This window comes from Flagellimonas profundi (genome assembly GCF_017313275.1).
Lineage (GTDB): Bacteria > Bacteroidota > Bacteroidia > Flavobacteriales > Flavobacteriaceae > Flagellimonas > Flagellimonas profundi.
In genome coordinates this window covers 346029-807401 of sequence record NZ_JAFLNM010000001.1, presented here as the reverse complement: position 1 = coordinate 807401, position 461373 = coordinate 346029, and the positions used below count along the sequence as shown (strand labels likewise).

Here is a 461373-nt window from a genome sequence, read left to right as displayed (position 1 = left end):
TGATTACATCCTGCATATAGAATTTAGTCCCGTTATTTTCATCGACAGAAAGCTGTAGTTCGGGCAAACGGTACTTCGGAAGGTCCCTTTGAACCTTTGTGCCCGGCGAAGGAGAGAGACCGTATTTTTTCTCCAAAAACCTTTGGGTGGCTACATTTCTATGGTAATCGTTGCGCAAATTGATGAGCGTACCGGATTCGTTCACGGTGGTAGATACAAGGTGTACATGCTCATGGATGGTATCGCTATGGCGTACCACGACGTAGGGCTGTTCCCCGTATCCCATTTCATCCATATAATCCTTGGCAACCTTATAGAACGTTTTGTCGTCAAGATGCTCCCCATGGGGCAGGTTGAGGGTAATATGGGCATATCGACTGGCCGAATCATGGCGTTGGCCCTGAAAATGTAATGTATTCGCGAAAAATTTAGGGGTGGTGCCAAATTCCGATATCGTGTTCTGAAAGCCCAAAATGGTACTTCCGTTCTTTCCAAAAACATAGTTCAATACCCCATGTACGGTCTCGCGATATAGAATACGACCGATCATTTATGGTAATTTTTCACTTAACAGTTCCAAAATTTGCATCAATAAGGTATTCGTTTTTTCGATTTCAGCATCCAACTTTGCGGATGGGCTTCTCAAATTTTTGGCATGTGCAGTTGCTGTAAGCTGGTTTATATTGGTGCCGATCCTATTGATTTGATAAATGAGGTTTGCCGAAGGTCCGGGCAGTTTTTTGGTGTCCTCGGCCTGTTGTTTATCAAGTATCAGCCGCCTTAAAAAAGGGGCCACTACTCCCCTTTTGGTAAAATCGAGGTTGTAGGTTCCCATGGTCTCCTTGACCATTTGCAGTTCCGAATCATTAAAGCGGAGCACTATGCCATGTATCCGCTTTTTATTGCCTAAAGGTTTTCTGCCTGTTTTACGTGCCATTTCTCTGGTTTAACGGTATAACCGCATTTTTCACTTCGTTAGAAGTAGTAGTTTTAAGATACTTAAAACATAACTTGCGAAATTCTCTGAATTTCAATATACGAAATTATTACCGAAAGTAAATGGGATATTTAAGGTATAAATGTACCATCAAATTAATTATGGACATTATAACATCTTGGATAACAGCGAACGATTGTTTTTACCATCTTAAGTAGGGTTGTCAAGACAACCTATTGCCCCCATAACGGATTCATTTTATGATATGCACCATCTCAAATGATAATAAACGATACAGCAAACTTAAATACCGTGCCTGGGCAAAAAAAGTGCATGGGACTTTTTTGTCCCATGGGCTTTTGAGCGGTTCCGAGGATGCCAAGGAGGCCGATAGGCATTTCTTGGCTTCCACAGGAACAAGGGCTACACATTCTTTTGATTTTACCCATCGGTCATACTGTGTTTGAACCCAAAAATGCTCTAGATACAGCCATCCTATTTTTTCAAGATCATTATTTAAAAAATCGGTCCTATTTGCATTATTGGACCTTTATACATTTCAAGAAAATCATCGAAATATCATAAAAATAGATTCGTCCTTAAGCCAAATGAAACCACGTTGTGGATCCATTTAGATTCATTTGGCCTCATATGGTTTTAGCCCAAATTATTTTTCATAAACATCTAGTTATTAACAAATTATAATTATATATTTCTCAATAATTATATAATTAATTAGGGATTTAGGTCATTAAACAATGCCTTGATTATTTCATCATTTAACTAATTATTGAAAGAACTAAATAACGGATTATGGATACAAAGATTATTAGTGTGGTAGGCGAAAAAGGTGGTATCGGAAAAACGACATTGAACATTATTCTAGCTTCAAATCTTTTCTATGCAAAGCAGCAAAAAATTGTGCTTTTGGATGCCGATAATCCTCAATACTCCATCTACAAAAAACGGAATCGGGAAATGGAAATGTTGGATGCCGAAGAAAGGGCAGGTTTGGAACTTTATCCTATTGAACCAGTAACCGTTCAGAATCTACAGGATGCCATCCTGAAGTACTATGGCCAAGTGGATTATATAATTCTCGACCTTCCTGGCAGTTTGAATGTAGAGATGGTCAAAGGGCTAATGTATGTGGAACATGTTTTTGTGCCCTTTGACCATGACGAACTGGAAATAGACAGCACTTCACACTTTTATTTCACGTTGAAAAATAATTTCCTTGATAATGAAGAGCGTGTATTAAAGAGCATCCATCTTTTTTTCAACAAGTACAAGCTGGTCAAAAGAAACAAGTTTGCGGTGCTGCGCCAGCAATTTAAAGAGGCGGGTATTCCCATGATGACCAGTGTAGTCAAGGACAAGACCATCTACAAGGAAAGATATCGGAATACACTGTACCCCATACCTGAGCATAAAGAAAGGGGCGAAAAAGATATCAAACATTTCTTTGAGGAAGTAAGCCAACTAACAAAATAGCGCAATACTATGAAAAGAGGAAAAAAAGTAAATACACTAGGTCTGATCCAAAAAATGGCGGAACAGAACAAAGAAACCGTGAATGTGCTGAAGACCTTGAAAAGTGAGCGTTCGATTGAGGAAACGCCGAGTGGGTCCAAACAACATTTTGAGCCTAAAACCGTTAGGAATACGAAAGAAACCGCAGTCATTGAGAATCATAAAGGGATGACATCCAAAAATTCTTCAATGACCGACGAGTACCCGGTTCGACAATTTAAATTGTTCCTACGCACGGAAAACTTTCGCGATAGAAAGGAATCCTTCGTGCTTTCCTTAAGTAAGGACTGCATGGGAAAATATGAAAAATTGGCACAGGGGGCATCCTATAAATTGGACATAAAAACCCATCGCAATGACTTGATAAGAAAGGTTTTGGAAGATTTTATAGATAAAAAGTATAGAAAACTGATAAACATAATAGAACAAAAATAGAAAACTTTGAGCAGCTACTGGTACATATTGATAGGTTTGGCCCTAATCTATTACGGGTATGTTCTGTGGGTGCTGTTCAAGAAGAAAAAAACGTCAAAGAAAAAAGATTCAAAAAATATTGCTTTTTTGCATTTAAATAATATATTTGCATATAAGTCAGATAATGAACAAACTGATTTGGAAGCTGTACTCGACCAGATGACCGAAGTGGAAAACACCTCGGAACTTCTGGAAGCTTTTAAAGAGGGTTCATTGGAAGATGATGCAAATTCCTTAACTCGCAAAAAGCATGAAAAACTCAAAGTTATCCGCAATGAGGATACGGCCGAGAACAATGGGCCGGATTCCGAAACCTGATCCCATTATCCTATTCCTACTTCTGGTCTGCATTCCCATATGTTTCTACGGCCAGTTTGACCAACTCCTGCAAGAGGCGCAAGATTTCAAGAACGACTCCAAAAGCCTTTCCCGTGAAATCATAGATATTATCAAGATTATAGCGGGCACGGCACTTGGTATTATGGCCTTGGCCTATATCTATATCCGTAACCAACAGACGGATCTTGCGGATAAACTTGGAAAGGCCATTATTGGGATAGCCATCTTTTTTGCCATGATCGCCATTGGCGAGGAAATTGCCAACATCTAAATTTCCTTACGTCATGGAGAATAATTTTATCCCGATCAGGAAAGGGCTGCAAAAGGATGTCCTATATCGAGGCCTCAAGGCAAAGTACATTATGTACTGCCTTTATCTTGGCCTGGCAGCGATTATACTGGGACTGGTCCTATCCACTTTTATTCCGATGGTATTGGCCATGTTAGCGATCGTCATCGCAATCGCCATCATATTCCTCGTCCTTCTGTTCTACTCACGAACCTACGGCGCCAATGGGTTTGTCAAAAAAATGGCAGATGCCGCCAAACCCGATTCCATAAAAATATCCAATACATACGAAAACCTATTGCTATGGAAAAACAAGTAGCACTTTGGGACGCGTTCCCTATTTACGGTTATGAGAGAAGGGCATTGATATCCAAAGAGAAGGGTTGTTTGACCGTTCCCCTAAAACTTGAATTACCCGAAGTATATACATTGGATGCTCTGGAATATGGAATGCTTCAAGAGCTGTTTTCCAACATCATCAATGTCTTGGGCCCGAATAGGCTCCTACACCGGCAGGATTTCTTTCTTCAGGAAAATTATACTCCGAATTCCCAAAGGCTACGAGGCGATATGTTGGAACGCGCCAACGAAAAACATTTTGAGGACCGCCCTTATTTGGTCGGCAGCCATTATCTATATATCAGCGTTGTTCCCAAAAATTACATTACCTATGGTTCCAAACGGGCGAACTCGTTCTTGGGCAAAAGGCGGGAATTCTATTTGTCGCATACCGTTCCCGAAGAATTCATCGATAGCGGAATATTGAAGGAGTTCGAAAATCAAGTGGAGAATGTCGACAATTTGATTAATTCGAGCGGTCTGATAAAGTCCGAACTATTGGATTATGACGATTTGTTTTCCCCGGATGGGCTATACCCCAAATATTTTGGCATTTGTGAAGAAAACGCCAATCTAACCGATGTGGATTTCGCCAACAACTCCATAAATATTGGCAGTAAGAAGGGGCAATTTTTCACGCTGGAAAATTTGGATCAGTTCACCAAAGAGCATGTAGGCACCCATGAGCTATATGGAAAGTTCACTACCCGTCATAATCGTTTCCCTATCGGCAATCTGTTTTCTTTGGGTTTCAAGGTGCCCCATGAACATATCATCAATCAATATATCCACATACCGGATCAGGAAAAAGCACTTTCCAGCCTACGGAAAAAAGCGAAAAGCTTCCAGCGCTTCAGTACCGGAAAGAAAGATGACAGTAACGCGATATACGCGGATCAAATATTCGACTATACCAAAGATATCCTTGAAAACCACAAGGAAACGGTCTTTTACCATCTCAATGTATTCGGGTTCGAGGACGACCGGAGCAGGCAAGGGCAAATGGAAAACTCCATTTCTTCCGCCTTTAAAAAATTGAAGATCAATGCAAAGAGGAACAGTATAGATAGGAAGAATCTGTTTTTTGCCGGTGTCCCTGGTAATGCTATTGGCATCCCGTTCGAGCTATACCTACCCATGCCGAGCGATATGGCCTCCTCCCTACTCTATTTTGAAGGCGGCTATAAAGATTCGTCGAAAGCCGTTGATGGGCTGCGTACGGTGGATAGAATCTCCGGCCGGCCGCTTACTGCCAGCTTGTATCGAATACCTGAAGAAAAAGGTTGGATATTCAATCGGGGGATGTTGGTCGCCTCCGGGTCGGGCGGCGGCAAATCCTATTATGTCAACCATTACATCGCTTCCGAACTGAGGCAAGGCGGGGAGGCCGTTATCATCGAGGACGGCAATTCCTACGATAAACTTACCGAGGTATTTGGTGGCATAATCCTGCAGCATGATGATGACCGGCCATTTACCTTCAATCCTTTTCTTCTGGACAATCACGATGTTGTCGAGAACCGCACTCGGAGCAAGACTTTGGCCGAAAGCAAACTGCTGCACCTTGTAACGCTTCTCAAATTGATTACGGGTAACAGTAAGGATGTCACAGGTTTGGAAGTCGCAAATACCGTTATCGAACTTTTGGTTACGGGTTATTACGAGTTAATGTGGCAAAGCGGTAATACAAATTTCAGGTTTGACACTTTCTATGAGTATTGCAGGAATCATATAATAGCATTTATTGGAACCAAAGAAATTCCGAAGGAAAAATTCGATGCCAATGTGTTCCTCTTCCTGCTGGAAAAGTATTACACAGGCGGGCCGAGAGGCGAACTCTTGAACAAACAGGACGATAGGATTACCAGACTAAGCGATGAAAAAGTGGTGTACTTCAAATTGGGCAAACTGATCGATAACGAGCTGCTGTTTCCCATCACTGCGCTGATGATAATGGAGATCTTTAACAAGAAGATGCATGACCTCGCCAAACTGTCCATAAATAAAATATTGGCCGTAGACGAGGCATGGAAGGCCTTGGTAAGGCCCGAACTGGTACACTATTTCAACAGCCAATCAAGAATGGCGCGAAAACTGGGAGGCCAGCCTATTTTTATTTCCCAAAAAGTAAGTGACTTTATCTCCTCCGAAATCATCAAAAATGCCATTGTGGTCAACTCGCACATCAAGGTCTTCCTGGACATGCGGGACTTTGCCCAATCCTTCGATAAGATACAGACCGTTATGGGTTTAAACGAGAAACAAAAACAGCTTATTCTTTCCATCAATAAGGATTTACCGAAGGACAGAAAGTTCCGTGAGGCCGCGTTCTGTTGGATGGACAAGGTAAAGGTCTACGGCTTGGAAACCTCTTTGGAAGAGAAATGCATTTACGAAACCAATCCGACCGAGAGCGGTAAAATTTTGGAACTGTATAAAAAGAATCATAAAAATTGGGAGTTGACCGCAAAGGCCTACGCCTTTGAAAATGCTCCATAAAACTAAGACTATGAAAAGAACATTTGTATTAATGGGTTTGCTTTTTCCATTGGCGATCATTTCCCAAATTCCGGTTACCGATGCCGCGACCAACGCCAGCGTTGGAATGGTAAACAGTCAACTGATGAATATCAACATACAGCTAAAGGCCGTCAACAAAAATCTTTCCCGCCTTATTAACCTGATGGAGAAAAACAACAATGAAACCTTAAAATCGAGAAAGATCCTTAAAGAAGAGCTGGAGGCCAAGAAACAGGCACCGGCCTATGTGACCAAATCGACGGACGTTAGCAGGACCATCGACTTAAAAACCAAGATTTTGGAGGCGTATCGCACTTCCAAACAGACCGTACAACAATTGGAACACTTGAATCGAAAAGAAAGGCAGGAGTTTTTTGGCTTTGCCGCGAACGCTATCCTTGAAACCAAAAACCTTTTTAAACAATGCAACGATATCCTGAAGACCAAGGCGATAATCCTACCCGAGGAACGCCTAAAGAAAGTGAACGGAATCAACAGTGAACTGGAAAGTATTCTCGATAACCTGATAGTCTATAACAACAAACTTTCACGGACCAATGCCTTCAGAAAGTCCAGAAGCACACTGATAAATATGAACAAAGAATAAAAAGAAACCATGCAGATTACGGACAAAGGAATTCGGGAAACGGTCAACGAGCTTTTTGACCAATATATTATTGACGCTTTTGAGGTGGTCGATCCCATTATAGGTATCGGGCAACAATTCGCCTATATCGGTATCGGGCTTATCGCACTGGGCGTGTTTCTGAACGAAGAAAAAAGAGCGAACATTCTTGCTTACCTCAAATGGGTGCCTTTGGCCATATTGCTTTTGAACTACGAAGTGGTTATCCTGACCATATACGAGTTTTATCAAACGGTCGGAACAACTTTTAAAGCCAACGATATTTCGTGGGACGTACTTCAAACGAAGATTTTTATAGCACAGATGGAGGCCCTTGAGTCCGAGGACGGCACATGGAGCTTATTGGCTTTGGATTCGGAAGGACTTGCATCCATCGCCTTGGGATTTGTTACCTCTACGGCCACGTCGATTGCCTCGTTCATATCGGCCGTTGTATTTGTCGGCATCAAAGCCATGTCGGTAATCTACCTTTTCGTCCTGATCATATTTGGCCCGTTGAATATCGGGCTGTCATTCATTCCTGTCTTTTCGGGGATGTGGAAAGCTTGGCTACAGAAGTTTATGAGCGTATGCCTATGGATACCCATGCTATATCTGATCGACAATTTTATGCTCAAGATTCTCGATAATCTTATACAAACTTTGCTATACGACGGAGAAGCCAATTTGGGCCTGGTGCTGACAAGTGCCCTATTGATGTTAATGAACGTATTCGTATACCTCAAGGCACCGGTCTTGTCCAACTTTATTGTGCAGGGCATGAACGTAAGCGCAAGCCAACTAAAAGACAGGACAAAACATTATGCCAAAAAAGCCGCACAGACAGCGGTCGATGCAAAGACGGGCGGAGCTACAAAAGGCGTAAGAACTTTGATACAATAATCCTTTCAACGATCAAAGAAGAATTTAAACGAACACAGAAGAACAGATGGACGGTAAATACAGGATTTTCAACGATTTAAGTAGGATTCGTAGCAATAGCAACAAGGTACTATATGTATCTTTAATTCTTACGTTCGTCTCGACCATCCTCAATATCTACTATACCTACAGAACGAACGAGAGTGCCAGGAACAGTTTCTATCTGCTCGATAAAGGCCAGAAATTGGCCGTAGTCAGAATCAAGGACTACAAGCGGGCGGTAGATATTTTATGCGAAGGCCATATTGCAAATTTCCATGAACTCTTCTTTGCCTTGGAACCTGATTTGCGCCATATCAAAAGAAATATTGAAGGCAGGGCGCTTTATATGGGCGATCATTCGGTACAGCGATTGTACAATAGGTTGATCGATCAAAGTTATTATGAGGATATAGCCAAAAGTGGCTATTCCATCGAAGTGGAAAAGGATTCGATTTTAGTGGATTACTCACGCTATCCCTTTCCATTTCGGTTTGTCGGAAAACAACGAATCTTAAAAGATGGGAATGCGGAATATCGAACCTTGATCACAACGGGGTTTATCGAGGAGACCAAATCGACACCGAACAATTTGAACGGTTTAAAGATCCTCAGGTTCGATGTTTTGAACAATACGGATCTGTAACCACCAACCTATGAACAGTATGATTGAAAAGTTTAACCATTGGATACGGCAGCATAAGCTGTTCGCTATTTCTGCACCCATAATCGTGTTGCTTACGGTATTTTTTATCACGACCAGTATAAGTTCTGTGCGGAACCATGGGAAAAACGATTTGGATAAGGATGGTTACAACAATTTCCTGCCGGACCAAAAGAAGGAACTTAAGGTCGAGGAACCAAACGATATCTATAAAAATGCTCAACAAGATTCTTTGGACGCCCAGAAGAATAATGGACTTTTCAAAAGCATTCTCCACTCAAAAAAAGAAAACGATTCACTGGAACGCCTCTTGGAAGAACTGAACAATTTTTCATTGGACGAAACGGCTTCGCAAGATATCGATGATGAAAACACCCTCGACCAAAACACTACAACCCCCGAATATGTTACAAAAAAGAGCGTAGCCAAAGAAAAACTGGAATACAGGAAGTTACTGATGGAAGCTCGTGACGAACGTCTCTCGCGAAGTCAGGACTATTCCGCACCTTATATGGAATCACCATCTACAGTTACCGTGGAATCAATAAAATTTGATGCGTCAATATATCGCGATCAGTTCATACTGCCCGGTAATCGTGTAGTGCTTATTTTAAGGGAAGATGTGCACTATAATAACAAGCGATTCCCCAAGAACACCTTTGTGTATGCCAAATCGAACTTGCAAGGATCTCGGGTTCTGTTGGAAGTAACCAATATCGACAACGTAAAGATACCGCTAACGGCTATCGACCAAGAAGATGGAATGGTCGGATTACACAACGAAAGGGCAGGTGAACTGCTGAATGAATTTAACGCAGAGATCCGACAACAAGGAGTCAATGAACTTTCCGAAGCGGCAGGAGAAGTTTCTGAAACACCACTCGGTCGAAACCTTGTCCGCTCCTTCGGCAACTTTTTCCAGAAGAAAAAATACAAACAACAGGATAAAATCTTATTGGTCAATGGAGACCGTGTTTTTTTGGTGCCCAAAACCTAAATGAATGGCTAAGAAAATACTACTCATATCAACATTTATTTTCGCTTCGGCATGTGCCGCACAGCGTTATAGCGACACTTTGGAAGTGGCTAGAAACTACAAGACCATTTTGATATTTCCTGAAAATATTTCTGAAAGTATTATCGGGAACGATTTTGGGTTTATAGCAGACCTGCCAAAAGCTGAGGGAAGTAAATTTCATGGAAGGATCTTAAAGCTATATTACGATGAACTTGCCACGGAGGAAAAAAACTTTACGAACCATACCGTAATTACAGAATCGGGCCAAGTCTATGATTTCATTCTTGAACTGACCGAGCGACCAAAACAGTTCACTTGGTACATCAAGCCCGAAATGGCCATTACCAATATTGATGGAACAACAAGAAATGTGCAAAATAACAATAACGCTTCTGAGGGTACTACATCAGAAAACAAAGAGAATGAGGCGGTAGCCATATCAACGGCTAAACCTGCAAAAACTTCCGACAATTCCATAGACAGGGCAACCAAAGAGCTTTACGAAAAAGATCCAATGGAATACTATCGTCTTCGGTGCTATTATATGCAGTTTGACAGGGCCAGAATCAGTCGCTATTTTGCACGGTTGGATAATGTTTTTCTTTGGCTCAAGGGGGTCTATTACAACGAGGACGAACTCTATTTTCAGTTTCGGATCGAGAATAAGGAAGGGCTTGATCTGGACATCAATTTCATCAAGCACCAAATCGCCACAAATTACAGGAACAGTAGCAGCAACCAGCGAATGGAACTAAAGCCCCTTTTTACCTACAAACAGCCCAAAACGGTGGCCGGAAAGAGCGAGAACCATTTCGTGGTGGTCTTTAAAAAATTCGCATTGGACGAAAAAAAAGAGGTGGTCGTGGAATTGGACGAAGAATCGGGCAACCGAAACCTGTCCCTGAAAATCGGGCATGAAATAATCAACAACCCAATACACTTTTGAACATGAAAAATTTATTATTCATAACCGCAATAATAGCTTGCAGTTCAATTCATTCCCAGGAAGGCAATTATGCTTCATCAATCGGGGTCAGCAGCGGATATGCCGAAGACGGTTTTGGCATTATGGCAACCTATAATTACCACTTGAATCGAAATCGGTATGCCCAGTTGAGCGTATTCGCCGCCATAGCGGAAGACCGAGGTACGTTCACGATTCCCTACAACATATTCACGGTACAACCTGGCTATTTCTTTAAAATTCTGGAACAAAGAAACTTTAAACGTTATGCGCTCAATATCGGGGGTGGTGCCATTATCGGTTACGAGGTCATCAACAATGGCAATAGCCTCTTGGAAACGGGTGCGGTCATCGATGCCAAGAGCCAGTTTATCTACGGAGCCTATGTAGGGCTTGAGGGCGAGCTTACCCTGAGCAATGATTTTTCCCTCTTGGTCAAGGCCAACGAGTATTATCATGTAAATAGCGATGTGGGCAATTTCTATCCCTATGCAGGTATCGGCCTTCGTTATTTTCTGTTTTAAAACCAGTCGAAAATGAAAAAGTTAAAAACTACTACAAAAGTGACAATAGGGGTTTTGACCCTCATTTCTATCCTAGTTATTGCCTGTAGCAAGGATTTTGAGGATGTCATTTTGGAAGATTTCGATTTCAGCTTCTCGGTGGAACATCCCGAGGAAAGCTTTGTATTCGAACGTACGAGAACCTCATTTTCCCTGGTTCCGGAAAAGGAAATCTCTACAGTAGATTATTTTCTAAAATACTCGGCAGCCAATGCAAAAGGCTATTTTTTAAACATGGAGGGGGATACGATACGTGAGAACGACACATTGCGCATAACCGATAAAAATTGGGCCTATAATTACGTGGCTATTGATACCGGTATGCATAAGATCAATTTTTTAGCATGGGATTCCAACATGCGAGAGAAGAGATTGGAGCTGTTTCATCGTGCCAAATATGCCAGTTTCAGTTTCTTGCTCAACAAGGGACTTAATGAATTTATCATCAATTCAAAAAACCCGGTCAATCTTACACTTATTCGTGATAAGGAAACTGAAAGTCCAAGTGCAATAGGGAATTTTGAAATAACGTATCAAATCGAGAACGGCTCGGGCAAATTATATTTGGGCGATAAGGTCTTTGATGCGGGGAATCCATTTTTCCTGCCAAAAGGCATTTCCGAACTATCCTACCTACCCGAGAATTTGGGTGAACATAAACTGATCGTTACTGCCAAAGCCCCTGATGGCGCTACCTTGACCCAAGAACTATTATTGACTGTATTAAATCTTGGTTTTACACTCAATACAACGGCTTCCTCTTCACAGGTGGAGCTCGATACGAATCTGGCCATTGCCATAGACCTTGCAACACAGGATGAAAATTCGAATGTGACCTATGAGATAACCCATTCCTTTTCCAGTTCAAGTGAGGGTGGTGGAACCGTAAGGGACCAGAACGGCGGGGTTATGGAACCGGGGCAATTTAGGGCCATTGACCCTGACACTTATAATTTTTCATTTACGAGTACGAATCTGGGAAAGCGTAAAATATATTTTGACGTACGGGACAGTAATGGTCAGCAAAAACGGGACAGCGTCGAAATCGAGGTCGCCAATATTCCGTTCACATTCTCCGGCAACTCGGAAAGTAATTCGGTGTTCATCAATGAAAGGACCCAATTCAACTTCAATATAAAATCCAATGGAAACACGAACAATATAGAATACAGCATCTCCTATGAAATTCTGGAGGGAAATGGTATTGTACGCAACGTGAACGGTACAGAACTCATAAATTCAACGGATTATCCAGTCGCTTTCGGTAATTTTTCACTGTTCTATATCCCAGAGACGGCTGATACCCATAGAGTTTCCTTTGTGGTAACGGATAATTTTGGACAATCCTCTGAACCGGTTATCATCGATCTGGAAATCAAGCAAAATGAATTCGAGGCGACTTTCACCCCATCAAAAACATCTGAATTTACCAATATTCCCGTTTCTGCTATTGTGAATATCGATGAAGAACCTGAAGGCACCAATGACACCTATGAGGCATTTTTTACCTCTGGAAAAAGTGGTGGGGTAAGTATTAACGGAAATTCTTATGGACCTGGGGAGAAATTTAACTTGACCGCAGACATAAACAACATATTTTATACCGGTTTTGAGCCTGGTGAGCATAATTTGGTCTTTAGTGTCGAGTCGGGATCAGGCGTAACCCATGCGACGGAACCTATAACCATAGCATATCAACAAGTTGATTTTTCTTTCACTGGCGGCATCCAAAAATCGGATATTTCTGTTGGGGAGGTGACCTCGGTAAACTTCAATATTTCAGAAAGCGTAGGGTCTTCGGACTATACCATGCGGTTTGCAATGAACGGCAATGCATTGTTGAAGGATACCAATGGAAACGCCGTAAGCCCAGGCAATAGTTACGATGTTCCCAAGGGGAATTTCAATTGGAGTTTGGAGGGCATCAGCGAGGGAACGGTTACTATAACTTTTTATGCCAAAAATGAGACAGGGCTGGAAAAACCTGTTCCCATTACGGTCAATGTCAGCCCGAAAGACTATGTTCTCACTGTAAATGCTACGGGGCCTGGCGCATTTATTGGAGAGGCCATACCCATTAACTTTAATATTACTGAAATCGGCCTGGGGGGAGATACGTATACCATGTACTATTCTACCGGCAATGCTAATAGTACTTTTGAATTTGACGGAAACTCTTATGGCCCAGGAGAGGCATTCCCAGTGCCCGTTGGTTCATTTTCGGGTAACTACACCGGCCTTTCGGAGGGTTTGCACAACATAGTATTCAACACCATATCTTCTTCCAATGTCACCAAAAACGAAAGTGTGGATATTGATTATGAGCGATATGTTGAGCCATTCGATTTAACCATAAGTCAGGCTCCTGGTGAACGCCTTGAGGGAGAGGCATTCAATATAACTGTCATCACCAATGCCATAGGCACCCATGATAATACGGTTTCCTATACGATGACCTTTTCCTTTGAGGGTAATCGAGCGGGTTATTTTCTTCTTTCAGGATCAAGATATGATGAGGGCGAAACCGTTCCATTGAACTATGGGAGCACCAATCTCACATTCTATCCCGACAGTCAGGATACGTTCACCATTGATTTTGAGGTGGAGAACTCAACGGGGGAAACGCAAACCGGAAGCACATTTGTGGATACCTTGAGAAGGCCTGTAGCTTTTGTAAAAGGAGAAAAGTACAATGTCAGTTGTGGCGGTTTGAATGGATGCGATTATCAGGTAAGGATATACACTTGTTATGATATCGGATGTTCCGAGGCCTATGGGGGTGCCACCTTGGACCGAGTAGAGATCAGGATTTACAACAGAAGGGATAATCGATGGGATACCCGGGTATTCAACTATAATGAGGCTGTGGGGAATGGTGTGGACCGATACTTTTTGTTAGAGGAGGAGGCCAGAGAAAGCAGACTACGTTATTTAGACCAAGACTTTGAGGTCAGGGTCAGGGATACCAATGGACAGTGGAGTGAAGTGGCTTTTGGTAAAGTAATAAGGGTATAAGACAAATATCTCTTCGTTTAAAGATTCCTTTTTGAGGCTGTTAACTACGTCTAAATACATAGGTAACAATCACATTGCGGTCATCTAAAAAGTCCTCTTCTTCAACAACTAGTCGGTTTTGGGTAAATTCTATGATCGTCCAATCGCTACGGGTATCAAATCGGATAATCTCGTTATTTATTAATTCATAGGTATCACTTTCCACGTTTTGAAATGCCGGAACATCACCGCAAGAAAGTCCATTTTCATTGATGGTGAAAACATCCTTTTCCCCAGGTCCCCTATCATTGAAAAACGTCAAATTGTCCTTTAGGCACTGCCGAATTTCGTTTGTATTATAAAAGTCATCATTCACTGTGCCATCCCCATTAATATCGACTGCGATGTTGGAACCAATGGCCTCATACTCCCATTGACCAAGCAAGGCTTCTGCCCTATCTGCTTCAGAAACACCATTGTCGTCATTATTACAAGAGTAAATTAATAGCACCAATAAAACTAAAAAGACTTTAGTGTAGATTTTCATTTCGAAATGTTTAGACGCCTTTATAAAGATAAAATTTTTATCCCTAACCTTTTTAACCCTTCCAGTCGATTAAGAAACTATCAATGAGATTAAAACAAGAAATGGAAGATTAAATTGCGTAATTTGACAAGATAAATGCAGGGAGCGCACTTTTACGCCTCCACGTGTTCAGGTGCGGCTCCGAGGAGGTTGATAAATCTGGAACGGAAAGATCTCGATTGTGTCGCGGCGAATTACGTCTGCTCTGGAAATCTTGATGTAGATGATTTGTTAAAATTCAACAGTGGTTGAGTACATATTAAAATAAGGTATCTGTCAAACTCCTTTTAAGCAAAGAGAAACTTATTTTCATGTCTCTTACCCATAAATAACTGTTTTTCATGAAAAGTAACCATTTTTCATATTATATTTGTACTTATATTTCATGAAATGTAACTATGAGTAATCAATTTGCACGAAAAATAAGCACTTTTCACGATAGGGTCTTGCCAGAGGAAGGAATTTTGGTTGGGTATGGTTGGCTTCTACAATTTATCGAGGATACAAGAAATAGACGATTACCTTTACCAGAGCTACTTGCCATTGTAACAGAGAAACAACAGCGGTACAATACCCCACAATGGCAGGTATTTGCAAAACGGTATATCCCCGAGGATAATGCAAGTGGCCATCTCACTTTTGCACTGAAGTACGAAGGTATTGATTTGCTCATTTTAAAAGAGTTTTTTCTGGCAGTGGGTGATGCGCCGGTAATGAGCATGGTGCAGAACGAGCCCACTGGTCAATATTCCAGAAGGATTTGGTTCCTATATGAATGGCTCTTTGGTAAAAAACTGGATATCCCCGATTTAAAAACCGGTAATTATGTTGAAGTTGTAAACCCCAAGCATCAATATGTAGGACCGGTTGAAAATAGTACCAGGCATCGCGTAAAGAATAATCTACCGGGTACCAGAGAATTCTGTCCCATGATACGCAAGACCAAAAAATTAGAGTCTTACGCCGCAACAAAATTTCCTGAAATCATGGAAAAAGGATTAATGGGAAGAAATAAGGACTTGATACGTAGGACGGCCGCATTCCTTTTGCTGAAAGATTCAAAAGCATCCTTTGCCATCGAGGGGGAATATCCTCCGAACATGAGGGCCAGAAATTGGGGCAAGGCCATTGGCCAGGCAGGTAAAAAACCATTGACGATTGAAGAGATTGAGCGACTTCAGGATATTGTAATAGGCACCAAGAAATTGAAGCACATGGGAATTCGCAAAGGCGAAGGATTTATTGGTGAACATGACCGCGAAAGCTTACTTCCAATGCCTGATCATATCTCGGCCAAGGCAAAAGATTTGGAATCATTGCTACGTGGATTGATTGACACTAACAACCTCTTGAAAAACAGTGGCTATAACCCAGTTTTGGCGGCAGCCAGTATCGCTTTTGGTTTTGTGTTCATCCACCCTCTTTCAGACGGAAACGGCAGGATACATCGATATATCATACATCATATTTTGGTTCGCATGGGCTATACCCAGAGGGATATGATCTTTCCGATTTCGGCAGCTATACTGAATCGGATAGGAGAGTATCAAGATATTCTGGAGCACTTCTCATCGCCCAGACTTAATCTAATCGAATGGAAGCCGACCCTTGACCACAACGTTGAAATCTTGAACGACACCATTGACCTCTATCGCTATTTTGACGCCACATTGCAGACAGAGTTTCTTTATGAATGTGTCGAAGAGACCATTGAAAAGATAATACCCGAAGAGTTGGATTTTCTGGAAAAATATGACCAAATGACCCATCAAATCAATGCGTTGGTTAATTTGCCCGATAACAAAGTAGATCTATTAATCAAGCTTCTCAATCAAAACAAGGGAAAGCTGTCAAAAACTAAAAAGGCAAAAGAATTCGAGGAATTATCCCAAGAGGAAATTGAAAATGTCGAAAAAATGTATGCTTCAATCTTTTAACATCCATCAGGTATAACATTAAAAATGGTTCGTAAGGTTCTTCTAGTAATACCAACACCTAAATAAGGAATTACGTTGTGGTGCTTTACTACCCAAAACTAAAAAATCGGTTTCTTGAAACGTTACTTTTCTAAAACTCCTGGTTCCTGCCTAAAGCATTCTACCAGCATTTTGTAGAGTTCTGGATGTTTTCTCTTAAATAAATCGGGACGTTCAAAAAAGTACTCGGCAGCTACGGCAAAAAACTCCGCTTCGTTGGTACCGCCATAGTTTCTTATATCGGATTTATTGGCATTGATAACTTCCATTTCCGCATGGATCAACTTTAACCACGGGATGGTATATTGATGCTCCAACAACCTTTCCGGAATTCCATCCGTGAAATCGTCCAATTTATCAATAAGATGCACAAACTCGTGTATGCCAGTATTGCTTTTGTCGGTTGTGTTTTTGAACCCGTGATGCAATGCTTTTTTCGATAAAATCATTTGCTTTTCAAAACGTCCATTCCCCACAATTCCGCCGATATTACGCGATTTATCTTTGCTGCTAAATTGCATATCCTCATTGAAGTTATCAGGATACAATAGGATTCCGCTTAAATTGGTATAGTGCCATTCGTCAAAACCAAAAACGGGAATTACAGCACTCGCCGCAATTAAAATCTTGTCGAGCTCTTGCAATTCCAGTTGTACCCCATCAATATAGACTTCACTTAAAAATTGCATCATTCGTTGTTGAAAAACTACCTGTTTTGCTTTGGGAAGGTTGCGGTAGAAGAGCACATTTTCCATCAGTAACGGATGCCAATATTTTGGGAACGGTTTTACTTTTTTGCTTCCTATTTTTGAAACAAAATAAACGGCAAGGACAAGCATCAATCCGAATATAATCGTATAAATCATAGTTGATGTAGCGGATAAGGGAATATCATCTGATTTTAGTTTTTCCAAGAATGACCACCATATAATAAATTATCCGGTTTGATTATTTGGAATAGTCCTTCAACAGAAAATTCCAATGGTATCTTTTTAACAATCCTATGTACAAATAGAGTTTCAACTTTTGGGCATTCAATTTTTCATTGACTTTTATTGATGACGTATTGAAGTAGGAGACAATACTGTAAAGTTCTTCTACGCTATAGTTTTCAAGAAGTTCAAAGCAATGATAACGTAAGTAGGTAGCCAAGTTCTTACCTCTATACGCCTGAAACGTGTAAACATTCAAAAGGTAACCTTCCTTATCTTTTATTTTGAAGGAGCGGCCTTTAAACACAAAATCCTGCAAATCAACGAATAATAGGGCGGCAATCTCTTTCCCTCGCTTGAGACCGATACATATCTGCCCCATACTTAAATTCTGCTCTAATTCCTTGGTTGTAAGCCCCATGATGTTATTCATTATCCCAATCTCGTCCAAACCTATATAACATAATTCATAGTCTTTGAAGCTATCTCGAATCTCAGGTTTTTCGGCTCCATTTTTTATTTCCCTATACCAATAGTAGGGTGCGATGTCCAATCCTATCCGGGTCAGAGCATTCCTAAGGGTGAATAAAAATAATCCATGGCGTATTCGGTGCCACAATAACTTCGTTTTATAGAATTTGCTTTTTTCCGCTACCTTCATTTTCTTTTCATTTGACTTAAGTCAGTACTGACAGAACGATATCTTTTAGATTGGATATAAATTTATTATAGGCGTTTGGTGATTAACGAACATCAACACTTTCCGCGCTAAACCCTATTTTCTGCAAAGTAGCTTTTACATCTTCTTCCGAAGCACCATGACTTTCTATAGTCAAGATTTTATCAGGATTAGCGGTATCCACTTCCCAACTTTCAACGCCTTCTTGTTTGTTTAAAAATGGGGTTACTTTAGAGACACAACCACCACAATTGATATTTGTTTTAAATTTTAAAGTTTTCATCGTATTTGAATTTATAATTAATTATTAAAGTTTTGCTCGTTTAAGTCTTAAGCTATTTGCAACCACAGATACGCTACTGAATGCCATTGCTGCTCCCGCAATCATTGGGTCTAATAAGAACCCATTTATGGGATACAAAACGCCCGCCGCAATCGGTATTCCAATGATATTATATATGAATGCCCAAAACAGGTTCTGACGGATTCCCAAAACGGTTCTTTTTGAAAGTTCCAACGCTTTGGGAATGGATTGCAAATCTGAGGTAATCAAGGTCATCTTTGCCATGTCCATAGCGATGTCAGAACCTTTACCCATGGCAATGCTCACATTGGCTTGCGCCAAGGCGTGTGAATCGTTGATGCCATCGCCAACCATAGCTACGATCTTTCCATCAGCTTGCAGTTTTTCTACAAAAGCTGCTTTGTCCGAGGGCATTACTTCTCCTTGATAATTTGTTATTCCTACTTGTTTTGCGACAGCCGATGCGGTTTTATTATTATCTCCAGTAAGCATAAAGACCTCGATGTCTCTTTCTTGAAGTGTTGCTATGGCCTTTTTTGAAGTTTCCTTAATCTTATCCGCAATGGCGAGTATCGCGAGCATTTGTTTTTCATTACCAAAAAATATGACCGTCTTTGCTTGCTCTTCAAGACTCTCTGCTGTTTGCATCAAGGAAGCGTCGATTTGAATATTATTCTCAAGCATTAGTTTATGGTTTCCAACATAGTATTGTGAACCGTCCTTTATTTCAGCTTGAACGCCTTTTCCTGTAATACTTTCAAAAGAAGCAATTTCAGCTTTTTCAATATTTTCATCTTTTAAGTGGTTGACCACCGCTTCCGCCAAAGGGTGTTCTGATTGTGCTTCAATTGCTAAAAGAATTTGTTTGTATTTTTTCGTGTCTTTATTATTCTCAGACCAATGAATATCCGTCACTAATGGTTTTCCTTTGGTAATGGTACCCGTTTTATCAAGAATGACTGCGTTCACTTTGTGTCCTAGTTCTAAACTTTCGGCATCTTTTATTAGGATATTGTTCTCGGCACCTTTGCCAATCCCCACCATTATAGCCGTAGGTGTAGCCAATCCCAATGCACAGGGACAAGCGATAACCAATACTGCTACAGAGGTCAATAAGGCCTGCGAAAATGCATTATCGTCTCCTACCGACATCCAAACAATAAACGTAATGATAGATATCCCCAAAACGATAGGAACAAATATTCCCGCTATTTTATCGACCAGTTTTTGAACGGGTGCCTTGCTTCCCTGGGCTTCCTGAACCATTTTAATGATTTGGGACAGCAAGGTTTCGCCGCCTACTTTTTCAGCGGTAAATTGAAAACTTCCTTTTTGGTTTACCGTACCCGCAAATACTTTTCCACCATCTGATTTTTCTACGGGAACAGGTTCACCTGTAATCATACTTTCATCAACATACGAGTTGCCTTTTGAAACTTCACCATCCACAGGAATTTTCTCACCAGGCCGTACCAAGATGGTCTGCCCAACTTGGACTTCGGAAATCGGAATCTCCATTTCTTCACCGTCCTCAACAATCTTTAACGTTTTGGGCTGTAATCCCATCAGTTTTTTAATGGCCGAAGAAGTGTTCGACTTTGCTTTTTCCTCCAACAATTTCCCAAGGGAAATGAACGTAATAATGACCGTGGCCGCTTCGTAATAGACGTGAGGTTCTATACCACGGCTCAACCAAAATTCGGGAAAGAGCGTATTGAAAACACTGAACACAAAGGCAATCCCCGTACTGAGCGCGACCAAAGTATCCATATTGGCCTTGGCGTACTTTGCTTGCTTAAAGGCATTGATAAAAAAGCTACGCCCGAACCAAAAAAGCACCGGTATGGTCAAGACCAACGAAATCCATTTTCCAGGTATCCATTCCATAAAGAACATCCCAAGAACGAAAATGGGCAACGTTAAAATTGCCGACCAAATGGTACGGTTTTTTATGTCTCGGTAATGTTGCCGCTGAAGTTCTTGTTGCGCTTCGGCTGGGTCTTCGACATCAATAATGATATCATAGCCCACTTCACGCAGCACGTTTTGCAGTTTTTCTTCGGAAACACTTGCATCATAATCTACCCACACGGAATTGCTGGCAAAATTTACGGTGGCCTTGTTTACACCATCGATATGGGAAAGAATCGACTCCATACTACTGGCACAGGCAGCACAGGTCATACCTGTTACCGGAAAGGATTTTTTGATATCTGATTTCTTGGTTTTATCCTTTTGCTCCAAAACAGTTGTGGTTTCCATAGCTTTACCTGAATTGCTTTATGCAAAGTTCAGAATCGTTACCGCCAACCTTGTTACGAAATTTGCTGAAAGAGTTGTAATATTCTCGGGAAAACAACTAGTCAAAGTTGTTTTTCTAGCTCAGCGACTGTTTTCTTAAACTGTTCTAAATCCTTGAAGATATGTGCCCCTATCTCTATGGCTTTGCGATAATAGGGAAGAATGATTTTGGGAAAGCTCCTTTTCTTGTACTCATTTTCCTCTACATCCATTTTGTCTTTACGGACATCCCCAAATTTCAACAGTAATAGTGTTGCTCGTCGTATTTCCTGCGGGTTATTTCGTTCTTTGATTTTATCCACCAAATTGAAAAACTCTAAGTCATTCTTGGTAATGTTAGCTTTTGTTTCGTATCGTCTTAATTGTTCGTCAATCTCTATATCTTCAATTCTGGCTAAGTTCATATTGATATTATGGCCTGCCCAAAAACCATACTCTTCATCGAACCAAATGCCAGAATCGTGCCATTTACCAAAGAAGTTGACGGCATTTTTAATGCGGAAACCTTTCAGTCCTTCCTCAGAACCCAAAATGGTAACCTCGCAAGGATTGGGAAACATTCCCATTACAACCACATCCTTTTTATAAGAATTAAAATATTGAAAATACAATTTCTTGAAAATGTCAAATAAGTCAATAACATTGTTCAACTTGGGATAGAAAAATTCATCTAAATCGAAGGAATGAATCAAAACGCCATCTAAATTGATAGGGTCTGAATCGTGCATAACATACCGACCTTCGTCTATAGAATAGGCGGAATGAAAGAAACTGTTGCGTATTTCTTTAAAATGGTTCTGTTCATAAAAATCGATTAGGTGCTGCTTTTCCGAATCGGCCAAGAGCTCCATCAAGAAATCTTGTTTTTCGCCAATTCCCAAAAGGCGCTCATATTTTTTCGTTTTCCAAAAAAGATATGATGAACCTTTGTACCCCAATTTAATACGGCACAAATTACCTATTATGTTGTAGAAGTCGCTGTTCTCAAAAAAAGTGGAGTAAATCTGTAAACCCATACGGGTTTTCTCTTTTCCTTCTAATTCATTGTACAACCTTTTATAAAACTCGATTGCATCGAACCATTCATGAAGGTTAGAGTTTAAATTAGATGAACTGATTCCCCTATAATTAATCAGGTTAAGTACAAAATCGAATTCGCTTTTAGCCTTGGCTTCTTCAAAAAGATTTCTCAAATCATTTATCGGAGGTTGTGCATCTTCCATAAATAAAAGTACTTATAAAACGGCAAACCCCCACTGAGAATCCCTCACATACCGCGTTTACCGTCCCAACTAATTCTCCAGATCCTATTGGTCACATCATCGGATATCAACATCGATCCATCGGGTAGTATGGCGGCACCCACGGGTCGGCCATAGACCTCATCTTTTTTGCCGTCAACAATAAAACCCGTTAAAAAATCTTCAGGTTTTCCAGTTTGTTCTCCGTTCTCGAAAGGCACGAAAACCACTTTATAGCCTGATAAAACCTGTCTGTTCCAAGAGCCATGCTGTACGACAAAGGCCCCGTTCCGATACTTTTCGGGGAAGGAATCGCCCGTGTAGAACGTCAATCCCAAAGATGCGGTATGGGGGCCAACGTTCACATCGGGCATCAGTGTATTTCCCACTTGGGCCGAAGGCACCCATTTTACCCTAGGATCTTCATTTTGCCCATAATACAAGTAGGGCCAACCGTAAAATCCGTTTTCGCGGACACTGGTCAAATAATCAGGTACGAGGTTGTTGCCCAATCCGTCGCGTTCGTTGACCGCCGTCCATAAGTCTCCGGTAACGGGATTCCAATCCATACCCACGGGGTTTCTTAGTCCTGATGCGAAAATTCTTAGTCCTGCGCCATCGGGATCAATCTCAAGAATGGCCGCCTTCATGAATTCAGCCTCTGCCCCTTTCTCCCCAACATTCGAGCCACTACCGACCGCTATATATATTTTCGAGCCGTCCTTGTTGGCAATAATATTGCGTGTCCAGTGCCGATTGGCCTTTCCTGCGGGTAAGGTGGTAATTTTTTCCGCTTTTCCCGATATTTGCAATTGACCGGGCTTGTAAGGAAAACGTAGCAATCCGTTGGTATTGGCCACATAGAACCAATCATCTAGCACAAGCATTCCGAATGGTTGATCGAGTTCCTTTTCGAGAAATACGGTACGTTCATCGGGAGACCCGTCCTTGTCTACATCGCGGAGCAAGGTTATCAAGTCCGCACTGTTCTTAAAGCTTTTCGACTTTGATGCCCCGATGAACCATGCCCCGATTTTTTTCCAGAGCGGATAATTCGAATTGCTTTGCGCCACAAGTACATCGCCGTTCGGTGTAACGTACATCCACCTTGGATTCTTGAAACCGTCAGCATATTTTGTAACGGTAAAACCGGGCGGGGCTTTGGGGGTCCTTCCATTTTTCCAGCCAATGACATTGCTATAGTTGGAATAGGATTTGGAGGCCGATATCGGCGGTAGCGAATCGACGGTCTGCGCATTTGTAGTTGCCAATACTAAGAGTGAAATGATTAAACCTGTAAAAAAACGTGTTCCCATGACCATTTAAAATTTTGTCTTACATCTTCTGCCAATTAAAACTTAGCATCTTGGTTATTTGAATTTCTCAATAACTTCCCCTAGGTCATATACTTTTACGTCTTGCAATTCATTTGAAAGTATGCTGCTTCCGATCGCGCTTCTATATCCACTGCCACAATGGACAATAATGGGTTTGTCGTTAGGAATGTCCTGAATTGATTCCCTTAGTTCGTGTAGGGGTTGGTTCAGGGCACCGTCAAAAATTTTCTTTTTTCTTACTTCATCCGTATTTCTGACATCGACAATGGTGTAATTATCCAGATTTTGCACAAAATGCTTGAAATCCAATCGCTCGTTTTCGACAAAGCTTTTCTTCGAAAGGGTAATTATCGCCTTGAGTTGATTTTCATATCCAATCTTCGCCACCCGCCGGGCGATGGTCTTTACACTTTTTGGAGAATCGACAACCAGATGAAATTCCTCATTTGGTTGGATTATAGTACCTAACCATGTTTCAAAAGAGGATGCTTCGCCACCCTGCATAATATTGATACTCTGTGGCCAATGACCTTGTTTAAACTCGTTTTCATCACGACTATCGACAATTAAGATATTATCTTTTGGTGTTTCGGCATTAAGATGAATAGGGATTTTAGCGGTAACCATATCAATCGATTCAACTTTCTTTTTGTTCATAGCTACATCATGTTTGAAATAGGCCGGTATGAACGGTTGGTCTTCAAGGAGTTCTTTGACAAACTCGTCTTCATTCTGATGGCCAAATGCCCAGTTATCCTTTCGCTCCCTACCTAATGTGCTAATGCTATCTGCCGACATGCTTTTGCCGCACAGGGATCCCGCCCCGTGGGCGGGGTAAATAATGGCCTCATTCGGTATTTTTTTGAATTTAGTTCGAATTGTGTTGAACATTTCACGGGCCAGTGCTTGCTTTTTTTGCTCTTTGTCATCTTCATTTCCGCGCAGGTCCGGGCGTCCGACATCCCCGATCAATAAGGTGTCCCCCGTAAAAAGTGCAACCTCATTTTCATCTGTGGCAAGAATGGAAATACTATCGTATGAATGCCCAGGAGTATTTATGGCTTCTAGTTTGGTATTGCCCACGAATATGGCACTGTTCCCATCAAAACTTTCGAAAGGGTATTCAGCTTCCAATTTGCTGCTGTTATAAATCGTGACACCTGTTTCTTTGCTAATTTGCCAATGTGAGCTTACAAAGTCTGCATGGGAGTGGGTCAATAGCACAGCTCTAATCACAGCATTTTCTTTATGCGCAAGATTATAATACTGCATCGGGTCGCGATCGGGATCGATTATCGCCATCTCCCCTTCGCTCAGCAGTGCGTATGAATAGTGGGAAAGTGGTTCATATTCAAATTGCTGTATTTTCATAAAAATTTTATGCGTTTATAATTTAACGTCCGAAATGCCTTCGTTTATTCTCCTGTATTTTCGTTTTTTCCTTTCGAAAGTAAAAACTGTTATTACCTCCTGACATTCACTTTTCCGTATCAGTCAAGGTTTGTTGTTTCTTCGGTAAGCGATCCTTCAAATTTGGGAAGCGAACGCTTTTCCTTTTCTTCTTCTGTTTCTACTATCCCATTTTTCTTGATATCGTTGATTAACCATTGCATTTCCATTATTTCCCTACGTTGCGCTTTAATGATTTCATCGGCAAGCTCCCGTACCCTGACATCCTTTATTTGAGAACGCTTACTCGTCAAAATAGCAATGGAGTGATGGGGAATCATACCCTCCATATAGTCAACCCCAGAAACTGTAACCTGACTTCGGACCAGCCATATTCCACCTGCAATCAATAAAACACCCAAACCTAAAACCAAAGCATTCTTTTTTCGGTCCTTATACATTTGCAGCATATAGAGCAACATAATAATGACCATCGATCCGCCCATGATCAGTGTCATAAAAAAACGGGTCTCACTGTACCAAAAATGGTCAATGATCTGGTAGGAGTGTGTGTACATTAAAAAAAACATGGCGACCATTGAGGTGCCAACCATTGCAAAAAACTTTAAATAATTATCGTGTTTCTTTTGATTTTCTTCCATTGTGAATATTTTATCTGGTTATTGTGATTATTCGTTGACTTTCGATTATTGCATCGTTCCCATACTATTTTAGCCTGACCGTTAATCTCTTCTAAACTATCCCATATCAGGTTTGACCGACTTTATTTTTGGGTTGTATTTTATATTGTCCTCCGTTATTTTCCAAAGCTTTTTGTAAATTTTCCAGCGGCACTTCAAATTGTGACTCTACGGTCGCTGCCGTATTTTTTAAATCGACCGATACATCGGCCACTCCCGCTACATTTAAAAGTGTGTCTTCGACATGCCCTCTACAGCCGTTACAGGTCATTCCCTTTATTTCGTATGTTCTTTTCATGCTATGGTTTATTAATTGTAGTCTTTGCTCCTAAAGGTGGTTTCAAATAGTTGGATTGAAAATAATGCTTTTTACAAATGCCTGTTGTTCGTAAAAAGACGAACCTTGACCCATTTGATAATAACGCTATTTATTCAGAGCAAATGGGGTAATGGCTGTCTTTAGAGGTTATTGCGGCCCTAATGGTAGAAATTAAATATCATCTAAAGATTTTCTATTTTGAATGGCACCTTTCTTAAATTGGGTAGGTGTCATTCCGGTCACTTTTTTAAATTGGTTGCTCAAATAGGCTATACTACTATAGTCTAACTGATAGGCTATTTCTTTAAGGTTGACTTCATCATAAACAAGCAGTTCTTTGACCTTTTCAATCTTTTGATGGATGATATATTGCTCAAAGGTGATGCTCTCGACTGATGAGAATAAGGAGCTTAAATATTTATAATCTAGATTCAGCACATTGGCAATGTATTCGGGCCATTTGACCCCTTCCAATGATTTAGAACCATGAACCTTTTCTATTACCAAATTTTTCATCTGTTCGATGAGCTGGCTTTTGCGATCATTGATAATGGTAAAACCTACTTTTTCAAGTCTATGGTTTAAATCTTCTTTGATTTCACCCATAAGCTCCTCTTTTAAGGTTATTTCACCCAAAGAAACGGTTGTGTACGGAATCCCCATTTTGTCCAGAATACCTTCTACTGCCATAATACACCGTGGGCAAACCATATTTTTTATATACAATACTGTTTTCACAACATAAAAATTAGGCGCCATATTTAGCTCTGAACTCCCATATCGCTTTAAAGAAAATAGCAATTAGTGCTAAAATAAAGAACAACACCAAGGCCAAAATACCATATATTTTTATCCTCCTGTCCTTTCTTTCTTTTTCAGGATTTGGTTTGACTTTTTTTAGATTCCTTTCTTCCTTTCTTCTTCTCCTCCGAATCTCACTCATCATCAAAAAATTTTAGCAATCATTTCTGAACTATTCCATCTGCAATGATTCATCAGGGTAGGCTATGGCCATAGCCCACCATCATAATTCTGGAATGTTTACTTTCCTAACAGGGCACCTAGAATAAGCGTAACCAATATGTGTACGGCAAACAGTATTAAAATTGAGATAAAAACATACAGGCCTTCCTTGTGCCATGAAACTCTTTCCGAAGGCAACAATTCCTGCTCTTTTTTCTTATCCTGCCCCTTATCTTTCATCTTTAAGAATTTTCCTTTTTAAAAACTTTGGTTTTTCAGTGCAATCTGGTTAATCTTCGTCCATACATCAATCAACTTTTCTTACCTTCTTTAATCTTCTTACCGTAGGGGAACTAATAAACCATAACAAGAATCCACTGAGCACGGTTATCAGCCCCAAAAGTGAAAAGCTTCGAAGCAATAACGTATTGAAATTGTCCCTTGTATCATAATCCATGGTGTGGGTCATCCAGAGAAAATCGAACCAGCGCCAATTGCGGTGTCGAACCGTTTGAAACGCACCATTTTCAACCGCTACATAAGCCTTTAGGTTCTGTGGGGTATTGTACGAGATTTCGTATGCGGGCAAGGGCCTGCCCCTATACTCGTGGTGGTCGCTTACTGTGTTTATCACTTGGATATCCGACACTTTCAACTCAGGTAGCATATATCTTTCCGCAACCTGTAAGGCCTCTTGTTCCGTGACCTTTGTTTTTAATTCTCCAGTTTTTGCATTGTATAGTTGGGCTTCATTGATCCAATAATAGGGTTCTCCAGCAATTTCCAACAACCGCAATGATTCTATTGGATCCTGTAGTTGGAGACTTTGTGTGCCCAACAGGTTGCTGAATCCGGTTTGGCTTACTTTCTCCTTTTTGAAATGGTCTCCATGTATCTCGTCAATGTCCGTCCAGCTAAAATATATTCCGCTGATGGTCCACATCAGAAACTGGATTCCTAAGAAAATTCCAAGATACCGATGTACTTTTCTTATTTTCAGGGCTGAGTGCCTATTTACCATATTATTGATTTACCTTAAAGTTGAATTTTATAGATACTTTCTCCCAACTCAATGAAATTGTACCTTCTTTTTCATTAACCTTGTTGATTTGATATTCAAGATGTTCGGTTACTTCATCTGAAATCACGGGTCTTACCTTAAAACGAACAACATCTTCCTTCTCATCATACTCATCTTTTCCGTGTTGGTTCCAATTGGAATTGAAAACGATGGTCCATTCTTCTTTTGACGGAATCGTAAAAAACCCATATTTCCCGGCCGGAAGTATTTTGTTGTTGATTACCAAATCTTTGTTTGTTTCAATCCAAGTAGCCATATGCGCTCCTGCCTGCCAGACTTGGTCATAAGCCAATAAACCGCCAAAAATAATTCTATCCCTAACCCCTGGTGATGAATAGTCTATGTGTATGTGAGCATCACCTATCATTGTCATTGTTGAAGTATGGGGGCTCAATACTTTTTTTGGTGGTTCGGGTGTTGTTGTTTCTTTTGGCTGTTCTGGCAATGGCTCGGTTTTCTTCTCTTTACAACTGGTAATAAGAAGAAGACCGAACACTATACTAATTGAAATATATCTACTCATCGGTTGTTACTTCGTATTTCTTGAAGATGAATGGGTTTTTATTATTTTCCATTTTCCATCTATTTTTTTAAGGATTGAGGTGGCCACCCCTTTTCTGTTAATAATACGGGGCGATGCGCCTTTTTCAGATTGCAGCTCTATGGTATAGGTGTACGTTTCCGTAGTAAAGGCATAAGGAAGACCTACCTCGACTTGAATGGTATAGTCGGAGAATTCAAATCGGTTGAAATGTGACAGTTCGGGCCCTAGATGATGCTCAATATAATTGGCATAGGTGCCTTCAATGCCACCTTGCTCGTACACTTCTGAATCAACCGAGAACAATTCAAATGTGCCTTCGGTGGTTTTGTTTTCCAAAGCACTTTTATAGGCCTTCATAACCTTTATGATAGCCTCTTTTTCCTGTGATATAAGCTGTTCCTGGGCATTTGCTGAGACAAGCATTATTGTTAGAATGCTAGTCAAGATGATTTTAGATGTTCTCATTTATTTTGGTTTTATCGTTACTGTTTTCCTCTTCCCCGACATGGATCCGATTGATATTGGCAATGCCAAATACCAAGACAAAGAATCGCAACACTATCTCCAGCATGGCCAAAAACTTGCCCTCTAGTGAAAGGGGCACCACATCACCGTAACCAACGGATGAAAAGGTTATAAGGCTGAAATAAAGAAATTCAAAAAACAAGGCAAAGGTGGAATCATAGCCTATGTTACCTATCTTAAAACTTTCGTTATCAATTAAATAAATTGCAAAAAAACCAGTGGCAAAGGATAGTACTATAAGGGTTATGAGCAAGCCGAACAATACCAAGACATGGCTAAGCAAGTGACTTTGACCAATAATTTTGGAAAGTTGGTTGAATGACAGCCTAACAATAAAAAATGATTTTAGCAGTGCCATAACAACCACTATCTGAATCCACACGGTTTTGGACATAATTTGTGGTAGCACCACCTCAAAAAGCCCAAGTGCTGATACCAAAACAATGGTAGGCAATGCTTTTAAAAATAGTTGACGGTAAAAAGCGTTGCCATGTGTTATGTTTTCAGTGTGTTCCATAGCCAAATTTCAATTTAAAATCCCATGCCAAGCATTTGGAAAATCAGAGCGGCCAAAAACAACAGTGCGGCCAACATGTAAATAGAATAGGCAAACCACTTTTTCATTTTAGAAGTGAATCCGCCTTTTGCACCAATATCGTCGCTACAACAATCTTTCATTGTTTCTTTCTAATTGTGCCTGTCAAGGGAAGGGATGCCAACACTAACCATCAATCAAAACCTCCCCTCCCATAACAGGACTTTGTCCTTATAATTTTGCCTAGGTAGACACCTACATTGTCAACTAACTAACCAACCATTCATGCTTTCAATGCGATAGCTACCTAGGACTTTTTCATCTTTTTTACCACAGCTGAAAATATCAGCCATGGCAATAGCGCAAACTGTACCACAGGAGACACCCCTACTTTTACAAAAGGAAGGAGAGGCATGTTGGCCGCATAGGCCCAATCTCCCCTACCTGTATGCCATATTTCAGCCAAAATTGCACCTATGGTTCCAACAGCAATTAGCAGTACCAGCCTTTGAGTGTTCAATCTCCCGATCCAAAAAAGGTCTTTGTAAACTATTGCAAAACCAAAAAAAAGCAAGAGCACCATGAGCATATCGGCAACCGATGCGAGGGTACAAAATGCAATGTGCTTCAAGTCATATTCGAACCCTTCGTACAAAGTGCCATGGGCAATTTCCCAAAGCAGGTTGACCGTAAAAGCAGTGAAAGCTATGTTGAGTACGTACCGCCGATATTCTTTTACATCGGTGACTTTCCCCTTAAAATGAACATAAGCAAATACTACCAATAGAAGAACAATGGTCGGGATGATAAGAATAGCTATGCTGAGTGTATCCATACTTGGTTCAGGCTTCTGGTTTTGATTACAAAAATTTCGTGCTGTACCTGCTAGGGGAAGGGCTTCATTAACTAATCGCCCTCTCAAATCTTCCCTTCCCCAACAGGTGAGCCTATCATTGGATTACTTCTTCTATCTTTCCACAATTCAACATTCGCGCTCCATAATACGGATTACGGATATCCTCGATGGACGAAAGCCAATAAGCTCCTTCTTTAAATGCCATCGGGCAATAGTCCTTATAGATTTTGCCTGATTTTATGCTACTCCTCACAATAGATTCCATTGCTTCGCTCAATTTTGAAAATGCCTTCCGCTGCGATTGCACATCATCGGTTTCCGCTATCTGGGCCGAAACTGCCAAAGCTGTTTCCGCTCCCTCAATTTTAGCAAGGGCTTTGCCCAACATCATCGCCGCTTTCTTGGCATCGCCTGGGTTGGACCCGACCAAATCATTTTTGAGATGCTCATAATGTTCATAGGCATCAGCAACATTTTCATCGCTGAATTCGACCACTACCTGTTTCTTTTCCATTTTACTATGGTCGTGGTTCAATTGTATCTTCTGCTGGGCACTTGAAATCGTGGCTCCTGTCAAAAGAAAACAAGCCAATATCATTCTAATATTATTCATTGCTGTACTTTATAGACTATCTTTAAGTTTTGTCATAAATCCAATTAAGGTCTTTTTTTCTGCATCTGACAACCTTGCCTCACCATGTATCAGGGTATAGGAGGCCAAGGGCATCTCACCCTCTTCCACTTGGCTGACAATGGACCTTAACTTGCTCTTTTTGCGCCGCTCAGAGTAATCGTCCCACTCGTTGAAGTTCAGTTCTGCCTTTCCGTCTTCGACATGGCCCTGCAAAAACCAAGCTATGGGCTGTACCTTATTGTACCACGGATAGTTAGTGTTGTTGCTGTGGCAGTCATAACAGGAAGTCTTGACCATTTCCTCCAACTCCGTAGGGACATTGTTGACCAGCATAAAATCGGTGATCGGAACCATGTCGCTTTGGTTGCGGTTGGTGGGAAAGAACTGAATTATCACAAACCCAATGAGCAGGACAATCCCTATGAGTTTTAGCGCTTTCATTTATTTGATTTCCTTCTGTACCTCTCCGCAGGTCATCATCTTGCTTCCATAATAGGGATTCTTGATCTCTTTGGAAGCACTTAGCCACTGCGCCCCTTTGTTATTGTTGTACATAGGGCAATAGGCCTGATAAAGCGTTCGATCTGAACCTGTGATGGCCAGAAGGTCAATAATGTCTTTACTCAAGACATCAAAATGTTCACGTTGGTGCCCGATATCACTTTTCGCTATATGTTCAGCATGTTCTGTGGCATCTTCAACGATGTCTCTCAACTCATCTTGCTGCTCATCTCCGAACTTGCCCATATCAAAGCGCTTTAGACTGCTTTCCAACTTTTCACCCGCCTTTGCGGCCCCATCTTTGTCATCGGACACAAGGGCATTTTTGAGCGTGAGATAGTCGGCAATGACCTCAGATGACATCATTGCCATTTCGCCATGGTCCATCTGCGAATGGTCTTCCATGGTACCGCTGTCTTCCATTTGTTCCATATGGTGGCCATCTTGGCTTTCTTGCTCTTTTTTCTTGTCTTTACAAGATGTGACCGATAGGGCGATGATCGCCATGGCCAAAATTCCAGTTGTTGCGTTTGCTTTTTTCATTTTGATTTGATTTAAGGATTATTATAGTTTGACATTGGTCGGTCCGATATTGCTGAGGACCTTTTCCAGATTTTCCTTCGTTTTCTTCGCTATTTCTTCAACATCTTTCTTGAGGGAAGATGACCAGGTAACGGAGGTGTCCTCCATCGAAACCTCTACCACTGATTTATCTTCTACTTCTTTTATGGTCACGTTACAGGGAAACAGAATGCCCATTTGAATATCATTAGCAATCAGCTCAGATGCAGTATTTCGGTCACAGACCAATAGAATAAAGTGATTGGGCATATCTTTCATTATTGACCCCAAATATTCCTTGACATCAAATTCCGATACGATATCGAGACCTGATTTCTTGAGCTGATTCTTTACATTATCAATTGCTTCCTCAAATGTCAGATTGTATCTTCGCGTGACACAATAGCTCGTATTCATACTTTCACGATAATTTTGTTGGGCAGTCTTTTTTTTGTGCTCTTCGTTTTTAGCCATAAGTATTTTTTAAAGACGATCCACTATTTCCTCCAACTTGGACTTTATTTCTTGGGCTACCTCATTCAGTTCTTCATTTTCAACTGCTTGCATTGAAGCTATCGGATTTATTGCTGCCACTTCTACGTTATTATCGTCAATTTGTTGCACAATGACATTGCAGGGCAGCATGGTACCTATCTTATCTTCTGCCTCCAACGCCTTGTGCGCATAGGGGGGATTGCAGGCACCTAGTATTCTGTATTTTTTAAAATCCACGTCCAGTTTCTTCTTCAAGGTTTCTTTGACATCAATTTCGGTCAAGATGCCAAAACCTTCTTTCTTCAATTCTTCCGTTACCTTATCGATGACGCTTTCAAAGTCTTCGTTTAGGGTTTTGCTGAAATAATAATTCATCATCTCAATTTTTAGTGTTCAACGTTTTCTTTTGTTCCTCATACTCTTCTTTGGATATTTCGCCTTTGGCAAAACGGTTATCGAGGATATCCATGGGATTTTCAGTATTCCTGTAGCGTCTTCTATTTAGTCCGTTGTACATAAAAACGGCCAATATCAAAACGACCGGTATCAATATCCACCACCACATCATCATAATTGCAATATTTTATTGTTATTTTCTGTTTTCAATCCCGCACGGCATTCGGGAGCTTACTCTCCTTTATTTTTCATTTTTTCTTTCATCTTTTTCATCATCCCTGGATTTTTTTCCATCATTTTCTGCATCATTTCTTCCATCATATCAGGATTCTCATCCATCATATTTTTCATTCTTTCTTTCATGTCTTTTTTCATCATTTCATTATTATGCATTTTTTCCATCAGCATCTTACGGCCCTTTTCACTTTCCATCATCCTATCGAGCATTTTGGACTGCATCTTTTCCTTCATTTCAGGGTTCTTTTCCATCATCTTCTGCATATGGGACTGCATTTTTTCCTTCATTTCGGGGTTTTTGTCCATCATCGCTTTCATATTTCCAGATTCCATCTGCTCCATATGGGACTTCATGAGTATTTTCTTGGCTTCTTCGTTTTTTCTAGCCTCACTAAGGAAATTGGTAAACTGGACCGGGTTTGAAATAATCTCTTGGTAAATGGCATTCTTATTCTCCTCGACCTGCATGGTCTCGGCAGCGTTAAAGGTTGATTTGCAACCTACCATTGTTCCTATCAATACAATTGACATCAAAATTTTTACTGTTGTTTTCATCATTCTCATTTTTAAAGGTTCATACATCATTCTTATATATTTTTATTCTCTTTCCCGTTGTTTTTATTCCGTTTCAAAAACCACTTCTCACCGAAATAAATTAGTACCATCAATATTGCTGCAACAACTACTACTAAAATGTCACTACTCGCTTTTATCCATAAAAAAGCTCCAAGAACGACTGCGTCGAGAAAAATTGCAGTAATCAAAACGGCAGGATTGGCCTTCACATCCTTACGAAGGTTTTTAAACACCCCCCAATGGATTCCTATATCCATAATCAAATAAAATATGGCACCCAATGAGGCAATTCTCGTAAGATCAAATAGAACGGTCAAGGTTATAGCCAGAACCACTGTATAGACCAGCATGTGCTTTTGAAGCCTGCCCGGCATTCCAAAATGTTCATGGGGAATCAATTCCTTTTCGGTCAGCATTGCAGTCATTCTTGATACTGCAAAAATGCTGGCAATAACCCCTGATATTGTCGATACGATAGCAATACCAACTGTAAACCAGAGTCCATATTTTCCGAAAGCAGGTCTAGATGCTTCCGCTAATGAATAGTCCTTAGCTTTTATAATTTCATCAATAGAAAGGTTTGATGAGACTGCAAAGGCCACTAACATATATACGACCGTACAGATAAGCAATGATATGATGATGGCTCGACCAACATTTTTATTTGGATTGACAATTTCACCACCACTATTGGTGATTGTCGTAAAACCTTTGTAAGCTAAAATTGATAACGCCAGAGCACCTAGATAGTTGGTTACAGGATATTCAGTTAGACTCTCTGATGGAACTACTTCTGAGAATGAAAATCCTGCTGCCCAAAGCCCACCTATGGCAAAAATGGCTATACCCCCAATTTTGAGGATAGCCATAACTAAAGAAGACTTTCCAATAATATTGTTACCAGATATATTGATAAGAAAGGCAACAACCAACAGTACTACCCCTAAAATGGGCACCCATATACTATTTTCTCCTATATCAAATAACTGTAATGTGTATGAACCAAAAGTTCGGGCTACCAAACTTTCGTTAATGACCATAGACAGCGCCATTAATAAAGCCCCTGAAGCAGTCAGCGCGCTTTTACCATATATCTTTTTTAAATACATAGCGATTCCTCCGGCAGAGGGATAGGCGTTGGACATTTTAACGTAGGTATAGGCACTGAAACCTGAAATAATGGCGCCTATCAAAAATGCATAGGGAAACCATTGTCCAGATAATTCAGCTACCTGACCTAATAATGCAAATATCCCTGCACCAATCATCACACCTGTACCTAACGATACAGCACCTGTTAAACTGAGACTATTTTTTTTATACTCTGCCATATTTAAAATCGTACTAATAGACCGCCACCCCAACCATATCGGTTGTTATAGTTACCCTGTATTGAAAAATTTCTAGAGAGGATATACGAAAGACCTACCAACCATTGTGTTTCACTTTCATAAGAGCTATCTCCTAAATCATTAACCCATCCAAAGTCTGCTCTATATTCGTATTCGCCTTCCAGAAAAATTCTTGGAAAAATCAATAGTTCTCTGTCCAAGCGTATTCTTGGGCGTAGCTGGTTATCCATGCTCACATCTACATTGAACCTATAAGGCGTAAAGTATTTTACACCAATAAGACCAACTGTATTGAACTCATCGAAGGAATTTGGTATTTCGGTTTCGGTATTAACACCCACATAGAGACGCACCCAATCATTGAGATACCTATTGTAATTTACTTCAGCTTCAAGATTTTTGTCATAATCGAATTCTGCTCTCAATCCAAATTCGTTACGGATATTGCTAGAGGTTAAAAAGAGTTCATTAAAGTTTGAACCTGCACGCAACAATCCCCAGGAATAATAATGGTCTGTTTCATCAATGAGTTTTTGAACAGGAAAATCTTCCATTCTTTCATCCCTTGGGGTATCATAACTAAAAACCCTTGCCATACCTCCCATCATATGATATAGGACGTGACAATGAAAGAACCAATCACCGTACTCTTCGTTGTAGAACTCTATGACAACTTTCTGCATTGGTGGCACATTAACGGTATGCTTCAATGGCGAACGTTCACCATTTTCGTTAACGACCCTAAAATAATGACCGTGCAAATGCATTGGGTGGTGCATCATCGTTAGGTTGTTAAGTGTTATTCGGGTTACTTCGCCACTTTTAATTTTTATTTTATCGGTTTCTGAAAGTGGTACGCCATTCATACTCCATACATAGCGTTGCATATTTCCGGTCAGGTTCAACAGAATGTCATTTACGGGTAAGTCGGCCTTGAATGTGGTATTTTCGGTTGCCTTCAAAAAATCATAGTTGAAATAGGTTTTACGTGTGCTGTAATCGAAAGACACGGTGTCCTTTTGCATCATAGACATATCGTGACCCATATGGTCGTTTGCCTTCATATCCATTTGATTACCCATTTTGCCATCCTTCATATCCATATTCATCCCGTACTTCTGCATCAAGACTTCCGGTGTTTTCTTTTTTTTGTTGCCCACCATTGCAGGGGCTCCCATTTTCATATCCATTTTGGCCATATCCTTCATCATCTCTACTTTATCAGGCCTGCCAATTCTTTTGGCTGGATAGAGGGTGCCATTACCTAATTGTATAGAGGTATGACCAGAACCATCTTGAGCCGTTGCAGTAACTTCTAAGGTGCCTTCGGGGATTGTGACAATAACATCATACGTTTCGGCTATACCAAATAGAAATCGGCTTTTGGACACTGGTTGTACATCAATGCCATCACTAGATACCACCATAGGGTTTCCGCCACCAAAATCCAACCAATAATAGGTAGAGGCCGATGCGTTGATGAAGCGAAGCCGTACTTTTTCACCTGGCTTGAATTCTGGATACCCCGCCAATTTTTTACCGTTGGACAAAAATGCGGGGTAATAAATGTCTGCAATGTCAGCACCTTCCATACGGTCTCTCCAAAATTTAAGCTGGGCACCAAGAGCTCCTTCTGAAATGACCCTGCTAAGAGGAACCGCAGTACCTTTTTTAACTTGATACCACTCATTACCTCTTTTAAGGTTTCTCAATACATTCATTGGTTTTTCATCGGTCCAATCGGATAAAACCACCACCAAATCTTTATCGTATTCAAAGGTTTTTTCTTTTGGGTGAATGATAATAGACCCATAAACACCCTTTTGCTCTTGTAACATTGTATGGGAATGGTACCAATACGTGCCCGATTGGTTGATTGGGATTCTGTATTGAAAGGTTGTTCCTGGTTCAATGGGCGGTGTGGTTAAATAGGGTACACCATCGTAAAAATTGGGAAGTATCAAACCGTGCCAATGCACTGAGGTTTCTTCATCCATTTTATTGGTTACGTTGATTATGGCAAGGTCTCCCTCATCAAATTCTAGTACAGGTCCTGGAATACTACCGTTGATGGACATTGCTTTTGCACTTATACCACCAAGTGTCATTTTATTCTCTTCTATAGTGAGATTATATTCCTTAATAGGCCGTCCTTCTTCCTTCCTATCCGAACCGTTTGTGCCTACTTGGGCAATAATTCCCGAACTTGAAATGAGGAGCCCCATTAACATTGTAATTTTCCTTAACATATTTTTCATTTCATTTTTCAAATTCATAATACCTCTTCGTTTGTATCTCTATTGGCTTGATTGATATTGAAGTTGTCTCATTTACTTTCTCTGTTCGTAATAAAACATAGGGTTTGAACGCCCCATCTTTTCAATCAAAGCTTTTCATCGCTCTGAACGGTCCAACCATCCTTTGAACCTGCCCACGACCAACGATATCATCAACACCAGGATACCAAAACCCAAAGCCAACCAGTATATGTCCATTATTTCATGTTTTGTGTTCTTTTCCAATCATTTTTATCCATTTTTCTGTAAGATGGTAATAGAAAAAATTTCAATTTTGCTATGGAGACTTCTCTTAATGGTTCATTCGGCCAACTTCTTTAAACTTTAAAAAATTCTCCTCTGATTCAAAGTAGGCCACCTTACCATCCATGCCCATTAGAACAATAAATGCCTCGGTTTTATCTACCCGTTGTTTGCTAAACGGGTCAAGCGCTGTTCTAGCTTCATCATGTTCATTCAACGTCTTAACACACATCTGGCAACAACCATAATAGGTCTTCCCGTTGACGGGTACAGGCATCTGTATTTTTCCCATATAGGCATCGTTTACCATACAGACTAGTTCAGTGGGCACCTGGGAACCTACCTGATAATTTTGGGTCATCTCCTTCTTAGGTTGTGCCTCTTCCACCTTATTCTGGGCCGTTGTCGGACTTGGGGTCTCAGAAATCTTTGTTCTCTTCGCTTCGGTATTACAGCCCATTAGAGTAATGATAGCGAATGCAGTAATAATTATATGCTTTGTCATAATTTTTGGATTATTTTAAAAATTTATTTTTTTAATGTCGATTCCGTTGTACCACAGGTGAGCATCTTACTCCCCATGTAGGGATTTTTTATCGTTTCTTCCAGACTGAGCCAATAGGCCCCTTGGTTATTATCTGCCATGGGACAGAATTGTTCGAACACCTCTTTGTTTACTCCAAAAAGACGTACACCCTTTGACAAATGGGCCGATAGATGCTTAAAGTGACCCCTTTGCTTTTCAATATCAGATGTTTTGGTAATTGATGATGATGATGACTTGATTTCCTTTGAAATGGTCATCCAATGGTTGTGCGCCTCATGGTCGGTCAAAAGCTTCATATCAACCTTTTCCATAGAAACCAATAACTCATCAGCGTGTTTTTTGGCTGTGTTGGCATCATCTTTTACCAAGGCGTCTTTAACATTTAGATAGTTGCCAAAGACTTCTTCAAGCTGCTCCTTAAAGATTTTGGATACTTCCAGCCTTTTTTCCATACGGCTGTGGTCTGTGTCATCGAGCATTTCAGAATGGTCCTTTGATTCTTTAGACTTCATTTCACCTTCCATTTGCTCCTTTTCCCCCATATCCATACCGCCATGATTATGTCCGGTCATCACTACCCCACCTTCGGGATTCATCATGCTTTTTTGGCCTACCAACTGAGCCGAGGCATCGATTCTGAACACACCGTTAGTCGCCACAACTTCACCCGCTTCCAATCCTGATTCAACGATGTAATAATCACCCATGTCCGCTCCCAGTTCAATTTCCTTGTAAACGAACGAGATAGTTTTTTCATGGGGAACCTTGACGTATACCACGGCCCGTTTGCCTGTCCATAGCACGGATGATTTTGGTATGATTATCGCATCATCGACATTTGACATCTCTGCCTCTATAAGGCCATTGGCATACATTTCAGGCAAAAGTTTGTTGTTGGGGTTTTTGACTTCTACCCTGACTTTAGCGACCCGGGTACTGGAAGAAACAAAAGGGTCTACATAGGTGACTTTTCCGGCAAAGGTCTTTCCGGGGAGCGCCTGAATCGTGAAGGTCACCTTGTCATTGATATCGATCCAAGCAATATCGGATTCATAAGCCTCGAACATGACCCAAACTGTACTCAAATTTGCAATTTCAAATAATGTTTGTCCTTCCATAATGTAATCACCTAACTCTACATTTCTTTTCATTACATAACCTGAATGGTCGGACAAAATATCTATCTGTTCCTGAACATCTCCTGATTTCTCAATAGCATCTATTTGTTTGTCCGATAGCTTCCAAAGCTTCAGTTTATTTCTTGAAGCCGTGTACAGCTGTGGATACACATCTTTCGATTTAATGGTCTCGAAAAGCTCTTTTTGTGCGGAAATCAATTCGGGAGAATAAATACGGACTATCTTTTGCCCCGCATATACTTTTTCTCCTGTAAAGTTGACATACAAGCGCTCTATCCTCCCCGGTATATGTGATACCTGCGAAAATAAACGTCTCTCGTCCGGTTTCACACGACCCAATAGGCGAATCTCTTTGGCCGCGTTGGATTCTTTCACAACGGTTGTCTGTATGTTGGCCAATTGGATGGCTTCCTCTGTCATCACTATTTCATTGGAAGCAATGCTCTCCGAAGAACTCGAAGATTCCTCCAACGGAATCAATTCCATACCGCAAATAGGACAGTTTCCAGGCTTCTCCATTTTAATCTGGGGATGCATTGAGCAAGTCCACAACTGGGTCTCAGGGTCTTGAACATATTCATGCTCACCATCTTTGTGTGTAGTTTCTGAATCTCCACCAGAAAAGAGGTTTCCTATTAGTATACCAACGATTAGAATACCGGCAGCGATCAAATAGTTTCTGTATTTCTGAAAATTTTTCATGTCTTGTTTTTTTAAAAATTTAATTTCCTAGTAAATAGTATATGAATGCCACTGCGGCATTTTTATCGGCCAATGCTCTTTGATAGGACAACTCGTATTTCAACAATTGCCTTTCTATTCGAAGAACCTCTTCAAAATCTTTGGCATCCGTGGAATAGGAAGTAATAAGTATATCCAATACCTTTTTTGCAATTTCGGACTGCTTTTTGTTCAGTGCGATCCTTCTATCGCCATCATTGAAGTCTTTTGAGGTGTTTTCGTAAATGGTTGTAAGATCGTTTTTCTTGTCTTCCCTTCTTAATATCTCGCCCTCCTGCAAATATTCAGCCTCCTTGACCATGGCCTTATACTTTTTGCGGTATAGGGGAATAGATATGCCGACGGAAGGAAAAACAAAGGCATCATTTCCGTTATCGACCGCTGTTGACATGTCATTTTCACCAACGATAGTGTAACTCAATCCTATATTGAATTTAGGAAGCCCTTCCTTTGTGGCCACCTCCTCTTGGTTTACAAAGGCGTTCAGCCGGTGCTCGATTGCCTTCAATTGATGGTTGGAGGCATAAATCTCATCAAGAATATTCAACTGTCCCTCAGGTAGTTCGTCTTGCCATAAGGTAGCCGGAACGGTAATTGGAGCCTGCTCATCGGTATTCAACAAGTTGTTGAATTTTACCTGTAAAACGTATTTAGTATCCCTAAATAGCGCCAATTGGTTTTCAAGATCGTTCAGTTCCAACTCTACCCTGAGCTCATCCACAACTGAGGCGTTTCCGGCCTCGATTTTGACCAAGGACAATCTTTTGAAGATATTGAGGATTTCCATGTTCTCCTCTGTAATCTCGATGGCTTTTTCGATAAAGTAATAGTTGTAATAAGCCGTCTTCACTTCAAAGAACAAATTGGCTTTTGTGTTTTCAAAATCCTCATATTTGGCATTGGCCAATTCAGTGGCCACATCTTCCTTGGCGCCCAAAAGGCCGAACCATGGAAAACTTTGCGCCAAGTTGAAGCGCCATTCTTGGGGTCCCACCCTAGTTTCGACCGGTTGTATAAAATATCCAAACGCGACCGTAGGATCGGGCAGAGCACCTACTTGTGGCACCTTTTCCATTGCCGCCAGATAGTCGTTGAACTTTGCTCTAAGTCCTGGATTGTTCTCGGCCGCAAACTTCAGGTATCCTTCTAGGTCGGATTGACCAAAAAGGGAGGGGCCTATCGTTAAAAGAAATAGCATAAAAAAAATGGCATCCCTTTTTGAAACTATCTTTGTAAATCTAAGCATTGCTTTCTTTTAATTGTTTTTTTAAATTTTTCTCTTTCCACATACTGTATAATACCGGTACAACGAACATGGTCATTACCTGCAATAGCATTCCGCCGAAGGTGGGAATGGCCATTGGGACAACCACATCTGAACCTTTACCGGTAGCTGCAAGTACAGGGATTAGGGCGATAATTGCCGTGGCCGCCGTCATCATTGCGGGACGAACCCTTTTGGAGCCCGCATGCAAAACGGAAGTTCTTATTTCATCTATCGTCTTCGGCTTTTCCTTTTCGAACGTTTGCATAAGATATGTGCCCATAATCACTCCGTCATCGGTAGCGATTCCAAAAAGTGCTATAAAACCGACCCAGACAGCAACACTAAGATTTATAGTATGCAGTTGAAACAGGTTTCGCATATCCATTCCAGCAACGCTAAAGTTTAAGAACCAATCCTGACCGTAGAGCCAAATCATAATGAAACCACCAGCAAAAGCCACAAATATTCCTGAGAATACCATTAACGATGGGGTCATTGATTTAAACTGGAAATACAATATCAATAAGATGACTATCAAAGAAATGGGCACTACGATCATTAACCGTTTTGAGGCCCTGATCTGATTTTCATAATTTCCCGTAAAGCGAAAGGTTACCCCTGCGGGTAATTGAAATTCTCCGCTTTCCATTTTGGCTTCGATCAAGGCTTGGGCATCTTCTACAACGTTGGTTTCTGCATAACCCTCCTTCATATCGAATATGACATAGCCTGTTAAAAACGTGTCCTCACTTTTAATGACCTGTGGTCCTCGTACATATTCTATATCGGCCAGTTCCCCCAATTCAACTTGAACACCTGCAGGTGTTGGAATCAAGATTTTCTTTAGGTCATCAGGGTTGTCCCTGAACTCCCTTGCATACCGAACCCGAACGGGAAACCGTTCCCTGCCTTCTACGGTAGTGGACAATTGCCTGCCCCCGACTGCAACGGATAGTTGCATTTGCATATCTTTGATGGTCAATCCATATCGTGACATGGCCCGTCTGTTAAGTCGGATTTCCAAGTATGGTTTTCCCACCACCCTATCGGCAAAGACAGTAGCTGGGTTCACACTAGGAACTTCTTGCAGGATTTTTTCAAGCTCAAAACCAACTTTCTCAATAACCTCAAGTGTGGGGCCAAAGACCTTTATCCCCATAGGTGCTCGCATACCCGTCGAAAGCATGATCAAACGCGTTTGAATGGGCTGAAGCTTAGGTGCCGACGTAAGCCCAGGGAATTTGGAATGCTTAACGATTTCATTCCATATATCATCTGGCTTCTTAATATGCTCCCGCCATTGTCTGAAATTTTCACCATCCTCGTCCTCAATGAGTTGTTCAACACCAATTCTTCTGAAATCATCTTCACCGTATTTATAGGTGGAACCATCTTTCAAAACGAAAGCGTCATCATCGTTTACCTTAAAGCGCATTCGATGGCCATCTTCGTCCAAAACGTATTCGGGCAGATAATTAATGGTGTTCTCGTACATGGAGGTAGGTGCAGGATCCAAGGCCGAATTGACACGACCCCATTTACCCACAGCGGATGCTATTTCCGGTATAGAGTTCAAATGCTTGTCAACTGTTGCAATGACCTCCATGTTTTCAGTAATACTGGAGTGTGGCATTGTCGTTGGCATTAACAGGAAAGAACCCTCATCCAATGCTGGCATAAATTCTTTGCCCAGTCCTGGGAAGGTTTTGTCCAATTTATTCCAAACTACGTTATCCTTGGCAAATTCAGGCATAAAGCCAAGGATTTTTCCAAACCCCAGCCATATACTCATCCCAAGAAAAACAACAAAGATTGGGATAAACAAAAACTTCCATTTATTGTTCAAACACCAGATTAAGATTCTTTTATAATAATGCACTATTCCCATTAATGCGCCAAGAACCAAGCCAATAATAACCATAACGAAGATGAAATTGACAAATGTTGAGTTAGAAACTCCCAAAGGCATCCATTCAATGGTCAATAAATAAACCAAAACCATAATGGCTATGACTATATTGATATAATTGGCCAGTTTTTCAGAATAGGGCAATCTTATCTTCCCGTTAAGTCCGCTCCAGTTTGGTACCTGAGTGAGTAAATTATTTATGCCAATGGCTATTAAGGCCAGTGAAATGAAGCTTCCATATCCAATAAGGAAAACCAATCCGAAACCGATTAAAATAGCATTAAATATTCGACTTGTTCTCTTTGTATCGATTCTAATGGAAAACATAACTTTTGCAAGGGCAGGAATGAACATAATTCCTATGAACAGGGCCGAAATCAAAGCGAATGTTTTGGTCCATGCCAGGGGCCTGAACAATTTTCCTTCCGCAGCTTGCATTGCAAATACCGGCAGAAAGCTTACAACCGTAGTGGCAAGAGCTGTAATTACGGCAGAGGCAACCTCGACTGTGGCCTCATATATAATCTGAACCAATTTTTTGCCCCTTGCCCCATGGTTTTCGGGCATTTCTAAATGCCTAACAATGTTTTCCGTAAAAACTATCCCAACATCGATCATTACCCCTATTGCGATAGCTATACCGGATAATGCCACAATATTCGCATCGACATTAAAATATTTCATCAGTATAAATGTCATCAATACGCCAACGGGCAATATACTTGAAATCAATACCGATGCCCTCAAGTTCAACACCAATACGATTACAACCAAAATGCTAATCAATATTTCATGTGATAGGGCCTGCTCCAGGGTTCCTAAAGTTTCTTGTATCAGACCTGATCGGTCATAAAAGGGGACAATAGTTATTTTAGAAACTGTTCCGTCTGCAAGCGTCTTTGATGGTAGACCAGGTGCAACTTCTTGGATTTTATCCTTTAGGTTTTGGATAACAGCCTGTGGATTGGCTCCATATCTGGCCACAACGACACCACCTACAGCCTCGACACCGCTTTTGTCAAGACCGCCCCTACGTCCTGCAGGGCCAAATTGTATTTTGGCCACATCCTTTATGCGTATAGGAACGTTATCCCTAACGGTCACCACACTCTCCTCCAAATCTGATAAGTTTTTGATATAGCCCAAACCCCTGACAAGATATTCCGCCCTATTGAACTCCAAAGTCCTTGCGCCGATATCAAGGTTACTGTTCTTAACGGCATTCATGATCATCCCTACATCGACATTGTTGGCCTTCATGGCATCGGGATCGATTTCCACCTGATATTCTTTTAGAAAACCACCAATAGATGCGACTTCGGAAACACCGCTCGAAGCCGTCAGATAATAGCGTACATAAAAATCCTGAATGGTCCTAAGTTCTTGTGGATCCCAACCCCCTGTGGGTTTTCCGGTTTTCGGGTCTCTGCCCTCTAAAGTGTACCAATATACCTGGCCTAGTGCCGTGGCATCAGGCCCCAAGGCGGGGGTTACTTCACTGGGAACGGTACCGGGTGGCAGCGAATTAAGTTTTTCGAGAATCCTGGTCCGACTCCAATAAAAATCCACATCATCGTTGAAAATGATATAGATACTTGAAAGACCAAAAATGGAATTACTGCGAATGGTCTTTACTCCAGGGATACCAAGCAGGGCCGTTGTAAGTGGATAGGTGATCTGGTCCTCTATATCCTGTGGTGATTGCCCCATCCATTCTGTAAAGACTATCTGCTGGTTCTCCCCAATGTCGGGAATGGCGTCTACAGGTACTGGGCTCCGGTCCATCCAGGAAAGTTCCCAGTTAAATGGGGCAGTTATGATTCCTCCAAATATAAAGGCAAGGAGTAACATAAATGTTATCAACCTGTTTTCAAGAAAATAACGAATTGTTTTGTTTAGCATGGTATTGATGATTAAATAATTGAAAGATGTGCTGAAAAAATCAACAAAAAGGGTTTAGCCCAAAGCGATACCATCGCTGGGCTCAAAGATTCAATTACTTAATATCAAATAAGGAAAGTCTGATGAAGGACCTGAACATCCTTTATCAATGGAGGGGGCGAGTAGTCTCCAAACGCATTATTTTTGGTTTTGAGCCCCTCGAAAAGATTTATATACGAATAGATAAATGAAACAACGAACAATTGCTGCTCGTGGGTCAAATCCTCAAAGGTAATTTTGAGGTCGTCCTGACCATCAATGGTCCAAGTCACATCATTACAACAACCATCTTTCATAAAGGAGTTCTCATGTGAATGTTGGTCTTTGGCTACCGACATACCACACGTTTCGGCTTCTACAAACCAGGCCGAATCCACAAGATAGTCACCACAATAGTGACTGTTCATTGTGAACGAAAAAGTGGAAAACAGCACAATTAGTGCCATTGAAAAGGATACTATTTTGAAACAAAATACTTTCATAAACCATTGCAAAACTACAAAATTTTTAACACTCTTTTTTTGTTTAACATATTTTAAGACATTATCTCCTTTAGAAATCTATGTGGTCTGTTCAATTTAGTTAGGTTTAAGTTCCTCTACCAATTCGACCAACTCCTTAATGGTTTCGGGAGGGTTCCCGTCATCAAAACCTGTTGATTCGCATAGCTGTCCCCTGAAATAAACTTTGAGTTTTGCATGTGCCGTACCGTCATGTTTCCGCCTATCAGATGGAGCCACCAAATATGGGAATTCCTTTAATTTAAGGGTCTCTACCGTTTCTGCTATGGCTTTCCATTTTTTTCCATCCATTTTAAGCGTATCAACAGTTTTCCCAGCACTTTTTTTGGTAAATATGATGAAGTCTTCGTTCAACTCCAAAAGCTGATAAGAGCCTCTGGTTATGGTGCGATACGCTATTTCCAGATTCTTTGTGCCATATTGTGAAAATGATAAGTTGACCAAGAACAAAATACATAATACCGCATAAATAGTCCGCCCTCCATGATTTCGACTCTCGGTTATTTTTTGCTCTAATGGATGCTTTACCATAATTTACGTGTACTTGTATAGGCACATAGCAGCAAATTTCATTCCAGTACAATCATATCCTATTCAAAGACCCTGAGTACATTGCCGTTAAGTTCGGTATTGAATATTTTCAACGGGTTATTGGTAATACTGTTCAGGGGCGTTCCGGTTTGGTCGAACCTTGCCCCGTGGGTCGCACAGCGATAGATACCCCCATCTTCGGTAATGAAACGAACTTCCTCCGTCTGTTGATGGCTACAGATTTGGCTAGCGGCCACATATTGCCCCTCCAGATTTTTGGCCACCACCACAAATTGCTTTAAGATAAAGCCACCGTTATTCTGTAAAGGGGCACCTTCCTGTGAATCAAGATCGATGGTAAAATCAATTCCTGTAGGAACCGGGAGGCCACCCACTGCGCCATCTTTCGAGCATCCGTTCAAGCAGGGAAATGCAAGGGCAACGGCTGCCCCTGCGCCTAAACTCCGTAAAAATTCTTTTCGTTCCATAAAACAGCTTTATAGTACTCAACGCCGATTTATGGTGTTTTAATATATTTTGGAATTGAAGAGTTGGTTTTTATTAAGAAAAATAAGGTAGTTGGCCTATTTAAATGATGGAGCAAATGAGTACTTGTTTCCTGAATTTAAAAAAGTTAACTGTGTTTAAAAATCATGAACAGAAGCTGAATCTTTTCAATGACTTTTTCCTTTAGGGTCTTTAATGCCTTGGTCAGATGACCTTCGACCGTTTTGAGGGATATTCCCAAATGTTCGGCTATTTCATTATTGGTCAAGCCCTCTTTTTTACTCAATAAGAATACCTCATGGCACTTTTTCGGAAGGTTTTGTATCTCCTTTTCTATGATGGCCAATTTTTTGGACATTCCTTCATCATTCTGTCTTTGTATAAAGGTATCTAATGTATCGGCCAAGGTGGTTTCCAGCAATTGTGTCTGCCTGCGATTTTTTTTAACATGATCTAAGAACTTGTTTCGCACCGATCTAAAGAGCCAACCCTTTATTACCACTTCATCCTTTATTTTTTTTCTTTTACTCCATAATTTGTAAAAAACCTCTTGGGTCAAATCTTTTGCCAAGGCATCATTCCGTGATAGGCTTTTGGCATACCAAAACGTTTCTTCATAATAGATTTCTATTAGTGTGGCAAAAACTTTTCTATCCCCTTTTTGGATTGCTCTAATATCAATATTTTGTTCTTGTGAGTTCAAATCCATAAGCTATTTTAACGAAAAAAATCTTTTTTTGCTATAAACTTCCACAAAAAGCAAGGGTATTTCATTATTGGGTCGTTTAGGATGTAAATATTAAAAGTTCAACTGAATGGCCCATAGGAAACGAAATATTGAAGCAATCATTCACAAGTTTCTGATCAACAGTGCTACAACCGAGGAGATTGAATTTTTGACCGAATGGGTGAAAGATAACAAGCCAAAGTTCGCCGCCCAAGTTGAGTTGCATCATTTGATTTCGGGTACACTGTCAAAAGAAAGGGCTTTGGAACTGAAAAAAGAACTGCTGGAAAATTTTGAAACAAAGCAAGGTTCCCAAAAACGTCTTATTGCATCACCTATCTTCAGATATGCGGCCATTTTCTTACTGCTCATCGCGGTGGGGTTGTTTTACGTTCTTAACAAAGAAAATGACGAAATACTCCAGCAAAATGAAGTTACCATCACCTTAGGTGATGGAACAAACAAAGAAGTTGCGGAAACGGATAGTCCGAAAATGGTCTCCCGGTCCACGGCATATGTAGCCGAGCAGAAAGGCAATACCATAGTGTATAAGAAGGTCGGTGCCATAGACCAAGAACCCGAAACCTTGGTTTATAACACTCTATATGTACCATACGGCAAAAAATTTCTGGTAGTATTATCCGATAGCACCAAGATACACTTGAATTCGGGGTCATCTCTTACCTATCCGGTCATCTTCCCCAACAAAGGCCCAAGAAATGTAATGTTAAGAGGTGAAGGCTACTTTGAGGTAGAATCAGATTCTTTGAGGCCGTTCTATGTAAATACAAAATTTCTAGCGGCCGAGGTACTAGGTACGGAATTTAACGTTTCCGCTTACGAAGACGACCAACAAACCAGAATCGTTCTGGTTGAGGGCAGTCTTAATGTGAATAAAGGAAATTCCGGTAAGGTCGAAACTGTTCAACTCAAACCACGCCAAATGGCATCTTATTCATACCGTGAAAATGTGTTGACCAGCAAAAATGTTGATATCAGTGGTCATGTGGCTTGGAAAGATGGTGTGCTGTTGTTCAAGAATGAGGATTTCTACCAGATCACCAAAAAACTTGAGAGGCATTTTAACATAAATATAGACATTGACGAAGACACTATTGGCAAAGAACGATATACCGGAAGGTTTGAGACCGAGACCATAGAAGAGGTGCTCAATGCATTTCAGCGAATAAAGAAATTCGATTATGCCGTAAACAATGATAAAATCCAGATAATAAACCCTAAATAAGGAAGCCTATGAAGTGAACCAAAAAGGAATAAGGGATTGCTGGAACAATCCCTTGATTCCAAACAAATCTAAAAACTGATTGACCAATTTTTAAACTCTCTCAAAAGTATGAAAAACACACTATGTAAAGGCTATTTTGCCATTAAAGTAGACTTGAAGATGAAAATGACCGCACTACTTCTTTTGGTTGCATTGTTTCAATTGCAAGCAAATAATACATACTCACAGAAATCAAAAATATCTATGAGTATGGAAGATGCGACTATTGAGTCGATATTTGAACAAATAGAGAAAACAACCGATTATAACATTCTGTACAAAAATTCGATTTTGGACATCGATAAAAGGGTTTCGATAAATGTGGATAAGGTGAAGATAGAGACCCTCATGGACCTTGTGCTAAAGGAAACCAATGTCTCCTATGAAATAAGGAGGAAGCTCATCGTGCTGTTGGAAAAGGAGAAAAAACCTGCTCTCATAAAAGAGAACCCGGTAAGTCCAAATCTTCTGAAAGCTGTGCAGACAACGACTATTACGGGCACCGTAACCGACCAACAGAATGTACCATTGGGCGGGGTAAGCATCGTTGTGAAGGGAACCACCAAAGGTGTTTCAACTAATTTCGATGGTCAATATGAAATTGAAGCTTCAGAGGGGGATATACTTGTATTCTCTTATATCGGTTTCGCCAAACATGAAGTAGAGGTAACGCAAGAAATGGTCATCAACGTGATTATGAAGCCCGATTTGATGGATTTGAACGAGGTAGTGGTTACCGCAACCGGTGTACGTAGAAAAGTAGAATTGGGAAATTCTATAGCCAACCTAAATGTGAGCGATGATGTGAAACAACGCCCTATCGCAAATGTATCCGATCTTTTACAGGGCCAGGCCAGTGGTGTCCAAATTAGCAGCAGTGGGGGTTCTACGGGTATGGGTTCGCGAATCAGAATCAGGGGATCCAACAGTGCATCTTTATCAAATGAGCCCGTAATTTATATAGACGGTGTTTTGATAAACAATGAGGCAAATTCGATTTCGTTCGAGACCGGCGGGCAGTCCCCATCGCGTTTGAACGACATCAATCCTGAGGATATCGAATCGATTGAAATTATCAAAGGCCCCTCGGCCGCAACACTCTATGGGTCCATTGCAGCCAATGGCGTCATAAGAATCACTACAAAAAAAGGGAAACAAGGAGAGCCAAGGTGGTCGGCATTTCTAGAAAGTGGCTTGGTTGAAGATGTGACCACGTACCCTAGAAATTACCAAGCCCTTGACGCAGACGGAAATTCAGGTTTCAATTTCGAGGCAGCTGAGGGTACCTTTGTACACAGTGTAGTCAATTCATTTCAGCCCTTGAACGACCCGCGCACCTCGCCTTTTCGTACAGGTCAGTCGTACGGTGCCGGGCTAAGTGTTTCAGGAGGGTCGGAAGCGCTCTCCTATTTTCTTTCAGGTAGCATAACCGATGGCGAAGGTGTACTATCAGTAAACAACATTCAACGAACAAATTTCAGGGGTAATTTTGGGGCAAAGATTACAGAAAGCCTGAAGGTCAATTTGAGCACTGGTTATACCAACAGTGACCTTGAACTTCCATTGAACGATAATTTCGCTTTGGGTCTGATGGGACAGGGCCTGAACGGTACGCCATCGATTGACATCAACAATGGCTGGGGAGAGTTCACGCCAGAGGAACTATTTACTATTGACACCCGTCAAAGAATAAATCGTTTTACCTCGGGACTTGAAGCACTTTGGCAACCCAATGAGAAATTAAATGTCCGGGTAGCGGGCGGGCTCGACTTTACGTCGCGTTGGGACAGTCAATTTTTCCCCACGGGTGAAGCACCGGATTTTCTAAATTACGATGAAGGGGCCCGGTTCTCGAACAGGTTCAATGATTTTGTCTATACCTTGGATGCGGTGGGCTCATATAAGGCCGATCTAACTGAAAATATAAACTCTCGTACTTCCCTTGGATTTCAGTATCTACAAAACCTTTCACAGGGCACTTTTGCCACCGGATTACAGTTGGTTGCAGGAAGCAACTCGATTGCCGGGGCCGCGGTTACTCAAAGTAATGAACAGACCATTGAGTCACGTACCGTTGGAGTGTTTTTGGAAGAACAAGTAAGTTTTAAGGATAAATTATTTGTGACTGGAGCCATAAGGGCAGACCGGGGCAGTTCTTTTGGGGCTTCATTCAATTCAGTGTTTTATCCTAAAATAAGTGCCTCATGGCTGATATCTGAAGAAGATTTTTTCAGCAACTCAGACAAATTCGGCATCAGCTCACTGCGTCTCAGGGGTGCTTGGGGTGCATCTGGCGTGCAGCCCGGAACAAATGATGCCCTTAGGTTTTTCAACCCCATCGCTGCTACATTGGATGGCCAAAGTGTTACGGGTGTCACGATAGGCAGTGTGGGCAATGAAAATTTAAGTCCTGAGAGATCTACGGAACTTGAATTGGGCTTTGACGCCAAGTTGCTGTCCAACCGGGTAGGTCTAGAAATGACCTATTTCTACAAAAAAACACGTGATGCACTGATATTCAGACAACTGCCACTGTCTTTGGGAGTAGGTGAAGGTCGCTTTGAAAATCTGGGATCTGTAAAAAACTCAGGCTTTGAAATAGCACTTAACACCAGAATCATCGAGACGGATAAGTTTTTCTTCGGATTGGATATCGTAAGCTCGTTCATTGACAATGAGCTGATAGAACTGGGCGAAGGAATACAACCGGTCATATTTGGCCAGCAACGCCATGTCGAAGGTTTCCCACTCGGTGGCTATTGGGATGAGACGTACACCTTCAGCGATGCCAATGGTGACGGTTTCATTGGGCAAGATGAGATACAGGTAGGTGAAGCGGCATATTTGGGCACCCCTTTCGCAACTACCGATATTTCTTTCACCCCGGTATTAAGCTTTTTTGAGAATCAATTTGTTGTAAAGGGACTATTAAACTATCGGGGCGGGCAAAAGCTCTACAACAATACCGGTTCCTGGAGAAACGGAAACAGTAATAATCGGGAACTGAACGACCCAAATGCTTCATTGTTCGATCAGGCGAGGGCCGTGGCCTCAAAATTTTTGGGCACGAATGCCGGGTATATCGAGGATGCCTCTTTTTGGAGACTTCGTGAAATATCTTTGACATACAACACGCCTACCAGTTTTTCAAACAAATTGGGTTTTGACCGAATAAGCCTGACACTTTCTGGGCAAAACTTAGGTGTTTGGACCGATTACACGGGGCTAGACCCCGAAATAAGTTCAGAGGGGCAAGCCAACTTTACTACGGAGGAGTTTCTTAGCCAACCCCCCGTACGTTCTTGGAAAGCCAGACTAAATCTTTCCTTCTAACTAAAATTAAAAGAAAATGAAAAAAATCTTGAAAACAAAAAACAACCTGGCCAATTTGTGCTCTAGTGCACTTGTTCTACTATTATTTACATTGTTGGGTATATCTTGTGATTCAGTTGTGGAGGTTACCGATCCAGATATAGTCACTCCAGAGTCGCTTGACAGTGAGGCCGGCTTACAGACCCTCAGGGCAGGCTCGTTGGGCGATCTTGCCGTTGCAATGAGCGGATCGGCCGCAGGCCATGGTGCCACCACCGGCTTGGTTGTCATGAGTGGTCTCATGGTGGATGAATATGATTATTCAGGTACATTTCCCACCAGGCGAGAGGCTGATACCCGAAACCTCCAAGACATCAATTTTGATATGAACAGAATATATGGAAATCTTCATTTGGCTAGGGCCGGGGCCGAAACGACCATCGACCTTCTTGTAAATTTTGGAGGAGATCCTGAAATTGAAAGTGAAATGCAAAGCATAGTTGGTTATTCCTATATTTTGTTCGCAGAAACGTTCTGTGGTGGAATTCCTTTCAGCAAAGCTCCTGCCGATGGTGGTGATCTCATTTTTGGTGAACCATTGAGCAAACAAGAAATGTTCACGGGAGCGATAGATTGGTTCGACCAAGCCATCGCCAATGCGGGCGGCAATGACAAATTAGACAACTTGGCCCGAGTCGGTCGGGCACGTGCACTATTGGGTCTTGGCCAGATTGATGATGCAGCGAACGAAGTGGCGACCGTACCTACCGATTTCGTTTACAACATAGAGCATTCGGACAACAGTCGAAGACAAGAGAATGGAATTTACATCATGACCACTGTTCGACGTCAATTTTCCATTGCAGATGGTAAAGGTGGCAACGGCCTTATGTACCGATCGGCCATGGACCCCAGGGTACCATGGGATGGGGGCACAGAATTTGGCCAAGATGATATCACCCTTTATTATAACCAACTGAAGTTCAATTCATCAAGTGCGCCAGTTGCCTTGGCCTCAGGTATAGAGGCAAGACTGATTGAGGCCGAAGCGGCCGCCAATGCCGATGATGCGGGCACCGTACAGGATATTCATAACGCACTCAGGGCCACAATGGGTCTATCAGAGTTAGACCTCTCAGGAATTAGTGGCGATGACCTATTGCTGGCCCATTTTTCAGAACGCGCCTTTTGGTTGTTCAGTACCTGCCACCGACAAGGCGATCTTAGAAGACTTGTCGATGTTTACGGTATGCCTCCGTCAGATGTTTTTCCATGGGGAGACTATTTCAAAGGGGGTGAATACAGTTCAAACCTGAAGTTTCCCGTGCCTCAGTCCGAATCGAACAATCCGAACTATGTTGGCTGTTTGGATTGAGCATATTTGAAAATGTGATATTAAGAGGAAAGAGGCTTTCTAGGGTCTCTTTCCTTTTTAAATTTGTTAATGACCCATTTTTATGAAAACTATGTTTGCACTTCTAAAATTTGAACGTTCTGGAAACTTCATTTTTTTATGTGCCTTGTTTTTTTTATCCGGCACCACTGGTCTCATATTTCAGGTCATCTGGATGTACCGATTGGGGTTGGTATTCGGCAACGCCGCATACGCTACGGCGGCAACACTAGCAGCTTTTTTTCTTGGGTTGGCACTTGGGGGGCGATTTTTTGGAAAGGCTTCCGTAAGTTTCGTAAGGCCACTTCGCCTTTATGGATTTATGGAGCTAGGTATTGGGTTGACCGCCTATTTGCTGATTATTGGTTTAGATTTCTATGAAATATACTATTCTGATGTCGTATCCTTTTTTGGGGATTCAAAAAGTGTTCTTTTGGTCATGAAGTTCGTTTTTGGTGCTTCACTTCTTTTTTTTCCATCCTTTCTTATGGGAGGAACCTTCCCCGTTTTGGCGCAATATATCGGTAAAAATCGAGATGCTCTTTCGAAGCGCGGTATTGTTCTATATGCAATAAATACCCTAGGGGCTGCTTTTGGTGCCCTTGCTGCCGCGTTTTATCTATTATCTGAGCATGGGGTCAGCGTAAGCTATGCTTTTGCCACGGCCCTGGCGTTGTCCGTAGGGGTACTTGCCCTTGTACTCGATAAGATTTCCTTTCCTGCTGACCCAGAATCTGTCGAATCGCCTAAAAGTCCTGAAAAACCCACTAACTATACATCTGAACTTGGCTACGGCCAATTTATCATGGTTGCCTTTTTTTCCGGCGCATTGGCACTAGCAGCCGAAACATTGTGGACCAGAATGTTCGCCCAAGTTTTACAAAATTCGGTCTATTCGTTCGCTGCGATATTGGTCGTGTTCCTTTTGGCCCTGGGGCTCGGTGGTGTATTATCATATCTACTGGTAAGGCTAGGGGCACCGTCAAAGACTATTTTTATTTTACTATTATCCTCAGCTGCTATTTTGATAGGAATGTCGCCGACGGTCTTCAATATTGCAACTAACGGCCTCGAGTATCTTTCTGTTAATGCATCTTGGATTACTTATATGTTGTCCGTCTTTAAACTAAGCTTCATAGTCATTATGCCTCCTACTGTTGTCTTAGGTGCCGTCTTTCCCTTTCTCTTAAAAGCAGCCCCTTCAATAGATTTATTCTCAGGACCCATTGTGGGTAAATTGGTGCTTTACAATTCGTTGGGCGGTTTTGTGGGCCCGATAGTGGCTGGGTTTGTTCTGCTTGACCTGGTAGGTCTCTGGAACAGCATAAAAATTATTGCAGTTCTGTATGGCATCCTGGCTGTTCTGATAGTTTATCCTGCTTACGGAAAAAGGAAAATTATTCAACTTTTATTACCTGTCGGATTGATTATCGGTATATTCATTTTAAAAAATCCACCTCTTGTACAACTGAAAACCGGAGAAAAGATTTTGGATTATTGGCAATCAAGCGATGGGGTCGTCTCTATAGTAAAACAGCCTGAAAATTTAGAAATGCGATTGGATAATTTTTATGTGCTTGGGGATTCAAAATCTTACTTGGTCGAGCAAATGCAGGCCCACGTTCCGTTAATGATTCATCCAGCAACCAAAAAGGTGGCGTTTTTGGGCATGGGCACTGGCATCACCGCTGGTGCCGCGTTGAACCATGATGTAGAAAGGCTAGTGGCCGTAGAACTTGTGTCCAATGTAATTCCTGCGGCAAAACGTTATTTTTCCCCTTGGGCCAACGGACTTTTTAAGGATGACCGGGTAAGCATAGTAGCTGACGATGGTAGAAACTTTCTTTTGGGCACGAATAAGAAATTTGATGTTATTGTAGGAGACCTTTTTACCCCATGGCATGCTGGTACCGGAAGTCTTTACACCATTGAGCATTTCGAACAGGCCAAAAAGTGTTTGACGCCGGGAGGCATCTTTGCACAATGGTTACCGTTATACCAACTTACACCAAAGAATTTTAATTCCATTGCCGCCACATTTGCCGCCGTTTATCCACAAGTGACCCTTTGGAGGGCCGATTTTTCGACGACCCGGGCCAGTATCGTACTCATTGGTCAAGAAGCTGGCTCACAGCTTAATGAGAACACCTTACGCGAAAATATTGCATATGTGATCGGTGAACAGGCTGAAACAAAAAAAAACCATATGGCCGGCCTCTTTTATCTAGGTAACCTAGAGGCCATTCGAAGTCGGTTATCGGGAGTTGAGATAAATACTGATGATAAAAGGTCCATTGAATTTAAGGCCCCTATTCTATCCCAACAAGCCAATGCCGGGCACGCAAACTATGTCAAGGGCAAGGAGCTGAATAATTTATTGACCTCATTAAGACATAATCTTCCCACAGATGATGACCCCTACCTGGCCAAGCTACCGAAGGATGAAATTCGATTTGTAAAGGTGGGGGCACTGTATCACAGGTATCTTTACTACGTAGATACGGGCAACGATTTGGAGGCTTCAAGAATACGACAAGAAATTCAATCTGTAGCCCCAGAATTTTTAAGTAAAGTAAATTAAGTGGGCGAAAATTGAGAAAACGACGAAGTTGTTTAATGATTAAAAAATAAAGCAAACCCTAGAAAATGAGCTATAAATTTTATTCTCTATTGATACTGACAATTCTCTTCGTATTCACTTTTAATTGGTCTATTGGGCAAGTTGATATTCTTGATAACGCAATAAAAGCTTCAGGGCTCGAAAAGTTGAAAAACGCCGAGGCTTCGTTCGATTTTAGGGAATACCACTATAATTACAAAAGAGATAAAGGCCGATTTGAATACATCAGGTCGTGGAAAAAAACCGATGGCACTAAAATACGGGATGTTTATACAAACAATGGGCTTGAACGCTATGTTGCAGACACCTTGGTTGAGCTAACAGGGAAAAGAAGAAAAGCCTATACCAATTCGGTGAATTCCGTGGTCTATTTTGCATTTTTGCCCCTTTGGCTCAAAGACCCTGCCGTCATGCTCCATAGTATGGGAACAACGGTAATCAAGGGTAAGGAATACTATAAAATTCGTGTCACTTTTAAGGAAGAAGGCGGTGGCGACGATTTTGAGGACGTGTTCCTTTATTGGTTCGATGTGGATGATTACAGTATGGATTATTTGGCCTACAAATATAAAACGGGAAAAGGGGGAATGCGATTTCGTGAGGCTTATAATGTTCGTAAGGCCAATGGTGTGACCATACAGGATTACCGTAATTTTAAACCAAAAATAAGAGACAGCTTTTCTTTCAACCATATCGAAAAAGCCTTTGCGCAAGGACACTTGGAAATACTTTCCGAAATAGAGTTAAAAAACGTTAAAATCGGGTTTTTGAATAAGTAGCCTGGTTAGCGGCCAATTACCTATTTCATTATAAGTTCGGTCATGTTGCACAGTATTTCATTTTCTGTTGATACTTAACAACATGATTAATATCATATTTTTGTTTATACTTATCAGTTATTTTTAGATTGATTTTTTATCGATATTATATATATGTATTTGAATATCAAATATTTATATTTTAATGCTGATTCTTGATGATATTATATAGTTAAACAAATTTTTTATTAACTTTAAAATGTGAAGCAAATTTTCTCGAAAATATTATCCATATTTCTCACCTGTACCGTGCTTTTTACCACCACTTCCTTTACGGCCAACATGCATTTTTGCTGTAGTAAATTGGTTAGCCTATCTGTGACGGGTGAAGCAAAGCCTTGTGATGAAAAGCTTCAAAATCCGGAAAATACCTCCAATAAATGCACTTTAGGGCAAAAAGATTGTTGCAGTACTGATGCCTTCATCAACATTGGCAAGGATGATTTAAATAAGGTTTCCTTTGAGCTTGATGCCCAAACCTTAGTCTTCTTAAAGGCATTTATCTACACCTATATCAACCTTTTCGAAGGACTTGAGGAAAACGTGGTTCCTTTTAAAAATTATGATCCCCCGTGGATTCAAAAGGATTTACATGTTCTTCACGAGACATTTTTGATTTGATTTTTATTTAGGCGGATTGTTTATGCAAGGATCCGCTCTTCGCATTGGCCATAACTCATAAATGGCCCCTTCTTGTCGTATTGCATTCCCACGGCAGAACATTCAGATTGATTGCAAAACAGGGTTTTACCTGTTGAGATTTTAATGTAAACCATAATATAAGCATCATGGATTCCATAAGGGAATACTGGATCAAGAATATGGTTTGTAGGCGTTGCCTAAAGGTCATAAAGCAAGAATTGCACGATTTGGACATTACCGTACTATCCCTAGAATTAGGGAAACTTACGGTAAAGGCTCCAGAAATAGCAATTGACCAAGTAGACCAAAAAGTGATGGCCGTCCTGCATTCCAACGGTTTTGAAATAGCCAAAAGTGAAGAGGAAATGATAGTCGAGAAAATCAAGATTGCCTTGATATCGTTGGTTACCAACGTCCCTATCAACATTAAGGAGAAAACCTCAGACTATTTGGCCAATTTATTACATCGAGAGTACAAGGTACTGAGCAAGATGTTTTCTAAGAAAGAAAATATCACTATCGAAAAGTATTTCATCAAGCTCAAGATCGAAAAAGTAAAAGAGCTCATCCAGTTACGGCAGCTTACTTTTTCTGATATCGCCTATATGCTCGATTATAGTAGCATCAACCATTTATCCAGACAGTTCAAGGAAATCATGGGCATAAGCATGACCGATTACAAGAATAGCGAAGAGTGGCAACGTGACTTTCTTGACGAAATTATATAGAAATCAAAGAATATTATGAAGATATATCTGAGAGGTAAAAAATAGTTTTAACCCAACAGCTTAACTAATTAAGAATATGAAAATAAAAAAAACATTAACGGCACCGATTGTACTTACGGTGCTATTGATACTCTTGGCAGTACCTAGCGCACATGCACAAGACGAGTGGAAGGCACCAGAGAGTGCCGATAAGATAGTCAACCCAGTAAAAGGGGATGCCAGTGCAACAGCATCTGGCAAGAGAACATATAGAATGCTTTGTGTGATCTGTCACGGTGCCAAAGGCAAGGGAGATGGCATGGGCGGTGCCGGATTGACACCGAAACCCACTGATTTGACCAATGCAGATGTGCAAGCGCAGACGGATGGAGCACTTTTCTGGAAACTGACCAAAGGCCGCCCCCCCATGGCTGCTTATGAAACGGCTCTTCCAGAAAAGAAAAGATGGGAATTGATTAACTATATCAGAACCTTAAAACAATGAAAAAGCTATTCACTATTATAACAATTTTTGTGTTGGGCGGCACCCTTTATGGGCAGACCTACAACACCTTTGAACCAAGTAAGACCCAGTTTATGTTGCGTGGTTACGGCCATACAGGATTTGAATATATGGATTCGGGCGATGAAACGGAATCTACATTTTTAGGTTCGGCCTTTGCCCCGATTTTTCTCTACAAACATTCAGACAGGCTAATGTTCGAGGCTGAACTGGAGTTTGCATTGGAAGGCGATGAACTGGAAACTGGTTTGGAATACGCCGATGTCATGTACGTGCTCAACAAGAACATGACCGTTCGGGCGGGAAAGTTTCTTCTACCTTTCGGAACCTTTATGGAAAGGTTGCATCCAGCATGGATCAACCGTTTGCCCAATGCTCCATTGGGGTATGGGCATGACGGTATCGCACCTTCTTCAGGTATCGGCGTAGAACTTCGCGGGGCATTTGATTTGGGTGGCCCCAAACTGAACTATTCGGTTTACTCTACCAACGGCCCACGAATCAAAGATGGTTCTGAAGAACCGGAAGAAGCAGGCATTTTGGAATTCGAGAACTATGAGGATACCAATTTGGCCAAAGCCTTTGGTGGTAGGATTGGACTTTTACCCTTTTCAGATTCATCGACAGAAATTGGTTTTTCCGCCTACTCGACAAGCGGCACTGGAGAACAAGATTCTGATTTCGAAGACATCGGGGCATTCCTGTACGCCTTGGATTTTTCATTGGTGAAACAGATACCGGGCTTGGGTGGTATCGTTGATGCAAAAGCCCAATACAATAGTTCAAATGTGGATACGGCCACATTCATTGAGATGCACGAAGATGGTGATGAGGAAGAATACTCTTTTGACAATCAAAGTAACTCGTTTTATGGCCAAGTGAGCTATCGGCCCACCATGTCAGGAAGCAATTTTGTAAAAAATCTGGAGTTTGTCGCAAGGTATTCAGATTTCAATGCACCTGAAGGTGCCGAATGGGAAGAAAAATCAAAACAATATGCATTTGGCCTTAACTATTGGTTGAGTTGGCGTTCTGTCGTCAAACTGAGCTATCAAACAACTGAAACCGAAGGAGGCCACGACGGAGATGGTATCACCAATACAGATGGTTTGTTTCTGCATTGGGCCATAGGGTTTTAATTAAATCAAAAAATCAGAGAAATGAAAACAGTATATAAATTATCAATCGCTTTGGGCCTTATGGCTGTATTTGGGTTGACGGTTGTTGCCTGTTCATCGACCAAAGGCAACTATACCGATGTGCCAAATGATGAGGTGGCAGAAACAGAGTTTAAGCTCGAAAAGTCAGGTGCACAACTTTGGGGGGAGACTTGTAACCGGTGTCACATCGCCCCGTCACCTTCTGATTACAATGACACTGATTGGGAAACAATAAGCTTACATATGCGGATTAGGGCCAACCTGACCGAACATGAAAGTAAAAAGATAGAAGAGTTTCTCAAGTCAGCCAATTAATAGGAAAAAATGCTCCCATAGCTGCTGGGCAATTTAGTTATGGGAGCAAAATTTACAGGATAGTATTTAATAACACTTTGGTATTCATAATTAAAAAATGGTAATAATGAAAATAGTATCACTGATTCTCTCAATGGCTGCACTCACAGTTCTGGCCAGCTGTAACCAAAATATAGATGCCAATGCACTACTTGAAAATGCTGAAACGCGAACCGAAATCATCAATGCAATTGCCGCCAACCATAGTTATATGATCGAATTTATGGATGCCATGCAGACCAACGACCATGCTATGCAGATGATGCAGGGCGACCAGAAAATGATGAGCCATATGATGAAGGGCGAGGGAATGCAAATGATGATGAAGGACAGTACAACGATGACAAATATGATGCAGAACATGATGAAAAATGGGAAAATGATGGGCAAGATGATGCAAATGATGCATGAAAAAGGCATGATGGGCGAAGATTGCATGGAGTCTTGCATGGACTTGATGAAGGAAAAGGGAATGGATATGGAAGGAATGGGAATGATGGATGATGGTACCATGAAATCAAAAGTGGGTGACCATTCCGAGCACCATTAAAACATAAAAAGTAACGAAAAAATAAAAATCATGAAAGGACATTGGATTTGGATGGTCATCGGTTGTGGCCTTCCATTATTGTTGATTTTTTTCGCACCCGCATTGGGCATCACGGGATACAACGGGCTTTTCGCCTTTATCATCGTAATGTTTTTGATACACCTTTTTATACCACACGGTGGTCACGGGCATGGTAGTCACGGTAAGCCAGATAAGAGCAAAAACCATGATAACAGTAAAGAACAAGTTTCCACCGAGACCCAAGAAGAACATCGAGGACATCGGCACCATTAAAAATTATGCTATAGCGATGAAGCATAGGTATCAAATTAACGGAATCAGCTGCGGTGGCTGTGTCACAAGGGTAAAGAAGACCTTGGAAGAACACCCGAATATAGAAAATGTAGAAATTTTTTTACAGCCCGTGGGCGCAACCATTGTAAAAATGAACAAGAAGCTTACGGTCGAAGAACTGCAAGGGCAACTCAACGAACTTGACGGCTATACCATTGCAGAGATTAATTAAAATCATAGAAACCTTAAAATTAAAAATATGTTTTACAAAGATGGATTTTTTTGGGGCATGCACCTTATCTGGTGGGCAATTTGGATCGTGGCCTTAGGCTGGATCTTCTTTGCCCCGTCCAGTTCCTCTTCCGAAGAAATTGAGGGAGACGACCCACTAATGCTGCTCAAAATTCGTTTCGCCAAGGGCGAGATTACCAAGGAGGAATATGAGCGATCAAAGATACTTTTAGAATAGGACAGCTAGTCCAGGAACAAACAACTATTAACCTTTAAACCTAAAACTATGCATTTTTTCGATGGACACTGGGGCGGTATGCACTTCGTATGGTGGATCATATGGTTGATCCTCTTGATATGGATATTCTTTGTGCCATACGACATCCCTTACCGAAAATCAAAGAAGGAAGACCCATTCGCAATTCTCAAAAAAAGATTTGCCAATGGGGAAATCACAAAAGAGGAATTTGAGGAAACAAAAAGGATTCTAAAATCCGAATAGTGTCATTTCAGCTTTGATTTGACACTAGGAAGTGGCTGCAATTAGTAATACTTAAAATGAATCAAAATGAAAACAAAAATCAAAAAAACAGTAGGAATTGTATTGGCCGTTTTCACATTATCGGCCTGTGCACAAAAACAAGAAAGTGCTGTAAAGGATATGCTCAAGGACCCGTCACAACAAGAGGAGGTTTTGACCTTGATGGTCGAAGACCACGATCTGGGCAAAAAATACATTGCCAACATGATGGATAACGACCATGCTATGGGAATGATGGTGGACGAACTCGTAAAAGCAGCGGCAAAGGATACCATACTAGCGAACAAATTGAGCGATATGATTACTAGATATCCTGACCTTATGCTACTGACCACCCACCATTTTATGCCGGTCATTGCTTCGGACAGCCTTTTGACCGATTCTTTTTGTGATCACACGCTAGAACACGAGGATCTCGCCAAGGCCATGCACAATAAAATGGAATACAAAAAGAGCCTTGAGCGCAACCATTGACTCCAACTTTGGTTTTTGCACATGAACAAACTCATAAATGAATAATAACAACAATAAACATTAAAACAAGAATCATGAATCGTATCAATGTAAAAAAATTCGGTTTTGCCATGGGGCTGACCGCTGCAATCCTCTACGCCGGCTGCATGATTGTTTTGGCGACAGCAGGACAAGAAGGAAGCATAACCTTTTTCAACAGCCTGCTGCACGGCTTGGACACTACCAGTATAATACGGGTAGACGTGCCAATTTGGGAGGCACTTATTGGCATTGTCCAGACTTTTATCATTGCTTGGCTCACAGGTGCCCTGATTGCCGCATTTTACAACACACAGATTAAGAGTAGATAATCTGAACAATAGATCGGAGAGACTTTTTAGGAACCGGTGTCGCATCGACCACAGGCAATTTGTTGGCGGAAAGTGCCAAAGAACTGAGCAATTGACAATAGAATCCCGGAATTGAACCTGGAGTACAACCATATAAAGTAGAATAAGTGAATAGTACTGCAAGAAATATCAAAACAATTTTCACCCAAACGGTAATATGGGGGGGCATTTTCTATTTCCTTGTCCATCCTTTTACCATGGTGCTTTATTGGTTTGAATTTAGCAATACACCATTTTCATTTTCCCTGTTTTGGGACGTCTTAAAGTCGCAGTTTTTAGAATCTTTCACTTTTGATATGAGAGGGATGAGCGTCTCGCTTACAATCCTTGGCATTTTCCTAGGGATAGTTTCCGGTCTATTTTTCATAACCCTCAGGCGAAAGAACAAGCTTATAGGCACACAACAGCAGTTGTTACTGCGCGATTTAGAAGAATTGATAGAGGCGGGTGAGAATGAACGGGTAGAATTTAAGTCTTCCATCCGCTATGATTATTTTAGGAAAACCACCAACCGCGAACTGGAACTGGTCATAGCCAAGACCATTACCGGTTTTATGAATGCAAAAGGGGGTAAATTAATTATTGGTGTTGATGACGACGGAAGCGTTTTGGGCCTGGAAAAGGATTTTAAAACACTTAAGCATAAAAACAGGGATGGCTACGAGCGGGAGGTATACCGGATTATATCCACTCAGTTGGGGCATGAAGCCTGTTTCAGCAATCACATATCATTCTATAGTTTAAATGAAAAGGAGGTGTGCGTAATAGATATCGAACCTTCCAAAAAACCCATATATGTCAACTATACCGGGGCCACTACTTTTTACGTCAGGACAGGAAATGCTACATACCCATTGACGGTCAAGGAAGCGGTCGATTATTTAGAAGCCCGAAAACCATAAAATTATGCAATATGTCTGGTTTATATGGTCCCTTATTATTCTAGCCCTCTGGGGCGTGGTCTATCTAATGAAGAAAGATTCTCGAAGAGAAATGCTGAAGATGAGTTGGATAACCATGCCCTTTGGGCTTACCGAACCCCTTTTTGTTCCCGAATATTGGCATCCGCCATCGCTTTTCGATTTGGCGATAAAGACAGGGTTCGATATTGAAAGCCTAATCTTTTCTTTTGCCATCGGTGGTATAGGTACGGTACTGTACAATCTTATTTTTAAGCGAAGGTATGTTGAAATACCGCATACCGAGCGCAAACATGCAAGGCACCGGTTGCACCTATATATCCTTTTCGTCCCGGCGGTCGTGTTTTTGGTATTGGCCCTGTTCACACCGTTGAATCATATCTACTGTGGCATTGCGGCCATGTTTTTGGGTGGAATGGCCACGCTGTACTGTCGTCCGGACCTAAAGACCAAAATCTGGATAAGTGGATTTCTGTTCACGGCATTGTACTTTGTTTATTTCGGAAGTATTCTCCCATTCTATCCCGATTATGTAGAACTTTTCTGGAATCTGGAAAACCTTAGTGATATTCTAGTGACCGGCATTCCAATAGAAGAGCTTTTGTTCGCTTTTACTTTCGGGATGTACTGGTCAGGCTTATACGAACACTTGTATTGGAGAAAATTAATGAGACCTATTACCATGAGTTAGATGGTAAAGCAAGTAGTATGAAATAAGATTTATGAACAATTAGATATAAGAAGATGAAAATAGTATTGGCAATAGATGGCTCCAAATTCAGTAGAGCCGCCATTAATGAACTTGCAGCAATGCGCTTGCTGGGGGGCACTGAAGTATGTATACTAAGTGTTTTTGAAAATCCTTTGCTGACCGCTCCTGGAGCAGCTACCCTTGGTAGTCCACTTGGTAATTATTATGAAGAAGCGGTGTCCAATGCACGAAAGTCAGCGGAAACTATTGTGAAAAATGCAGCCAAATCAGTTAAGGATAAGAACCCTGAAATCTCAATAACCACCGAAGTTATCCATGGCCTTCCGAAAAGCGCCATTCTCGAAAAGTCAGAAAACTTTGGCGCAGACCTTATTGTTGTTGGATCCCAGGGCCATGGTGCATTTTCCCGCTTTTTGCTTGGTTCGGTCTCCCAATCCATTGCCATGCACGCCAGTTGTTCGGTTCTGATTGTTAGAAAAAAAAGTGAAAAATAAGTTAGTGTATAATTGCTATCAAAAGCTATACAAATACGCTTATGGCAAAAAACCTTAAAACCCAAATGGGCATGAAGAGTAATTGCATACCGGAAAACAGTACAGAGGCCAGTTGCATAGTAACAGATTCGGTTTGTCTGCCCAACACCGTACTGCCGCGTATCGTGGTGGTGGGTGGTGGCTTTGCAGGGCTGGCCCTGGTAGAAGGCCTTAAAAACAAGGAGGTACAGGTCGTGCTGATAGACCGTAACAACTTCCACCAGTTTCAGCCCTTGTTCTATCAAGTGGCCACCAGCGGACTTGAACCGGACAGTATCGTATTTCCCTTCAGAAAACAGTTCAAGGGTTATGGTAATGTGAGCTTCAGACTGGCCGAAGTGACGCAAATCGAACCCGCTTCCAACACGGTTGTCACGGATAAAGGCAAGCTCACCTACGATTATCTGGTCTTGGCCATCGGAACAAAGACCAATTTCTTCGGTATGGAAGAAGTGGAAAGAAATAGTTTGGGCATGAAGGATATCCGGGATTCCCTCAATATCCGCCACATGATGTTGCAAAACTTGGAGCAGGCCGCGATTACTTGCGATGAGGATGAGCGCGATGCGCTGACCAATTTTGTGATTGTGGGCGGAGGCCCTGCCGGGGTCGAAATGGCAGGTGCCTTGGCGGAATTCTGTAAGTACATCCTGCCAAAAGACTATCCAGAGTATCCGAATACTATAATGAACATTTTCCTCATTGAAGCGCTGGATGAACTCTTGGCTTCGATGTCCGACAAGGCTTCGATAAAAACGCTTCAGTATCTAAAAAATCTCAATGTGCAAGTGTTATTGAACGAGGCCGTCAGCGGATACGACGGCAATGTGGTATCAACCAAAAGCGGAAGGAAAATTAGTGCCAAAAACCTGATTTGGACGGCAGGCGTAACAGGCCAGATTCCAGAGGGCATCAATCAAAAACATATAATTAAAGGGAACCGTTTAAAAACGGATACCCATCTAAAAGTCGAGGGTATGGATAATGTTTTCGCCATAGGGGACATTGCCGGGGTAATCACAGACGAGACCCCGAAAGGGCATCCACAGGTAGCCCAAACCGCCATACAACAGGGCCGTCATTTGGCAAAAGTGTTATTGAACACCGTTCAATCAAAGCCTTCCAAACCCTTTAGGTACAAGGATAAAGGTTCATTGGCCACTGTCGGTAAAAGAAAAGCGGTCGCTGATTTAGGGAAGCTCCACTTCGGGGGGTATGCTGCCTGGCTTTTGTGGTCCGTTGTTCACTTGCTTTCCATCAGTGGGTTTCGAAACAAATTTTTGGTGGGCTTCAATTGGGCCATCAGTTATTTTACCTATGAAAAAAGCAACCGGGTAATCATAAGAAGTTTCAAACGTGATGCTTATATGAAAGCCTCCTTAAAATATAGTTCCAATAATGAATTGGAAAAGGATGTAAATCCCAAAAAATCCAGCATCGATGCCTAGACTCGACTCAAATAGGGGTATTAAAAAATTCTTCGGCAGCTCGGCCAAAGGACTCAATAACAGTGGCATTGTTCTCTTTATCACTGTTGTTATTGCTATGGTGTGGGCCAACTCGCCATGGAAGGGGTATTATATCGACCTAATGCAAACCGAAATTGCCTTTAGCGTGGGTACACTTCAGCTATCGGAGTCGCTACTGTTATGGATAAACGACGGCTTAATGGCCTTTTTCTTTCTACAAGTCGGTTTGGAGTTGAAACGTGAAATAATCGGTGGTAAACTGTCGTCCCCCAAGGATGCAATACTGCCCATCGGTGCAGCAATAGGTGGTATGGTGTTCCCTGCCCTTATTTATTTTATGTTCAACAACTCGGGCGAAGCTTCCAATGGTTGGGGCATTCCGATGGCCACGGATATTGCATTTTCATTAGGGGTTCTGGCCCTTGTCGGGAAAAGACTGCCTTCTGCATTGAGAGTTTTTCTTATTACGTTGGCCATAGTGGATGATTTGGGCGGTGTCTTGGTCATTGCCCTTTTCTATACCTCCGGTATATCCGAGATGGATCTACTACATGGGTTATTGTTCTTCGGAGCTTTGATCATCGGCAATTATGCGGGAGTGAGAAGCACTTGGTTCTATGCCATTATTGGTATCGGCGGTGTTTGGCTGGCCTTCTTTTTTTCAGGAGTACATCCAACCATTGCCGGGATTCTGACCGCATTTGCCATTCCTGGTAGGGTAAAAATTAAGGAGAATACCTTTTTAGAGCGTTTAGACCGTTTGCATAAGAGATTTCAAGAAACCAAGTCTATAAAGGGAACACTTATCTCAAAAACGCAATTGGAGATATTGGAGGATATAAAGACTGCAAGTTCCGAGGCCGAAACTCCACTTCAAAAATTGGAAAGGACTTTAAACCCAATAGTGGGCTTTGTAATTCTTCCCTTGTTCGCTTTGGCAAATGCCGGAATACATCTTCATGGAGATTTGTTGAAAGTACTATCCAGCCCCGTTAGCTTGGGGATTGGTCTAGGTCTCATTTTTGGCAAGTTTATCGGTATTACTGCTTTTTCAAGACTACTCGTTGCATTTAAACTCGCCAAGCTTCCGGAAAACGTGAATTGGAACATGATTTATGGGACAGCCTTTCTTGGCGGTATCGGTTTTACCATGTCGTTGTTTATAAACGAACTGGCTTTTAGAGACGAGTCCCTAATATTTACGGCCAAGGTAAGCATCCTATTCGCTTCATTGACAGCGGGGGTAATGGGTGCTCTATTATTATACAGAAACAGTAAACAATTAAGAACAGTTAAACATAAAAGAACATGAAAAACATTGCAGTAGTAGGATACGGAGTTATCGGAAAAAGAGTAGCCGATGCCATTAATGTACAAGATGATATGAGCCTTATCGGGGTTTGTGATGTCATCAGCGATTGGCGCATACAAAACGCTGTAAGAAAGGGGTATGATATCTATGCCGCAACTGTAGATGCCGAAAACGAAATGAAGGCCTCAGGTATTACGGTAAAGGGTAACATGCAGCAGTTACTGAAAAAAACCGATCTGGTAGTAGATTGTACCCCCAAGAACATCGCCGCAAAGAATGTGGAAATATACAAAGGGCAAGGGATCAAGTTTATCGTACAGGGAGGGGAAAAACACAAGACCACAGGCCACTCCTTTAGTGCCGAGAACAATTATAGCACTGCGGTAAATCTAGATGCTACCCGGGTGGTTTCCTGTAATACCACATCTATCTTGAGGACATTGACCGCTTTAAAAAGGGCAGATCTGTTGGATTATGGAAGGGGAACATTATTAAGAAGGGCAACCGACCCGTGGGAAAGCCACTTGGGAGGTATTATGAACACCATGGTACCGGAAAAGGACATACCCAGCCATCAAGGTCCCGACGCGCAAAGTGTCGATCCGGATTTGGATGTCATTACTTCTGCGGTCAAAGTTCCCGAAACCCTAAGCCATATGCATTACTGGAACGTTAAGCTACGAAAAAAAGCCTCAAAGGAAGAGGTATTGAACGCCCTCAAAACCTCAAGTAGAATCAAGTTTATTCACTATGATCAGGGTCTGGTCTCCAACAACACGATAAAAGAAATGTTTATGGACATGGGCAGACCATGGGGCGATATGTACGAGGTGGCCCTATGGGAAGACATGCTCAAGGTTGTGGGCGATGAACTTTTTTATGCCTACGTGGTAGACAATCAAGCGATTGTAATCCCTGAGACCATTGACGCCATCAGGGCACTCACAGGCATTGAAACCGATGCACACAGATCCATCGAAAAAACCAATGCAAGTTTAGGAATCGGATAAAATTTCATTATGAAAACGTATGATAACATAGTCGCGCATTTAGGGGACAAAGCATCTTTCTATTTAGATCATGTAAGCCAGAAGGTCACCAAGGATGAACTGCGGTTGCCCGATAAGAATATTGTGGACAACGTATTCGTCAATAGTAATCGAAGCCCACAAGTGCTTCGTAGCCTTGCCCAATTGTACGGGCATGGCAATCTAAGAGATACTGGGTATCTGAGCATCCTTCCCGTAGATCAGGGCATTGAACATAGTGCCTCTTTTTCCTTCTTTAAAAACCCCGATTATTTTGATCCCGAGAACATTGTAAAGCTCGCCATCGAAGCCGGTTGCAACGGTGTGGCCTCCACTTTCGGGGTGTTGGGCCTTTGTTCTCGGAAATATGCGCATAAAGTCCCCTTCATTGTCAAGATAAACCACAATGAGTTATTGTCCTATCCCAACACTTATGACCAGAACCTGTTCGGAAAAGTCATGGAAGCGTGGAACATGGGCGCGGTTGCCATTGGGGCGACCATTTATTTTGGGTCCCAGGAAAGCAATCGACAGATAAGGGAGATTGCGGAAGCCTTTGCCGAGGCCCATAGCCTTGGTATGGCCACAATTTTGTGGTGCTACACCCGTAACGATGCTTTCAAAACAGACAAAGAGGACTATCACACCGCCGCGGATTTAACGGGTCAGGCCAACCACCTAGGGGTAACGATACAGGCCGATATCATCAAACAGAAACTGCCCACGACCAATTTTGGCTTCAAGAACCTGAAATTCGGCAAGTTTGATGATGCCATGTACGAAACACTGACCACGGAGCACCCCATAGATCTATGCCGGTTGCAGGTGGCCAATTGCTACATGGGCAAAATAGGTTTGATAAACTCAGGTGGCGGTTCACAAGGCGAGTCAGATATGTCGGATGCGGTCAGAACTGCGGTCATCAACAAAAGGGCAGGCGGAGCAGGATTGATCTTAGGGAGAAAGGCCTTTCAAAGACCTTTTAAGGACGGTGTGGAATTATTGCATGCCGTGCAGGGCGTTTACCTTGAAGAAAGAATAACAATAGCATAAATCATCTGATAAAAGAATGCTGGATACGGAAATAAAATCATTAAAATCATTAAACCACTACCTACAAAGGTTGGTTGAGAACCGGCTATGGCTCAAAGTTATCATTGCTTTGTTTCTTGGTGTTGGAGTAGGCCTGTTGTTAAGTCCCCAAAACGGTTGGATCACCAAAAGTACCGCCGATGTTCTGGGGAATTGGCTGGCCCTGCCGGGCATGCTCTTTTTGAAATTGGTCCAGATGATCATGATACCACTGATCGTGGCCTCCATCATCACCGGCATAGCGAGTAACGACAAGGAAAATCTGAAAAGATTGGGCGGGGGCGTACTCTTATATTTTATATCGACAACGATTATATCGGTAACCATAGGTACGGTTCTGGCCTTGATCTTTAGACCGGGAAAGTTTCTCCACCAACAGGCGGAAGTCGATCATGCAAATGCTTTGGCCAATACGGACGAAAGTACGGAACTGTCGTTTGGAATAAACGATATACCGAATGCCATTACCGATCTACTGCCTGAAAACCCATTGGCCTCGATGGTCAGTGGTGAAATGTTGAGCATTGTGATTTTTACCATTATAATCGGGGTTGCCGTATTGTCGCTACCTGACGATTTGCTCAAACCTGTCAAGCTGCTCTTGGGTGCCGTACAGGAAATCTGCATGACCGTGGTCAAATGGGCCATGTTGTTGGTACCCATCGCAGTATTTGGTTTAATGGCGCAACTTACATCCAGTGTTGGTCTAAACTCCCTTTCAGGTTTGGGCTTTTATGTGCTCGTGGTACTGATAGGGTTATTCCTTTTGGTAGGTGTTTACCTGTTATTGGTAAGTCTATTGGGCCAGAGCAATCCGTTTAAATTTTTGAGAAAGATCACGGATGTTCAACTATTGGCATTCTCGACCACGAGTTCTGCTGCAGTGATGCCCCTTTCCTTAAAAACAGCGGAAGAAGAGCTCAAAGTGAACGGCTCCATCAGCAATTTCATTATTCCGATAGGGGCTACCGTGAACATGGATGGTACGGCACTTTACCAAACCATAACGACTTTGTTTATCGCTCAGGCTTATGGCCTTGAAATGGGCCTTCTGAATATTATTGTTGTCGTGGTCACCATAGTTGCTGCCTCCATCGGCACCCCTGCCATACCCGGTGGCGGTGTGGTGATTTTGGCTTCCGTTTTGTCAAGTGCCGGAATACCGGCTGAAGGCATTATCATAATTATAGGGGTAGAGCGCTTGCTCGGCATGTTCAGAACTGCGGTCAATGTTACCGGTGACTTAACGGCTTGTATGGTTTTCAATCGGTTTTACGGAAAAATACCCGATCTGATTACCGCTAATCTTAAAACCACTAAATCATGAACACGAATATGAAACATATTGGGGTATTTACCTCGGGAGGGGATTCCCCAGGCATGAATGCAGCTTTATTTGCCATTGCAAAAACTGCCGAAGTGAACAGCATAAAATTAAGTGGTTTTCGTAAAGGTTATGAAGGCCTAATCGATGGGGATTTAGTCGAATTGGATACCCAGGAACTTCAAAAATTAGTGCATCGGGGCGGTACTTTTCTTAAGACCGCACGAAGCGCAAGATTCCTAACTAAAGAGGGAAGACAGCAGGCCCTGGAGAACCTTCGGAAAAATAACATCGATGCACTTATCGCCGTGGGCGGGGATGGTACTTTTAAAGGGCTGCTCGCCTTTTCGGAGATTTGCGAACTACCATTTATCGGTATTCCAGGTACCATAGACAATGACATGGCCGGAACCGACTTCACCTTGGGCTTTGATTCCGCAGTGAATACGGCAATCGAAAACATTGATAAGATCAGGGACACAGCAGAATCACATAACCGAATATTTCTAATTGAGGTAATGGGAAGGGACTGCGGATATATAGCAATGCATTCTGGGTTGGGCGTAGGTGCCGATGCCATTTTAGTGCCGGAAAGTGGACAAGATTTTGTCCGTTTGCTCGAAAAGGCAAGTGTTTATGATAGCGAAGAAGCCTTCATAGCCGTTGTTGCCGAAGGCGATGAACTTGGTGCCGAAATAGCGGCATCAAAGATTAAAGAATTAAATCCGAAGCTAGACCTCCGTATCACAAAACTGGGGCATGTGCAACGCGGTGGAAACCCTTCCGCTGCCGATCGTATGTTGGGGATAAGACTTGGGGCAGCTTCGGTAAAGGCCCTTTTACAAGAAAAAAAGAGCGTTATGGTCGGTATTCTCAACAACGAACTTAGCCTCACGCCTTTTGACCAAGTGGTAAAACAACACCAGGTACAAGACGAGTTGTACGAACTCGTAAAGATTTTTGGTAAATAAAATTAAAACGCAAATGAAAACAACGGTATTCAGCACCCATAAGTTTGAAGAATCCTATTTAACATCCGCCAATGACGGCAAACATGAATTGAGGCTACTAGAGGAACGATTATCCGAGCATACCGTTCCCTTGGCAAAAGGCTCGGAGGCCATCAGTCTATTTACAGGGGATGATGCATCCGCCAACGTACTGGAAAAATTAGGTGCGTTCGGAGTCAAATACATAGCTCTTCGTTCGGCAGGCTACAATCATGTGGATATGGAAAAGGCGGATGAAATGAACATCAAGGTGGCTCGTGTTCCCGCATATTCGCCTTACGCCATCGCAGAACACACGGTCGCACTCATATTGGCTTTGAACAGAAAACTAATTAGGGCCAATAATAGAGTGCGTGAACAAAACTTTTCCTTAAACGGACTCACTGGTTTTGACTTGAACGGCAAAACGGTTGGGGTATTGGGCACCGGAAAGATTGGCGCAGTCTTGGTCAAAATCCTTCATGGGTTTGGCTGTAAAATTCTAGCCTATGATGTCAACAAGGATGAAGACCTAGTAGAAAAATTTGGTGCCCGCTATACCGATTGTAGAACATTATGTGCCGAATCGGATATTATCAGTCTTCACGTGCCTTTGGCTACCGACACGAAACATTTAATAGATGCCGAGCAAATTGGGGTCATGAAAAAAGGTGTTATGCTCATCAATACGAGCAGGGGCGGTCTGGTAGATACCAAAGCGGTCATCGATGGACTAAAAACCGGAAAGGTCGGGTTCTTTGGTATGGATGTCTATGAAGAAGAGGAAGGACTGTTTTTCGAAGACCATTCTGACGAGATTTTACAGGACGATGTAATCGCTCGTTTGATGACCTTCAATAATGTTCTGATAACGAGCCATCAGGCCTTCTTGACCGATACGGCACTGACGAATATTGCCGAAACCACCATACATAATCTGGATTGTTTTGAAAAACAAATCGACTCGGGAAACGAAGTAGCCAGCAAATAAAACGACAAGCTTCCATAGGAAGTACTTAAATCTATATAAACCTAAAAACAATAGCACTATGAAAAATATACTCGTACCCACGGATTTCTCAGAAAACTGCAACAAAGCCGCCGATTTGGGCATTGAAATGGCCAAACTTTATAATGCGGAAATTCATTTTTTCCATTTGTTAAAGACTCCTGTCGATTGGGTCAAATTGGATAAGCAAAAGGAAAAACGGTATCCAGAAACCCTCAAAAAAATTGGAAAAGCGAAAGCCTCGTTACGTGAACTGGAAAAAAAGGCCGAAAAAGAACATCTAAAATGCCAAACCTTTTTACAATTTCATGTAGATCAAGACAACATTCTGAAACATTCGGGTCATTATGACCATGATTTCATCGTTACAGGAAGCAGTGGCACCAAAGGCATAGTTCGTGAACTTCTTGGTAGCAACGTAGAGCGTTTGGTAAGAAAATCCGATGTGCCGGTCGTTGTGGTAAAAGAAGATGATGTAAGGTTTCCTTTCAAGGATATCGTTTTCGTTTCAGATTTTATGGAAGATGTGGGCAGTGCTTTTAGGGCAGTACTCTCCATCGCAGAAAAATGTAATGCGAAAATTCATCTATTACGCATCAACACGGCATCGGACCATAATAGTATCGCCCTTGGCCTAGATCCCATACGAAAGTTTTTGGAGGGTTTTCCAGAACTCAAGAATTTCTCCATGAACGTGTATAACGAAAACCAAGTTGAAACGGGCATCAATACATATTTGAAACACAACAAAGCGGACCTGATCGCCATGTGTACACATGGGAATACAGGATTTTTAAGTTTGTTCTCAAAAAGCATTACAGAAGGGGTCGCCAACCATTCTTCGCTACCAGTGATGACCATTAAAATATAGAGAATGACCCAGCAGGTACAGATAAGAAAATATTCCGGTGAACTTGAGGAATTCGATATCAAAAAGCTCATCAAATCATTGCGCCGTTCAAAGGCTGACGAAACGCTTGTTCAAGAAATTGCCAATGAAATTAGGGACAGGGTATCCCATGGCATGACCACCAAAGAAATATACCGAAGTGCCTTTAGGATGCTAAAGAGCAAGGCCCGTGTGAGCGCTTCGCGGTATAAACTAAAAAAAGCCCTTATGGAACTCGGGCCTTCGGGTTATCCCTTTGAAAAATTTGTTGGGGCCCTATTGAGTCAAGAAGGTTTTGATACAAAAGTCGGGGTAATCGTTCAAGGCAATTGTGTACAGCATGAAGTGGATGTGATAGCTGAAAAAGACAACAAGCATTATATGATTGAATGTAAATACCATAGTGATCAGGGCCGGTTTTGCAATGTGAAAATCCCGCTCTATATCCATTCAAGATTTTTGGATGTGGAAAAACAATGGGAAAAACAGCAAGGCCATAAAACCAAGTTTCATCAAGGGGGTGTTTATACCAATACCCGCTTTACCACCGATGCCATACAATATGGTACCTGTGTTGGGCTGATGCTTACAAGTTGGGATTATCCGAAAGGGAACGGTCTGAAAGAACGCATAGACAGATCCGGCCTACATCCCTTAACCTCTTTAACAACATTGACAAAGGCCGAGAAATCCAAATTATTGGATAAGGGCATTGTGCTCTGCAAGGACATTAGCGAAAACCCATCATTTTTGGGGCAAATAGGTATCGCCAAGCAACGACAAAAAAAAATTCTCGAAGATTCAGAAGAATTATGCACAGCACATTAAACCAATAAACATTGATCAATCCTAAAAAGAAAACAGATGAGAACAGAAACATTACAAAAACAGAACAGTATAGACCTAGAGCCATTTTACCAAGCAATGGAAGATGATCCAAGCTTACTTGAAGAGGCCTTCGAAACATTACTGGAGATGGTAAACTCCGAACCCAAATCCACCAAGAAACTAGCCCTTCTCATCAAAGAGGATTTTCATGATCTCTACAAAGAAATAGCGGAGTTATGCCAACCGGACCAAGATAAAGGGAACACACCTTCCTGCTGTGGGGGACACTAAACGGGTACTATAAATGAAAAACAACAAAATAAACATTCACTTTTTAGGAGCTGCTGGAACCGTTACCGGTTCAAAATATCTCTTGGATACCGGCGAACGCAAAATCTTGATTGATTGTGGTCTTTTTCAAGGGCTAAAAGAACTACGTCTAAAAAACTGGGAGTATCCACCCGTTGAAGTCTCGGAAATTGATGCGGTCTTGCTTACGCATGGGCACATGGACCATACAGGCTATCTGCCCAGATTGGTCAAACAGGGTTTTAAGGGGCCCATTTATGGAACGTACCCCACCCTGGACATTGCCAAAATCATATTGAACGATAGTGCCAAGATTCAAGAACAGGAAGCCGAACGGGCCAATAAGGAAGGTTATTCCAAACACAGCCCCGCCGAACCACTTTATGACTTAAAGGATGTTGAAAAAACCGTTCCCTTTTTTAAGGGAGTACCCCCCGGCCAATGGCTGCCCTTAATGAAAAACATAAAGGCTAGATTTCAGTACAACGGCCATATCCTAGGTGCTACCTACATTGAATTGGATGTTCTCGGAAAACGTTTTGTTTTTTCAGGGGATATCGGCAGAACCAACGATTTATTGCTATATCCACCGCTAAAACCAAAAAAGGCGGATGTTCTTTTTATAGAATCGACCTATGGCGGCAGGTTTCATCCCGAAGAGGCGGAGGCACTTCCCGAAATTGAAAAATTGGTCAACAAAACCATTGAAAGGGGCGGAAGCCTTTTCATACCAAGTTTTTCCGTAGAGCGTGCCCAATTGATGATGCTGATATTTTGGAGGTTGTTAAAACAAAATAAAATTCCCAAAGTACAGATGATTATGGACAGCCCGATGGGGGCCAACGTACTGGAACTGTTCCATCGAACTAGAGACTGGCATAGGTTGGAAGATGCTGAGTGTGACGAAATATGTTCGCACTTTACGGTCGTAAGCAGTTATCGGGAAACAATGGAATTGAGAAGCGATGATACACCTAAAATCGTCATCGCTGGAAGCGGAATGCTCACGGGAGGTAGAATGCTTAATTACTTGGAAACCCAGGCGCAAAAACCAAAAAACACCTTGCTTTTTGTTGGGTATCAAGCAGAAGGTACTCGGGGACGGAAATTGTTGGACGGCGACAGGGAATTGAGAGTGTACGGAAAAACAGTATCCTTTCAAATGGAGGTGGCAGAAATAGAAGGGCTTTCGGCGCATGCCGACCATGCCGAACTATTGGATTGGCTAAGCAAGGTCGAACAGAAACCGGAAAGGATATTTATTGTTCACGGAGAGAAGGAAGGTGCGGAGGCATTGCAAAAAGGCATTAAGGAAACTTATGATTGGGATTCTGAAATTCCCAAATTATATAGCATTGAATCCGTAGAAACTTTTCAAAACAGTTAATGGACTAGATTATAGGAATACTATTGGTGGCATCACCAACACTATTAAAAATAAAATAACGAAAAGGTTATGGAAGAAAAATCGAGTACTTTAAAATATAAACACTTGGGCATTTATACACAGAACGAACATGTGGTTTATATGCGGGAAGATTGCCATGTCTGTGTTTCCGAAGGTTTTGAAGCATTAACCAGAATCCGGGTATCCAATTTCAATACTTCCATCGTTGCCAGTCTTAATGTAATAACGTCGGATGTGCTGCTAGCCGGAGAGATAGGCTTATCGGAAGCGGCGGCGAAAAAATTAAAAGTGTCCGGAAATGAAACACTAAGGGTGTCGCACTTGGAACCTATAGATTCGTTAAGCCATGTAAGGGCCAAAATCTACAATCAAAAACTAGCTTATACGGCCTTCGAAGAAATCATTACAGATATTGTTGAAGGAGATTACTCCAACATTCATCTTTCGGCTTTTATTACGGCCTGTGCCGGAAATAGATTGGATGTCAATGAAATCTCGAATCTCACACAAGCCATGATAGCTTCTGGAAAACAATTGGATTGGAACAAAAAAATCGTAGTCGATAAACATTGTATCGGTGGCTTGCCAGGAAACCGAACAACACCCATCGTTGTAGCCATTGTTGCAGCCTACGGGCTTACCATGCCCAAAACATCATCGAGAGCCATTACTTCCCCGGCAGGAACAGCCGATACCATGGAGGTATTGACCAATGTTACCCTTTCTTTGGAAGAAATCAAAGCAGTTGTTGAAAAAGAAGGCGGATGTTTTGTTTGGGGGGGTACCGCCCAATTAAGTCCGGCAGATGATATGCTCATCAAAATTGAAAAAGCCTTGGATATTGATAGCGAAGGGCAGTTGATTGCATCGGTTCTTTCCAAAAAAGCGGCAGCAGGTTCTACCCATGTGGTCATTGATATTCCTGTCGGCGAAACGGCCAAGGTTCGTACCAATGACGCTGCCATGAAGCTTAAGGAACATCTCGAAGTCGTGGGCAAAGCTGTTGGCCTTACTACAAGAGTAGTTATTACAGATGGCACACAGCCTGTCGGCAGAGGTATTGGTCCAGCCCTTGAAGCAATGGACATCCTTAGTGTACTCAAGAATGAAGTTGATGCACCGAAAGACCTAAGAGAAAGGGCAGTTCTGTTGGCGGGCGAGCTGTTAGAGCTTTCTGGCGAAATCGAATCGGGAAAAGGAAAGCAAACCGCCAGAGGGCTATTGGAATCAGGTAAGGCATATAACAAATTTCTCGCTATCTGTAAAGCCCAAGGTAATTTTAAACAACCTCTCCTAAAACCTTATAAATTCGAAATAAAAGCCAAAAAAACAGGTGTTTTACGGCGTATTGACAATAGAAAGATTGCAAAACTCGCCAAACTTTCAGGTGCGCCCCAATCAAAATCTGCCGGTATTTTACTGAACGTTCATTTGAACGATGAAATAGAAAAAGGCCAGTTGCTGTATACGCTCTTTGCAGAATCGCAAGGTGAGTTGAATTATGCCTTGGAATATTATGAGAACCATGACGATATTATAACAATAGAATAAAAAAAGGACAAATGAAAACTATATTATTCAGTCTTCTGGGAAACCAAGAACTCACGGAATTATTGGCAGAGAAAATGAAAGCGGAAATCGGGGAATGTACCATACGCAAATTTCCGGATGGGGAATCCTACACGCGTATCCTTTCCGATGTAAAAGACAAATGTGTAATCATGGTCTGCACCTTGCACGAACCCGATGAAAAACTATTGCCATTGTATTTTTTAAGCCACACCGCAAAATCTTTGGGCGCGATGTGCACATGCTTGGTGGCTCCCTATTTGGCCTATATGCGGCAAGACAAGGTTTTTCATAAGGGCGAAGGGGTTACTTCTGGGTTTTTCGGAAAATTGATTTCTGGTTTTGCAGATAGCATCACGACCATTGACCCGCATCTACATAGAATACATTCGTTGGGCGAGGTATACAACATTCCGAACAGGGTCATTCATGCAGCGGACGAAATCTCCAAATACATCAAGGAGAACATTCATAATCCGGTACTTATCGGGCCCGATTCCGAAAGTGAGCAATGGGTTTCCGATGTGGCAAAAAAAGCGGGAGTACCCTTCACGGTGTTACAAAAGGTCCGCCATGGCGACCGTGATGTTGAAGTTTCCGTTCCCGATGTAGATAAATATAAGGAAGCGACGCCAGTTTTAGTAGACGACATCATTTCTACGGCCCGGACCATGATAGAAACTACGGAGCATTTGAAAAGTGCGGGAATGAAACCTGCAATATGCATTGGCATTCATGCCGTATTTTCAGGAAATGCCTATCAAGATTTGTGGGACGCTTATGTGGAGGACATCATTACCTGCAACACGATTCCACACCAGTCAAATAAAATTGATTTGAGCGATGTGATCGCCAAGGAAGTAAAAGAGTTGATGCACCACATATGAAAATAGGATTGCACTTAATAGTATACGTTTTTATGATTTTTTCCGCATACCCACAAGATAAAATGTTGATTGGACAATTGTCCGATAGATTGGTGGTACGGGAAAATTTTGATAAAAATGGAGACTTTCTGAACAAGCAAACTTTTAAAGCCGGAAAGCTAAAAGAAGCCAATGGTTACTATGAAATTGTTGTCACAACCGAGCTTTTTGATGAAAAAGGCACCCCGACCGATAAATATACCACCACTTACCGATGCAAACCGGATGAATCCAGTATTATAGTAATGGCCTTCCCTTTTTCAAAGCCAAAATCCAAGGAAACCGAAATCAATACAGTGTCCAAAAATTTCAAGGAACTCTATGACCTTGGGAACTTAGAGAATGTTGAACTCGAAATGAGCTTTGATTCGGGATTGTTGAACTTCTTTGGTTCCAACAGTAAGATTAAAATTTATGACCGCGTGTTGGAATCTAACGGAAATGGGAAAACAATCAAATCCAAAATCAATATTAAGGCCTATGCCATTGGTATACGAATTAAACAATTGGACTATGTTGCAAGTGAAAAACTTACAAGTGAGAACTTGTTATCATTCCAGAAATTTACCGAGAAAGACGGCAGCTATTTTACGATGACATACAAACAATAAATTATGAGAAACTATGACACCCTATCAGAAGCAATTAATGACTTACAGATCAGGGGATATACCTATGATTTCAATTTGGCCCCCGACTGTATAAAATGTGCTTCATTGGAATTGGAAATCCATCCCGAAGAATTTGATGTGGATGAAACCCATCGTTTTGAAGGTATGAGCAGTACGGACGATAACAGTGTTCTTTATGCCATTTCATCAAAAGATGGTATAAAGGGGCTTTTGGTAGATGCCTATGGGGTCTATGCTGAAAATATCTCGGAAGCAATGCGAAAAAAATTACGATAACCCTTAAATAGAATACTATGGACAATCACGAAGAGCAAAAGAACAAAAAAATGGACCATTCTAAAATGAATCACGACAAAGATGACCATTCAAAAATGGATCACTCGAAAATGGAAGACCCAAAATCGGACGACCATAGCAAGATGGATCATAGTAAAATGGATCACGGTTCTGGCGACCATTCAGGTCATAATCCAGGTCACGGTCAAATGGGTCACGACCATCACAAAATGATGATTGCCGATTTTCGAAAACGGTTTTGGGTAACGCTCGTGCTAACCATTCCCATATTGTTCTTCTCGCCAATGATACAGGAGTTTTTCGGATATGAATTTCTCTTACCAGGAAACCCATATATCCTATTTGCACTATCTACCATCGTCTATTTCTATGGAGGTTGGCCTTTCTTAAAAGGTTTTTGGTCAGAGGTCAAAAAGGGTGCACCTGGAATGATGACCCTAATTTCCATGGCCATAAGCGTTGCCTACTTTTATAGTACTGCCACAGTATTCGGACTAAGAGGTGAAGATTTTTTCTGGGAACTTTCAACACTGATCGCAATTATGCTTTTAGGCCATTGGATAGAAATGAAAAGTGTGCTAGGTGCATCAAAAGCCTTACAGCTATTAGTAAGTATGATGCCCGCCGAAGCCCACAGGGTAAAGGGTGATACTATAGAAGATATTCCCTTGGAAGATTTGTTAAAAGACGATGTGATTTTAGTAAAGCCAGGTGAAAAAGTTCCTGCTGATGGGATTATAGTAGATGGTTCGAGTTACTTAAATGAATCAATGCTTACAGGGGAATCCAAGCCAGTGAAAAAAGATGAGAACGACAAAGTAATTGGAGGCTCAGTAAACGGCAATAGCACCTTAAAGGTTAAGGTAGAACATACCGGAAAGGACAGTTATCTCAACAAAGTAATCACAATGGTTGAGGAAGCGCAAAAGACCAAATCTAAAATGCAGAACCTTTCCGATAGGGCGGCAAAATGGTTGACATACATAGCCCTGGCAATTGGTTTTGGCACATTGGCAGTTTGGTTGATTTTAGGCTTCCCTTTTGTATATGCCTTGGAGAGAATGGTAACGGTTATGGTTATCGCTTGCCCACACGCATTAGGACTTGCCATTCCGTTAGTTGTCGCTATATCTACCGCAGTATCCGCCCAAAATGGCTTACTGATAAGAAATCGAACGGCTTTTGAAGAATCCCGAAAAATATCAGCTTTGTTGTTTGATAAAACCGGAACATTGACCAAAGGTGATTTTGGTGTCACAAGAGTTGAATCGGTTAAACAAGAATATTCAACAGAAGAAATCTTAAGGCTTTCAAGTGCCTTGGAACAGAGCTCGGAACATCCTATTGCAGTTGGAATCATAAAAAAGGTCAAAGAAGATAATATTACAATCCCGAAACCAAAAAACTTTAATGCCATTACTGGTAAAGGTGTAGAGGCCAATGTGGAAGGTAAGCAAGTGAAAGTAGTAAGTCCGGGTTATTTAAGGGATGAAAAAATTGCAATTCCTGAAGATGCCTATAGCGATGCCGCTGAAACGGTGGTTTTTGTTCTAATCGATGGAAAATTGGTCGGTTATATTGCCTTAGCGGATGAGATTAGACCGGAATCCGCTGAAGCCATCAAAATTTTCAAAAAGAACAACATCAAAGTCTTGATGGCCACCGGGGACAATGAAAAAACCGCCAAGGCTGTTAGCGATAAATTAGGGTTGGATGGCTATTATGCCGAGGTACTACCCCATCAAAAAGTGGAAATCGTAAAAGAGTTGGAAAGCAAAGGAGAGTTTGTGGCCATGACGGGCGATGGGGTCAATGACGCACCTGCATTGGCACAAGCCAACGTTGGAATAGCTGTGGGCTCCGGCACCGATGTCGCTGCGGAGACTGCCGACATTATTCTAGTAAACAGTAACCCACAGGATATTGCCAATTTGATTTTGTTCGGCAAGGCCACCTACAACAAGATGATCCAGAACTTGATATGGGCCACCGGCTATAACGTGGTCGCCATCCCATTGGCAGCAGGTGTTTTGTACTCATCAGGCTTTGTACTGGGTCCCGCAGTTGGTGCCGTGTTTATGAGTTTGAGCACCATTATTGTAGCCATTAACGCCCAATTGTTGAAAAGAAAAATTGGGAAAAAGTAATGAATAGAAAGGACAAACTTAACAGGATATTTTTAGTGCTGTTAAGTTTATTTGTGGTAATGCTCGGGTACGGTATTTTATTGCCTACCCTGCCCTATTACACGGAAAGACTGGCTCTAAAAGACAATCTGGATACGGACCTTATCAACTTCCATATCGGAATGTTAACCAGTATTTATCCATTGTTCCAGCTCTTGTTCGTTATCGTCTGGGGCAAGCTTTCCGATAAATACGGCCGTAAACCTATAATACTATTGGGGCTTGTAGGTTTTGTCGTGATGAACTTGCTAACGGGTCTTGCCACTTCCCTGTCGATGCTATATATAGCCCGTATCATAGGGGGCATCTTTACGTCTGCGGTTATTCCTGTCAGTAATGCTTATTTAAGTGATATCACTTCAGAAAAGCGAAGGACCAAAATAATGGCCTGGTCTGGGGTCGCTATCAGTTCCGGTGTGATATTTGGCCCTGTTCTGGGGGGATTTCTGTCGCAAACGAACCTACACTATACATACTCTTTTGGAGTGTTCCACTTAGACCGTTTTTCGGTTCCCTTTATTTTGGCAGCTCTTTTGGGCTTTGTGGTATTGCTGATAATCATAAAATGGCTGAAGAATACCGAAATAAAAAATCGTATTGCTTCTGAGGCAGTCAAATTCAGTTTTTCCCTGAGTAACTATTTTATCATTTTGTTGCTCTTGTCCTTTGTGATGCAGTTCGTGGTTACCTTGTTTGAGACCGTGTTTTCAATTTATGGGAAGGATGAGTTGGCCTTTACAACCAATCAGGTGGGTATTGGTTTTATGCTTTGTGGTTCCGTTATGGCAGTTTTACAGCCTGTATTTGCGACCTATGGAGAAAAAATGCTGACCTCGAAACAGCAAATAACATTGGGGTTATTGATTTCCGGTGTTTCGCTAGTTGTCTTCCCTTTTGTGAGCGGTGAACTATACATTTATGTTACTATAATAATTTTCGCAGCAGGGGGAGCCATGGTAACACCAAACCTGCTTTCGGCAGTTTCTTTGATTTCCAAGGAAAACACGGGAAGGAATATATCCATTCAAAGTTCCACGAATAGTATCGGTCAAATTTTGGGTCCGGTATTGGGGACTTGGCTAATAGCGGGAGGGTTTTATTATCCTTTTATTATTGCCGGTACAACCATTTTGGGTGCTATGGGACTGGTTTATTTTTTGAATCGACCAAATAAAGGGATTGACAGGCCATTATTGGCCGACCAGCATAAAAAAGGGTAGCGATGGACCATCGATATGCACTTAGAAAACGTAGTAAAACAGCACTTCAAAATGCTGTTGACAATTCGAAATATGTTGAATTGGTCCGTTCGGGAGAAGACTATTTTTTAAGGCTGGAAATGTTAATCGATAGGGCAGAAAAAGAAATCCATTTACAGACCTACATTTTTGAAAACGATGACACGGGAAACCGTATAGCCTCCTGTTTAAAGAAAGCCGCTCAACGAAAAGTAAAGGTATATGTCTTATTGGATGCCTATGGTAGCGCTGCATTACCCGATAGTTTTGCCCAGGATTTGGTACAGCATGGTATTTTACTTCGTTTTTTTTCGCCTTTATTCTCCTTGAACAATTTTTATATCGGCAGGCGGATGCATCATAAAATTGCGGTCGCCGATGAAAAAATAGCGTTGATAGGCGGAATCAATATTGCCAATAAATACCACGGAACCACAGGTTCGGAACCTTGGTTGGACTATGCCGTTCAGTTGAATTGCCCGGCAGCTGAAAATCTTCAAAAACTGTGTAGCGACTATTTTTTCAAAAAAGGAAGCTCAAAAAAAATACCACCCGTGTTACATTCGGCAGGTAGGGCACTCGTGGGAATTTTACAGAACGACTGGCTACAGCAAAAAACGGAAGTCTGTGATGCCTACACGAACGCCTTCATTCATGCCGAAAAGGAAATAGTTATCATAGGCTCGTATTTTTTGCCTGGAAGCAGAATAGCAAAGGCATTGAAAAAGGCCTGTAAAAGAGGAATAAAAACAACGGTGATCTTAGCGGGCATTAGCGATGTGCCTTTGGTACGTAGGGCTACCGAACATTTGTACTCCTCTTTTCTAGACCACCATATGAGAATCTATGAGTGGAACAAATCCGTGGTACACGGTAAAGCTGCGGTAGTAGATAATAAATGGTCTACCATAGGCTCATTTAACTTGAACAGTCTTAGTTGTTATGGCAGTATTGAAATGAACGTAGAAGTTCACTCGGTCAATTTTGCCAAAATTCTTCGGGCCGACTTTGAAATGGTTATAAGCCAGTGTAGCGAAATTACAAAGGGGAGTCTAAGACAAAGAGCCGGTATATTCAATAAGTTGGGTAATTGGATTTCTTACCAAATGGTACGCACAGCCATGCTTTTTCTAACCTTTCTTCCGCATTTAAGGTTTTTGAAAAATTATAGGTTATAATATGTTGGCAAGTGGTTAAATGGTTTCGCCTCTTTATCTGTCTGTACGGACAAGGCGATAAATCATGAGGCACAACAACTTAAAAAAGGAAATATATAATCGATGATGGAATACAAGTGGAAACTACACTTTGAAAAACACATAAGCAATCAGTAATATTCAAAAACAATAGCAATGACAGATTTAACAACTAGTGCGATTGAGCGCGTCCTCAGAAACAATTACCTCGGCCACTTGGCCTATCTATGGCAAGGGAAGCCTTATTTGATTCCCATCACCTATTATTTTGATCCTGCCGACAATACGATCATTAGCTATACCTCGGATGGCCATAAAATCAATGCGATGCGAAATAACAACTCGGTTACCGTACAGGTAGAAGAAATACAATCGATGTTCAATTGGGAATCGGCCATGGTGCACGGCACATTCGAAGAACTTGAGGGCAATATTGCCAAACAAAAGTTACACCTTTTTACCGAAGGCGTGAAGAGCATTATCCGTAGAAAAGAACGGAGAGAGGTTGAGTTTATCAATGAATTTTCGAGCAAATTATACGAAAGGGGAAATCCGATTGTCTATCAGGTCAAAATACTTGAGATTTCAGGAAAACGACGGGAAACGTAAAGGCAACATCGCTAATTGGATAGACTTTTTTGGCCTTGACAACCCAATAGGTCTAAATTCCAATGCGAGAATCTTATTTGTATTTTGAAATTATATAGTGAATGGCCATTTAAAACAACTTGGAACCTATCTAACTATAGTTCTGTAAAATAGATGTACTAAATGTTAGGATAAGATGTAACTTTATATCAATCAAGTAATGCCAAAACAAACAATTTACATAGTGTCACTTTCCTTGTTGGTTATGTGGTCTTGCAAAAAAGACGACCAAAGTTCACAACAAGTCAACCTTTTGTTTACCGAAAATAATTTAGCAGGAGATTGGAAAAGGATTGCAGAATTTAGAGGGCAACCAAATGATTCATTGGGCATATTGGAGCCCTTGGAAGATTTGTTTGCCCAATTCGAAAATTGCCGAAAAGATGATATTCTCAGATATGTTAAGGGTAACGAGCAAGAAGATAACCGCTATTTCTGGGGAATCGGGGCAATTGCCTGTCATAGCCAGATATCAAAAACTTTCACTGAAATTGGCACTTGGTCTCTCGAAGAATCAGGAAAACTGAGCCATGTTAATTCTAATACAAGTGAATACCATATTGTAATTCAATTAAATGCCCAACAATTACTTGTCAGAAGTGAATCGGATAAAAACGAAAATGGCGAGACTACGTTCGAATTTACGGAGTATGAACGCATAAGATAGCTTTTATAAAAATATCCAATTGATATTACCTGCCATAAAGGGATATAGAATTGTCCTTGAAATTGGCGATGAAAAGCCTTCCCTTGTCAAAGTGAATATCTGTTGGATAGAAAATGCCTTCCTTTAATATTTGCAGCAACTTTCCTTGATAATCAAAAATTAATATCCGGTTATTTTCTTGGTCGGTGATAGCTAATTCATTAGTGCTCAAAGTAATGCCAGAGGCCACGTTTATTTTTTCATTTTGGCCGATCGTAACAATATGATTGCCTTCAAAATCAAAGACCTGAACCCGATGGTTGTACGCATCGGCCACGAATACCTTACCATCCTTTAGTTTTACATCTATTGGATAATACAATTGGCCCTCATTATGGCCTTGCTTTCCAATAGTATAGCTATAATTTGGTGTCTGAACGATGATACGATGGTTATAGAAATCGGCTACCAGAATGGTATCCCCATATACAGAAACACCCGCCGGGGCCTGTGGCCGTTTGTTGATTTTCAACGGACTGGTTTTACCTTTTTTATATTGCCAGATGGTGTCGGTCAAGAATTCGGGTATGTAAAGTGTTTCCTTATCCATATGGATGTTCATCGGCCGTTGTATCCTCGTGATGGAATCCAACACCTTTCCATTCAGGTCGATTTTATACAAGCGGAAATAATCCGGATCTGAAAACCAAATGGCCTCCTCGTCCTTGGCCAAAGCCAAGGGGCGGGCTTCTTTGGGAAGTATAATTTTCCGTTCGAACTGCCATTGTTCTTTCGTTCTTTCACAACCGGATGTGAGAAGAACCAAAGCAAAAACCGAAAAAATGAATAACTTTCTAAAGTTCATACCAGTAGTTTAAAATCATAAGAGCAAGAATCAGCAAGGTAAATGTCCACATAAACCAAGTATTGATGGTACGTTTACTTTTGTCGTTTTGGCAGGATTCCCCTCCACTACATTTTTTTGAACTTTTAAAATTCTTAAAATGGGCAAACCCAAGGGCTCCGACCGAAAATGTGGTCAGAAAGGGTTGGGCAGGATGTACCCATTCAAAACTTCCGCCCAAGAAACCCAATCCCGCGCCGACCGATAGCAGAGCAGGCAAAAAACAGCACATCAAGGGAAGAAGGGCGGCAACCAAGCTGCTTCCCAATACCATTTTGGAAATAGTCTTCATAAAATCTATTCGATTTTGGTTAGTACGATGGACCATTGGCCAGAGAGGTTATCATCTTCCTCATCCTGCACCGTTCCGCTTATGCTTGCTGTTCCAACGGTTAATTTTTGTAACAACGCCGTAGGCGTATCCTGCGATACCGAAAATCGTTCATTAGCGGTCTCAATGTACCATTGGCCATCTTCTTTCGTTGCGTTTCCAATTAGGGTCACTTCAGCTTTTTTTGCCGAAAAACCGTTCTTTTTTACCTCTTCCTGAATGCTACGTAATTTAAGTCCGTTCTCGGCAGCCAATCCCATATATGCCTTTCCGTCATTGAGGCTGACACGCACTTCCTGAAGCCCATCCATCTTTTTCAGTCCCCGCTCTAGGCCATAGGCGCAAGGGGCGCAATCCATTCCATAAACTTCTTGGTCAACTTTGGTAATTTGCCCCGATGCTGTGCCAATTCCGAATAGACCTATCATCATAATTCTAAATATATTTCTCATTTTATACATTTTTAAAATTCTTGCTTTATAACCAATAGCTTAAGTTTATGGCCAATCGATACCTTTCTTTCACTGCCCCAAGTGTCAAGTCCTGTACGACCGGAAACATCGCACCGAACGATATTCCCCAAGCGCCATATAGTCCAAGAAAAGAGGGCCCGACCAGTATTTTTGTACTGCGCGAATCTGTAAAGTCCATTTGCCCCTCAAATTTATTGTCGCCAGGGAATTCGGCCAATGATTCTATGAAAATGCGCCAATCGGGCTTTGGGTAATCGCCCATAAATATATTGGGGCGATACCCCACTACCGCACTGGCGTAGGGCAGGTCGCCCAATTGTTCGCCACCTTTCTCAAAATAATATTGGTATCCGCCACCGATCCATCCATACCAAGTGCGCGAGGCATAGCCCGTTGAAATGGCCGCGTGTACCGAGTTGCCCACATTGGCCTGTCCCCTGACATCATCCGTCGGCGCAGAAACGCCCACGATGGCGGTGGACTCAAAGCGTTTTCCAACCCCAAAGGCGTTCGAGAAAAACCGGTACCAAAGGGAAGCCTCAATATCCCCGTTGGCGGGCATATTGCTGTTGCCCCGTGTCCTCGGTGCATCACCCAACCTTTCTATCATCGTGGGGGTGGTCAGGTTTATCTGCAGGTCTTCCGTAATGCCATAGGAAAACAGATAGCGGAGCATATAGGACGTTTCGGTCTCCGTACTTAGGCTCATTCCCGCCACGTTCAAATCGACCCCACCTTTGGCAAGGGTCGGTGTCTGAAGCCCATAGAGTGGGCCGTGGCCTTGGGCCATCGCCGATCCTGATATGGCCAATAACAATATCAATTTGAGATAGGGAATGTTCAATGATATTTTAGGGAATACTTTGTTAATCATACTCAAACACATTATAATTAGGATTGTCCGATTCCCGCTTCTACCAATTTCACTTCGGTGATAGCCGAATCCTTACAGCATTCCAAGAGCTCACCGTTCACTACCACAGCGGGAACTTTCTTTATGCCATATTCATCCATCTTATCAAGACAGGTCTTGTCTTCACATTGCTTGACCAAATCATATGTGGTTACCTCACATTTATCGCAGGCCATTTCCTTTATCATTTTGACCACTGGGTCACAGACCGGACAATTGGCCGTAAAAACTTCTACTTGACGTTTCATATTTCTGTTTTTTAACTATTTAAAATTTCTTTACGCGTCATTGAATTCAAACAACGAATCAAAGGTAGATTGGTGGGTAGGGTGGTCTCCAAATAAAATTTCAAAAAAATGGCCCGCGTCGTGCAGGCCATCAAATCGGTTGTGATTGCGGGGGTCAAGCATTTTTGTGGTTTTCGAGCTTGGCCTTTAGTGCATCTATCTCCCTCATCTTTTCCGTTAGGCTGTCCAATTCCAAATCTGGAAACTGTTTTCTTATAAATTCGATACGGCCTTCATTGCCACAGTTTCCAGGGCAGGCTTCGACAGTTTCAGATATTTTTATGGCCAAAGCTTTTCGATAAACTTCGTCCAGTAACAGAAAATGAGCTTTATCCAATCCTTTCTGTGCTGCCTTGAACTGTATTAAAATCTTCTCTGGGTCTGTATCTTCATCGAGCATTTTAATGAGGCCACCAATTTGCCCATTGATACTTTGCAACCTCTTTTTTATGTCCTTGCTTAAATCTCGTGGTATCATCGATTTTAAAATTTTGGCAATATATAATTGTACTGGGGGTGCTCTACAAATTTATCCCGAAATTATTCAACAACAACCAGAGCCTTCTTGTATTGGTGGGCAGACTACCGTCCCATAAGAGCAAAAGACACAGCAATCGCCTTCCTTTGGTCTTAATATTTGATTGCAGTTTTCGCATTCATAGAAAAACTGACAGGCCGTTGTTGGCATTTCCTCCTCTTTCGTATGTCCACATTCGGGACAGGTAATGGTTGAATTTAAAAGGATTCTCTCGTAGTCCATATTATTTTTTCTGAAACAGGTTATAAATAAAATTTTGCTCTGTTTTAAAAGGGGTTTTATGAATTTTTTCAAAGGATTCCAATAGGGTGAAATCTACTTTAAACAATTCCTTTAGTTTTTCAGGAGAATATTGGGCAATCTCCAATCCACTACATCTTTTTGGGCCGGTGGTCGAAAAAGTTGCCAGTATAAAATACGCTCCCGTCTTAAGGGAACGACCTAGTATGTCAATATACTTTAAGATATCTTCTTCCCGTGTGAAGAAATGAAAAGTAGCCCGGTCGTGCCATAACTCAAAGTCTTGGGTCGGTTCAAAATTCAATATGTCCGAATTTATCCACTGCACCTTTGTGGCTGACTTGCCTAATTTTGATTTGGTACGCTGAAGTGCATTTTCTGAAATATCAAGAATGGACAGGTTGTTATAGCCATTTTTCAACAAATGACTGATAAGGTTTGAGTTCCCCCCGCCAATATCAATAATTGAACTATCTTTGGGTAAGTCAAGGGAAGCTATAATATCCAATGAAGTCGAGGGTTTCCCTTCAAACCAACTTACTTCTTCATCACTTTTTCCGGTATAAACCTCTTCCCAGTGCTTTTTAGTGTATTCATCACTTTTCATAAATTTTGATATTTTGTTAAAGCATATAGGGAATATCCGAGGATAATGTTGGATAAGAAAAAATCATAGTCCTTAAATCGTTGATCCTCATCTTGGTCTTTATCGCTATTGCGAACAAATTGATGGTTTCCTCGGCGTTGGGACCAATTAAATGTGCTCCCAGTATCGTATGATCTTCTTTATCGACAATAGTCTTAAAGGCATATTCCTTAACATTCAACCGCTCTGCGTTGAACCAATTGCCCACCTCGTTATAATTGACCTGATATTCGATTTTTTGTGATTTGGCCTCTGCCTCGGTCAGACCTACGGCTGCTAATGTTGGCAAAGTGAAAACTACGGAGGGCATAGGTGGATAGCTCACTTTTTTCGTGTTCCCCTTGATGATATTCGAAGCTACAATATGTCCTTCCATAACGGCAACAGGTGTCAGGGGCAGTCCTTTTGAATCTGCCGCATCTCCGGCCGCATAAACATTTGGGTTCGATGCGCTTTGAAGATATTCGTTGACGGCAACCCCTTCTTTTGAAAAGGATATTCCGGACTTGTCCAGCTCCAAATCAAAAATTGCAGGCGGGCGACCGGCCGAATTGAAAACGGTTTCCGTTCTAAATGTCATTTCTTTACCGTCGGTAGTTCCTTTAACTGTATAGTGGTTATCTCTCTTTTCGATTTTAGAAACCTCGGTCGCTAGAACCAGTTTTATTCCCAATTCCTTCGTGGCATTTATCAAGTGTACTACAATATCCTGTTCAAAGTTTTCCAAAGGTCGTTTGCCCCTATGTACAATAGTTACATCGGCACCACAACGGGCGGCGATATGTGCAAATTCAAAGGCGATGTAACCTCCGCCAATAAAGAGCAGGGATTTGGGTAGCTCCTTTAAATTGAGGAAATCGGTACTCGAAAGTGCCAAGTACCCACCTTCAAAATCCAGTACCCTTGGTTTTGCGCCCGTTGCAATCACAATCTTGTCGGCTTCGATAGTATCTGTTCCCAACTGTAGGGTATTTTTGGACAGAAATTTTGCCGAAGAATGATAGGTGTCTATATCATTATGCCTGTATCCTTTTTCTATTTTGGGCGGCATTGCATCCACAAAGGATTGTTTGAAGGCCATAATATCCCGCCAATTGACATTGGGAACCGTATCGATACCCTTATCCTTTAAGCGTATTGCAAAATCCCTTACTTCTGTCGCACCGATGATTACCTTTTTGGGGTCGCAACCTCTTAGCGCGCAGGTTCCACCGTAGGGCAGTTCGTCAGTAATGCCTACCTTAAGGCCTTTGGAAGCACATTTATTGGCAATGGTCATCCCTGCCATCCCGGAACCGATAACAAAAACATCGTACTTTTTCATCTACTCGTTTTCTTTGTTTTCACCATCGATTACTTTATAACCTGTGCTGTTTATCGCTTTTTGGATTGCGGCCAAATCGGTTTTGGTCTTATCATATTCCACTAGGGTATTCGCACCTTCGTAACTGGCCTTGACGGATAATATGCCATCCAATTTGTTGACCTCGCTCTCTACGTGGGCTTCACACCCTGCGCAGGTCATTCCCTCAACATTAAACGTGTGCTTTACAATATTGGATTGCGAGACATAGACAATGTCCTTACTCGGCTGTGCATAAAACATATTGGAGTAATATGGAAACGCCAGCATCAATCCCGCGAAAACCGTAACTATTAAAAGAAAGCTTTTGGATTGCCAAAAGGAGGGTTTTGTATCATCCTCACAGGTACAGTCAATTTCCTCCTGTGTTTTTGGTCGTAGTTTCTGGTACCAGGCAAAGACCAATACGAGTATAGTGCTGCTGATAAGATAAGGCCGAAATGGTTCCACCCAAGAAAACGTGGATGCGATTCCACTGGTTCCTGCAATCAAAGCCAAAACCGGGGTTATACAACATATTGATGCCGCCATGGCCGTCAATATTCCTGCGTAGGCTACCTTGTTCGAGGTTTTTCCTGTTTCCATTTTATGCTACCTTTTTATTTTTCTGAATTTTAATAAACACATTTTCCAATATTTCGTTATGATTCTGGACCAATGAATAATACAGGGTTTGCCCTTCACGTCTCGAAACAATCAGTCCCACATCCTTCATTTTACGTATGTGCTGTGAAATTGCGGGCACGCTCATTTCAAGTATATCGGCAAAATCACAGGGACAAAGCTCACCTTCCTCATATAACAGGAATAATATCTTTAACCGTGTTTCGTTACCGGCCAGCGCGAGTATTTTGCTGATTTCGGAAATTGCCTCTGAGTTTGTTCCTAAGGTTTCGCGACAACGCATTAGTTGCTTTTGGTCGGCCTCGGCGCGTGTACAACTTAATTCAAGTGCCATAGTACTGTTTTTGACAAAGATATATTAATATAATTATTTAAGCAAATACTTAAATAATACTATCCATCGATGCTCTTTTAAAATCACACCTTACTTAAGTACATTCTACCCGGTATGAAATCAAAGCAGCTTTGTAGAATATTTTATTAAAAATAGGTGCTGAATCCAAAATACCATGTAGCGGTTCTTGAGGATGGATTGTTGAGAATATCATGTTGCCACTGGTATCTGTAGTTAATCCTTAGAACGGTCTGTGGTGCGGGCCTAAAGCTTATTGCAGGTGTAATTGCGAATAAATCATCCCCAATATTCGTATTGGTCTGGGCAAACCTGCCAATGTTGTAATCCACATAATCCGTTCTGAGCGATAGATTGAGTATGGCATCTTCCCAGTCCAATACTGCGGTACTTAGTATCGGTTGAACAATGTCCACAAAAAAACCAACTTGCCGATCACCAAATTGCTGCGTAAAAGTGTCCGGAACATCGACCCATATGTAGGCCATCTCACCGATAAACCTTGTCCCCGTTTTTTTAATGGCAGTATTTAAATCCAGGGCAAGAACATCTACCCTTCTTGATTTTGTATCAACCTGAAGCCCATCAACTTCTTTCCTGTTGTATGCCCCGCCCATATAGGAAATGCCCAATTCTCCTAATTTTCTGTGCTTGATGGCGAACTTTCCATTGAGGAGCGCATTGCCGCTAAAATTCTCCTCGAAACGCGAGGAATTCTCCTTGACTGCGGCCAAAAATGTCCTTTCTTCCTCATTATCTATAATGCTTGTATCAAAGCCATTGGTGAGGTATGCTTCATAGCCCAAGGTCCAAGCTCCCTTATATGCCTTTCCATATATACCAAATCCGGCATTGGAGAAAGTGGCGGGCAACAAATTGGTGCTGACATCTGGCCGCTCGACAAACTCCCATTTTGGTCCGTCGTGATTTTGATTAAAGGATCCTATTGGATTCAGTACGATGCCTCCCCTAAGGTTCAACAAGGGGTGCAAGGCAATGTCCATTGAGGCGAATTCAATGGCAATTTCCTCTGTCCCGTTTTCAAATTCCAGTTCGGTCAAGAACTTAATGCGCTTTGAAATGGACGCCGAAACGAAAAGGGTCAATCTTCGGGCCTGAAAAGAAAGCCCCTCCGACAATCCGTCCTCAATACTGTAGATTGAGTTCGCCTCAAGATAACCACCAAGATTGACTGGAAATTTATCGAAAGTCAAAAACGGACGGTCATAAACCGCATCCATATTCATGGATTCCCGAATACTGTCCCTATCGATGGTTTGCGAGCTAAGGGTTAAAACGCAGACGTTCATTAAGACAAAGGCCACATATATTTTACCGGACATGCACATAGATATTCTCATAATCGGTGGTTATTTCAAATGATTCTAGGTTTTCTTCGGCCGGCCCTTCTAAAACCCTGCCTGAACGGTCGAACTCACTGCCATGACATGGACAGTTGAATATGCCGCCGCCAATGTTGAGTTCACAGCCCCTATGGGTACATTGCATCAAACTGGCCAGATAATTACTGTTTTGTGTTTTGAATATTCCGATCGGATATCGCATGGAATCGCTCTGGATGACTACGAAATCACGTTCAATCTGCTTTCCCCCTTTCACCTGTTGAAACTCACCCTTTGAAATTCGTAGCACTCTCCCTTCTTCAACAAAGGAAGCATAATACAGGCCTGCGCAACTACTGAGCAAAGCGGAAGAAGCTGGCAGGACTGCAATCAGATATCCAAATTGTTTAATAAAATCTTTTCTATGCACCTATAGGGAATTAATGAATTTTATCAGTTGTGATTTTTCTTTTGGGGTCAGGGACAAATACCGGGCTTTTGAATTATCGGCCTCACCGCCGTGCAATTCAATTGCCTCTTCAATGCTCGAAGCCCTTCCATCATGTAACAGGAACATTTGCCCGCCTTGGGAATTGGCCGATAAACCGATTCCCCACAGCGGTGGGGTTCTCCATTCAGAAGTCCCGACATTTCCTTCGGTGAATCCATCATCCAATTCAGGCCCCATGTCATGTAACAACAAATCCGTGTAGGGATGAAATTCCTTAAGGGATAACGATTCAATTGGGGAAAATCCTGTGGTCAACGTGGGTGTGTGACAGACAGCACATTGTACAGATTCAAAGAGTTCTTTCCCAGCAATTACATCGGGGTCTGTTTGATTTCTGGGAATTGGTGCTTTTAAGGTTTTAAGGTAGAAAACGACATCGTTCAAGGTCTGGGTGCTTATTTCAGGATCCTCTTCAAGTCCACTGAACGGGTCTATAGGGTCATAAAGGGATGTAATTCCTATGTCCTGGTTATATGCGCTGACGCTTTGGTGCAACAAATCATAACTACCCGCTTTCTTTCCAAACCTGAAGATATAATTGTTTCCCTGGGGAACACTATTATTCCGAATCTTGGTGAATTCAGGAGGAATATTGTAGTGAGGCCTTCCACTAATGCCGTCCTGATTTTCATCAGAAGGGTCTGCGTGAGCCAAAATATCCGCATCAGAGACAGCATCCAACAAACCCAATCCCGTCACCGCCGGAGCGACCAAAATGGAAAATGGGAAGCCTTCCGGCACGGTCTCCGGTTCAAAACCCGGTATGGCTTTATTTTGAATCTGGTTCCTGCCATCACCAAAGGATAACATCGAGGGTATGGTCAAATCATTGTTACCAAACCTAATAAGTTGATTAAATGGGTGACCTTTTCCATCCCCTGAATGGCAACTTGCACAGCTGGTGCCAACAAACAAGGGACCAAGGCCTTTTTCAACGGTAAAAACATCATCGTTAAAGGCAATATCCCCGGCTAAAAAACGCTGTTGCTCACTAACGGACAATCCATCCAACGGCCCATCCAATAACTCAAACTCCATAGGTTCTTCGGGGCCGAAATTTTCACAGCCAAGTAGAGCGATTAAGGACAGACCAATGTAAAATTGAATAATTTTAGGCATTGCTATATTTATATTTTTGTAAATATAAATATATTTTTAGTTTAGTCTAAATTTATTTATAGTAATTTATCAAGAAAGAAGTGTTTACATCTTAAAAGGGTTGTTGATTTAATTATGCAAATCCCGTACTGTGGGAAATTGTGCGTTGGTCAGAATGAAAATTTATATTTCGATACTTACTATTCCTAAGTCCACTTCATCTTCTGCAATCGAACCGCATTGAATATTGCCAATAACGCTACTCCCACATCGGCAAATACGGCCTCCCACATTGTGGCAAGTCCACTAGCTTCCAGAATGAGCACGATAATTTCGCGTAGTAAGCGAAAACTAATATTTACTAGAGCACATAAGTAGAAGGGCTACTTAACTATCAGCAATGGGGCCTTGGAGGCATACAGCATTTTTTTTCTTAGCCCCTTTTTGAAAACTGCCTCAAAAAATCCGTGTTCCCTGTAAAGCAAAACCAATAGGTCTATTGGGGTTTCAGTCAAAAATTCATCGATACCCTCTTCGGGTTTGCCTTCCTCGATAACTGTAAAAGACCATTGATTAGGTACAAGAAGTTTGCCAAATCTTTCACGAATAAATGCTTTCTCCGGCACCCTTTCCTGTTTGTCCGCTATATGTACAAAGTGCAATTGTGCATTATAGTTTTCCAATAATTTGGACAACATTTCAAAATCTATTCTATTATCCATACTATCCGTATCCACTGCGACCCCGATACGCTTATATGCAGTATAGCTGGCATCTTCAGGTACGGCCAGTACTGGACAAGGTGCCTTTTGTGTCACCTTTTCGGTAACGGTTCCAATAAAAATTTCATCAAATCCCGAAGCCGTACCCTTGGTACCCATAACGACAAGACTGGTATTTATTTCCTTAGCTAGGCCAGAAATCACATCGACCGTTGCCCCGAAACCGATCATTGCTTGAAATTCCAACTTGTCCAGTTCAGGAAAGCCTCTTAGAAACTTATCCAATTTTTCTTTATTGATTTTTTCTTGTGATGCTGTGGTATCTGTTACATTGTGTGCCATAGTTGCCATCCCGATGGGCGTACCGGATGGATATGCCACTGAATAGGCGTGGACAAAAACCAGTTTTGATTTCAATTTTTGTGCTAGCCCAATAGCATAGCTCACCGCATTTTCTGAAACCTCTGTGAAATCTACAGGTATTAAAATTCCGTCATCTTTCATATCATTTTGTTTTTATTGATTTGACTTCATTAATCTTTCTTTTTAGGTTTAATTATTCAATTGAAAAGCAGGTAAAAACCATATAGAATTGCATCTAGAAAGGCAATTGTCAGCACCGCAAGGAACATTGCCACAAAAACCAACAGGCAATACGCTTTCTCCTTTCTGGTTCTCACTTTTTTGTTTATTGAATTACCCTTTTTTTCCTCTAGTCTCCGCTTTCTCCTTTCCCGTGACATAATGTACTGTGCTTTACTTAAATTAACGCACCAATGCTATCCCCTAAGGTCATAAAACCATTCTTCTGCACGTTTGATTCCCTCCGTAATGGCCTTCTCACGAGAATACCCATTCTCCTTTACCAATTCTTGCGCAATTTTGAGGGCCTTCTTCCGAACTGACGGCTGTAGGCCATCAAGCTTTGTTTTGAAATCTTCAAATGTCCAGTCCATATTCTATACTTTTTTTAGAGCTTTCGCCCTTCCATCTCTGCTTTTACAATACCGCGTTCAAGGGCTTCCTCCTTGGAGCATTGGTTTGTTATATAGTATTCTTCAGCATACTTTACGGCCAATTTGTGGATGTTTTCATCCAGCATATTGAGCCTCATCGAGCAATCTTTAAAAAGTTCCTTTTTCATCTATCAAAAAGTTTCAACACGAAAAAAACCATGACCAGTAAATAGGCGACATAGGCAGCATCAAACACAAAAATTTGCCAACGAGAGAAACCGTGCAGTTCCTTGCTTTGATGCACAAATAGTGTGTAAAGCAGCGGCATAAGCCCGACAAAGGCCAGGTTGACCCAGAACAGTTCAAAATCCTCAATGGGGGTGGTTACCAACGCCAGCGGAAAAAATGCCACCGTCATCGTTACGGCATTGTCCGCTATAACACTGGTGGTACCCGCAGTCACCTCTCCCCCTTTTACCACGCTCCAGGTCTTGAATATTTCCGGTGCGGTGGTCATTATGCCCGTGATGAAAAGGCCTCCCACGATTTCAGAAATATTTAGGGCAGAAACAATATTTTCGGTCGCCTTCACTATGAAAAATGCTCCGACTGCTATGGCCAAGGCCCCGGCAATCGATAACCAGACCTGTTTTTTGTTCCATTCTACTTTTTTGCCCTTTTCCTTGCCTTTTATGATTGCGTGAGTCAAAAAGGCAGCATAAGCGACCAGCATAATCCACCCGTCTATTGGTTGTAGCCCGCGCCAGGGCTTTGGCAAGGTCAAAATGGCCACAAGGGCGATAATGCCCAAGTATGGAAGGGACAGTACGGAAACCGAACGTTTGTTCAATGCCAGAACGTTTTTATCAAGATGCTCTTGATGTTCCTTGTTGTTCTTGAACTGTTTCCGGGAAGCAAAATAAGCTATGGTCACCATTAAGGGAATGGAAATAATATTGGAACCCAACAAATTTCCCAGGCCAATATTGGAGACTCCCCGAGCTGCACTGGTAATATTTATGGCAACTTCAGGGCTTGCCGTTACAAAGGCAAGAAAAGCGGCTCCAGCGGAAGCGGTAAGGCCCCATTGCTTGCGGAGCAACTTTAAAGGGGTCAACAATCGATCCGCACCCCAGTGTGCTGCCCAGGCCGCTAGGCCCAAAACGAGTACCCATAGCCAACTGTTCATAATTCTGTCATTTTAACATTTCTCTCTTTGCTAGGTTCGATATGGATGTGCACGTCAAGTATCTCGGAATATGACCTGAACAATCTCTCCTTTACTTTGTGTGCAATATCATGGCCCTCGGTCACAGTTAATTCCCCATCGATCCAAATATGCATATCGATATGAAAGGCCGTTCCCATCTTTCGGGAATGGCAGCGCTCTACCCTTACCACTTCAGGAACGGCTTCGGCCTGTCGGATAACCTCATTTCGAAATTCGGGCTCAACAGCTTCGTCCAGCAACTCCCTTACCGATGACCTAGCTATTTTATAGGCATTGAACAGAATAATGCCCGCTGCAATGAGTGCCGCGAAATCATCCGCTATCTCAAACCCTTCGCCACCGATCAATGCTATGGAAATACCTATAAAAGCGGCTATCGACGTAATGGCATCACTCCTATGGTGAAATGCATCGGCCTTGACGGCCGAACTATTGATTTCATCACCTGTTTTCATGACATAACGATACAACGCCTCTTTCGTGAGGACAACAAATACCAGTATGAAGAGTGTGAAGGGTGCAGGAGTTTTGTGGGGTACCAGAATATGGTCGATGCTGTCCCTTATGATTATACCACCTGCAATGGTTAGGGCTATAGCAATACCCACCGCCACCAGGGCCTCTATCTTACCGTGTCCGTAGGGATGGTTTTCATCCGGTGGCCTTGACGACCATTTCAACCCGGCCCATAATAGTGCGGATGTCAGCACATCCGCCCCGGATTCGATCGCATCGGCAATAAGGGCATAAGAATGCCCGAACACCCCGCCCAAACCTTTGATCAATGCCAATAATGCACTGATCAAAATACCTACGAGGGTAGTTTTGAGTCCTATTCGGGATATGGCATTTGGATTCCTTTCCAAAATCTTTCTTTTGCTATTTCTTTTCTTCCCAATACGTTATTTGGACAATTTTAAAATTCTAATGGCTCCTCGCATCACAAAGGCAAATACAATACCGCCTATGACCAAATCGGGCCATTTACTGTCTAAAAAATAAACCAGCACCCCTGCCAGTATTACCCCGCCGTTCACAATAATGTCGTTTGAGGTAAAGATGGCACTTGCCTGCATATGCGCTTCCTTGCTTTTGGCCTTGTTTATCAGCCATAGGGAAACGAGGTTGCCGATAAGGGCGAAAATGGAAACGATTATCATCCATTGGAACAAAGGGGTTTCACTACTGCTCAAAAACCTTCTCAGGACTTCCGAAAATCCCAGCAGGGCCAAGGCCATTTGAAAATAGCCACTGAACTTCGCCACTTTCTTTTTTCTGGAAATAGCGCCGCCTACGGCAAAAAGGCTCAACGCGTACACAATGGAATCGGCTAGCATATCTAGTGAATCCGCAATAAGGCCCATCGAGGAAGAAATCCAACCCGTGGTCATTTCGATAACGAAAAACCCAAAATTGATGTACAAGACCCACCAGAGTATCTTCTTTTGTTTGGTCTCGTCTTCGGCAATAGGTGTTTCCGCCTTTTCTGTTCCCAAAAGTTTTTCCCCCAGCTTTAATGCACCCAATTCCACGTTTATTTCTTGGGCATTCCCCTGATGGTACACATCCAACTTTCTATTCGGAATGTCAAAGTCCAGATATTTGATTTGAGGGTTTGACTCCAGTTTCATCCTTATCATCTGTTCTTCTGAAGGGCAATCCATTTGACTTACCTTAAAAGTGGTTTTGTTTATGGTGGACATTTAAATAATCTGTATTAAATTCTACGTTTGGTCTTTTCACTCTTTACTTATTATGGGATTCCATATATTTTTCCAAAATCGATTTTAAGCTCTCCAAATAATCAGCGAACGATTTAATGGTCGGTTTTGCTTCATCATCTACGGGAATCGTTATGGGGTTCTCATCCAAATACCGATAGAGTTCGGGATATTCGTGTTCAATCCTTACTGTCAATTCGTTGATTTCCTGGGTTAGCTTTTGAATTTTCTTCATCATCTTATATTTTATATGGTATTACTTGCCCCAATATTTATATATGCAATGCCCTATCTTCGGTAGCGGCCAGAAAGGCTTCCTTAAAGGTTTCTGAAAATGTGGGATGCCAATGGGGCATCCGTGCGATATCCTCTGCCGCTGCCCTGAATTCCATTATCGCCAAAACACAAACCAATAATTGTTATATCATATTTTTCTATAGTTGTATTTTTTTGGTTAAATAAGGTGGAAGAACCTTGAACTTGACTCTTGGGCGCAAGGGTTCAAAGTTCTGGAACTCCCACCTGTTATTTTTTCTTACATTTCACGCATATTCCTTTTAATACCAGGTTGACATCGTTTATTTTATAATCAGCTGGTAAACTTTCTTCCGGTATTTTATTTGGCAAACAGATTGTTTTCTTACATTCGGTACAATGAAAGTGCAGATGTAAATCTGAACCGTATTCACCTTTTGCATTTTCACCGGAAATCGCAAATTTTGCCACTCCGGTTCCATCATTTATCTGATGAATAAGTCCTTTATCCTCAAAAATCTTAAGGTTGCGATAAAAGGTCGTTCTGTTTGCTGTCTTATTGGTTTCGCTCTTTTCAGCAAAGACCTTTTTCAAGTCGGAAAAGGACACGGCACTTTGCTTCCTTCTCAGATACCTGTATATCTTGGACCTCATTTGAGTAGGGCGAATACCGTAATTCGACAATATTTTTTCCGTTTTGTTCATTTTTAACCTTGATTCAAAGGCAATCTCCTTTATTGAATTTATTTTTTGTAGGCGAGCAAACGCAATGCATTGACCACCACTACCAACGTAGAGCCCTCGTGAATGGCCACGGCTATCCCTATACTTGCCCAACTCATAATTGTCGCAGGAATTAAAAGGGCAACAACCCCCAAGCTAACCCATAAGTTTTGCTTGATTATCGCCTTCGCTTTTCTGCTTAAACCGATGGCAAAAGGCAAGGTTTCCAGTTTGTCTGCCATTAGTGCTATATCTGCGGTTTCTAAAGCCACGTCGCTTCCCGCCGCACCCATTGCAATACCAACGGTACTGTTTGCCATAGCAGGGGCATCATTGACCCCATCACCTATCATTGCCAGTTTATTTTCCTGTTCCGCAAGTTTTTTGATGGCCTCCACTTTTTCTTCGGGAAGCAGACTTCCGCGAGCTTCGGTCAACCCAATTTCCTCGGCTACGGCATCTGCCACTTTCTGGTTGTCGCCCGTAAGCATTATCATTTTCTTGATGCCTATTTCCTTTAGTTGGGCAAGGGTTTCCTTGGCTTTTTCCCGTGGGGTGTCCATCAGCCCCAGCATCCCTATAAATTCATTGCCCCTTTTTATTAGCATCGTGGTCTTTCCTTCCCCTTCAAGCGCTCTTACCTTTTCTGATACATCGTCGGGTACGCCCTTATCAATATCCTCGAAGAGTTCCAGGTTACCAATGTAAATGGAATTCCCTTGATAGTTTGCCTTTATGCCCTTGCCCTGTACGGCCTCCAAATCATCGGCATCCGGAATCTTTGTGTCCTTCCCGAGCCGTTCCATTCCGTCCCGTACAACTGCCTTTGCCAGGGGGTGGTCGCTCAGTTCCTCAACCGCAATCGCGATTTCCAACAGTTCCTTTTTATCTATACTGCCAAAACTTTCGACGTCGGTAAGCTTTGGTTTTCCTTCGGTAAGCGTTCCTGTCTTGTCAAAGGCCAATGCGGTAAGCACCCCTAAATCTTCCAATGGGCGACCGCCTTTTATCAAGACCCCGCCACGCGCAGCCCTTGCCACACCACTCAATACAGCAGATGGCGTCGAAATGGCGAGCGCGCACGGACTTGCAGCTACCAATACCGCCAAGGAACGGTATAGGCTTTCGCTCCACGGTTCATCGATGACCAAAAAAGCAAAATTCAGTGCAACGACCAGTATAATGACCGCTGGCACATAGTACCGCTCAAACTTGTCGGTCAACAACTGGGTGGGCGATTTCTGGTCTTGAGCCTCCTGAACCATAGTGACCAAGCGGTTGAGGGTAGAATCTTTTGCCTCTTTGATTACCTTTATTTCAAGGGTATTGTTGCCATTGATGGTTCCTGAAAATACACGGTTCTCATTGGGAATATTGCTTTTTGAGGTATACTCTTTGTCCGGATTTTCTATTGGTGTTTTGTCCACCGGAACGCTTTCCCCGGTAATGGGTGCCTGGTCAACACTACTGTTACCTTTTACAATTACACCATCGGCGGATATCTTGCTGTTGGGGCGCACCACGATGATGTCGCCCACCTGTAGTTCTTCAATACCCACTTCAACGGTATCGTCATCTTTCTTGAGAAGGGCTGTTTTTGGGGCGAGGTCGGTCAGTGCCGCAATGGACTTTTTTGCCTTGCCCATTGCATAGTTTTCCAATGCGTGACCCAGACTAAAAAGGAAAAGCAACAAGGCACCTTCTGCCCATTCGCCCAGATAGGCCGCCCCCGCAGCCGCGACCAGCATCAGGAAATCGATTTCAAATTCGCCCTTGGCCACTTTGCTAATAGCTTCCTTCAGGGTAAAATAACCTCCAAAAAAGTAGGCCGCAATATAGAGTCCAAAAGGAATGTTTTCTGAAACCCCTGTAAATTTCTCCAATAGGAAACCTGTTATTAGTGTGACCCCACTTAATATAGCAAAATAGAGTTCGGTGTTTTTGCCGAAGATGCCACCGTGGTCGTGATTGTGGCCATCGTCATTACTATGTTTTTCCTTGTCATTCATATTATTAATCGTTTTGTTATCGTTAATTAAGATTTAATCCACTTTTGGGCTTGTGATTTCTCGGAAATATCGAAATACTTAACTTCCGAGCTAGTGAAAAAATCAGTTGCCTTAGCCACCCACTCCTGCCATTTTTTGTTACCCACAAAGGCTATCTTGCCGTAATCTCCCAAGTGTGCCGAATCAATTTTTAGGTCTTCCCAAAAGCCTTTAAGGGTATAGCCTTCAAAATCTTCCATTTCAATATAGAAATCCACTTTATGGCCTTTTTCTATGATGTTGTGGATGAGCGGATGCATCTTTTCCATATCCTTTTCCGTAAGTTTCCCGCTGATTTTAGCGGCAATAAGATGTTCCTGTTCTAAGTTTATTATCTGTACCATTTTTGTATATTTTTTAATCAATCTAATTAAAACAAACGTGCAACGGAAGTGCCAATAACCCTTCCTGCATGGCCCAATAACCTCCTGTTTCTAGTTGCACTGTGCCTTTTCCTTACCTATATACACCAGGGCTTCGGGCAAATCTAGTTCGCGCGTGGCATTGCCCGTGCGTATATAAAACCGTGACCGTCCCTCAAGGTTCACATATACCGGCATTTGGGCTGGTAAAATCTCGATACAGCACACTTGCTTTTGACCAAACCCAAAAAATGCTACGTTCACTAGCGTACAAAGATGGGTTCCCAGTTTTTGAGCGATCAATTGCATCAAATACTGCTCAAAGCCATCGCTGTCCGGCTTTTTAAGCGTATCGAAATCCTGTTGCAGGCCCAGAATGGTTCCCCCGTCATCGACACCCATGAGCAACTTGCCCCCCTCGGTGTTCATAAACCCGGCAATGGTCTTTGCAATGATAAGCTCAAGTTGTTTGTTTACCTTGCCCTGCCGTACATCCCATCGCAAGCTTGACTTGAATTCCACCCGGCTGCTCTCTCCCTTGTTTATGAGTTCGAGAACGGTTTGCCTGTCCATCCGTTGCCTGTTCAGTTGAAAAATCTTTTTTCTGAAAAAGACCATCAGGGCAAGGCTGCTTCCCATTGTCCCGAACAACAGGTTTCTAAGAATTTGGTCAACATCGACAACGTTCCATACGGTTTTGAAGGCTTCAAGAAAAAAGCTTGACCAGTGACCGGAATCGCCCGACCGGTCAAAGAGAAAAAGGGATAGGCCCAAGGGTTGCAGTATAAATACCCCAAAGGCAAAGCCTGCCAAAAGCCATATCCCTATTTTTCTTCTTTGCATAGATAACGGTGTTATGGTCGTTCGGTCAAAAGCAAAACACTGTTATTTTTTGTTCTTTAACAGGAACGTCTTTCGTTTTTCAAATTCCTCTTCGTCGATTTCGCCCCGGGCGTACCGCTCTCTCAGGGCTTCCATTGCGGTGTCCCTTTTTCTTTTCTGTCCCGGTGTGGGGTAGGGAATTAAAAATATCCAGAAGATGAGGATTATCCATAACCCCCACCATATCCAGTGCATTCCCCCAAAATACCAATCGTCCATCATAATTTTCTAGATTTAAAGATTCATGTTTCAGTTACTATTGAAATTGCTTGTTTGTTCGAGCCAGTTGTTGGCCATGTTTCCATCTTCAGGTCCGAAATATTTTATGTGGGCTTCGCTAAACGGCAATAGCGATTCGGTAAACCGTTCTTGCCAAGTTTTTTCGCCCACCAAGGCTATTTTCTTAAGCCGTGTTTCTTCGGGAAAGGAAAAATCCAACCTCTCACCGCTGCTTTTCTTCACTCCTTTTTTGCGAGGCTCCATTTCCATATACCAAGCGGCTTGTTCATTGCTTTTCAAATGTTCATTCAGGGCCTTGACCAAGGTCGCCCCATCATCGGCATCCATTTCTTGATCTGCGATGGTATATATGATTTGGTCTTTTTTATAGATTGCTATCATCGTCGTATTCTTTTGATGTTATTGGCCTTTAAGGCTACTCCAAATTGCCACTGCATTTATTGCATACTCCCGTTACGACCAGATTGATATCGTCTGCCATATATCCTTGAGGCAGGTTTACCTGTGGGATTTTACGATCGGTCAAACAAACGGTCTCGTTACACTGGGTGCAGTGAAAATGTAGGTGCAGGTCGCTGCCCACCTCACATCCACAGTTTTCCTCACAGAGTGCATATTTCATAATCCCTGTACCGTCCGCTATCTGATGTACAATATTTTTTTCCTCAAATGTTTTCATCGTCCGGAAAAGGGTGCTCCTTTCCGATTTCTCGAAAAAATTCTCTAGCTCTCCCAAACTGATGGCTACCTCGCTTTGCAGTAACTTTTTATAGGTCAACAGTCGCATCGGTGTGGGCCGTATTCCCTTGCTTTCCAGTTTTTTGACAATTCTTTCCATTTTAAAAGGGGTTAAAGATCGTAGCGTTTAAGGGATTTTCCTGTTTTGATCTGAAAGGCATCCTCAATATAGGATAGATAAATGATTCCATCCCCAGGTTCGGGCGTTTTACCATTTTCTAATATGATATCTATGGCTGATTGCGCCTCCTCATTTTGACATACCAACTCCACTTTTACCACCGGGCTATCGGTTATATTAAAATCAAGGGAGGGTCTTGCTCCTTTTGCTTTGAACGCCCCGGTACCCTCCGCCTGTGAAAGCGTCATACTTTTAAAACCGTTATCGCTAAGGGCTTCGATGACCCTTTGTATCCTGTTCGGTTTAACAAATGCTTTTATTTCTTTCATTTTTAAAATGTTTAAATTTTTAATCGATTTTGAACCGGGCATGTTTTCTAATTTTTAACTAACTAATTAAGATGATAAACAAACCCGGAATCAAAATCCTTGATTTTTTAGAGAATTAATGTCCGTGCTCCAATTCGCCTTTCACCATTTCTGAAGAAAGGGTATAGGCCCCATTGATAACCACTTTTGAACCATATTGAAGGGGTTCCATGGGATTTATGGAAACAAAGCCCAAATCGATAACCCCTACCGATACCTGCACCATTTTAAATTTGAGCTTGCCTTCTTCCTGGGCATCGCCATCGTCAAGTACAAAAATGAACGACTTTTCACCCTCTTTGATGACCGCTTCCTCGGGTACTGCCAGAGTGTTTTTTTCATCCTGTACAATCCTGCCCTCTACATACATACCAGGCAATAAATCCCTTTCGGGATTTTCTATATGGGCGTGGATATGCACGGCCTTGGGATCTTCCTCGAAGGTCTTGCCTATGGAATGTACCTCAGCGGTAAGCAGCTCGTCTGGTCTCGAGGCAACACTGAAAAAAATCTTTTGCCCTTCTTTGACCCTCGGGATGTCCTTTTCATATACCTTTAGATCCACGTGTATCTTAGAATTGTCGCTTACGGCAAACATCTTGGATTGTGGTGCCACATAATCGCCAAGGCTTATCAACACCTCATCGACAAAACCGCTAATGGGACTTATAACGGGTACACCCTGATATATTTTACCATTGGCGATTTCGTCAACATTAAAGCCCAATAGCCGTAGTTTTGCCCGCATTGCATTGACCGAAGAGGTCGTGGAACGATATTTGGATTGTGCCATCTGAAATTCCTTGCCGGATGAGACCCCTTTGTCATAGAGGGTTTTTTTTCGTTCGTAGTCCTGATCCAAAAAGACCAGTTCGTCATTTTTCTCCTGAAATTCCTGTTGCATCGTTATGATATCGGGGTGTTCCAAATAGGCGAGAACCTGTCCCTTGCGCACCTTATCACCCTCTATAACAAGTACCGAGCTTATATTGCCGCCCACAAAGGGGCTTATATTGGCCCTGTCCTGTGGGAAAAGTTCGAGTCTGCCCGTTACCTTGATGTTGTTGCCCAGGCTACGTTCTTCCAAAGGTTTCATTTCGAGGCCGATGGTTTCCGCCTGCTGTTGGGTAATTTCAACGGAACCTTCTTCTTCCTCATGGCCGCCCTCTTCTGCATGGGCCTCATTACCATGCCCTTCTTCCCCTTCCTGTAACGTCTCTTTAGTGGTCGCTTTGCCCTCATCATGGCCTAATTCTCCCTTTTGCCTACCGTTGCAGGAAACAAGGAACGCTGTCAAGGCCAGGATTGATGTCAATGTAATTGCTATATTTTTCATTTCTTTTTCTTTTAAATTATAGGTTGCCCAGTTGATATTGAATTTCAATGGCCTGCTGGTTATACTGATTTATAAATTGTAAGTGGTTCTGTTTTATGCGTATGGCACTATTAAGGATAGTGATATAGTTTACATAGTCTATCTCGCCTTCCCGGGATGCCAGTTCTGCCGTGGCAATTTGTTCATCGGCCAACCGCAGTGCCCCTTTTTCGTAATACTCAAGACTTTTTTGGGTTTTTTCCAGAGCCTTAACCAATTGGGCCAACGTGCTTTCGGTCATCGCCTTCTGTTCAAGGTATTGGCTCTCGGCCAAAATCGCATCGGCCTTTGCCGCTTTCACCCTGTTCTTTTGCGGTAAGAACCACAGGGGAATACTTATTCCCACTTGATAGGTGTTAAAGCCTGAAACGTCGTCAACTGTTTGCCTTCCATAGGTTAGGTTGAACTTGGGCAGGAACTGTGATCTCTCTACCTCTACATTGGCTTCGCTTACGGCCACATTCTGTTCGGCAAACTGTAACAAAGGGTTCTTATTTATATTCTCCGAGGGTGAATCCAGAAACCTTTCCGCCCAAGCGGTAAAAGGTTCGTCAGCTATGTCGATGGGGTCATTAATGCCCAGATATTGCTTCAGCTGCCTTTTGGCAATCTCGATATCATCGTAGGCCTGTTGCCTGAGTACCTGTATCTGCTGGTATTCCGAAGAGGCCGCAATGTATTCCAATTTTCCCGTCTCACCGGTATCGTACCGCAGCTTTGCGGCCGATTCAAAGTCTGTATAGACGCTGTCAAGGCGCTCGGCAAAGCGCAGCTGGGCGGTATTGTACTGTATCTGGTTGTAGGCCAGCATCACATTGCGTACCAATTGCTGTTCGCTGAGCTCATACAGTTTTTCTCCCAAGGCTACCCTTTCCTTGAAAAACTTGGATTTGGAAAAGCCCGACAGTAGATCGATATTTCCCTGTTGAACACCAATCACGGTCTGAACGCCGGGCACACCGCTGCCCGTTTCTTCCTTACCGGTAAATACTTGGGTGTTCCCCAAATCGAAGCTTGTGCCCCTTAAGGCCTTCTCCCGTGCAATGAAGGCCTCGCCCTGTTTTAAGGTTGGGTAATACTCCCTGGCTTTGTCAACGGCCTGTTGCAGGGTAAGGGTCTGGACAGGATCAGGTTCTTGGGCAACCACCGTACCCGATGACAAAAAACCACTTACGGCAAGTAGAATCCCGAGCATAGGCAGACTGTTCTTTACATATCCGGTATCTCCGTTGTCGGATTGTTTGCGCTGCTTTCTGCTCTCGAGCCAGTTGTAGAGGACGGGCACCACCACAAGTGTCAACAAGGTGGCCGTAATCAAACCGCCAATTACCACAGTGGCCAACGGTCTTTGTACTTCAGCACCCCCCGACGTGGAGACCGCCATTGGCACAAAACCCATAATGGCTGCCGTAGCCGTAAGCAATATTGGCCTCAATCTCTCGTGGGTGGCCTCTTCGATGCGTTTTTTGATATTTGTCATTCCTTCTTCTTTTAAATCGTTGAATTTGTTGATGAGCACTAGTCCATTGAGGACGGCCACGCCAAAGAGTACGATGAATCCCACTCCGGCCGAGATACTGAAGGGCATACCACGTAACCAAAGGGCAAAGACCCCACCAATAGCTGCCAACGGTACTGCCATATATATCATCACCGATTGTGAAAATGATTTCAAGGCAAAGTACAGTAGGATAAAAATCAATACCAGGGCAATGGGTACCACCACCATAAGACGGTCTGTTGCACGCTGTAAATTCTCAAATGAACCACCATAGGTAATATAGTACCCAGGAGGCAGTTCCAGTTGTTCATCAAGTTTTGCCTGTATTTCCTCGACCATTGACTTAACGTCCCTGCCCCTAACGTTTACACCAACATAAATCCTTCTATAGGTATTATCACGCGATATCTGCATCGGCCCCGGTTTATAACTAATATCCGCAACCTCTTTTAATGGAACTTGGTTGCCATTGGGTAAATCGATGTACAGGTTTTTAAGATTGTCAATGTTCTTACGATAGGCTTCCGCCAATCGTATTACCACTTCAAACCGTTTTTCCCCTTCAAAGATGACACTGGCCGCTTCACCGGCAAAGGCCGCGCTCACGTAATCATTGAGCTTTTCAATTGTAACTCCGTACTGTGCCATTTTCGCACGATTATAGACAACGGTCATTTGAGGCAAACCGCTAGTGGCCTCTGCCCTTACATCACCGGCACCCGGCACGGTCTGAATTATGGATGCCATTTCGTTGGCTTTTTCAGCCAGAATGTCCAAATCTTCTCCATAGAGTTTTATGGCTACATCTTCCCTTACTCCGGTTAGCAACTCGTTGAACCGCAGCTCGACCGGTTGGGTGAACACGAAGTTCACCCCCGGGATGACCGATATTTTCTCCTTTATCTTTTCTATCAATTCTTCTTTACTATCGGCACTCGTCCATTTACTTTTATCCTTTTCTAGGATAACATAGCTATCGGCGATATCCATTGGCATCGGATCCGTAGGGATTTCGGCAACTCCAATCCTTGAAATCATTGTCTTGACCTCTGGAAATTCATTTACCAGGTTTTGTAGTTTTTTGGAAGCTTCAATGGATTCCGTTAGGCTGCTTCCAGGTTTTATAAGGGCCTGCATCGCTATATCGCCCTCATCGAGTTTAGGAATAAACTCACCCCCCATACCACTGAATATAAATACCGCAATGGCAAATAGGGCGACGGCGCCCAACACTACACCAGCCTTGAACCGTAGAGCAAAATTCAACAGCGGTTGATACCCCTTGTGCAAGGTTGCCATAATTTTATCGCTGAAACCTTCAATCTTATGTTCAAACTTGGCGAACCAGTGGTCTGGGTTTTTGGCGGGACGTAGGAACAGGGCGGAAATCATCGGCACGTAGGTGAGGCACAATATAATTGCCCCCAAAACGGCAAAACCGAAGGTGAAGGCCATTGGACGGAACATTTTGCCTTCTATTCCAGTAAGGAAGAGGATAGGGGTAAAAACAATCAGGATAATCAATTGACCGAAAAAGGCCGAGTTCATCATTGTACTGCCCGATTCATAGGCCAGTTCGTCCATCTCTACTTGCGTAAATACGGCCTTGGATTTTTTCAGCCGCATCTGTATATGGTGCACCATACCTTCCACAATGATGACGGCCCCGTCTACAATGATACCGAAGTCGATGGCACCAAGGCTCATCAGATTTGCCCAAACGCCGAACTGCCTCATCAATATGAATGCAAACAACAATGAAAGCGGGATGACCGATGCCGTAATAAGGCCCCCACGAAAACTACCCAATAGCAGGACAAGTACAAAAATCACGATCAACGCGCCTTCCACGAGGTTCTTCTTTACGGTACTGGTAGTTCGCGCTATAAGTTCACTTCGTGAAAGAAAAGGTTCTATAGTAACGCCTTCGGGAAGTGATTTTTGTATTTCAGCGATTCGCCCTTCCACATTTTCGATGACATTGCTCGGGCTCTCGCCCTTGAGCATCAAAATCTGCCCGCCCACGCTTTCGTGCCCGTCCTGTGTAAAGGCGCCATAGCGCACCTGGTTGCCATAGCCTACTTTTTCTGCAACATCGCTTACCAGTATGGGGGTCCCGTTTTGAGTCGTGACCACGGTATTTTTTAGGTCTTCAAGACTTCTTGCGAGTCCTTCGCCCCGAATAAAATTGGCTTGATGATTTTTTTCAATATAGGCACCTCCGGTATTTGCATTATTTTTTTGAAGTGCCTCGAATACCTGGCCCATCGTGATGCCAAAGCTCTTTAGCTTATCGGGATTTAGGGCAACTTCATACTGTTTGACATACCCACCAAACGCGTTTACTTCCACTACGCCGGGCACTAGGGCCATTTGCCTTTTTACCAGCCAGTCCTGAATGGTACGAAGCTCCATAGCATCGTATTTGTCTTCGTAGCCCTCCTCGACTTTTAAGGTATATTGAAAGATTTCTCCCAAACCTGTAGTTATGGGTGCCATAAATGGTGTACCAAAACCTTCGGGAATTTCTTCAGCAACTTCAGCTAATTTCTCCTGCACCAATTGCCGGGGCAGATAGGTACCTGCTTCATCCTTAAAGACAATGGTAACAACTGACAATCCAAAACGGGATACCGAACGCAGCTCGATAACGTCAGGAAGGTTTGCCATTGCCAATTCTACGGGATAGGTCACGAATTGCTCAATATCTTCAGTACCTAAATTTGGGGCAACGGTAATAACCTGTACTTGGTTGTTGGTAATATCAGGTACAGAACCCAGATTTATAGTGGCCATAGACCATATTCCGGTGCCTATTAGGGCAACCATAAACAAACCGATTATAAATTTGTTGTTTATGGAAAATGAAATGATTTTGTTAATCATAGAAAAAGTATTAATTCAGTTTAAACATCGCAATGCAATGAGATGCAATGCATTTAGAATGTGATGCTTACGTTGAAAGCATCACGATAGGATAGAGCTATCCTTAAAAAAACTGAATTATACTTGAGGGGGTTGGTAAAGGGAAAGGGCAAAATCTTTGCCAAGGCTATCAAAATGGGCAAAGTTTTCTTGAGAAATCACGGATTGAAGCGGTTGAAATTCGGCTATATCAAAATCAATTGTATGCACGTGGCAACAATGGCACTGGCAGAATGGTGAACACAGCTCACAATCTTGGTCGTGATTGCCATCATAGTCCATTACCGAAACGACCTGGGCGTCATCTTTAGCTTTGCCCGAATCGCCACAGGGCACTACATTGAGCGCCAAAAAGTAAAAGGACAATATGATTGTTAAAAATTTCACGGTACAAAAATATAAAAAAATCGATGCAACGCCTATGCAAAAACTGGAAAGACTGAAGAATTGGTAGTCTACGCTTTTGCGTCAAAACTTAAGAAATAACCTTTTTACCAATTCCAACTACCATACGGATTCATCATTTTTCAATTCAGGATAAAGGGTATTGAGCAATGGTCTTCTCAATTGGAAAAGTCCAATCCTTTTCCCATATCCTTATTATTCTTGTTTGATTGAACACTGGCAATATTTTGTGGTTTTACATTTGATTCCTGATGTTGGACATTTCCTTTATGTAGATTTTTATTTAGTTCGTTACTGTATTGCATCATTCCTGCTTGCACAGCATTCATGTGATCGTCGGTCGGCACGACACTTTTGAACATCGGAGTTTTTAGATTCAACTCTTTCGCCAATTCATATCCAAGATTGAATGCCTTTTTATACTCCTCATCAATTTTTATATTTTCTTCCATGGCTAAAAAGTTTCACGAACGTGTGCCTCGATATATTCATTAATAGAATCCCGATCGTACAGAATTACTTTCTTTTGAGGTTGGGAAAACCTGATTTTACCCTCGTCCCGCAGTTTTTGCAAAGTGGTGGTGGATTTTATTTTGAGATGAAACATTGCTTCCTCGCCGTCAATCCATTTTTCTGGCTTATCAGCTCTTTTTTGCTCTAAATATTCCACTACCTTGTCAAACAAGGCATAGAAAGCTTCTTCTTGTAGGCAAACTACTTGCATCGAATACAATTATAGAAAAGTACAAGGTACCCTAATAATCCAATTGTATTCAAATCTTTCGACAAAATACCCGAACTACTGGATGTTCTTAAAAGTTTACTACCTTTTCTAAGGCATCATCGGTTTCTTTGTGCATGAAATTCGATTGATAGTTAACCGTTGTTGTAATCGAAGAATGACGATACAGTTTTTGAAGCATTTGAATAGGTATTTTATCGCCAGAAATGTTTCCAAAGCTATGACGGGCTATATGCATAGATAGTTTTTTCTCAATACCCAGTTTTTCTCCAACGATTTGCAATCGCCGGTTTAAATTTCGGGTTACGGTTTTAACCCTAGTTGCTACTCTTTTGTCATCTTTCAAATTGGTGCCTTTTAAAAAAGGAAAAACCAAATCATCCTTCCCCCTCTTTTGAGCCTCAAAATACTTAAGAATTTCTTTGGTCTTATCGGGAACGACCAATGAGACAAGTTTCCTGTTCTTCCCCATACGATAATATAAGCGATTATCTTTAAAGTCGGACCATTTTAGTTTTATGACATCAGCAACCCGAACACCCGCAAAGTAAAAGCTCGTTAGCCATACGTACACCGCATGAAGCTGTGCTTTTGTCAAATTGTCTGCGGTTTCAAGTAATTGAACCTCTTCCTTGTTCAATCCGATTTTTTCGCTTTCAGGAAACTTAATCTGTATTTTACCTTTTCCAAATGGGTAGTTCCTATCATCAACATGATATTCCTTTCGGGCAAAATTATAAATGGTGCGGATAAGCATTAAATAGTTTATCGCCGTTCTTGGAGCGACTTTTCGTTCATAAAGAAGATATGCCTCGAACCTTTTCAATAAGGTGACGTCCAAATCGGTAAAGGAAAGCTCTTTTCGCCCTAAATAAGTTTTAAAAATCTCCAACCTCTTTTCTTGATTGTATTGTTGATTGAACTTTTTTCTTTTTAGGAGATTCGCCAAAAAAACCTCACTTACTTTGAAAAAATCATATTTATCCTCTCCCACAATCTTTTTAGTGATTGTAGCTACAGATTGCTTTTTTTCGCTTGATTCAATTTCCAAAGCCATGTCATGCGCTTCAGTAATCTTTTTCAAAAGCATGTTATTAAGGCGTGAAGAATTAGGATGACTTTTTTTAGCCAACCCCTTTGTTTGGTCCCAATCCTTTTCAAGAATGTACTCACCTGTAAAAAGGAACTTGGACTTTCTATCTTTTGTTATTCGTAGGGCAATTGGGAAAGTCCCGTCCTTCTTCTGATAATTCTTGCGTAATACTATCTTTACAGTCGCCATAGTGTTATTTTTTGCCTTATAAAGATACGAAATCTATGTACAACATATGTACAACAAATCATGTTTTAATATGAATTTTTATGGCTTTGAATAAAAATTGAACATCCTTAAATATCTTATAAACAATTGATTATCAAATCAAATAAGCCCAAATGGATTCAAAAGACTCAGGATTCATAACCCGGAGGCCGGGGGTTCAAGTCCCCCTCTCGCTACTAAAACAGAAGCCATTCTATTGAATATCAGTGGGATGGCTTTTATTTTCCCGATATTATCCCGAATAAATTATTCCACTTACAACAATTCGCAAAAAGCGACGGTATTTGCATGACCGGGTATGGGGAAAGATCTAATATCTCCCCACCCCAATATGAAACATGTAGTATCCAACGTATAGGCGTCCAATGAAAATTGCAACTTGTTAAATTAAAGCTTCAATTTTTATATACTAGGAAATCCTACAGATTCCAATAAAAAAACTTGATTAAGCAACAACCAGCGAGAGCATTTGAATGTGGTTGTACAGACAAAACCATATTCCAATTTATCGTTCTTATGTCCATGTAAAAATCCCACCGTTTTATTGAACTTTTCGAGTGAAACGAGTCCACTGATTCTAAAGAGTTTACATTCTACCGTTTATTTAAACTTTCAGGTTATGGTTTTTGGATATGCACGAGTGAGTACCATGGAACAAAGCTTGGATTGTCAAATCATTCGAGTTCCACTTTTGAGAGCTGTCAACCTAATTCCATAAAAATCATATCTTTAGAGAAACCAGCCTCTAATGATCAAGTTCTTTAGAAGAATCCGCCAAAACTTAATTTCAGAAGGAAAAATGGGAAAATACCTGAAATATGCGATCGGAGAGATTGTGTTGGTGGTCGTAGGTATCTTGATCGCTTTGCAAATAAATAATTGGAATGAAAGGCGCAAAGCCAAAATTGTGGAAAACAATTTTTTTGAAGATGTGATTCAGGATATGGAAAAAGATCTGGACAGGCTGGAATACTATGAATTGTTTCATACCAAAAGGGCCGAGTACCTGGACACGCTTTTAACCTATTTGAGAAATCCCCAAAAAACCATGGGAATAGACAAATTTCAGCAGTATGTGGAACCTTTGTACTATTCTGCAACTCCCACAAGCTACTCAACATCTTTTGAATCGGCCAAGGCATCAGGTACCTTCAAAGATATGGAAGCCAAAAATCTCATCAAGGAACTTTCGCAATATTATATCGATTTTGCGCAGATTGAAAGTGATTTTGCCTCCATTACCCGATATGTGGAGGATAAGTTTGAACCTATCATGTATAACTTCCCTGAAGGGAAAATGAACCAAAACACCGGGAATCTCGTTATAAACGAAGAGAATACACAGGCTTTTTACAAAAAAATCGCCTCCATAAAAGATAACAGGGACATGACTATTGATTATAAACTAATTTTAAGGACCCCACGAATGGAAAACTACCTTATTGGGGACATGGGGAGAACATCAAATGTCATTGGAAGAATAAAAGCCAGACAGGAAAAGCTAAAAACACTGATGCAAAAAATTGAACAACGTGATCAAACTTTTTAGAAACATTCGTAAACAGCTTCTCAACGAAGGCAAAACCAGCAAATATCTAAAATATGCCATTGGGGAGATTGTACTAGTGGTCATTGGGATATTAATAGCCCTACAGATCAATAACTGGAACGAAAACCGTAAGAACAATTTACTTGAACAACAACTGCTCAAGGCATTGCTAACCGAATTCGAAACCAATTTGGCCAACTTGGATCGGGTTATAAAGTTCAACGATTCCAATATTAAAAACAGCGTAAGTTTAGGTCGATTTACTGGACCATCACTTTCAGATTTCAATGAAAAGGAACTCTCTGAACTAATGGTGGGCATCTTTAAAATTGAACCCAGGTTTACGCCCTCACAAGGCACGGTGATGGAAGTCATTAATTCAGGTAAACTTTCTGTATTGTCGGATGCAAAATTGCGCAAGGCCTTATCAGATTGGCAATCTACCTTGGAAAGTGTCAAAAGGCAGGAAGACTATGTAGTGGAAAGAAGGGATTTGGCACATGAATTCTTTTTAAAGGAGGGGAATTTCCGTCGGCACCTCAATATCATCAACGACCCCTTACTGGATGCCAAACCAAGTCGTTTTAAAAACAATGATTTTAAATTCCTTGAAAATGAAGAATTTGAAAGCCAACTCTATTTATTCATTGTGGCATCAGAAAATTTAAAGCAGGCTTTTTATTTGCCCTTAAGATCTAAAATAGTAGATATAATTAAAACAATCGATTCTCAGATTAAATAATTTAAATGAACAATTGCCATTTCCAAAAGTTCAAATAAACGATTCCAATACAAGATGATCAAATACATCGATTTTAAACCAATTTGGAGGTATATAGATATATCTTATGCCTATATAAACAAGTTGTGCTTCATTACGATCAACCATTAACCAATGATAAAATTATTTAGAAAAATCCGCCAAAAAATGCTAACTGAAAACAATTTTAGTAAGTATCTCATTTATGCAATCGGCGAAATTATACTTGTAGTTATAGGGATTTTGATTGCATTACAAATTAATAATTGGAATGAATATAGAAAAGATAGAATTCGAGAACAAGCCATTTTAAAAAACCTTCAGATAGATTTTCAAACTAATATTAAAAATGTTAATGATGCTTCTAGCAATTTTATGGTGGCCTACGAAGCTTCAGCAAATCTTCTCGAAATAATTATGGCTGATGATATCATTAACGGTTCTGAAATTGAACAATTAATAGATAATATCATTAATAAAACCAAATCACTTGATATAATTACCGGATCAATAGACGAAATGCTCAATACTGGATCCATCAACTTAATAAAGGATGATAATTTGAGAAAACAACTACTAAATTGGTCATACTATCAATCAGATACTGAAGATGATATTGTAATATATAGGGATTATTTATTTGATTTCTTTGTTCCTTCATTAACGAATAAAGCCCTTTTAAGAAATATGGAGGTTCCTGATTTTTTTGAGAAAGATATTTACTTTAAAAATATCGCCAAATCGAATTTCACAATCGATTACAACAAAACTATTAGAACCGTTGAATTTGAAAATGAGGTATACAATAATACCTTAAACTATATGTATGCAATTGATTCTTATAAGGTGTTTAATGATTATTTATCCGAAACTCTAAAACTAATAGAATCAAATATTGATGATAAAATTCTTTGAAAACATCTGGAAAAACATTTACAATCAAAAGCATAGAGAGAATTGGTAAAACAAAATAATCGAAAATAAATAACGAAAGCACAACAATGGACATAGGTAATTGCGTGTTCTTGCATACTCTTGATAACCCGTGTGAAGTTTCAGCTTTGTTTACATGCAAGGTTGAGTGCTAAACCACTCTACTACCCATAGCCAAGACCGATACCAAAGTTCAAATAAACGATGGGAATCGTGGGGCAACAGGGGTATCTGCCACTGCCCGCATCATGTACCCTTTTTAACAGGCCAACAGGGTTATTGGTATTTCTCCGCTCTTTTCAACAATTTCTCCAACCCGGGTTCATTCGGGTCATGGGGCAAACCCGGATGGATGCACATGGCCGGGCATTTCTCTGCTGCAGCAACGATCTTTGCGTAGGTGTCGCCTTTGGGATTGTGCACGTGGGCTTGTTTGTTGCTATTGTATTTAAAAACATTGGGTACCGCATTGATGCAATCGTTGCAAGAAGTACATTCATCGCTTTCCACCCAGGCCACTTTACTCACCGATACTTCCTCTTTAGGTGTTTCCTCCGGAGCCGGCACTGTTTCAAGGGATTCCTTATCCGCTTCCAATGTTACGCTAACGGGCGCAGGAGCGGTTGAATTGATCGCAAGGCTAGCCAAATCGGTTTTTCCCTCCATGAGTGCAAAGAGTATATTGTGGATGGCTTTTTCAATATCAGCGGATCTTTGGGTTTCAAACTCTTCGGATAACCGTGCTTCCAGTTCTTGTAGTTCAACTTCCTTGGTCTGTGTCCACTCAGCTTTGGACCTCGACAACTTGTTTTCAAAATGCTGGCTCTTGACACCCCCGAGTTCCTGTAAAAAACGCCAATAGTCCAGCCTACTTCTTATCCGTTGAAGCCAGGATGCAGGAATGGCTGCCCTATGCAGTTTGTAGTCTTCATCCACTACCTGAATGATGGGTATCTTTCCTATCTGGGACTCCGGATCGGCTGAAAGATAGTCTACCACAGATACCAGATTTTCCTTTTGGTACCAGTCGGGAATAATCTCAAGGGCTTGCAAATTGCGGGTTTCCATAGCAAGATAATCCGCTGAGCTCAGACTAACCTGTTCCGTATGCTTTCCACCGGGAATTTTGATTTCCAGAACTTGATTTGGATATAAGAGATCGCATTGCGGATTGTCCTCCAAATTGAAATGGCTTCCAAAATCCATCCCGGCCTCGATATCGTAAGTCAGGCGTGGAAATTGCCGGCTTTCGATCGCCCTATGGATCCTGATGTGACAACCGGGGGCATCTTCCGATCCGGCATCCGGCAGCAATACGTTCCAGAGTACCGGAGCGGTGGCGTTCAGACCATGACGTAAGGCATTTTCAAAAGCGTAGGGATCTTCAATACTTCCCTGGTACACATAAGCATTTCTGCGAAAGATGGCCAGTGATGCAATCTCCAGCGAGTTTTCTTCCAACTCAGAAGCTGCCACAGGCAAATTGATGTCGTTCAATGTGTTGATGGCAAAAACCTTAACAAAGGCACCGTCTGACAAAAGGGAAAGAAAATCCTTTGGCTGGTCGGCAATATTACGGCTCTCGTCAATGATAATGACAGGGGGAAAATATTTGATATCCCCGTAATTCAGATAGGACGGGGCGAATCCAGCAAAATAGGCATCGTGCAAAGATTCATCGTAGGTCTGTCCTATCTCAAGCTCCGCCAAACGCATCGCTCGGATCAGTGCTACAAAGTTCGACAATTCCTTTTCCAAATAGGCTTTGGCATGTGATATGGCGTCAGATTCCACAACTTCAACAGTTGCCTGACCAAACACCTCTTTAAGGTCGTAGCTTTCCAGTAGTTTTTTTGTAATAAAGATCTTATTGGGATGCTCTGTGTAAGATTTCACAGCGCTGGAAAGTACTTTTATGCTATCCCGAATTTGCTTGAGTCTCGCCTTTGGCAGATCTGAACTAACCCTTCGAGGTGCGACATCCTGTACTTCGTCTAAAGACAAAAGGTCCCTGGCAAACTCAAAATGCGTACTGTCCTTTTCCCGGCCCTTATCCTGAAGGTCGACAATTTCAGTCAATCCGGATAGTTTCCGTTGCATAAGGGCAATGAACTCTGAAAAGGTGGCAATTCGCGCTTTCAAATGAATATTGAGCAGTTGAAAAGGAGTCCGTGCACCAAAACCCATGATGGGCCCTTTGTAGGATAGGAGTTCTTGTTTTATTGGATCTAAATGTTCTTGCAAATCCTTGGGCGTATCGTCGCCCAAAGCATTGCCCATTAGTTCCAACAATTCATGTACCTGGGAGCCATAATTAAGATCCGGTTCAGCCACTTGCAGTTTCCCTTGAAGTGATAAGAGGATGGAAGGTAGTTTCTCGATCAAGCCTCTACCGATGTCCGAAGCACAATGATTTGAAATCAACACTTCGAGTCGCTCATGAAGGCTGCAGATATTGCTTTTTTCTGGCTCGAAAAGTACCGGATAGTGCATGGCGGGTAACATGTCCCGCAAGCACGGGGCGGACAAAATCGGTGCCACGTTAATATTTTGGCAAAAGTCCGTTTTTACACCCTGTACAAAGTATTTGTGCAATTGATCGCGATACCTTTTCAATTCCTCATTTTGAGGTGCAGGTTCTTGCTCTCTAGTAACCACGACGTTCCTATTGGCATAACAGTCGAGGATCTGATCCGTATTTGAATTATTTATTTTGTTCATTACACCGAATTACTAGTAGTATATTGATCCAATAAGCATTCCAGATTCTGCTTTTTTTCCTCAACGCCCATTCCGAGATTGTGGGCTCCATATTCATCATAGCGGGCGTTGTCGGTATTTTGATATAGCAAACCGATGGGAATGCCATTATTGATCTCTGCGTGTTCCCTGGCCTTGTGGATATTGGAAGGATCGTGCTCGATCACTCGACCAAAGGCTTTCCGGGCCTTTGGTTTTAGATTGATCCCATTTTCGTGTGAGAGCAGGATAAGGTTTTTGGGGTTGACAGCAATATCACCATAGAGATCGCGCATAAACGCAGGACACCGTTGAACGATGCGCACAAAAGCAAGGCCGGGATGTTCGGCCGCTTTTCGTATGGTCGCATAGAGGTGAGCGGAATTCCAATCCACGGTCTGCGCCACGAAGGAGACATTGGCCAATCCCAAGGTAGTTTGTATCGGGTTGATCGGAGGAAGGACGGAACCCCTAGGGTGCGTATTGGAATGGGTGCCCAACGGGCTGGTGGGTGAAGTTTGTTTTTTGGTCAAACCATAAATGCCATTGTCAAAGAGCAGTGCCACCATTTTCATATTGTACCGAATGGCATGTACCCAGTGCGCTGCACCAATTGAGCAACAATCCCCATCTCCGGTTACAACAAAAACGTTGAGGTCCGGTCGTCTGAATTTCACGCCACTGGCTACCGGGAATGCTCTTCCATGAAGGCCGTGAAACCCATAGGTTCCCATATAATGTGGAAATCTACCGCTGCATCCGATACCGGAGACCACCACCGTTTTTTCAGGTTCATATTGCATGTCCTTGCAGACGCGCTGTACGGTGGTGAGTATGGAGTGGCCCCCACAACCTGGACACCAGCGGGCTACGCCTTTTCCATAATCCTCCATACCATAATCATGGTCTTGGGAGGGGACAGAACAATATTCATGAGTTTGTACAAGCATACTATTACAAGTTTTTATCCTTTGACTTCGGAATTTTCAATTTTCAATTCGCTCTTGATCATTTTCAAAACCTTTTCAGGGTTCAGGGGTTGCCCGTAGACATTGCTGAAACAATCGATATCCATGTGTGTTTTTGCCCTAAGTAGCCACGCCAACTGGGCATAGCGCCGATTCTCCTGAGTAATCATCGGGTGGCCCAGCGTATCACTATAATTGATCTCAACGGTGATGACTTTTTTGAATCTATTGAAGATATCAACCAAGCCCGGAACAATGGGAAAGAGAAATCGCAAGTGCAGGCTGCTTACCTTTAGTCCTTCGGCACGGGCATCGGCTACGGCTTCCTCTATGGCACCAAGTGTAGATCCCCAACCAACCAGCAGAATATCACCTTCCGGGTCACCATTGATCTTTGGTGGTTTAAGGCTTTTCTGGAAAGAGGCGATCTTTCGGCTTCGGCTTTCGACGCTGGCCTGATTGATCTCCGGGTCGTAGGCCACTTTTCCCGTCTTTCCATGGGCCAGTCCCGTTACGGTATACATACCGCCTTTCTGCCCCGGAATCGGTCTTTTGCTGGTTCCTGTATTTTCATCCCATTCAAATGGCCCGGCCCCATCCTTCCATGGGCTCTGATCGATGGGATTGGTCAGCCACAAGGGGTCGATTTTTGGACGCGGGAAGGGTTGTACCCCTGTTGCCAGGTTCGCATCACTCAATAATATGACGGGCGTTCGGAATGATTCGGCAAGCTTGCGTGCCAAAACAACAAAGTGAAAGCACTCTTCGATGGTAGCGGCTGCAAGCACGATTTTTGGGGCATCCCCTGCCTCCCCGTAGATCGCTGCCAACAAGTCGCTCTGTTCAACCTTCGTCGGCAATCCGGTAGAGGGCCCCCCTCGCTGAACATCAATGATCACGAGCGGGATTTCAGCCATGACGGCCAAGCCGATAAACTCGGTCTTGAGTGCCAATCCTGGTCCCGAGGTAACCGTTACTGCCGGTTTCCCCGCGAAAGAAGCACCGATCGCAAATCCGATCGCAGAAATCTCATCTTCTGCCTGATGCACGATACCCCCGACCCTTTCAAAATTTTCGGCCAGGTGATGGGATACGGATGTCGCAGGCGTTATCGGATACATCGAACACAGTTCAATACCCGATGCCATGATGCCCATACTGAGGGCTTCATTTCCGTTCATGACCACCATATCATTATCCACATCCATCGGCGTCACCTCGTAACGAAAGGGAAGATTTTCTCTAGCCCAATCATATCCCGCGTGCAACAACTTGATATTCAAATCTATTACGGCATCGGTTTTCTTTTTAAAGATCCTTCGAATCTGATCCTCGGCCTTGGGGATATCACGATCGTACATATAGGAGAGCAGGCCCAGGATCCACATGTTTTTACCTTTGCGGGGATCGGGCATTAGTTTCAGACATTCCTCTTCCATGGGGATCTCCACCACCTTAATGCCCAATTCCTTAAATTTCAGTAGTGCTTCCGAGTACTGCTGTCTAATGGTTTCCTGTTCGCTTTTGGCCCATTTATTCTCGATGAACATCAGGGTATTCCCATTATAGGCATCTTGGCGGATTCGACCGTACACCACCTGTTCATTGAGGGCGATTACCAGATCAGCGTGATTTCCCATATTGGTCACTTTATCGGAACCGATACGCACCCGGATTCCGGAGGCGCCTTCTCGGGAGCGTGCGGGTGGTTGTATCTCTGCCGGAATGATCTCAACGGTCCAAACGCCATTTCCCATTTTTGCGGAGATTGCCCCGAAGCTCTGCCCACATTTTTGGGCTCCTTCGCCTGAATCGCTTACGATTTCAACAATCGCTTGTTTGATTTTCCTGGGTTTAATCCGGTCGCCCTCGTTCAATATATCACTACTGACAATGTAATCCATATTCTCTTGGCCTTTTGATTAAAAACAGGTTTAAAGTAGCAAAAGCCAGATTTACATTAAATGATATATATCAACTTTTAAAATTATGGATCTTAAGAATTCCTCGACGCTCAGGGAAGGAGTAGTTCATTAACTTAAGGAATGACCCTTAGTTCGGTCATCCCGACAAAATGTGGTAACATGCTTTCCTTTTTGGTAGCAATCAACAAAGCTCTAGTAGTCAAAACATTGGCTTTTTGCTCCTTCGATTCTTTGTAGGGCTAGCACTTTGCACAGTCTTTGAAAAGTTCTTCCCAAAAAATGGTATTTGGGGACCACAAAATTGGTTCGTTCAAGATACTGCTAATATGGGTTTTCCTTTTCCAACTTTCTTTGCCTGGATAGCGGTATTATCTGAATTCTTTGGCGGAATTGCATTGATGCTTGGTGTATTTACCCGACCTGCTGCTCTCTTAAACATCTTTGTGATTTTTACTGCGACTTTCATTTATCATGATGGAGAAATTGGCAACTCAGGATTAACCTCGTTCTTCTTCATGATTATGTGCTTTTGTATCTTACTTTTCGAACCCGGAAAATTCAGTCTGGACTACTTTATCAACCAAAAGCTTTTTAAAAGAATGGCAACCATCTCAACGATTGTATTGCTGATCTTGTCGTTCAACTATGCGACAGGTCAAGCCAATGGCTTTTCAATGCATTATAAAACGGAAGCTATAACAGTAGACACTTCAAAAGTTCAGTTTTATTTGAAAAATAATAGCATACTGTTACACACCTTATAGTTGACATTTGTGTCCTCAAGCCACATTTAAAAAGGTTTCCTCATAACAACTTATTTTTCCTGAAGCAAAACCCGAATCCGATATTGGGTTGAATTTCAGGTTTTGGGACTCCATATATCCACGGCATCCCCTCTCTTGCTACAAAAATCAAAGTCATTTAGCTGTTTTTCAGTTGAATGACTTTCTTTTTTTCTTCGTATTCTTTTTTTCCTAACTTCAAGGTCTTAAACCAACCTCGAATGAATTACTTTAAAAAACTGGGAACCGGCAATTTGCTTATGTTGATCTTATGTGCGTTGATCATAATGGTGGCAGAATACCTGTTTCTTAACGGCAATCAAAAACACGGTCTTTTTGTGGGGCTTTGGGCACCGACACTTTTAGGCGTTATGATTTACCTAAAACTTGTGGACAATGACAGCGAATGATATCGTTTTATGGTTCTCTGTTGTTGTTATTGTAATGGTCGCCATATGGGCCATATTAATGATTCGCGCATACAACAAGGCTAGTAATGGGAAGTAAGTGAATTAACTCTTGATTTAATTAAAGATAAGGCCACTTTTATGTGGTCTTTTTTGTTATCCATTACTTTCCGGTATTCCAAATTTGCAGCATGTAGGTTACCTGCCCATTTTCAAATAGTAAAAACCATATACGGGAACATAATCCAAAAATATATTGATATATTTATAAAACACTAACAATCAATACACTATAAATGGTGAAAAAATTATACCTCATATATATTCTGTTCCTATCAGTTTCTGAAGTGTACTGTCAGGATTATAAATCATATTTTGAATATGAAAAATTGACGCCATCAGCAGTAATTGTTGGAACACAAACCATTGACTCTCTTACCCAAATGGAAAAAGTGGTACTCAACGGCTTCAATTCCAAAATCCCCTTTTATCACTTTATAAATAAAAGGAATTCAGAAAACAGATATGCCATATTGATACATGGCCTGGGAGGCAATAAAGATTATTGGGTCAATCCTTCCATGCCCTATTTACAATATACCAAGAACCTAACGGCAATTAAAGACTCTCTTTTACTGCATGGGTTTAGCCTGGTGATCCCGGACGCTAAATTCCATGGTGAAAGGTCCTATGAATTAAATTTTAGAAACCCGGGTACTTTGCCTCCTATGCGTTCAAAAGATATAGAGGACGCGGATAGCATGTACGATTTATATGCATCAAGTGTTAAGGAAATCCGATTAATAATGGATTACCTGGAACAAAGTAGTCAAGACCAAAAAATAAAATTCAATTTGATAGGGTATAGTATGGGTGGTGCTATTTCATTGCTGTTGAACCATATTGATCATAGAATCCATTGTGTAGTTGCCTGCGTACCGCCAATGTCCAGGCCATACTCGGAAATTGTTGATCTGAATTGGCCTAAAGGTATATCCGATAAATTGAAGGCCATCAGCCCACTTTATAGCGTAGCCGATCAAAATGCTCCCGTAGCCATGTTGATGGGAAAATCCGATTTTTTTATCCCTGAGGATGAAGCCAAAGCTTTTTACGACAATATAAAGATGGAAGACAAGGAACTAAAGTTTTACGATTCCGGTCATGAGCTTCCCGATACCTATGTTGACGATGTAATCCAATGGATCATGGAACATAATTAGGATTAAACCTGCGGTTGATAACACAAAGTTTAACCTTGTCAATGTAATGTTTCATACGTGTTCACTGACCCAGCAAACCATTTATAAAAGCGTTTTAAGATTTTTTTCTGCAACATTTTGTGCTACTTTTAAGTAACATGAAAAACACCATATCAGAACGCATTGCCGATTTCCTGAAAAACTACCCTCCCTTTAATTCCATGGAGGCAAAACAGCTTGAGCACTTGTCACTTGAGGTTGTGATCATCCATAAGGAGACCAATACCATTGTTTTTTCCGAGAATGAAAATCCGCACCAGTATTTTTATGTGGTGAACAAGGGTGCCATAGCCTTGTCCAAATCTGGCTCAAGTCAAATATTGGATATCTGTGATGAGGGCGATGTTTTTGGCCTAAGGCCCTTGTTGGCGCATGAGAGTTATAAATTAGAGGCCAAAGCTTACGAGGAGACCATTCTTTACGCTATTCCCATCAAAGACTTTAAGCCCTTGGCATTGGAAAATAAACGAATTGGAAATTTTTTGATAGAAAGCTTTGCTTCCAATACCGGTAACCCCTACTCCATTAAACACCGAGGAAAATTGTACGGTGTAAATACCGAGGCGGAGCAATACTCCACAAACAAAATATTGGATCTTCAGCCCATTAAGTATTCCACTGACCTTATTACATGCAAGGAGGGCACCAAAATTAAAACCATAGCCAACAAAATGACCCAGTATAACGTAAGTTGCATTTTGGTGGAGAAAGATAACTTACCCGTTGGGATCATAACGGACAAAGATTTGAGAAAAAAGGTGGCCACAGGACTGTTCCCCATCACAGCGGCCGCCAAAACAATCATGTCCTCCCCTATTATTACATATCCCAAAGAACTTACGCTGGCACAAGCACAGATGGCCATGATGAAAAGTAATATCAGTCATCTTGTGCTCACAAAAGATGGTACTACGGATACGAAAGCCGTCGGAATCCTTTCCAAGCACGACATCATGGTGGCGGTAGGAAACAACCCTGCAGTGCTTTTAAGGGCCATTAAAAGAGCTACGGATGCCAAAAGATTACGTGCGATACGACATGGTATCATGAATCTGCTACAAGGCTATTTAGATCAAAACATTCCATTGGGATTGGTATCCAAAATTATTTCTGAACTCAATGATGCATCCACAAAACAGGTTATTCAAATTGCATTGGCCAAAATGGAAGAGGAACCGCCAGCAAGATTTACCTGGCTCAGCATGGGCAGTCAGGGCCGTGGGGAACAATTATTGAACACAGATCAGGACAACGCCATTATTTTTGAGGATGTACAGGAGGAAAAGTTGGAAGCAACCCGAAGCTGTTTTTTAAAACTTGGGGAACGTATTTCCAAAATGCTCAATACCATCGGATTTGAGTATTGTCCGGCGGATATGATGGCATCCAACCGATCATGGTGCCATAGTTTAACGGAATGGAAAAAGGTCACTGCACATTGGATTCACAATCCGGGACCTGAGGAAATACTTCTATCCTCCATCTTTTTTGATTACAACGTAACCTATGGCGACAAATCGCTTGCCGATGAACTATCACACAGCATATTTGACCATGCCCGTAAATATCCCCAATTTTTTACGCACTTGGCTAGCGGAGCTTTACAAAATCCTTCCCCATCAGGTTTTTTCAGAGATTTTTTGGTGGAACAGGATGGAGAGCACAAAGACTTTTTCGATTTGAAACTACGGGTACTCATGCCCATTATTGATGCTGCACGGGTTTTGATTTTATCGCACTCCATCAAATCCATTAACAACACGGCAGAGCGTTATGAAAAGTTGGCCGAATTGGAACCCAACAACAAAGAGTTGTACCTCGCGTGCTCATACGCCAGCAAAGCATTACTGAAATTCAGGACCAGACAAGGTTTGCTCCACAACGATTCGGGCAGGTACATTGCCTTGGACAAATTGAACAAGGAAGAGAAAATCAAACTGAAAAGAACCTTTAAAACCGTTAAGGAAATCCAATCGTTGATCGAGGTGAGGTTCCAAGTAAAAAATATGTTGCGCTAATGTGGCCGTTCTCCCAAAAAAAACAGCTGGAACTTCCCGATTTTTGGTGGGAGTACGAAGAGCATTTCAAGGAAAAACTTCCAGAGGGTGTCCATGACAACACTTTTGTGGTATTGGACACGGAAACTACAGGTTTTAGTTTGACCAGAGATCGTATGCTTTGTATCGGTGCGCTGAAACTACTGGACAACAATATTGTGGTCAAGGATAGTTTTGAGGTATACATTCAACAGGATCATTATGATTCGGAGAGTGCCGAAATACATGGCATTTTAAAGAAAAGCAAAAAAGAAAGTATCTCGGAACTTGATGCTTTGAAACAGTTTTTGGTCTACGCCAAAAACCATATTTTGGTGGGGCATCATGTTATGTTCGACATTAATATGATAAATGCCGCACTAAAAAGAAACGGTCTACCCAAATTGAAGAACAAGACCTTGGATACCGAATCCCTTTACATAAGAACATTATTGATATCCACTGTGGTGCAGCGCAAGGACCGATACACGCTGGATGACCTTGCCAACAAATTTAGTATTTCCAGAAAAGACAGGCATACCGCTTTAGGTGATGCCTTTATCACCGCTATTGCCTTTTTACGGATCATTGAAAAGCTAAAACCGGAAAAAATAAAGGACCTCCTTAGATAAAGAGGCCCTTTATAATGTATTCAATATGGCCTATTTAAAGACTTTCCTTCATGATATTCTCCACTACTTCCGGGTTCAACAAAGTTGAAGTATCCCCTAAGTTACTGGTATCTTTGGATGCAATTTTTCTAAGAATTCTCCTCATGATCTTACCACTTCGAGTTTTTGGCAAGCCTTCGGTAAACTGGATTTTATCCAACTTGGCGATAGGTCCGATGTGCTCTGTGATCAATTGGTTGATTTCCTTTTTCAGATTGTCGCGGTTCCGGGTTTCCCCTGTTTCCTTCAAAATAATGTATCCGTACAAGGCATTTCCTTTGATGTCGTGCGGGAAACCAACAATTGCGGATTCGGCCACGGCCGGATGCTCATTAATGGCATCTTCAATAGGAGCTGTTCCTAAATTATGGCCGGAAACAATGATCACATCATCTACCCTACCTGTAATTCGGTAGTAACCAACTTCATCCCTCAACGCTCCATCCCCGGTAAAATATTTGCCTTCAAAAGCCGAGAAATAGGTGTCTTTGTAACGTTGATGATTGCCCCAAATAGTTCTGGCGATTGATGGCCATGGATATTTGATGCACAATCTTCCATCCACTTGGTTTCCTTTAATTTCCTTGCCATCTTCATCCATAAGCGCCGGTTGAATACCTGGCATGGGCAAGGTGGCATAGGTCGGTTTGGTTGGTGTGGAAAATGGAATCGGTGAAATGAGTATCCCTCCTGTTTCCGTTTGCCACCAAGTATCCACAATGGGGCATTTCTTTTCTCCTACGTGGTCGTTATACCAATGCCAAGCCTCCTCGTTGATGGGTTCTCCTACCGTACCCAACACTTTTAAGCTGGAAAGGTCATATTTCGTAACGAAATCCAAGTTTTCCTTGGCAAGCGCCCTTATGGCTGTTGGAGCGGTATAAAACTGGTTTACCTTATGCTTTTGCACCACCTCCCAGAACCTCCCAAAGTCTGGATAAGAAGGTACTCCCTCGAACATTACGGTTGTGGCACCATTGGCCAATGGTCCGTAAACAATGTAAGAGTGTCCCGTGATCCATCCTATATCGGCAGTACACCAATACACATCTTCCTCGCGGTACTGGAATACATTTTTAAAGGTATATGCCGTATACACCATATAGCCTCCCGTTGTATGTACCATTCCCTTTGGACGGCCGGTAGATCCCGAAGTGTACAGAATAAACAGTGGATCTTCTGCATCCATGATTTCCGGTACACAATCGGAATAGGCTTTATCCAAAAGCGGTTGAATCCAAACATCGCGGCCTTCCTTCATGGTCACCTTACCTCCGGTACGTTTGGTCACCAATACCGTATCAACATCTGGACAACTTTCCAAAGCTTCATCTACAATTCCTTTGAGGTCGATAACCTTCGTGCCTCGGTAGGAACCGTCAGAGGTCAACACCATTTTAGCACCACAATCGTTTATTCTCGTTGCCAATGCTGTTGATGAAAAACCTGCAAAAACAACAGAATGGATTGCACCAATGCGCGCACAGGCCAATAATGCTATGGCCAGATCTGGAATCATGGGAAGGTAGATCACCACCCTGTCTCCTTTTTTCACACCCTTCTCCTTAAGTACATTGGCATATTTACAAACACGTTCATGAAGTTGATTGTAGGTGATATGTTCTGCTTCTTCCTTTGGGTCGTTGGGTTCAAAAAGAATGGCAGTTTTATCCCCTCTAATGCGAAGGTGACGGTCGATACAGTTTTCGGTAATGTTCAGTTTAGCTCCCTTGAACCAGCTTATCTCTGGCTTGGTAAAATCCCATTCCAATACTGAATCCCATTTTTTACGCCAGTGAAAGTGCTCTTCTGCAACTTCTTCCCAAAATCCTTCGGGGTTTCTAACGGATTTTCGATACACCTGAAAATACTCCTCCAAGTGCTTGATATGATAATTACTCATGTAACGCTACGTTTAGTTAATATGTAAATTATTTTAAGTTTCATTTTTTATGGGTCCTTAGCCCAATAGATCTTCAATATCAGAAATGACCTTTTTTATGGAGAAAGGTTTGGTCATGTAACTGTCCGCCCCCATCTTTAATCCTTTTTTTACATCTTTCTCCTTACTCTTTGCAGATAGAAACACCACTTTGGTATGTGACAGCTCTTTATTGTCCCTTACTCGTTTTAAGGTTTCATACCCATCCATTTCTGGCATCATAATATCCAAAAGTATAAGGTCTGGTCTCTCCCTGTCCGATATTTCCAGGGCCTCGGTACCATCACGGGCAATAAATACTTCAAAATCCTTCTTTTTAAAGGCATATTCCAACGACATCACAATGTTGGGCTCATCATCCACTATCAGTATTTTTTTCTGCTTCATTGCTGTTTTGGTATTGAAAATATCATACGGGTTCCTTCCTTACACTCTTTATCCACAGCTATGGTCCCTTTATGGCTTTCCACTATTTTTTTACAAATGGCCAAACCAAGTCCACTACCCTGCGGCTTCTTTACATTTTGATTTTTTGATTGATAGAATTTGTCAAAGATGTAACCCTTGTCCTCATCGGGTATTCCCTTGCCATTATCTTTAATGGTGACCAAAACCTCTTTATCGAGGTCTTCCAACAGAATTTTGATTTTTCCGCTATGGGGTTCCGTAAATTTAAGCGAATTCGAAAGCAAATTCGTTAATACTTGCAAAATTCGGTCCTCATCATAGGCTGCAAACATCTTTTCTTTTTTGGGAAACTTAATGTTCACCTCTTTTTTTAATGCAATCTGCTCCACTCCTTTTATGGCTTTCTGAATAGTCTTGGACATATCGTGGTCGTCAATGTCCAATTCCGACCTGTTCCCGGATAGTTTCTCCAGATCCAGGATGTTGTGTATTAGGGTGTCCAACCGATCACTGTCCCTATTAATATTTTCAAGAAATCTATTTCTAAGTTCGGTCGGCATACCTTCATCCTCTAAAACTTCCGAAGTCGCTTTTATAGAGGTTATTGGAGTTTTGAGCTCATGCGCCACAGTATCCAAAAACTCATCCTTTAGCTTATCCTGAATACGGAGTTCTTCGTTTGCAGCCTTTAATTGCTGGGCCATGGCAGCAAGCTCTTCGGACTTCTCCTTAAGTAATTTATTGCTTGCTTTGGTCTCCTTGCTCTCTTCTAGAATAGTAAGTACCTCCACTAAACTTATTGGTGTTTCCTTGGAAACTGAGGACAGTAATATTTTTGCAGAAGCACTTCCGATACTTCCAGTTAGTAGCTTTTCCGAAAAGTTGATCAATCTGGCATCAGCTCGTTCTTCGGTTTCGGAGATATTATATTTTTTATTGAAAAGACGCAAGGCCCTGTTGGTCCTTTGCTCTCCCAAAAACCTGTTCAATAATCGTTTGATATCGGCCACATAGGCCTCTCCTTTCCAAATAAACCCTCCCTCTTGAAGATTACCATAATTTTCGTGGTTGACGAACATCTCAGCATAATTACGTTCCCGGTAATTGCCTTTGGTACGGAGTGAAAACGTAACAAAAGTGAGGGTATTGAAAGATATGCTCCATAAAAAGGCATTGCTTTCCGGTGTTAGGTAATCCAACCCGAACAGATGAGTTGGACTTAACCATGAATAACCGAACAGGCCATCTTCAACAAAATTTGCATTGGGCAAGGCCGCTTGACTTATTATTGGCACAAACAATGTATAAAAAACAACGGCCAAACCAACCAGAATACCGATTTCGGCGCCTCTAGCCGTTCCCCTTCGCCAAGTTAGCCCCAAAAAGAACGATGGTGCCAACTGGGCAATGATCACAAAGGAAATCAACCCAATGGAGTACAATGAGAGTTGGACAGAAAACCGAATGTAAAAGAAATAAGCGATGATTATTAAGAGGAAAATCGCAGCCCTTCTTATGTTTTTGATACGCTTGGTATTCTCTTCGGGGTTGCCCTCTACCAAGGTTTTGATAAATCCGTAGGGAATTACAATGTTATTACTTACCATAGTGGACAATGCCAAGGTAGATACAACTATCATGGAAATCACCGTGGTAAATCCACCTATAAAAACCAGGAGTGCCAACCCGTAATTGTTTGCTTGTAAGGGTAACAAAAGCGTGTAATAATCGTGGTTTACGGTATCTGGCAAACTTATATTTCCCGCCCAAGCGATAAAAATCACAAAAAAATTGAACAACAACAGGTATAACGGAAACAACCAAATGGCCTTGCGCAGATCACTTTCATTATCATTTTCCACTACTGCAACATGAAATTGCCTGGGCAGCAGGAAAATGGCGAAAAAGGAAAGACAAATGGTAAAAAGCCAATTGAACCCATTTTCCAACCCGCCAAAGGAAGTCAGCTGTTTAAAGTTTTCTTGGAGACTGGCCTGATTGTACAGATCCGTGGTTCCATCGAACAAATAAAATGTGATGTAAATTCCTATGGCCAAGAAAAAGGACAACTTTAAAATGGATTCCATGGCCACTGTGGCAATAATACCTTTTTTATGTTTTGAAGTGTCGGTGGACAATGTTCCATAAAAGGCAACAAAAACAGCAATCAGCAAGGCTATGTAGAAGGTGGAATCATCAAAAAAACCTGTGGCCTCATAACTTCCGTTGGATGAAATCAAGGAAAATGTTTCTGATACCGCCTTTAACTGCAAGGATATGTAAGGAATAATGGCGAACAAACAAGTCAATGTGACCAATGCTCCCAGGAGCCTATTGTTCCCATATCGCATCGAGATAAAATCGGCGATACTCGAAATTTTATGTTGTTTGGAGATACGGATAACCTTCCGCATTACAACAATCCAAAGTGGCAAAGCGATTACAGGACCCAAATAAACGGCCAAAAAACTGATGCCAGAACTGGAAGCGATTCCTACACTTCCATAATAAGTCCATGCAGTACAATATACAGCCAGGGACAATGTATACACATAAGGGTTATTGACCCATTTGCTGCGTTGATTTTTTTCGGCAAAATAGGCCAATATAAAAAGAACGGCCAAATAACATACTATCGCCAATCCTACAGCAAAATTACTCATGGAACCGTTTTAAAATAATGTAGGTCAAAACAATGGAGAGTAACCAACTGGAAAAAATAAACACATAGAAGACAGGGAATCCTAAAATTTCTGCATCACCATCAAAAATGGTAATGAATGGCACATTCCATAAAAAAAACAGAACTACGGAAATAAGTATCAATTTCTGTTGATGCCTTTTCTTCATTTTTATTTGCATGGTCGCTAAACTTAAAATTACAAAAAACGGTGCGGTAAAACCATACCACACCGCTTTTTCACAACCAACTAATTAATGTGACGATGCTTCACCCGCACCGCTGGGTATTCTTATATGCTCCACAATTTCCTGTACTTCTTCGGGCGGTTCCGGAGTAAACATATTGACCACTATTGCCACAATAAAGTTGACGATCATGGCTATGGTACCGAAGCCTTCGGGCGAAACGCCGAACCACCAACTTTCTTGAAGACCAGCGACCGCTTCTTTACCTCCATCAAAAATTCCAAATTTGAATTTCAACATATAGAAGAGCATCAAACAGAGACCTACGATCATTCCTGAGATAGCACCTTTACTATTCATCTTTTTATAGAAAATACCTAGGATGATGGCCGGAAAGAATGATGCTGCAGCGAGACCAAAGGCCAAAGCAACCACTGCCGCCACAAATCCAGGCGGATTGATTCCGAAGTATCCTGCAATAACAACAGCTACGGCAGCTGAAAGACGTGCAGCCCAAAGCTCTGCTTTTTCAGAAAGGTCCGGTTTAAGTACATTTTTAATCAAATCATGTGAAACCGAGGATGAGATTACCAGTAACAGCCCAGCTGCAGTGGATAAAGCTGCGGCTAGCCCACCGGCGGCTATCAAGCCAATTACCCACGCCGGTAAATCTGCGACCTCGGGATTGGCCAATACCATAATGTCCCTATCAACGGTCAATTCATTGACTTCTGGAGAGGCGACATATTGAATTTTACCGTCCCCATTTTTATCCTCGTGTGCAATTAATCCAGTGGTTTCCCAACGACTGAACCATTCGGGCATTTTATCATATTCCTTACCGCTTACCGTTTCGATCAGGTTGGTTCTTGCAAACACAGCCACTGCCGGTGCAGTAGTATACAAAATCGCGATAAACAGCAATGCCAGCCCTGCAGATTTTCTTGCATCACGTACCCGTTTTACCGTAAAAAAGCGAACGATCACGTGGGGCAAGCCTGCCGTACCGACCATTAAGGCCAGTGTAATGGCAAAGACATCTACCAAACTTTTAGAGCCATCCGTATATTCGGCAAAACCTAATTCAGTGGAAAGACCATCCAATTTATCCAAAAGATACGTTCCGGAACCATCCGATAAGGTACTTCCGAAACCAAGCTGTGGAACTGGGTTACCAGTCATTTGAATGGAAATAAAAATGGCAGGGACCATAAATGCGAAAATCAACACACAATACTGTGCCACTTGAGTATAGGTGATTCCTTTCATTCCTCCCAGAACGGCATAAAACAGCACAATTACCATCCCGATGACAACCCCGGTATTGATATCGACTTCCAAATATCTCGAAAAAACAATACCTACACCACGCATTTGACCTGCCACATACGTAAACGAAACGATTAGAGCACAGATAACGGCCACTATTCTCGCTGTTTTGGAGTAGTATCGTTCTCCTATAAAATCTGGGACTGTGAATTTCCCGAATTTCCTCAAGTAAGGTGCCAAAAGCAGTGCCAAAAGCACGTAACCTCCTGTCCATCCCATTAAATACACGGCACCATCGTACCCTGCAAAAGATATAATTCCGGCCATGGAAATAAAAGAGGCGGCCGACATCCAATCCGCTGCTGTGGCCATACCATTGGCAAGGGGCGAAACCCCTCCTCCGGCAACATAATATTCTTTGGTGGAACCCGCTCGGGACCATATTGCAATTCCTATATACAGACCAAATGATAATGCCACCAAGACATAGGTCCAAATTTGTACATCACTCATAATTCAATTGTTTGTTGGTTAATTAATCTTCGTCGTAGCCGTATTTTTTGTCCAATTTGTTCATTAGGCGTACGTAAACAAAAATGAGAATGACAAATACATAGATAGATCCTTGTTGTGCGAACCAAAAGCCTAATTTGAATCCGCCAATACGAATATTGTTCAAAGCATCTTTAAAGATGATGCCCGCACCATAGGAGACCAAAAACCATATGGCCAATAAAATGACCAGATATCTTAGGTTCTCTTTCCAATAGGCCGTGGCCTTTTTTTGCTTTTCTGACATAATTTGTTGGTTTGATTAGTTATAAATAAATCTGTGCTTGCAAAGTAACAATACCATTACGGTCTCCAGTTCCAACTTTGGAATTGGCATATTCCAATGTTAATTTGGAATGATGGCCCGTCATAAATAGGTTGATTCCCAATCCAAATCTTGTAGCGTTGTCATCTATTGCGTCTATTGTTCTATTTTGGTAAGATAAGTAAGGTTGTACCCTTGACCTATCCGAAGCGTCCGGAATCAGATATCCTACGTGTCCATAAACCATGCTTCCAGTACCATAAGGTCCAAGGTTGAAGTTACGACCATAATCGTTATTTTGAAATACCGCATAAGCAGTTATTGCGGAACCGTCCTCACCGAGGGGTGCGTCATAAAAGGCATCGACAGCAAAAATATTGACATTTTCACCTTCCAAGTTACCGGTTCCATCCATTGCCACGGTTCCATTACGGTGTGTTAGGAAACCTGCCCCAACATTGAATACTCTTTTGCTTCCTAGATAGGTGCCAACTTTGTATGGAAGAAAATTGGATTCCTCGTCCAAGAACTGATAATCGAAATAGCCCTGAATCACTTTGCCCGCTTCTGCAGAACCCAGTAATTCTCTTCCCCGGTAAACTGCCCTACCATCTGGTAAGGGTGCGTTATCGGCATCCAAGGTATTCGTAATGGCCTCATTGAAGGAAACTCGATACTGCAAACGCCCTAACCTCCCCTTTACATATACTCCCAAATGGCGTGCAAATTGATCACTGAGTCCGAGTACCGCCCAAGACTGACGGTTATTGTCCAAAGTCATAAAATTGAGGGTACTACTATTGTTCAATCGCGATATACCGTTCCAGTAATGGAGTCCAGTGCCTACATAAAAATTCTCTGCAACTCTCCATTCACCCCAAAAACCATGGAAAAAAAGTTGAGAGGACTCCTCTTTTCCAACTGCACTTAAATTATTACCATTAAGACTATTAAGTCCAAAATGAGTTAAAATCAAAAACTTTTTGTTCAACTGGGTAAAGCTCAACAATCTTGCCCGTCGTACGCTAAAGTTTGTAGTACTGGCATCCTCCGAAACATTATCATTGTATTGGAACCAAAACTGGCCCCATGCGATCATACGAAGATACTTTGACCCGTCTTCGTTAAAATTGATCTTGAAACCTCCTGTATACTCGGTGTTTCCCTGTGAAAATAATTCTGGAACGAACAACAGACAACATGCCATTCCAAGTATTATCTTTTTCATTTCAGTTTGGATGTTAGAGCGTTATGTGCCCTACGAACATCCTAAAAATTTAATCTGAAATAAAAATTAGTATATATATGTGTTAATTTATTATAGTTAATCTTTGAATCTATCCCATTTAATAAGCATAAACTTATCGCCCAATTCTGTAACCAACTGCCCCGCCCCTTTAAGATTTTTAGGGTTTTGGAAGTATTTTTGAAGCTCTGTATGGTTCAATATTTTGTAGGTGGGATGGTATTTGGAATTGTAAGGTCGTTTGATGTTGTATTTTCGTACCCAATTCATTACGGAGACGTGCGAAACTCCCAAAATACGTTCGATTTCACGATAGGTCAATCCTTCCAAATACAGCTGTAGCGCCTTGTTCACGAAGTAATCGTCAATCCGCTTGCCTAGTTTTGGCACCGTAAAGTAATAACCACAGGACTTACATTTGTAACGTTGCCGCTCTTTGATTATTCCTGCTTTGGTAAACGCTGTGGATGAGCAATTTGGACAACTTTCCATGGTTGATATACTTAATTAGCATAAATATATCAATTTAGCTTTAAATGTTTATTAATCTTTAATCAACAAAAAAAGGAATCGTTAAAATTCCCTTTACTTTATTGGTCAAATCACAATATTGGTGGCTTACTTTGCCAAATATGCTGTAACGTTTTCCAAAATACGATGCTGAAGGTTGGAAATATCACTTTTTACGAATTGCTCTCCCGTGATATTTTCATAAAGCTCAATGTAACGGTTGGAAACCGACTCAATATATTCATCGGACATTTCTGGAACCGTTTGTCCTTCCAATCCTTGGAATCCGTTGGAAATAAGCCATTGCCTCACAAACTCCTTGGACAATTGCTTTTGGGCTTCACCTTTTTCTTGACGCTCCTCGTACCCTTCCGCATAAAAGTACCGTGAGGAGTCCGGGGTATGGATCTCGTCGATCAAAACAATTTCGCCATCTTTTGTTTTACCGAATTCGTATTTGGTGTCCACCAAAATAAGCCCTCTCTTGGCCGCTATTTCGGTTCCTCTTTGGAAAAGGGCCCGCGTATATTTTTCCAAAACTTCGTAATCTTCTTTTGAAACGATGCCTCGCTTCAAAATATCTTCTTTGGAAATGTCCTCGTCGTGGTCTCCTTTTTCCGCTTTTGTTGCCGGCGTAATAATGGGTTCTGGGAATTTATCGTTCTCCTTCATCCCTTCGGGCATGGGCACTCCGCAAAGCGATCTTTTACCGGATTTATATTCTCGTGCCGCGTGGCCCGACATATAGCCCCTGATTACCATTTCTACTTTAAAAGGCTCACAGGCCTTGCCTACGGCAACATTTGGGTCAGGTGTAGCCATTAACCAATTGGGAACAATATCTTCGGTATCCTTCATCATTTTGGTTGCAATTTGATTCAGGATTTGGCCTTTATAGGGGATTCCCTTGGGCATCACCACATCAAAAGCGGAGAGGCGGTCCGTTGCAACCATTACCAAAACATCATTTTCCAGCGTGTAGACCTCTCTTACTTTTCCTTTATAAACAGATTTTTGTCCAGGAAAATTAAAATCCGTGGACATCAGCGTATTCATTCCCATAATTTTTCTAGAATTGATTCTGGTGCTCTATGTTCTGATAGGCATCAATCACCTTTTTCACCAATTTGTGTCGGATCACATCCTTATCATCCAAATAAATAATACTTATGCCGTCCACATTCTTCAGAATAAGCAAAGCTTCCTTTAAACCTGAAATTACCCTACGTGGCAAATCAATCTGGCCCGGGTCGCCCGTCAGTAAAAACTTGGCGTTCTTTCCCATACGGGTCAGGAACATCTTCATTTGGGCGTGCGTGGTGTTCTGGGCCTCATCCAAAATCACAAAGGCATTGTCCAAGGTACGGCCACGCATAAATGCCATTGGCGCAATTTGAATGGTGCCGTCCTCAATATATTTTTCCAATTTTTCAGATGGAATCATATCACGAAGGGCATCGTACAAAGGTTGCATGTAAGGATCAAGCTTTTCCTTTAGGTCACCCGGAAGAAAACCCAGGTTCTCCCCTGCTTCCACAGCCGGACGCGTAAGAATAATACGCCTCACTTGTTTTTCCTTCAAGGCTTTTACGGCCAAAGCAACACCGGTGTACGTTTTACCTGTACCTGCAGGACCTATGGCAAAAACCATATCGTCTTTTTTACAGGCATCGACCATACGTCTTTGATTGGCCGTCTGGGCTTTGATCAACCTACCGCTGACACCGTGGACCAAGACATCTCCGCTACTGGATGATGAAGTGTACTCCTCCTTGCTTGTACTTGTAAGCACCCGCTCGATCATATTCTCATCAAGCTTATTGTATTTGGCAAATTGACCCGTGAGCTCATCAAATCGTTTATCGAACTCTTCCAAAAGCTCTTCATCGCCAAATACCTTGACCTTGTTGCCCCTAGCTACAATCTTAAGTTTTGGAAAGTATTTCTTAAGCAACTCAATGTTGGCATTTTGCTGTCCAAAAAATTCCTGGGGGCTGATTTCCGTAAGTTCAATTATTAGTTCGTTCAAAAATAGAGGGGTGTTACAGTTGTTTTTGAAGAATTTTATTCTTTCTTTTTTGACTAATTTTACAAACAAACTTAATTAAAAATCAATTTGAACGCGGAAAAACATATCAACAGTATTGTATGCCAATCATAACTTTAACTACCGATTTTGGATACAAGGACCACTTTGTGGGTGCTGTTAAAGGGGCAATACTGAGCAACCTCCCCGATATTAGCGTTGTTGATATTTCCCATGCCATTAGTCCTTTCAACATTCAGGAATGTGCCTATATCCTAAGGAACGCCTACCGTGCGTTCCCAAAGGGAACGGTTCATATCGTTGGGGTGGATTCTGAAATTTCTCCCGAAAACGAGCATATTGTCGTTCAGGTGGATGGGCACTATTTTGTGAGTGCCAACAGTGGGGTAATTTCCTTGATAACTTCTGAGGTACAACCAGAAAAAGTGGTGCAAATCAATCTACCCAATGCAGAAGCCAGTGCGTTTCCCGTGCTCCATATTTTTGTTCAAGTGGCCTGCCATATTGCACGCGGCGGAAAATTGGAAGTAATTGGCAGACCATTGCCAAGTTTAAAGGAACTACGTGATTTTGAACCACGAATAACCAACGAAGGGAAAACCATTACGGGGAATGTAATTTATATAGATAATTACGGTAACGTGGTCACCAATATCCAAAAAAGCCTGTTCGAAGCCTATCGGAGCGGGCGAGATTTTGAAATTATTGCACGGACCACCAAAATAAGGCAAGTGCACCAGAGCTACAACGGCATCATCAACTATAACTTGGAACGCAACCAGCGCAAGGGCCCTGGGGACGCTCTGGCCCTATTTAATTCTGCAGGCTACATAGAGCTTGCCATTTATAAAAGTGACCTCAATTCCGTTGGGGGGGCATCTTCGCTTCTTGGGCTGAACTACAGGGACACGGTAACCATAAATTTCCTTTAAATGTTGATACGCATTGTAAAACTGACTTTTAAACCCGAAAATATTGCTAGTTTTGAGCGAATCTTTGAAGAAAGCAAAAATGGTATTTTGGCTTTTGAAGGCTGTAATATGGTAGAATTGTATCAAGATATCGATAATTCCAACATATTTTTTACCTATAGTTTTTGGGATACGGAATCCCACCTGAACCAGTACAGGAATTCCGATTTCTTTAAAGAGGTTTGGGGCAACACCAAAAAATTGTTTGCCGGAAAGCCCGAAGCTTGGAGTGTTCATAAAATTCAATCAACAAACCCATCTTAATGTTCGCAATTTTTAAGAGAGAGGTACGGTCCTTTTTTACATCGCCCATCGGTTATTTGATCGTGGGTTCGTTTTTACTGCTCAACGGACTTTTTCTATGGGTCTTCAAGGGCGAATACAATATTTTCGACTACGGCTTTGCCGATTTGAGCAACTTCTTCTTATTGGCTCCTTGGGTTTTTATCTTTTTGGTGCCCGCCATCACAATGAAAAGCTTTTCCGAAGAACGAAAAATGGGAACGCTCGAATTATTGTTGATCAAACCTATCTCTGTTTGGAAGTTGGTCCTTGGTAAATTTTGGGGTGCATTCTTGTTGTGCGTCATCGCAGTGATTCCAACAATCGTTTATGTTTTCGCCATATCGGGATTGGGCATGGTAGCGAGCAATTATGACCTAGGGGTAGTATTGGGCTCTTACTTTGGATTGTTGTTTTTGATAGCCTGTTATACCTCCATCGGGATATTTGCATCTACCCTTTCCGATAATCAAATCATAGCATTTTTAGTGGGGATTTTGGTCTGTTTTCTGATTTTTAACGGGTTTGATGCCGTATCGTCTTTATTTTCTAACGGAGATACGCAACAAACCATACAATCGCTCGGTGCAAAAGCACATTTTGATAGTATTGCAAGAGGTGTGATAGATACCAGGGATTTGGTCTACTTTATCTCGTTGACCCTATTGTTTCTGTATCTCACCTTTCAACGTTTAAAACAATTGCCAAGGTAATGGGAAAGTTTTTTGCATCCATATTAAAAGTGATTATAGCCGTGGTGGCCATCAACCTATTGGCGAGTATAGTGTACACCCGTTTTGACCTTACAGAGGATAAAAGATATACACTATCCGAGCCTGCCGTAGCCGTAGCACAAAAATTTGAAACACCTGTAATCGTGGATGTATTATTGGATGGAAACATTCCTGCTGAGTTTGCCAAACTCAAATCGGAAACCGTTCAATTGTTGGAATCCTTCGGGTCCAAGAACAGTAACATCAAATATAATTTGGTGGACCCCATGGAGGACAGCGAAAATCCGCAAGAAACTGTTGCCCAATTACAAAGTTTGGGATTACAGCCTGCCAATGTTACCGTTGAGGAAAATGGAAAGGTATCCAATGAGTTGGTCTTTCCTTGGGCCATGGTCAATTACAACGACCAGACCGTTAGAGTACCCTTATTAAAAAACAAACAAGGTTCAACTGCAGAGGAGCGCATTAACAACTCGGTACAGCAATTGGAATACGCCTTTGCCGATGCTTTTACCAAGTTGAGCATTGAAGAAAAAAAGAGTATCGCCGTTATTAAAGGAAATGGCGAACTGGAAGATATTTACATTGCCGATTATCTGACCACCATCCGGGATTATTACAACATTGGCGCTATAACCTTGGATTCCGTAGCTTCCAATCCCCAAAATGTTTTGGACCAGTTAAAAAACTTTGACCTTGCCCTTATAGCAAAACCCACCGAGGCGTTTACCGACCAAGAAAAATATGTAATGGACCAATATATGGTTCAAGGGGGTAAATCCATTTGGATGATGGACCAGGTCAATATGGAAATGGATAGTATTTATGCTGGTGGCGGAGAGGCCATTGCTGTTCCCAGAGACCTCAATTTAAAAGATTTGTTCTTTAAATATGGAATACGGATCAATCCTGTTTTGGTCAATGATCTTTATTTTACCCAAATTGTTTTGGCCACAGGAGAAGGAAACGATTCACAGTACAATCCCCTGCCATGGTTTTATTACCCCATGGTTTTTTCGCAGAACAATCACCCCATCAACACAAACATTGAAGCAGTGCGGTTTCAGTTTACCAGTCCAATGGAGGTGTTGGAAAACGATTACCAAATGACCATTTTATTGCAGAGTTCTCCACTTTCCAAAACAGACGGGATTCCGAGAGTGGTTAGTTTGGATATGATCAACCAACAACCTGATCAAGCAACATACAACAACGGCAATTTGCCTTTGGCCGTGTTGATCGAGGGGAATTTCACCTCTATGTTCAAGAACAGGGTAAAACCATTAAAGTTGCAAAATACTTTGGAAGAAGGTCCCGAAAATAAGATGATCGTCATCTCGGATGGGGACGTCATCAAAAACCAACTCCGCAACGGCAGACCCTTGGAATTGGGGTACGATAAATGGACCAGTAACTTCTATGGCAACAAGGAATTTTTGGTGAACAGTACAAATTACCTTTTGGACAATACGGGGCTTATTAACATTCGAAACAAGAAAGTGGCCATACCGTTATTGGATGTCAAAAAAATTGCAGAACAAAAAACCAAGTGGCAACTTGTAAACATTGGATTACCAATAGTTTTAACCTTAATTTTTGGTCTGTTCTTTGGTTATTACAGAAAACGAAAATTTACCACTTAACTGTTAATAAATTTGTTTCTCTGCTAAATCCATTTGGGATATATTTGTTTTTATTGATTTTAAACGCCCTTTAAGTGGGTTAAATTGCCAAAAAGGCAACTATACTAAAGTATTTCGTTGATGAAGTTTATCGTATCCAGTACATATTTATTGAAACAGCTTCAGGTTTTGGGGGGAGTTATCAACAATAGCAACACCTTGCCCATCCTGGACAATTTTTTGTTCGACCTTAAAGAAAGTAAGCTGACGGTCTCTGCGTCCGATTTGGAAACCACCATGAGTACGGTTTTGGAAGTGGATTCCGATTCCGAAGGAACCATTGCAGTTCCCGCACGTTTGCTTTTGGATACTTTAAAAACATTCCCTGAGCAACCTTTGACTTTTGTTGTTGAGGACAACAATACAGTGGAAATCAGCTCCAACCACGGTAAATATGCCTTGGCATACGCCGATGGAGCGGAATTCCCAAAAGCGGTGGAAGTTTCCAACCCGAGCTCCACCACCTTACTCGGAGATATTTTGGCAACAGCCATCAATAAAACCATATTTGCCGCTGGAAACGATGACCTTCGCCCAGTAATGAGCGGTGTGTTTTTTCAATTCTCCCCAGAGGATTTGACCTTTGTGGCCACCGATGCGCACAAGTTGGTAAAATACCAGCGCCAGGATGTAACAGCTTCCGAAGTGGCGGAATTCATTATGCCCAAAAAACCTTTGACATTGTTAAAAGGTATTTTGGCAGGTTCAGAATCTGAAGTGACCATTGAGTACAACGACAGTAACGCAAAATTCTATTTTGACAACACAGAATTGGTATGTCGATTGATCGATGGAAAATACCCGAACTACGAAGCGGTGATTCCTAAAGAGAACCCGAACAAACTGACCATAGCTAGAAACCAATTCCTGAGTTCAGTGAGAAGGGTTTCCATTTTCTCCAATAAGACCACACATCAAATCCGTTTGAAGATTGCAGGTGCTGAACTGAATATTTCTGCAGAGGATGTGGATTACAGTAACAAAGCCGAAGAAAGGTTATCCTGTGCCTACCAAGGAGATGATATGCAAATTGGTTTCAACTCCAGATTCCTATTGGAAATGTTGAACAATTTGTCTTCCGATGAAGTTTCTTTGGAAATGAGCTTGCCGAACAGAGCGGGCATCCTTACCCCTATTGATGGTTTGGATGAAGGAGAGCATGTAACCATGCTGGTGATGCCCGTGATGCTGAATAACTAAGCAAAACCCCACATAACTTACTGGTATACAAAGGTTAATTACTCAAAATGTGATTTATCGATGAATTGTAGCGTTCATCGCATAAATAGTTTAAGTGAACTTGTTTTGCATAATTTTAATAGAATAAGATTTTAAACCTTAAACTATTGAAGATGAAAAAATTAACACTAGCCGTACTTGCACTGTTTGCATTTACCTTTTTTGCCTGTGAAGTGGAACCTGCAGGTGAAAACTTGGAAGCAGTTGCAGGTAAGGGGCAAATTAAAGCCAAAAAGAATGATAACTCCGTCGAGTTTGATTTTTCTGAAGATTGTCTGAAATCCGAATCCATTCTTTATGCAGGACAGAACATTGAGGTTGGAAAAGTGACAGTTTCCGAATCAGGTGGAAATTATGTAATAACCTATGAAATAACCAATGATGATTGGTGTATTACAGAAACCCACCTTTCTGTTGTCAACTCACCAGAAGAGTTTCCAATTACCAATTCTGGAAACCCTAAAAATGGTGATTTCGAATACTCTGATGAATTTGACTGTGAAAAAACAGTAACATACGAAGTTCCTGTTGGAAAAGGACCTTATATAGCCGCACATGCTGTGGTGGAGTGTGCTACAAGTTCACCCGAGACTATTGCGGCCAATCTTCCCGAAACTGTTGAGTTTTGTACGGTTGACCAAGGACCGGATGCTTATTTAAACATTACCATAGCCGAAGGGCCACTGGCCGGTTCATATGGCTCTTGGTGTATTGACAACGATTCTCCCATTAATCTGGACAACTGTTACACAGCGGATGTTTATTCTTTAGATGATGAGCTACCGGAAGATGCTTTCGAATATCCTGAGAACTTTGACTTGGTGAATTGGTTGTTGAACCAAAACATAGTTGGTGAGCTAAGTCCCTCCAGTGGAGAGGCTTATACCTACGGAGACCTTCAATTTGCCATTTGGAAATTATTGGATGACATTGAAGATGAAGACTGTGAAGCATGTGCACTTGGAGATTTCACACCAGAGCACGTAACCGAATTGGTTGAACTAGCTCAAGAGTATGGAGAAGGATTTACTCCGGAATGTGGTGATGTAACTGGTGTTATTTTGATTTCGGAAGGTGTACAGCCATTAATAATCCCAATACCATTGGAATGCAGTCCTTGCGAGGAAACAGCTTGGGCAGACGGTTGTGATTTCCCTGGAAACAATTGGGCCACTTACTTTCTGTTTGACTAATGCAGCAAGTTCCTTTATTTAATAATTAATGATAAGGGGCAAAATCAATTATTTTGCCCCTTTTTGTTTTTTTAGTCTTTATCATATTAGTTTTTAATACAAATGAAGTTACTAGGTATAAAATCCCATAACTTTTCTTTTGATTTCTTTGAGAAGAACACAGTGCCTCCTTTTTATAAAGAAATTGAAGATGTTCCGAACGCGTATTTTGAAAATAGCACCTTAAAAGATAACAATGTCCACATTGTTAATTGTGTAATGCCTTATATCGGCAAAAGGGAAAGTACTTTAAATAGTTATTATGGTCATTACTCCAAATCCTATCGTTTAGGTTATGCCATGGACTTTTCAAATTCATCTTCCGCAACAGACTATTTAAAGGATGTTTTAGGTAAAAAAACATACAAAAGCATACGTCAGGATAGGCAACGGTTGTACAGAGATCATAACATCCAGTTAAAAGTATATCATGGCGAAATGGATAAGGACCACTATACCTATTTGTTCAAAACACTTAAAGGATATATTCTCAAAAGATTTGAAGGAAGGACCCATACACATACCGCTTTGTCCAAATGGGATTTCTATGTTCCAACTTGTTACGATATGATCTTATCCAAAAATGCCGCTATGTTCGTTCTGTATGATAATAATCTACCTATTGCTATTTCTCTAAGCTTTCGGCATAAAAACATACTTACTGCGGCAATCACTTCCTTTAATGAAAACTATTATAAATACAGCTTAGGTAAGTTAATGTTCGTAAACCAAATAGAATGGTGTTTTTTGAATAATTGCACATTATTGGATACTGGTTGGGGGAACATACCTTACAAAATCAAGTTTTCAAACGCGGTGTTTTATTATGATACAAAAGTCTTCTATCCAAAGAAAAAATTAGCTAAAAAGATGTTGGCTTTCTCTATTAGTTGGGCCTTGATGTTAAAGTATTATTGTATCGTAGTTTTCAAAGAAAAAAGATTTAACAGTCCAGAGAAAACATTTAAAAACAGGTGGTTGAATTTAAGTAGCACAAATATTCACGCTCATCACGTTAGCTTAAAAACCGAATCGTCATAAAATGTGATGGAGACTCACCATTAGATGCCTTGACAGCATTTACGATAGGTAGAATAAACCCAAGGATTCCCGTTGCGATCAACCCCAGAATTCCCAATCCTAAGAGCAATATGGCGGGAATACTGATAATGATATACAGTATAAGACTGATTTGAAAATTGATGATAGCCTTTCCATGCTCGTCCATCCCTTCAACCCTATCTTTGGATGACAACCAAATGATCAAAGGAACAATAAGGCTTCCGAAGCCTATGGCATACCCCAACAACTGGGTCAGATGTGTTACGGCCAACAACGTATTGTCTGTTCTAACTACTTTTTGATTAATGACTTCCATTTTGATTGATTTTGATGATTCACTTTATTAGTATACGAATCACCGAAAATGTTACAAACAACAGCTAATTCGTACTTTTGTATCCATGTCGTATACAGATAACATTGTAGCCTTGGCGACTCCCTCTGGAACGGGTGCCATTGCAGTGATTCGAGTTTCCGGACCGGATGCCATAACCCTAGTGGATAAACTGTTTAAATCCATCAAAGCAAAAAAATTGGTGCAACAGAAAAGCCATACCATCCATTTGGGAAATATTGTGGATGGCGAGAAGGTTCTGGATGAGGCCTTAGTATCCATTTTTAAAGGGCCACATTCCTATACAGGTGAAAATGTAGTGGAAATCTCATGCCATGGTTCACCTTTTATTCAGCAACAGATAATCCAGTTATTGTTGCGAAGTGGTTGTCGTTCAGCATCGGCAGGTGAGTTTACCCTTAGGGCGTTTCTAAACGGCAAAATGGACCTCAGCCAAGCTGAAGCCGTGGCCGACCTTATTGCCAGCGATAGTGAAGCTGCACACGACATAGCCATGCAACAAATGCGAGGAGGATTCAGTAATGAAATCCAAGAATTGCGCCAAGAACTCTTGAACTTCGCATCCTTGATTGAACTGGAGTTGGATTTTTCCCAAGAAGATGTGGAGTTTGCCGATAGAACCCAATTCAACGAGCTCCTAAACCGTATAAGCGAAGTTCTGAAAAAGTTGATAGATTCCTTTGCACTGGGGAATGTGATCAAACACGGGATTCCCGTTGCCATTGTAGGTCAGCCCAACGTAGGTAAATCTACGCTGTTGAATGTTCTGCTCAACGAGGAAAGGGCCATTGTAAGCGAAATTGCAGGTACTACCCGGGATACCGTTGAAGACCATATTAGTTTAAATGGCATCAATTTTAGGTTTATCGATACCGCGGGAATTAGGGAAACGGAAGATGTTGTAGAAAAAATCGGTATTGAACGCACCTATGAAAAAATTGACAAAGCACGACTTATTATTTACTTGTTCGATGGTCTGAACTTTGACAAAGAAGAGCTAGGTCAAATTAAAAAACGTTACCCCAATAAACAGTTGTTGCCCATTTGTAACAAAATGGACCTCTTGAACGAGGATCAAATAAACAAAGTCAAGAAAGAAATTCCCAATGTGCTTTTCCTTTCTGCAAAATTCAAAACTGGAATTTCTGAACTTGAGGAAAAACTTTTATCACTTGTGGATTCTGGGGCATTGAGCGGCGACAGTACCATTGTCACCAATAGCAGACATTATGATGCCCTGTTAAAAGCATTGGAAGAAATCCAAAAAGTAAAAGAAGGTCTGGATATGGAACTTTCGAGCGATTTAATGGCCATAGATATCCGGCAAGCCCTTTATCATTTAGGAGAAATTACCGGAAGTGTTACCACCGATGACCTTTTGGGCAATATTTTTTCCAATTTCTGCATCGGAAAATAGATATTAATTTTATTTGGTTTCATTTGCATTCAAATGACTGTAAATCAAATAATTGTTAAAAATTTTTTGTATCTTACTTTCCTTTGATTTAATAATATTCATACTTTTATTGTGTCTCATGTGTGTCGCATATTTGGCGAGACACAAAAAAATGTGTCATTATGATAAAAGTTCATTTAAGAAAGAAAAAATTAAAGACAGGAAAACAAAGTCTATATATTGAATATTATAAAGGCATAAAAACGCTAGAAAGCGGAAAAATTAAACACCTTAGAGATTATGAGTATTTACAACTCTATTTAGTTGCTAATCCAAAATCAGCCATTGAAAAGAAGAATAATAAAGAGCAACTCCAATTAGCTGAGCAAATTCTCGCAATCAGGAAAGCAGAAGTTTACCAAGGGAAGTACAGGATTCGAAGTGAACATAAAGGTAAGACCACTTTATTAGACTTTTATGAACAAAAAAAAGAGGAACGATATGAGACAAAAGGGAATTATGACAATTGGGAAGCAGCACAAAAGCATTTAGAAAAGTATTGTCCGAAGCATATTACCTTTAATGACGTAGATATTGATTTTATAAAAGGGTTCAAGAAATATTTGAATACCGTTGCAGTAACTAAAGGCAATAAGAAGCTGGCACAAAATACAAAACACACTTACTTTAACAAGTTTAAAGCTGCGTTGCGAGCTGCTTTTGACGAAGGTTATATGAAAGAAAATCTAATAACAAAGGTTAAAGGGTTTACCATGGGAGAATCCAAAAGAGAGTATTTAACTTCTGAAGAATTGCAAAGACTCTCGAGAACCCCTTGTGAAGTAAAGGTATTAAAGTCTGCCTTTTTATTTTCTGCACTTACCGGTATAAGATGGTCAGATATCAATAAATTAACCTGGTCTGAAGTTAGAAATGAGGGAATAGATAGTTCAGGAAATGAAATCTTTCGTATCATTTTCAAGCAGAAAAAAACGGAAGGAATGGAATACTTATATATTTCTAAACAGGCAAGGGAATTACTTGGAGAACGCAAAGAGTCAAATGATCGTGTATTTACCAATCTTCATTATAGTGCCCATATGAATTTAAAGTTATTGCGATGGTGTATGTTCGCAGGTATCACTAAACATATCACTTTTCATTCCGCCAGGCATACAAATGCTGTTCTACTTTTAGAAAATGGAGCTGACATTTATACAGTTTCCAAAAGACTAGGACACAAAGAAATAAGAACTACAGAGATTTATGCCAAAATTATTGATAAAAAAATGAAAGAAGCAGCGCATTTAGTGCCGAAACTAGAACTTGAAAACGTTGAATAAGACTATTTTTAGGTTTTTGCTGTTAATAACTTCATATTTCATCATTTAGGCCCATTTTATTTACTTTCAAATCAAACGCTTTACAACTTTAATTTATGAGCTTCATGAATTTTGGATTCATTTGCACTTAAATGAATGTATTTGACTGTTTATCAGTTGTTTGTGAATAAAAAAATTAAACAAAACCAACCTTATACCTTCTTTCTTTTTACTTTTATTTCAAGAATTCAACAAAAAGAAACAAAGCGCTTTGTTCATTATTAATCTATAAATAGAAGAAAATGGACAATATTAAACTAGAAGAAAAACTCGATAGAATTGAGAGCTTATTATTAGGCTCTAAACAAGTACTTACTTTAGAAGAAGCGTGTGATTATACAGGTATATCACGCAGCTATCTCTATAAACTAACTTCCGCTGGTATTATTCCTCACAGTAAACCAAATGGTAAAATGATATTTTTTGATATCAATCGCCTAAATGAATGGCTTTTACGGAATGACCGAAAATCCAAATGTGAAATAGAGGACATGGCATTAGACTATGTTTTAAAGAAAAAATAAACATCTAAATCACATCATCATGAAGGCAATACCATATATAAGGGTAGGAACCTCCTATTATAAAAAAGTCCAAGCTCCTACCATCGCAGGACATTTTAATGAAATACTGGTATCATGGAGTATTGAAACCATACGGCAAGATCATGGTAAGTCTTATTTAAGTAAAATTTCAAAGTATGATGGGTTTACATGTATACCAAATCATATTGATTTTAAGCAGGAATACAAAGACTTTTATAATATCTACTCCCCTCTTAGTAAAAAACCAAAGGAAGGATCAATTGATACCACTTTGAATTTTGTAAAACACATTTTTGGAAAACAAAATGAATTAGGACTTGACTATTTACAATTATTATATGTAAGACCTATTCAAGTATTACCTATTCTTTGCCTAGTATCTAAAGAAAGATCGACGGGGAAAAGTACTTTTCTAAAATGGTTAAAGGAAATCTTTGATAATAACCTTACATATTTAACCAATGATAGTTTCAGCAGTCAGTTCAATTCCGATTGGGCAAATAAACTATTGATTTGTATTGATGAAGTTTTATTTAATAAGGAAGAGCTTACCGAACGGATCAAATATTTAAGCACAACCAATATTAATAAGTTAGAAGCGAAAGGCAAAGACAAACGTGAAGTTGAATTCTTTGGAAAGTTTATCCTTTGTAGTAATAACGAAGATAACTTTATTAAAATTGATGCCAACGAAACCCGGTTCTGGGTAATTAAAGTTCCTATTATAGAAAAAGAGCGTACGGATTACCTGGAAAAGCTTATTTCTGAAATTCCTGCCTTTCTCCATTTTCTAAAACAAAGACAGCTTTCTACTAATCATTTAACACGTATGTGGTTTACTGCACAGCAAATCAAAACAGTTGCTTTAAAAAAATTGGTGCAACATAATCGTAATCGCGTTGAAAAGGAGTTGGCGAGTATCATTTTAAGTGTCATGGAAAAATTTGATTTAGAAGAAGTACATCTATGTCCTATTGATGCCTTACATGCATTGAACAAGACTAGAGTGAAAACAGATCTAACACAGCTCAGACGATTATTAAAAAAAGACTGGAAATTAAAGAATCAAGACAACTCTAATAAATATCAAAAGTTTCAGATCTGGAGTGATGGAGATATGGATTTAAAAGATGCAAAAGGAAGGTATTTTACCATAGAAAAGCCTTTCCTAGTCCAAAATTTTGATGAATTGATGACAGATTGAGCCGAAGCCAATGTTTATGAGGCTTAAGGCCGTCATCACTTTGTCATCATTCTGTCATCAAAATAAAAAGTGATGACAGAAAATAATGTAAAAAACTCAAAAATGATGACGTGATGACAAAACGATGACAGAGAAAACTCACTATTTATAAGCCTTCCAGAGGGGTTGTCATCAAATCATCAAAAATGTTCTAAAAAATGAAGAGCTCATGAAAAAAGAAAAAATAAACTGTAAAAAAGCTCGAAATATTTGCCTGCTCCAGGTGTTGGCAAAACTCGAGCATTTTCCCAAAAAGGAATCGGAAAAAGAAGCTTGGTTTCTAAGTCCTTTACGGTCAGAAACACAAGCCTCTTTTAAAGTCTCTAAACTAAAAAATAGATGGTACGATCATGGTTTAGGGATTGGAGGAAATGTCATAGACTTAATCATCGAAATTTTGAATTGTTCGGTTAGAGAAGCTCTTGACTTTTTGAGTAAGGAGATCACTCTCTTCTCTTTTCAACAGCAGCACTTTATAAATGATAAAAAAAATGATTTATCGATTGTAAATATTCAACCAATTCAACACCCAGGGTTGGTGAATTATATCACTTCGAGAAAAATACCCTTATTTATAGCAAAGAACTATTGTCAAGAGGTCTGGTATAGAAATAAGGACAAAACATTTTTTGCACTAGGATTAAAAAATTATGATGGCGGATGGGAGCTTCGAAACAAGTACTATAAAACATCAACTTCACCTAAGACATTCAGCTATATCAATAAGGGTCATAAAAATGTATTGGTAACCGAAGGGATGTTTGATTTGTTATCCCTAGTTAGTATACTAAAAGAGAAAATAAAAGAAGTGGACATCTTAGTCCTCAATTCGATTGCATTTGTAAATAATGTTGTTCCTACACTAATGAATTATGAAAAAGTCCTACTCTATTTAGACAATGACCGATCAGGTGATTTGGCAACAAGTCATCTATTAGATACATGCCCACAATCTCATGATTGCAGGGAGCTTTACAAAGGATATAAAGATGCTAATGAAAAGCTAATGTCATGGATTTAAGAAAGAAAAAATACAACTCAAAAACAGTCGATAAAACGATACTTCACCTAACTGAAGAACATTTAAAAGATGGTAAAACTATTCTTTTAGATATTTGTGAAAAAGATTTGTTGGAAACAAATTCGAGATGTGTGCCTGTGGGCACAAACTCGATTACTCCCGATGGTCGCAATGAAAAAAAGAGTCGGTTTAAGCGGAAAACCGAAGTGATTAAATTTAGGTGTACTTCTATGGAAAAAAAGCTATTGAAGAACAGGGCGAAAAGATCTGGATTGACATTGAGCGAATATTTCAGAAGAGTAGCGTTTGAAAAGAAGATCACGGAGCGATTGACAGAAGATGAGATTTTGATCTACAGCACCCTGGTGAAGTTTCATAACAACTTTAAGTCCATTGGAAATATGTATCGTAAACGAAATCCTAAACTCACTGAAGAAGTGTATCGATTAGCCAATGAAATAAAATCACATTTACAAAGATTGTCGCCATGATAGGAAAAGGAAAAGCTATTGCCCATACCCAAGCTTCGGTGGCTTATGGATGGAATCAGGAGAAAGGTGCAGAAGTTGTCTTTAAACAAGAGCTGGTTGGGGATAGTCCTAATGAGATAACCCAGGAGTTTAAAATGGTCCAGGACCAGAACTATCATTGTCAAAAGAATACACTGTCCTTTGTGATCAGCCCAACCATAGAAGATGGAAAACGACTACAACAAAAAGATTTTGAAATGATCTGTAAGCGATTTCTAAAAGAAATGAAATTGGAACAAAGACAAGCTATTGCATTTGTCCATAATAATAAAGAACATGCACATATTCATTTGTATGTAAATCGGATTGATTTCCGAGGTGTAGCTTACAATGATAGCTTCATTGGTAAGCGAAGTCAATATGCAGCTGAAAAAGTGGCGGAGCAACTACAATTGACTACTGTTAAACAAGTACAATTTGAAAAGCAGTTTTTATTGAAAGAGGTTCGACAGGAAATCAAGCGAAGACATGAATTGAGCCTAAAACAATTCACTCCAAAGAATTTTGAGAGCTATATCAAAGCCATGCAGAACAATGGTGTAAAAGTGTTGCCGAGCATCAATAAATCGGGCAATATTCAAGGGTTCCGATTTGAATTTAATGGTTACAATTTGAAAGGTAGCGAAGTACATCGTAGCATGACTGGAGGCAATATCGGGCAGCGACTTTACGGTCAATCAAATAGCGTAATAAAAAACATAGCTCCAGTAAAAGTGTTGGATAAGGCTATTCCATTAGCACCAAGATTGGCTTTAAGCATTGTAAAGAAAGTTGCAAAACGAGTTGTGAAACATTCTATTGATGCAGGAATTGGAATTTAAAAAAAATTATAAGTATGACTAGAATTAAAGAGTATATGGAACTATTAACTTCTGAACTGGAAGAATTCCGCGATGATGTAAATAGGTTGGAAGTTATTAATGATCAAATCAAGGATGTAAAGGTCGCTATTGATTTATCTGAAATCAAACCTATCTTAGAAGCATATAACGAACAACTAAAAAGACAAAGTGAACTACAAGAAAGGCAATACAAAAAATTTGAAGCTTTGTTTAAAAAAGCAGGGGTCTATCCTAAATGGGCGATTATAACCTTTATTCTTGCTATTCTTATTTCAGTATTATCATTAGTATATGCTTCTAAAACTAAAATGACCTTAGAAAAATTCAGAGGCATAAAGCAAATTGAAAAGGTTATTTCTTTCTAAGGATAAAATTTCTTCATTGATGAAACTTAATTTTAATTACTTATATAATTTTTGATTGCCAAAATATGAAGTATCATTTACCAAATGCAATTTTCTTTTTCTGACTAAACTTTTTATGGGAAAATGATTTATTCATAATTTTCATATCAATATTTTAATAAAATATTAATGTTAGATCAATTAATTTTAAATTACTATATTTAATCCGAAATTTTTTTAACTAACCTTTAATTACTATGGCAAACGTTTTATGGTTACAAGGGGGAGCATGTAGTGGCAATACTATGTCTTTTCTTAACGCGGAAGAACCAACCGTTGTAGAGCTCATCACTGATTTTGGTCTAAATATACTTTGGCATCCAACAACTGGATTGCAAATTGGTGACCAAGTACAGGATTTACTAAGAGATATTATTGCAGGTAAAGAGCAAATGGACATTCTTGTTTATGAAGGTTCATTAATTCAAGGACCAAATGGAACAGGATCTATGAATTATTTTGCTGACCGTCCAATGAAAGATTGGATTAAAGAATTATCTGAAGTAGCTGGCTATGTCGTTGCCATAGGAGATTGTGCTACATGGGGAGGAATTCCAGCTGTACCACCTAACCCGAGTGAATCTACTGGTTTGCAGTTTCACAAAAAAAATAAAGGAGGTTTTTTAGGTGCTAACTATGTTTCTAAAGGTGGTTTACCAGTAATCAATATACCTGGTTGTCCAGCTCATCCAGATTGGATTACGCAAATACTGGTAGCAATTGCTGTTGGTCGTATTGGTGATGTTGTAATTGATGATTATCATAGACCAAAAACATTCTTTACCGATTTTGTACAAGATGGATGTACGAACGTTACCAATTTTGCTCAAAAAGTTGACGGTAATTTTGGTAAGCGCGGTGGTTGCTTATTCTACGAAGTTGGTTGTAGAGGTCCAATGACAAGAGCAAGTTGTAATAATATATTATGGAATAGACAATCGAGTAAAACACGATCTAATCATCCTTGTTTAGGATGTACCGAACCTGGCTTTCCGCATCACGATTTAAAGAAGGGAAGTGTGTTTAATACAATGAAATATATGGGTGTATTTCCTAAAGAAGTTCCTACAGGGAGAAATAAAGTTGCATACTATTTAGAAGCTGGCTTCCAAAAAGTAATGCCTACGAATAAACGAGTAATGGAAACCTCTAAATAATTAAAACAACTAAAGATGTCAGTAAAAGAATTAAATATATCACCTGTAGGACGCGTTGAAGGAGATTTAGACGTAAAGGTGTACATTGATAATGGTAAAGTAACCCGAGCCCATACGCAAGCCGCTATGTTTCGAGGTTTCGAGAAAATTATGGCGGGTAAAGATCCGCAATCAGGACTTATTGTAACCCCAAGAATTTGTGGTATTTGTGGTGGTTCGCATCTATATTGTGCTTCATCAGCATTAGATACCGCCTGGGGAACGAAATTGTCACCTAATGCACTACTTTTAAGAGCTATTGGGCAGGCTTCAGAAACACTACAAAGTATCCCGAGATGGTACTATGCGATTTTCGCTACCGATTTGGCAAATAAAAAATATGCCAACAAACCACTTTATAAAGAAGTGGTAAAGCGGTGGTCTGCTTATGTTGGTGAAACTTTTCAAATAGGATTAACAGCCAGTGGGCTTCCTGTTCAAATTTATGCACTATTTGGAGGTCAGTGGCCACATTCAAGTTATATGGTACCTGGTGGCGTAATGTGTGCACCAACATTAAAGGATATCACCAGAGCACATGCTATTTTGGCGCAATTTAAAAATGATTGGTTGGAACCTGTGTGGTTAGGCTGTTCCATTGAGCGTTACATGGAAATTAAATCATGGGACGATATGCTGGCTTGGGTAGAAGAAAACGACTCACACAAGAACAGTGATCTTGGATTACTTATTAGAGCTGGACTCGAATTTGGTTTAGATAAATTTGGACAAGGCGTTGGTAAATTTTTAGCAACCGGAACCTATCTTCATAAAGACATGTATAACAACCCAACCATTGAAGGACGAAATGACGCACTTATAAGCTCAAGTGGATTCTTTGATGGGGAAAATTGGCATGAATTCGATCATTTAAAAGTAAGCGAGCATGTGAAGCATTCTTGGTACGATAATCAAGAAGATGGCTTGCATCCATGGGATGAACCATTACCTACACCTGCAAAGTCGCAAGTGCTGCATGATACAGATTTTGATGGGCAATACTCTTGGGCAAAGTCACCCAGATACGATGGGCACGCCTGTGAAACAGGGCCATTAGCACGGGTAGTTATGAATGCGAATCCAAATAACAAAGAACATCAAATACGTGATCCTTTATTTGGAGATATTATCAAGAAGTTAGGGCCAAGTGTATTTACACGCGTTTTAGCTCGTGTTCATGAAGCACCAAGAATCTATAAATTTATTGAGCAATGGCTTTCTGAAATTGATCTTGATGGTGTCTTCTACAACAAACCTGTTGAAAAAGACGGCAAAGGTTTTGGAGCAACCGAAGCGGCACGTGGCGCTTTAGCACATTGGATTGAAATTAAAGATGGTGTGATAAAGAATTATCAAGTAATGGCGCCAACCACATGGAATGTGGGGCCACAAGATGGTAATGATAATCCAGGCCCTATTGAAAAAGCATTGATGGGGATAGAGATTGAAGATCCTGCCGATCCAGTAGAAGTTGGTATTGTTGCACGTTCTTTCGACTCATGCTTGGTATGTACTGTACATGCTCATGATGAAAAAACTGGAGTTGAATTGTCAAAATTCAAACTGTAACAAAAAGATTATAAAATAGTTACATAAAACTTTCTTAGGGTAACACTTAAGAAAGTTTTTTAATTTTAATAAAGTTAAGATGCAAATTGCAATTATGGGGTTTGGCAACCCAGTACGTAGTGATGATGGTGTTGGAATGTATGTTATTGAAAAGCTTAAGGAGCACATTGGTGATAATGAGGTAATCAATATTTTCGATATGGGAACAGCAGCTTTTGAAGTACTTTTTGGATTAAAAGGACATCAAAAAATTATTTTAGTGGATGCTGCCTTAAATACTAATGAACCTGTTGGAACACTTTTTAAAGTTCCTGCCGAAGAAGTGTTGAGAGCACCCCAAGATGATCCTTTGGTGTTTCTACATGGCATGAAATGGGATCAGGCCTTGTCTTACGCTAAAAAGATTTTACAAGATGAGTATCCAAACGATATTCAGGTGTATTTAATTGCCATAGAGAACACAAAATTAGAAGTAGAATTAAGTGATGCCGTAAAAGATGCAGGTGATAAAGTTGTTGAACATATCCTAGACGAATTAAAAGTTTTAGAAGTATTGTGAACGAAAAAGTAGCACTAAAGTCATCTCACATTTTTTTAGACAGCAAGCTGGTAGAAACTGTTTTTAAAAATATTCATTATGCTTATGTAACGTATGTAAAAACTCAAAGTAGATTGTTAATCACACCAGTAAGCAGTCAATGGTTCGTTAAAATGTACGAGCCAACCCAATTTTTATTGAAGTCAAGAAATTTAAAAGGAGATAGAACGCTTGCAATTCGAGAAATTTTAATTGATAATGATTTAGATATGACTGATAGAGTGCTTGAGTATGAAATAGTGGAAAAAACAAATCTTATAAAAGTCAATATGTAATGACAAAACGTAATGATCCAAAAGATGCATGGTTATTAGATGCTGAAGTACAATATAAGATTGAAGAAATAAATAGCCGTTGGGAAGTATCATTAATATTTATTGACACTAAGGATCCTAAACATATATTAATCAAAAAAATAGGTGACTACAGATCGAAGCGCTTGGCAGAAGTGTATGCTAAAAATATGCAGCAAACAGCCGCAAAAGATATTAGAGGAACTCAAAAAGTAAACAAGGATGATTACGATATTAACAGCAACTAATTTAAAAGAATCCATACACGAGGTAATTTTGACAGTTAATCGTTTGGACGAGTTGGTTGTTATTGTAAGTAACCCAGAAGAAATTGATCCTACATCTAAATTACTCACAGTTGAAGATGACGTTGTTAGAACATCGCTGGATTGGAATGATACAGAGCCGCCTTATATATTTCCGGAAATTGCTTTTAATGCAAATAATCTTTTGGCTATCATTTTTTATAAACTAGGAAATCAGCAGAAAGCATTAGAATTTGTTTCAGAAGACAATAGCCTATACAATGATCTTTTAGTGGCTACCCATCTACAGTTTGGTTACGATATTTCTGATCCTATGTTTTCTAAAATAAGCACCTTAGTTAACCAATGTATTGTCCAGCATTATGGACAATATACTAATCGCTTCACTATTGAAACCTTGAAAAAAATGTATGCTGAAGCCATAGATACGGCGATTCATGATGAATTAAAGGTGTTTATCGCGAAACATTACAGTAACTTGCTTTTAGATGTAAATACCTATCAGGAAGCAGAACAGTTGGTACGTTCGCTACAGGACAAAGCCATCTCGCCCGAATCAAAAAATGCCTTAAATGTTCAATTAGCTTCTGCATTAATGGCACAATTACAATTACCTTATAAAAAAGATGAATTAGAAGAAATTTCAGAATTGCTCCATAAAGGCATTAAATTTTATGAAGCAAAGCACCAAAAGGTAAATGCTGGGCTGTTATACGTAGACGCTTCCGAAATCGCCAATTTCCAGGGAGACTATATTGCTTCAAAAGACTTAATAAACAAAGCTATTTTAATTTTTAAGGAAGCTGATATTCCTGAATTTTTAGGCGAAGCTGGTTTACAGAAAGCTACCTTATTATATACTTGGAGTAAGAATGGAAGCCCTCAATATTATAAACCGGCTATAAATGCGTTTCAAGATACGTTAAAGGTGTTTAAGCGAGACACGCATCCTCAAAAGTTTGCAGATGTACATCATAATTTAGCACTTATTTATTCCGAAATTCCTGTATCCTCCGAAGAAAAGCCAATTTGGACAGCCTTTTGCGCATCATCTTTTAAGGAAGTATTGAAGTTTTACACCAAAGAAGATTATCCTTACGAATTCGCCATGGCAAGTCATAATTATGCTACCGCTTTAATGAGCTTTCCCGAAGCCAAATTGCACAATAATTTAGATAAAGCTTTTGGTATGTTTGAAGATGCTTTAAGTGTTAGAACAGGAGTTGCATATCCTTTTGAGCGTGCGTTAACTTTGGTGAATCAATTAGAGCTCTACTGGATTATGCATAATGAAAATAGTGAAGAAGAAGCCAAAAAATACAATGCGATGCTCAATAAAGCGAATGAAATACCTCAATTGGTTACCGATAGTGCTTTAATTGAAAAAGCAAATGAACATATAGAAGCATTAAAAAATTTAAAAACTATACTGAATTAACTATGCACGAAACATCCATCGTTAATAGCATTATGCGAACTTTAGAAATGGAGTTTGAACAAGAAAAATTGAATAAGATGAAAGCAATTCATCTTAAGGTTGGTATATTATCTAATATTGAGCCTCGATTGTTACATAATGCCTATAGCGCTTACCATATCACAAATCCAGGCTATCATCGTGTAGCGCTTCATATAGAGTCAACCAAACTAAAAATTCAATGTGAGGTGTGCAACCATATTACAGATGTTAAAAATTATCGGTTCATCTGTGATAATTGTGAAAGGCCCAGTAAAAATGTGATTCAAGGTGAAGAAATGTTAATCCATAAAGTAGAATTTGACGACTAAAAATAAAATTGAGCAGAACTTGCAAGACTCTGAGGCCTGTAAGGTGTAATAAAATAAAAATATTATGAGTATAGAAAAATCCACAAAAGCAGCTCGCGGAACAGCACAATGCGAGAATACCAATATTAATTTGCTAAAGGCAAATGACTTTGTAGCAGATATTATTAAAAAGGAAATGGCAAAAACCAACACCTTGTTGGTAAATATTACGTCCTCTGCCGGGAGCGGAAAAACCACACTGATGCAAAAAACGGCGGAAAAACTTAAAAACAAACTAAATATAGCCGTTATGGTAGGCGATTTAGAAACCGAGCGTGATGCCGAGCGCATAAGAGAGACAGGCATCCAAGCACTACAAATTGTTACTGGCGGTATTTGTCATTTGGAAGCTCAGATGATTCATCAAGTATTAGATCAGTTTGATTTACCGAATATCGATCTGCTTTTTATTGAAAACGTAGGAAACTTAGTGTGTCCTGCTTCTTTTGATTTAGGTGAAGACTATCGTGTCACTTTAATGGCTACTACCGAAGGTGATGACAAGCCAAAAAAGTATCCACGCATGTTTTTAACAAGCGATATGATGCTGGTTTCAAAATCCGATTTACTACCTTATTTACCATTTTCAGTAGAGGCTGTCACCAAAGATGCACGAGAAGTGAATCACGAATTAGAGGTGATTCAAATTTCTTCTTTAACTGAGGAAGGTATTGATAAGTGGTGTGATTGGCTCGTTGAAAAAGTGAAACAGAAGCAACAAGTTTAAGGTGTAGCTTTTGTGATTAAAACGTTTAAAATACAAATAAATGGACGAGTCCAAGGCGTGGGTTTTCGTCCCTTTATTTTTAACCTTGCGAAAAATAACCAACTCGAGGGAACAGTTTCAAATAATGAAAAAGGTGTTATTATTTATTGTAACGCCTCAAAAGAAGATATAGATAAATTTTCAAAGGATATTCTTCAGAATAAACCAGAAATAGCCATCATAACTTCTTATAAAATCGTTGAAAGTACATTTACTAAATTTGACGGTTTTACCATTATTCCTTCAAAAACACAGGCACAAATCAATGTGCCATTAACACCAGATTTTGCAGTTTGTGAATCCTGTAAAACCGAACTTTCGGACTCTAAAAACAGGCGTTATAATTATCCATTTACAACCTGTGTGCAGTGTGGGCCACGCTATGCTATTACAACCAAGTTCCCGTTTGAAAGAGCAAATACATCGTTATCAGGATTTGATATGTGTGAGGCTTGCCATGCGGAATATGCCAATCCAAACGACAGACGATTTCATTCACAAACAAATTCTTGTGATTCATGTGGGGTACAATTAAAATTAGTAACAAATGTAGAAGAAACTATTACCAAAAATCAAATAGAATGTATAAGTACAATTGGGCAATATGTTTCCGAAGGAAAGATCATTGCTATTAAAAACACGAACGGTTATCTTTTGTGCTGTGATGCTTCAAATCCAGAAGCCATCAAAAAGTTAAGAGAAAGAAAGAAAAGGCCCAATAAGCCTTTTGCAGTATTGTATCCTTCAGTTAAAACAGTAAAAAAAGAGTTTCAATTATCATCTCACGAAGAAGAATCCTTACGATCCAGAGTTTCACCCATAGTTATTCTTCAAAACACTAAAAACACAAGTATATCTGTAAGCGCCATCGCACCATATTTGAACCAGACAGGTGTGATGCTACCGTCTTCTGCACTATTGCAATTGATAATGCAAGAAATTAAACAGCCCATTGTTGCCACCAGTGGAAATATACATGGTTCGCCTATTATTTCTGAAGAAAAAGAAGCTAATACACACTTAAAAAATATTGCCGATTGTTTCTTGCATCACAATCTCGATATTCAATTTCCGCAAGACGATTCTGTAGTAAAGTTTGCCGGTAACATAGAGCTTATTTATAGGCGTTCAAGAGGATTAGCACCAAATTATATTGATGCTAATGTAAAATCTACAGAACCAGTTTTAGCAATGGGAGCACATTTAAAGAGTACAATTACTTATGTCCCAAATACGCAAACTTATGTAAGCCAATACTTGGGAAATTTAGATAATTACGATGTTTTAAAGCGTTATGAAACAACTATTGAAAGGTATATAAACTTATTTGAAACCCAACCAAAAACAATTCTTATTGACAAACACTCACAATACCAAAGCAGTGTTTTGGGATACGAACTGGCTTCAAAATACAATGCTGCTATTCAAGAAGTTCAGCATCATAAGGCGCATTTTACAAGTGTTTTGGGAGAGCATGATGCATTCGATACTAATAAAAAAATATTAGGAGTTATATGGGATGGTACGGGCTTGGGTGACGATAGTCAGATTTGGGGAGGCGAATTTTTTATTTACAAAAATTATAAAATTGAGCGTTTAACACATTTTGAATATTTCGATTGGTTGGCTAACGACAAAATGGCTAAAGAATCTCGTTTGCCATTATTCAGTCTATTAGATGATGAAATGAAGCCTTTTATTAAAGATAAGTTTACTGAAACCGAATGGAAAGTCTATTCAAAAACCATCAAAACCAATAACCTAAAAACATCCTCTGTAGGAAGGTTGTTTGATGCGGCAGCTTCGGCCTTGGGTTTAGTAGATATAAATACTTTTGAAGCTGAAGCGGCAATGCGACTCGAAGATTGTGCAAACACATACTCAAAAAGCTATTATATTGATTTTTTACATGATAAAACTTATGACGAAATACCATCCAAATATATTCTAAATAAGCTTGTAAAAGCTTACAGAGAAGGGTTTTGTAAAGAACGATTAGCTTATAGTTTCATCTACACTTTGGCAAAATCTATTATAAGAATCGCTAAAAAGACTCAAATAAACACAATTGCCTGTAGTGGTGGTGTTTTTCAAAATGCACTGTTAGTTTCAATACTTTCTCAGGTGGCAAGAAAAGATAAAATAAATTTAAAATTAAATCGTAAATTGTCTGCTAACGACGAAAATATATCGTTCGGGCAGTTGATGTATCATCAACATATAAAAAATTAAGTACTATGTGTTTAGCAATTCCAGGAAAAATTAAAAGTATAGAATTACAACATAACGGCTTGGTGAGAATGGCGAAGGTTTCTTTTGGCGGCATTATGAAAGAAGCCAGTTTAGAAATGCTACCAGATGCTAATGTTGACGATTATGTTTTAGTGCATGTGGGTGTGGCAATAAGTAAAGTTAACGAGGAAGAAGCTAAAAAAACGTTTGAATATTTAGAAGAAATTGGCGAGTTAGGCGAGCTGGAAGATGTTGAAGACTATTTACCTAAAAAAGAAGAGTCATGAAATATATGAATGAATATCGAGATCCTGAATTAGCAAAGAAGTATCTCGAAGAAATAGAAAAAACGGTAACACAACCTTGGGCTATCATGGAAGTTTGTGGTGGGCAAACACATAGTTTGGTTAAAAATGGTATTATAGAAATGTTACCAGAACAAGTAACCATGATTCATGGCCCAGGATGCCCAGTTTGCGTAACACCATTAAATTTAATTGATAAAGCCATTCATTTGGCGTTAAATGAGCATGTGATTTTATGTTCGTTTGGCGATATGCTGCGTGTACCTGGTTCTAAAATTAATTTATTAGAGGCCAAAGCGAAAGGTGCAGATATTCGCATTCTATACTCGCCATTAGAAGCAGTAAAAGTAGCTGAAGACAATCCAGATAAGGAAGTTGTATTTTTTGCTGTGGGATTTGAAACTACGGCACCAGCCAATGCATTATCTGTTATTCATGCGCACCGAAAAGGTTTGACTAATTATTCCATTTTAGCGTCCCATGTATTGGTACCACCGGCTATAAAAGCAGTAATTGATGATGATGAAAGTAATATAGATGGTTTTTTAGCTGCTGGGCATGTATGTACCATTATGGGTAATTCCGAGTATCATCCACTTTCGGCAACTTATAATGTACCAATTGTAGTTACTGGTTTTGAACCTTTGGATGTCTTGCAAGGTATCTTGATGGTAATTCGTCAGTTAGAAGCAAATAAAGCTGAAGTTGAGAATCAATATTCAAGAATTGTGAAAGAGGAAGGCAATACCGAAGCTCAAAAAATGATTTTTGAAGTTTTTGAAATTAGAAACCAGCTATGGCGAGGCATTGGCGAGATTCCTGAAAGCGGTTATGCCGTTAAAGAAAAATATGCCGCCTTTGATGCCAACATAAAGTTTAGTATCTCAATCGAAGAAGCACCAGAACACCCAGATTGTATTTCAGGACAAATTATGAAAGGTATAAAGAAACCTTATGAATGCCCTCAATTTGGAAAAAAATGCAAACCCTCTTTTCCACTTGGCGCACCAATGGTGAGCAGTGAAGGTGCTTGCGCTGCCTATTATCATTTTTCCGGTTTAATAGAAGCATAATACATTTTAAATAAAAATAAATGTCGGATTCAAAGAAAATACGAATGCAGCTGCAATGCCCAATGCCAAAATTAGACTTCGATGTTATAACACTTGGGCATGGTAGTGGCGGCACATTAACCAATAAGCTACTGGACAGTGGTGTTTTTGATGTATTAAGTAATGATATTCTTAATGAAAGACATGATGGTGCCTTTTTAGAAATGAATGGAAAAATGGCATTTTCTACAGATAGTTTTTTAGTATCTCCTATTTTCTTTCCCGGTGGAAATATTGGCGAACTAGCGGTTAACGGCACCGTGAATGATTTAGCCATGTGTGGTGCTACTCCAAAGTATTTATCCTTAAGTTTTATCATAGAAGAAGGCCTTAAAATGACAGAGTTTTGGGAGATTTTAGTTGCCATAAAGAATGCTTGCGAGAAAGCGGATGTAAAAGTAGTTACAGGGGATACTAAAGTAGTAGAAAAAGGCAAAGGCGATAAAGTATTTATCAATACCTCCGGTATTGGTAACATTCACCCAAAAGCGCATATCAGTGAAAAGAATATCAAAATTGGAGATAAAATTATTGTTAGTGGTAACATAGCAACACACGGTATGGCTATTATGTCAGTTCGCGAAGGATTGGAGTTTGATTCCACCATTGAAAGCGATACTATAAATTTGAATCATACTATTTCAAGATTAATAGATGGGTTTGGTTCAGCTATTCATTTATTAACCGATCCAACCCGTGGCGGCGTGGCTACAGTTTTAAAAGAAATTGCTTTGTCTTCTAATATTGGAATTGATATTTTTCAGAAAGATTTACCAATAGATAGTCAAGTAGCAAGTGCCTGTGAATTATTAGGGTTAGATCCGTTATATGTCGCAAATGAAGGGTTATTTTTAAGCTTTGTTGATGCTTCTATAGCCAATTCATTTGTAGAAACCTTACAAAAGGATGAAAATGGCACCAATGCGAAAATTATAGGAACTGTTGTTGAAGCACACCCAAAACAAGTGATTTTGGAGAGCGCCATTGGTGGCAAACGCATGGTAAGTATGCTTCCAGGAGAACAGTTGCCAAGAATTTGTTAGCCTATGGATTATTCTACTTTAGGTGATAAAGTCACAAACTCCTATGTTTTTAAAGGTTCAAAACAAAAACCTTTTTTAGCACCAAGAGGTGTTTTTGTAGCTAATAATATGTTATTTGTTTCTGATACTGGGCAAAATCGTGTATTTATTTGGCATACTATTCCTGTTACTGAGTTTCAAGAACCAGATGTTATTTTAGGTCAAGAAGTCATTGAAGATTCAGGCAGAAATTCAGATTCCCTAGTCTCTTCCAAAACGTTACAGTATCCTTCTGGTGTTTGGAGCGATGGCAAAATGTTAATTGTTGCAGATGCTTGGAATCATCGCGTTTTAATTTGGCATAACATTCCAACAGTAAATGCACAACCAGCTGATGTAGTTCTAGGGCAACCAGATTTTGAAAATAATCAACCCAATGTTAAAGGCCAAGCAGCTAGCCCTAGAGCGGATACTTTAAATTGGCCTTATGGTGTATTTTCTGATGGCAAAAGTCTTTGGATTGCAGATACAGGTAATAGACGTGTATTATTTTTTAAGGTTATACCCACCGAAAATTTTTCCAAAGCAGATAAGGTTATTGGTAAAGCCGACTTTAGTACAAGAGACTATGAAAATAAAGATCCTATTTGGCCATATTCGATTAAAATAAATAAAGAGGGAGTTTTAGCAATAGCGGACACGCAATATTATAGGATTTTAATTTGGAAGGATAAGAATGAAGCCCCTAATAAACAGTCAGATATTATTATAGGTCAGGAAAATTTTGACAATTCTGGACAGAATCAATTTAGGCTTTCACCTGAAAATAATACCTTAAACTGGACTTATGATACCTGTTTCTATGAAGAAGGTATTTTAGTAAATGATACAGGCAATAGTAGGATTTTAGTTTTTGATAAGATTCCTGAAGAAAATAACAAAGGTGCGGATGGTTTAATTGGACGACCTAACTTTCAAACAAGTAGTGAGTATAAAGGTAACTTAACAGGAACGCAAAGTGCTATTTATTGGCCTTTTTCAATAACTACACATAACAATCAATTATTTATTGCAGATACTGGAAATCATAGACTTGTAATTTGTAACTTAAAGACTTAAGTAAAGCCAGTAAAAACCTATTACCAAAGCAAATAGCCCACCAGCTAAACGAATTCCTTTAAAGAAATTATCATTGTGCTGATGCTTCGAATATGTCGTTAATCTACCTAGAATTAACGCATAGGCTGACATCGCTAATACAGTTCCAATGGCGAACCCAAGGATATACTGAACACCCTCGGAATTATCTTTAAAGCCTAATACTGGTAAAAGCAATAGAAAATGGGCTACACCAGCTAATCCATGTAAAAAACCAATTCCTAAAGAAGATAACACATCCTGTTTTACAATTTTATTGTGTGTATGGTGATGCCCATCCGAATGAATATGTTCGTGTTCGTGAATATGAACATAGGTTTCAGTCCCATGATGCACATGTGGATGTAGGTGCTTCTTTTTCTGATTAAAAATGCGATAAAACACCCATAAGCCAACACCAATCAGTACTATGGCCACTAACTGCTCACTATATTCTGAAATACTTTCTATGGGAATAACATCTTTAAATAAAAAAAATAAAACACCAATTAAAAGCATACCGAATAAGTGTCCAAGTCCCCAAAATAAGCCGATTTTCCATGCTTTCCTTTTAGTTTCGATTACCAATGGTGTTACTGCTGCCAAATGATCTGGCCCAGAAATTACATGGAGCATTGAAGCGAGCGTTCCGGCCACTAATGGAAAATTTATCATACACCTTCAAAGTTTTTGGAAATATAACAAAAATTTATTTTAATATTTAAGGAAATAAAAAGCACATAATTCTTTATCAATTTAAAGCAAGTGATATAAAATTTATTAATATTGTTTCAATAATTGTATAGAAGTAAGCAAAAATCTTGTTTTGTTTCTCATTTGTGTCTCACAAGTCTGCAAGCCCAGTAAAATAAAATATTGTTACTTTTTGCATCGGAAAGTAGATTCGATTTTCCCTGTGTATTAGCAGATAATACGAGTTTAATGTAAAATAAATATTAGTATTTACGAAGTGTAAAATTCCAGGTGTACCTTTTAAAAAGTACGACGCACAAATAAAGATAGAGATGCTTGGAATTCAATTTATTTTTAAACTTGATCGATGATTTATTAAAATAGTTTGTGATACTGTACTTCACGTCTATACCTTTTTCACGTAGTAATTGATAGGCTTGATAGCGTAAATATGGGGCTAAGTTTTTACCTCGGTACTCATGGAAGGTCCACATGTTCAATAGGTAAGCTTCATTAGGTCCCAATTCAAACCTCCTCCCTTTGAAATCAAAATCATTAAGTTCCACAAAAGTATAAGCTGCGATCTTGTTACTGGTTTCGAGACCTATGATCAATTGTCCTTTTTCAACACCTTCCATCATTCTATCATAATCTTCACCTGGTTCCAGGTGACAAACTTTCCTAAGCTCATCCTGGTTTAAATATCTTACTGTATAAGTAGCATCGTCTTTAATAATAGGCTCCGCACAAGGTTCTGTTTCTTCCTGAACCCAATAATATGGAGCAACATCAATACCCAATTTTGCAAGCCGATTACGAAGCCCTAAAAGAAACAGACCGTTACGGACAATTCCCCAGTACCTATCAAAACCGGAAACTTTTTTGTTTTTCTCGATCTTCATATGTCAATTGCTTTGAAAAGCCCTACCATATTCACCAAACCCCTTGGCAAGGTTCATTTTGACCCGAAAATCCTTGGGAGACATCAATGTTCTTTCATTGGCATCGGCTATGACATGAATCCGTTTTAATAACTCTGAGTTTTTTGCCAATATCGTCCTCTTGGAATCATACCAAATATTGTCCTCGATCCCTACTCGTACTCCTCCCCCAAATGCCAAGGATAACGAATTCATTTTCAACTGTTCGTTACCGATTCCCGCCAAACTCCACAGTGAATCTTGAGGAAGGTCGTTGATCATAACACCGGAGTGTAATAAGTTGGCTTGGGAACAAGCAATATTTCCAAACAACAGATTAAAATAGTATGGCGGTTCTATCAGTTTTTTCTTTTCTAGATACTTAGCATAGTTTATCATACCTATGTCGAAAGCCTCCAGCTCGGGAATAATTCCTTTTTCCTTCATAATGCTGGCCAAGGCCATAACAGTATCGGGAGAATTAACGCTGGCTGTTTTATTGAAATTCAATGAACTCAAGGTTAAGCTTCCCATATCAGGTTTTAAATCACCTTCCAATAGCAATGGATCGCTCCGGAATTCAATTTCACTAAAGTTTCTGCCGCTCAGGGACAGACAAATAACCAATTCAGGAGCATACTTACGGATACCTTCCACAATTTGGGCATAAATCTCTTTTTTATATGTTGGAACACCCGTAGTCTCATCTCTTGCATGCAGGTGCACCATGGTTATACCAATTTCCGAGGCCTGGTGAACATCTTCAACAATTTCCGAAACCGAAATAGGAACGTGAGGCGTCATATCCTTAGTCGGAATCATACCTGTGGGGGTAAAATTCAGTATAAATTCATTGCTCATAAATCTCTGATTGGCACCACCTGCCCCATGCGAAACATAGCATTTGGCAAAATGGATGGTTCGTATATCCTTTCAATTTGGACATTATGAAGACCCCTTCTAAAAAAATTCGATTAAAAGACAATTAAAAAGTCCTGCAACAAATTAAGTGTATTGACACCCTGAAAGATGGCATATAAAAGCGTTTGTCTTATTTTAAAAAGTGTGCGACTGTGACATTTGTCACAGTTTGCAGCTGTTCTTTATCGTAAATTTGCGATTAAGCCACATTGATATATCGCAAACCAAAAAATGAAAACGATGAAACATATCATCCAAATCTTAGGTACAGGCTGCCCCAAGTGTCAAAACTTGACCAGTATTGTTGAAGACGTTGTTGAAGAAAATCAAATAGATGCCTCCATAGAGAAAGTCGAGGATATCGAGGACATCATGAAATTTAATGTTATGATGACCCCTGCTTTGGTTGTTGACGGAAATGTGGTAATAAAGGGACGTGTCCCATCGAAGGAAGAGGTACTTTCCACCTTGCAATAAATTCGAAAAAAACTTAAATGTTTGATTGGCTAGAACATATGGCCCAATGGTTGGTATATGATGTTTTTGGGATGAGCCCCAAAAATCACTTGGCCAAAGCAATAGACTTCTTTATCTATGACAGTATCAAAATAGTATTGCTGCTGTTTACAGTAGTATTTTTAATGGGAATCATCAATAGCTATTTTCCGATAGACCGAGTAAAAAATTATCTTTCCAGAAATAAACTATATGGTGCCGAGTATCTAATGGCCAGCCTTTTTGGCGTGGTCACTCCTTTTTGTTCCTGTTCTTCCGTACCCTTGTTCATTGGTTTTGTGAGAGGAGGAATTCCCTTGGGGGTCACTTTTGCTTTTTTAGTCACATCACCTTTGGTGAATGAAGTGGCCATTGGACTTTTTGTAGGACTTTTTGGCGTACAAACAACCATTTTATATGTTTTGAGCGGTGTGTTCTTGGGGACGGTATCAGGTGTAATACTTCAAAAGTTGAAGCTGGAAAGGTTTCTTACACCATGGGTAAAGGAAGTGCTTGCCAATGCACAAAGAGACCAAGAACGATTTGAAGAAGAAAAACAACCATTTCAAAAACGATTGCCCATTATTTGGGCCGAAGCCTTAAAAATATTGAAAGGAGTCCTCCCCTACGTTATAATCGGGATAGCCATCGGGGGGCTAATGCACGGTTATGTTCCTGAGGGTTTTTTTGAAAAATATATGTCCAAGGACAACCTTTTTGCAGTTCCCGTGGCCACCATATTAGCTGTACCCATGTATTCCAATGCATCGGGGATATTGCCCATTGTTCAGGTTTTAGTAGATAAGGGGATTCCCTTAGGTACGGCAATTGCATTTATGATGGGTGTTGTGGGGCTATCACTTCCAGAGGCCATGCTCCTTAAAAAGGTAATGACGATTAAATTAATCGGGGTATTCTTTGGAGTAGTAATGCTTTGTATCATAGTTTCAGGCTATCTTTTCAACATAATTCTATAACCAAGAAAATTAAATGAAAAACAAGAATCTTTTTCTAACGATTACAGCCTTTTTATATATGATCCAATTGAGTGCCCAACTACCAAAAACGCATTCCATTGGAGCCATGAAAAATATGGGAACTACCTATGACCTTAACATTTGGTTGGACACCATCTCCAACAAACCCCATCTCTATGGCATGGGCCCCTATGATAAAATGAAAGGTGAAATCACAGTCGTAAACGGCAAACCATACGTTGCCTCAGCCTTTATTGATGGAGCATTTGAAGTAGGAAAAGATTGGGACATCCGCTCCCCATTTTTTGTGTATTCCAATATATCCAAATGGGATATTTTTGAAATTGAGGGGGATTTGAACAATGTTCATGACATTCAGGAAAAAGTAGCTACCATAGCCAAGGAAAATGGATATAACCTGGACCAACCTTTCGCATTTAAAATAAAAGGTGAATTTGATGCTGTTACAGCACATATTGTAACCCCTCGTTTACCCGAAGTTGAAGGCTACAGGGAGGGTATAAAATCGCAAAAATTTTCATTTGAGAATGCCCATGGAGAATTCATTGGATTTTATTCGGAACATCATCAAGGAGTTTTTACACATATGGATGGTTTTGTACACGTTCATTTTTTAATGAAAGACAAAACGTTCATGGGCCATTTGGATAAAATTAGCACAAAGGGCAAAACCATCACCTTGTATTTACCCAAAAACCAATAGAACCCTTAATTCTTCTCATTGGTTTTGAACCAGTAGCTCAAACCTACCGACCAGTAAAATACATTTTCCAAATCCTCTTCAAATGTACCCGTGTCGGTAGTTAGGGTTGCCGGGGTCTGGGGAAACGCCCAAGTAGGTGTAAAAGACAAAATAAATTGGTCCAAATGATATTGGAAAGGAAAACTCAATTCCATATTCAGTACATTAAACTCGGATGCCTCGGCAATTTGGACCGTGGTAACCTCGGTTCCTGAATCCATTGATCCTCCCGGGCCACTACCCTGTCCACTGCTACTACTTTTCCTGTTACCCAACCGGCTGGTGGTATAGTATTCTTCATAAAAGTATTGGGACCCCGCATACACCGAAAATCTCGGGGCAAACAACATTTGGTCATCAAATGCCCTAAAGGTATGATCCGCCATAAACCCTAAAAATATATCAGGTGAACTGTTCTTATTAAAATAGGAACTGGCATAAACCGATAGTTCCAGCAACTTAAAATCATAACTGATCAATCCTGTAATATCCGCGACCACCTCCGATTGTACATTGTAACTCTCTTCATTATAAAAATAAGCCGTTCCAGAAACACCACCGCTCCAATTATTGGAATCGAACAAATACCCTCCGGTCAAATAAAAAAGATCTACACGTTGCTCAACCGAACTTGTAAGATAAGATACCGTGGCATCAGCAAACAATCCAGATTTATCATAATATCCAATGGAAGGCAATAGGTACGGAGCAGTTATGGAATCTCGTCTACCCATAAAAACCGCATCGTTCATATAACTTACATCCATTAAAATATAGGAATCTTCGCTATCGGTCTTTTCCTTATCGGTCTTTTGAGCAAATACAACATTTATAGCGCTTATACACAAAATAACGCTTATGAGTGCATACCGTTTCATGATAATTCAATTATAATTAAAAGGGTAAGGGCCTGACTGCTTATAGTAGTCAAGCCCTTTATCCTAAACCATTACATAACATTTCCCTTTTTCTTGAGGGCAGCCTTGTTCATGGATTTTTTGGACTTCATGTTTTTCATGGACTTCATGTTCTTTTGCATGATCATTTTACGATGCTTGTACATATTGGTGAATTTTTCACCGGCCAAATTCAAGCATTCTCCATCCTGAAGCCTCAACTGCTGACGATCTTGGTTCATGTATGTACCATCTGGGTTGACGGACATTCCATTGGCAAGTTCAAGTCGCTGTTGTAATCTATTTTGTGACTGTGTTCTAATTTGATAGACATCTCCGTCAATAAGCATTAATTGGTATCTGTTTTGGTTACGCTGCTGAATCTGAGCATCAGTCAGTCCTTTGTCAGATTGCATCACTTTGTAACGATACTGGTACTCATTACGGTACTTAACTCCATCATTATCCAAACATTCACCATCTTTTAATCGAAGTCTGTCGCGATCTCGGGTAAAATATGTTCCGTTAGGATTAACAACCGTTCCATCGTTTAGCGTAATGGGGTCCTGCAAACGAATCTGGTCTCGATCGCGAATTTGAAGAACATCGCCATCAACCAACATTAAACGGTCTCGATCTTGATCGGGATCTTGGACTCTGTCCCTATCCCTGTCCTGTGCCATTAGTGTCACTGTTCCAAGAACAACAAACACCAACATTAAAATCTTTTTCATGGTACTCGTATTTATTAAAATTAAAAACGGAACCAAGGTATAATCACTGTTTCTATATTCCAATGACATTCGTCATCAAACAACTGATAAACAGTTATTTATACTGATTTTACGGTAACTAAAGTTACATAAGAGAAACGGAAAAATGCTTTATCCCTGATTTACAAAGCGATACAAATCATCTGTTGATTGGAGTAGTTTTCCCTTTAAGGAAGAATTAACATTGGGGTGCTCCTTTAAGTATTTTTCAACAAGTTCCAAAGCTTCTTTGGACTGATATTGCCCCACAGTTGAAGAAAGCCATCGCTTTGGAAAGAAAATATCACCTGTTTTTTGTATTTCTTCCAGTAAATCCAATGCCAATGGCACATGCCTAATTGCTGATTTTTGACGCAAAGGATGATGCATAAACCCACATGCAGTGACCACCCAAGATTCTTTTTCGCGGTTTTTGGCTTCCTTGAAAGATTCGAAGAAGACATCTCTAGTTATAACATCTGAAGACAAGGCTGGCATTAAAAACTCAAAACGCTTCACCTTATCGGGGTTTTTTAATTGCTCCTTGGCTCTTTCCAATATGGTTTCAGATTGCTCGTGTTCATACAATGCCAAGGACATGGCCATGTTCGTATAATCATCCTGATTCAGCTTTAGGTTTGGGATTTCGAGACTTTTGTTCCAAATACGATAAAGCTTTTCTTTTGCGGAATTGGAGTATGCCAATCCTTTCCAAAGTCCGAATATATTTTTTTTGATATTGGGCTTGTACGCATCATCCAGAAGTTCTTTCCAAATCATATTCTCTATTAAAGCATGTTTTTCCTCACGCTGGCTCTCATTTAAGAAACTCCAAAATATATTACTGGCACGCCCGCAGATCAATCCATGAACCAATTCATTCTTCTCATGAAGAACGCCTTCCATATAAAGGTCAAGAGCTTTAGACGGGGAAATATTGCCCGTCAATACATTCTCGTAGGTGTTGAGATAGGCATAACCTCTGGCTACTTCGTTTTTTAATGCTGGGATAATTTGTAGGTCCGATTCATTTAATGGAAAGACACCATACCCAAAAGCATTGGAGTTGTAGATAATAGCTTCTGGTTTGGGTAATCCCAAAGCTAAATCAAGATTTGTATTTTTTTCTAAAATGGTTACCGGAATAGTTCGGGTGCTATCCGGATATACCAAGGTTATCTCAAAAGATTGGGGCCATAGTTTATCGCTTCCATCTTCAGCATACTGGGAAATAGTAAAGTTTTTGATTTTTCCATCGGAATAATCAATGTTTTGCTCTAAAATGGGTCTTCCAGATTGGTTCACCCATACATCGCTCCATGTTTTTAAATCCTTGGGTGTGCGCTTATCCAAAATATTGACCAAATCCGTCCAGGTGGCATTTCCATAGGCGTACGTGGCAATATATTCCCTTATCCCGTCCCGAAATGCCTTATCCCCTATGGCTGCTTCCAATTGGCGCATCATAATAGGTGCTTTATTATAAATAATGCCACCATACAGGCTTCCTGCATTCTTCAAATTATCCAGGTTTTGCCGAATAGGGTTGGTGCCCCTGGTCCTATCCTCACCGTAAGCCCCTCCATAATGGGAAATCATAAACTGTAATCTATGGTTGATATCCGGAAAGGTGGGATTTATGATTTTATCGGCCATAAAATTTGCGAATACCTCCTTCATCCATACATCGTTGAACCAGTCCATGGTCACCATATCGCCAAACCACATATGGGAAGTTTCATGGGCTATAAGTTTAGCGCTGCCCATACGACGGCGTTCGGTAGCACTTTCATCCAAAAAAATAGAGGATTGACGGTATTGTATGGCCCCTACATGCTCCATTCCACCATATTGAAAACCTGGAATGGCCGCATAGTCCAGCTTTTGAAAAGGAAAATCATATTGGGTATAATCCTTCAAAAAATCAACGGAGCGCTGGTGCAAATCAAAAATATTGGGAATGCTATAATCTATTTTGGCCGAATCCGTTTCACGATACAGCAAGGTCATATCAAATATTCCAGGATTTTCCGTGACAGATTCAAACGTACCGGCAACCATCGAGAACAAATAGGTGCTCATCAAATCACTTTGATCAAATATATGTTGAACCTTCCCCTCCTTTTTTATGCTTTCTTTTAAAGGGGCTCCGCCCAACACCTTCCAATTTTCGGGAACGGTTACATCCAAATTATAACGTGCTTTGATGTTGGGTTGATCAAAACAAGGAAAAAGGGTGCTGGCCCTGTCCGGAACCAAAAGTGTGTATAAATAATCTTCATTGCGGTTTAAGGATAGTTCCCCAGCATCAAAAGTTATTTCGATGGTATTGAGGCCCTTTTGAAGGTTATCTGAAATAATGATGTGTTCCTTTTGATGATTGATAGGCTGTCCTTCACCATTTACCCGAATAGTTTTAAGTAAGGATGCATCAGCATTAAAATCAAGGTATAATGGTTGGGAAAGGTCTTTAATTTCCAAATCAAGCTGTAATTGAGTCGGAATGGGCATTTCTTTTTTTGCAGGAATATCAAAAGACAATGAATAGACTACATCGGAAACCTGTCCTTTCCTAAATTCCGCCATTCGTGCCGGTATCCCCTCTTCCAATAAATCTGCCTTGGGGCCAGAAGTACAAGCTGCGGCTAAGATCAGTAACAACAGGTAGAACGGAATGTTCTTTTTCATAACAAGTTAGTTGGGTTTGGAATGCAAAAGGTACCAATTTTCACCCATCAAATCAATCAAAAAAAGATTGAATGTTTATGCTGACAAAGAACTTACTCCCTGATCACATAATTGATTTTCTCGACACCGGTGTTTCCTGTTTTGGAATTATAGGCATATACCGTAATCTGATAATAGCCGACTTCTTCAATTTCCAAATTACCTTTAAAAGTATTTTGTTCAGGATTGTCCAGAGTCACTTCCTTAAATGCTGCGCCATCCTTTTTTACAATAGCTTTTACTTCCATAAGGTTGGAGTCCCAAAGGCCATCTTTTTGAATGGGACAACCACACATCATCACAATATTGGCTTCGATAACCAAGCCCGAATCAGGTACAGTTTCCAGTGGAATATATTGATGCGTATTGGGTTTTAGAATGTCTATTACAAAGCCGGGTATTTCAACCACTATACCATCGCCCAGGATGTCCTTTCCGGGGATAAGCCATAGTTGAGTACTTGCATGTATTTGTGCGTTTTTTTTGTTGATGGGAGATACTACTTCAATTTGTACAAAAGTGGGCTCATCAATATCCACAACCGCAAGAAAACCAGCTGTTTTATCATCCGATAGTTGGGTATAACGCTCGTGAGGGCTTCTCATTATGATGTCGGTATTTCCCGTACTACCTGTTGTTTCGCCTTCTGCCAGAATAAGTCCGTTCAAAGTGTTTCTTATAATAATATGTGCCCCTCCAATGGAACTACCTACAAACTTGGCATCTTTAGCCTTTGCCCGGACCATAAGTTTGGTTTCCGTAGCAGATGCATTGATACAAATTGACAACAAAGCGAGTAAGAGGATTGACTTTTTCATTTATAAGAGTTTTCAATCCTAAACTTACTATTTTTTCGAATGTTTTCTCAGGTAGAAATCATTTTTTCCAACCTTTAAAGTTAAATCGACTTCTAAGACACTCTTTTGGCATTCAATATTTGAAGCTCTTGATGTGCCGCATCTATTAAGCACTTGAAACGATTGGAATCTTTTTTAGGACAGGATTGCTGCAATTGGTACTCTGTTCTTTCAATAAGTCTTTGACAATATGAAATTTGTTCTTGCAATGGGCATTTGCATATGGTATGACCATATAAATGATCTAATTCGTGCAACGAAGGTCGGTGAGAACTATTTTTAAAAAACTTGAACATATAGACTAATGGAGTATCCTGATTTTAAAAGAATACTGCAAAAACCAAGCCACAACACCCATTCTTTAATCTTCTTCCCGAAGCATAAAACCACGACGACTTACATTAACAATGCTAAGTTTGGGGTCCTGCCCCAGGTGTTTCCGTAAATGTGAGATAAATACATTGAGACTTTTCTTGTTGAAATAATCATTCTTATCCCAAACAGTGGTCAGTATTTCCTTATGGGTACACAATTGGTTTTTGTTTTTGGCCAATAAGGCCAAAAGATCAAACTCCTTACCCGTCAGTTTTATGGGTTGCCCTTTAAAGTTAAGTTCAAAATTATCCATATGCAGCACATACTCCCCTATTTCGTATTGGGAGACATGGGCTTCTTGTTCCTGGTCCGCAACCAGTCTGGACAAGAGTGCATTGATGCGCACCACAAGTTCTTCCTCATCAATTGGTTTTTTCAGATAATCCACCGCACCAAGGGAAAACCCTTTTAAAACATCAATTTTAAGCGATCGGGCCGTTAAAAATATAAAGGGTAGCTCTGGATTCAAGCTCTTGATTTTTTGGGAAAGCTCAAACCCGTCCATATCAGGAAGCATCACATCCAAAATAGCCAGGTCGAATACGTTTGTTTTGGTTTTTACCAGGGCTTCTGAAGCGTCTTTGGCCCACGTAATGGAAAATCCTTTCATTCCTAAATATTCCGAGAGCAAGTACCCCAGGGCATTATCATCTTCTACCAAAAGCAATTTGTATGTTTTATCCATTTTTGGTCAATTTTAGGGATAAGATAAATGTTGTTCCTTTTCCCAGTTCGCTTTCCACTGTAATTTTTCCACGGTGCATTTTTATTATCTTTTGCACATAATATAATCCTAGGCCATATCCTTTTACCTTGTGCAAATCACCATTTTTTACCCTGTAATACTTACTGAATATTTTTTTGATGTCATCCTTGGCAATCCCAGGACCATTGTCCATGATTTTTATAACGAGCCATCCTTTATGCTTGTTGGCTGTTAATTTAACCTTTGGATCATCTGAATATTTTCGTGCATTTTCCAAAAGGTTTCCAATTACATTTTCCAAATGGAACTTTTCGGCACGGATGTAATAAGGCCCTTCTTCCAATTCATAATCAAAATCAATGGCATTGTGCTCAGAAAGAATAGTGAAGCTCTCGCATATATTCTTTAAATCAGTTCGAAAGTCGATTTCTTGAAATTGCAGCAACTTTTTGCCCGACTCCATACTTGCCAGTTCCAAAACCTTGTCGATATGTGTTTTTAACCTATCCGACTCTTTACGTATGAGTTCCACAACGGCCTTTTTGTTTTCAGGAACATCTTCTTCCAAAATCTTACTTGCCAACCCTATTGAAAAAACAGGGGTTTTGAGCTCGTGGGTAAGGTTATTGATAAAATCATTGGTAGTGGTAATCATGCTCCGTTGCAAGTAAAATGATTTCAGCACCCATACTACCACAATAATGATCAGTAATAGAAACAACAGCCCGGGAATGATCAATCCTCTTAATTGGCCTAAAAAATATTTGTTCAAGTCCTCAAAACCGATTTCCAAGATAATTTCCTTTTGGAGCAATTCTGGTAGGTACCCTTCGATTTTCATTGGATAGGTTAAGTTGTCCTGTGCTTTGAGGTGAGGGCGAACCGAACTCAAATAGGTTATGGAATCGCGTGAATAGAGCGTATAGGAAAAAGGTGCATCTATTCCTGAAACATTCAACTGATAAGAAATGTAATCGTTTAAATAGTATTGGGATGCCTTTTCAAGACTGTCCAACCCAATTTTTACTTCGGATGTATCTTTTCTAATCGCGTTTCCCAAAGTATAGGTCAACGAATTCACCTCCGATAATTCACTGTTGATGTTTTCCCTGGCCTTATCAATCTTATCGGAAAATTGGGCCTTTGCCAAACCCAAACCAACCCTTAGATATTGGTACTGTACCACCAAAAGGCCAATTACAGCAATCACAAAAACAACGACATAAAGGTTTCTCCTCGTCAGCATACCGCTAAATAAACAAAAAATTACCAGCTATTTACCCCTTGGTTAATCCTATTAATCTTTCATTAACCTTTTTGATCTTTTGTTAATCCTAATGGATTAAATTAAGGCTTATCTTAGCTACTGAGTTTAGTTATAAGATACATTAAGTAGTGATTCTATCGAGCCGGCCTTAAAAAAGGCCGGTTTTTTGTTTTAATATCCAACAAACATTTTTATTTGAGTTTTATCATATTAAATGACCTGCTAGATCCATTATCTTTGCAGTCCAAATTTTATGCATGTTCAGTTTTTTTGAAAGAAAGGTTTATTTGGCCGATTATTTACATGGTCTGGTAGATATACACAATCATCTACTCCCTGGTATTGACGATGGAGCAAAAACGGTAGACGAATCCATAGCGTTACTGGATGGGTTTGCAGCGTTCGGTACGACCAATTTTATATGCACTCCCCATATCATGCACAATCATTATGACAACACCCCCAAAACCATTGGAGATGCATACAACGAACTCACTTTTGAACTGAAAAGAAAGGGGTTGTCGGACTTTAAGATTGATTGTGCTGCGGAGCACATGATCGATGATAACTTTGAAAACATTCTGGAGGATCAAAAGGTCATGCCATTAAAAAACGAGTATCTACTTATTGAAATGTCCTATCTTCAACCCTCTTTTAATTTTGACACCGCCGTTGAACAAATCGCCAAACACCGATTTTTTCCAATTTTAGCCCATCCTGAAAGGTACATGTACTATCATGGAAAATATGGTAAGTATCCTTCGATGAAATCAAATGGCATTTTATTCCAACTCAATTTGCTTTCCCTAAGTTCAGAATCTTATGGTCTAGAAGTACATAAAATGGCCGAAAAATTATTGAAAGACGATTTAATAGATTTTGTGGGAACCGATGTCCATAACCTGAGACAGCTTGGTTTGTTAAAAGAAATCAAGCTATCCAAAAAAATATTGAATAGGTTACTTCCCATTATTGAAAATACGATTCAAACTTTTTATTGATCAAGCGAATTTCCACCATTTTTTCGTGGATTTCCCATAGCCGTAACCATATTTTCCGCCGTAGCCTAAATTGTTTTGCTTTACGTTGTTTACAACGAAAGACAAACCTTTAAGTTTTCCTTCGGCTTTAAGTTTAACCGGGAAGTCAAGTACCTTCTTCTCCGTGCTGTTTGCTTTGACCACATAAAGAATTTGACTTGCATATTCACTAATCAACAGTGTATCAGTCACAACCATTAATGGTGCGGTGTCCACGATTACATAATCATAAAGTTCGGATGCTCTTTCAAATAGGTCGCCCATTCTATCCTTCATTAATAACTCTGATGGGTTGGGTGGAATTTTCCCTGAAAATATAATATCAATCGAATTTTCATTGACTTGAGCAGGATTGGTTATATCATGAATGGTCAATTTAGAATTGACAAGGTATTCGGTCAAACCATCCTTAGTGCTTCTTCTTGGCTTCATTTTATCGGTCTTAACCATGTCATCAGTAGTAAAGAAGTCATATAGCTTAGGGTTTCTGATATCGGCACCGATAAGCAAAACTTTTTTCCCTGTATTGGCATAAATAGCAGCTAGGTTAGAAGAAAGCAAGGTTTTGCCTTCTCCCGGTACACTCGATGTAATGAATATGATGTTATTGAAGGTGGATTTATGAGACTTCTGAATATAGTTCAAATTGGTCCGTAATATTCTCAAGGATTCCGCTAAAACAGATCTATCTTCTTTTTTGACCAATCTTGTATCCTTTTTTCCCAATTTGGGAATCTCCACAATTACGGGGATGTCTCCGGCAATATGCTCCAAATCCAATTTGTTATGGACCTTATTGTCCAACTGGTCTTTGACATAAATTACTGAAAATGGAACTATCAATCCAAGAATAAGCGCCGCTAGATAGGTTATCATCCGTTTGGGTTCCACAGGCAATGGATTTGCCAAATAAGCATTGTCAACAATTCTTGCTTTGGGTGAAGCAGAGGCAAAAGCGATTTGTGCCTCTTCACGTTTTTGCAACAAGTAAATATAGAGTCCCTCGGTAGTTTGCTGTTCTCTAGAAATATTCCTCAATGCCCGTTCGGCACCTGGGGTGGCGTAGATTCTAGAATTGATCTGAGACAATTGTTTGCTCAAACTATTGACCCTCAAATTCAAGTTGTTGGTAACATTGTTTAAACTTGACTGCATTCCACGTTTCAAACTTTCCAATTGTTGGTCTAATTCCACAATCACAGGGTTTCTTTCATTGGAACTTTCCAACAACCGGTTTCTTCTTGCAACCAGTTCATTATAACGTGTAGCAATATTGTCTATACTAGGGTCCGTAAGGCCAGCATTTGGTATAATCTCATAACCTTCCTGTTCACTCAACATATTTTGCATGGAAGAAGCAATATTCAACTGAATATTTGCATTTTGCAGTTCGGCTTCACTAGCCGCACTTTGTTGAAAGTTTACACTGGATTGCGATGCTAAATCAGCTATCCCTCTACTTTCTTTAAAGGTTTCAGCCGTTTCCTCAACAGAGGAAAGGTCGGAATAAATATCCGCGATACGATCATTTATGAATTGACTGGTTCTATCTGCAATAGTTTTTTTATCCTGAATTTCATTTTCATTATTTTGCTGTATCAAGGCGTTAAGTACGTCAATCCCACGTTGAGGAATAGCATCTTGTAGAGAAATGTTCATTATTCTAGAAAATTCATCAACAGTAGACACCTCTACATTGGTTCTGTAAATTTGGGCAACAAAAGGAACAGGCCTGATCGTTACCAGAATATTCTGGTTTAAAAATCTGTTTAAATACTCAATATTAGGTGTAATTATTATGTCTCCAATAACATTCGTTTTGATGTTGGACCCAAAAGGTATCCTTTTCTCGGCTGCATCTTCTTCAACCGCATATGTAAATTCATTTTCATTTAATATTTTAATGTAAAATGAAAATTCACTTTTGTTTTGAATAGAATCTTCGGCCAAAAAATTAATAGCAACTGGATAATTTGGATAAATTCCTGTATTCCTTAAGTTGCCCAATAATTGGTAAGAGACGTTTAATTTTAATTTCTGAACAACCTTAATAAAATTATCTCGAGATTTTAAAAGTTCTATTTCATCCGACATTTCCGTACTTCCCTTACCACTAAAAACATTCAAATCTTTTAAAACACTGAGTTCTGAAACCGAATTATTTTCTTCAACCACCTGAATTTTAGCATTTAACTGATACTTTGGTGTTGTATATCTTAACTTAAGAAAAGCAAGAACCAAGGCAATTACAACTGCAATTGCAAACCAATGCCAATTTTTCAAATACTTATTTATAAGGGCTTTCAAATCAAAATCAGAATTGTTCATATAAATTGGAGCGTATTAATTTAACCTGTTGAAATAAGGTATTTGAAATATTAATTTCTAGTTAACAGGATTATGGTTGAAGTAATCAACAATGAGGCAATAGAAAAGGTTATGTTTGCTCTTTGATCCAAATTAGATTGTACTTTACCTGATTTGTTGGGCTCTATGTATACCACGTCGTTTTGCGTTAAATAGTATACTGGTGATTTTAGAGCATCCTTGCTATTGAGATTTATTCTATTATAGACCTTGGTTCCGTCAAAATCCCTGATTACCATCACATTGTCTCGTCTACCTTTAATATTGATATCTCCGGCATACCCCAAAGCCTCCATAATCGTAATTTGTTCACCATTGATGGGGTAAGTCCCAGGACGATTAACAGCTCCCAAAATAGTCACTGTAAAATTTCGAATCCTAATATTAATAATGGGATCCTTCAAATAATCTGACAATTTTTCCCTCAATAATGCTTTAGTTTCACTTGGGGATAGACCTTCAATCTTTATTTTTCCGATTACAGGAAAGTCAATTTCTCCATTTTCATCCACCAAATAGTTAACTTGTTCCGGACGCATGGACAACCCTCCTTCTTCGGCACCCCGAAATAAATTAAAGGGAGCACTGGCTTCTGGATCTAACGTAGAAACATGAATACTGACCAAATCATCTACTTTAAACTTGGAAGTAAACGTATTATCATCAACCAATGTTTCAAATTGGGTAGCGTCTTGAAAATAAACTACATCTTGCGTGGAGCCACAAGAATACATCAGGCATACCAATATTACATATGCCAATTTTAATTTTAGGTTCATGGTACTTAAAATTTAGCTGTTTAGTTGGGGAAAATTTACTTTGGATTCCTTTATGGTTTCTGGATTTGACTTCTTTTCGTCCAATTTACAAAAATCTGAATTGTTGGAAATATATTCCGGAACAATGTTTTTCATCAATTGAACGACATTGTCCTTAAAGAAAAGATTGGATATACAAAGCTCGTCTATTAAGGTACGAACTTTGGGGTAATTGATTTCCCTTACCTTACTGATCATGATTTTATCATGATATGTAGGAAGCGTATTTTCACCATTGGCCAAAAGCTCTTCATATAACTTTTCCCCTGGCCTCAAACCGGTGATCTTAATATCAATATCATCGGGGTATTGCAATCCTGAAAGCCTAATCATATTCTTGGCCAAATCCATGATTTTTACGGATTCTCCCATATCGAAGATAAAAATCTCACCTCCTTTTCCCATGGCACCGGCTTCCAATACCAATTGGGATGCTTCTGGAATGGTCATAAAATACCGCGTGATATCTTTATGGGTAACTGTTAATGGCCCTCCTTTTTCTATTTGTTTTCTGAACAATGGTATTACCGACCCATTGGAACCTAGCACATTTCCAAATCGGGTTGTTATAAATTTGGTTTTGCCTTCCTGCTGTCTGCAACTAATATACATCTCCGCAATACGTTTGGTAGCTCCCATAATATTCGTTGGGTTCACCGCTTTGTCCGTAGAAACAAAAACAAATTTTTCCACTTCGTATTCAGATGCAAGGTCAACAATGGTTTTGGTACCCGCTACATTGATTTTCACCGCTTCATAAGGGTTCTGCTCCATGAGCGGGACATGTTTATATGCCGCAGCATGAAATATCCTATCGGGCTGGTATTGTTCAAACAGCACACGCATTTTGTTTTTATCCCTTATATCGCTGACAATGGGAACAAAGTTGAAAAAACCAGCCTGTTTTAATTCCTGTTGTAAGTCATATAGTGCAGATTCTGCCTGATCGATAATAATCAAAGAACGGTAGTTGTACTTGCAAATCTGTCTCACCAATTCACTACCGATAGACCCAGCTCCTCCAGTAACCATAATTACTTTGTCATCAAAATCCTTCATCACCTTGCTATTCTTGATTTCAATTGGAGGTCGATCCAATAAATCCTCAATCTGGACTCGCTTGATCTGTGATACTTTCAACTCTCCATTGATCCAATCCTCTACTGGTGGAACTATTTTTACATTTACGGGCAAATCAACAATTTCATTTACCAAGGTCCTCAGCCGTTTTGGGTTAATCGTCTGAATGGAGAAAATAACTTCTGAAACATTATTGAACTTGATAAAGGCTTCTGTCAGTATGGATTTATCATATACTTTGACCCCATTTATCTGTTTACCGACTTTTTGCAAGTTGTTGTCAACAAAACCAATTACTTTCACTCCCATTTTCGAGTGATTCGTCAATGTATTGTATGTAATGATGCCCGACTCCCCAGCCCCATAAATTATAAGGTTCTTTGATGGTGCCTGACCACTTTTCATTATACTTTCAAAAGCTATTTTGAAAACAAATCTGGACGCTGCAAGTGCCAAAAATGCCAATAAGCTATTAATAATAATGATGGACAATGGAATTGTGAATCTATCTACCAACTCCAAATATCTATTTGCCAAAACAACCGCAATGGCACCGATACTGGCCAAACATACCGCATTAAAAATGGCATATACGTCTTTAATCCCCGTATGCCTTACCACCCCCTTGTAACTCCCGGAAATCAAGAAAGCAGCCAAAAACAGTAATACTATGACCGGAAGCTGGGCCCACAATCGCTGTACATCGAAATTGAAACTTAGGTTGAACCTAATAAAGTATGCCAAAATGAACGAAAAGGAAATAATACAAAGGTCTATGAAAAGTACCGTCCATTTGGAAGCATATCGCCTACCACCCCTAAAAAAGAATTCCTTGATCATTTGAGTTCGTTTTTAATGATTCCACAAATTCGATCCAAATCATCTATTTCGAGACTGCTACCGCTAGGCAAGCATAACCCTCTTTCGAATAGATCCTCACTAATTCCATTAACGAACGAAACATTTTTTTCGAATACCGGTTGCAAATGCATAGGCTTCCATAAAGGTCTAGACTCTATATTCTTTTTATCCAAGGCTGTTCTTAAGTTTTCCCTTACTTCAAAAGATGGGGTCAAAATACAGGTGAGCCATCTATTGGAATAACTTCCTTCTGGCTCATTGATAAAAGTGATATCAGGCAAGGTTGAAAGGTGCTCTTTATAATATTGAAAATTATGCCTTCTAGCCGCCACCCTATCTTTCAGAACTTCCATTTGACCACGACCAATTCCGGCCAATACATTGCTCATCCTATAATTGTAACCAATATGGGAATGCTGATAATGTGGAGCATTATCTCTGGCCTGAGTAGCCAAAAAAACTGCCTTTTCCTTGGTCGTTTGGTCTTTGCATAATAAGGCTCCACCACCAGAAGTGGTTATAATTTTGTTTCCATTAAAAGATAAAACCCCGATATCACCAAAGCTTCCGCAATTAAAGCCTCTGTAAGAGCTACCCAAAGCTTCAGCGCTATCTTCGATTACCGGAATATCATAATTCCTCGCTATCGCATGAACCTCATCCACTTTATAGGGCATTCCATATAAATGTACCGCCACAATGGCCTTTGGTTTTTTTCCATGGGCCATTCTATCCTTAATTGCTTCTTCCAAAAGGATCGGTGAGATATTCCACGTATCTTCTTCACTGTCCACAAATATTGGAGATGCTCCCAAATAAGTGATAGGGTTTGCTGAAGCTGAAAAAGTAAAACTTTGACAGATCACTTCATCTCCTTTACTTACTCCCAAAAGCTCCAGTCCTAAATGTATGGCCCCTGTTCCTGAGCTTAAACAAGCTGCATGGGCATTATTTCCAACAAAATCTTCAATTGATTTTTCAAATTGTTGGACGTTAGGTCCCAAAGGAGCTATCCAATTGGTTTCAAAGGCCTCCTTTACATAGGCTTCTTCATTTCCTCCCATATGAGGAGGTGACAACCAAATTTTCTTTAACACTGTGGTTTCCATTTCAGTTTTGGGTTGATATAAGTAGGTGAGAATCAAATTCTCGATTATAAAAGTAAGAGTAATTTTCACCCATAAAATGATTTCAGTCACCTATTCGGTCAAGATGTGAAATAATCGATTAAGTGTTTATAATTGGTAAAAAAACTTTCGGGGAATAAGGGCAATCGGTCACATTTCCCTTAATGACACCCAATAACCTTAATTATGATTTCCAAGTTTAAACAAAAGTATTTATGTCTACTTTTTAACGTAAATTAACCAATGAGCGGATTCATTAAATATTTTTGCCGACATCGGAATAATTTTCTAACCTTTTACTTTATACATAAACTCATTAACTAAATTGAAGATAAAGTCAATATATATAATTGTAATCAGTGTTTTAATATCTCTGTTGGTATTCTATGACTTTAATCAAGCCCAATATGCCAAGAAAGCAGTGCTTATAATTACTCGATTAGTTGACCCACCAAATAAATGGAACAGGGGTTTTAAAGAAGTTAAGATAAAGAGTAGGTTCACAAAGCACGAACAATATGCATATTTCCATAAAACACAGGACAAAGAGGCCAGACCTCTTGTTGTTAGTCTTCACACATGGGGCGGTGACCATACGCAACCAGACCCTTTGTCTCAGTTGTGTCTGGAAAATAACCTTAATTACATTCATCCCAACTTTAATGGTCCAAACAACAATCCCAACTCCTGCTGCAGTAATCTTGTTATTGGTCAAATAGATGAAGCTATCGATTTTGCAATACAAAATTCCAATGTGGATATAAAAAACATACATGTTATTGGTTTAAGTGGTGGAGGTTATACCGCGATGTGTCACTACTTATTATCTGAATTCCAAGTAGCAAGCTACCAATCTTGGGTCGGCATATCGGATTTGGAGTCTTGGTATTATCAAAGTATCAGTAAAGAAAACCTATCTTGGAAAGATATACTGGCCTGCACAGAATCCAAAGACAGTTTGAACATTTATGAGGCTCGAAGAAGGTCTCCCTTACATATGCCGATATCAAAGAAAAAATCAATGGCCACAGAACTTAATTTGTACACTGGCATACACGATGGTGTCCAAGGAAGCGTACCTATCACACATTCAATTAACTTTTACAATAAAATTGTAAGCGAACTTTATAAAGATGAACCATTTAGAATGGTTACCCTTAAAGAAACACTATACTTACTCGAAAATAGAAGAGCTCTAGGGAAATACGGCTCTATCAATAATAGGGCTGTTTTTTTTGCGAAAAAGAACCCAAACGTAAATCTGTTCATTTTTGAAGGAGAACATGAGATATTACCAGAACATGCAATCTTGAGTATCTTATAAAGTAAACAAAGATTGAATTTAATCGAAGTTTTAGGTAGATAGTCATCATATTTACACCCCTCCATTTCATTTTTCACATCTTTGTGTCCATAGTTTAATCACAATATATTGTGTTAAGAAAAAGATTATACCACATTGACCTACTGCGCTTCCTTGCAGCACTCTATGTATTGTTTTATCACTACTGCTTTAGAGGATATTCAAAGGATAATTTGTCTTTAGTTCGGTTTGAGCCTCTTGAAGAGCTTTCTAAATATGGTTACCTCGGTGTAGATTTGTTTTTCATAATCAGCGGGTTCGTAATACTCATGACAGCCTTAAATTCGAATCTCACCAAATTTATGATTTCCCGTTTTAGTAGACTTTACCCGGCATATTGGATTTGCCTTTTGATTACTTTGATAGTTCTATTTTTTTGGGGGGCACCAGAGCGCTTATTATCAACAAAAGAAATTTTGCTGAACCTCACTATGTTTCATGGTTTTTTTGGAATACCCCATGTTGATGGAGTTTATTGGTCCTTAATAATTGAACTCAAATTTTATATTTTAATTGGGGTTATTTTATTCTTCAATTTGATTAAATATATAAGGGTTTTTGCCATAGCCCTTTTGGGCATTGCTGCCCTACAATTGGTCGTTCCCTTTGGAAAGGCTTACTTTCCATTAAAGTTGCTATATTTTATCACCTTTCCACAATGGAGTTCGTACTTTGTCGCGGGAATGTTCTTCTTTCTCATTTATAAAGAAGGCTTTAAATGGAAATATTTTGTTTTCTTAATCTGTTGCTACTTGATTTCTTTACAATTTGCTTTTGTGAAGGTTGATCATCTTAATGAAGCCTATGTTCATCATTTTTCCTACTTAACAGTTTCATTCTTTATCACAACATTTTATACCTTATTTTATCTAATTAGTGTTGAAAAGTTGCACTTTTTAAATAAAAAATATTTTTTAACCTTAGGGGCCATAACCTATCCGCTTTATCTAATTCATCAAAATATTGGTTATACTATATTAAACCAATTTTCACCCTACGTAAACAAATGGATATTACTTGTTTCTTTGATTTTACTAATGATGGTTTTATCCCTTCTGATACATAAGGTTATTGAAAAACCTTTGGGCAGTTACTTCCGAAACAAACTAAAAGAAAGTAGATTTGTACTCCATTTTCAATCAAAATTAAACACTATTTACACCAAAGCTTAATATGAAAATTTTAGTTACCGGTGCTGCCGGTTTTATTGGGTTCCATGTATCTTGTAAATTGTTAGACCTAGGACATGAGGTGATAGGCCTTGACAATATCAATGATTATTATGATGTAAACCTCAAGTATGCGAGACTTGGTGTACTTGGTATTGACAAAGAAGATGCTTTAAAAGAAGGCATATTGACCACAAGCACCAAAAAGACCAAATTTAGATTTGTTCGGATGGACCTGACGGACCGTGACAATTTATCCGAACTATTTAAACAGGAAAAGTTTGACGTGGTGTGCAACCTTGCAGCACAAGCTGGTGTAAGATATAGTCTTGAAAATCCCGAGGCCTATGTGGACAGTAATATAGTGGGATTTTTAAATATTCTAGAAGGTTGTCGTCACAATAAGGTAAAGCACTTGGTATATGCCAGCAGTTCAAGCGTTTATGGCCTAAACAAAAAAATACCATTTGAGACTACGGATTCTGTGGATCATCCAGTGAGTTTGTATGCCGCTTCCAAAAAAAGCAACGAATTAATGGCACACACCTATAGTCATCTTTATGGATTTGCGACCACCGGACTCCGTTTTTTCACCGTTTACGGTCCATGGGGCAGGCCGGACATGGCAATGTTTTTGTTCACCAAAGCAATTTTAAATGGTGATCCAATCAAGGTTTTCAACCATGGTAAACTGGAGAGGGATTTCACCTACATTGATGATATTACCGAAGGTGTAGTTCGAATCATTGAAGCCGATGTTTCGGAAAGAATAGCGGAAAACCAACTTTACAAATTATATAACATCGGCAATAGTAGTTCCGTAAAATTATTGGACTTTATTGAAGAAATTGAAAAAAGTCTGGGTATAAAGGCCAAAAGAAATAATATGCCAATGCAACCTGGGGATGTAGAGAAAACATGGGCCAACGTTGATGATTTGATCAGAGATTACGATTATAGACCCAATACTCCAATAGGAGAAGGTGTCAAAAAATTTATTGATTGGTACAAACAATTTTACCATCCGGAAAAAGCAATATCATAATTTCGCTGTTATTGCGTTTAGACTTAAATACTTGTGCATATAGATTCTTAATAAAACGTATTAAATAAAATCAAACATGAATTTAACAGTAATTGGCACTGGATATGTAGGCCTAGTGAGTGGAACCTGCTTTGCAGAAATGGGAAACACGGTAACCTGCATAGATGTTGATGAAAACAAAATAGAAGGACTAAAAAAAGGTATTATCCCAATTTACGAACCAGGTTTGGAACCCATGGTAAATCGAAATATTGATAATAATACCCTACTTTTCAGTACGAGTTTAAAAGATAATCTGGAAAATTGTGATGTTGCTTTTATCGCCGTTGGAACTCCTATGGGAGAAGATGGTTCCGCAGATCTCAAGTATGTCCTACAGGTTGCCAAAGAAATTGGCGAACATATGTCCACCCCACTTATTGTGGTCGATAAATCAACTGTTCCGGTAGGCACAGCGGATAAGGTTAAAAAAACGATATCCGACGAATTGAAAAAAAGAAACGTGGAAATTGAATTCCATGTAGTTTCCAACCCAGAGTTTTTAAAGGAAGGAGATGCCATCAATGATTTCTTGAAACCGGACCGTGTGGTTGTTGGCTCCGACGATGAAGCTGCAACCAAAAAAATGCGCTCCCTGTATTCACCCTTCTTTAGAAGTAGTATGGACCGACTGATTACCATGGATGTAAGGTCTGCTGAAATGACAAAATATGTGGCCAATGCAATGTTAGCAACTAAAATCTCTTTTATGAATGAGATTTCAAATATTTGTGAATTGGTCGATGCGGATGTAAATAAGGTTCGTATTGGAATTGGCTCGGACAGCCGAATTGGATATAGCTTTATCTATCCTGGTAGTGGTTATGGAGGATCATGTTTTCCAAAAGATGTTAAAGCACTTAAGCGGACTGCGGAAGAGCACGGATATACTCCAGAACTTATAAAGGCTGTGGAAGATGTCAATGATCGCCAAAAATTTGTCATTGCCAAAAAGGTAGTTGATAAATACGGTGAAGATCTCAAAGGAAAAACATTTGCCGTTTGGGGGCTTGCTTTTAAACCAGGCACTGATGATATGCGTGAAGCACCTGCCATATACATCATAAAGGAATTGGTTAAAAGAGGAGCTGTAATCAACGCCTATGACCCAAAGGCCATGGAGGAAGCAAAACACTTTTACCTTAAAGACACTCCCAATATAAATTACTTCACGGCAAAATACGCTGCCTTGGAAGGAGCAGATGCCATGATATTGCTAACCGAATGGAAAGAGTTTAGGGCGCCTGATTTTGATGAATTACAAAAACTGTTAAAGTCACCGGTTATCTTTGATGGAAGAAACCAGTACGATGATGAAAAGTTGAATTCCATGGGATTCGAGTACTTTCAGATCGGAAAGAAATCATAGATCTTAAAAAAAGAATCGGATAAAGTTTGGCTTGGATGAATCCAAGCCAAACTTTTTTGTCTTTAAAACCCGATTTAGGCAAAATAAAAAATTGCTTAAAACTGGATTTAAACAGAAAAATGACTTTGGAAAATACAATTAGATTGGAAATCTAAGTTTCTCAATTCTCCCGTCTGCTCCTATTTTGAGGATTTTTCAAAGAAAATTTCAAAATACGAACAAAAATTTCGGGATGTTACAACGATAAAACTGACCTTTTACAATATTTTTTAGACTTTAAAATGTCTTTTACCCATCTTGCAAGTACAAATTTGTTGAATCCCCAAAACAATGAATAAAGCCAAGATTGCTTTTGTTATACCATCGTTAAGATCTGGTGGTGCTGAAAGAGTAGTATCCACCTTATCAAATACACTTTCTAATCAATATGAAGTGCATATTATTTGCTTGGTAAGGACCATACCTTTTTATAAAATTCAGAAAGGTGTCACCATACATTATTGCTTAGAAGAAAATAATAATAGTACTGGGATTGTTTCAGCAGTTGCAAATAATTTAAAACTGGTAAGAAAATTAATTACAATCATCAAACAGAACGGCATTCAGATACTGTTAGGATTTATCACTTCTGCCAATATACTTTCAATTATATCGGGAAAACTATGTGGCATACCTGTCATAATAAGTGAAAGAAACAATCCAAAGAATGATAGGATACCCAGCATGTGGAAAAAGCTTAGGGACTTGTTCTATCCTTATGCCAACTGGCTTGTTGTTCAAACAGAAGACACAAAAAAGTTTTACCAGGAAAAATTGAACATTAAAAGGCAGACGGTCATAGCAAATCCAATTTCAACTGATTTTAAAGTTGATATGGACACTGCATCAAATCAATCCTCAAAGGAAAACATTATCCTCAATGTTGGTAGATTACACCCTCAAAAAGCCCAGGATGTACTGATAAAAGCATTTTCAAAGACCAACTATACCGATTGGCAACTCTATTTGGTGGGAGAAGGTGAAAGAAGAAAAGATTTGGAGAACCTTATTTCCACATTAAATCTTCAAAAAAAGGTTCACCTTGTAGGTAGGGTTGAAGAAATCCAGAAGGTATATGACCGTGCTAAAATTTTCGCTTTCAGTTCAATTTATGAAGGTTTCCCAAATGCGTTGATAGAAGCCATGCACTTTGGTCTGGCATGTGTTTCCACAAACTGTCCCACAGGCCCTTCCGAATTAATCGAAAATGGTGAAAACGGGTATTTAATCGATGTGAATGATACTTCGGCCTTAACCAAGAAACTCAATATTTTAATGGAAAGCGAAGAGCTTAGAATTTCTTTTGGACAAAAAGCACAAGAAAAAGTTGCTAAATTCAATGCAGAAAATATTGCACAGGAATGGTCCCATAAAATTAATCATTGTTTAAATATCCAATAAGGTTGTGTTTTCTACGCTAGCAAATAAAATTCAGGGACTCTTAAAAAACAAGGTGATTGGCAACATATTGATTGTTGGTTCCGTTACTTTGTTCATAAAGGGATTGGGGTTTTATAAGGAAACATTGGTAGCTTCAAATTTTGGGCTTTCAATGATTCTCGATACATTTTTTATCGCCTTTTTGATTCCGGGGTTTATCCAAAATGTTTTCTTACAATCTTTCAACACAGTTTTCATCCCAAACTATATATCTGAAACGAAATCAGAAAACAACAATATTGGTTCTTTTCAAGCAATGGGGTTTGTTACTTCCATATTAGCGGCTACCCTGTTCTCTCTTGTTGCCATACTAGGCACTGATATTTATCTTGAAGCCTTTTTTCCAGGAAAAGAGGATTTTTATTACGATTTGGTTAAGAGCCAATTTTACATTATTCTTCCCAGTCTATACTTCTGGGGATTATCTTCAATTCTCGCCTCCCTTCTAAATATAAATAATGAATTTGCATATTCTTCTTTTCGTGGGGTTTTTATAGCGATTACGACCATTGTAGCCTTGCTTTTTTTTAGAGAATCTTTGGGGGATATGTTATTGGCTATTAGCACACTTATAGGTTCCGTTATTGGTTTTATATATCTATTGATCATATGTTTGCGCAAAAATGTTATTAAACTATCCTCCCCAGATTTTAGAAGCCAAAACGCCATTGTAATGTTTAAACAAATCCCCGCAAAAATAACATCAAGTGCTTTTGCTGGTCTACATGGTGTTGTTGATCAATTCTTTGCCGCACAATTGGCAATAGGATCCATAGCTGCTTTAAATTATGCTTTAAAAATTCCAGCCTTCGCTATTGGTATTTTAGTTATTGCCATGAACAATGTATTATTACCACATTTTTCCAAATCGGTATTGGAAAATCGTGAAAAGGCATTCGAACAACTATTTAAAATTCTTAAAATAATCTTTGCAATAAGTACGGCAATTGCAATTGCGGGAATCCTAACTTCGGATTTTTTTGTGTCCCTCTTTTTTGAAAGAAACGAATTCACTTCTGAAGATTCCGTTTTAGTATCCGGATTACAAAAAATCATTTTGATTTATATCCCTTTTAAAATATCTGGAATGTTGTTGGTCAATTTCTTAACTAGTATCAATAAAAACTCCTATATGGCAATTGTTTCATTTGTTAGTATTGTTCTGAATATTATATTGAATTTTATTTTAGTGAAACCCTATGGAGTGTTCGGAATAGCAATAGCAACTACTGTTGTGGTAATCTTGAGAAATCTAATTCTTTTTTACTTTACCAAAATACAGAAAAACAAGACTTTTAATATTGAATCATGAATTCTTAGCTTTGCCAAAATTCTTTAATCCCAATCAACTTGTTTAATCTTGGTGGAATTTTCAATCTCCACTGTCCACCCTTCATCAATGTTATAATTTGATGAAGGTTGTTCAATTACAGTAAAGTATCATTAAAAAACACATATAAATCGAACGAATAATTGTATTTCAAGAGCTATGCATAGTTCCCAAAGTTATTTCCAAAATGGGTTTTTAATAATTCAATTGAATCTCTTATCAATTTTTTATTGCCATTTAACTCTTTTAATTCTTTATTTTTTTTCATCAACTTAGTTTTGTGTAATAAATATCTACACTGTGTCAATAAAAAAACAGTAAACACCATTATTTTTGAATATTAATTAGTTACTTCAAAAATGTGACTATATTAATATTCGAAAAGAACTGCTTGGAAGCTATGCTATTGAAGTTTATAAAATTGCTTGCCTTATTCTTGTTGTTATGCAACATACCGAGTTATATGTTGGAATATTTTGGGCCAAAATTTGGCTCTATCAGTAGTTATCTTACATCTTTACTTTTAGTAATCTTCTTTTTTTTCACCAAAAAGAGCAAACCTCTCTATCCGTTTGTATATCTAGGTCTACTATATTTTGTCTTCGCATCTTTTAATTATACAGATCCAGATATAAACAATTTTTTTTTAAAAGAATTGATCAGGTTTATGGTGGTTGTCATATGTGGAGCGGAATTGGCTAGAAATTCAAAGTATAAAGAACTATATTTTATTCTTTTAATAGGTGCAATTAGTATTATTGTGAATGCGCTTATTTTTCCAACTGCTCAAGCAGGACATTTTCAGGAAAACTACGGGAGGTTCAGTGGTTTTTATTTAAATCCTAATACAGCTGGCAGTGTTTGCTTAGTTGGTTTCGCAATATCTTTTTCCATAGCTAATCGAAATTTAAAATTAATTGGTCAATTTTTATTGACCCTGGCCGGTATACTTACCTTTTCCAGAACATTCATTCTGATTTGGGTAATTATTAATTTGTTTGCTATACTCCAAAGTAAAAAAAACCTTTTACTTCCTTTGGTTGGCACACTAGTACTAATATTGATTTTCACATTTTCAAACAAACTCACCCTAAACGCAGAACGTTTTACTGCATTGAAAAGCATCTTTGGGAGCGAACAAGTTGACTCCAAAACAATTAATGAAGATTCAAGAACCCACACTTGGTCGTTATATTATGATAAGATCATGGACCATCCATTTTTTGGCAACGGATGGCGAAAATTTTCAGGAAGACCAGGTGGCTTGCCTGGTGTTCACAATACTTATTTGTTAGTAATAGGAGAAGCTGGTTTTATACCTTTTATTATCCTACTGGGCATTTATATATTTTTATTAGCTAAAAGTTTAAGAGGATTTAAGATTAGACCCGAATTATTTTATATAAGTTTAGTAATTTCTCTCACTTTAATGGCTTCTCATACGTACTTTTCTAATTTTTATTTAATTTTTCTTTCCATGTTCGTTTTTGCAAAATTGATTAAATCCCCCCACAATTCTTTGGTTTCAAATACGAATGATGATACCATTTCAATTAGTAGTATATAACCATTCTGAAATGCATAACAAGTAATTACATATCATGGCAGATATTCCAAATTCTATTTTAGTTTGCTCTAAAATCTCCCGGAATTAAACATGAAGTTGATACTAAATTTAAAAAACACGAGTTAGTTAAGATATATTTTTTTCGTCCTCAACTATGAAAAACTTTTACAAAAAATTTATTCGAAATACATATTTGGCCAAGTTTATCCGTAACATCTATTATTGGCTGAAACAAAGGCTAGTTCCTGAAAAAATATACACAATACACAGGCACAAAAAAAGAATGGGAAAATCACCGGATCTAAATGACCCAAAAACATTGAATGAAAAAATAGTCTGGTTAAAGCTTAATGACCGCACCCCTTTGCATACAAAATGTGCTGATAAATTTGCAGTTAGAGAATATATTAACGAAAAAGTTGGTGATAAGTATTTGGTTCCACTTTATTACCATACCGTAAACCCTAAGGATATAGTACCCAATAATTTACCATCACCACCCTATATTATTAAAACAAACCATGACAGCGGCGGAGGTGTTTTTGTTTACGACACGGAACAAATTGATTGGAACCAAGTTCAAAAAAGTTTAAAAAAGCGATTAAGCCATAATTATTATTGGGAATCCAAAGAATGGCAGTATAAAAATATAAAGCCAAGGATTATTGTAGAAAAGTTACTCCAAAACAAAGAAGGAAAAATACCTTTTGATTACAAACTACATTGTTTCAATGGCAAAGTTATTACCATACAAGTTGATATGAACAGGGGTACGGATCATCATTTTCGAAATTGGTACGACGTTAACTGGAAGAGGGAACCTTTCAAATGGGCCGCCGTAAAAGATGGCAAAAAAACAGAACCTAGTGATTATGATATAAAAAGGCCTTCTACATTGGAGGAGATGATTAGACTGTCCGAGTTATTGGCAGCACCTTTTTGCTATGTTCGTGTAGATTGGTACGATGTTGATGGCCAATTATACTTTGGTGAACTTACCTTTCATCATGATGGAGGTAATAGCCCCATAGAACCAAGTGAATGGGATTTAAAATTGGGTGAAAAACTTAATTTAATTAAGCATTAACCATTCAGGCAATCTAATTTTCTTTCTTAAACTTGATTAATTAAAGTGTATTTTAGCTTGCCAAGTTAATACAGTTTATTCAATAGGATATAAGTTATAAAATTGAATACTAATTGATTTAGGTCAATTTACAAAACCATCATAATTCATTGAATGATATACATGTGTTTATTATATCGAATATCCGTACCGTTTTTTACTAAAACGAAAGAATAATTTACCCTATCTCAAATTAACCATTTCCTATCAAGATCTAAATACTTCTCTGATATCATTGGGGGAATCGAATTAAATTCAATTTCTCTGCTGGATAACTAAATTTTTCTTCAAAATGGGTTCAAATGCCAACAACTCTTTCAACCCTCTCATATGTTAATCATTTTGATTAATTTCAATTAACTTGGTCTTAACTACTTTTGATTGAAAATGTTAAAGAAATATGCATTTCATCGAATAAAAATTCCATTAACATCTACAATTCAATCCTCGTCGTAAGTATCTTCATTAAAAAAGATGTATTTCATCGAAAAAAAATAGTGTTTTACCGATTTTATGAAGAAGAGTAGTATTTTAGTTTCCCAAATCAATTTTATTATCAACCCCTTGACTACCTGTTTAATGGCGCCCCACAAATCCATTCAGCAAAAGCTTATGTTATTATTATTTTCAATCCTGATTCTTTCATGTAGCAAGGACAGTGATTTGTTTTCTGATACCATAGAAGAGCAGATCGTTAATGAAAAAAATACCACTGGGGTAAGCTCTAATGGATTTCAACCTGTGGATGATGAGTATACCATTAATGCCATAAACACAGCCTTTCTTTTAGCAGTGTTAAGCAACGACAGTATTCCCGAAAATGTAGTGGTCGATATCGTACAGACTACGGCACCACAGGATGGGGAGCTGACAATCAATGAGGACAATGTGCTGTCCTACACCCCAACTATAGATGACAACAAAGGAAGCGGAGATGTTGTTACCGATTCGTTTACCTATACGGTTGAAATTACCAATGGAGACGTAACACAACAGAAGCAAGCCTCCGTTACTGTTAAAACACAATATTCTGATTCTGACAAAGACATGGGGGCTTTAAAGGCATTCCCTTCTGCTTTTGGCCCTGGTTCAATCGCAACCGGTGGTAGGGGAAAAGCTTTGGCAATCGTAAACACTCTGGATCCGTACGCAGCGTTGACCCATCATGCCAGGAGTGGCAGCAATGACGAGTATTATACAGGTGGTTTTTTCACTGCCCTGCAAGAAGCTAATGTCGGTTATATTGTTTTTGATGTTTCTGGAGATATGCATTTGGGAGATATCGGTCGAGGGTGGTACGATGGTTATAAAGGCGTGAACAACAAAACTGTATTTGGCCAATCTGCACCCAAAGGAGGAATAACCATTACCGATAGAAGTCTACGATTTGATGGAAGTACAGGAGACAATAAAAATTTAATATTCAGATATTTAAGAAGTAGACCCATTTATGACAGGAACGGTGTTGTCACTTCCGAGGACGACGCCTTTACATGGGGATTATTGTTTTACGGAGGTGAAGATATCATTGTAGACCATTGTTCTTTGTCTTTTGCGCAGGACAAAGCAATAGGTGCCTACATAACTGAAAAACATGCCGCCAACGGAACAGGTTTAAGAAACCTTACTTTTCAACATAACTTTATACAGGATTCCAACACAGGAGCATATGTAGAGATTAACCCCAATAGGGAGGGCGATCCGGAAAACTTTGTTGATGCGATAAGTTGGCACAGCAACGTTTTTTCCTCCGTTAATAGAACGCCCAATCTGGCATTTAACGGAAGGGCAGAAAAAATAAACAATGTTATTCACAATACCCCATCTAAAAATAGTATTACTTATCATTCCCTTTTATTGAATTCAGTAGGTAATTATTATCAAAGGCAAGGAACTACGCCCGATAAAATTAGGTTAGATAGAGATGCTACCTCAGGAAATCCATTGGTTTATACTGCGTTAAACGTATTTAATGGTACTGTTGGTGGAGTTGATGTTAATTTACAAGGCATCAGCAGTGAAGACAATTCCACAATGTGGTCCCTTCAGGATGCCTCCATTTCTGCGCCATCAGTTTATTTCACACAGACCGAACACAGTTTTGGGTTTCCAAATCCTGTGAACGTACTGTCACCTTTTGAAGCCTTTGATAACTTGGTCTCCAATGGGGATGTAGGGGCTTTTAAATATTTGGATGACAATGGCTATGTTCAAACCTACCGTGATTCCTTTGACTCAAGTCAATTAAGTATTGTACAAAACAATAGTTATTACCAACCTAAAAACGTCTCAAATTGGGTATTGCCTGAAATTCCCCACAACACCAGACCAGATTCCTATGACACGGACAAAGACGGTATGGCGGATGCATGGGAAATCCGAATTTTTGGTAACCTGGAACAAAGTTACAGGGGTGATTTTGATGGTGATGGTTATACCAACATTGAAGAGTTTATGTATCAGGTTGATTTTGATTAAAAATATTACTTAAATAAAAAGTGTATGCCCGTGATTTAATCACGGGCATACTTTTTTTAAAAAGCAATAACCTCATTATTCAATTTTTGTTAATGATTTGTTTTGGGTTCCCTGTTTTAAGACTTGCCCATTTAAAATATTTTAGTCCAAAAAACAAAATAGATTCTCTGCATCCACGTTTATATTTGAAATATTTTAATTGCAATAAATATTTCCAATGCTATTTAACTCTACAGAATTTTTAGTTCTTTTTGTATCTGTTTTTATTCTTTATTGGATTCTTCGAGACCATAGACATCAAAACATTTTGTTATTGGTCTCAAGTTATATTTTTTATGCTTGGTGGGATTGGAGGTTTTTATCATTAATCCTGATCAGCTCAATAATTGATTATTCCATTGGTTCTAAAATATATTCGGCCAAAACAAACCGAAGAAAAAAAAATTGGCTTCTTTTAAGTTTGATATCCAATCTTGGATTATTATCTTTTTTTAAATATTACAACTTCTTTGTTGATTCATTTACAGAGTTAGCAAATACTTTTGGATGGCAGCCCAATGATCTAACCTTAAATATAATCCTCCCTGTTGGAATAAGTTTTTATACCTTTCAAACTTTAAGTTATACCATAGATATCTATCGAGGGCAGTTTAAACCTACTCGCAACTTTTTATCCTTCTGTACTTATATTGCACTTTTTCCCCAGCTTGTGGCGGGTCCAATAGAAAGAGCATCCAACCTCTTACCTCAAATAGAAAGGCCTCGAAAATTCAAAAAGGAATGGTTCAATGAAGGTCTGCTTCAAATAACTATAGGTTTCATCAGAAAAATAGTTATTGCTGACACACTGGGGGTGTATGTTGACACGATTTATGCCAATACAGGAATCTATAATTCAACATCTTTAATTTTAGCAACAGTGTTCTATGCTTTTCAAATATATTTTGACTTTTCAGGATATTCGGATATAGCGATCGGAACTGCCAAATTGTTGGGATTTAAATTCAATCAAAATTTCAACCTGCCTTATTTTTCCAGGTCGTTGACCGAGTTTTGGCGAAAATGGCATATGTCATTATCCTATTGGTTAAGAGATTATCTGTATATATCATTAGGCGGCAACAGAAAAGGCATAAAAATCACCTATAGAAATTTGATGTTAACCATGCTCCTTGGAGGACTCTGGCATGGTAGTTCGTGGAATTTTGTTATCTGGGGAGGTATTCACGGAACGGTTTTATGTATCGAAAAACTTTTAAATGCTAATTCTCTTTTTACTTCAATAAGGAAAATTAAATTTCTTGGCTACGGTATCACTTTCTTAATTGTATTATTTGCTTGGATATTTTTTAGGGCTCAAACCTTTAATTCAGCAATAACAGCAATCAAACAGATATTCTCTTTTTCCTTTGGCCCTCCATATATCGGTAATATTAGCATTATGGTCAACTCAATTCTTGTTTTGGCAATCGGTTTATTAATTGATTTTTATTTAAAATACCGAGATATCAATCTCGAAGAAGTTGGAAGAGATTACACGCCTTATAAATTATCCTTCATCATTTCAATAATGGTAATATTTATATGTTTGTTCTATTCAACATCACAAAACTTCATCTATTTTCAATTTTAGTTAATATGGATAGAAAAAAAACAATTTATGTCTTTAAAATCATTATATCTTTTTTGCTTATTTCATTTATAGCAGACAAAGCTGTATATCTTTTGTTCAACAAAATAAGTGATGATGTATATAGTGGTCAAAGTATAGGTAAATTGAATCAATACCTTAAAACCAAAAATGATTTCGACTTTATTGTCTTTGGTAGTTCTAGAGCCAACCACCATGTTAACCCAAATAAAATTTCCAACAACTGTTATAATATGGGTGTAGATGGTACCATGATAGCCTACTCCCATAGCCTAATTACACTATTGCCCCAAAAAAAACAAACCATTCTCCTTCACATAGATCCTTCAAATGTTTTTTCCAATAGTTATTTGGGAGAAGATATTAAAGCTTTGAAATCAAAGTACAATAGAAACAGTATAGTTACAAAAAACATAGATCAGTTAGGGCAAAACAATATTTTTCAGAAATTTTACTGGTCTTTGGGGTATAATAAAATCGCTATTCCCATTATTAAAAATTTTTTCAAACCAAAATATGATTATAAAGAATATAATGGCTACGACCCAATATATGTATCAAAAAGCCAACAAAAAATATTCGAGAAAATTTTAAATGAGCCAAAAGAAACAGATTGTCTGGAAACTTTTAACGTGAACAAACTATATAATAAGTTATTAGATGATTTGGTCATGTTCTCCAAAAAAAACAATAAAGAATTAATCGTTTTCTCCTCTCCAATTTATTTTGATTACTGTGAACGGGACAATATAGAGTTTGAAAAAATAATGAAAGAAAAGCAAATCAGATATTATGATTTCACCAATTTGTTTCAAGACAATAACTCTATAGAATTTTGGAGGGATAGAACACATTTGTCCAATATAGGGGCCGAAGTTTTCTCAGATAGTTTGGCATTGAAAATATTATGACGCTTTTGACAAAAGTTGGATAACTAAAAATATTCTTTATGTTCAGCTATGGTAAAACTAAATAATGGCTCTAAGGATTCATAATCTCGTTAAAAAAATTTCATTCTTAAAGCACACTATTTATAGGATTTTTCGATGAAAATCTGTTCATTTCACAATTAATAAAATAATTTCTTTAGAACAAATATTTCATTCTTTATTCCGTTTAATCATTATGTTGTTCAAAGAACAACTTCAAATCCAAATTTGGTTAGATGCTTACTGGCTAAATTTGCATTATATTATTTTTTTGTATGCATAAAAAATATAAAGTTTTTTTTGTGATTCCCTCGCTCCGGGCCGGTGGAGCAGAAAGAGTTATGTCCTTTGTTGCTCAAAACCTTAATCAAGAACTATTTGAGACAACCTTGGTGGTCATTGGAAGTAAAAATGATTACTCCTACCCTATCGAAAATATAAATCTCGTTTTTTTGGAAAAAAGTAGAGTTTTACACTCCTTTCCACCCATATTTTCGCTCTTGCGAAAACGAAAACCGGACATTGTCATCAGTGCCATTGGTCATGTTAATGCAATTATGGCATTTGAATCAATCTTTTTTAAAAAAATCATTTTTATTGGCAGGGAAGTCAATGTTATCAGTGTCCTTTCAAAAATCCAATCTTCTAAAAAATGGTTTTCATTCATAGACTTTACTAAATACTCATATAAACTGTTGGATATCATACTTTGTCAATCCAAAGATATGGCCAATGATATGCAGATGAACTTTGATGTACCATCCAAAAAAATAAGGATAATAAATAACCCCATATCCGAGTCATTTGTACCAAAAAAACAAATGCCCAACAACACTGTTCCAAAATTCATAACAGTTGGAAGTTTGGTTGAAAGAAAAGGTCACATGAGAATTTTAAAAGCACTTTTAAAGTATAATGAGCCTTTTGAATATACCATGCTAGGAGATGGAAATAAGGCCGAGGAGATATTGAATTTCGCCAAGAAAAACAACATCGAGGAGTATATTAAACATATTCCATTTACAAAAAATGTATCTGATTATCTTAAAAAGGCAGATGTATTCTTACAAGGTTCCTATGTTGAGGGGTTTCCAAATGCATTACTTGAAAGCTGTGTCACAGGTACGCCGGCAATTGTATACAAAGCTTTGGGAGGAATCGATGAGATTATCGAAGAAGGTGTAAATGGGTATATCGTTGACAACGAAGTCGAGTTCATTGAAAAGCTAAATTTGCTTTTGAAACAAAAATTAGAACCTAAAGTTGTCAGTTCCTCTGTGATGAGAAAGTTCAACAGTCCCAAAATTTTGAAGCAATATGAAAACCTTTTCTTGGAAGTTTTACAAAAATAAATCATGAAAGTTTTACAACTCATAAATTCGTTGGGAGCCGGAGGAGCAGAAAAACTACTGGTAGATGCCGCCATAACCTATTCAAAATTGGGTGTTGATGTAGATATCCTGCTACTTAAAGATGGTGATTCCCCTTTTATTTCTAAGTTAGATGATTATCCAGGTGTCAATGTATTTTCGTTGAGTAGCACAGCCAGTGTGTATAATCCATTTCACATTTTTAAGCTCAGAAAATATTTTTCGAAATATGACATTGTTCATGTTCACTTATTCCCTTGTTTGTACTGGGCGGGTATAGCCTCCATGATAGGTAAAAAGCCCAGGCTGATCTATACGGAGCATAATACTACCAATCGAAGAAGGGACTCCAAACTATTTAAGTTTTTGGACAAGATCATATACAAAAAGTACGATGAGATTGTGAGCATATCCGATTCTGTGGATGAAAATCTCAAGAAACACTTGGGTAGCTCTTTCAACAATATTACCAAAATCTACAATGGTATAGACCTTCAAGAAATAACGGAAGCTAAACCCTACCAAAAGGAGGAATTGGGACTAATGGATAAAAATGTTGCTCTTATGCAGGTTTCCAGTTTCACCGCACAAAAAAACCAGAATTTCTTAATACGATCATTAAAGGAACTTCCCGACCACTATGTTTTATTATTGGTTGGTGAAGGTGTCTTAAGAAAGGAGTCCGAGGAACTGGCCAAAAATATTGGAGTAGAAAACAGGGTTCATTTTATGGGGGTAAGAAAAGATGTGCCAAGGTTATTAAAAAGTGTTGACATCGTTATTCTATCTTCTCATTTTGAGGGACTTTCCTTATCAAGCGTAGAGGGTTTGGCATCAGGACAACCTTTTATGGCTTCCGATGTTCCTGGTTTAACTGAAGTGGTGAAAGGTGCTGGGATCTTATTTGAGGATGACAATGAAAATAGTCTCATCCCTGAAATTAAAAAATTAGCTGAAGATACTGAATACCGTAATGTTGTAGCTTCAAAATGCCAGGAAAGGTCAAAAACATATGATATTTTAACCATGTGTAGACAATATCAGGTATTATACCAAAAAAATAATTGAATTACGGTCAAAACAATAACCTTTGATGAGCCAATTAATTAGTAACACTTGGAATTAAAGACAATAGATGAACAAAAATGTATTGATCATAGCCTCTATGGCAAATTCATTACCTCATTTTAGAGGTGATTTCATGACGGAACTTGTTGAACAAGGATATACCGTATTTGCTGCGGCCCCTGAAATGACCTCAAAAAATATCGATGAACTAACTCAATTAGGGGCTACACCAATTACTTTGAAATTGGATAGAATAGGACTTAATCCAGTAAAGGATTTTAAATCTGTTCTACAAATAAAAAGTCTTATTAAAAAACATCATATTGATTTGGTTTTCCCCTATACCATCAAACCCGTTGTGTATGGCTCCATTGCTGCCAATATGTGCAACACACCAACAATTTCATTGATTACAGGGTTGGGGTTTACCTTTAGTGGAGCATCAAAAAAGGCCAATTTACTCCAGCAAATAACCAAAAGACTATATCGATATGCGCTAAGAAAAAATAAATTGGTCATTTTTCAAAATGAGGATGATAGACAGCTGTTTTTTAAAAAGCGTATTCTTTCAAAGAAACAAAAAACAGATATTGTAAATGGATCGGGGGTTAATTTGGACCGGTATCCGTTTCGTGAGATCAATGTAAACTCCGAAAACGTAAAATTCGTAATAGTCGCTAGATTGATCAAAGAAAAGGGCATTCAACTGTTTATGGATACAGCCATAGCATTGAAAAAGCAATTTCCTTTGTCAGAATTCCATATTATCGGCGGAGTGGGGAATTCTCCTTCAAGTGTTAAAATTGAAACTCTGAACACTTTACACGATTCAGGTGTCATTGTTTTTCACGGACGGAAAAGTAATGTGCCCGATTTTTTAAAGGATATGCACGTATTTGTATTGCCCACCTTTTATAGGGAAGGAATCCCTAGGTCAATTTTAGAAGCACTTTCTATAGGAATGCCCATTATTACAACTAACACTCCTGGCTGTAAAGAAACAATTGTTGAGAATGAAAACGGCTTTTTAATTCCACCAAATAGTTTGGAACCCTTGATTGAATCTTGTAAGTTTTTTATTGAGAACCCGGATAAAATAAATCAAATGGGGAAAAGAAGTAGGCGATTGGCCGAGGAAAAATTTGATGTGAATATAATTAACAAGCATTTGACTGATAACATAAAAACAGTCTTGGACAATTAAAAAGGGGGCTCCCCCCCTATCTCAATCCGCCTTTTTTCTTTGGCGGTAAGCAATAAAAAATTTATTGACCCTTAGCTAGCTTTTTCGGCATCCCATTGCTTTTGTCGGTAAATATTGAACCAGTCCAAAAATTCGTCTTGATCCACAGCAACTTCCGATTTTGAGAATATTTTCTTGATGGTCCAGTACAGGATTTTTACATCAAACAAAAAGCTCAAGTTTTCCACATATTGGACATCCAAGGCAAAACGGTCTTCCCAAACAAGGTTATTTCGCCCCTTAACCTGTGCAAGCCCTGTAATTCCAGGTCTAACACTGTGCCTTTTTCGTTCGGTTTCATTATAATAGGGAAGATAAAGTACCACAAGCGGCCTAGGACCGATCAAGCTCATATCACCTTTGATAACATTGAGTAATTGTGGAATTTCATCCAAGGAATACCGTCGAACCAGCATACCCAATTTCGTAATGCGTTCCCTATTGGACAACAAATTACCATCGGCATCCTTTTTGTTGTTCATGGACTTGAACTTGATAATCTTAAAGATTTTCTCATCCTTCCCTGGTCGTTCTTGTAAGAAAAAGGGTGTCCCCTTAAAATCAATCCAAAGAATTATCGATACTAAAACAAATATGGGCGACAATAACAAAAAACCAATAACTGAAGCAGTAAAATCCAGTAGCCGTTTAAAATAATTTTTGTAAAGATTTTTGGGCATGAGGTGATAGATTTAGCAATAAATTGCCATGTTTGACAAAACAAAAAAATAGAAATAATTTGGGCACTGCCACTTTACACGACAAGTTACCCAATTTATAAGATATACAACACCTGATTAGGCAATCACCCGCCATTGAAAATCTTACAATTTAATTTAAGAAAAGAGAAATTTGTTGTGCATCCGATAAAGGAGCTGTACGTCGAATATGGAATTATGGCACCAAAGATTTTAAAATAATATCTCTAATTTTAGATGCTTTAGTTTCTTCATGCCACATAGAATCTATTGCCATTTAAATAAAACATTAACCGAAATATCAATTTTGAATGAAAGAAGAGTATTTAAAACATGTACAAACTGTAGATGATTTAATTAAGTCATTTTATGCCTGTTTAGGTGGTGAACCAGGTCAACCGAGAGATTGGGATTTCTTTAGGTTTTTATTTCACCCCCAAGCGAACAAGATTGGTTATGAAAAAGATATAAATGGTAGTTTAAGACCTCAATTCATATCTCCTAATGAATATGTCGAAAGAACAGGGCATTGGCTGCAAACAACGCGCAAAACAGCTTTTTATGAAAGAGAAATCGGTAGGATTGAAGAAACCTATGGAAATATTTCCCACGTATTAAGTACTTGCGAGGCTTTTCATAGTAAGGAAGATATGGCCAACAATAAACCTTATAAGCAAGATGTAAAAAGTATTCAATTGGCTTTTTATAAGGATAGATGGTGGATCATTAACATGATGTGGCATGGAATTTCTCCCGAATATCCACTTCCGGAGAGATATTTGAGATATCAGTAATCTCAACTTGGGCATCCAATTCTGGATTATTTTTTATAATTATCAAACAATTGGACATTATATCAATTGCATTTTATGACAGGTTCGCCTTAATTCAATATCTAAGATTTTTAAAGTCAGGACTTTAAAAGTTTCATAAAGGGATATAACCAAAATGATTACTTGATAATGTATAAAAAGTTTTTAAAAAGATTTTTAGACTTTTCAATATCACTGGTGGCGTTGATTTTGTTATCACCATTGATTATTACAATAATCATTCTATTGTTGTTTACCAATAATGGCAAACCGTTCTACTTTCAAAAAAGACCTGGAAAGAACGCGGAAATATTCACTATCATAAAGTTCAAGACCATGAAGGATCCAAAAGACAATGAAAGTGAATTAATGAATCAAGAGCAGCGTATTACCAAAGTTGGTGCGATCATTAGAAAAACTTCCCTGGATGAACTATTGCAATTGGTCAATGTATTGAAAGGTGATATGTCCCTCATTGGCCCTAGGCCCCTATTAATTGAATATCTTCCTTTATATAATGAAGAGCAAGCAAGAAGACATTTGGTGAAGCCCGGTATTACAGGATGGGCACAAGTGAATGGCCGTACTGCATTATCATGGAATGAAAGATTTGCCCATGATGTATGGTATGTTGATCATTTAAGTTTCAAAAATGATATAAAAATCTTGTGGAAAACAGTTCAGAAAATATTTAACAGGGAGGCCATGTCCTCCATTGAAAGTGCCTCGTTTGCTCTTTGGGAAGGAAACGCCAAATAAGACAGTTGATAACACAATAACGCCCCTGTCTTAGGCCAAAAAGTTCTAAAGACAAATCTCCTATTCCTCAAAATATTTCCAAATCGAGGTTTTTTGACGCCAGCCTAAATATTGTTGAATTTTAGAATTATCCCCCACCATGTTCCAAACTTCATTGTCACGATAAGGCAAGGCACCAAATTCTATGGCTGATTCACTTTTCATCTTTGTTTTGGCTTTTTCAGCCATTTCTCGGATGGAAACCCCCTCACCTGAACAAACATTATAGACTTGATTGGTATTTTCTGTAAGTCCTGCCAACAATAGAGCCTCAATTACATCACTCAAATACAGATAATCCCGAACTTGCTCACCTAAGGTCATGGAGAAATTCTCATTTCGGTCTAGCTTTTCCTTTAATTGTGAAGGAAAAAAGTTAGTAGGCATATTCGATCCCAAAAAATTGAACATGCGAAGTATCGTATATTTTTTTTCCTTTAATTCAGAAAATGTTTTTAGTGCCATTTCCCCACAATACTTGGACAATGAGTAGGGCGATGCCGGAACAAAATCACCTATTTCCTTAAATGGAGGAGTTACCGCTGTGCCCCCATAAACCTCACTGGTACTGGTATAAACAAAATTTTTATAGGGTACATCCTCTAATGCGTTTAAAATATTTGCCGTTCCTGTAAAGTTTACATCCATCAACTGTTGAACAATGGAAAAATCCCTGGAACGGTTCAAATTTGCCGCTAGATGATAAACTAAAGTAGGTTTGATTTCTTTAACGACATTGGAAAGGGAGGAAAAATCCAAGAGATTTGCTTGATGAAAGGTAATATATGGATTTTGTTCCGCAGGGCGATTCAAATCAATAGAATGCACCTCATCACAGCCATTTTGGATCAATTGGGATATGAGGTTGCTTCCCAAATACCCAACTCCGCCGGTTACTAGTATTCTTTCTCCTTTAAAATTCATCAAAGGGTCCACTCTTTCTTTTTATTTATTGCATCTTGAACATATTGGGCAATATCTTCTTTGGTATTCACCATTCCTTTTTCATAAAAGTCTTTATACCACAAAATGGTTTTTCGAATTGTTTCGGACCTATCCCAGACCGGTGTCCATTTCAGCAATTTATTGGACTTGGAGCAATCCAGCATCAAGAGATTTGCTTCGTGATGATTTTCTTTATTGGTGCTTACAGCATATTTAATTTTTGACCAAAACGATTTGGCTTCATCTGTAATCTCTTGGACCGATAGATTGCTCGAAAGGTCGGGACCAAAATTCCAACCATCGGCAAATTCTTTTTCTCCAATGAGCAACTTCCATCCCAACATAAGATAACCGGAAAGTGGATCCAATACATGTTGCCATGGTCTTGTCGCCAAAGGGTTTCTTATTTCGGTTTCTCCTTCATTGGCCGCAGCTTTGATAAGGTCGGGGATCAATCTATCTTTAGACCAATCTCCTCCTCCAATAACATTACCGGCTCTACCACTTGCCAACAAAGTTTGCCCGGTAGTTCCATTAAAAAAAGATTTCCGATAAGACTGGGTCAATAATTCTGCACATCCTTTGGAGGAACTGTACGGGTCATGACCTCCCATGGGATCATTTTCCCTGTATCCCCATATCCATTCTCTATTTTCGTAGCACTTATCACTGGTTACGTTTACAATGGCCTTTACGGATTCTGTCTGTCTGGATACCTCAAATACGTTCAATGTACCTATTACATTGGTTTGATACGTTTCAATCGGGTTTTCATAGGAATATTTAACAAGGGATTGGGCCGCTAGATGGAAAACAATTTCAGGTTGAAACTCCTCAAATATGGATTTCAGTGCATCCAAATCTAAAATATTACCTTCTATCGACTTGTATTCGGTTTTCAAAAGTGTTTTATGGTTTGTCGGGGTGTTCGGAGGCAGGGCATATCCTACCACTTCCGCACCCATTTGAGCAAGCCATGCAACTAACCAAGACCCTTTAAAACCGCTATCACCGGTTACCAAGCACCTTCTTCCCTTATAGACTCCGCCGAACAATCTATCTATTTCCATATTTTCCAATCAGCTTTGCCTTGCTCCCACATTTCATTAAGTACTTTATTGTCCCTAAGGGTGTCCATAGGTTTCCAGAACCCATAATGCTTGTAAGAAAACAACTCGCCATCTTTAGCCATATTTTCTAGCGGGTCTCTTTCAAATATAGTTGAATCACCATCATTTAAATATTGGAAAACCTTAGGCTCACATACGAAATAGCCTCCATTGATCCATGATCCATCACCTTTTGGTTTTTCCTGAAAAGAGGCAACCTGCTCATCCCCGATAAATTTTAGGGAACCAAATCTACCTTCCGGCTGAACGGCGGTCATTGTAATTGCTTTTCCATGGTGCTCATGGCTATGAACCAATTTGTCTATATCAACATTGCCTACACCATCACCATAGGTCAGCATAAACCTTTCGTCTCCTATAAGATTTTCTATTCTTTTGAGTCGGCCTCCGGTCATCGTGTGCAATCCCGTGTCTACAAGGGTAACTTTCCAAGGTTCTGCTTCATTGTTGATTATCTCCGTGCTATTGTTCTGAATATCTATCTTCACATCACATTGATGCAGAAAATAATTTGAAAAATATTCTTTGATGACGTATCCCTTGTATCCTAATAAAATAATGAAATCATTATATCCATAGGTAGAATAAATCTTCATGATATGCCATAGGATTGGCTTGTTTCCTATGGGTACCATTGGTTTAGGTATATTTTGGGTTTCTTCGCTAAGTCTTGTGCCAAAACCTCCTGCCAATAAAACAACTTTCATAATATATTGAGTTTACACCAAAGATAAACGCATTAATTAACAAAATATTCGAATCAAGAATTGAAAATTTTTCAGAAGTTGTTTTCAATTTGAAAAAAACCATTAATCAAGCATCATATAAAAATCTGATATTCAAGACTCCAAGTTGTTTTTCAATGTCTTCACAAAACAACAAAGTAGAGATTTGGAAGTAAAAATTTATTGATATGTTTACAAAAAAGAAAGGACCTCATAATGTAAATGCCGTTGTCACAATAATGAAATCGAGGGTACGATAATAAACCCTTTTTTTTAAGCGTTAAACAGCCTAACCCTAACGTCAAATTGAAATGTTAAAAAAATTAAAACAAATACTAATCCACTCGCCATTCTATAAGATTTCATTAAATATTCAATCTTTTTTTATCAGTAGTTCATGGATGTTCCAGAGCAAAAATCAAATTAAGGATAATTCCACCATATATGTGATTTCTTCGTACAAAACTGGTACTTCCTATATAACTTCCAGGTTCAGAAAAGAGATTTCCAAACATGAACCCTATCAATATGTTTCCTATAGAAAACTTACAGCTGATTTTGACAAGCATTTTGTTCGAAGATTAAATTATCTGAATGTAAAAATTGAAGCATCCGGATTTTTATTTTATCAGCTAGAGCAACTGGCAAAAAATCCAATAGCCAAGAATTTGAATTACATATGTATTTTAAGGAAACCAAGTGCATGGGTTACTTCTTTTATCAATTATATGCTTCATGAAATCAAAGCCGAAATCAATCCTTCCTATAATTGGACCGATGAACTTATTTTGAAAAAGCTGCTTGGTGTAGACCTCTCGAACTTTTATAATCTAGGGGAAGAAGAGCAAGCGAAAATTGCCGAGAATTTAATTGATTCATACCTCGAAAACACGAAAAAAACAAAATTACTGAAAAACGTAACCTATGTGTGGATCAATGAATTGGAAGAGTTTACCAATAAATTAGGACCAATGATAGGTGAAGAAGTAAAACCACAAGAGAAAAGTTATCGGAACAAGGGAAATTCAAAAAAATATATCTATAAAAATGACTCACTGGATGAGGAGTATTCCAAAATAGTGGATTCCTTAATAAATCCAACTGAAATAAAAGAATAGGATGAATCGAGCCGCTAATACGTTCGTTTTTACTTGTTTAAAATAGTTCCTGATCCTTTTTGTATCCACAGATATCGTAATCAAAATAGACCTGTTCTCCGTGATTGGAGAACCCATCCATATTTCTCATTTATTCTTTCCAAATCAAAGGAAAGCATTGGGGAATTCCAATTATTATATTACTTCGATTAACGTCAAAAACTTAGCTTTGAACTAAATTTTAATAATTCCGTTACTTTTCTCTTTAAATTTCCATTTTAAAATGGACCTACTCAAGTGAAGTTTGAATCAATAATGTTAACCAGTCTTCGTTATTTTACCTAATTCTTGTAAAATCTCAATGATGTGTCAACAACAGATGGAAATATGAAATCCGATTATGTTACTTAAATACCAATCTTAAAATATAATTTACGATGTACACCGTTATGATTCTTGGTGGGGCCAAAGGAGTCGGACTGGAAATTTTAAAATCTTGCCATAAAAAAGGGTATCAAGTCGCATTTTGTGGTCGAAGTAAGGAGCACGGTCAAAAAATAGTGGATGAATTAAACGGGGGTAAGAACCTTTATTACCACACGCTGGATTTAACCAACATGAATGGACTTGAGAGTTACTATAAAGAAACTATAAAAAGGTTCAATAAAATTGATGCACTTATAATATACGCAGGCATATCCCCCATTGCTACTATTTTGGATACCACTGACGAACAATTCGATAGTGTATTCAATGTTAACCTTAAAGCCCCCTATTTTTTATTGAAGCATGTTTTAAGGCACATGAAGGAAAACCACTCTGGATCTATTGTTTTCTTTGGTTCGCCCCATATGGATTACGGACACGAAGACCGAGCTGCATATGCCCTTACAAAGTCGAGTCTATATACGCTTTCAAACCATATTGCCCACCATTACGCCAAATATAAGATTCGATCCAATTATGTGGTCATGGGTTGGACCAATACCGAGGGAGAACTAGAATTAAGAACCAAAGAAGGAACGGATGAAGCAAAATTAAAGGATATGGCCTCTAAAGTTGTTCCGATGGGCCGTATTTTAAATCCAACCGAGCCAGTTGCGGCCGTCATGCACCTCATTTCAAATGATTCCATCATGACAACTGGGTCAATAATCAGAATCACAGGAGGACACTTTATTTAATAGACATGGATCATACATTGATATTCTATAACGACTCCAAACTCCTAGAGGGACCAGTGTATGATTCCACATACAATTTCCTTTATTTCGTCTCGATTTTGGATGGGATGGTCTATTGCTTGGACATTACAACCAAAGAAATAATAAGCGTTAAATTGGAATCCCCTGTTGGGTGTGTCTTTATTCTAGAAGAAAAAAAAGTATTGGCCGCCTCCAAAAACGGGTTTTATGAGATAGATTTCAAAACTGGTGAAAGCCACTTTTCCTTTCAGATGGAGATTCCGGATTTTGTTCGTTACAATGATGGCACCATAGACCCTAATGGAAGATATATTGTAGGCACAATGGGATATCCCGAGGTACAGGAGAATATTGGAAAGGTATTTTCCCATTATAATGGAAGTTATAAGGTTCTCATCGAAAATACCACTATCTCCAATGGATTGGCCTTTTCTAAAGATGGTACAACCCTTTACTTTATCGATACACCAACGAAAAAAGTGGCAAAATATAATTATGACCCAGCAAATGGGAATGCCACATTTGATTCTTATATCATACAATTCAATGGAAATGGTAGTCCCGATGGTATGTGCATGGACCAAGATGGCATGTTATGGATTGCCGAATGGGGCGGTGGCCAGGTTTCCAAGTGGAATCCAGAAAATGGAAAAATGATAAACCGAATAAAACTACCCTGTACAAATGTGAGCTCTTGCTGTTTAGATGATTTGGGCAACCTTTTTGTAACTACAGCTAAATCGGATGACCCTGATGACATTTTTGGCGGAGGCCTATTTTACGTTAATTTGAACAAGAAAATATAAAAATGAAAGAAGTTGAAATCAGTGTAATAGTCCCTATTCACAATATAGAACCGTATTTACCAAAATGCATCGATAGCCTATTGGCTCAATCCTTCACTGATTTTGAGTTGATATTGGTTGACAATGGTAGTCCGGACAATTGCCCCGAAATATGTGACAGGTATGCATCCATCGACAATAGGATTGTTGTAATACATAAAGAAAACCACGGTTTATTGAGTGCCAGAAAAGCTGGTTTGGAAAAAGCAAAAGGTAAGTATGTTGCCTACGTGGATGGGGATGACTGGGTGGACATTTTTTATTTGGATACGCTTTATAAAATGGCCGTAGCCAACAATTCAGATTTGGTCGTAACTGGGCATTATAGAGAATTTGATGGCAAAATAGAAACCATTAAACCATCCTTTACAGGAAATTATAACGCATCTGAAATCAGCTCTTTGGTCCTACCCAGTGCCATTTGCAACGATCGGTTTTGTGAGCACAATATATCCACTTATGTTTGGAACAAACTCTTTAAAAGAGAGTTATTGCTCCAATATGTGCTCGATATTCCCAATGACATCATTATGGGTGAAGATGCTGCCATTACCTACACCTATCTTACCTTATGCAACCACATTACCATTTGCGATATCCCCGTATACTATTACCGTCAAAGGCCGGATTCAATTGTAAAATCCATCGAAAACCCTGAGATGGAATACACTCGATTGAGCCATCTGCTGGTGTTCTTAAGGAGAAAACTCGCACCTTATTTGAGTGAAGAAAATTTAAAGTCCCAACTAACATCTTATCTCTACTCCCTTATTTTGGTTCGCTCGGGAGGTTTGATTTCAAATGAAGTATACGATGATACTATTTTCAACCCCTTTTTAAATACTTCTAAAAACTCAAGAATTGTTGTTTATAGTTCCGGTTCCTTTGGACAACATATTTTAAGTACTAACGCCAAGCTTAAATATTTTCAAATTGTCCGTTGGATAGACGTCGATTATCACGATATGACAATCGATGGAAATTCAGTGCAACCCATAGGTGCAATTGACAATAATGAATTTGATCATTTGATTATTGCCACGACCAATCCCACCTATTATGACCAAATAAAATCAAACTTGGAACTTATAGGGATAGACACACATAAAATCGTACAAATTGGTCATGATGAAAAGGAAATAATCAACCTATTGAACAGCTTAGGCTTTAACAACGATTTTTCGAGAAATTTAAATATTTCCTCCAAAAGAACTGAAATAATATAAATGAATATTATGGCCAAAAAACTGATTATATTGGGTGGCAACCCAGAAACAGGTGTTCTTGTGGACATCGCAGTATCCATGGGAATCCACACTATTGTTGTTGACCCAAACCCTGATGCCCCAGCAAAGAAAAATGCTACAGAATCTTTTGATATTGATGGCTTTGATGTTGATGCCATTGTCAATCTTGCCAAAAAAGAAGAAGTAGATGGCGTTCTGGTCGGAGTCGCCGATATATTGGTAAAACCCTACAGGGAAATCTGTAATAAATTAGGATTTCCTTGCTATGCGACCGAGAAAGCCGTGGAAGCTTTTTGTAGCAAAGATGGTTATAAAAAATATTGTGCAGAACACGGCGTACAAGATATCCCTGGAATTTATTTAACCAAAAACGACAGTATTAGAAAACCAAAAGGTCTGGAACTCCCTTTAATGGTAAAACCTGTTGATAGCGGAGGTGGTGTCGGCATGAAAATATGTTTTGATGAAGATGACTACAACAGTACTGTGGAAAAAGCATTGAAGTTTTCCAAAAAAGGAGTAGTTCTTGTCGAAAAATATATGGATGAGCATTGTGATGATATGTCGGCCTACTATACCTTTAAAGATGGCATACCATATCTTTCTGCAACATTTGACAGAACCTTGACAAGAAAGCAAGGTGACTCCAGTCCGATAGCCCTAGGCACGGTATATCCTTCTAAATATACCAAAGCTTTTGTGGAAAAAGTTCATCCTAAATTATCAGAATTGTTCAAAAGTACCGGTGTACAAACAGGGGTGATAAATGTTCAGTTCTTTGTGGAGAACAATGAGTTTTACAGTTATGATCCCGGGTTTAGGTTACAGGGGGAAGCCCCACACATTCACCTAGAGCACATCAATGGATTTGACCATAGAAAAATGCTGATAAACTACGCCTTGACAGGAGTGTTCGGTGAGGATGATTTTGCCAAAAAAAATGATTACATGATGAGAGGCAAGTCCGCATGTTCGGTTTGGGTACTTTTAAAAGCTGGAAAAATTGATTCAATTGAAGGCTTGGATGATGTAAAATCCCATGAGAATGTAAATTTCGTAGTAGAGCGATTTAAGGTCGGGGACACGGTAAAGGATGAGTGGGTCGGTACAGAAAGGCAAGTCCTTTTCAGAATATATACCGATACCGATTCGATTGATGACATAAATAAAACTATAGAAGACATTAAAAACACCTTGAAAATTACCGATGCCAATGGTGATGATATGGTGATTGAATGGCTAAAGCCATGGAATACTGAAGATTATATTTTTTAGACGACCCGTTTTAATTTTTAATAGACCTTTTCATTCATATAAATTAAAAAATGGAACAAAATATTTTAGAAAAGTTTAGTTTAAAGGGCAAAAAGGCCATTGTTACTGGAGGAGCTGGTGATTTAGGAAAAGCCATGGTAGAAGCCATATCCCAAGCGGGGGCCCAAACCGTTGTAATCGATCTTGATGATAGGGTATTTGGCATTTGCGAAGATTTTAAAAACAGTGGTTTAAATGTTAGTCCGATCAAAGCGGATGTAAGCAAGGTATCGGAAATCAAAAAATCCTATGAAGTTGCCTTGGACATTTTGGGCGGTACCGTAGATATTTTGATAAATTCCGCAGGAATTCAGAGGAGGTATCCCAGTGAAGAATTTCCAGATGAAGAGTGGAGAAAGGTTATTTCAATAAATTTGGATGCCACCTTTTATTATTGCAAGCACGCAGGAAATACCATGCTAAAAAATGGAGGTGGAAAAATAATAAATATTGCCTCGATCATAAGCTTTTTGGGAGGCATTACCATACCTGCCTATGCCGCATCAAAAGGTGGAGTAGCACAATTGACAAAGGCATTGTCCAATGATTGGTCCGCCAAAGGTATTTGTGTAAATGCCATCGCACCTGGTTATATGGACACACAATTGAATACCGCTTTAATCAATGACAAGAAAAGAACGGAGGAAGTATTCAATAGGGTTCCAATGAAAAGATGGGGCACCGGAGAAGATTTGAAAGGCTTGGCAGTCCTTCTATCATCATCGGCAAGTGATTACATTACTGGAAGCGTAATTCCGGTAGATGGTGGGTATATAGCCAGATAAGACAAGCTAAGACTCTTAGCCATATAGTTATAAACCGATTTAATTAACCCGTTATGGTGAAGTGTTTTTTCAGTTCAATTTATTTGATTTTTAATTGGTCGTAACAAGTATTCATGTAATTGATTTCCAACTCAAGTTGATGGAATCGTGTATCAATGATTTTTCACCATCGGATTTCAAACACAAACACAATTAGCTTATTGGACCCCTTTACAAAAGATTGTTCTTTGTCTATTAAACAGGTAACAAAACCGTTTTATTTGCTCAGTTTAGAGCAACCGATAATTTTGTTTTGATTTTAGCATGATTTTGAAAAAACTAAAGTATCTAAAGAAAATAAAGGCTTGACAATAAATCCAAAACTGGCGGAATTGGTTGGACCAAAACCAGTTTAATTTAAATAATAACCCTTGCATCTGAATTCAATAACAAAATTTAATTTTACTTGGGCTGAAGCTGAACCTGTTGGTTTCTTCTATTTAAAATTAAATGATGCGATCAGTTGATTTTCTATTGTCAATTAATAGAAAATAAGATGTTATAATGGTTGTTATATAATAGGTGTAATTTGACAGCAGTCAATTTTGTTTTTAAACTATTCTCTTGAGTAAATGATTGAAGTTATTGAAGAAAAAAAGTATTGGGACGATTTTATCTCAAGCTTTGATGAATCCGATCTTTACCACACTTTCGATTATCACATGATTGCGAAAGAGGATGGCAAACCTATACTTTTAAAATACACCCACAACAACGTAAGTATCGGTCTCCCTCTTTTAATACGTAATATTCCCAATACATCCTTTGACGATGCCACTTCTGTTTATGGGTATCCTGGACCACTATGTAAAAACATATCGAATAACTTTGACAGTGCTCATTTTAAAAGTGAATTACTTCAGTATTTTTCATCAAACAATATAGTTTCTGTTTTTTCCAGGCTTAACCCATTTATTCCAATTCAGCATCGGATTCTTGAAAGTATAGGGGAAATAAACAATAAGGGCCAGGTCGTTTCCATTGATCTAAAAAAGCCCATTGACCAACAACGTCAGGAATTTGGGAAAAGACTTAAAGGACAACTCAATAAGGCTAGAAGACATTGTAGGGTTATTAAAGCTGAAAATGATCAAGAACTACAGGAATTTATAGATATCTATCATGAGAACATGGATCGGGTCAATGCAAAACCGATGTATTACTTTGATGAAGAATATTTTAGGGTTATAGCTAAAAGTAATAGTTTCCATACCGAAACCCTTTTGGCCGTTCATAACGAAACCCGTGAAGTAATGGGTGCCAGCATGTTCATCTATAAAAATTCGATCGTTCATTATCATTTGTCCGGTACCAAAACAGAGTACCTCCCTTTAATGCCCACCAAGCTTTTGATTGACGAAATGCGAATAAAAGCTTCCAAAATGGGGCTCTCACATTTTAATTTGGGAGGAGGCCTATCGAGCGCAAACGACTCCTTACTGCACTTCAAGTCGTCATTCTCCAAAGACATGTCGGATTTTTATGTTTGGAAATTAATTGTAAATCCAGAGATTTACAATAAACTGACCCAGGAGTTCCATACCCAACAAAATTCTGACTTTTTTCCACTTTATCGATGTAGCCAACCACTAGCCATCAATACAAAATGATCAAGGACAATCCATTTTCCTCAGCTACATTTGTTGACTATTGGGGCAAACATTTTTTATCGGGAAGGAAAAAACATACTTTTCCTTTTGCCAAAAACCTATCCTTTTACAAATCCAGGGTTCCCGGGCTTTATATCAATACCGGAAAAAATCTGACCAAAGGAACCAACTTGGAACTAGGAGAAGCGTCACGCGAAGAAAAAGGAAACTGCTTTTTGATCTATGATGTCATAGATTTTGATTCACACCAAACAAAGCTCAATAATTATGGGCTTGGCCATTATGCCGTACGGCAATACCCCGGTTATTTAATTGATCTGGAACCATATACTTCCTTGGATGATTTTCTCTCCAAAACCTTTAAAAAAAGTAGCCGGTACAAGCTGCGCAAATACAAAAAAAGATTGGAGGAATGTTTTGATATTTCGTTCAAGGCTTACAAAGGAGAAATTTCAAGAGAAGAATATGACACCATATTTGTTAACTTTAGAAAACTCCTAGAAAAACGATTTGAAGAAAAACAGATCAGCAATAACAACCTGAATACTGACGAATGGGATTTCTATAAAGATGTTGCCTACCCAATGATCTTGGAAAACAAAGCATCCTTGCTTGTTCTGTATAAAAATGAGGAACCCATAAGCATTACCTTATCATATTTGTCGGATAACAGGGTTTTTGATGCCATAACGGTTTTTGATACCGACTACGCAAAGTTCCATCTTGGGAGTATAAAAATTATGTACTTGGTTGATTGGTGTTTAAAAAATGGATGGAAAACACTCGACTTTTCCAAGGGGCACTTTGATTATAAATTGCGTTGGTCCAACAAAAGGTTTGATTTCCACTATCATATATGGTTCGATAAAAAGTCCTGGAAGGCTCAAGTCACAGCATATACGCTTAAGCTTTATTTCACTTTTAAGCAGTACCTAAGAGAGAAAAAGATCAATGAAAAGTTACATAAGTTAACCTTTGCAATAAGAAATAAAGAATCCAATAACCTCCAGTACAGTTTTGAAGAAACATTGCAGAACTATACTGAAGAAGATCTTATACCACTGGATATGGCATTACCGGAAAGTACGTGGTTCAATAAAATATGCTATGAGTTTCTATACCTGTTCCCAGAAAATGAAAAGAACATAAAAGTATATCAATTGAGAGATAGGGGTTCCCTTTATTTAATAAAAGGTACGGACAACGAAAGTTTGGTTAGGGTCAATTTTGACAAGTAGCGTTTTTGTTCCAATTTTTGGTATATATATTTATGTAAATTTCAACCTAAGACAGCATGATCATTCATAAAAAAGAAAACACCACTTTCCTTCTGGACATCCATAAACAGGATGATATGCTCTCTACACTATATACAGATGCTGTTTATAATGTTAACCAAACCAAAGGGAGTATCCCCCTAAAAACAACTTCAAATCAAAAGCCTTCTTTTCCTCTTTCTAAAAAACATATTTATTCTGTAAGCTATATACCCGAATATGTTCGACTCACTCCGAGTAATGCTGTAGATTTTAGGGTCCGTTCATTCAAATCCGTGAAAGGTTATTCGGTTTGGTTGGGAGAATGTTCAACAATGAAAGACTTTCTTCCGTCCTTAAGGCGAAGTCAGCGTAAATCATTGTCAAGGTCACTTAAAAGATTGGACTCTTGTTTTGACATGAAATACAAAATGTATCATGGCGAAATTTCGATGGAGCACTATAGTTTTTTGATGGACACCTTAAAAAGCATGATACTCAAAAGATTTGAGCAGCGGGGCGAAACCAGTGAAAGTATAGCATTATGGGATAAAATCCACAGCACATCCTTTGACCTGATCAATAACCGAAAAGCCTCTCTTTTTGTAGGTTATAACGATACAGAGCCCGTAAGTATCTCATTGAACTATCATTATGACAAAATCCTCTTTGGGTACGTTACATCCTATAATATTGATTACTCAAAATTTAGTTTAGGCCAAATAGGTATATACAAACGTTTGGAATGGTGCCTGGAAAATGGCTATGAGCTTTTTGAAATGGGGTGGGGAGATCTGGCTTATAAAAAATGGTGGAGCAACAATATTTATAATTTCAGGCACGAGTTTATCTTTCCCAAAGGTTCGCCAATAGCGAATTTACAAGTTATGTTTTACGGTTATAAAACCGAGATTATGGCCTACCTTATTTCCAAAAATGTAAATATTTATTATCGGAGATTCAAAAGCTTCTTCTCAAACAAAAAATATCAGGATATTGAATCGCAATATGCCCTTGTAGATGTAAAATTTGAGCATAATGACTATAAAAATAAGCCCCCTATACCACTATCGGATAGTGAAATACCGAGGTCTATTATCTACGATTTTCTTTTTTTAAGCCAAACCAAACTGTCCAATATTTCCGTTTACTCCATGGATGATGAAAAAAACTACATCATAACGGGAAATAAAATGACCAAGAAAATAGTTTATACACCAAACGATTGACCCCATGTTGTTCAATTCTATTGAATTTCTAATATTTCTTCCTATTGTTTTTCTGCTTTATTGGTTTGTTTTTAAAAACAATACCAAGATTCAGAACGTTTTTATAATTTTTGCGAGCTACCTTTTTTATGGTTGGTGGGACTGGCGTTTTTTGCTCTTGATATTTCTTAGCACGTTGGTCGACTTTTTTGTTGGCCAAAAAATTTACCAACATCTTGATGAAAAGAAAAAAGCAAGATACTGGCTTTGGGTAAGTATGGCCTTTAATATAGGAATGCTGGGCTTTTTCAAGTACAGTAACTTCTTTGTTGACTCCTTTATAGATATGTTCCATGCTTTTGGTTATGATATTAAAAGTACTTGGACCTTGAGGATTATTCTTCCAGTAGGTATTTCCTTTTATACTTTTCAGACGATGTCCTATTCTTTTGACATTTACTATAAAAAGTTAAAACCTACCCAAAATTTTATTGCCTTTACGGCCTTTGTTTCATTTTTTCCGCAATTGGTCGCAGGGCCTATTGAAAGGGCTTCCAACCTATTGTCCCAGATCACCAATAAACGAACCTTTAGCTACGATCAAGCTTCGAGCGGTTTAAAGCTCATTTTATGGGGTTTCTTTAAAAAGTTGGTTATAGCTGATGCACTGGCGCCCATTGTTGATGATATTTTCGCTAATTACCACACCTATCCGGCCTCAACGCTAATACTTGGTGTTTGTTTATTTAGTTTCCAAGTATATGGGGATTTCAGCGGTTACTCCGACATAGCTATTGGTACGGCAAAACTTTTCGGTGTTGAGCTCATGTCCAATTTTAAGTTTCCGAACTTTTCCAGGAATGTAGCAGAATATTGGCAAAGATGGCATATATCCCTATCTACCTGGTTTAGACACTATTTATATATTCCCATGGGCGGTTCCCGGGTTAGTCAGCTCAGGGCAGTCAGAAATATCGCGGTTATATTTTTAGTAAGTGGGTTTTGGCATGGTGCCAACTGGACTTTTATTTTTTGGGGCGGTTTACACGCATTATTCTATATTCCCGTATTTTTAATGGGGCGTAATAGAATGTATGCGGATAACGTGGTAGGTGAAAAAACCCTTCTCCCCACTCCTGTCGAAATCTTACAGGTGCTTTTAACCTTTGTGCTGGTCACCTTTTCCCGGATTTTCTTCAGGTCCCCATCTCTCACAGACTCGTTCCAATATATCAATCAGATTGCCTCTAACTTTACCTATGAGGCTTATGTACACCCGATGGGATATAGAATGCTCGATTTTTATATTTTATTGGCATTGTTTATTATTTACGAATATTTGATAAGAAGACACGAGCGAGAACCCTTTAAATTCAAATCGAAAATCGTTAGGTTTTTCCTATACACGGTAGTTGTCCTGGCCATGTTGTTATTCTACGATGATGGGGTAAACCGTTCATTTATTTATTTCCAATTCTAGTGCTATGAAAAAGTTCTTGATAAAAACAGCCCTTTATACGGTTCTTATCCTGATCGCTCTTGAACTATTGGTAAGAGCACTTCATTTATATACCGAAGACCCACCAAGATTTATAGATGAGTATGGTGTGGAAAAACGTGTGCCCGGACACAATGGTTATGCCGTGACCGGAAACCGAAACCAAAATTTTTCAGAATTCAACATTAACAGTTCTGGCTTTAATTCATACAGGGAGTATACACCGACAAAGGAAGATTTTGAAATAGCATTGATCGGAGATTCTTTTATAGAAGGTTTTCATCAGGATTACGATGAATCCACTGGTAAAAAAATAGAAATAGCATTGGATACTGTTGAAGTATATGAATATGGGTATGCCGGTTATGATTTGGCTAACCAAATGCATTTAATCAACGCCTATCAAGACCAATTTGAGCTTATTGATGAAATCATTATTTATCTGAATTATGAAAGTGATTTAAACAGAGGTGTTTACGAACCCAACAAACAAAGAATAGCCATGCTAAGATCCACTGTGTTCAAAATCAGGGACAATATTAAACTTTTGGCGTATGGTTCAAAAATTGGAATCGTGGATCCAATAAAGAATTTGATCACAGGAAAAGCATTTCAGGATACCGAGCAAGGTTACGAAACCAATAAAATTGAAATTCCAGAACGAAAAGAAAAAGAATACTTGGAAAATTTCAAAAGCCTTGTATCGCTATATGGTTTTGATAAGTGTAAAACCACTATTCTTTTAGACTCCAGAAAAACCAGTGAATCATTTTTGGAATATTGCGATGAAAACAATATTAAATATCTGGATTTCGCCCCAACTTTTGAAAGCTCCAAAAAACCTGTTACCTTGATTTATGACCATCATTGGAACAACCATGGAAGAGAATTGATCGCTAGTGTTATTTCCAATTATATGATGTCTAGAGAGGTGTCTCAAGACTGTCAATAGTGGTGGTGGTATTTTCCCCTTAAAAACTTACCAAAAAGCCATAACAACAGACACCAATAACTTTTTAATTGTGCAGTTATCTTAGCGCTTTTCATTTATAAAATAAAAGTGCTATCACCTATAGTATTTAATCTGGTCAGTATATCGCACATAGTTTGGTATGCCATAACTAAGTTTGAAATAAAAAAAAACCGTTCTGAAGAAGGAATCTTTTCCAGAACGGTATTATCAAAAAAGTTTATACACTTTTCCAAAAGAAAATAAACGTACCGGTCAATGCTGATTTATCTAATAAAACCTGCCCATTACGTTCCTCCTATTGAGTCTATTTAGAAAATCAAATCTTAGGAAAACCTCAAAAGAACCATCATTGAACACAGTACTGCCCAATTCAGATGTTTCAACATCGTAAGCAAGGCCAACAAGAAATTTTTCAGCCAATTTCACACTAAACAAGGCACTGACAGCAGAGTCCAAACGATATGCCGCACCAACTGAAAATTTATCATTAAAGGTCAAGCTTGTCGTCAAATCAACCTGTAAAGATCCGCCGCTAACGGCTTTAACCATAAAACCGGGTTTTAATGCCAAGTCCGGGTTCAAGTCGAATTGATAACCTGAAAGCAAATAAAAATTCATCCTTTCTTTTGCCACATATGAGGTTCCTGTAGATGAGTTGTCAAAATGTTCTGTTTCCAAAAGATTTGGCACAGAAAGACCTGCATAAAATTTTTCCTGACGGAAATAAACTCCTAAACCAACATTCGGTGAGAACTTATTATCTATATTGGGTAAATTGGTCTCGGCTCCATAATTCACCAATTTAGAAAAATCCACATTAAGGAAATCCCCCCCTACATTTAGACCAAAGGCCAAACTTCCATATTGGGAAACAGGTATGGTATATGAAAAGGCTAAATCCATATAGGTTTGCTGAACCGTTCCATCACCAATATTATCATTAACCAAGGAGAATCCAATACCGAGTCTTTCACCTAAAGGACTCTCAATACTCAACGTTTGGGTTTCCGGAGCACCATCAAGACCTATCCATTGTGATCTGTGCAAGGCAGCAACACTTAAAACATTACCTGCTCCTGCGTATGCAGGATTTATAACTATAGTATTCAACATGTAATGGGTATACTGTGGGTCTTGTTGCGCAGTGGCCATGGTGGTAATTCCCAAAGCAACGACTAATGTTGTTATAAAATAATTCTTCATTTTTAGTATATCTTAAGTTTCTTATTGGTTGATGTATAAATAACCGGATGCATTTTTGGACACTCCTTCGTCTACATATTTTATAATGTAGAAGTAAATTCCAGCAGGAAGCACATTTCCTTTATTGAGTGATGTTCCAGTATTTGCAATTCCTTCAAAAGCATTGGAGTTATTGTTATAGTCTTCAGTTTTAAAAACTGCAGCTCCCCAACGATTGAAGATTTCCACACTATTATTAGGATACAATTCGATATTGTTTAGTGTAAATCTGTCATTTACCCCATCACCATCCGGTGTAATAATCGAATTCCCGATTTCAACACCACAAATGGTTCCTTGTGGTGGTGTTCCCCCATTGGAATCACAAGAATCTAGTGGGTCCGTGCCATCAGCTACTTCTTGACCATCTTCAATGGTATCTCCATCTGTATCGGCATTATCAGGATCAGTTCCCAATTCGGCTTCGTTTTCATCAGTTAAGCCATCGTTATCGCGATCACAAAATGAATCTGGCAGCGGTGTTCCTCCAACTGAGTCACAATCTTCAAAAGGATTAGTACCATCTGTAACTTCTTGTCCATCACTGATAGTATCCCCATCGGTATCTGCATTATACACATCTGTTCCCAAACTGAGTTCTTCACCATTTGTTAGGCCATCACCATCACAATCCGCCGATGACCAAACTGTATTGTTGGAATCATACCCCGTATAATCCACACTTTGAGCGGGGTCACATGGATCATTGGGGTCGGTACCATTGGTAATCTCAACATCATCGTCTATTCCATCGCCATCAGAATCAATATTTGCTAGATAAGGGTCTGTACCATTGGTGAACTCATCACCGTTGGTCACGCTATCACCGTCACAATCGGCAGCGGCCCAAATGGCATTGGCACTGTCATAACCCGTGTATCCTGCAGCTTGTGCTGGAGAACATGGGTCGTTCTCATCGGTTCCGTTATTGATCTCGTTGTCATCATCGATACCATCGCCATCGGTGTCAGCGGAAGCTGCATAGGGATCTGTACCGTTGGTGAACTCCTCACCGTTGGTCACACCATCACCGTCACAGTCGGCAGCGGCCCAAATGGCATTGGCACTGTCGTAACCCGTATATCCCGCAGCTTGTGCTGGAGAACATGGGTCGTTCTCATCGGTTCCGTTATTGATCTCGTTGTCATCATCGATACCATCGCCATCGGTGTCTGCGGAAACTGCATAGGGATCTGTACCATTGGTGAACTCATCACCGTTGGTCACACCATCACCGTCACAATCGGCAACGGCCCAAATGGCATTGGCACTGTCGTAACCCGTATATCCCGCAGCTTGTGCTGGAGAACATGGGTCGTTCTCATCGGTTCCGTTATTGATCTCGTTGTCATCATCGATACCATCGCCATCCGTGTCAGCGGAAACTGCATAAGGGTCTGTGCCGTTGGTGAACTCATCACCGTTGGTCACGCCATCACCGTCACAGTCGGCAGCGGCCCATATGGCATTGGCGCTGTCGTAACCTGTGTATCCTGCAGCTTGTGCTGGAGAACATGGGTCGTTCTCATCGGTTCCGTTATTGATCTCGTTGTCATCATCGATACCATCACCATCCGTGTCAGCGGAAACTGCGTAAGGATCGGTGCCATTAGTGAACTCATCACCGTTGGTCACGCCATCATTGTCACAGTCGGCAGCGGACCAAATGGCATTGGCGCTGTCGTAGCCCGTGTATCCTGCGGCCTGTGCCGGAGAACATGGGTCGTTCTCATCGGTTCCGTTATTGATCTCGTTGTCATCATCGATACCATCGCCATCCGTGTCAGCGGAAACTGCATAAGGGTCTGTGCCGTTGGTGAACTCCTCACCGTTGGTCACGCCATCACCATCACAGTCGGCAGCAGCCCAAATGGCATTGGCGCTGTCGTAACCTGTGTATCCTGCAGCTTGTGCTGGAGAACATGGGTCGTTTTCATCGGTTCCGTTATTGATCTCATTGTCATCATCGATACCATCACCATCGGTGTCAGAGGAAACTGCGTAAGGATCGGTGCCATTGGTGAACTCCTCACCGTTGGTCACACCATCACCGTCACAGTCGGCAGCGGCCCAAATGGTATTGGCACTGTCGTAGCCCGTGTATCCTGCAACCTGTGCCGGAGAACATGGGTCGTTTTCATCGGTTCCGTTATTGATCTCGTTGTCATCATCGATACCATCACCATCGGTGTCAGCGGAAACTGCGTAAGGATCGGTGCCATTGGTGAACTCCTCACCGTTGGTCACACCATCACCGTCACAGTCGGCAGCGGCCCATATGGCATTGGCACTGTCGTAACCCGTATATCCTGCAGCCTGTGCCGGAGAACATGGGTCGTTCTCATCGGTTCCGTTATTGATTTCGGTATCGTCATTGATACCATCGCCATCTGTATCGATATTACTATAAGGATCGGTGCCGTTGGTAACCTCATCACCGTTGGTCACGCCATCACCATCACAGTCGGCAGCGGCCCAAATGGCATTGGCGCTGTCGTAGCCCGTGTATCCTGCAACTTGAACGGGGTCACATGGATTCAATGGGTCATTGGTATCAGCTACTTCCTGACCATCTTCCACCCCATCACCATCGGTATCGGGATTTAATGGATCTGTACTCAAGGCTGTTTCTTCATCGTTTGTTAGACCATCACCATCATCGTCACATGCACCACTGGTTACTGTATTATCCGTACTGCTTACATCGGCTTGACCAGCACCTGCGCTAACTGGAATACCATTAGCATCTACATCACCAACAAGTCTACCATCTCCATCAACATCAGCTAAAGTAAAACCACCATCACCTTCAATGGCATCGAAACAGCCATCACCATCACTGTCATTATCCAAATGGTCTGGAATAGTATCTCCATCGGTATCAACAACTGCACAGGACCAGGAAATGTCTGAAATAAGAATTGCCATATTCCCAGGAGTAGCAGCTGTTGTTGTTGGGTCAACGTTCGCCAACTCAATAAAAATATCGTCTACTGGTTGATTCAAATTATACACTACATCACCTATATCAGGGGTACCATTAACCCAAGAATTACCTCTAAAAAAGCCTCCTCCTAAATCCGTAACTGCAGAACCAACTGTATAATCGGTACCAGCAGTTGGTGTAATTACTTGGCCTTGGTTTGAAATAGTCACTTTTACTTGACCAATATATGGATCTCCATCTGCCAACTCCCTTAAATCGATATCCACTATACGGAAGGACACGTCGGTCACCGGTCTATCAAAGCTAACACGGTATCGCAAAATATTTACACTATCCAAAAATTGAGCTGTAGGTGCTTGTAAAAGCAAACCATCTACGCCATTGAAAGCGGTACCCTCAGTGGCAAAAGCAGAATTTTGAAGTTGAGGAAAATCAGTCTGTGAATTATCCGCTGTCACCACGGTACCATCAATGGTCGTGGTAGCAGTTGAGGAAACATCATCATCTGGATCACCTCCACTCCATGTGGGATTACCCCAAACCAAAGAGGAACCTCCAACAGCACAATCGGCAGCCTCATCCACATCCAATATGCCATCGTTATCATCGTCCAAATCTTGGCTGTCCACGATAAAGTCTCCATCATTGTCATCTGCCGGTGCTATAGGGTCTGGAGGCGTAGCTTCACTATTGATAAAATAGGATGCCCCCTGGCTCATGTAGTCAGAAAGTAAAATCTCCCCATCAGGAATTGTTGGATGAATATTGTCCAGTGAATAGGTTTCTGGATTATTCCTATTGAAATTATACAAGTCTACAATTGGGTTTCCATCCGAATTTATTTGTGCCGGGGTGTTGGCCAATATTTTCGGAATCAAGATATTTTGGTTATAAGGCAAACTACCCAGCTCTTGATTATTGTATACGTCATCACCAGTATATTCCCTAAAAGTTATGGGCATGACAATCACATCGTTTAATCGAGCAGGGTCAATTGCCGCATACAAATCATCATATGCCTGGCTGATAGCATCCAGCTGGGGCTGTGTTGCCGTAGCATATGGCCTAGTTGCAGTCACATCATTACCTCCAATATGGATCATAAAGAGCGTATTGGATGTAAAGGTGCTCATTGCATTTTGTACTTCGGGAATGATTTGGTTAATATCATAACCTGAAAAACCATAACCGTAGACATCCACAGCTACGCCATTATTTTGCCATTCGGTGGTTCGTGTTGCATTCGGAGTGACCAGATCACGTCCATATACTTGCTCCATGATAGAGGCTCCAATGACCACCACCTTGTCATACTGGCTATACGAGAAGGGGGAAATTAAAAGTACAAGTAGCAGTAAAAATTTACCAAACACCTGCTTTTTCTTGTAAATAAAACAGTTTAATAAATTAAGTAGTGTCATTATAAAAAGTTAAGGTTATTTTCCATTTTAACTAGTCTTCCCAATTGTGCTTTTTTACAATCAGTTGGTATAATTATTTTTCTTATACCTTTTAATCAAGTTATTCTCAATCAAAAGCGGTTATCTCAAAATCAGATCTTCTGTTCTTGGCATGCTGTTCTTCCGTACAGTAAACCCCATCTCCACAATCGTTCACCAATTGGGTTTCCCCAAAGGCTTCATGACTGATCCTATCTTCAGAAATTCCTTTCGAAATCACATATGCAACAGTGCGTTCCGCTCTTCTTTCAGAGAGCCACTGATTATATTTTTTCGTTCCCCGCGAATCGGTATGGGCTGTTACCCTAATGGTCAAGTTGGGCTCATCGTTCATAATAGCCACAAGCTGATCCAACAACTCTTCATCTTTAGAGGTCAAATAAGATGAATTCAACTTAAAGTATACATTCCCTAAATCGTTGATTTTGTTTTGAAGTGCAGCTCTACGAGCTTCTTCTGCCTCTTTTCTAGCTTTTTCGGCAGCAGCAAGTGCTGCGGCTTCTTTTTCTTTTTGTAGACGTTCAGCCAATCGTTCGGCCTCTTCTGCCTGTGCTATGGAATCCTGGATTCTTTGCTGCTCTTTTTCCATTTCCTGTAATAGAGCTAGTTTTTCCTGTCCTTTTCTCGAGAGTCCTTTTTCAACTTCAAACCTATAAGCTACACCTAGTGCATGCTGGATATGATTGGTCGCATTCTCGGCATCCATCGCCCATTTCCCAGTCGAATTGAAATCCAATCCCCAATGGTCAGAGAACCATGTGCGAAAACCGATTACCGCATTATACGTGCCCCTTCCCTGATTGTTGGCATCGGTATAACCGGCACCAATCCCGATATAAGGGTCAAAAAAACCAGTTTCCCCGAGTATCATATTAAGGTCATAACTCAATCGAAAGTCCAACCCGAAATAGTCTATGTCTTCCTGTACTATTGCTCCATCGACCCTCTTTCCTTCTTGGTATTGGTTATAACTTCCAATCGCCTCCATACCTATACCATTCTTGAAATAACGACCAATACTTACCCTCGATGGATATGGCGCTATGTTCCAAGCATTTTCAATATCAAAAAGTTTATTGAATTCATGGCCGGAATCATCTACAGCATTGGCTCCAAGGGAAACCAACCAGTAGCTTTGCACAATACTGTCTTTTTTGGTGAGTTCTACATCTTGGGCAAAGATGGAAACGGTACTGAATAGTATAAGAACTGCAAAAGCAGTTTTTAAAGCGTTCATAATTTTCGATTTGAGGTTATCGAAACCAAATCTAAGTTAATCAAAACATAAATTTGACAATGAACTTTTAACTACCGTAAAATTCGATAAGTGGTAATTTCTCCCTTCAATTATCTATTTTCCTACTTTTTGAAAAGCTATGGTTTTATCGATTAAAGGCATTTTATAGAGATAAAATGGAAAATATAATGGCTGTATTGTGATTTCTCCCTGTTGCTCTTCATCAAGGATTTCCACTGCTATAGAGACCTCATTATCAGTCTCTTTTATTTTTGACAACCTTGCTGTTTTTTTTCCTTTCTGTTCCCCTAAACAAACTAAGACTACCGTTTCTTTGGAAAAATCGATAATCGGTACAGGGAGTCCCGGTTTACGCGTTTTATTTACCTCTGAATAAAACTTTCGCAACGATTTTGCATCTCGTATTACTCGGGTTTCGTAGACTTCAATATTGCTAAAATCATCATGATCCACTAGTACCATATCGGCTATTTGTTCACCTACAGGAGCATTTTCTTTCTTTTGTGCCTTGCAGGAAAGTAAGCAAACAAACGATATGAACAAAAGCGACCTGATCACTAAAACGTGTTTTTAAATCGGGATTTGAAAGCTTTCTCATAAAGGTCTTCGTATAAGGGTAAAATATGGACAATATCAAACTTGGATGCTACATTGAATGCATTTTCCTTGAACTTGTCCAAAACTTCATCATCCCTTAAAATATCAATAGCTTTTTCCGCCATGGTATCCACGTCGCCCACATTTGCCAAATAACCTGATACCCCATCAATATTTACTTCGGGTATACCGCCCGTATCACTTGAAATTACGGCTACTTTATTGATCATGGCCTCCAAGGCAGCCAATCCGAAACTTTCCGTTTCAGAAGGAAGCAGGAACAAATCCGAAAAACATAGTATCCGATCTATCTCGTTGCTATTTCCCAAGAACAATACTTTATCCTTAATACCCAAGTTATCGCACATATCTTCGGCTTTTTCCTTTTCGGGACCTTCCCCGACCATAATGAGTTTAGCCGGAATTTCTTGTTGAATGCGATAAAATATTTTGACCACATCAGGTATCCGCTTTACTTTTCTAAAATTACTGATATGGGTAATGATCCTTTCATCTTCCTTGGCCATCATCGAGCGTTGGCAATCGGTAAAGCTGTTTTTATATTTTGTGGTTTCTATAAAGTTGGGAATCACTTCGATTTCCTTTTCAATGTCGAAAAGCTTTAAGGTATCTTTCTTCAAGGCTTCCGAAACAGAAGTTACCACATCGGACTTATTGATGCTAAAAGTTACCGCTGGTTTATAAAAGGGATGTTTGCCAACCAAAGTAATGTCCGTACCGTGGAGCGTGGTAATCATAGGAATGAAAATACCGTATTCCTGAAGCATCTTTTTGGCCATATACCCTGCATAAGCGTGCGGAATGGCATAATGTACGTGCAACAGTTCAATATCGTAAAGCTTTATGGTATCCACCAACTTACTGGATAGGGCCAGCTCGTAAGGTTGGTAATGGAACAAAGGATATTCCGGTACATGCACCTCATGAAAATGAATGTTGTTTCCCAATAGTTCCAAACGAACAGGTTGACGATACGTTATAAAATGTACCTCGTGTCCACGTTCTGCAAGGGCAATGCCCAATTCTGTGGCCACTACTCCACTACCGCCAAATGTCGGGTAACATACAATCGCTATTTTCATAAGAACAAATCTACTGCAATATTTTATACCTAATTGATAATGGAATCATAAATGGCCTGCTGAATACGGGTTCGCAACCCAGATTTGATCAACAATGTGTTGGTTGCAGACGGATAGGTTCGGTTGGAAAGAAATACATAAACGATTTCTTCATCGGGGTCTGCCCAGGTATACGTACCGGTAAAACCACTGTGCCCAAAACTTTTTCTGGAAACACATCCACAAGTAGGGCCTTTTTCTTCTAGCTGCGGTTTATCAAAACCAACTCCTCGTCTCACATTTTTATTACAGAAATAGCACGTATTAAATCTTTTTATCGTTCTACCGCTAAAAAATCGTTCCCCTCCGTAATAACCTCCCTGCAAATACATCTGCATAATTTTTGCGACCTCATTTGCCGTGCTAAAAAGCCCTGCATGTCCACCAACACCCCCTTGCATGGCCGCGCCCATATCGTGAACATAGCCCTGCACCGTCTGATATCTGTAATAGTCGTCCTCTTCGGTAGGAACTATCTCGTCCTTAGAAAACTTTTTCAATGGGTTAAAGGTTGTCCGTTGCAGTCCCATGGGCTTGTAAAGGAACTCGTCCACCAATTTATCAATGGATTTTTGATAGGTCTTTTCGATGTATTCTTTAAAAACATAGTACCCAACATCACTATAGCGGTATCTATTGGATTTAAGGCTCTGTCTCCCTATTTTATTATAAATGGAATCTTTATAAGACCTGGTCAAGTAAAGGTGCTCGGCCACTTTGTACGGAAAAGCTTCGGATGGGTTTTTTCTGTAAAATTGCGAGGAGGGCTTTCTGTCCTCTGAAAGAGTATCCAGATAAAAGGCTATCCATGAGGGTAAACGCCCGTAGTGGGACAATGCTTTTAAAACGGATACATCCTTCAAATCAGTGTCATCATATTCTGGAATCAAATCCTTGAAGGTATCGTTCAAAGCTATTTTTCCCTCCTCTTCCATCTTCATGATCATGGGCAATGTGGATAAAATCTTGGTCAAGGACGCCAGGTCGTAAATGGATTCTTCCTCAATAGCATTATCCGATTGATAGGTGGGTTTGCCAAAATTCTTGTTATAAATCACCTTTCCCCTTCTGGCAATTAACACCTGTGCCCCCGGAAACATCAAAGAATCCAGACCATCTTGAACCAAGGTATCCACTTCGGCCAACATTTCAGAATTCATTCCGACCCGTTCTGGAATACTGTAACCCAACCGTTGTATCGGATTTACATCCAGTCCAGTCCCTACCGGAAACTCGTCATGGGCAGATACAGGCAATTTTCCTGTTGCACCGATGGCCCCAAAAATGACCTCGGCTACTTTTTCCTGGGCAATCTTGCTATTCTGATAACCGACCACTACCCCATCAACAGTATCAAAATTGAGGACATCCAATAAAGCATAGGGTCTGGCAAATAGGGCCAAAATGGTGTTGCTTGTTCGCAATCGGGATATTTCCTCCAGCCAAAAAAGTTCGTTTTCGGAGAATTTGTACCCTTTCCAAGGACTTGAATTGTCTTTATGAAAACCGATAATCACCAAATTATAATTGGCCAATTCCTTTTTGTAGGCGGCAATATCCTTGGCCTTGATATGGGTAACTTTATGATATTTGTTCAATGATGAGTGAAACATAGTTCCAGAATCATCTCCAAAATGTACATAAGCGATTTTCTTGTTGTCCAATTTTTTGATGGGCATCAACGAAAAGTTGTTTTTTGCAACTGTTATGGCTCCTTCAATGGCTTCCTCGTAGACCACATCATTTTCAATTCCATTTAAATCCTCAAGAAGATTTTCTAAATCCACAGGTCGGTAATTATACAGACCTGCCTTGTATTTGGCCATCAATATTTTTTTGACAGATTCAGCCAGTCGTTGTTCTGTGATTACTCCATTATCATACGCTTTCACAAAGGTTTCTTTGGCCTTGAGGACATTTTGGGGCATCAGCAGCAAATCATTGCCAGCTAAAAACGCTTCCAGTTCCACCTTGCCCTCAGGAGCAAATTCGGAGACCGCCTTCATATTCAAGGCATCGGTGATGACGAGTCCTTCAAATTTCAGTTTGTTTTTTAAGACCCCGGTCACTATGTTTTTTGATAAGGTTGAAGGATGGCCCTCCCTTGGTTCCAAACTGGGAACATCCAAATGAGCCACCATGGTAGAGCTCAAACCTGCTTCCATTACCTTTTTAAAGGGATAAAGTTCTATCGAATCCAATCGTTGTAATGACGAATTGATGATCGGTAAAGATTTATGGGAGTCCGTAGCAGTATCGCCATGTCCAGGAAAATGTTTGCCGCTGGAGAGCACACCCGCCTTTTCCATGCCCCGAACAAAAGCACGCCCCTTTTGAGCCACGTTTTTGGGATCCTCGCCAAAAGAGCGGTTTCCGATTATGGGATTTTGTGGGTTGTTATTGACATCCAAATCGGGGGCAAAATTGATGTGGATTCCCAAACGTTTTGCATGCCTTCCAATTTGATAACCAACTTTTTCCACAATGGAGCTGTCTTGAATAGCTCCCAAAGTCATGTTCCATGGAAATGCATAAGTGGAATCCAACCGCATGGCCATGCCCCATTCGGCGTCAGAACCAATAAGTAAAGGCACTTTAGCGGCAGATTGATACTCGTTGGTCAATTTTGCCTGTTGAACAGGGCCTCCGACCAAAAATATAACCCCTCCGATGCCTTGCTCTTTTACAAGGGTTTTTACTCTATCGGTTGCTGCTTTATTTTGGTTGGATGCAACGCTCACCATAAACAACTGCCCCACTTTTTCCTGAAGGGACATATTTGCATACTGGTTTTCGACCCAAGCCATTTGGGCCACAGAATCTTTAACAACCAATGGACTGTTCTGCCCAATGGCCTGCAAACTAAATAGTAGTAGAAAGGAGAGATAGAGATTTATCCGCATAAATATCTTGTCTAAGACCTGAACTTGATGCCGCTAAAAATATTGCATTTCATCGAGGAAAGCATAGAAATTAAGATAATTTAAGAGTTTGCTATACAAATCTGGAGTGCCAACTCTCACTGGCCGGAACCTCCCAATTCTCCAAATATTCTTGTTTGGTCGCAACCAAATTGTTAAAAACGATAGTATTTGGGGAAACGGATTTGGCCTTGGCCAATTTCTTGAAATCTTTCAACGGTTTATAAGCAATGAATTCTCCTTGTTTGAAAGAGACATTCATCCTATCCAACAATTGTACATTGTATTTTTGTTCCAAGCTTTGTATAAAATGTACGGAGGCATCTATAGAGCAGCCTGAAGCACTGGCATTGGTCTGATCCAACCCAATTACAATAAATCTCTTGTACCTTATCTCGAACCCTGCGTGCAGATCACTGCCGTGGGCCGTCCATTCCTTTAGGAAAGCCGTTAGACTCTCTTTCAATTCTTCCAGTTCTTCATCCGTAAAACTCCTGTTGGCTTGATAAATCCAAATTCGGGAGTGATTGGGCAATTCATTAAAATCCGCTAGCATATTCTTTATCTAAAATGGTCCAGACCTAACTGGGCCCTACATTCGTAATAACCTATTTTTATAAACCTTGGGAGTCTGCCAACAATTCGGCCACATCCATAACCGTAACGCTATCTTCCTTTTCGTGCGCTTTAATACCATCAGTCATCATGGTGTTACAATACGGACAACCCGTTGCTATTATGTTCGGTTTGGTTTCCAAGGCGTCTTTAGTACGCATAACATTGATGTCCATATCCCCTTTTTCAGGTTCCTTGAACATTTGGGCCCCACCTGCGCCACAGCATAGCGCTGTTTTCTTGTGCCGCTTCATTTCCACTAACTCTGCATTGGTTTTGGAAAGCACTTCTCTGGGCGCATCAAAAACTGAGTTGGCCCGACCTAAATAACAAGGGTCGTGAAAAGTGATACGTTTTCCCTTGTATCCGTCACCAGTAATGGTTAAGCGTCCTTTATCTATAAGTTCCTTTAAGTACTGGGTATGGTGAACAACGTCATAATTACCTCCCAAACCGGGGTACTCGTTTTTAAGGGTATTAAACGAATGTGGATCGCATGTTACAATACGTTTTATCTCGTAGCCGTTCAACAATTCAATGTTCATCATGGCCTGCATCTGGAACAAAAATTCGTTCCCTGCTCTTTTGGCCACATCCCCGGTTGAACTTTCTTCGGTGCCCAAAACAGCAAAATCAACATTGGCTTTGTTCAACAACTTTACAAAAGCCCTGGAAATCTTTTTGGCACGATCATCATAACTACCGGCAGAGCCAACCCAAAACAATATTTCTGGCTGTTTGCCTTCAGCCATAAACTCCTGCATGGTTTTTACCTTTAATTGCTCACTCATAGTCTTAGATTTATTCGTTTACCCAATTTAAACGGTCCATTTGATTATAGGGCCAAGGGGCTCCGTTATTCTCTATATTGGACATCATGTTGTTCAACTCTGTTGGCGCCGCTGATTGCTCCATGACCAAGTATCTTCGCATTTCCATAATAATGGACAATGGGTCTATGCTTACGGGGCATGCCTGCACACAAGCGTTACAGGTGGTGCAAGCCCATAATTCTTCATGACTGATGTAATCGCCCAACAACTGTTTGCCATCCGGAACAAACTCTCCTTTGTTGGCATCCATGATCTTACCCACTTCTTCCAAACGGTCGCGGGTATCCATCATAATTTTACGTGGAGATAATTTTTTGCCTGTTTGGTTGGCCGGACATTCGGAGGTACAACGGCCACATTCGGTACAGGTATAGGCGTTCAACAATTGGACCCAGTTAAAATCCATGACGTCGGAAGCTCCAAATTTTTCGGGCTCTGCAGCATCCTCCTCGGCAGGAGCTGCAAATGGGTCGGCATCGGGGTCCATCATCAATTTTACTTCTTTGGTGACGGATGCCAGATTATTAAATTGTCCCTGAGGCTTTATTTTCCCGTAATAGGTGTTCGGGAAAGCCAATAGGATATGTAAATGTTTTGAATAGTAGAGATAGTTCAAAAAGGCCAAAATTCCCAAAATATGTAGCCACCACGCTGTTCTTTCCACCAAAATCAAAGAAGATTCTGAAAGTCCGTCCAGCAAAGGAACAATAAATTGGCTTATGGGAAATGTGCCTGCCCTAAGGTAATGTTCAGCTCCCAATTGCTGCAACTGAAAATCTGCGGCATTCATGGTCAGGAACAAGATCATGAGTACAAACTCGATGTAGAGAATCATATTCCCATCGGTTTTGGGCCAACCTTTCATTTCGGGCTTTATAAATCGTTGTATTCTGATAACGTTTCTTCTGATCCAGAAAACGACTACGGCCACAATTACCAAAAATGCCAATACCTCAAAAGACCCTATCAAAAAGTTATAGACGGAACCAAGTGGGGAAAACAGTCTATGTGTTCCCAAAAGTCCATCCAGGATAATCTCCAACACCTCTATATTGATGATGATGAATCCCACATAAACGATGACGTGCATTAAGCCGGCAATAGGTCTCACCACCATTTTGGTCTGCCCCAAGGCTATCTTGGCCATATTTTTCCACCGCTGGGATTTATTGTCGCTTACATCAACATCCTTTCCCAGTTTAATGTTCCTGGATAACTTTTTTACGTTACGGGCAAAAAAGCCAATACCCACTATTAGGGCAATGGCAAATATGATATTGGGTATATATTCCATTTATTGATTCTCTTTTTGTTGAATAGAATCCTGCTGCTCCGCCGGATCGTTCTCGGGAAGTGTGTACTCTTTCTGCTTTTTACCAAAAACGGAAACGTTTACATATCGTTTGGGGTTGAGCCTAAAGTCTTGTAAAAGAAGGTCCAACTCTCTCGAAGCTTCTGCCAAATTATTGTAAAGCGCATCATCTTTATGCAATTTACCCAAAGAACCCTCTCCTCTTTCAATTTTGGCCAAGATATCGTTCAATTGGCTCACGGTAGTCTGGAACTCTGTCAAGGTTCCGCCCAAATCGGAATTCACGAGAGAATCCGACAGTTTGGAAAAATTTGAAGTGATATGACTGACATTCTTCAAAGAACTATCCAGTTGCATTTTGTTGTTGTCCAACAAAATATTCAAATTATCCGCACTTCCCTTAAAGGATCTTACCAATTCGTTCAACGATACTATGGTTTGTTTGAGTTGTTTTTTTGTAGGCTCATCCAATATTTGATTTACATTCATCAACAAAGAATCGGCATTGGATACCGCCCCTTCCACCTTTAATTGCAATGGAGTAAGTTTTTGTTGGACCAATTCGGTAATCCCAGGTTTTATTTTGGATGGCAAGGTATCTCCCGATTTTGCTATGGGAGCTTCATCAAAGACAGGGACGATTTGAACGCTTTTCCCTCCGATAATACCTGTATCAAAAAGCTCTGCAATACTGTTTTCTGAAAATTCAAAATCATTGCTTACCGTTAATGTGACCAACAATTTTCCGGAACTATCCTTAAATCGAATATTGGTTACATTCCCAACATTGAACCCATTTATGGAAACCGTAGTACCAGGCTGAAGTCCCCCGACATCATCGTACACAGCGTAAAACGTCTTGTTATTTTCAAAAAGAGGAGAGGATTTTAAGTAGCTAAGCCCAAAAATAAAGGCTACGATTCCAGCGACTACGATAATCCCAGTTTTGATTTCCCTGGATAGTTTCAAAAGATTCGGTTTATGGTTTAAACAAAATTAGGAATAATTTTCACAAGAGGCTTTCCGATACAAATCTACTTCATCGCTGCCGTTACTGGCACCCTTTTCCCATTCTTATATGCCACTATATATGAGGTGGTGTATCCCTTGGCATCGGCATTTTCCTTTAACCTCTTGGCCTCCTCATACGTACTTGCATTCCCATACATATATCGGTAAAGGTTTTTATATGGCTCTTTTGACAGGTGGTTCAATCCTTTAAAGTTACTTCCCGTCAGCGCAATGCTTTTTCCACTGGCCATCAACTGTACTTTAAATACCAACCCTGTGTCGGAGGCTTGAACAACATTCTGCACATCTGTTTTGGTAGTATTGGATGTTTGTTTTGGTGGCTCAACTTCCGCAACTTCTTCTTTTGGTGCCTCTTCCTTTACATCAACATTTACCTTGGTATCCTCGATCTTGGGGGTACTCGCAATTGGAGCAGCTGTAAAGCCCATATCGTCTTTGTAGGCAAGAACGGCATTTGCAATGGCCTTTCCCATTTCATCTTGACCTTTTTTGGAATTAAGATAGCTTCCTTCGTTTTTATTGGTCAAGAAACCTGCCTCTATCAAAACACTTGGCATAAAGGTTTGGTGCAATACGATAAATCCTGCCTGCTTTACTTTTCTGTCCTTTCGTTTGAGGCCTTTGGTAAAATTATCCTGTAGTTTTTTGCCCAATTGTATACTTTGATCCAGAAATTCCTCTTGCATAATGGTAAGACCAATTACAGATTCGGGGGAGTTGATATCGTATTCGGCATACCGTTGTTCATAATCATCCTCCAAATAAATTACGGAGTTTTCCTTTTTCGCCACTTCAAAATTTTGACGGTTCGCATGCAAACCGAGCACATAGGTCTCCGTTCCATAGGCGGACGAATTATGTGCATTGCAGTGTACTGAAACGAATAGATCTGCATTGGCTTGGTTCGCAATTTCTCCTCTCACGAACAAATCAACAAAAGTGTCGTCATTACGAGTATATACCACTTTGACATCTGAATGCTTTTCGAGTTCCTTGCCCACTTTTAACACTATGGCCAGTGCAATTTTCTTTTCCAAATATCCGTTACCAATATTTCCTGGGTCATGTCCTCCATGGCCAGCATCCAAAACCACAACAAATTTATCCTTCGTGGAAACCTCGGTATCATTTTTGTTGAACGAGGTCAATGGTAGGACCAGAATAAGAAAAACTAAAAACGCAAACCGACTTTTATTCATAAGAACTGAGTAATTATAGTGTTCAGTAATGGTTAAAAATATTGTAATCCCCAATTAGTAGAACAAAAAATATATGTAAGTTTGACCCCAAAACTGGGCCGACTAGCACAAAAATAGGATTTATCACGTTGCAACCAAATAAACATCTTTTACTTTTCCTATTTGTTCTTCTTTGTGGCATGGCTACCTTAAGTGCTCAGGAAGACCCAATTACCCCTTTGCCGATCAAGGCGACCAAGGACACGATTTTTGCTCCCTTGCTCCCACCAAACATTCTTAACGACTCCATCAAAACCGATACTGTTGAAACAGATACCGTGCCAAAAAAGCAACCTTTGCTTTTGGATAAGATAGAATATAAGGCAAAAGACTATGTGAAACTTAGCCAAAAAGACAATAAAATCTATTTGTACAATGAGGCTGAAATCTATTACCAAGATACTGAGCTCAAAGCAGGGGTAATTGTAATGGACTATGTTAAAAACGAGGTTTATGCGGGTCGTATGAAGGATTCGTTGGGAAATTATTCCCAATTGCCATTTTTTAAGCAGGGGGACAATGAGGTGAGGCCCGACTCCATTCGCTTTAATTTTGATACGCAAAAGGCACTTATCTGGAACTCACGAACCGAACAACAGGCCGGTTTGGGGCAACTGGGGAGCGATGCCATGAAGGTGTATGCTGAAAAGACCAAAAAAGAGAACGACTCTGTTTACTTTTTGAGCGAAGGTAAATTGACCACATCCAATGATACCGTGAACCCCGATTACTATATCAGGGTCCGAAAAGCCAAATTCGTACCCAAGAAGAAAATTATTGCAGGCTACAGTAATATGTATATTGTGGATGTACCCACTCCCGTTGCCCTACCTTTTGCTTATTTTCCCTTGACGGGAGGAAGAGCGCCGGGAATACTTTTCCCTACCTTTGGTAACGACCCCAGGCGTGGCTACTTTATACAAAATGGAGGATACTATTTGCCCATCAGTGATTATGTGGATTTGAGTGTTACCGGGGATTATTACACTAACGGGAGTTATGGTTTGCAGGGAAGGTCCGTTTATACCAAACGCTATAAGTTCAGGGGGAATATCAGTATCAGTTATGAGAATTTGGTGACTAGTCAAAAAGGATTCGATGATTACAGCCGAACGAGCAACTATAATATTCGAATATCTCATTCCCAAGATACCAAAGCAAGTCCCAATTCACGTTTTTCTGCTTCGGTGAACCTAGGTTCCAGTCAATACTATACAAATTCCCTCAACCAGGTTAACCGTAACAATTCGCAGACCAATACATTTGCATCGTCCATAAGTTATTCCAAGACTTTTCCGGCCTATCCCTCGGTAAACACCAGTTTAACGGTGAGCCATACGCAAAATTCAAGGACACAGGTAATCAATATGTCCCTACCTACCTTTCAGGCAAGTATGGAACGTATTTACCCATTTGTAAAGCGTGATGAAATCAAAAAAGGAATTTTTGAAAACATCAATTTCCAATACGATGTCAACGCTCAGAACAGTATTACGACCGATGAAGAAAATTTCTTTAAAAGCGGTATGTTCGACGAAGCCCGAGTGGGAGCCAGACATAGAATTCCCCTAGCTACCAATTTTAAACTGGCGAAATACCTAAGTGTCAGTTTAAGTGGTAATTATGAAGATATATGGACCTTGGAAACGGTAAGAAAACAATATGACGCGGAAAGTGAAGAGGTAGTTACCGATACCATAGCTGGTTTTGATCGTTTTAATAGATATAGCCTTGGAACCAGTATCGGTACCACAATGTACGGTACATGGAATTTTGGAGAGGATAAAAAAATACAAGCGTTACGACATGTTATGCGCCCATCGGTAAGTTATAACTATACACCTTCCTTTGAGCAATTTTATGAGTCCTATACTGATGGGGGCGGCGAAGAGGTGGAGTACACCCCTTTTGAGACCAGTATTTACGGAAGACCATCTTTAAACAAAGGGAGCTCATTGAGTTTTTCACTTCAAAACTCGCTCGAGGCAAAGGTCAGGAACAAAGATTCCACTGCCACCGAACCCAGGAAAGTTAAGATTTTGAGCAACCTTACTTTTTCTGCGAGTTACAATTTGGAAGCTGATTCCCTTAAGCTTAGCCCTATTAGTATGAGTGGCGCCACGGAAATCATTAAAAATGTGCCCATCAACTTTGCCGCCACTTTTGATCCTTATGCCATTGACAACAATGGCCGAAGAATAAATACCTTAAATGTGAACAATGGTGGTGGAATTGCTCGTTTAACCTCCGCTAGGGTAAACACCAGTTTTTCCCTCAACAGTGAAATGTTCCAAAAAGGTGGGGCAAAGGAAAAGGATGACGAGGAGAAACAATCAGATTTTAGTGAAAACCCATTTGCCATGGACGATGTCCGCGGTGAAGCAGGCTCTCGTTTCAATAACAGGGGAAACAATAATCGTGGCAATCGGAACACCAATGGCAATAGTCCAATTTACAACAATAAATTGCCATGGGATGCCCGGTTTACCTATGTAGCCACATACAACAACAGTAACCGACAAGGGGAGATTACAAACCACTCTTTAATGTTCTCCGGAAATGTTCAGCTTTCTCCAAAATGGGAAGTAGGTTTCAACTCTGGCTATGATATAAAAAATAAAGGTTTTGCCGATACCCGTTTTGCGTTCAAGCGCGATCTTGGCAGTTTTAACCTCAGTTTTGATTGGACTCCCTTTGGTAGATTTGAACGTTGGTATTTCTTTATTGGGATAAAGAGTTCATTGTTGAGTGATATCAAATGGGAAAACAGAAGCCAGCGCCGATAATATCGCGATATTTTTTACCTTCAAATAACACAAAAATCCATCAATTATGAAGAAAATCATCAATACCGCTAAAGCTCCAGCTCCCATTGGCCCATATAACCAAGCAGTGCTGATAAAAGATACGCTATACATTTCAGGGCAAATCCCAATTGACCCGGCAACAGGCAGTCTGGTTGAAGGGGATATTAAAAAGGAAACCAAGCAATCCATGGAGAACTTAAAAGCCATTCTGGAAGAAGCCGGGATGTCTTTTGAGCATGTGATCAAGTCCTCGATTTTTATCAAGGACATGAATCAGTTTGCTGAGATCAATGAAGTATACGGTACTTATTTCAATGCCGATACAGCTCCAGCAAGAGAAACGGTGGAGGTTGCGAACCTTCCGAAGTTCGTAAATGTCGAAATATCGATGATAGCCGTTAAATAGTCTCCCTGTGGAATTCCACCAGACCTTCGATAGGTCTGCGGCGGATAACACCCAAAATTAAGTCGTTGCGCTCCAAACACGCGGTTAGCTCATCTCTTAGGAAATGGGCTATACTGCCCACAAAACTAACAGGTACTTTGGTGGCCAGCTCATATTGCATAATGTAATTGTTAACGAACTGTTGAAGTCCTTTTTCAATTACACCCTTGCAATACGGATGCTCTTTGTTTTCGATAATAAATCGCGCAAAAGTGGCCAAATAGGTATTTGGATTTGGTTGCTTGTACAGGTGGTCTTTGATCACGTCTGCATCAAGATCATATTCCTTGGCAAATTTCATCCCAAGGTCTTGTGGCATTTTGTGGAAGTAATAGTCCCTGATCAGTTTTCTGCCAAAGAAATTACCACTGCCATCATCCATTAAAATATAGCCTAAGGAGGTTACCTTTTGAATGAGTTGATGACCATCGTAATAACTGCAATTAGATCCTGTTCCCAGAATACATACAATGCCCTGTCTACCAATTTTGGTGGTAGAATAGATCGCGGCAAATGTATCTTCCCTTACCTCTGCCTTGGCATTGGGAAAGAAATCCTTGAAAATGGCCTTTAAAAAAGTCTTCATTCTATCGGTTCCGCATCCGGCACCGTAGAAATATAATTGACGTACGTCTTCTTTATTTTGGGAAAGTTCAAAATTGTTGGCCAATCTGTCCTCTATTACTTCTTTGGTCAACACTTCTGGGCTTAGGCCCAAAGTTTGTGTTACAAACAATTGTTGCCCCTTATCGTCCAGGGCAATCCAATCGGATTTAGTGGCACCACTATCCACAATTAAAACCATACGTCGAGATTTAATACTGAAATCCTGAAGAGCGAAATACGCCCTTCAGGATAAAAATTTATAGCTAAAAATTATAGGCTTGCTGCATGCAGTGCCAAATCAACCAATTTGTTGGAGTAACCCGTTTCATTATCGTACCAAGATACTACTTTAAAGAAGTTGGAGCTCAATTCGATTCCAGCCTCTGCATCAAAAATACTTGTTCTGGCGTCTCCCACGAAGTCTTGGGAAACAACGTCTTCATCCGTGTAACCCAAAATACCGGCCAATTCTCCTTCGGAAGCTTCTTTCATTGCTTTCTTGATCTCATCGTAAGAAGTCTCCTTTTCCAATCTTGCAGTAAGGTCAACTACAGATACATCGGCAGTAGGAACCCTAAATGCCATACCTGTAAGTTTACCATCGAGCTCGGTAATTACTTTACCAACAGCTTTTGCTGCACCAGTTGATGTTGGGATAATGTTCAACAAAGCGGAACGACCCAATCTGTAATTTTTTCTAGATGGGGAATCCACGGTAAACTGAGTTGATGTGGAAGCGTGGATAGTTGTCATCAAAGCTTCCTCGATACCAAACTTGTCGTTAAGTACTTTGGCAATAGGTGCCAAACAGTTGGTAGTACAAGAAGCATTGGAAATAATCGTATCAGTAGCTTTTACATCTTGATGATTTACCCCCATTACAAACATAGGAGCATCTTTGGATGGGGCGGAGATTACAACTTTCTTTGCTCCACCATCGATGTGGCTCTGTGCCATATCCAAGGTAGTAAAGATACCGGTACATTCAGCAACGATTTCTGCACCTACTGCGTCCCACTTCAAGTTTTTAGGGTCGCGCTCTGCAGTTACCCTGATTGTTTTTCCGTTTACTACAAGGTTACCATCCTTTACTTCAATAGTTCCATCGAACTTACCGTGTACAGAATCGTATTCCAATAGATAGGCAAGATGTTCCACATCCAACAAATCGTTGATTGCAACAACATCTACATTGTCTCTACTAACGGTTGCCCTGAATACCAACCTTCCAATTCTTCCGAATCCGTTGATTCCTATTTTCAAATTTGACATGTTTTTCGTTTTTGTGTTTAAATTAAGTTGTCATTATATCGGAAACTCTAATGAGTTCTTCGTCGATTTCTGTATGTGCCTTTATGGCTTCAGCCAATGGTGTGAGCACTAAATTTGTATCCCTGATACCCACCATTAAGTTTGATTTGCCCTCTAAAATGCTTTCCACTGCTTTTACTCCCATTCTACTGGCCAAAACACGATCATAACAAGTTGGGTTACCTCCACGCTGCATATGTCCCAATACGGATACCCGTACATCGTATATCGGTAAATGCTCCTCTACATATTCCTTGAGCTCAAAAACATTTTTACCAATTTTATCACCTTCGGCAACGATTACGATACTGGAAGATTTTCCGGATGCCTTACTCCGCTTAAGGGAATCGAGCAAACGTTCCAATCCGAGGTTTTGCTCTGGTATCAAAATCTCTTCCGCTCCCGCTCCTACGCCGGCGTTAAGAGCTATATGGCCAACATCCCTTCCCATTACCTCAACAAAGAACAAACGGTTATGGGAGCTCGCTGTATCACGAATCTTATCTATGGCATCTACAACGGTATTGATGGCCGTATCGAAACCAATGGTAAAGGATGACCCCAAAATATCGTTATCGATCGTACCTGGAATCCCAATTACTGGAAAATCGTATTCCTGGGTGAATAAAAGTGCCCCTGTAAAACTACCATTTCCCCCAATCACAACAAAGGCATCTATTCCTTCTTTGGTTAATTGGTCGTAAGCTTTCTTTCTTCCTTCCTTTGTTCTAAAATCGTCACAACGGGCAGACTTTAAAATGGTTCCTCCCTTATTGATTATGTTATTTACACTACGAGCATCCAAGGTTTTAAAATCACCTTCGATCATCCCTTGATAGCCACGATAAATACCTACACATTCAATTTTTAAGTATGCACAAGTACGGACAACGGAACGGATTGCGGCGTTCATTCCAGGAGCGTCTCCTCCTGACGTAAAAACCCCTATTTTTTTAATTTCTGAAGCCATTCAAATTTTTAAGGGATCAAAGCTAGGAAACTTTATTCAAATTTTGAATATCTTAATAATTTATTTGTTTTCCAGAACTTTCTCAAACGTTTTCGTAATAAATTAATACAAAAACCCTTAAAAATATAAATTTTATTGAATTGATTACGGGCGGTTTACAGACTTTTCCGAAAAACGGATCAAGCTATCTTTTCCCATTACTTGCGTAGGCTGTTTTCTTGGTGATGGCTCCGTTTGCTCTTCTACCTTTTGCTTTTTATTGAATATCTTTTGCATTAGTTCCCTAAAGCTATCAAAATCCACTTGGTAAGATAGTCCAACTCCTTGCGTGTAGCCCTGTCGCTCGGATAAAAACTGTTGCGCTTGTAATTGATTTTCCCTATTAAATATCTTAGCGCTCAACGTTCCTTGTTCATTCAATAGTATCTGCACCTCAACATCACCGGCAACAACCGTTTCGGATACACCGCCCACCGGCACACCTACTCTTCCATTTACCAAAATACGGTCGGATAATTGCGTAGAAACTGTTACCCCGATCCTATCTTCCGTTGTGATGTCCGCATTGGGGTCGTTATAGCCCTGTTCGTAGGATAGCCCTAAATTAAGTTTGTCATTGTTTCCCGATAATATCTGATTGAACAATCCCGAAGCGGTCTGTATCAAGTTTCCTGTAACGGCCTGTTGATTGATTCCGCCCGACTGTGGGTTAACGAAAGTTCCCTGCGCCAATAAGAAGAAAGCATTTCGCTCTTTTATTGTGGGATCCTGTAAACGATATTCCAATTCTGATTGCACTACAGAACTAGTACCTGGAAACTCGATGTCAAAATCTATATTCGGACTTTCTAGCTCCCCTGTCAACCTGACCACCACATCTGTTCGAATTCTCCCAGTATATCCTGCGTTGTCTAGGAGTGGAGCTGGATTGGCATTGAGCTCATAAACAGCTTCCAAATTCAACTGTGCGGCCAGAGGGTCGCGCTCCCAAAGAATAGTCCCTTCGGGACGCACCTTAAATTTCTTGTCAATTACACCACCATACTTAAAATTATACTCTCCAGTAACCACCACAAAATCTCCATACATATTAAATTTTCCATTGGTATTTATTTCCATCAATAAAATACCCTCCCCAGTTCCCTTCAAAGAGCTACCGGAATCCTGATCCACAACAATCTCCACCTCGGCATCTCTGGTAACGGCCAGGTCAAATTTCATTTCCAGACCTTGGTATTCCTCCAGCACTCGTTCTTCCTCAAAGGAATCTGTTCCCTTCCTTTCGATAAAGTTGATAAAGGAATAGTCCCCAACACTGGTTACATCACTCAAAGGAATTTTAAGAGAGGAGCCTCGTGCCGTAGTGGCATCCACAGCAATGGTCAGCGCATCCACAGGTCCATAAATACTTCCCGTACCATTAATAAACCCTGTTCCGTAGTACAATGCTTCTTCATCGTATTCGGTGTTCAGAATCATAAAACGATCGTTCTTTGTATCCACATCCAATCCCAAATACCAATCGTCGAAACCTGTATGACTAATGGTGCCATCCAAAGTAGCCGTGGTTCCCTCTTCCACATCGGACAGTTCCACATTTTCAAAATAAAACGTCTGGTCAAAAAGTCTCACCTGGGAATATGGTGCAAAATCATAGTCTACATTGAGGTAGGGAATTCCTATACCGGCATCGTTCAAACTCAAAACCCCGTTAATGGATGGGTTGTTCACATCTCCTGTAATAGTGGTGTTTCCACTTAATTTACCTCTAATATTGGAAATAATATCCTCTCCCAAGGGACCAAACGGTTCTAAAGCAAAATCGGAAAAATCGGCCACCAGATTTAACTCTTGTTTTTCATTAACATTGGTAATCTTACCATTAATACTCATTCGCTCCTGCCCGTCATCATTAAGCCAACTGCTCACCCCAAACTCTGTAAGATCGTTGTTTCCATATATGCCCACTTCCAGATCGCCCATGCGCATATCGTTAACGCTAAAGTTTTTGATCTTCAAACTTGATGTTGGCAAGTAGTTCCCGTCTTTTTGCAGGATATTAAGGAAACCATCCACTTCACCATTCATTTTTAAGCTGTCTATGGACGGTGTAATTTTATTAAGGGATACCAAGTTAAACTGAAGGTCCAGATCTTTATAGGTAGAGTCTGCAAACTCCCCTCTTAATCGGATCTGCTCTTTGTTGTTATTGTCCATAACCACATCCTCGATCTTGATGCTGTCCAAAGAACTGTTGAAGATAACCTTGTTTTTACTATTACCATCCTTATTGAGGATCCACGTGTTTCCTTTAAAACTCACATCCGATTTTTTAAGTCCGATCACGGACCTGTTGTTTTCGTTAAAGGTGTGGTAAAAGTTTAGGTTATAGCTATCATCGTATTCACTTCCCCCTTTAAATTCCGTTCTAAAGAAAAGTGTGTCCTTGAGCGTGGTGTTAATAAGGTTAAAGTCTTTGATATCGTAATATACGGTTGACATATCCTCCACTGAAACAAAGGTGTTGAAAAGTGGGTTCTTGTTATCTATCTTCAACTCAATATTATCGAACTTGTTCCCGAAAGCTTCTATACTGGGCGATTTAAAAGTGAGTTTAAAATCGCTCTGGTCCGCTTCAATCGCCCCACGAATAAACGTATTGGCATCGAATGCCATCTCTGGAACAAATACATCAACTATTTTATTGTAAATTTTAAAGTTAAAGTCCAAGTATTGACCTTGGGATATTTCGAAAGGCTGATAGTTGGTATAAATACTACCAACGGAATTCTGAACCAATCGTCCCAGTTCCTGTACTTTAAAACTACCTCTCATGTATCCTGTAATGATATCTGGAGAATTGATTTCGATAGTACGTATGGTATCCTTTTCAAAGGAAGAGGTCACCGTAAAGTCTTCGAAATAATAGGTGTCGTTTACATTTTGGTAGGTGGTATTGGAAAATTGAAGCTGACCCGCCATATCATCAAGGTTGTTGCCTTCGATATCCATGTCCACGTGTCCTTTAAAAATAGAAATGGTATCGTTGATAAAGTTCAGCTTTTTGAGGTCGGCATAGTCGACCGCGGCAACAAAATTAAATTTGTTCTCACGGGCCCCAAAGTTGGCCAGCCCTTGAAAATCGAACCTGAAATTGTCGTCGTTACAAAGCAAAATACCATCAAAAAGTTCGTTCCTGAGTATACCGGAAACCTTTATTTTATTGTACTCATAGTTGTTGAATTCAAATTTGTATATGTCACCGGAAACCTCGGTATTCAAACTTTCGGCCACAAAACCCTTGCCCTCAACATTCATGTCCATGGAAGCGAGCCCAAGATCATCGTTTTCAATGAACTCACCCAAATCAAAATCTATCAATGAGATAAAACCGATGTAGGATGCATCTTCAATGGTCTGCACATTGGTCATCTGCAGGTCCACATAGCTATCCCCCACTGCAGTGTTCAAATTAACGGTTACATCTATGGATGTTTCCGTTATCTCAGCATCTCCCCGAACAGTGAACTGACCGAGTTTTTGAACCGATTCAGGAATATTTCTTCCCAGTATTTGTGGTAAAATACTTCTAAGCTGATAATAGCTTGAAGTGAGATTGTCTATATCTCCCCTCAAAACAAAAGGAGCTTGCTCGCTGAATATATTATCGAACCGAAAATCCCCACGAATACCCGTATTGTCCGTAAAAAGAAACAAGTTGTCCACTTGGAGCTGGTTGAGCACCCCACTAAAATCACCTGTAAATGTAACGGTCTTGTCTTGCCCGAATTCATTGAAGAAGGCATTTACCTCATTAAGGGCCACGGAAGATTCAGTAAAGTTGGCATCAATATTGACCAAATCGACAAAATTGGCCAAATCCTCTCGTTCATAATTGAACACCAAATTCCCTTTGAGTGTAGATTGTTCGGTATCGATCAACAAGGAATCAAAGCGCATTTGCTGTTTGGTGTATTTAAAATCCGTTGCCAACTTTTTAAGGCGTATTCCTCGTTTGGCCAAAGTAGAAAGGTCATCGATCTTGAGGGACACATCAGGGCCCAGAATTTGGAAATCGCGGGCTAAAATTTCTATTTCCGAAAAATTTAAAACTTCTTCAGCCTCCAGGTTTTCATCGATCAACCTAAACCGCCCCGTATTGATTTGAATCTCATCCGAAGACATAAAAAACGGAGGGGTTCCCGGTGCCCTGGGCTGGCCATCATCCAATTTATCCACAAACACATCCAAATTGGTGTCCGTTTCCCCTTCGTATGTTTTTAAATTGAATGTCAGTCCATCCAATTCAATATCGCCAAACTCCATCTTGTTATTGGCCATATTGCGAAGGTTTAAAATCGAAGTGGATAATTTATGGATATAGATAAGGGTGTCCTTTTTGTAATCTTCCACATAAATCCCCTTAATTCCAGTATTTAAATTAAAAAGTGACATGCTCACCCGATCGATTTGGATATGGGTGCCAAACTCCTCGTTCAAAGAATCCATTGCATATTTGCCCAATCTGGTTTGCACAGCTGGTATCGAAAGAACCAATGATCCCAAAACCATAATTAGGATAATGGCCAAAAGGAAACGCAATAGTATTTTACGAAGTTTTTTGATAGGGCTTTTATGTTTTACCTTTGACAACCAATTTTTGTTCCAAAACCTGTGGAAAATTCAAAAAAATATATTCTTGCAATTGAATCATCCTGTGATGATACATCTGCCGCTGTACTGAGCAATGCAAAAGTACTGAGCAATGTGGTAGCTACACAAGAAATCCACAAGCAATATGGAGGCGTTGTCCCAGAGTTGGCTTCAAGGGCGCATCAACAAAATATTGTCCCTGTGGTACACCAAGCCTTGGCCAAGGCAAATATCGATAAAAAACAACTATCCGCCATAGCTTTTACAAGAGGGCCCGGACTTATGGGTTCTTTGCTGGTAGGTACCTCTTTCGCCAAGTCGTTGGCCTTGGGATTGGATATCCCACTCATTGAGGTCAACCATATGGAAGCCCATATCCTCGCCCATTTTATTGAGGATGCTGACCAGACCGCTCCCAAGTTTCCATTTTTGGGGATGACGATCAGTGGAGGACATACACAAATTGTGAAGGTAACCGATTATTTTACCATGGAAGTCTTGGGTGAAACTTTGGACGATGCCGTGGGCGAGGCATTTGACAAAAGTGCCAAATTGATGGGACTACCCTACCCTGGCGGCCCGTTAATTGACAAATATGCTAAGCTCGGAAATCCCAAGGCATTTCCATTCCCTAAACCAAAGGTTGATGGACTTAACTTCAGTTTCAGTGGACTTAAGACCAGTATCCTCTACTTTTTGCAACGGGAGACCCAAAAGAACCCAAATTTTGTTGAAGAGCACATGAACGATATTTGCGCTTCGGTACAACACACCATCTTAGAAATTTTGATGGATAAATTGCAATTGGCTGTAGACCAGACCGGCATCAAACAAATTGCTATTGGCGGAGGGGTTGCGGCCAATTCAGGAATTCGTAGTCGATTAAGGGAAGCAGAGGAAAAGTTGGGCTGGCAAACCTTTATTCCTAAATTTGAGTATTGCACGGATAATGCAGCCATGATCGGAATTGTGGGTTACCTTAAGTTTACAAAGGGTAAGTTCACAGATCAAAGTATTGCCGCAAAGGCAAGATATGCCATAGGCAGCTAACTAATCTAAACCTTAACTATGCAGCTTTTTTACAATGCCAAATTGGACTACAGTGCCAAGCAATTTATTTTCCCGCCAGATGAAAGCAAACATATTGTTAGGGTACTCCGTAAATCTGAAGGGGACGTCGTGCACATTACCAATGGAAAAGGCTATTTGTTCGAGGCTGAAATACTGGAGGCCGATCAAAAAAAGTGCAAAGTACACATAGTTTCACAACGCAAATCGATTCCGAAGAGATATCAACTGCACATGGTCGTCGCCCCTACCAAAATGAACGATCGGTACGAATGGTTTTTGGAAAAAGCAACAGAAATAGGTGTTGATGAGATCACCCCTGTTATTTGTGACCATTCCGAAAGAAAAACCATCAAACTGGAGCGGATGGAACGGGTGCTCCAATCTGCTATGAAACAATCTCTACAAACCGTACTTCCAAAACTCAACCCCCCTATTTCCTGCAAGGATTTTTTGGAATCCGACCTATCCACTGGTTTCAAATTTATTGCCCATTGCCAAAATGGGGACAAAATGGAGCTGAAAAGAAAGGTTATTGCCGATAACGATGCCACTATCCTTATTGGGCCGGAAGGGGATTTCTCAAAAGATGAAATAGATTTGGCCAAAGAAAAGGGCTATATCCCAATTTCCTTGGGAAGAAATCGACTTAGAACAGAGACGGCGGCCATTGTAGCGTGCGCAACGGTAGCGATAATCAATAGCTAAAAGGAACCCCCATCATTTTTTACAAATGATTATTCTATTTTTAAGGATTATAAATCACTCCCACATGAAAAAGAACTTGCTTTTGATCCTTACGATGTTGTTTTTCGGAGCAACCACGACCAATGCCCAGCAGATTGCCGTACTCAAATACGGTGGTGGTGGCGATTGGTACTCCAATCCAACAGCACTCCCCAACTTGATTCGATTTTGCAATACCAATATCGATACCAAGATAAATCCAGAACCAGAGACCGTCGAAGCTGGAAGTGTTTCCATCTTTACATATCCATTTTTGCACATGACCGGACACGGAAATGTCTTTTTCAGTGATGAAGAAGTGCAAAATTTGCGAACCTACCTCCTGTCCGGAGGTTTTTTGCATATTGATGATAATTATGGAATGGAACCTTACTTAAGGCGGGAGCTGGAAAAAGTATTTCCAGATAAGCCATTGGAAGAACTGGGTTCCGACCACCCCATATTTAAACAAAAATTTAATTTTCCCGATGGATTGCCCAAAATTCATGAACACGATGGCAAGCGGCCACAAGCCTTTGGTATTTTTGACAAGGGAAGGCTTGTCCTGCTCTACACGTACGAATGTGATCTTGGAGATGGTTGGGAGGACCCCACGGTTCATAACGACCCCGAAGAAGTTCGGCTCAAGGCTTTACAGATGGGAGCCAATATTGTGGAATACGCCTTTAAAAGTTAATACATGAACTCAAAAACAATAGCCAATGGAATCTTACGCGCTGTAGCAATTATAGTGGGCGTAGTGCTTTTGGGCTGGTTTTTTTATAAGATACAATCTGTTTTGGCCTATTTGGCCATCGCCGCTGTTCTGGCTTTATTGGGCAGGCCCATTGTTTTGTTTCTGCGAAGAAGGCTAAAGTTTCACAACACCTTGGCCGTTGTGGTTACCATGGTTATTATGTTGTCCATCTTTTTGGGGATTTTGGCCTTGTTTATTCCACTGATTGTCGAACAAAGCAAAAACCTTTCCCTTTTGGATATTGAAGCTCTCAAAGGAGACCTTACCACCCTCTATTTGCAAACATTGGACTATTTTGGAGCTTCAACAGGAAGCCTTACCAGTTTGTTGGATGAGTCGCACATTGAGGAAAATGTACTCAAAGGATTGGATTTAGGATTTATACCCAACCTTCTTAATTCTTTCGTAAATGCACTGAGCAATTTTAGTGTCGGTCTTTTTTCCGTTCTCTTTATTTCCTTCTTCTTTTTAAAGGATAGTAAATTGATGCAAAATGGAATTTTGACATTTGTTCCCAATAACAAGGAAAGTAACTTGGTTAAATCCATTGACAAGATCAATGGTCTACTCTCGAGATATTTTGCGGGTATACTGTTACAACTATTTATCCTGTTTGTAATATACACAGTGGCACTACTGATTGTTGGGGTCGAAAACGCCATAGTGATTGCTTTCTTGTGTGCGCTGTTCAACATTATCCCATACATTGGTCCAATCATTGGTGGAGTAACCATGATTACCTTAACAATGACCAGTTTTATCGATGCGGATTTCAGTTCCGTTATACTACCAAAAGCCTTGTATGTTTTTATAGGTTTGACCATAGGTCAGCTCATTGATAATTTCTTTTCCCAACCCTTTATTTTTTCCAAAAGTGTAAAGTCCCATCCTCTTGAGATCTTCTTGATCATTATTATTGCAGGGTTACTTTTTGGAGTGGTCGGAATGGTGGTCGCCGTACCGGGATATACCGCCATAAAAGTTATTCTAAAGGAGTTTTTAGCAGATTATTCGTTTGTGAAAAAATTGACCAAAAATTTATAGCATCAGTTTGAATGAACTTATTTTAAATACTGGTGTACAGGATTTTATAAACAAGAAATTGTCGTCTGACATCATGACAGTTTTGCTTTCAAAACCTGTTTTTGAAGGAATTTCACAAAAAGAATTGACCGAACAGATTGAAGCAAAGAAAAAATGCAAGGATAAGCTGCCTACTTGGTTCATTTCCTCCAATATATACTACCCCAACAAACTCAATATCGAGCAAACCAGTTCGGAAATCACGGCAGCCTACAAAGCCGAAATTGTAAGTGGGAAATCCTTGGTCGACCTTACCGGAGGTTTTGGTGTGGACAGTTATTTTTTTTCCAAAAAAATCGACCAGGTTTTTCATTGTGAAATCAATCAAGAATTAAGTGGAATAGCCAATCATAATTTTAAAGTTTTAGGGCAGGAAAATATCCAATGCTCGTCTGAAGATGGTGTCGAATTTTTAAAAAAATCCACCGATAGTTTTGATTGGATCTATGTAGATCCCTCTCGAAGAAATGATAAAAAGGGAAAGGTCTTTTTACTGGAGGATTGCCTCCCAAATTTACCTGAACACCTCCCCTTACTTTTCAAAAAAACACAACATATTCTGGTGAAAACCTCCCCGCTTTTGGATATAAAAATGGGAATAACGGCATTAAATTTTGTAAAAGAAGTGCATGTGGTAGCCATTCAAAATGAAGTAAAGGAACTGCTTTTTGTTTTGGAAAAAGAATATATGGGAAGCATCCAGATTAAAACGATCAACTTGTTGCCAGAGCAAAGGGACATCTTCAATTTTGAACTGGAAGAGGAACAAGACGCCCAAATTCATTTTGGAGAACCATTGTCCTATTTATATGAACCCAATACGGCTATTTTAAAGTCCGGAGGTTTTAAGTCCGTAGCAAAAGCCCATGGCCTTGTAAAGTTACATCCACATTCGCATTTATACACCGCTGACAATATCATCGACTTTCCCGGGAGAAGATTTGAAATTCATCAGGTGCTTCCCTACTCCAAAAAATCGTTGAAAACCTTGGCGGTCAGCAAGGCAAATATCACTACCCGTAACTTTCCGTTGTCTGTGGCCGAAATCCGTAAAAAACACAACATAAAAGATGGTGGAAATAGATATCTGTTCTTCACCAAAACCATAGATGATGCCTTATTGGTTTTGGACTGCGAAAAAGTAATGGACTAGTCCAAATGGGCTATCCAATCAAAAAACAGGTTCATCCAACCCTTCAATTTTTCATCGGTTAAAGCCAAAGAAAACCCATGTCCGCCCGTAGGGTACACATGCATGGTTGAAGGTACGTTGTGTGCTCTCAAGGCTTCAAAAAATAAAGTAGTGTTCTCCACAGGTACCACATCATCGTCCATGGCATGCAATAAAAAAGTGGGAGGTGTTTGGGCATCAACATGTTTTTCGTTGGACAAATAATCCACAACATCATCCGTGGGGTCCTCACCTACCAAGGAAACCCTAGACCCTGTATGGGTGCTTGGAATTCCAAGCGTAATCACAGGATAGATAAGGGCCATAAAATTGGGGCGTGCAGATATATCGTCCGCATCATCTTGCCTTTCATAAACTTTGTCATTATAATGGGTACCCAGAGAGGAAGCCAAGTGCCCCCCGGCGGAAAATCCCATGATACCAACTTTGTTTTCAGAAACACTCCATTCCTCGGCATTTGACTTCACCAATCTGATGGCACGTTGTGCATCTTGCAAGGGAACCACATTTTTACCTTTGGTAATGGATTTCGACCATGGCAATCGATATTTCACTACAATACCTGCAATTCCCTTGGCCGTCAATGTTTTTGCGATATCCGTCCCCTCCCAATCGTATGCCAGACCATAGTAGCCGCCTCCAGGAAAAATAACAACAGCCTGTCCCGTTGCATTCTTTTTGGCAGGCAGGTACACCTCCAAGGTCGGCTTTTGGACATTGGTGATCCAAATGATACCATCCTCGGTATGTTCCACAACTTCTCGCTCATTGGTCACTGTCTGGTTGGGAATTGTATTGGGCCACAAAGGCATTATTGTGTGCTGTGCTGACAATCCGATTGAAATTAGAGCAATAAGTAAAGTTGTTTTCTTTAATGATTTCATAGGCTTGAGTTTTAGGTCAATCTTTGCACTCCCATTTAAAATTGGCCACAGGGTCATTAGTGGCTGCCGAAAGATTATAATGCCACCATTCCGTTCTGATGGACCAAAACCCGTGTGCTTCCATGGTCTCCTTCAGTAATTTTCGATTGTCCAATATCTCTTGGGGTAAATCCATGTTATCGTGATAAGCTCTTTTTCCGAAGTAATCAAAATCGGTACCCATATCAAGTTCATTGCCCTCCATATCCACTAAGGTAATATCCACGGCACCCCCTTTGTTATGGATGGAACCCTTATCTGGATTGGCCACATACTGCGGATTGGGAACTATTTCCCACATTTTATACTGTACAGAATTAGGGCGATAGCAGTCAAAAAACTTGATTTTTACGCCCTGTTCCCTAAAATCTTTATTGGCTTCTATCAAAGCTTTAGCAGTTTTTACTCTTGTGTAACATTCTGCACAATCATATACTTTGGCCTTCAAAAAGTTGTTTTCGGTGGCATAACGCATATCATAAGCGAAATCTTCGCTAAAGTCGGCCAATCTAACAAAAGTAGTGTCGGCCAATCCTTCAAAGGATTTCAAAGTAGGCTTAATCTCTTTTATTGTTGGATCTTGTTTGACCGAATCTGTAAAAACCTCGGTCACTTCGACTTTTACGGTATCCTGTTGGTCTGTCTTAGCCTTTTGCTTGCAACTCACAACTATAAAAAAAGCCAATAAAACAATATTGTATTTCATTTAAATCAATCTATTCGTTTTTGTTGGGCGAACCAGGTGTACAAGGAATCTGTTGTGTAGGCCCTGCCCCAAGCATTGTGTCCGACATCTTTATATCTTGTATATCGGACATCGTGTCCCATTTCACGCAACTTCTTCACCATTTTATCCGATTCTTCCACATTGATCACATCGTCCTGATCCCCATGAAACACCCAGATAGGCATATCCCTATCTATCCAATGTGCGTAGGGTAAGGGCGTCATGCCGCATACCACGGCCATCGCAGCAAATTTATCGGGATATTGCGTCGCCAATTCCCACGAAGCACTTCCTCCCCTGCTCAACCCGGTCAAATATATTCTACGCTTATCCACACGATTGGAATCCACAACGGAATCCAACAGTTGAACCACCGCATCCGTATTCCACCATTTTTTGGCATGGGAATTTTGGGGCGCCAAGATCAAAAATGGAAATTGTTTGCCTTCCACCAACATTTTGGGCGGCCCCGTATCCTTGATTTCTTCCACATTTCTACCAGATTCCCCTCCACCGTGCAAAAATAACAACAGACCATATTCATCCTCAGTATCAAAATAATCCTCTGGATAATAGAGGTAATATTTTAAGTTTTCCTTGGTCACTGTTTGCATCTCATCCTGAATCAAATGCGATTGTGCTGCACAAGCTTGAAGCAGCAACATGGCAACTAAAATTAAAAATCCGGATAAATTCTTTTGCATTCTGGTTACAAGTTACAAAAGTTTATCGGCGATATCCTGCCACGTATGGGCACGTTCAAAAGTATTGACATGGGTATTGTGCGGAGAGGTGAACATAATGGACCTGCCATCAAACGGTTCGAGGTTTTTACTTCGGTCATCAATTAGGATATCACCTTTCAAAACATGCTTGTTCCCGCATAAAATCCGGTTTTGCCATGGGATAAATGGAAAAAATTCATCCAACCAATCCGATTTTTCACGAAGGGATTGTGGAAACTCCATGGCTGCGGAGGCAATATATACATCATGCTTTTGACTTAGCGCCTCAAGCACTTCTTGACTGCCCTCGATCAATTTCAAATCCTTAAAAAAACCATCCCGTCGTGTATGGTTTCTAATGGATTGCTGATGCGCTTCGGGCACACATTGCCAAAATTCCTTGCCCAAACATTCCTCTGCCCTGATTTCGGCACCGAATTCCTTATTGTAAATATCTATGTGGGCCTGATAAGCGTCCGCAATGACCTCGTCCATATCAACAAATATGACCATATATTTTCTTTTTTGGTGAAGTACGCCAAAACTCCTCAAAAATTAAAACTTCCCATTACAATCTATTGTTAAGAAACGTGAATTTCTTAAAAGGGACAGTTGCTTTTCTAAAATTTAAAAAAACATGAAGCACTTTATCAAACTTATTGACTAAATTTTAATTTCAAGAAATAACAGTTAACTTCACAGCTCAAGATTTTTGGGAAGTACATTTTTTGTGCTTTTCAACTAAAACCAACCTTAAATGTTGCCCAAAGGAAACTTTCCTGAAAAAGTGTATGTAAATGGTGAGATTGTATCACCTGAAAACGCTAAAATATCGGTTTTTGATCGTGGATTTTTATTCGGAGATGGTATTTATGAAGTAATGGTGCAATTGGAAAACGGTGTTTTCTATAAAAAAGCACACTTGGACCGATTACAGGACAATTTGAAAAAAATCGGCATTGATTACAATGTAGAGGAAATTGATCATCAGTTACAACCGCTTCTCAAAGCTTCTGATTTGACGGAATCCTCTTGCTTGATTTACATACAGGTAACCAGAGGAACGGCCCCAAGAAAGCATTCATACCCAAAAGGCATTCCAGCAAGTGTGATGATGTATGCGCTGCCTTACTCGCTTCCCACTGTAAACCCTAAACACATGAAAGCCATTTTAGAACCAGATTTCAGGTGGCATCGATGTGATATCAAATCCATCTCATTATTGGGCAATATCATGGCCAACGAAGCAGCAATGAGCGCAAATAGCGACGAAGCGGCATTAGTGCGTGACGGGATGATTTCGGAGGGCTCACATACCAATATCTTTTTTGTGAAAAATGGGACGGTGATCACCCACCCTGCGGACAAACATATTTTGAACGGCATCACAAGAATGATTGCACTTAAGCTTTGTAATGACCTGGATATTCCCGTAATCGAAAGACCCGTTGCCGAAAACGAAATAGAACATATGGACGAGGCCTTTTTTACGGGTACAACGACCCAGGTGGCCTCCATTGCCCAGTTGGGCGACCATATCTTTTACAACAACGACCAAGTTGGGGATATTACCAAAAAGCTACAAGAATCTTTTGCCCAGCTCAGAAAAAAAGACACTGCCAATAGTTTCTTATAAATAACCACATTATGACCAAAACCAATTCCAACACACTTCTTAAATCATTATTTGCATTATGCTTGTTAGGGATGTTTTCCTGTGGAAGCCAGGACACCTATGACATAGTTATTTTAAATGGAACCGTATACGACGGCAAAGGTGGCGACCCCAACATTACGGATATCGCCATAAAAGACTCCATGATCGTGGCCTTGGGTGAGTTCGATAAGGCAAAGGCAGATAGGGTCATTGATGCATCCGGTATGGCCGTATCACCAGGCTTTATTGATATGCATACCCATCTTGACCCCATTATGGAACTCAATTCCTGCGAGAGCCATGTTCGGCAAGGAGTCACCACATCCTTGGGGGGACCCGATGGAAACTCTCCATATCCTCTTAAACCCTATATGGACAGTCTTCAGCAAAAAGGCATTGGTATGAACGTTGCCTATTTGGTTGGGCACAATACTGTTCGAAGAAATATCATGGGACTCGAAAATAGAGCGCCCACAACAGAGGAACTCAAAGCCATGGAAGCAGAAGTGGACAGCGCCATGAAAGATGGCGCCTTTGGCATTTCAACGGGTTTAAAATATTTGCCCGGGGCATTTTCAGAAGTCGATGAGGTTATCAGCCTTTCCAAAGTCGCTTCCGGCTATGGAGGAATTTACACCTCACATTTAAGAGAAGAAGGTCTAGGGCTGTTCGATGCCGTTGCCGAAGCCATTCAAATTTCCGAAAAAGCGGATATTCCTGTCGTGCTTACCCATCATAAGGCCATTGGAAAACCAATGTGGGGAAAGAGTGCACGCACTTTGGCCATGGTCGATTCTGCTAGGGCCAAAGGTCTTGACATCAAAATGGACCAGTACCCATACGCAGCAAGTTATACCGGTATTTCGGTGTTGATTCCAGCCTGGGCAAGAGCAGGCGGACAGGAAGCTTTTGAGAAACGTGTTGCCGACCCCGTACTCAGGGACAGTATTAAAAATGGCATCGTTTTCAATATCCTTAATGATCGCGGAGGATCGGATTTGGACAGGGTACAGTTTGCCAAAGTGGGATGGCAGCCCGAGCTGGAAGGAAAAACCCTGAAATACTGGTGTGAACAAAACGATTTGGAACCATCGGTCGAGAATGGTGCCGACATGGTTATAAAAGCTCAATTGAACGGTGGTGCCTCCTGCGTTTTCCATGCCATGGCAGAAGAAGATGTGGAACGCATTATGAAACACCCTTTTACTATGATCGGATCGGACGGACGCTTGGTTGAGCCCGGTATGGGCCATCCACACCCCAGATGGTACGGAACCTTCCCTAGGGTACTTGGACGTTACGTACGCGAAAAAAACACCTTGGAACTCAGTGAGGCCATTCGAAAAATGACCTACCTGCCTGCACAAAGCCTTAACCTGATGGACAGGGGCCAAATCATAGAAGGAATGAAGGCCGACATCACCATATTTAATCCGGAAACTGTCATAGACAAAGCCACCTTTGAAAAGCCGCACCAATATTCCGAAGGCATTGAATTTGTAATTGTCAACGGAGGCGTAGCAGTTGACCAAGGGGAATTTAAAGATATCAAATCAGGAATAGTATTAAGAAAACAATAGACCCATACCATGAAAATAAAACATATCACACTCAGCATTTTGATGATTTCAGGATTCTTTGCCCATACCGTAATGGCACAGGAAAGTACCGAAATCGACAAAAAATATACCAAGGAAGTAGAGCGATTGATGAAGAAAAAAGTAGTAAAGGAGGCATTTGCACATATCAAGTCGCAAATGGACCAAACTACAGAGGACCTGATTACCTTGACCGAAGTACTGGCCCCTCCCTTTATGGAAGATGAAAGAGGAAAAGTATTTGCAAAAATGCTGGAAGATGCCGGAGTGGATAGCCTCTGGACGGATAAAGTGGGAAACGTAATTGGTTTACGTAAAGGTACATCTGGCAAATCGGGCTATGTAGGTGTGGACGCACATTTGGACGTGGTATTCCCAGAAGGAACCGATGTAACGGTTACCAAAGTGAGAGACACCCTAAAGGCGCCAGGTATCGGAGACGACACCAGAGGCCTTGCTATGTTGATCAGCATGCTCAAGGCCATGAACAAAGCCGAAATTAAGACAGAAAAAGACATTTTGATTGTTGGGTCGGTAGGTGAAGAAGGGCTTGGTGACCTCCGCGGGATGAAATATATGTTCAACGAATCTGGATTGGATATTGACTCATGGATTGCCATCGACGGAGGCAGTTTGGGCCGAATCAGCAATGCCGGATTAGGCTCCAAACGCTACAAGTTGCTCATTAAAGGACAAGGAGGACACTCTTGGGGGGCATTCGGACTAGCCAATCCACATCATGCACTTGGAAAAGCCATTGATGTGTTTTCTAAAGCGGCTTGGGAATATACCTCCAGCAACACCCCCAAAACCAGTTTCAATGTAGGGAGAATTGGTGGGGGAACTTCGGTGAACTCCATCCCTTTTGAATCTTGGATGGAAGTGGACATGCGGGCCATAGACCCAAAAAACTTGGATGAAATTGAAATTATATTCAAAGAGTCTGTGGAACAAGCCATATCGGAATACAATGCCAGCGGCGTACGTGGCAAAGTAACTTATGAACTTATCAAAATCGGTGATAGGCCATCAGGAGAACTACCTGCTTCCCTACCTTTGATTCAACGCTCCATGGCGGCCACCAAACTATTTGGGGTGACTCCAAATCTGGGTCGTGGGTCTACCAATATCAATATTCCCGTTGCAAAAGGAATCCCCGCCGTTTGTATTGGCCGGGGAGGGCAAGGTGGTAAAGCCCATTCGCTGCACGAATGGTATTTGAACGATGAAGAAGGTGATGAGTCCATCCAATTGGCACTATTGATCGCACTATCGCAAGCAGGATTAGGTAAATAAGGTGCTGATGAAATTGTTTCCAAAACTATGTTGCACCCTGACCCTTATTATTTGCACCTGCGCAAAGGCACAAATAAGTGAGGAAAAATGGGCAAATATCGACAGTTTGTTCCTGGAGTGGAACCGGCCCAATCATCCAGGAGGTGCCATTGCCGTTATGCAAGGGGATGATGTAGTCTTCTCCAAAGCCTATGGGCTGGCCAGTATGGAATATTTGGTGCCCAATAGCACCGGAACCCGGTTCAATGTAGCTTCGGTCTCCAAACAGTTTAGTGCATTGGGCATTATAAAGTTACACTTGGCGGGCAAACTGTCCATAGATGATACCTTGGACAAATACATCGATGGTCTTGCCCCATTTGGCAGTAAAATCACGATCAGGCACATGCTGCATCATACGAGTGGTCTACGAAGCCTTCATGCCCTTTTTGGACTAGCGGGTTGGCGTAGCGATGATACTAGGACCAATGCCGATCTGGACAGGATTATGGCAAAACAGGCCGAACTTAATTTTGAGCCAGGTTCTGAATATATGTACTGTAACACGGGCTATATGTTCTTGGCCAATATTATTGAAAAAGTCACGGATACTTCTTTTGTTGATTATATGAAGGAAGAGGTTTTCATCCCTTTGGGAATGAGTAACACCTATGTTGAAGCCAATTATGACCGTATTGTTCCGGATAATGCAACTTCTTACTACCGAACATTAGATGGTTTTGACAGGGCCGTTGAATATTGGGGGTATGTAGGTTCGGGAAATATGCACTCCACAACGGATGACCTGCTCAAATACTTAAAAAATTACTATGACCCATTACCTGGGTGGAAAGATGTATTCAGCACCATGCAAACCCTTGATCTCTTGAACGATGGAAGCTTTAACAAGTATGCCTTTGGGGTGAATGTTGATACACTATTGGGCAAAAAAAGAATTGGTCATGGTGGTTCCATTGGTGGTTTCAGGGCCAATATTGCTGTTTTCCCTCAGGATGAAACCAGTATTGCCATTGCAACGAACTTTTCAACTGCAGGGCCTGCTCGAAAGTCCGACCAGGTTGCCGCCATCCTTTTTGATAAGCGACCCTCGAATAAAGATGTGAAGGTTGCCAAGGTCTCCAAAAACAAAATGGAATCCTATCTAGGTACTTATTGGGATGATGAAACTTATACCGAACGTATGTTAACCATTGGTGGAGATACGATATACATTGGCAGAAACGCTTATTTACCTATTCAGGATGATGAATTTGTTGCCATTGAACCAGGTAACGATACCAAAATCAAGTTTAACAATCAAGGTATGACCCTCTATCCTGATAGTGGAAAACCCATGGTTTTTTCAAAATTTGAAAAAGAGGAATTAACCAGAAAATCAGCCAATGCATACACAGGCTCTTATTACAGTCCTGAAATTGAAACAGCCTACACGATAAGATATGAAGAGGGCCAACTGTACGCACACCATATCCGACATGGAAAAATACGATTGGAACAAAAGAAAACCGACCTTTTGGAGGGGACATACCCTTTATCCTTTTTAAAATTCAAACGAGAAAATGGGGCAATCAAAGGAGTCTGGATATCCAACGGAAGGGTACGTAACCTTTGGTTTGCCAAATCTGAATAACCAAAACCAATAATTATGAGATTGATCGTCATCCTTTTTCTACTCTTCTCCTTAAACATAGGAGCACAAACATTTCCTGATAGGGTCTGGCATTCCGCCAACGAGGAAGAAGCCCGTTCATGGCAAAACGATAAGGCCCAAGCATTCCGGGAATACTTGATCGATAGTACAAAAGTCACCGGGCTTATGATCGTGCATAAAGGAAAAGTGGTTTTTGATTTTGGTGATTTGGAGGAGTTGAGCTATATCGCCTCCTGTCGAAAAAGTGTGCTTTCCATGCTTTATGGCCAATATGTGGAGGATGGCACCATCGACCTGGACAAAACTATCAAGGAATTGGGCATTGATGATGTAGAGGGGATACTTCCCATTGAAGAGAAAGCTACCGTAAAGGATATCATCTCGGCCAGATCGGGCGTTTACCATCCCGAAGGGTATCCAGGGGGTATGCAGGAATATGCACCTGAAAGAGGCTCCGTGGAACCTGGCAGCTATTGGCTGTACAGCAACTGGGATTTTAATGTTGCCGGATATATTTTTGAACAAGAAACAGGCAAAAACATCTACGATGAGGTGGAACGTCAATTGGCCAATCCTCTTCACATGCAGGACTGGGACCGTTCCGCCCAACACAAACAAGGAAACACCAAGATTTCCAAATATTTGGCCTACCCCATGTGGTTTTCGACCAGGGATATGGCGCGTTTAGGCCTATTGATGCTGAACAAGGGCAAATGGAAAGATGTACAGGTCGTGAGCGAATCGTGGATGGATGAAATGCTCAAAACAAGGACCACCCACGAAGAGTTGAACAGCAATGTTCCCGTATTTGAGGGAAGCGGTGTGAATTATGGGTATGGCTATATGTGGTGGCTATGGCAGGATGTTGATGACAAACGCTTTGAAGGCGCCTATTCGGCCAAGGGCGCGATGGGACAAAACATTACCGTTTACCCAGCCATTGAAACCGTTCTCGCCTTTAAAACGAAAGCTGCATATCGAAGAGCCAACCCTTCGCAAGTAAGAATCAACGTTGCGAAAAAAGCAGCTGAAATCTTTGAGATGAACCAATAAAAATTATTGCAACCCGACAATTTTCAGGTTCCTGGTGTTACCCTGGTAATCTGTTATTTTTATTTCTGAGGTATTGGATTTATCGTATTTCAGGCTTCTGGATGAATTTCCCAAATAAGTATCACCATAAGGGAACTCCACTCTTCGCTCTTTACCATCCGTCATGGTAATTACAGCAAAAGCATCCTTGGGTTTCAGTGATACAGAGGCCATGCCTACATTGTCGTACCCATAAGCCGACAGTTTTCCTGAGTTCATTCCGATGAGCATGGCAGAGCTGCCATCTTCCAGTTCTATGATAGCCGAGCCTTTAGCGCTACCTGTTATCAAAAGACCGCTCTTGTCAGGGTTTACCACTTTAAAACCGCCTTGTCCATCACCCAATAAACAGTATCCAATGGATGCATCACTTCTGCCAATGAATGGCTCAATATCATACTGGTTACCCGATACCAAAAGGTCTAAATTTCCATCACCGTTGAAATCATCGGTCAACATTCCAAATACAGGTGAAAACTGAACCTCTTTTGGCAACTGTGTCATTGTAAACTTGCCATTACCCAAATTTTCAATGTAACTGGAAGCAAAATCATAGACTTTCAATTGACCTGCGTCCTTTAATCCTGCGGCTTCCTTTACATCATCAAAATCTGCCCTTGCATACGATTCATAATCCTTGAATTTGCCTTTCATGGCACTGATCTGATCCACCAAAATATCCCTTGTATGGATCAGATGCTCTTTACCTTCTCGATAACAACTGATCAGAGGGTCTATTGTTCCATTTCCATCCACATCTTTGGTATAGATGGTCAAGGGCTGCTCCGGAGAACATTTAAAATCACTGTTCAAGCCAAAATTCCCGACCACATAATCCATATCGCCATCGGAATCGAAATCTCCCGAAGCAATACTGTTCCACCAGCCGTTGGTATATTCCAAACCGGTATCCTTGGTAATATTATTGAATTTACCCTTATCGTTCTTTAAGAAAGTAACCTCCATAAACTCACCTACCAAAATCAGGTCGAATTGTCCATCGTTGTCAAAATCGGTCCAAATGGCATCGCTCACCATTCCCATTTCTTGGGTATCAAATGCTTCCAAGCTAATGTCCTTGAATCCATCAGGGTCATTTCTAAGCAGGTAACTTTTTGGACTTTTGGGATAAAAACCATTGATAACCCTACCCCCTACAAAGATGTCGAGGTCTCCATCATTGTCAAAATCTGCCAACTCCGCCGTGGAACCCCTAGATTTTCTGGTCAAAATATTACTGCAGGTAAAATTTCCATCGCCTTCGTTATAATAAATTACGTCGGTATAATCTTGACGTGCCATTTCCTCAATGCCTCCTCCATCTATGGATAAAAGGTCCAGATCACCATCGTTGTCCAAATCGGCAAAAACCACCCCCATATCTTCTCTTAAACCTCCACATGCTATGGATTTTTCCTCAAATTTGCCACCGTTGACCTGCATATAGAGCTTTCCTGGTTTTTCCTTAGTACCACCGATATAAAAATCTTCCAAGGAGTCCCCGTTGATATCACCAACAGCGATTCCCGGTCCTAAGTTGGTGTTCATTTTAAGTAAAGTGGTCTGTAATTTGAACTCATCAAAATCATCTTCCACATGTTTGTAATCGATACCCATTTCCTGTATGATCTCTCGGAACAATTTTGGAGAATTTTTTGAGCTGCCCTCTTTATCAGTAGGTTCGGCATCGTTAATGTCCAAGGTCAATTTTTGATTTGCCTCTACATTATAAAGGATCTCTGAATTTCCATTGGACCATGTTACCACCAAGGAATCTATCTTTTCTGAATTACCAAGTCCAAAATGCATTTCAGCATCCATGGTAGACAGATATCCCCTAACAGTGGACGCCAACTTATACTGGGATTTACCATCATGATAAATTCGGACCTCTGTCCCGGTTACATCTTCGTTTTCTTCTCCTTTAAGATCAAGATTCAAGAAAAACGATTGGTTTTCAGGAGTTGAGAATTCTATGGTATTGTTTTTATAAATGCTCGCAGGGTCGTCAATATTATTGATGACAAGATCTAGGTCACCATCGTTATCCAAATCTGCAAAGGCAGCTCCATTGGAGTAAAGTGGTTTTTCCAACCCCCATTCCTCAATCTTGTCCGTAAAGGTCAGGTCACCATTGTTCTTATAGATATAATTGGAAAGTTTTACTTCCGGAAGGTTGCTTACCCTTTCCAGTTCCCCTTGAACCAACTCATCTTCTGTTTGGTATTTGGCCGGTCTTTGGGTGTAGGATTGATAATCCAAATTGGTAATGTCCCGTCTGTAACCGTTTGTTATAAAAATATCGTTGAGGCCATCGTTATCAAAATCGGCAATTAAAGGGGCCCAACTCCAATCGGTATTATAAATGCCACTGAACTGTCCTATTTCACTAAAGGTTTGGTTCCCGTTGTTCAACTGCAGGGTATTCCTAACGTATTGTGGGGCATATCCAATATTAATATTATGGGAGAAAACATCCAGACTAGGTTTCATCATGGTCTGTTTTATCCTTTCGTTACTGTTGGGGAACATATCCACCGTAAAAAGTTCAGGGTTACCATCGTTGTTCAAGTCACCTACATCGTTACCCATACCATTATAGCTCAAATGCCTAAAATAAGTGGTGAGCTGGTCGGTGAAGGTTCCATCTTGGTTATTTATGAACAAAAGATCGTCGGTAAGAAAGTCATTGGAAATATAAAGGTCCAACCATCCATCTTTATTTATGTCGCAAACAGAAACGCCGAGACCAAAACCTTCCATAGTAATACCAGCATCCAATGAAATGTTGGTGAAAGTGCCATCCCCATTATTTCTGTACAACCGATCGTTACTATCTGCACTACCGTCGCTGGTCTTGTATTTGGAAGTATTTCTGTTGTAATCTACCAAGGCATTGGTAAGAACATATAAATCGCGGTCTCCATCCTTATCGTAGTCAAAAAAAACAGCTTGCACACTGTATCCGGTATCGGCGATCCCGTATTCTTTTGCCCTATCGGTAAAAGTGCCATCTCCATTGTTCACAAACATTCTATTGGCCCAATCTTCCCTTGGCCATTCACGGGTCCCGCCCCGACTGACATAAATATCCAATAATCCATCTTCGTTAATGTCCGCCATCGTCACCCCATTGGACCAGCCGGTAGTAACAATATTGGCAGACTCACTAATATCGTCAAATACAAAATTGCCTTTATTAATATAGAGCTTATCCGGAACTTGGTTACCGGTAAAATAAAGATCCTTCAATCCATCATTATTAACGTCTCCCACACCAACTCCAGCACCATTGTACATATATTCAAAGCCAACAATGTTCATGGTGTCGGATTCCACCAATCGATTGTTAAAGTCTACATGGGTGGTATTGGGTTCCAGTAATTCAAATAAATGTTTGTTATCCTCCTTTTTACCACAAGAAACAACGAGTAAAAAAAGTAAAGGGAGTAATGTTCTGGATATCTTCATTGGTTAAGGCATGCTTTATTGTTGGGTTGAGATAATCGATAATTGCTTTTTGACAATATGACAAAAAACTTATTTTACCGTTATCGATACCGCAATATTATAAATTCTTGAGCTTTTTACATCATTTTTATTTTTTTTGAAAAAATCACTTTTTTCATCCTATTTGTTATTAACAACAAAAGTTTTCCCTAAAATCCAACGCTTTTGTTTTCACTCCGAACAAGCGCAAAACCTTTAAAACCCAACTGTTAAGGAATTGTTAAGCAAATCTTAATTGATTTTATTGATTATCTCTTCACCTAAATCGTTTACTTTCGAAAACGTTTGCGAAAACCATAATATATACCTTTGATTTTATGGATATAACAAAAATCTAGTTGTCAATTTGTTTTTTCGAGAAAATAATGTTTTAATTTGCATTGATAGGTGTAGTGTTTTTTTAACATTATTCCATTGTTCTCATAAAAAATTAACTTAAATTTTAACTATTTAAATTAAATCTTGTATTTAAATCTTGTACGTATTAACTAACTAGACAAACCACAACAATTATGATTGAAAACAGTTGTTCATGGCCCAAACATGGAAGGCCATGTCTATCTTTTGCTCTAGGTTTATTATTGATGCTCTTCAGTAGCACAGTAATTAGAGCCCATGAAAATCCATTGGATTTCACTCAGAGTCCAGACCAATTACAAGTTACCGGTACAGTAACCGATCAAAATGGGGAACCATTGATCGGTGCCAATGTATTGGTGCAAGGTACTACCAACGGAACACAAACAGATTTCGACGGTAATTACACCATTAGCGCAGATGGAAATGCCACTTTGGTCTTCAGTTATGTTGGATTCTCAACACAAGAAGTGGCTATCAATGGCAGATCTGTAATCGATGTTTCGCTTACGGAAGACGCCAGTCAGCTTGACGAAGTGGTGGTACTCGGGTATTCTACGCAAACAAGAGGTGACCTTACAGGTTCCGTTGCTTCCGTAGACCTTTCCGAAGCGACCAAAGCACCAATTGTGAATGCCGCAGAAGCCTTGGAAGGTAGGGTTACCGGTGTATCCCTAATAAACTCAGGGGTTCCAGGGTCCTCACCTACCATTCGTATTCGTGGTTTTGGTTCCACTAACGGTAACGACCCGCTTTTCATTATTGATGGGGTGCAGACCACAGATGGTTCCATTTTAAATGCCATTGACCCAGCGGACATCCTTCAGATGAACGTATTGAAAGATGGTGCAGCATCAATATATGGTGCAAGGGCATCCAATGGTGTTGTTATTGTAACCACTAAAAACGGGGGCTACAATATGGAATCAGCTGAAGTATCTTTAGATATGTACACTGGTTTTTCCAGAGCAGCCAACCTTCCAGGTCTTTTAAACCCACAACAACACGCCCAAATGTTTTGGGATAGTTTCAACAACGTAGGTCAAACTCCAACACACGCGCAATATGGTGACGGAGCTTCTCCAGTTGTACCAGCAACCATTTTAGGAGCGCCAGAACCAGTTACTGCAAGATCAGGTGGTTCATGGTTTGATGACATTTTTAGAAGCGCACCGACACAAAACGTTTCCTTGCGTATGGAAAATGGTAACGCAGCTGCAAAGTACTCCATGACCGCTTCTTACTTGAATCGTCAGGGTATCCAATTGGAGTCCTCTTTTAAAAGGGGTCTTACCAGGGTGAACTCTGAATTTAAGATTGGTGAAAAAGTAAGGGTAGGACAACATTTAAACGTGTCTTTTGCCAACAGTAGTGCTCCAAAAAATCCAAACACAAGTCTTGGTGGTAGCCCCCTTATGTTGGCTATGAGGAATTCCCCTCTATTGCCTGCTTACACGGACGCTGGAAACTTTGCGGGAACTTACTCCAATGCATTGGACCTTTCGAACCCTACCAACCCAGTTGCAGATCTTAGAAGAGCTGGTGACAACTTTTATAAGACTTTCAGGATTTTGGGTGACATCTATGCAACCTATCAAATCGTAGATGGACTTACGTTAAAATCCTCCATTGGTGGAGATGCAGAGCTTTTGAGCACAAGAGCTTTCTTGCCGACCAATCCTGAGCATTCGGAAGCAAGATCATCAAACTCTTTGACAGAGTCGGATACCGATAGCTTTAGTTGGATTTGGACCAATACTTTAAACTTCAACAAAACCTATGGCAAGCACAATGTTAATGCACTTGTTGGTCTAGAAGCAGTTGAAAATAGAAGTAAGTTCAAATCTGTAACAGTAACAGACTTCTTGTTTGAAACTCCGGATTATTACCTTCCTAGTACCGGTACAGGAGATCCTATTGTAGGTTCTGGTGATAACACCACTTCACTGTTCTCCGTTTTTGGAAGTGTCAACTATTCTTTCGACAACAAATATTATTTGACTGCTACATTACGTAGAGATACATCCTCAAACTTCTTGGGAGATAATCAAAGTGATACGTTCCCAGCCGTTAGTGCAGGTTGGTTGTTGAGTGAAGAAGATTGGTTTGATTCAAGCTGGTTAAATCGTGTTAAGTTCAAAGCTTCTTACGGTGAGTTGGGTAACCAACAAGTACCGGTGGTTGGTCCAACACTTACACAAGCTGGTATTGATGTTGCACAATCCAACTATGCCTTTAACGGTTCAGGTTCTCCTTCAACAGGTGCGATCGTATCCGCGATTGGTAATCCAAACTTGAGATGGGAAACCTCTCAAACAAGCAACGCTGGTGTTGAATTGGGCTTTATGGATAATAAGCTGAGCGTAGAATTTGAATTGTTTAAAATTACAACAGAGGATTTGATTGCGCAGGATCTACAGTTGATCAGTACAACAGCTCCTGATGCCAATGCTCCGTTTGTAAACTTGGGAAGTATCGAGAACAAAGGTTTTGATTTGGCCATTGGCTATAGAGACCAAACAGATTCCGGATTCTCCTATGGTGTCGATGTAAATGTTTCCTCTTATAAAAATGAGGTTACGGACCTGATTTATAACCAACAATTCGGAAATCCTGGATTTAGGGGCGGTGCCATTACCGTTACCGAAGTAGGTGAACCTATTTCTTACTTTTACGGTTTTGATGTGATCGGTATCTTCCAGGACGAGTCAGAAGTGGGCTCGTCTCCAGACCAGCAATTTGAAAATAATGCCGATGGTGTGGGACGTTTCAAATATAGAGATGTTAATGATGATGGGGTGATCAATGATGAGGATAGAACTAAAATTGGTTCTCCACACCCCGATTTCACTTACGGTATTAACCTTAATCTAGGGTATAAAAATTGGGATCTATCTGCATTCTTCTCAGGAGTTCAAGGAAGAGATGTGTACAACTATTCCAAAATCTTTACGGATTTCCCAACGTTCTTCTTTGGTAACAGAAGTTCACGAGTATTGGATTCCTGGTCGCCACAAAATACGGATGGCACACTTCCAGCCCTTGGAACATCTGTTGTTAACCGTGAGACAAGCCCGAACTCTTATTTTGTGGAAGATGCTTCCTATCTAAGGTTGAAAAACCTTCAAATAGGATACACACTTCCAGATACTATCTTGGACAAATTGGGTATGAATCAGATAAGACTCTATCTACAAGCTTCCAACCTGTTCACCATCACGGATTACAGCGGAATGGATCCTGAAATTCCAATTCTTGTTGCTGGTGGATCAGCGGACAACCTTACCCAGGGGATTGATACAGCTCCATATCCCTTGGCGCAAGTTTATACGTTTGGCGTTAACTTAAAATTCTAAAAAAAAATGATTAAGAGAATATTTATTATTGCTATACTAGTAGGTACTGCATTTTCTTGTAAAGATGATTTTACAGAGCAGTCTCCCATTGGTGTTTTGTCCGAAGAGGCAACAGCCAATGAAACCGGAGTAAATCTTTTATTGACAGGTGCCTATTCTGCTCTAGACGGTGTACGATTGAACCAATTGGGTAATGGATTTGCCATTTCTCCAGATAATTGGTGGTGTGATGCAATGTCAGATGATGCCCACAAAGGTAGTACTGATGGGGATCAAGTTGAATTGTTCCAGTTGGAAACTTATGACATTCAAACCAGTAACCCTTACATTTTAGGTAAATGGATGTCTTTATATGCAGGTGTAAACCGTGCCAATGCGGTAATCTCGTTGATAGGTACCATAGAAGAAGGTGATTTCTCAGCTCAATTGGCAGAGGCTCGTTTTCTAAGAGGATACTTTAACTTTGAGCTTCAGAAAATGTTTGGAAATCCTGCATATATTTCTGAGGAGAACTACGCCAATGTTGAATTCAATCAACCAAACTCTGGTGCTATCTGGAGTCAAGTTGAAGCAGATTTCCAATATGCCATCGATAATTTGCCTCCTTCTCAATCAGAAGCAGGAAGACCAACTTCTTGGGCTGCTAAATCCTTTATGGGCAAAACTCAGCTTTACCAATCAAATTGGGGTGCTGCCCTTACATTGTTTCAAGATGTGATCAACAACGGTCCATATAGCTTAAATGCTGAATTTGTGGACAATTTCAATGCTGCAGGTGAAAACTCTGCAGAATCCATTTTTGCTGTACAATATGCAGCTGATGGTGGACAATCCTTAAACGGTAACGTAGGAGGAACATTGAACTTCCCAGGTGGTGGACCAATTAACACTTGTTGTGGTTTTTACCAACCAACCCAGGATTTGGTAAATGCCTTCCAAACAGATGGCACTGGTCTGCCTTTGTTGGATACATATAACCAAACAGATGTTACAAATGATCAAGACCTTGCTACTGATGATCCTTTCACACCACACACTGGGCCACTAGATCCTAGATTGGACTATACCGTAGGTCGTAGAGGTATTGATTACAACGGATTTGGAATCATGCCTGGTCAAGAATGGATTCGTGCAACAGATGCTGATATTTCAGGTCCATATTTGGCTGCAAAGAACATGTATCAGGCCGATGAACTGGATGCCAGTCAAGGAACTGGGGCATGGGGACAACAGCACTCAGGACTTAACTATGCTATAATGCGTTATGCAGATGTATTGCTTATGGCTGCAGAAGCTGCAGTTGAGACCGGCGATTTACCTACAGCTCTAAACTATGTAAACGAAGTAAGGAACAGAGCCAAAAATTCTTCATATGTATTAAATGAAGCTGGTGATGCCCCTGCTGCAAACTACCAAATCGAGCCTTATGGGTCTTTTGCAAATGCTGATGAAGCAAGAAAAGCTGTTAGGTTTGAAAGAAGGTTGGAATTAGGAATGGAAGGTCACCGTTTGTTCGATTTGAGAAGATGGGGCGTAACTGTTGATGTATTGAACACATATGTTGTCAATGAAACCAGAACCATTTCATCATTAGATTCCAAAGTAAGAAATTACCAAGCGTTTATGGACCTGTTCCCAATTCCGGTTACAGCCATTGACCTTAGTGGTAATGTTCTTACTCAAAATCCAGGGTATTAAATAGTTTAATTGAGTTTAGTTAAGCGTTTTTCGTTTAGTACCTATGGCCTTGTAGCAATACAAGGCCATTTTTTGTTTATAAAATGCTTGATTACCTTTAAATAATTCAAAACAATAAATAAAACAAAACTATGCAACCTTTAACATATACCCTCCGGATAAGTAGTTTGCTTATAGCTGCCCTATTTGTGGGATGCGGTCCTAAGTTTACCGAAGAAAGCAAAGAAGGTTTCAACCTGGTTCATAACGAAAATGGAGCATCCTTGGGGTACAGTCCCAATTCTGAAGTAAACATTTTAACCGTAGACCGATTGGCCTTTAAAGACCTGAACAAAAATGGTTCTTTGGATAGTTATGAAGATTGGCGACTTGCTGTAGATGACAGAGCAAAAGATCTTGCTTCAAAAATGAGTGTTGAACAAATCGCTGGTCTAATGCTTTACAGTGCGCACCAATCCATTCCAGGAGGAGGAAACAGCTTTTTTGGACCTGTGACCTATAATGGAAAACCCTATGCAGAAAGTGGTGCCGAGCCCAGCGATTTATCGGATGCACAAATGAAGTTCCTCCAAGAGGACAACCTTAGGCATGTACTGATTACAAGTGTGGAATCACCGGGCATTGCAGCACAATGGAACAACAATGCACAGGCATTGGTAGAGGGTATTGGTTTGGGGATACCTATAAATACCAGTTCGGACCCCAGGCATGGTAGCGACTCCTATGCAGAATTTAATGCCGGAGCAGGTGGTCAAATTTCCATGTGGCCGAGCACACTAGGTTTGGCCGCCAGTTTTGATCCATCCTTAATGCAAGAATTTGGGAAAATTGCCTCTAAAGAGTATAGAGCGTTGGGTATTGCCACCGCACTTTCTCCCCAGATTGATTTGGCCACCGAACCTCGTTGGTCGCGCTTCGATGGCACTATGGGCGAAGACCCAAAACTCGCCGCAGACATGGCAAGAGCATATGTTGAAGGCTTCCAGGCCTCTGAAAATGGAGATTGGGGCAGTGAAAGTGTGAATGCCATGGTAAAACACTGGCCGGGCGGCGGCCCAGAAGAAGGTGGCCGTGATGCTCACTTTGGATATGGCTCATATGCAGTATATCCGGGAAACAATCTTGAGGATCATCTAAAACCTTTTATAGAAGGTGCTTTTGACCTGGAAGGACCAACCAAAATGGCTGCCGCGGTAATGCCTTACTATACCATCTCCTATAATCAAGACACAAAAAATGGGGAAAACGTCGGCAATGCTTACAACAAATATTTAATAACCGACCTTCTACGTGAAAAATATGGGTACGATGGTGTGGTATGTACCGATTGGGGAATTACAAGCGACGCCCCTAATGTCTATGAATTTAGAGGTAAACCCTGGGGAGTTGAAAATTTAAGCGTAGCTGAGCGGCATTATAAAATTATTGAAGCCGGTTGTGATCAATTTGGAGGCAATAACGAAATGGGACCAGTTATAGAAGCATATCAGTTGGGGGTCGAAGAACATGGAGAGGAATACATGCGCAACCGTTTTGAAAGATCTGCAGTCCGTCTTTTGAAAAATATTTTCAGAACCGGTCTTTTTGAAAATCCCTATTTGGATGTTTCGGAAACAGAACAAATTGTGGGAAATGCTGAATTTATGCAGGCAGGTTACAATGCACAGCTAAAGTCTGTAGTAATGCTTAAAAACAGCCAAGAAACATTGCCCATGGAGTCCAAGAAAAAGGTTTATGTACCCCAGCGTTATGTTGCACCGGCAGTGAATTGGTTTGGAATCGCCACACCAGAGCGTACAGAGCATCCCTTTAATATGGATGTGGTAAGTAAATATTTTGAAGTGGTTGAAGAACCTGCTGATGCTGATTTTGCCTTGGTAGGCGTACAAAATCCTAATGGTGGTGTAGGTTACGACATTAAAGACAAAGAAAATGGAGGTAACGGCTATGTACCCATCAGTCTACAATATGGGCCTTATACGGCAACCCAGGCCAGAGAAAGCAGCTTGGCGGCAGGAAGCCCCCTGGAGGACGTTACCGATCGTTCCTACAAGGATAAAACAATTACAGCTGCAAATATTGCAGATATGGCCTTGGTAACCGATACCAAAAGAAAAATGGGCGATAAACCGGTTATTGTTATTGTTAAAGTAGCCAAGCCATTGGTTTTTGCTGAAATTGAACCCGCTTCGGATGCCATATTGATCCATATGGGGGTTCAAGATCAAGCTTTAATGGATATAATATCCGGCAAGGTGGAACCGTCGGCATTATTACCCTTTCAAATGCCGAAGGACATGATGACCGTTGAAACACAGTTTGAAGATGTACCAAGGGACATGGACCCATATAAAGATACCAATGGAAACAATTATGATTTTGGGTTTGGTCTTAATTGGAAAGGAGTAATTGATGATGCCCGTGTCGAGCTATATAAATAGTTGAACTTATTATAAAAAAAGCCTCCGTTGAACGGGGGCTTTTTTTATAATAGCATGTATCCCTTGCACTTCATGTGATAAATCAAACAATTCCACTACTTTATGATCCATATCATTTCAAGTTTAACCCAAAATATTATTTTTGAGCGGCGATCAATTTTTAAACCAAACCAACTTTTTACATGCTCCACGAGAAAAACCTGTTTATTATTTCCTTTCTCAATTCCATTCACCCCTTAAGCCCAGAGCTTAAATCTTTTCTGTTTAAAAATATTGAGACCTGCACTTTCGAGAAAAATGAAGTCATTAATAAGGCCGGGGAAATTTGTGATAGACTCTACTTCATTAAAAAGGGAATGGTTCGCGGTTATTTTGTAAGCGAATCTTCAGAAATAACGACATGGGTGGATTCTGAAAATGAAGTTTTTACTTCCATCACTGGCTTTTTTAGAAATGAGATAAGCCAAGAATACATACAAAGCCTAGAAATTACCCATTGTGATTATTTAAAATTTGATGATTACAAATACTGTTTGGACAATTTCTCCGAAATGCGCCAGATCAATCGTATGCTTCTTGAAAATTATTATGTTCTAGCCGAGCACAGAGTATATTTGGCAAGAATACCCAATGCCAGCAAAAGGTTGGACTATTTTATGGAAAATAGCAAACCACAGATTGTTGATAGAATACCCAAGAAATATTTAGCTTCTTTCTTGGCAATGCGACCAGAGACCTTATCCCGACTTATGAAGGAAAGAGGCTAAATTATTGTTGGTGGTTTGTTTTCTGCCAATAAAAAAGCCCCTTTTAAAAGGGGCTTTTTTATTTGTGATCGCGGAAGGATTCGAACCTTCGACCGTCTGCTTAGAAGGCAGATGCTCTATCCAGCTGAGCTACGCGACCAAACTTTGCGGGTGCAAAGATACTAATGTAACCGATTGTAAAAAATATTTTTTCGATTTCTTGTCAATTTTATGACAAGCGTCGAACAATGGTCACCATAAGTTTTTATTTAAATCCGATCTCTTCCAGTCCTTTATGGCTGATTTTGATCACTTCCAGAGGCTTTTTGTCCCAGGTCATATCCTGCTCCACAAAATACTTGACCATGCCAGAAGTCTCTTTTTCTTTTAAAATACGGGCAAAATCAATGGTTCCTTCGCCTACTGGGGCAAATTTACCTTCCTCGTCCATATCCTTTACATGCCACAACTTGAATCTACCGGGATATTCTTCAAAATAGGCTACTGGGTCTGCCCCTGCTCTGGTCACCCAATATAAATCCATTTGAAAGTTTACATATTTTGGGTCTGTGTTTTCCAATAGATATTCAATAGGTTTTATTCCATCTTCATTGTCCTTGTATTCAAAATCATGATTGTGATACAATAATTTTAATCCTGCAGCTTCGCACTTTTTTCCCAAAGTTGTAAGAATATTGGCAAAATCCTCCATGGAACCTTTCATCCCCATGGTTCGGTTTTCCCTATTAAATGTAAACATGCCCATTGGCGGCACTGGAACAGTGAAGTATTCAAATCCGGCAGCCTTGGTGTCCGCAATCTGTTGGTCTGCATTTTCCGTGGTTACTCCCCCCATGTGGGTACTTACAGGGGTTAAACCAATACTTTCCAAGTAAGACTTGAACTCCTGAGGTTCCATACCATAAAATTTACCTTCGTTGTATCCTGCAGCTTCAATATAGGCATAACCGGCATCAGCCACTTTCTGTAAGGTAGCCTTAGCATCTTCACCCATGTTGTCCCTAACGGTATAAAGTGCCAGCCCTCCAAAGTTATCCTGTGCATAAAATGTAATTGTAAATAGTGCAAAGGCCATGGTTAACATGCCTTTTGCAGATAGCATCCTGTTCATCATTATTGTTTGTAGTTAATTTCGGTTTATAATGTTTTACAATATAGGATTTTCACCTTTAATATTTTAAATGGAAAATGTTATAATACCCAAGGAAACCTCCATAAAAAAACCCGTTGGAGTAAAAAGACATCGCAACGGGTTCAAAAATAAATGAGTACTTAAATTCTTAAATTTCATTTAACTGCAAAGCTACTCGAACCTTAATTTCATCATGTACTTTGATCATACCCATAACTTTTCGAGGTGGCTCCAGTCCAAAATCCGTCAATTTTAAGGGTATGGTACCATCTACACAAATATTGCCCTGTTGTTCACAGTACAAAGTGGTTTGATAGTTGCGGGTAACACCTGCAATCTTAATCTCCATACCCACACCAATTTCTTGATTATCGGGCTGAGGAGGGTCTACATAAAGCAATTTAAGCTCTACTTGCGGGTGCTTTTCGGTTTGTAATAGCTCCCTAAAATCCTTGTTGATCGCTTTGCCTCCGCAATCGAAACAGTCGTTGGCCAGTTTTAACTGCGCATTCCTAAACTGTATCTGCTCGGCTTTGTTGTCATAGGTCAACCGGATGGGCAGCTCCAGTTCTTCCAGATTATATTTACAGGTAAATTCGTTGACATTGGTTGTTCCGGAAATCACCACTTCACTTTCCGGGGCTACACGGACCTTGGTCTCCCTTTCTGGGTCGGTAAAACCAAAACCTATTAAAAGAGCGGTAATACCCAAAACAATTTTAGTGATATGTGGATTTGTGGACAACATGCGTAACTAATATAATATTTTTACGGTTAAAGACCTAGGGCATTGCTACCCTAGGTCCTAATCAATCATCAATCATGCTTTAGAAACTGATCACAGCTTCCAATAAAAGTCCGTTAAATTGACCTTCGTGGAAAATACTTGTGGTATCGTATCCATCGTATTGTTGGTTCACATATTCTATTTTGGCCAAAATATTCTTGGTCAAGAACACTCCACCTCCAAGTTGGAACCTATCTATGGTTACTTCTGATCCAGATGGATCGTCGGAAGTTACTGTGTTGTAACGGGTTGCCAAGTAGAAGTTTTCGTTGTTTCCAAATCTATAGATCAACTCTCCTGCCAATTGGGTAGCATTTCTATTGCTTGTCTCAGCATCTGTTTTTCCAGAAGCAGTCTCAAAGGTTCCGAAGAACTCCAATCCTTTATATTTCACGAATGGGTTGATCATAAAGGCGGTGATCTCGTTGTCAAACCCAGGATTATATCTACCTGATCTAAAGTTGCTGGATGCTCTTGCTTCGGTATCCTCCATTACCAAATAGTATCTCGATCCTGCACGGTCAGCACTGTACAAGTATACTCTACTTGATTTTCCTGTGCTGTACATAGAACCTGTAATTCTTAATCTCAAGTCCTCATTGATTTGGCCGTCATATCCTAATTTAGCGAGGATGGAAGCTCCTGTGGTTTCTGGGTTACTAACAGCTTGGTTTAATTTACCGTTAGAAAGTCCGAACATACCAATGAATCCGTTTTTTCTATAGTAAACTTCTCCACCAACCTCTGTGGTAAATGCATCCATGATCAAGTTACCAACAAATGGATTGTGCATGGCTTGTGAGTTGTCACTTCTTCTAAAGTGAGTATCACCATAGTTGTTTTCCATGTGACCCACTTTAATGGTAAGGTACTTCATGGCATCTTCCAAGAACCCAGGACTGATGAAATCCAAATTATCCACTTGGAAATATCCTCCTTTTACATAGGGTTCTGGGTGGTGACGAGAAGACAAATATGTTCTTAAGTGCATTCTCACACCTTTGGCCAAGGCCACATCCAAATCCAAGTTGGCAGTAGCCAGGTTAAAGTTATCGCCAATGGGAATAAGTTCTACAGCGCCAGAGTTTTCATGGTTTAATGCTTGAAACTGTAAGGTTGAGGAGCCCCCTACCCTTACTTTTACCCCATCAAAAGTTAGGACAGAGTCTTTAGGAGCTTCAAAAACATTGATTCCATTTTTGTCCGGTGAACGGAAATTATCGAGTTGACGATTTTGGGAATATCCCGATAGGCCTACTAGGAAAGCGGCAGCTAATAATCCGTATTTTGCATATTTTTTCATTGTTGTAGATTTATTTAGTTGAGTATTAAGATTAAATTATTTCCAAACTGTGTTAAAGTGAACCTCTATTTCATCACCAGTTGTGATAGTACCTAAAAGTGCCTTGGGAGGTTCAATACCAAAATCGGTCATTTTCAAGGCTTTTTTTCCTTCCAACAATACTTTGTCGCCATTAAGGGTTAGATCAAAAGGCAGATCAATAGTATTTGAGTATCCTGAGATGGTCAGGTCTCCAGTTGCAATAACTTTATATTTATTAGAAGAGGAACCTATCGGGGAAACACTTTTCACGTTTTTCAATTGAAATACGATTTCTTTGTGCTTTTTTGTATTCAACGCTTTGTACGTGTTCTTGTCCATCGCCCCTTTCCCACTCTTTAAACTTTCGGCTTCAACCGTAAACTTCAAAGTGGCAATTTTAGGGAGATCACCTGTGTTGTCCAAAGCGATAGAACCTGATTTTTGTTCGGCTACTTCTTCCCAGTCATGCAAGGTGGAAGTACCTGTTACCATAACCTCACCTTCACTTTTGCTGATTTGATAGCTCTGTGCGGCAAGTGCGATCGGAATCAATCCGAATGTCATCAACAAAATGACTGACTTAATCGAGAACGTTCTTTTTTTAAATTGTGATTGCATAGTATTTCGGTTTTGTTGGGGACAAAGTTCTAATATGGAACAATTGTAAAAGATGATAAATGTCAGTATTTTCATAAATATCTGATTTTCAGTAACAAAAGTTACAAAAAACTTATATTTTATTGGATTTTAATGGGTTATCAAATGCATTTTTCATTTAATTCCCCCATTCTGGATACATGGGAACCGATACATCCTTGAATGCTTTTAAATATGCTCTCCAAAACTCAGGTAACACCTGAAACACTGACATTTATCATGTTATGGACCGTCAACACCATCTAATTTTACATGCAGAATTTAGCATTTATCAATCTCTTAATAGATATACAGATGGAAACACTTACAGAAAACCAACTCAGCGTTTATTCTTTCGGCAACAAAAAGGCCGATGGAGGTCGAGACATGAAGGAACTGCTTGGTGGTAAAGGAGCTAACTTGGCCGAAATGAGCCGAATTGGTATTCCTGTTCCCCCAGGCTTTACGATAACAACTGAAGTTTGTACACAATACAATGCAGAAGGTAAAGATGCTGTAATAGAACGTATAGAACCAGAAGTACGTAGCGCTATAAACAGTATTGAAGAAACCATGGGAACCATTTTTGGTGATGATGAAAACCCATTGTTGATATCGGTGCGTTCAGGAGCCAGGGTTTCAATGCCCGGTATGATGGACACCGTGCTCAACCTTGGTTTGAACGATGAATCCATTAAAGGCGTCATTAAAATGACAGGAAACGAAAGATTTGCCTGGGATTCTTACCGTAGATTCATCCAAATGTACAGTAGCGTGGTGATGGGGCTCAAACCAGAGTCAAAAGATGACCTAGATCCTTTTGAAGAAATCATTGACCATTTAAAGGACAAAAGAAGAATTGAACAAGACACACAATTCACCGTTCAAGATCTTCAAGATTTAGTTTACGACTTTAAGGATATTGTCAAAAAAAGAACAGGAAAGCCCTTCCCTAGCAATCCATGGGATCAATTATGGGGCGCCATAACAGCTGTTTTTGATAGTTGGAACGGTGACAGAGCCATCTATTACAGAAAAATGCACGGGTATCCCGAAGATTGGGGAACAGCGGTAAACGTTCAGGCCATGGTATTTGGCAATATGGGCGAAGATTCCGGAACCGGTGTATGTTTTACCAGAGATGCCGGAACCGGGGAAAATAAGTTCAACGGCGAATACCTCATCAATGCACAAGGTGAGGACGTGGTTGCCGGAGTCCGTACACCACAACAAATTACCTTATTGGGGTCTCAACGATGGGCCAAACTTGCTCAAATAGAAGAAGAAGATCGTAAGGAGAATTACCCTTCTTTGGAAGAGTTGATGCCCAATATATATAAGGAACTATTTGAATACCAAAACAAACTGGAAACGCATTACCAAGATATGCAGGATATGGAATTTACCATTCAACAAGGTAAACTCTGGATTTTGCAGACCCGTAATGGTAAGCGTACCGGTGCCGCCATGGTAAAAATTGCCATGGACTTGCTCAAAGAAGGATTAATAGATGAGAAAAAGGCCCTGATGCGCATAGAGCCGAACAAACTAAACGAACTGTTGCACCCCATCTTTGATCCCAAAGCTTTGCAAGAAGCCGAAGTAATTGCCCAAGGTTTGCCAGCATCACCTGGTGCTGCTACCGGCCAGATTGTTTTCTTTGCCGATGAGGCCGACAAGTTTAAAAACAGCATTTTGGTACGCGTGGAAACCTCACCGGAAGATGTAGAGGGTATGAACGTTGCCAAGGGAATCGTTACCGCACGGGGGGGTATGACCTCACACGCAGCGGTTGTGGCAAGGGGTATCGGTAAATGTTGCGTTTCCGGTGCAGGGGCACTGAAAATCAATTATAAAACCCGCACCCTTAAAGTAGATGGCCACGAATACCACGAAGGCGACTGGATTTCCATCAATGGTTCTACGGGTAACATCTTGGAGGGTAAAGTAGGTACCAAAGAGCCCGAATTAAGTGGTGAATTTGCCGAACTTATGGATTTGGCCGACAAATTTGCACAATTGGAAGTACGTACCAATGCCGATACTCCCAAAGATGCTGAAATTGCCCGAAATTTTGGGGCAAAAGGTATTGGGTTGACCCGTACTGAGCATATGTTCTTTGAGGTAGACCGCATTAAGGCTATGCGCGAAATGATCTTGGCCGACACCGTTAAAGGTCGTAAACAAGCACTTAAGGAACTGCTACCTATGCAGCGCGGCGACTTTGAGGGAATATTCCGTGCCATGAAAGGCTATCCCGTAACCGTTAGGTTGTTGGATCCACCTTTGCACGAATTTGTACCTCACCAATTGGCCACACAAAAAGAGCTTGCGGATGATCTTCATATTTCTTTGTCTTCGGTAAAAGCCAAGGTTGCAGAGTTGGTGGAATTCAACCCCATGTTGGGCCACCGTGGATGTAGATTGGGAAATACGTATCCAGAAATAACCGAGATGCAAACCCAGGCGATTTTGGAGGCAGCACTCAACCTTAAAAAGGAAGGTATAGAAACCAAACCTGAAATTATGGTTCCTTTGGTTGGCACAGTGGAAGAATTTGTACAACAAAAAGAAGTGATTGATAATACCGCCCAAGCGTTGTTTAAAAAACGAAATGATACCGTGGAATACTCCGTAGGTACTATGATCGAAACCCCAAGAGCGACGTTGGTTGCAGGTGATATTGCCGAAGTTGCCGATTTCTTCTCCTTCGGAACCAATGACCTTACACAAATGACCTTTGGTTATTCAAGGGACGATTCAGGAAAATTCCTGCCCATTTACCTTGAAAAAGGCATTCTAAAAGCTGATCCTTTTGAAGTATTGGACCAAGAAGGTGTTGGACAGTTGGTTGAACTTGGAACAAAAAGAGGTCGGGAAAAACATGCTGGTCTTAAAGTAGGAATCTGTGGAGAACATGGTGGCGAACCTAGCTCCGTTGGTTTCTGTCAAAAAGTGGGAATGAACTACGTTAGCTGTTCACCATATAGAGTTCCGATTGCTCGTGTAGCAGCGGCTCAAGCAGTAATTTCATAATGTAAATAGACCTAACCATTCTGTTTTTTTAGAATCCCCGACTTTCGAATATGTTTCAAGGTCGGGGATTTTTTAAGTCAAAATTTTCAACACCAATTCAATCTCTAATGATGATCTTTGCAAAGAAATCCGTAATAAAATGAGTAACGAAAAAACTGCCATAAGAACGACTTATTTCAGCCTTCTTGGTAATTTTAGTTTAGCCTTGATAAAAGGTTTGGCCGGATTTTTTGGAAACTCCTATGCCTTGATCGCTGATGCCATAGAATCGACAACGGATATTTTTTCTTCATTTTTGGTTTTGTTGGGGTTTAAATATGCAGAAAAACCGCCCGATGAGAACCATCCGTATGGCCATGGTAAAATAGAACCACTCATTACATTCATTGTTGTAGCCTTTTTGGTCACCTCCGCCACGATCATTGCGTACGAAAGTATTCAGCATATACAAACCCCACACAAAATACCGGAGCCATGGACATTGATTGTTTTAGGTGCCATTATTCTTTGGAAAGAGATATCATATCAGGTTGTTATACGGAAAAGTAAACAGACCCAAAGCTCTTCTCTTAGAGCGGATGCTTGGCACCACAGAAGTGACGCCATCACATCAGTAATGGCCTTTTTTGGTATTTCCATTGCACTAATATTTGGTGAAGGTTATGAGACAGCTGATGATTGGGCCGCCCTTTTGGCATCAGGATTTATTTTGTACAATAGTTATTTGATATTTCGTCCGGCCCTGGGAGAAATTATGGACGAACACCAGTACGATGATCTAATTTTGGATATTAGAAAAAAGTCGTCCGAAGTAGAAGGTGTTTTGGGAACTGAAAAATGTTTTATCCGTAAGTCCGGCATGAGGTTCCACGTTGACCTACATGCCATAGTAGATGGCAAGATACCTGTAGAACGAGGTCACTGGATTGCCCATAACCTAAAAGATCATCTAAGAAAGGAAATCCCCAATTTAGGACATGTATTGATTCATATAGAACCGAATGAATACACTCACAAATAGGGACTTATGCTTTGGTTAATGGGTTAAATGGATTATCTTATTCATCTAAACCTAACTATCATGACCAAGCTCTCCATCCTTTTTTTCAGTTGTTTTTTATTGTTGATTTCCTGTAATACGGATGAAAAATCAAAATATGGCATCGCTGTAAGTTTTGATGAAACCGTTGGTGCCGAAAGTAAAGATGGGCGATTGCTCCTGATGCTTTCCACGGACGACGGCAAAGAACCGCGTTTTCAAATCAATGATGGCCTAAACACCCAACTTATTTTTGGAATGAACGTGGATGGGATGTCTGCTGGGGAACCCGTTCAATTTGATGAGTCTATTTTTGGTTATCCTTACCCTAGTTTATCGGAGGTTCCCCCTGGAGAATATAATGTTCAAGCATTATTGCACGTATATGAAACTTTTGATCTATCCACGGGACATACCGTAAAACTACCTATGGACAACGGGGAAGGACAACATTGGAACACCTCACCAGGAAACCTCTACAGTAAACCGTTTAAAATAACTGTTGGAGAAAATGGTATAACTAATGTTTCCGTGGTCATGGATCAAGAAATTCCTCCAATCCCCGAACCAGAGGATACAGAATGGATCAAGCACATTAAAATTAAATCGGAAAAATTATCGGAATTTTATGGAAGGGATATGTATTTGGGTGCCCATGTACTATTGCCCAAGGGTTTTGATGAGCATCCCGAAGCAAAATATCCGTTAATGGTCTTTCACGGACATTTTCCAAGTGATTTTGGAGGATTCCGCACTACGCCGCCCGACCCAAATCTGGAGCCAACGTATTCGGCCCGTTTTGATTTGGACGGTTATAATATTATTCAACAGCAAGAGGCATACGATTTTTACAAGCGCTGGAACGAACCCGATTTTCCGCGCTTCCTGATTATAGAAATTCAACACCCAACCCCCTATTACGATGATTCCTATGCGGTAAATTCCGCAAGTCAAGGACCTTACGGAGATGCCATTACCTATGAGCTTATTCCCTACATCGAAAAGGAGTTCCGCGGTATGGGCGAAGGTTGGTCACGCTTTTTGTACGGGGGTTCCACTGGAGGTTGGGAAGCCTTGGCGGTACAGGTCAAATATCCGGAAGAGTACAACGGTTGTTTTGCCGCTTGCCCGGACCCTATAGATTTTAGGGCCTATTGCCTTACCAATATTTATGAAGATGACAATGCGTATTATTACGATTCCGAGCACAAGAAATTAGAGGTTCCCTCCCATCGAAATTATTTGGGGGACATCCAATCCACATTGCGACAAGGAAACCATTTGGAACTGGTCTTGGGAGATAAATCCAGATCAGGACAACAATGGGATATTTGGGAAGCTACTTATTCCCCCCAAGGGGATGATGGCTACCCAGTTCGGATCTGGGACAAAATGACCGGTGACATCAATCATGATGTAGCTGAATATTGGAAAGAAAATTACGATTTGAGATATATTTTGGAACGTGACTGGGACAAATTAGGCCCACAGCTAAAAGGTAAAATCCACATCTATTGCGGCGACATGGACAACTATTATTTAAACAATGCGGTCTATTTGATGGAAGATTTTCTGGAAAGTACCAGCGAACCTTATTATGATGGTGAAGTTCTGTATGGCGACCGTGCGGAGCACTGTTGGAACGGGGATCCCGACCAGCCCAATGCCATTAGCCGCTTAAGGTATAATTCCATGTACGTACCAAAAATTATGAAACGTATTGCAGAAAGTGCGCCGCAAGGAGCAGACTTGACCAGTTGGAGATACGAATAAATCAATGATCACATTCTTTAGAAAAATCAGGAAGGACTTCCTTTCTCAAGGAAAAATGGGAAAGTATTTAAAATACGCCATTGGAGAAATTGTTTTGGTGGTCATTGGTATTTTGATTGCTTTACAAGTAAATGATTGGAACGAAAACAGAAAAAGTAATGTTTTTGAGCAGGAAATGCTTGCCCAAATACAGGAAAACATAGGAAATGATAAAATTTCCCTTAAGAAAATCCAGGATAATTTTAAAAAAGCGATTACCTCCATCGATAAAATTATGGATCATCAACAGTATAAACACCCCGATAGTTTGAAGTTTTGGCTGGGGGATATCGTCCAGTTCGAAAGGTTCGCCTCAATAACCAATTCCTACGAAGCCCTAAAATCCAACGGATTGGATAAAATGTCGGACAACGAGCTGCGGTTGCTTTTAAGTAATTATTACGACAATGATATAAAGCAAGTAAGTAGGTCAATCACCGATGTGGAATACTCATTTCTGACCGATTGGAAACCATTGTTACAGGAAATATCCCTCGTTGACTTTAAGTTTCGGGAGTATGTCATAGTTACGGACCCAACCATTTTTGATACCCATTCCAAAGCACGTAACAACTTAATCTTGAACAAAGACAATTACGCAGGAGGAGTCAATCGAATTTCCACCGTCATCCAATCCATTGAAAAAATCGAGCATAGGTTGTCAATGCTAACGGATGAATAGCATATCCTGAGGAATGCAGTTTATCGTTTTCCATCAAACTAACCTATATCATAGGATTGTATTTTGAATCGCATTACCTTCTAAAGGTCAAATTCAAAATATACCCCATGGATACTGATATAAAAATACCTGAAGAGGGTCCAAAGGACGGTAAAAAAGTATTTAAAAAGCTAAGAACGTGCTCCCGAACCTTTTTCTACATTTTGAACCGTGAATTTGGTCATTTAAAAGAGCAAGAAGAGCGTGCATCGGACTCTTTGGCCGGAGGAATTATGCAAGAGGGTCATCAATGCGGTATGCTTTGGGGAGCATCCTTAGCAATTGGGGCCGAGGCCTATAGGCAATGTAAGGATAAAAACCAAGCTATTTTCGTGGCCGTCCATGCCACAAAAAAAGTAATGGACTCATTTTCAGAACGAGAGCATACCATAAATTGTCGCGATATTACCCACTGTGACTTTTCCAGTAATTTAAGTATGGCCAAATACTTTTTTACCGGAAGGTTTTTGCACTGCTTCAATCTAGCCGAACAATGGGCACCAGAGGCAGTAAAATCGGCTATTCAAGGTATATCGGAGAGTAAAAGCGAAACATCGGGGGAATGCCATAGCTGTGCTTCCGAGGTTGCCAAAAAAATGGGGGCAAGTGATGAAGAGTCCATTATGGTAGCCGGATTTGCAGGAGGCCTTGGTTTAAGTGGGGCTGCATGTGGAGCTTTGGCTGCAGCAATTTGGATGAAATCCCTCCAATGGTGCCGTGAAGTAGCTGAAAGATCGTCCATGGACAACCCCTACGCAAAAGAAACTTTGGATACATTTTATCAATATACCAATTCAAACATTTGTTGTTCCCAAATAATAGGCAAGCAATTTGAACATATTGAGGAGCATACAAGGTTTATAAATAATTCCGGATGTGAAGAACTTATAAATGTTCTGTCAAATTCTTAAAAAGAATGGAGCTCTTAAAAGAAAATCTTATCCCATGGTCCATAAGCAACGGTATCGCCCTAGTTGTTCTGGCAACATCTTTTCGATGGACAAAACTGACTCGTTTGTTCTTTTTTATATTATTTGCCTGGGCCAGTTGGTTAAACTATACCACTGCTCATAAAACACCCGACTACTATTTGATTTATGCCACCCTGACCCCTTTTGAAGGGTATCACAATTTCATAATACATTGGTTCAAGTCCAACATTGTTACTACTGTTACCTTAATATCGATAGGACAGGGACTCATCGCCTTTGGTATTATCTTGAAGGGCATGGTTGTTAAAATAGCATGTGCAGGAGCCATACTATTCTTTATTGCCATTGCTCCATTGGGTATTGGTTCGGGATTTCCTGCAACGCTAATAGCCGCAGCAGCTACCTTTTTAATAGTAAAAAAAGATAATTTGGATTATTTGTGGCACTTTAAAAAACAAAATAGTAAACACAAAGAGCTTTAAAATGAATCAAACTACAGTTAATCTATAAAACCTACAATCAAAATGGAAAAAAGAGAAGCGTATAGGAAATACATTTATATGGGAATTACCGTAATTTCTATAGGAGTTGTTCTCTCAGCAACCTTCGAAGGAAATGTTGAATCTTTGGGAAATGTTCTTGTAGCAGTTGGTGGATTGTTATTTATTGTTGGAATGAGCAAAAAGAAAAGGGAGGAAAAAGACAATCAATAAAAAACTAATCAACCAATTTTGGCTCCAGCCACAACCAGCCCATACACAAAAGAAGTACTATATAAAACCACAATGGTGATATAGGCACCAATTCCTTTTTTGTTGCAGAAACGGAGGCAGCAAAACTGCTTGTCTTGCCAAACGCACGGTAATTGGCTTTTAAAGTCTCGGACTTGGTAATAGACTGCAACTGATCTCGGCCATAGACGAAATATGAAAATGGTGCAATGGAATCATGGGAAACCTGTAATTGGTTCCACCCTGTTTTTCGAGGATATTGCGTCCCTGTCCATTTATGGGTCATTAAATCATCCTGAAGTAAAGAAATAGCCTCCCCCTCATCGGTTTTCACGGTCAAATCGTTTAAAGCAGTATACAGCTCAAATTCAAAAGGCTGGTCTGGTCTTGGATATTTGGTAATACTTGACCATTCCGCTACATTTTGTTGTTCCTTCGCCATACTGTTCAAGATTTGAGTCCAGATATGGGCATAAAGCGGTTCGTTTCCATCCAAGACCAGTTGATAGGTGTTTTGGAGCAATGTGGTGCCCACCTTACCCATTTGCACCGGTACATAAGCGGCCACAGCAGCGGAATCTACGAGAACTTCCTGCGTTCGAACTTCTTCTTGAAATGTAAATGGATATTTTTGTAAGGTTTGTTCCAATTCCCCAAACGTGATCTCCGTTAAAAAATCCCGATTGAATTTAAATGGAGAATTACTGTCTCCAAGTCTGAACAAGCTTTCATTGGGTTGGATAAAAACACCCAGTCCGTTTGATTCGACAATCTCTTCCATAGCTGCTTTTGATGCTCTTCCAAGACCAGTGTAAGAATCCGTATCGATAATCAAAAGATCATAATCCTTTAAATTTTCGGAGGTAAAACCATAAATAGGGTTCGATGCTCCGTTGAAGTACTCGAACTTGTACTTGCCTTTGGTAAGTTGCGTGCGCGCCAAGACTTCATGGCCCCGCTCAGTCAAGAAATTCTTAAGGTATTTGGTCTCAAAAGTTGGGAAGGTATTGATCAACAATACTTTTAAGGGCTCACCTGCCACCACTTTAAGGGGAAGGGGCTCATCCGAGAGTACCCCATCCTCATTCTTCACCAAAAGATGGTATACAAACTCTCCACTTACTTTGGGAGTGGTCCTGAATGTGACCACTTGCTCCCCTAATTCCTCAAAAGGGACCGAGTCTAAAGGATTTCCACCATTGTCGGTCAAAACGGCCAAATGCCCAATTTTCGGATTGGAGTATTTGGCGTTTATTTCCAGTGACTCCCCTAAAATTGCTTCATTCCTATTCGAAGAGATGGCCGTCCACCCTCCCACCTTTTTGCCACCCAAAAAGGCAACGGATTTATCCTGTATTTGCCATAAATCAAAAGGAACCAACCCATGACCTAGAAGAAACAGTGAGTCCGCATCTTCCAAAATCGACAAAGTTCTTCCTTTGGTGTACTCCTCCATTGGAATCCGTTTGTAAATGGCTGTTAAACTGTCCAGTTGGGCGGGTCGATATCCTTCTGTCAATATGATTGCTTTACCCCTTGTGGCTTCTTGATGGGTACTTGGCTTCAATACAATCATAACGAGTGAAACAATGGCTGAAAATGCGGCAACAAACTTTACCCAAAACCTTCTTTCCTTTCGTTGAGACCATTCTTTCCAAACAAAAACCACAAAAAGTAACAGTCCGATCAAAACAACGGGCCATAAGAGATGCTGATTCAAAAATACCACACCATCACTCATATATATACAATTCTTTTAAATACAATAGATTGATTTCGTCTTGGTATTTTGCTTTTTTCATAGGGTTGTCATCCACTTGAGGCAACACGGACAAAAGATTTTTCTGAACCATCCGGTAATTTTCTTCGGTTCTGTTGACGGCTTTTTCCAAGTCTCGCAACCCCTGCAATACTTTCAAATATTTTAACGGTTCCGAGATGGCCTTTTGTGCCAATTCGTTTCCCGCATCAACAAAAAGAGCGCTATCGGTATCCGAAAATGATGATTCGTTTTTTATCAAAACCTCCAAACGTGAAATAGCCTCCCTGGTCGAAGCAAAAGACATTTGGTATGCATACGCTTCCTGTTTATCAAAATTGGTGATATCTTCAATATCGCCGCTCAACCTGTTCTCCTCTTTAATAGGGGGTGGGTCAAAACCAATGCGGTGTACATAGATTCGAGCACTGTTTTTAATATCCTGAATTATTTTGAGCGCATCATATTGATGTGGCAACGATTTTTCGGGCTCGTAGAGTCTCAGGTATAGTTCGGCATCCCACATAATGTTCAAGGCATCCCTAAGCTTTGCTTTTAAGGATTTCTCGAACAAGGTCGACTCCTCCGGGTCCGAATGATTGTGCAGATAATCATGAAGTGGGTCCTCCTCTTCTACTTGTCCCTCATTTTCATGGTCGTGCTCTTCAACCAGATTATGTTCGTTCTCATTATCGTGTTTATGACTGTATCCATCCAAAAGATCTTCCTCACCTTCTTCCCCAGAATGTTCCTCAGTATCTCCCTCTTCAGTAGATGAAACCTGCCCAGGGGCCGCTTGCATTTCGGTCTCATCCCCCATAAACTGTCCATACTTTAAGCGTAGCTGTTTTTGGTCAAAACCCAATTCATTGCTTCTGAACTTGAAATCCTTTTCGGAAATATTGGGTCGATCGGCAATCAATTTTTCGGTATCTATAATCAATTGACGTTGGCTCCTAAAATAGTCGGGCATCAAGTCAACGCCCAAATTTCCCTCCACTGCAAATGCATCGGTAATGGTATCGCGGATTACAGCAAAATATGTTTCGCTGCGCGCAATGTTCGGTGATGGTGCTTTTTGATCAAGTGCCTCTACATAAAAATAAAGTTCGTCCCCCGGCTCCATTTTAAGGGCATCTAGATCCAATTGTTTTTTAAGCTGAAGTAACTTTTCCCCTTTGGGAATAGCGTTATCAAATGATAGTGTCTCCTCCCTGAACTTTACCGACTCACCTGACCCCCTACTTACCGTTGCAACAATGTAGGCGTCGGCAATCCCAAAATCATCGGAAATATTGGTGTTCAACATCAAGCGTTTGTCGTCATCGAATTCGAAGTAGCTATAATTGTCCAAGCCCTCAATTTGAACCATGGGTGGTTCATCCGTTACCATTTCCAAGGAATATAGATTGCTCACATAGTCGTTCCCATCAGCATCTTTAAAAGTAAAACTATAAAATCCAGAGGCTTCCAAAGTCTTGCTCAATCGATATCCAGTCTTTTTTTCTGTAAAACTGATGCGCTCTCCCATCAGGTCCATTTCCACTTCCTTTACCCTTCCTTCAAATTTTAGGTTCCAAACAATTCTGGAGCCTTGCACCGCTTTAATGTTAGGGTCCGTTGTATTCAATGGTGCTTTTTTAGTATAATTTGGATACTCAACGGTAATGCTAGTACCCGTCAATTCAGGAATTTTAAGAGTGGCGGATAGGCTATCTTTCGGTGCAAAAGTGATTTGTTCCTTATTGGATGGTGTCGCGTTTAACGGACTTTCCACCTTGTCCAGTATAAAACTTCCTGCAAGTCCCAATAAAATCAATCCAAACATTGCAAGAGTCGCCCGGAGCAAATTATGGGGAGGTCTTAGTTTGGACAAAACAGGTTGTAATTGCTCTGCTATGAGATATTGCTGTAGCTTGGACAGATTGGAGAGTTCATGGGCCGGCGACAACAAAAGACCGCTGCTATATCCGGCCTGGGGCAAATGGGCATCAATATAAGCTACGGCGTTTTCCGAACTTATATTCCATGGTTTTAAAACAAAAACAGCAATTACCGCAGCGATGGCGACCCCAATAATTCCATAGAACAGATTATGGGTCAACAGGTATACCAAACCACCAAACCCGACAGCATAGAACATTGCTTCCACATACATGGTTTGCTGCCATCGGCGCTGAAATTGTTTTATGCCCCCTGCTCCAATCATTGTTTTTTATAATTCGCTATCAACCGCTCCAGAATCATCAAACCTGCAAGCAAACAAAATACCCACAGCGAAATATCGATCATGGTCGCCCTTTCCCGTTTCCGTTTAGGTTCCACATAATTGGGTTTGATTTCCGTCTCATCCAATTGCCTTACATCAACTTCACGTACCAATGCCTTTAATTCCATGTTCAAATCCAAAATATCCAATAACTGTTCCGGCAAATGTTGTTCCACCGTGTTTTTAGGGTTTAATCTTGAAGTGAGATGATATGTGTTTTTTGTATTTGTCAATTCAATCAACTGTTTGGCCATAGGGTTTGGCCAATAAATCAACCATTTGCCTTTAGAATGGTCGTTTGCCTCATTACCCAACCAGATATTCAACGTTGTTTCATCGTTAGGTAATACATTTTCCTCTTTATGAATAATGATCTCCCGCTTTAAAAATGCTGAGAGGGCCCTAAAAGATGCTTCGATATAATTTCCTTCCCGTTCAAAATTTTCTTCTACATACATATTTACATGAAGTGTATCCAAACGTTTTAAAGGAACCGTTTTTGCATCACCGGAAAGTAAATGAAGACTATCGCCACTATCTACAATTTCAAAGCCATCGACCAACATTTCCCGATCGATCTTGGTTGAAACACTATTGCTGGAAGATATCATTAATTCAACTCCAGGTTCACCATTTAAAGCCAGCAAGGGCACATCCTGGGTTTCTTCGGATTCCATGACCACCCAATGGATTTTCTTTTGGGTATTGGGCCGCATGCCCCGAATTCCTTTTGCCAATGCCTTGGTAAACACCACAATACTATCGGAACGCAACGAATCCATTTTTTGCACCAGTTGCCAATAGTTGGGCTGCTCTTTATCACCGCTATAATCCGCATCCGCTTCCCATTCGGGAAAACCTTTTTTCAACAAAAAAACTGGGGAATCCTCTTGTAAACTATCCAAAATACTGCCTATGGATGACTCGTTGGCAATGGATGCCTCTACCAAATAGGTAATCTGTTTTTGATTGCCGTTGATACGCCATTGAGGACCTGCCATCAGCAAAACAATAAGTGCAACGATCAACATTCGAAGCAAAAGTAACAACCATTCATTCAACTGTATGCTGCTGGATTGCCGTGAATTGGATTCGTCCAATAACTGGATACTTCCAATTTTTACGGTCCTAGCCTCCTTCTTGCTCCACAAATGGATGGCCAAGGGAACCAAAAGTCCCAAAAGTGCCCAGAGATATGAAGGATTCGCAAAAACCATTTACACCAATCGTATTCGTTCCTTTAAAAAGAGCTGCAAAGCATCGCCCAAATCACTGTCCATTCTAAATAGATGATAGTGAACACCTTGGGAGAGTAACTGCTCTTTGGTCTGTTTTATTTTTTCTTCCAAGGTCCTCAAGTAGTCGGCTTTGGCCTTATTAACATCAACCTTTACTTTGGCCCCCGTTTCCAAATCTTCAAAAGTGACGGAGTTTTTATAATTAAAATCCATTTCTGCACCCGCCATAATTTGAAGTACCACTACCTCATTATGAGCGGTCTTCAAGTTCTTTACAAAGTCGGACAGTTCCGAAACATCTTCATACATATCAGTCAGGAAAAATACCAACTCCTTTTCTCCCCTATTGTGTATCCTACGCGAGGCAATAGAAAGTTCGGGCCATCTCCCTTTGGTGGATATCTTTAACAGTTCGAGCAATAAACGATTAAAATGTTTTTGGTCCGCTTTGGGGTAAATGCTCACAAAATCATCTTCATTTAAGGCAAAAAGACCTACGGAATCCCCCTGTTTTTGTGCCATATAGGACAGACAGGCTACCATGACACGTGCAAATTCCAATTTGGAAATCCCGTTTTCTTCGTGCTCCATGGATGCACTGGCATCTACAATAAACTTAACGGTTACATGACTTTCCACTTCGGATTGTTTAATGTAGTACCGCCCAGAGCGTGCCAACATTTTCCAATCGAGAAGCCTTAGGTCGTCCCCAGGTTCATAGCCTCGGTATTGACTGAATTCCATACCAGGCCCCACGCTCTTGCTCCGATGCAGACCAGAGGTATATCCTTCCACCACAATACGTGAAATCAAGCTAAGGCCCGATACAGTATTGATGACTTCCGGTTGTAAAAGGTCGTGGTAATCCCTGGCCGCCATTACTTATCCCTTAATTGAACTGCTTTCAATATTTCTTTTGTGACCGTATCCGAAGTAATTCCTTCGGCATCTGCCCTAAAGTTCACGAGAACCCTGTGCCGCAGTACCGGCATAGCCACAGTTTGCAAGTCTTCCAAAGTAACGGCCAATCGACCTTCCAGAAGTGCATTTGCCTTAGCGGTCAAGATCATGGCCTGACCTGCACGGGGACCTGCTCCCCAATCCACCCATTGTTTCACATAGTCCACCGAGGTCGTATCTGGACGGGTGGCCCGTATCACATCACTTACATATTGAATCAAACCATCACTAATGGAAACTTCACGGACCAATTGTTGCAATCTGATGATATCGTCCCCAGACAAAACCTTGTTCAATTGTGTCTTTTTGGTACCCGTAGTAGCCTTTAATATCTGTGTTTCCTCCTCATCCGTTGGATATCCGATTTTGATGTACAACAAGAATCTATCCTGTTGTGCTTCCGGCAATACAAAGGTTCCTGATTGTTCTATTGGGTTTTGTGTGGCCAATATAAAAAATGGTTTGTCCAACTGGTATGTTTTGTCCCCATAGGTCACTTCAAACTCCTGCATGGCCTCCAAAAGGGCTGCCTGTGTTTTTGGGGGCGTACGGTTGATTTCGTCCGCCAATATAATATTGGAGAAAATAGGCCCTTTATTAAACTTGAAGAACTTTTTGCCCGTGGTATGATCCTCCTCCAAAATTTCGGTTCCGATAATGTCCGAAGGCATAAGATCGGGCGTAAACTGTATCCGTTTGAATTTTAAGTCTATAGCGTTGGATAGTGTACGGATCATCAAAGTTTTGGCCAGTCCCGGAACACCCTCGAGCAAGGCATGCCCTCCCACTAGAAATGTAATCAGCAATTGGGAAACGGTCTCTTCTTGACCTATAATTACTTTGCCAATTTCCTTTTTGAGGGCGGTCAATTTTTCGGAAAGCCCTTCTACTTCATTTGCAATTTGTTGTAGTTCTTTATCCAAATTAGTATCGTTAAGAGGTTAAAGCATATAACACAATATTTACCCCAAATCGGGTATTGTCAATTTTGTACCAGCGTTTGTTTCTAAAGTCGTAATCCCATTCGCAGCCATAATCCTTATTACTGTATAGCACGCCGATTCTTCCATCGATTACAATGGCTTTGAGGTAATCGTGCACCAAATCGTCTCCCCAACCGTTAAGCTCTTGTGATGTAGTGGGCGGACCATCATCAAACTCAAAGAAAATGGTATAGATTTCGTGGTCATTGGGTATTTTTTTCAATGCTCCCGGGCCGAATATCTCTTCCATTTGGCGTTCGAAGGATTTGGCGAAGAGTCCATCAATATCATGATTACAGTCATCGGCAAACACAAAACCGCCATTGCGGACATATTTTTCAAAGTTTTCCCGTTCCTTCTTGGTGAACTGTACCAATTTATGGCCCGAAATATAACAAAAGGGGCTTTTAAAGATATCGTCGCTGGCCAGGGTAATGATTTTTTCTTGGGTATCCACCTTGAGGGTGGTATACTCGACCAGTGAATTCAACAGATTTGAAGGCATACGCTGGTCCACATCCCAATCTCCCGATTCATACTGTAAGCGTGTAAAAAAGAATTCGTTATCCAATGCCATTTGGGTCGTAGGCTAAAAATTGCCAAAATAAAAACTGGCGATCAGGGCTAACCTGACCACCAGTTTGTTTTAATTCCAATGTTTATACCGCGTCCGAAAGACTGGTGAACGTAAAGTCACGAATCTTCATATAGGGTATTAAGTTGCCATTGACACGTACTTGTTGTCCAAGAGATTCCAAATTATTCAACATAATAATCGGGCTCTCATTGAACCTGAAGTTTTTCACTGGAAACTTGATTTGTCCATTTTCAATATAAAAAGTTCCGTCCCTGGTCAAACCGGTATACAATAAGGTTTGTGGGTCCACGCTTCGGATATACCAAAAGCGTGTTACCAAAATACCTTTTTTGGTTCCCTTTATCATATCCTCAAGGCTTTCATCTCCACCTTCCATAATACCGTTGCTAGGGAAAGGTACAGGATCTACACCTTTTTGTTCCGCCCAATAACGGCTGTAAGCCAAATTTTTGACCACTCCATTTTCTATCCAACTGGTTTTTTTGAGTGGTTGTCCAGCTCCGTTCCATGTAGATGTTGGTACATCGGGGTGCAATGGATCAGACCAAATATTGACACGTTCGTCCACTATTTTTTGACCGATTTTTGTTCCACCTTCTTTTGCGGACATAAAACTTCTACCTTCATCGGCAGATCTTGCATCAAAAGAGCGGAACATGTTTCTCAAAAGTCCAATCGATGCCGCAGGTTCCAAAATCACCGTATACTTTCCTGGTTCAATTGCTCGTGCCTCTCTCGACATAACAGCTTTATCGATAGCCACTTTTGATGCCTCATCAGCATCAAACTTGGAAATATCATTGTAATCTCTTGTTACCCAGCCCGAACCCGTACCATCATTGGTACGCATGGTTACAGTAAAGTCAACATCGGTGGATTGGTTATATGCAAACAGTCCGTTGGAGTTGATCATGGCCGAAAATTGGGCCGAATCGTCCAAAAATCCAGCTGCGGTCACATCTTTTGCTGCCGCGGGCGTAATACTGCTATTGGCAACTTCCGCCCTATATTCCGGGGTTACATTGGCCGTAGCTTCCTTAAACGTGATAGCTTCGTCATATTCTTGTGGTCCCAAGGGTGGCATAAACTCGGGGTTCTCTGGTGACAACTGAGCGAGTTCTTCCGCTCTTCTCACCACTTTTTCCAATGATGCATCATCGAACTCATCTATGGTTGCGGTACCCACCTTTTTACCAAAGCTTGATTGTACCGCTAAACTTTGGGTTGATCGATATCCTGCAGTGGACACGGTATTTCTCGCATATCGGATGTTACCGCTATTACTTCCACTTAGGTTTATTTCGCAGGCATCGGCTTTGGAAAAACTCAATGCTTTTTCCAAAATCTTTTTTGCTTCTTCTCTTGTATATATAGCCATTGTCTTATTATTTAATTTGAATAAACCTTAAATGGTCCTACCTGTGTTGATTACGTTGATTCCATTAAATCTTGATGTAGAACTACCGTGAGAAACGGCGCTTACCTGGGAAGGCTGCCCTTTTCCATCGAAGAAGGAACCAAACAACCTGTAATCGTCCTTATCGCAAATTTTAACACAAGAATTCCAGAACTCTTGAGTATTGGACTGATAGGCTACATCATCGAGCATACCAACAATCTCTCCATCCTTGATCTCGTAAAATAAGGTTCCTCCAAATTGGAAGTTGTAACGCTGTTGGTCGATGGAATACGAACCTCGACCTAGAATATAAATTCCTTTGTCCACATCCTTGATCATGTCCTGCAAGGAGTATTTTTCTTTACCTGGTTCCAATGAAACATTAGGCATACGCTGGAACTGTACATCTTCCCAACTTTGGGCATAACAGCATCCGTGCGATTCGTTTTGATCGATCATATGAACTTGATCACGTATGGCCTGATAGTTCACCAAGGTTCCGTTTCTTATCAAATCCCATTTTTTGGTTTTCACACCTTCATCATCATATCCTACGGCACCCAGAGATCCAACTTGGGTTTTATCGGCTACAATGTTTACAATGTCGCTACCGTAATTAAAGTTTTTAGATTCCCATTTATCCATGGTTGCAAAACTGGTCCCTGCGTAATTGGCTTCGTAACCTAATACACGATCTAATTCCAATGGGTGTCCCACGGACTCATGAATCGTTAATCCAAGGTGGTTGGGTTCCAAAACCAAATCGTACTTACCGGCTTCCACCGATTTTGCGGTTAACTTTTGCTTGGCTTGCTTAGCTGCCAAGGTAGCATCTTCCACAATATCATAACTTCTATTATAAAGTTTAATACCTTCTGGACCTGAAAGTTTTTCGGATTCCAAACCATCCATATACTCATATCCCATACCCATTGGGGCACTCAATGCCTGACGACTCTTAAATTTCCCTGCCTGGCGATCAATCGCCGTAACATTAAAGGTTGGCCAAATACGGTGTACGTCCTGATCTATGTAAGAGCCATCTGTAGATGCGAAATACTTTTGCTCGTTCACCATAAAAAGTGCCGAGTTCACAAAGTTGGCACCATTTTCCATGGCAGCGGAATTTGCGCTCAAAAGCAAATCGACTTTTTCCGAGATAGGCACTTCCTTAAAGTCTTTTTGGATCGGTGTTTTCCAAGAAACCTCTCCATGCCCTTGCACTGGTGCCAAAACAACAGGTTCCTTTTGAATCTTGGAGTTTGCCTTTGCAATGGAAACCGCATGCTGGGTTGCCTTTTTAATTCCATCCTCGGTTACATCATTGGTTGAGGAAAAACCCCACGTACCATTGGCAATAACCCTGATTCCTATTCCAAATGATTCGGTATTTACTACATTTTGAACTTTATCCTCCCTAGTAAAAACATATTGGTTTAAATATCTTCCTATTCTGGCATCTGCATAGGTAGCACCCATGGACTTTGCCGTATTAAGGGCAACATCGGCCATTTTCTTTTTGAGCACGGTATCCATACCCGGTTCGAGCAAGGCTTCCGCGGGAATATTGTTTCCCATAAGAAGCGAGGGCATCATCATGGCCCCTGCACCCATACCGGCGTACTGTACAAAATCTCTTCTTTTCATATGTTAGTTATTTGATTTATTTTGAGTTAACAATGGGTAGGTATCTGCTAAAATTGATTTCATCAAATCCATGGGTCTTAAAATTAAGTAGTGCTTATTTAGCTTTATGTTAATTTTAACCTAAAATCCTAGATCAGTGGTTATAATCTGTTACAATTTCCAGTGAGAAACAATGATTTGTTTTCAGATTCCTTGACGTTCTTGAAATCCGTCACTTATTTTAAATAAAATGCAATACGTCATATTTTTATGTATCACTTTTCTGTAAATTGTTACACTTTCACTGATATTTTTTGAAGAAAATGACAGAAAACATGAAAACTTTGGGAATGATCGGAGGAACTTCTTGGCATTCCACCATAGCCTACTACCGGCTCATTAATCAAATGGCCTCAAAAATAATTGGTGATTGGGCCAATCCTCCCTTGATCATACACAGTATCAATATTGAAGTGATGCGGGAACAGAACAAAGAGAAGATCAACACAACATATTTAGAGACCGCGAAGAAACTCCAAACTGCTGGTGCGGAGGCAATAGTTATTTGTGCCAATACCCCTCATATGGTTTATGATTTTATACAACCCAAAATAAACATTCCCATTCTACATATTGCCGATGCAACAGGAAAAGAAGCCCACAGTCTAGGGCTGAAAAAACTTGGATTATTGGGAAACAAACCCACGATGACCGGAAGCTTTATCCCTAAAGTTTTAATGGATAATTATGGTATAGAAACCATTATTCCAGATAAGGAGTACATTCCGCAATCACATGAATACGTTTCCAAAGAGCTTACACAGGGCGTATTCTCTGAAGAAGCCAAACAATTTTATTTAAAACAAATTGAATTGCTCAAAGCAAGAGGGGCCGATGGAATAATCTTGGGCTGCACGGAGCTACCTTTATTGATACAGCAAAGTGATGTTGATATCCCCACCTTGGCAACAACTGATCTACATGCTCAAATGGCGGTTGATTTTATCTTTGATAAATAGTATGTTAAACTAGCTGCGGTCCCAATAGCTAAACCTCTGTTAAGTATATTGGAAAAAAGAAGATAAAGTCATAGTTTCTACTCACAAGAGCCTGGACGAATTGAACGAAAAAATAAAGAGGATTCTTTGGAAAAGGTAGATGGGTACCTTGCCAAAAAAGAAATCTAAAAAAACAATGTTGAATACAGGGGCACCTTATTTTACAGGTGCCCTTTTAAACCCTATTTTATGGAAATAAAACAGTTTGAATATAAACCTTTGGCCCACTATTCCTATGCCATTGTGGACAATGGTGAAATGGCCGTTATAGATCCTGAAAGGGACCCTATGCAATACTATGCTTTTGCCCAAGAGCATGAAGCAAAAATAGTAGCGGTTATCGAAACCCATCCACATGCCGATTTTATAAGCTCCCACTTACAGATACACAAGGAAACCGGAGCCTCTATTTATCATAGCAAAGATTTGGGAGCCGATTACAACTACGAACCTTTTGATGAAGGCCAGCACATTATGGTCGGCGACATCAAAGTATCTGCGCTAAACACTCCTGGACACTCACCGGACAGTATTACCGTTGTAGCTGAAAAAGATGGAAAAACTGCACTTTTTACAGGTGACACACTTTTTATTGGTGACGTTGGCCGACCGGATTTACGCGAAAAAGCAGGCAATATGACTGCAAAACGCCAAGAACTGGCCGAAATGATGTACCATAGCATCCAAAATAAATTCAAAGACCTGCCCGATGGGGCCTTGGTCTATCCTGCACACGGAGCAGGCTCCCTATGTGGAAAAAATTTGAGTTCCGACAACAGTAGCACCTTGGGCAACGAAAGAATGGGCAACTGGGCCTTTAAGCCACAATCAAAAGAAGAATTTGTGAATACCCTTTTGGACAGCCAGCCCTTTATCCCTTCTTATTTTGGTTTTGATGTGGACACCAATAGAAAAGGGCCAGAAAATCTAAGAACATCCATAGCACAAGTCCCCTTAAAACTAAATACCAGCATTAATGGGTTAATTGTGGATGTAAGGGATGAAACCGAATTCAAAAAAGGCCACCTACCAGGAAGTATCAATATTATGGCAGTTTCTGAAAACTCCAAATTTGAAACTTGGCTGGGAGCCATTATAAATCCAGAAGAGCCATTTAGCTTGGTTGTTGAGAAACCCTCCGATGCAGAACGTATATTGAAAAGGGTTGCCAAAATCGGGTATGAGAAACAAGTAAAATTAGTTTTGACCTTGGACGAAAGCGCACTTGTGCAAAGTGATAAACTAGATCTTACACATTTTAAAAACAACCCGAACGAATATACTATTGTAGATATCCGCAATCAAAGTGAAATCGAGGAAGGAAAATATTTTGAAAGTGCATTGACCATACCCCTTAACGACCTAAGGTCTTCATCAACGCAAATACCCAAAAACAAACCTATTATAGTTCACTGCGCAGGCGGTTATCGAAGTTCGGCCGGAAGCAGTATCCTTGAAAGTTTAAACGAGAATGTCCAGGTCTATGATCTTGGGGACAACATCAATGATTTTAAGTAAAGAACAGGCCCTTCTTAAAAAAAGAAGGGCTTTTTGTTTAGTAAGATAAATATTCGATTTGCTATCGACCACCAAATACTTTTGCTAACTTGTAATTAGAATTTAACCCAGTATCAAAAAAATAGATGCTCGTTCCCATTCTTATTGCGGTTTACATAATAATTGCCCTTGTAATGGTAATAAGCTTGCTATTGAATGGGGTAAGACCCAGCAAGACCTTGGCTTGGTTATTGGCCATTTTCACCATTCCCGTAGCTGGTGCTTTGTTGTACATTTTATTCGGTCGCAACAGGAGAAAAAGTAAAATGTTCTCTTTAAAAAATCAGTTTGGTTCCTTGATCGAACCAGAGAACGCTACCTGCCATCCAAATCTTTCGGGAAATAAGCAACGGATAACATCTTTAATACACAAAACATCCAATTGTCCCATTACCTGCCATAATGATTTGGATTTGCTAAAAGATGGGAAAAATACTTTTGAAAGCATCTTTCAGGCACTAGAAGAGGCCAAAGAGCATATCCATCTGCAGTACTACATTTTTGAGGATGGACTGCTTGCTGATAAACTATTGGAGGTTTTTGAAAGAAAGATAGGGGAAAATGTGACCATTCGACTTCTTTACGATGGTATTGGAAGCTACTCCCTGAGTAAAAAATACCTTAAAAAACTAAAAAAGATGGGGGTGGAAACCGCCCAGTTTTTACCCTTCAAATTTGGGAGGTTTCTTTCCGCACTGAATTACCGGAACCATAGAAAAATTATTATAATCGACAATAAAATCGGGTTCACGGGTGGAATCAATATTTCGGACAAATATCTTAAAGGTGACCCCGCCTTGGGCAAATGGCACGATACCCATTTAAAAATAGAAGGGGAAGCGGTAGACTTTTTAAATAGGACCTTTGTAACCGATTGGTACCTTGCCAGTGGCAAAAAAGTTGATGTTTCCACATTTCATATGTATCGCCCCCTTAAAGAAGGAACCTCCCTTCAAATAGTACCCAGCGGACCAGATGATGATTTTGATGTGATGGAACAGGTTTATTTTTCCATTATAAACAGTTCGGAAAAATATCTCTACATCGTCAATCCCTACATTATTCCCAACCATGCCATTTTACAGGCTTTAGTGACGGCTGCATTGAGTGGTGTCGATGTCAGGATCTTAATGTCTTCCAGCACGGACATTAAACTAGTGGATTGGTGTGTTAGGGCCTATTTTGAATCCTACCTTAAAGCTGGGATCAAAATTTATTTGTACGCGGAAGGATTTTTACACAGTAAGGTAATGCTTTGCGACGATGAAATTGCGAGCATAGGCACAGCAAACCTGGATAATCGAAGCCTTCAGCAAAACTACGAAGCACAGGTTTTTGTTTATGATGCTTCCCTTTGCAAACACATGAAAACCGATTTCCTGAAAGATTGCGAAAAATCCACACTCCTCAGTGATTATAAAAAATATAAGGAAAGGCCTTGGGGCAAAAAACTCATAGAAGGTTTTGCAAAACTATTGAGTCCCCTGTTATAGCATAATGGTTTCAAAGCCCAATTCGTTTTTGCAGGTTCTCCCTTCTTCCCAACAATCAAGATTGTAAATTGTGGTTTCCGCAATTCTTACAAGGGCTTCTTTGGTAGCAAAGGCTTGGTGGGGGGTTAAGAGAACATTGGGCAACGAAATCAACTCTTGTAGTTGCTCATCTTGGATTCCTTTCTTACTATTGTCCTTAAAGAAAAGATCCCTTTCATGTTCATAAACATCGGTAACGTATCCGCCAATATCACCCTGTTTTAATGCCAAGATAATATCATCGGTTTTAACTATTCCGCCCCTAGCCGTATTTATTAAAATGGCCTCGCTCTTCATTGCTTTGAACAAGGGTTCGTTAAAAATATGGTGGGTTTCATAAGTTAGGGGGGTATTGATACTTATGATATCCGATCTTTTACAAAGTTCCTCCAAAGGAAGATATTCCACATCATAATGATTGATCAAATACTGACTTCGATGTATATCCGTGGCCACCACCTTGCATCCAAAGGCATGGAAAATCCGTACCAAATTGGAACCGATTCTTCCCGTACCAAATATGCCCACCGTCTTTCCATTCAGGTCAAAACCTATCAAATCATCCAATAAAAAGTTATACCGGTGCACCTGTTCATTCGACAGGATCAGCTTTCGGTTAAGGGCCAACAAAAGCCCAACAGCGTGTTCCGCTATAGCATGTGGAGAATATTCAGGAGCGTTTGCCACCTTTAAGCCTATTCGCTTGGCAGATTTTACACTTACATTGTTATAACCCGTTGAACGAAGGGAAATATACTTAACTCCCATCTCCTTCAGAATCTCCAATACAACCAAACTGGCATCATCATTTGAAAAAATGGAAATAGCATCGTACCCGGCAGCCATCACTGCCGTAGTGGAATTGAGGGCGTCGGGTACAAATTTTATTTTGTGTTTGTTGCCGTTTGATTTTTCCAAGTTTTTTATTTCAAAATCCTTGGCACTATACACCAGTACTTTCATATTTCTTGTTTCTAAATAAATTTAGTTCAGTAATCTCTTCTGTTTTTTTCGCTTTATCACGTTGGACACGATATCGAATATCTTGGTTTTGGAGTCCCGGTATTTTTCAAAGTAATCCTGTACCTCCATAGCAAGGTCGTTATGGGTATCCAGATACGCGGCTTCCATTTTTTCTTGATCGACCTCATCAACCATAATTTGAAGCTGATTCTCATGCAACTGTACCTTTTTGAAAAGGTCCACCAAATCCTTCTCAGATCTGTTCAAAGACTCCACAACGGGCTGAACGGTCTTGAACATGTCGGAATCAATAATATCCAAAGTATAGTCCTTCACCATATTGTTTAGGAACTTTTGCTCATCTTTTGCAAATTTTAATTCCGAGAACCATTTTTTTGATTCTTCGTGCAACTCTTCAGCACTGAACCACTCCCTAAATTTTCTTTTGCTTGATTTTGTTTCCATCGCTGTACTGCATTGAGCGGCAGACGAATGCTCATCTGCCGCAAATTTTACTTATACCACCTCGATAACTTTTTTATGGTCTTCTTTGGCTTCTTCCATTTTTAGGACTTTTAGCTTAAGAATACCATTTTCGTAAACTGCCTTTACATCTTTTGATCGATCAACAGAAGTAGGCAATTGCAAGGTTCTTGTAAATGCATTGTAGTTGAATTCCCTTCGTGTGAAGTTTTCATCCTCCTCGGTCTCTTCTTTGCTTTTTTGGGCAGAGACCTCCAATACATCATCTTTCATAGTGATCTCGAAATCTTTTTTTTCAAATCCAGGTGCGGCAAATTCAATTTCAAAATCATCTTTATGCTCTTTGACATTCATTGATGGATGGGTTTTTTCCAAATTGAAAAAATCATCATCAATAAACATGTCTCGATTGAAGAAGTCAATCAGACTCTCGTTCCATGGAAATCGTTTTCCATCTAATTTTACAAGTGACATAACTACATAATTTACTGATTAATGAATATCTGACAATCCGACAAGAACTCCATTTCACTTAATAAAACAAAGCCCTGTCAGTACAATGGCTTCCTTTTTTTGAGTACCGAACCTGCATAATTGTAGACCTCTTTTTTAAGGTTGATGTAGGTTTTTATATACTCAGCGATTTTATCCTTTAACTCTTGGTGCTTTTCATAATACTGATCGTCGCATTTGCGCTCCACACATTCAAAAATGCCCCCAAGGCCATTCTCATGTTTTTTAATGGATTCTGATAGCGACTTTCTTTTTTTTTGGGAAGTATGGAAATGTTGTTTGAATGTATCCAACCGTTCAAACAAGTTGGGCGTACTCGGTTCAAAGACATAGGAATCCAACAACCTCTGTATAAAGGCCATTTCATCCTCGATAAACAGCAAATAGGATTTCCAGTTTTGCAGCTCATCGTGCATTACCTCTATTTTTCTTTCCCTTACCATCATTATGGTATTACATTTTTTTAATTACCAATGAATGTAAGGTTTGGTCGGTTCCTGTGAAATGATCTAAATCACTTTACTGGTTTAAATTTAGGTGGCCTCAGGATAACGGTCATCTATCCCAAAAGATCGTTTCACCAATGCTTTGAACTGGTTTTCCGACATACTATCGACTGTCTCCGTTGTTTTTACCTTGGCGGCCAATCCTGGGTGTCGTTCTTTAAGTGAGCCCACAAATTTTTCAGGGGCTTCGGCGGGTCCAAAAACGGCAATTTGATCTGCATCCGAAATCTTTTCGGCTATCTTTTCAAAATAATTATGTAATTGGTGTTTTTCCCTTTCGAGATACTTGCTATCCTGCACCACGTCTTGTGGACCCCATTTGGTTTTTGATCTTGCGCCTCCCTTTGGATTAAAAAAATCGAGTTCCGAAGGAATGTTAAAAAGACTTTCCTTTCCATTGTTCAATACTACTCCGTTGGCTTCTTGTTTATCCAGCCATATTCCTACTTGCTTCATAGTTCCATCTTTTTTTAGTTATCATTCAGTTCTAAAATGGGCACTTGTGGATCGTACCCTATTTTTTTTACCAACGGGTTGGATAGTATGCTTCCAAAAAACAGATGTTTCTTGTTCAAAAAAGCTACCATATCGCAGTTGTGTTCATCAATGAACTTATTGATTCCACTACTAATTTTATCAGCTGGCAAAAAATGCATTTCGTAATCCGTTCCCTGCAGAATTTCTTGTAGCAGTTCCTTATTTATCTTTTCTTTTCTACTGAGCTTTCCGTCTTTATCCTTATCAATATGCACTACATTGATTTTTGCATCGAACAATTTGGATATCTCTATCAAGTCACCTATTTCCTTTTTCTTGAAAGGTGTCCTATAATCTGTCGGGAAGACAATTTCCTTTGGTTCCTGGAACATATAATTATTGGGAACTGCAATCACTGGACATTCCTTTATCTGCTCCATCACATTTACGGTGTTGGTACCAAATATGCGAGCTTTGGACTCCGTTATCCCTTTGGTGCCCATTACAATAATATCGATGTCCTTTTTATCGATCACGTTTCTGATAGCTTCTGTCAAGCTATTGAAAGTTGTTATGGTATGAAATTCGTGCTTATCATTTTGAGGGTGTAATTTCACCATTTGCATCAATCGTTCCATTCCTTCCTCCGATTCCTGTTTCGCTGCTTCATAATATGGTTCACCTACTTCGGGCACCCTCATACTGTCCAAAGTATAACCAGAAACATGAAAAGCATTCAGGATATAAAAATCGCATCGTACGTTTTTATAGAGCTCCAATGCATATCGAATGGCATTCAATGCATTTTTTGAATAATCCGTAGGTAACAAAACTCTCTTGTCCATGATGATTTTTGGTTTTGATGAAAGTTACATTTCCTTATAATGATATACCATGATTTTTGTCAACTTGGGTTATGTGGCAAAATCAAAAAGGGCACGTTCAATTTGGTATTGAGCTCCTTTATAATCCCCTTGCCAATAAACTCCAAGAAAAAGTGATGCGGATAGTAGACCATGCACAACATATCAATACTCCATAGGTCTACAAATTCCAAAATGGTATTTACTTTACCATCAAAAACAGGAAGCTCGACTTCTTTGGAGCATTTTTGGCCGATTTCCTTAAGAAAATCCGCTTTGTTTTTCTCGGAGGCAGCGTCAGCCTTATCTTCCTCAATACTCATGGGCACGATTACACTATCGGATAAATCACAGAAAAACTGCAAAGTTTTACTATTTTCCTTTGCTATTGGATTTATATAATTGGAGGTGAATGCAATTTTGTCCACCTTCTTAAAGTCGATTTCCAAAGGTACGATCAATACAGGGCAATTACTGATCTCCCGAACTATTTGCATGGCGTTGTTACCAAACAGGATGTGCTTGATATCTTCTTTTCCCTTATTACCAATTACTGTCAAATCCACATGATGATCTTTGGCATATTGGGCAACCCCCTCGGTCATATCGGAGCATAAAGAAACTTTTTTAAAGGTATGTTTTGTATTTTCTCCAACATCCCTGACCAATCTGTGCACCATGGCATCCAAATCTTGGGCCGATTCTATTTTGGCCTTTTGTTTATCGGGGCTATTATCCCCACTGCAAACATTTACAAGGTGAAATATGCATTCCCTGTTCTGAAATAACCTCGCTGCGTAGTAAAGTGCATTGTACGAGTTATTTGAAAAATCGGTGGGCACTAAAATCTTTGACATGGCTTTTGCTTATTGTTGATATGGAAGTACTAAAAAAGGAACTTTGGTATGGAGACCTATATTTTTGATTGTAGGTTCCACAAAAAGGCGCTCTAAAAAAGTATGTTTGTTTTTAACCATGGCCAACATTTCTACCGGGGTTTCCTTTTGAAATTCATTTATGGCTTCTATGAGCTCTTGATCTGGTAGGTCGTAAAATTTATGGTTTTGTTCCAACATTTTGCCCTCCAAAAAAACTTTGTGGTTTTCCTGATCCAAATCAAGTCCATCAGGTGTGGTCACGTGCATGATATGTAATTTGGAATGCCATAACTTGGAAAACTTGAGTAAAAAGTCAAGATTGGCTTTATTGTAATCCACTTCATAATCGGTAGGGAATAAAATGTTGTTCGGTGGCTTGTATTCAAAATCATAGGGTACGGCCAGAACAGGAATACTGGATTTTTGGATCACATGAACCGTATTGGACCCAAAAAGAATTTCTTTGGCTCCGGTAGCCCCCTGTGTTCCCATTACAATAAAGTCGATGTTTTCCTTTTGCGAAACGGACTCAATTTCATCACCCAACGAATTAAAAGCGGCATGTGTGATATAGGTGTGTTTAGATATATTGAAAAGCGACTCCATTCTTTTCCTTGTTTTTTCCAGTGCTTCTTCGGCCCTATATTTCTCATCATCCGCCAATCCAAATTGTCCTGGACTTCCCAGTGCATAATCTACTCTATAAATAGCTGGTGTATATGCATGTACCAAGTAAAAAATGCAGGTAGAATCCTCCAATAACTTCACTGCATAAGAAATAGCATGAAATGCTTGTTCGGAAAAATCGGTGGGCAATACTACTCTGATCATAGCTCTATTATTTAAAAACCTACTATAAACAAAGCTATCCACAGTACTTGTTTTATACTATGATTTACATCAGATATTAAATAAATGTTTAGAGGAACCAATCTAATGCAGGAACAAAAATTGGAATCGGTTGGTTTGGGAATAGGTGCTTATTCGTGAATTACGTAAAAGGGGATTTTTGTATGAAAACTTATTTGCTCCACTATGGAGTCGAATAGGATTTGTTGGATAAAATTCAGGTTTTTTGCGACCATAACGATCATATCAATGTCCCTGCTCTCCACAAAACACTGTATGGCCGACTTTACTTTTTGATTGGTTATTGTATGAAAACTGTATGTTCCTTGAAAAGAATCTTGCATGAAATCCAGTAAGTGTTCTTTGTTCTTTTCTTGTTCTTCGTTTAAACTATCACCTTCCTTTAAGGCATTCATGACACTGAATTTTGCTTTTCCCAAAGTCACCATTTCTTCCATTGGCCTTAAAATTTTAAGGGAATAGAAAATATTAAAATCTGTAGGGAATGCTATTTCCTTTGGTTTGGAAAGTTCCACACCAACGGGAACAACAAGGGTATTGCACTGTACTTTGGTGATCACATCCCCTGCGTTGCTTCCCAAAACCTTTTCCTTTATTCCAGAAACTCCTTTGGTGCCCATAACAATAAGGTGTATGTTTTGCTCCTCTACATGTTTTTTAATAGTGGGGATGAAAAAGCCGTACTCGTGCAAAGCAAAGAAAAAGTGGTTGGCCTCCGTACTGTGTTTCCGGCTATTTTTGACCAGATCATTAAGTTTTTTCTTGGTGTTTTCGCTGGATTCATTTTCCACTTCCTGAAAAGACTCAGAATCCTTTTTCGTGTCCAACAATGTACCAACATAAAGCAAATAAAAATTACATTCCATAGCACTAAAGAGTACTTGGGCATACTTTAATGCGCGGATGGAGTTTTCGGAAAAATCTGTTGGGACCAGAATATTCTTCATTTGTCATAAATTGATGGTACAAGTTTGTCATTCATTAAAAAAAAAGGAATGATAAATATCACTTGGCCTATTTATGACATGTATTTTGTTAGTGCACTTGTTCCAATGCTTCCCTATCAAGGACCAAAATGTTTCTGTTTTCGATGGCAATAAGCCCCTCATGTTTAAAATCCGAAAGGGTCCTGATAAGGCTTTCCGTAGCAATACCGGCCACTCCGGCCAAGTCACTACGTGCTATTTTTAAGGCAGCCTGTTTATCCCTGTTCATGGCCTTGCAATACATTAAAAGGGTCTGGGCCGTTTTTTTTCTGACCGAACTATAGGCCATTTGCAACAATTGCTTTTTAATATTTTCTAGGTCTCCTGCTATGACATCCATCAGTTCGAGTGAAACACTTTTGTTATCTTCCAAAATCGCTTTTACCTTTTCTTTGGATATTCCCGCCAACTCCACATCTTCCATGGCCACAGCATATTCTTTGTACGGCAGGTGATCCGTTAATGAGGTAAAGCCCAAAAAATCGTCCTCTGCATAAATGGATGTGATCAATTCCTTTCCTTCCTCGTCCAATCCACAACTTTTGACAACTCCTTTTAAAATAAGATATACCATGTTAGAATGGTCCCCTTTGGAATAAATGGTCTCGTCCTTATCGTAGGAAAACAACTGACCATGGTCATCAAAAAAGTTTTTGAGTTCGTTTAAATTTCTTATTTCATGCTCTTGGCTTGCTTGTTTCGGATGTTCCTCCAGAACAGTCTTCATTTGTTCGGCCTTCTCCAATCGACATTTAATGGCGGACAAAAGTTCTTCCTCTTCAAAGGGTTTTGTCAAATAATCATCCGCACCGAGGTTCATTCCCTTTCTAATATCTTGTTTTTCGGTCTTGGCAGAAACAAAAATAAAAGGGATGTAACGCGTACTTTCATACGTAGAAAGTTCTTCCAATACTTCATAACCATCCATTTCTGGCATCATAATATCACAAAGCACCAAGTCCGGATGTTCTTTCCTGGCCATATCCACGGCCATTTTTCCGTTCGATGCCGAACAAACGTTAAAGCTGGACAATTCCAGCAGTTCGGCTATATTTTCACGCAATGAGGTATCATCCTCCACCAACAGAATTTTTTTCATCTTTTTCCTTGTTATTTATTGGTATGTACAGTGTGAATGTGGAACCCTTACCCAGTTCACTTTTAAAAGTGACATTGGCGTTTAAGTTATGCATGTGTTGCCTAACAATATTCAACCCTATACCTGTACCCTGATAGGTTAAAACATTACTGGCCCGGTAATATCTATCAAAGATAAAGGGTTGGTCTTCCAATGGAATTCCAAAACCTTGATCTGCTACGTCTATTTTCAACTGATTTTCTCCTTTTGAAACCTTTAGCTCTATAGTTCTATATTCGGGAGAATACTTTATGGCGTTGTGCATAAGGTTGGAAAGTGCCAATCCCATAATTTTTTCATCAAACTCCACTACAATACCGTCTATATTCTCGGGGTATTGAATACGCTGCCCTTCTTTTAAAAGCGTATTGGAGTCGTAAACCACTTCATTGATCAATCTGCTCAAAGGAAAGCTGGTGATATTATATTTTACCTTTCCAAGGTCTAAACGCTCGATAGATAAAAAATCAGTTAAAATATTATCCAAATACTTTACTTTGGATTTAATGGTGGCTATGTGCTTGTCCCGTCTCTCCTGCTGTCCGGTTTCTGTATACTTGGTTAGTAGCGAGGTAGATGTTAGAATACTGGTCAAGGGTGTTTTAAACTCGTGGGACACCAGCGATAAAAACTTAGTTTTCAGGTCATTGAGCTTTTTCTCTGCCTTTAAGGCCTGTCTTAACTGTTGGGTACGCTCTTCCACAGTGTTTTCCAACTGTTGGGTATAGTTTTTCCTTTCGGTAATATCCAGAACAATGGCCACACAAACCTTCTGCTTGCCAATAGACGATAATTGAAGGTGCACCTCGACCGGGTATTTGCTGCCATCCTTGCGTTGGTGTATGGTTTCAAAAATCACCTTTTCCCTTCTTTCCGATAACAATGGGGAAATCAATCGTTTCATGATTTCCAATGTAACCTCGGGCTTAATATCCATTACCGACATTTCACCCAATTCTTGCATGTTGTACCCCAAATTAAGCTGGGCGCCTCGGTTCACATTGATAAAGGTGAACGATTCCGCATCGAACACATAAATTTCGTTCAGGGATTCGTCAAAAATTTGATACCAATAATCTATGGTCTGTTCAGCTTTCTTTCTTTCGGTAATATCCTTTATTAAGGCAAGGACATACTTTTTTTGAAGAAGTTTGAAAGGGTTGAGGCTTATTTCCAAAGGAAATTCTTCACCTCCTTTTCGTATGCCCACTAAATCCACTTCCGGGCCCATCTGTCTTGGTTTACCTTTACGCATAAAGCCCGAAAAGAAATGCTCATGCCCGTCCCTGAAGCGTTCCGGTAGCAAAAGCTCCAATGGCTTACCATTAAGCTCGCCATCAGCATAATCAAACATTTTATTGGCGGCACCATTACTGGTGGTAATCTTCTGTTCTTCATTTACAATAAGGATGCCCTCGGAGATTGCCTCCGATAAAATGCCAAGCACGTTACTATCTTCGAACCGTTCCAAAACAATAACTAAATTTACTGATTTAGATCATGGGGGGAAATTATTTACATGAGTATATTTAATCTCTTAGTCTAAAATTTAAGAAAATGTTGGAATCCAAAAAAAAACTTGGTAATAAACTTTATCAAAATTTAGGAAAATTATTTTATGCGATGGCCATGGCCGACCATAGTATCCACATGAAGGAAATGGAAAGACTGAATGAAGTGGTCAAGGATTATTGGTTGGAAGTAGATGATATTGAGGATGAGTATGGTACCGATGCCGCTTTTCAAATTGTTTCTGTTTTTGATTGGTTGTTGGAGTATGGAAAGGACAATGACGAGATTTACGAAGAGTTCGAAGCTTTTTATATGGACCACAAAATTCTTTTCACCCCAGAAATCAAAAATTTGGCAATGTCCACTTCAAGAGCTATCACCGCCTCGTTTTACGGGAGCAATAAATCTGAATTGATTTTGTTGGGACGTCTACAATTACTTTTCGAAAAGTAATCAAAGCTTGATGGTCATTACCGGTATTTTGGCATGGTTGGATACATTCTCTGCCAAACTTCCCACAACAAAGTGTGCCAATCCTTTTCTACCATGGGTTGGGATCACCAATAAATCGGCATCTTTTTCAAAACAGTAATTCAGGATTCCACGCTCTACACTGTGGTGGTTATAGAAATTAATATTGATTTCTTGGCCCAGTTCCTTTTTAAAGGATTCCATTCTTTTCTCCACATCATCGAACCCCATAAAATTTGCCCCTGACGTGTTAACGTAAACAACTTCCAATGATGCGGAAAACAATTCTGCAAATGCTTTGGCCTTGGTGTAAACAGGTATACTTTCTTTGCTCAAGTCACTTGCCATTACCATTTTTTTGATGGAAAAATCGTCATGTGACTTTTTGATCACTATTACGGGCAAGTCGGAAGTTCTGACCACTTTTTCGGTGTTGGAGCCCACAAAAAGCTCGCTCAGGCCTCCTGTTCCATGAGAACCCATTACCACCAAATCACAGTTTTGTTCCTGAGCCACATTGTTTACCTCTGTAAAGTCCTTGTAATTTTGAATAATAGCATTCACAGAAATATCCTTAAGATATTCCTTTGCCGTAAATTCCTTGATTTTATCCTTTGCCAACTTTAAAAAATATTTGGCCTCGGCTTCTTCGGCAATCTCAGAATTGGCCAATACCGAATCGGATAACCCTATCATGTGAAGTAAAACAATGCCTGCCTCATGTTGCCTAGCTATTTTGGAGGCAACCTCCAAAGCATATTCAGAGTGTTTCGAAAAATCTACGGGTACCAATATTTTTTTCATGACATCCAATGTTAAAACATAATGGCTTTCTTCCTGAATTAGAAAAGATGCTTGCAAAACCCCTATTCCTTGAGCCATTTCCATTTGTTGCGTTTTACTCTAAAGATAACATGGATGCACTCCTTATACTATGACCTTGGTCATATCTGCAGATCATTCCAATCTGCCTAATTTCTTTTTGAGGGAAGCTACTTCTTGCTGCAGGCTCTCTACTTGTCCCAAAAGATGATGTATGGCCTGGATTCCTTCTGGATTAATCTCCAACTCGTTGTGCAAGCGTACCATTTTTTCCAGAAGTGGCAAATCCTCAATATGGAGCATCCCCTTATCTTCATCCAGCTCCACTTGCAAAATCTCATACTCGTACATGGAGTAAACAAAAGATTCCCCAACCCCATGGCGTTCACAAAAAGTTTTTATGGATATGTAGTTTTCTTTTTTCATGTTTTATTATTCTAGGTTGGTCTTTTCCAAAGATTCGAAAAGCTTTTTTTGCTCCGGCGTTAGGCTCTTCGGTATTTTTACGGAATAGGTCAAGTAAAGGTCTCCAAACTGACCTTCTTTTTTATATTTTGGAAATCCTTTGCCTTTAAGTTTCACTTGGGTTCCATTATCGGTTCCCGGAGCTACTTTTAATTTTACTTTCCCTGTTAGGGTGTCCACCTGAATATCTCCTCCGAGCACTGCTTTTACCAAGGGAATCTGTACGGTTTTATACAAATTCGCACCGTCTCGCTTAAAAGGTGTATTGTTGGAAATGGAAAAGGTAATGTAAAGGTCTCCGGCAGGACCGCCTTCTATTCCCGGTCCTCCATGCCCTTTTATTTTAATGGTCTGTCCATCCTCGATACCTGCAGGAATAGTTAATCTTATGTTCTTCCCATTAACCGTAAGGGTTTGTTTTTGAGTTGTATAGACATCCATTAAAGATAGTTGAAGCTGGGCATTGTAATCTTGCCCGCGAAAACGTACCCTTTGACCCCGTGAACCAAATCCCGAAGTACCTCCGCCGAACATAGATTCAAAAAAGTCTGAAAAGTCCTGGGCAGATCCCCCTGAACTATATGTGTAGCCGGAATAATCACGTCCACCCCCTTGTTGTGCCCGTGAACGTTTTGCTTTCTCAAATTCTTCGGCGTGCTGCCAATCCTTTCCGTACTCATCATATTTTTTCCTTTTTTCAGGGTCGGAGAGCACCTCATTGGCCTCATTGACGCGCTTAAAGTTCTGTTCCGCCTCCTTATCGTTCGGATTAAGATCAGGATGGTACTTTCTGGCAAGCTTTCGGTAAGCTTTTTTTATTTGGTCGATGGATGCGTTTTTAGCTACACCCAACACTTTATAATAATCGATAAAATCCATAGGTCGATCAGAAATCTGAATTCGTTTAACCTTAAAAACAACTCTTTCAAATTTCGTCAAAAATCTTCTTTTGCTCCAATGACCTTTATCAGTGTTCGGAGCAACTAGTCATGGCAAGGTTTTTCATTTTTATATATTCCCAACAACAATTACCTTTAAGAAGAATCAATTATTAAAAAATGATTATCCATCAGTTTGATCAAATCAATTCCATTCTGAACACTTTTATTTCAGAAATTAGAGATGTGGAAATACAAAAAGATTCCATGCGGTTTCGAAGGAATATTGAACGCATCGGGGAGGTTCTTGCTTACGAATTGAGTAAATCCCTGGATTATGAAGAAACCGAGGTCAAAACGCCTTTGGGGACCAAAAAATCATTTTTGTGTTCAGATAAGTTGGTTCTTTGTTCAGTGCTCAGAGCTGGATTGCCGCTTCATCATGGTATTTTAAGCTATTTTGATCGAGCGGAAAATGCATTTATTTCGGCATACAGGCATCACCCCAACAATGAAGATGCTTTCGAGGTTATCGTAAAATATTTTGCCGCACCGGCTTTAGATGATAAAATATTGGTGTTAACGGATCCTATGCTGGCCACGGGAAAAACATTGGAAAATGTACTCAACGCACTCAAGAGTCATGGAACTCCAAAGCAAATACATATTATTTCGGTCATCGGTTCAAAATCCGGGGTAGCAAAGGTTAAAAAAGTATTTCCCAAAGACACCCACCTTTGGATTGCCGCTGTTGATGAGCATTTAACCAGTAAAGGGTATATAATTCCAGGGCTGGGCGATGCGGGCGATTTAAGTTATGGGGTCAAGTTATAAAGCCTAGGCTAAAGTAAAATCTCGACAACCTCATGCATTTTGGGAATATGGCAATTCCAATTGAATTGTTCTTCGATTTTCTTCTTGTAAACCTCCATCGCCTCCTGTTCTCCATGAACCAAAAACACTTTTTCGGGAATATTTTTAATGGAACCCATCCAAGTTAACAGTTCACCTTGATCGGCGTGGGCCGATAGGCTCTCCAAATGGTATAGCTTCGCTTTAATGGGTACATATTTTCCATATATTTTTAGTTCTGTGGCCCCTTCCAGCAAATTTCTGCCCCGTGTTTCCTCCGCTTGGAAACCCACAAGTAAAATAGTGGTGGTATCCATGTCGCCCAATTGTTTGATATAGGTAAGTACACGTCCGCCGGTAACCATTCCACTTCCGGCAATCACTATTTTAGGCCTTGTATCATCTATGGTCTCCCAAGTTTCGGCATAAGAGCTTACCAAGGTAATATGGTTGCACATATTACGATATTCTTCCGGAGTTAGTTTATGCCAGCTTGGAAAATCCTTGAATACCTCCAGAACATTGTTTCCCATGGGGCTATCTACAAAAATCGGTATGTTGGGAATTCTATTTTTCTTATACAGCTTCCATAATTGATACATGAGGGATTGCAACCGCTCTACCGCAAACGAAGGTATGATCAAAGTTCCCCTCTTGGACAACGTTTCCCTGATCAGATCTGTTAAAATATAGGCTACGTCCTCATCTGGGTGCTGTCTATCTCCATACGTGCTTTCCACGAACAAATAATCGGCCCATTCGGGTTGTTTCGGAGGGTTTAGCAGTTCATCTTCCTGACGGCCTACATCACCTGAAAAAACAAGCCGTTTTCCATATAAATCAATTTCGATGTAGGTGGAACCGATAATATGTCCGTTGTAAAAAAAACGGGCATCACAATGCTCGGAGAGCGAAAGCTTCTCCCCTTCCTCTATTTGCTCAAAAAAATTCAGCGTAAATGCCGCATCTTCCTCGGTATATAATGGCAAAGCAGGGTCATGCTTGCTATATGCTTCCTTATTGGCTTTTTCGGCTTCCTCTTCCTGTATTTTGGCACTATCTTCAAGAATAATCCTGGCTATTTCCAGTGTAGGTGCCGTTCCCAAAATTTTTCCGCGAAACCCATGCCTAACCAACAGGGGCAAATACCCGCAATGATCCAAATGTCCATGGGTAAGCAGTACGTAATCTATTGCTGAAACATCAACGGGCAATGGTTCCCAATTCTGCCTCCTTAATTCTTTTAACCCTTGGAACAGACCACAGTCCACCAAAATCTTGACCTCTTCGGTATTCAAATAAAACTTTGACCCTGTCACAGTACCGGAACCTCCCAAAAAATGTACTTCAAGCTTTTTCATAACCTTCTAGGGATTGCACAATGATTTCATTTCCTTTAAAATTCTTTGTTTCCGACCATTGGAGACCCCTAAATGATCAAGAAGAAAATTATTCTTTTCCAATTGCCTGCAGAGAACTATATCCCGTTCCAATAAAAAAGCTTTTTCCCTGCTCGACAATAGTGTAGATACCGTAATGGGATAAAGTCTCAATCTATCGATCCGTTCTTTAAGTCCATCGCCATGGGGATTATCCCAACTCAACAGATATAAACCTGTACATTTTCCATATTCGAGTGCATCTTTGGTGAATCTGGTGTTGGTTACTACCCAACCTTCAGTATTTTTAAAAGGTTTCTCCTTTTGCGAATTCAATGGAACCTTCACATCGGTGTATCTTGAATTGACATATAATGGAACCTTCACATTGCATTTGAGACCGTCTTCACTATGGAATTTACATTCAATTACATTTAAAGTCCCGTTTTTAAAGGCAATTACATCAATTTCATGTGAAACACAAGTACCTTCCAATATCTCACCCACTTTGGTTTCGTAACCCGAATAATGTAGAATACCCCTTATAAAACGTTCAAAGGGAAAACCGGTAGGTCCAAGTTCGTAAATAGCCTTTTTTAGTTTATACTTTGATGCATAAATTGACTTTCTCTTTTTTAACAAAGCAAAAGCGCGGTTATGAATCTCCCTTGTTGAAATGCCCGGATACAATTCATCCTGTACACGTTGTACTATCTCCTGAATCATCTCTTCACTGGCACCACTGTGCTGAAGAGACCTGTTAAGCTTATCTATGGAAAACTTGACCTGTTCACCGGATGATTTGGTAATATGGAACTCCTTAATTGCCATACTACTAAGTTACATATGAAACTGAACTTTTAGAAATAATTTCAATGGGCTGGCCAGTGGTCCGGATATAATTTCCATTAAATCACGATAATCTTTATTTATAAACTCAACCATTGCCCGCTATTTGGAACATAAAATTCTGAATATCAAACCTATAAGAACATAAAAAAATCAATTCACTAATTTGAATTAAATAGGTTTTAAAATTTAACACTTTGTAATACTATTCTTTCAAATAAAATAGGATGAATTCCGTTGAAAGTATACTCGGTAAAATAATAATGATGCTGAAAGATTCCATAAAGACCATTAACGAATATCAGAGAGCAAAAAAGTTAAACGATCTTGATTTGGATTATGCCAATCTTCAGGATGAGTTTGAACGCTTGGTAAAATTGGCCAAGTATATAACTGATACGGATATTTCCTATGTTAATCTAATTGATAATTATTCACAATGGACCATAACATCATCGGCTTCAGGACCATTTCAAGTTGACCGCGAAGATTCAATTTGTCAATTTACCATACAAGGAGAGGGCATCCAAGAACTACCAATCCTTGATCAGGACAAAAGATTTAGTGACAATCCTTTTGTAAAAAGGGATAAGTTAAAATATTATCTAGGAATACCATTAAAGGTAAGTACCGGCGAAAATATCGGAGCCCTATGTGTATTGGACCAAAGTGAAAAAAACATATCACTCGAGAAGAAAAGACTATTACAGTTGATTGCCGATGAAATTGTGGAAAAATTGGAACACAAAAAGAAGTTGGACCAACTGGAGGACCAATTGGCCAGTGCAATTAAAGAACGCTACCAAATGGCGCATGACATCAGAAGCCCATTGGGAGGAATACTTGGTCTTACTTCTACTATTGAAGAGGAAAATATGGATGCCGACGAGTCCAAAGCTTATTTTAAATTAATCAATAGTTCGGTTTCGAAGTTAATGGAATTGACCGATGATATTTTAGACAAACGCCAAAAGCTTGGAGACAAAAATCAATTTGACCTTTCCTCTTTAAAAGCGCATCTGGAAGAGCTTTACTTAATTCCTGCAAGTAATAAGGATATAGCACTTGATGTAAGTTTTGACAAAACAAAAAATCAATACAAATTTTCACGAAGAAAGCTACTCCCCATTATAGGGAACCTTATTGCCAATGCCATCAAATTCACTCCTTCCAAGGGGAGTGTAGCCGTCAAGCTTGATATTATGGAAATGGACAAAAGAGTCTTTCTTACGGTAAAAGTATCCGATAATGGAATAGGTATGTCAAAGGAAAAGCTGAAGGAACTTACAAACGATGCCTTAGGTCTAAATCCAGGAACAAATGGCGAAAAGGGTTATGGCTTGGGCCTTCAGCTTGTAGCCGAGATGGTAAATAGTATCGATGGTAAACTAAATGTTGTGTCTGAAAAGGACAAAGGGACTACAATGGATGTGACAGTACCCATTTAATGCAACTTGGTTTTGGTAAAAAAATTCCTTCCTTTAAATTCATCTTTATCCAAATGGTTGTGGTAATGCCATCAAGAAATCACACTTTCGGAAACATCCACTTCTTTAACCGTTTTACCCTTTTGAATTGATAATCGAACATCTTCCAAAATCAAATACAAACATGGAACAATCACTAGAATGATGGCTGTTGCGAACACGATACCAAACCCTAATGAAATGGCCATGGGTATTAAATAAAAAGCCTGACTGGAGGTCTCTAAAATAATAGGGGCCAATCCACCAAAAGTGGTCATTGTGGTCAAAATAATCGGGCGGAACCTTCGTAAACCAGCTTCGTGAATGGATTTATATATGGGATCCCCCTCCTTTCGCCGTTTGTTGGCATAATCAATCATGATCAAAGAGTCGTTGACCACCACACCGGATAGTGCGATAACCCCCATTAAACTTACAAGAGAAAGGTCGTAACCCAATAAAATATGTCCAATGACGGCTCCAACGATTCCAAACGGAATTGCCGTCATTACGATCAAAGGCTGCACATAACTACCAAATGCAATGGCCAACAGTGCATAGATCAAAAGCATGGCAATAGTAAAACCTGCCCGAAGGGTGCTCGTACTCTCACGCATATCGGCCTGGCTCCCCTCAAACGTCCAAGTTATTCCTGGATAATCGGCCCTGAGTTGGGGCAAGGTTTCTTCCTGTACTTTTGCGATTACCCTGTTCACGGCATTGGCCGGTTCCACATCCATTCCTACATTCACCACTCTACGACCGTCCCTACGATTGATGCTGGTAAATGCTTCTCTTTGCTGTACCTCAACAACATCCATTAAGGGCACTTCCACCCCATCCTGCGTCCGTATCAGAAAGTTTTCAAGATTTTTGATGTCCTTGCGCTCTTCCATTGGAAGTTTTACACGGACTTCAACTTCATCCATACCACGAAGTTGTCTCATGGCCAAGGCTCCAAAAAACCCGTTTCTTACCTGTCTTCCGACTTCGTCGGAGGTTAGCCCAAGGTTTCTGCCCTGTGGCAAAAGTTTAAAATCGTATTGTAGTTTTCCTTTGTTATAGTTGTCCGTAACATCCCGTGTATTGGAAAAAGCATTCATCCGCTCTACAAATGCCGTACTCGCATTTTCAAGTACTTCAATATCGGTATGGCTCAAATCAATACTAATGGCCTGGCGCGCACCACCTGGGCCCCGTTCAGCCTCAAAAGTAATTTGATCTACTCCTTCAATGTCCCCAATATTGTCCCGCCATAACGAAATGACTTCACCTGCGGTAATATCCCTTTGGTCCGGCGGCAACATTACAATCTCCACATCTATAAAGTTCTGCCCTCTTACATTTGTTTTGATTCCCTCGGCTACCTCATACAAACTATGTTCTTCGAACATTCGTTGGGTAGCATCAGAGATATCATGAGCTACTTTTGCGGCTTGGTCTGGCGTAGTACCTACGGGCAAACGTACACCTGCTTCGATTTCATCCGCCGCCACTTCGGGCATCATGATCATTCCCATGTGCCCGCTATAACCGTACCCTCCAACGATCAGCAATAAAGCTATTGCACTGGACAGGGTAATATATCGGTGTTTCAGACATTTATCCAACAGTGGACGGTACCTTCTATCTACAAATTCATTGAACTTATTGGCGAAGGAACTCTGCCAACCTTCCAATTTATGTACCCATTTGTTCTTGCTCGGGTCCTTTTTTAGGTGGGCCAAGTGAGAAGGTAAGATAAATAATGCCTCCAGCAACGACACGGCCAATATCACAATCACCACCGCTGGCAATGGTTGCCAAAATTTACCCGTTTCCCCTGGCATAAAAAGTAAGGGCACAAATGCAATGATTGTTGTAGTGATACTGAAAACCACGGGTAAAGAAACATCCTTAGTGCCCGCAATGGCCGCCTTAAGGGGACTTAATCCCTTTTTACGGTATTCGTATACATTTTCCCCTACCACAATAGCATCATCAACCACAATACCGAGGACAACCAAGAACCCGAACATGGAGATCATGTTCACGCTTATACCGATAAGTGGCAAAAAAATCATACCTCCGATAAAGGAAACTGTCATCCCCATCATCACCCAAAAAGCAAGACGGTATTCGAGGAAAAGTGTCAGTATGAGCAAAACAATGATGATTGCCAACACACCATTCTCGGTAAGCAGGGACAATCTTTCGCGATAGTCGGACGCCCTATTGCTATCGGTACGGTAATTAACACCTGGCGGCAATTGAAAATCTTCCAGTATGCCCATAGCCACATCCTCTATTTCCATGGGGGATTGGTCTCCGATCCTAAAAATCTGGAGTTCCACGTAGTTCTCTTGGTTAAATTGTCCGTGAAAGCCAGTTTCCTCAAAGTCATCTGTAATGGTTGCAATATCGCTGAGGCTCACCTTGGCACCGGATGGGGCTGAAACAACGGTGATGTTTCCATATTCGTCCGCCCATTGTTTGCGCTCCTTCATCCTAAGCAAAATCTCCCCACTTTGTGTTTGTACGGCTCCTGCCGGGACATCATTACTGCTTTGACGGATAATGTCGGCCACCTGCCCAAGGGTCAGGTTATATTTTTGGAGGTTATTTCGAGTGATTTCGATTCGGGTCTCGTAATCGGGCACATTATTAAGTTCCACTTGGGTGATTGCCGGATTACTTAACAAAATAGTCCGTAACCTTTCCGCAAGTATTCGCAAGGTCCATATGTCCGCTTTTCCATAAAGTCCAATTTGAAGTACATCCCGCTGTCGTGATCGTAAGCTGACTTCGGGCCGTTCAATGTCATCTGGAAAAGTTCTTATCCGGTTGATCGCTTGGTCAATATCTTGGAACGCCTTCATTCGTTCGGAACCGGCAACCAGTTCTATACTGACTTGAGCGGAACCCTCATTGGCTTGAGAAACAATCTCTTTTATACCCTGAACGCTCCGTACCGCTTCCTCCACAGGTTGAAGCACTCCCTGTTCCACCTCTGCCGGTGAGGCTCCCGGATAAGTCACGGATACATCTACAAAATCAAGCTGAAATTCGGGAAAAACCTCCTTTTGGATGGTATACATCGTAAAAATACCTCCACCTAAAAGTATCAGCATCAATAAATTGGTGGCAATGGAATTTCTGGCCATGTATCCAATGGCCCCTTCTTTTCTCACTTTTTTATCCGAATCCTTTTCATCCATCATAGCAATTTTTAGTCATTTTCCTCTTCTGAAGCTCTTTCGGATCGCGTCCTTAGTTCTATACCGTTCGTAACCGTGCTCAAATTAGTGGTCACCACTTGGTCCCCATCTTCAAGACCTGATTGTACATAAGCATATTGATTATCGGTAAGCACGATATCCAATTCGCGTATTTCCAATAGATTATCCTTCATTACCCAGGCCGTTTGATTTGTCCTGACCAAATCGCGGTCAAGACGTACCACATCGGGAATGGAGTCAGCCTGGATGTTTACTTCTACAAAGGTCCCGATCATCAATTTAGGAGCACCCTCCAGTTCTTCTGAGGTTGTCAAAGGGTCTTCCACCCTGACCAATACTCTTGCCAGACGTGTTTGATTGTCCAAAGCACCGATTTGCCTGTCCAAATATCCTTCACGCTGCGTACCGGTTGGCCAAGCAGATGAATTTTCTATATGGACAATCGATCCTTTTTCATCATTTGATTCCGGGAATTTTAACCATTGCAAACGGGAAATCGGCACCGTTGCCGTTACCCAATAACTATCGGTTCCTACTATCCTTCCTAGATTATCTCCTTGGGCTACTTGGCTCCCCACAGTTACATTCTGGCTTAAAATATGAGCATCAAAAGGTGCTCTGATAGTGGTGCGTTCCAAATTCAACTGCGCTTGATTCATGGAAGCCCTTGCCGCTTCAATATTTGCTTTAACCGCATTTAATTGTGGCTGACGAAGTACCAATTGTGTTTCGTTATCGGATAGTGGGTTATCCCCAAAAAGGGAATCGTTATTGATCAGCTGAAGATCTTGTTCGGCAATCTGTTGGCGCCCCATTTCTGTGGCCAAGGCGGTTTCGGATTGTAACAACTCACTTTTTCTGAGTTCCAATGTATTCCTGTAATCTGAAGGATCTATTTGCAACAGAACCTCTCCTTTGGTTACAAAACCACCAGGGGTAAATGCCGGATCCCTACGAATAATCTGACCAGAAACCAAAGGACTTAGAACAACATCCTCCACAGGTTGAACGGTTCCGGTGGCCACTATGGTAGGGGCGTAAGTTCCTTTTTTCGCATCGACCACATCCACCAAAATTGCGGTCTCAATGGTAGCACCCTCGCTCTGTGCTTCGGGTTCGGTGAAAAATATCAGTGTGGTCACCAATACTCCTCCTACCAAAATGGCCAAACAGATATAAAGTATTTTTTTATTGTTCATAGAGTTCGTCCAGTTTACTTTTTTGATCTTCTATTCTTCTTCCTGTATCAAATCCTCCTGCCAATGCACGGTACAAGGCTATCCTAATCTGCACGTACTGTAATTGGGCGGCCACATAATCTCTTCGTAATTGTTGTTCTTGGTCCAACCCTAAGAGTACGTCCAGATAAGGACTGAATCCGTTCAGGAATTCGACGCGTAGTTGTTTATTGCTTTTTTCGGCAAGTTCCAATTGCCTGCTGATATTCTCGAGTCGTTCTGTTTGTTTTACATCTTGTACCAAAGCGTCCTCAACCTCCCTAAAGGCTACCAAAGTGGCTTGTCCGTATTGGTACAATCGCTGTTGCTTTATGGCCGTGGTCCTGTCTACTTCGGCATTAAGGCGTCCCCCATAAAAAAGTGGTGCCAAAATGTTTCCGGCCAAGGAATAGGCCCAGTTGTCAAAAAGGTTGTCGAAGTTGTTGGAGCGTAGCTGTCCACGTCCGCTTAATGTAATCCGCGGATATTTACTTTGAACTGCCGAAGCCATATCCCTATCTGCAGCCAACAAAAGGGCAAAAGATTGTTTGAGGTCCGGCCTTCGCCTGACCAAATCCAAAGGCAAGCCTGTATCGGGCAATTTTGGTACAGCGGGCATCGAAGCCTCTTCCGTAACGATTCCTTCCTGTGGCTGTTTACCCAATAGCACTGCCAATTGATTTTCCAACAAACGTACATTGGTCTCAAAAATGATTTTTTGTTCTCTGGTACTTTCCAGCAATTGGGCCTGACGCAAAATATCAACCGCTCTTATTTGCCCTCCAACAAAACGGGAGCGTATCAGTTTTATAATAGCTTCGTTTGTTTTAATCTGATTTTCGGTAATCTGTAATTGTTTTTTGGCGGCCTGTAGTTGGTACCAAGCCGTAGCTATCTCGGCGGAAAGTGATAAGGCGAGGGTTTGATAGTCGAAATAACTGGCTTCGGACCTGAATTTTTCGGCATTTACAGCGGTTCCGATACGTCCCCATAAATCCAGTTCGTAACTGGATAAAAAACCCAATTGTGTATTTTCACCACCCACGAAGTCAGGTTCCGGAAGGGTTCTTGCCGTTTGGGCTGAAGCTTCGATGGAGGGCCATTTATTCGACCGCTGTGACCTTACGGATGCCCTTGATGCCAAGAATTGTTGCCAAGTGGCAGCTAAATTCATATTGGATTGCATCGCACTGTCGATCAACCTGTTCAAGCTTTCATCTTGAAATGCTTCCCACCATTTATCTGGAATCACAGAATCACCTTCCACAGTGAATTCTTGTAATTCATCAATAGGGACTGATATATTAGAATACTTGGGTGAACAGTTGAAGTATAGTAATCCAACTAAAGATAAAAGTAACACTATCCAAAGGCTGCGCCCAGGGTCAACCTTAAGATCACCTCTTACTTTGCTTTTCTTTCTCATACCTTGATTTGATGGTCGTAGTTCAATAAAAACTCAACCTACTTAATAAAATGATTTTCAGGGTATTTTGAAAAAAAAACCATTCCAACAACCATCCCGACCCTGCCAACAACAATTTTATACCTCGAAAGTATACTGTTGATGACAAAATACATGATTGCTAATGCGCAATAACAATCATTGAAAAAAATCAGGCATAAATTATTCTTTTTCTTTCTTCAAGACAGTTAGTGGAGAATTTCTGACTATTCCAATACTATTTCCAACACCCAGTGCAAAAACCAATAAAGTAATAGCTGGAAGAATAATGACGAATGGAATCCATGAAGGGGTGAATGCTGTTTCAAACAACATATAAGCTAATAGACTACTTCCCAAAACGGCAAGCAACACACCCATAAAAGCTCCTAAAAAGCCAAGGACTGCATACTCAATGGCAATCATTTTTAATATTTGACCACCTTGGGCACCCAAAGTCCTGAGCAATGCACCTTGCTTTACGCGTTGGTGCTTGCTACTGTAAATGGCTCCCATGAGTACCGCCACTCCAACAAATATGCTAAAGAAGGCCATAAAGTTGATGACCCATCCTATTTTTCCCAAAATATCCTCCAAAAGACTTAATATTCGTTTTAAATCCAGAATGGAAACATTGGGGAATTGACGTACCAATTGCTGCTGAAGTTTGGCCGAGCCCATATCGTCGGATGTTCTGGTCGTCATTACCCCAAATTGTGGAGCATTTTCGAGCACCCCTGATGGAAAAACAATGGAAAAATTGGGCTGCAATCTACTCCAGTCCACCTCACGGATACTTTGCACAACCGTATTCATGATCCGGCCCTGTACATTGAAGGAAACAGGATCACCTATGGTCACCTTGGCCATGTTGGCAAAATCGCTGCTTACCGAAATGGGCACATCGGAATCAGAATCTACGGCACTTACCCAATCTCCTTCTAAAAGACGTTCGGAATTGATCAGGCTGTCTCGATAGGTTACCCTAAACTCATGATTCAATATCCATCGTCCCACCTGTGATGTGGTATCCTTTCTGATATCTTCCACATGTTCCCCTTTGAGGGTCTCTACCCGCATGGTAACGATCGGAATTTTATCAATAACTGGATATCCTGCTCCTTTGATGGTATTGGACACCCCATCCACCTGTTGGTTCTGAATATCCATCAAAATCATATTGGCACTGTTGGCACTATCCTCAATGGCCGCTTTTTCCAAGAGCATATCCTTGGTAAAGTAAAGCGTACTGATCAGAAACGTTCCAATACCTATGGCCAACACCAATACCAGGGTCTGATTTTGGGGACGGAATAAATTCTTGAGGCTTTGGCGGGCAATGAAACTCCATGAATACGGGAAAAACTTTTTCAACATGGCCATAAAGAATCGGGCCACGGCGGTCAAAATCAAAAAGACGACCAACAATCCTATCACAAAAAACAGGGAGCGCATAATGTCTCCCAAAAGCCAAAATGAAAAACAAAACACAAACAAAACAATACCCAAACCAACCGCTGTAGTTGCCCATTTGGATCGGGACTGTTTTTCCTGCACTACGCGCAAGGCCTGTAATGGGGAAACATACAATGTTTTCATCAAGGGATATAGTGCAAAAAGTACGGACATGGCCAATCCCAAAGACAACCCCAGCACAATGCTCTGTAAAGACAAAGTGACATCTACATCCACGGGCAACAAATCACCCAACAATACAGGGAATAATTGCTGCAGCGCATAACCAATGGCCGTTCCCAGTAAACCGCCCACAATCCCCATACAGGCTATTTGAATAAAGAAAATAAGGTAACTCTGACGTTTTGAGGCTCCCAAGCATTTGAGCACGGCGATGGATTTTATCTTCATTTGGACATAAATGCCCATGCCACTCGCAATACCTACACAGCCCAAGAGCAGGGCTATGAACCCTACAAGATTGAGGAACTTTCCAAAGTTCTCGTACCGTCGACCCAATCGGCGGGCTTCGGACAAGTGGGTATCCAAATCTGCCTCTTCAGCATCGAGAACGGGATCCACCTGCTCATCCAATAGCGCCATATCCTCGTTTTCTTCTGCTTTGAAGTAATATTTGTACTCGATGCGACTTCCTGTTTGTACCAGACCTGTCGATTCAATGAATTCGAATGGAATTAAAATTGGAGGTGCTATGGCTCCAAAAACCGAGGTGCTCCCCGGAACTGCTTCCAATTCGCCCGCTATAGGCAAGGTAACGGCACCCAGTTTTATGCTATCTCCGACCTTTAGGTTGAGTTGAAGCATGGTTGTGGCATCAACAAGGGCACCTCCATCCCTAAAGTCATTGGTTGCAGATTCGGGTACGGTCCCTAATTCACCATAGAACGGAAAACCGCCTTCCACCCCCCTGACCTCCATGAGTTTGGTTCCTTCATTACCGGGAAAAGCGGCCATGGACATAAAATTGATTTCCCGCGCATCTGCGCCGCCCAAAGAGTCCATAATACCCATCACCTTATCGTTGACGGGTTTATCACTTTCAATAACATAATCGGCTCCCAACAGTGCTTTCGACTGCGATGCAATATTATCCTTGAGCAAGCCGCTAAAGGAATGTACGCTTACCACTGCGGCCACACCCAATGTTATGGAAAAAACAAACAGTAAAAGTTTACCGTAGCTTGCCTTACCATCGCGCCAGGCCATTTTTAGCAACCAAGAAAATCCAGCGTTGTTCTTTACCATATTATCCAACAGTTTCCTCGATTTTGCCCGATCGTAGGCGAATGCTCTTATCTGTTTTTTGCGCCAATTCCAGATCGTGGGTAACGATCACCAGTGCAGTACCCTGTTCTTTGTTGAGTTCAAAAAGCAAATCCTCTATTTTGGTTCCCGTTTCATCGTCCAGGTTTCCTGTAGGCTCATCTGCAAAAAGAATGGATGGTTTATTGGCAAAGGCACGGGCCAAAGCCACACGTTGTTGCTCACCACCCGATAGTTGGGACGGGTAATGCCCTTCCCTATTTTCCAGACCTACCTTGGCCAAGAGTTCCTTTCCGTGGGCCGTTGCTTTTTTTACACCACGCAGTTCCAAGGGAACAATCACGTTTTCCAAAGCCGTCAACGTAGGCAATAATTGAAAGTCCTGAAATACAAATCCAACATTCTCGTTCCTTAAACGCGCTCTTCCATCCTCATCCAAACCGAACAAATTCTGATTGCAAAGCCATATTTCACCTTCATCGGTGGTATCCAACCCTGCACAGAGTCCCAACAAGGTGGTTTTACCACTGCCCGAAGGGCCCACAATTGCAAAACTTTCTCCACTTTCCACTTCAAAGGAAACATTGTTGAGCACATTAAGATCATGTTCACCACTCCGATAGGTTTTAGAGAGGTGCTGAACTTTTAATATCTTTGACATATCACGCTTTTGGTTAAAACTCTCAAAATACTAAAATTGATTATGACCAAGAAAATCCCAAGCTTCCGTTTGCCGTTAATGTTTTGTTATTTTTTGATGTTTTTGCTACTTGGTTGCGGTGAAAAGAGCTCAAAAAAAGAAGCTACCGAAGTAACGACCACCGAAGAAACCGAAGTAACGGAGACTACCGTTCCATCAAAAAAAATACTGTTTTTTGGGGATAGCCTAACGGCAGGATACGGACTTGAAGTGAGCGAAGCGTTCCCTGCTTTGATCCAACAGAGAATAGATTCACTGGGTTTGGATTATTCCGTGATCAATGCCGGATTGAGCGGGGAAACCACTGCTAGTGGAAAAAATAGATTGGAATGGGTTTTAGAGGATGATGTGGATATCATTATCATTGAATTAGGTGCCAATGATGGGCTCCGTGGTGTTCCTCTGACCGAAACAGAACAGAACCTGCAAAGCATGGTGGATACGGTACAAAGCAAATTGCCAGAGGCCAAAATTATCCTGGCCGGCATGAAGATCCCGCCGAACATGGGGCCGGAATACACTACGAAATTTGAAAGCATTTTTCCAGAATTGGCCGCGTCAGAAGACATTGAATTAATTCCTTTCCTGCTAGAAAATGTTGCAGGAATCCCCGAACTCAACCAAGGTGATGGCATCCATCCCACGGTTGAAGGACAAAAATTGGTGGCCAACAATGTTTGGGAAGTATTGAAGCCCATGCTTTAAAGGAACCGAATTGAATACTTCAAGACCAGTGAACATGAAGTAAAATCGATTTCCCAATAAAAGAAAGCTTATTTTAAAAACAATATTGTGCGAATTATCCTGTTTTGATATTTTTATTTGATTTTCAAAACATTCCCCAAGATGACGTTACGCCAATCCATCTTTCACAATACCTCCATCCCATTTGCCATTCTAGATGCACAACAGTGTTTCGTTGATTTTTCCAAACAATGGCTGAGCCAGTTCAACCTTGATCCGGAAATAGAGGGTAAGAACTTTTTAAATGAAATGCCCGAACTGCCCGAAGAGTTAAAACTGGACATCAATTATTGTTTGGAAGGCATTGAACACAGGTCTGACTCCAAAAGACTGATTTTGGCCAATGGGGATTCGGTTTGGTACGATTGGAAAATAAGCAGTATACATGAAAATGATGTTTCTTCACCAAACGTTCTTATTATTTTAGAGGATATCACCGATAAACGAAGGGAGGAGGAACTTATGATCAAGTCACAAGAAGTTGCCAGAATCGGTGGCTGGGAGATGGATTTGGTCAAAAACAGCCTTTACTGGTCAAAAATCACCAAAGAGATCCATGAAGTTCCAGAAGATTATGTTCCCGATATAGAAAGAGCTATTTCCTTTTATAAAGAAGGTCGAAGCAGGGATACCATTACCCATTTGGTACAAAATGCGATAGATTCTGGAAAGCCTTGGGAAACAGAATTGGAACTAATCACGAAAAATGGCAATGAACTATGGGTGCGTGCCATTGGAGAACCTGAAATAGTCAACGGAAAATGTGTTAGGATCGTAGGGACATTTCAGGATATTGACAGAAGAAAAAGAATAGAGCTTGGATTTAAAGAGGTAAGTGAAAGGTTGTCCTTGGCCACCAAAACCGCAGGTATTGGTATCTGGGAATACAATATCCCTGACAATCAGGTGTATTGGGATCAAAACATGTACTTGTTGTATGGTATTCAAGAGGCTGACTTTGATGGCGTGTTGGAAGCGTGGCAGGCCTGTGTACACCCCGATGACATTGAACAAACCTCGATCGAAGTAAACAATGCCATTTCGGGAATCAAGAATTTTGACACCATTTTTAGGGTGATTTGGCCCAGTGGCGACATACGCTGGATGAAGGCTGAGGCTACCGTCCTTAGGGATGGAAATGGAAATGCCCTTAAAATGATCGGAATCAATCAGGATATTACCGATTTAAAACGAACACAATTACAATTACTTAAAAGTGAAGAGTCCCTAAAAGGTACTCTGGAAAACTCATCCATTGGAATGGCACTGGTGGGCAAAGATGGAAGCTTTATTGATGTGAACCCAAGTCTCTGTGAAAGTTTGGGGCATACCAAAGAAGAGCTTTTAAATATGACTTTTCAAGAAATTACGCACCCGGAAGATCTTGAAATAGATCTCTCCTATTTGCGAGAACTCATACAAGGCAAAAGAAGTACCTACCAGATTGAAAAAAGGTACTTTAATAAAAATGGGGAGGTCGTTTATATCATATTAACTGTTACGGCTGCAAGAAATATAGAAGGTGACATTTCACATTTCATCTCTCAAATTGTAGATATTACTGCAAGAATAAAAGCGGAAAAAAAATTAAAGGGGCTCCTGGAACTATCCACCAGCCAAAACAGCAGTTTGTTGAACTTTGCACATATTGTTTCACATAACCTAAGGTCCCATGCTGCCAACCTCACCATGATCAGTAGCTTTTTAAATGATGAAACACTTGGGGAAGCCGAAAAGAATGACAGTTTGGGTATGTTGGGCAGAGCATCCAACGGACTAAATGAAACCATTGCCCATTTGAATGAGGTGGTACAGGTGAAGCTGGAAACGGATAAAAAACTAAAATCAATACAGCTCCCCTACATTGTGCAAAAGGTTCTCATGGATATTCAGGCTTTAATTAATAAAAATGATGTTGAAATACGCGTTGATGTTCCCAAACACCTGGAGGTAAAGGGAGTTTTGGCCTATTTGGAAAGTGTAGTGCTCAATTTAGTATCCAATGCAATCAAATATAGGGACCCTGAAAAACCGAAGTCCACTATTTTGATCAAAGCATGGGAAAAAGATCAAAATGTTTATTTGGAGGTAGCGGACAACGGACTGGGCATTGACCTTGATAAATATGGCAAAAAACTCTTTGGAATGTACAAAACCTTCCATAGAAACAAAGATGCCCGTGGCATTGGCCTTTTTATATCCAAAAACCAAATTGAATCCATGGGAGGACAGATATCTGTGGAAAGCATGCCCATGAAAGGATCAACATTTAAAGTAGTATTGTTAAAAGGGTAGCGTCTCGCTCTACAGCTTATTTTTTGAAACGGTAGAGATAAGGAGCCCTATTTTGAGCTCCGGTAAATTTCTTGCCCAGCCTTTCCAGTACATTGAGGCCCAATATTTTTTTTTGAAAGTTGTTCATGGGGAACTCCTTGTCGTAAACAGCTTCATACAGTTCCTTTACCTCGCGCATGGTAAATTCTTCGGGAAGCAGGTTGAACCCAATTAGTTTTTCATCAAGATTTTGACGAAGTGCCTTGTGTGCCGCTGCAACGATTTTATTGTGATCGTGCGTCATGTTCGGCAACTCAGCAATACTCACCCATTTCAAAAATTCCTCGAACTCCCCTATCCTCAGCTCCACCTTGTTCAAATCAACCAAAGCATAGTAACCAATGCAAACAAAACGGCTGGTTATCCAATCTATGGCCTCATCATCAAATCTGTTGGAGTCAAAGTTACGCAGCCCCGTTCTCACCAAATCTCGAAACTCGCTTCCAATAATCCTGTCCGGACCACCAAAAGCCCTAAACTGTTCCAAATAGATATTGTCCAATCCTGTCCGTTCTTTTAAAATACGGGAGGCTGCCTGGTCAATACCCTCGGTCTGTAAAATATATCCTCCTGGAAGGCTCCATAAATTATCCCCATAACTTAATTTGGAAATCAAAACCTTCAGTTCTTTGTTCTTATATCCAAAAATCACACAGTCAATTGAAAGCTGTGCTATATAATCTTCTGTGTTAAACTTACCCATGATCCTTTGGTTGATGCAGGCAACATTGTACAAAGCTGACATTGGTTGCCATGCATATTATCTTCATAAAATTAAGAATTCTTTTCTATTATCTTTTATTTAGAAAATAAAATGTATATTTATCCTGCACACCAAAAACCAAACTAAACGATCATGAAGATACTTCATCAACTTCAACATTGCCTTTTTTACAATATACAGCAGTTGTCCCGAAAACGTACCCTGTTTACTCTTGGGGCGCTACTTATTGGTTGCTCTTTGTTTTCTCAGCAACAAGATTCCCTTGCAATCATCCAACTATTGGAAAAAGAAGGATTAACATGGCGCATGGGAGACAAACAAGCCCATGCAGACTGTTGGCAGGCGCAACCCTATAGCCGTATTTTGGCTTCCACCGCGGATGGACGCACCCTGGATATTCCCACCGAAACGATTATTGACCCACCGTCGAGCATGCTGGGAAACGGAGGATTCGCTTTCCATTCCAACCATAAAATGAAAATTGGTGATAATACTGCTTGGGTCGCCCATGATGAAGTTTCGGTTGACACCAATGGTAAAGAAAGCCTTTCGCACGAAGTTCGTTTACTGGATAAAATTGATGGTAATTGGAAACTGGTGGGACAATCCCTCCATTTCTATAATCATCCACCAGAAAATAAAATTGATACCACCAGTTATATTCAAACCGTGGATATAACATCGGGCAGAATTGAGACCGTACTCAGCATTGATGAGCATTTTGAAGCTCCCAACTGGCACCCTGACAATTATTTGATTGTGAACAGTAAGGGGAAACTGTACACCTTAGATCTAAAAACCAAGGATTTGGAACTACTAAATACCGACTTTGCGGACCAGAGCAATAACGACCATGGTATTTCCCCCGACAATAAATGGTTGGCCATAAGCCACAACGATGTGACAGACCCGTCGCCCAAAGCCTACAAATCGGCCATTTATGTGCTACCCATAGCAGGTGGGAAACCAAGAAGGGTGACCTCGGAAGTGATGTCCTTTTGGCATGGCTGGTCTCCCGACGGAAAACGTTTGGCTTATTGCGCGGAGCGCAACGGAAATTATGATGTATATACCATAAGTGTGGATGGAGGAAAGGAAAAAAGGTTGACCACTGCAGAAGGTTTGGACGATGGTCCCGAATATTCGCCTGACGGAAAATATATTTATTATAACTCGTATAAATCCGGACATATGCAAATCTGGCGTATGCGCACCAATGGAAAAAAACAGGAACAATTGACTTTTGACGAAAACTCCAATTGGTTTCCCCACCCTTCCCCAGATGGCAAATGGATTGTGTATATTGCCTACACATCGGACCAAAAACAAAACCATTTGTTCGGAAAACAGGTTAAATTGAGGCTAATGAATCTAAATACCAAGGAAATTAAGGATATAACCCCCGTTTTCTTTGGAGGACAAGGCACGATCAATGTACCATCTTGGAGTCCTGACAGTAAAAAATTGGCCTTTGTGAGTTATTCCGTCAACTAAACCATCAAAAAAATCAAGTACATGAAAAGTAACAATTCAAACAAAAGAAGAAAGTTTTTACGGCAGATAGGAGCCACCACATTGGCTTCCGCGGCCACTCCCTTCGCCTCTTTTGCAGCCCAAGAAAAAGCAGAGGAGCGAATATTGCGATACGACCGGGAATTTTCCAGCAACGATAAGGTAAGAATAGGGGTCATAGGGTACGGGGTTCAAGGCCATTTTGATCTGAACACTGCACTAAGGGTTCCGGGCGTTGAACTTGCAGGCATATGTGATCTGTACCAAGGCAGGTTAACAAGGGCCCAAGAAGAGTATGGAAAGGATCTATTTGTTACCAGAAGTTACAAAGAGCTCTTGGACAAAGATGATATTGATGCGGTATTGATTTGCACTACAGATGTTTGGCACTCCCGAATAACCTTGGATGCCCTTGCCAAAGGCAAACACGTTTATTTGGAAAAACCAATGATGCACAAAATAGATGAGGGTTACCCCATGATGAAAGCTGCGGAAAAATCGGGGAAAGTATTTCAAGTGGGAAGTCAGAGAGTGAGCAGCGTTGGCTACGCTAAGGCCAAGGAGCTACTGGCCGCTGGGGAAATAGGCGACCTGAACATGGTACAAGCGGCCTGGGACAGGCAAAGTTCCATAGGGGCTTGGGAGTATACCATTCCAGATGATGCGAGCCCAGAGACCACCGATTGGGATACCTTTATTGAGGTAACGGATAAAATGGAGTTTGATGCCAAAAAATTCTTTTGGTGGAGAGCTTTTAAAGAGTTCGGTACTGGAGTGGCAGGTGACCTTTACATCCATTTGTTGAGCGGAACCCATTTCATCACCAATTCAAAAGGGCCGGAAAATATTTACAGTACAGGACAATTTAGTTACTGGAACGATGGCCGAAACATGCCCGATGTAATGTCCGGGGTATTGCAATATCCGAAAAGTGAAGAACACCCTGCATTTCAATTAAATGTGCGCGTAAATTTTATCAGCGGTACTGGAGGTCAGGAAATCATACAATTGATAGGTTCCGAGGGAACAATCACCATAGATCGCAACGATATTATCGTAAGTTATAGCAAAATGCCCGAAGCTCCAGGTTTTGGAGGTTATGATTCCCTATTTACCTTTCCAGAGGAAATGCAAAATCGAATGACGGCAGATTACAACGCCAAATGGACCGAAGCACAACAAAAAAGACATCCGAAAGGTGATGTAATTTATAAGGCACCTGAAGGGTACAGCGATCATTTGGATCACTTCACCAATTTTTTTGATGCCATACGGTCTGGAAAAGAGGTAGTGGAGGACGCCGAGTTTGGTTTTAGGGCAGCTGCTCCGGCATTAGCCTGTAACACCAGTTATTTTGATAAAAAAATCATGCACTGGGATCCCAATAAGATGAAACTCGTATAACAAATTTCTCATTGTTTCTTTTGGAAAACACAAGGAGGCATTAGGGTTTTTCCAATAAGGTATCTCGGATTGTTTTACCACAAATGGGATCAGCCTATTGTCTCCCCAAAAGATTCAACTTTGCCCCACATATCTTAATACATCCCCACATTGGAAATTACGGGACTTCCAAGAGCTTCGGTTATTTCCACCTTTATTTTAGAAGTATGGGTTCCATTCAGGGGTAAAATTCTTTTGTAGCCAATTGTTGTTTCACTGCCTACTTCTTCCCAATCATTATCAACCCAAGCATATACTTTAAAAGCGACCACTCGCTGCCCAAGGGCTATATGCTCTTGAAGAACTAAATAGTTTATTTTTTGGGCCGTATCCATCTCAATTTGAAATGATGCTTCGGTTATTCCATCGTCTGTGGCCCAGTAAGTATTCTCGTCCCCGTCGGTCAAGTTCAATGGGGAGAATCTTTCGTCCTCACCCCTAAATGTGCTGGCCACAACTTTTGCGGATGTGGCTAAATTATTTTGAAAAACACTGTCCAAAATTTTTCTAAAACCTACTAATGCCTCTACATCATTTTCATGGAACAAGCCTCTTGTATCCGGGGGAATATTTAAAAGTAAGGTAGAACCCCTTCCCACAGAGGTAAGGTAGCGCTCAAACAAATTTTCGGGGGTTCTTACCAAGCTGTCCTCAGCTTTGTGGTAAAACCACCCCGGTCTTATGGATACATCAACTTCGGCGGGAATCCATGCACTCCCCCCTTTGGTACCGTGTTGCAATAATTTTTCAATACCAGACTTACCTGCATACAGGGTGTCCGGCGTAATGGTATTCCAATTGGTTTTTCCAGCAATACCTCGCTCGTTGCCCACCCATCGTAAACTAGGCCCAGCATCACTAAAAAACAGTACTTGTGGTTGCATCGAATCGACCATTTTCAATGTTGTGGACCAATCATAGTAATTCTTTCTATCGATTGTCCTTGTTTCTCGAGCACCTCCGTAATAACCATCACCACCATTGGCTCCATCAAACCACATTTCAAAGACAGGTCCGTAACCGGTAAAGAGTTCTTTGAGCTGATTACGGTAATAATTCACGTAAGAGTCCTCTCCATAATCGGAGCGGTTCCTGTCCCAAGGAGATAGGTAAACCCCAAATTTGAGTCCATGTGCTGCGGCTGATTCCGATACAGATTTTACGATATCTCCCTTACCCGATTCAAACGGACTATTCTTAATGGAATGCTCGGTATAGGCCGATGGCCATAATGCGAACCCATCGTGATGCTTTGCCGTTAAGACAACTCCCTTGAAACCAGTATTTTTTAACACTTTCATCCATTGATCCGCATTGAAAGATGTTGGGTTGAAGAGTTCCGGAGATTCATCTCCATACCCCCATTCCTTATCCGTAAAAGTGTTTATGGTAAAATGGATAAATGCATTCATTTCCATTTTGTGCCAGGCCAATTGTTCTTCAGAGGGAATTGGTCCAATGGGTTCGGGAGGTTTGACTTTATTTTCTTTTTGGCATGATACATAGGTCGAAAAAGTAATTATGATGAAAGCTCTAATCAGGGTTCTCATGATACGTAGGTTATCTTATTTGAATCTATGGGCTCAAGATACTCAAATCGTTTTATTCCAGTTTGTGGTTTAATGGACAGAATAATCCAAAACCTTTGCTGCCTCCTATCAAATTTTACAATTACAAATTAGGGAAAAGGGTACTTTTGTACCAATCAAAGATCCCTAAATTGAAAAGTGAAATTGTACAATTATTGGAAAACGCTTTGGACCTAAATGAGGAGGAAGCCAATGCCATTACAGAATGTATTCCGATCAAAACCTATGTAAAGGGACACCTGCTGCTCCGAGAAGGACAGGTCTCCAATGAATCTTACTTCAATATTTCTGGGTTGGTAAGGAAGTACTATCTGGTGGATGGAGAAGAAAAAACGACTGATTTTTACGCGGAACAAGATGCTATTTCATCCTTACGGAGTTATCACCTTAAAATACCTTCCAATCATTATTTGGAATGCATAGAGGATTGTAAGTTGGCTATTTTGTCCCGAGAGAAAGAACAGGAACTTTTTAAAAGGGTTTCGGGTTTTGAAACCCTCTGCCGGGTTTCTATAGAAGAAGAACTTGGAACACACCAAGATAAACTGGCGCAGTTTATGATTTCCTCACCGGAACAAAGGTATATTTCACTTATGGAAAACAGGCCAGAACTACTGCAACGGGTACCACAGTATCACTTGGCCAGTTATTTGGGCGTGAAACCGGAATCTTTGAGCAGGATTAGAAAGCGTATTGCAAAAAGGTGAAAATCCACAGGTTCTTTATTGAGCTTTTTTTAATCCCTTTATGAATAACCATATAGTAAAGGAAAATTCCCCTACAACCCCGAACAGCACTACCATTGATTCAAAAAACTGCTCATAGTCAGTGTAAACAGTCAGCACTAGCTTTGCTGAACAACTCACCAAATACCCCAAAGCTGCCAAAAGCAATAAATAGCCAATACTTTTTGGAATTATAGCGGACTTAACGGACAAATAACCTAAAAACGCAAGATGAATCCCAAAAAATAGCAATCCAAGCGTCCATGTGCTATCAAATTTTTCCAATAAATGCATAATACTGTCCTCTAGCTCTATTACATCCATACTGCCTGGACTATCCGTTAAATGGTAAATCCTTATCAAACTTATCAATGCAATGCCAAAGCCAATGGCATGTAACATTCGAAACACGGAGGCCACAATTGTTAGTTTTCGGTTTGTCTGCTTAGTTACCGGATACAAGGAAAACACAAGGACTACATCAAAAATAAGCATACCCAAAAAAGCTAAAATGCCACTTCCCAATCTCGTTCGTTGTCCTATGAAGTTGGCAACGGTCACCTCAACATTATCGGATACAACCATAGTTTCTAAAATGGAAAAATTGGCGTAAAACCCCGTTATGAAAATCATAAGGTAACTTAAGCCCGATATCACTAATGCTTTTCTAAGATACATGATACTCCTTTTTGATTTAAAAAATGTATGTAAAGGTAGATCGAAGTGATTTTCAATATATTGACTTTGGTTAAGAAGCACTTTAAAATCAAAAAGTTACTTATTGACATAAACATTAATTGGCCACAAAGTCTATCATCCATTAACTTTTATTAATTTTCTGAATCAATTTCTAGGTTTTGGATGTAAAGGGAATACTGTTATCACATTTAAGGGATACTATTGATTTAAATACCGAAGAGGAATCCATAGTACTTGATAGTTATACGGAAAGGCACCTTAAAAAGAAAGAGGTCTTGCTTTTTGCCGGGGAAATCTCCAACCACATGCGATTTATTGCAAAGGGCAGTTTACGGGCTTACCACATGGATGAAGAGGCCAAGGAGCATATTGTACAATTTGGTATTGAAGGCTGGTGGGTAAACGACCTCTACAGTTATTTAACGGAAACTCCCGCCAAACAATTTGTGCAGGCCATAGAACCAACCATTGTTCTGCAAATACACCGAGACACGCTGAACAAACTCTATGAAAAAGTTCCCGCCATTGAACGATTTTATAGATTAAAGTTTGAAAAGGCTTATGTTGCCTTACAGGACCGTACCATTAACTCCATGAGCAAATCGGCCGAAGAGCGCTATTTGGAATTTAGGTCAAAGTATAGAAGCATTGAGCAGCGTGTTCCACAATACATGGTTGCTTCCTATTTGGGCATCACCCCAGAGTTTTTGAGCGCCCTTCGAAAAAAAATCAAGTAATACCCTTTCTTAATACACCTTAAGATTAACCGTTTTTCCCTGTAATAGGTTTGCGTTGACATACAAATCAGCGCATTATGAAAAAAATTATTGCATTTACCGGAAGTACCAGTCACAATTCCATAAACCGAAAACTCCTAAAATATATTATAAGGGAATTCCCGAACGATAGAATAGAATTTCTTGATCTTAAGGAGTATGACATTCCAATCTACAGTACCGAAATTGAGAAAAAAGGAATTCCAATATGGACCAAAGAACTGTTTCAAACCTTTACTTCAGCAGATGGATTTATTTTAGCTTCTCCTGAGCATAATGGACTTCCATCCGCTTTTTTAAAAAACCACATCGACTGGCTTTCAAGAGTAGACCAACGCTTTTTGCAAGATAAGCCGATTTTATTGTTGAGCACTTCACCAGGGGCCACCGGAGGTAAATCGCATTTGGAAATTTTGGCAAAATTGGTCCAGCGATGGGGCGGTGAACTGGTAGGCCAATTTTCTTTGGGCGACTTTTATCGAAATTTTGACTGCCACACCAATACGCTCTGTAAATCAAAAGATGAACAGTCGTTGAAACAGTTAATCGAATCCCTTTTGAATTATCAAAAACAACCAACGGAGAGTTATAGGTCCCAAAGGGAAATGGAACTTTTCCTGAGCAAAATTGTGGGCCAATATAAAAACAAAGGTTATTTATAAAATTGAAAACATGAACAAGATAATTATTAATCACTTATTCGAGTTTTGGACCCAAATAGGAAAGCAAGGAGAATTCCTAACTATGGAAAATGGTCTTTCGTATACAAACGCTTTAAACAACTCTTGGCCAAGTAAGGTTTTTGACCTTGATCATGAAAAACTGGACCTTGATGACCTACGGATAAAAATTGGTTTTGGAGCGATACCAAATTCGATTGCAACCTATGAGGACGATACCATAAAAACCATTCTGGAATCCCATCAATTTAGACTCTCCTCCAAAATTAAGGCCATGGCATTGGATACTTCCGGAGTCCTCTTTGAGGATATTAATGAAACCGATTTTATAACGGTAAGCACTACTGACGAAGCTAAAATATTTGCAGATGTCGCCTCCGAATCTTTTGGCTACCCTGTTGAAGCATCCACCATCATCCCATTAATTGACAAGTCTTCCTTCAAAATCATTTTGGGAAAACACGATAAGGGTATTCCCACATGCGGTATGGTTTATATTGATAAAAATGGCGTTGCCGGCATTCACATGATCGGCACTAAAGGAACCCATAGAGGATTAGGGCTTGGAAAAAAAATGACCCAATACTTAATCAATCAATCCATCAAAGCCCAGAGCAGTAAAGTATTTTTGGTTGCATCTGAGGCCGGGGAAAGAATATACACTAAAATGGGGTTTTCGACCCATGGGGTTTTGGAGAGTTATTCCTTACCTTTAAAATAACACCACACAACCAATTCTTTGACTTTTAGAAGATATCTTTAAGTTTTAGGAAATAAAAAACACTCAACATGTATGCAGTAATATATCAGTTTAATGTTATCCCTGGTCTTGAAAAAGACTTTGAGAAAACATGGCAACTTGCAACAGAGTCGTTTATAGCACATGCCGGAGGGCTTGGCTCCCGGCTCCATAAAAATGAGGCGGGCAGCTATATAGCTTACGCCCAATGGCCCGATAAGATAAGCTGGGAGTCCGCTAGACAAAAATTGCCGAAAACAGCTCTAGAAAACCTGCAACGGATGAATGCGTATTGTGAGAAAATTTCAATTCTGTTCAATATGGAAGTGAAAAAAGATTTATTGATATAAGGGAGTTAAACGCACTGCGAAAAGAAACATCCTTACCAATGCCTATTTGATCTTGGTCTTAAAATTGACTTCCACCGATTCTTCTACCACATATGTTAAGTAGGGTTTAAACTTTGGGTACGCCTCTAACTTTTCAACGATTTTGTTTACAACCTCGTCCAAAGCAATTTCTTCAGTAGTGAACCCTTTTATAAACAATTCCCCCACTCGCCTATTAAACTTGACATATATCTCCCTATTTCTGAGAAGATGGTCCTTGTCACCAAAATAATATTTTGGCTCTTTTGATGTATTTCCGGGTACAATAATGGTGTTATCATCAGACAATGCAATGGCCTTGTTAATGCCGGAGAGAACGCCCTCAATTCCATTTGGGCCAGTGTAGGTCAACCAATGTGGCTGAAACCCATCACCCATGAACAGCACGTTACTATTCTCCAGATAAATATCTACATGGTCCAATGTATGAGAAGGGGTGTGATAGGCAGTCACCACTTCATCACCAATGTGAATGGATATTTCCTTTTTAAATAAGAGTTGGTGGTATGCCCCTGAATACTTGATGTTTTCATGGGATATTATGGTTGCCCCCTTGTCTGCAAAATAGGAGTTGGCGTTGTGGTTGTAGGTATCCGAATCGCTGTTAATTACAAAACCTATGGGCAAATCGGTGATTTTTTGAATTTCCTTTTCCAAGTCCGGTGCACTGCTGAGCATCATGGAGTTGATGAGCAATACTTCCTTATCCCCAATGACAACACCACAATTTCCATTGGCGTTGGCGTCCCATAACTCTGTAAAAATATAAACATGGTCATTCACCTTTTTTACATCATATTGGGTTTGTCCGTTAATTTGTAAGACACAGCATAGCAAAACACACCACGAGCAGGATGAAAGGTTTTTACCAATATTCATAAATCCTGGAAATTTTGCCATCCTTAAATTCAAAGAGGGCCATTTGGGCCTCTCCCTCTACAATTTTGCCTTCGTCCTTTTTAATGAATCGTTTGCTGACGGCAATGGCATTCAAACCAACAATTTTATTTTCCACTTGGATATCGACCACACTACCATCGTAACCACCATTTTTTTGGTTTCGCATGTAACCGTTGTATAGATCTTCCCTAGTGTATACTCCTCCATAATGATGGTGCACATAGGTAAAATCGTCCGTGAAAAGTTCAAAGATGTTGTCAACGTCTTCTGGAGTGGAGTCCGCTTGAAAAACCTTTAGGTTTAATTTGTAGTATTCATCTAAAACGTTGAGGATCGTATCGCTTTGGACAATTGTTTCAACTTGCTGTGCGGTAATCAAATGGGTGCCAAAGCACCAAAAAATGATAAAAAGTATATTTTTCAGTTTCATGTTTTTTTAAGAAGTATTTAGTTAGTTATTGTTTCCAAGGCTTTTTTGTACAACTTGGCATCATCACTATTTTGTGATAATGCAAGGGTATGGGACCTATTATATGCCTCCGCGGCCTTTTCCAGATTATTGGCTTCTTTATAGGACATCCCTAAAAAATAATGGGCCAAATGGGATCGAGGGTATAAATCTGTCCAATATTGGTAAAGTTCTATGGCCTCTTCGGTTTTATTTGCACCCAACAATCGTCTTCCTATATTTTTTAGGCAACTCATACTGTACAATCTATCCGCATTGGGATAAATTTTAAAGTTATAGGTCTTGGACAGCTCGTCGTAAAAATGTAGGATATTGGCTTTCGCAGTTCCCTTCTGTTCAATCAAATTCAGATAATCCACATCCCACCTATCCCTTGGAAAAATAAAATTGAAGGCGGAAATCAATCCTGGAAGCACCACATCGGTATGCCCTTCCCCCTCAATTATTTCAGCTTTGGCATAAATGCCTGATGCTTGGTATTTTTTCAATAGGTCATTGAAATCCTTGACATTTGTTTGTATGTACGGTTGGTCTTCAACATCTTTCCCTCCAGATACAACATAAAGGTAATGTTTGGGAAGTCCAGGTTTCCTATACAATTCTTCAAATGCTTCTATCAGTCGTTGATCTTTGGCGTGCCCATCACCAATAATATTGCCCGCCGCCAGACAGATATAGGCTTGAAACAAATCGGGTTTGTTCAATACGGTATGGAACGCAAAAACCGAAGCGGGTGAAAACCCTACGATCATTCTAAACTTGGCAAGCCTGTACTTTTTTTCTAAATGAGGCAATAGTTCCTTTTCAATAAAACTTAAAAGTTCGTCCTGATGGTTGCCGTAATTATAAGAACGGTCCCGGTGATTATTGTATAAATTGGGAGCATAATAATTGCGGTGTTGGCTTCCGGCACTTAACGACGCTACGATTGCTTCCGGCATACGGGAATTGCCACTTAATTGGTTTACAATCGCAGAAGTGGTATTGAATAGCAATTCATGATCCAATATCAAAATCAGCGGGTATTCTTTTGTGGATTGTCCGTACTGTTTCGGCAATGCTACATGGGCCATTCTGTTTTCTTGCAGATATTGGGAAACCACTTCAAATTGTTCCATGGTGTTTTGGGCAAAAACTTTATTGGAAGCGAAAAGTACCCATACCAGTATTAGCGTTACGATTTTCCCCATTTTATATTTCACTTTCAAATTTCTTTTTAAAGCTTTGATTGTGCGCTCCGTTTTTTAGCCAACAACCTTTCTGAATCTGGATACTTTTTCAGCAAAAGGTCGTAGAGTTCAATAGTCTCTTTAAAGCGGTTATGCTTTTCATAAAAAGCAGCTATTTGGGATACCGCATAATCCCTTTGCGCTAGCAGTTCTTTGATAAATTCATCTTTATCCAGGGCATGCAATAAGGTTTCAAAATGATAAAAATCATCGGCCCGCATGGCACTGCGAACAATGGTAAAACGTGACCACAGGGAAAGGTCAGGTTCAAATCCATAGCGTTTGGCCCTTTCCTGAGCATGATTCAAGGCATACTCCATTCCTCCCGCATTGATAAATTTTCTCAGGTTGTTCGTTTCAAACTCCTGATAATATTTAAAATAGTCACGAAGGCCATGATATAAAGTTGGGTAACCCGTGGAGCGGTGTTCTTCCAGTTCAAACTCAAAATATTTCCATGAAAGCCCATCAATGGGTTGAGTTGTCAGTTTCTCGTTCAATTTTTCGGTACTGTGCCTTACATCATACTCATCGGGGCTTACGGCAAAATAAAGCTGTGTGCCCATATTGGATGATGTGTCCAAACCATCAATGGCATCAAAAATCGGAAATGGGCTGGCCATCAAATAGGCATTAAAAAGTGTAGGCTGGTCCATCATCATATGAAAAACAAAGCTTGCGCCATATTCCCAACCAAAAAGCAGGTTTTCTCCCTTGGTTCTGAAGTTTTCGTTCACATAGGGCATCAATTCATTTTCCAAAAAGCCCTTGAAATTTTCCTTTCCCTCCCCAAAATGCCTGAATCTGTTGGGATAACTGTTGTTAATCCCCACAATAATAAATTCCGGGGTCAATTGAAATTGTTGGAACGATTGGCTCAGGCTGACCACGTGTAAAAAGAAACGTTGTCCATCCAACACATAAACCACAGGGTAGGCTTTAGCTGAATCTTGATAGTCTGGCGGCAAATAAATCTGAACTTCCCGCTGTTCATTCAATATTTTAGAGGAAAGAAGGTGGTTGGTGCCAACTACATTCGGAATACCCTCCGATTGAGCTTGTACACCAAAAAATATCAAAACTGTGGCAACAGTCGCCGTTATTACTTTCATTTTCATAGTACAGGAGGATTATACCATGGTTTTGTTACAGTAGGTCGCTTTCTCAAAATCCCTGATGTTGATGGAGATAATTGGAACTTCGGGGAACATGCCCTTGAGTTCAGCAACAATTCGCTTTGATAAATTGGCCTTTTGTTCGGCAGTTCTCCCTTCCATGATGTTTGCAAAGATGTGGATGAAGTCATCCTTTGCATTCCCAACCATATAGTGTTCAAAGGGATTGATTCGCACCTTAATATCTTCGGGGTCGAACAAACCTGTGGATTCAGCGGTATCGTAGACCAATTGCATTATCGATTCCGGGGATTGAGATTTAATGACCGTATTGGAACAGTCCAGCACAAAATGTGGCATAGGTATTTTAATTTATTTAAGTTTTCAATGATTTAGCGATTCAACTTCCTTTAAAAAGCTGTCCAATTGGTCTCGACCCAACCACTCCCCTTTCAACAGTACACCTTCAATCGTTTTGGTGTTTTTAATATCTTCCAACGGGTTTTTGTTCAACAGGACCAAATTGGCATTTTTTCCTTCGGTAATAGTCCCCTCCGTAGCAATAGAACCCAAATATCGGGCAGGTGTCAATGTACTTGCTTTCAGTATTTCGTGGGGAGATAGACCAGCTTCTTGAAGAAATTGAAATTCTTCGTGCAAGGAAAATCCGGGTACCACAAAACCAAAAGTATCGCTTCCGGTCATCATGGGAACATCTTCTTTTGCCAACATTTTGGTAAAATTCTTCATCCATTCAAAGTAACTTTCCAACAGAGGCAAAGCATCCATTCCGTTGATCACCTTCCCTTTTAAATTTTGTCGATATGGATTTTCATCAGATGCCCAATACCCATAATCCCCTCTCAGCATATATGTTGCGACTTCTTTTTCCTTAAGTTTTGCAAAGCTATTGTCGTTCAAACATTTTATGATCATATCAAAAACCACCAAGGTCGGTGCAATGACAATTCCGCTGTTTTTAATCTGCTGTACTGCATTTTTCAGGAATAGACTATCACTTCTTTGTTCATCACCGAACAAGTACACAAATTCCTCTACATGTTCAATGGATTTCATCCGTAGCGAATACTCCAAGTCCATCTCTCGCTGTGCATGCCCCATCACGGGAATATCATAGTCGGCTGCCCTCTCAAGAACTTTCAGATAGATATCCTTCGGAAGATTATCCGCGATTTTTATAAAGTCGTACCCTTTGATGTGGTGCTGTGCTATGATGCGCTCTACATCCGCACTGGTCTTTAAATCCTGAGACTGCAAATAGGGCCCCGAAGTATAGTAATTCGGACCCATCAATAGGTTGTTATCTATACTATCCCTAATGGCAATATGATCTTGCCAATCGTACTCCGCCATGTTCCGTACCGTGGTAACTCCGTTGGCCAAAAGCAATTTGAAATCACGTTCAATCCCTCCTTCCTTGTTGCGCCAATGGTAATGCATCTCGTGCAATCCGGGAATCAGGTATTTGCCGGAACCATCAATCTGCTTGGCCATGGGATATTCCGATGCCTTTGAAACGTCTTCAACACGAAGTATTTTCCCATTGCCAACAACCACCCTTTGATTGTGGGGAAGGATGTTCTCATACATCGGAATTACATTCACATTCTCGATAGAAATCGTGTCGGTTTGGGCATAACCGGCCGTAAGGCCGAATATGATCAGGGTTAAATTGATGATTGTTGTTCTCATGATATTAATTGATTGATGATGAATTGATTTTTTTGAACCACAGGTTTTTTACCCTACCTGTGGATATATGGAGACCGATTACTTCTCCTTTTTGATTACGTGAGATCTTGATGCTTTCCAAAGGCCAGGAACTTTTGAACACATCAGGTCCCTCTACTTCCATTGTAAATTCTCCATGGCGCCCGTGGGAACATTTTAAGGTATCGCCTTCTTGGTAAAATGTATAATGGGTATCTATTTCCGGACTATAAAATGTACCTGTGCAATCAGTCAGCTCCATGGAACTTTCCTGTTGCCTTATTTCATTTTGATGCGCTGAACGAACAAACGGTTGCAATTTTTCCCTGGTTTCTGAAAGTAAAACACCTGCAATGTCATCTGCCCGCTCTCCAAATGGTGCATTGGAAAAATTGGTCAATACAACAATGCTCAGTTCCTCTTCGGGATATATGCAAAGAAAAGTCCGATAACCCCCTACAACACCAGCGTGCTGTATCCGTTTTTTACCGAACATTTCATCTATATAAATACCATAGGCATAGTTGATAGGGTCGCCATTGGTTAAACCGCCCAATGTTTGAAGAATGGCAAAAGATTGTTCCCATCCAGCTTTGGGGTTATAAAAGTTATGGGCCCACTTCAATAGATCCTCAGTAGTGGAATACATATTTCCCGCACCGGTATAGGCCCAATAGGCCTGCGCCATTTCAAAAACCTTATCGTGGCTATGGTAGTACGAGGTTGCTCTGTTGGAAACAATGTGCTGATTATTATCCTCCACATAGGTTCGCTTTAGTTGTAGCGGTTCAAAAACATTGTTTTGCATCCAAACTTTGAAATCCTCTCCCGTAACTTTTTCAATAATTTCGGCCAGCACAACATATCCCGTGTTGGAATACATAAACTTTTCGCCTGGTTTAAAATTCAAATCCGTTTGCATTTGTAGCAACCTTACTACATCCCCATTGGTTCTATAGTCATCGCCCCGCCAACCGGCAAGTGTCATTAATTCGTGAAAGTCCCTTAATCCACTTGTATGCTGCAATACATGTTTTAGGGTAATGGGATTACTGAAAATTGGAAACTCAGGGAAATACTTTTGGACCTTATCATCAACAGACAATAGTCCTTTTTGTTGAAGAAGCACAATCCCCATGGCCGTGAATTGTTTTGATATGGATCCAATATTGAACAAGGTAGACTTGTTATTGGGAACCTTATATTCCAAACTAGCGTTCCCAAAAGCCTTTAAGTAGATAGTCTCATTGGATTTTATAACCCCCACTACTCCACCAGGATGGTTTTCCGAATTCCAATCATTGAAGAATGCATCAATTTGGCTTGCCTCTTTGATGTCGGTCTGACCAAAACCAAATATGGGACAAACCAACATGACCCAAATGAATAGGTGCTGACACCCAAGAACTTGCATCAACTTGTATGTACTATGTGAATCCTTCATAATTCAACAAAACTATTTTGTGGCAATGTGTTGTCCATTGACTTTGGTTAAGAAATTCAATATATCTGATTGACCAGAAATCAAAATTAGCCCTCTACCCTTTCTTGTTTCTTAATGTACCTTAAGATTTCGCTAAAACCTTGCTTCTAGTTTTGTGACATCAAAAAAGAAGTCATGAACCAGTATATCAACATTTTATTGGCTTTTATCGGCGGCGTGTTTTTGGCCATGCAGGGGGGATTGAACGCACAACTAGGTGTTCAGCTCAAAAATCCCCTACTGGCTTCACTCACGGCCTTCTTTTTTAGCATGCTCTTCGCATTGTTGGCTGTTGTGCTAAGTGTCAAAAACATACCAAAGACATCTCTTTTGCTCAGTATTCCCAAACATTTATGGTTCACCGGAGCCTTGTTCAGTGTTATCGGAATAGGGCTTTATTACTATACCATTCCCAAACTGGGCATATCTACCATGATTTCCCTCGGATTGTTCGGACAACTCATTTTTTCGGCAATAGCTGGGCATTACGGATGGTTTGGGCTGCCCGAAGAACCAATGGTGGTCAAAAAAGTATTGGGTCTATTGGCCATGACCATTGGCATTTTATTGATCAATAAAACCTAGAAAGAATTAACGGATAAAATAATTTAAAAACGAAGACAATGGAATTATTGGAAAACTTGAAATGGCGTTATGCAACTAAAAAGTTTGATTCATCCAAATCTATCAACAAAGATGATTTGGAAAAACTAAAGCAGGCCGTACAACTATCGGTATCATCTTATGGCCTACAACTGTACAAGGTTTTAATCATACAAAACAAAGCGTTGAAAAAGGAACTACGTGAAGCCGCTTGGAACCAGTCCCAATTGACGGATGCATCACATATTTTTGTGTTCTGCAATTATACGGAAAGAGACAACCGAGACATTGATGCTTTTATCGAAGCAACTTCAAAAACACAGGGAACCCCGTTGGAAAAATTAGAGGGGTATGGAGATTTTATTAAAACGAGTCTCTCCTCAAAGCCTATTAAAGAGTGGCAAAACTGGTCGGAAAAACAAACCTACTTGGCACTTTCCAATCTTTTGACGGCATGTGCAGAACTTAAAATCGATTCCTGCCCAATGGAAGGATTTGAGCAAGAAAAATTCAACGCTATTTTGGGTCTTGACCAAAAAGGGTTGAATGCGGCAGTAATAGCTCCGGTCGGGTATCGATCCGAAGAAGACCATACACAATTCAGAAAAAAGGTTCGTAAGCCCAAAGAAATATTGTTCGAGGAAATTTAACAATGTGTTTATCATGGATGGAATCCCTAGTTAAAGAAAAATGTAACCTATCGTGGAGTTTGTTCGTCAAAACCTAAAATCAAAAAACAATACAATTTATGAGACTGTTATTCTTATTGACACTATTACTTATCACTTATTCCTGTGGAACAAGCAAAGGCGTATCCTCTGAAAACATGGGCAAATTCAAGGACCAACACCCAGAATTTGCCGCTCAATTTCAAAACAAGGTAAAGGATATTTATACTGAAAAGGAAATGTACGGGGATTTCATCTTCGCGGTGGTAGATGAACAAGGTTTAGCATATTCATTTGCACTGAACAGGGAAATTCTAGATGGTGAAGCATCATCTTTGGACAACGATGCTCCCTTATATATTGCATCAAGTACAAAATCCTTCACAGGAACATTGCTCAAAATTTTAGAGCAAAAAAATGTATTGGATTTGAATAAATCCCTTCAAGAATATCTTCCACAACTAAATTATAGCGACAGTATTGATACCGGGAACATTTCCATTAAAAATCTTTTAAACCATACCCATGGAACCTTTAGCACCAGCATGACCTGGAAAACAGCTTTTTTAGGGTATAACGGTGGTAACGAAGAATTAATTGAAGACCTAAACACTGATTTCCTATTCGACCCTTCCGGTAATTACCGATATTCAAATGTAGGACCGATCATAGCTGGGATGGTTGCAGAGAATGTAACGGGAAAAACATGGAATGCGCTGATGGAGGAACATATCTTCACCCCTTTACAAATGGAAAACACCAGTGCCAACATCACTGACTATGCTATTGAAGACATTCGCCCTTCATTGACTGTTACCAAAGAAAGAGGAATTATTGAGAAAGGTATCTATAAATCGGACATCACCATGCATGCCTCTGGAGGAATCATCTCAACCATAAACGATCTATCAAAATGGTTGGCAGCAAATATCAATCAGGATAATGTACTATTGAACAACGGTTCATGGTCGGACCTTCAGACTGCAACCACCGCTCAGGACAAAAAGTACTATACGTACCAACGGAATGGCTATAGTTTGGGTTGGGACATTGCGGAATATCAAAACAACAAGATTTTGACCCGATTTGGAGGATTGGCCGGTATAAGCTTTCATATCTCTTTTATGCCCGAGAAAAAAGTAGGAATCATCGCCTTTTCAAATGATAACAGAGCGTACCTATTACCTCATTTGATGGCAAATTATGGCTATAATCTGATCAACAAGCAATCTGCGGACAGTATTCTAAATATTGAAAAAGCAGGGCTTGATAAAAGTTTTAAAAGGGAGGATGACATTCAATATCCTAATGATTCAGAATTGCTTATCGCCAACAATGATAACGAAAGTATTGTCGGAACCTATAAAAGCACCACAAACTGGCCCACCATTGAAATTTACAGAGAAGATGACCACTACATTTTTAATTGGGGGGTATTAAAGGGTAAAATATTCGGAAACGATAAGGGCGGTTACAGTAGCCATCTTGGGGTTTTATCGAGAAACTTTAAAATAAGCAACGACACTCTTAAAACAGGTTCCTTGGTATATGAAAAAGTGAAATCCTAAAGCTTACATGGGAACATACTTTTTAAAAGAGCACCCGACCATTATTGGTAGGGTGTTTTTTTGTTTTGCTCAAAGCTGATCAGCGTCCATATCCGAGATTTAAAAATCAACGTATCCTAAATGGCTGCTAGGTTCAAGACATCAACAAAGTCATCATTCGTTCAAATTTATCTTGATATTCAACAGCAAGTGTTTTTGTGTCTTTGGCGTATAAATCCTGCATAACAATAGGTACGCTATAAGGTAAAGTCCAAGCTCTCAGGGTATTGGCAACCACACGCATGTTATCCACGCCTGTAGAGGCATTTCCGCCGTAGGCCCAACAAATCAAAGCTACTTTTATGTGACTCAGATAAGGTTCTTTCTCCCGGGCACTTACAATCAACCAATCCAAACAGTTTTTCATAGCGCCCGTCATTCCCCCATGGTACAGGGGACTGAACCAAATATGTCTTTCACAACTGCGGAACAGCTCCACCATTTTTAATACCGATGGGGGAACATCCTCGCTGTCTTCAGAAAAAAAAGGAATGCTGTTTTCGGCCAAATTAAAAACCACTACTTCCACACCCATGCCTTGCAAGGTTGTTTTAAAATAATCAACGATGTGATTGGCCGCATTGGATTTGGTAGAATTTGTTCCGTTAAAAACAAGTACTCTCATGTTTCCTTTTCTTGAGGTTTTTTATACCAGGTGAAAATACCATTGCTAATTTGAAATTGTCTGCCTGTAAATTATGGAATAATAATTAAAATTAAATCCAGGACAGCACTGGCCGTCCTGGATCAGTTCTTGGTATCATTATTATGATGATATGGCCGCTAGATAACGTTTTTCAACTTCTTGCCAATTCACAAGATTCCAAAATGCATCGATATACTCTGGTCTTTTATTTTGATAGTTCAAATAATATGCATGTTCCCAAACATCCAAGCCCAAAATTGGGGTTCCCTGATCCGAAGCCGTATCCATTAATGGATTATCTTGGTTTGGGGTAGAAGTAACTTTTAAGTTGCCATCCCCATCCACGATCAACCAAGCCCAACCTGAACCAAAACGGGTCGCCGCAGCATTGGAGAAGCTTGTTTTAAGCTCATCCAAGGAACCAAATGTTTTATCTATTGCATCGGACAATGTAGCCGGCATTTCAGAACCGTTTGGCGTTAAAATGGTCCAGAACAAACAGTGGTTATAGTGGCCTCCGCCATTATTTCTAATCGCAGTGGACAGTTTTGATATTTTTCCAAAAAGGCTATTCAGGTCCGTGCCCTCAATACCTGACTCTTCCAAAGCAGCATTTAATTTGTTCACATAACCCTGGTGATGCTTGGTATGGTGAATTTCCATGGTTTTGGCATCAATGTATGGTGCAAGTGCATCGTAACTATAAGGTAGCTCTGGTAATTTGTAACTCATAATATGTAGTTTTGAATTAAATAACTTTTTAATACAGTACAAAGATATTACATTTGTATAATAAACAAAATATTCACTTTGTTTATTATGAATAATAATGTTTCAGAAAATGAACGAGCTATTTGGATTCTCAAAAACGAAGGCGAAAAAACCTTGAAGGAATTGGCTCAGACTTTAGGGGTAACCACTGAGGGGGCCAGATTTCAACTTTTAAAACTGTCCAGTGATGGGTATGTTAAATCTGAAAGTAGGGTTAAGGGAAGGGGGCGCCCACAACAAGTCTGGTCCTTGACCAAAAAAGGACATTCCAAATTTCCAGATACCCATTCTGAACTGACCCTGAGACTTATCAATAAAATAAAGGAGCATCTTGGAGAGGATACCTTGACCGAGCTTATCAGCTCCACGGGGCAGGACAATCAACAGCATTATCGCAATGCCATTCCAGAGGAAGCAACTTTGGAAGAAAAAGTTGAAAAACTGGCCGAGTTGAGGAAAAAGGAAGGCTACATGGCCACATACGAACGAAATGAGGATGGTGACTACCTTTTGATAGAAAACCATTGTCCTATTTGCGCTGCGGCCACCTTATGTCAAGGATTTTGTGACACGGAACTCAATACATTTCAATCGGTATTGGGACCAAATGTCAATGTAGAGCGTGTCGATCACATCTTGGCCGGTGCAAGACGCTGTGCTTATCTAATCCAAGAAAAGTAAAAGGCCGAACAATACAAAATTGCCCAGCCTTTTACATTAGGGTTGATATACACTATACTATTGCTGAGCCATCTCCAGGTTTACGGTAAACTCTACCTCATCTCCCAATGTGGGCGTATCGCCTCCTACCCCAAATTCCAAACGGTCTACAGTTCCCGTCAATTTTAATCCGGCTTTTAACTTTTGACTACGCTGATCAGTGATAACACCATTCACTTTCCCATCCAAAGTGACCGACTTGGTAACCCCGTGCATGCTAAGGTCACCTGTCAAGGTAAAGGTCTTATCCCCTGTTTTTTCGAAGCTTGTGCTTTTAAAGGTTATCGAAGGGTACTTCTCTGCATCAAAAAAGTCGGGACTTTTTAAATGGTTGTCCCTGTTTTCATTATCGGTATCAATGCTGGGCACTTTAATTTCCACATCAAAAGAAGCATTATCAAAATCATCTTCCGCGGTCGCAGTAATATCAAATTCACCAAAACTTCCTTCGACCTCTGAAATCATTAAGTGGGTAATACTAAAACCTACCTTGGAATGGGCTTTATCCGACTTCCAAGTGGATTGTGCTTGAATTGTGGTCCCTGCAAGAACCATTACTAGAAAAAATGACAGTTTTCTCATACGTTGTGATTGTTTAAATGTGATTGTATAGGTTTTATTTAAATTCTTTTTTACTCAACTTTTACTGTGTTATCAGCAAGTGTGAAATTGAAGGTTCCAGAGCTTAATTCGTATACTCCTACCTCGATTCCATTACGTATCGCTGTTCCCGTGTACGTTACTCCTTTTATCGCTTGGAAGGAATCGTTATCCCCTCCCATTGGCAAATACAGAGTGGCGCTGGTATTGGCGGGAACCGTGGTTTTGTAAGAGGTCATATTCCCCTCTCCATCGGATGTCCAACTACTGTGAATGATTCCATAATTGGATTCGTAACTACCCGATAGGGATTCAAACTTACCTGCCACCTGTGGCTGCAACACAAAGTGTTTGTATCCAGCTTCTCCCGATTCATGATCCGTTGTAATACCCAATTGAAACTCATACATCCATTGACCAACAGCACCTAGTGCAAAATGGTTAAAGGAATTCATTCGATTTTCGTTATTCTCCTTAAATGCTGCCGTAAATCCATTCCAGCGTTCCCAAATAGAGGTAGCCCCTTTGGTAACAGGATAAAGCCAAGAGGTATAATCGGTACTTGAAAATAATTTATAAGCTTCATCGACCTTACCTCCCCTGCTTAAGGAAGGGAGGATATTCGGTGTTCCCGAAAAACCTGTGGTTATGGTGTAGGGCAAGAAATCCTCGGTAACCTGTTCCCTGTTCATTCCAAAACCGCCCAATGGTCCTTCTCTCATAGGGTATTCCACTCGGGTACCATCTGCATTTGTATTACTGGAAGATGGCATCGACACCAGTTCTGCCAAATAAGCTTCTGCTTTGGGTCTGTTTTCTTCATTGAACACATTAAAGTTAAGCGGGGTTGCATAGGATGTTTGTGAATGCACAATAAGACCATTAAGGTTTCTAGTCCTTCCCGATTCGGGATCAACAAAAAATTGGTTCCATTCATCCTTTGCCCTAGTATGCCTGTCTCTAAGTTCATTGGCGTAGGAGTTTTCCCCAATGGCATCGGCCATAATCGCTGTAACCTCCATCATATAAATATAAATGGCATTGTTCACCAATTCTGGCGGCGTATTGTTATCCATGGCCAACCAATCCGCAAGCCCATCTGTTTTGGAGGACAAATAGGTATACTCTTCGTTGAAATCATAATGGTCCATGCCATCCAACCATAGGCGCATGGTTTCCATATTCTCTTCGATAACCTTGGTATCGCCATACTGAACATACAACTGCCATGGCACCATACATACTGCCGCGGCCCAAGTTGTTCCATTGGCAAAGCTGGTATCGTCCTTCATATTGTACGTAGGCACCGTACTACCAATTCCCCCTGGAGCTTCTGTTTCGCTTCCTACACCTTGGTCATCGCGCAGAGCGACCATCCATTGCCTGAAAAAATTGTAAGTGTCCGAATTATAGGTACCTGTTCTTGTATAAGCTTGGGCATCTCCTGTCCACCCCATACGCTCGTTACGTTGTGGGCAATCGGTAGGGAGCGTAAAGAAATTCCCCAATTGACTACGCTGTATGTTTTTGAAGAGTTGATTGGCCAATTCCCCTGTTTCTTTGTCCGTAGTGGTCGCAACATAAGTTCCTGTGGGCAATTCGTCAGAAGAAAGTGATAAACCAATTACGTTTTCCAAAGGCAAAGCTCCCGTATGATCGGGCAATGTAATTTGAATGTACTGATATCCCCTAAAAGTTGTTTTTGGCTGAATAACGGTTTGTGCTCCATTCTTGGCAACATAAAAATCGGTTGCCATGGCTGCTCTGTAATTCTCGGTGAGTATTCTTCCCGCAATTCCTTTTCCATTCTCGTAACCATACATGTCGATGTATTGGGGTTCATCGCCATCCAAACCTGGATAAACCTGTTCTCCATACCTTAAAATAACCGTGTCCCCTTTTTTAAGCCATCCTTCGGGCACAGTAATTGAAGGCACCCCGACCATGTTTACCCCCATATTATAGGTATATGTTTTTTCGTCTGTGCTATGAACTTCCATGAGTTCCTTGGCCTGCAAGCGTTCCACTACGCGAACGGGTCTATCGTACCGGGAAACGATTTCAAAATCTATCCATTCACGAGGTTCAACCACTTCGGCCCGGGCCCAACCATCGGCTTCGTAAGCTGTGGTGGTCCAACCATTGGCATTACCATCAACAGCAATACGTTCTTCCTTGATGGCATTGTAGCGTTCTCCTTGGAAAAAACTTCCGTACTCCACGGGGCCCTCGGTAAATATTTTCCATGAATCCGTGTTGGTGACCACGGTCTGTTCGGTTCCGTCCGCATAGGTAATGACCAACTTGGCCAACAATGCTTCCGTATCTCCAAAAAAGTTAAAATTGGAAGGGGTATACGTCATGTAACCTGTATACCATCCAGGGAAAATAAGCGCACCAATGACATTCTCTCCCTGATCAACATGTTCGGTTACATCATAGGCATAGTAACCCAAGGTTTCACGGAATTGCGTGGCCCCTGGCGCAAACCAATCCTCCCCTATCCTATCGCCATTTATATAGACCTCGTTGGAGCCCATGGAGGTCGCGTATAGTTTTGCCTTGGCAATAGTTTTATTTTCTGTATTGAACTCTGAACGGAGCATGGCCGCCGACCCATGACTCGGATCTGCATATTGAATCAAGGTTTGGTCCGAATCATTGGTTACTTCTATATTACTTTCTTGATTGACGGAAACACCTTCAAACCCTTCAAATATGGAATAGGTTGCCCCTGCATCCTTTCCAAAAACCGTATTGTTGTTCGGGTCGCTTTTCCCAGCGTTGGAAATTTTATAATCCTTAAAAACAACCCTACTCCCTGGCTCCGCACCAAAGCCAACGGAATTAATATGTGGATAGGTGAGAAAGTTACCTCCACCACTGGAACCTGTTACCGAAAAACCGACCTCCCTAAATTGAGGAGGTACGGGGTTATTGGGATCTTCGGGCTCCAACTGCAACATTTCTCCATTGATCTTAATGACGATGTTGCTCGCATTCACCTTTATTTCGAGTGTGTTTATTTCATTCTTGTTTCCAGATGTAATCAACTCATTGATATTGGTCTGAGGATAATTTTCTTTGGAAATCACCATATAAGGGGTTTCCTCGGAATCGCTTGCATCAAAGCCGACACGATATATATTCAAAGCTGCCCCGGAAGCACTTCCCACTCCAGAAACATCCAGTTCCACTCTAAGATAGTTTTCTCCTTCAACATTGTTGATATTCTGAAATTTATCGTTAAACCTATAGTCGTTGGCACCGATGATCAACGATGCCGTGTTTCCTTCCAAAATCTGAACATCGGTTTCAACATCAAAAAGCAATGCCGATGTGGCGTCCAATGTCAAGGTGTTGGTCCCAATAAATTGGGCACCGTCCCAGGCAGCCAAACTAGGGTTCATTAAGCCTGTCTCAAAACTGGATGTTTGTGTATGGGTTTTTCCTTCCACATCCCAAACGGTCAAATTCCAGGTGTATGCGGTTTCGGGTTCCAAAGCATCTCCTTCGTACCTAACATTGTTGGATATACCACTATCAACCCTTCCGCTGTCCCAAACCAGGCTTCCATTGGACTTCATCACCTTTATTTGATAGGCTTGTTGTTCCTGCCCCACAACATCCGATTTCATTTGCCAACCGAACAATGGGTTTTCATCTTCTAAGGCCAAAGGTTTTTCTGCATAGGATACCCGTAGATTTTGTATTTCGGTACTTGGGGAACCACAGGAACTAACCATAAAAAGGCTTGCCAAGGTTAGGACAGTAATTGTTTTCGGGAATAATTTCATCGTTTACTTTTTAAATGTGCTGCTTATTTACCTTTCGGCCATCAAAGCGAGGAATTCTTTATCATGTTGTGGTCTCACCTCGCAGGTAGTATCAAAGAACATGGTAGCTGTGTTTTCTGGGTCGTACTGAGGCCATTGTGGCATGTCATCGTGATTAGGGTTTCCTGTTTTGGCAAAATTGATCCAGGCGCTGCTCATTTTATCGGCAAGCAAATGAGCCTCCGATCCGCCACCTGTCATCTGTCTGGCCCTTTCTACATTATCAAATACAAATGGAAGTTCCATGCAATGTAGTGCCTTGTACTTCCCATCAAAAACAGGGGACTGCCATGTGAACATGTACATGTAAACGGATGCACCATCCGCCAATTGTGACTTTTTATTGGCTTGGAACACAGCTCCTGGCCTAAAGGTGGCATCGATGTCCAGTAAGTCGGATGGTCTTGTATCGTTTGGATAGGCTTTTTGGACAGCGGCTACATAATCTTCTGCCTTATCCTTATAGGTTTCCTTGATATGCGCCATCACCTCTTCTTCGGATGCATTGAAAAAACGCCCGTTCCTAAACGGGGTGAATTCATTTTTGGTGGTACCCACCATTAAAGGGATGTCCTTGGAAAGTTGAAACGCTTCGTCCGAGAATAAGTCGTGGGGAAGTACATTGCCATCCATACTTGGCCCCCAACTTAGACCAAAGCCTACCGGTGCGTTGCCTTCTTCTCTCATTTTTTCGGCCACTACTTCCAGAGCTGCCGATCCTGCCTTGCTCAATTCATCAAAAGGAACAGTTTGTAGACTATCAACCTGGTCTTCGGACAACGAAAGTTGGTTCAACACCTCTGCTGCAATCGCTCTAGTGGTTTCTTTTTTCGACAAACTTCCCCTGAACGAACCACTTTGATTGATGGCTTTGTGGAACAATCCTTTTGCCCGTGGCATGGCCATTAAGGTGTTTACTTTGGCTCCTCCACCGGATTGACCAAAAATGGTCACATTGTTGGGGTCTCCGCCAAAGTTGGCAATATTGGCTTTTACCCAATCCAATGCAGCAACAATATCCAACATACTATTGTTGGCAGCTTCTTTATATTTATCACCATAAGCCGATAGATCCAAAAAGCCCAAGATATTTAATCTATGATTAATGGAAACCACTACCACATCCCCTTTATTACTAAGGTTTTCTCCATAATAAGATGGCAATTCTTGGCTGGAACCTGCGGTAAAGCCTCCCCCATGAATCCAAAAAAGTACAGGCCTTTTTTTGTCATCGTCAATGCTAGGGGTCCATACATTCAATCTTAAGCAATCTTCACTGGTATAGCCCCAATCATGATCAAAAACGAACTCGGATTCATCTTGGACTTGAGTGGTGGGTGTCATCAACGGTGCTACAGGACCGTACATGGTAGAACTTCTTATTCCCTCCCACGGTTCCACTTTTTTAGCTGGCATAAAACGTTCTGCCATTGCGTAGGGTATGCCTTTATACGTATATATCCCGTTTTGGATAAATCCACGGACTTTTCCTGATTCGGTATCGGTAACGGCCACATCCGCTCCTGTAACAACTTCATTTTGTGAGTGTAAAGAGCTTGTTCCTACAACAATTAGGAACAAAAAAAGTGCTTTTTTCAATTTCATATTGGTTTGTTTAGTTAGTGCTTTTATTCGTTAGAATCTACATTATTTTTTTATGATTCCAGAATAATCGGTTAAAGGTGCCAAATATTTCATTGTACATATTCCAATCAATAATAAGATATAACAGCTGAATAACTGTTCTTGTCTGTTCTGCCAAAAACCTGTTCTTTGTTACTTTCGTTGTCCTAAAGATTGAATCACACCCGTGTTTTTCCAAAAAGAAAAGCTCCCGAAATTGATATCTCGAGAGCTTTAAAGTATGATTTTTAAGGGAGGCCATTTAATGTTGCCATTCGCCTTTAAAAGCAAAATCCTTTTGTGGCATTCGTGTTCGTTCTGCCAGTTCACTTTCTTGTAAATCCTCGGACAAATCTTCCATGTTTCCACCATAATAGCCTATAGCTATTGCAGTGCTTATGTGGTACCCTTCTGGAACATTAAATACCTTTTGGGCCTTTTTCCAATCAATTCCGGCCATATGGTGCAAGGCTATATCCAAATATTGGGCCTGTGTTGTCATATTTCCCAAACTCAGTCCCAGATCGTGTAGGGCATGGAAATTTTCCTTGCCGTCCTCTGTTTTCTCTTTGTAAGCGGTCAATAGTAAAAAAGGTGCGTTAACGGCCCAGGATTTATTGAAATCGCTCAGACAATCAACCATTTTATCATAGGCTTCAGAGCCTTTTTCAGCATAAATAAATCGCCATGGCTGTCGGTTAAAAGAACTTGCGGCCCATCGGGCAGCCTCAAATAATTGTCTGATGTGGCCAGATTTCAATTTCTCTTCTCTAAATATTCTGGGACTGTATCGCTGTTTAAGCAGCGCATAGATTTCGTATTCCGTATCTGCTATGTTTCCTAATCTAATTTGGTCTTCTTCTGTTGTTATAATCATTTAGTTACTTTTTTTACAATGATAGGTATCCGAACAATTCTTAATTGCCTCAATTCATGATCATATTAACTCAATTCATTTTTGGGTTCACATTCGACACTTTGACCTATTTAAATTATAACAAAACAAAATTTGGGAAGGCACAAAAAAAAGCTGGGCCAAATAGTTGTCCTATTGTAGCCCAGCGTATATAAAATCACCTTTTAAATAAGGTTGTTCGGTTGGTTTATTCCAAAATCTTATCGAAACCAATATTTTGTAATCCTTTATGACTGATTCTTATTGCCTCCAATGGCTTGAGGCCATCAAAAACCCTGTCCTGCTCAACAAAGAAGTACTGCATCCCCGACTTGTTTTTGTTCGCCAAGATTCTTTTAAAATCTATTTTTCCCTTCCCGACTGGAGCAAATCTATCTTGCTGGTCCATATCTTTCACGTGCCAACTTTTAAACCTTCCAGGATATTTTTCAAAATAGGCAACTGGATCGGCATCGGCCCTTGTCATCCAGAACAGGTCCATTTGAAAATTTACATATTTTGGGTCGGTATGTTCCAAAAGATAGTCCAAAGGTTTTACGCCATTTTCATCTGGCTTCAATTCCATATCATGATTATGGTACAGAAGCTGAATACCCTCCATTTCGCATTTTTTTCCAAGTTCGGTCAGGAAATCAACAAAATCATCCAAGGTTCCTTTCATTTTCATGGTTCTGGTTTCCCTGTCTACCTCCACCAAGCTCCTGGGCGGTGAAGGCACTACAAAGTATTTGAACCCTGCTTCTTTAACCGCGGCCACCATGGCATCGGTTTCCTCCATTTCCGTGACCCTTTGGTGGGTACTGATGGGCTTCAATCCTTTTGAACTCAACAATTCTTTGAAGTCGGCGGGCTCCATTCCATAAAATTTACCTTCGGAATATCCGGCAGCCTCCACATAACCATACCCTACATCCGCAACTTCCTGAAGCGTAGCTTCAACATCGGATTCCATATTGTCCCTTAGCGTGTACAATGCCAAACCACCAAAGTTTTGTTGGGCATCCATTTTTGTAAATACCGCTGTGACCAATAAAGCCATCAGCCAATATGTTTTGATAAAAGAAGTACCGATCATAATTGTTTAGTTTAAATGAGTTTTTATTTACAGGTTGATTTTATTCTCACCCGCTTGTAATGCATTTACCTGTCCGTTCCAAACAAATTCACCTTCAACACCCTGAGGCAAGGTAATGGTTGCTTTCAGCTTTTTCCCGGATTTCTCATAATTTACTGAAATCATTCCAGATGGGTGTGGCATTTCTCCCCCAATCTTTTTGATGTCTCCCAAATTTGGAGCTATCCTAACGGTTTTAAAATTGGGCGAAGCACTTTCTATCCCCAAAAGAATCCTGAAAAATTCAATATTGGGACTAGAACCCCAAGCGTGGCAATCGGAACGCGTGGTCTCCACCTGGGAGGTCTCTCCCCATGTCGTCAAGCCAAGTTCCATGTTCTTTCTCCAAACGTCCAGCCAATCCAAGTATTGATTTCCATAACCTGCCTCGTTAAGGGCCAAATGTAAGTAGTAGCTAAAATAAATTGACGCTGGTGCCAAAGATTCGTCCTCCAAAAGTGATTTACCAATGGCCTTTTTTGTGCCCTCATCCACGATATTGGCCAAAATGGCCAACGAATTGGCATGTTGGGAATATTTTTCCTTAGCTGGGGTATCGGCAAACAGTTGTTTGGATTCGTCCCAATACTTTCTTTTGATGGTCTCCGTCAACTGATCGGCCATGGTGGTGTAAAGGGTAACGAATTCCGGTTTGCCCAATTCCTTTTCCAAAGCAATTCCGGATTGCAGCGCATGTAGCATTTGAAGATCTAGTGCGGCCGAAGATCCATCCTCCGCCATTGGGGCCATACCAAAGTTCCATTCGGGCACCCAGTCGGTGTAATTCCAACCAGGAACATTCTTTAGGGAGCCATCGTCATCCAAATACGTAATAAAGTAGTTCAATACTTGGCGGGATCCCATTAATTTTTCAGCAATAAAATCCACATCGCTTCCATACATCATGTAATCGTACAGCATGCTCACATACCATAGGGAATAGGTAGGGATCACTTGATCCTGTCTGTCCGGATATCTACTCAACGTATGTCCATTGGGCTGTCTTGAATAATCGATTAGGTTGATGGCATTTTTAATCAAACGATCATCACCACTATTATAAAAGGATACAAAATGCTGGATTCTGGTATCTCCAACATATTGAAGCCTTTCGTAATAAGGACAGTCCATGTATGTATCCACTGCGCACAGACGGGCCGTTCTCCAACCAATTTCCATCATATCGGAAAGCTCTTCCCTGTCGGACATTAAATTGGCCTTCATTTGGAACGGATACCCTGTAAAAGTACCATAGATGTCATTGATTGTCAATGGCTCATTCTTGGTCTTTACATCCAACTCCACATATCTATATGTCCTGTAGGTCAAAGAAGTATATTCCTGATTGTCCATTCCGTTGGAAATAATACTGTCCCTTCTTCCGGTCATGGTCTTTCCTTCGATAATGTCGCGATTGCCTTTGGCCCCTTCGCTATCATAAAGTCCTTCGGCATACTGCAGTGTAATCACACTGTTTTTTCCACCACTGAACAAAAGGGTCAGATAAGCATTGGTCAGGTGTTCCTGGTCCAACAATATTTTGATGTGGGAGTTTGCATCTACTTTAATATCTGAAGGCTTCGCGGGAAAAGAAGATGGAACTTTCACCCCTTCGGATTTTCTCGTGGTCACCAAACGTTCCTCGGTCAATTCCATTTCAGGCAATATGGATGGCACCAAATTCCACCCTTCTTGCTGTCTGAATCCAAAACCTTGTTGTACTGCTTCAAAAACAGTATCTGCAGATTCCCATGAGCTATCATCAAAATCCTGGGTCTTCCAGTTGGTCACCGCTTTGTTCATATCAATAAAATCACCCGCTCCAGCGGCATAGTATCCACGGATATGTTGCTCCAAAGGCGTATAACTTTTATCTTCGGTCACTTTCCAACTTTTATCAGTATCCACCACCTTGGCCAACCCGGTCTGTCCCTGTACGATCAATGCCGTTTTAAAGGAAAACTGTGCCACCGCACGTAGATCGGCTTCGTTCCAGACTTTTACTGCCAAGGTGTTTTCTCCTTGCTTTAGATGTGAGGCGATGTCCATGGATTGGTAATTCCAATGTTTGATGTCCCCCCAGTTTGGGCCTACGGAAACCAATGTTCCGTTAACAAAAAGTTTATAGCGGTTATCAGCAGAAATGCGGATCGGGAATCCAGCTGGAACTGCATCCAGGTCGAATGATTTTCGGAAAAGATACATTCCGGCCGCTTCGGCATCTGCATCTCCCAACGTAATCCAAGTTGCGGTCCATTCCGGTTCGGCATCCGGCCTACGTTGAGCGGATACGGCCAGGGTCGAAAATAAAATCAGTAATGCTAGTAAGTTTTTCATATTGTCAGTGTAATGCTAGTTATAATTTTTATGTTGAATCTTAATTTTTAGGGTAATCGACCAATTTCACGCCACATGGCCAATTCTTGTGAAAATCTGTCCTCAATAACCTCACACTCCGTATCGATTCGCATCCTGGGCTTACTATTCAAGTTGTATTCGGGCCATGCTGGCAAATCCTCGGCATGTGGTTTCCCCGTTTTGGCAAAGCCTGTCCAATAAGCGGCCATGTTGTGGGATGCGGTAAAGCGCTCAGGTCTTCCGCCCCCAAAGAAACTCGGGCGGTCAGGTTCTCCATCTTTTGGTGGCTGTTCATTATTGAACTTGAATGAGATATCCATGGCATGTGGTGTTCCCATGGGATAATCCGTTCCAGGTACCGGTTTTTCAGATTTATAACCAAAATTATACAAATATACCGGTGCCCCATCCTGTTTTGCTTTTCGCTGGGCGATTTCAATGGAGCCCAGACCCATCATTACAATGGATGATACGGCCACAAAAATATCTGCTGGTGATGCCTCAGGGCGTGCTTTTCTATATACTTCGATTATTTTGGAAGTATCCTCCCCAAATTGAGGTGTCAATCTGGTTTTTAAACTTTCAAAATCCAGTGTAGCAAATTCCGTATCCTTTCTTTCCCATGCAAAAAAGGTGTACTCGTCCTCGTTCCAACCGACCATTAACGGCTTATCCTTCGAAATCTTTGGCGCGGTTGGGTCAAATGGATGGTTTGGAAGTACCGTTCCATCCACTACAGGTCCAAAACCACCAACGGCAGGCTCTGTTAGACCTCCTGTGTTTTTCTTCTCTTGGAAAGGTGGCACAAATGGAATTTTTGCCTGAACTTTTAAAATTTCATCCGTAGGAACGTCCAGTAGTTTTTTCCAATTGCTTTTGGAGATACCAAACTCATTGAGAACCAACTCCGTGTTCTGGGCGGCCATATCCTTGGTGAGCATACGTACTCCAGGGCCACTTTCTATGGATGCTTTGTTAAAGTAAGGTGATGCTTCGGGCATGGCATAAAGGCAAGAGGTTTTTGCCCCACCGCCAGATTCGCCAAAGATCATCACATTATCCGGGTCCCCTCCAAATACATGAATGTTTTCGTTCACCCATTTCAATCCTTCGGTGATGTCCAAAAGCCCCATATTTCCGGAACCTTCATATTCGGGACCTGCTATCTCGTCCAAATACATGAACCCGAGCATTCCCAACCGGTGATTGGTCTCCACGACCACTACATCAAAGTTTCGTGCCAAATTGGCTCCATCCTGCGAGGCTGAACCTCCAGAACCTATTACAAATCCGCCGCCATGGCTGTAGAACATCACCGGGCGTTTCTTTCCATCATTGGCAGGTGTCCAAACATTTAGGAAAAGACAGTCTTCTGCCGGTGCCGGTTCGTTCCGTCTCGGGGCTTGGATGGCGGGAGGGCCCAATTCAAAGGTATCCAGCACCCCAATCCATGCTTCCAAAGGTCCTGGTCTACGAAACCTTCGATCCCCTGATACTTTTCCGGCGTAGGGTATACCTTTAAAAATATTTACCCCTGCGGAACGCATTCCTTTTATTTTTCCTTTCGAGATTTCAGCCTCGATCCATTCTTCAGGAATATCCCAGCCCTTATATCCAAAAGGCAGCATCGTAGCTGGAAGGAACATCAAAGTTGATGACGCTCCAACTGTTTTTATAAAATTTCTTCTTGTATTCATGTAAGTTATTCGTTTCTCTCCCAGCTCTAAGGCTAAATTCTCAATTTTAACTTATAAAACAATCCATACCTAAGGATAATTTTACCCTGCTCATTCCTGTTCCAGAATCTTAACATCTCCCATCAAACCAGAGGGTAAAAGTGGTTCGTTTCCTCGGTAAAAAGGCATTGTGGTATAAGTGATTCGTTCCTTGACCTCGGGTTGTGCATCTCTGATCAATCGGTTGGCCCAGACATTGGTCACTTTTACTTCCAAGTTGTTTTCTCCAACCTGAACTGCATCTGTAATATCGATGGTAAAAGGTGTTTTCCAAAGCGTGCCAATTTTTTTACCATTTATAATTACTTCTGCTACATCCCTTACCTCGCCCAAATCCAGCATAACTTTACCAGATGATGGTTTTTCAGTCAAATTAAAAGTATTTAGATAAGTTGCGGTTCCAGAAAAATATTTGATTCCATCATCTTCGTTTTCTGTCCAGGATTTCAAGGCTTCGAAAGTAGCTGATGACGGAGCACCTCTATTTTCTTGAAAAGTCACTTCCCAAGGACCATCAACGGTTGCCAATTCCGTATTTGTGGGTTTTGGCACAACATGCTCGTTTTCATTGGTTTCCTCTTCAAAAACAATAAAGAAGGCTTCCCACGGGGCAAAATCGAAAGGTATTACGGTTCGACCATCCTCTACCCTCCAAGATACATCGTATACTTCACCTGTTTGTGGATGCCAAATTTTTGGAGCCCTTCCTGCAATCCTGAAGCTTAATTCAGCTTGATTGTAACCATCACTTCGGCTATCCACCCAATACATATCCAAACCACCTAAGTTTCGGTGTACATACAATACTTCATCTTGGGACTCCTCTACTTTCATATCGGGAAATATTCCCAGGTTTTCAAGAACCTCGTTAGGCTCTCCTTCAAAAACATTATCACTTGACCAGATTTGGTCCACCAATGCCTTGAATTTTTCCGGGTCATCCGTCAAACTCGGTGACCGTTCAGGCTTGGTTCCAACAACCTTTGCTCCGGCCTGCACAAATTCATTCAATCTGTTGAGCGTGGAAAGCGTCATTTCCTTGGCGCTTTCATGAAGCACCAAAAGATGATAAATGCTGCCTCCTTTTGAAATCAGTTTTCCATCTTCTACGGCAATTGCATCCTTGAGCGCTGAAGCATTTACAAAATCGTAGGCATAACCCGGAATCTCCGGTAATTCATCTCTAAATTCCCATGTTAAATTGGTATTTTCCCCATAATAGACCAAAGCGTCCGCGACTGCAGTTCCTTGTTGCAGCATGTAGGAACTGCGTGCCAAATAGGTAATCCATGCTTTTGCCCCTGCTCCGGACCAAGTTTCCTGTCTCGTGAAATATTGACCGAAAGGCCCCAAGGAGAATCCCGGCATTTTGTCGTCCAGGGGTTGGTGCACAGAGGTATGGATAACAAATCGGTTTAAGCCGGAAGCCATTTCCAAATCCGCTGTACGTTTAAGTTTTTCGGGAGTATGTACAAAGGATTTTCCAATGGATGTCATCGACTCTGCAGCAACGTATGGTTGTCCGTAGATGTGTGATACGGATGCTGACTCCCTAATATCTGCTTCGCTCCTAACCTCTTCATCCGGTCCGCGGCCAAAACTACCAGGGGTCCACATAGCACTCATGGGGATGTCCGACTTTCGTTTCACATCCATTCCGTCGGCTAAAAAGATGCGTCTTCCCTCATGGGATTCGGTATAGCGTTTCATACCTCTTTTATGCAATTCTTCACCTATAATTTCGTAATGGTTTTCTACGATCATTTCACCAATGGTCTTTCTAAAATCCCATAAAAAGCGTTCGCTATCTTCAACACTGTTTACTACCCTTCCAGTAAGTACAGGCAGCCATTTGAGCAAGGAGTATCCTCTTCTTTTTTCAAATTCTTCCGGAAAATCATGGGTCCAGTTCATTAAACCGGCTTCATAACTGTCCAAAATAATGGAACCCAGACCGGTTTCCCCCATTTGACCTCCAGTGGCATCTTGATAAAGGTCCAGATAATGATTGATATATTTTCTAACGGCTTCCTCATCCAATTTGTCCACCTCAAGGCCGGTTGCTTCTGGAGATGCCGGGTGGTTTTGGCGCCCCGTGAGCGAGTATCCCATTCTAACAATAACCCACTGACCTTCGGGTACCTCCCAAGATAATTTACCATCGGATTCCATTTGCCCGGTTAGATCGATTACATTTTCGGATTCAGAGACCTTTGCATCCTTGGGTAAATAGGTTGACGAACTCTCCCTCCATGGACTAAACCCTGCCTTATCTTCGAATTGATCGATACGATCACTGGTAAACAGCTTGAATTCGGCCACTTCTACCCCGACAGGCTCTGTTGAACCTTCAATCCCCATCATTGCGAAAAATGGGTTTACCGAGGGTTGCAGTGTTTCCCAGGTCATCCTCCAATATTTTGCCGAAGTTGGAGAAAATGCAACCGTATTTTGGGGAACGGTAGAACCTGGAAGTGTCACTACTTCTTTATAGTCAATACCATTGTCACTCACTTCCAAAACCCTATTGTCCGGATTGCCATTGAATTCGCTCAAAGCTGCGTTAGTGGCCCCCACAACCGATAATGCCCTGAATGTTTGGGGCTCGTTAAATTCATACTGGATCCAGGCCTTTTCCCCGACTTCTACCGGTGGCAAATATTCAGATTTATGTAGATTACCATCCGATAGTTGCTGCAAAGTAAACCTACCGCCAGAGGAACTGACAGCAGGGTCTAATTGTTGCAAAGTTTTCTCATCTTCGGGAACCCTATAGGCAAAAACCTGAGCATCTTGATAAAAGGTAGGTTTCTCCCCTATGAACCCTCCCAATACACCACCGGATTCGGTAGGTACATCTTGAAAATTTCCAATATTGTTTGCGGGTTGGGGAAGTGTTCCCTGAAAATCTTTTCCCCCTTGGACGCGTGTTTCGGTCCAAACATATTTTTTCATACCATCTTCCACAGGCACCCATGGACCACCTGTTTCGCTCCATCCTGGAGATCCTGCAATGGTCATTTCCATGTTTTTGTCTATGGCTAGATCGGTTGTGTATTTAAAGGCTTCTTTCCAGTCAGGAGTCATAAAAACCAATTTCTTCTCCGTGACTTCAGGTGTTGCCAAACCTGCATCAAAATTGTGGAAGCCACCAATACCGGTGCGTTCCATCCATTCCAAATCTTTTTTTATTCCATCTTTGGTGACGTTTCCGTTCATCCAATGCCACCATACCCTGGGTTTGGCCTCGTTGGGCGGATTTTTAAAGTTGGAAAGTAGTTCTTCTTTGTTGTACTTAACTTCTTCATTCTTGTTCTCACAAGCTAGAATACCAAGGGTAATTAAGGAAAGAAACAGTATTTTTTTCATTGTAGCCTGTGTTTGATGTTTATATGTAAATGTGGTAGGTTGCTCTGTTTTCCGAAATTCTTTTGATAACGTAAGGCACTAAATAGGTTTCCTTGTAAAATAGAACTAACCCGGCATATATATGCCGGGTTAGATTAACTAAACATAACCCTACTCAATTGCCAATTCTTCCATTAACCAGTGGGTTAAAAGTTTGGATTCAATAAAGCCTCACTAGCTGGTAGTGGGAATGTTTCGTAGATAGTAGTGAAAGCTGCGGCCGGTGGTCCAAATCCTTCTGGAAAATAGTATTCCTGTGGATTGGCCTTAACACGATCTCCGAACGCTGACATTACCGTCTGTGCCATACCAGTTCTTACCAAATCTGGCCATCTTTTATTTTCAAATGCCAACTCTACTCTGCGCTCATCCATAATGGCTTGTCGCATTGTAGCCTGGTCCACCCCTGTAATCGGAGTAAGTCCTGCACGTGAACGAACCGCATTCAAATATTGTTCTGCATCACCAGGTCTTCCTTGCTCATTAACAGCTTCGGCCATGAACAACAAGGCTTCTGAATATCTATACACTGGCCAGTTGCTTCCAGTAATCTGTGGAGTGGAATGCGGTGTCCAGAATTTATCTATATACGGGAAGAAGGTTCCATCTACCTCGATACTGTCAATTGAAACTGTTTTTCTCAAATCACCATCCTCATAGCTTTCCAATAAATCAGGTGTTGGAATGTTAAACCCTTCCGTATTGGCTGCTTGGGAATTACCAACGCCTGTTATCTCGGCCACCTGATCGGCAGTCAACGGCATTGGCAACCAGGCATATTGGAATGAACTCGCAAAACCTTCGGTACCTTCCAAGAATTGTACCTCAAATATAGATTCAACACTGTTTTTATTATTGATATCAAAAACATCAGCGTAATTACCTAAAAGATCGTATTCGCCAGAACCTACCAAAGCAGTAAGCACTGATTCAGCACTACTCCAGTTTCCTTGGACCATGTGAATGTTGGCCAATAACATTTGAGCGGCACCGCGTGTGGCCCTACCCTCTTCTTGAGCTGATTTCGAAGGCAATAAGCCTATAGCCTCGTTAACATCACTTAAAATTTGCGTGTAAATTGCATCAGGTGTAGAAAGTGGCAAAGCAGCATCATCTCTACCTGTTACCGGTACCAAGTGCAAGGGAACTGATCCATAGAATTGAACTAGATCAAAATAAGCCAACGCCCTTAGAAAGTGGGCTTGCCCCCTAACATTATCCTTAACAGCACTATCATCAAACTCAACCTCATCAATCAATGCGAGAATTTGGTTTGCACGTGCTATAATCAAGTAATTGGTAGTATACTTGTTTGTAATGGTACCATTACCATCATTTACGTAAAAGTCGGCTATACTCTCTCCATCCTGTACCGCCCTATAATTAGGATTATACTTGTAATAAGTGTTATCGGATGGAAGTTCGCCCATTCCCCATGCTCCTTGGAAGTTAGCTGCACCAACCTCGTGCAAATCACGCAACGGTGCGTAAGTTGCATTGATGGCCTGTTCAAAATCGCTTTGTGTTTCAAAGAAAATGGTCTGGCTCAAAGAATCCTCCGGAGGAAGCTGTAAAAAATCTTCGCTACAGGACATAAACGTGCCAGCCGCTATTAATGTTACTATTGTTATTATTTTTTTCATGACAATATTTTTAGAATGATAGATTGAAGCCTAAAGTGAATGTTCTGGGAACAGGATATGCACCCCAATCGTAACCCAGGGCAAGTGCATTGGCTTGCTGTCCTTGGGTAGTAGTACTAATTTCCGGGTTCACACCTCTGTAGCCTGTAATTACAAGGGCTTGCTGAATTGAACCGTAAAGTCGTGCTCTTTTAAGGAAAGATGTCTCTCTAAGTGGAAAACTATAACCAACGGTAATGTTTTTCACAGTTAAGTAACTTCCATCTTCTATAAACCTGGAGCTGAACCAGTCACGCTCCATAAATGTTGCGCCAGTGGTTTTACCATATCTTCCGCTACCAGGGTTTTCAGGAGATCTCCAACGATCCTTCACATCTCTAAGCACGTTGAACACACCATCCAAGTTGGTAGTACCTTGGTCGTTGGTAACTGCAATATCGTTACCTACAGAACCGGAGATTACGATACTGGCATCCCAATTCTTGTATTTAAAGTCGTTGGTAAGACCAAAGATGTAATCTGGGAATGGGTTACCAATTACGGTTCTATCATCGTTTTCATTACCAAAAGTGATGACCCCGTCTCCATTTACATCCACAAATTTTACGGTTCCCACTTCAGATTCAACAGCTCTTGGTGAAGCATCAAACTCCGCTTGGTTGTCGTAAACACCATCGTGAATCAATCCCCAGAATTGACCTAGTGGTTCTCCTGGGCGAGTGATACTTGTGTACGCACCTCCCGGGTTAAAAATCCTATCAACACCATCCGCCAAAGAAATTACTTTGTTTCTGTTAAAAGCTACATTGAAATTGGTAGTCCATGTAAAGTTGTCATTGGAAATGTTTCTGCTGATCACAGCAAATTCATGACCCCAGAATTCAATCTCACCAACATTATCGTTGAAGTTTGTGAATCCAGATTCTTGGGGAATGTCAACATTGAACAATAAATCCGTAGTGTTCTTTTTGTAGTAGTCATAAATAAATTCCACTCTGTTATCAAAGAACCTCAAATCCAGACCAATATCCAGCTGTTTAGTTCTTTCCCAACCTAAATTAGAGTTTCCTAATGTTGTTACTCCGGCACCACTGGCAATAGTATTGCCAAAAACGGCATTCAACGAATTGTCTACCAAAGCATACTGCGTGTAGTTACCAATATTGTTGTTACCGATTATACCGTAACTCGCTCTAATTTTACCAAAGCTCATAAAGTCCAAGCTTTCAGTGAAATCCTCATCGGAGAACACCCAACCAGCAGAAACTGAAGGGAAGTTACCCCAACGGTTGTTGGAACCAAACCTTGACGAACCATCACGTCTAAGTGCCAGTGTAATCAAGTACTTACCGTTATAATCGTAGTTTAACCTAGAAAAATATGATGTCAAACTCCATTCGTTGATATTATTGAAAGAACGGGTTCTGTCAATATTCAAAGCAGATTGGATCGTCCTTACCCTGTCATCCGGGAAATTGGAGAGGTACAATTGTGTATTATCCGCTTCATACTTTTGATAGGAAATACCACCCAAAACTTCAAAATTGTGATCTCCAAAAGATTTGGCATAGGTCACGGTATTTTCATTCAACCAGCTCAAGTATTTGCTTTCTCTTCTGATAGAGGTTGCAATCGCCGGAGGCAAAGCAGCAAATGTTGTAGATACTGTTGATGGGCTAAAGTTAAAGAAGGAAGAATTCCCGAAATCCCCGTTGATGGAGGTTTTTAGAGTTAGCCCATCGATTGGCTTGTACTGCAAATAAACATTACCCAAAACCCTCATGGATTTTGTTTCATTCTTAATTTCTTTGGCCGCCCTGTACCAGTTTGGTGTTGGGAACGCACTAATACCAGGAATCCAAGCTGTTAATGGCAGTGTTCCATCTTCATTTTGATAGGGAAGTATTGGCCAGGTTTGCATGGCGTTTGTAAGAAGGCCCCCAGGTATTCCTGCATTTACGTTGGTAGCATAGAAGGCACCATCCGAACTCGGAAGATTATCTATGGTATATGTAGGTGCTACAGATATTCCCAAATCCAATTGGTCGTTTAATTTAAATTTAGAATTGGCCCTTAAGGAATATCTTTTAAAGTCTGAGTTTATCATTACCCCTTCCTGTTGAAAAACCCCGGCCACAACGGCAACGGATGATCTTTCGCCTCTAGCGTTCCAATTTATGTTCAGACTTTGTATAGGAGCGGTTCTCAACATGGCATCGTACCAGTTATAACCTTCTCCGTACTGTTCCGGATTTTGAAATGGTTCAGGGACCGGTTGACCCAAATCTTCGTAAGATTCTTTTTTAAACTGGGCAAATTCAGTTCCGTTCATCAAATCGGGACGTCCCTTTTGTGGTACTGTTTGAACACCACCATAATAGCTAATGGAAAAGCCTCCCTGTTCGGTCTTACCCGATTTAGTGGTAATAAGCACAACACCGTTGGCGGCTCTGGAACCATATAATGAAGTTGAAGCCGCATCCTTAAGAACACTGATACTTTCAATTTCATCCGGGTTAATGGAACTGATATCCCCAACAATTGGGAAACCATCAACCACATACAATGGATCACTACCTGCCAATATGGAAGCCTGTCCACGAACTCTTACTTGAATTCCCTGACCCGGCTTACCAGTAGTTTGGTTAATTTGTACACCAACCAATCTACCTTGCAATTTTTGTGTTACCTGTGGAACAGGTATGTCTGCAAGTTGCTCTGAGTCAATCTGTTGAACAGCACCTGTTACCTTTCTACTGGTCTGGGTACCATATCCAACAATTACAACCTCATCCAGTTGCTGACTGTCCACAGAAAGACTTAAATCAATCTGTGTTCTTCCATTCACAGGAATGTTCTGTGCTGCATAACCCACGGAAGAAAAGGTCAATACTGCATCTGAAGCAACATCGATGGAATAATTACCATCAAAATCTGCACTTGTACCGTTTGTAGTACCTTGTTCAACAACGGTAACCCCAGGTAAGGGTTGGCCTGTTTCTGCATCTGTAACAGTTCCGCTTACAGTAATCCGCTGTTGTGCATTGGCTGTAAAGCCACAGAAGATAGCCATAAAAAGAACCCCTAACCATAATGTCTTTTTAGTCCTCATAGTTTGTTTTTAGTTAATTAATTTGTGTAATCGACCCAACATTTGTGCATGTAAATTGGGCCAAAAATGAATCACAATCACATGTTTGGCAATTGATTCACCACAATGTTAAGATAATGTTAGGGGAGAACTATTCCGTTCTGTACTGTTCTGATACGGAATAATTTTTAGCGTTGTAAAATTTGAAGAATATATCCTAAAGCGAGTTTCTAGTAATCACATAAAACGGATTTTCGGTATAAATAGCTTGGTTTTTCAAAACAATTTCCGCTGCCTTTTTTCCTAAATTCTCAAAATCCGTGGAAATTACCGTAATACCATCCAATAGCACTTCCTTTAAGGGAGTTTCATTGTAAGAAATAATTCCTACATCCTTACCCAATACATATTTGGATTGTTTGATTTTCTTTATTAAAATCACAAGGTCGTTCTCCTTAAGGTTAATGTATACGGTTTCCTTTTCTATTTCACTGGATTCGATCTCTTCAATAATACCAAACTCATAAGCAAATTGCCCACAGAACTTAATGAACCCTTTTTTGATCTCTATCGGATGATATGTTTTTTTTCGAAGAAGTAATTTGAGTTGTTTGTACTTTCTAAGTTTTGGATTCAATTTTACGAGGGCCGAATAAATGTCTTGCTCAAAATCCTGATAAATACTGGACACGGTATTGGGCAATCCATCCAGTCTTTTGTCCAGCACGATCAATTTTTCCAAAGGAATCTCCTTTTTTATAAAACGGAGCACATCATCCCCACCTTCTTCAAAGTGACTGATCACTACGTAATGTGTATAGGTATAGGACCTTGTTTTTGAATACAGGATCAATTCCTTAAAATGCCTGTAATTGTTTTCATAGATAAAAAAATCGATGGTTGCGTTATCGCCCAAGGTCTTGGCAAATGCATCATAGATTATTTTTTTATGGGGACTAAGTTTATTGAACAACAGAAAAACCTTGGCCTTTAGAGCCAGTTGATCTCTTTTCACATAATAGCCCTTTCCCGGAACCGATTCAATGATCTTGTTTTTCTTAAGATGATCGTATGCCCTTACCACAGTATCCCGAGAAATATCAAATTCGATCAATAGTTCGTTCACCGATGGCAACCTATCGTCCAATTTTATCTTGCCATTTTCGATGGCTGCCAAAATGGAATCTACTATCTGTTTGTACTTGGGTACTTTGGATTCTTCTTTTATGTCAATTAATTCCAACATTTTACTAACTTTTAGGACAGGTTTACTTAACAGTGCAGAACACTTAATAGAAAATGGGTAACTACATTTACCAACAACAATAATAAAAAAAATAACCTGATGGGGATTAAGACTTTTAAACACGTGGATTATCTATGGGACGAAAAAAAGGCCTTGGAACTTGGTGATGACCAAGTGGCCCTGTTCCTATATAGGTCCAATATTTTGGGCTCCGATTTAAGGATTACGAACTACGGAGGGGGAAATACAAGTTGTAAGACTATTGAAAAAGACCCTCTGACCAACGAAGACGTTGAAGTAATGTGGATTAAAGGATCTGGAGGTGATATCGGAACCCTAACCCGTTCAGGAATTGCAGGTCTTTATACCGAACGATTAAGAAATTTGAAGAAGGTCTACAAAGGATTGCACGATGAAGATAGGATGGTAGGACTATTCAACCACTGTATTTATGATTTGGACAGTCGAGCCCCCTCAATCGACACCCCATTGCACGGATTACTTCCTTTTAAACATATTGATCACTTGCACCCAGATGCGTTGATTGCCGTTGCGGCCGCGAAGGACAGTGAAAAGGTCACCAAGGAAATTTGGGGAGATACCATGGGCTGGGTACCATGGCAACGACCTGGGTTTGACCTTGGGCTTCAATTGGAAAAATGTTTGAACGAAAACCCCGGTATAAGAGGTATTGTTTTAGGGAGCCACGGTTTGTTTACTTGGGGAGACACTTCTTATGAATGCTATATCAACAGTTTGGAAGTCATTGAAATGGCTTCTGAATACATTGAGAAAAAAATAAAGGAACAAGGTGAAGTTTTTGGAGGACAGAAAGTGGAATCCTTGCCTGCAGACCAAAGAAAAGAAAAAGCGGCCCAGTTGATGCCACTTTTACGTGGACTGTGTTCTTCTGAAAACCGTATGATCGGTCATTTTACCGATGCTGATGTGGTGATGGAGTATATCAACAGTAATGATTTGCAGAAACTAGCCCCAATGGGGACTTCTTGTCCTGATCACTTCTTAAGGACAAAAATCCAACCATTGGTTTTGACCCTGGATCCAGAAGAAGATTTATCCAATACAGAAGATGTTCTCAAAAAATTAGAACCCGCATTCGAACAATATAGAAAAGAATACGCAGCATATTATGAAAACTGCAAGCACGACAACAGTCCTGCCATGCGTGACCCCAATCCGGTCATCATTATTTATCCAGGTGTTGGAATGTTCAGTTTCTCAAAAAACAAGCAGACCACACGTGTAGCAAGTGAGTTTTACATCAACGCTATTAATGTGATGCGTGGAGCAGAGGCAATTTCTGCCTATACCTCTTTGCCAAGACAAGAGGCCTTTGACATCGAATATTGGTTGTTGGAAGAGGCTAAGTTGCAACGTATGCCGAAGGAAAAGCCGTTATCCAGAAAAGTGGCATTGGTCACAGGCGCAGGGGGCGGTATTGGCAAAGCCATAGCAGATAAGCTTGCAGAGCAAGGAGCCAATGTGGTTTTAACTGATATTGCCGAAGACAGATTAAAAGAAGCTGTGGAAACCTACCCAAGGGATGTGGCAAGTTATGCCGTTTGTGATGTAACCAGTTCCGATTCGATCAAGAAAGCTTACAAGTCCGCTTGCCTGGAATTTGGCGGAGTGGATTTAGTGATCCACAGTGCAGGTTTGGCTATATCAAAACCATTGGAAGAGACCACTGAAAAAGATTGGGACTTGCTCCAGAATGTATTGGTGAAAGGTCAGTTCGAGCTCTATAAGCAAGGAGTGGATATTATGAACAAACAAGATTTGGGCGGGGATATTATTAGCATTGCCAGTAAAAATGGACTGGTTTCCGGACCTAATAATGTAGGTTACGGAACTGCTAAAGCAGCCCAGATGCACATGGTACGTTTACTGGCGGCAGAACTTGGAGGCAAAGGAATCCGCGTAAACACCGTAAATCCCGATGGAGTGATCGTAGGAAGCAAGATATGGGAAGGTGAATGGGCCGAAGGACGTGCCAAGGCCCATGGAATAAAAGTGGAAGACCTACCTGCACACTACGCGAAAAGAAATCTGCTCAACGAAATTATATATCCAGAAGATATTGCCAATGGGGTATTTGCCTTTGTTGGCCTACTGGATAAAAGTACTGGAAACATTATCAATGTGGATGGCGGCATGGCCAATGCATTTACAAGATAGGTTTTGAGTTAGTTTATTTTAAATTCAAGTATTACCGTAGGCCAGATCATGGCCTACGGTTTTTAAAGATGACAAGACCTTATGATTTTAAATAAAGAACAGATAACATCTCACAACCAAAACAACTTTGATAAACACGATCAAAGTTTTGATTTTTTGGCCAATAACCTTACCAATAAGGGCCATGATGTTGAAAATATCCTAAAAAAAGTCGGAGATTTTAAGGTAGCCATTCCAAGTTGGGCCTTGGGTGCCGGTGGAACGCGTTTTGGAAGGTTCTCCTTTCATGGGGAACCCGGAACTTTAGAGCAAAAAATTGAGGATGTCGGTCTTATCCATGCACTGACAAAATCCGCAGGTGCCATTTCACTGCATATCCCATGGGATGTTCCCGAAGATGCAGAGAAGATCAAAGCCTTGACAAAATCGCTTGATCTTAAGTTTGATGCCATGAACTCCAATACCTTCCAGGATCAACCTGATCAAAAACATTCTTATAAATTCGGGTCGCTTTGCAGCACGGACGACAAAGCAAGAGAACAGGCCATACAACACAATATCGATGTTATCCGCTTGGGAGAAAAGTTGGGCTCCAAAAGTTTGACCGTTTGGCTGGCCGATGGTTCAAGTTTTCCCGGCCAGAACAATTTCCAGACCGTTCTCAAAAACACCCAGGACAGTTTACAGGAAATCTATAAAACCCTACCCGAAGATTGGAAACTGTTTATAGAATACAAGCCTTACGAGCCAAACTTCTACAGCACGGTAATCCAAGATTGGGGCACTTCCTTTATGTTGGCCAATGAATGCGGGCCAAAAGCCTTTACATTGGTAGATTTGGGACATCATCTGCCCAACACCAATATAGAACAGATTGTGGCCACTCTAATGATGAAAGGCAAACTGGGAGGATTTCATTTCAATGATAGCAAATATGGGGATGACGACCTCACGGTAGGTAGCATAAAACCATATTCCCTTTTCTTGATTTTCAATGAGTTGGTGTACGGAATGGAGAACAATCCACAAAACCCTTACCCAGCTTGGATGATTGACGCCAGCCATAATATAAAAGATCCATTGGAAGATCTTATGCAATCCCTGGAAGCCATCCGTTCTTCATATGCGAAAGCGCTTTTGGTGGACCAAAAGGCACTTCGCGAAGCACAAAAAAATCACGATGTAACCTTGTGCCAAGAAATTTTACAGGAGGCCTACCTTACCGATGTACGACCTCTTTTGGAACGTGCACGAGTATCCGACGGAGGAGCTTTGAACCCATTGGACACCTACAGACATTTGGAGGTTCGTAAAAAATTAGTGGACGAAAGGGGTAAACATACAATGGCAACAGGCCTATAATCCAAATCATATGGCAAAAGAAGTAATTGCGGTTTTTGACATTGGCAAGACAAACAAAAAGTTCTTTCTCTTTGACATGGACTTCAAAGAAGTCCATCGCGATTACACCTATTTAGAGCCTATTCAAGACGAGGATGGCCATCCCACGGAAAATCTGATCGAACTTCAAAACTGGATAAAGAATACCTTTCACAGCATTCTAAAGTCCAAGGATTATAAAGTAAAAGCTGTCAATTTTTCATCTTACGGGGCAAGCTTCGTTCATTTGGATGATATGGGGAAAGTGGTCACCCCGCTATACAATTACACCAAACCCATCAATAACGACATTGTTGAAAAGTTCTACGCGAAGTATGGACCGGAGATAAAATTTTGCAGGGAAACGGGCACCACACGAGAGGGCATGCTCAACTCGGGCATCCAACTCTATTGGTTAAAGCACGAAAAACCGGAGGTATTTTCAAAAATCAAGTATTCACTGCATTTACCACAATATCTAAGCTATTTGTTTACGGGAATTCCGGTTAGTGAATATACCAGTATTGGTTGCCATACTGCGCTTTGGAACTATGAAAAAGAGGATTACCACGAATGGGTCTACCAAGAGGAAATCCATAAGTTATTGCCTTCCATCGTGGATACGGGGACCAGTATCAACACCAACCTCATGGGACATCAAATCAAAGTGGGCGTTGGGATACATGATAGCTCCTCGGCCCTTTTACCTTACATTCGAAGTATTGACAAAAAGTTCCTGTTGCTTTCCACAGGAACATGGAGCATTGCCCTCAATCCATTTTCCAAAGAACTTTTGACGGATGAGGATACCGATTCCAATTGCATTAATTATATGCGCATCAATGGTGAGCCCGTAAAGGCTGCACGATTGTTCCTGGGCAATGAGTACAATGAACAGGTCAGGGAACTGGCAACACTCTTCGGAGTTTCCGAAGATTATCACAAGACCGTAAGTTTTGATGCCGATATCCATCAAAGGATAAAGGATAATTTTACCCATAAATTTAAATGGGCAAGTCTTGATGCAGCATCTCCGGACGTACAAGCACCAATGCAATTTAATTCCTATGAAGAAGCCTATCACCAATTAATGATGGAACTAGTGGAATTGCAAATAGAAAGTATACAACGAGCTATCGGAAAGGATAACATCAAACAATTGTATATTGACGGAGGCTTTACCAACAATCAAATATTCGTGGAATTATTGGCCCGTGGATTTGATGGGATGAAGGTGAAGACCACGGATGCATCACTCGGTTCTGCATTGGGGGCGGCCATAGCCATTTCCAATGTAGAATTGGACCAAAAGTTCCTGAAAAAGAACTACGCTTTAAAAAAACATAGACCTTTAATTACAAATTGATATGGCCCAAAGTTTTGATACCCGATATCCTTCTGTTGACGATTTAAGGGATAAAGCCAAGAAAAGAATTCCGCGCTTTGCATTTGAATATTTGGATGGAGGTTGCAACGAAGATGTCAATATTCGTAGAAACACCTCCGAAATAAGGGATATTCAACTTAAACCGACCTATATCAAGGATTTTAAGGGTGCTTCCATAAAAACCACTTTGTTCGGAGAAGAATACGATGCCCCTTTTGGTGTGGCACCTGTTGGCCTTCAAGGGTTGATGTGGCCCAATTCGCCGGAAATTTTGGCCAAGGCGGCCAACAAACACAATGTACCGTTTATCTTGAGCACTGTGACCACCATGGATATTGAAAGGGCCAGCGAACTCACCGAAGGTAAAGCTTGGTTTCAATTATACAATCCGGCGGAAGATGCTGTTAGAAATGATATTTTGGATAGAGCGGCCGCAGCAGGCTGTCCTGTTTTGGTCTTGCTTTGCGATGTACCCACCTTCGGTTACAGACCACGTGACTTTAAGAATGGGTTGGCCTTGCCTCCCAAAATGACGATGGCCAACATTCTTCAAATATTAGGGAAACCAAATTGGGCACTTCAAACCCTTAGGCACGGCATTCCCACATTTGAAACCTTAAGACCATACACCCCAGAGGGACTCAACCTAAAGCAATTGGGCAAGTTTATGGACAAAACCTTTTCAGGACGCTTGAACGAAGAACGCATCAAACCGATCAGGGACAAATGGAAAGGAAAATTGGTGTTGAAAGGCGTAGCCTCGGAAGAAGATACCGAACAGGCCATAAGATTAGGATTCGATGGAATTATCGTTTCCAATCACGGTGGCAGACAATTGGATGCGGGAGAATCCACGATTGCTCCTTTGACACGGATTGCTGCCAAATACAAGGACCAAATCACGGTTATGATGGACAGTGGAATGCGTTCAGGACCCGATATGGCACGTTCTTTGGCGCGGGGAGCCGAATTTACCTTTATGGGGCGTTCCTTTATGTACGGTGCCGCTGCCATGGGCAAAAAAGGAGGCGACCACACCATGACAATTTTAAAGGTCCAACTACAACAAATTATGGATCAATTGTGCTGCGAGAACATCCAAGATCTTCATAAGCACCTGATCTAACAAACAAGCACATAAATTTAACGATACAAACCAAACCCACATGAGCCAATATAATATTGATGAAGAAATCGAGGAGATAGCAGGCGGCGAATTTGAAAGAGAACCTGTTCCTCAATCAAAACTGAAAAGTTGGAAAAGCTTTTTGGGGATGTATGCCGGTGAACATGCAGCAGGTACCGAATTTGTAATCGGTCCACTCTTTTTAACCACAGGTGTGAGCGCTTTTGATTTAATTGTGGGACTTCTTTTGGGTAATCTTTTGGCAGTATTGAGCTGGCGCTTTCTTACGGCAGAAATAGCGGTGAAGTACCGGCTTACCCTATACTATCAATTGGAGAAAATTGTGGGGAAAAATTTAGTGACGGTCTACAATCTTGCGAATGGAATCCTCTTCTGTTTTCTTGCTGGCGCCATGATCACGGTTTCGGCCACTGCAGTGGGTATTCCTTTTGACATGGAAATGCCAAAATTGACCGATACCATGCCCAATGGTATCACTTGGATCATAATCGTTTTGGCCATTGGAGCAGTAATTTCCATTATTGCAGCAAAAGGATATGAAACTGTTTCCAAAGCGGCCAATTATATGTCTCCGATAATTGTATTGGCATTTTTGGCCAGTGGCATTGTTGCCTTACGTGACCTTGATGTGAACAGTTTTGCCGATTTTTGGAATATTTGGGGCGAGGGAAGTGAGCCTTTCCCAGGCCAAATTAAATATACATTTTGGCACGTTATGATTTGGTCTTGGTTTGCCAATGCAGCCATGCATGTGGGAATGTCGGACCTTTCTGTGTTCCGCTTTGCAAAAAAGGCAAGTTCTGGTTGGACCACCGCAGCAGGAATGTATGTAGGCCACTATATGGCATGGATTGCAGCGGCACTGCTCTATGCGGTTTACTTGCAATCTCCAGAAGCACAGGCAGCTTTGACGGATGGTACGGCGCCAACAGTTGCCCCGGGTCCCCTGGCTTACAATGCTTTGGGCATCTTTGGAGCCATTGCCGTGGTTTTGGCAGGATGGACAACGGCCAACCCAACCATTTACAGGGCAGGATTGGCATTTCAGGCTATTATTCCAAAAACCTCGACCTTCTGGGTCACCATTATTGCAGGTAGTGTGGCCACCTTGGCGGGACTTTTCCCAGCATTTGCCATGAAACTATTGGATTTTGTAGCACTGTACGGTTTTATTTTGGCACCCATGGGAGCTATCATCGTATTTGAACACTTTTATGGCAAAAAGGCCAATATCATCATAGATTATGCTGAAAAAATGAATATGAAGTTCAATCGGGCGGTATTTTGGGCCTGGGCCATCAGTTTTGGTATTTGTTACTTTATATCCGTAACTTTTGATGTCTTTTTATCTTTCATGACCTTGCCAGCGTGGTTGTTTTGTGGACTACTCTTTTTACTTTTTTCTAAAAAGAAAACGGTCAGCTCGTAAAAAAACAGCAACATTTTATAAGGCATCGGTAATACGGGTATTTATATCAGTAATTGTGGTATATCAATAGCTAAGTTTATCCCATAACTTTACTTGATACTCGACTCGGACTGTTTTTGACAAGGTACATCCCAATTTAAAACGGTAAGGGTTGAACGTGACAAATTACATGGTAAAACCCATGGATTGGCATTAAAATTTGCATGCCCTCAATATATAGTGGAGCATATAAAAAACAAACACCATAATCATGAAAAACAAATTTTTACTCCTGGCTTTAGGTTTGATGACCCTATCTACCTATGCTCAACAGGACCTTTTCAACGAACCAGCTCTTGTTTCCCCCGAAATCAACCCCGACAACACAGTAACCTTTCGCGTAAAGGCACCTTTGGCTCAAACAGTAAGTGTATCGGGTAGTTTGGATGGCGAACATGCCTTCGCCCCTATTTCCTATGAGATGGAAAAAGGGGACAAAGGTATTTGGACCTTTACTACGCCCGAATTGCCCTCAGAACTCTACCGTTATCACTTTTCCATAGACAGTGTTCGGACGGTCGACCCATCCAACCCATATGCCATTAGAGATGTGAGCAACCTTTCCAATATATTTTTGGTGGAGGGCGGAAAAGCCGATATGTACAAGGTACAGGATGTACCCCATGGCACCGTTGCCTACCGTTGGTACGACTCCCCCGGCAATGATAAGAAAAGAAGAATGGCGGTCTACACCCCCGCAGGATATGAGAAAACTACGGATGCATACCCTGTACTCTATCTTTTACATGGTGTAGGGGGTGATGAGGAAGCTTGGTTAGGTTCCGGAAGAGCGGCCCAAATTTTGGACAACCTTATTGCCCAAGGCAAGGCGGAACCCATGATCGTAGTAATGACCAATGGTAATGTGTACCAAGAGGCATCACCGGGAAACGGCAGCAGTGGCTTCCCGAAAATTACTTTTATGCTTCCCAACACCATGGATGGCAAGTTTGAGGAAACCTTTGTGGACGCCATGAAGTTCATTAAAGAAAATTACAGGACCAAGGATACCAAAGCGAGCAGAGCAATTGCAGGACTGTCCATGGGAGGCTTCCACACGGCGAATATTGCACTGAACTATCCCAATACTTTTGATTATATCGGCCTTTTTTCGTCTGCTCTCGGGGTTCCAAGAAACGGTGTTACGTCCCCCATGTACGAGAACAAGGACGAAAAGTTGAGACAACAAATGGAAAATGGATACGAACTGTATTGGATGGCGATCGGTGAAGATGACATGGATATGATTTTGAGGGGCAACGAAAGTTTCAGAAACCAAATGGATGAGATGGGCATGGAATACGAATATGTGGAGACCGATGGTGGCCACACCTGGAACAATTGGAGAGACTATCTGGTGATATTTGCCCAAAGGCTGTTCAAATAATTTGGACCAAAGACCATGTAAAAAAGGGCAATTTTAAAATTGCTCTTTTTCTTATCAGCCGGTTTTTTATTTTTTATCGTAGTACTTCTGAAGTACAAAAAATGCTTTTTTCTTTCTTCCTTTTTCAGAGATCAGCCCCTTTCTGTTCCACCCATCCTGCACCCCGGGCAATTGTCTTAAGGGAGACATAAAGTCCACCAATATCCAAGGGGCCATTCCCGATAGGCCATCGATCTTATCGAACATGGCCAAACTCTCCTGGTACAGGTACTCTTGGAATTCCTCGCTCCAACGGGTACGTTTGTCACCATAGAAGCCCTGCAAGGCACCTCCACCGAACTCGCTTACGATAACGGGCTTTTCAAAACCAAACTCAAACGATTTTTTTCGTGTTTCCTCCGGGGCTCCTCCATACCATCCCAAATATTCATTGATACTGATGATATCCAATTTTTCAATAAGTGGGTCATTATAGGTATAAACACTGTCGGGATGGCCATCCAGTTCCTGATCCTTTTTAATGGCAGCGGAGAGTAAACGGGTATCGTCAATACTTCTGATATAATCCGCTAATTCCCCCAAAAAATTGTTCCTATCGGGAATGGAAGCCGTTTCGTTGGCGATGGACCAAATTACCGTACTTGCCCTATTAAAATCCCGATCGATCATTTCAGTGTACTGTTTTTTGGCTTTTTCCAATACTTCGGGGTTATCCCATTGAATTCCCCAATACAAGGGCAGCTCCTCCCAAAGCAGAATTCCCAATTTATCGGCCAGTCGAACTATATTTTCTTGGTGTGGATAATGGGCCAATCGGATAAAATTGCATCCCAATTCCTGTGCCCAACCTAATACCAATTCGGCATCTTCAATAGCGTTTGCGCGATCTTTACGCAAGGGATTTTCGTCGTGAAGACATATTCCCTTTAAAAAAATGGGCTTCCCATTGAGCACAATTTGTTTTTCCTGGATCTCGATGGTCCTGAACCCAATCTGATCACGTATCGTATCCTTTCCCGCCACCAAAGTCACCTCGTATAATTTTGGATTTTTGGGCGACCATAGTTCCATCCCTTTTGTAAGGGCATTAAACTCTGCAGTGCCATCTGGGTTGATTGCAATATCTTGATTTACCCGTAATTCAGGAATGATGAGCTGTGCTTGTTTGGGCATTGAACTGCCATTTAACTCCAAGTTGCCCTTAATTTGCTTCGTTCTTTGATCCAGAGTGGATGCATCCAGGGAAATAAAATAATTGTTGATAAAAGTGGACGGCGTTTCAATAAGCTTTACATCTCGAATGATGCCTCCGTGATTGAACCAATCCGCAACCTTGGAGGGAATATTATCATCGGCCCTGGTATTATCCACTCCAATGATCAAAAAGTTATCCTCTTTCTTAATTAAATCGGTAATCTCAAAAGAAAAGGGGGTAAAGCCACCTTCATGACTGCCCAAAACTTCACCGTTAAAGGTAACCGTGGTCCTATAGTTTGCAGCACCGATATGGACAAAGTAGCGATTGTCTTCGGAAAGGTCTTCCTTATCAAAAGTTCTTCGGTACCAAATGTTCCCCTCAAAATAGGTCAATTCGGGATGTTGTGTGTTCCAACTCCCAGGAACCCAAAGTGTTTTGCCATTGTTAAACCCGTACTCCACTCGATCGGATTTGTCTTTGGGGATATAGTTTTTGTAAACAGGCATCCCTCCCATGCCTCCTGTTTGATAGGGGTCTAAAACATATTTCCATTTTCCGTTCAAACTAACAAAGTCCCTATTTTGGGTATTGGTTATAAAAATATCTTGGGCTTGAGTGGACACGCTCACAAAAACAACAAGAAGAATAATGTAGTAGTTGTTCTTCAACATAAAACTGGTGTTTGATTCATCAATTCCATTTAAAGTGTTAATGTAACACTTTTTGATGGTTTTATGATTAAACCAAACGCTCTATACCATTTATTTCCCAAATATTACCCCTAGTAAGTAATTGTCGCCTTAATTAAACGGCTTTACTTCAACAGTTGACGCTTTGGCCGTATCGCTTATCATGGAGCCCAAATAAGGGCTTGAACTGTATTTCCGACGATAGGCTTGGTCGATTTTTTCATTCAATGAGCCATCCACGGGTTCAAAACGGACTTTCTTTTCCATACCTGCGGCCTTTATTTTTCCTTCCTTTTGCTTCAAGGCGGATTTGTGCCATCTGGAATTGACCCCATTGTAAGCACGTACATAGAGTTTACCATCCACGGACACGGACCAAATCCAGGTCAACCTACCATAAGTCTCTCCGTCTTCTTTTAGAACGGAAATATGAAAATCGTCATTCTCAGCTATTTGCTCTATTTCTTCCGTTGTCAGTTTTTTTGATATTTCGCTCATGTATCTTCATTTAAAAACTTTGGGCAATAAAGTAAACCTCCATTGCCCAAAGCGATATTTTCTTTTTCAATAGTATCTTTTAATACCTAGCCCTAGCTTTTGGAGTATTCTTCATCGGTTACTTTCTCCATCCAGGTCACCACTTCGCCATCCACTTCTTCCTGAACGGCAATATGGCTCATTGCCTTATTTGCAGATGCTCCATGCCAGTGCTTTTCGTTGGGTTCAAAATAGACGATATCCCCAGGGCGAATTTCCTCAATGGGACCACCTTCTTTTTGAATCCAACCCAACCCCGATTGCACGATCAAGGTTTGTCCTGCAGGATGGGTATGCCAAGCAGTCCTGGCCCCTGGTGCAAAAGTGACCAAAGCGGCAGCACCTTTAGTAACATTTTCTACATTTTGATAAAGAGGATCAACAATCACATCCCCGGTAAACCATTCTTCCGGTCCTTTCATGGATGGGATTTCCCCATTTTTATAAATTTTCATGATTTTATTTTTCCTATTTTAATTCCTTTCCTTGAAACACTTAAGCAAATACCGGAAACTTACTGGCCTCTCCGTAGTCTTCTATTTTTTCCAGATTTTGAAGTGCTTCCATATCTTCTTGCGATATTTCGAAATCCAACTCGGCATTGCTTTTCATATGGTCTGGATTAGCTGTTTTTGGTAGGGGAAGTAGACCCAATTGCAGATCGAAGCGGATGCCCAACTGCGGTACGGAAACTCCATACTTTTCAGCCATTTTGACCACCTCATCATTATTGAACAATTCCCCATGCCCTATTGGAGAGTAAGCCTCTACCAAAATATTGTTCTTCTTGCAGAATTCGATAGTTTCCTTTGGTACATTGGTTACGTGCGCCAATATTTGATTCACTGCAGGTTTAATGGAACCATTGTCCAAAATGTTTTGCACATCTTCGATTTCGAAGTTGGAAAGACCGATAGCTTTAAGTTTTCCTGCTTCATAAGCTTCTTCCAAAGCTTTCCAAGCTGCTAGATTACCTTCAAAAAAGCGTTCTTCGCCCTTGAAGTCCTGCCATGGTTTTGGGCTATGGATAATCATTAAATCGATATAATCCAATCCCATCACATCCAAAGATTTGTCAATGGCAGCCATGGCTTCATCATAAGACTTTACTTCCGCAGCTAGTTTTGTGGTCACGAAAAGTTCGCTTCGATCCGCGTCGCTTTCTTTTATTCCCTGGCCTACACCTTCCTCGTTTTGGTAGGCTTGGGCAGTATCGATATGGCGATAACCCAATTTTACCGCATCCTTCACGGCCTGTACTACGGCATCATTGTCGATGAACCAAGTACCAAGACCCAATTTTGGAATTTCTACTTTGTTGTTTAGTGTATATGTTTCTTGTAATATCATAGTCTATTTTTATTGTTATTAATTCGATTAAAATGTGGCTGCGTCGATAACATATCGGTATCGCGCTTCCTTGTTCACCACTTTTTCCCAAGCATCATTGATTTGCTCGGCGTTTATAATTTCAATTTCCGGACGGACTCCATTATCCGCACAAAAATGAATGACCTCTTGGGTTTCAGGGATTCCACCGATAAGTGAACTGTTATAGTTGACCCTATTGAACATCATGTTGAAATTGTTCACCGTGTACTCTCCTCCTATCGGCACCCCAACTTGGGTGAAAAATCCGTTGGGCTTCACACAATCCATGTAGGACGACATTTCGTAAGCGTATGGAATGGTGGAAATCATATAATCCATTTGTCCACGGTAAGCCTGAAGTTTATCCAACGAGTCTACCACAACAGCTTCCTTGGCTCCCCAAGACAAAATATCCTTTGCCTTGTCCGCCGAAGTAGTAAATCCATACACCTCAGCTCCTTTGGCCACAGCCAGTTTAATGGCCATATGACCTAACCCTCCAATTCCTGCAACACCAACTTTGTCACCAATTTTAAAATCGGCTTTCATCAGTGGGGAATAGGTTGTAATTCCAGCGCAAAGTAATGGTGCGGCCTCCTCAAAACTAATGTGCTCGGGAATATGGACTGCAAAATGGTCCCTCACCACAATCTTATTGGAATATCCACCTTGAGAGATACCCGTGGGTTCCGCTTCTGTAGGATACCCATAGGTAAACAAAGTTTCCCCTCTTTCGCAATAGTGTTCTTCTCCATGGGTACAATTATCACATTCCATACAACTGTCCACCATACAGCCAACCCCTGCACGATCGCCCACTTTGAACTTGGTCACATTTTTACCAACGGCCGCCACAATACCAACAATTTCGTGTCCAGGAACTTGCGGATACTGTTGAGGGCCCCAATGGCCTTTTTCTTGGTGGATATCGGAGTGACAGATACTGGCAAATTTTATGTCTATCAATACATCATCGTCGCCTACCGGTCTGCGTTCAAATTCGAACGGGCTTAATTTTCCCGAATCATCGGTAGCTGCATATCCTTTGGTTTTAATATTCTGGTCCATGTCAATAGGCTTATAGTTAGAAATAGTGTTATCCGCAAACAGCTGCATTGGGTTCGCCAATGTTACCCCTGCCCCCATCAAAGCAGAATTCTGGAGGAATGATCGTCTGGATTTGTTCTGTTCTTTTTTCATTTGTTCGGTTAATTACCGTTATACTGTTCATCACTAACTGGTTCCATCCAGTTTACAACACCTTTTTCGGTATTGGGCACTATGTAAATCTGTTGCATCCCCTTCTCAGGACTTGCCCCATGCCAATGTTTTGCATTTGGCGGGCATTTTACAATACTTCCCTTTGTCAACTTTTCCTTGGGCTGACCTTCAATTTGATGAAATCCCTCACCGTCGGTAATGATCAATATTTGACCGGCGGGATGGTCATGCCAATTACTTCTTGCTCCTGGCTCAAAATAGACATTCCCAACAAGGGTTGTGTATGTGGAATCCATTGGCACCAAACCATAGTTATAGGCATTGCCCGTAAAAAAGTCCGCAGGACCTTTTTGTCCTTTTGGAAAAATAGCGTCAAGCTCTTCCGTATCTAAAGCTTCTACCATTACTTGTTCATTTGCAACTTGTCTTTCTTTTTGCTTGCAGCCCACCATAAAAATTAGAAAAGCTGTTAACGCAGTTAAAATCGTATTCTTCATTTTTAAGTTTTTGAAATTATTTTTAAAAATCATCGAGCGTTTCAGTGCTTGATTTCTTGTTCTAACCGAATTAAAAATCAATACATCAACAAGTTACGTCATAAAACGTCTTCACGGATAATGAAAATCAAATCAAAACTTAAGAGAATCAAACCTTGATTTGATAGCGTTAAAGTTTCATGCTTTTGAGCACCTTTTTGGAGCATCAAAACATCATTGTCCTAGACCAAAAACTTATTAATGGCTTCATCTATTTCCAACGAACCTTCGCTCATTTCCATTACTTTTTTATGGGTTGCCATATCGGGCAAGACTCTTAGGACAGTTTCCGCAACCGCTTGCCTTGGTATTTTTTTGTTCAGCGATTGTGGGTCGGACTGAATGGTTATCTTACCTATATCTTCATCATCGGTAAGCAGAACAGGCCTTAAAATGGTAAAGTCCAGTCCACTTCGCTTGAGTTCCTTATCGGCCAAATGTTTGGCAATGTAGTAGGGCTTCATACTTTCAGGTTGCCAACTCTTAGGGTCATCGGAAAGAGCCGCACCTACCATTACAAAGCGGGAAATGCCATTAACTTTGGCCGCTTCAATGCTTTTTACGGCGCCAAACAGGTCCACTTCAATGGTCTTGTCGGCACCCGTTGCTCCGCCAGAACCCGCCGAAAACACTACAGCGTCATAACCTTTGATAGCTTCAGCAATTACTTCTTCGGGACTTTCGATATTTTCCACAATAGTGGACACCCCGATGGATTCAAAATATTCCTTTTGTTCTTCTTTTCTAATAAGTGCCGTTGGCTCAAAATCCTGCGATGCGCTCATTTTTTGAGCGATCAGCCTTCCTACTTTTCCGTTAGCTCCTATTATTACAACTTTCATGTTTTTGTTTTTTTGTTTCAAAAATTTATTCTTCAATCAGCTCGAAGGTTACGAGTTGACTCCCCACCGAGCGTAGTTTTTCAATGCCATTGTTCTCTATTCTACCCAATGCGATAAGCCCAGACGAATAGCTGAAATCTTTATAAAAAATAGCCACATCGCCCCATGGAGCGTAATAGGTAATATCGCCCTTGCTTGGTTCGTATCCACCTGGAGCCCCATCCTTGGTCAATTTTCTTTCGGGATAGAATATCTTTTCGTTGCTGGCATAATCCTCCAGTTCCGTGGTAATGGGAAGCATGGAGGTTAAATCCCTTGAAGTTGGATTGTCGTACAAGGTGGCGGTCAGTTCGGTATCCCCAAATGAGATTTTTAATTTCATATCCTTTATTGTTAATTCTTCTTTTTCAACGCTCATTTCTTTACCGGATAGCCAAAGGACAGTAAAGCAAAGGAGCAGTGAAGCTGAAACCATGAGTGTTTTCATCCTCCTGAATTTATAGACGTGATAGGGCATATTCTGTTAGCCCTAAAAACACGATACAAAGTTAACTTACCTCTTTAACTATAAGTTAATGATTATCGAATCAAAAATTAAGAAAATCAAATATTAGGCGCGAATTGCCTTTGGAGTGGTACCTGTGAGCCTTTTAAAGTAGTTATTAAAGTAGGTAGGATAATCGAATCCAAGTGCATAAGCTATTTCGCTTACATTCCAATTGGTGTGCTGCAATAGTGCTTTGGCTTCGGTAACAATACGTTCGGATATATGGGTCGATGTAGATTTCCCCGTAACCTCTTTTATGGATTTATTCAAGTAATTCACATGTACGGAAAGATTGTCGGCGTAGTCTTGAGGGCTTCTCAACTGCAATGGATTATCTGCAGTCTCTATGGGAAACTGTCTTTCCAACAGCTCTAAAAACACATTGGTCAACCGCGATGCCGCACTCTGGTGCTGCACGTAGTTCTCCGAAGGCTGCATTTTCAAAGCTTCGTGGAGAATCAAATGAATATAATTCCTAATCAAATCATCCTTAAAGGAGTAATCGGTTTGCTGCTCCTCCATCATCTTGTCAAAAATAGCATTCAAAAACAGGCGTTGGTCTTCGCTTATCTTTAATACGGGAGTACCTCCCAAACTGAACAATGGCGATTTTAAAATACTATCGGAACGTTCGGACATATTTAAAAATTCCTCCGAGAACAAACAGGTATAGCCCACATAGGTGGTCGAAATAGTCTCCCATGAGTAGGGTATATGTGGATTACCAAAAAATAGAATGGTGCCTTCCTGCTCAAAACTCTTATCGGAATAATTAATGATGCTCTTGCCGGTGGTCAAACAAATCTTATAAAAATCCTTACGACTGTAAATTTTGGTCGCACTACTATCCTCTTCAATCTTGAATACATTAAATCCTTTAAGCTTTAATTCGCTATTGAAGGGGGATACCGATCTTTCTGTTTTTGTTTGCATGTTGCAAAGTTAAGAAATTCAAACCAGTGGGTAAACAGAACATTTTCCCAAACTTCCATTAAAAACCAAATATTGCCTTATAAAAAAGGCTGGTCATACAATCGTTTACCGGTGGCCTTGTACATGGCATTGGCCAAAGCCGGGAATATGGGCGGAAAGGCAGGTTCTCCCAAACCGGTGGGATCTATTTGGTTTTCCACAAAATGTACCTCGATCTCTTTTGGGGCTTCCGACATCCGAATCATACGGTAGTCATCGAAATTTTGCTTATTGGGCTTTCCATCCTTAATGCTCAATGATCCAAACATGGCGTTCCCGATTCCGTCCACCACGGCACCTTCCAATAAATTCTTGGCAGCATCAGGGTTGACTACAATGCCACAATCAACGGCACAATATACTTTGTCCACTTTTGGTTGACCATCTTCCATAATAAGGTCCAGCACTTGGGCCACATAGCTATTATGGCAGAAATATGCCGCTACACCACGGGAAACACCTGGCTTCTCTTCTCCCCAATTGGATTTGTCCCTTACCAATTCCAACACCCCTTTATATCGGGCAGGATCATAATCGTTTCGTTCTCCAACTGGGTCGGTTTCTGCCCGACTTAACAATTCCAAACGTAGTTCAATGGGATCTTTACCCATTGTTTCGGCCAATTCGTCCAAAAAGGTCTGCTCCGCACAGGCCATAAAATTAGATCTTGGCGCCCTAAAGGAACCTACGGTAATATTGGATGGTATTGCCCAATCTTCGGCCGAGTAATTATCCAAAGTCCCTGCAGGAAAGCGATCGGCGTACATGGGGCTTTCCGGCACGCCACCTGCGTTTAAATGCAAGCCTGTGATGTTCTTATCCCCGTCGAGAGCTGCTTTGTAGGTGGCACGATAAGCTGGTCTGTATATACCAGCGGTCATGTCGTCTTCACGGGTATACATCAATTTAACCGGTGCATTCATACGCTTGGAAACTATACCAGCCTCTACCAGCCAATGCGCATAGGACCTACGTCCGTATCCACCACCCAGCCGGGTCATTTTGATATCAATTTTATCCAAAGGAATGTCCAATCTCGAAGAGAGGGTCTTTTCCGTAAATTCAGGCTTTTGAAGCGGGCCTGCAAAATCGGCTTTTTCTTCAGTTACGTGAGCAAAAAAGTTCATGGGCTCCATACAGTTATGGGCCAAAAAGGGTGCTGTATAGGAACGCTCCAAAACTTGGTCCGCTTCGCGCAAGGCCCTATCGGGATCGCCATCCTTTCTACGTTCGTTTCCCTTTTGGTTGGACATTTCCAACATCTTCTTGTTATGATCCGATGTATTTTCCAGTCCAGCCGGATAAACCATAGTGGTTTTGCTGCCAAACCTATCTCTGGCTATCTTCAGCTCGGGCCTGGTTTCCCATTCTATATGGGGTGCGAGTGCTTTTTTTGCATTCATGACCTCCCATGTGGAATCCCCCACCACTACGACCAATTCCAAAAAGGAGTTGGTGTCAAAATATTGCCATTCGTAATCATCGGCATAGGTTGTTATGGAGAAAACATCTTTTATGCCCGGCATTCCCTTTACGGATGAAGCATCAAAACTTTTTAGGGTCAAACCAAAAGCAGGCGGATGCACGATCATGGCGGTCAGCATTCCTTCTTGCATATGATCCATCCCAAATAAGGGCTTACCAGTGATGATTTTTTTTGTATCCACATTCTTTTTGGACGTGCCTATTATAGTAAAGTCTTCAATATCTTTTAAGGAGACCGTTTCTGGCACTGAAAGTTTGGAGGCTGCCGTGGCAAACTCTCCATAATGGCCTTTTTTACCGCTTGCTGAATGCGTCAACTGTCCTTTTTCCGCCATTATTTCCGCCATAGGCACGTCCCAGGTCTCCGCCGCTGTCTGCATCAACATATATTTGGCCGATGCCCCGGCTTGCCGTAAGCGTTCCCAACTCTGCCGGATGGCCTGGCTACCTCCAATAAATTGACGCGTATATCGGTCGGTATCCAATGGTGCTTGCTCCACCACAACCATGTCCCAATCTGCATCCAGCTCATCGGCCACGATCATGGGCATGGAAGTCTTTACGTTTTGACCGCCCTCTGGGTTTGGGGACATAATGGTCACCATGCCATTTTCTCCGATCTTAATGTAACCGTTCACCTCTATCCAATCCTCAGGCATTTCCATACCAACCTTTTTTGCTTGGTCTTTGCAGGAAATCATCCAGCTAAAGCCGAGCAGCATGCCCCCACCCGCAAGTGTGGATGATTTTAAAAATAATCGCCTATTCATTTGAGTTTTGGTAGTAGCCATGGTTACTTTTTGTTTGCTTTTACTTTTCTGTAATAAATCAACAGGTAGAAACTTGAATAAGTTCTAGTTGTCCTTTAAAATAGTGAAATAAATTCAGAAAGGAATTCAATCTTAATATTCCAATCCGAAACCAAATGTATATAGTGGGTTTTCACTATCATAGGGCACATCCGTTAGTTGATTTTCAACTGCCTCCATGGATGATGGTAATTCGAAAGGCAATTTTCCTTTGGGTTCTGCATTTCCAAAAAGAACTTCACAAACATTTTTATCGCTCGAGCCAAAATCAGCTATCAAAGCCCTTGAAGCTTCGGAAATTTGAGGTATCACTGCCGGCCTATCCAAATAAATATCCACCACGGTAGGTACTTTATCCATAATTTCCAGGAGTCTAGTTTTCTCCTCCTGTTTAAAATCAAGGTCTCCATGATGAAACGAGCGGGCAAATGGATTCTTGGTCTCTGCAGGGTACCATGGTGTATTCAATCTTATGATAGCCAAATCTGCCTCTTCGGGAGTAGGTACCACCCTTGCATATTGTGCCACCACCGTACTATCCATTCCTTCTATGTAAACCTTGCTTGTGTTGGACTCAAGGGGTAAGAAACTATCCTTGTTTTTCAATAATGTTATGGCCTTCTGTTGAGATGCATTACCTATAGCACGGTAATCTTCGCGACCTACAATTTCGGAAACCTTGGTCTCGTCAACAAAAGGATTGTCAAACAATCCCAACTGGAACTTTTGACGTAGCAATCTCCTCAAGGACTCATCAATCCTTGCTTCATCGAGCTCTCCATTCGCTACCAATTCCACAACTAGCTCAGGACGATTTTCACCCCCGAACTGATCACAGCCTGCCTGGATTATTTTAAGGACCCTTTCGGATGGCGACAACTCTTCAACACCCCATGCACGTGCAGGCCAAGTTATGTCGGGGCCCATTTGCACATCGGTGATAAGGCCCCAATCAGTACAAACAACCCCATCGTAGTTGTATTTTTTTCGAAGCAAATCGGTAATGATCATTTTATTATAGGCCATCGCCACTTCCTCATCTGTCTGATCCGTAGGTACGCCATAATAAGGCATAATAGAGGCTGTATTCATTTTGAATGCCGCTTCAAAAGGAATTAAATGATAGTCAAAATTATCCCCTGGATAAATTTGCCCCTTTTGAATAGCGAAGTGTGGATCCAAGCCCTCTTTTTGAGGTCCCCCGCCAGGGAAGTGCTTCGTCATACAAGCTACACTGTTCTCATCCAAAGTTTCTCCTTGCATACCTTTAAGATAGGCCGTTACCATTCTGGCCGTCAAATTGGCGTCCTCACCAAAGGTTCCGCTTATTCTTGCCCATCTGGGTTCTGTTGCCAAGTCGATTTGGGGATGAAGCGCCACCCTAATGCCAACGGCCAAATATTCCTTTCGGACAATATCCGCAAACTGCTCTACCAAGGAATCATTGCCGATTGCCGCAAGCCCAGGCGTTTCACAAAACTGGGTAAATCCATTTGCTGCCATGGAAAAAATAGTATTGCTAAAATGGTGTCGTGGGTCTGAAGCAATAGTTACCGGTATGCCCAAACGAGATGCTTCCGCATGACTTTGAAGGCTATTGTACCAAACCGCCATCAAACTTGGGTCTGGTGGAATACTCCAAACATTGAAATGGTTCAACTTTCCTTTATCTATGTTATCAATAGCTGCGGGATAACGCGCACCTGGCCCAGTGGCATCTGCTTTCTTTTCCAAAGAACCGTCCTCGTTTACGGGTACTCCTGGCATAAACATTGTTCCCGCTTTCTCCTCAATGGTCATCTGTGAAATCAAATCATCGATCCTATCCTCGATCGGTGCATTGATATCCTCATAAACATCGAGTTCGCCATTCTTATTCAAATCCCGAAAGATTTGTCCATCCAACTCCAACTTTACCTTGGTTTTTTCCAATGCAATACTGGGTATACTTTTTTTAGTGGATTCGCCACTTCCCTGGCAACCGCCCAAAATAAGGGCAACGGTCAACATTCCAATTAGTACTGTTCTCATGATCATTTGGTTATGTGCTTATTAACTTATTGTTTTTAAAACTTTCGCAGGAACGCCTGCAACCACTGTGTTGGGCGGTACATCTTTATTCACCAAAGCCCCTGCGGCCACCACGGAGTTCTCACCTACGGTTACTCCCGGTAGAATTGTTGCGCTCGCGCCAATCCAAACATTTTTTTTGATGCGTACGGAACTAGGTCGCATGCTCTTCCTTGTTTTGATGTCGGTTGGATGGTTCTCGGAGGTAATGCTTACCCGCGGACCTATCATCACATCATCTTCAATAGTAATACCACCCAGGTCCAAAAAACTACAGGCATGGTTGATGAAAACATTCTTTCCCAAAGAAATGTTCTTTCCGTAATTGGTGTAAAAAGGTGTGAAAAGTGTAGTGCTTTTATCCACCTTAACACCAATAATTTCACTTAATACCTTTCTGATCTCATCCACGTTTTTGGATGCGTTTAGTTTAGTGGACAGTGCAATGGTCTTGTTGACCTCAACTCCTATCTGTGCGTAGTCAGGGTCGTTCATTGGAATTTCTTCACCCGATGTCAATCTCTCAAATATGTTCATTGCTTTCATTCAATTTTCTGATGGCTTCTTTACCCGAAACCATAAGGTGCCAGTGGGCTATCAATACTAATTTTGCGCCTTATGTTAAATTTTAGAAACTATAGACCAAGGAAACATTCCAGGTAAAATCGTCCTCGGGAACAATTTCCGTATCCAAAGCCTTGTTCAAAATAGCGGATATAGATAGTGGGAAATCCTTTTTCCTAAAGGATAAGAACCCGGCTACATAATATCCTTGTAAATCATCCGTTGCCAAAAAATAGGCCTGCGGAGTAATATCAAAGTAATATTGGTCCGTTACATAAAGGTTTTTAAACGTTGATGTAAAAACAACAAAGTTGGTCTGCTTTACACCGTCATCGAATCCCCGGGCATGGAGGTAATACATTCCAACATCTATATTCTCGGCCACTTTAAACGTTGGAACCACTTCTGCCGCCACATATCTTCTTGCCTCCAAAATATCTTCCGAAGCACCGTTCCTCACAATGGGTATGGTCCTAAAGTTAATGGCTGGATGTGCCCCGACCCGGAGAGAGAACTTCTCTTTTTCCACAGCCTTGTAACGCCACCAAAAAATAAATGTCCAAGGTTTGCCTTCCAAGGCAAAGCGCATATCGGGCTCAAAACTCAACCTCCCTTTTCTGAACTTAAGGTCAAAGATCAATGCCGGGTCTCCCAAAGAAAAAGAGGGAACCAATGAAATTCCATTGTTGGTGACACTAGCTGTTCCACTAAAATCATCCAGAAACGGTTTTTTTTCCTCTTGGGCCAGAGAAACATTGAAAACAAGAAGACTCCCTATCAAAATATAAAACGGAATGGTTCTTCTGCTAAAAGCGGGATATGGAAATGAAAATCGCATAGCACTACCCCTACTCCTTCTGGAGTCAATACTTATCATGATGAGTTAGTTGGTTAATTTTCTCAAAGATAGCAGGAATGGCGATTAACTGTCGTACCCATTTTACAGAAAGATTTACCTTTTTTACGGATAATGACCCTGACCAACAGGAAACTATTGTTTTGATTGTTTGTTTTGGGTACATTGTGGTGATATGAGCGAGATCATCAACTTAGAGACCGTGAACGATTACTGTAATCGATTCAACCAAATCTCCCAACATCCCTTGGTGAGTGTGATGAACCTGCACGATTTGAAAAGAAATTCGCAAAAGGGCATTGAAGCGCTCCGTTTCAATTTTTATGGAATATTCTTAAAACAGAACCCGGATTGTATTCTAAAATACGGCAGAAAGTATTATGACTTTCAAGAGGGTACTTTGGTATTTATCGGACCAGGTCAAATTGTCCAGATTGAAAACGGTGATGACTATGTTCCATCGGGTTATGCACTATTGTTTCACCCCGATTTATTGCGCAAAACCAATTTAGGTGAAATCATTTCCAAATACTCCTTCTTTTCCTATGAGTTGAGTGAGGCATTGCACCTATCTCAAAAAGAGCGAAAAATTATTATTGATTGTATTGAGAAAATACGATTTGAACTGGAACGGGACATCGACAAGCATAGCAAAGAGCTCATCGTATCCAATATCGAACTTTTTCTACGTTATTGCTCACGCTTTTACGACCGTCAATTTATTACCCGCGATGTCGTGAACGATGGTGTGGTCCATCAATTCAAACGGTCGCTCCACCACTACCTCTATTCCGGAAAGGCTAGCGAACTAGGGTGCCCATCTGTAGGGCATTTTGCCCAGGAACAATATTTATCCGCTAACTATTTTGGTGACCTTATTAAAAAAGAGACTGGAAAAAGTGCTCTCGAAATCATTCAGACCAAACTTATCGAGGTCGCCAAAGAGCGCATTTTCGATCCCACGAAAACCGTAAGCGAAATTGCCTACGAACTTGGCTTTAAACATCCCCAACACTTCTCCCGTTTATTCAAGAGCAAGGTGGGCTACTCTCCCAACGAATATAGAATGATGAACTAACAATAGCATCTTTTCACCCCCACTTTCTTTAAACCTCTCCCAAGGATAAAATTGATCGAAGTAAAAAGGACCAAGGTTGAATTCATGCCCAGCCATGAGTTTATCATAGTCCGTCATAATCCATAAAATTTCTTCAGATACTGATAAATGTCATTAAATGAAGACTTTACTTTCAATAATTTTAGTGGCAATTCCTAACAACTGCTTTGGTTCTCTATAGGAAAATAAAAATATTTATTATGGATACCGATCAAATCAAAACCAAATTCGAACAGGCTGATCAGTTTCTTGAGGCAGCCCAAAGTGAGTTAAATCGACCAGCAGAAGATGTAGTACCCTATATGGTATGCAGAAGCGCCCGAAAATCTATTTCTCATTACTTAAACGGGTTTTTGTTAAAACATGGGGTTGAATCCAATGAGGATGATACCGTAGAAATATTGTTGAACAAATGCCAAACCATCAATAATGAATTCAACAGTTTTGATTTGAGTCCCATAACATTCACGATGGATGAGGAATACAGTGCAGAATTCGACAAGATGAAAAGCTGCATTGATTTGGCCGCCTATACCAAACAATTGGTCGGAGTAACAAATTCAAAATTTTGAAAGCATACCTATCTATTAGTACAACATTAATCCTCATATTATGAGCCAGTCAGTTTTGCAGAAAATTGGAGTACCCAAAAACATCACAAAAGGTAAAGACAAGAAATCATCCAAATTCAAATATCCTGGAAAACCAGTAGCAATGGACGGGAATACCGCCGCAATAATGTGCGAGCGTGAATCTACAGATGCTGCTGGCGCATTCCCCATTACACCCTCTACCCAAATGGGGGAATATTGGGCCGATGCAGCTGCTAAAGGACATTTGAATATTTCAGACAAACCTTTGATATTTATTGAACCGGAAGGGGAACATGCCGCTGCTGCGGTTACCGCTGGTTTGTCCATGACCGGTTTGCGTGCTGCGAACTTTTCATCGGGTCAAGGTATTGCCTACATGCACGAATCCCTTTATGCCGCAGTGGGTAAACGCCTTACCTACGTACTGAATATCGGTGCACGTGCCATGACCAAATCCACATTGAACGTTCACGCCGGGCACGATGATTATCATGCTATTGACGACACTGGCTTTTTTCAAATGTTTGCCAAGAAGGCGCAACATGTAGCCGACCTTAACATTATTGCCCACCGTATTGCGGAATTGGCGCTGACTCCAGGTATTATTGCGCAAGATGGATTTTTAACCACACATTTGATTGAATCTTTCCTTTTGCCGGAGCGTGAATTAATTAAAGAATATCTAGGTCTCCCAGACGATATCATCAAAACTCCAACACCTGCCCAACGCATTATTTATGGTGATACGCGTAGACGTATTCCTGAATTATGGGATGTGGATAACCCGGTAATGGCCGGTATTGTACAAAACCAGGATTCATATATGCAAAGTGTTGCTGCCCAACGTCCATTCTTCTTTGATCATATTAAGGAATTGGCCGATCAGGCGTTCAAGGAATACCACGAACTCACCGGCAGACGTTATCAACGAGTAATGACCTACCGTGCAGAAGATGCCGACTACCTTATTTTAGGTCAGGGAAGTTTGGTGCCCAGTGCAGAAGTTGTTGTGGATTACCTGCGTGAAACCAGAGGAATAAAAGTAGGAGTGGTCGACCTTGTTATGTTTAGGCCATTCCCTTCCGATATGCTCGGAGAAATTTTAAAAGGGAAAAAAGCCGTAACTATTTTGGAAAGACTGGATCAGCCATTGGCCGTCGACTCCCCGATTACACGCGAAGTACGTTCCGTTTTGAACAAGTGTGTCGAAAATGGCAGGGATAAAAAACACAAAGCCTATCCAGAGTTGACTTCCTATTCCATATCCGATATGCCCGCAATTTACTCGGGATCCTTTGGTATGGGTAGCCGCGACTTACAACCAGAAGGTATTATAGGAGCAGTAGAAAATATGTTACCCAATGGTAAACACAAAAAGCAATTTTATCTCTCCATAGATTTTATCCGACAAATACCACATTCCCCTAAACAAAAGGCATATCAGGAAAGTATACAAGAATCCTATCCACTTGTTAAGGAACTGGGCATTAGGGGCTCGGAAAACCCTAACCTTATGCCAAAAGATGCCATCACGGTACGTTTTCATTCCATTGGTGGCTGGGGTGCAATTACCACGGGTAAAAACCTCGCCATGACCCTATATGAGTTATTAGGGTACAACATTAAGGCCAATCCAAAATATGGTTCGGAGAAGAAAGGACAGCCCACAACATATTATCTCGCAGCTTCTTCGGAGCCCATCCGAATAAACTGTGAATACTACTTTGTGGATGTTGTATTATCCCCGGATCCCAATGTATTTAAACATACCAACGCATTGGCCGGTCTTAAAAAGGGAGGAAATTTTATTATCCAAAGTGATAAACAAACACCGGAAGAAGTTTGGGCGGAGATTCCTGAACGCTATCAAAAAATCATTATAGATAATGATATTCATGTGTTCTATATCGATGGATTTAAAATTGCGAGGGAAGAAGCCACAGACCCTGAATTACAACTACGTATGCAGGGAATCGCCTTCCAAGGAGCATTTTTTGCCGCATCGCCCTTAATGAAGAAATCAGGGTTATCCGAAGAAAAATTATTGAAAGCCATTGAGGACCAATTGCAGCATAAATTTGGATCTAAGGGCCAACGTGTGGTCGATGACAATATGCGTGTGGTAAAACGTGGCTTTGATGAAGTTCATGAAATCACCAATAAAGTTTTGGGAGCAGGCAACAAGGCCAATGGTGCTGTTAAGGAACCCCTTCCCATTCCACAAATGTTGAAAGAAATCCCACAGAGTGAATCAAAGCTCAGCGATATCCATCGTTTTTGGGAACAAACAGGTAATTTCTATCTGCAGGGTATGGGGAATGACAACCTCACCGACCCATTTATAGGTTTGAGTGTAATGCCTGCTGTTTCCTCCGTATTCCGAAACATGACCGGCATACGTTTCGAGCACCCCCAATGGGTACCAAACAATTGTACTGCATGCGGAAACTGCTACACAATATGTCCCGATACGGCAATACCCGGACTGGTAAGTGAAGTATCCGATGTTTTCGACACCATAGTGAAACGTGTGAAAAACAACCACGGTAAAGTGGAGCATTTGCCCAAAGCGGTTCGTAAAATGGAAGGGCATGTCAGAAAATTGTTTGCAGGTTCAAAAAACGGAGCAACCGTCAATGACTATATGCAGCATGCTATGGACATGACCCTCGATGAGCTTGGCAATGGGAAGGAACTTACTCAAGAACTCGATTGGTTCAAAGAAGAGTTGGGCGAATTCAATTTCGCTTTAACCCGCCCCTACTATGATCTACATGAGAAAAAAGAAGAAAACAGTGGCGGATTGTTCAGTATAACCATCAACCCCAACACATGTAAGGGATGTATGGAATGTGTTGCTGTTTGTAACGACGATGCTTTGATCAAAATACCACAGACCGAAGGGTCCATCGCCAAACTGAACAAAGAATGGGATTTTTGGCTAGATCTCCCCAACACTCCGCAAAAGTTCAATCGAATCGATGATCTGGAAGAAAAAATAGGTCCACTGGAAACAATTCTATTGAACAAAGATGCTTACTTGAATTTTGCCAGTGGCGATGGTGCTTGTTTGGGCTGTTCCGAAAAATCGGTGGTACATATCTTCACGGCCACTGTGGAATCCCTCATGCAACCGCGCATAGAAAAACACATGGCCTACCTGGAAGAATTGACCAACAAATTGGAAAGACATATCCAAGGAAAATTGATGGACCGCGTGAATTTGACCGATTCGGAGGCCATGTCCAAAATAGTTTCCGAAATGAAAAATTCAGATTTGACCATGTCGGAGATTACCCGAAGGTTGGAATCTGAAAATGGTGGTGAACCCATTGATCAGGAATGGTTGCGCAATGTTACTCAATTACTTGCTCAACTGAACAAGTTAAAATGGAAATATACCAACGGAACTACCGGAAAAGGTAGGTCCAATATGGGTATCCTTAATTCCACTGGTTGTTCTTCGGTATGGGGAAGTACATGGCCGTTCAACCCTTATCCATTCCCTTGGGCCAACCACTTGTTCCAAGACTCGCCTTCCATGGCAATGGGTGTTTTTGAAGGACATATGGCCAAGATGGCCGAAGGTTTCAAGGTCATACGTAAAGCGGAATTGGAGCTCGAAGGGAAATACAATGCCGAAGAACATGACGACTTCTTCACCTATTTTACTTGGAAACAATTTACAGATGAAGAATGGTTGCTATGTCCCCCAGTGGTAACACTGGGCGGTGATGGTGCCATGTACGATATTGGTTTCCAAAACTTATCAAGAATGATGGCTTCCGGCAAACCGATCAAAGTAATCGTACTTGATACACAGGTATATTCCAACACAGGTGGACAAGCCTGTACTTCTGGGTTTATCGGTCAAGTTTCCGATATGGCCCAATATGGAAAGGTATGGAAAGGTAAAAGTGAGCCTCGTAAAGAAATTGGCCTTATTGCCATGGCACATAGAAACACTTATGTAATGCAAGCCACTTTGGCCAATACAAGTCAAATGATAGAAGGATTTATCGATGGCTTGATGACCAAGCGACCAGCTATTTTTAACCTGTACACCACCTGCCAACCCGAACATGGTGTAGGTGATGACAAAGGGGCAAATCAAGCTAAACTTGCAGTAGAATCCAGGGCTTACCCTATATTCAAATACAATCCCGATCATGGAATAAAAGCCCGGGAAGCTTTTGATTTGGCAGGTAACCCTGCCATGGATCAAATCTGGCCAACTTATAACTTAAAATATCTCGAATACGGTCAGGAACGAACCATGGAATTACCAATGACGTTTGCCGACTTTGCATTGACCGAGGCACGTTTCAGAAAACATTTCAGAAAAGTACCACGCAGTGCCTGGAACGATAATATGATGCCTCTGGCAGAATTTTTAGAAATGGAAGAAAACGAACGTGAAGGCAAATTCCCTTATATCTGGGCAGTTGATAGAAATCAGAAACTTAATCGGGTATTGGTCGCAAAAGCCATTGTGGAGTCTTGCGAAGAACGTAGGGATTTCTGGCTGATGCTACGCGATATAGCCGGAGTGGAACCAGAAAAACCACAAGAAGAAAACCTCGAAGAAAAAATTAGAAACGAGGTTGTTGGAAGTATTGCTCAGGGACTTATGCAACTTGCTGGTGGTAATGGGAATGGAAACGATCTGTTGAAAATGGCATTGGAAAAACCGGTGGAGACCAATGGAGTTGTAGTAGAAGAACCATCATCAAACGGGGAATACATGGCCCCGTGGCTGGAAACTGATGAATGTAGTTCCTGTGATGAGTGCATAAAGCTCAATCCCAACATTTTTGCTTATAACGAAGACAACAAAGCGTACATCAAAAACCCGAAGGCCGGACCCTATGAAGATTTGGTAAAGGCAGCGGAAAAATGTACGGCAGGAGTTATTCATCCCGGATTACCCGCTGAACGGTCTGCAAAAGATATTGAGAAATGGATAGGTCGAGGTGAAAAGTATAATTAATGCATACACGGCATGATGTCCCTTTTCAATCTTCATAAAGACTCGTTTAAACACGGTATTCACCCTCCGGAGAGTAAGGACGATACAAGTGGTTTGCCCATTAGGCAATTTCCATTTGCGCCCGTCATAATTTTACCGATGGCACAACACATCGGTACTCCTTCGGAAATTGTGGTGCGGGAAGGTCAGGAAGTGCAGCGGGGCCAATTGTTGGCCAAGGCCAATGGGTACGTTTCCGTGTCCATGCACGCTCCTGTTTCCGGGAAGGTTTGCAAAATTGCCAATGTGCCCACCATTTCGGGAAAAATGTCTTTAGGTATTTATCTGGAAGCCTTTCCTTTTTCAACCCAGGAGGTACTCGAAGGAAACCCAATAGATCCCGATACGGCCACACCGGAAGAAATTCTGCAAGGTATTCAGGATGCCGGTATTGTGGGATTGGGCGGTGCTGCATTTCCAACACATGTAAAATTGAAAATTCCGGAAGGCAAAACATGTGAAACCTTGATCATCAATGGAGTGGAATGTGAACCCTATTTAACCACGGACCATCGGGTAATGTTGGAACAGGAAAACGATATTTTTACCGGAATCAAATACTTGTTGAAAGCTACGGGGGCAAAAAAGGCCATCATTGGCATTGAAGCCAACAAACAAGATGCTGCTGACCACTTGTCGAAACATATGCCCAAAGGATTACCAATTGCTGTAAAAGTGCTTCCAGTTAAATATCCGCAGGGAGCGGAGAAAATGCTGATTACTTCCATTCTGGGCAAGGAAATACCGTCAGGCAAGCTTCCAATTGAAGCAGGGGCTGTTGTGGTCAATGTGGCTACAACCGCAGAAATCGGTAGATTACTACCGCATGGTCGCGGAATCCAAGAACGCGTGATCACGATCACGGGGCCAGGAGTTAAAAAGAAAGGAAACTACCTCATTCCAGTGGGTACTCCCCTGCGCTATGTTTTGGAACAAGTAGGGGTTGACCAAGAAATCAGTGAAGTATATATGGGAGGCCCAATGATGGGCATGGCGGTTTCCAATCTGGACATATCCATTGTAAAGGGTACTTCGGGCATTTTGGTGTTCACAAAAAAGGATGTGGATCGGTCAACAACGATATATCCATGTATTAAATGTGGTGCCTGTGTCGATGCATGTCCAATATTGTTGAATCCATCAAAATTGGGAATATTGGCAAAATTTGAAGCCTATGATGAAATGGCCTCGGATTATAATCTGATGGATTGTTTTGAATGCGGATCGTGCACCTATGTGTGTCCTTCCCATATTCCATTGGTCCAATATTTTAGATCGGCAAAACGGATAGTTAGAAAGCGGGAAGCAGATAAAAAAGAGAAAGTACATGCTTAGAAAAACCTTACATATTAGCACATCGCCCCATATCAATAGTGGGAAGAGCACCGAACAGATCATGAAGAATGTGGTTTGGGCCTTGTTGCCCGTTGTATTTTTCTCCATCTATTCCTTTGGGTTGAATGCTTTGTTGGTCATTGCGACTGCAACCTTTGCCAGTGTGCTTACCGAACATGTGCTTTGCAAACTTTCAAAGAAAAAAACCACTGTTGGTGATTATTCAGCGGTTATTACAGGACTATTATTGGGACTCACCTTGCCTCCAAGTTTTCCATTATGGATGGCTTTTATAGGTGGAATCATCGGAATCGCCCTTGGTAAATATATTTTCGGTGGATTGGGATATAATGTGTTCAATCCGGCACTCGTGGCAAGGGCTGTTTTACAAGCCGCTTTCCCTGTGGCCATTACCACTTGGCATCCCGCTTTTCTGACCGATCGCTTTTCAACCGTAGCAAGTTCGGTATTCACATGGCCCTTCATGGAGCCAAAATTTGATGTAATCTCCGGGGCGACTCCCTTGTCAGCATTTAAGTTTGATGGAGTAACAACTTCCACTGTAGAACTGGCCTTGGGTCAAATTAGTGGTTCGGCAGGAGAGACCAGTGCTGTGATCATCATTTTAGGGGGGCTTTATTTGATTGCACGGAATATGATGAATTGGAGGATTCCAGCAGCCGTATTATTAAGTGCATTCGTGTTGAGTGGCGCACTTTTTTTGATCAATAGTGAAATATATCCATCACCTTGGTTTATGCTGTTTTCCGGCGGCTTGATGCTAGGTGCGGTATTTATGGCCACAGACATGGTCTCCTCCCCTATTACACCGCTCGGTTTATGGGTTTACGGGGGAATCATTGGCATTTTAACCATTGTGATACGAGTTTGGGGTGGTTTATCGGAAGGAGTCATGTATTCCATATTGTTGGCCAATGCCATTTCTCCGCATATTGATTCGGTCATCAAAAACAGAGTGTACGGAACCAAAAGAAAAATGAAAGCCGCATGAGTGAAGTCTCCAATATAGCGATGCAAAATCCTGCGAACAGTAAAAAAATGCTACTGGCCATGGTGGGCATAGGTATCATAAGTGCTTTTCTTATTGTGTTGACATATGAATTGACCCTTCCCCGTGTTCAGCGATTAAAGGCCGAGGCATTGGAAAAAGCAATTTTTGAAGTGCTTCCCGGAACAGATCATACACAGGCCTTTGGACTGAACACTGATGGGACATTATTTAAAATCGAAGAAGGAGATAAATCTGAAGCAGCTCTCTATGCAGGATATGACAAAGGTGATAAACTGGTAGGCTATGCAGTGGAAGCTGCAGGTCAGGGTTATGCGGATGTGATCAGAATTATCTACGGCTACGACCCTAGTGAACAAATATTGATCGGGTTTCAGGTATTGGAAAGTAAGGAAACCCCTGGGCTTGGAGATAAAATTGGAAAGGAAGAAGCGTTTCTCAACAATTTTAAAGCACTGGATGTCAGCGTTTCCAACGATGGACAGTTACGCAACAAGGTAATCACCGTAAAACAAGGTGAAAAACAAAATCCTTGGGAAATTGACGGAATCACCGGAGCCACAATTTCTTCACGCGCCATAGGAGATATTATTGGCAAAAGTAGTATGGAGGTTATTCCTATTCTCCATCAAAATTATAAAAACGGCCAAAATAAAATGAATAGCGATGAGCAACAATGATTCCACATCAAAGCAAAAGGTCACCTCAACCGATGAGTTTATTAAAGGGTTGTGGCGAGATAATCCTGTATTTGTCCAAGTATTGGGAATGTGTCCGGTTCTGGCAGTTTCCAATACTGCGGAAAATGCTCTAGCCATGGGGTTGGCAACAGCTTTTGTGCTATTGATGTCGAATATTTTGGTCTCGCTTTTACGGAATTTTGTTCCTAAACAGGTGCGTATTGCCTCGTATATACTCATCATCGCCACATTTGTTACCGTAACCGATTATGCGATTCAAGCGATCAGTGTCGAGCTCCACAAGAGTTTGGGAGCGTTTATCTCACTTATAGTGGTAAACTGCCTGATATTGAGTCGGGCCGAAGCCTTTGCATCAAAAAATACCATAGGACGATCTATCCTTGATGCATTGGGAATGGGGTTCGGATTTACGCTCGCCCTTTTTTGCTTGGGGGCCGTAAGGGAAATACTTGGGAATGGTTCAATTTTTAATATCCCTCTTTTTTCTGAAGGTTATCAAAGTTGGATTGTGATGATATTACCTGCCGGGGGATTTTTCACCTTGGCACTTTGGTTACTTATAATTAATGCACTACAAACAAGAAAAGTAAAATCATGAATACAGAGTCCTTAGGTTCGATTTTTCTCAATGCCGCCTTGGTCAACAATTTTGTTTTGGCCTATTTCTTGGGTATTTGTCCATTTTTAGGGGTGTCTGGAAAAATGGAAACGGCTACGAAAATGGGTGGTGCCGTAATGTTTGTTATGCTCATAAGTTCCATGAGCGCCTACGGTATTCACGCATTTCTGGTAAGTATCGATGCCCCGTTCCTTCAATTGATCAGTTACATTGTAGTGATTGCTTCAACCGTACAGTTAGTGGAAATGTTCATCAAAAAAATTAGCCCGGCGCTGTTTAAATCATTGGGGATTTTTCTCCCATTGATCACAACAAATTGTGCCATACTTGGAGTAGCCTTGTTTCAGACCAGTAAAGGATATGGGTTTTTAGAAAGTGTGGTCTATTCGTTGGGTGCCGGCGCAGGATTTATGCTGGCACTGGTATTGATTGCCGGTATAAGGGAACAAATGAATTTTGCGGATGTGCCCAATATTTCCAAAGGAACAGCACTTACATTGTTCATAGCAGGAATTTTATCACTCTGCTTCATGGGCTTTGCAGGACTGGGCGCTTAATTAAAATAAAGAAAGGATGATTAAATCACTCATTATAGGAATTGGCTTAACAGTAACCATTGTATTGGCGTGGGCACTTGTACAAACCCTGTGGAAAAAAACATTTCGGGAAGAATATTCTGAAGACGATGTTCTGGCCGGTCGTAGAAGTTGCTCAAATTGTGGATGCACGGGCTTCTGCGAGAGAAAAGAAGTAACGAAAAGGAAAACAAAAAATATCCTTTAGAGAAGAAGATCAATTAAAAAAATATAACAAATACAATTTAAGAACATGGCACATTTATCTGATTTTGATACCGAAAAACGGTATAAGGCGGTCGTAAAAAATACAATGCGGTTAACGCCACCCGACACCGATGAAGTGCGTGAGATCGTACTTGAAGTAAAAGATTCGCAATTTGAATGCGAAGTGGACCAAAGCTTTGGCGTATTGACCAAAGCTACAGGAGAATTTGGAAACGAGCTTCACCATAGGTTATATAGTGTAGCCGATCTGCCCAAGCATGCCAACGGAAACCCACAGGTCACGATGTTGGTGAAACGTTGCTCCTATGTTGATGAATTCAGCGGTGAAGAATACCAGGGTATCTCTTCAAACTATTTATGTGATAGAAAAAAAGGGGATGAAATTACCGTTACAGGTCCATTTCAACTACCCTTTAGAGTACCTGAAGACAAGACAGCCAACCTTATACTCATTGGTATGGGTACCGGAATTGCACCATTCAGGGCCTTTATAAAGCATATTTATAAAAATGTAAAAGATTGGAAAGGAAAAATCCGGTTGTTCTATGGTGCACGTAGTGGCTTGGAGCTGCTTTACCTCAACGACAAGGATGGTGACCTCACAAATTATTACGATGAGGAAACATTCGAAGCTTTTCATGCATTGAGTCCAAGACCATATTGGGCCGACCCCATTGAATTGGACAAGGCACTCGAAGGACAGACCAAAGAACTGAAAGAATTGCTTTCCATGTCCAATACATACATCTACGTTGCCGGGTACGAAAAAATCCTTGACAAACTCAATAAGGCATTTTCCAAAATCTTAGGTTCGGAAGAGGCATGGCGACTCCGAAAAGCTGAATTGATTGCCGGTAGAAAGTGGGCCGAAATTATTTTTTGACCTGCACCGGGAAAAAGAAGAACAGTAATTGTAAACAAATTCGTGAATCAATATGTCTATCGTTATCGCAGTGGCCGCACTTGGAGGGTTAACCTTACTTCTTGCAATTATGCTGATCGTTGCAAACAAAAAGCTATTTGTATATGAGGACCCGCGTATAGATAAAGTGGAGGACATGTTGCCCCATGCCAATTGCGGAGCTTGTGGCTTTCCTGGCTGTAGGCCCTTTGCAGAGGCATTGGTCCAAGGACGTGCCTTACCAGGAAAATGTACGGTAAGCACCGATGAAGGCCGACAAGCCATTGCTAATTTTCTTGGGGTTGATATGGGTGCGGAGGAAAAAAAGGTAGCTCGTCTTGCTTGTGCCGGTGGGACGAATGTGGCCATAAACCGTGCCCAATATGTAGGTGTTCAAAGCTGCCAAGCCGCGGCTTTGGTATCCGGTGGTGGCAAAGGTTGTTTTTGGGGGTGTCTTGGCCATGGCGATTGTGAGGTTGTCTGCGATTTTGACGCCATTACCATGAACGAACATGGGTTACCTATTGTAGACCAAGATAAATGTACGGCCTGTGGCGACTGTGTGGAAGCTTGCCCCAAAGATTTATTTTCCTTGCAACCTATAAGCCATCATCTTTGGGTAGCTTGTAAAAACCTTGAACACGGCGAAGCTGTCCTCGAAGATTGTCAAGTAGGATGTACCGCCTGTGGAAAGTGTGCCATGGATGCCCCAGACGATCTAATAACAATCAAGAATAATTTACCTGTGGTGAATTACGCTAAAAATCATAATACGCAAGTACCGATTCAGCGATGCCCTACCGGAGCCATTGTTTGGTTCAATGATGATGGGGAGCCCATCAAAGGGAAAGAAAGCAAGAAAATTATCCGTAAGGGCAGTAGATCTTTGGGAAATACTTAGTCTGTTTGAAAAGCAAAAAACAACGCCTGAACTGGAGTTGCTAAAGTTTAAAAACCTAAGTATATTATAGGTAACAATCATCACTGATCTAATTTCAAAATAAAAGACATATGAGCTATTATTTTAGTACAACATTAAACGAAAAAAATTTCGAAAAAGCTATCGAAAAGGTAACTGTCGAATTGAAAAATGAGGGATTTGGAATACTCACTGAAATAAACATTGACGAAACCCTAAAGAAGAAACTAGGTGTAGATTTTAAAAAATATAGAATCCTTGGGGCCTGTAACCCACCTTATGCTCATGAAGCATTGACCCAAGAAGAAAAAATCGGTCTCTTTTTACCCTGTAATGTGGTTGTCCTGGAAAATGACAATGGCGAAATTGAGGTTGCGGCCGTAGACCCTGTTGCTTCGATGATAGCTGTTGAAAATGAGAAGTTGACCCCCGTTGCCCAAGAAATACAACAAAAGCTTAAAAATGTGATCGAAAAACTTTCTTGAAATCAGAAAGAAATTCTGTTCAAACAAAACGGCCAAGCGCCAAACCAAAGTTGAATATGCTTTTTTGTAAAAGCCTTTGGTCAACAAAAATTGCAGTAGGTAAAGTCTGTTGCTAAACTTCATATTTCAACAGTCTCAAAGCATTTAATACCACCAACACAGTGGATCCTTCATGGCCAACCACAGCAAGGCCTATGGCAACCGTTCCGGTGATGGTCAATGGAACCAAAACAGCGACCATCCCCAAACTGATCACCAAATTTTGTTTGATTATTCGTTTTGCTTTTCGACTTAGCCCGATGGCAAATGGAAGAACATTCAATTTATCTGACATCAAAGCGATGTCCGCTGTTTCCAATGCAACATCCGAACCTGCTGCTCCCATGGCTATCCCCACCGTGCTTTTTGCCATAGCAGGGGCATCGTTCACACCATCTCCGACCATTGCAACACTGCCTTCTTCTTTGGTCAATTTTTCAATGGCCTCCACTTTATCTTCTGGAAGCAGACTTCCCATGGGGTCGGTAATACCCAGATTTTCGGCAATTGCATCCGCAACTTTTTGATTATCCCCTGTCAGCATTATTATGCGTTTGATACCTGTTTTCCTCAAAGAAGAAAGCGCGGTGATAGCATCCGGACGGGCAACATCCATTACAGAGATGATGCCTAGATAGTCCTTTCCCTTATGAACAATCATCGCAGTATGCCCCCCTGATTCCAATTCGGACATTTTTTCATCTATCTCCTTGGGCACCTTGTTACCCGTCAACTCCTCGAAAAGCCTTCGATTGCCCACATGGACCACATCTCCATCCCAATCGGCCCTAATGCCCCGGGCAACCAAGGCCTGTAAGTTCTCGGCCATAGGGATATCCACACCACCCAATTCCTTTTTTCCCCCTTCCACAATCGCAACGGCCAAAGGATGGTCACTTAGTGCCTCTACCGCAATTGCAGCCGACAAAAGCTCTGTTTTGTCGGTTCTTCCAAATGGTATGGCATGGGTCAGTACAGGTTTACCTTCGGTAAGGGTCCCTGTTTTATCAAAAGCAATGGCACTCAGTCCTCCCAAATCTTCAAGGGGACGACCTCCTTTAATGAGCACTCCCTGATGTGCAGCCCTGGCTATTCCCGCCAATACAGCACTTGGAGTAGAAATGGCCAACGCACATGGTGATGCAGCAATCAATACGGACATGGCCCTATAAAAACTCTCTTCGAATGTTTCTTCAACGATTAAAAATGCAAACAACAACAATACAACCAGAGCTAAAACAGAGGGCACATAATATTTCTCAAATTTATCGGCCAAGTGTTGGGTCGGGGACTTTTGTGTCTCAGCTTCTTTTACCAATGTGATCAAACGGGAAAGGGTACTGTCTTTAGCTTCTTTCAATACTTTAATTTCCAGTACGCCATTTCCATTGATCGTGCCTGAGAAGACCCTATGTTCGGGCAAAAGTTTATTGATATCCGTGGCACTTTGCCAATTGGGACTGGCACGCTTGTCCACAGGCACGCTTTCACCCGTTATGGATGCTTGGTTCACAGGGCTTGTTCCTTTTGAAACCACACCATCGGCAGCAATTTTTGAATTTGGCCTAACCACGATTATTTCACCGACCCTTAAATTCTCGATAGGGACTTCTATCAGATTGCCATTCCTTTTTACCATGGCCAACGGGGGTGCTAGGTCGGAAAGTGCGGCAATCGACTTTTGAGCCCGACCCATGGCGTATTGTTCCAAGGCATTTCCCAAGCTGAACAAAAAGAGCAATAAGGCGGCTTCGCCCCATTTTCCCAAAAAAGCGGCGCCAACCGCTGCAAAAATCATTAGAAAATCTATTTCAAACTTGCCCCTGAGCAGGTCTTTAACAGCATTGGACGTAGTAAAAACGCTTCCGAAGATTGCCCCAACAATAAAAAAATATGTGGAATAATCTTCTGGTATGGACGCTATAAATGAAAAAACAAGTCCCATTCCCAAAAGTAAACCGCTTACAATGGCAAAATAGAGGTCGGCGTTGTCCTGTCCAAAATGAAAAGGATAAGAACCTTCATCATTCTTATGGGGGATATCATCTTGTATGTGAACAATCTTCAACCCCATATTTCTGATTTTTTTGATGATCAAAGATTGGTCGGTCCGATCCTCATCCCATTCCAATCGTATTTTACCGGAAGCAGATACAGATACTTGATGAACACCCTGCTGTTTTTCAAGTATTTGTTCAATCCTTCTGGCATTCCTAGAATGATGGATTTTTTCAAGTTCAATGATTATTTTATTCATGACAGACCAATAAACATGCATCTATTGCAATGAAACAAAATTGCTAAGTTATGCTATGATTAACTATGATTTTCAGCATAATTTCACACCTATTTATCTAAAAATGGATGTATGGTGGTTACATCCAGATTCAATTGAAGGATATTCCTCCGAAAAATATCTTCTTCAGCCCAATTTGGGGTTGTTGAACATTCCCCGATCATCCTCAACATGTTGAAGGTGAAAGGGCTGCCAAGGTATTCATGCTTTTATAGATTGGGCATTAAGAATCTTTTAAAAACTCCAACGAAGCCTGAAAAACAAATTATGCCCTAAAGACCTGTATTCATGGAATTCAAAAAAGGATTGGGCAATTACATCCATTTCCCAGTTGGTGGCCAGGGAATAGGTAAAGGTAGGTATGACTATTATCGATTGGTTGGTGGGCGAATACACCGTACTGAACGCCCCAGAAAAGATCGGGGAGAATTCCTTCGCCAACTGCAGATAACCAGAAAACTCAAATGGCATTAAATTTTTCGCCGTAATTCCACTTAAGGCCAAATTTTCTATACCTCCGCTCAAATCGGAAGCACTGCCACTGTACAGTACCGACCCATACAGGTAAAGTCCTTTTTTAAATCCATAATCAAATGATATGGAAGCGCTCCAAACATTTTCGGCATCCAAATAATTTGTTCGGGGAACAAAATAGGATACTTCGCCCTTGAACCCCATGTTATTTATGTTTCCGGACCACCCTGCTCCAAGTACCCAATCGTTTTTATAGATTCCGGCAATCCATTGAAAATCATAAGACCATTTATTAAAACCATACAACAGGGCAATAATGTGGTCGTCCTTTAACCTACCCTTTTTGGCGGTCAATTCCACTTTACTAAAATCACCCATATAGTATTGGATGCGTACGGCATCACTACCAGGCCGTTCTTCATAGTCAAAATCGAGAAAATTGTAGGTGTTGAAAATATCGTTTGGGTTCCATATCAGGTTTCGTCCCCAATTTATACGCTGCCTGCCTAAGGTAATATCCCAATTGCCCTTGCTGTACCTTAGGGATGCCCTATCGATTGCGGTAACGAATAGCATGTGCCCGCTTTCCCCATAATTCCAGGTCATATCGACCCATCCATTGTCCCTTCCCATCAACTCGGAAAACCCAGGGAAATTGGACACGGCATCACCATAAAAAATTCTATTTCTGAATTCCAGTCGCATAGAGATGCTTTCTGAAGGCGTATACCCAAAATTCAGCCTGTTATGGATCAAAGTTGTCCATTGTAACTGGTCCAGGTTATCCACAAATTGCAGTTGATGCAGGTTTTTGATGTAACCATTGAGAACGAGTTTAGGTTTTTTCTCCTGCCCTACCCCCATAAAAGGGAAGAGCAAAACAAAAATGGACCATATGACCTTTGAAGGTTTCATAATGATCACGTAGGCTTTTGATTCACATCGGAATCTACCTTACCATCGACCAAGGTAATCACCCTTCTGGCCTTCTCTATCACTCTTTGGTCGTGGGTGGAGAACAAGAAGGTGATTTTTTCTTCTTTGTTCAATTTTGCCATGATGTCCAATAAATTACTTGCTGATTTTGAATCCAGATTGGCCGTTGGCTCGTCTGCCAATATTATTTTTGGTTTGGAGGCCAAAGCGCGTGCCACGGCGACCCTTTGTTGCTGTCCTCCCGAAAGCTCACCAGGCCTACTGTCGATCTTTTCTTCCAAATCCACTTCACGAAGCAGTTCCAGTACTCTTTTTTCCCTATCTTTTTTGGAGACCTTTTGTAATTGAAGTACAAAACCGATATTTTCCCGAGAAGTGAGTACGGGTATCAGGTTAAAAGACTGAAATACAAAACCAATATTTTGAAGCCTGAAATCTATTAACTTGTTCTCTGGAAGTTTGGTAATTTCCACACCATCCACATACACAGTTCCGGAAGTGGGTTCGTCAAGGCCGCCGATCATGTTCAACAATGTGGATTTCCCAGAACCAGAGGGTCCCACCAGGGCAACAAACTCCCCTTCTTCAATATGAAGGTGCACATCTTGTAACGCCCTTACAGGAACCGCCGTCTCTTTATATGTCTTACTGACATTATGCGCGTCTATGATTGTTTTTCCCATGGTGCTAAATTTTTCGAATTGATTCTGCAGGATTTAATTGCAAGGCCCTATAGGCAGGATATATTGCCGATAACAGTGCGGTGATCAAACACATGATAGCCACGATCCAATAGATCTGGCCGTCCAAGGCCGGATAGATAATGGAACTGAAACCATAGCTGGCCAATCCTTCGGAGAATATGGCAATGTTGATGCCAAACGTTCCCAGCACAAGAACGCTCAACCAACCGACCAGAAGTCCCACAGGACATCCTAGCAAGGTTAGGAAAAGAGTTTCCAACATGATCATAAAAAAGATTTTTCTCTTGTTGAGCCCAATGGCCATAAGCATACCCAGTTCCCTTATCCGTTCCAGTACCGACATGAGCATGGTGTTCACAATACCGAAGGTGAGGGCTAAAAGAATGATACCGGAAATGATATAGGTATATAGGTTGAAGGATTCTATCACCAGTTCCAAATCCGGGGCAAGATCTTTCCAATCCTCTACCTTTTGGTTGGGCATTAGCTGCCGAACATAGGTGATGTAGCTGTCCAGTGCAGACTCATCCTTTAACAAAATAGCCAATTCATTACTCTCCGAATGCTGAAGACCTAAGAGGTTGTCCAAGGATTGCTTTTGGACATAAACATTCACTTCATCGAGGGAAAGGTTCTTGGATCTATAGATCCCACCCACCCGAAAGGCACCGGAAACTATACTGGAACCAATATCCGTAAAGGTCAGCACCACCTTGCTCCGTAATTTAATCTTGAGTTTTTTGGCCAACTTCTCACCGATAAAGATTTCGTTATCTTTTCCAGAAGTGAAATAGTCACCCTGTATCAAATTTTGGTTCAGCCCTATCTGTTTTATTTCCGCATTTGGGGAGATGCCATAAATGGTGACACCAGAAACGGTAGTAGGCGATGTGATCATTCCTTTGACAATGGTGCGCATGCTTGCGGACTGGACCCTATCGTCTATTTTCAGCACTGAAAGAATGGAATCGGCATTTTGTATGGCATATTTGGATTCCTGCTGATCGGTAAATTCAGGATGGTGTACCTGAATATGGGACAAATGCCTGTTCACGGATTCATCGATATTGTTTTTGTAAAGCCCCCAAGCAAAGGCCAAAATAAAAATACTGGCCCACAGACCAACCACAATAGAGCCGATCACTACAAAACTCCTGGTTTTGTTGCGCCATATATTCCGCCATGCTATTTGAACCAACATAATCAACTATTTATCGCGTCAACAGGTCTAAGCCTTAATACTTTAAATCCTGGGTAAAGGGACAGCAAGCTGGCCAATACCAGAACGATCAGGGTCTGATAAATAAAAATCCGGATGTTGCCCGAAAAATAAATGATGGGCTCAAAACCATAATCTTCATAAACCTCCCTTAAAGATCCACTGAATTGGACGGGGTATTCGGTGAGCAAATGAACAATCAAAGTACCCCCTAACACCCCCATCAAACAGCCCATCAATGAAATCATGATCGATTCCAACAGTATCACATAGGCCAAAAGGTGTTTCTTCATACCGATGGCAATCAGAATGCCGAATTCCCGGTTCCTTTCAAAGGTCATCATCAATAAAGTACCAAACAATCCAAAGGATATGATGATATAGAGAATTCCGATAACGATATAATGTCCGGAACTGTCCGCCTCAATGAACTGATCCATCTCAGGCATCATTTGTTTCCAGGTCATCACTTCATAAGCTTCTGTGTCAATGACACTTTCAATTGCTTCTTTGGAACTTTCCAAATCGGAGGTTTTACCGAGCATAATGGACAGGGAGGTCAACCTATTTTCGGCGCCGTGCAGATATTGTGATGTTTTTAAGGGCATATAGATAACATTGCTGTTCAGCTCGGGAGACCCCAGTTTTAAAATGCCAACAATATTGAATTTACCAGCTGCACTGCTTGCATGGTATCCTTGTCCGATCAATACAAGGGTGTCGTTCACCTTGGCATTGAGTTGCTCTGCCAACCCACTCCCAATTAGTATTTGTTCCGCACTGTTACTTTCAAAGTATATACCTTCAACAACTTTTTCATTCAGTTGGTTTACTTTTTTTTCACTCGTTGGATCTATCCCCAACACCATCACTCCTTTGGTTTTATCGGCAAAGGATGATAGGGCGAAGGTCTCCAATCGGGGCATCAGGCCTGTAACCTTGGGATTGTCCAGTAAGTTTTTGGAAAGCTCTTCATCGGCCTCAAAAGAATTGTCTATGGATTGTTCGTCCCAATAGCCTTTCTTATGTATTTGGAGATAACCCGATGAGTAGCTGACCACATTGTGGATCATGTTCTCATAAACCCCATCGGTAACCGAGCGAAAGGTTATGGCCAATAGCACGGCAAAAAAAACAGAGGCAACGGTGATCATCGTCCTCCGACCGTTGCGCCATATATTCAACCATGCCAATTTTAAGAACATCATTTTAGTTGCATCATGTTACGTGTAGTAAAAAAACTATCGGGAATCTCCTCATCGTAAAGGAGATGGTTGTACTTGATCACGGTTTTATAACCTTCCTTGTCCGTCGGGATCATTTCAATCCGTGTAGTCACTTTTCTGGAACCAAAGACTTTGATGTCACTTGAATTCATGATGTTGACCAATTGTCCATCTTCATCATAAAATTCAGCTTTGAGCTGAAGAAAATCTTGGGTATCGATCCATACGATCACCTTTTCCCAAACAATGGCTGCTGAGGGCTTAGGTATCATTTCAATCTTGTAGCATTCCTTACCTTGGATAAGTTCCCTGCCCAAATGTCTGTGGTCATAATCTTTTACCGATGAGGCTTCCTTCACCAAATCGTCGTTGGTAAAGTCCGTACCCATCCAACTCTGGGACATCATCGAGGGCGGTAATTTAATGGTGCGTTCAATGGCAGGTATCCAATTCCATACCTCCTTATCCCTTTTAAGAAAAATAATGCCTTTTTCCTTGGCCGGGGCCTGTACAAGGATCAAGGTATAAACATCTCCTTTGGTCCATGCCTTCAGCTCCATTTCCCTTTGCCATGAAGGACGTATGATCTGGATGGTAATATCTGCTTGGGAAGTATTTCCCCTTATGTTGTCGTCTGCCTTTTTAACAATCTCCCTCGCAGTTAATTCTTGTATGGGCATTGTAGCGGCAAGAAGCAATATACTTAGTCCAAAGGCCAAATAGCCAACCAATATTGATGCTTTTTTCATAGTTTGAAACTAGCTCAATAATTGGCTTTGGACAATGATATAAGTCAAGTATTGTCTTGGGTGAAAAGTTTTGGATTAGCTATACTTTACAACTGAGAATATGGCAGAGGTTTTAAAAATACCCTGATTATATTGTTCATGGCATTTGCATATTCTTCCATATTGGAGATTCGCTTCCATTCCGGATGTGGACCAAACTTGCCCCATGCTTCCGTGTGGGCCTGCTTGTCTTTGAATGCCAGCATATAGGTTAGGCACGGCATATGGTTCCCGGCAATGTTCGACCCAAAAAACACGGTAGGAAGGCCAACATCCTCAAAAATACCAAATTCACTGTCATTGAACATTTTGACCTTTCTGCGCAGGGCGTCCTCATTGTAACTTTCGTAAGTTCTAAGCTCAAAAAAGTTTGCGCTATCCGCGGGTTTCTGTAGGTTTGGAAAACCTGTGGTGGATTGAATAAGGTCTGTTGTAATTCTACTATACGGAATCAAGTTTTCGGATATTTTGAGATAAGGGCTTGCATCCTCGATATATTTTTCGTCCTTGATCAATAATTCGCCACTTTTTTGAAACGCTGCAATGTTATTATAAGGGATGAGTACATAAAGTTTTTTGGGCAAAGTTTCCCCCACTTCTTCAAATACCCCGATATTCTTTACACCTTGACGGTTCATGGCTGGGATAAATGCCTCTTTGAAATAATCATGAAGTACTTGTTCCGGTCTGCCAAACTCCATCTCGTAGGTTCTCAATTCATATACTTGTTCCTGTCCTGCCAATTGAAAGTTCAGAATCAAAAGAAAAAGTATGGAAAAAATTCGTTTTATAATTTTCATTGTTCAGTTATCTTTTTGAATACGAAATAATTATACTAATATGCTATTCCTATTATGCTTTTCCTGCAAGGATGTTTTCGATAGTGTTCAATTCCTCTTTATCAAATCCAGGTTTTTTTAGAGCCTGTAACGAGTCCTCCAATTGTTCGGGCCTACTTACACCCAACAATACCGAAGTAACCCGTGGATCTCGCTTTACCCAGGAAAGGGCCATTTGGGCCAAGGACTGTCCTCTTTCTTTGGCCACTTTATTCAATTTTGATACCATCTCCAGTTTTTGGGGAGTGATTTGGTCGGCTTCCAATGCACCGTTCCCACGTCCAGAGGCAGCTCTTGATGATTCTGGAATTCCATGAAGATATTTGTCTGTCAATAAACCTTGCTCCAAGGGCGAAAAAACAATGCTTCCCACACCTTCTTGCCCCAGTACATCCAACAATCCATCTTCAATCCATCTATCGAACATGGAGTATCGAGGTTGATGAATCAAACATGGGGTTCCCATTTCTTTTAACATCTTTATGGCAGCCTTTGTCTCCTTGGCATCATAACTGGATATGCCAACATAAAGTGCTTTCCCTTGGCGAACTATTAAATCCAGCGCTCCCATGGTTTCCTCTAGAGGTGTGGAGGGGTCCGGACGGTGGTGGTAATATATATCAACATAATCCAGCCCCATTCGTTTTAAACTTTGGTCCAAACTGGAAACCAAATACTTTTTGGAGCCAAAATCACCATAAGGACCCTCCCACATCTTCCATCCTGCTTTGGTGCTCACAATTATTTCATCCCGGTATTGGGCCAAATCCGATTTCAGTATTTTACCAAAAGTGGTTTCGGCCGACCCGGGCGGGGGACCATAATTGTTCGCAAGGTCAAAATGGGTGATACCTGCATCGAATGCCTTGTGCACAATGGTCCGAGCAGTATCAAAATCATCCATTTCACCAAAATTGTGCCATAGCCCAAGTGAAAAAGCAGGTAGCAACAAACCGCTATCGCCACAGCGATTGTAGGTCATTTCATTATATCTATTCTTGTTCGGTTGGTAATCCATAAACGATTAAATTAAGATTCGACTTCATGTATCATCCATAAACACGACAATTTTATGTCTTGGAGACTTAGAGTGTCATACACCGATATGTTGGGGGTAGGTCCAATTACATATAGTATATTACTGCAAAATCTTTGATACATTGCCAAAGCAAATCTATTGGGTTTTTACATCCTTTTCATTGAACTAGGACAAGAAATCACCATTACAGCCTCGATACCCATTTATGAAAAATGAATTGAAAAACTATTTGGAACGTTTCATTGACCTATCGGATGAAGAATCCGAGATGGCACTACAGTTTTTTGAATACCGGAAGTATCCAAAAAATTCCCTGATCCTACGTTCTGGCGACATCTGCAATTTTGAAGCATACATAAAACGAGGATGTGCCCGAGAATTTTTCACAGACCATAAGGGAAACGAACATACGGTTGAATTTGCCATAGAAGATTGGTGGATAAGTGAGATCCATAGTTTTGAAAATAAAGTGCCCAGCCAAGTAAGTATCGAGACTTTGGAGGAAACCGAAATGCTAGTGCTATCCTTGGAGTCCAAAAAACAACTTTTGGAAACAATTCCCACCTTGGAGCATATGTTCCGAATTATGATGCAACGCCACGTGCATGCCCTAAAAAAACGATTGCTTCAAAACATGTCAAGAAACGCCATGGACCGATATCAAATGTTCCTGGAGCTATATCCTACAGTTGTTCAACGTGTTCCACAATATCACATAGCATCCTATTTGGGAATTTCCCAGGAATTTTTGAGCAAATTAAGAAAGAGGACCATGGATCTGTAAATCAAATGGTGGTTATGGGCAATATGGGGTTTAAAGTACTAGAATTGATATGTCGGGAACTTATGCAGTAAAAATAAAAAAGCAACTATATGTAAACTCTATTTTTCAGTGTAATAAGATTATCGCTATTGTTTTTTAAGGATGGGGACCTTTGAAACAAATCCATTTCACCACCAATCCTGGCCAGTCCAGAAAACTAAAGTTTTTTGTAAACCTCTTTAAAAGGTACTCTGCAACGTTCACCCCAAATGCCCGAACCTTCTTTTCTTATGCCTACGGATATCACCATATTGATCTCCGCTCCCCTCGGTAATTTCAAAAGCCTCTTGACCAATTTGCTGTCAAAGCCCTCCAATGGACATGTATCATATCCCTCATTCGCCATTGCAATCATAAATGTCTGTGCAGCCAATGCACATGATTTATGGACCACGACCCGTATATCATTTTCAGATACTTGTCTGGTAATAGGACGGAAAACACCTATGACTTTGGTCAACAAAACCCGGAACAAACCAACAACCCCAAAAAACCTGGTGTACAATAGTGGCATTATTTTGCCATAATACAGTTCCCTATCCTTGATTCGTTTTTCTTGCCGTTCGATTGGGCTGTTTCTTTGGATGTTTCCCTTTTCAAATTCCAGAACAAATTTTGAACGTTTTTTATATAAATCCTGCCTGGTTACAAAAACAACGGCCTCAGCTGCAGTTGAAACTGCAGTTTGTCCCAAACAGGCTTTGGCAAGGTTTGCCAAAGTTGCAGGTTCCGTGATATGATAAAATTCCCATAGCTGCATGTTGGAACTATTGGGTGCCAATGTTGCAAGTTCAAGACCATGTTTTACTTTTAAGGTATCAATCTTTTTTGTTTTATCGTATACGCGCACAGAACGCCTATGGTTTAAAACACCTTCCAAATCCATATCTATCTTATTTTAAGTAAGCCCTTTAACAGGTCACGCCTAATTTAGTGACTTATTTGAATAGGTCTGTTTAACTTAAATACAATCTTAAAAATAGGTGATTTTCCCAACCTAAGAATTTCATGGTTTGTATTAAGCTTTAAATGTCAATAATCAAATCCCGACCCGATTGCCATATAATATTTGATTCCTACTATTGACAAGGCAGTATGAAAGTATTGAATAAAAAACTATGGCCAACAAAGCCGTTGGGCGCATTGTAACAAAAACATTGACTCTTCGTCTTCCTCAAACAAACGAACCAATCAAAAAAACAAAATGCTTACAAATTCATCAGAACGTAAAGATGCTTGGAAAACCATCTTTCTATTTCTTATACTCGTTGTTGCGCTCACTTCGCCATTCCATTATGCCATAGTAAAGCTGTATCCTTCAAGAATATATGTTGGGGCTATTATGTGGTGTCCAGCAATAGCTGCTTTTATCACATTAAAAATCAAAGGGCGTAAAATCTCATCGCTTAATTGGAATTGGGGAGATTGGAAATACATCCGATGGTCTTATTTTATTCCTGCCCTATATGGTATAATCACCTACTTACTTATCTGGGTTTTCGGGTTTGGAGGTTTAGCAAATGAAGAAACAATAACAGAATGGGGAAAAGAACTTGGATTGTTTGGAATAGGTACTTTAAATCCAAGCTCGATAACAATCATAGCCATCATCTTGTTGGGGACCGTAGAAGTGATAAGAGCTTCAGCAACAACATTAGGAGAGGAAATTGGATGGAGAGGCTTTTTTATCCATGAATTGAGAAAGGTGTTTTCTTTTACCGGTGTATCCATTTTTAGCGGAATTGTATGGGCGGCTTGGCATTGGCCGTTGCTTGTTTACTATAGTAGCAATGTGCTATTGGAATTTATCACATTCTTTATAGTGATTATTTCGATGTCATTTATTATGGCCTACTACACTTTTAAATCTAAAAGTCTATGGCCAGCAGTAATTTTCCATGCAGTAAGCAATGTGTACATTCAAAAGATCATGCCTTCTTTAACCATGAAAATTGAGGGAACCGAACATTGGCTTGGCGAAAACGGAATTATGTTTGCCATTGTTACCAGTATTTTCGGGATTTATTTTTGGAGAAAAGCTATTAAAGAAAAAATATAGACCAAACGGCCAGAGCGGCCAATATCCTTTGTAAATGCAAAAGGTAAGTGTTAAACCATACGACTATTTATAACTGAAACCGTCACCAAGGTTCAACTAAACGATATTAAAATGTTCAAAATAAAAACTTACGCAATAGTCATTCTTTGCATTTTCATTTCAAATCTTATTGCATCCCCTAAGGCTTTCTCCCAATCGACAAAAAACAGTATTCAAAATCCGACTGAGTACTTCAATAAAAGAACTGAAGCTTTAAGTTTGGTCAAAATTGAAAAATGGGAAAAGGCGATTCCTATTTTGGAAAGTCTTACGCTACAATATCCAAATGACGCTGATCTATTTTATGTATTAGGACTGTCCTATTATGAGACTGAACAGTTTAAAAATGCAGTAATCGTATTAAAAAAAACGCTTGAATCTGGAGGTACCATATTAACGGATATTCCGACGGGGTCGGCACCTTCAAATGATATAATGATCAAAATTGCGAAAGCCTATGCCGAAGATGGAGATAAGGAGAATGCCTTATTATGGTTGAAAAAAGGATTTGCATCCCGTTATGACGAAAAACCATTCTTAAAGGGAGATCCTGCTTTCAAGTCCTTCAACGAGGATGAAGAATTTCAACAAGTCTTTGGTTATCGAAGTCACTTGGGTTTGAGCAGAGGAGAATCGTGGGTTAGTGATATAGATTATTTAGAGGAGCAAATACTGGAATTGCACTACAACCCATTTCACTCCATGTCTAAAACTGATTTTGACAAAAAAATATTGGGATTAAAATCAGAAATAGACTCGTTTTCAGATGAGCAAATCATTGTGGAGCTAATGAAGATTTTGGGGAGTCTTGGCAATGGCCACAATTTAATTATACCCACATCTCCCAACAAAGGCGCCTTAAGGAAACTTCCAGTTCAATTTTATCAGTTTAATGATGGACTATTTATTGTTGGTGCGGAGAAAGGCTTTGAAAAATGGATTGGTCATCAAGTGGAATTGATTGGAAACACAACTGCTGAAGATGCCCTGCAAAAAACAAATGCCGTAAATGCCAGGGATAACGATATGCAAACACTTTGGTTGGGTCCATATTATTTAGGGCTACCGGATGTGTTACAAGGTTTGGGAATCGTTGAAAACACCGATCAAGTCACCATTACTTTGAAAGACAGCAACGAAAAGTCTCAGAAGGTAATAATGGATCCAGTTTCCTGGAATTTTTCCGGCTTTCCAAAAATGCCAAAACTAATAAACAAGGAGCAACCAATATTCTTGTCGAAAATAGAAGACCCATATTGGTATAAATTGATTCCAGAAAACAAAAGTATTTATGTTCAGTTTAATGCCGTTACACAGAAAGAAGCACAGTCTTTAGAAGCTTTTACTATCGAATTGCGTAGTCAGACATCTAAAAACGACATACAACATTTAATTTTGGATTTGAGACATAATCACGGAGGGAATGGTTCTATATTACCACCAATGCTAAAAACCATTATCAATTTTGAACTTATGAATCCAGGTGGAAACGTCTTTGTGTTAATGGGACGAGAAACTTTTTCCGCTGCTCAAAACTTACTAACGGATATTACAAAATACACCAATGCAATTCTTGTTGGTGAACCCAGTGGTTCAAAACCAAATCACATAGGGGAAGCAGGATGGTTCAAATTGCCATATTCCGGATTAATGGGACTTATTTCCACGCAATTCCATCAAACATCAAAAGCAGAGGACAACCGTAAATGGATTGCTCCCCATATTCCGGTAAACCTATCATCAACCGATTATTTTAATGGAAACGACAAGGCTTTGGATACAGTAATGAAAGTGATACAAACTACGGAAAGTAGAAAATAAAACCAGGCATTACCATGTACATAAACCTATAGTACCCTTCCGGATGCCGCGCTTCATATACTAATCGTAACCAAGGTTCAACCAAACCATAGTTGAACGTACTGAATCCAAAATGATCAAGTTGATCGAAGATGGGGAAACTGACCGTTTTGCAAGTCTCTTATCGGCCATTTTAAAAGTGTATCCATACTCCCACTGATGAAATACAGAATCGAGAGATTTAGTGCAGCCTTACATAAAAGGGGATAAAGTCCCCGTTGAAATCACTCTTACTCCATAATAATTTATCGCAATGATGACGAAGATCATTTGATTTTGATTCGTTGTGACCTAGATTAGGTAAACGATAAATTATGCAGAAAAATGGAAACTATAGTATATGCCACCGATTATTCAAAGCGTTCCGTTGCTGCCCTAAAGTTCGCTGTCGAAATTTCCAAAGCCTTGTCAATGCGCTTGGTATTGACCCATGTTTATGAATTACCCGCTGTGTTGGGCACCGAATTGATTGAGGTCTTCCCCAACTTATCCAAAGATTCCCTAAACCATGAACATAAAAAACTGAAAGAGTTTTACGAGCAACATATTGGTGGATCCTTTAATGAAACCATGATTCGATTTGAGCCTATCGATCACACTTCAATTACCAACGGAATCATAACAAAAATACATGAACACCAAGCCTTTATGGTTTTTGTGGGAACAAGGGGCGAAAGCAAGCTTCGAGACATTGTTATGGGAGGCACTGCCGTGGGCCTTTTGGAAAATGCACCCTGCCCAGTTTGGACAGTACCAGAAGATTCCATATTTACTTCCCTGGATTCGATTGTTTATGCTACCGATTTTGAGAAAGAAGACATCAATGCCATTCATGCCTTAGCAGAATTGGCCAAGATTTTTAAGGCAAAAATAAAAGTTGTGCACGTTTCAAATGACAAGGACAAAGGCGATGATTCCAGAATAGAATGGTTCAAAGGGCTCCTTAGCGAAAAAGTACTATATGAGCATATAGACTATGACCGGATTCTCTCCAACAACATTTGTGATCGGTTAACCACCTATATCAAAGAAACAAATGCAGATGTGCTGGTTATGCTGAAACGAAACAACAAAAAGGGATTAAAAGGATGGTTGCACACTGATTTGGTAAAAAAAATGCAATCTTATGAATGTGTTCCCCTGCTGATGCTGAATCAAAAAATGGAACCCATGCGAAGCATGAAAAAGTCAATGATGTCCGGCTTATGATTAAAAACATCATCCAGGGTTATACAATCCCTGGGACATTAATCCTGAATTTCCAAAAAAGTGCATTGCCAAACTTGCTGGACCATATGTAAATTGGTTCAGTTCAAGTAGCCCTGATTTAATTATTGGAGCGATCACTTCATCATAACTTTTCGAATTGTTCAAAAGGGAATCCTAATCCCATAAAAATCATATCTTTAGAGAAACCAGCTTCTAATGATCAAGTTCCTTCCGAAATCCCCATAAGACTATCAGTTTGGTAAGCACTTGTAAACTTTATTGAGAAGTAAAAATCGGGGAAGCCGAAAACCGGTCAGAGTAGGCAGCATATAAAAATCAAAACATGACAACCAAAAAAAACACTCAAGTAATTGACGCTTTGTACAATGCCTTTTCAACAGGCGATATGCCCACTGTACTGGGTTTAATGCACCCTGAAATCGAATGGAACGAAGCTGAAAGTAATTCCCTTGCCAGCGGCAATCCGTATATCGGTCCAGATGCGGTTTTAGAAGGCGTATTTTCAGTTCTCGGAGCTAATCATGAATACTTTGGATTACAAGATGTAAAAATCCACGGTATGGATGATAATATGGTCTTGGCTACTTTACGATATGATGCCAAAGTCAAAGCAACAGGAAAAACTTACAATGCCCAAGCCGCACATCTCTGGACGCTTGATCATGACGGGAAAATTACTGCTTTTCAACAATTTGTGGATACTAAGAAGTTGGCAGACTCTGAAAAGTAATCCCAATGAAAAACGTTTGGATACATCGATGTTATTCCGAACAGGCTGTGTTCAGTCACATTCTACATACATAGTAATGATTGGCAGTAGGCTGAAAAATAACGAAGGTACAGCAATGGCTTTAAGCGATTGCTTCCTCTCCCCCACTTTGGAAATCTTACAGGAACTTCCAACTTGATACCTAGTTGTACAAAACCGAGCAACTGCTCACATGGCCAAGACCCTCACAAAACTCAAACAAACCAGGTCCTGTACCATTGAAATGTCATAAATATTATTCCTTGGGATATCATGTTGGTGAGGGTAATGATCAATATGATTTTTAAAATGCTCCAGAACGATTTCGTCTGATAAAATTGCAGGATCGCCAGCATATACCATATACTGATCAACAAACCAATTATTGTACCTAGAGTTGTGAGTAATGAGGGAAGCATCATAAACAAAGCCAAGGCTAAAATATAGTAGAGCATGGTTTGTCCACTCAAATAAGCAGTAAAAGTCAGGTTTTCGACATAATTGGTTTCACGACCTTTAAAAAATAACCAGATAAGGAAGCCATGAATAGGCCACATTAGCAGTATGAATACATTAAAATACCTAAAAGCAAATTGTAAAAGTTCCTTGTCATCCGATTCTATTTTAGAATAATCCAGGGCAATAACCTCAAACTGTGCAATGAAATATAGTGCAATAGCCACCGTGATCAGCAAATAGTTGAACGGATTAAAATAACTCTTGCGCCGACCTGAAATATATTCCCGAGCCACCTCACCTGGCCTGTAAGCCAGATGCTTTATCAAGTGAAGTATTCCTTGGTCTGTATTGGTGAAAGAAATCCAAAGGTCTTTTAACAGTTGTTTGAAATTTAAACGGCCCAATCCCATTTTCTGACCACAATACGGACAATATGAATGCGTTTCCCCAACAATATTATTGCAATTTTTACATTTCATCTTGTCATCTCATAAGGTTATTTCAGAGGTCGCTTCGTGTCATTACCCTAAGATATGAAATGTCTCACTTCCAAGCTCTTAAGTAAAGCAAAGAATTACACCGAAAGACCAGCGGATTATCCTACTATTCATTTACTTTTAGCTAAATTAGTTACCATAGATATGCAGGAAAGCATACAAATACCGTCACAAAAGTTCAAATAAACAACCTTGGAACCGAAGCACTCACATCAACTGATTATTGATAATGTCACTAGGTTTATTGACTTGACCGAGCTTGAAAAACAGAAATATATTTCTTTGCTTACCGAAGTAAAAGTTAAAAAGAAGGCATTTTTGATGCAAGCAGGGGAAGTTACTAAATACGAGTACTTTATCACCAAAGGTTGCTTAAAAGTGTATACTCTGGATGAAGAAGGCTCTCCACATATTTCCATGTTTGCGGTTGAAGATTATTGGACAGGGGACATGGCCAGTTTTATGACCAAAGAACCATCACATTATTTTATTAAAGCTACCGAGGACTCAGAATTATTGGGCATCTCCAGAGCTAATTATGAGCTTCTTTTTCAAGAGATCCCAAAATTCGAAAGGTTTTACCGTATCCTATATCAAAAATCGCTCATAAGCTATATCAGACGTTCCAATCAAGGCATATCCTTAACGGCCGAGGAAAGATATATCGAATTCAAAAGGAAATATCCTAACATTGTCAATAGAATTACCCAGAAAGATTTGGCAGCCTACATTGGCATTACGCCAGAATTCATGAGTAAAATCATCTCCAAAGTCAATAGAATGTAAAAGTCTTAAACTACTTCATTTTTTTTCGTGTCTCCCCATTGGAATTTTGGAGCATGGAAAAAATAGTAATCATCATTTCGGTATTTATTCTTAGGGTTGCGAACAACTTGAATGCGCAATTTACACAAGTTGAACTGTTTTCTGGTTTTTATAAAAGAGACTTCAGTAACTTTAAATGTACAATTGTAGTACTTTTTTTAGTCTGCTCAATAAACAGTGGAGCACAAGAAAAGGAGACAGAAAATTTTGCACCTCCGGAAAATCCAAGAGAAATTGTAGCCATTAAAACTAAGGGTGTTGTAACTATTGATGGCAAGTTGAATGAAGCAGATTGGGAAAATGCGCCTATTATATCCGATTTTTTCAAAATTGAACCTTTACAATCCGATAGTATTAAGTACAAGACAGAAGTAAAACTCCTGTATGACGATAAAAACCTATATGTAGGTGCATTTTGTAAAGACTCTTTAGGAGTTAAAGGAATTCGAGTTCAAGATTTAAGGCGTGATTTTTCTTTCGGGGAGAATGACATTTTTGGTATCCAAATTGATGCCCAAAATACTAAACAGTATGCAGTATCATTTCAAACAACTCCATACGGCAATCAACGAGATTTACAGAATTTTAACGACACTTATGTAGATGATGATTGGAATGCTCTTTGGACTGTTAGAACACAACGTACTAATCAAGGGTACTATGCTGAGTTTGCTATACCCTTTAAGTCCATAAGGTATAATGAACCTAAAAATGGAGAGCCAGTAAATTGGGGAATTACATTTGCTCGATTAGCGCGTAGAGATTATGAGCTGACTGTTTTTCCTAAAGTCCCTCAAGCGTTTTCTCCGTATAGAATGACCTACGCGGCTAAACTTACAGGATTAGAAGTACCTCCACCTTCAGCAAATTTACGTATTGAACCTTATACGTTATATGAATTTGACGAATCCACGAATGGTAAGCATGTGGTCGATTCACAAAATAATGTAAAAGTTGGTGGCGATGTAAAATGGGTAGTTTCACCCAATACAGTGGTCGATTTAACCATCAATACTGATTTTGCCCAAGCTGATGTGGACAGAGCCGTAAATAATTTAGAACGATTCAATATTTTTTTTCCGGAACGCAGACAGTTTTTTCTTGAAAATTCAGGGATTTGGGCAGGAGTCTCAGATTATGATGTCATTCCTTTTTTCAGTAGGCGAATAGGTCTGGACGGAGGCTTTGATGCCACACCAGCTCCTATTGATGTTGGAGCACGTTTTACCAATAGGGATGAAAACAAAACTTTAGCAGGATTATATGTCCATCAAGGGGATACTGATGAATCGGCCGCTGCCAACTTTGGAGTGTTTCGTTATCTTCAAAACTATGGCAATGAAAATAATATAGGTTTGATGGTGACACACCGTTTAGATGAAAAAAAACCCTCACTATCTTTAAATGAAAGTAACAACACGACAGTTACCATAGATGGTCTTATACGACCAAAAAATGAGTGGACAGTATCATATCTTGCATCCGCATCCAAAGACGAAGCTACCGACACATGGGGTTATGCCGGCACATTTTCTGCAGTATATAAGACCAATAAAATGTTTTGGCGCTGGAAATCCAATTTTGTAAGTAGTGATTACAACCCAGCGATGGGCTTTGTTTACCAAAACAATGTCATAAAACACAATCTAAGCAATTATGTTATATTACGCCCCAAGTCCATGCCATGGGTGCGTCGTTGGGAGTCAGGCTTTTTTGCAAATTATTATCATGACTTCAAAGACCCAAAGAAATTTCAACAGGCCAGCGTTTACCTATTTCCCTTTTACGTCTTTTTCAAGGACAATAGCTTTTTGGAATATGCCATAACCCCGACCTGGCAGAATATCAACTTTGATTTTGCTCCATTAGGGCTTTCCATTGCTCAAGATCGATACTTTTACACGAGACAAGTTATCAACTATAATTCTGATAGATCTAAAAAATTGTCCCTATCTGGAAAGTTTGAATGGGGCAAGTTCTACAACGGGAAAAGGCAATCCATAACAGTGGGAACTCGATTCGCCCCAATTCCACATTTTTCCCTTTCGTTGGATTATGAACATAATAATCTACAAAATATAGGGATTGAGGAGAAAATGTTAAAAACCGATTTATATACAGGTAGTCTAAGAGTAGCACTAAATCCCAGAGTTCAATTATCGACTTTTTATCAATACAATTCCTTTACGGATCAAGGAAGATGGAACGCTCGATTCAGTTGGGAATACAGACCAAACTCCTTCTTTTATTTGGTCTATAACAACACGCGGGACACCACCTTTGATCCAGTACAGGGCAATAGGCAATTTATCGGAAAGATAACCCTTCTAAAGCAGTTTTAGAATATCCTTTTTAGCAGAAGTAAACCCGTATACAGCCTTCAACAAAAGTACCTTAATAATATCTAGAATTACTCAAAAGATATGGCTGTCTACATTGGCATTACCCCGGAATTCATGAATAAGATCATCTCCAAAGTCAATCGAAGGTAAAAGTCTTAAACTAGTTCATTTTTTTTCATGTGCACCTCTCGGAATTTTGGAGCATGGAAAAAGTAGTAATCATTTCAGTATTTATTCTTGGGATTGCGAACAACTTGAATGCGCAATTTACGCAAGTTGAACTCTTTACAGGGTTGGATAAGACGGACTTCACACTCTATTCAAGCTATCCGATCAATGAAAAAAACACGCTGAGCATTGCTACCCTTGCTTTCTTTCAAAAATTCAATAAAGAAGCGAACAAGGGTTTTGATGAGGCAGGGGTGCAACCAACATTGTTCTGGAACATTAACAAGAGTGTTGCTGTTGGTCCATCTATTTATTACAACAGTTTTGCCGGTTATGCGGAACGCCTTTCCGCAAGGCTCATATTAAAAAATTCACGGGCACTATTTGTAATTATTCCCACGGTTGGTCATTCCGAGCAAAAGAAAGCCGGCTATGCCGAAGCTTTTGTACAGTTTCAGTTCAACTCACCTGTAAATGACAAAGTTTCCCTTTGGTTGAACGGACAGTTTTTAACTATCTGGGACAAATTTAAAACGCACTCCAGAAGCTTTCAGCAGTTGCGTGCAGGAGTGTCGTTCAATGGGCACCAACTCGGTATCGGTGTTGACCTTGACCAGTATGGGCCCGATCCAATTGAAAAATCATCTCTCGGTATGTATTACCGAAAAACTTTATAAACAATTTTTAAATCTTAAACATTATGAAAAATTTAGTAAGAGTTTCACATTGGGCAGCATATGCATATTTAATCTATGCCTTTGGATACGCAAGTCTTTTTAAAGTTTTCCAAAAACAAAGTATGATGGAAAACATGAGCAATTTTGGTTTCGGAAAAATATGGACCTTATTTATTGGCTATGGTGAATTGTTGGGAGTAATTGGTTTGCTTGTTGGGTTTTGGATGCATAAAGTTAAAAACCTATCGACTTTATGGTTATTGCCATTCGCAATTGGTGCATTGATAACGCATTTCGCACATAATGACTATGTATACTTTTATACAGCTCTATATTGTTGTATTGCTAGTATGGTCCTACTGGTTACAGATAAAAATTTCAAAGTAATACTATAGTGGTTACATCTCCGAAGTTTTAATGTCCCCAGGGTTTTAAGTGAATTGGCTCGGTGATCAAGCTAGTAAAGGTAACGAATATTCCCTTCTGATCACCGGTCTTTCCTTAACCATGGAAATATATGACATGGAAAAATGGTCGACCGATAGTTTAATCTCAAAAAAAAACAATAATCATGAAAAAAATAATCACAATTGCAGGAAGCAACAGCCAAAAATCAATCAATAAAAGTTTATTGACCTATACCACTGGTTTATTGGAAAACGTGGAGATTATTTCCATTGACCTCAACAATTATTTATTGCCCATTTATGGCGTTGATTTTGAAGCCGAAAACAGTATACCGACTGCGATCAAGAGGCTAGATGAATTATTTGATACTGCCGATGGTTTTATGGTATCCCTGGCAGAACATAATGGGTCCTATGCAGCGGTATTCAAAAATACTTTGGACTGGTTATCCCGTGTAAATATGAAGGTCTGGAGGGAAAAACCCATGCTATTGATGGCAACCTCACCTGGCGGCAGAGGTGGAGCATCTGTTTTACAGGCCGCAAGTGCCTACTTCCCGTTTATGGGAGCCAGAATTACGGATACTTTTTCATTGCCTTCCTTCTATGATAACTTCACAAACGGAGAAATCAGTGAAGAAAGTTTGAAACAGGATATCGATTCCAAGGTCCATAAGTTTCAAACAACCATAGGATCATAAAAAATTAGCTGCATTTTTTCTTTGAACGGGAAACTTTTCATGTAACAAAAAAGTTTTCCGTTCGTGTTCTTTATCTAACATCAAAAATCAAAAAATGAAAAAAATTATTTTAAGTATCGTCTTTATTGTACCTGTCATGCTTTTTTCCCAAACCAACGACGTCAAGAAAAAAGTTTTAATGGTAGTCAGTAGCTATGGAAAAGATATGGGGTCCGCAAGACCGGGCTACGAGTTCGATGAATTCTCCCAAGCCTATTTGATCTTTAAAAACAATAATGTATCCATAGATGTAGCAAGCCCAAAAGGCGGCAAGGTAGAAGCTGACAAATACAACAAGGACAAACCTTACAACAAAATACTTTTGGAGGACAAGTACGCCCTCAGTTTATTGGAAAACACCATGGCAACGGCCGATATAAATGCAGCGGACTATGATGCCATTTACATTGTGGGTGGTAAAGGTGCCATGTTTGATCTGCCTTACGATCCTTCACTTCAAGATATCATATTGAATTTGTACCATAGGAACAATACCGTTATTTCCTCGGTTTGTCATGGACCTGCGGCCTTTGTCAATGTAAAAAGTGGTGATGAATACATTATAAATGATGTAGAATTAACCAGTTTTTGCAATGTGGAAGAGGAGCTTTTTGGAAAAAAATGGGTTAGAGAGTTCCCTTTTAGTCTGGAAACCAAATTAGAATCAAGAGGAGCCATTTTTAAGCAAACCGATTTTATGTTGTCCAAAGTTGTTGTATCAGGAAAGTTTGTTACCGGTCAAAATCCGTTTTCAACAACCAGATCTGCTGAAGCTGTTGTATCATCTTTGGGACTTACTCCGGTTAAAAGAGAATTGTACAACGATGAGAGAAGTGCCTATTTGATGCAGGAATTATTGGATAAAACAAAGACCATTGCATGGGCCGAAGCGGAACTGGCGAAAAACAAAGCCAAATACGACATGCCATTGATAGCAGCTTATGGCTATTATAAAATTTTGGCTTCAACCGAAAACAACGATGAGTTATTGAAAGGAGTTGCTTTGGTTGAGTTGACCTCGCCACACTTTTTTAATGAAAACCTACAGCTGTTATTGGCCAAAACCTATATATCATTGGATAGAAACGAGAAGGCCAGAAGTATATTGAATGATTTGACCGCTAAAAATTTACTAAAGGAACAAGCTGAAAAACTGCTTGAAACGATAAGCTGAAAAACCGTTATTTTCTTCAGCTTGATTGGCAGGCCAGTATTTTAAACTGAACCTCAAATTCTGAAAAACGAATGGGATTATTGTTTTATACCGTAAATTTAGGAATGAAACTATAATCCCTTTCCTTTTGTCCTTTAAGGTACTTTTAAAAACATATTAAAGTTCTTACTGACGAAAGCGCTGGGAAAATAAAAAGAGTAAAGGCCATATGGCGTTTGTTTTAGCCTCTATCTATAAAAAAGCTATTGCTTTGGCACAAAAAGAAGGCCTGGCCATGGATGTACTGACCGCTCTTGAGCCTGGAAACACCACGGAACATATTCCTATTGAATCACTTTTAGCGGTATATGAACTGGCTGAACAAGAACTTATGCCAGGTTTTGGGCTAAGACAAGGAAAGCAACTTGATTCAAATGATTATGGGACGCTCGGGCTATCCTGGAAAACTTGCCTTAGAGCCGTGGAAGTTCTTAAAAATGTAAAACGTTACATGGTATTGGTCACCAATGATGGTAGTATCACTTTGGAGGAAGGTCCCATAGAGACAAAAATAATATTACATCGTGACGTGTACCGCCATGGCATAAAAACAGCCAACGAAGTTTCATTCGTCATGTTAATAGAGGTTTTAAATGAAGTGAGCGGAAAACCCATAAAACCTACACGGGTAAGCTTTAAGCACAGATTTTCCAGTCCGGAATATTTTTCTGAATACTTCGATTGTCCGGTTATCTTTGATGCATCGGAAAATGCTTTGACCTTTCATTCCAAAGACCTTCAAGTTTCGACCATAAAGGCAGATAAATTTATTCATCAGTTTCTTGTGGAAAGAATGGAGGAAGAAAAATCCAAATTAAAGGTTGAAGTAGACTTTCTTACCCAGGAAATCGATCAATTGCTCGACCAGTCCATATCCAGTGGCATTCCCAGTTTAGCACAGGTTAGTGCATATCTGGGCATGAGTGACAGGACATTAAAAAGAAGACTTGCTGAAAGAAATCTCTCTTTTAGAAAACTCGTCCAAAAAAAACAGGAAGAGACTGCCATGAATTTGCTTTCCAACTCAAACCAATCCATAGGTGAAATAGCTTTTTTAACTGGGTTTTCCGAACAAAGTGCATTTAACAGAGCATTCAAAAGATGGACAGGAACCTCTCCAAACATGTATAGAAAAGGTCCATAGATCCTTTTGTTGTCCCGAATTATCAAATCTTTGGAACTAAAAGTCAAAAAGAAAAAAGTGATTGACCTGAAATTTGCTTCTGATCCAAATATGTTTAGAAGTGATGAAAAGTGTAAAAGGATTAGCCAGTATAAAACTAATCCGCCTTACGGGATTATTTTATCTATTTGTCATCATTTGTGCCGGTTTTAGTCAAGGGTATGTTAGAGGAACCCTTGTTGTACACGAAAACGCGGTGGAAACAGCTCATGGTATACTTCAAAATAAGGGACTTTTTCAATTAGGGTTGACAACGGACTTAATTGCATTTCTTTTAGATGCAGTGATAGCAATACTGTTGTACAAGATCTTTTACCCCTTCAATAAGACTCTGGCCATGTTATCCTCAGCATTCCGGCTTATTGCACATCCGGCCATAGGAAGTTTAAATTTGTTGAATCACTATATGGCCTTAAAGGTACTGGAAACCGACAGCCTGTCCAATTCATTCAATACGGCACAAGTACAGCAAATAAGCGCCTACTTTATGGAAGCACACCATTATGGTTATCTCATTGCAGGAAGCTTTTTTGGTATACACTGCCTATTGCTTGCCATACTTATTTACAGGTCCAATGTGTTTCCAAAGGTGTTCGGGGGATTGTTCCTAGGTGCTGCCGCAGGCTACCTCATTGAATCTTTTGGAAATTTCAATGTTCCGGGTTATGAGGATTATACTGCTTTGATTGTTGGTATCACCGCTGCTCTTGGAGAAGTTGGATTAACCTTGTACATGCTTGTAAAAGGCACTACGGAATCCTATAAAAATCTTAAAAAATCACCCTTATGAAAACAAAGACAATCAAACAAATAATACTCTGTATCATCGGGTTATTATGCTATCATCCATCAAACGCACAGGTAGCCCATAAAATAGAGACGACGGAAGACCAGCAACTTTTGGGCCTGGGTACCCAACACATCTTCAAATCAACTGTTTTACAGGAAGAACGCCCAATCATCATCTCATTGCCCATTGGGTACGAAGATACCGGTGCAAATTACCCCGTGCTTTATGTGTTGGATGGCCTACAAAACATAAAACATACGGTAGGGACCGTAGAGCTTTTGACAGAGTCAGGGCTAATACCTCCTTTAATTGTGGTTGGCATCGAGAGTTTGGACAGAAATAGGGATTTAACCCCCTCCAATGCTGGACAGGATCTACATGGAAGTACTGGAAATGCAGGTATACCGCAGAGTGGGGGCGCCTCAAAGTTTCTTAAGTTTTTAAGAGAAGAACTAATTCCCTTTGTGGATGTGAATTTTAGAAGTCATTCTTATCGCATATTGGAAGGTCATTCTTTAGGAGGCCTATTCAGTATCTATACCCTCATGGAAAACCCTAATCTTTTTGATGCATTCGTTGTAGAAGCTCCGGCACTCTGGTGGAACAAAGAGGAAATGACGGCAAAGGCAACAACATTTTTTACATCAAATAAAAACCTGGACAAAACCGTATACTTCGGCATTGGTGGCGGGGACGGTTGGGGAATGCGTCAGGAACTGATTCGGTATGTGGATGTGATAGAGCAGCACACCCCAAATAATTTTAAATGGCTTCATGAAGAGGTTGGAAATGAAGGTCACATGGCTTCTAGATTACTTTTAAACTACAAGGGGTTAAAATTTTTATTCTCGGATTTAAAATTGAGTGAAGACTTGACCGATAATTTTAGTGATATAGCCTTTTTAAAGGCAGAGCAAGAGTTAAAAAAAAAATATGGCGAAATGGCTCGAAGACCAGCTGAAGATTATTTCAATCTGGTTTCGGTATTGGTCGAAAACGGGAATGACCTTGGTGCCATAACAGTGCTCAAAAGGGCTTCAGAAGTATACCCCATGTACATTGGATTATTGACATATTTGGCAGGGTTATATGAGAAGACAGGTCAAAAGAATAAGGCCATTGAAACCTATCTTCATGGAGTTGAAGTGTCCAAAAATTACAAGCAGGGACAAGAGGATGATCTACTGCAAGAGATAAGTAGATTGGAGAAAACAAATAAACCCTAATTCAGTAAAAAATGAAAAAAACATTCTTAACCATATTGATGGTGCTATTTTTCATCTCTTGTAAAAATGATAAAGATGAAAAGGGAAGGATATTAATTGTAGTTTCAAATACAGAGGACATGGGAGACCCTGAAAAACACTTTGCAGGGAACAACCTTTGGGAAGTAGCACCCCCGTACCATATTTTTGTTTCCCATGGATACAAAGTGGATTTTATATCGCCAACAGGTGGAAAAGTTCCATTCTCAATGGATCCCGTCGGAATTAGTAGTTATGCCATAAAATATGAAAACTTTAATGGCAATGTTGAAAATTCATTAACGCCTGATGTAGTAGATTATAAGAACTATAAAGCTGTTTTTATTGGTGGTGGTTATGGACCATTGTTTGATGTGGCCAATAATAAAAAGATATTGTCCATAATAGCCAAAATTTATGAAAATGGAGGAATAGTCGGAGGGTGTGGGCACGGTCCCGGTGGCTTTGCAAATGTCAAACTTGCCAATGGTGATTATATGGTTAAAGGTAAAAAAGTAACCGGCTTTCCAAATTCAACCGAAGTGACCAAAAGTTGGGCTAAAGAAGGAACTTTACTACCAATAATTCTGGAGGATCAATTAAGGGAAAATGGAGCCCTTTATCAAACCAAAAGTGACTTGAACGACAAACATGACGTAGTAATTGACAAGAGAATTGTGACAACCATGTTCCTTCCCTCTTCTACTATTGTGGCAAAAGAAATGATAAATGAAATTGAAAAAAATAAATAGCCAACAAAGAGCTGAGTCAAAAGAAAATTCAAATAAACGATTCCAATGACCTTAAATGAATTTGATGGAAAAATTAAAAATTACTTTAACCTTTCTGAAGCGACTGGTAATGAAAGGTTGATTTTAAGTGACCCAATAATTGAATCATTTTTGGTATTGCACAGACTAGTAAATACATTCTGAGTTGTCGGATTTCACATAATAAGATTTATAATTCTTGGCTTTTTTATCTGTACAACCACATAAATCCAATAATTCGATGGACTTGAAATCTATAGGTGCAGTCTCAGCCTGAATTGAAATATAACCTTCCTTTATGGGTTTACCTACTTCGTATGCGCTATCAAGATATCCTTCTACCATACCCCCACCTATCGTTGGCTTACCATATTCCAGCACAACTTTGTTGTCCAGAATATGTTGCATTATGGAATCACCGAGAACCAGTGCCTCAACGGTCACCCACCCATCACCAGGATAAGTCTTTGAAGTAGAGGAAATGCAATGGTCCACAATCAACGAATCCTTGATGATCACGTTAGTTCCGGGCGTACATAGATTCGCATTGGTCCTATCATGTACACCATCACCACCAAGGAGTTGTAATTCCAAGGAAATAGGGAAGTCTTGATCAACTCCCATAGTTTTAGGATCTTGGCAATGAAGCATTAAACCATTGTTGCGAATGGCCCATTCGGGTCCTCCCGACATTTGCTCTCCAACAAAACGATAGGTCGCTTTTAGCTTGTAATATGAAAACTTCTTTTTGTAGAACAAATGACCAAAGGTGCCATTAAAGGTATCTTTTTCCTGATACCTGACGCTTAAAAGGCTGTCCTTGAAAACAAAGGAGCCATTGTAATTTTCTCCAAGGGAATAGCCTGTGAATTTAGGTGTCCAATCTTGATAATTGGTTCCATCAAACAGTGCGACCCATTCTTCCTTATCGGAATTACTTTTTTCAGGGGTACAGTTTGAGAAGAAAACAAGGGCTAAAAATGAAGCAATTAATGTTAGCTGTTTTAAGCAAGATAAGGTATCGATTGGTTTAGGTTTCATCATTATCAAGGTTTTGGAATATAAAGAATCTCTTTACATATTAAAGGTCTCCTAAAATTTATCTATGTGAACCAATTTACCCCTTATTTTTTTATTTCACGAGTAATGATTCCAGTCTTTTTGGGTCCTACAAATAAAATTTGGGACCAAATATTGATATTATGGTTATAAACAGTCAAAGACTGTATTCTATTTATTAAAAAAACCAATCGACCCTTTTATAAATCAGAATTTTTATATCTTATTTTCCAATAGGAAAGTAAGTATTTTGTAATTTTGAACTGCTTTTTAGGAACATCCTGAAATCTTTTAACAATATAGATCCAGTATATTTACAGGAAAGGTTTAACCCCACTTTAGTTGAATTCTTTTTGTCGGTTAACTTAAAGTGTAAAGATGTTCAAAGTGACTTTTTTATATATCCAATTTTGATAGAAAAACATATTTTTTCAAATCAGCTCAAAACCGACTTAACGGTCACATCCCCTGGAAGAATTAATATCATAGGCGAACATACGGATTACAACAACGGTTATGTATTACCTGCTGCAATCGATAAGACCATTACTTTTAAATTAGGAAAGAACGGCACCGAAAAAACCTGTAGGGTCTATAGTGAGGGGTATGGGGATATGCTTGAATTTGAATTGGATTCCATCACCAAGAAACAAGATGGATGGGAAAACTATATATTAGGGGTCCTTCATGAAATATCACAGCGCACCGACAAATTAAAAGGTTTTGATTGCACTATTGAAAGCCATCTCCCTACAGGATCGGGGGTGAGTTCCTCCGCAGCCCTGGAATGTGGTCTTGCTTATGGATTGAATGCGTTATTTGAACTTGGGCTGAAAAAATGGGATATCATTAAATTATCCCAAACTGCAGAACACGATTTCGTCGGCACCAAATGTGGTATCATGGATCAATTTGCATCCGTAATGGGAAAAAAAGACCATGTAATGTTATTGGATTGCATGACCTTGGATTTTAAATATATCCCAATAGATATTGCTCCTTACCGTATACTGTTATTGAACACCAATATTACGCACAATCTAGTTTCCAGTGAGTATAATATTCGAAGAAGGCAATGTGAAAAAGGGTTGGGCATACTTCAAAATAAATTCGGTGATGGGATTACGTTTAGGAACATGACCAAATCATTGCTTGATCAATGTAAAAAGGAACTGGGAAAAACTATATACAACCGGTGCAGTTATGTCATCGAAGAAAATGCCAGGGTTTTAAAAGCTGTTGAGGCCTTAAAAAATAAGGACCTTGAAAAGTTTGGACAATTGTTATACAAAACCCATGAGGGGTTACGATATAAATATCAGGTAAGCTGTCCTGAGCTTGATTTCTTGGTTGATTTTTCAAAAGACTGGAATGAAGTACTTGGAGCTCGCATGGTAGGTGGTGGTTTTGGTGGATGCACCCTAAACATAGTACATGTGAATGCCCTTGACAATTTTATTGACGAAATACGTAAGGCTTACAAAAAGCAATTTTCGTTGGAACTGACACATTTTATAACAGTTCCCAGCAATGGCACAGCATTCTTGTAAAAGCAATCAAATAGCGATTCTTCTAAGTACTTTTTTATTGGCAGGTTATTGAATCCACCCACCGCATATTTAAACCCTTTTGCGTTTTTTGAAATAAATCAGGAGCAATGTCAACAGTCCTACAAGTCCGATACTTAAAAAATATACAAAGTAATCAGGATCATCCGGACGCTCCACTAGAGTTACCAAAGTATTAATGGGCGCATTTAACATCAATTGTTCCTTTCCTCCCGTCCATGTCACAATTATGGAATCCACCTTTGTATTTTCACCCAATCCAAAATGTGCTATTGTAGAGTTTTGAGATATATGGCTTGAGCCGCCCCCATCAATTTCCCGTATCATCCGATTTCCTCCACTTACAACAGTCACCCTTGAACCGATACCATTTTTTTCCGCGGAGATACCGTTTAAGACCACCTTAAGATAATTACCTTTGGGAGTATCGTTCCGCAATAGTTTTGTGGTGGATTCCACAGGATACTCATAAATGGGCTTTTGGTTCACGACAAGTATATCCAAATCCCCATCGTTATCGTAATCAAAAACAACAGATCCCCTTCCTACTCCATAGTCATTTGATTTGGTCATACGCCCTTTATCCGTAAAAACCCCTTGATTATTTTCAAAATAAAAATTGCCCATAGGGACACAATTGGGGTTCAGATCTCCGTTGGACACATATAGGTCCAAATCCCCGTCCAAATCAAAATCGGCAAAATTGGCTCCCCAACTTATAGCCAACGAGTATGTACCCAATTCCTTGGAACGATCAACAAACACACCATCTGGACCTTGATTGACCATAAATTGGTTGAATTTGATGTTCGTGACATAATAGTCCATATCACCATCATTGTCATAATCACCCACAGCCGACCCCATTGCATTGATCTTAAGGTCCATTTCCTTTTCCTTACCCACATCTTCAAATCGGTTTTTGGGATATTGATTTTCATATAGTAGGTTAGGTACGGCTTTATATCCAAAATCTTGATTGACGAGAAGGTCTTGGTCCCCATCATTGTCAAAGTCTGTAAAAACACCCCCAAACCCAAAACCCTTGTGGTCGAGATTATATTCCTCGTAAACATTTTCAAATCTTTTTCCTTCTCTATTGATCAGAAGATATCCTTTCGCAGTTTGGTTGGCACTTACAATGGTTGCATCCTTGATTATGCCGAGTTTCCCTTCAAAGTTTTGAAAGTAGTTGCCTATGTAAAGGTCGGGATAACCATCCGCATTGAAATCCCCAAAACTAGGTCCGGTACTAAATGAATTTAGGTCTTGTAGACCGAACGCTTCAGTAGCATCCCTAAACGTTGAATCACCATTGTTCAGGAACAATAAGTTTTTTGCCCTCGGGATTTTTTGGCTTCCATCGGTAGTGTTGATCGTTGTAATAAAGAGGTCTCGATGGCCATCACGATTCACATCAGCACTAACAGCCCCTTGGGTCACGTAGTTTTTACTAATGTCCAGCCCCGACCTATCATAAATATCTAGAAATGTTCCATCACCATTATTGATGTAAAGAGCATCTTTGGACATACCACTGGTAATGAAAATATCTTCAAAACCATCGTTGTTCACATCGAACACTGTGGCCCCGCCACCAAAAGTTCCCTCATACACTAGAAACACATGTTCTATCCCGGCATCCTGAGTAACATCCGTAAACATTGTTTGCCCAGAGACTCCTACTACTATAAAAAAGAAGACAATGGAAAATATATTACTGTTTATTTGATTCATTTCGCGGTCTTTTGCTTTTTCCATTCCAATGCAATAACATTGTTGGCAATAGTCTTGCCCATTTCTAGTCCAACCTCATTGTCTTGAGGAGTATGGATTCCACCGTAGAATCTCGAATCTGCAGTCTCTTGTGCAAACGCCCAGAATGTATCGAATGTCCGTACCACAAAATCCGTATCCCTCACCTCATCACGTTCTCGCCCCTCATGGGCTCTGTCCGTAAACACAAACTGTTCACCAAATGTATTTTCAAGTACTGTTGCTGCGGATGCCGCTTGGATGGCATGACCCGAAGGAAAAGCCGGAAAGGGAGGGTCTGGCCAAAAAGACTCCCATTCAGCATCTATAAATTTTGGTATATAAGTGTTTGCTCGCTCTGAAAAGAAATGGTATTTCCACTCCCAACATTTTATGAAAGCATCTGCCACGGCCATGGCAGTTTTGGCAAAAGCTTCTGAAGCCATGATCAAATCTGGGTTTTTCTCTCCCACAACAAGGGTCGCTATATAGTAGGAATGCCCCGGGGGCGTAAAGGTAACATCCGGGTCATCTCCCCACCAAATAGCAGCTTCCTTTTCCTTTCGGGTCAAGGTCTGTTCTTTTGTGTACACCTCCATAAATTGATTATAGTAGGGCGAACCGGGAACGGTATCGTATGGGATCATATAAGGCTCCGGAATTTCCCGATTGGCTTTAACAAAAGTCCTGTTTTCCCCCCAATGTGGATGTAATGGATAATGACTAAAGGATTGGGCATACAAGGGGGGCTTCCATGAGCCTGGGAAATTGGGATGTACCATGTTCTTATCAAAATTTTTCAGATAACCACGGTGCCCCCCATCTGTTTTTGACCATTCAAAAATAGCATTGGCAACGCGTTCACCATAGTTTATGGAACGATCCACAAGATCTTGGGACAATGTATCGGAGAAATGTTCAAAAATTACCTGTTCAAGAGAATCAATCTTTAGTTTATTTTCATCGGATGTTTGCTGATAAATACTCTTGATAATTCGTGATTGGGCCGCATTCATGGACAAGACCCAATTGTAGTCCTGTTTTAGATCGGGCTTTGGTAAAGAATCCAGTCCGTTTAATTGACCTGCCATGGAATTGTGATCAGGGAAACCGTGAACAACCGATTCATACATGGTCAATGCGATATATGCATAGGCCCTAGAAGCAAATGTTGGTGAGTTCGATGGGGTGTATCGGGTAATATGATTGGTCATATCCGCCCATTTCAAAACCACTTCTGTTTCTGAAACCCTACTATTATCCGTTGAACATCCCGATATCAAAATAAATATGACAACGATATCTATAAACCAGGAAACATGTCGGCTACCCATGGCAACATTATTATTTTTTGAACTCATATGCTTTTAAATCCTTTCCTGAAATACCGAGCAATAGTGTATGATCCATAAGAACAGAACTTCTAACATCGCCTGTGATATGTAAACCGGATTCTGTCTGTGGAACATAACTGAAAGACCCTTGGCCATCACCCAAAAGAAGTGTTCCATAATTGGCATCAAATTTTCCAAGTCTTAGCTTGAAATACCCATTATTGCCCAACAACAATATATCGAGGTTTCCATCGTGGTCAAAGTCTTCGATAACTGACCTGTACACACATGAGTACTGTGCTTGTTCAGGCAGCTCAGCCATTGAAAACATACCACTCGGGGAACTCAATAACAAAGAAGTACGCAAATGGTCTACGGTCAATTTCGTAGAGTTTACCAACTCTTCGGGCGTAAAAATATCCTTCATAGTGGCATCTGCAAAACTCTCATAGGTGGTAAACCGTGAGCGAAGATTTGCGAGTTGACCCAATAGTTCATTTCGGGTGACGTAGGGATAAGCCTTTCCTTGAATGTAAAAATTGAGTATGGGGTCAATTGATCCGTTTTTATCATAATCTGCATAATATAATTCCGCAGGTTCCTCTTCCGATGCCTTGAATTGTGAATTGGTCCCGAGGTTGCCCAGCATAAGGTCGGGCAAGCCGTCCCCATTAAAATCACCAACATCTATTGAGTTCCATAGACCATAGTATTTTTTGTCAATATACTTATCCGATTCTTCGGTAAGCACCCCGGACCTGTTCATGTAAATACTGATGGGCATCCATTCGCCGACAATCACCAGATCTTCGTCTCCATTCTTGTCAATGTCCAACCAAACGGCATCGGTTATCATACCGGGATTTTTCAATTGGGGACACACCTTTTGCGTAACATCCGTAAAATGGGCGTTACCATCATTTTCCAAAATATAGCTTCTTGGACTTTCCGGGTACCTTCCAGGAATTACCCTACCTCCCACAAAAATATCCAGGTCACCATCCCCATCAATATCACCAACATTCACGGTCCCGCTTTGCGTTGGCATTTTGGGTAGGTTTCCTTGTGCATCGGTAAACTCCCCTTTTCCATTTCCTAGATACAAACGATCTTGTAACATTGGATCGGAACCACTGAAATTATGGTATCCTCCACTGGCCACATAAATATCAAGAAATCCGTCCCTGTTGGCATCAAAAATGGCCGCATCACTATCGTGGAACCCGATTTGCTTCGAAAAAACATCCACTGGATTTTTCTGGAAGCCTCCATCGGTCCTTTGCATGAAAACTTGTGCAGGTACTCCTTTGGGTCCCCCGATAAATATATCGTCCAGGCCATCATTGTTAATATCTCCTTTGGCCATTACCGGTGTCTTATGGGAAAATTGTGAAATAAGTAGGGCCTGACGTTTAAAATCATTCACATCGTTTGATGTATCGGTAAACTTTAAAGGAGATTTTACCTCGGTCAACAAGGTTTGTTTATCGGTGAAATCCTTAGTTCCACGAATGGCATTTTCCTCTTTAAGAATCATTAATTCATCAGCTTCCACTTCAAGGATCGTTTCCTCGCCCCCACTATTCCAGCGTACTTTGATGGAATCGACTTTCTTGTTATGTCCCAAACCAAAATGAAGGATTGGGGATATGGTAGATAGGTAACCCCTTGTAGGCATTTGAACTAAGGTCTGTTGTAAAGAATCCTGATAGAGAGTGACCTTTGTGCCTATCCCTTGGGTATTGCCCTTAATACCCTCCAACTTTATTTGTATAAAGTGCATGTCTTTGGACTCTGTGTTATTTACATATAGGGTAGCAGGTTTGTTTATGTTGTTGACCACCAAATCCAAATCCCCATCGTTGTCTAGATCGGCATAGGCAGCTCCATTACTATTGGCAGGGTCATCAAGTCCAAATTGGCGGGTCGCATTGGTAAAATCATTGGTCCCATTATGGCTAAAAAGGTAATTACTAAGTTTGGAAGAAGGCATTTTTTCAATAAGTTCCAGCACATCCTTCCTTTTGAGCCTGCCTTTGGATTGTACAAAATTGTCCATATAGTCAATAAAGTCCAAATTGGTGTAATCACGGAGGTACCCATTGGTCACAAAAAGATCTTTCCAACCATTATTGTCATAGTCCGCCCAAAGGGCTGCCCAACTCCAATCGGTATTAGAAATCCCGGCCAATTGTCCAATTTCACTGAAACTACCATTTCCATTGTTGACCTGGAGCATATTGCGCATGTATTGATAATGAAAACCACTTCGGACATTCAGATCGAACTTATCATAATTGTCCGGTGACAGCAGTAGCTTTTGCCGCCGATTGTCCTCTGGCAACATATCAAGGGTGAATATATCCTGTAAGCCATCATTATTTACATCGGCAATATCATTTCCCATGGAGAAATGACTCGTATGGCCCAATTGTTCCGTTAACCTGTTTACAAAGGTTCCGTCCTTTTGATTGATATAAAGGTAATCCGGTACAGCATAATCATTGGACACATAAAAGTCGGACCAACCATCATCGTTAAAATCCCCTATGCCGATGCCCAATCCGTAAGTAAGAGCAGAACCACTTATGCCCGCCTCGACCGTTACATCCGAGAAATGACCCTTATTTTGCTGAAACAGCCTTATTCCCTGTAAAGGATCGTCCATTTCCAAAAACCTTTTGGTATTGGAAACGTTTAGAACAGGCAATGATTTTGGATTATGGTTCAAAAGAATCATATCAAGATCACCATCACGGTCGTAATCAAAAAAATAACCCTGGTTACTAAATGCATTGCTGTCCAGACCATATTGTTTCGCCCGTTCTTCAAAAATGGGTACCCCGTCGGGGTCATTTCCCATATTGATGAACAATTGGTTTGTTCTCTTTTCAGGGGGCAATGCACCCGAATAACAAAGGTATAGGTCCATTCTTCCATCACCATTGACATCAGCAGCTGTAATACCTGTTTTCCATGGTCCTTTTCTGCCCGCTACATGCGCCTGGTCGGTAATATCCTTGAATTTCATCCCGCCCATGTTCAGATAGCATTTATTTGGTCCTGCATTGGATGTAAAATAAAGGTCTACAAAACCATCGTTATTGAGATCCGTTGCCGCCACACCTGCCCCATTGTACAGATACTCGTACATCAAAACATTCAGATTTGGGCCTTCCCGTAAAGTGTTCTGAAAAGTGATACCTGAAGACTCAGGAGGAACGGATTGGAATATCGTAGGGCTATTTTTGACGGGCCCATCTCCCCTATTATTGCATCCGACAATACAGGTCAACAACAGTGCGCATAACAAACAATACTTCATGGTATCAATTTTGTTTCTAAGTCCTTAAAGCAAGAGTCCTACCTTTAAAGGTAGGACTCTATCGTAATTAAAACTAACAAACTCTAACCGTTTGGACTAATTCTTTACCCATACAATTAATAACCAGGGTTTTGAACCAACAATTCGTTACGGTTAATTTCGTCTCTACTAATGGGCATAAAATACATTTTATCTTCCCATGTCCTTGTTTCGTTCTCTGTATTGTCCACTACATTGTAGGTATAATCATAAACCTCTGGGTCATATCTATAGGGTACGTGTGGCGTAGCTCCTGTTTTCAATGTGGCAGTCACCTTGATTACTTTGATTCCCCTACCCAAAGTTTCTGGTGCTATCAACCATCTACGGGCATCAAAATACCGTTGTTCCTCATACGCCAACTCAATTCTTCGCTCATTGCGGTAGAGTTCCACGAGTTCACTTCCGGTAGCCGAAACCGCAGGCATACCCGCTCTATATCTAATTCGGTTCAACCATAGAATGGCCTCGGCCTCATCACCGGTTTCCAAACAGGCTTCCACATAATTTAAAGCTATCTCCGTGTAACGAATGAATGGCCATGGTACCAATTGTGCACTGGACATATTATCTGGAACAGATGGATCGGGGTCGATAAATTTACGCACGTAATATCCGGTTCTAGAACCATTCCAGTTCTCTATAACGGAATTTCTTGTGTCAACACCGGCTATGGTACCACCAGCCCCATCATCATAGGTTCCGGTTTGTATTTGATCGTATGGATCAATAGAGACCACATCACTTGGTCGAGGTTTCCAATCTGCCCCATCATACAGAATCGTTGCGTAAAACCTAGGGTCCCTGTCCGTGTAAGGTGAAGCGGCGTGTTCTGGATTTTCCCAATCAAACTTTGAGCCGTCCATCATTTCATAATCGTCGACCAATTGTTGAATAGGAGTATTTCCTGCCCAGTTGTGGTAACCGTTGGGACCGTTATTTATACCTTGGTGAATACCTCCAAGAGGCCAATTGCTTTCTACGGTATAAAGGGCACTATGCGTCCTTTCAAAAAGTATATCGCTATGTGCCGCCGCATCTGCAGCTCCACTGCCACCTCCCATGGAAAGGGCTACATAATTTGCTTCTCCTTCCTCAGGACTCACCGGGCCGGACAAATCCAATTTATAACCCGTGGTAGCATCCAACAAGGCTTTCGAAGCGACCTTAGCCGCATTCCACCGGGATGCTTGGTCCCCCGAGGTATAGGCTACCAGTTCCAAGTTCCCATAGCTTCCATGAGCCGAAGATTGCGCAGAAACAGTGGGACCGTGCCTTAAGTCACTGGCCGCGTACAACAGCACTCTGGATTTCAAGCCCATAGCACTAAGGTCTGAAGCCCTTCCTGGTGTAGCACCTTTATCTTTGAGCAAGGCAATGGCCTGATCGAGATCACTCAAAATAAAGTTGATATTTTCCTCATAGGTGCCTCGGGCAATAGCATAGTCTTCGTCCAGTCCATAGGGCTTGTCAATAATCGGAGAACTTCCATAATATCTTACAACTTGGTGGTAATAATAGGCTCTAAGAAAATAGGACTCCCCCAACAATCGATCCCTGAGGCCATCATCTCCAAAAGTGGCATTGGGAAGTTCTGCAATAGCAATGTTGGCTTGTCTTATTGCCGAAAAAAGCTCGTCCCATTGCGGAATAATATTGACATTCCCAGTACCTGTTGGGGATAGCGTACCTTCGTTGATGACATTTATACCCCTTCCGGAGTGCGTAAACATGGCCTCATCGGTCAATGAAGCCAATCCTTCTTCTTCAAATCCCCCATAGTTTAAATGGGAATAGACACCGAAGACAAAGGCTTCGGAGAGTGCTCCATCTCCCCAGGTCGCATCCGAGGAAACTTTGTCCAAAGGTTTGGTTTCAAGATAATCTTCAGAACAAGATATGGGTACGATTGCCATTACTGCAATCAATATCGAATAGAGTTTTATATTCTTCATAACAATCAAATTAAAATTTTACTGTAAATCCAGTGTTTACAACTCTAGCCTGTGGATAAAACTGTCCACTGTTCACTGTGGATTCCGGGTCATAAATATCATTTTTTGCCCATGTTATCAAGTTGTTGGCGCTTACGTATAAACTAAAACCGGACAACCCAAAGGGTTCAAGAAGTTTTTTTGGAAAATTATAGGCCAATTGTACATTCTTTAGTCTTATATAATCCTTACTAAATAGATAGTAGGTATTATTTCCATAGCTGCCACCAGTATAGTAGGTGTCTCCCCTGGTTGCCAATCTTGGATGTACACTACTTGGATTGGTGATACTCCATCGATTATCGTAGGAATATTGTAGGTAATTACCAATATCCCCTGATTCTGTTTGAATGGGCAAGGATGCTCCAGTCGCACCTTGGAAGAGCACCGCTAAGTTGAAATTCTTGTAGGATGCATTGAAAGTGGCCCCAAAATTGAATTTGGGAACTATGTTTTCCTCAAGACGAACTTGGTCATCCCCATTGATTACACCATCACCGTTAACATCCTTAAATTTCATGTCACCTGGCCTTAAGTTAGGAGTTACTTCACTATAATCCAAAGTATTGGCAGATATATCCGCTTCATCCCTGAATACACCATCATATTTATATACAAAGTAGGCCCCTATTGGCTTACCCTCTTGACGCTGATATTCGGGGGCACCGGGAATCTCATCCATAAAGACCACCTCATTCTTAGCGTAACCTCCATTAATTCCCACATCCCAGGAAATCCCTTCTTCACTACCTCCGTAATAGTTAACTGCGAACTCAAATCCCTTGTTGGCCACTTCTCCAGCGTTTACCGGAGGAAGTTTGTCCGAAATACCAGAGGAACCAGGAGTGGATCCTGTTTCACGAATCAAAATTTGATCCCTTTTATTATAAAAATATTCAAAACTCATGCTCAATGAATTGTCAAAAAGATACGTATCCAGACCAAGATTGAAATTATTGGCACGCTCCCATGTAAAATTAGGGTTGGACAAAAGAGCCTCTTCCAAAGTGTTTACCACTGCACCGTTTATAGGATACTGGTTGGGCGAATACGTTGACAAATAGGCATATTCCTGCAATGAACCATCAAAAAACACCTGATCGTTACCCATTTGACCATATGAACCCCTTAATTTAAGGTAGTTGATAGCATCAATATTGAACCAATCCTCATTGGAAACGTTCCAACCCACCAAGAATCCGGGGAAAAATCCAAATCTGTCATCTGCCGGGAATATATAGGAACCATCATATCTCCAGATGAACTCGGCCAAATATTTTTGTTTATAATCGTATTGGACCCGTCCATAATAACCTAGACGAGCTCTATCAAAAGCTCTACCGTCCACTTCCTGTCCATCGGAACCACCAAAGAACAATTGATCGATGGAAGAGGATATAAAGTTTCTGCTAAAAGCCGAAAAGAATTCATTTTGAAAACGTTCACGTGTCACACCGGCCATTACATTAACAGAATGCACATCGTTAAAGACACGGTCATAATTAAGCAAAGCTGTTAGGTTCGTATTAAGATTATTCGCAGAGGACTGTGTCAATCTTGGGTCCGTAAAACTGGATCGGATATTCGCGGTCAGTATGGGCTCGCCAGTATTAATATAGGTATCCCGGTCCAAGGAATACAATTCCCAAGGTACTTGCCATAGTTTTCTTCTAACTTGGCTTTGGTCAATACCGGCCAACAAGGTTAATTTCAGACCTTCGATCCAAGGTTGTGTAATATCCACCGATCCCGTAAACTGAAGGTAATCCGTGGGCTGACTATCATATCCTGTGGCATTGGTCGTAATGACCACTGGCTGTTGCCCGTTTTCAATATCAGGTCCCGGTTCACCGGTAGGCCAAATTGCGGGGTCGGTCGGCCTTCCTCTCATTAACATCCTAAAAATGGCCCCAGAACCTTCTGTAGGATAACGCCTATCTTCCTTCCTATAGGCAAAACCCAGTTTGGTCTGGATATAATCATTGACCTTGATATCCGTATTGATTCTAAAATTATATTGTTGGTAACGGGTAGATGAATTTTTGTAATACGCATCTTGATCGAAATACCCTATGGATGAAAAGTACTTGATGTTTTCACCACCTCCTCGAATGGAAAGATTGTGCCTACTCTGCATAGACCAATCCTTAAAAGTGGCATCGAACCAATCAGTATTCGGATAAAGCCATGGATCCGAGTTTTGGGCATATCCTTGAACGGACTCGGGTGAAAATGCAGCATTCACCGTTTCGTCCGTTGATGGAATCGTATAACTGCCTGAATTACCAAATGCGTTCCAGGCAGCACCCCATTCCCCAACTGGGATATTACTGTTAAAAACAGTAATCTCGTTCATGATGTTTGCATATTCAACAGCACCTGCCATATCGGGCACTTTGGTGGGCTGTGACATACCAAAATCGGCAGTATAGGTAACTTCGGGCTTCCCCGTCCTACCTTGCTTTGTTGTCACAATAATCGCCCCGTTAGCAGCCCTTGCACCATAAATGGCCGCGGAGGCATCCTTAAGCACTGAAATATTTTCAATATCATTTCCATTGAGTCGTCCGATACCTCCATCACGATCCGGAATACCGTCAATAACGATTAATGGACTACTATTTCCAAGTGTATTGGTACCCCTAATGCTAATACTGGCGGCATCACTTCCTGGTTCCCCACTGGTCTGAATCACAACAAGACCAGGCAATCGCCCTGATAAGGCGTTGGAAACACTTATGGTTGGAGCGGTTTCCAAAACCTCTCCCTTTACTGCTGCCACTGCTCCGGTGACCGTTGCTTTCTTCTGGGTTCCATACCCCACAACGACCACCTCGTCCAACGAGGCTAAATCCTCCTGCATGGCCAAGTCAATAGTTGTTCGGTTGTTAACGGCAACCACTAAGGGTTTAAATCCAATGGAACTGAACCTTAAAGAGGTCGACCCCTGAATTCCAGAAATGGTATAATTTCCATCAAAGTCTGTAATGGTTCCTTTGGAAGAGTCGTTCATGTCGACAATAGTGACACCTGGTAGCGGCTGGCCATCCGAGGAGGCTGTTACCGTTCCAGAGACAGTGATACCTTGGGCCTGAGCAGCGGAGAAAAATATACCTCCCAAAAACAGGACAAAGGCCAAGAAAACACATGGCTTACCTCCTATGCATTTTCTGTGCAATGACGATTGGTTGTTCATAAATCGAATGTTTGTTGTTTAGTTATTAGTTCGTGCTAGCAGCACAATTTTGATCAAAACCACGAAAAATTTTAAAAAATCTATGATACTCTGTGCTACTGTTGCTAAATTAGTGTTAAATTTGGAATATCAAAAAATTTGTAAGTGTTTTTTTGACAATTCAGTAATTATAGCCCTTGGTCATTGAATATTTGGTACAACACCAAAAAGAACATAATGACGTAATTGCTTTAAAATGACTTACATTCAGGGTATTTCTGATAGTAAACACCCTCGTAAACAGTGTTGAAAGCATGGATTTGTTAGATAGAATTTTGGAATTACAGGACAGCCACTTACTGTCCAAGCACGAAATATTAGTACAAAGTGTCATAGATAGTATTGCCGAGGGGGATCTTCTTGTTGGAGATAAGCTGCCGTCCATCAATAAAATGGTCCGTAACGTTGGATACGCCCGAAAAACCATTGTAAGAGCCTATGAAGAGCTAAAGGACAGAGGACTTGTGGAATCCAAAAATAAACAGGGCTATTTTGTAATAAGTCAAGAGACCGGAGTCATGCTTCGGGTGGCGCTTTTGCTTTTTGCTTTTCAAAGTTTTCAGGAGGATTTTTACAATACCCTGCGAAACGAACTGGGAAAAAAGTATCAGGTCGATGTATTTTTCCACCATAACAACCTCTCCATATTTGAGACAATAATAAGCAATATTAAAGGAAAGTATGGTATGTATGTAATCGCCCCAATCCAGGATAATGCCGTTATACCCATGCTACAATCCATTCCTCCCAACAAATTGATTTTGGTAGATAGGTACCTAGACCTGGGTCCAGAATATTCGTTCATTGCACAGGAATTTGAAAATTCCACCTATAACAAGCTTGTCAAGTTGTTGCCAGAAATACGAAAGTACGAGCACATGGTCTTGTTTTTCAATACCAAAACTGATTATTCCCCGCTGGGAATCCGAAATGCTTTTGAACGATTTATAAAAGATTATGACATTCGGGGCAGCATCGAAGAAGGTTATATGCCCGAAACCCTCAAAAAAAACACGCTTTATTTTATCAAAAATGATTCGATACTCTGGAAATTTTTAAAGGACTGTTCTCGGGGACAATGCATCTTGGGCAAAGACTTGGGTATTCTTTCTTACGATGACAATGTGCTCAAAGAAATTATTATGGGAGGTATAACAACCATGTCCACCGATTTTAAGGAAATGGGTAAAATGGCGGGGAAATTCGTAAAAGAAGGAACCCCGATCAGGACCATCATACCAACTAACCTGCTCAGACGCCATTCACTCTAAAACCAATGGAAAGCCCCCTCAAACATGCCAAACCAATGATCAGAAACCAACAAATTATAGCACTCCTGGCCATACTGTCAAATTTTATGATGACAGGGCAAGAAAGTAGACCCGATTGGGAAAACCCCGATATCATTACACTCCATACGGAGGAACCTCGTGCCTCTTTCTATCATTTTAATGATAATGATTTGCAAACGTCCACTATGGCACTTCCAAATTACCGTTCTTTGAACGGCACTTGGAAGTTTCACTGGTCGCCAAAACCCTCCGTTCGTCCAAAAGAGTTTTATACGAAAGACTTCGATGTCTCAAATTGGGACGATATCGTTGTACCTTCAGACTGGCAAATGAAAGGGTATGGCTATCCCATTTATAGCAATATCGAATATCCCTTTCCCAAAAACGCCCCTTTTATACCACATGACAACAATCCCGTAGGAAGTTACAAACGTAAATTCAACATTTCCAGTGAATGGTCGGACAAAGAAGTATACATCCATTTTGGAGGGGTCAACTCTGCTTTTTACTTATGGGTGAACGGACAAAAGGTCGGTTATAGTGAGGGTTCAAAAACACCTGCCGAGTTCAATATAACTTCTTATGTCAAAACTGGTGAAAATGACATTGCCGTGGAGGTATATCGCTGGTGCGATGGATCTTATTTAGAGGATCAAGATTTTTGGCGCTTAAGCGGTATTGAGCGCGATGTTACACTGTACGCCACAAACTCTGTCAAAATTAAAAATATTATAGCTCGGGCATCCTTGGAAAGAGCAACTTACGAGGAAGGAGAACTGGAGGTCGAAGTCTTTGCAGACACTGGCACAGAAGTGAAAAAAGTATTTGTCGAGGCGAAAGTTCTTGATGGGGACAAGGAAATTAGTTCCTTGAAAGGGTCCTTCGACCCTAAAAAAAACAGTTTGGGCAAACTGTTGTTAAACAAGAAAGGACTCAACATTTCTCCCTGGTCGGCAGAAAGTCCAAAATTGTACGATCTTTTGATTGCTCTCAAAGATCCCAATGGACAACAACTTGATGGTACCCGGTTAAAGATAGGTTTTAGAACCAGTGAAATAAAAAATGGTCAACTGTTGGTGAACGGACAGCCTATTCTACTCAAAGGGGTAAACCGGCACGAACACGATCCTGTACATGGACACGTAATGAGCAAAGAGTCCATGTTGGACGATATTGAAAACTTTAAAAAATACAATATCAATGCTGTTCGGACCTCACATTACCCCAATGACCCATTATGGTACCAATTGTGCGATCAATACGGCATTTATGTCATCGATGAAGCCAATATCGAATCCCATGGGTATGGATACCAAAAAGACGAAACCCTGGCCCAAGATCCCCAATTTCAAAAAATGCACCTCAACCGTATTCAACGGATGGTAAAAAGGGATATCAACCACCCCTCTGTCATCGTTTGGTCCATGGGCAACGAAGCAGGTAGTGGCAAAAACTTCGTAATTCCCTACAATTGGATCCACGATTATGACCCCGGTCGACCAGTGCATTATGAACGAGCGGGCAGGGCCAATGACAGTATCCATTACCAAGGTAGAATAACCGACATCATTAGCTGGATGTATGAAAATCCCAATAATGTTGACAAAAACCATTTCGAAGTTGACGATAAAAGACCGTTGCAGGAGCAACGCCCATTTATCTGGTGTGAGTATGCACATGCGATGGGAAACAGTAGTGGGAACTTCAAAGATTATTGGGATTGGGTTCGCAGCAGACCACGGGCCCAAGGCGGATTCATTTGGGATTGGATGGACCAGGGTTTGGAACAGAAAGCACCATCCGGTAAAACCTATTATGCCTATGGGGGCGATTTTGAACCAGACAGCGTTCATTCCGATGAAAACTTTTGCGCCAATGGATTAATGGGGGCTGACCTTACCCCCCACCCGGGACTTTTTGAGGTAAAAAAAGTATATCAAAATGTGCTGTTCTCCAAATTGGACGATACCACCTATGAAGTTTACAATGAACACTTTTTTACCAGTACGGAATCGTACGCCTTTAAAGCCATATTAATGGAAAATGGGAATGAGGTTGCATTTAAATCCTTACCTGTTCCAACGATTGGGCCCCAACAAAAAGCAGAGGTCACCATTGATTTTGATTATAATATTGATTCCTCAAAAGAATACTACATCAACATTTTTGGATCCCTAAATCGGGATACCCCCCTACTGCCAAAAGGTGAAATTTTGGTAACCGATCAATTTAAATTGCAGGCTGGGAACATAACTTATAAAATTCTCAACAAGCCTCAAAAGATCAAGACCAAAGCCTCCAAGGACCATACTTCTTATACGGTATCAGTTGGGGAATATACCTATGTGTTCGGGTCTAAAGGTTTTGGACTGGACGCCATAAAAAAAGGAGATAAGGATATCTTATTAGAGCCCGTAAAAATGACCTTTTGGAGAGCTCCGACAGATAATGATTTTGGTGCTTGGGGCGCATGGGATGCTCCTAAGGATGTGGATTATTTCAGTTATAGAAATGCAGCTGATAAAAAGGAATTGATAGCCTTTGACCACACAAAAAACAAGGATGGATCCTATACGTTTAGGTATGAATTCAACTACAAGAACCTTAAGGCAACCAATATCATTACCTACACGGTCGACAAAAATGGTGGCTTGAAGGTATCCTGTACATTTTCCCCAGAACACCCTGAAAAGCTAAAATACATGCCCCGTTACGGAATGGAGTTCGTTTTGGACAACCAGTATCAAAATACGGAATATTACGGAAGAGGTCCACAAGAAAATTACGTGGATCGAAAATCGGCTTCATATGTGGGGTTGTACAAATCCAAAGTAGAGGACTTTTATGTGCCTTACATCCGTCCACAGGAAAATGGTAATAGAACCGATGTGCGTTTTGCATCCTTCACCAATGAATTGGGCAGTGGGTTGGATTTTGTTTCTGAAAATGCACCTTTTTCATTTTCGGCACACCATAATCCCATGTCAGATTTTGATTCGGGATCCAACAAAAAGGCACAACGGCATACCACCGATATAAAACCTAAAAATGCGGTGTACCTCCATATTGATTATGGACAGACCGGAGTTGGTGGCGATAATAGCTGGAGTATGAACGGATTGGCCAACGATGAATACAAACTCGATGTATCCAATGCATCTTTCACGTTCGACATTTATCCCAGTAGCGTATTGGATGTTGGACCAGTAAGTCGGGATTGAATTTTGTACAACCGAGCATCAAAGTATAAAATCCAGAAACATCGACAACCATGACATATAATATAAATAAATGAAAAACCATTATTATGAACCGTAGAAATTTTGTAAAGGACAATGTAATACTCTCGGGGGCCTTGGGCCTAGGGGTGACAGGATTGTTCGCACAGAACAAAAGAATGGGTGACCATATCTCTATGGCACCTGCTCAATTCAACCTAAAATATGCCCCACATTTGGGCATGTTCAAAGCCTCGGCAGGCGATGACCCCATTGACCAATTGAACTTTATGGCGGATATGGGCTTTACTGCTTTTGAGGACAACGGTATGAAGGGCCGCTCCATAGAATTACAGCGAAAAATGGCACGTACCATGGAGAATAGGGGCCTTTCCATGGGGGTGTTCGTGGCCCATGAGATTTCATGGAACAAGCCCAACCTGACCAATGGAGATATTTCGCTGCGTGAAAAGTTCTTGAAGGAAATCAAGGAATCCATAGAGGTGGCCAAGCGGATCAATGCCCAATGGATGACAGTGGTTCCGGGCCATGTAGACCTGCGACTACGAAAGGGTTACCAAACGGCCAATGTGGTGGAATCGCTCAAACGGGCCTGTGCCCTTTTGGAACCCCATGGGTTGACCATGGTGCTGGAACCGCTCAATTTCAGGGATCATCCCGGGCTTTTTCTAACCGATAGTCCCCAAGCCTATGAAATATGCAAAGCGGTGGACAGCCCATCCTGTAAAATCCTTTTTGATATCTACCATCAACAGATCCAAGAGGGGAACCTTATTCCCAACATAGATGCATCATGGGAAGAGATTGCCTACTTCCAAGTGGGTGATAACCCCGGAAGAAAAGAACCCACAACCGGTGAAATCAATTACAAGAATGTATTTGAACATATCCATTCCAAAGGTTATCAGGGAATTGTGGGCATGGAGCACGGGAATTCAAGGCCAGGCAAAGATGGTGAACAGGCTGTGATTGAAGCATATAAACAAAGTGACTCATTTTAATGCTTACCATGAGTTCACATATCAATTTTATCAAAATGGCCTGTTTTTTCTTCTGCAGTGCGGCGATTGCCTTTGGTCAGGAAAGGTCAAACTATACGGAACTTTTGCCGGGAACCGATGCACATATGGAAATGGTCTCGATTCCATCGGGAACATTCCTGATGGGGAGCAAAGCTGGAGAAGCGAGAAGAAAACCGGACGAAGGGCCTGTGCGCGAAATTGAAGTAGATGGGTTTTGGATGTCAAAATTTGAAGTGACCTGGGAGCTATACAATCTCTTTATTGAGAGGACGATAGACAACCTTAAAAATGAAACAAAGGGAAGTGAGGTCCAACTGGACGCCGACGCTATCTCGGGCGCTACGACACCTTATGTGGACATGAGCCTGGGCATGGGCCGGGATGCCAATTATCCAGCGGTCAATATAACGCAAAGGGCGGCCTCTACTTTCTGTGAATGGCTCTCTTCCATTACCGGACATTACTATCGATTGCCGACAGAAGCAGAATGGGAATATGCGGCGCGCGCAGGAACAGAACAATCCTATTATTTTGGTGACGACCCGTCGAACCTGGAAGACTATGCGTGGTTTAAAGATAACAGTGAAGGAACATACCATCAAGTCGGAACCAAAAAGCCAAATCCATGGGGTCTGTATGATATTTACGGCAATGTGGCAGAATGGACTTTGGATCAATATCATGAAAATGGGTATGAAAACGCCCAACTTCCTTTTGAACCAGTGGTCACAGAATATCCCGTGGCCATTCGAGGAGGTTCTTTCAGGGACGAAGCAAAACAACTACGTAGTGCCTCCAGATTGGCTTCCGATCCCATTTGGAAACAACGAGATCCACAATTTCCGAGGAGTAAATGGTGGTTTACGGATGCACCTTTTGTGGGATTTAGGGTAGTACGGCCTATGGCGACACCAACACCCGAGAATTATGACGATTATTGGATTAAAAATTAATGTAAAAAAAAATAAACAAATGGAACATAAAGACCAACCGAATACCGAATCAAGAAGAAGATTTATTAAAAATGCCTCTTTGGCATCCGGTGCGTTAGTTTTGCCATCTCTGGGCACCAATGCCATGGTGAATGTTTTTAACGAGAAAAAATTAAAAATCGCCCTTGTGGGCTGTGGGGGACGTGGTACGGGTGCAGCCAACCAAGCATTGGAAGCGGACGACCATGTGGAACTGGTCGCAATGGCCGATCTCTTTGAAGACCAGTTGAGTTCCAGCTACGGTCATTTGTACGAAAAATACAAGGACACTG

General features: G+C 40.6%; 413 protein-coding genes and 1 tRNA gene (2 of these 414 running past the window's edge). 202 read left to right on the top strand and 212 right to left on the bottom strand.

From position 1 onward, the window contains the following. A protein-coding gene (locus tag J0654_RS03690) for a relaxase/mobilization nuclease domain-containing protein (RefSeq protein ID WP_067030351.1) crosses the window boundary here: on the bottom strand, window positions 1–550 show its 5' portion. It extends 1748 nt beyond the left edge of the window; the window shows 550 of its 2298 coding nt (coding positions 1–550); it begins with the start codon at window positions 548–550; its stop codon lies off the left edge, out of view. Then, window positions 551–937, bottom strand: coding sequence for a plasmid mobilization relaxosome protein MobC (locus J0654_RS03685; RefSeq protein ID WP_116183697.1), 387 nt, complete (start codon window positions 935–937; stop codon window positions 551–553). 260 nt (window positions 938–1197) lie between these two features. Here J0654_RS03685 and J0654_RS03680 point away from each other — a divergent pair, with 260 nt between their 5' ends. The 14 genes from J0654_RS03680 to J0654_RS03615 all read left to right on the top strand — a co-directional run bounded on the left by J0654_RS03680 (window position 1198) and on the right by J0654_RS03615 (window position 14201). Further along, window positions 1198–1404: a hypothetical protein gene (locus tag J0654_RS03680; protein WP_116183698.1), complete on the top strand. Its 207-nt coding sequence runs from the start codon at window positions 1198–1200 to the stop codon at window positions 1402–1404. A gap of 346 nt (window positions 1405–1750) precedes the next feature. Beyond that, entirely contained in the window at window positions 1751–2431 is a 681-nt protein-coding gene (locus tag J0654_RS03675; RefSeq protein WP_067030418.1) for a ParA family protein, read from the top strand. Window positions 2432–2440: 9 nt separating this feature from the next. Further along, on the top strand, window positions 2441–2905 hold the full coding sequence (locus tag J0654_RS03670) for a hypothetical protein (RefSeq protein WP_067030415.1): 465 nt from the start codon (window positions 2441–2443) through the stop codon (window positions 2903–2905). A 6-nt stretch (window positions 2906–2911) separates the two neighbouring features. Next, window positions 2912–3262, top strand: coding sequence for a hypothetical protein (locus J0654_RS03665; RefSeq protein ID WP_147296617.1), 351 nt, complete (start codon window positions 2912–2914; stop codon window positions 3260–3262). Further along, window positions 3195–3554, top strand: coding sequence for a hypothetical protein (locus J0654_RS03660; RefSeq protein ID WP_166247889.1), 360 nt, complete (start codon window positions 3195–3197; stop codon window positions 3552–3554). The genes J0654_RS03665 and J0654_RS03660 overlap by 68 nt, the downstream gene beginning before the upstream one ends. A gap of 13 nt (window positions 3555–3567) precedes the next feature. After that, window positions 3568–3891: a DUF4133 domain-containing protein gene (locus J0654_RS03655; protein ID WP_116183701.1), complete on the top strand. Its 324-nt coding sequence runs from the start codon at window positions 3568–3570 to the stop codon at window positions 3889–3891. Further along, window positions 3876–6410, top strand: coding sequence for a TraG family conjugative transposon ATPase (locus J0654_RS03650; protein ID WP_116183702.1), 2535 nt, complete (start codon window positions 3876–3878; stop codon window positions 6408–6410). The genes J0654_RS03655 and J0654_RS03650 overlap by 16 nt, the downstream gene beginning before the upstream one ends. A gap of 10 nt (window positions 6411–6420) precedes the next feature. Next, window positions 6421–7038 carry a hypothetical protein gene (locus J0654_RS03645; RefSeq protein ID WP_116183703.1) on the top strand — a complete coding sequence of 206 codons (618 nt, stop codon included), beginning with the start codon at window positions 6421–6423 and terminating at the stop codon, window positions 7036–7038. 9 nt (window positions 7039–7047) lie between these two features. Continuing rightward, a complete protein-coding gene (locus J0654_RS03640) occupies window positions 7048–7959 on the top strand; it encodes a TraJ family protein (protein ID WP_116183704.1) in 912 nt (303 codons plus the stop codon). A 46-nt stretch (window positions 7960–8005) separates the two neighbouring features. Further along, the gene (locus J0654_RS03635) at window positions 8006–8623 is read left to right on the top strand and encodes a hypothetical protein (protein ID WP_067037738.1); all 618 of its coding nucleotides are present in this window, start codon (window positions 8006–8008) and stop codon (window positions 8621–8623) included. Between the two features lie 10 nt (window positions 8624–8633). After that, window positions 8634–9638: a conjugative transposon protein TraM gene (traM, locus tag J0654_RS03630; protein WP_067037736.1), complete on the top strand. Its 1005-nt coding sequence runs from the start codon at window positions 8634–8636 to the stop codon at window positions 9636–9638. A gap of 4 nt (window positions 9639–9642) precedes the next feature. Further along, window positions 9643–10605: a DUF4138 domain-containing protein gene (locus J0654_RS03625; RefSeq protein ID WP_067037734.1), complete on the top strand. Its 963-nt coding sequence runs from the start codon at window positions 9643–9645 to the stop codon at window positions 10603–10605. A gap of 2 nt (window positions 10606–10607) precedes the next feature. Further along, window positions 10608–11147: a conjugal transfer protein TraO gene (locus J0654_RS03620; RefSeq protein WP_067037733.1), complete on the top strand. Its 540-nt coding sequence runs from the start codon at window positions 10608–10610 to the stop codon at window positions 11145–11147. Between the two features lie 12 nt (window positions 11148–11159). After that, window positions 11160–14201, top strand: a complete 3042-nt coding sequence (locus tag J0654_RS03615; protein ID WP_067037730.1) for a TraQ conjugal transfer family protein — start codon at window positions 11160–11162, stop codon at window positions 14199–14201. 40 nt (window positions 14202–14241) lie between these two features. On the opposite strand, the gene J0654_RS03610 is transcribed toward J0654_RS03615, so the two are convergent. Next, a complete protein-coding gene (locus tag J0654_RS03610) occupies window positions 14242–14727 on the bottom strand; it encodes a hypothetical protein (protein WP_067037728.1) in 486 nt (161 codons plus the stop codon). Between the two features lie 437 nt (window positions 14728–15164). On the opposite strand from J0654_RS03610, the gene J0654_RS03605 reads away from it, so the two are divergent. Next, entirely contained in the window at window positions 15165–16703 is a 1539-nt protein-coding gene (locus J0654_RS03605; protein WP_067037726.1) for a Fic family protein, read from the top strand. A gap of 122 nt (window positions 16704–16825) precedes the next feature. Here the strand turns inward: J0654_RS03605 and J0654_RS03600 are convergent, their stop codons facing one another. From J0654_RS03600 to J0654_RS03430, 35 genes are all read right to left on the bottom strand, one after another. Then, window positions 16826–17581 carry a M90 family metallopeptidase gene (locus J0654_RS03600; protein WP_404828015.1) on the bottom strand — a complete coding sequence of 252 codons (756 nt, stop codon included), beginning with the start codon at window positions 17579–17581 and terminating at the stop codon, window positions 16826–16828. Between the two features lie 109 nt (window positions 17582–17690). Then, window positions 17691–18335 carry a GNAT family N-acetyltransferase gene (locus tag J0654_RS03595; RefSeq protein ID WP_116183705.1) on the bottom strand — a complete coding sequence of 215 codons (645 nt, stop codon included), beginning with the start codon at window positions 18333–18335 and terminating at the stop codon, window positions 17691–17693. An 82-nt stretch (window positions 18336–18417) separates the two neighbouring features. Continuing rightward, a complete protein-coding gene (locus J0654_RS03590; protein ID WP_067037721.1) occupies window positions 18418–18636 on the bottom strand; it encodes a heavy-metal-associated domain-containing protein in 219 nt (72 codons plus the stop codon). Between the two features lie 24 nt (window positions 18637–18660). Next, window positions 18661–20919: a heavy metal translocating P-type ATPase gene (locus J0654_RS03585; RefSeq protein ID WP_116183706.1), complete on the bottom strand. Its 2259-nt coding sequence runs from the start codon at window positions 20917–20919 to the stop codon at window positions 18661–18663. 101 nt (window positions 20920–21020) lie between these two features. Then, window positions 21021–22181 (bottom strand): hypothetical protein, encoded by a 1161-nt coding sequence (locus tag J0654_RS03580; protein WP_116183707.1) that lies wholly within the window; start codon window positions 22179–22181, stop codon window positions 21021–21023. Window positions 22182–22225: 44 nt separating this feature from the next. Further along, the gene (locus tag J0654_RS03575; protein ID WP_067032977.1) at window positions 22226–23515 is read right to left on the bottom strand and encodes a PQQ-dependent sugar dehydrogenase; all 1290 of its coding nucleotides are present in this window, start codon (window positions 23513–23515) and stop codon (window positions 22226–22228) included. 54 nt (window positions 23516–23569) lie between these two features. Then, window positions 23570–24907: an MBL fold metallo-hydrolase gene (locus tag J0654_RS03570; protein WP_067032972.1), complete on the bottom strand. Its 1338-nt coding sequence runs from the start codon at window positions 24905–24907 to the stop codon at window positions 23570–23572. 119 nt (window positions 24908–25026) lie between these two features. After that, complete coding sequence (locus J0654_RS03565) at window positions 25027–25587, bottom strand: DUF305 domain-containing protein (RefSeq protein ID WP_207026331.1); 561 nt, start codon at window positions 25585–25587, stop codon at window positions 25027–25029. 106 nt (window positions 25588–25693) lie between these two features. Beyond that, complete coding sequence (locus J0654_RS03560) at window positions 25694–25924, bottom strand: heavy-metal-associated domain-containing protein (RefSeq protein WP_207026330.1); 231 nt, start codon at window positions 25922–25924, stop codon at window positions 25694–25696. Between the two features lie 192 nt (window positions 25925–26116). Next, window positions 26117–26635: a helix-turn-helix domain-containing protein gene (locus J0654_RS03555; protein ID WP_237685880.1), complete on the bottom strand. Its 519-nt coding sequence runs from the start codon at window positions 26633–26635 to the stop codon at window positions 26117–26119. Between the two features lie 58 nt (window positions 26636–26693). After that, window positions 26694–26891 (bottom strand): hypothetical protein, encoded by a 198-nt coding sequence (locus tag J0654_RS03550; protein ID WP_207026328.1) that lies wholly within the window; start codon window positions 26889–26891, stop codon window positions 26694–26696. 95 nt (window positions 26892–26986) lie between these two features. After that, on the bottom strand, window positions 26987–27148 hold the full coding sequence (locus tag J0654_RS03545; protein WP_207026327.1) for a hypothetical protein: 162 nt from the start codon (window positions 27146–27148) through the stop codon (window positions 26987–26989). Window positions 27149–27215: 67 nt separating this feature from the next. Continuing rightward, the gene (locus J0654_RS03540; RefSeq protein ID WP_207026326.1) at window positions 27216–27929 is read right to left on the bottom strand and encodes a PepSY domain-containing protein; all 714 of its coding nucleotides are present in this window, start codon (window positions 27927–27929) and stop codon (window positions 27216–27218) included. 1 nt (window position 27930) lies between these two features. Then, window positions 27931–28512: a DUF2911 domain-containing protein gene (locus tag J0654_RS03535; RefSeq protein ID WP_207026325.1), complete on the bottom strand. Its 582-nt coding sequence runs from the start codon at window positions 28510–28512 to the stop codon at window positions 27931–27933. 6 nt (window positions 28513–28518) lie between these two features. After that, on the bottom strand, window positions 28519–28998 hold the full coding sequence (locus J0654_RS03530; RefSeq protein ID WP_207026324.1) for a DUF4440 domain-containing protein: 480 nt from the start codon (window positions 28996–28998) through the stop codon (window positions 28519–28521). Then, window positions 28985–29575: a potassium channel family protein gene (locus tag J0654_RS03525; protein ID WP_207026323.1), complete on the bottom strand. Its 591-nt coding sequence runs from the start codon at window positions 29573–29575 to the stop codon at window positions 28985–28987. The genes J0654_RS03530 and J0654_RS03525 overlap by 14 nt, the downstream gene beginning before the upstream one ends. A 14-nt stretch (window positions 29576–29589) precedes the next feature. After that, window positions 29590–29736, bottom strand: a complete 147-nt coding sequence (locus J0654_RS03520; RefSeq protein ID WP_207026322.1) for a hypothetical protein — start codon at window positions 29734–29736, stop codon at window positions 29590–29592. A gap of 164 nt (window positions 29737–29900) precedes the next feature. Continuing rightward, the gene (locus tag J0654_RS03515; RefSeq protein ID WP_207026321.1) at window positions 29901–30428 is read right to left on the bottom strand and encodes a hypothetical protein; all 528 of its coding nucleotides are present in this window, start codon (window positions 30426–30428) and stop codon (window positions 29901–29903) included. Between the two features lie 115 nt (window positions 30429–30543). After that, a complete protein-coding gene (locus tag J0654_RS03510; protein WP_207026320.1) occupies window positions 30544–31062 on the bottom strand; it encodes a DUF3347 domain-containing protein in 519 nt (172 codons plus the stop codon). Window positions 31063–31071: 9 nt separating this feature from the next. Beyond that, the gene (locus tag J0654_RS03505) at window positions 31072–31524 is read right to left on the bottom strand and encodes a heme-binding domain-containing protein (protein ID WP_207026319.1); all 453 of its coding nucleotides are present in this window, start codon (window positions 31522–31524) and stop codon (window positions 31072–31074) included. After that, on the bottom strand, window positions 31525–32127 hold the full coding sequence (locus tag J0654_RS03500; protein WP_207026318.1) for a DUF3347 domain-containing protein: 603 nt from the start codon (window positions 32125–32127) through the stop codon (window positions 31525–31527). Between the two features lie 21 nt (window positions 32128–32148). Beyond that, window positions 32149–32619, bottom strand: a complete 471-nt coding sequence (locus J0654_RS03495) for a DUF302 domain-containing protein (protein ID WP_207026317.1) — start codon at window positions 32617–32619, stop codon at window positions 32149–32151. A gap of 9 nt (window positions 32620–32628) precedes the next feature. After that, entirely contained in the window at window positions 32629–33015 is a 387-nt protein-coding gene (locus J0654_RS03490; RefSeq protein WP_207026316.1) for a DUF302 domain-containing protein, read from the bottom strand. A gap of 4 nt (window positions 33016–33019) precedes the next feature. Beyond that, on the bottom strand, window positions 33020–33211 hold the full coding sequence (locus J0654_RS03485) for an SHOCT domain-containing protein (protein ID WP_207026315.1): 192 nt from the start codon (window positions 33209–33211) through the stop codon (window positions 33020–33022). A gap of 56 nt (window positions 33212–33267) precedes the next feature. Then, on the bottom strand, window positions 33268–33828 hold the full coding sequence (locus tag J0654_RS03480) for a hypothetical protein (protein ID WP_237685879.1): 561 nt from the start codon (window positions 33826–33828) through the stop codon (window positions 33268–33270). Window positions 33829–33860: 32 nt separating this feature from the next. Beyond that, complete coding sequence (locus tag J0654_RS03475; protein WP_207026314.1) at window positions 33861–35180, bottom strand: APC family permease; 1320 nt, start codon at window positions 35178–35180, stop codon at window positions 33861–33863. Between the two features lie 2 nt (window positions 35181–35182). Further along, complete coding sequence (locus J0654_RS03470; RefSeq protein WP_417948535.1) at window positions 35183–37426, bottom strand: multicopper oxidase domain-containing protein; 2244 nt, start codon at window positions 37424–37426, stop codon at window positions 35183–35185. 364 nt (window positions 37427–37790) lie between these two features. Next, window positions 37791–38246 carry a hypothetical protein gene (locus J0654_RS03465; RefSeq protein ID WP_207026313.1) on the bottom strand — a complete coding sequence of 152 codons (456 nt, stop codon included), beginning with the start codon at window positions 38244–38246 and terminating at the stop codon, window positions 37791–37793. Between the two features lie 23 nt (window positions 38247–38269). Further along, window positions 38270–40129 (bottom strand): efflux RND transporter periplasmic adaptor subunit, encoded by a 1860-nt coding sequence (locus J0654_RS03460; protein WP_207026312.1) that lies wholly within the window; start codon window positions 40127–40129, stop codon window positions 38270–38272. Between the two features lie 19 nt (window positions 40130–40148). Continuing rightward, complete coding sequence (locus tag J0654_RS03455) at window positions 40149–41414, bottom strand: TolC family protein (RefSeq protein WP_207026311.1); 1266 nt, start codon at window positions 41412–41414, stop codon at window positions 40149–40151. Beyond that, a complete protein-coding gene (locus J0654_RS03450; protein WP_207026310.1) occupies window positions 41407–45246 on the bottom strand; it encodes an efflux RND transporter permease subunit in 3840 nt (1279 codons plus the stop codon). The genes J0654_RS03455 and J0654_RS03450 overlap by 8 nt, the downstream gene beginning before the upstream one ends. Window positions 45247–45350: 104 nt before the next feature. Further along, a complete protein-coding gene (locus tag J0654_RS03445) occupies window positions 45351–45767 on the bottom strand; it encodes an HYC_CC_PP family protein (RefSeq protein ID WP_207026309.1) in 417 nt (138 codons plus the stop codon). A gap of 96 nt (window positions 45768–45863) precedes the next feature. Beyond that, window positions 45864–46337 carry a hypothetical protein gene (locus J0654_RS03440; RefSeq protein WP_207026308.1) on the bottom strand — a complete coding sequence of 158 codons (474 nt, stop codon included), beginning with the start codon at window positions 46335–46337 and terminating at the stop codon, window positions 45864–45866. 59 nt (window positions 46338–46396) lie between these two features. Beyond that, window positions 46397–46825 carry a QcrA and Rieske domain-containing protein gene (locus J0654_RS03435; RefSeq protein ID WP_207026307.1) on the bottom strand — a complete coding sequence of 143 codons (429 nt, stop codon included), beginning with the start codon at window positions 46823–46825 and terminating at the stop codon, window positions 46397–46399. 146 nt (window positions 46826–46971) lie between these two features. After that, window positions 46972–47553: an RNA polymerase sigma factor gene (locus tag J0654_RS03430; protein ID WP_207026306.1), complete on the bottom strand. Its 582-nt coding sequence runs from the start codon at window positions 47551–47553 to the stop codon at window positions 46972–46974. A gap of 106 nt (window positions 47554–47659) precedes the next feature. Between J0654_RS03430 and J0654_RS03425 the strand changes: the two genes are divergently transcribed. The 40 genes from J0654_RS03425 (at window position 47660) to J0654_RS03230 (ending at window position 86045) form a co-directional block, all read left to right on the top strand. Further along, window positions 47660–48817 carry a FecR family protein gene (locus J0654_RS03425; protein ID WP_207026305.1) on the top strand — a complete coding sequence of 386 codons (1158 nt, stop codon included), beginning with the start codon at window positions 47660–47662 and terminating at the stop codon, window positions 48815–48817. Between the two features lie 108 nt (window positions 48818–48925). Then, window positions 48926–52189, top strand: a complete 3264-nt coding sequence (locus J0654_RS03420) for a SusC/RagA family TonB-linked outer membrane protein (RefSeq protein ID WP_207026304.1) — start codon at window positions 48926–48928, stop codon at window positions 52187–52189. 16 nt (window positions 52190–52205) lie between these two features. Next, window positions 52206–53543, top strand: a complete 1338-nt coding sequence (locus J0654_RS03415; RefSeq protein ID WP_207026303.1) for a tetratricopeptide repeat protein — start codon at window positions 52206–52208, stop codon at window positions 53541–53543. A gap of 82 nt (window positions 53544–53625) precedes the next feature. Continuing rightward, window positions 53626–56142, top strand: a complete 2517-nt coding sequence (locus J0654_RS03410; protein ID WP_207026302.1) for a spermidine synthase — start codon at window positions 53626–53628, stop codon at window positions 56140–56142. Between the two features lie 65 nt (window positions 56143–56207). After that, window positions 56208–56960, top strand: a complete 753-nt coding sequence (locus J0654_RS03405) for a DUF6503 family protein (protein WP_207026301.1) — start codon at window positions 56208–56210, stop codon at window positions 56958–56960. Between the two features lie 240 nt (window positions 56961–57200). Next, a complete protein-coding gene (locus J0654_RS03400; RefSeq protein ID WP_207026300.1) occupies window positions 57201–57620 on the top strand; it encodes an HYC_CC_PP family protein in 420 nt (139 codons plus the stop codon). A gap of 167 nt (window positions 57621–57787) precedes the next feature. Beyond that, window positions 57788–58369 (top strand): helix-turn-helix domain-containing protein, encoded by a 582-nt coding sequence (locus J0654_RS03395; RefSeq protein WP_207026299.1) that lies wholly within the window; start codon window positions 57788–57790, stop codon window positions 58367–58369. A 76-nt stretch (window positions 58370–58445) separates the two neighbouring features. Beyond that, complete coding sequence (locus J0654_RS03390; protein ID WP_207026298.1) at window positions 58446–58853, top strand: c-type cytochrome; 408 nt, start codon at window positions 58446–58448, stop codon at window positions 58851–58853. Beyond that, a complete protein-coding gene (locus J0654_RS03385) occupies window positions 58850–60010 on the top strand; it encodes a hypothetical protein (protein ID WP_207026297.1) in 1161 nt (386 codons plus the stop codon). The genes J0654_RS03390 and J0654_RS03385 overlap by 4 nt, the downstream gene beginning before the upstream one ends. A gap of 21 nt (window positions 60011–60031) precedes the next feature. Beyond that, window positions 60032–60346, top strand: coding sequence for a hypothetical protein (locus tag J0654_RS03380; RefSeq protein ID WP_207026296.1), 315 nt, complete (start codon window positions 60032–60034; stop codon window positions 60344–60346). A gap of 106 nt (window positions 60347–60452) precedes the next feature. Beyond that, window positions 60453–60935, top strand: coding sequence for a hypothetical protein (locus J0654_RS03375; protein ID WP_207026295.1), 483 nt, complete (start codon window positions 60453–60455; stop codon window positions 60933–60935). 30 nt (window positions 60936–60965) lie between these two features. Next, window positions 60966–61229 carry a hypothetical protein gene (locus tag J0654_RS03370; RefSeq protein WP_106143164.1) on the top strand — a complete coding sequence of 88 codons (264 nt, stop codon included), beginning with the start codon at window positions 60966–60968 and terminating at the stop codon, window positions 61227–61229. Next, the gene (locus J0654_RS03365) at window positions 61162–61461 is read left to right on the top strand and encodes a heavy-metal-associated domain-containing protein (protein WP_237685877.1); all 300 of its coding nucleotides are present in this window, start codon (window positions 61162–61164) and stop codon (window positions 61459–61461) included. Before J0654_RS03370 ends, J0654_RS03365 begins: the two co-directional genes overlap by 68 nt. Window positions 61462–61488: 27 nt before the next feature. Next, window positions 61489–61698: an SHOCT domain-containing protein gene (locus J0654_RS03360; RefSeq protein ID WP_106143166.1), complete on the top strand. Its 210-nt coding sequence runs from the start codon at window positions 61489–61491 to the stop codon at window positions 61696–61698. A 48-nt stretch (window positions 61699–61746) separates the two neighbouring features. Further along, a complete protein-coding gene (locus J0654_RS03355; RefSeq protein ID WP_106143167.1) occupies window positions 61747–61962 on the top strand; it encodes an SHOCT domain-containing protein in 216 nt (71 codons plus the stop codon). Window positions 61963–62028: 66 nt separating this feature from the next. Continuing rightward, on the top strand, window positions 62029–62475 hold the full coding sequence (locus J0654_RS03350) for a hypothetical protein (RefSeq protein ID WP_106143168.1): 447 nt from the start codon (window positions 62029–62031) through the stop codon (window positions 62473–62475). 74 nt (window positions 62476–62549) lie between these two features. Further along, the gene (locus J0654_RS03345; protein ID WP_036378938.1) at window positions 62550–62825 is read left to right on the top strand and encodes a DUF5676 family membrane protein; all 276 of its coding nucleotides are present in this window, start codon (window positions 62550–62552) and stop codon (window positions 62823–62825) included. A gap of 146 nt (window positions 62826–62971) precedes the next feature. Further along, window positions 62972–63766, top strand: a complete 795-nt coding sequence (locus J0654_RS03340) for an AlbA family DNA-binding domain-containing protein (RefSeq protein WP_106143169.1) — start codon at window positions 62972–62974, stop codon at window positions 63764–63766. A gap of 4 nt (window positions 63767–63770) precedes the next feature. Continuing rightward, window positions 63771–64475 (top strand): lycopene cyclase domain-containing protein, encoded by a 705-nt coding sequence (locus J0654_RS03335; RefSeq protein ID WP_106143170.1) that lies wholly within the window; start codon window positions 63771–63773, stop codon window positions 64473–64475. Between the two features lie 53 nt (window positions 64476–64528). After that, complete coding sequence (locus J0654_RS03330; protein ID WP_106143171.1) at window positions 64529–64990, top strand: universal stress protein; 462 nt, start codon at window positions 64529–64531, stop codon at window positions 64988–64990. Between the two features lie 71 nt (window positions 64991–65061). Next, window positions 65062–66477 carry an NAD(P)/FAD-dependent oxidoreductase gene (locus J0654_RS03325; RefSeq protein ID WP_106144846.1) on the top strand — a complete coding sequence of 472 codons (1416 nt, stop codon included), beginning with the start codon at window positions 65062–65064 and terminating at the stop codon, window positions 66475–66477. Next, on the top strand, window positions 66470–67810 hold the full coding sequence (nhaA, locus tag J0654_RS03320; protein WP_106143172.1) for a Na+/H+ antiporter NhaA: 1341 nt from the start codon (window positions 66470–66472) through the stop codon (window positions 67808–67810). The genes J0654_RS03325 and nhaA overlap by 8 nt, the downstream gene beginning before the upstream one ends. Further along, window positions 67807–68820: a type II glyceraldehyde-3-phosphate dehydrogenase gene (locus tag J0654_RS03315; RefSeq protein ID WP_106143173.1), complete on the top strand. Its 1014-nt coding sequence runs from the start codon at window positions 67807–67809 to the stop codon at window positions 68818–68820. Before nhaA ends, J0654_RS03315 begins: the two co-directional genes overlap by 4 nt. A 9-nt stretch (window positions 68821–68829) precedes the next feature. Then, window positions 68830–69891 (top strand): class I fructose-bisphosphate aldolase, encoded by a 1062-nt coding sequence (locus J0654_RS03310; protein WP_106143174.1) that lies wholly within the window; start codon window positions 68830–68832, stop codon window positions 69889–69891. A 16-nt stretch (window positions 69892–69907) separates the two neighbouring features. Next, complete coding sequence (locus tag J0654_RS03305; RefSeq protein ID WP_207026294.1) at window positions 69908–71257, top strand: dicarboxylate/amino acid:cation symporter; 1350 nt, start codon at window positions 69908–69910, stop codon at window positions 71255–71257. Further along, complete coding sequence (locus J0654_RS03300; protein WP_067035894.1) at window positions 71254–72225, top strand: ATP-dependent 6-phosphofructokinase; 972 nt, start codon at window positions 71254–71256, stop codon at window positions 72223–72225. The genes J0654_RS03305 and J0654_RS03300 overlap by 4 nt, the downstream gene beginning before the upstream one ends. A 13-nt stretch (window positions 72226–72238) precedes the next feature. Continuing rightward, window positions 72239–73234 (top strand): 2-hydroxyacid dehydrogenase, encoded by a 996-nt coding sequence (locus J0654_RS03295; RefSeq protein WP_067035891.1) that lies wholly within the window; start codon window positions 72239–72241, stop codon window positions 73232–73234. Between the two features lie 58 nt (window positions 73235–73292). Then, window positions 73293–74123: a universal stress protein gene (locus tag J0654_RS03290; RefSeq protein WP_067035888.1), complete on the top strand. Its 831-nt coding sequence runs from the start codon at window positions 73293–73295 to the stop codon at window positions 74121–74123. 3 nt (window positions 74124–74126) lie between these two features. After that, entirely contained in the window at window positions 74127–74969 is an 843-nt protein-coding gene (locus J0654_RS03285; protein ID WP_067035885.1) for an ATP cone domain-containing protein, read from the top strand. Window positions 74970–75005: 36 nt separating this feature from the next. Further along, a complete protein-coding gene (locus tag J0654_RS03280) occupies window positions 75006–75260 on the top strand; it encodes a hypothetical protein (protein WP_067035882.1) in 255 nt (84 codons plus the stop codon). A gap of 13 nt (window positions 75261–75273) precedes the next feature. Continuing rightward, a complete protein-coding gene (locus J0654_RS03275) occupies window positions 75274–76665 on the top strand; it encodes an MBL fold metallo-hydrolase RNA specificity domain-containing protein (protein ID WP_067035879.1) in 1392 nt (463 codons plus the stop codon). 69 nt (window positions 76666–76734) lie between these two features. Beyond that, window positions 76735–78237, top strand: coding sequence for a thymidine phosphorylase family protein (locus J0654_RS03270; RefSeq protein ID WP_067035877.1), 1503 nt, complete (start codon window positions 76735–76737; stop codon window positions 78235–78237). An 11-nt stretch (window positions 78238–78248) separates the two neighbouring features. Then, window positions 78249–79142 carry a ribose-phosphate pyrophosphokinase gene (locus tag J0654_RS03265; protein ID WP_067035874.1) on the top strand — a complete coding sequence of 298 codons (894 nt, stop codon included), beginning with the start codon at window positions 78249–78251 and terminating at the stop codon, window positions 79140–79142. Window positions 79143–79174: 32 nt separating this feature from the next. Then, entirely contained in the window at window positions 79175–79792 is a 618-nt protein-coding gene (locus J0654_RS03260; RefSeq protein WP_237685876.1) for a hypothetical protein, read from the top strand. A 3-nt stretch (window positions 79793–79795) separates the two neighbouring features. Beyond that, on the top strand, window positions 79796–80089 hold the full coding sequence (locus J0654_RS03255) for a phosphoribosylpyrophosphate synthetase (RefSeq protein ID WP_067035869.1): 294 nt from the start codon (window positions 79796–79798) through the stop codon (window positions 80087–80089). 17 nt (window positions 80090–80106) lie between these two features. Then, window positions 80107–82257, top strand: coding sequence for a copper-translocating P-type ATPase (locus tag J0654_RS03250; RefSeq protein ID WP_176712428.1), 2151 nt, complete (start codon window positions 80107–80109; stop codon window positions 82255–82257). Further along, window positions 82257–83516, top strand: coding sequence for an MFS transporter (locus J0654_RS03245; protein ID WP_067035866.1), 1260 nt, complete (start codon window positions 82257–82259; stop codon window positions 83514–83516). The genes J0654_RS03250 and J0654_RS03245 overlap by 1 nt, the downstream gene beginning before the upstream one ends. 2 nt (window positions 83517–83518) lie before the next feature. Then, window positions 83519–84712 carry a phospholipase D-like domain-containing protein gene (locus tag J0654_RS03240; RefSeq protein ID WP_067035864.1) on the top strand — a complete coding sequence of 398 codons (1194 nt, stop codon included), beginning with the start codon at window positions 83519–83521 and terminating at the stop codon, window positions 84710–84712. A gap of 174 nt (window positions 84713–84886) precedes the next feature. After that, window positions 84887–85339, top strand: coding sequence for a pyridoxamine 5'-phosphate oxidase family protein (locus J0654_RS03235; protein ID WP_067035861.1), 453 nt, complete (start codon window positions 84887–84889; stop codon window positions 85337–85339). Window positions 85340–85538: 199 nt separating this feature from the next. Continuing rightward, on the top strand, window positions 85539–86045 hold the full coding sequence (locus tag J0654_RS03230) for a hypothetical protein (RefSeq protein WP_116183710.1): 507 nt from the start codon (window positions 85539–85541) through the stop codon (window positions 86043–86045). Window positions 86046–86070: 25 nt separating this feature from the next. Here J0654_RS03230 and J0654_RS03225 read toward each other — a convergent pair whose 3' ends face one another. From J0654_RS03225 to J0654_RS03060, 36 genes are all read right to left on the bottom strand, one after another. Further along, the gene (locus J0654_RS03225) at window positions 86071–86889 is read right to left on the bottom strand and encodes an NHL repeat-containing protein (protein WP_067028995.1); all 819 of its coding nucleotides are present in this window, start codon (window positions 86887–86889) and stop codon (window positions 86071–86073) included. Next, a complete protein-coding gene (locus tag J0654_RS03220; protein ID WP_166247886.1) occupies window positions 86879–87220 on the bottom strand; it encodes a mercuric transporter MerT family protein in 342 nt (113 codons plus the stop codon). The genes J0654_RS03225 and J0654_RS03220 overlap by 11 nt, the downstream gene beginning before the upstream one ends. A gap of 5 nt (window positions 87221–87225) precedes the next feature. Further along, window positions 87226–87711: a heavy-metal-associated domain-containing protein gene (locus J0654_RS03215; RefSeq protein ID WP_067028999.1), complete on the bottom strand. Its 486-nt coding sequence runs from the start codon at window positions 87709–87711 to the stop codon at window positions 87226–87228. Between the two features lie 25 nt (window positions 87712–87736). Continuing rightward, window positions 87737–88606, bottom strand: a complete 870-nt coding sequence (locus J0654_RS03210) for a hypothetical protein (protein WP_083157918.1) — start codon at window positions 88604–88606, stop codon at window positions 87737–87739. 17 nt (window positions 88607–88623) lie between these two features. Continuing rightward, window positions 88624–88893 (bottom strand): thioredoxin family protein, encoded by a 270-nt coding sequence (locus J0654_RS03205; RefSeq protein ID WP_116183711.1) that lies wholly within the window; start codon window positions 88891–88893, stop codon window positions 88624–88626. Window positions 88894–89047: 154 nt separating this feature from the next. Further along, window positions 89048–89410: a metal-sensitive transcriptional regulator gene (locus tag J0654_RS03200; protein WP_067036917.1), complete on the bottom strand. Its 363-nt coding sequence runs from the start codon at window positions 89408–89410 to the stop codon at window positions 89048–89050. 66 nt (window positions 89411–89476) lie between these two features. Next, window positions 89477–89692 (bottom strand): GDCCVxC domain-containing (seleno)protein, encoded by a 216-nt coding sequence (locus J0654_RS18260; RefSeq protein ID WP_083158132.1) that lies wholly within the window; start codon window positions 89690–89692, stop codon window positions 89477–89479. 1 nt (window position 89693) lies between these two features. Beyond that, window positions 89694–90317 (bottom strand): class I SAM-dependent methyltransferase, encoded by a 624-nt coding sequence (locus J0654_RS03195; protein WP_067036919.1) that lies wholly within the window; start codon window positions 90315–90317, stop codon window positions 89694–89696. Window positions 90318–90333: 16 nt separating this feature from the next. Beyond that, window positions 90334–91680 (bottom strand): dihydrolipoyl dehydrogenase family protein, encoded by a 1347-nt coding sequence (locus tag J0654_RS03190; RefSeq protein WP_067036921.1) that lies wholly within the window; start codon window positions 91678–91680, stop codon window positions 90334–90336. Further along, complete coding sequence (gene merTP, locus J0654_RS03185; protein ID WP_067036923.1) at window positions 91681–92304, bottom strand: mercuric transport protein MerTP; 624 nt, start codon at window positions 92302–92304, stop codon at window positions 91681–91683. A 1-nt stretch (window position 92305) separates the two neighbouring features. Continuing rightward, complete coding sequence (locus J0654_RS03180; RefSeq protein ID WP_067036925.1) at window positions 92306–92677, bottom strand: ArsR/SmtB family transcription factor; 372 nt, start codon at window positions 92675–92677, stop codon at window positions 92306–92308. Window positions 92678–92823: 146 nt separating this feature from the next. Continuing rightward, entirely contained in the window at window positions 92824–94056 is a 1233-nt protein-coding gene (locus J0654_RS03175; RefSeq protein ID WP_116183712.1) for a hypothetical protein, read from the bottom strand. Further along, window positions 94028–94468 (bottom strand): QcrA and Rieske domain-containing protein, encoded by a 441-nt coding sequence (locus J0654_RS18390; RefSeq protein ID WP_067036929.1) that lies wholly within the window; start codon window positions 94466–94468, stop codon window positions 94028–94030. The genes J0654_RS03175 and J0654_RS18390 overlap by 29 nt, the downstream gene beginning before the upstream one ends. Next, the gene (locus tag J0654_RS03165) at window positions 94469–95668 is read right to left on the bottom strand and encodes a di-heme oxidoredictase family protein (RefSeq protein WP_083158133.1); all 1200 of its coding nucleotides are present in this window, start codon (window positions 95666–95668) and stop codon (window positions 94469–94471) included. 362 nt (window positions 95669–96030) lie between these two features. Further along, a complete protein-coding gene (locus J0654_RS03160) occupies window positions 96031–96873 on the bottom strand; it encodes a universal stress protein (RefSeq protein WP_067036932.1) in 843 nt (280 codons plus the stop codon). A gap of 275 nt (window positions 96874–97148) precedes the next feature. Then, window positions 97149–97325 carry a hypothetical protein gene (locus J0654_RS03155; protein ID WP_162987829.1) on the bottom strand — a complete coding sequence of 59 codons (177 nt, stop codon included), beginning with the start codon at window positions 97323–97325 and terminating at the stop codon, window positions 97149–97151. A 14-nt stretch (window positions 97326–97339) separates the two neighbouring features. Then, the gene (locus J0654_RS03150) at window positions 97340–97513 is read right to left on the bottom strand and encodes a hypothetical protein (RefSeq protein WP_166247885.1); all 174 of its coding nucleotides are present in this window, start codon (window positions 97511–97513) and stop codon (window positions 97340–97342) included. Beyond that, window positions 97510–98514: a sodium:calcium antiporter gene (locus tag J0654_RS03145; protein ID WP_067036935.1), complete on the bottom strand. Its 1005-nt coding sequence runs from the start codon at window positions 98512–98514 to the stop codon at window positions 97510–97512. The genes J0654_RS03150 and J0654_RS03145 overlap by 4 nt, the downstream gene beginning before the upstream one ends. Further along, entirely contained in the window at window positions 98511–99422 is a 912-nt protein-coding gene (locus tag J0654_RS03140; protein WP_083158134.1) for a cation diffusion facilitator family transporter, read from the bottom strand. The genes J0654_RS03145 and J0654_RS03140 overlap by 4 nt, the downstream gene beginning before the upstream one ends. A 36-nt stretch (window positions 99423–99458) precedes the next feature. Then, window positions 99459–100259, bottom strand: a complete 801-nt coding sequence (locus tag J0654_RS03135; protein ID WP_067036940.1) for a cation efflux transmembrane domain-containing protein — start codon at window positions 100257–100259, stop codon at window positions 99459–99461. 43 nt (window positions 100260–100302) lie between these two features. Further along, a complete protein-coding gene (locus tag J0654_RS03130) occupies window positions 100303–100515 on the bottom strand; it encodes a hypothetical protein (RefSeq protein WP_229702480.1) in 213 nt (70 codons plus the stop codon). Window positions 100516–100549: 34 nt separating this feature from the next. Then, window positions 100550–100678 carry a hypothetical protein gene (locus J0654_RS18355; RefSeq protein ID WP_258537667.1) on the bottom strand — a complete coding sequence of 43 codons (129 nt, stop codon included), beginning with the start codon at window positions 100676–100678 and terminating at the stop codon, window positions 100550–100552. Between the two features lie 124 nt (window positions 100679–100802). Continuing rightward, a complete protein-coding gene (locus J0654_RS03125; RefSeq protein ID WP_067035967.1) occupies window positions 100803–101237 on the bottom strand; it encodes a Fur family transcriptional regulator in 435 nt (144 codons plus the stop codon). A 38-nt stretch (window positions 101238–101275) separates the two neighbouring features. Next, complete coding sequence (locus tag J0654_RS03120) at window positions 101276–103264, bottom strand: heavy metal translocating P-type ATPase (protein WP_067035970.1); 1989 nt, start codon at window positions 103262–103264, stop codon at window positions 101276–101278. A gap of 26 nt (window positions 103265–103290) precedes the next feature. Then, complete coding sequence (locus tag J0654_RS03115; RefSeq protein WP_067035997.1) at window positions 103291–103647, bottom strand: SpoIIAA family protein; 357 nt, start codon at window positions 103645–103647, stop codon at window positions 103291–103293. 90 nt (window positions 103648–103737) lie between these two features. Further along, window positions 103738–104508 (bottom strand): AlbA family DNA-binding domain-containing protein, encoded by a 771-nt coding sequence (locus J0654_RS03110; protein ID WP_067035972.1) that lies wholly within the window; start codon window positions 104506–104508, stop codon window positions 103738–103740. A gap of 42 nt (window positions 104509–104550) precedes the next feature. Then, window positions 104551–104769 (bottom strand): SHOCT domain-containing protein, encoded by a 219-nt coding sequence (locus J0654_RS03105; protein WP_067035975.1) that lies wholly within the window; start codon window positions 104767–104769, stop codon window positions 104551–104553. Window positions 104770–104796: 27 nt separating this feature from the next. Next, window positions 104797–105168, bottom strand: coding sequence for a SpoIIAA family protein (locus J0654_RS03100; protein WP_067035978.1), 372 nt, complete (start codon window positions 105166–105168; stop codon window positions 104797–104799). Between the two features lie 34 nt (window positions 105169–105202). Then, a complete protein-coding gene (locus tag J0654_RS03095) occupies window positions 105203–105625 on the bottom strand; it encodes a Fur family transcriptional regulator (protein WP_067035981.1) in 423 nt (140 codons plus the stop codon). A gap of 11 nt (window positions 105626–105636) precedes the next feature. Beyond that, window positions 105637–105975: a P-II family nitrogen regulator gene (locus tag J0654_RS03090; protein WP_067036000.1), complete on the bottom strand. Its 339-nt coding sequence runs from the start codon at window positions 105973–105975 to the stop codon at window positions 105637–105639. A 115-nt stretch (window positions 105976–106090) separates the two neighbouring features. Then, a complete protein-coding gene (locus J0654_RS03085; protein ID WP_067036003.1) occupies window positions 106091–107350 on the bottom strand; it encodes an efflux RND transporter periplasmic adaptor subunit in 1260 nt (419 codons plus the stop codon). Between the two features lie 16 nt (window positions 107351–107366). Beyond that, window positions 107367–111776: a CusA/CzcA family heavy metal efflux RND transporter gene (locus J0654_RS03080; RefSeq protein ID WP_067035983.1), complete on the bottom strand. Its 4410-nt coding sequence runs from the start codon at window positions 111774–111776 to the stop codon at window positions 107367–107369. Between the two features lie 117 nt (window positions 111777–111893). Next, window positions 111894–112202, bottom strand: a complete 309-nt coding sequence (locus J0654_RS03075) for a DUF6660 family protein (RefSeq protein WP_067035985.1) — start codon at window positions 112200–112202, stop codon at window positions 111894–111896. Window positions 112203–112378: 176 nt separating this feature from the next. Then, window positions 112379–112672: a hypothetical protein gene (locus J0654_RS03070; RefSeq protein WP_067035988.1), complete on the bottom strand. Its 294-nt coding sequence runs from the start codon at window positions 112670–112672 to the stop codon at window positions 112379–112381. Between the two features lie 2 nt (window positions 112673–112674). Next, entirely contained in the window at window positions 112675–112944 is a 270-nt protein-coding gene (locus J0654_RS03065; RefSeq protein ID WP_067035991.1) for a helix-turn-helix domain-containing protein, read from the bottom strand. Between the two features lie 88 nt (window positions 112945–113032). After that, window positions 113033–114244 (bottom strand): site-specific integrase, encoded by a 1212-nt coding sequence (locus J0654_RS03060; RefSeq protein WP_067035995.1) that lies wholly within the window; start codon window positions 114242–114244, stop codon window positions 113033–113035. Window positions 114245–115031: 787 nt separating this feature from the next. Between J0654_RS03060 and J0654_RS03055 the strand changes: the two genes are divergently transcribed. From J0654_RS03055 to J0654_RS03045, 3 genes are all read left to right on the top strand, one after another. After that, the gene (locus tag J0654_RS03055) at window positions 115032–115832 is read left to right on the top strand and encodes a DUF6090 family protein (protein ID WP_207026293.1); all 801 of its coding nucleotides are present in this window, start codon (window positions 115032–115034) and stop codon (window positions 115830–115832) included. Beyond that, window positions 115816–116574: a DUF6090 family protein gene (locus J0654_RS03050; protein WP_207026292.1), complete on the top strand. Its 759-nt coding sequence runs from the start codon at window positions 115816–115818 to the stop codon at window positions 116572–116574. The genes J0654_RS03055 and J0654_RS03050 overlap by 17 nt, the downstream gene beginning before the upstream one ends. Window positions 116575–116727: 153 nt before the next feature. Continuing rightward, window positions 116728–117507: a DUF6090 family protein gene (locus J0654_RS03045; RefSeq protein ID WP_207026291.1), complete on the top strand. Its 780-nt coding sequence runs from the start codon at window positions 116728–116730 to the stop codon at window positions 117505–117507. 294 nt (window positions 117508–117801) lie between these two features. Here J0654_RS03045 and J0654_RS18250 read toward each other — a convergent pair whose 3' ends face one another. The 3 genes from J0654_RS18250 to J0654_RS03030 are packed head-to-tail and all read right to left on the bottom strand — an operon-like array spanning window position 117802 to window position 123136. Continuing rightward, a complete protein-coding gene (locus tag J0654_RS18250; protein WP_237685874.1) occupies window positions 117802–120246 on the bottom strand; it encodes a ferredoxin in 2445 nt (814 codons plus the stop codon). Continuing rightward, window positions 120246–121214, bottom strand: coding sequence for a thiamine pyrophosphate-dependent enzyme (locus J0654_RS03035; RefSeq protein ID WP_207026290.1), 969 nt, complete (start codon window positions 121212–121214; stop codon window positions 120246–120248). Before J0654_RS03035 ends, J0654_RS18250 begins: the two co-directional genes overlap by 1 nt. A gap of 14 nt (window positions 121215–121228) precedes the next feature. Continuing rightward, on the bottom strand, window positions 121229–123136 hold the full coding sequence (locus tag J0654_RS03030; protein ID WP_207026289.1) for a 2-oxoacid:acceptor oxidoreductase subunit alpha: 1908 nt from the start codon (window positions 123134–123136) through the stop codon (window positions 121229–121231). 236 nt (window positions 123137–123372) lie between these two features. Here J0654_RS03030 and J0654_RS03025 point away from each other — a divergent pair, with 236 nt between their 5' ends. The 5 genes from J0654_RS03025 to J0654_RS03005 all read left to right on the top strand — a co-directional run bounded on the left by J0654_RS03025 (window position 123373) and on the right by J0654_RS03005 (window position 128276). Next, the gene (locus J0654_RS03025; protein ID WP_207026288.1) at window positions 123373–123921 is read left to right on the top strand and encodes a DoxX family protein; all 549 of its coding nucleotides are present in this window, start codon (window positions 123373–123375) and stop codon (window positions 123919–123921) included. Window positions 123922–124160: 239 nt separating this feature from the next. Beyond that, window positions 124161–124349 carry a hypothetical protein gene (locus J0654_RS03020; protein WP_207026287.1) on the top strand — a complete coding sequence of 63 codons (189 nt, stop codon included), beginning with the start codon at window positions 124161–124163 and terminating at the stop codon, window positions 124347–124349. 293 nt (window positions 124350–124642) lie between these two features. Then, entirely contained in the window at window positions 124643–125569 is a 927-nt protein-coding gene (locus J0654_RS03015) for an alpha/beta hydrolase family protein (protein WP_207026286.1), read from the top strand. A gap of 137 nt (window positions 125570–125706) precedes the next feature. Further along, window positions 125707–127626: a DUF294 nucleotidyltransferase-like domain-containing protein gene (locus tag J0654_RS03010; protein ID WP_207026285.1), complete on the top strand. Its 1920-nt coding sequence runs from the start codon at window positions 125707–125709 to the stop codon at window positions 127624–127626. Then, the gene (locus J0654_RS03005; RefSeq protein ID WP_207026284.1) at window positions 127626–128276 is read left to right on the top strand and encodes a 3'-5' exonuclease; all 651 of its coding nucleotides are present in this window, start codon (window positions 127626–127628) and stop codon (window positions 128274–128276) included. Before J0654_RS03010 ends, J0654_RS03005 begins: the two co-directional genes overlap by 1 nt. A gap of 34 nt (window positions 128277–128310) precedes the next feature. On the opposite strand, the gene acs is transcribed toward J0654_RS03005, so the two are convergent. The 10 genes from acs to J0654_RS02955 all read right to left on the bottom strand — a co-directional run bounded on the left by acs (window position 128311) and on the right by J0654_RS02955 (window position 139404). After that, window positions 128311–130218, bottom strand: coding sequence for an acetate--CoA ligase (acs, locus tag J0654_RS03000; RefSeq protein ID WP_207026283.1), 1908 nt, complete (start codon window positions 130216–130218; stop codon window positions 128311–128313). A 57-nt stretch (window positions 130219–130275) separates the two neighbouring features. Continuing rightward, window positions 130276–130644: a response regulator transcription factor gene (locus tag J0654_RS02995; RefSeq protein WP_207026282.1), complete on the bottom strand. Its 369-nt coding sequence runs from the start codon at window positions 130642–130644 to the stop codon at window positions 130276–130278. Continuing rightward, the gene (locus tag J0654_RS02990; protein WP_207026281.1) at window positions 130641–133328 is read right to left on the bottom strand and encodes an ATP-binding protein; all 2688 of its coding nucleotides are present in this window, start codon (window positions 133326–133328) and stop codon (window positions 130641–130643) included. The genes J0654_RS02995 and J0654_RS02990 overlap by 4 nt, the downstream gene beginning before the upstream one ends. Beyond that, on the bottom strand, window positions 133321–133515 hold the full coding sequence (locus J0654_RS02985; protein ID WP_207026280.1) for a hypothetical protein: 195 nt from the start codon (window positions 133513–133515) through the stop codon (window positions 133321–133323). The genes J0654_RS02990 and J0654_RS02985 overlap by 8 nt, the downstream gene beginning before the upstream one ends. Window positions 133516–133599: 84 nt before the next feature. Beyond that, on the bottom strand, window positions 133600–135315 hold the full coding sequence (locus J0654_RS02980; protein ID WP_207026279.1) for a sodium:solute symporter family protein: 1716 nt from the start codon (window positions 135313–135315) through the stop codon (window positions 133600–133602). Between the two features lie 22 nt (window positions 135316–135337). Then, window positions 135338–135601, bottom strand: a complete 264-nt coding sequence (locus tag J0654_RS02975; RefSeq protein ID WP_207026278.1) for a DUF4212 domain-containing protein — start codon at window positions 135599–135601, stop codon at window positions 135338–135340. A 19-nt stretch (window positions 135602–135620) separates the two neighbouring features. Next, window positions 135621–136847, bottom strand: a complete 1227-nt coding sequence (locus tag J0654_RS02970; protein ID WP_207026277.1) for a hypothetical protein — start codon at window positions 136845–136847, stop codon at window positions 135621–135623. Between the two features lie 96 nt (window positions 136848–136943). Then, complete coding sequence (locus tag J0654_RS02965) at window positions 136944–137357, bottom strand: IS1/IS1595 family N-terminal zinc-binding domain-containing protein (protein WP_207026276.1); 414 nt, start codon at window positions 137355–137357, stop codon at window positions 136944–136946. Between the two features lie 126 nt (window positions 137358–137483). Then, window positions 137484–138437: a phosphoribosylaminoimidazolesuccinocarboxamide synthase gene (locus J0654_RS02960; protein ID WP_417948522.1), complete on the bottom strand. Its 954-nt coding sequence runs from the start codon at window positions 138435–138437 to the stop codon at window positions 137484–137486. A 7-nt stretch (window positions 138438–138444) separates the two neighbouring features. Continuing rightward, entirely contained in the window at window positions 138445–139404 is a 960-nt protein-coding gene (locus tag J0654_RS02955; protein ID WP_207026274.1) for a PhoH family protein, read from the bottom strand. Window positions 139405–139523: 119 nt separating this feature from the next. On the opposite strand from J0654_RS02955, the gene J0654_RS02950 reads away from it, so the two are divergent. The 7 genes from J0654_RS02950 (at window position 139524) to J0654_RS02920 (ending at window position 146603) form a co-directional block, all read left to right on the top strand. Beyond that, on the top strand, window positions 139524–140354 hold the full coding sequence (locus J0654_RS02950) for an SAM hydrolase/SAM-dependent halogenase family protein (RefSeq protein ID WP_207026273.1): 831 nt from the start codon (window positions 139524–139526) through the stop codon (window positions 140352–140354). After that, a complete protein-coding gene (locus J0654_RS02945) occupies window positions 140355–140657 on the top strand; it encodes a putative quinol monooxygenase (RefSeq protein WP_207026272.1) in 303 nt (100 codons plus the stop codon). It abuts the gene before it with no gap. Further along, complete coding sequence (gene gldF / locus J0654_RS02940; RefSeq protein ID WP_207026271.1) at window positions 140657–141388, top strand: gliding motility-associated ABC transporter permease subunit GldF; 732 nt, start codon at window positions 140657–140659, stop codon at window positions 141386–141388. Before J0654_RS02945 ends, gldF begins: the two co-directional genes overlap by 1 nt. Then, entirely contained in the window at window positions 141388–143052 is a 1665-nt protein-coding gene (gene gldG, locus J0654_RS02935; RefSeq protein WP_207026270.1) for a gliding motility-associated ABC transporter substrate-binding protein GldG, read from the top strand. Before gldF ends, gldG begins: the two co-directional genes overlap by 1 nt. Window positions 143053–143172: 120 nt before the next feature. Next, window positions 143173–144291: a DNA polymerase III subunit beta gene (dnaN, locus tag J0654_RS02930; protein ID WP_207026269.1), complete on the top strand. Its 1119-nt coding sequence runs from the start codon at window positions 143173–143175 to the stop codon at window positions 144289–144291. Between the two features lie 152 nt (window positions 144292–144443). Continuing rightward, entirely contained in the window at window positions 144444–145523 is a 1080-nt protein-coding gene (locus J0654_RS02925) for a hypothetical protein (RefSeq protein ID WP_207026268.1), read from the top strand. Window positions 145524–145625: 102 nt separating this feature from the next. After that, window positions 145626–146603 (top strand): GNAT family N-acetyltransferase, encoded by a 978-nt coding sequence (locus J0654_RS02920; RefSeq protein ID WP_207026267.1) that lies wholly within the window; start codon window positions 145626–145628, stop codon window positions 146601–146603. Here the strand turns inward: J0654_RS02920 and J0654_RS02915 are convergent. Continuing rightward, window positions 146578–146940, bottom strand: coding sequence for a DUF4870 domain-containing protein (locus J0654_RS02915; RefSeq protein WP_207026266.1), 363 nt, complete (start codon window positions 146938–146940; stop codon window positions 146578–146580). The genes J0654_RS02920 and J0654_RS02915 overlap by 26 nt on opposite strands. An 85-nt stretch (window positions 146941–147025) precedes the next feature. Here J0654_RS02915 and mnmE point away from each other — a divergent pair, with 85 nt between their 5' ends. The 21 genes from mnmE (at window position 147026) to J0654_RS02810 (ending at window position 166647) form a co-directional block, all read left to right on the top strand. Then, the gene (gene mnmE / locus J0654_RS02910) at window positions 147026–148396 is read left to right on the top strand and encodes a tRNA uridine-5-carboxymethylaminomethyl(34) synthesis GTPase MnmE (RefSeq protein ID WP_207026265.1); all 1371 of its coding nucleotides are present in this window, start codon (window positions 147026–147028) and stop codon (window positions 148394–148396) included. A gap of 164 nt (window positions 148397–148560) precedes the next feature. Then, window positions 148561–149718 (top strand): site-specific integrase, encoded by a 1158-nt coding sequence (locus J0654_RS02905; RefSeq protein ID WP_207027944.1) that lies wholly within the window; start codon window positions 148561–148563, stop codon window positions 149716–149718. A 281-nt stretch (window positions 149719–149999) separates the two neighbouring features. Beyond that, window positions 150000–150281, top strand: coding sequence for a helix-turn-helix transcriptional regulator (locus J0654_RS02900; protein WP_207026264.1), 282 nt, complete (start codon window positions 150000–150002; stop codon window positions 150279–150281). 19 nt (window positions 150282–150300) lie between these two features. After that, complete coding sequence (locus tag J0654_RS02895) at window positions 150301–151506, top strand: primase-helicase family protein (protein ID WP_207026263.1); 1206 nt, start codon at window positions 150301–150303, stop codon at window positions 151504–151506. Window positions 151507–151714: 208 nt separating this feature from the next. After that, a complete protein-coding gene (locus J0654_RS02890) occupies window positions 151715–152566 on the top strand; it encodes a toprim domain-containing protein (protein WP_207026262.1) in 852 nt (283 codons plus the stop codon). Next, on the top strand, window positions 152557–153057 hold the full coding sequence (gene mbpA / locus J0654_RS18245; RefSeq protein WP_237685872.1) for a mobilization protein MbpA: 501 nt from the start codon (window positions 152557–152559) through the stop codon (window positions 153055–153057). Before J0654_RS02890 ends, mbpA begins: the two co-directional genes overlap by 10 nt. Beyond that, window positions 153054–153917 carry a relaxase/mobilization nuclease domain-containing protein gene (locus J0654_RS02880; protein ID WP_207026261.1) on the top strand — a complete coding sequence of 288 codons (864 nt, stop codon included), beginning with the start codon at window positions 153054–153056 and terminating at the stop codon, window positions 153915–153917. The genes mbpA and J0654_RS02880 overlap by 4 nt, the downstream gene beginning before the upstream one ends. A gap of 14 nt (window positions 153918–153931) precedes the next feature. Next, complete coding sequence (locus J0654_RS02875; protein WP_207026260.1) at window positions 153932–154303, top strand: DUF6730 family protein; 372 nt, start codon at window positions 153932–153934, stop codon at window positions 154301–154303. A 236-nt stretch (window positions 154304–154539) separates the two neighbouring features. Further along, window positions 154540–155499: an NADH-quinone oxidoreductase subunit B family protein gene (locus J0654_RS02870; protein ID WP_207026259.1), complete on the top strand. Its 960-nt coding sequence runs from the start codon at window positions 154540–154542 to the stop codon at window positions 155497–155499. Between the two features lie 15 nt (window positions 155500–155514). Then, on the top strand, window positions 155515–157107 hold the full coding sequence (locus J0654_RS02865) for a nickel-dependent hydrogenase large subunit (RefSeq protein ID WP_207026258.1): 1593 nt from the start codon (window positions 155515–155517) through the stop codon (window positions 157105–157107). Window positions 157108–157186: 79 nt separating this feature from the next. Continuing rightward, entirely contained in the window at window positions 157187–157666 is a 480-nt protein-coding gene (locus tag J0654_RS02860) for a hydrogenase maturation protease (protein WP_207026257.1), read from the top strand. Next, window positions 157663–157980: a hypothetical protein gene (locus J0654_RS02855; RefSeq protein WP_207026256.1), complete on the top strand. Its 318-nt coding sequence runs from the start codon at window positions 157663–157665 to the stop codon at window positions 157978–157980. The genes J0654_RS02860 and J0654_RS02855 overlap by 4 nt, the downstream gene beginning before the upstream one ends. Beyond that, window positions 157980–158246, top strand: a complete 267-nt coding sequence (locus J0654_RS02850; protein ID WP_207026255.1) for a hypothetical protein — start codon at window positions 157980–157982, stop codon at window positions 158244–158246. The genes J0654_RS02855 and J0654_RS02850 overlap by 1 nt, the downstream gene beginning before the upstream one ends. Continuing rightward, window positions 158221–159702: a hypothetical protein gene (locus tag J0654_RS02845; RefSeq protein ID WP_207026254.1), complete on the top strand. Its 1482-nt coding sequence runs from the start codon at window positions 158221–158223 to the stop codon at window positions 159700–159702. Before J0654_RS02850 ends, J0654_RS02845 begins: the two co-directional genes overlap by 26 nt. Before the next feature lie 2 nt (window positions 159703–159704). Beyond that, window positions 159705–160052 carry a hydrogenase maturation nickel metallochaperone HypA/HybF gene (locus J0654_RS18420; protein WP_207026253.1) on the top strand — a complete coding sequence of 116 codons (348 nt, stop codon included), beginning with the start codon at window positions 159705–159707 and terminating at the stop codon, window positions 160050–160052. 64 nt (window positions 160053–160116) lie between these two features. Next, a complete protein-coding gene (gene hypB, locus J0654_RS02835; protein WP_207026252.1) occupies window positions 160117–160818 on the top strand; it encodes a hydrogenase nickel incorporation protein HypB in 702 nt (233 codons plus the stop codon). Between the two features lie 12 nt (window positions 160819–160830). Continuing rightward, window positions 160831–163089, top strand: a complete 2259-nt coding sequence (gene hypF, locus J0654_RS02830; RefSeq protein WP_207026251.1) for a carbamoyltransferase HypF — start codon at window positions 160831–160833, stop codon at window positions 163087–163089. Window positions 163090–163094: 5 nt separating this feature from the next. Next, window positions 163095–163376, top strand: a complete 282-nt coding sequence (locus J0654_RS02825; RefSeq protein WP_207026250.1) for a HypC/HybG/HupF family hydrogenase formation chaperone — start codon at window positions 163095–163097, stop codon at window positions 163374–163376. Next, entirely contained in the window at window positions 163373–164467 is a 1095-nt protein-coding gene (hypD, locus tag J0654_RS02820) for a hydrogenase formation protein HypD (RefSeq protein ID WP_207026249.1), read from the top strand. The genes J0654_RS02825 and hypD overlap by 4 nt, the downstream gene beginning before the upstream one ends. 20 nt (window positions 164468–164487) lie before the next feature. Then, entirely contained in the window at window positions 164488–165549 is a 1062-nt protein-coding gene (gene hypE / locus J0654_RS02815) for a hydrogenase expression/formation protein HypE (RefSeq protein WP_237685871.1), read from the top strand. Between the two features lie 3 nt (window positions 165550–165552). Continuing rightward, window positions 165553–166647: an NHL repeat-containing protein gene (locus tag J0654_RS02810; protein WP_207026248.1), complete on the top strand. Its 1095-nt coding sequence runs from the start codon at window positions 165553–165555 to the stop codon at window positions 166645–166647. Here the strand turns inward: J0654_RS02810 and J0654_RS02805 are convergent. The 3 genes from J0654_RS02805 to J0654_RS02795 form a co-directional block, all read right to left on the bottom strand. Further along, entirely contained in the window at window positions 166636–167322 is a 687-nt protein-coding gene (locus J0654_RS02805; RefSeq protein WP_207026247.1) for an urease accessory protein UreH domain-containing protein, read from the bottom strand. The genes J0654_RS02810 and J0654_RS02805 overlap by 12 nt on opposite strands. A 299-nt stretch (window positions 167323–167621) precedes the next feature. Beyond that, window positions 167622–168260, bottom strand: coding sequence for a GNAT family N-acetyltransferase (locus tag J0654_RS02800; protein WP_207026246.1), 639 nt, complete (start codon window positions 168258–168260; stop codon window positions 167622–167624). A gap of 3 nt (window positions 168261–168263) precedes the next feature. Then, window positions 168264–169139, bottom strand: a complete 876-nt coding sequence (locus J0654_RS02795) for a beta-keto acid cleavage family enzyme (RefSeq protein ID WP_207026245.1) — start codon at window positions 169137–169139, stop codon at window positions 168264–168266. 300 nt (window positions 169140–169439) lie between these two features. On the opposite strand from J0654_RS02795, the gene J0654_RS02790 reads away from it, so the two are divergent. Genes J0654_RS02790 through J0654_RS02780 form a run of 3 tightly spaced genes read left to right on the top strand, consistent with a single transcriptional unit; the run spans window position 169440 to window position 171395 of the window. Further along, complete coding sequence (locus J0654_RS02790; RefSeq protein ID WP_207026244.1) at window positions 169440–169676, top strand: thioredoxin family protein; 237 nt, start codon at window positions 169440–169442, stop codon at window positions 169674–169676. A 17-nt stretch (window positions 169677–169693) separates the two neighbouring features. Next, complete coding sequence (locus tag J0654_RS02785; RefSeq protein WP_237685870.1) at window positions 169694–170671, top strand: permease; 978 nt, start codon at window positions 169694–169696, stop codon at window positions 170669–170671. A gap of 13 nt (window positions 170672–170684) precedes the next feature. Next, the gene (locus J0654_RS02780; RefSeq protein ID WP_207026243.1) at window positions 170685–171395 is read left to right on the top strand and encodes an acetolactate decarboxylase; all 711 of its coding nucleotides are present in this window, start codon (window positions 170685–170687) and stop codon (window positions 171393–171395) included. Between the two features lie 5 nt (window positions 171396–171400). Here the strand turns inward: J0654_RS02780 and J0654_RS02775 are convergent, their stop codons facing one another. The 6 genes from J0654_RS02775 to J0654_RS02750 all read right to left on the bottom strand — a co-directional run bounded on the left by J0654_RS02775 (window position 171401) and on the right by J0654_RS02750 (window position 178993). Beyond that, window positions 171401–172312, bottom strand: coding sequence for a hypothetical protein (locus J0654_RS02775; protein WP_207026242.1), 912 nt, complete (start codon window positions 172310–172312; stop codon window positions 171401–171403). A gap of 71 nt (window positions 172313–172383) precedes the next feature. Then, a complete protein-coding gene (locus tag J0654_RS02770) occupies window positions 172384–173064 on the bottom strand; it encodes a DUF6799 domain-containing protein (protein ID WP_207026241.1) in 681 nt (226 codons plus the stop codon). A 150-nt stretch (window positions 173065–173214) separates the two neighbouring features. After that, window positions 173215–175770, bottom strand: coding sequence for a M1 family metallopeptidase (locus tag J0654_RS02765; protein WP_207026240.1), 2556 nt, complete (start codon window positions 175768–175770; stop codon window positions 173215–173217). A 92-nt stretch (window positions 175771–175862) separates the two neighbouring features. After that, on the bottom strand, window positions 175863–176627 hold the full coding sequence (locus tag J0654_RS02760) for a hypothetical protein (protein WP_207026239.1): 765 nt from the start codon (window positions 176625–176627) through the stop codon (window positions 175863–175865). 400 nt (window positions 176628–177027) lie between these two features. After that, window positions 177028–177726: a response regulator transcription factor gene (locus J0654_RS02755; protein WP_207026238.1), complete on the bottom strand. Its 699-nt coding sequence runs from the start codon at window positions 177724–177726 to the stop codon at window positions 177028–177030. Next, window positions 177719–178993 carry a sensor histidine kinase gene (locus tag J0654_RS02750; protein WP_207026237.1) on the bottom strand — a complete coding sequence of 425 codons (1275 nt, stop codon included), beginning with the start codon at window positions 178991–178993 and terminating at the stop codon, window positions 177719–177721. Before J0654_RS02750 ends, J0654_RS02755 begins: the two co-directional genes overlap by 8 nt. A 278-nt stretch (window positions 178994–179271) precedes the next feature. Here J0654_RS02750 and J0654_RS02745 point away from each other — a divergent pair, with 278 nt between their 5' ends. Next, window positions 179272–180015: a tyrosine-protein phosphatase gene (locus J0654_RS02745; RefSeq protein WP_207026236.1), complete on the top strand. Its 744-nt coding sequence runs from the start codon at window positions 179272–179274 to the stop codon at window positions 180013–180015. On the opposite strand, the gene J0654_RS02740 is transcribed toward J0654_RS02745, so the two are convergent. Genes J0654_RS02740 through J0654_RS02725 form a run of 4 tightly spaced genes read right to left on the bottom strand, consistent with a single transcriptional unit; the run spans window position 180016 to window position 186289 of the window. After that, window positions 180016–182382 (bottom strand): GumC family protein, encoded by a 2367-nt coding sequence (locus J0654_RS02740; protein WP_207026235.1) that lies wholly within the window; start codon window positions 182380–182382, stop codon window positions 180016–180018. Window positions 182383–182432: 50 nt separating this feature from the next. Then, the gene (locus J0654_RS02735; protein ID WP_207026234.1) at window positions 182433–183200 is read right to left on the bottom strand and encodes a polysaccharide biosynthesis/export family protein; all 768 of its coding nucleotides are present in this window, start codon (window positions 183198–183200) and stop codon (window positions 182433–182435) included. Between the two features lie 12 nt (window positions 183201–183212). Continuing rightward, on the bottom strand, window positions 183213–185159 hold the full coding sequence (locus tag J0654_RS02730) for a polysaccharide biosynthesis protein (RefSeq protein ID WP_207026233.1): 1947 nt from the start codon (window positions 185157–185159) through the stop codon (window positions 183213–183215). Then, entirely contained in the window at window positions 185156–186289 is a 1134-nt protein-coding gene (locus tag J0654_RS02725) for a DegT/DnrJ/EryC1/StrS family aminotransferase (protein ID WP_237685869.1), read from the bottom strand. Before J0654_RS02725 ends, J0654_RS02730 begins: the two co-directional genes overlap by 4 nt. Window positions 186290–186632: 343 nt before the next feature. On the opposite strand from J0654_RS02725, the gene J0654_RS02720 reads away from it, so the two are divergent. The 14 genes from J0654_RS02720 (at window position 186633) to J0654_RS02655 (ending at window position 205494) form a co-directional block, all read left to right on the top strand. After that, window positions 186633–187631 carry an alpha/beta hydrolase family protein gene (locus J0654_RS02720; protein WP_207026232.1) on the top strand — a complete coding sequence of 333 codons (999 nt, stop codon included), beginning with the start codon at window positions 186633–186635 and terminating at the stop codon, window positions 187629–187631. 110 nt (window positions 187632–187741) lie between these two features. After that, window positions 187742–188842 carry an acyltransferase family protein gene (locus J0654_RS02715; RefSeq protein WP_207026231.1) on the top strand — a complete coding sequence of 367 codons (1101 nt, stop codon included), beginning with the start codon at window positions 187742–187744 and terminating at the stop codon, window positions 188840–188842. 1 nt (window position 188843) lies between these two features. Then, entirely contained in the window at window positions 188844–189884 is a 1041-nt protein-coding gene (locus tag J0654_RS02710; protein WP_207026230.1) for an NAD-dependent epimerase, read from the top strand. 76 nt (window positions 189885–189960) lie between these two features. Beyond that, window positions 189961–191292, top strand: coding sequence for a UDP-glucose dehydrogenase family protein (locus J0654_RS02705; protein WP_207026229.1), 1332 nt, complete (start codon window positions 189961–189963; stop codon window positions 191290–191292). A 330-nt stretch (window positions 191293–191622) separates the two neighbouring features. Beyond that, on the top strand, window positions 191623–192732 hold the full coding sequence (locus J0654_RS02700) for a glycosyltransferase family 4 protein (RefSeq protein ID WP_207026228.1): 1110 nt from the start codon (window positions 191623–191625) through the stop codon (window positions 192730–192732). A 4-nt stretch (window positions 192733–192736) separates the two neighbouring features. Then, window positions 192737–194083 (top strand): murein biosynthesis integral membrane protein MurJ, encoded by a 1347-nt coding sequence (gene murJ / locus J0654_RS02695; RefSeq protein ID WP_313783120.1) that lies wholly within the window; start codon window positions 192737–192739, stop codon window positions 194081–194083. A gap of 481 nt (window positions 194084–194564) precedes the next feature. After that, on the top strand, window positions 194565–195668 hold the full coding sequence (locus J0654_RS02690; RefSeq protein WP_207026227.1) for an O-antigen ligase family protein: 1104 nt from the start codon (window positions 194565–194567) through the stop codon (window positions 195666–195668). Window positions 195669–195951: 283 nt separating this feature from the next. Further along, window positions 195952–196755: an ATP-grasp fold amidoligase family protein gene (locus J0654_RS02685; protein ID WP_207026226.1), complete on the top strand. Its 804-nt coding sequence runs from the start codon at window positions 195952–195954 to the stop codon at window positions 196753–196755. Window positions 196756–197406: 651 nt separating this feature from the next. Beyond that, window positions 197407–199272 carry an Ig-like domain-containing protein gene (locus tag J0654_RS02680; protein WP_207026225.1) on the top strand — a complete coding sequence of 622 codons (1866 nt, stop codon included), beginning with the start codon at window positions 197407–197409 and terminating at the stop codon, window positions 199270–199272. 217 nt (window positions 199273–199489) lie between these two features. After that, complete coding sequence (locus J0654_RS02675; RefSeq protein WP_207026224.1) at window positions 199490–200905, top strand: MBOAT family O-acyltransferase; 1416 nt, start codon at window positions 199490–199492, stop codon at window positions 200903–200905. A 5-nt stretch (window positions 200906–200910) separates the two neighbouring features. Continuing rightward, entirely contained in the window at window positions 200911–201834 is a 924-nt protein-coding gene (locus J0654_RS02670; protein WP_207026223.1) for a hypothetical protein, read from the top strand. 293 nt (window positions 201835–202127) lie between these two features. Beyond that, entirely contained in the window at window positions 202128–203204 is a 1077-nt protein-coding gene (locus J0654_RS02665) for a glycosyltransferase (protein WP_262897156.1), read from the top strand. 3 nt (window positions 203205–203207) lie between these two features. Beyond that, the gene (locus J0654_RS02660; protein ID WP_207026221.1) at window positions 203208–204290 is read left to right on the top strand and encodes a glycosyltransferase; all 1083 of its coding nucleotides are present in this window, start codon (window positions 203208–203210) and stop codon (window positions 204288–204290) included. Between the two features lie 67 nt (window positions 204291–204357). Then, the gene (locus J0654_RS02655) at window positions 204358–205494 is read left to right on the top strand and encodes a glycosyltransferase family 4 protein (RefSeq protein ID WP_207026220.1); all 1137 of its coding nucleotides are present in this window, start codon (window positions 204358–204360) and stop codon (window positions 205492–205494) included. A 71-nt stretch (window positions 205495–205565) separates the two neighbouring features. Here the strand turns inward: J0654_RS02655 and J0654_RS02650 are convergent, their stop codons facing one another. Further along, window positions 205566–206213, bottom strand: coding sequence for a sugar transferase (locus tag J0654_RS02650; protein ID WP_207026219.1), 648 nt, complete (start codon window positions 206211–206213; stop codon window positions 205566–205568). A 329-nt stretch (window positions 206214–206542) separates the two neighbouring features. Here J0654_RS02650 and J0654_RS02645 point away from each other — a divergent pair, with 329 nt between their 5' ends. Continuing rightward, a complete protein-coding gene (locus tag J0654_RS02645; protein ID WP_207026218.1) occupies window positions 206543–207025 on the top strand; it encodes a hypothetical protein in 483 nt (160 codons plus the stop codon). Between the two features lie 168 nt (window positions 207026–207193). Further along, window positions 207194–207802 carry a sugar transferase gene (locus J0654_RS02640; protein ID WP_207026217.1) on the top strand — a complete coding sequence of 203 codons (609 nt, stop codon included), beginning with the start codon at window positions 207194–207196 and terminating at the stop codon, window positions 207800–207802. Window positions 207803–207862: 60 nt separating this feature from the next. On the opposite strand, the gene J0654_RS02635 is transcribed toward J0654_RS02640, so the two are convergent. The 3 genes from J0654_RS02635 to rfbF are packed head-to-tail and all read right to left on the bottom strand — an operon-like array spanning window position 207863 to window position 210623. After that, window positions 207863–208765 (bottom strand): NAD-dependent epimerase/dehydratase family protein, encoded by a 903-nt coding sequence (locus J0654_RS02635; protein ID WP_207026216.1) that lies wholly within the window; start codon window positions 208763–208765, stop codon window positions 207863–207865. Continuing rightward, the gene (gene rfbG, locus J0654_RS02630) at window positions 208765–209856 is read right to left on the bottom strand and encodes a CDP-glucose 4,6-dehydratase (RefSeq protein ID WP_207026215.1); all 1092 of its coding nucleotides are present in this window, start codon (window positions 209854–209856) and stop codon (window positions 208765–208767) included. Before rfbG ends, J0654_RS02635 begins: the two co-directional genes overlap by 1 nt. Then, window positions 209847–210623 (bottom strand): glucose-1-phosphate cytidylyltransferase, encoded by a 777-nt coding sequence (gene rfbF, locus J0654_RS02625; protein ID WP_207026214.1) that lies wholly within the window; start codon window positions 210621–210623, stop codon window positions 209847–209849. Before rfbF ends, rfbG begins: the two co-directional genes overlap by 10 nt. Before the next feature lie 419 nt (window positions 210624–211042). On the opposite strand from rfbF, the gene J0654_RS02620 reads away from it, so the two are divergent. The 9 genes from J0654_RS02620 (at window position 211043) to J0654_RS02580 (ending at window position 221268) form a co-directional block, all read left to right on the top strand. Beyond that, window positions 211043–211759, top strand: a complete 717-nt coding sequence (locus tag J0654_RS02620; protein WP_207026213.1) for a hypothetical protein — start codon at window positions 211043–211045, stop codon at window positions 211757–211759. Between the two features lie 416 nt (window positions 211760–212175). Then, window positions 212176–212922 carry an SDR family NAD(P)-dependent oxidoreductase gene (locus tag J0654_RS02615; RefSeq protein ID WP_207026212.1) on the top strand — a complete coding sequence of 249 codons (747 nt, stop codon included), beginning with the start codon at window positions 212176–212178 and terminating at the stop codon, window positions 212920–212922. A 5-nt stretch (window positions 212923–212927) separates the two neighbouring features. After that, entirely contained in the window at window positions 212928–213749 is an 822-nt protein-coding gene (locus J0654_RS02610; protein ID WP_207026211.1) for an SMP-30/gluconolactonase/LRE family protein, read from the top strand. Window positions 213750–213751: 2 nt separating this feature from the next. Further along, on the top strand, window positions 213752–215014 hold the full coding sequence (locus J0654_RS02605; RefSeq protein ID WP_207026210.1) for a glycosyltransferase family 2 protein: 1263 nt from the start codon (window positions 213752–213754) through the stop codon (window positions 215012–215014). 9 nt (window positions 215015–215023) lie between these two features. Then, window positions 215024–216310 carry an ATP-grasp domain-containing protein gene (locus tag J0654_RS02600; protein ID WP_207026209.1) on the top strand — a complete coding sequence of 429 codons (1287 nt, stop codon included), beginning with the start codon at window positions 215024–215026 and terminating at the stop codon, window positions 216308–216310. 50 nt (window positions 216311–216360) lie between these two features. Then, on the top strand, window positions 216361–217134 hold the full coding sequence (locus J0654_RS02595) for an SDR family oxidoreductase (RefSeq protein WP_207026208.1): 774 nt from the start codon (window positions 216361–216363) through the stop codon (window positions 217132–217134). Window positions 217135–217745: 611 nt separating this feature from the next. Next, on the top strand, window positions 217746–218783 hold the full coding sequence (locus tag J0654_RS02590; protein ID WP_207026207.1) for a peptidoglycan bridge formation glycyltransferase FemA/FemB family protein: 1038 nt from the start codon (window positions 217746–217748) through the stop codon (window positions 218781–218783). Further along, entirely contained in the window at window positions 218780–220021 is a 1242-nt protein-coding gene (locus J0654_RS02585; RefSeq protein ID WP_207026206.1) for a GNAT family N-acetyltransferase, read from the top strand. The genes J0654_RS02590 and J0654_RS02585 overlap by 4 nt, the downstream gene beginning before the upstream one ends. Window positions 220022–220077: 56 nt before the next feature. Continuing rightward, window positions 220078–221268: a GNAT family N-acetyltransferase gene (locus J0654_RS02580; RefSeq protein ID WP_207026205.1), complete on the top strand. Its 1191-nt coding sequence runs from the start codon at window positions 220078–220080 to the stop codon at window positions 221266–221268. Window positions 221269–221296: 28 nt separating this feature from the next. Here the strand turns inward: J0654_RS02580 and J0654_RS18385 are convergent, their stop codons facing one another. After that, window positions 221297–221602 (bottom strand): hypothetical protein, encoded by a 306-nt coding sequence (locus J0654_RS18385; RefSeq protein ID WP_313783105.1) that lies wholly within the window; start codon window positions 221600–221602, stop codon window positions 221297–221299. An 81-nt stretch (window positions 221603–221683) separates the two neighbouring features. Here J0654_RS18385 and J0654_RS02575 point away from each other — a divergent pair, with 81 nt between their 5' ends. Further along, window positions 221684–222727, top strand: a complete 1044-nt coding sequence (locus J0654_RS02575; RefSeq protein WP_313783103.1) for an MBOAT family O-acyltransferase — start codon at window positions 221684–221686, stop codon at window positions 222725–222727. Window positions 222728–222731: 4 nt separating this feature from the next. Beyond that, window positions 222732–223697 carry a hypothetical protein gene (locus J0654_RS02570; protein ID WP_207026203.1) on the top strand — a complete coding sequence of 322 codons (966 nt, stop codon included), beginning with the start codon at window positions 222732–222734 and terminating at the stop codon, window positions 223695–223697. Window positions 223698–223985: 288 nt separating this feature from the next. Here the strand turns inward: J0654_RS02570 and J0654_RS02565 are convergent, their stop codons facing one another. The 11 genes from J0654_RS02565 to J0654_RS02515 all read right to left on the bottom strand — a co-directional run bounded on the left by J0654_RS02565 (window position 223986) and on the right by J0654_RS02515 (window position 240276). Beyond that, window positions 223986–224921 carry a PorP/SprF family type IX secretion system membrane protein gene (locus tag J0654_RS02565; protein ID WP_207026202.1) on the bottom strand — a complete coding sequence of 312 codons (936 nt, stop codon included), beginning with the start codon at window positions 224919–224921 and terminating at the stop codon, window positions 223986–223988. Between the two features lie 21 nt (window positions 224922–224942). Continuing rightward, window positions 224943–229328, bottom strand: coding sequence for a T9SS type B sorting domain-containing protein (locus tag J0654_RS02560; protein WP_207026201.1), 4386 nt, complete (start codon window positions 229326–229328; stop codon window positions 224943–224945). Between the two features lie 106 nt (window positions 229329–229434). Further along, entirely contained in the window at window positions 229435–230604 is a 1170-nt protein-coding gene (locus J0654_RS02555) for an OmpA family protein (RefSeq protein WP_207026200.1), read from the bottom strand. A 114-nt stretch (window positions 230605–230718) separates the two neighbouring features. Next, entirely contained in the window at window positions 230719–231087 is a 369-nt protein-coding gene (locus J0654_RS02550; protein WP_207026199.1) for a hypothetical protein, read from the bottom strand. A gap of 95 nt (window positions 231088–231182) precedes the next feature. Further along, entirely contained in the window at window positions 231183–232325 is a 1143-nt protein-coding gene (bshA, locus tag J0654_RS02545) for an N-acetyl-alpha-D-glucosaminyl L-malate synthase BshA (protein ID WP_207026198.1), read from the bottom strand. A 29-nt stretch (window positions 232326–232354) separates the two neighbouring features. Continuing rightward, window positions 232355–235267: a glycoside hydrolase family 3 N-terminal domain-containing protein gene (locus J0654_RS02540; protein WP_207026197.1), complete on the bottom strand. Its 2913-nt coding sequence runs from the start codon at window positions 235265–235267 to the stop codon at window positions 232355–232357. 91 nt (window positions 235268–235358) lie between these two features. After that, window positions 235359–235841 (bottom strand): ABC transporter ATPase, encoded by a 483-nt coding sequence (locus J0654_RS02535; protein ID WP_207026196.1) that lies wholly within the window; start codon window positions 235839–235841, stop codon window positions 235359–235361. A gap of 58 nt (window positions 235842–235899) precedes the next feature. Continuing rightward, the gene (locus J0654_RS02530) at window positions 235900–236691 is read right to left on the bottom strand and encodes a (Fe-S)-binding protein (RefSeq protein WP_207026195.1); all 792 of its coding nucleotides are present in this window, start codon (window positions 236689–236691) and stop codon (window positions 235900–235902) included. A 10-nt stretch (window positions 236692–236701) separates the two neighbouring features. Next, on the bottom strand, window positions 236702–238027 hold the full coding sequence (locus tag J0654_RS02525; RefSeq protein WP_207026194.1) for a 4Fe-4S dicluster domain-containing protein: 1326 nt from the start codon (window positions 238025–238027) through the stop codon (window positions 236702–236704). After that, window positions 238028–239014, bottom strand: coding sequence for an MlaD family protein (locus tag J0654_RS02520; RefSeq protein ID WP_207026193.1), 987 nt, complete (start codon window positions 239012–239014; stop codon window positions 238028–238030). A gap of 65 nt (window positions 239015–239079) precedes the next feature. Continuing rightward, entirely contained in the window at window positions 239080–240276 is a 1197-nt protein-coding gene (locus J0654_RS02515) for an N-acetylmuramoyl-L-alanine amidase family protein (RefSeq protein WP_207026192.1), read from the bottom strand. A 179-nt stretch (window positions 240277–240455) separates the two neighbouring features. Here J0654_RS02515 and J0654_RS02510 point away from each other — a divergent pair, with 179 nt between their 5' ends. Both J0654_RS02510 and J0654_RS02505 read left to right on the top strand, forming a co-directional pair. Further along, the gene (locus J0654_RS02510) at window positions 240456–243101 is read left to right on the top strand and encodes a putative LPS assembly protein LptD (RefSeq protein ID WP_237685868.1); all 2646 of its coding nucleotides are present in this window, start codon (window positions 240456–240458) and stop codon (window positions 243099–243101) included. Window positions 243102–243147: 46 nt separating this feature from the next. Next, the gene (locus J0654_RS02505) at window positions 243148–243528 is read left to right on the top strand and encodes a RidA family protein (protein ID WP_207026190.1); all 381 of its coding nucleotides are present in this window, start codon (window positions 243148–243150) and stop codon (window positions 243526–243528) included. Here the strand turns inward: J0654_RS02505 and J0654_RS02500 are convergent. The 4 genes from J0654_RS02500 to J0654_RS02485 form a co-directional block, all read right to left on the bottom strand. After that, window positions 243521–244372: an N-acetylglucosamine kinase gene (locus tag J0654_RS02500; RefSeq protein WP_207026189.1), complete on the bottom strand. Its 852-nt coding sequence runs from the start codon at window positions 244370–244372 to the stop codon at window positions 243521–243523. The genes J0654_RS02505 and J0654_RS02500 overlap by 8 nt on opposite strands. Before the next feature lie 71 nt (window positions 244373–244443). Next, window positions 244444–245445: a type I glyceraldehyde-3-phosphate dehydrogenase gene (gene gap / locus J0654_RS02495; protein WP_207026188.1), complete on the bottom strand. Its 1002-nt coding sequence runs from the start codon at window positions 245443–245445 to the stop codon at window positions 244444–244446. Between the two features lie 22 nt (window positions 245446–245467). Next, window positions 245468–246454 (bottom strand): 6-phosphofructokinase, encoded by a 987-nt coding sequence (gene pfkA, locus J0654_RS02490; protein WP_207026187.1) that lies wholly within the window; start codon window positions 246452–246454, stop codon window positions 245468–245470. Window positions 246455–246598: 144 nt separating this feature from the next. Further along, on the bottom strand, window positions 246599–251026 hold the full coding sequence (locus tag J0654_RS02485) for a translocation/assembly module TamB domain-containing protein (protein WP_207027933.1): 4428 nt from the start codon (window positions 251024–251026) through the stop codon (window positions 246599–246601). 102 nt (window positions 251027–251128) lie between these two features. On the opposite strand from J0654_RS02485, the gene tsaD reads away from it, so the two are divergent. The 5 genes from tsaD (at window position 251129) to J0654_RS02460 (ending at window position 255894) form a co-directional block, all read left to right on the top strand. Beyond that, on the top strand, window positions 251129–252157 hold the full coding sequence (gene tsaD / locus J0654_RS02480) for a tRNA (adenosine(37)-N6)-threonylcarbamoyltransferase complex transferase subunit TsaD (protein ID WP_207026186.1): 1029 nt from the start codon (window positions 251129–251131) through the stop codon (window positions 252155–252157). A gap of 18 nt (window positions 252158–252175) precedes the next feature. Next, window positions 252176–252883 carry a 16S rRNA (uracil(1498)-N(3))-methyltransferase gene (locus J0654_RS02475; protein ID WP_207026185.1) on the top strand — a complete coding sequence of 236 codons (708 nt, stop codon included), beginning with the start codon at window positions 252176–252178 and terminating at the stop codon, window positions 252881–252883. A 64-nt stretch (window positions 252884–252947) separates the two neighbouring features. Continuing rightward, window positions 252948–253598 (top strand): DUF4159 domain-containing protein, encoded by a 651-nt coding sequence (locus J0654_RS02470; RefSeq protein WP_207026184.1) that lies wholly within the window; start codon window positions 252948–252950, stop codon window positions 253596–253598. Window positions 253599–253601: 3 nt separating this feature from the next. After that, the gene (locus tag J0654_RS02465) at window positions 253602–254702 is read left to right on the top strand and encodes an AI-2E family transporter (protein ID WP_207026183.1); all 1101 of its coding nucleotides are present in this window, start codon (window positions 253602–253604) and stop codon (window positions 254700–254702) included. A gap of 7 nt (window positions 254703–254709) precedes the next feature. Continuing rightward, window positions 254710–255894 (top strand): THUMP-like domain-containing protein, encoded by a 1185-nt coding sequence (locus J0654_RS02460; protein ID WP_207026182.1) that lies wholly within the window; start codon window positions 254710–254712, stop codon window positions 255892–255894. Here the strand turns inward: J0654_RS02460 and J0654_RS02455 are convergent. Genes J0654_RS02455 through J0654_RS02440 form a run of 4 tightly spaced genes read right to left on the bottom strand, consistent with a single transcriptional unit; the run spans window position 255891 to window position 258821 of the window. Further along, complete coding sequence (locus J0654_RS02455) at window positions 255891–256817, bottom strand: alpha/beta hydrolase (protein ID WP_207026181.1); 927 nt, start codon at window positions 256815–256817, stop codon at window positions 255891–255893. The genes J0654_RS02460 and J0654_RS02455 overlap by 4 nt on opposite strands. Window positions 256818–256833: 16 nt before the next feature. Beyond that, window positions 256834–257562 carry a M15 family metallopeptidase gene (locus tag J0654_RS02450; protein ID WP_207026180.1) on the bottom strand — a complete coding sequence of 243 codons (729 nt, stop codon included), beginning with the start codon at window positions 257560–257562 and terminating at the stop codon, window positions 256834–256836. Between the two features lie 5 nt (window positions 257563–257567). Further along, window positions 257568–258287: a carboxylesterase family protein gene (locus tag J0654_RS02445; RefSeq protein ID WP_207026179.1), complete on the bottom strand. Its 720-nt coding sequence runs from the start codon at window positions 258285–258287 to the stop codon at window positions 257568–257570. A 12-nt stretch (window positions 258288–258299) separates the two neighbouring features. Next, window positions 258300–258821, bottom strand: a complete 522-nt coding sequence (locus tag J0654_RS02440) for a 5' nucleotidase, NT5C type (protein ID WP_207026178.1) — start codon at window positions 258819–258821, stop codon at window positions 258300–258302. Window positions 258822–259065: 244 nt separating this feature from the next. Here J0654_RS02440 and J0654_RS02435 point away from each other — a divergent pair, with 244 nt between their 5' ends. The 5 genes from J0654_RS02435 to J0654_RS02415 are packed head-to-tail and all read left to right on the top strand — an operon-like array spanning window position 259066 to window position 265563. After that, window positions 259066–259944 carry an aminotransferase class IV gene (locus J0654_RS02435; protein WP_207026177.1) on the top strand — a complete coding sequence of 293 codons (879 nt, stop codon included), beginning with the start codon at window positions 259066–259068 and terminating at the stop codon, window positions 259942–259944. 11 nt (window positions 259945–259955) lie between these two features. After that, the gene (locus J0654_RS02430; protein ID WP_207026176.1) at window positions 259956–261545 is read left to right on the top strand and encodes an N-acyl-D-amino-acid deacylase family protein; all 1590 of its coding nucleotides are present in this window, start codon (window positions 259956–259958) and stop codon (window positions 261543–261545) included. Between the two features lie 9 nt (window positions 261546–261554). Beyond that, window positions 261555–262859 carry a M20/M25/M40 family metallo-hydrolase gene (locus J0654_RS02425; protein ID WP_237685867.1) on the top strand — a complete coding sequence of 435 codons (1305 nt, stop codon included), beginning with the start codon at window positions 261555–261557 and terminating at the stop codon, window positions 262857–262859. Window positions 262860–262866: 7 nt separating this feature from the next. After that, window positions 262867–264489, top strand: a complete 1623-nt coding sequence (locus tag J0654_RS02420) for a serine hydrolase domain-containing protein (RefSeq protein ID WP_207026175.1) — start codon at window positions 262867–262869, stop codon at window positions 264487–264489. A 15-nt stretch (window positions 264490–264504) separates the two neighbouring features. Further along, window positions 264505–265563 carry a serine hydrolase domain-containing protein gene (locus J0654_RS02415; RefSeq protein ID WP_207026174.1) on the top strand — a complete coding sequence of 353 codons (1059 nt, stop codon included), beginning with the start codon at window positions 264505–264507 and terminating at the stop codon, window positions 265561–265563. Window positions 265564–265566: 3 nt separating this feature from the next. Here the strand turns inward: J0654_RS02415 and J0654_RS02410 are convergent, their stop codons facing one another. Beyond that, window positions 265567–269073, bottom strand: coding sequence for a VCBS repeat-containing protein (locus J0654_RS02410; RefSeq protein ID WP_207026173.1), 3507 nt, complete (start codon window positions 269071–269073; stop codon window positions 265567–265569). A 551-nt stretch (window positions 269074–269624) separates the two neighbouring features. On the opposite strand from J0654_RS02410, the gene J0654_RS02405 reads away from it, so the two are divergent. From J0654_RS02405 to J0654_RS02390, 4 genes are all read left to right on the top strand, one after another. Continuing rightward, the gene (locus J0654_RS02405; RefSeq protein WP_207026172.1) at window positions 269625–272825 is read left to right on the top strand and encodes a SusC/RagA family TonB-linked outer membrane protein; all 3201 of its coding nucleotides are present in this window, start codon (window positions 269625–269627) and stop codon (window positions 272823–272825) included. A gap of 6 nt (window positions 272826–272831) precedes the next feature. Next, a complete protein-coding gene (locus J0654_RS02400; RefSeq protein WP_207026171.1) occupies window positions 272832–274523 on the top strand; it encodes a RagB/SusD family nutrient uptake outer membrane protein in 1692 nt (563 codons plus the stop codon). A gap of 131 nt (window positions 274524–274654) precedes the next feature. Then, window positions 274655–276964, top strand: a complete 2310-nt coding sequence (locus tag J0654_RS02395; RefSeq protein ID WP_207026170.1) for a glycoside hydrolase family 3 protein — start codon at window positions 274655–274657, stop codon at window positions 276962–276964. Between the two features lie 182 nt (window positions 276965–277146). Beyond that, complete coding sequence (locus J0654_RS02390; protein ID WP_207026169.1) at window positions 277147–277731, top strand: Crp/Fnr family transcriptional regulator; 585 nt, start codon at window positions 277147–277149, stop codon at window positions 277729–277731. A gap of 65 nt (window positions 277732–277796) precedes the next feature. Here J0654_RS02390 and J0654_RS02385 read toward each other — a convergent pair. From J0654_RS02385 to J0654_RS02365, 5 genes are all read right to left on the bottom strand, one after another. Then, window positions 277797–277870: transfer RNA gene (locus J0654_RS02385), tRNA-Arg, on the bottom strand. Between the two features lie 105 nt (window positions 277871–277975). Further along, complete coding sequence (locus J0654_RS02380; protein ID WP_207027929.1) at window positions 277976–278842, bottom strand: sugar phosphate isomerase/epimerase family protein; 867 nt, start codon at window positions 278840–278842, stop codon at window positions 277976–277978. Between the two features lie 169 nt (window positions 278843–279011). Next, window positions 279012–279611: a YceI family protein gene (locus J0654_RS02375; RefSeq protein WP_207026168.1), complete on the bottom strand. Its 600-nt coding sequence runs from the start codon at window positions 279609–279611 to the stop codon at window positions 279012–279014. 79 nt (window positions 279612–279690) lie between these two features. Beyond that, window positions 279691–280953 (bottom strand): hypothetical protein, encoded by a 1263-nt coding sequence (locus tag J0654_RS02370; RefSeq protein WP_207026167.1) that lies wholly within the window; start codon window positions 280951–280953, stop codon window positions 279691–279693. Window positions 280954–280989: 36 nt separating this feature from the next. Continuing rightward, window positions 280990–281592, bottom strand: a complete 603-nt coding sequence (locus J0654_RS02365; RefSeq protein ID WP_207026166.1) for a YceI family protein — start codon at window positions 281590–281592, stop codon at window positions 280990–280992. 333 nt (window positions 281593–281925) lie between these two features. Here J0654_RS02365 and ppdK point away from each other — a divergent pair, with 333 nt between their 5' ends. From ppdK to J0654_RS02330, 7 genes are all read left to right on the top strand, one after another. Beyond that, window positions 281926–284646 carry a pyruvate, phosphate dikinase gene (gene ppdK / locus J0654_RS02360; RefSeq protein WP_207026165.1) on the top strand — a complete coding sequence of 907 codons (2721 nt, stop codon included), beginning with the start codon at window positions 281926–281928 and terminating at the stop codon, window positions 284644–284646. Between the two features lie 139 nt (window positions 284647–284785). Next, complete coding sequence (locus J0654_RS02355) at window positions 284786–285667, top strand: cation diffusion facilitator family transporter (protein ID WP_207026164.1); 882 nt, start codon at window positions 284786–284788, stop codon at window positions 285665–285667. Window positions 285668–285727: 60 nt separating this feature from the next. Continuing rightward, window positions 285728–287458 carry an alpha/beta hydrolase-fold protein gene (locus J0654_RS02350; protein WP_207026163.1) on the top strand — a complete coding sequence of 577 codons (1731 nt, stop codon included), beginning with the start codon at window positions 285728–285730 and terminating at the stop codon, window positions 287456–287458. 4 nt (window positions 287459–287462) lie between these two features. Continuing rightward, the gene (locus J0654_RS02345) at window positions 287463–288179 is read left to right on the top strand and encodes a DUF6090 family protein (RefSeq protein WP_207026162.1); all 717 of its coding nucleotides are present in this window, start codon (window positions 287463–287465) and stop codon (window positions 288177–288179) included. A 107-nt stretch (window positions 288180–288286) separates the two neighbouring features. After that, window positions 288287–289129: a C-GCAxxG-C-C family protein gene (locus J0654_RS02340; RefSeq protein ID WP_207026161.1), complete on the top strand. Its 843-nt coding sequence runs from the start codon at window positions 288287–288289 to the stop codon at window positions 289127–289129. 5 nt (window positions 289130–289134) lie between these two features. Further along, window positions 289135–289632: a hypothetical protein gene (locus tag J0654_RS02335; protein ID WP_207026160.1), complete on the top strand. Its 498-nt coding sequence runs from the start codon at window positions 289135–289137 to the stop codon at window positions 289630–289632. 42 nt (window positions 289633–289674) lie between these two features. Continuing rightward, window positions 289675–289863, top strand: coding sequence for a hypothetical protein (locus J0654_RS02330; protein ID WP_207026159.1), 189 nt, complete (start codon window positions 289675–289677; stop codon window positions 289861–289863). Between the two features lie 4 nt (window positions 289864–289867). On the opposite strand, the gene J0654_RS02325 is transcribed toward J0654_RS02330, so the two are convergent. The 8 genes from J0654_RS02325 to J0654_RS02290 all read right to left on the bottom strand — a co-directional run bounded on the left by J0654_RS02325 (window position 289868) and on the right by J0654_RS02290 (window position 300734). Continuing rightward, window positions 289868–291622, bottom strand: a complete 1755-nt coding sequence (locus J0654_RS02325) for a hypothetical protein (RefSeq protein ID WP_207026158.1) — start codon at window positions 291620–291622, stop codon at window positions 289868–289870. Beyond that, window positions 291615–293849 (bottom strand): tryptophan-rich sensory protein, encoded by a 2235-nt coding sequence (locus tag J0654_RS02320; protein WP_207026157.1) that lies wholly within the window; start codon window positions 293847–293849, stop codon window positions 291615–291617. The genes J0654_RS02325 and J0654_RS02320 overlap by 8 nt, the downstream gene beginning before the upstream one ends. Further along, the gene (locus tag J0654_RS02315; RefSeq protein WP_207026156.1) at window positions 293846–295126 is read right to left on the bottom strand and encodes a BatA domain-containing protein; all 1281 of its coding nucleotides are present in this window, start codon (window positions 295124–295126) and stop codon (window positions 293846–293848) included. Before J0654_RS02315 ends, J0654_RS02320 begins: the two co-directional genes overlap by 4 nt. Then, window positions 295127–296026 (bottom strand): DUF58 domain-containing protein, encoded by a 900-nt coding sequence (locus J0654_RS02310; protein ID WP_207026155.1) that lies wholly within the window; start codon window positions 296024–296026, stop codon window positions 295127–295129. It lies immediately after the preceding gene. Beyond that, window positions 296026–297030, bottom strand: a complete 1005-nt coding sequence (locus tag J0654_RS02305) for an AAA family ATPase (protein ID WP_207026154.1) — start codon at window positions 297028–297030, stop codon at window positions 296026–296028. The genes J0654_RS02310 and J0654_RS02305 overlap by 1 nt, the downstream gene beginning before the upstream one ends. Before the next feature lie 10 nt (window positions 297031–297040). After that, on the bottom strand, window positions 297041–297661 hold the full coding sequence (locus J0654_RS02300) for a DUF4159 domain-containing protein (protein WP_207027927.1): 621 nt from the start codon (window positions 297659–297661) through the stop codon (window positions 297041–297043). Window positions 297662–297749: 88 nt separating this feature from the next. Beyond that, window positions 297750–299066 (bottom strand): TldD/PmbA family protein, encoded by a 1317-nt coding sequence (locus J0654_RS02295; RefSeq protein WP_207026153.1) that lies wholly within the window; start codon window positions 299064–299066, stop codon window positions 297750–297752. Window positions 299067–299093: 27 nt separating this feature from the next. Next, the gene (locus J0654_RS02290) at window positions 299094–300734 is read right to left on the bottom strand and encodes a TldD/PmbA family protein (RefSeq protein ID WP_207026152.1); all 1641 of its coding nucleotides are present in this window, start codon (window positions 300732–300734) and stop codon (window positions 299094–299096) included. 314 nt (window positions 300735–301048) lie between these two features. On the opposite strand from J0654_RS02290, the gene J0654_RS02285 reads away from it, so the two are divergent. The 3 genes from J0654_RS02285 (at window position 301049) to cls (ending at window position 304821) form a co-directional block, all read left to right on the top strand. After that, window positions 301049–301732, top strand: coding sequence for an aspartate/glutamate racemase family protein (locus tag J0654_RS02285; RefSeq protein ID WP_207026151.1), 684 nt, complete (start codon window positions 301049–301051; stop codon window positions 301730–301732). A gap of 228 nt (window positions 301733–301960) precedes the next feature. Beyond that, complete coding sequence (locus tag J0654_RS02280) at window positions 301961–303289, top strand: MBL fold metallo-hydrolase (RefSeq protein ID WP_207026150.1); 1329 nt, start codon at window positions 301961–301963, stop codon at window positions 303287–303289. A 125-nt stretch (window positions 303290–303414) separates the two neighbouring features. Further along, window positions 303415–304821 (top strand): cardiolipin synthase, encoded by a 1407-nt coding sequence (gene cls, locus J0654_RS02275; RefSeq protein WP_207026149.1) that lies wholly within the window; start codon window positions 303415–303417, stop codon window positions 304819–304821. On the opposite strand, the gene J0654_RS02270 is transcribed toward cls, so the two are convergent. The 11 genes from J0654_RS02270 to J0654_RS02220 form a co-directional block, all read right to left on the bottom strand. After that, window positions 304816–305823 (bottom strand): 2-hydroxyacid dehydrogenase, encoded by a 1008-nt coding sequence (locus tag J0654_RS02270; RefSeq protein WP_207026148.1) that lies wholly within the window; start codon window positions 305821–305823, stop codon window positions 304816–304818. The genes cls and J0654_RS02270 overlap by 6 nt on opposite strands. A gap of 21 nt (window positions 305824–305844) precedes the next feature. Next, window positions 305845–306288, bottom strand: coding sequence for a hypothetical protein (locus J0654_RS02265; RefSeq protein ID WP_207026147.1), 444 nt, complete (start codon window positions 306286–306288; stop codon window positions 305845–305847). Between the two features lie 51 nt (window positions 306289–306339). Beyond that, complete coding sequence (locus J0654_RS02260) at window positions 306340–306780, bottom strand: Hsp20/alpha crystallin family protein (protein WP_207026146.1); 441 nt, start codon at window positions 306778–306780, stop codon at window positions 306340–306342. Window positions 306781–306857: 77 nt separating this feature from the next. Further along, entirely contained in the window at window positions 306858–307265 is a 408-nt protein-coding gene (locus tag J0654_RS02255; RefSeq protein WP_207026145.1) for a hypothetical protein, read from the bottom strand. 87 nt (window positions 307266–307352) lie between these two features. Then, window positions 307353–307781 carry a hypothetical protein gene (locus J0654_RS02250; protein ID WP_207026144.1) on the bottom strand — a complete coding sequence of 143 codons (429 nt, stop codon included), beginning with the start codon at window positions 307779–307781 and terminating at the stop codon, window positions 307353–307355. Between the two features lie 14 nt (window positions 307782–307795). Next, the gene (locus J0654_RS02245; RefSeq protein ID WP_207026143.1) at window positions 307796–308647 is read right to left on the bottom strand and encodes a universal stress protein; all 852 of its coding nucleotides are present in this window, start codon (window positions 308645–308647) and stop codon (window positions 307796–307798) included. A 59-nt stretch (window positions 308648–308706) separates the two neighbouring features. Then, a complete protein-coding gene (locus J0654_RS02240) occupies window positions 308707–309522 on the bottom strand; it encodes a universal stress protein (protein ID WP_207026142.1) in 816 nt (271 codons plus the stop codon). Window positions 309523–309531: 9 nt separating this feature from the next. Continuing rightward, entirely contained in the window at window positions 309532–310374 is an 843-nt protein-coding gene (locus J0654_RS02235; RefSeq protein WP_207026141.1) for a universal stress protein, read from the bottom strand. 149 nt (window positions 310375–310523) lie between these two features. After that, the gene (locus tag J0654_RS02230; RefSeq protein WP_207026140.1) at window positions 310524–311360 is read right to left on the bottom strand and encodes a universal stress protein; all 837 of its coding nucleotides are present in this window, start codon (window positions 311358–311360) and stop codon (window positions 310524–310526) included. A gap of 88 nt (window positions 311361–311448) precedes the next feature. Then, window positions 311449–312498, bottom strand: a complete 1050-nt coding sequence (locus J0654_RS02225; protein ID WP_207026139.1) for a response regulator — start codon at window positions 312496–312498, stop codon at window positions 311449–311451. Further along, a complete protein-coding gene (locus J0654_RS02220; RefSeq protein ID WP_237685866.1) occupies window positions 312470–314008 on the bottom strand; it encodes a sensor histidine kinase in 1539 nt (512 codons plus the stop codon). The genes J0654_RS02225 and J0654_RS02220 overlap by 29 nt, the downstream gene beginning before the upstream one ends. An 86-nt stretch (window positions 314009–314094) precedes the next feature. Here J0654_RS02220 and J0654_RS02215 point away from each other — a divergent pair, with 86 nt between their 5' ends. Then, window positions 314095–314502, top strand: coding sequence for a hypothetical protein (locus J0654_RS02215; RefSeq protein WP_207026138.1), 408 nt, complete (start codon window positions 314095–314097; stop codon window positions 314500–314502). On the opposite strand, the gene J0654_RS02210 is transcribed toward J0654_RS02215, so the two are convergent. The 3 genes from J0654_RS02210 to J0654_RS02200 all read right to left on the bottom strand — a co-directional run bounded on the left by J0654_RS02210 (window position 314503) and on the right by J0654_RS02200 (window position 316686). Next, the gene (locus J0654_RS02210) at window positions 314503–315408 is read right to left on the bottom strand and encodes a universal stress protein (protein WP_237685865.1); all 906 of its coding nucleotides are present in this window, start codon (window positions 315406–315408) and stop codon (window positions 314503–314505) included. A 69-nt stretch (window positions 315409–315477) separates the two neighbouring features. After that, a complete protein-coding gene (locus J0654_RS02205; RefSeq protein WP_207026137.1) occupies window positions 315478–315768 on the bottom strand; it encodes a chaperone modulator CbpM in 291 nt (96 codons plus the stop codon). Between the two features lie 6 nt (window positions 315769–315774). Next, entirely contained in the window at window positions 315775–316686 is a 912-nt protein-coding gene (locus tag J0654_RS02200; RefSeq protein ID WP_207027922.1) for a DnaJ C-terminal domain-containing protein, read from the bottom strand. 179 nt (window positions 316687–316865) lie between these two features. Here J0654_RS02200 and upp point away from each other — a divergent pair, with 179 nt between their 5' ends. Beyond that, window positions 316866–317519 (top strand): uracil phosphoribosyltransferase, encoded by a 654-nt coding sequence (upp, locus tag J0654_RS02195; protein ID WP_207026136.1) that lies wholly within the window; start codon window positions 316866–316868, stop codon window positions 317517–317519. A gap of 8 nt (window positions 317520–317527) precedes the next feature. Here upp and J0654_RS02190 read toward each other — a convergent pair whose 3' ends face one another. Continuing rightward, entirely contained in the window at window positions 317528–318898 is a 1371-nt protein-coding gene (locus J0654_RS02190) for an MBL fold metallo-hydrolase RNA specificity domain-containing protein (protein ID WP_207026135.1), read from the bottom strand. A gap of 6 nt (window positions 318899–318904) precedes the next feature. After that, entirely contained in the window at window positions 318905–319747 is an 843-nt protein-coding gene (locus J0654_RS02185; RefSeq protein ID WP_207026134.1) for an ATP cone domain-containing protein, read from the bottom strand. 245 nt (window positions 319748–319992) lie between these two features. Here J0654_RS02185 and J0654_RS02180 point away from each other — a divergent pair, with 245 nt between their 5' ends. Beyond that, window positions 319993–321213, top strand: a complete 1221-nt coding sequence (locus J0654_RS02180; protein ID WP_207026133.1) for a GAF domain-containing sensor histidine kinase — start codon at window positions 319993–319995, stop codon at window positions 321211–321213. Window positions 321214–321284: 71 nt separating this feature from the next. Here J0654_RS02180 and J0654_RS02175 read toward each other — a convergent pair whose 3' ends face one another. The 5 genes from J0654_RS02175 to J0654_RS02155 form a co-directional block, all read right to left on the bottom strand. Beyond that, window positions 321285–324431, bottom strand: a complete 3147-nt coding sequence (locus J0654_RS02175; protein WP_207026132.1) for an efflux RND transporter permease subunit — start codon at window positions 324429–324431, stop codon at window positions 321285–321287. A gap of 8 nt (window positions 324432–324439) precedes the next feature. Further along, window positions 324440–325648, bottom strand: a complete 1209-nt coding sequence (locus J0654_RS02170; protein ID WP_207026131.1) for an efflux RND transporter periplasmic adaptor subunit — start codon at window positions 325646–325648, stop codon at window positions 324440–324442. Beyond that, on the bottom strand, window positions 325638–327092 hold the full coding sequence (locus tag J0654_RS02165) for an efflux transporter outer membrane subunit (RefSeq protein ID WP_207026130.1): 1455 nt from the start codon (window positions 327090–327092) through the stop codon (window positions 325638–325640). The genes J0654_RS02170 and J0654_RS02165 overlap by 11 nt, the downstream gene beginning before the upstream one ends. A 201-nt stretch (window positions 327093–327293) precedes the next feature. Continuing rightward, window positions 327294–329831, bottom strand: a complete 2538-nt coding sequence (locus J0654_RS02160) for an ABC transporter permease (RefSeq protein WP_207026129.1) — start codon at window positions 329829–329831, stop codon at window positions 327294–327296. Between the two features lies 1 nt (window position 329832). Beyond that, on the bottom strand, window positions 329833–330510 hold the full coding sequence (locus J0654_RS02155) for an ABC transporter ATP-binding protein (RefSeq protein ID WP_207026128.1): 678 nt from the start codon (window positions 330508–330510) through the stop codon (window positions 329833–329835). 42 nt (window positions 330511–330552) lie between these two features. Between J0654_RS02155 and J0654_RS02150 the strand changes: the two genes are divergently transcribed. Then, window positions 330553–331254 carry an arylesterase gene (locus J0654_RS02150; protein ID WP_207026127.1) on the top strand — a complete coding sequence of 234 codons (702 nt, stop codon included), beginning with the start codon at window positions 330553–330555 and terminating at the stop codon, window positions 331252–331254. A 141-nt stretch (window positions 331255–331395) separates the two neighbouring features. Further along, complete coding sequence (locus J0654_RS02145) at window positions 331396–333588, top strand: PAS domain-containing sensor histidine kinase (RefSeq protein WP_207026126.1); 2193 nt, start codon at window positions 331396–331398, stop codon at window positions 333586–333588. Window positions 333589–333604: 16 nt separating this feature from the next. Here J0654_RS02145 and J0654_RS02140 read toward each other — a convergent pair whose 3' ends face one another. Beyond that, window positions 333605–334330 carry an NUDIX hydrolase gene (locus tag J0654_RS02140; RefSeq protein WP_207026125.1) on the bottom strand — a complete coding sequence of 242 codons (726 nt, stop codon included), beginning with the start codon at window positions 334328–334330 and terminating at the stop codon, window positions 333605–333607. 153 nt (window positions 334331–334483) lie between these two features. Here J0654_RS02140 and J0654_RS02135 point away from each other — a divergent pair, with 153 nt between their 5' ends. Together J0654_RS02135 and J0654_RS02130 are read left to right on the top strand one after the other, a co-directional pair. After that, entirely contained in the window at window positions 334484–335845 is a 1362-nt protein-coding gene (locus J0654_RS02135) for a DUF5050 domain-containing protein (RefSeq protein ID WP_207026124.1), read from the top strand. 21 nt (window positions 335846–335866) lie between these two features. Next, window positions 335867–337267 carry a Gfo/Idh/MocA family protein gene (locus J0654_RS02130; protein WP_207026123.1) on the top strand — a complete coding sequence of 467 codons (1401 nt, stop codon included), beginning with the start codon at window positions 335867–335869 and terminating at the stop codon, window positions 337265–337267. 134 nt (window positions 337268–337401) lie between these two features. On the opposite strand, the gene J0654_RS02125 is transcribed toward J0654_RS02130, so the two are convergent. Beyond that, a complete protein-coding gene (locus J0654_RS02125; protein ID WP_207026122.1) occupies window positions 337402–338856 on the bottom strand; it encodes an alpha-L-fucosidase in 1455 nt (484 codons plus the stop codon). A 170-nt stretch (window positions 338857–339026) separates the two neighbouring features. Here J0654_RS02125 and J0654_RS02120 point away from each other — a divergent pair, with 170 nt between their 5' ends. Beyond that, entirely contained in the window at window positions 339027–339602 is a 576-nt protein-coding gene (locus tag J0654_RS02120; protein WP_207026121.1) for a Crp/Fnr family transcriptional regulator, read from the top strand. A 15-nt stretch (window positions 339603–339617) separates the two neighbouring features. Here the strand turns inward: J0654_RS02120 and J0654_RS02115 are convergent, their stop codons facing one another. After that, window positions 339618–340298: a DUF4386 domain-containing protein gene (locus tag J0654_RS02115; RefSeq protein ID WP_207026120.1), complete on the bottom strand. Its 681-nt coding sequence runs from the start codon at window positions 340296–340298 to the stop codon at window positions 339618–339620. Between the two features lie 179 nt (window positions 340299–340477). Here J0654_RS02115 and J0654_RS02110 point away from each other — a divergent pair, with 179 nt between their 5' ends. The 4 genes from J0654_RS02110 (at window position 340478) to J0654_RS02095 (ending at window position 342864) form a co-directional block, all read left to right on the top strand. Next, window positions 340478–341056, top strand: a complete 579-nt coding sequence (locus J0654_RS02110) for a Crp/Fnr family transcriptional regulator (protein ID WP_207026119.1) — start codon at window positions 340478–340480, stop codon at window positions 341054–341056. 77 nt (window positions 341057–341133) lie between these two features. Beyond that, the gene (locus J0654_RS02105; protein ID WP_207026118.1) at window positions 341134–341757 is read left to right on the top strand and encodes an NADPH-dependent FMN reductase; all 624 of its coding nucleotides are present in this window, start codon (window positions 341134–341136) and stop codon (window positions 341755–341757) included. 10 nt (window positions 341758–341767) lie between these two features. Next, complete coding sequence (locus tag J0654_RS02100; protein ID WP_207026117.1) at window positions 341768–342496, top strand: GNAT family N-acetyltransferase; 729 nt, start codon at window positions 341768–341770, stop codon at window positions 342494–342496. 68 nt (window positions 342497–342564) lie between these two features. Then, window positions 342565–342864 (top strand): antibiotic biosynthesis monooxygenase family protein, encoded by a 300-nt coding sequence (locus J0654_RS02095; protein WP_207026116.1) that lies wholly within the window; start codon window positions 342565–342567, stop codon window positions 342862–342864. Window positions 342865–342906: 42 nt separating this feature from the next. On the opposite strand, the gene J0654_RS02090 is transcribed toward J0654_RS02095, so the two are convergent. The 7 genes from J0654_RS02090 to J0654_RS02060 are packed head-to-tail and all read right to left on the bottom strand — an operon-like array spanning window position 342907 to window position 349791. Next, window positions 342907–343782, bottom strand: a complete 876-nt coding sequence (locus tag J0654_RS02090; RefSeq protein WP_207026115.1) for an MBL fold metallo-hydrolase — start codon at window positions 343780–343782, stop codon at window positions 342907–342909. Continuing rightward, window positions 343769–344233 carry a nuclear transport factor 2-like protein gene (locus J0654_RS02085; RefSeq protein WP_207026114.1) on the bottom strand — a complete coding sequence of 155 codons (465 nt, stop codon included), beginning with the start codon at window positions 344231–344233 and terminating at the stop codon, window positions 343769–343771. The genes J0654_RS02090 and J0654_RS02085 overlap by 14 nt, the downstream gene beginning before the upstream one ends. Window positions 344234–344250: 17 nt before the next feature. Further along, window positions 344251–345462: an alpha/beta hydrolase-fold protein gene (locus J0654_RS02080; RefSeq protein ID WP_207026113.1), complete on the bottom strand. Its 1212-nt coding sequence runs from the start codon at window positions 345460–345462 to the stop codon at window positions 344251–344253. Between the two features lie 26 nt (window positions 345463–345488). Then, a complete protein-coding gene (locus J0654_RS02075; RefSeq protein WP_207026112.1) occupies window positions 345489–346619 on the bottom strand; it encodes an alpha/beta hydrolase in 1131 nt (376 codons plus the stop codon). Window positions 346620–346631: 12 nt separating this feature from the next. Then, the gene (locus J0654_RS02070; protein WP_207026111.1) at window positions 346632–346976 is read right to left on the bottom strand and encodes a 5-carboxymethyl-2-hydroxymuconate Delta-isomerase; all 345 of its coding nucleotides are present in this window, start codon (window positions 346974–346976) and stop codon (window positions 346632–346634) included. 24 nt (window positions 346977–347000) lie between these two features. Continuing rightward, window positions 347001–348329 carry an amidohydrolase family protein gene (locus J0654_RS02065; RefSeq protein ID WP_207026110.1) on the bottom strand — a complete coding sequence of 443 codons (1329 nt, stop codon included), beginning with the start codon at window positions 348327–348329 and terminating at the stop codon, window positions 347001–347003. A 4-nt stretch (window positions 348330–348333) separates the two neighbouring features. Beyond that, a complete protein-coding gene (locus J0654_RS02060) occupies window positions 348334–349791 on the bottom strand; it encodes a serine hydrolase domain-containing protein (protein WP_207026109.1) in 1458 nt (485 codons plus the stop codon). Window positions 349792–349965: 174 nt separating this feature from the next. On the opposite strand from J0654_RS02060, the gene J0654_RS02055 reads away from it, so the two are divergent. The 3 genes from J0654_RS02055 to J0654_RS02045 all read left to right on the top strand — a co-directional run bounded on the left by J0654_RS02055 (window position 349966) and on the right by J0654_RS02045 (window position 352669). Continuing rightward, on the top strand, window positions 349966–350415 hold the full coding sequence (locus J0654_RS02055) for a DMT family transporter (protein ID WP_207026108.1): 450 nt from the start codon (window positions 349966–349968) through the stop codon (window positions 350413–350415). A gap of 38 nt (window positions 350416–350453) precedes the next feature. Then, window positions 350454–351083, top strand: coding sequence for an NAD(P)H-dependent oxidoreductase (locus tag J0654_RS02050; protein WP_207026107.1), 630 nt, complete (start codon window positions 350454–350456; stop codon window positions 351081–351083). A gap of 98 nt (window positions 351084–351181) precedes the next feature. Beyond that, window positions 351182–352669, top strand: coding sequence for a serine hydrolase domain-containing protein (locus tag J0654_RS02045; protein ID WP_207026106.1), 1488 nt, complete (start codon window positions 351182–351184; stop codon window positions 352667–352669). Window positions 352670–352802: 133 nt separating this feature from the next. Here the strand turns inward: J0654_RS02045 and J0654_RS02040 are convergent, their stop codons facing one another. Next, window positions 352803–353333, bottom strand: coding sequence for an NADPH-dependent FMN reductase (locus tag J0654_RS02040; RefSeq protein WP_207026105.1), 531 nt, complete (start codon window positions 353331–353333; stop codon window positions 352803–352805). Window positions 353334–353474: 141 nt separating this feature from the next. Beyond that, a complete protein-coding gene (locus tag J0654_RS02035) occupies window positions 353475–354086 on the bottom strand; it encodes a superoxide dismutase (protein WP_237685864.1) in 612 nt (203 codons plus the stop codon). An 87-nt stretch (window positions 354087–354173) separates the two neighbouring features. Here J0654_RS02035 and J0654_RS02030 point away from each other — a divergent pair, with 87 nt between their 5' ends. Next, window positions 354174–354806, top strand: coding sequence for a helix-turn-helix transcriptional regulator (locus tag J0654_RS02030; RefSeq protein WP_207026104.1), 633 nt, complete (start codon window positions 354174–354176; stop codon window positions 354804–354806). Between the two features lie 57 nt (window positions 354807–354863). Here the strand turns inward: J0654_RS02030 and J0654_RS02025 are convergent, their stop codons facing one another. The 11 genes from J0654_RS02025 to J0654_RS01975 form a co-directional block, all read right to left on the bottom strand. Continuing rightward, window positions 354864–355427, bottom strand: coding sequence for a YceI family protein (locus J0654_RS02025; RefSeq protein ID WP_207026103.1), 564 nt, complete (start codon window positions 355425–355427; stop codon window positions 354864–354866). A gap of 50 nt (window positions 355428–355477) precedes the next feature. Then, window positions 355478–359242, bottom strand: a complete 3765-nt coding sequence (locus J0654_RS02020; protein ID WP_207026102.1) for a family 78 glycoside hydrolase catalytic domain — start codon at window positions 359240–359242, stop codon at window positions 355478–355480. A 27-nt stretch (window positions 359243–359269) separates the two neighbouring features. After that, window positions 359270–360886, bottom strand: a complete 1617-nt coding sequence (locus J0654_RS02015) for a carboxylesterase/lipase family protein (RefSeq protein WP_207026101.1) — start codon at window positions 360884–360886, stop codon at window positions 359270–359272. 280 nt (window positions 360887–361166) lie between these two features. Beyond that, window positions 361167–361781 (bottom strand): nitroreductase family protein, encoded by a 615-nt coding sequence (locus J0654_RS02010; RefSeq protein ID WP_207026100.1) that lies wholly within the window; start codon window positions 361779–361781, stop codon window positions 361167–361169. Between the two features lie 226 nt (window positions 361782–362007). Beyond that, on the bottom strand, window positions 362008–362895 hold the full coding sequence (locus J0654_RS02005) for a sugar phosphate isomerase/epimerase family protein (protein WP_207026099.1): 888 nt from the start codon (window positions 362893–362895) through the stop codon (window positions 362008–362010). A gap of 27 nt (window positions 362896–362922) precedes the next feature. After that, complete coding sequence (locus J0654_RS02000) at window positions 362923–365271, bottom strand: alpha-L-rhamnosidase-related protein (RefSeq protein WP_207026098.1); 2349 nt, start codon at window positions 365269–365271, stop codon at window positions 362923–362925. A gap of 47 nt (window positions 365272–365318) precedes the next feature. Continuing rightward, window positions 365319–366989 carry a carboxylesterase/lipase family protein gene (locus J0654_RS01995; protein WP_207026097.1) on the bottom strand — a complete coding sequence of 557 codons (1671 nt, stop codon included), beginning with the start codon at window positions 366987–366989 and terminating at the stop codon, window positions 365319–365321. Window positions 366990–367079: 90 nt separating this feature from the next. Next, window positions 367080–370397 (bottom strand): glycosyl hydrolase, encoded by a 3318-nt coding sequence (locus J0654_RS01990; protein WP_207026096.1) that lies wholly within the window; start codon window positions 370395–370397, stop codon window positions 367080–367082. Window positions 370398–370582: 185 nt separating this feature from the next. Continuing rightward, complete coding sequence (locus J0654_RS01985) at window positions 370583–372079, bottom strand: RagB/SusD family nutrient uptake outer membrane protein (RefSeq protein WP_207026095.1); 1497 nt, start codon at window positions 372077–372079, stop codon at window positions 370583–370585. 10 nt (window positions 372080–372089) lie between these two features. Continuing rightward, window positions 372090–375191, bottom strand: a complete 3102-nt coding sequence (locus tag J0654_RS01980; RefSeq protein ID WP_237685863.1) for a SusC/RagA family TonB-linked outer membrane protein — start codon at window positions 375189–375191, stop codon at window positions 372090–372092. A gap of 196 nt (window positions 375192–375387) precedes the next feature. After that, the gene (locus J0654_RS01975) at window positions 375388–376416 is read right to left on the bottom strand and encodes a GntR family transcriptional regulator (RefSeq protein ID WP_207026094.1); all 1029 of its coding nucleotides are present in this window, start codon (window positions 376414–376416) and stop codon (window positions 375388–375390) included. A 99-nt stretch (window positions 376417–376515) separates the two neighbouring features. Between J0654_RS01975 and J0654_RS01970 the strand changes: the two genes are divergently transcribed. The 6 genes from J0654_RS01970 (at window position 376516) to J0654_RS01945 (ending at window position 385384) form a co-directional block, all read left to right on the top strand. Then, window positions 376516–378615, top strand: coding sequence for a bifunctional aldolase/short-chain dehydrogenase (locus tag J0654_RS01970; RefSeq protein ID WP_207026093.1), 2100 nt, complete (start codon window positions 376516–376518; stop codon window positions 378613–378615). Between the two features lie 81 nt (window positions 378616–378696). Beyond that, on the top strand, window positions 378697–379977 hold the full coding sequence (locus J0654_RS01965) for a sugar isomerase (protein ID WP_207026092.1): 1281 nt from the start codon (window positions 378697–378699) through the stop codon (window positions 379975–379977). Between the two features lie 10 nt (window positions 379978–379987). After that, the gene (locus J0654_RS01960; protein ID WP_207026091.1) at window positions 379988–381361 is read left to right on the top strand and encodes an FGGY-family carbohydrate kinase; all 1374 of its coding nucleotides are present in this window, start codon (window positions 379988–379990) and stop codon (window positions 381359–381361) included. 1 nt (window position 381362) lies between these two features. Further along, entirely contained in the window at window positions 381363–382508 is a 1146-nt protein-coding gene (locus J0654_RS01955; RefSeq protein ID WP_207026090.1) for an alpha-hydroxy acid oxidase, read from the top strand. A gap of 40 nt (window positions 382509–382548) precedes the next feature. After that, on the top strand, window positions 382549–383958 hold the full coding sequence (locus tag J0654_RS01950; RefSeq protein WP_207026089.1) for a purine-cytosine permease family protein: 1410 nt from the start codon (window positions 382549–382551) through the stop codon (window positions 383956–383958). A gap of 250 nt (window positions 383959–384208) precedes the next feature. Beyond that, window positions 384209–385384 (top strand): esterase, encoded by a 1176-nt coding sequence (locus J0654_RS01945; RefSeq protein WP_207026088.1) that lies wholly within the window; start codon window positions 384209–384211, stop codon window positions 385382–385384. A 66-nt stretch (window positions 385385–385450) separates the two neighbouring features. Here J0654_RS01945 and J0654_RS01940 read toward each other — a convergent pair whose 3' ends face one another. From J0654_RS01940 to J0654_RS01880, 13 genes are all read right to left on the bottom strand, one after another. Beyond that, the gene (locus J0654_RS01940) at window positions 385451–387253 is read right to left on the bottom strand and encodes a glycoside hydrolase family 2 protein (protein WP_207026087.1); all 1803 of its coding nucleotides are present in this window, start codon (window positions 387251–387253) and stop codon (window positions 385451–385453) included. A gap of 129 nt (window positions 387254–387382) precedes the next feature. Then, complete coding sequence (locus J0654_RS01935) at window positions 387383–387769, bottom strand: DUF2255 family protein (protein WP_207026086.1); 387 nt, start codon at window positions 387767–387769, stop codon at window positions 387383–387385. A 92-nt stretch (window positions 387770–387861) separates the two neighbouring features. Then, window positions 387862–388263 (bottom strand): (R)-mandelonitrile lyase, encoded by a 402-nt coding sequence (locus J0654_RS01930; protein ID WP_207026085.1) that lies wholly within the window; start codon window positions 388261–388263, stop codon window positions 387862–387864. Between the two features lie 40 nt (window positions 388264–388303). Beyond that, a complete protein-coding gene (locus J0654_RS01925; protein ID WP_207026084.1) occupies window positions 388304–389158 on the bottom strand; it encodes an aldo/keto reductase in 855 nt (284 codons plus the stop codon). Between the two features lie 27 nt (window positions 389159–389185). Then, complete coding sequence (locus J0654_RS01920) at window positions 389186–390379, bottom strand: NAD(P)-dependent alcohol dehydrogenase (protein ID WP_207026083.1); 1194 nt, start codon at window positions 390377–390379, stop codon at window positions 389186–389188. Window positions 390380–390387: 8 nt separating this feature from the next. Then, window positions 390388–390897 carry a cupin domain-containing protein gene (locus J0654_RS01915; RefSeq protein WP_207026082.1) on the bottom strand — a complete coding sequence of 170 codons (510 nt, stop codon included), beginning with the start codon at window positions 390895–390897 and terminating at the stop codon, window positions 390388–390390. A gap of 221 nt (window positions 390898–391118) precedes the next feature. Next, complete coding sequence (locus J0654_RS01910) at window positions 391119–391778, bottom strand: SDR family oxidoreductase (protein ID WP_207026081.1); 660 nt, start codon at window positions 391776–391778, stop codon at window positions 391119–391121. 25 nt (window positions 391779–391803) lie between these two features. Further along, window positions 391804–392265 (bottom strand): cyclophilin-like fold protein, encoded by a 462-nt coding sequence (locus J0654_RS01905; protein ID WP_207026080.1) that lies wholly within the window; start codon window positions 392263–392265, stop codon window positions 391804–391806. 123 nt (window positions 392266–392388) lie between these two features. Then, window positions 392389–393258 carry a helix-turn-helix domain-containing protein gene (locus J0654_RS01900; RefSeq protein WP_207026079.1) on the bottom strand — a complete coding sequence of 290 codons (870 nt, stop codon included), beginning with the start codon at window positions 393256–393258 and terminating at the stop codon, window positions 392389–392391. Window positions 393259–393335: 77 nt separating this feature from the next. Beyond that, on the bottom strand, window positions 393336–395573 hold the full coding sequence (locus J0654_RS01895) for a xanthine dehydrogenase family protein molybdopterin-binding subunit (RefSeq protein WP_207026078.1): 2238 nt from the start codon (window positions 395571–395573) through the stop codon (window positions 393336–393338). A gap of 111 nt (window positions 395574–395684) precedes the next feature. After that, the gene (locus tag J0654_RS01890; RefSeq protein WP_237685862.1) at window positions 395685–397622 is read right to left on the bottom strand and encodes a glycoside hydrolase family 3 protein; all 1938 of its coding nucleotides are present in this window, start codon (window positions 397620–397622) and stop codon (window positions 395685–395687) included. Between the two features lie 21 nt (window positions 397623–397643). Beyond that, window positions 397644–398207, bottom strand: a complete 564-nt coding sequence (locus J0654_RS01885) for a sugar O-acetyltransferase (RefSeq protein WP_207026077.1) — start codon at window positions 398205–398207, stop codon at window positions 397644–397646. 82 nt (window positions 398208–398289) lie between these two features. Beyond that, window positions 398290–399102: a hypothetical protein gene (locus J0654_RS01880; protein ID WP_237685861.1), complete on the bottom strand. Its 813-nt coding sequence runs from the start codon at window positions 399100–399102 to the stop codon at window positions 398290–398292. Window positions 399103–399256: 154 nt separating this feature from the next. Between J0654_RS01880 and J0654_RS01875 the strand changes: the two genes are divergently transcribed. From J0654_RS01875 to J0654_RS01825, 11 genes are all read left to right on the top strand, one after another. Continuing rightward, on the top strand, window positions 399257–400159 hold the full coding sequence (locus J0654_RS01875; protein ID WP_207026076.1) for a helix-turn-helix domain-containing protein: 903 nt from the start codon (window positions 399257–399259) through the stop codon (window positions 400157–400159). A 239-nt stretch (window positions 400160–400398) separates the two neighbouring features. Further along, a complete protein-coding gene (locus J0654_RS01870) occupies window positions 400399–400770 on the top strand; it encodes a hypothetical protein (protein ID WP_207026075.1) in 372 nt (123 codons plus the stop codon). A 40-nt stretch (window positions 400771–400810) separates the two neighbouring features. After that, window positions 400811–405781: a 2-oxoacid:acceptor oxidoreductase family protein gene (locus J0654_RS01865; RefSeq protein ID WP_207026074.1), complete on the top strand. Its 4971-nt coding sequence runs from the start codon at window positions 400811–400813 to the stop codon at window positions 405779–405781. Window positions 405782–405793: 12 nt separating this feature from the next. Beyond that, entirely contained in the window at window positions 405794–407155 is a 1362-nt protein-coding gene (rsxC, locus tag J0654_RS01860) for an electron transport complex subunit RsxC (RefSeq protein WP_207026073.1), read from the top strand. Next, window positions 407148–408167 carry an RnfABCDGE type electron transport complex subunit D gene (locus tag J0654_RS01855; protein ID WP_207026072.1) on the top strand — a complete coding sequence of 340 codons (1020 nt, stop codon included), beginning with the start codon at window positions 407148–407150 and terminating at the stop codon, window positions 408165–408167. Before rsxC ends, J0654_RS01855 begins: the two co-directional genes overlap by 8 nt. Further along, window positions 408164–408865 carry an RnfABCDGE type electron transport complex subunit G gene (locus J0654_RS01850; protein WP_207026071.1) on the top strand — a complete coding sequence of 234 codons (702 nt, stop codon included), beginning with the start codon at window positions 408164–408166 and terminating at the stop codon, window positions 408863–408865. Before J0654_RS01855 ends, J0654_RS01850 begins: the two co-directional genes overlap by 4 nt. After that, window positions 408852–409484, top strand: coding sequence for an electron transport complex subunit RsxE (gene rsxE, locus J0654_RS01845; protein ID WP_207026070.1), 633 nt, complete (start codon window positions 408852–408854; stop codon window positions 409482–409484). Before J0654_RS01850 ends, rsxE begins: the two co-directional genes overlap by 14 nt. Further along, complete coding sequence (locus J0654_RS01840) at window positions 409481–410062, top strand: electron transport complex protein RnfA (RefSeq protein ID WP_207026069.1); 582 nt, start codon at window positions 409481–409483, stop codon at window positions 410060–410062. Before rsxE ends, J0654_RS01840 begins: the two co-directional genes overlap by 4 nt. A gap of 271 nt (window positions 410063–410333) precedes the next feature. Next, window positions 410334–411191 carry a ferredoxin reductase domain-containing protein gene (locus J0654_RS01835; RefSeq protein WP_207026068.1) on the top strand — a complete coding sequence of 286 codons (858 nt, stop codon included), beginning with the start codon at window positions 410334–410336 and terminating at the stop codon, window positions 411189–411191. A gap of 52 nt (window positions 411192–411243) precedes the next feature. Continuing rightward, on the top strand, window positions 411244–412110 hold the full coding sequence (locus J0654_RS01830; protein ID WP_207026067.1) for an RnfABCDGE type electron transport complex subunit B: 867 nt from the start codon (window positions 411244–411246) through the stop codon (window positions 412108–412110). Between the two features lie 110 nt (window positions 412111–412220). Further along, on the top strand, window positions 412221–412613 hold the full coding sequence (locus J0654_RS01825) for a DUF302 domain-containing protein (protein ID WP_207026066.1): 393 nt from the start codon (window positions 412221–412223) through the stop codon (window positions 412611–412613). A 112-nt stretch (window positions 412614–412725) separates the two neighbouring features. Here the strand turns inward: J0654_RS01825 and J0654_RS01820 are convergent, their stop codons facing one another. The 8 genes from J0654_RS01820 to J0654_RS01785 all read right to left on the bottom strand — a co-directional run bounded on the left by J0654_RS01820 (window position 412726) and on the right by J0654_RS01785 (window position 422152). Then, window positions 412726–414909: a heavy metal translocating P-type ATPase gene (locus J0654_RS01820; RefSeq protein WP_237685860.1), complete on the bottom strand. Its 2184-nt coding sequence runs from the start codon at window positions 414907–414909 to the stop codon at window positions 412726–412728. A gap of 273 nt (window positions 414910–415182) precedes the next feature. After that, window positions 415183–416337, bottom strand: a complete 1155-nt coding sequence (locus J0654_RS01815; protein WP_207026064.1) for a hypothetical protein — start codon at window positions 416335–416337, stop codon at window positions 415183–415185. 5 nt (window positions 416338–416342) lie between these two features. Beyond that, window positions 416343–417041, bottom strand: coding sequence for an ABC transporter ATP-binding protein (locus tag J0654_RS01810; protein ID WP_207026063.1), 699 nt, complete (start codon window positions 417039–417041; stop codon window positions 416343–416345). A gap of 4 nt (window positions 417042–417045) precedes the next feature. After that, window positions 417046–418263, bottom strand: coding sequence for an ABC transporter permease (locus J0654_RS01805; RefSeq protein WP_207026062.1), 1218 nt, complete (start codon window positions 418261–418263; stop codon window positions 417046–417048). Window positions 418264–418265: 2 nt separating this feature from the next. Beyond that, a complete protein-coding gene (locus tag J0654_RS01800) occupies window positions 418266–419489 on the bottom strand; it encodes an ABC transporter permease (protein ID WP_207026061.1) in 1224 nt (407 codons plus the stop codon). Then, complete coding sequence (locus J0654_RS01795) at window positions 419486–420256, bottom strand: outer membrane lipoprotein-sorting protein (protein WP_207026060.1); 771 nt, start codon at window positions 420254–420256, stop codon at window positions 419486–419488. The genes J0654_RS01800 and J0654_RS01795 overlap by 4 nt, the downstream gene beginning before the upstream one ends. 86 nt (window positions 420257–420342) lie before the next feature. Then, window positions 420343–421095, bottom strand: coding sequence for an NIPSNAP family protein (locus J0654_RS01790; protein WP_237685859.1), 753 nt, complete (start codon window positions 421093–421095; stop codon window positions 420343–420345). A gap of 52 nt (window positions 421096–421147) precedes the next feature. Next, entirely contained in the window at window positions 421148–422152 is a 1005-nt protein-coding gene (locus J0654_RS01785; protein ID WP_207026059.1) for an aldo/keto reductase, read from the bottom strand. A gap of 226 nt (window positions 422153–422378) precedes the next feature. Here J0654_RS01785 and J0654_RS01780 point away from each other — a divergent pair, with 226 nt between their 5' ends. After that, window positions 422379–422957, top strand: coding sequence for a Crp/Fnr family transcriptional regulator (locus tag J0654_RS01780; RefSeq protein WP_207026058.1), 579 nt, complete (start codon window positions 422379–422381; stop codon window positions 422955–422957). A 196-nt stretch (window positions 422958–423153) separates the two neighbouring features. Here J0654_RS01780 and J0654_RS01775 read toward each other — a convergent pair whose 3' ends face one another. Then, a complete protein-coding gene (locus J0654_RS01775; protein WP_207026057.1) occupies window positions 423154–423882 on the bottom strand; it encodes a nitroreductase family protein in 729 nt (242 codons plus the stop codon). Between the two features lie 318 nt (window positions 423883–424200). Here J0654_RS01775 and J0654_RS01770 point away from each other — a divergent pair, with 318 nt between their 5' ends. From J0654_RS01770 to J0654_RS01755, 4 genes are all read left to right on the top strand, one after another. Then, window positions 424201–425055 carry a CPBP family intramembrane glutamic endopeptidase gene (locus J0654_RS01770; protein WP_237685858.1) on the top strand — a complete coding sequence of 285 codons (855 nt, stop codon included), beginning with the start codon at window positions 424201–424203 and terminating at the stop codon, window positions 425053–425055. A 258-nt stretch (window positions 425056–425313) separates the two neighbouring features. Then, the gene (locus J0654_RS01765) at window positions 425314–426915 is read left to right on the top strand and encodes a TPR end-of-group domain-containing protein (RefSeq protein ID WP_207026056.1); all 1602 of its coding nucleotides are present in this window, start codon (window positions 425314–425316) and stop codon (window positions 426913–426915) included. A gap of 363 nt (window positions 426916–427278) precedes the next feature. Continuing rightward, complete coding sequence (locus J0654_RS01760) at window positions 427279–428163, top strand: universal stress protein (protein WP_207026055.1); 885 nt, start codon at window positions 427279–427281, stop codon at window positions 428161–428163. 343 nt (window positions 428164–428506) lie between these two features. Further along, window positions 428507–428914, top strand: a complete 408-nt coding sequence (locus tag J0654_RS01755; protein ID WP_207026054.1) for a nuclear transport factor 2 family protein — start codon at window positions 428507–428509, stop codon at window positions 428912–428914. 233 nt (window positions 428915–429147) lie between these two features. Here the strand turns inward: J0654_RS01755 and J0654_RS01750 are convergent, their stop codons facing one another. Continuing rightward, window positions 429148–429870 carry a DUF3667 domain-containing protein gene (locus J0654_RS01750; protein WP_207026053.1) on the bottom strand — a complete coding sequence of 241 codons (723 nt, stop codon included), beginning with the start codon at window positions 429868–429870 and terminating at the stop codon, window positions 429148–429150. A 210-nt stretch (window positions 429871–430080) separates the two neighbouring features. Between J0654_RS01750 and J0654_RS01745 the strand changes: the two genes are divergently transcribed. The 10 genes from J0654_RS01745 to J0654_RS01700 all read left to right on the top strand — a co-directional run bounded on the left by J0654_RS01745 (window position 430081) and on the right by J0654_RS01700 (window position 440229). After that, a complete protein-coding gene (locus J0654_RS01745; RefSeq protein WP_207026052.1) occupies window positions 430081–430674 on the top strand; it encodes a Crp/Fnr family transcriptional regulator in 594 nt (197 codons plus the stop codon). 53 nt (window positions 430675–430727) lie between these two features. After that, window positions 430728–433055 carry a DUF5916 domain-containing protein gene (locus tag J0654_RS01740; RefSeq protein ID WP_207026051.1) on the top strand — a complete coding sequence of 776 codons (2328 nt, stop codon included), beginning with the start codon at window positions 430728–430730 and terminating at the stop codon, window positions 433053–433055. Between the two features lie 203 nt (window positions 433056–433258). Further along, window positions 433259–433900, top strand: coding sequence for a hypothetical protein (locus J0654_RS01735; protein WP_207026050.1), 642 nt, complete (start codon window positions 433259–433261; stop codon window positions 433898–433900). 23 nt (window positions 433901–433923) lie between these two features. Beyond that, window positions 433924–434295 (top strand): DoxX family protein, encoded by a 372-nt coding sequence (locus tag J0654_RS01730; protein ID WP_207026049.1) that lies wholly within the window; start codon window positions 433924–433926, stop codon window positions 434293–434295. A 176-nt stretch (window positions 434296–434471) separates the two neighbouring features. Then, complete coding sequence (locus tag J0654_RS01725; RefSeq protein ID WP_207026048.1) at window positions 434472–435008, top strand: NADPH-dependent FMN reductase; 537 nt, start codon at window positions 434472–434474, stop codon at window positions 435006–435008. Window positions 435009–435102: 94 nt separating this feature from the next. Beyond that, window positions 435103–436221 carry a DJ-1/PfpI family protein gene (locus J0654_RS01720; RefSeq protein WP_207026047.1) on the top strand — a complete coding sequence of 373 codons (1119 nt, stop codon included), beginning with the start codon at window positions 435103–435105 and terminating at the stop codon, window positions 436219–436221. Window positions 436222–436429: 208 nt separating this feature from the next. Beyond that, the gene (locus J0654_RS01715; RefSeq protein ID WP_207026046.1) at window positions 436430–437404 is read left to right on the top strand and encodes an AraC family transcriptional regulator; all 975 of its coding nucleotides are present in this window, start codon (window positions 436430–436432) and stop codon (window positions 437402–437404) included. A 103-nt stretch (window positions 437405–437507) separates the two neighbouring features. After that, on the top strand, window positions 437508–438233 hold the full coding sequence (locus J0654_RS01710) for a DUF4386 domain-containing protein (protein WP_207026045.1): 726 nt from the start codon (window positions 437508–437510) through the stop codon (window positions 438231–438233). Then, window positions 438230–439459, top strand: coding sequence for an alpha/beta hydrolase-fold protein (locus J0654_RS01705; RefSeq protein ID WP_207026044.1), 1230 nt, complete (start codon window positions 438230–438232; stop codon window positions 439457–439459). The genes J0654_RS01710 and J0654_RS01705 overlap by 4 nt, the downstream gene beginning before the upstream one ends. A gap of 11 nt (window positions 439460–439470) precedes the next feature. After that, window positions 439471–440229, top strand: coding sequence for a type 1 glutamine amidotransferase domain-containing protein (locus J0654_RS01700; RefSeq protein ID WP_207026043.1), 759 nt, complete (start codon window positions 439471–439473; stop codon window positions 440227–440229). A gap of 165 nt (window positions 440230–440394) precedes the next feature. Here J0654_RS01700 and J0654_RS01695 read toward each other — a convergent pair whose 3' ends face one another. Further along, entirely contained in the window at window positions 440395–441291 is an 897-nt protein-coding gene (locus tag J0654_RS01695) for a 3-keto-disaccharide hydrolase (protein WP_237685857.1), read from the bottom strand. 425 nt (window positions 441292–441716) lie between these two features. On the opposite strand from J0654_RS01695, the gene galK reads away from it, so the two are divergent. After that, window positions 441717–442856, top strand: coding sequence for a galactokinase (gene galK, locus J0654_RS01690; RefSeq protein WP_207026042.1), 1140 nt, complete (start codon window positions 441717–441719; stop codon window positions 442854–442856). A 69-nt stretch (window positions 442857–442925) separates the two neighbouring features. On the opposite strand, the gene J0654_RS01685 is transcribed toward galK, so the two are convergent. The 5 genes from J0654_RS01685 to J0654_RS01665 all read right to left on the bottom strand — a co-directional run bounded on the left by J0654_RS01685 (window position 442926) and on the right by J0654_RS01665 (window position 454517). Further along, window positions 442926–444635: a CRTAC1 family protein gene (locus J0654_RS01685; RefSeq protein ID WP_237685856.1), complete on the bottom strand. Its 1710-nt coding sequence runs from the start codon at window positions 444633–444635 to the stop codon at window positions 442926–442928. Then, window positions 444608–445990, bottom strand: coding sequence for a vanadium-dependent haloperoxidase (locus tag J0654_RS01680; RefSeq protein WP_237685855.1), 1383 nt, complete (start codon window positions 445988–445990; stop codon window positions 444608–444610). The genes J0654_RS01685 and J0654_RS01680 overlap by 28 nt, the downstream gene beginning before the upstream one ends. Continuing rightward, window positions 445974–449288: a VCBS repeat-containing protein gene (locus J0654_RS01675; RefSeq protein ID WP_207026041.1), complete on the bottom strand. Its 3315-nt coding sequence runs from the start codon at window positions 449286–449288 to the stop codon at window positions 445974–445976. The genes J0654_RS01680 and J0654_RS01675 overlap by 17 nt, the downstream gene beginning before the upstream one ends. 116 nt (window positions 449289–449404) lie before the next feature. Then, a complete protein-coding gene (locus J0654_RS01670) occupies window positions 449405–451282 on the bottom strand; it encodes a RagB/SusD family nutrient uptake outer membrane protein (RefSeq protein ID WP_207026040.1) in 1878 nt (625 codons plus the stop codon). A 10-nt stretch (window positions 451283–451292) separates the two neighbouring features. Further along, complete coding sequence (locus J0654_RS01665) at window positions 451293–454517, bottom strand: SusC/RagA family TonB-linked outer membrane protein (RefSeq protein WP_207026039.1); 3225 nt, start codon at window positions 454515–454517, stop codon at window positions 451293–451295. A 293-nt stretch (window positions 454518–454810) separates the two neighbouring features. On the opposite strand from J0654_RS01665, the gene J0654_RS01660 reads away from it, so the two are divergent. The 5 genes from J0654_RS01660 to J0654_RS01640 all read left to right on the top strand — a co-directional run. Further along, window positions 454811–455827: a GntR family transcriptional regulator gene (locus J0654_RS01660; protein ID WP_207026038.1), complete on the top strand. Its 1017-nt coding sequence runs from the start codon at window positions 454811–454813 to the stop codon at window positions 455825–455827. A 35-nt stretch (window positions 455828–455862) separates the two neighbouring features. Then, complete coding sequence (gene lacZ / locus J0654_RS01655; RefSeq protein WP_207026037.1) at window positions 455863–459069, top strand: beta-galactosidase, LacZ type; 3207 nt, start codon at window positions 455863–455865, stop codon at window positions 459067–459069. Between the two features lie 86 nt (window positions 459070–459155). Further along, window positions 459156–460088, top strand: a complete 933-nt coding sequence (locus J0654_RS01650) for a hydroxypyruvate isomerase family protein (RefSeq protein ID WP_207026036.1) — start codon at window positions 459156–459158, stop codon at window positions 460086–460088. 8 nt (window positions 460089–460096) lie between these two features. Beyond that, window positions 460097–461062 carry a formylglycine-generating enzyme family protein gene (locus J0654_RS01645; protein ID WP_207026035.1) on the top strand — a complete coding sequence of 322 codons (966 nt, stop codon included), beginning with the start codon at window positions 460097–460099 and terminating at the stop codon, window positions 461060–461062. Window positions 461063–461081: 19 nt separating this feature from the next. After that, on the top strand, window positions 461082–461373 hold the 5' end (the start) of the coding sequence (locus J0654_RS01640) for a Gfo/Idh/MocA family protein (protein ID WP_207026034.1). The gene runs 1040 nt beyond the window's last position; 292 of the gene's 1332 nt are visible here — the first part of the coding sequence; it begins with the start codon at window positions 461082–461084; the stop codon falls past the right edge of the window.

Coding starts and splice junctions, on each gene's coding strand:
- J0654_RS02350 (WP_207026163.1), top strand. CDS start 285,728: ATGACCAAGCTCTCCATCCTTTTTTTCAGTTGTTTTTTATTGTTGATT.
- J0654_RS02390 (WP_207026169.1), top strand. CDS start 277,147: ATGCTCCACGAGAAAAACCTGTTTATTATTTCCTTTCTCAATTCCATT.
- J0654_RS02650 (WP_207026219.1), bottom strand. CDS start 206,213: ATGCCCAAAAATCTTTACAAAAATTATTTTAAACGGCTACTGGATTTT.
- J0654_RS03485 (WP_207026315.1), bottom strand. CDS start 33,211: ATGATGATGTGGTGGTGGATATTGATACCGGTCGTTTTGATATTGGCC.
- J0654_RS03180 (WP_067036925.1), bottom strand. CDS start 92,677: ATGGCACTTGAATTAAGTTGTACACGCGCCGAGGCCGACCAAAAGCAA.
- J0654_RS02700 (WP_207026228.1), top strand. CDS start 191,623: ATGAATAAAGCCAAGATTGCTTTTGTTATACCATCGTTAAGATCTGGT.
- J0654_RS02985 (WP_207026280.1), bottom strand. CDS start 133,515: ATGAAGAAAAGGCATCAACAGAAATTGATACTTATTTCCGTAGTTCTG.
- J0654_RS02410 (WP_207026173.1), bottom strand. CDS start 269,073: ATGAAGATATCCAGAACATTACTCCCTTTACTTTTTTTACTCGTTGTT.
- J0654_RS02740 (WP_207026235.1), bottom strand. CDS start 182,382: ATGAACAATTCTGATTTTGATTTGAAAGCCCTTATAAATAAGTATTTG.
- J0654_RS03245 (WP_067035866.1), top strand. CDS start 82,257: ATGAATAGAAAGGACAAACTTAACAGGATATTTTTAGTGCTGTTAAGT.
- J0654_RS02005 (WP_207026099.1), bottom strand. CDS start 362,895: ATGATCGGTACTTCTTTTATCAAAACATATTGGCTGATGGCTTTATTG.
- J0654_RS02790 (WP_207026244.1), top strand. CDS start 169,440: ATGAAACATATCATCCAAATCTTAGGTACAGGCTGCCCCAAGTGTCAA.
- J0654_RS01980 (WP_237685863.1), bottom strand. CDS start 375,191: ATGAGGACTAAAAAGACATTATGGTTAGGGGTTCTTTTTATGGCTATC.
- hypB (WP_207026252.1), top strand. CDS start 160,117: ATGAGTATAGAAAAATCCACAAAAGCAGCTCGCGGAACAGCACAATGC.
- J0654_RS02915 (WP_207026266.1), bottom strand. CDS start 146,940: ATGGAAGTCATTAATCAAAAAGTAGTTAGAACAGACAATACGTTGTTG.
- J0654_RS03495 (WP_207026317.1), bottom strand. CDS start 32,619: ATGGCTAAAAACGAAGAGCACAAAAAAAAGACTGCCCAACAAAATTAT.
- J0654_RS01930 (WP_207026085.1), bottom strand. CDS start 388,263: ATGAAAATTTATAAAAATGGGGAAATCCCATCCATGAAAGGACCGGAA.
- J0654_RS02555 (WP_207026200.1), bottom strand. CDS start 230,604: ATGAACGCTTTAAAAACTGCTTTTGCAGTTCTTATACTATTCAGTACC.
- J0654_RS02850 (WP_207026255.1), top strand. CDS start 157,980: ATGACAAAACGTAATGATCCAAAAGATGCATGGTTATTAGATGCTGAA.
- J0654_RS01950 (WP_207026089.1), top strand. CDS start 382,549: ATGAGCCAATATAATATTGATGAAGAAATCGAGGAGATAGCAGGCGGC.
- J0654_RS02430 (WP_207026176.1), top strand. CDS start 259,956: ATGACCAAAACCAATTCCAACACACTTCTTAAATCATTATTTGCATTA.
- J0654_RS02675 (WP_207026224.1), top strand. CDS start 199,490: ATGCTATTTAACTCTACAGAATTTTTAGTTCTTTTTGTATCTGTTTTT.
- J0654_RS02725 (WP_237685869.1), bottom strand. CDS start 186,289: ATGGAAACCACAGTGTTAAAGAAAATTTGGTTGTCACCTCCTCATATG.
- J0654_RS03680 (WP_116183698.1), top strand. CDS start 1,198: ATGATATGCACCATCTCAAATGATAATAAACGATACAGCAAACTTAAA.
- J0654_RS03525 (WP_207026323.1), bottom strand. CDS start 29,575: ATGGAACACACTGAAAACATAACACATGGCAACGCTTTTTACCGTCAA.
- J0654_RS02050 (WP_207026107.1), top strand. CDS start 350,454: ATGGAATTATTGGAAAACTTGAAATGGCGTTATGCAACTAAAAAGTTT.
- J0654_RS02925 (WP_207026268.1), top strand. CDS start 144,444: ATGAAAAAATTAACACTAGCCGTACTTGCACTGTTTGCATTTACCTTT.
- J0654_RS02535 (WP_207026196.1), bottom strand. CDS start 235,841: ATGCTAGCGGATTTTAATGAATTGCCCAATCACTCCCGAATTTGGATT.
- J0654_RS03370 (WP_106143164.1), top strand. CDS start 60,966: ATGAAAGGACATTGGATTTGGATGGTCATCGGTTGTGGCCTTCCATTA.
- J0654_RS02230 (WP_207026140.1), bottom strand. CDS start 311,360: ATGAAGAATATTCTGGTCCCAACAGATTTTTCCGAAAACTCCATCCGC.
- J0654_RS02210 (WP_237685865.1), bottom strand. CDS start 315,408: ATGGAAATGGCTCAAGGAATAGGGGTTTTGCAAGCATCTTTTCTAATT.
- J0654_RS02865 (WP_207026258.1), top strand. CDS start 155,515: ATGTCAGTAAAAGAATTAAATATATCACCTGTAGGACGCGTTGAAGGA.
- J0654_RS03685 (WP_116183697.1), bottom strand. CDS start 937: ATGGCACGTAAAACAGGCAGAAAACCTTTAGGCAATAAAAAGCGGATA.
- J0654_RS02255 (WP_207026145.1), bottom strand. CDS start 307,265: ATGATGGTAAGGGAAAGAAAAATAGAGGTAATGCACGATGAGCTGCAA.
- J0654_RS03305 (WP_207026294.1), top strand. CDS start 69,908: ATGCTGGATACGGAAATAAAATCATTAAAATCATTAAACCACTACCTA.
- J0654_RS18385 (WP_313783105.1), bottom strand. CDS start 221,602: ATGGAACATATCTATAAAGGAGTCAACAAAGAAGTTACTGTACTTGAA.
- J0654_RS01960 (WP_207026091.1), top strand. CDS start 379,988: ATGGCAAAAGAAGTAATTGCGGTTTTTGACATTGGCAAGACAAACAAA.
- J0654_RS02375 (WP_207026168.1), bottom strand. CDS start 279,611: ATGTTGTCCACAAATCCACATATCACTAAAATTGTTTTGGGTATTACC.
- J0654_RS03460 (WP_207026312.1), bottom strand. CDS start 40,129: ATGAAAAATTTTCAGAAATACAGAAACTATTTGATCGCTGCCGGTATT.
- J0654_RS01910 (WP_207026081.1), bottom strand. CDS start 391,778: ATGAAAGTTGTAATAATAGGAGCTAACGGAAAAGTAGGAAGGCTGATC.
- J0654_RS02145 (WP_207026126.1), top strand. CDS start 331,396: ATGACGTTACGCCAATCCATCTTTCACAATACCTCCATCCCATTTGCC.
- J0654_RS02795 (WP_207026245.1), bottom strand. CDS start 169,139: ATGAGCAATGAATTTATACTGAATTTTACCCCCACAGGTATGATTCCG.
- J0654_RS02785 (WP_237685870.1), top strand. CDS start 169,694: ATGTTTGATTGGCTAGAACATATGGCCCAATGGTTGGTATATGATGTT.
- J0654_RS03060 (WP_067035995.1), bottom strand. CDS start 114,244: ATGGCGACTGTAAAGATAGTATTACGCAAGAATTATCAGAAGAAGGAC.
- gldG (WP_207026270.1), top strand. CDS start 141,388: ATGGGAAAGTTTTTTGCATCCATATTAAAAGTGATTATAGCCGTGGTG.
- J0654_RS02130 (WP_207026123.1), top strand. CDS start 335,867: ATGAAAAGTAACAATTCAAACAAAAGAAGAAAGTTTTTACGGCAGATA.
- J0654_RS02500 (WP_207026189.1), bottom strand. CDS start 244,372: ATGGTTTTAATTGTGGATAGTGGTGCCACTAAATCCGATTGGATTGCC.
- J0654_RS03575 (WP_067032977.1), bottom strand. CDS start 23,515: ATGGGAACACGTTTTTTTACAGGTTTAATCATTTCACTCTTAGTATTG.
- J0654_RS01730 (WP_207026049.1), top strand. CDS start 433,924: ATGAAAAATTTAGTAAGAGTTTCACATTGGGCAGCATATGCATATTTA.
- J0654_RS02250 (WP_207026144.1), bottom strand. CDS start 307,781: ATGAAGCAAGTAGGAATATGGCTGGATAAACAAGAAGCCAACGGAGTA.
- J0654_RS01780 (WP_207026058.1), top strand. CDS start 422,379: ATGAAAAATGAATTGAAAAACTATTTGGAACGTTTCATTGACCTATCG.
- rsxE (WP_207026070.1), top strand. CDS start 408,852: ATGAGCAACAATGATTCCACATCAAAGCAAAAGGTCACCTCAACCGAT.
- J0654_RS01970 (WP_207026093.1), top strand. CDS start 376,516: ATGGGGATTAAGACTTTTAAACACGTGGATTATCTATGGGACGAAAAA.
- J0654_RS03610 (WP_067037728.1), bottom strand. CDS start 14,727: ATGAAAATCTACACTAAAGTCTTTTTAGTTTTATTGGTGCTATTAATT.
- J0654_RS02620 (WP_207026213.1), top strand. CDS start 211,043: ATGTTCCAGAGCAAAAATCAAATTAAGGATAATTCCACCATATATGTG.
- J0654_RS03440 (WP_207026308.1), bottom strand. CDS start 46,337: ATGGTAAAGCATCCATTAGAGCAAAAAATAACCGAGAGTCGAAATCAT.
- J0654_RS01810 (WP_207026063.1), bottom strand. CDS start 417,041: ATGGGAAAAACAATCATAGACGCGCATAATGTCAGTAAGACATATAAA.
- J0654_RS01850 (WP_207026071.1), top strand. CDS start 408,164: ATGAGTGAAGTCTCCAATATAGCGATGCAAAATCCTGCGAACAGTAAA.
- J0654_RS02040 (WP_207026105.1), bottom strand. CDS start 353,333: ATGAGAGTACTTGTTTTTAACGGAACAAATTCTACCAAATCCAATGCG.
- J0654_RS02405 (WP_207026172.1), top strand. CDS start 269,625: ATGATTGAAAACAGTTGTTCATGGCCCAAACATGGAAGGCCATGTCTA.
- J0654_RS03580 (WP_116183707.1), bottom strand. CDS start 22,181: ATGGAAGATGCACAACCTCCGATAAATGATTTGAGAAATCTTTTTGAA.
- J0654_RS03415 (WP_207026303.1), top strand. CDS start 52,206: ATGAAAAAAATCTTGAAAACAAAAAACAACCTGGCCAATTTGTGCTCT.
- J0654_RS03200 (WP_067036917.1), bottom strand. CDS start 89,410: ATGATACCACGAGATTTAAGCAAGGACATAAAAAAGAGGTTGCAAAGT.
- J0654_RS02290 (WP_207026152.1), bottom strand. CDS start 300,734: ATGAAAAGAAGAGATTTTGTACAGTACGCCGGTATGGGTGCAGGGGCC.
- J0654_RS01720 (WP_207026047.1), top strand. CDS start 435,103: ATGAAAAAAATTATTTTAAGTATCGTCTTTATTGTACCTGTCATGCTT.
- J0654_RS03160 (WP_067036932.1), bottom strand. CDS start 96,873: ATGAAAGATGACGGAATTTTAATACCTGTAGATTTCACAGAGGTTTCA.
- J0654_RS01685 (WP_237685856.1), bottom strand. CDS start 444,635: ATGGAAAAAGCAAAAGACCGCGAAATGAATCAAATAAACAGTAATATA.
- J0654_RS02295 (WP_207026153.1), bottom strand. CDS start 299,066: ATGGCTATATATACAAGAGAAGAAGCAAAAAAGATTTTGGAAAAAGCA.
- J0654_RS01650 (WP_207026036.1), top strand. CDS start 459,156: ATGAACCGTAGAAATTTTGTAAAGGACAATGTAATACTCTCGGGGGCC.
- J0654_RS03645 (WP_116183703.1), top strand. CDS start 6,421: ATGAAAAGAACATTTGTATTAATGGGTTTGCTTTTTCCATTGGCGATC.
- J0654_RS03150 (WP_166247885.1), bottom strand. CDS start 97,513: ATGAAAAAGGAACTTTTTAAAGATTGCTCGATGAGGCTCAATATGCTG.
- J0654_RS02190 (WP_207026135.1), bottom strand. CDS start 318,898: ATGAAAAAGCTTGAAGTACATTTTTTGGGAGGTTCCGGTACTGTGACA.
- J0654_RS18260 (WP_083158132.1), bottom strand. CDS start 89,692: ATGGACTACGAGAGAATCCTTTTAAATTCAACCATTACCTGTCCCGAA.
- J0654_RS03045 (WP_207026291.1), top strand. CDS start 116,728: ATGATAAAATTATTTAGAAAAATCCGCCAAAAAATGCTAACTGAAAAC.
- J0654_RS02615 (WP_207026212.1), top strand. CDS start 212,176: ATGTACACCGTTATGATTCTTGGTGGGGCCAAAGGAGTCGGACTGGAA.
- J0654_RS02215 (WP_207026138.1), top strand. CDS start 314,095: ATGTTGGAATCCAAAAAAAAACTTGGTAATAAACTTTATCAAAATTTA.
- J0654_RS02710 (WP_207026230.1), top strand. CDS start 188,844: ATGAAAATTTTAGTTACCGGTGCTGCCGGTTTTATTGGGTTCCATGTA.
- hypD (WP_207026249.1), top strand. CDS start 163,373: ATGAAATATATGAATGAATATCGAGATCCTGAATTAGCAAAGAAGTAT.
- J0654_RS03390 (WP_207026298.1), top strand. CDS start 58,446: ATGAAAATAAAAAAAACATTAACGGCACCGATTGTACTTACGGTGCTA.
- J0654_RS02640 (WP_207026217.1), top strand. CDS start 207,194: ATGTATAAAAAGTTTTTAAAAAGATTTTTAGACTTTTCAATATCACTG.
- J0654_RS03030 (WP_207026289.1), bottom strand. CDS start 123,136: ATGGATTACATTGTCAGTAGTGATATATTGAACGAGGGCGACCGGATT.
- J0654_RS03300 (WP_067035894.1), top strand. CDS start 71,254: ATGAACACGAATATGAAACATATTGGGGTATTTACCTCGGGAGGGGAT.
- J0654_RS01985 (WP_207026095.1), bottom strand. CDS start 372,079: ATGAAAAAAATAATAACAATAGTAACATTAATAGCGGCTGGCACGTTT.
- J0654_RS02070 (WP_207026111.1), bottom strand. CDS start 346,976: ATGCCACATTTTGTGCTGGACTGTTCCAATACGGTCATTAAATCTCAA.
- J0654_RS02475 (WP_207026185.1), top strand. CDS start 252,176: ATGCAGCTTTTTTACAATGCCAAATTGGACTACAGTGCCAAGCAATTT.
- hypE (WP_237685871.1), top strand. CDS start 164,488: ATGTCGGATTCAAAGAAAATACGAATGCAGCTGCAATGCCCAATGCCA.
- J0654_RS02185 (WP_207026134.1), bottom strand. CDS start 319,747: ATGGCAATTAAGGAGTTCCATATTACCAAATCATCCGGTGAACAGGTC.
- J0654_RS03375 (WP_207026295.1), top strand. CDS start 60,453: ATGAAAATAGTATCACTGATTCTCTCAATGGCTGCACTCACAGTTCTG.
- J0654_RS02590 (WP_207026207.1), top strand. CDS start 217,746: ATGATTGAAGTTATTGAAGAAAAAAAGTATTGGGACGATTTTATCTCA.
- J0654_RS03295 (WP_067035891.1), top strand. CDS start 72,239: ATGAAAACAACGGTATTCAGCACCCATAAGTTTGAAGAATCCTATTTA.
- J0654_RS03205 (WP_116183711.1), bottom strand. CDS start 88,893: ATGAAACGTCAAGTAGAAGTTTTTACGGCCAATTGTCCGGTCTGTGAC.
- J0654_RS03235 (WP_067035861.1), top strand. CDS start 84,887: ATGACAGATTTAACAACTAGTGCGATTGAGCGCGTCCTCAGAAACAAT.
- J0654_RS01740 (WP_207026051.1), top strand. CDS start 430,728: ATGGAAAAAATAGTAATCATCATTTCGGTATTTATTCTTAGGGTTGCG.
- J0654_RS03530 (WP_207026324.1), bottom strand. CDS start 28,998: ATGAGAACATCTAAAATCATCTTGACTAGCATTCTAACAATAATGCTT.
- J0654_RS02425 (WP_237685867.1), top strand. CDS start 261,555: ATGAAAATAAAACATATCACACTCAGCATTTTGATGATTTCAGGATTC.
- J0654_RS02010 (WP_207026100.1), bottom strand. CDS start 361,781: ATGATTATAACAACAGAAGAAGACCAAATTAGATTAGGAAACATAGCA.
- J0654_RS02115 (WP_207026120.1), bottom strand. CDS start 340,298: ATGTATCTTAGAAAAGCATTAGTGATATCGGGCTTAAGTTACCTTATG.
- J0654_RS02680 (WP_207026225.1), top strand. CDS start 197,407: ATGTTATTATTATTTTCAATCCTGATTCTTTCATGTAGCAAGGACAGT.
- J0654_RS18420 (WP_207026253.1), top strand. CDS start 159,705: ATGCACGAAACATCCATCGTTAATAGCATTATGCGAACTTTAGAAATG.
- J0654_RS02380 (WP_207027929.1), bottom strand. CDS start 278,842: ATGAACAGGATGCTATCTGCAAAAGGCATGTTAACCATGGCCTTTGCA.
- J0654_RS03650 (WP_116183702.1), top strand. CDS start 3,876: ATGGAAAAACAAGTAGCACTTTGGGACGCGTTCCCTATTTACGGTTAT.
- J0654_RS02165 (WP_207026130.1), bottom strand. CDS start 327,092: ATGAGAAAGAAAAGCAAAGTAAGAGGTGATCTTAAGGTTGACCCTGGG.
- J0654_RS03085 (WP_067036003.1), bottom strand. CDS start 107,350: ATGAAAAATATAGCAATTACATTGACATCAATCCTGGCCTTGACAGCG.
- J0654_RS03560 (WP_207026330.1), bottom strand. CDS start 25,924: ATGAAAAGAACATACGAAATAAAGGGAATGACCTGTAACGGCTGTAGA.
- J0654_RS02540 (WP_207026197.1), bottom strand. CDS start 235,267: ATGCGGATAAATCTCTATCTCTCCTTTCTACTACTATTTAGTTTGCAG.
- traM (WP_067037736.1), top strand. CDS start 8,634: ATGAACAGTATGATTGAAAAGTTTAACCATTGGATACGGCAGCATAAG.
- J0654_RS01795 (WP_207026060.1), bottom strand. CDS start 420,256: ATGAAAAAAGCATCAATATTGGTTGGCTATTTGGCCTTTGGACTAAGT.
- J0654_RS03455 (WP_207026311.1), bottom strand. CDS start 41,414: ATGCTTAGATTTACAAAGATAGTTTCAAAAAGGGATGCCATTTTTTTT.
- J0654_RS01975 (WP_207026094.1), bottom strand. CDS start 376,416: ATGTTGGAATTAATTGACATAAAAGAAGAATCCAAAGTACCCAAGTAC.
- J0654_RS02265 (WP_207026147.1), bottom strand. CDS start 306,288: ATGGAAACAAAATCAAGCAAAAGAAAATTTAGGGAGTGGTTCAGTGCT.
- J0654_RS02810 (WP_207026248.1), top strand. CDS start 165,553: ATGGATTATTCTACTTTAGGTGATAAAGTCACAAACTCCTATGTTTTT.
- J0654_RS02960 (WP_417948522.1), bottom strand. CDS start 138,437: ATGGGAATGAATACGCTGATGTCCACGGATTTTAATTTTCCTGGACAA.
- J0654_RS01750 (WP_207026053.1), bottom strand. CDS start 429,870: ATGAAATGTAAAAATTGCAATAATATTGTTGGGGAAACGCATTCATAT.
- J0654_RS01865 (WP_207026074.1), top strand. CDS start 400,811: ATGAGCCAGTCAGTTTTGCAGAAAATTGGAGTACCCAAAAACATCACA.
- J0654_RS03350 (WP_106143168.1), top strand. CDS start 62,029: ATGAAAACAAAAATCAAAAAAACAGTAGGAATTGTATTGGCCGTTTTC.
- J0654_RS02600 (WP_207026209.1), top strand. CDS start 215,024: ATGGCCAAAAAACTGATTATATTGGGTGGCAACCCAGAAACAGGTGTT.
- J0654_RS03355 (WP_106143167.1), top strand. CDS start 61,747: ATGCATTTTTTCGATGGACACTGGGGCGGTATGCACTTCGTATGGTGG.
- J0654_RS01800 (WP_207026061.1), bottom strand. CDS start 419,489: ATGATGTTCTTAAAATTGGCATGGTTGAATATATGGCGCAACGGTCGG.
- J0654_RS01965 (WP_207026092.1), top strand. CDS start 378,697: ATGATTTTAAATAAAGAACAGATAACATCTCACAACCAAAACAACTTT.
- J0654_RS03410 (WP_207026302.1), top strand. CDS start 53,626: ATGAAAACTATGTTTGCACTTCTAAAATTTGAACGTTCTGGAAACTTC.
- J0654_RS01760 (WP_207026055.1), top strand. CDS start 427,279: ATGGAAACTATAGTATATGCCACCGATTATTCAAAGCGTTCCGTTGCT.
- J0654_RS02950 (WP_207026273.1), top strand. CDS start 139,524: ATGCCAATCATAACTTTAACTACCGATTTTGGATACAAGGACCACTTT.
- J0654_RS02635 (WP_207026216.1), bottom strand. CDS start 208,765: ATGAATTTTAAAGGAGAAAGAATACTAGTAACCGGCGGAGTTGGGTAT.
- J0654_RS02015 (WP_207026101.1), bottom strand. CDS start 360,886: ATGAAATTGAAAAAAGCACTTTTTTTGTTCCTAATTGTTGTAGGAACA.
- J0654_RS03240 (WP_067035864.1), top strand. CDS start 83,519: ATGGACCATCGATATGCACTTAGAAAACGTAGTAAAACAGCACTTCAA.
- J0654_RS03230 (WP_116183710.1), top strand. CDS start 85,539: ATGCCAAAACAAACAATTTACATAGTGTCACTTTCCTTGTTGGTTATG.
- J0654_RS03450 (WP_207026310.1), bottom strand. CDS start 45,246: ATGCTAAACAAAACAATTCGTTATTTTCTTGAAAACAGGTTGATAACA.
- J0654_RS03080 (WP_067035983.1), bottom strand. CDS start 111,776: ATGATTAACAAAATCATTTCATTTTCCATAAACAACAAATTTATAATC.
- J0654_RS02075 (WP_207026112.1), bottom strand. CDS start 346,619: ATGAAAATGAAAGTAATAACGGCGACTGTTGCCACAGTTTTGATATTT.
- J0654_RS01700 (WP_207026043.1), top strand. CDS start 439,471: ATGAAAAAAACATTCTTAACCATATTGATGGTGCTATTTTTCATCTCT.
- J0654_RS03175 (WP_116183712.1), bottom strand. CDS start 94,056: ATGAGAATATCTATGTGCATGTCCGGTAAAATATATGTGGCCTTTGTC.
- J0654_RS01710 (WP_207026045.1), top strand. CDS start 437,508: ATGAAAAGTGTAAAAGGATTAGCCAGTATAAAACTAATCCGCCTTACG.
- J0654_RS03430 (WP_207026306.1), bottom strand. CDS start 47,553: ATGGATTTGAACTCACAAGAACAAAATATTGATATTAGAGCAATCCAA.
- J0654_RS03550 (WP_207026328.1), bottom strand. CDS start 26,891: ATGATGAGTGAGATTCGGAGGAGAAGAAGAAAGGAAGAAAGGAATCTA.
- J0654_RS02515 (WP_207026192.1), bottom strand. CDS start 240,276: ATGAATAAAAGTCGGTTTGCGTTTTTAGTTTTTCTTATTCTGGTCCTA.
- J0654_RS03290 (WP_067035888.1), top strand. CDS start 73,293: ATGAAAAATATACTCGTACCCACGGATTTCTCAGAAAACTGCAACAAA.
- J0654_RS03660 (WP_166247889.1), top strand. CDS start 3,195: ATGAAAAACTCAAAGTTATCCGCAATGAGGATACGGCCGAGAACAATG.
- J0654_RS03425 (WP_207026305.1), top strand. CDS start 47,660: ATGGCCCATAGGAAACGAAATATTGAAGCAATCATTCACAAGTTTCTG.
- lacZ (WP_207026037.1), top strand. CDS start 455,863: ATGATCAGAAACCAACAAATTATAGCACTCCTGGCCATACTGTCAAAT.
- J0654_RS03535 (WP_207026325.1), bottom strand. CDS start 28,512: ATGAGTAGATATATTTCAATTAGTATAGTGTTCGGTCTTCTTCTTATT.
- J0654_RS01945 (WP_207026088.1), top strand. CDS start 384,209: ATGAAAAACAAATTTTTACTCCTGGCTTTAGGTTTGATGACCCTATCT.
- J0654_RS03670 (WP_067030415.1), top strand. CDS start 2,441: ATGAAAAGAGGAAAAAAAGTAAATACACTAGGTCTGATCCAAAAAATG.
- J0654_RS02880 (WP_207026261.1), top strand. CDS start 153,054: ATGATAGGAAAAGGAAAAGCTATTGCCCATACCCAAGCTTCGGTGGCT.
- J0654_RS01830 (WP_207026067.1), top strand. CDS start 411,244: ATGTCTATCGTTATCGCAGTGGCCGCACTTGGAGGGTTAACCTTACTT.
- J0654_RS02980 (WP_207026279.1), bottom strand. CDS start 135,315: ATGAGTGATGTACAAATTTGGACCTATGTCTTGGTGGCATTATCATTT.
- J0654_RS02240 (WP_207026142.1), bottom strand. CDS start 309,522: ATGTCAAAGATTTTAGTGCCCACCGATTTTTCAAATAACTCGTACAAT.
- J0654_RS01880 (WP_237685861.1), bottom strand. CDS start 399,102: ATGATAAGTATTGACTCCAGAAGGAGTAGGGGTAGTGCTATGCGATTT.
- J0654_RS02730 (WP_207026233.1), bottom strand. CDS start 185,159: ATGATCAAGGAATTCTTTTTTAGGGGTGGTAGGCGATATGCTTCCAAA.
- J0654_RS01995 (WP_207026097.1), bottom strand. CDS start 366,989: ATGAATACAAGAAGAAATTTTATAAAAACAGTTGGAGCGTCATCAACT.
- J0654_RS03600 (WP_404828015.1), bottom strand. CDS start 17,581: ATGCTTGTCCTTGCCGTTTATTTTGTTTCAAAAATAGGAAGCAAAAAA.
- J0654_RS01905 (WP_207026080.1), bottom strand. CDS start 392,265: ATGAAAACACTCATGGTTTCAGCTTCACTGCTCCTTTGCTTTACTGTC.
- J0654_RS03280 (WP_067035882.1), top strand. CDS start 75,006: ATGAGAACAGAAACATTACAAAAACAGAACAGTATAGACCTAGAGCCA.
- J0654_RS02080 (WP_207026113.1), bottom strand. CDS start 345,462: ATGGGGAAAATCGTAACGCTAATACTGGTATGGGTACTTTTCGCTTCC.
- J0654_RS03070 (WP_067035988.1), bottom strand. CDS start 112,672: ATGGAAGAAAATATAAAAATTGATGAGGAGTATAAAAAGGCATTCAAT.
- J0654_RS02470 (WP_207026184.1), top strand. CDS start 252,948: ATGAAAAAGAACTTGCTTTTGATCCTTACGATGTTGTTTTTCGGAGCA.
- J0654_RS02595 (WP_207026208.1), top strand. CDS start 216,361: ATGGAACAAAATATTTTAGAAAAGTTTAGTTTAAAGGGCAAAAAGGCC.
- J0654_RS02445 (WP_207026179.1), bottom strand. CDS start 258,287: ATGCAAAAGAATTTATCCGGATTTTTAATTTTAGTTGCCATGTTGCTG.
- J0654_RS02180 (WP_207026133.1), top strand. CDS start 319,993: ATGAATTCCGTTGAAAGTATACTCGGTAAAATAATAATGATGCTGAAA.
- J0654_RS03435 (WP_207026307.1), bottom strand. CDS start 46,825: ATGGAACGAAAAGAATTTTTACGGAGTTTAGGCGCAGGGGCAGCCGTT.
- mnmE (WP_207026265.1), top strand. CDS start 147,026: ATGTCGTATACAGATAACATTGTAGCCTTGGCGACTCCCTCTGGAACG.
- J0654_RS03570 (WP_067032972.1), bottom strand. CDS start 24,907: ATGAAAATACAGCAATTTGAATATGAACCACTTTCCCACTATTCATAC.
- J0654_RS01660 (WP_207026038.1), top strand. CDS start 454,811: ATGGATTTGTTAGATAGAATTTTGGAATTACAGGACAGCCACTTACTG.
- J0654_RS02225 (WP_207026139.1), bottom strand. CDS start 312,498: ATGAAAAAAATTCTGTTGGTGGAGGATGATACCTCATTGCGTGAAAAT.
- J0654_RS02060 (WP_207026109.1), bottom strand. CDS start 349,791: ATGAAGGATTCACATAGTACATACAAGTTGATGCAAGTTCTTGGGTGT.
- ppdK (WP_207026165.1), top strand. CDS start 281,926: ATGGAAACACTTACAGAAAACCAACTCAGCGTTTATTCTTTCGGCAAC.
- J0654_RS01695 (WP_237685857.1), bottom strand. CDS start 441,291: ATGATGAAACCTAAACCAATCGATACCTTATCTTGCTTAAAACAGCTA.
- J0654_RS03055 (WP_207026293.1), top strand. CDS start 115,032: ATGATCAAGTTCTTTAGAAGAATCCGCCAAAACTTAATTTCAGAAGGA.
- J0654_RS03520 (WP_207026322.1), bottom strand. CDS start 29,736: ATGAAAGATTGTTGTAGCGACGATATTGGTGCAAAAGGCGGATTCACT.
- J0654_RS03615 (WP_067037730.1), top strand. CDS start 11,160: ATGAAAAAGTTAAAAACTACTACAAAAGTGACAATAGGGGTTTTGACC.
- J0654_RS01900 (WP_207026079.1), bottom strand. CDS start 393,258: ATGCAAACAAAAACAGAAAGATCGGTATCCCCCTTCAATAGCGAATTA.
- J0654_RS03565 (WP_207026331.1), bottom strand. CDS start 25,587: ATGGAAGAAAATCAAAAGAAACACGATAATTATTTAAAGTTTTTTGCA.
- J0654_RS02085 (WP_207026114.1), bottom strand. CDS start 344,233: ATGAAACTGAAAAATATACTTTTTATCATTTTTTGGTGCTTTGGCACC.
- rsxC (WP_207026073.1), top strand. CDS start 405,794: ATGATGTCCCTTTTCAATCTTCATAAAGACTCGTTTAAACACGGTATT.
- J0654_RS03475 (WP_207026314.1), bottom strand. CDS start 35,180: ATGGCAGAGTATAAAAAAAATAGTCTCAGTTTAACAGGTGCTGTATCG.
- J0654_RS02990 (WP_207026281.1), bottom strand. CDS start 133,328: ATGAGTAATTTTGCTGTAGGATTGGCGATAGTATGTTATTTGGCCGTT.
- J0654_RS03620 (WP_067037733.1), top strand. CDS start 10,608: ATGAAAAATTTATTATTCATAACCGCAATAATAGCTTGCAGTTCAATT.
- J0654_RS01715 (WP_207026046.1), top strand. CDS start 436,430: ATGGCGTTTGTTTTAGCCTCTATCTATAAAAAAGCTATTGCTTTGGCA.
- J0654_RS02945 (WP_207026272.1), top strand. CDS start 140,355: ATGTTGATACGCATTGTAAAACTGACTTTTAAACCCGAAAATATTGCT.
- J0654_RS03005 (WP_207026284.1), top strand. CDS start 127,626: ATGTGGCCGTTCTCCCAAAAAAAACAGCTGGAACTTCCCGATTTTTGG.
- J0654_RS02440 (WP_207026178.1), bottom strand. CDS start 258,821: ATGGTCATATTTGTTGATATGGACGAGGTCATTGCGGACGCTTATCAG.
- J0654_RS03555 (WP_237685880.1), bottom strand. CDS start 26,635: ATGGCAGTAGAAGGTATTCTGGACAAAATGGGGATTCCGTACACAACC.
- J0654_RS01670 (WP_207026040.1), bottom strand. CDS start 451,282: ATGAAGAATATAAAACTCTATTCGATATTGATTGCAGTAATGGCAATC.
- J0654_RS02045 (WP_207026106.1), top strand. CDS start 351,182: ATGAGACTGTTATTCTTATTGACACTATTACTTATCACTTATTCCTGT.
- J0654_RS02605 (WP_207026210.1), top strand. CDS start 213,752: ATGAAAGAAGTTGAAATCAGTGTAATAGTCCCTATTCACAATATAGAA.
- J0654_RS03595 (WP_116183705.1), bottom strand. CDS start 18,335: ATGAAGGTAGCGGAAAAAAGCAAATTCTATAAAACGAAGTTATTGTGG.
- J0654_RS02355 (WP_207026164.1), top strand. CDS start 284,786: ATGAGTAACGAAAAAACTGCCATAAGAACGACTTATTTCAGCCTTCTT.
- J0654_RS01790 (WP_237685859.1), bottom strand. CDS start 421,095: ATGAAAATTATAAAACGAATTTTTTCCATACTTTTTCTTTTGATTCTG.
- J0654_RS02125 (WP_207026122.1), bottom strand. CDS start 338,856: ATGAGAACCCTGATTAGAGCTTTCATCATAATTACTTTTTCGACCTAT.
- J0654_RS03130 (WP_229702480.1), bottom strand. CDS start 100,515: ATGATGAAGAAAATTCAAAAGCTAACCCAGGAAATCAACGAATTGACA.
- J0654_RS02160 (WP_207026129.1), bottom strand. CDS start 329,831: ATGGTAAAGAACAACGCTGGATTTTCTTGGTTGCTAAAAATGGCCTGG.
- J0654_RS02030 (WP_207026104.1), top strand. CDS start 354,174: ATGAATAATAATGTTTCAGAAAATGAACGAGCTATTTGGATTCTCAAA.
- J0654_RS02845 (WP_207026254.1), top strand. CDS start 158,221: ATGATTACGATATTAACAGCAACTAATTTAAAAGAATCCATACACGAG.
- J0654_RS03335 (WP_106143170.1), top strand. CDS start 63,771: ATGCAATATGTCTGGTTTATATGGTCCCTTATTATTCTAGCCCTCTGG.
- J0654_RS03510 (WP_207026320.1), bottom strand. CDS start 31,062: ATGAATAATATTAGAATGATATTGGCTTGTTTTCTTTTGACAGGAGCC.
- J0654_RS02055 (WP_207026108.1), top strand. CDS start 349,966: ATGAACCAGTATATCAACATTTTATTGGCTTTTATCGGCGGCGTGTTT.
- J0654_RS02000 (WP_207026098.1), bottom strand. CDS start 365,271: ATGAAAAACTTACTAGCATTACTGATTTTATTTTCGACCCTGGCCGTA.
- J0654_RS03125 (WP_067035967.1), bottom strand. CDS start 101,237: ATGAACAAAACGGAAAAAATATTGTCGAATTACGGTATTCGCCCTACT.
- J0654_RS02825 (WP_207026250.1), top strand. CDS start 163,095: ATGTGTTTAGCAATTCCAGGAAAAATTAAAAGTATAGAATTACAACAT.
- upp (WP_207026136.1), top strand. CDS start 316,866: ATGATTATCCATCAGTTTGATCAAATCAATTCCATTCTGAACACTTTT.
- J0654_RS02170 (WP_207026131.1), bottom strand. CDS start 325,648: ATGAACAATAAAAAAATACTTTATATCTGTTTGGCCATTTTGGTAGGA.
- J0654_RS01940 (WP_207026087.1), bottom strand. CDS start 387,253: ATGTTGAAGAACAACTACTACATTATTCTTCTTGTTGTTTTTGTGAGC.
- J0654_RS02965 (WP_207026276.1), bottom strand. CDS start 137,357: ATGGAAAGTTGTCCAAATTGCTCATCCACAGCGTTTACCAAAGCAGGA.
- J0654_RS02560 (WP_207026201.1), bottom strand. CDS start 229,328: ATGACACTACTTAATTTATTAAACTGTTTTATTTACAAGAAAAAGCAG.
- J0654_RS02395 (WP_207026170.1), top strand. CDS start 274,655: ATGCAACCTTTAACATATACCCTCCGGATAAGTAGTTTGCTTATAGCT.
- acs (WP_207026283.1), bottom strand. CDS start 130,218: ATGAGTAATTATCATATCAAGCACTTGGAGGAGTATTTTCAGGTGTAT.
- J0654_RS03120 (WP_067035970.1), bottom strand. CDS start 103,264: ATGAATGACAAGGAAAAACATAGTAATGACGATGGCCACAATCACGAC.
- J0654_RS02025 (WP_207026103.1), bottom strand. CDS start 355,427: ATGAGAAAACTGTCATTTTTTCTAGTAATGGTTCTTGCAGGGACCACA.
- J0654_RS02090 (WP_207026115.1), bottom strand. CDS start 343,782: ATGAATATTGGTAAAAACCTTTCATCCTGCTCGTGGTGTGTTTTGCTA.
- J0654_RS03195 (WP_067036919.1), bottom strand. CDS start 90,317: ATGAAAAGTGATGAATACACTAAAAAGCACTGGGAAGAGGTTTATACC.
- J0654_RS03605 (WP_067037726.1), top strand. CDS start 15,165: ATGAGTAATCAATTTGCACGAAAAATAAGCACTTTTCACGATAGGGTC.
- J0654_RS02365 (WP_207026166.1), bottom strand. CDS start 281,592: ATGCAATCACAATTTAAAAAAAGAACGTTCTCGATTAAGTCAGTCATT.
- J0654_RS03445 (WP_207026309.1), bottom strand. CDS start 45,767: ATGAAAGTATTTTGTTTCAAAATAGTATCCTTTTCAATGGCACTAATT.
- J0654_RS02775 (WP_207026242.1), bottom strand. CDS start 172,312: ATGAAACGGTATGCACTCATAAGCGTTATTTTGTGTATAAGCGCTATA.
- J0654_RS03360 (WP_106143166.1), top strand. CDS start 61,489: ATGTTTTACAAAGATGGATTTTTTTGGGGCATGCACCTTATCTGGTGG.
- gap (WP_207026188.1), bottom strand. CDS start 245,445: ATGTCAAATTTGAAAATAGGAATCAACGGATTCGGAAGAATTGGAAGG.
- rfbF (WP_207026214.1), bottom strand. CDS start 210,623: ATGAAAGTTGTTTTATTGGCAGGAGGTTTTGGCACAAGACTTAGCGAA.
- J0654_RS03540 (WP_207026326.1), bottom strand. CDS start 27,929: ATGGTAAATAGGCACTCAGCCCTGAAAATAAGAAAAGTACATCGGTAT.
- cls (WP_207026149.1), top strand. CDS start 303,415: ATGCTCGTTCCCATTCTTATTGCGGTTTACATAATAATTGCCCTTGTA.
- J0654_RS03115 (WP_067035997.1), bottom strand. CDS start 103,647: ATGGTACAGATAATAAACTTAGAACAGGAACATCTTATTGCCGCTAAA.
- J0654_RS02260 (WP_207026146.1), bottom strand. CDS start 306,780: ATGTCACTTGTAAAATTAGATGGAAAACGATTTCCATGGAACGAGAGT.
- J0654_RS01785 (WP_207026059.1), bottom strand. CDS start 422,152: ATGGATTACCAACCGAACAAGAATAGATATAATGAAATGACCTACAAT.
- J0654_RS02285 (WP_207026151.1), top strand. CDS start 301,049: ATGAAAACTTTGGGAATGATCGGAGGAACTTCTTGGCATTCCACCATA.
- J0654_RS02665 (WP_262897156.1), top strand. CDS start 202,128: ATGCATAAAAAATATAAAGTTTTTTTTGTGATTCCCTCGCTCCGGGCC.
- J0654_RS03490 (WP_207026316.1), bottom strand. CDS start 33,015: ATGAATTATTATTTCAGCAAAACCCTAAACGAAGACTTTGAAAGCGTC.
- J0654_RS02530 (WP_207026195.1), bottom strand. CDS start 236,691: ATGAGTGAGCAATTAAAGGTAAAAACCATGCAGGAGTTTATGGCTGAA.
- J0654_RS03330 (WP_106143171.1), top strand. CDS start 64,529: ATGAAAATAGTATTGGCAATAGATGGCTCCAAATTCAGTAGAGCCGCC.
- J0654_RS03405 (WP_207026301.1), top strand. CDS start 56,208: ATGAGCTATAAATTTTATTCTCTATTGATACTGACAATTCTCTTCGTA.
- J0654_RS03090 (WP_067036000.1), bottom strand. CDS start 105,975: ATGAAAGAAATAAAAGCATTTGTTAAACCGAACAGGATACAAAGGGTC.
- J0654_RS03285 (WP_067035885.1), top strand. CDS start 74,127: ATGACCCAGCAGGTACAGATAAGAAAATATTCCGGTGAACTTGAGGAA.
- J0654_RS03505 (WP_207026319.1), bottom strand. CDS start 31,524: ATGAAAGCGCTAAAACTCATAGGGATTGTCCTGCTCATTGGGTTTGTG.
- J0654_RS01840 (WP_207026069.1), top strand. CDS start 409,481: ATGAATACAGAGTCCTTAGGTTCGATTTTTCTCAATGCCGCCTTGGTC.
- J0654_RS03215 (WP_067028999.1), bottom strand. CDS start 87,711: ATGAGAAATATATTTAGAATTATGATGATAGGTCTATTCGGAATTGGC.
- J0654_RS02860 (WP_207026257.1), top strand. CDS start 157,187: ATGCAAATTGCAATTATGGGGTTTGGCAACCCAGTACGTAGTGATGAT.
- J0654_RS02565 (WP_207026202.1), bottom strand. CDS start 224,921: ATGAAGAATTATTTTATAACAACATTAGTCGTTGCTTTGGGAATTACC.
- J0654_RS02920 (WP_207026267.1), top strand. CDS start 145,626: ATGAAGTTACTAGGTATAAAATCCCATAACTTTTCTTTTGATTTCTTT.
- J0654_RS03210 (WP_083157918.1), bottom strand. CDS start 88,606: ATGATTAACAAAGTATTCCCTAAAATATCATTGAACATTCCCTATCTC.
- J0654_RS02270 (WP_207026148.1), bottom strand. CDS start 305,823: ATGAAAGTACTGGTGTATAGTGCCAAGGATTTTGAAATAAAAAACTTG.
- J0654_RS01775 (WP_207026057.1), bottom strand. CDS start 423,882: ATGGATTTGGAAGGTGTTTTAAACCATAGGCGTTCTGTGCGCGTATAC.
- J0654_RS02100 (WP_207026117.1), top strand. CDS start 341,768: ATGAACAAGATAATTATTAATCACTTATTCGAGTTTTGGACCCAAATA.
- J0654_RS02645 (WP_207026218.1), top strand. CDS start 206,543: ATGAAAGAAGAGTATTTAAAACATGTACAAACTGTAGATGATTTAATT.
- J0654_RS02655 (WP_207026220.1), top strand. CDS start 204,358: ATGAACAAAAATGTATTGATCATAGCCTCTATGGCAAATTCATTACCT.
- J0654_RS02570 (WP_207026203.1), top strand. CDS start 222,732: ATGAAAAAGTTCTTGATAAAAACAGCCCTTTATACGGTTCTTATCCTG.
- J0654_RS02575 (WP_313783103.1), top strand. CDS start 221,684: ATGTCCTATTCTTTTGACATTTACTATAAAAAGTTAAAACCTACCCAA.
- J0654_RS03515 (WP_207026321.1), bottom strand. CDS start 30,428: ATGGATACACTCAGCATAGCTATTCTTATCATCCCGACCATTGTTCTT.
- J0654_RS03470 (WP_417948535.1), bottom strand. CDS start 37,426: ATGGGGCTCCTCATTTCAAGTTCGGGAATTATTGCCCAAGTAGGCACA.
- J0654_RS01645 (WP_207026035.1), top strand. CDS start 460,097: ATGAGTTCACATATCAATTTTATCAAAATGGCCTGTTTTTTCTTCTGC.
- J0654_RS03135 (WP_067036940.1), bottom strand. CDS start 100,259: ATGTCCACCATAAACAAAACCACTTTTAAGGTAAGTCAAATGGATTGC.
- J0654_RS03465 (WP_207026313.1), bottom strand. CDS start 38,246: ATGACAAAGCATATAATTATTACTGCATTCGCTATCATTACTCTAATG.
- J0654_RS02780 (WP_207026243.1), top strand. CDS start 170,685: ATGAAAAACAAGAATCTTTTTCTAACGATTACAGCCTTTTTATATATG.
- J0654_RS01820 (WP_237685860.1), bottom strand. CDS start 414,909: ATGAATAAAATAATCATTGAACTTGAAAAAATCCATCATTCTAGGAAT.
- J0654_RS02670 (WP_207026223.1), top strand. CDS start 200,911: ATGGATAGAAAAAAAACAATTTATGTCTTTAAAATCATTATATCTTTT.
- J0654_RS01885 (WP_207026077.1), bottom strand. CDS start 398,207: ATGAAAGCAATGAACATATTTGAGAGATTGACATCGGGTGAAGAAATT.
- J0654_RS01805 (WP_207026062.1), bottom strand. CDS start 418,263: ATGTTGGTTCAAATAGCATGGCGGAATATATGGCGCAACAAAACCAGG.
- J0654_RS03270 (WP_067035877.1), top strand. CDS start 76,735: ATGGAAGAAAAATCGAGTACTTTAAAATATAAACACTTGGGCATTTAT.
- J0654_RS03655 (WP_116183701.1), top strand. CDS start 3,568: ATGGAGAATAATTTTATCCCGATCAGGAAAGGGCTGCAAAAGGATGTC.
- J0654_RS03265 (WP_067035874.1), top strand. CDS start 78,249: ATGAAAACTATATTATTCAGTCTTCTGGGAAACCAAGAACTCACGGAA.
- J0654_RS02685 (WP_207026226.1), top strand. CDS start 195,952: ATGGGAAAATCACCGGATCTAAATGACCCAAAAACATTGAATGAAAAA.
- J0654_RS01705 (WP_207026044.1), top strand. CDS start 438,230: ATGAAAACAAAGACAATCAAACAAATAATACTCTGTATCATCGGGTTA.
- J0654_RS03635 (WP_067037738.1), top strand. CDS start 8,006: ATGGACGGTAAATACAGGATTTTCAACGATTTAAGTAGGATTCGTAGC.
- J0654_RS03345 (WP_036378938.1), top strand. CDS start 62,550: ATGAATCGTATCAATGTAAAAAAATTCGGTTTTGCCATGGGGCTGACC.
- pfkA (WP_207026187.1), bottom strand. CDS start 246,454: ATGGCTTCAGAAATTAAAAAAATAGGGGTTTTTACGTCAGGAGGAGAC.
- J0654_RS01665 (WP_207026039.1), bottom strand. CDS start 454,517: ATGAACAACCAATCGTCATTGCACAGAAAATGCATAGGAGGTAAGCCA.
- J0654_RS02765 (WP_207026240.1), bottom strand. CDS start 175,770: ATGAAAAAGAACATTCCGTTCTACCTGTTGTTACTGATCTTAGCCGCA.
- J0654_RS02505 (WP_207026190.1), top strand. CDS start 243,148: ATGAAGAAAATCATCAATACCGCTAAAGCTCCAGCTCCCATTGGCCCA.
- J0654_RS02235 (WP_207026141.1), bottom strand. CDS start 310,374: ATGATCAGAGTAGTATTGCCCACCGATTTTTCCGAACAAGCATTTCAT.
- J0654_RS03640 (WP_116183704.1), top strand. CDS start 7,048: ATGCAGATTACGGACAAAGGAATTCGGGAAACGGTCAACGAGCTTTTT.
- J0654_RS02890 (WP_207026262.1), top strand. CDS start 151,715: ATGAAAAAAGAAAAAATAAACTGTAAAAAAGCTCGAAATATTTGCCTG.
- J0654_RS01735 (WP_207026050.1), top strand. CDS start 433,259: ATGGAAAAAGTAGTAATCATTTCAGTATTTATTCTTGGGATTGCGAAC.
- J0654_RS01815 (WP_207026064.1), bottom strand. CDS start 416,337: ATGAAACCTTCAAAGGTCATATGGTCCATTTTTGTTTTGCTCTTCCCT.
- J0654_RS03190 (WP_067036921.1), bottom strand. CDS start 91,680: ATGAAAAAGTACGATGTTTTTGTTATCGGTTCCGGGATGGCAGGGATG.
- mbpA (WP_237685872.1), top strand. CDS start 152,557: ATGGATTTAAGAAAGAAAAAATACAACTCAAAAACAGTCGATAAAACG.
- J0654_RS02510 (WP_237685868.1), top strand. CDS start 240,456: ATGGCTACCTTAAGTGCTCAGGAAGACCCAATTACCCCTTTGCCGATC.
- J0654_RS02245 (WP_207026143.1), bottom strand. CDS start 308,647: ATGGACAAGAGAGTTTTGTTACCTACGGATTATTCAAAAAATGCATTG.
- J0654_RS03095 (WP_067035981.1), bottom strand. CDS start 105,625: ATGGAAAGAATTGTCAAAAAACTGGAAAGCAAGGGAATACGGCCCACA.
- J0654_RS02870 (WP_207026259.1), top strand. CDS start 154,540: ATGGCAAACGTTTTATGGTTACAAGGGGGAGCATGTAGTGGCAATACT.
- J0654_RS01920 (WP_207026083.1), bottom strand. CDS start 390,379: ATGAAAAAAGAACAGAACAAATCCAGACGATCATTCCTCCAGAATTCT.
- J0654_RS03420 (WP_207026304.1), top strand. CDS start 48,926: ATGAAAAACACACTATGTAAAGGCTATTTTGCCATTAAAGTAGACTTG.
- J0654_RS02200 (WP_207027922.1), bottom strand. CDS start 316,686: ATGGATTTTATCGATTATTATAAAGTGTTGGGTGTAGCTAAAAACGCA.
- J0654_RS03380 (WP_207026296.1), top strand. CDS start 60,032: ATGAAAACAGTATATAAATTATCAATCGCTTTGGGCCTTATGGCTGTA.
- J0654_RS01915 (WP_207026082.1), bottom strand. CDS start 390,897: ATGAAGAATACGATTTTAACTGCGTTAACAGCTTTTCTAATTTTTATG.
- J0654_RS03590 (WP_067037721.1), bottom strand. CDS start 18,636: ATGAAAACTTTAAAATTTAAAACAAATATCAATTGTGGTGGTTGTGTC.
- dnaN (WP_207026269.1), top strand. CDS start 143,173: ATGAAGTTTATCGTATCCAGTACATATTTATTGAAACAGCTTCAGGTT.
- nhaA (WP_106143172.1), top strand. CDS start 66,470: ATGCCTAGACTCGACTCAAATAGGGGTATTAAAAAATTCTTCGGCAGC.
- J0654_RS02525 (WP_207026194.1), bottom strand. CDS start 238,027: ATGGAATATATACCCAATATCATATTTGCCATTGCCCTAATAGTGGGT.
- J0654_RS03325 (WP_106144846.1), top strand. CDS start 65,062: ATGAAGAGTAATTGCATACCGGAAAACAGTACAGAGGCCAGTTGCATA.
- J0654_RS02970 (WP_207026277.1), bottom strand. CDS start 136,847: ATGAAAAAGATAATACTTGGAATGGCATGTTGTCTGTTGTTCGTTCCA.
- J0654_RS02435 (WP_207026177.1), top strand. CDS start 259,066: ATGTTGCCCAAAGGAAACTTTCCTGAAAAAGTGTATGTAAATGGTGAG.
- J0654_RS02755 (WP_207026238.1), bottom strand. CDS start 177,726: ATGGATAAAACATACAAATTGCTTTTGGTAGAAGATGATAATGCCCTG.
- J0654_RS01725 (WP_207026048.1), top strand. CDS start 434,472: ATGAAAAAAATAATCACAATTGCAGGAAGCAACAGCCAAAAATCAATC.
- J0654_RS02175 (WP_207026132.1), bottom strand. CDS start 324,431: ATGATGGATGAAAAGGATTCGGATAAAAAAGTGAGAAAAGAAGGGGCC.
- J0654_RS01895 (WP_207026078.1), bottom strand. CDS start 395,573: ATGGCTACTACCAAAACTCAAATGAATAGGCGATTATTTTTAAAATCA.
- J0654_RS02150 (WP_207026127.1), top strand. CDS start 330,553: ATGACCAAGAAAATCCCAAGCTTCCGTTTGCCGTTAATGTTTTGTTAT.
- J0654_RS03625 (WP_067037734.1), top strand. CDS start 9,643: ATGGCTAAGAAAATACTACTCATATCAACATTTATTTTCGCTTCGGCA.
- J0654_RS02345 (WP_207026162.1), top strand. CDS start 287,463: ATGATCACATTCTTTAGAAAAATCAGGAAGGACTTCCTTTCTCAAGGA.
- J0654_RS02450 (WP_207026180.1), bottom strand. CDS start 257,562: ATGAAATACAATATTGTTTTATTGGCTTTTTTTATAGTTGTGAGTTGC.
- J0654_RS03585 (WP_116183706.1), bottom strand. CDS start 20,919: ATGGAAACCACAACTGTTTTGGAGCAAAAGGATAAAACCAAGAAATCA.
- J0654_RS02660 (WP_207026221.1), top strand. CDS start 203,208: ATGAAAGTTTTACAACTCATAAATTCGTTGGGAGCCGGAGGAGCAGAA.
- J0654_RS03250 (WP_176712428.1), top strand. CDS start 80,107: ATGGACAATCACGAAGAGCAAAAGAACAAAAAAATGGACCATTCTAAA.
- J0654_RS02580 (WP_207026205.1), top strand. CDS start 220,078: ATGATCATTCATAAAAAAGAAAACACCACTTTCCTTCTGGACATCCAT.
- J0654_RS03065 (WP_067035991.1), bottom strand. CDS start 112,944: ATGCAAGTAGTTTGCCTACAAGAAGAAGCTTTCTATGCCTTGTTTGAC.
- J0654_RS02400 (WP_207026171.1), top strand. CDS start 272,832: ATGATTAAGAGAATATTTATTATTGCTATACTAGTAGGTACTGCATTT.
- J0654_RS02280 (WP_207026150.1), top strand. CDS start 301,961: ATGGAAATAAAACAGTTTGAATATAAACCTTTGGCCCACTATTCCTAT.
- J0654_RS02975 (WP_207026278.1), bottom strand. CDS start 135,601: ATGTCAGAAAAGCAAAAAAAGGCCACGGCCTATTGGAAAGAGAACCTA.
- merTP (WP_067036923.1), bottom strand. CDS start 92,304: ATGGAAACAGGAAAAACCTCGAACAAGGTAGCCTACGCAGGAATATTG.
- J0654_RS03675 (WP_067030418.1), top strand. CDS start 1,751: ATGGATACAAAGATTATTAGTGTGGTAGGCGAAAAAGGTGGTATCGGA.
- J0654_RS02585 (WP_207026206.1), top strand. CDS start 218,780: ATGATCAAGGACAATCCATTTTCCTCAGCTACATTTGTTGACTATTGG.
- J0654_RS02995 (WP_207026282.1), bottom strand. CDS start 130,644: ATGAAGCAGAAAAAAATACTGATAGTGGATGATGAGCCCAACATTGTG.
- J0654_RS01855 (WP_207026072.1), top strand. CDS start 407,148: ATGCTTAGAAAAACCTTACATATTAGCACATCGCCCCATATCAATAGT.
- J0654_RS02875 (WP_207026260.1), top strand. CDS start 153,932: ATGACTAGAATTAAAGAGTATATGGAACTATTAACTTCTGAACTGGAA.
- J0654_RS03395 (WP_207026299.1), top strand. CDS start 57,788: ATGGATTCCATAAGGGAATACTGGATCAAGAATATGGTTTGTAGGCGT.
- J0654_RS02135 (WP_207026124.1), top strand. CDS start 334,484: ATGAAGATACTTCATCAACTTCAACATTGCCTTTTTTACAATATACAG.
- J0654_RS02315 (WP_207026156.1), bottom strand. CDS start 295,126: ATGGTTTTTGCGAATCCTTCATATCTCTGGGCACTTTTGGGACTTTTG.
- J0654_RS02745 (WP_207026236.1), top strand. CDS start 179,272: ATGTTCAGTTTTTTTGAAAGAAAGGTTTATTTGGCCGATTATTTACAT.
- J0654_RS03480 (WP_237685879.1), bottom strand. CDS start 33,828: ATGAAAACAACAGTAAAAATTTTGATGTCAATTGTATTGATAGGAACA.
- J0654_RS03275 (WP_067035879.1), top strand. CDS start 75,274: ATGAAAAACAACAAAATAAACATTCACTTTTTAGGAGCTGCTGGAACC.
- J0654_RS01890 (WP_237685862.1), bottom strand. CDS start 397,622: ATGAGAACAGTACTAATTGGAATGTTGACCGTTGCCCTTATTTTGGGC.
- J0654_RS01825 (WP_207026066.1), top strand. CDS start 412,221: ATGAGCTATTATTTTAGTACAACATTAAACGAAAAAAATTTCGAAAAA.
- J0654_RS01680 (WP_237685855.1), bottom strand. CDS start 445,990: ATGAGTTCAAAAAATAATAATGTTGCCATGGGTAGCCGACATGTTTCC.
- J0654_RS03315 (WP_106143173.1), top strand. CDS start 67,807: ATGAAAAACATTGCAGTAGTAGGATACGGAGTTATCGGAAAAAGAGTA.
- J0654_RS02550 (WP_207026199.1), bottom strand. CDS start 231,087: ATGGTACTAGTGGATCATGATGATTTTAGCAATATTGAAGTCTACGAA.
- J0654_RS02340 (WP_207026161.1), top strand. CDS start 288,287: ATGGATACTGATATAAAAATACCTGAAGAGGGTCCAAAGGACGGTAAA.
- J0654_RS02760 (WP_207026239.1), bottom strand. CDS start 176,627: ATGAAAAAGTCAATCCTCTTACTCGCTTTGTTGTCAATTTGTATCAAT.
- bshA (WP_207026198.1), bottom strand. CDS start 232,325: ATGAAAATAGCGATTGTATGTTACCCGACATTTGGCGGTAGTGGAGTA.
- J0654_RS01875 (WP_207026076.1), top strand. CDS start 399,257: ATGAGCGAGATCATCAACTTAGAGACCGTGAACGATTACTGTAATCGA.
- J0654_RS02320 (WP_207026157.1), bottom strand. CDS start 293,849: ATGATTGGAGCAGGGGGCATAAAACAATTTCAGCGCCGATGGCAGCAA.
- J0654_RS03100 (WP_067035978.1), bottom strand. CDS start 105,168: ATGATAGCAATCTATAAAAAAGACCAAATCATATATACCATCGCAGAT.
- J0654_RS01925 (WP_207026084.1), bottom strand. CDS start 389,158: ATGATATTACAAGAAACATATACACTAAACAACAAAGTAGAAATTCCA.
- J0654_RS02415 (WP_207026174.1), top strand. CDS start 264,505: ATGAGATTGATCGTCATCCTTTTTCTACTCTTCTCCTTAAACATAGGA.
- J0654_RS02420 (WP_207026175.1), top strand. CDS start 262,867: ATGAAATTGTTTCCAAAACTATGTTGCACCCTGACCCTTATTATTTGC.
- J0654_RS03155 (WP_162987829.1), bottom strand. CDS start 97,325: ATGGACTGGACATTTGAAGATTTCAAAACAAAGCTTGATGGCCTACAG.
- J0654_RS02095 (WP_207026116.1), top strand. CDS start 342,565: ATGTATGCAGTAATATATCAGTTTAATGTTATCCCTGGTCTTGAAAAA.
- J0654_RS01870 (WP_207026075.1), top strand. CDS start 400,399: ATGGATACCGATCAAATCAAAACCAAATTCGAACAGGCTGATCAGTTT.
- J0654_RS02310 (WP_207026155.1), bottom strand. CDS start 296,026: ATGGCGGCCAGGGATTACCACGACCTTTTACAACCGGAAGTCATCAAT.
- J0654_RS02455 (WP_207026181.1), bottom strand. CDS start 256,817: ATGAAATCATTAAAGAAAACAACTTTACTTATTGCTCTAATTTCAATC.
- J0654_RS02105 (WP_207026118.1), top strand. CDS start 341,134: ATGAAAAAAATTATTGCATTTACCGGAAGTACCAGTCACAATTCCATA.
- J0654_RS02065 (WP_207026110.1), bottom strand. CDS start 348,329: ATGAGAACAACAATCATCAATTTAACCCTGATCATATTCGGCCTTACG.
- J0654_RS03255 (WP_067035869.1), top strand. CDS start 79,796: ATGAGAAACTATGACACCCTATCAGAAGCAATTAATGACTTACAGATC.
- J0654_RS02800 (WP_207026246.1), bottom strand. CDS start 168,260: ATGAAGATCGAGAAAAACAAAAAAGTTTCCGGTTTTGATAGGTACTGG.
- J0654_RS02705 (WP_207026229.1), top strand. CDS start 189,961: ATGAATTTAACAGTAATTGGCACTGGATATGTAGGCCTAGTGAGTGGA.
- J0654_RS02205 (WP_207026137.1), bottom strand. CDS start 315,768: ATGAAAAAAGAAAACTACATATCCATAAAAACTTTTTGTGAACGCCAT.
- J0654_RS02155 (WP_207026128.1), bottom strand. CDS start 330,510: ATGTCAAAGATATTAAAAGTTCAGCACCTCTCTAAAACCTATCGGAGT.
- J0654_RS03105 (WP_067035975.1), bottom strand. CDS start 104,769: ATGATGGACGATTGGTATTTTGGGGGAATGCACTGGATATGGTGGGGG.
- J0654_RS02485 (WP_207027933.1), bottom strand. CDS start 251,026: ATGGTTTTGGGATCATTGGTTCTTTCGATACCAGCTGTGCAAACCAGA.
- J0654_RS02465 (WP_207026183.1), top strand. CDS start 253,602: ATGAACTCAAAAACAATAGCCAATGGAATCTTACGCGCTGTAGCAATT.
- J0654_RS03260 (WP_237685876.1), top strand. CDS start 79,175: ATGATTTTTTCCGCATACCCACAAGATAAAATGTTGATTGGACAATTG.
- J0654_RS02035 (WP_237685864.1), bottom strand. CDS start 354,086: ATGAGTTACAAATTACCAGAGCTACCTTATAGTTACGATGCACTTGCA.
- J0654_RS03220 (WP_166247886.1), bottom strand. CDS start 87,220: ATGAAGACTATTTCCAAAATGGTATTGGGAAGCAGCTTGGTTGCCGCC.
- J0654_RS03110 (WP_067035972.1), bottom strand. CDS start 104,508: ATGCAAAGAAGAAAAATAGGGATATGGCTTTTGGCAGGCTTTGCCTTT.
- J0654_RS03165 (WP_083158133.1), bottom strand. CDS start 95,668: ATGCCTAAAATTATTCAATTTTACATTGGTCTGTCCTTAATCGCTCTA.
- J0654_RS03015 (WP_207026286.1), top strand. CDS start 124,643: ATGGTGAAAAAATTATACCTCATATATATTCTGTTCCTATCAGTTTCT.
- J0654_RS03365 (WP_237685877.1), top strand. CDS start 61,162: ATGATAACAGTAAAGAACAAGTTTCCACCGAGACCCAAGAAGAACATC.
- J0654_RS03035 (WP_207026290.1), bottom strand. CDS start 121,214: ATGCTTGTACAAACTCATGAATATTGTTCTGTCCCCTCCCAAGACCAT.
- J0654_RS02020 (WP_207026102.1), bottom strand. CDS start 359,242: ATGAAATTATTCCCGAAAACAATTACTGTCCTAACCTTGGCAAGCCTT.
- J0654_RS02750 (WP_207026237.1), bottom strand. CDS start 178,993: ATGCTGACGAGGAGAAACCTTTATGTCGTTGTTTTTGTGATTGCTGTA.
- J0654_RS03310 (WP_106143174.1), top strand. CDS start 68,830: ATGAAAACGTATGATAACATAGTCGCGCATTTAGGGGACAAAGCATCT.
- J0654_RS02690 (WP_207026227.1), top strand. CDS start 194,565: ATGTTGGAATATTTTGGGCCAAAATTTGGCTCTATCAGTAGTTATCTT.
- J0654_RS02610 (WP_207026211.1), top strand. CDS start 212,928: ATGGATCATACATTGATATTCTATAACGACTCCAAACTCCTAGAGGGA.
- J0654_RS03020 (WP_207026287.1), top strand. CDS start 124,161: ATGAATTACTTTAAAAAACTGGGAACCGGCAATTTGCTTATGTTGATC.
- J0654_RS03145 (WP_067036935.1), bottom strand. CDS start 98,514: ATGAACAGTTGGCTATGGGTACTCGTTTTGGGCCTAGCGGCCTGGGCA.
- J0654_RS03500 (WP_207026318.1), bottom strand. CDS start 32,127: ATGAAAAAAGCAAACGCAACAACTGGAATTTTGGCCATGGCGATCATC.
- J0654_RS02895 (WP_207026263.1), top strand. CDS start 150,301: ATGAAGGCAATACCATATATAAGGGTAGGAACCTCCTATTATAAAAAA.
- J0654_RS03010 (WP_207026285.1), top strand. CDS start 125,707: ATGAAAAACACCATATCAGAACGCATTGCCGATTTCCTGAAAAACTAC.
- J0654_RS01935 (WP_207026086.1), bottom strand. CDS start 387,769: ATGAGCGAAATATCAAAAAAACTGACAACGGAAGAAATAGAGCAAATA.
- J0654_RS02900 (WP_207026264.1), top strand. CDS start 150,000: ATGGACAATATTAAACTAGAAGAAAAACTCGATAGAATTGAGAGCTTA.
- J0654_RS18250 (WP_237685874.1), bottom strand. CDS start 120,246: ATGAACAAAATAAATAATTCAAATACGGATCAGATCCTCGACTGTTAT.
- J0654_RS01990 (WP_207026096.1), bottom strand. CDS start 370,397: ATGAAAAAAATACTGTTTCTTTCCTTAATTACCCTTGGTATTCTAGCT.
- J0654_RS02335 (WP_207026160.1), top strand. CDS start 289,135: ATGGAGCTCTTAAAAGAAAATCTTATCCCATGGTCCATAAGCAACGGT.
- J0654_RS02735 (WP_207026234.1), bottom strand. CDS start 183,200: ATGAACCTAAAATTAAAATTGGCATATGTAATATTGGTATGCCTGATG.
- J0654_RS01770 (WP_237685858.1), top strand. CDS start 424,201: ATGCTTACAAATTCATCAGAACGTAAAGATGCTTGGAAAACCATCTTT.
- J0654_RS01955 (WP_207026090.1), top strand. CDS start 381,363: ATGGCCCAAAGTTTTGATACCCGATATCCTTCTGTTGACGATTTAAGG.
- J0654_RS03385 (WP_207026297.1), top strand. CDS start 58,850: ATGAAAAAGCTATTCACTATTATAACAATTTTTGTGTTGGGCGGCACC.
- J0654_RS03225 (WP_067028995.1), bottom strand. CDS start 86,889: ATGAACTTTAGAAAGTTATTCATTTTTTCGGTTTTTGCTTTGGTTCTT.
- J0654_RS03545 (WP_207026327.1), bottom strand. CDS start 27,148: ATGAAAGATAAGGGGCAGGATAAGAAAAAAGAGCAGGAATTGTTGCCT.
- J0654_RS02370 (WP_207026167.1), bottom strand. CDS start 280,953: ATGAAAAAATATGCAAAATACGGATTATTAGCTGCCGCTTTCCTAGTA.
- J0654_RS02325 (WP_207026158.1), bottom strand. CDS start 291,622: ATGAGTGATGGTGTGGTATTTTTGAATCAGCATCTCTTATGGCCCGTT.
- J0654_RS02140 (WP_207026125.1), bottom strand. CDS start 334,330: ATGGGTAAGTTTAACACAGAAGATTATATAGCACAGCTTTCAATTGAC.
- J0654_RS02770 (WP_207026241.1), bottom strand. CDS start 173,064: ATGAAAAAGATTTTAATGTTGGTGTTTGTTGTTCTTGGAACAGTGACA.
- rfbG (WP_207026215.1), bottom strand. CDS start 209,856: ATGGAAATAGATAGATTGTTCGGCGGAGTCTATAAGGGAAGAAGGTGC.
- J0654_RS01675 (WP_207026041.1), bottom strand. CDS start 449,288: ATGAAGTATTGTTTGTTATGCGCACTGTTGTTGACCTGTATTGTCGGA.
- J0654_RS01835 (WP_207026068.1), top strand. CDS start 410,334: ATGGCACATTTATCTGATTTTGATACCGAAAAACGGTATAAGGCGGTC.
- J0654_RS02330 (WP_207026159.1), top strand. CDS start 289,675: ATGGAAAAAAGAGAAGCGTATAGGAAATACATTTATATGGGAATTACC.
- J0654_RS01755 (WP_207026054.1), top strand. CDS start 428,507: ATGACAACCAAAAAAAACACTCAAGTAATTGACGCTTTGTACAATGCC.
- gldF (WP_207026271.1), top strand. CDS start 140,657: ATGTTCGCAATTTTTAAGAGAGAGGTACGGTCCTTTTTTACATCGCCC.